Source organism: Mesorhizobium sp. M0938 (assembly GCF_040319125.1).
GTDB lineage: Bacteria > Pseudomonadota > Alphaproteobacteria > Rhizobiales > Rhizobiaceae > Mesorhizobium > Mesorhizobium robiniae.
Genome location: NZ_JAMYNS010000003.1, coordinates 109,967 through 493,305, shown reverse-complemented (window position 1 = coordinate 493,305; position 383,339 = coordinate 109,967). Strand labels below are relative to the sequence as shown.

At 61.9% G+C, this 383,339-nt stretch carries 367 protein-coding genes and 3 tRNA genes (1 of these 370 cut by a window edge); 194 read left to right on the top strand and 176 right to left on the bottom strand.

From position 1 onward, the window contains the following. Positions 1–250 precede the first annotated feature (250 nt). From NKH73_RS07640 to NKH73_RS07620, 5 genes are read left to right on the top strand one after another with little or no spacing between them, the layout of a single operon-like run. Positions 251–1,783, top strand: coding sequence for a sugar ABC transporter ATP-binding protein (locus NKH73_RS07640; protein WP_352929814.1), 1,533 nt, complete (start codon positions 251–253; stop codon positions 1,781–1,783). Next, on the top strand, positions 1,780–2,829 hold the full coding sequence (locus NKH73_RS07635; RefSeq protein WP_352929812.1) for an ABC transporter permease: 1,050 nt from the start codon (positions 1,780–1,782) through the stop codon (positions 2,827–2,829). The genes NKH73_RS07640 and NKH73_RS07635 overlap by 4 nt, the downstream gene beginning before the upstream one ends. Continuing rightward, the gene (locus tag NKH73_RS07630; RefSeq protein ID WP_352929810.1) at positions 2,826–3,815 is read left to right on the top strand and encodes an ABC transporter permease; all 990 of its coding nucleotides are present in this window, start codon (positions 2,826–2,828) and stop codon (positions 3,813–3,815) included. Before NKH73_RS07635 ends, NKH73_RS07630 begins: the two co-directional genes overlap by 4 nt. A 32-nt stretch (positions 3,816–3,847) precedes the next feature. Further along, on the top strand, positions 3,848–4,819 hold the full coding sequence (locus tag NKH73_RS07625; protein ID WP_352929807.1) for a carbohydrate kinase family protein: 972 nt from the start codon (positions 3,848–3,850) through the stop codon (positions 4,817–4,819). A gap of 27 nt (positions 4,820–4,846) precedes the next feature. After that, the gene (locus NKH73_RS07620) at positions 4,847–5,608 is read left to right on the top strand and encodes an SDR family NAD(P)-dependent oxidoreductase (RefSeq protein ID WP_352929805.1); all 762 of its coding nucleotides are present in this window, start codon (positions 4,847–4,849) and stop codon (positions 5,606–5,608) included. A 67-nt stretch (positions 5,609–5,675) separates the two neighbouring features. On the opposite strand, the gene NKH73_RS07615 is transcribed toward NKH73_RS07620, so the two are convergent. The 5 genes from NKH73_RS07615 to NKH73_RS07595 form a co-directional block, all read right to left on the bottom strand. Beyond that, positions 5,676–6,467: an N-acyl homoserine lactonase family protein gene (locus NKH73_RS07615; RefSeq protein WP_352929802.1), complete on the bottom strand. Its 792-nt coding sequence runs from the start codon at positions 6,465–6,467 to the stop codon at positions 5,676–5,678. A 3-nt stretch (positions 6,468–6,470) separates the two neighbouring features. Next, entirely contained in the window at positions 6,471–7,394 is a 924-nt protein-coding gene (locus NKH73_RS07610; protein WP_352929801.1) for an NAD(P)-dependent oxidoreductase, read from the bottom strand. 69 nt (positions 7,395–7,463) lie between these two features. Next, positions 7,464–9,368: a heterodisulfide reductase-related iron-sulfur binding cluster gene (locus NKH73_RS07605; protein WP_352929799.1), complete on the bottom strand. Its 1,905-nt coding sequence runs from the start codon at positions 9,366–9,368 to the stop codon at positions 7,464–7,466. Between the two features lie 49 nt (positions 9,369–9,417). Beyond that, positions 9,418–10,386 (bottom strand): electron transfer flavoprotein subunit alpha/FixB family protein, encoded by a 969-nt coding sequence (locus NKH73_RS07600; RefSeq protein WP_352929797.1) that lies wholly within the window; start codon positions 10,384–10,386, stop codon positions 9,418–9,420. A 3-nt stretch (positions 10,387–10,389) separates the two neighbouring features. Then, on the bottom strand, positions 10,390–11,169 hold the full coding sequence (locus NKH73_RS07595) for an electron transfer flavoprotein subunit beta/FixA family protein (protein ID WP_352929796.1): 780 nt from the start codon (positions 11,167–11,169) through the stop codon (positions 10,390–10,392). Positions 11,170–11,482: 313 nt separating this feature from the next. Here NKH73_RS07595 and NKH73_RS07590 point away from each other — a divergent pair, with 313 nt between their 5' ends. The 15 genes from NKH73_RS07590 (at position 11,483) to NKH73_RS07520 (ending at position 29,177) form a co-directional block, all read left to right on the top strand. Next, positions 11,483–12,694 carry a substrate-binding domain-containing protein gene (locus tag NKH73_RS07590; protein WP_352929793.1) on the top strand — a complete coding sequence of 404 codons (1,212 nt, stop codon included), beginning with the start codon at positions 11,483–11,485 and terminating at the stop codon, positions 12,692–12,694. 74 nt (positions 12,695–12,768) lie between these two features. Then, positions 12,769–14,310 carry a sugar ABC transporter ATP-binding protein gene (locus NKH73_RS07585; RefSeq protein WP_352929791.1) on the top strand — a complete coding sequence of 514 codons (1,542 nt, stop codon included), beginning with the start codon at positions 12,769–12,771 and terminating at the stop codon, positions 14,308–14,310. Continuing rightward, on the top strand, positions 14,307–15,257 hold the full coding sequence (locus NKH73_RS07580) for an ABC transporter permease (protein WP_352929788.1): 951 nt from the start codon (positions 14,307–14,309) through the stop codon (positions 15,255–15,257). The genes NKH73_RS07585 and NKH73_RS07580 overlap by 4 nt, the downstream gene beginning before the upstream one ends. A gap of 17 nt (positions 15,258–15,274) precedes the next feature. Beyond that, positions 15,275–16,222, top strand: a complete 948-nt coding sequence (locus tag NKH73_RS07575) for an ABC transporter permease (RefSeq protein ID WP_352929786.1) — start codon at positions 15,275–15,277, stop codon at positions 16,220–16,222. Positions 16,223–16,260: 38 nt separating this feature from the next. Continuing rightward, the gene (locus NKH73_RS07570) at positions 16,261–17,934 is read left to right on the top strand and encodes a GMC family oxidoreductase (protein ID WP_352929783.1); all 1,674 of its coding nucleotides are present in this window, start codon (positions 16,261–16,263) and stop codon (positions 17,932–17,934) included. A gap of 1 nt (position 17,935) precedes the next feature. Further along, a complete protein-coding gene (locus tag NKH73_RS07565) occupies positions 17,936–18,343 on the top strand; it encodes a hypothetical protein (protein ID WP_352929780.1) in 408 nt (135 codons plus the stop codon). Positions 18,344–18,374: 31 nt separating this feature from the next. Beyond that, the gene (locus NKH73_RS07560) at positions 18,375–18,752 is read left to right on the top strand and encodes a carboxymuconolactone decarboxylase family protein (RefSeq protein WP_352929777.1); all 378 of its coding nucleotides are present in this window, start codon (positions 18,375–18,377) and stop codon (positions 18,750–18,752) included. Beyond that, positions 18,749–20,248, top strand: coding sequence for an aldehyde dehydrogenase (locus NKH73_RS07555; RefSeq protein ID WP_502894137.1), 1,500 nt, complete (start codon positions 18,749–18,751; stop codon positions 20,246–20,248). Before NKH73_RS07560 ends, NKH73_RS07555 begins: the two co-directional genes overlap by 4 nt. A gap of 40 nt (positions 20,249–20,288) precedes the next feature. After that, positions 20,289–21,203 (top strand): SMP-30/gluconolactonase/LRE family protein, encoded by a 915-nt coding sequence (locus NKH73_RS07550; protein WP_352929775.1) that lies wholly within the window; start codon positions 20,289–20,291, stop codon positions 21,201–21,203. A gap of 61 nt (positions 21,204–21,264) precedes the next feature. Next, a complete protein-coding gene (locus NKH73_RS07545) occupies positions 21,265–22,191 on the top strand; it encodes a LysR family transcriptional regulator (RefSeq protein ID WP_352929773.1) in 927 nt (308 codons plus the stop codon). A gap of 222 nt (positions 22,192–22,413) precedes the next feature. Continuing rightward, a complete protein-coding gene (locus NKH73_RS07540) occupies positions 22,414–23,391 on the top strand; it encodes an ABC transporter permease (RefSeq protein WP_352929770.1) in 978 nt (325 codons plus the stop codon). A gap of 34 nt (positions 23,392–23,425) precedes the next feature. Next, a complete protein-coding gene (locus tag NKH73_RS07535) occupies positions 23,426–24,430 on the top strand; it encodes a sugar ABC transporter substrate-binding protein (RefSeq protein WP_352929767.1) in 1,005 nt (334 codons plus the stop codon). Positions 24,431–24,454: 24 nt separating this feature from the next. After that, complete coding sequence (locus NKH73_RS07530; protein ID WP_352929764.1) at positions 24,455–26,575, top strand: ABC transporter permease; 2,121 nt, start codon at positions 24,455–24,457, stop codon at positions 26,573–26,575. After that, positions 26,572–27,687, top strand: coding sequence for an SMP-30/gluconolactonase/LRE family protein (locus NKH73_RS07525; protein WP_352929761.1), 1,116 nt, complete (start codon positions 26,572–26,574; stop codon positions 27,685–27,687). The genes NKH73_RS07530 and NKH73_RS07525 overlap by 4 nt, the downstream gene beginning before the upstream one ends. Beyond that, complete coding sequence (locus tag NKH73_RS07520) at positions 27,684–29,177, top strand: sugar ABC transporter ATP-binding protein (protein ID WP_097571472.1); 1,494 nt, start codon at positions 27,684–27,686, stop codon at positions 29,175–29,177. Before NKH73_RS07525 ends, NKH73_RS07520 begins: the two co-directional genes overlap by 4 nt. A gap of 83 nt (positions 29,178–29,260) precedes the next feature. On the opposite strand, the gene NKH73_RS07515 is transcribed toward NKH73_RS07520, so the two are convergent. Genes NKH73_RS07515 through NKH73_RS07500 form a run of 4 tightly spaced genes read right to left on the bottom strand, consistent with a single transcriptional unit; the run spans position 29,261 to position 32,778 of the window. After that, positions 29,261–29,998 (bottom strand): SDR family oxidoreductase, encoded by a 738-nt coding sequence (locus NKH73_RS07515; protein ID WP_352929758.1) that lies wholly within the window; start codon positions 29,996–29,998, stop codon positions 29,261–29,263. A gap of 26 nt (positions 29,999–30,024) precedes the next feature. After that, complete coding sequence (locus tag NKH73_RS07510; protein WP_097571474.1) at positions 30,025–30,411, bottom strand: carboxymuconolactone decarboxylase family protein; 387 nt, start codon at positions 30,409–30,411, stop codon at positions 30,025–30,027. Between the two features lie 27 nt (positions 30,412–30,438). Then, positions 30,439–31,860, bottom strand: coding sequence for an MmgE/PrpD family protein (locus tag NKH73_RS07505; protein WP_352929754.1), 1,422 nt, complete (start codon positions 31,858–31,860; stop codon positions 30,439–30,441). 24 nt (positions 31,861–31,884) lie between these two features. Further along, positions 31,885–32,778 carry an NAD(P)-dependent oxidoreductase gene (locus tag NKH73_RS07500; protein WP_352929751.1) on the bottom strand — a complete coding sequence of 298 codons (894 nt, stop codon included), beginning with the start codon at positions 32,776–32,778 and terminating at the stop codon, positions 31,885–31,887. A 167-nt stretch (positions 32,779–32,945) separates the two neighbouring features. Here NKH73_RS07500 and NKH73_RS07495 point away from each other — a divergent pair, with 167 nt between their 5' ends. After that, the gene (locus NKH73_RS07495) at positions 32,946–33,914 is read left to right on the top strand and encodes a LysR family transcriptional regulator (RefSeq protein ID WP_352929748.1); all 969 of its coding nucleotides are present in this window, start codon (positions 32,946–32,948) and stop codon (positions 33,912–33,914) included. Between the two features lie 46 nt (positions 33,915–33,960). Here NKH73_RS07495 and NKH73_RS07490 read toward each other — a convergent pair whose 3' ends face one another. The 3 genes from NKH73_RS07490 to NKH73_RS07480 are packed head-to-tail and all read right to left on the bottom strand — an operon-like array spanning position 33,961 to position 37,482. Further along, on the bottom strand, positions 33,961–34,974 hold the full coding sequence (locus NKH73_RS07490; protein ID WP_352929745.1) for an ABC transporter permease: 1,014 nt from the start codon (positions 34,972–34,974) through the stop codon (positions 33,961–33,963). Next, on the bottom strand, positions 34,971–36,518 hold the full coding sequence (locus NKH73_RS07485) for a sugar ABC transporter ATP-binding protein (RefSeq protein WP_352929741.1): 1,548 nt from the start codon (positions 36,516–36,518) through the stop codon (positions 34,971–34,973). The genes NKH73_RS07490 and NKH73_RS07485 overlap by 4 nt, the downstream gene beginning before the upstream one ends. Positions 36,519–36,552: 34 nt before the next feature. Next, complete coding sequence (locus NKH73_RS07480) at positions 36,553–37,482, bottom strand: sugar ABC transporter substrate-binding protein (RefSeq protein ID WP_352929738.1); 930 nt, start codon at positions 37,480–37,482, stop codon at positions 36,553–36,555. 424 nt (positions 37,483–37,906) lie between these two features. Here NKH73_RS07480 and NKH73_RS07475 point away from each other — a divergent pair, with 424 nt between their 5' ends. Then, positions 37,907–38,689: an SDR family NAD(P)-dependent oxidoreductase gene (locus tag NKH73_RS07475; protein ID WP_352929735.1), complete on the top strand. Its 783-nt coding sequence runs from the start codon at positions 37,907–37,909 to the stop codon at positions 38,687–38,689. A 181-nt stretch (positions 38,690–38,870) separates the two neighbouring features. Here NKH73_RS07475 and NKH73_RS07470 read toward each other — a convergent pair whose 3' ends face one another. Both NKH73_RS07470 and NKH73_RS07465 read right to left on the bottom strand, forming a co-directional pair. Further along, positions 38,871–39,749, bottom strand: coding sequence for an N-acyl homoserine lactonase family protein (locus tag NKH73_RS07470; RefSeq protein WP_352929732.1), 879 nt, complete (start codon positions 39,747–39,749; stop codon positions 38,871–38,873). A gap of 24 nt (positions 39,750–39,773) precedes the next feature. Next, a complete protein-coding gene (locus NKH73_RS07465) occupies positions 39,774–40,250 on the bottom strand; it encodes a hypothetical protein (RefSeq protein ID WP_352929729.1) in 477 nt (158 codons plus the stop codon). A gap of 209 nt (positions 40,251–40,459) precedes the next feature. Here NKH73_RS07465 and NKH73_RS07460 point away from each other — a divergent pair, with 209 nt between their 5' ends. The 10 genes from NKH73_RS07460 to NKH73_RS07415 all read left to right on the top strand — a co-directional run bounded on the left by NKH73_RS07460 (position 40,460) and on the right by NKH73_RS07415 (position 52,239). Beyond that, entirely contained in the window at positions 40,460–41,449 is a 990-nt protein-coding gene (locus NKH73_RS07460) for a LacI family DNA-binding transcriptional regulator (RefSeq protein ID WP_352929726.1), read from the top strand. Between the two features lie 149 nt (positions 41,450–41,598). Then, the gene (locus NKH73_RS07455) at positions 41,599–42,435 is read left to right on the top strand and encodes an SDR family NAD(P)-dependent oxidoreductase (RefSeq protein WP_352929723.1); all 837 of its coding nucleotides are present in this window, start codon (positions 41,599–41,601) and stop codon (positions 42,433–42,435) included. A 59-nt stretch (positions 42,436–42,494) separates the two neighbouring features. Next, positions 42,495–43,295 carry an N-acyl homoserine lactonase family protein gene (locus NKH73_RS07450; protein ID WP_352929721.1) on the top strand — a complete coding sequence of 267 codons (801 nt, stop codon included), beginning with the start codon at positions 42,495–42,497 and terminating at the stop codon, positions 43,293–43,295. 50 nt (positions 43,296–43,345) lie between these two features. Further along, complete coding sequence (locus NKH73_RS07445; RefSeq protein ID WP_352929718.1) at positions 43,346–44,254, top strand: NAD(P)-dependent oxidoreductase; 909 nt, start codon at positions 43,346–43,348, stop codon at positions 44,252–44,254. Positions 44,255–44,286: 32 nt separating this feature from the next. Further along, entirely contained in the window at positions 44,287–45,675 is a 1,389-nt protein-coding gene (locus NKH73_RS07440) for an MmgE/PrpD family protein (RefSeq protein ID WP_352929715.1), read from the top strand. Positions 45,676–45,859: 184 nt separating this feature from the next. After that, positions 45,860–46,900 (top strand): substrate-binding domain-containing protein, encoded by a 1,041-nt coding sequence (locus NKH73_RS07435; RefSeq protein ID WP_352929712.1) that lies wholly within the window; start codon positions 45,860–45,862, stop codon positions 46,898–46,900. 66 nt (positions 46,901–46,966) lie between these two features. Further along, on the top strand, positions 46,967–49,510 hold the full coding sequence (locus tag NKH73_RS07430) for an ATP-binding cassette domain-containing protein (protein ID WP_352929709.1): 2,544 nt from the start codon (positions 46,967–46,969) through the stop codon (positions 49,508–49,510). A gap of 39 nt (positions 49,511–49,549) precedes the next feature. Then, on the top strand, positions 49,550–50,503 hold the full coding sequence (locus NKH73_RS07425; RefSeq protein ID WP_352929706.1) for an ABC transporter permease: 954 nt from the start codon (positions 49,550–49,552) through the stop codon (positions 50,501–50,503). Between the two features lie 10 nt (positions 50,504–50,513). Beyond that, positions 50,514–51,230, top strand: a complete 717-nt coding sequence (locus NKH73_RS07420; RefSeq protein WP_352929703.1) for an amidohydrolase family protein — start codon at positions 50,514–50,516, stop codon at positions 51,228–51,230. Positions 51,231–51,261: 31 nt separating this feature from the next. Continuing rightward, positions 51,262–52,239, top strand: a complete 978-nt coding sequence (locus NKH73_RS07415; RefSeq protein WP_352929700.1) for a sugar-binding transcriptional regulator — start codon at positions 51,262–51,264, stop codon at positions 52,237–52,239. Positions 52,240–52,282: 43 nt separating this feature from the next. Here NKH73_RS07415 and NKH73_RS07410 read toward each other — a convergent pair whose 3' ends face one another. Genes NKH73_RS07410 through NKH73_RS07370 form a run of 9 tightly spaced genes read right to left on the bottom strand, consistent with a single transcriptional unit; the run spans position 52,283 to position 62,927 of the window. After that, positions 52,283–52,960 carry a DUF1028 domain-containing protein gene (locus NKH73_RS07410; protein WP_352929697.1) on the bottom strand — a complete coding sequence of 226 codons (678 nt, stop codon included), beginning with the start codon at positions 52,958–52,960 and terminating at the stop codon, positions 52,283–52,285. Between the two features lie 39 nt (positions 52,961–52,999). Further along, positions 53,000–54,289 carry an NAD(P)/FAD-dependent oxidoreductase gene (locus tag NKH73_RS07405; protein ID WP_352929694.1) on the bottom strand — a complete coding sequence of 430 codons (1,290 nt, stop codon included), beginning with the start codon at positions 54,287–54,289 and terminating at the stop codon, positions 53,000–53,002. Further along, positions 54,286–54,942, bottom strand: a complete 657-nt coding sequence (locus tag NKH73_RS07400; protein WP_352929691.1) for a VOC family protein — start codon at positions 54,940–54,942, stop codon at positions 54,286–54,288. The genes NKH73_RS07405 and NKH73_RS07400 overlap by 4 nt, the downstream gene beginning before the upstream one ends. Further along, positions 54,942–55,751, bottom strand: coding sequence for an ABC transporter permease (locus tag NKH73_RS07395; RefSeq protein ID WP_352929688.1), 810 nt, complete (start codon positions 55,749–55,751; stop codon positions 54,942–54,944). Before NKH73_RS07395 ends, NKH73_RS07400 begins: the two co-directional genes overlap by 1 nt. Beyond that, complete coding sequence (locus NKH73_RS07390; protein ID WP_352929685.1) at positions 55,748–56,608, bottom strand: ABC transporter permease; 861 nt, start codon at positions 56,606–56,608, stop codon at positions 55,748–55,750. The genes NKH73_RS07395 and NKH73_RS07390 overlap by 4 nt, the downstream gene beginning before the upstream one ends. Next, positions 56,560–57,723 carry an extracellular solute-binding protein gene (locus NKH73_RS07385; protein WP_352929683.1) on the bottom strand — a complete coding sequence of 388 codons (1,164 nt, stop codon included), beginning with the start codon at positions 57,721–57,723 and terminating at the stop codon, positions 56,560–56,562. Before NKH73_RS07385 ends, NKH73_RS07390 begins: the two co-directional genes overlap by 49 nt. A gap of 56 nt (positions 57,724–57,779) precedes the next feature. Then, a complete protein-coding gene (locus tag NKH73_RS07380) occupies positions 57,780–59,759 on the bottom strand; it encodes a hydantoinase B/oxoprolinase family protein (RefSeq protein ID WP_352929680.1) in 1,980 nt (659 codons plus the stop codon). Then, on the bottom strand, positions 59,756–61,822 hold the full coding sequence (locus tag NKH73_RS07375; RefSeq protein WP_352929678.1) for a hydantoinase/oxoprolinase family protein: 2,067 nt from the start codon (positions 61,820–61,822) through the stop codon (positions 59,756–59,758). The genes NKH73_RS07380 and NKH73_RS07375 overlap by 4 nt, the downstream gene beginning before the upstream one ends. A gap of 7 nt (positions 61,823–61,829) precedes the next feature. After that, positions 61,830–62,927: an ABC transporter ATP-binding protein gene (locus NKH73_RS07370; RefSeq protein ID WP_502893868.1), complete on the bottom strand. Its 1,098-nt coding sequence runs from the start codon at positions 62,925–62,927 to the stop codon at positions 61,830–61,832. Positions 62,928–63,114: 187 nt separating this feature from the next. Here NKH73_RS07370 and NKH73_RS07365 point away from each other — a divergent pair, with 187 nt between their 5' ends. Beyond that, positions 63,115–64,128, top strand: a complete 1,014-nt coding sequence (locus NKH73_RS07365; RefSeq protein ID WP_352929672.1) for a LacI family DNA-binding transcriptional regulator — start codon at positions 63,115–63,117, stop codon at positions 64,126–64,128. Between the two features lie 205 nt (positions 64,129–64,333). Here the strand turns inward: NKH73_RS07365 and NKH73_RS07360 are convergent, their stop codons facing one another. The 6 genes from NKH73_RS07360 to NKH73_RS07335 are packed head-to-tail and all read right to left on the bottom strand — an operon-like array spanning position 64,334 to position 70,499. Next, positions 64,334–65,107 carry an SDR family NAD(P)-dependent oxidoreductase gene (locus NKH73_RS07360; protein WP_352929669.1) on the bottom strand — a complete coding sequence of 258 codons (774 nt, stop codon included), beginning with the start codon at positions 65,105–65,107 and terminating at the stop codon, positions 64,334–64,336. A gap of 9 nt (positions 65,108–65,116) precedes the next feature. Continuing rightward, positions 65,117–66,451, bottom strand: coding sequence for a dihydroorotase (locus NKH73_RS07355; RefSeq protein ID WP_352929667.1), 1,335 nt, complete (start codon positions 66,449–66,451; stop codon positions 65,117–65,119). 22 nt (positions 66,452–66,473) lie between these two features. Continuing rightward, positions 66,474–67,409 (bottom strand): allantoinase PuuE, encoded by a 936-nt coding sequence (locus tag NKH73_RS07350; protein WP_352929664.1) that lies wholly within the window; start codon positions 67,407–67,409, stop codon positions 66,474–66,476. An 11-nt stretch (positions 67,410–67,420) separates the two neighbouring features. Next, positions 67,421–68,440, bottom strand: coding sequence for an NAD-dependent epimerase/dehydratase family protein (locus NKH73_RS07345; RefSeq protein ID WP_352929661.1), 1,020 nt, complete (start codon positions 68,438–68,440; stop codon positions 67,421–67,423). Positions 68,441–68,473: 33 nt separating this feature from the next. Next, positions 68,474–69,241, bottom strand: a complete 768-nt coding sequence (locus NKH73_RS07340) for an SDR family NAD(P)-dependent oxidoreductase (protein ID WP_352929657.1) — start codon at positions 69,239–69,241, stop codon at positions 68,474–68,476. Between the two features lie 4 nt (positions 69,242–69,245). Further along, positions 69,246–70,499 (bottom strand): MFS transporter, encoded by a 1,254-nt coding sequence (locus tag NKH73_RS07335; RefSeq protein ID WP_352929654.1) that lies wholly within the window; start codon positions 70,497–70,499, stop codon positions 69,246–69,248. Between the two features lie 313 nt (positions 70,500–70,812). Between NKH73_RS07335 and NKH73_RS07330 the strand changes: the two genes are divergently transcribed. From NKH73_RS07330 to NKH73_RS07305, 6 genes are all read left to right on the top strand, one after another. Further along, positions 70,813–71,163 carry a RidA family protein gene (locus NKH73_RS07330; RefSeq protein ID WP_352929651.1) on the top strand — a complete coding sequence of 117 codons (351 nt, stop codon included), beginning with the start codon at positions 70,813–70,815 and terminating at the stop codon, positions 71,161–71,163. 134 nt (positions 71,164–71,297) lie between these two features. Next, positions 71,298–72,728: a dihydropyrimidinase gene (hydA, locus tag NKH73_RS07325; protein ID WP_352929648.1), complete on the top strand. Its 1,431-nt coding sequence runs from the start codon at positions 71,298–71,300 to the stop codon at positions 72,726–72,728. Next, on the top strand, positions 72,713–73,636 hold the full coding sequence (locus NKH73_RS07320) for a nitrilase-related carbon-nitrogen hydrolase (RefSeq protein ID WP_352929645.1): 924 nt from the start codon (positions 72,713–72,715) through the stop codon (positions 73,634–73,636). The genes hydA and NKH73_RS07320 overlap by 16 nt, the downstream gene beginning before the upstream one ends. A 31-nt stretch (positions 73,637–73,667) precedes the next feature. Then, a complete protein-coding gene (locus NKH73_RS07315; protein WP_352929642.1) occupies positions 73,668–74,828 on the top strand; it encodes an NAD(P)/FAD-dependent oxidoreductase in 1,161 nt (386 codons plus the stop codon). Beyond that, on the top strand, positions 74,825–76,108 hold the full coding sequence (locus NKH73_RS07310) for a hydantoinase/carbamoylase family amidase (protein WP_352929640.1): 1,284 nt from the start codon (positions 74,825–74,827) through the stop codon (positions 76,106–76,108). Before NKH73_RS07315 ends, NKH73_RS07310 begins: the two co-directional genes overlap by 4 nt. Then, entirely contained in the window at positions 76,105–76,770 is a 666-nt protein-coding gene (locus NKH73_RS07305) for a cysteine hydrolase family protein (RefSeq protein WP_352929637.1), read from the top strand. The genes NKH73_RS07310 and NKH73_RS07305 overlap by 4 nt, the downstream gene beginning before the upstream one ends. Positions 76,771–76,870: 100 nt before the next feature. On the opposite strand, the gene NKH73_RS07300 is transcribed toward NKH73_RS07305, so the two are convergent. Genes NKH73_RS07300 through NKH73_RS07255 form a run of 10 tightly spaced genes read right to left on the bottom strand, consistent with a single transcriptional unit; the run spans position 76,871 to position 88,226 of the window. After that, entirely contained in the window at positions 76,871–77,536 is a 666-nt protein-coding gene (locus NKH73_RS07300; protein ID WP_352929634.1) for an amidohydrolase family protein, read from the bottom strand. Positions 77,537–77,542: 6 nt separating this feature from the next. Then, on the bottom strand, positions 77,543–78,349 hold the full coding sequence (locus NKH73_RS07295; RefSeq protein ID WP_352929631.1) for an amidohydrolase family protein: 807 nt from the start codon (positions 78,347–78,349) through the stop codon (positions 77,543–77,545). 41 nt (positions 78,350–78,390) lie between these two features. Then, entirely contained in the window at positions 78,391–79,932 is a 1,542-nt protein-coding gene (locus NKH73_RS07290) for a trimethylamine methyltransferase family protein (RefSeq protein WP_352929628.1), read from the bottom strand. A gap of 21 nt (positions 79,933–79,953) precedes the next feature. Continuing rightward, entirely contained in the window at positions 79,954–80,922 is a 969-nt protein-coding gene (locus NKH73_RS07285; protein ID WP_352929625.1) for a D-2-hydroxyacid dehydrogenase, read from the bottom strand. A 9-nt stretch (positions 80,923–80,931) separates the two neighbouring features. Continuing rightward, complete coding sequence (locus tag NKH73_RS07280) at positions 80,932–81,861, bottom strand: dihydrodipicolinate synthase family protein (RefSeq protein ID WP_352929623.1); 930 nt, start codon at positions 81,859–81,861, stop codon at positions 80,932–80,934. After that, entirely contained in the window at positions 81,854–82,444 is a 591-nt protein-coding gene (locus tag NKH73_RS07275; protein WP_352929621.1) for a hypothetical protein, read from the bottom strand. Before NKH73_RS07275 ends, NKH73_RS07280 begins: the two co-directional genes overlap by 8 nt. Further along, on the bottom strand, positions 82,445–85,300 hold the full coding sequence (locus NKH73_RS07270) for a 2Fe-2S iron-sulfur cluster-binding protein (RefSeq protein WP_352929619.1): 2,856 nt from the start codon (positions 85,298–85,300) through the stop codon (positions 82,445–82,447). It lies immediately after the preceding gene. Further along, on the bottom strand, positions 85,297–85,557 hold the full coding sequence (locus NKH73_RS07265; RefSeq protein ID WP_352929617.1) for a sarcosine oxidase subunit delta: 261 nt from the start codon (positions 85,555–85,557) through the stop codon (positions 85,297–85,299). The genes NKH73_RS07270 and NKH73_RS07265 overlap by 4 nt, the downstream gene beginning before the upstream one ends. 2 nt (positions 85,558–85,559) lie before the next feature. Further along, on the bottom strand, positions 85,560–86,801 hold the full coding sequence (locus tag NKH73_RS07260; RefSeq protein WP_352929614.1) for an FAD-dependent oxidoreductase: 1,242 nt from the start codon (positions 86,799–86,801) through the stop codon (positions 85,560–85,562). Between the two features lie 6 nt (positions 86,802–86,807). Further along, positions 86,808–88,226, bottom strand: a complete 1,419-nt coding sequence (locus NKH73_RS07255) for an MmgE/PrpD family protein (RefSeq protein ID WP_352929611.1) — start codon at positions 88,224–88,226, stop codon at positions 86,808–86,810. A 168-nt stretch (positions 88,227–88,394) separates the two neighbouring features. Between NKH73_RS07255 and NKH73_RS07250 the strand changes: the two genes are divergently transcribed. The 3 genes from NKH73_RS07250 (at position 88,395) to NKH73_RS07240 (ending at position 93,748) form a co-directional block, all read left to right on the top strand. Further along, positions 88,395–89,282, top strand: a complete 888-nt coding sequence (locus NKH73_RS07250; protein WP_352929852.1) for a LysR substrate-binding domain-containing protein — start codon at positions 88,395–88,397, stop codon at positions 89,280–89,282. A 195-nt stretch (positions 89,283–89,477) separates the two neighbouring features. Continuing rightward, positions 89,478–91,133 (top strand): ABC transporter substrate-binding protein, encoded by a 1,656-nt coding sequence (locus NKH73_RS07245; protein ID WP_352929608.1) that lies wholly within the window; start codon positions 89,478–89,480, stop codon positions 91,131–91,133. 194 nt (positions 91,134–91,327) lie between these two features. Next, positions 91,328–93,748, top strand: a complete 2,421-nt coding sequence (locus tag NKH73_RS07240; RefSeq protein ID WP_352929606.1) for a GcvT family protein — start codon at positions 91,328–91,330, stop codon at positions 93,746–93,748. A 72-nt stretch (positions 93,749–93,820) separates the two neighbouring features. Here the strand turns inward: NKH73_RS07240 and NKH73_RS07235 are convergent, their stop codons facing one another. After that, entirely contained in the window at positions 93,821–94,726 is a 906-nt protein-coding gene (locus tag NKH73_RS07235; protein WP_352929603.1) for an allantoinase PuuE, read from the bottom strand. Positions 94,727–94,740: 14 nt separating this feature from the next. Further along, on the bottom strand, positions 94,741–95,823 hold the full coding sequence (locus NKH73_RS07230) for a pyridoxal phosphate-dependent aminotransferase (protein WP_352929601.1): 1,083 nt from the start codon (positions 95,821–95,823) through the stop codon (positions 94,741–94,743). A 271-nt stretch (positions 95,824–96,094) separates the two neighbouring features. Here NKH73_RS07230 and NKH73_RS07225 point away from each other — a divergent pair, with 271 nt between their 5' ends. Genes NKH73_RS07225 through NKH73_RS07210 form a run of 4 tightly spaced genes read left to right on the top strand, consistent with a single transcriptional unit; the run spans position 96,095 to position 99,512 of the window. Continuing rightward, the gene (locus NKH73_RS07225) at positions 96,095–96,667 is read left to right on the top strand and encodes an aminotriazole resistance protein (RefSeq protein ID WP_352929598.1); all 573 of its coding nucleotides are present in this window, start codon (positions 96,095–96,097) and stop codon (positions 96,665–96,667) included. A gap of 21 nt (positions 96,668–96,688) precedes the next feature. Next, positions 96,689–98,206 carry an ABC transporter ATP-binding protein gene (locus NKH73_RS07220; protein ID WP_352929595.1) on the top strand — a complete coding sequence of 506 codons (1,518 nt, stop codon included), beginning with the start codon at positions 96,689–96,691 and terminating at the stop codon, positions 98,204–98,206. Continuing rightward, on the top strand, positions 98,203–98,877 hold the full coding sequence (locus NKH73_RS07215) for an energy-coupling factor transporter transmembrane component T family protein (protein ID WP_352929592.1): 675 nt from the start codon (positions 98,203–98,205) through the stop codon (positions 98,875–98,877). Before NKH73_RS07220 ends, NKH73_RS07215 begins: the two co-directional genes overlap by 4 nt. Then, positions 98,874–99,512 carry a phosphoribosyltransferase family protein gene (locus NKH73_RS07210; RefSeq protein ID WP_352929590.1) on the top strand — a complete coding sequence of 213 codons (639 nt, stop codon included), beginning with the start codon at positions 98,874–98,876 and terminating at the stop codon, positions 99,510–99,512. The genes NKH73_RS07215 and NKH73_RS07210 overlap by 4 nt, the downstream gene beginning before the upstream one ends. Before the next feature lie 60 nt (positions 99,513–99,572). Here the strand turns inward: NKH73_RS07210 and NKH73_RS07205 are convergent, their stop codons facing one another. Together NKH73_RS07205 and NKH73_RS07200 are read right to left on the bottom strand one after the other, a co-directional pair. Beyond that, positions 99,573–100,901: an aspartate aminotransferase family protein gene (locus NKH73_RS07205; RefSeq protein WP_352929587.1), complete on the bottom strand. Its 1,329-nt coding sequence runs from the start codon at positions 100,899–100,901 to the stop codon at positions 99,573–99,575. A gap of 96 nt (positions 100,902–100,997) precedes the next feature. Beyond that, entirely contained in the window at positions 100,998–101,978 is a 981-nt protein-coding gene (locus NKH73_RS07200; protein WP_352929584.1) for a LysR family transcriptional regulator, read from the bottom strand. Between the two features lie 116 nt (positions 101,979–102,094). Here NKH73_RS07200 and NKH73_RS07195 point away from each other — a divergent pair, with 116 nt between their 5' ends. The 6 genes from NKH73_RS07195 (at position 102,095) to NKH73_RS07170 (ending at position 112,422) form a co-directional block, all read left to right on the top strand. Next, positions 102,095–104,545 carry a GcvT family protein gene (locus tag NKH73_RS07195; RefSeq protein ID WP_352929581.1) on the top strand — a complete coding sequence of 817 codons (2,451 nt, stop codon included), beginning with the start codon at positions 102,095–102,097 and terminating at the stop codon, positions 104,543–104,545. Then, on the top strand, positions 104,542–107,001 hold the full coding sequence (locus NKH73_RS07190; RefSeq protein ID WP_352929578.1) for a GcvT family protein: 2,460 nt from the start codon (positions 104,542–104,544) through the stop codon (positions 106,999–107,001). Before NKH73_RS07195 ends, NKH73_RS07190 begins: the two co-directional genes overlap by 4 nt. 14 nt (positions 107,002–107,015) lie before the next feature. Further along, entirely contained in the window at positions 107,016–108,578 is a 1,563-nt protein-coding gene (locus NKH73_RS07185; RefSeq protein ID WP_352929575.1) for a trimethylamine methyltransferase family protein, read from the top strand. A gap of 157 nt (positions 108,579–108,735) precedes the next feature. Beyond that, entirely contained in the window at positions 108,736–109,698 is a 963-nt protein-coding gene (locus NKH73_RS07180) for an ABC transporter substrate-binding protein (RefSeq protein WP_352929572.1), read from the top strand. Between the two features lie 115 nt (positions 109,699–109,813). Further along, entirely contained in the window at positions 109,814–110,899 is a 1,086-nt protein-coding gene (locus NKH73_RS07175; protein ID WP_502893867.1) for a quaternary amine ABC transporter ATP-binding protein, read from the top strand. Then, complete coding sequence (locus tag NKH73_RS07170; RefSeq protein ID WP_352929569.1) at positions 110,896–112,422, top strand: ABC transporter permease; 1,527 nt, start codon at positions 110,896–110,898, stop codon at positions 112,420–112,422. Before NKH73_RS07175 ends, NKH73_RS07170 begins: the two co-directional genes overlap by 4 nt. A gap of 89 nt (positions 112,423–112,511) precedes the next feature. Here NKH73_RS07170 and NKH73_RS07165 read toward each other — a convergent pair whose 3' ends face one another. Both NKH73_RS07165 and NKH73_RS07160 read right to left on the bottom strand, forming a co-directional pair. Then, entirely contained in the window at positions 112,512–112,865 is a 354-nt protein-coding gene (locus NKH73_RS07165) for a Rieske (2Fe-2S) protein (protein ID WP_352929565.1), read from the bottom strand. A 12-nt stretch (positions 112,866–112,877) separates the two neighbouring features. Continuing rightward, complete coding sequence (locus tag NKH73_RS07160; RefSeq protein WP_352929562.1) at positions 112,878–113,960, bottom strand: amidohydrolase family protein; 1,083 nt, start codon at positions 113,958–113,960, stop codon at positions 112,878–112,880. A 130-nt stretch (positions 113,961–114,090) separates the two neighbouring features. Here NKH73_RS07160 and NKH73_RS07155 point away from each other — a divergent pair, with 130 nt between their 5' ends. Continuing rightward, the gene (locus tag NKH73_RS07155; RefSeq protein WP_352929559.1) at positions 114,091–114,948 is read left to right on the top strand and encodes a LysR family transcriptional regulator; all 858 of its coding nucleotides are present in this window, start codon (positions 114,091–114,093) and stop codon (positions 114,946–114,948) included. Between the two features lie 63 nt (positions 114,949–115,011). Here the strand turns inward: NKH73_RS07155 and hutC are convergent, their stop codons facing one another. The 8 genes from hutC to NKH73_RS07115 all read right to left on the bottom strand — a co-directional run bounded on the left by hutC (position 115,012) and on the right by NKH73_RS07115 (position 123,097). Beyond that, positions 115,012–115,746 (bottom strand): histidine utilization transcriptional repressor HutC, encoded by a 735-nt coding sequence (hutC, locus tag NKH73_RS07150; protein WP_352929556.1) that lies wholly within the window; start codon positions 115,744–115,746, stop codon positions 115,012–115,014. Then, complete coding sequence (locus NKH73_RS07145; protein WP_352929553.1) at positions 115,743–116,747, bottom strand: zinc-dependent alcohol dehydrogenase; 1,005 nt, start codon at positions 116,745–116,747, stop codon at positions 115,743–115,745. The genes hutC and NKH73_RS07145 overlap by 4 nt, the downstream gene beginning before the upstream one ends. A gap of 6 nt (positions 116,748–116,753) precedes the next feature. Then, a complete protein-coding gene (hisD, locus tag NKH73_RS07140) occupies positions 116,754–118,076 on the bottom strand; it encodes a histidinol dehydrogenase (protein WP_352929550.1) in 1,323 nt (440 codons plus the stop codon). Positions 118,077–118,111: 35 nt separating this feature from the next. Next, positions 118,112–118,912 carry an ABC transporter permease gene (locus NKH73_RS07135; RefSeq protein ID WP_352929547.1) on the bottom strand — a complete coding sequence of 267 codons (801 nt, stop codon included), beginning with the start codon at positions 118,910–118,912 and terminating at the stop codon, positions 118,112–118,114. Then, on the bottom strand, positions 118,909–119,853 hold the full coding sequence (locus NKH73_RS07130) for an ABC transporter permease (protein ID WP_352929545.1): 945 nt from the start codon (positions 119,851–119,853) through the stop codon (positions 118,909–118,911). Before NKH73_RS07130 ends, NKH73_RS07135 begins: the two co-directional genes overlap by 4 nt. A gap of 67 nt (positions 119,854–119,920) precedes the next feature. Beyond that, positions 119,921–121,027, bottom strand: coding sequence for an ABC transporter substrate-binding protein (locus NKH73_RS07125; protein WP_352929543.1), 1,107 nt, complete (start codon positions 121,025–121,027; stop codon positions 119,921–119,923). A gap of 35 nt (positions 121,028–121,062) precedes the next feature. Continuing rightward, entirely contained in the window at positions 121,063–122,208 is a 1,146-nt protein-coding gene (locus tag NKH73_RS07120) for an ABC transporter ATP-binding protein (protein WP_352929540.1), read from the bottom strand. A 115-nt stretch (positions 122,209–122,323) separates the two neighbouring features. Further along, positions 122,324–123,097 carry an SDR family NAD(P)-dependent oxidoreductase gene (locus NKH73_RS07115; protein WP_352929537.1) on the bottom strand — a complete coding sequence of 258 codons (774 nt, stop codon included), beginning with the start codon at positions 123,095–123,097 and terminating at the stop codon, positions 122,324–122,326. A 329-nt stretch (positions 123,098–123,426) separates the two neighbouring features. Between NKH73_RS07115 and NKH73_RS07110 the strand changes: the two genes are divergently transcribed. Beyond that, positions 123,427–123,675, top strand: coding sequence for a plasmid stabilization protein (locus tag NKH73_RS07110; RefSeq protein WP_352929534.1), 249 nt, complete (start codon positions 123,427–123,429; stop codon positions 123,673–123,675). Continuing rightward, complete coding sequence (locus NKH73_RS07105) at positions 123,672–124,085, top strand: type II toxin-antitoxin system VapC family toxin (RefSeq protein ID WP_352929531.1); 414 nt, start codon at positions 123,672–123,674, stop codon at positions 124,083–124,085. Before NKH73_RS07110 ends, NKH73_RS07105 begins: the two co-directional genes overlap by 4 nt. A gap of 233 nt (positions 124,086–124,318) precedes the next feature. On the opposite strand, the gene NKH73_RS07100 is transcribed toward NKH73_RS07105, so the two are convergent. Next, complete coding sequence (locus tag NKH73_RS07100) at positions 124,319–124,558, bottom strand: hypothetical protein (RefSeq protein ID WP_352929528.1); 240 nt, start codon at positions 124,556–124,558, stop codon at positions 124,319–124,321. Positions 124,559–124,687: 129 nt separating this feature from the next. Then, positions 124,688–125,176: a hypothetical protein gene (locus NKH73_RS07095; RefSeq protein WP_352929861.1), complete on the bottom strand. Its 489-nt coding sequence runs from the start codon at positions 125,174–125,176 to the stop codon at positions 124,688–124,690. Between NKH73_RS07095 and NKH73_RS07090 the strand changes: the two genes are divergently transcribed. The 5 genes from NKH73_RS07090 to NKH73_RS07070 all read left to right on the top strand — a co-directional run bounded on the left by NKH73_RS07090 (position 125,061) and on the right by NKH73_RS07070 (position 131,501). After that, the gene (locus NKH73_RS07090; protein ID WP_352929525.1) at positions 125,061–125,687 is read left to right on the top strand and encodes a transglutaminase-like cysteine peptidase; all 627 of its coding nucleotides are present in this window, start codon (positions 125,061–125,063) and stop codon (positions 125,685–125,687) included. The two genes, NKH73_RS07095 and NKH73_RS07090, sit on opposite strands and share 116 nt — an antisense overlap. Before the next feature lie 346 nt (positions 125,688–126,033). Then, positions 126,034–126,726, top strand: a complete 693-nt coding sequence (locus tag NKH73_RS07085; RefSeq protein ID WP_352929522.1) for a DNA alkylation repair protein — start codon at positions 126,034–126,036, stop codon at positions 126,724–126,726. 222 nt (positions 126,727–126,948) lie between these two features. Then, on the top strand, positions 126,949–128,340 hold the full coding sequence (gene eglC, locus NKH73_RS07080) for an endo-1,3-1,4-beta-glycanase EglC (protein ID WP_352929520.1): 1,392 nt from the start codon (positions 126,949–126,951) through the stop codon (positions 128,338–128,340). Between the two features lie 105 nt (positions 128,341–128,445). Continuing rightward, complete coding sequence (locus NKH73_RS07075) at positions 128,446–130,191, top strand: type I secretion system permease/ATPase (RefSeq protein WP_352929517.1); 1,746 nt, start codon at positions 128,446–128,448, stop codon at positions 130,189–130,191. Further along, positions 130,191–131,501, top strand: a complete 1,311-nt coding sequence (locus NKH73_RS07070; protein ID WP_352929515.1) for an HlyD family type I secretion periplasmic adaptor subunit — start codon at positions 130,191–130,193, stop codon at positions 131,499–131,501. The genes NKH73_RS07075 and NKH73_RS07070 overlap by 1 nt, the downstream gene beginning before the upstream one ends. A 1-nt stretch (position 131,502) precedes the next feature. On the opposite strand, the gene NKH73_RS07065 is transcribed toward NKH73_RS07070, so the two are convergent. Together NKH73_RS07065 and NKH73_RS07060 are read right to left on the bottom strand one after the other, a co-directional pair. Then, complete coding sequence (locus tag NKH73_RS07065) at positions 131,503–132,561, bottom strand: NAD(P)-dependent alcohol dehydrogenase (protein WP_352929513.1); 1,059 nt, start codon at positions 132,559–132,561, stop codon at positions 131,503–131,505. Positions 132,562–132,579: 18 nt separating this feature from the next. Then, positions 132,580–133,341: an SDR family NAD(P)-dependent oxidoreductase gene (locus NKH73_RS07060; protein WP_352929511.1), complete on the bottom strand. Its 762-nt coding sequence runs from the start codon at positions 133,339–133,341 to the stop codon at positions 132,580–132,582. A gap of 306 nt (positions 133,342–133,647) precedes the next feature. On the opposite strand from NKH73_RS07060, the gene NKH73_RS07055 reads away from it, so the two are divergent. The 10 genes from NKH73_RS07055 (at position 133,648) to NKH73_RS07010 (ending at position 145,233) form a co-directional block, all read left to right on the top strand. Continuing rightward, a complete protein-coding gene (locus NKH73_RS07055) occupies positions 133,648–135,111 on the top strand; it encodes an aldehyde dehydrogenase family protein (protein ID WP_352929508.1) in 1,464 nt (487 codons plus the stop codon). 5 nt (positions 135,112–135,116) lie between these two features. Further along, positions 135,117–136,637: a xylulokinase gene (gene xylB, locus NKH73_RS07050; protein WP_352929505.1), complete on the top strand. Its 1,521-nt coding sequence runs from the start codon at positions 135,117–135,119 to the stop codon at positions 136,635–136,637. 19 nt (positions 136,638–136,656) lie between these two features. Beyond that, positions 136,657–137,337, top strand: coding sequence for an HAD family hydrolase (locus NKH73_RS07045; protein ID WP_352929502.1), 681 nt, complete (start codon positions 136,657–136,659; stop codon positions 137,335–137,337). Positions 137,338–137,350: 13 nt separating this feature from the next. Next, positions 137,351–138,184 carry a MurR/RpiR family transcriptional regulator gene (locus tag NKH73_RS07040; protein ID WP_352929499.1) on the top strand — a complete coding sequence of 278 codons (834 nt, stop codon included), beginning with the start codon at positions 137,351–137,353 and terminating at the stop codon, positions 138,182–138,184. Between the two features lie 38 nt (positions 138,185–138,222). Next, the gene (gene rpiA, locus NKH73_RS07035) at positions 138,223–138,933 is read left to right on the top strand and encodes a ribose-5-phosphate isomerase RpiA (protein WP_352929496.1); all 711 of its coding nucleotides are present in this window, start codon (positions 138,223–138,225) and stop codon (positions 138,931–138,933) included. Between the two features lie 243 nt (positions 138,934–139,176). Continuing rightward, a complete protein-coding gene (locus NKH73_RS07030) occupies positions 139,177–140,271 on the top strand; it encodes a sugar ABC transporter substrate-binding protein (RefSeq protein WP_352929494.1) in 1,095 nt (364 codons plus the stop codon). 109 nt (positions 140,272–140,380) lie between these two features. Then, positions 140,381–141,910 carry a sugar ABC transporter ATP-binding protein gene (locus NKH73_RS07025; RefSeq protein ID WP_352929492.1) on the top strand — a complete coding sequence of 510 codons (1,530 nt, stop codon included), beginning with the start codon at positions 140,381–140,383 and terminating at the stop codon, positions 141,908–141,910. A 25-nt stretch (positions 141,911–141,935) separates the two neighbouring features. After that, the gene (locus NKH73_RS07020) at positions 141,936–142,940 is read left to right on the top strand and encodes an ABC transporter permease (protein ID WP_352929489.1); all 1,005 of its coding nucleotides are present in this window, start codon (positions 141,936–141,938) and stop codon (positions 142,938–142,940) included. Continuing rightward, positions 142,940–144,355 (top strand): FAD-binding oxidoreductase, encoded by a 1,416-nt coding sequence (locus tag NKH73_RS07015; RefSeq protein ID WP_352929486.1) that lies wholly within the window; start codon positions 142,940–142,942, stop codon positions 144,353–144,355. The genes NKH73_RS07020 and NKH73_RS07015 overlap by 1 nt, the downstream gene beginning before the upstream one ends. A gap of 425 nt (positions 144,356–144,780) precedes the next feature. Continuing rightward, positions 144,781–145,233 carry an NUDIX hydrolase gene (locus tag NKH73_RS07010; RefSeq protein WP_352929483.1) on the top strand — a complete coding sequence of 151 codons (453 nt, stop codon included), beginning with the start codon at positions 144,781–144,783 and terminating at the stop codon, positions 145,231–145,233. Positions 145,234–145,348: 115 nt separating this feature from the next. On the opposite strand, the gene NKH73_RS07005 is transcribed toward NKH73_RS07010, so the two are convergent. The 5 genes from NKH73_RS07005 to NKH73_RS06985 all read right to left on the bottom strand — a co-directional run bounded on the left by NKH73_RS07005 (position 145,349) and on the right by NKH73_RS06985 (position 150,528). After that, positions 145,349–146,113: a DeoR/GlpR family DNA-binding transcription regulator gene (locus NKH73_RS07005; RefSeq protein WP_352929481.1), complete on the bottom strand. Its 765-nt coding sequence runs from the start codon at positions 146,111–146,113 to the stop codon at positions 145,349–145,351. 410 nt (positions 146,114–146,523) lie between these two features. After that, positions 146,524–147,330 (bottom strand): ABC transporter permease, encoded by an 807-nt coding sequence (locus NKH73_RS07000; RefSeq protein ID WP_352929477.1) that lies wholly within the window; start codon positions 147,328–147,330, stop codon positions 146,524–146,526. A 3-nt stretch (positions 147,331–147,333) separates the two neighbouring features. Continuing rightward, positions 147,334–148,230 (bottom strand): ABC transporter permease, encoded by an 897-nt coding sequence (locus NKH73_RS06995; protein ID WP_352929474.1) that lies wholly within the window; start codon positions 148,228–148,230, stop codon positions 147,334–147,336. Between the two features lie 2 nt (positions 148,231–148,232). Beyond that, positions 148,233–149,360, bottom strand: a complete 1,128-nt coding sequence (locus tag NKH73_RS06990) for an ABC transporter ATP-binding protein (RefSeq protein ID WP_352929472.1) — start codon at positions 149,358–149,360, stop codon at positions 148,233–148,235. Positions 149,361–149,388: 28 nt separating this feature from the next. After that, positions 149,389–150,528 (bottom strand): ABC transporter substrate-binding protein, encoded by a 1,140-nt coding sequence (locus NKH73_RS06985; RefSeq protein ID WP_352929470.1) that lies wholly within the window; start codon positions 150,526–150,528, stop codon positions 149,389–149,391. 320 nt (positions 150,529–150,848) lie between these two features. Between NKH73_RS06985 and fabG the strand changes: the two genes are divergently transcribed. Next, positions 150,849–151,622 (top strand): 3-oxoacyl-ACP reductase FabG, encoded by a 774-nt coding sequence (gene fabG, locus NKH73_RS06980; protein ID WP_352929468.1) that lies wholly within the window; start codon positions 150,849–150,851, stop codon positions 151,620–151,622. Positions 151,623–151,819: 197 nt separating this feature from the next. Here fabG and NKH73_RS06975 read toward each other — a convergent pair whose 3' ends face one another. From NKH73_RS06975 to NKH73_RS06960, 4 genes are all read right to left on the bottom strand, one after another. Beyond that, positions 151,820–153,148: an aspartate aminotransferase family protein gene (locus tag NKH73_RS06975; RefSeq protein ID WP_352929465.1), complete on the bottom strand. Its 1,329-nt coding sequence runs from the start codon at positions 153,146–153,148 to the stop codon at positions 151,820–151,822. Positions 153,149–153,158: 10 nt separating this feature from the next. After that, the gene (locus NKH73_RS06970; RefSeq protein ID WP_352929462.1) at positions 153,159–154,148 is read right to left on the bottom strand and encodes a phosphotransferase enzyme family protein; all 990 of its coding nucleotides are present in this window, start codon (positions 154,146–154,148) and stop codon (positions 153,159–153,161) included. 364 nt (positions 154,149–154,512) lie between these two features. Next, positions 154,513–155,298, bottom strand: coding sequence for a phosphonate metabolism transcriptional regulator PhnF (gene phnF / locus NKH73_RS06965; RefSeq protein WP_352929459.1), 786 nt, complete (start codon positions 155,296–155,298; stop codon positions 154,513–154,515). Next, a complete protein-coding gene (locus NKH73_RS06960; RefSeq protein ID WP_352929456.1) occupies positions 155,295–156,476 on the bottom strand; it encodes an alpha-D-ribose 1-methylphosphonate 5-triphosphate diphosphatase in 1,182 nt (393 codons plus the stop codon). Before NKH73_RS06960 ends, phnF begins: the two co-directional genes overlap by 4 nt. 119 nt (positions 156,477–156,595) lie before the next feature. On the opposite strand from NKH73_RS06960, the gene NKH73_RS06955 reads away from it, so the two are divergent. The 5 genes from NKH73_RS06955 (at position 156,596) to NKH73_RS06935 (ending at position 160,083) form a co-directional block, all read left to right on the top strand. Continuing rightward, positions 156,596–157,453, top strand: a complete 858-nt coding sequence (locus NKH73_RS06955; protein WP_352929453.1) for a PhnD/SsuA/transferrin family substrate-binding protein — start codon at positions 156,596–156,598, stop codon at positions 157,451–157,453. Between the two features lie 83 nt (positions 157,454–157,536). Then, positions 157,537–158,286 carry a phosphonate ABC transporter ATP-binding protein gene (locus tag NKH73_RS06950; RefSeq protein WP_352929450.1) on the top strand — a complete coding sequence of 250 codons (750 nt, stop codon included), beginning with the start codon at positions 157,537–157,539 and terminating at the stop codon, positions 158,284–158,286. Further along, on the top strand, positions 158,270–159,073 hold the full coding sequence (gene phnE / locus NKH73_RS06945; protein WP_352929447.1) for a phosphonate ABC transporter, permease protein PhnE: 804 nt from the start codon (positions 158,270–158,272) through the stop codon (positions 159,071–159,073). The genes NKH73_RS06950 and phnE overlap by 17 nt, the downstream gene beginning before the upstream one ends. Positions 159,074–159,203: 130 nt before the next feature. After that, positions 159,204–159,500, top strand: a complete 297-nt coding sequence (locus NKH73_RS06940; RefSeq protein WP_352929444.1) for a hypothetical protein — start codon at positions 159,204–159,206, stop codon at positions 159,498–159,500. Continuing rightward, positions 159,490–160,083, top strand: coding sequence for a type II toxin-antitoxin system VapC family toxin (locus NKH73_RS06935; RefSeq protein WP_352929441.1), 594 nt, complete (start codon positions 159,490–159,492; stop codon positions 160,081–160,083). The genes NKH73_RS06940 and NKH73_RS06935 overlap by 11 nt, the downstream gene beginning before the upstream one ends. Before the next feature lie 317 nt (positions 160,084–160,400). On the opposite strand, the gene NKH73_RS06930 is transcribed toward NKH73_RS06935, so the two are convergent. Next, entirely contained in the window at positions 160,401–161,510 is a 1,110-nt protein-coding gene (locus tag NKH73_RS06930) for a calcium:cation antiporter (protein ID WP_352929439.1), read from the bottom strand. A 453-nt stretch (positions 161,511–161,963) separates the two neighbouring features. On the opposite strand from NKH73_RS06930, the gene NKH73_RS06925 reads away from it, so the two are divergent. Beyond that, positions 161,964–162,620, top strand: a complete 657-nt coding sequence (locus NKH73_RS06925) for a TerC family protein (RefSeq protein WP_352929436.1) — start codon at positions 161,964–161,966, stop codon at positions 162,618–162,620. Positions 162,621–162,690: 70 nt separating this feature from the next. On the opposite strand, the gene NKH73_RS06920 is transcribed toward NKH73_RS06925, so the two are convergent. Together NKH73_RS06920 and NKH73_RS06915 are read right to left on the bottom strand one after the other, a co-directional pair. Beyond that, positions 162,691–163,830, bottom strand: a complete 1,140-nt coding sequence (locus tag NKH73_RS06920) for a site-2 protease family protein (RefSeq protein ID WP_352929433.1) — start codon at positions 163,828–163,830, stop codon at positions 162,691–162,693. 103 nt (positions 163,831–163,933) lie between these two features. Further along, the gene (locus NKH73_RS06915) at positions 163,934–164,371 is read right to left on the bottom strand and encodes a CBS domain-containing protein (RefSeq protein WP_352929430.1); all 438 of its coding nucleotides are present in this window, start codon (positions 164,369–164,371) and stop codon (positions 163,934–163,936) included. 274 nt (positions 164,372–164,645) lie between these two features. On the opposite strand from NKH73_RS06915, the gene NKH73_RS06910 reads away from it, so the two are divergent. Beyond that, positions 164,646–165,056 carry a DUF427 domain-containing protein gene (locus NKH73_RS06910; protein ID WP_352929427.1) on the top strand — a complete coding sequence of 137 codons (411 nt, stop codon included), beginning with the start codon at positions 164,646–164,648 and terminating at the stop codon, positions 165,054–165,056. 48 nt (positions 165,057–165,104) lie between these two features. Here NKH73_RS06910 and NKH73_RS06905 read toward each other — a convergent pair whose 3' ends face one another. Both NKH73_RS06905 and NKH73_RS06900 read right to left on the bottom strand, forming a co-directional pair. Further along, complete coding sequence (locus NKH73_RS06905; protein WP_352929424.1) at positions 165,105–165,521, bottom strand: HD domain-containing protein; 417 nt, start codon at positions 165,519–165,521, stop codon at positions 165,105–165,107. 259 nt (positions 165,522–165,780) lie between these two features. Then, a complete protein-coding gene (locus NKH73_RS06900) occupies positions 165,781–166,017 on the bottom strand; it encodes a hypothetical protein (RefSeq protein WP_352929421.1) in 237 nt (78 codons plus the stop codon). A 251-nt stretch (positions 166,018–166,268) separates the two neighbouring features. Between NKH73_RS06900 and NKH73_RS06895 the strand changes: the two genes are divergently transcribed. After that, entirely contained in the window at positions 166,269–166,610 is a 342-nt protein-coding gene (locus NKH73_RS06895) for a hypothetical protein (RefSeq protein WP_352929418.1), read from the top strand. 59 nt (positions 166,611–166,669) lie between these two features. Here NKH73_RS06895 and NKH73_RS06890 read toward each other — a convergent pair whose 3' ends face one another. Continuing rightward, positions 166,670–168,076 carry a PAS domain-containing HWE histidine kinase family protein gene (locus tag NKH73_RS06890; protein ID WP_352929415.1) on the bottom strand — a complete coding sequence of 469 codons (1,407 nt, stop codon included), beginning with the start codon at positions 168,074–168,076 and terminating at the stop codon, positions 166,670–166,672. Between the two features lie 167 nt (positions 168,077–168,243). Beyond that, positions 168,244–168,408 carry a DUF3309 family protein gene (locus NKH73_RS06885; RefSeq protein ID WP_095486346.1) on the bottom strand — a complete coding sequence of 55 codons (165 nt, stop codon included), beginning with the start codon at positions 168,406–168,408 and terminating at the stop codon, positions 168,244–168,246. A 349-nt stretch (positions 168,409–168,757) separates the two neighbouring features. Between NKH73_RS06885 and NKH73_RS06880 the strand changes: the two genes are divergently transcribed. After that, positions 168,758–169,243: a DUF2267 domain-containing protein gene (locus tag NKH73_RS06880; protein WP_352929413.1), complete on the top strand. Its 486-nt coding sequence runs from the start codon at positions 168,758–168,760 to the stop codon at positions 169,241–169,243. 123 nt (positions 169,244–169,366) lie between these two features. Here NKH73_RS06880 and NKH73_RS06875 read toward each other — a convergent pair whose 3' ends face one another. Together NKH73_RS06875 and NKH73_RS06870 are read right to left on the bottom strand one after the other, a co-directional pair. After that, entirely contained in the window at positions 169,367–169,588 is a 222-nt protein-coding gene (locus NKH73_RS06875) for a hypothetical protein (RefSeq protein WP_352929410.1), read from the bottom strand. Positions 169,589–169,595: 7 nt separating this feature from the next. Beyond that, entirely contained in the window at positions 169,596–169,778 is a 183-nt protein-coding gene (locus NKH73_RS06870; protein ID WP_352929408.1) for a hypothetical protein, read from the bottom strand. Positions 169,779–169,949: 171 nt separating this feature from the next. On the opposite strand from NKH73_RS06870, the gene NKH73_RS06865 reads away from it, so the two are divergent. Both NKH73_RS06865 and NKH73_RS06860 read left to right on the top strand, forming a co-directional pair. Continuing rightward, the gene (locus NKH73_RS06865; protein ID WP_352929405.1) at positions 169,950–170,381 is read left to right on the top strand and encodes a hypothetical protein; all 432 of its coding nucleotides are present in this window, start codon (positions 169,950–169,952) and stop codon (positions 170,379–170,381) included. Positions 170,382–170,772: 391 nt separating this feature from the next. Continuing rightward, entirely contained in the window at positions 170,773–171,234 is a 462-nt protein-coding gene (locus NKH73_RS06860) for a YbhB/YbcL family Raf kinase inhibitor-like protein (RefSeq protein WP_352929402.1), read from the top strand. Positions 171,235–171,348: 114 nt separating this feature from the next. On the opposite strand, the gene NKH73_RS06855 is transcribed toward NKH73_RS06860, so the two are convergent. After that, positions 171,349–172,266 (bottom strand): NADP-dependent oxidoreductase, encoded by a 918-nt coding sequence (locus NKH73_RS06855; RefSeq protein ID WP_352929846.1) that lies wholly within the window; start codon positions 172,264–172,266, stop codon positions 171,349–171,351. Between the two features lie 265 nt (positions 172,267–172,531). Between NKH73_RS06855 and NKH73_RS06850 the strand changes: the two genes are divergently transcribed. From NKH73_RS06850 to NKH73_RS06835, 4 genes are all read left to right on the top strand, one after another. After that, on the top strand, positions 172,532–172,738 hold the full coding sequence (locus tag NKH73_RS06850; protein WP_352929400.1) for a sugar phosphorylase: 207 nt from the start codon (positions 172,532–172,534) through the stop codon (positions 172,736–172,738). A gap of 33 nt (positions 172,739–172,771) precedes the next feature. Then, complete coding sequence (locus tag NKH73_RS06845) at positions 172,772–174,199, top strand: Do family serine endopeptidase (protein ID WP_352929398.1); 1,428 nt, start codon at positions 172,772–172,774, stop codon at positions 174,197–174,199. Positions 174,200–174,354: 155 nt separating this feature from the next. Next, a complete protein-coding gene (locus tag NKH73_RS06840; protein ID WP_352929396.1) occupies positions 174,355–174,792 on the top strand; it encodes a DUF2267 domain-containing protein in 438 nt (145 codons plus the stop codon). Positions 174,793–174,852: 60 nt separating this feature from the next. Beyond that, a complete protein-coding gene (locus NKH73_RS06835; RefSeq protein ID WP_352929394.1) occupies positions 174,853–175,317 on the top strand; it encodes a YbhB/YbcL family Raf kinase inhibitor-like protein in 465 nt (154 codons plus the stop codon). Positions 175,318–175,344: 27 nt separating this feature from the next. On the opposite strand, the gene NKH73_RS06830 is transcribed toward NKH73_RS06835, so the two are convergent. Next, positions 175,345–176,820, bottom strand: a complete 1,476-nt coding sequence (locus tag NKH73_RS06830) for an FAD-dependent oxidoreductase (RefSeq protein WP_352929391.1) — start codon at positions 176,818–176,820, stop codon at positions 175,345–175,347. 298 nt (positions 176,821–177,118) lie between these two features. Between NKH73_RS06830 and NKH73_RS06825 the strand changes: the two genes are divergently transcribed. The 3 genes from NKH73_RS06825 (at position 177,119) to NKH73_RS06815 (ending at position 181,205) form a co-directional block, all read left to right on the top strand. Further along, positions 177,119–177,763, top strand: coding sequence for a hypothetical protein (locus NKH73_RS06825; protein ID WP_352929389.1), 645 nt, complete (start codon positions 177,119–177,121; stop codon positions 177,761–177,763). A 310-nt stretch (positions 177,764–178,073) separates the two neighbouring features. After that, positions 178,074–178,370, top strand: coding sequence for a hypothetical protein (locus tag NKH73_RS06820; protein ID WP_352929387.1), 297 nt, complete (start codon positions 178,074–178,076; stop codon positions 178,368–178,370). A gap of 294 nt (positions 178,371–178,664) precedes the next feature. Further along, a complete protein-coding gene (locus NKH73_RS06815) occupies positions 178,665–181,205 on the top strand; it encodes an NAD-dependent epimerase/dehydratase family protein (RefSeq protein WP_352929843.1) in 2,541 nt (846 codons plus the stop codon). A gap of 61 nt (positions 181,206–181,266) precedes the next feature. On the opposite strand, the gene NKH73_RS06810 is transcribed toward NKH73_RS06815, so the two are convergent. Continuing rightward, positions 181,267–181,473 (bottom strand): hypothetical protein, encoded by a 207-nt coding sequence (locus NKH73_RS06810; RefSeq protein ID WP_352929385.1) that lies wholly within the window; start codon positions 181,471–181,473, stop codon positions 181,267–181,269. A 379-nt stretch (positions 181,474–181,852) separates the two neighbouring features. Between NKH73_RS06810 and NKH73_RS06805 the strand changes: the two genes are divergently transcribed. Further along, entirely contained in the window at positions 181,853–182,164 is a 312-nt protein-coding gene (locus tag NKH73_RS06805; RefSeq protein WP_352929382.1) for a hypothetical protein, read from the top strand. Between the two features lie 10 nt (positions 182,165–182,174). On the opposite strand, the gene NKH73_RS06800 is transcribed toward NKH73_RS06805, so the two are convergent. Further along, positions 182,175–182,429 carry a DUF982 domain-containing protein gene (locus NKH73_RS06800; RefSeq protein WP_352929379.1) on the bottom strand — a complete coding sequence of 85 codons (255 nt, stop codon included), beginning with the start codon at positions 182,427–182,429 and terminating at the stop codon, positions 182,175–182,177. 247 nt (positions 182,430–182,676) lie between these two features. Here NKH73_RS06800 and NKH73_RS06795 point away from each other — a divergent pair, with 247 nt between their 5' ends. Beyond that, a complete protein-coding gene (locus tag NKH73_RS06795; RefSeq protein ID WP_352929377.1) occupies positions 182,677–183,120 on the top strand; it encodes a hypothetical protein in 444 nt (147 codons plus the stop codon). A gap of 64 nt (positions 183,121–183,184) precedes the next feature. Continuing rightward, positions 183,185–183,709 (top strand): metallophosphoesterase family protein, encoded by a 525-nt coding sequence (locus NKH73_RS06790; RefSeq protein ID WP_352929375.1) that lies wholly within the window; start codon positions 183,185–183,187, stop codon positions 183,707–183,709. A 24-nt stretch (positions 183,710–183,733) separates the two neighbouring features. Here the strand turns inward: NKH73_RS06790 and NKH73_RS06785 are convergent, their stop codons facing one another. Next, positions 183,734–184,771 carry a ribonuclease Z gene (locus NKH73_RS06785; RefSeq protein WP_352929372.1) on the bottom strand — a complete coding sequence of 346 codons (1,038 nt, stop codon included), beginning with the start codon at positions 184,769–184,771 and terminating at the stop codon, positions 183,734–183,736. Between the two features lie 237 nt (positions 184,772–185,008). Here NKH73_RS06785 and NKH73_RS06780 point away from each other — a divergent pair, with 237 nt between their 5' ends. The 5 genes from NKH73_RS06780 to NKH73_RS06760 all read left to right on the top strand — a co-directional run bounded on the left by NKH73_RS06780 (position 185,009) and on the right by NKH73_RS06760 (position 188,131). After that, the gene (locus tag NKH73_RS06780; RefSeq protein ID WP_352929369.1) at positions 185,009–186,088 is read left to right on the top strand and encodes a DUF3182 family protein; all 1,080 of its coding nucleotides are present in this window, start codon (positions 185,009–185,011) and stop codon (positions 186,086–186,088) included. A gap of 169 nt (positions 186,089–186,257) precedes the next feature. Then, positions 186,258–186,629, top strand: coding sequence for a SpoIIAA family protein (locus tag NKH73_RS06775; RefSeq protein WP_352929367.1), 372 nt, complete (start codon positions 186,258–186,260; stop codon positions 186,627–186,629). Positions 186,630–186,671: 42 nt separating this feature from the next. Beyond that, a complete protein-coding gene (locus tag NKH73_RS06770; protein WP_352929365.1) occupies positions 186,672–186,893 on the top strand; it encodes a hypothetical protein in 222 nt (73 codons plus the stop codon). A 298-nt stretch (positions 186,894–187,191) separates the two neighbouring features. After that, positions 187,192–187,410: a hypothetical protein gene (locus tag NKH73_RS06765; protein ID WP_352929362.1), complete on the top strand. Its 219-nt coding sequence runs from the start codon at positions 187,192–187,194 to the stop codon at positions 187,408–187,410. Positions 187,411–187,603: 193 nt separating this feature from the next. Next, on the top strand, positions 187,604–188,131 hold the full coding sequence (locus NKH73_RS06760; RefSeq protein ID WP_352929359.1) for a YciE/YciF ferroxidase family protein: 528 nt from the start codon (positions 187,604–187,606) through the stop codon (positions 188,129–188,131). Positions 188,132–188,204: 73 nt separating this feature from the next. Here the strand turns inward: NKH73_RS06760 and NKH73_RS06755 are convergent, their stop codons facing one another. Beyond that, positions 188,205–188,522: a hypothetical protein gene (locus NKH73_RS06755; RefSeq protein ID WP_352929356.1), complete on the bottom strand. Its 318-nt coding sequence runs from the start codon at positions 188,520–188,522 to the stop codon at positions 188,205–188,207. 257 nt (positions 188,523–188,779) lie between these two features. Here NKH73_RS06755 and NKH73_RS06750 point away from each other — a divergent pair, with 257 nt between their 5' ends. Further along, entirely contained in the window at positions 188,780–189,316 is a 537-nt protein-coding gene (locus NKH73_RS06750) for a hypothetical protein (RefSeq protein WP_352929353.1), read from the top strand. 93 nt (positions 189,317–189,409) lie between these two features. Here NKH73_RS06750 and katE read toward each other — a convergent pair whose 3' ends face one another. Further along, positions 189,410–191,521, bottom strand: a complete 2,112-nt coding sequence (gene katE / locus NKH73_RS06745) for a catalase (RefSeq protein WP_352929351.1) — start codon at positions 191,519–191,521, stop codon at positions 189,410–189,412. A gap of 410 nt (positions 191,522–191,931) precedes the next feature. Here katE and NKH73_RS06740 point away from each other — a divergent pair, with 410 nt between their 5' ends. Continuing rightward, entirely contained in the window at positions 191,932–192,495 is a 564-nt protein-coding gene (locus NKH73_RS06740) for a sigma-70 family RNA polymerase sigma factor (protein ID WP_352929348.1), read from the top strand. Between the two features lie 685 nt (positions 192,496–193,180). Here NKH73_RS06740 and NKH73_RS06735 read toward each other — a convergent pair. The 19 genes from NKH73_RS06735 to NKH73_RS06645 form a co-directional block, all read right to left on the bottom strand. Next, positions 193,181–194,071, bottom strand: a complete 891-nt coding sequence (locus NKH73_RS06735) for a methyltransferase domain-containing protein (protein WP_352929345.1) — start codon at positions 194,069–194,071, stop codon at positions 193,181–193,183. A gap of 62 nt (positions 194,072–194,133) precedes the next feature. Then, positions 194,134–195,123, bottom strand: a complete 990-nt coding sequence (locus NKH73_RS06730; protein ID WP_352929343.1) for a GNAT family N-acetyltransferase — start codon at positions 195,121–195,123, stop codon at positions 194,134–194,136. Between the two features lie 7 nt (positions 195,124–195,130). Then, positions 195,131–196,111 (bottom strand): glycosyltransferase, encoded by a 981-nt coding sequence (locus tag NKH73_RS06725; RefSeq protein ID WP_352929340.1) that lies wholly within the window; start codon positions 196,109–196,111, stop codon positions 195,131–195,133. 80 nt (positions 196,112–196,191) lie between these two features. Beyond that, positions 196,192–197,043 (bottom strand): PIG-L deacetylase family protein, encoded by an 852-nt coding sequence (locus tag NKH73_RS06720; RefSeq protein ID WP_352929337.1) that lies wholly within the window; start codon positions 197,041–197,043, stop codon positions 196,192–196,194. A 7-nt stretch (positions 197,044–197,050) separates the two neighbouring features. Beyond that, positions 197,051–197,983 (bottom strand): glycoside hydrolase 5 family protein, encoded by a 933-nt coding sequence (locus tag NKH73_RS06715; RefSeq protein ID WP_352929334.1) that lies wholly within the window; start codon positions 197,981–197,983, stop codon positions 197,051–197,053. After that, positions 197,976–198,737 carry a TIGR04290 family methyltransferase gene (locus NKH73_RS06710; RefSeq protein WP_352929331.1) on the bottom strand — a complete coding sequence of 254 codons (762 nt, stop codon included), beginning with the start codon at positions 198,735–198,737 and terminating at the stop codon, positions 197,976–197,978. The genes NKH73_RS06715 and NKH73_RS06710 overlap by 8 nt, the downstream gene beginning before the upstream one ends. Before the next feature lie 2 nt (positions 198,738–198,739). Further along, a complete protein-coding gene (locus NKH73_RS06705; RefSeq protein ID WP_352929328.1) occupies positions 198,740–199,546 on the bottom strand; it encodes a sugar phosphate nucleotidyltransferase in 807 nt (268 codons plus the stop codon). After that, positions 199,546–200,643: a CgeB family protein gene (locus NKH73_RS06700; protein ID WP_352929326.1), complete on the bottom strand. Its 1,098-nt coding sequence runs from the start codon at positions 200,641–200,643 to the stop codon at positions 199,546–199,548. Before NKH73_RS06700 ends, NKH73_RS06705 begins: the two co-directional genes overlap by 1 nt. Before the next feature lie 13 nt (positions 200,644–200,656). Continuing rightward, positions 200,657–201,250 carry a histidine phosphatase family protein gene (locus NKH73_RS06695; protein WP_352929324.1) on the bottom strand — a complete coding sequence of 198 codons (594 nt, stop codon included), beginning with the start codon at positions 201,248–201,250 and terminating at the stop codon, positions 200,657–200,659. Further along, positions 201,247–202,350, bottom strand: a complete 1,104-nt coding sequence (locus NKH73_RS06690) for an inositol-3-phosphate synthase (protein WP_352929321.1) — start codon at positions 202,348–202,350, stop codon at positions 201,247–201,249. The genes NKH73_RS06695 and NKH73_RS06690 overlap by 4 nt, the downstream gene beginning before the upstream one ends. A 164-nt stretch (positions 202,351–202,514) precedes the next feature. Continuing rightward, a complete protein-coding gene (locus NKH73_RS06685) occupies positions 202,515–202,715 on the bottom strand; it encodes a hypothetical protein (protein WP_352929318.1) in 201 nt (66 codons plus the stop codon). A gap of 121 nt (positions 202,716–202,836) precedes the next feature. Continuing rightward, positions 202,837–203,883 (bottom strand): UDP-glucuronic acid decarboxylase family protein, encoded by a 1,047-nt coding sequence (locus tag NKH73_RS06680; protein WP_352929315.1) that lies wholly within the window; start codon positions 203,881–203,883, stop codon positions 202,837–202,839. A 23-nt stretch (positions 203,884–203,906) separates the two neighbouring features. Next, positions 203,907–205,016 (bottom strand): CgeB family protein, encoded by a 1,110-nt coding sequence (locus NKH73_RS06675; protein WP_352929312.1) that lies wholly within the window; start codon positions 205,014–205,016, stop codon positions 203,907–203,909. Next, on the bottom strand, positions 205,013–206,107 hold the full coding sequence (locus NKH73_RS06670) for a CgeB family protein (protein ID WP_352929309.1): 1,095 nt from the start codon (positions 206,105–206,107) through the stop codon (positions 205,013–205,015). Before NKH73_RS06670 ends, NKH73_RS06675 begins: the two co-directional genes overlap by 4 nt. Beyond that, a complete protein-coding gene (locus tag NKH73_RS06665) occupies positions 206,104–207,234 on the bottom strand; it encodes a CgeB family protein (RefSeq protein ID WP_352929308.1) in 1,131 nt (376 codons plus the stop codon). Before NKH73_RS06665 ends, NKH73_RS06670 begins: the two co-directional genes overlap by 4 nt. Before the next feature lie 2 nt (positions 207,235–207,236). Further along, complete coding sequence (locus NKH73_RS06660) at positions 207,237–208,298, bottom strand: glycosyltransferase family 4 protein (protein ID WP_352929305.1); 1,062 nt, start codon at positions 208,296–208,298, stop codon at positions 207,237–207,239. 23 nt (positions 208,299–208,321) lie between these two features. Continuing rightward, positions 208,322–209,614, bottom strand: coding sequence for a TIGR04295 family B12-binding domain-containing radical SAM protein (locus NKH73_RS06655; protein WP_352929302.1), 1,293 nt, complete (start codon positions 209,612–209,614; stop codon positions 208,322–208,324). Beyond that, the gene (locus tag NKH73_RS06650; RefSeq protein WP_352929299.1) at positions 209,611–210,684 is read right to left on the bottom strand and encodes an NAD-dependent epimerase/dehydratase family protein; all 1,074 of its coding nucleotides are present in this window, start codon (positions 210,682–210,684) and stop codon (positions 209,611–209,613) included. Before NKH73_RS06650 ends, NKH73_RS06655 begins: the two co-directional genes overlap by 4 nt. Continuing rightward, positions 210,681–211,787, bottom strand: a complete 1,107-nt coding sequence (locus tag NKH73_RS06645) for an NAD-dependent epimerase/dehydratase family protein (RefSeq protein WP_352929296.1) — start codon at positions 211,785–211,787, stop codon at positions 210,681–210,683. Before NKH73_RS06645 ends, NKH73_RS06650 begins: the two co-directional genes overlap by 4 nt. Positions 211,788–212,061: 274 nt before the next feature. Here NKH73_RS06645 and NKH73_RS06640 point away from each other — a divergent pair, with 274 nt between their 5' ends. Then, positions 212,062–212,334, top strand: coding sequence for a hypothetical protein (locus NKH73_RS06640; RefSeq protein ID WP_352929293.1), 273 nt, complete (start codon positions 212,062–212,064; stop codon positions 212,332–212,334). Positions 212,335–212,529: 195 nt separating this feature from the next. Here NKH73_RS06640 and NKH73_RS06635 read toward each other — a convergent pair whose 3' ends face one another. Continuing rightward, on the bottom strand, positions 212,530–213,126 hold the full coding sequence (locus NKH73_RS06635) for a response regulator (protein ID WP_352929291.1): 597 nt from the start codon (positions 213,124–213,126) through the stop codon (positions 212,530–212,532). Positions 213,127–213,476: 350 nt separating this feature from the next. On the opposite strand from NKH73_RS06635, the gene NKH73_RS06630 reads away from it, so the two are divergent. Both NKH73_RS06630 and NKH73_RS06625 read left to right on the top strand, forming a co-directional pair. After that, entirely contained in the window at positions 213,477–216,587 is a 3,111-nt protein-coding gene (locus NKH73_RS06630) for a CheR family methyltransferase (RefSeq protein ID WP_352929288.1), read from the top strand. Beyond that, the gene (locus tag NKH73_RS06625) at positions 216,584–216,943 is read left to right on the top strand and encodes a response regulator (protein WP_352929286.1); all 360 of its coding nucleotides are present in this window, start codon (positions 216,584–216,586) and stop codon (positions 216,941–216,943) included. Before NKH73_RS06630 ends, NKH73_RS06625 begins: the two co-directional genes overlap by 4 nt. A gap of 17 nt (positions 216,944–216,960) precedes the next feature. On the opposite strand, the gene NKH73_RS06620 is transcribed toward NKH73_RS06625, so the two are convergent. Both NKH73_RS06620 and NKH73_RS06615 read right to left on the bottom strand, forming a co-directional pair. Next, positions 216,961–217,356 carry a GFA family protein gene (locus NKH73_RS06620; protein ID WP_352929283.1) on the bottom strand — a complete coding sequence of 132 codons (396 nt, stop codon included), beginning with the start codon at positions 217,354–217,356 and terminating at the stop codon, positions 216,961–216,963. A 5-nt stretch (positions 217,357–217,361) separates the two neighbouring features. After that, positions 217,362–217,601, bottom strand: coding sequence for a hypothetical protein (locus tag NKH73_RS06615; RefSeq protein ID WP_352929280.1), 240 nt, complete (start codon positions 217,599–217,601; stop codon positions 217,362–217,364). Positions 217,602–217,812: 211 nt separating this feature from the next. Here NKH73_RS06615 and NKH73_RS06610 point away from each other — a divergent pair, with 211 nt between their 5' ends. Both NKH73_RS06610 and NKH73_RS06605 read left to right on the top strand, forming a co-directional pair. After that, positions 217,813–218,031 (top strand): hypothetical protein, encoded by a 219-nt coding sequence (locus tag NKH73_RS06610; protein ID WP_352929277.1) that lies wholly within the window; start codon positions 217,813–217,815, stop codon positions 218,029–218,031. A 127-nt stretch (positions 218,032–218,158) separates the two neighbouring features. Further along, complete coding sequence (locus tag NKH73_RS06605) at positions 218,159–218,377, top strand: hypothetical protein (protein ID WP_352929274.1); 219 nt, start codon at positions 218,159–218,161, stop codon at positions 218,375–218,377. A gap of 60 nt (positions 218,378–218,437) precedes the next feature. Here the strand turns inward: NKH73_RS06605 and NKH73_RS06600 are convergent, their stop codons facing one another. Both NKH73_RS06600 and NKH73_RS06595 read right to left on the bottom strand, forming a co-directional pair. Then, positions 218,438–218,569: a hypothetical protein gene (locus NKH73_RS06600; protein ID WP_352929271.1), complete on the bottom strand. Its 132-nt coding sequence runs from the start codon at positions 218,567–218,569 to the stop codon at positions 218,438–218,440. Positions 218,570–218,600: 31 nt separating this feature from the next. Beyond that, entirely contained in the window at positions 218,601–218,822 is a 222-nt protein-coding gene (locus tag NKH73_RS06595; RefSeq protein WP_352929268.1) for a DUF2934 domain-containing protein, read from the bottom strand. 150 nt (positions 218,823–218,972) lie between these two features. Here NKH73_RS06595 and NKH73_RS06590 point away from each other — a divergent pair, with 150 nt between their 5' ends. The 3 genes from NKH73_RS06590 (at position 218,973) to NKH73_RS06580 (ending at position 221,743) form a co-directional block, all read left to right on the top strand. Next, positions 218,973–220,259: an SDR family oxidoreductase gene (locus NKH73_RS06590; RefSeq protein WP_352929266.1), complete on the top strand. Its 1,287-nt coding sequence runs from the start codon at positions 218,973–218,975 to the stop codon at positions 220,257–220,259. Continuing rightward, positions 220,259–220,732, top strand: a complete 474-nt coding sequence (locus tag NKH73_RS06585) for a DUF2269 family protein (RefSeq protein ID WP_352929263.1) — start codon at positions 220,259–220,261, stop codon at positions 220,730–220,732. The genes NKH73_RS06590 and NKH73_RS06585 overlap by 1 nt, the downstream gene beginning before the upstream one ends. Positions 220,733–220,807: 75 nt before the next feature. Next, on the top strand, positions 220,808–221,743 hold the full coding sequence (locus NKH73_RS06580; RefSeq protein WP_352929260.1) for an NAD(P)/FAD-dependent oxidoreductase: 936 nt from the start codon (positions 220,808–220,810) through the stop codon (positions 221,741–221,743). A gap of 19 nt (positions 221,744–221,762) precedes the next feature. On the opposite strand, the gene NKH73_RS06575 is transcribed toward NKH73_RS06580, so the two are convergent. Continuing rightward, positions 221,763–222,080, bottom strand: a complete 318-nt coding sequence (locus NKH73_RS06575) for a hypothetical protein (RefSeq protein WP_352929257.1) — start codon at positions 222,078–222,080, stop codon at positions 221,763–221,765. Positions 222,081–222,224: 144 nt separating this feature from the next. Between NKH73_RS06575 and NKH73_RS06570 the strand changes: the two genes are divergently transcribed. From NKH73_RS06570 to NKH73_RS06560, 3 genes are all read left to right on the top strand, one after another. Further along, positions 222,225–223,046 (top strand): SIR2 family NAD-dependent protein deacylase, encoded by an 822-nt coding sequence (locus NKH73_RS06570; RefSeq protein WP_352929254.1) that lies wholly within the window; start codon positions 222,225–222,227, stop codon positions 223,044–223,046. Between the two features lie 104 nt (positions 223,047–223,150). Beyond that, complete coding sequence (locus NKH73_RS06565; protein WP_352929252.1) at positions 223,151–223,399, top strand: hypothetical protein; 249 nt, start codon at positions 223,151–223,153, stop codon at positions 223,397–223,399. 167 nt (positions 223,400–223,566) lie between these two features. Further along, entirely contained in the window at positions 223,567–223,881 is a 315-nt protein-coding gene (locus tag NKH73_RS06560; protein ID WP_352929250.1) for a hypothetical protein, read from the top strand. A 54-nt stretch (positions 223,882–223,935) separates the two neighbouring features. Here NKH73_RS06560 and NKH73_RS06555 read toward each other — a convergent pair whose 3' ends face one another. Continuing rightward, positions 223,936–225,681, bottom strand: a complete 1,746-nt coding sequence (locus NKH73_RS06555) for a thiamine pyrophosphate-dependent enzyme (protein WP_352929247.1) — start codon at positions 225,679–225,681, stop codon at positions 223,936–223,938. 433 nt (positions 225,682–226,114) lie between these two features. Between NKH73_RS06555 and NKH73_RS06550 the strand changes: the two genes are divergently transcribed. The 4 genes from NKH73_RS06550 to NKH73_RS06535 all read left to right on the top strand — a co-directional run bounded on the left by NKH73_RS06550 (position 226,115) and on the right by NKH73_RS06535 (position 227,757). Next, positions 226,115–226,276, top strand: a complete 162-nt coding sequence (locus tag NKH73_RS06550) for a hypothetical protein (protein WP_352929245.1) — start codon at positions 226,115–226,117, stop codon at positions 226,274–226,276. A 188-nt stretch (positions 226,277–226,464) separates the two neighbouring features. After that, positions 226,465–226,710, top strand: a complete 246-nt coding sequence (locus NKH73_RS06545; RefSeq protein ID WP_352929243.1) for a hypothetical protein — start codon at positions 226,465–226,467, stop codon at positions 226,708–226,710. A 60-nt stretch (positions 226,711–226,770) separates the two neighbouring features. Beyond that, the gene (locus tag NKH73_RS06540; RefSeq protein ID WP_352929241.1) at positions 226,771–226,986 is read left to right on the top strand and encodes a hypothetical protein; all 216 of its coding nucleotides are present in this window, start codon (positions 226,771–226,773) and stop codon (positions 226,984–226,986) included. Between the two features lie 108 nt (positions 226,987–227,094). Next, a complete protein-coding gene (locus NKH73_RS06535) occupies positions 227,095–227,757 on the top strand; it encodes a hypothetical protein (protein WP_352929239.1) in 663 nt (220 codons plus the stop codon). A 7-nt stretch (positions 227,758–227,764) separates the two neighbouring features. Here NKH73_RS06535 and NKH73_RS06530 read toward each other — a convergent pair whose 3' ends face one another. Continuing rightward, positions 227,765–228,859 carry a branched-chain amino acid ABC transporter substrate-binding protein gene (locus tag NKH73_RS06530; RefSeq protein WP_352929236.1) on the bottom strand — a complete coding sequence of 365 codons (1,095 nt, stop codon included), beginning with the start codon at positions 228,857–228,859 and terminating at the stop codon, positions 227,765–227,767. 225 nt (positions 228,860–229,084) lie between these two features. Between NKH73_RS06530 and ku (NKH73_RS06525) the strand changes: the two genes are divergently transcribed. Together ku (NKH73_RS06525) and NKH73_RS06520 are read left to right on the top strand one after the other, a co-directional pair. Continuing rightward, on the top strand, positions 229,085–229,888 hold the full coding sequence (ku, locus tag NKH73_RS06525; protein ID WP_352929234.1) for a non-homologous end joining protein Ku: 804 nt from the start codon (positions 229,085–229,087) through the stop codon (positions 229,886–229,888). 36 nt (positions 229,889–229,924) lie between these two features. After that, entirely contained in the window at positions 229,925–230,938 is a 1,014-nt protein-coding gene (locus tag NKH73_RS06520; protein ID WP_352929231.1) for an ATP-dependent DNA ligase, read from the top strand. A 33-nt stretch (positions 230,939–230,971) separates the two neighbouring features. Here the strand turns inward: NKH73_RS06520 and ligD are convergent, their stop codons facing one another. Both ligD and ku (NKH73_RS06510) read right to left on the bottom strand, forming a co-directional pair. After that, entirely contained in the window at positions 230,972–233,518 is a 2,547-nt protein-coding gene (gene ligD / locus NKH73_RS06515) for a DNA ligase D (protein WP_352929228.1), read from the bottom strand. A 3-nt stretch (positions 233,519–233,521) separates the two neighbouring features. Next, positions 233,522–234,391 carry a non-homologous end joining protein Ku gene (ku, locus tag NKH73_RS06510; RefSeq protein ID WP_352929225.1) on the bottom strand — a complete coding sequence of 290 codons (870 nt, stop codon included), beginning with the start codon at positions 234,389–234,391 and terminating at the stop codon, positions 233,522–233,524. A gap of 172 nt (positions 234,392–234,563) precedes the next feature. On the opposite strand from ku (NKH73_RS06510), the gene NKH73_RS06505 reads away from it, so the two are divergent. Beyond that, entirely contained in the window at positions 234,564–234,791 is a 228-nt protein-coding gene (locus NKH73_RS06505; RefSeq protein WP_352929222.1) for a hypothetical protein, read from the top strand. A 69-nt stretch (positions 234,792–234,860) separates the two neighbouring features. Here NKH73_RS06505 and NKH73_RS06500 read toward each other — a convergent pair whose 3' ends face one another. Then, positions 234,861–235,076, bottom strand: a complete 216-nt coding sequence (locus NKH73_RS06500; protein WP_352929219.1) for a KTSC domain-containing protein — start codon at positions 235,074–235,076, stop codon at positions 234,861–234,863. A 168-nt stretch (positions 235,077–235,244) separates the two neighbouring features. On the opposite strand from NKH73_RS06500, the gene NKH73_RS06495 reads away from it, so the two are divergent. From NKH73_RS06495 to NKH73_RS06485, 3 genes are all read left to right on the top strand, one after another. Then, positions 235,245–235,898, top strand: a complete 654-nt coding sequence (locus NKH73_RS06495) for an alpha-ketoglutarate-dependent dioxygenase AlkB (RefSeq protein ID WP_352929217.1) — start codon at positions 235,245–235,247, stop codon at positions 235,896–235,898. Between the two features lie 4 nt (positions 235,899–235,902). Then, the gene (locus NKH73_RS06490) at positions 235,903–236,340 is read left to right on the top strand and encodes a GFA family protein (RefSeq protein ID WP_352929214.1); all 438 of its coding nucleotides are present in this window, start codon (positions 235,903–235,905) and stop codon (positions 236,338–236,340) included. 193 nt (positions 236,341–236,533) lie between these two features. Further along, positions 236,534–237,808, top strand: a complete 1,275-nt coding sequence (locus NKH73_RS06485) for a DUF763 domain-containing protein (RefSeq protein ID WP_352929212.1) — start codon at positions 236,534–236,536, stop codon at positions 237,806–237,808. Positions 237,809–237,835: 27 nt separating this feature from the next. Here NKH73_RS06485 and NKH73_RS06480 read toward each other — a convergent pair whose 3' ends face one another. After that, complete coding sequence (locus NKH73_RS06480) at positions 237,836–238,279, bottom strand: PPC domain-containing DNA-binding protein (RefSeq protein WP_352929210.1); 444 nt, start codon at positions 238,277–238,279, stop codon at positions 237,836–237,838. A 217-nt stretch (positions 238,280–238,496) separates the two neighbouring features. On the opposite strand from NKH73_RS06480, the gene NKH73_RS06475 reads away from it, so the two are divergent. The 3 genes from NKH73_RS06475 to NKH73_RS06465 are packed head-to-tail and all read left to right on the top strand — an operon-like array spanning position 238,497 to position 242,435. Continuing rightward, on the top strand, positions 238,497–239,129 hold the full coding sequence (locus NKH73_RS06475; RefSeq protein WP_352929208.1) for a (2Fe-2S)-binding protein: 633 nt from the start codon (positions 238,497–238,499) through the stop codon (positions 239,127–239,129). Between the two features lies 1 nt (position 239,130). Next, complete coding sequence (locus NKH73_RS06470; RefSeq protein ID WP_352929206.1) at positions 239,131–240,159, top strand: FAD binding domain-containing protein; 1,029 nt, start codon at positions 239,131–239,133, stop codon at positions 240,157–240,159. After that, a complete protein-coding gene (locus NKH73_RS06465; protein ID WP_352929204.1) occupies positions 240,156–242,435 on the top strand; it encodes a xanthine dehydrogenase family protein molybdopterin-binding subunit in 2,280 nt (759 codons plus the stop codon). Before NKH73_RS06470 ends, NKH73_RS06465 begins: the two co-directional genes overlap by 4 nt. 54 nt (positions 242,436–242,489) lie before the next feature. Here NKH73_RS06465 and NKH73_RS06460 read toward each other — a convergent pair whose 3' ends face one another. The 6 genes from NKH73_RS06460 to NKH73_RS06435 all read right to left on the bottom strand — a co-directional run bounded on the left by NKH73_RS06460 (position 242,490) and on the right by NKH73_RS06435 (position 249,152). Continuing rightward, positions 242,490–243,350, bottom strand: coding sequence for an NmrA family NAD(P)-binding protein (locus tag NKH73_RS06460; RefSeq protein WP_352929202.1), 861 nt, complete (start codon positions 243,348–243,350; stop codon positions 242,490–242,492). A gap of 17 nt (positions 243,351–243,367) precedes the next feature. Further along, positions 243,368–245,080, bottom strand: a complete 1,713-nt coding sequence (locus NKH73_RS06455) for an HAD family hydrolase (protein WP_352929200.1) — start codon at positions 245,078–245,080, stop codon at positions 243,368–243,370. Positions 245,081–245,201: 121 nt separating this feature from the next. Next, a complete protein-coding gene (locus NKH73_RS06450; protein ID WP_352929198.1) occupies positions 245,202–246,173 on the bottom strand; it encodes an SDR family oxidoreductase in 972 nt (323 codons plus the stop codon). A 78-nt stretch (positions 246,174–246,251) separates the two neighbouring features. Next, positions 246,252–247,199, bottom strand: a complete 948-nt coding sequence (locus tag NKH73_RS06445; protein ID WP_352929196.1) for a dihydrodipicolinate synthase family protein — start codon at positions 247,197–247,199, stop codon at positions 246,252–246,254. Further along, positions 247,189–248,184, bottom strand: a complete 996-nt coding sequence (locus NKH73_RS06440; protein WP_352929194.1) for a Gfo/Idh/MocA family protein — start codon at positions 248,182–248,184, stop codon at positions 247,189–247,191. The genes NKH73_RS06445 and NKH73_RS06440 overlap by 11 nt, the downstream gene beginning before the upstream one ends. Next, positions 248,181–249,152: a Gfo/Idh/MocA family protein gene (locus tag NKH73_RS06435; protein ID WP_352929192.1), complete on the bottom strand. Its 972-nt coding sequence runs from the start codon at positions 249,150–249,152 to the stop codon at positions 248,181–248,183. Before NKH73_RS06435 ends, NKH73_RS06440 begins: the two co-directional genes overlap by 4 nt. 111 nt (positions 249,153–249,263) lie before the next feature. On the opposite strand from NKH73_RS06435, the gene NKH73_RS06430 reads away from it, so the two are divergent. The 7 genes from NKH73_RS06430 (at position 249,264) to NKH73_RS06400 (ending at position 256,462) form a co-directional block, all read left to right on the top strand. After that, positions 249,264–249,977, top strand: a complete 714-nt coding sequence (locus NKH73_RS06430; protein WP_352929190.1) for a FadR/GntR family transcriptional regulator — start codon at positions 249,264–249,266, stop codon at positions 249,975–249,977. A 40-nt stretch (positions 249,978–250,017) separates the two neighbouring features. Beyond that, a complete protein-coding gene (locus tag NKH73_RS06425) occupies positions 250,018–251,604 on the top strand; it encodes an ABC transporter substrate-binding protein (protein WP_352929188.1) in 1,587 nt (528 codons plus the stop codon). 84 nt (positions 251,605–251,688) lie between these two features. Then, the gene (locus NKH73_RS06420; protein WP_352929186.1) at positions 251,689–252,648 is read left to right on the top strand and encodes an ABC transporter permease; all 960 of its coding nucleotides are present in this window, start codon (positions 251,689–251,691) and stop codon (positions 252,646–252,648) included. After that, on the top strand, positions 252,648–253,550 hold the full coding sequence (locus tag NKH73_RS06415; RefSeq protein WP_352929184.1) for an ABC transporter permease: 903 nt from the start codon (positions 252,648–252,650) through the stop codon (positions 253,548–253,550). The genes NKH73_RS06420 and NKH73_RS06415 overlap by 1 nt, the downstream gene beginning before the upstream one ends. A gap of 16 nt (positions 253,551–253,566) precedes the next feature. Then, positions 253,567–254,484, top strand: coding sequence for a dihydrodipicolinate synthase family protein (locus NKH73_RS06410; RefSeq protein WP_352929182.1), 918 nt, complete (start codon positions 253,567–253,569; stop codon positions 254,482–254,484). 2 nt (positions 254,485–254,486) lie between these two features. After that, entirely contained in the window at positions 254,487–255,494 is a 1,008-nt protein-coding gene (locus NKH73_RS06405) for an ABC transporter ATP-binding protein (protein WP_352929180.1), read from the top strand. Positions 255,495–255,496: 2 nt separating this feature from the next. Continuing rightward, positions 255,497–256,462, top strand: coding sequence for an ABC transporter ATP-binding protein (locus NKH73_RS06400; protein WP_352929178.1), 966 nt, complete (start codon positions 255,497–255,499; stop codon positions 256,460–256,462). A gap of 267 nt (positions 256,463–256,729) precedes the next feature. Here the strand turns inward: NKH73_RS06400 and NKH73_RS06395 are convergent. Beyond that, positions 256,730–256,806, bottom strand: a tRNA-Pro gene (locus NKH73_RS06395). Positions 256,807–257,009: 203 nt separating this feature from the next. On the opposite strand from NKH73_RS06395, the gene NKH73_RS06390 reads away from it, so the two are divergent. After that, a complete protein-coding gene (locus NKH73_RS06390; protein ID WP_352929176.1) occupies positions 257,010–258,530 on the top strand; it encodes a phosphomannomutase/phosphoglucomutase in 1,521 nt (506 codons plus the stop codon). Between the two features lie 108 nt (positions 258,531–258,638). Here NKH73_RS06390 and NKH73_RS06385 read toward each other — a convergent pair whose 3' ends face one another. From NKH73_RS06385 to NKH73_RS06375, 3 genes are all read right to left on the bottom strand, one after another. Beyond that, complete coding sequence (locus NKH73_RS06385) at positions 258,639–259,865, bottom strand: serine hydrolase domain-containing protein (RefSeq protein WP_352929174.1); 1,227 nt, start codon at positions 259,863–259,865, stop codon at positions 258,639–258,641. A gap of 116 nt (positions 259,866–259,981) precedes the next feature. Next, the gene (locus NKH73_RS06380; RefSeq protein WP_352929172.1) at positions 259,982–260,452 is read right to left on the bottom strand and encodes a YybH family protein; all 471 of its coding nucleotides are present in this window, start codon (positions 260,450–260,452) and stop codon (positions 259,982–259,984) included. A 424-nt stretch (positions 260,453–260,876) separates the two neighbouring features. Continuing rightward, positions 260,877–261,755: an NmrA/HSCARG family protein gene (locus tag NKH73_RS06375; RefSeq protein ID WP_352929170.1), complete on the bottom strand. Its 879-nt coding sequence runs from the start codon at positions 261,753–261,755 to the stop codon at positions 260,877–260,879. A gap of 99 nt (positions 261,756–261,854) precedes the next feature. Between NKH73_RS06375 and NKH73_RS06370 the strand changes: the two genes are divergently transcribed. Beyond that, complete coding sequence (locus tag NKH73_RS06370) at positions 261,855–262,778, top strand: LysR family transcriptional regulator (RefSeq protein ID WP_352929168.1); 924 nt, start codon at positions 261,855–261,857, stop codon at positions 262,776–262,778. Here the strand turns inward: NKH73_RS06370 and betB are convergent. From betB to betI, 4 genes are all read right to left on the bottom strand, one after another. Further along, complete coding sequence (gene betB / locus NKH73_RS06365; protein ID WP_352929166.1) at positions 262,775–264,238, bottom strand: betaine-aldehyde dehydrogenase; 1,464 nt, start codon at positions 264,236–264,238, stop codon at positions 262,775–262,777. The two genes, NKH73_RS06370 and betB, sit on opposite strands and share 4 nt — an antisense overlap. 164 nt (positions 264,239–264,402) lie before the next feature. Beyond that, positions 264,403–266,055: a choline dehydrogenase gene (gene betA / locus NKH73_RS06360; protein WP_352929164.1), complete on the bottom strand. Its 1,653-nt coding sequence runs from the start codon at positions 266,053–266,055 to the stop codon at positions 264,403–264,405. A gap of 45 nt (positions 266,056–266,100) precedes the next feature. Next, positions 266,101–267,630, bottom strand: coding sequence for a choline-sulfatase (betC, locus tag NKH73_RS06355; protein ID WP_352929162.1), 1,530 nt, complete (start codon positions 267,628–267,630; stop codon positions 266,101–266,103). Beyond that, complete coding sequence (gene betI / locus NKH73_RS06350; protein WP_352929160.1) at positions 267,627–268,214, bottom strand: choline-binding transcriptional repressor BetI; 588 nt, start codon at positions 268,212–268,214, stop codon at positions 267,627–267,629. Before betI ends, betC begins: the two co-directional genes overlap by 4 nt. Positions 268,215–268,435: 221 nt before the next feature. Between betI and NKH73_RS06345 the strand changes: the two genes are divergently transcribed. Together NKH73_RS06345 and NKH73_RS06340 are read left to right on the top strand one after the other, a co-directional pair. Next, positions 268,436–269,602: an acetyl-CoA acetyltransferase gene (locus tag NKH73_RS06345; RefSeq protein WP_352929158.1), complete on the top strand. Its 1,167-nt coding sequence runs from the start codon at positions 268,436–268,438 to the stop codon at positions 269,600–269,602. 131 nt (positions 269,603–269,733) lie between these two features. After that, entirely contained in the window at positions 269,734–270,738 is a 1,005-nt protein-coding gene (locus NKH73_RS06340) for an asparaginase (RefSeq protein WP_352929156.1), read from the top strand. 10 nt (positions 270,739–270,748) lie between these two features. Here NKH73_RS06340 and NKH73_RS06335 read toward each other — a convergent pair whose 3' ends face one another. Then, the gene (locus tag NKH73_RS06335) at positions 270,749–272,125 is read right to left on the bottom strand and encodes a TIGR03808 family TAT-translocated repetitive protein (protein ID WP_352929154.1); all 1,377 of its coding nucleotides are present in this window, start codon (positions 272,123–272,125) and stop codon (positions 270,749–270,751) included. Between the two features lie 117 nt (positions 272,126–272,242). On the opposite strand from NKH73_RS06335, the gene greA reads away from it, so the two are divergent. Beyond that, the gene (gene greA, locus NKH73_RS06330) at positions 272,243–272,716 is read left to right on the top strand and encodes a transcription elongation factor GreA (RefSeq protein WP_352929152.1); all 474 of its coding nucleotides are present in this window, start codon (positions 272,243–272,245) and stop codon (positions 272,714–272,716) included. Here greA and NKH73_RS06325 read toward each other — a convergent pair. The 4 genes from NKH73_RS06325 to NKH73_RS06310 all read right to left on the bottom strand — a co-directional run bounded on the left by NKH73_RS06325 (position 272,713) and on the right by NKH73_RS06310 (position 276,955). Next, complete coding sequence (locus NKH73_RS06325; protein ID WP_352929150.1) at positions 272,713–273,102, bottom strand: type II toxin-antitoxin system death-on-curing family toxin; 390 nt, start codon at positions 273,100–273,102, stop codon at positions 272,713–272,715. The genes greA and NKH73_RS06325 overlap by 4 nt on opposite strands. Continuing rightward, positions 273,099–273,320 (bottom strand): AbrB/MazE/SpoVT family DNA-binding domain-containing protein, encoded by a 222-nt coding sequence (locus tag NKH73_RS06320; RefSeq protein WP_352929148.1) that lies wholly within the window; start codon positions 273,318–273,320, stop codon positions 273,099–273,101. The genes NKH73_RS06325 and NKH73_RS06320 overlap by 4 nt, the downstream gene beginning before the upstream one ends. 81 nt (positions 273,321–273,401) lie before the next feature. Further along, on the bottom strand, positions 273,402–275,516 hold the full coding sequence (gene scpA / locus NKH73_RS06315; RefSeq protein ID WP_352929146.1) for a methylmalonyl-CoA mutase: 2,115 nt from the start codon (positions 275,514–275,516) through the stop codon (positions 273,402–273,404). Continuing rightward, positions 275,513–276,955, bottom strand: a complete 1,443-nt coding sequence (locus NKH73_RS06310) for a methylmalonyl-CoA mutase subunit beta (RefSeq protein ID WP_352929144.1) — start codon at positions 276,953–276,955, stop codon at positions 275,513–275,515. The genes scpA and NKH73_RS06310 overlap by 4 nt, the downstream gene beginning before the upstream one ends. 359 nt (positions 276,956–277,314) lie before the next feature. Between NKH73_RS06310 and NKH73_RS06305 the strand changes: the two genes are divergently transcribed. The 5 genes from NKH73_RS06305 (at position 277,315) to NKH73_RS06285 (ending at position 282,805) form a co-directional block, all read left to right on the top strand. Next, on the top strand, positions 277,315–278,859 hold the full coding sequence (locus NKH73_RS06305) for a helicase HerA-like C-terminal domain-containing protein (protein ID WP_352929142.1): 1,545 nt from the start codon (positions 277,315–277,317) through the stop codon (positions 278,857–278,859). A 98-nt stretch (positions 278,860–278,957) separates the two neighbouring features. Next, positions 278,958–279,818: an FAD binding domain-containing protein gene (locus NKH73_RS06300; RefSeq protein WP_352929140.1), complete on the top strand. Its 861-nt coding sequence runs from the start codon at positions 278,958–278,960 to the stop codon at positions 279,816–279,818. Further along, a complete protein-coding gene (locus tag NKH73_RS06295; RefSeq protein WP_352929138.1) occupies positions 279,818–280,294 on the top strand; it encodes a (2Fe-2S)-binding protein in 477 nt (158 codons plus the stop codon). The genes NKH73_RS06300 and NKH73_RS06295 overlap by 1 nt, the downstream gene beginning before the upstream one ends. A gap of 1 nt (position 280,295) precedes the next feature. Beyond that, complete coding sequence (locus NKH73_RS06290) at positions 280,296–282,560, top strand: xanthine dehydrogenase family protein molybdopterin-binding subunit (protein WP_352929136.1); 2,265 nt, start codon at positions 280,296–280,298, stop codon at positions 282,558–282,560. Continuing rightward, positions 282,560–282,805 (top strand): MoaD/ThiS family protein, encoded by a 246-nt coding sequence (locus NKH73_RS06285; RefSeq protein ID WP_352526126.1) that lies wholly within the window; start codon positions 282,560–282,562, stop codon positions 282,803–282,805. The genes NKH73_RS06290 and NKH73_RS06285 overlap by 1 nt, the downstream gene beginning before the upstream one ends. Positions 282,806–282,966: 161 nt before the next feature. On the opposite strand, the gene NKH73_RS06280 is transcribed toward NKH73_RS06285, so the two are convergent. Next, a complete protein-coding gene (locus NKH73_RS06280; RefSeq protein ID WP_352929133.1) occupies positions 282,967–283,557 on the bottom strand; it encodes a CGNR zinc finger domain-containing protein in 591 nt (196 codons plus the stop codon). Positions 283,558–283,676: 119 nt separating this feature from the next. Between NKH73_RS06280 and NKH73_RS06275 the strand changes: the two genes are divergently transcribed. Next, positions 283,677–284,582 (top strand): alpha/beta fold hydrolase, encoded by a 906-nt coding sequence (locus tag NKH73_RS06275; RefSeq protein ID WP_352929131.1) that lies wholly within the window; start codon positions 283,677–283,679, stop codon positions 284,580–284,582. A gap of 91 nt (positions 284,583–284,673) precedes the next feature. On the opposite strand, the gene NKH73_RS06270 is transcribed toward NKH73_RS06275, so the two are convergent. From NKH73_RS06270 to NKH73_RS06260, 3 genes are all read right to left on the bottom strand, one after another. Beyond that, the gene (locus NKH73_RS06270; protein WP_352929129.1) at positions 284,674–285,498 is read right to left on the bottom strand and encodes a L,D-transpeptidase; all 825 of its coding nucleotides are present in this window, start codon (positions 285,496–285,498) and stop codon (positions 284,674–284,676) included. Between the two features lie 211 nt (positions 285,499–285,709). Next, entirely contained in the window at positions 285,710–286,009 is a 300-nt protein-coding gene (locus NKH73_RS06265) for an HAD-IA family hydrolase (RefSeq protein WP_352929127.1), read from the bottom strand. Then, positions 285,972–286,050 (bottom strand) — tRNA-OTHER (locus NKH73_RS06260). Before NKH73_RS06260 ends, NKH73_RS06265 begins: the two co-directional genes overlap by 38 nt. Before the next feature lie 139 nt (positions 286,051–286,189). Between NKH73_RS06260 and NKH73_RS06255 the strand changes: the two genes are divergently transcribed. From NKH73_RS06255 to NKH73_RS06235, 5 genes are all read left to right on the top strand, one after another. After that, on the top strand, positions 286,190–286,465 hold the full coding sequence (locus NKH73_RS06255) for a hypothetical protein (RefSeq protein WP_352929125.1): 276 nt from the start codon (positions 286,190–286,192) through the stop codon (positions 286,463–286,465). A 61-nt stretch (positions 286,466–286,526) separates the two neighbouring features. Further along, positions 286,527–287,405 carry a branched-chain amino acid aminotransferase gene (locus NKH73_RS06250; protein ID WP_352929124.1) on the top strand — a complete coding sequence of 293 codons (879 nt, stop codon included), beginning with the start codon at positions 286,527–286,529 and terminating at the stop codon, positions 287,403–287,405. A 106-nt stretch (positions 287,406–287,511) separates the two neighbouring features. Then, a complete protein-coding gene (locus tag NKH73_RS06245) occupies positions 287,512–288,108 on the top strand; it encodes a superoxide dismutase (RefSeq protein ID WP_352929123.1) in 597 nt (198 codons plus the stop codon). Between the two features lie 195 nt (positions 288,109–288,303). Then, positions 288,304–288,747, top strand: coding sequence for a c-type cytochrome (locus NKH73_RS06240; protein WP_352929122.1), 444 nt, complete (start codon positions 288,304–288,306; stop codon positions 288,745–288,747). A gap of 9 nt (positions 288,748–288,756) precedes the next feature. Continuing rightward, complete coding sequence (locus NKH73_RS06235) at positions 288,757–289,704, top strand: cytochrome c (protein WP_352929120.1); 948 nt, start codon at positions 288,757–288,759, stop codon at positions 289,702–289,704. A 6-nt stretch (positions 289,705–289,710) separates the two neighbouring features. Here the strand turns inward: NKH73_RS06235 and NKH73_RS06230 are convergent, their stop codons facing one another. The 4 genes from NKH73_RS06230 to NKH73_RS06215 form a co-directional block, all read right to left on the bottom strand. Then, positions 289,711–290,559, bottom strand: a complete 849-nt coding sequence (locus NKH73_RS06230) for an LON peptidase substrate-binding domain-containing protein (protein ID WP_352929119.1) — start codon at positions 290,557–290,559, stop codon at positions 289,711–289,713. 204 nt (positions 290,560–290,763) lie between these two features. After that, positions 290,764–291,153 carry an SET domain-containing protein gene (locus NKH73_RS06225; RefSeq protein ID WP_352929118.1) on the bottom strand — a complete coding sequence of 130 codons (390 nt, stop codon included), beginning with the start codon at positions 291,151–291,153 and terminating at the stop codon, positions 290,764–290,766. Between the two features lie 185 nt (positions 291,154–291,338). Continuing rightward, positions 291,339–291,965 carry a LysE family translocator gene (locus NKH73_RS06220; RefSeq protein ID WP_352929117.1) on the bottom strand — a complete coding sequence of 209 codons (627 nt, stop codon included), beginning with the start codon at positions 291,963–291,965 and terminating at the stop codon, positions 291,339–291,341. A 79-nt stretch (positions 291,966–292,044) separates the two neighbouring features. Continuing rightward, a complete protein-coding gene (locus tag NKH73_RS06215; RefSeq protein ID WP_352929116.1) occupies positions 292,045–294,156 on the bottom strand; it encodes a S9 family peptidase in 2,112 nt (703 codons plus the stop codon). Positions 294,157–294,274: 118 nt separating this feature from the next. Between NKH73_RS06215 and NKH73_RS06210 the strand changes: the two genes are divergently transcribed. Both NKH73_RS06210 and NKH73_RS06205 read left to right on the top strand, forming a co-directional pair. Beyond that, positions 294,275–294,643 (top strand): SH3 domain-containing protein, encoded by a 369-nt coding sequence (locus tag NKH73_RS06210; protein ID WP_352929115.1) that lies wholly within the window; start codon positions 294,275–294,277, stop codon positions 294,641–294,643. A 433-nt stretch (positions 294,644–295,076) separates the two neighbouring features. After that, entirely contained in the window at positions 295,077–295,502 is a 426-nt protein-coding gene (locus NKH73_RS06205; protein ID WP_287244296.1) for a Ros/MucR family transcriptional regulator, read from the top strand. A gap of 139 nt (positions 295,503–295,641) precedes the next feature. Here the strand turns inward: NKH73_RS06205 and NKH73_RS06200 are convergent, their stop codons facing one another. Both NKH73_RS06200 and NKH73_RS06195 read right to left on the bottom strand, forming a co-directional pair. Further along, a complete protein-coding gene (locus NKH73_RS06200) occupies positions 295,642–296,070 on the bottom strand; it encodes a SufE family protein (protein WP_352929840.1) in 429 nt (142 codons plus the stop codon). 115 nt (positions 296,071–296,185) lie between these two features. Further along, positions 296,186–296,554: a DUF5330 domain-containing protein gene (locus tag NKH73_RS06195; protein ID WP_352929113.1), complete on the bottom strand. Its 369-nt coding sequence runs from the start codon at positions 296,552–296,554 to the stop codon at positions 296,186–296,188. Between the two features lie 536 nt (positions 296,555–297,090). On the opposite strand from NKH73_RS06195, the gene NKH73_RS06190 reads away from it, so the two are divergent. The 3 genes from NKH73_RS06190 (at position 297,091) to NKH73_RS06180 (ending at position 300,040) form a co-directional block, all read left to right on the top strand. After that, the gene (locus NKH73_RS06190; protein WP_352929837.1) at positions 297,091–298,836 is read left to right on the top strand and encodes a PAS domain-containing sensor histidine kinase; all 1,746 of its coding nucleotides are present in this window, start codon (positions 297,091–297,093) and stop codon (positions 298,834–298,836) included. Then, positions 298,811–299,584, top strand: a complete 774-nt coding sequence (locus tag NKH73_RS06185) for a peptidoglycan-binding domain-containing protein (protein ID WP_352929112.1) — start codon at positions 298,811–298,813, stop codon at positions 299,582–299,584. Before NKH73_RS06190 ends, NKH73_RS06185 begins: the two co-directional genes overlap by 26 nt. Positions 299,585–299,692: 108 nt before the next feature. Then, positions 299,693–300,040, top strand: coding sequence for a DUF1491 family protein (locus tag NKH73_RS06180; protein WP_352929110.1), 348 nt, complete (start codon positions 299,693–299,695; stop codon positions 300,038–300,040). Between the two features lie 45 nt (positions 300,041–300,085). Here the strand turns inward: NKH73_RS06180 and NKH73_RS06175 are convergent, their stop codons facing one another. The 5 genes from NKH73_RS06175 to NKH73_RS06155 form a co-directional block, all read right to left on the bottom strand. Then, positions 300,086–301,105, bottom strand: coding sequence for a DUF2336 domain-containing protein (locus NKH73_RS06175; protein ID WP_352929108.1), 1,020 nt, complete (start codon positions 301,103–301,105; stop codon positions 300,086–300,088). Positions 301,106–301,554: 449 nt separating this feature from the next. After that, complete coding sequence (locus NKH73_RS06170) at positions 301,555–302,103, bottom strand: DUF1254 domain-containing protein (protein ID WP_352929107.1); 549 nt, start codon at positions 302,101–302,103, stop codon at positions 301,555–301,557. Next, entirely contained in the window at positions 302,096–302,680 is a 585-nt protein-coding gene (locus NKH73_RS06165) for a DUF1214 domain-containing protein (RefSeq protein WP_352929105.1), read from the bottom strand. The genes NKH73_RS06170 and NKH73_RS06165 overlap by 8 nt, the downstream gene beginning before the upstream one ends. A gap of 113 nt (positions 302,681–302,793) precedes the next feature. Then, on the bottom strand, positions 302,794–304,953 hold the full coding sequence (locus NKH73_RS06160; RefSeq protein WP_352929104.1) for a transglycosylase domain-containing protein: 2,160 nt from the start codon (positions 304,951–304,953) through the stop codon (positions 302,794–302,796). Positions 304,954–305,152: 199 nt separating this feature from the next. Beyond that, the gene (locus NKH73_RS06155) at positions 305,153–305,791 is read right to left on the bottom strand and encodes a TetR/AcrR family transcriptional regulator (RefSeq protein WP_352929101.1); all 639 of its coding nucleotides are present in this window, start codon (positions 305,789–305,791) and stop codon (positions 305,153–305,155) included. A 130-nt stretch (positions 305,792–305,921) separates the two neighbouring features. Here NKH73_RS06155 and NKH73_RS06150 point away from each other — a divergent pair, with 130 nt between their 5' ends. From NKH73_RS06150 to NKH73_RS06070, 17 genes are all read left to right on the top strand, one after another. After that, entirely contained in the window at positions 305,922–308,333 is a 2,412-nt protein-coding gene (locus NKH73_RS06150) for a GcvT family protein (RefSeq protein WP_352929099.1), read from the top strand. Positions 308,334–308,354: 21 nt separating this feature from the next. Beyond that, positions 308,355–309,908 carry a trimethylamine methyltransferase family protein gene (locus tag NKH73_RS06145; protein ID WP_352929097.1) on the top strand — a complete coding sequence of 518 codons (1,554 nt, stop codon included), beginning with the start codon at positions 308,355–308,357 and terminating at the stop codon, positions 309,906–309,908. A 248-nt stretch (positions 309,909–310,156) separates the two neighbouring features. Then, entirely contained in the window at positions 310,157–310,423 is a 267-nt protein-coding gene (locus tag NKH73_RS06140; protein ID WP_352929095.1) for a hypothetical protein, read from the top strand. A 13-nt stretch (positions 310,424–310,436) separates the two neighbouring features. Beyond that, positions 310,437–310,703, top strand: coding sequence for a DUF1488 family protein (locus tag NKH73_RS06135; protein WP_352929093.1), 267 nt, complete (start codon positions 310,437–310,439; stop codon positions 310,701–310,703). A gap of 136 nt (positions 310,704–310,839) precedes the next feature. Next, positions 310,840–311,250, top strand: a complete 411-nt coding sequence (locus NKH73_RS06130) for a DUF3168 domain-containing protein (protein WP_352929091.1) — start codon at positions 310,840–310,842, stop codon at positions 311,248–311,250. Positions 311,251–311,423: 173 nt separating this feature from the next. Continuing rightward, positions 311,424–311,723 carry a hypothetical protein gene (locus NKH73_RS06125; RefSeq protein WP_352929089.1) on the top strand — a complete coding sequence of 100 codons (300 nt, stop codon included), beginning with the start codon at positions 311,424–311,426 and terminating at the stop codon, positions 311,721–311,723. A gap of 70 nt (positions 311,724–311,793) precedes the next feature. Further along, positions 311,794–312,459 carry a response regulator transcription factor gene (locus tag NKH73_RS06120; RefSeq protein WP_292217009.1) on the top strand — a complete coding sequence of 222 codons (666 nt, stop codon included), beginning with the start codon at positions 311,794–311,796 and terminating at the stop codon, positions 312,457–312,459. Continuing rightward, on the top strand, positions 312,443–313,894 hold the full coding sequence (locus NKH73_RS06115; protein ID WP_352929086.1) for an ATP-binding protein: 1,452 nt from the start codon (positions 312,443–312,445) through the stop codon (positions 313,892–313,894). Before NKH73_RS06120 ends, NKH73_RS06115 begins: the two co-directional genes overlap by 17 nt. Before the next feature lie 173 nt (positions 313,895–314,067). Then, entirely contained in the window at positions 314,068–314,508 is a 441-nt protein-coding gene (locus tag NKH73_RS06110; RefSeq protein WP_352929084.1) for an RT0821/Lpp0805 family surface protein, read from the top strand. A gap of 115 nt (positions 314,509–314,623) precedes the next feature. Beyond that, a complete protein-coding gene (ccmI, locus tag NKH73_RS06105; RefSeq protein WP_352929083.1) occupies positions 314,624–315,778 on the top strand; it encodes a c-type cytochrome biogenesis protein CcmI in 1,155 nt (384 codons plus the stop codon). Positions 315,779–315,781: 3 nt separating this feature from the next. Continuing rightward, positions 315,782–316,225, top strand: a complete 444-nt coding sequence (gene ccmE / locus NKH73_RS06100) for a cytochrome c maturation protein CcmE (protein ID WP_352929081.1) — start codon at positions 315,782–315,784, stop codon at positions 316,223–316,225. A 5-nt stretch (positions 316,226–316,230) separates the two neighbouring features. Continuing rightward, positions 316,231–318,222 carry a heme lyase CcmF/NrfE family subunit gene (locus NKH73_RS06095; RefSeq protein ID WP_352929079.1) on the top strand — a complete coding sequence of 664 codons (1,992 nt, stop codon included), beginning with the start codon at positions 316,231–316,233 and terminating at the stop codon, positions 318,220–318,222. After that, positions 318,219–318,686 (top strand): cytochrome c-type biogenesis protein, encoded by a 468-nt coding sequence (locus NKH73_RS06090; protein WP_352929077.1) that lies wholly within the window; start codon positions 318,219–318,221, stop codon positions 318,684–318,686. Before NKH73_RS06095 ends, NKH73_RS06090 begins: the two co-directional genes overlap by 4 nt. A 129-nt stretch (positions 318,687–318,815) precedes the next feature. Next, the gene (locus NKH73_RS06085; protein ID WP_352929075.1) at positions 318,816–320,351 is read left to right on the top strand and encodes a DegQ family serine endoprotease; all 1,536 of its coding nucleotides are present in this window, start codon (positions 318,816–318,818) and stop codon (positions 320,349–320,351) included. A 330-nt stretch (positions 320,352–320,681) separates the two neighbouring features. Next, the gene (locus tag NKH73_RS06080; RefSeq protein WP_352929073.1) at positions 320,682–321,356 is read left to right on the top strand and encodes a response regulator transcription factor; all 675 of its coding nucleotides are present in this window, start codon (positions 320,682–320,684) and stop codon (positions 321,354–321,356) included. Between the two features lies 1 nt (position 321,357). Further along, positions 321,358–322,833 (top strand): sensor histidine kinase, encoded by a 1,476-nt coding sequence (locus NKH73_RS06075; RefSeq protein ID WP_352929071.1) that lies wholly within the window; start codon positions 321,358–321,360, stop codon positions 322,831–322,833. Next, positions 322,833–325,787 (top strand): bifunctional [glutamine synthetase] adenylyltransferase/[glutamine synthetase]-adenylyl-L-tyrosine phosphorylase, encoded by a 2,955-nt coding sequence (locus tag NKH73_RS06070; RefSeq protein ID WP_352929069.1) that lies wholly within the window; start codon positions 322,833–322,835, stop codon positions 325,785–325,787. Before NKH73_RS06075 ends, NKH73_RS06070 begins: the two co-directional genes overlap by 1 nt. Positions 325,788–325,886: 99 nt before the next feature. Here NKH73_RS06070 and NKH73_RS06065 read toward each other — a convergent pair whose 3' ends face one another. Both NKH73_RS06065 and pepN read right to left on the bottom strand, forming a co-directional pair. Further along, positions 325,887–328,214 (bottom strand): PAS domain-containing sensor histidine kinase, encoded by a 2,328-nt coding sequence (locus NKH73_RS06065; protein ID WP_352929067.1) that lies wholly within the window; start codon positions 328,212–328,214, stop codon positions 325,887–325,889. Positions 328,215–328,430: 216 nt separating this feature from the next. Beyond that, positions 328,431–331,076 carry an aminopeptidase N gene (gene pepN, locus NKH73_RS06060; RefSeq protein ID WP_352929065.1) on the bottom strand — a complete coding sequence of 882 codons (2,646 nt, stop codon included), beginning with the start codon at positions 331,074–331,076 and terminating at the stop codon, positions 328,431–328,433. A 154-nt stretch (positions 331,077–331,230) separates the two neighbouring features. On the opposite strand from pepN, the gene NKH73_RS06055 reads away from it, so the two are divergent. Further along, positions 331,231–333,537, top strand: a complete 2,307-nt coding sequence (locus NKH73_RS06055) for a xanthine dehydrogenase family protein molybdopterin-binding subunit (RefSeq protein WP_352929063.1) — start codon at positions 331,231–331,233, stop codon at positions 333,535–333,537. Between the two features lie 44 nt (positions 333,538–333,581). Then, on the top strand, positions 333,582–334,484 hold the full coding sequence (locus NKH73_RS06050; protein ID WP_352929835.1) for a DMT family transporter: 903 nt from the start codon (positions 333,582–333,584) through the stop codon (positions 334,482–334,484). On the opposite strand, the gene NKH73_RS06045 is transcribed toward NKH73_RS06050, so the two are convergent. The 3 genes from NKH73_RS06045 to NKH73_RS06035 all read right to left on the bottom strand — a co-directional run bounded on the left by NKH73_RS06045 (position 334,485) and on the right by NKH73_RS06035 (position 337,021). Further along, the gene (locus NKH73_RS06045; RefSeq protein WP_352929061.1) at positions 334,485–335,297 is read right to left on the bottom strand and encodes a helix-turn-helix domain-containing protein; all 813 of its coding nucleotides are present in this window, start codon (positions 335,295–335,297) and stop codon (positions 334,485–334,487) included. Between the two features lie 94 nt (positions 335,298–335,391). Further along, a complete protein-coding gene (locus NKH73_RS06040) occupies positions 335,392–336,279 on the bottom strand; it encodes a uracil-DNA glycosylase (protein WP_352929060.1) in 888 nt (295 codons plus the stop codon). A 97-nt stretch (positions 336,280–336,376) separates the two neighbouring features. After that, positions 336,377–337,021 carry a hypothetical protein gene (locus tag NKH73_RS06035; protein ID WP_352929058.1) on the bottom strand — a complete coding sequence of 215 codons (645 nt, stop codon included), beginning with the start codon at positions 337,019–337,021 and terminating at the stop codon, positions 336,377–336,379. A 347-nt stretch (positions 337,022–337,368) separates the two neighbouring features. On the opposite strand from NKH73_RS06035, the gene NKH73_RS06030 reads away from it, so the two are divergent. Then, entirely contained in the window at positions 337,369–339,048 is a 1,680-nt protein-coding gene (locus tag NKH73_RS06030) for an electron transfer flavoprotein-ubiquinone oxidoreductase (protein ID WP_352929056.1), read from the top strand. A gap of 92 nt (positions 339,049–339,140) precedes the next feature. On the opposite strand, the gene NKH73_RS06025 is transcribed toward NKH73_RS06030, so the two are convergent. Both NKH73_RS06025 and NKH73_RS06020 read right to left on the bottom strand, forming a co-directional pair. Beyond that, entirely contained in the window at positions 339,141–340,136 is a 996-nt protein-coding gene (locus tag NKH73_RS06025; protein ID WP_352929054.1) for a VOC family protein, read from the bottom strand. Between the two features lie 102 nt (positions 340,137–340,238). After that, positions 340,239–340,568, bottom strand: a complete 330-nt coding sequence (locus tag NKH73_RS06020) for a MoaF-related domain-containing protein (protein WP_352929053.1) — start codon at positions 340,566–340,568, stop codon at positions 340,239–340,241. Between the two features lie 183 nt (positions 340,569–340,751). On the opposite strand from NKH73_RS06020, the gene NKH73_RS06015 reads away from it, so the two are divergent. Continuing rightward, complete coding sequence (locus tag NKH73_RS06015; protein WP_352929051.1) at positions 340,752–341,804, top strand: LacI family DNA-binding transcriptional regulator; 1,053 nt, start codon at positions 340,752–340,754, stop codon at positions 341,802–341,804. A 373-nt stretch (positions 341,805–342,177) separates the two neighbouring features. Next, positions 342,178–342,783, top strand: coding sequence for a DUF922 domain-containing protein (locus tag NKH73_RS06010; protein ID WP_352929049.1), 606 nt, complete (start codon positions 342,178–342,180; stop codon positions 342,781–342,783). 4 nt (positions 342,784–342,787) lie between these two features. Here NKH73_RS06010 and NKH73_RS06005 read toward each other — a convergent pair whose 3' ends face one another. The 5 genes from NKH73_RS06005 to NKH73_RS05985 form a co-directional block, all read right to left on the bottom strand. After that, positions 342,788–343,867, bottom strand: coding sequence for an endonuclease/exonuclease/phosphatase family protein (locus NKH73_RS06005; protein WP_352929048.1), 1,080 nt, complete (start codon positions 343,865–343,867; stop codon positions 342,788–342,790). 89 nt (positions 343,868–343,956) lie between these two features. Then, a complete protein-coding gene (locus NKH73_RS06000) occupies positions 343,957–345,417 on the bottom strand; it encodes an AMP nucleosidase (protein ID WP_352929046.1) in 1,461 nt (486 codons plus the stop codon). Between the two features lie 149 nt (positions 345,418–345,566). After that, entirely contained in the window at positions 345,567–345,761 is a 195-nt protein-coding gene (locus tag NKH73_RS05995) for a hypothetical protein (protein ID WP_352929044.1), read from the bottom strand. Positions 345,762–345,795: 34 nt separating this feature from the next. After that, a complete protein-coding gene (locus NKH73_RS05990) occupies positions 345,796–345,948 on the bottom strand; it encodes a hypothetical protein (protein WP_352929042.1) in 153 nt (50 codons plus the stop codon). Between the two features lie 315 nt (positions 345,949–346,263). Next, positions 346,264–346,608 carry a DUF2147 domain-containing protein gene (locus NKH73_RS05985; protein ID WP_352929040.1) on the bottom strand — a complete coding sequence of 115 codons (345 nt, stop codon included), beginning with the start codon at positions 346,606–346,608 and terminating at the stop codon, positions 346,264–346,266. 467 nt (positions 346,609–347,075) lie between these two features. Between NKH73_RS05985 and NKH73_RS05980 the strand changes: the two genes are divergently transcribed. Together NKH73_RS05980 and NKH73_RS05975 are read left to right on the top strand one after the other, a co-directional pair. Further along, complete coding sequence (locus tag NKH73_RS05980; protein WP_352929038.1) at positions 347,076–347,342, top strand: SEL1-like repeat protein; 267 nt, start codon at positions 347,076–347,078, stop codon at positions 347,340–347,342. 458 nt (positions 347,343–347,800) lie between these two features. Beyond that, the gene (locus tag NKH73_RS05975; protein ID WP_352929036.1) at positions 347,801–348,922 is read left to right on the top strand and encodes an ABC transporter substrate-binding protein; all 1,122 of its coding nucleotides are present in this window, start codon (positions 347,801–347,803) and stop codon (positions 348,920–348,922) included. A 119-nt stretch (positions 348,923–349,041) separates the two neighbouring features. Here the strand turns inward: NKH73_RS05975 and NKH73_RS05970 are convergent, their stop codons facing one another. From NKH73_RS05970 to NKH73_RS05935, 8 genes are all read right to left on the bottom strand, one after another. Further along, positions 349,042–351,009 (bottom strand): acetyl/propionyl/methylcrotonyl-CoA carboxylase subunit alpha, encoded by a 1,968-nt coding sequence (locus tag NKH73_RS05970; RefSeq protein WP_352929034.1) that lies wholly within the window; start codon positions 351,007–351,009, stop codon positions 349,042–349,044. A gap of 46 nt (positions 351,010–351,055) precedes the next feature. Then, entirely contained in the window at positions 351,056–351,478 is a 423-nt protein-coding gene (locus NKH73_RS05965; RefSeq protein WP_502894158.1) for a hypothetical protein, read from the bottom strand. Between the two features lie 54 nt (positions 351,479–351,532). After that, positions 351,533–352,072, bottom strand: coding sequence for an O-acetyl-ADP-ribose deacetylase (locus NKH73_RS05960; protein WP_352929032.1), 540 nt, complete (start codon positions 352,070–352,072; stop codon positions 351,533–351,535). A gap of 1 nt (position 352,073) precedes the next feature. Continuing rightward, entirely contained in the window at positions 352,074–353,681 is a 1,608-nt protein-coding gene (locus NKH73_RS05955) for a carboxyl transferase domain-containing protein (RefSeq protein ID WP_352929030.1), read from the bottom strand. 4 nt (positions 353,682–353,685) lie between these two features. Further along, positions 353,686–354,069, bottom strand: coding sequence for a type II toxin-antitoxin system VapC family toxin (locus NKH73_RS05950; protein ID WP_352929028.1), 384 nt, complete (start codon positions 354,067–354,069; stop codon positions 353,686–353,688). Further along, positions 354,066–354,431 (bottom strand): AbrB/MazE/SpoVT family DNA-binding domain-containing protein, encoded by a 366-nt coding sequence (locus tag NKH73_RS05945; protein ID WP_352929026.1) that lies wholly within the window; start codon positions 354,429–354,431, stop codon positions 354,066–354,068. Before NKH73_RS05945 ends, NKH73_RS05950 begins: the two co-directional genes overlap by 4 nt. Before the next feature lie 109 nt (positions 354,432–354,540). Beyond that, entirely contained in the window at positions 354,541–355,704 is a 1,164-nt protein-coding gene (locus NKH73_RS05940) for an isovaleryl-CoA dehydrogenase (protein WP_352929024.1), read from the bottom strand. Positions 355,705–355,767: 63 nt separating this feature from the next. Beyond that, positions 355,768–356,430 carry a TetR/AcrR family transcriptional regulator gene (locus NKH73_RS05935; RefSeq protein ID WP_352929022.1) on the bottom strand — a complete coding sequence of 221 codons (663 nt, stop codon included), beginning with the start codon at positions 356,428–356,430 and terminating at the stop codon, positions 355,768–355,770. A gap of 156 nt (positions 356,431–356,586) precedes the next feature. Between NKH73_RS05935 and NKH73_RS05930 the strand changes: the two genes are divergently transcribed. Continuing rightward, on the top strand, positions 356,587–357,120 hold the full coding sequence (locus tag NKH73_RS05930; protein ID WP_352929020.1) for a MarR family winged helix-turn-helix transcriptional regulator: 534 nt from the start codon (positions 356,587–356,589) through the stop codon (positions 357,118–357,120). A 6-nt stretch (positions 357,121–357,126) separates the two neighbouring features. On the opposite strand, the gene NKH73_RS05925 is transcribed toward NKH73_RS05930, so the two are convergent. Next, complete coding sequence (locus NKH73_RS05925; protein WP_352929018.1) at positions 357,127–358,239, bottom strand: pyridoxal phosphate-dependent aminotransferase; 1,113 nt, start codon at positions 358,237–358,239, stop codon at positions 357,127–357,129. A 135-nt stretch (positions 358,240–358,374) separates the two neighbouring features. Here NKH73_RS05925 and NKH73_RS05920 point away from each other — a divergent pair, with 135 nt between their 5' ends. Further along, on the top strand, positions 358,375–360,048 hold the full coding sequence (locus tag NKH73_RS05920; RefSeq protein WP_352929016.1) for a tetratricopeptide repeat-containing sulfotransferase family protein: 1,674 nt from the start codon (positions 358,375–358,377) through the stop codon (positions 360,046–360,048). Between the two features lie 504 nt (positions 360,049–360,552). On the opposite strand, the gene NKH73_RS05915 is transcribed toward NKH73_RS05920, so the two are convergent. After that, positions 360,553–361,725: a porin gene (locus tag NKH73_RS05915; RefSeq protein WP_352929014.1), complete on the bottom strand. Its 1,173-nt coding sequence runs from the start codon at positions 361,723–361,725 to the stop codon at positions 360,553–360,555. 565 nt (positions 361,726–362,290) lie between these two features. Beyond that, positions 362,291–362,381 (bottom strand) — tRNA-Ser (locus NKH73_RS05910). 465 nt (positions 362,382–362,846) lie between these two features. Between NKH73_RS05910 and NKH73_RS05905 the strand changes: the two genes are divergently transcribed. After that, positions 362,847–363,998: a porin gene (locus tag NKH73_RS05905; protein WP_352929012.1), complete on the top strand. Its 1,152-nt coding sequence runs from the start codon at positions 362,847–362,849 to the stop codon at positions 363,996–363,998. Positions 363,999–364,238: 240 nt separating this feature from the next. Then, positions 364,239–365,306, top strand: a complete 1,068-nt coding sequence (locus NKH73_RS05900) for a tyrosine-type recombinase/integrase (RefSeq protein ID WP_352929010.1) — start codon at positions 364,239–364,241, stop codon at positions 365,304–365,306. 62 nt (positions 365,307–365,368) lie between these two features. On the opposite strand, the gene NKH73_RS05895 is transcribed toward NKH73_RS05900, so the two are convergent. Then, positions 365,369–366,256 (bottom strand): alpha/beta fold hydrolase, encoded by an 888-nt coding sequence (locus tag NKH73_RS05895; RefSeq protein WP_352929008.1) that lies wholly within the window; start codon positions 366,254–366,256, stop codon positions 365,369–365,371. Between the two features lie 141 nt (positions 366,257–366,397). Next, positions 366,398–368,452 carry a lytic transglycosylase domain-containing protein gene (locus NKH73_RS05890; protein WP_352929006.1) on the bottom strand — a complete coding sequence of 685 codons (2,055 nt, stop codon included), beginning with the start codon at positions 368,450–368,452 and terminating at the stop codon, positions 366,398–366,400. Positions 368,453–368,694: 242 nt separating this feature from the next. Here NKH73_RS05890 and dapA point away from each other — a divergent pair, with 242 nt between their 5' ends. From dapA to NKH73_RS05875, 3 genes are read left to right on the top strand one after another with little or no spacing between them, the layout of a single operon-like run. Then, entirely contained in the window at positions 368,695–369,576 is an 882-nt protein-coding gene (gene dapA / locus NKH73_RS05885; protein ID WP_352929004.1) for a 4-hydroxy-tetrahydrodipicolinate synthase, read from the top strand. Between the two features lie 25 nt (positions 369,577–369,601). Then, the gene (smpB, locus tag NKH73_RS05880; RefSeq protein WP_023719895.1) at positions 369,602–370,081 is read left to right on the top strand and encodes an SsrA-binding protein SmpB; all 480 of its coding nucleotides are present in this window, start codon (positions 369,602–369,604) and stop codon (positions 370,079–370,081) included. Positions 370,082–370,097: 16 nt separating this feature from the next. Continuing rightward, positions 370,098–370,841: a glycoside hydrolase family 25 protein gene (locus NKH73_RS05875; RefSeq protein ID WP_352929002.1), complete on the top strand. Its 744-nt coding sequence runs from the start codon at positions 370,098–370,100 to the stop codon at positions 370,839–370,841. A gap of 46 nt (positions 370,842–370,887) precedes the next feature. Here NKH73_RS05875 and NKH73_RS05870 read toward each other — a convergent pair whose 3' ends face one another. Continuing rightward, a complete protein-coding gene (locus NKH73_RS05870; RefSeq protein WP_352929000.1) occupies positions 370,888–371,250 on the bottom strand; it encodes a winged helix-turn-helix transcriptional regulator in 363 nt (120 codons plus the stop codon). A gap of 160 nt (positions 371,251–371,410) precedes the next feature. On the opposite strand from NKH73_RS05870, the gene NKH73_RS05865 reads away from it, so the two are divergent. Beyond that, positions 371,411–372,424 (top strand): zinc-binding alcohol dehydrogenase family protein, encoded by a 1,014-nt coding sequence (locus NKH73_RS05865; protein ID WP_352928998.1) that lies wholly within the window; start codon positions 371,411–371,413, stop codon positions 372,422–372,424. 25 nt (positions 372,425–372,449) lie between these two features. Here NKH73_RS05865 and NKH73_RS05860 read toward each other — a convergent pair whose 3' ends face one another. Continuing rightward, positions 372,450–373,124, bottom strand: a complete 675-nt coding sequence (locus NKH73_RS05860; protein ID WP_502893860.1) for a uracil-DNA glycosylase — start codon at positions 373,122–373,124, stop codon at positions 372,450–372,452. Continuing rightward, positions 373,121–373,702, bottom strand: coding sequence for a LabA-like NYN domain-containing protein (locus tag NKH73_RS05855; protein WP_352928996.1), 582 nt, complete (start codon positions 373,700–373,702; stop codon positions 373,121–373,123). Before NKH73_RS05855 ends, NKH73_RS05860 begins: the two co-directional genes overlap by 4 nt. 332 nt (positions 373,703–374,034) lie before the next feature. Here NKH73_RS05855 and rpoZ point away from each other — a divergent pair, with 332 nt between their 5' ends. The 4 genes from rpoZ (at position 374,035) to NKH73_RS05835 (ending at position 377,866) form a co-directional block, all read left to right on the top strand. Then, entirely contained in the window at positions 374,035–374,436 is a 402-nt protein-coding gene (gene rpoZ / locus NKH73_RS05850; RefSeq protein ID WP_126107177.1) for a DNA-directed RNA polymerase subunit omega, read from the top strand. A 111-nt stretch (positions 374,437–374,547) separates the two neighbouring features. Further along, complete coding sequence (locus tag NKH73_RS05845; RefSeq protein WP_352928994.1) at positions 374,548–376,776, top strand: RelA/SpoT family protein; 2,229 nt, start codon at positions 374,548–374,550, stop codon at positions 376,774–376,776. Between the two features lie 116 nt (positions 376,777–376,892). Next, the gene (pyrE, locus tag NKH73_RS05840; RefSeq protein WP_352928992.1) at positions 376,893–377,471 is read left to right on the top strand and encodes an orotate phosphoribosyltransferase; all 579 of its coding nucleotides are present in this window, start codon (positions 376,893–376,895) and stop codon (positions 377,469–377,471) included. Between the two features lie 14 nt (positions 377,472–377,485). Next, a complete protein-coding gene (locus NKH73_RS05835) occupies positions 377,486–377,866 on the top strand; it encodes a VOC family protein (RefSeq protein WP_352928990.1) in 381 nt (126 codons plus the stop codon). Positions 377,867–378,371: 505 nt separating this feature from the next. Here NKH73_RS05835 and NKH73_RS05830 read toward each other — a convergent pair. Then, positions 378,372–378,875: a MarR family winged helix-turn-helix transcriptional regulator gene (locus NKH73_RS05830; protein ID WP_352928989.1), complete on the bottom strand. Its 504-nt coding sequence runs from the start codon at positions 378,873–378,875 to the stop codon at positions 378,372–378,374. Positions 378,876–378,958: 83 nt separating this feature from the next. Between NKH73_RS05830 and NKH73_RS05825 the strand changes: the two genes are divergently transcribed. From NKH73_RS05825 to era, 7 genes are all read left to right on the top strand, one after another. Continuing rightward, positions 378,959–379,498: a DUF417 family protein gene (locus tag NKH73_RS05825; RefSeq protein ID WP_352928987.1), complete on the top strand. Its 540-nt coding sequence runs from the start codon at positions 378,959–378,961 to the stop codon at positions 379,496–379,498. 4 nt (positions 379,499–379,502) lie between these two features. After that, on the top strand, positions 379,503–380,072 hold the full coding sequence (locus NKH73_RS05820) for a putative glycolipid-binding domain-containing protein (RefSeq protein WP_352928985.1): 570 nt from the start codon (positions 379,503–379,505) through the stop codon (positions 380,070–380,072). A gap of 198 nt (positions 380,073–380,270) precedes the next feature. Further along, the gene (locus NKH73_RS05815; RefSeq protein ID WP_352928983.1) at positions 380,271–380,843 is read left to right on the top strand and encodes a DUF2062 domain-containing protein; all 573 of its coding nucleotides are present in this window, start codon (positions 380,271–380,273) and stop codon (positions 380,841–380,843) included. Beyond that, entirely contained in the window at positions 380,840–381,253 is a 414-nt protein-coding gene (gene acpS, locus NKH73_RS05810; protein WP_352928981.1) for a holo-ACP synthase, read from the top strand. Before NKH73_RS05815 ends, acpS begins: the two co-directional genes overlap by 4 nt. A gap of 77 nt (positions 381,254–381,330) precedes the next feature. Next, entirely contained in the window at positions 381,331–382,080 is a 750-nt protein-coding gene (lepB, locus tag NKH73_RS05805; RefSeq protein ID WP_352928979.1) for a signal peptidase I, read from the top strand. A 4-nt stretch (positions 382,081–382,084) separates the two neighbouring features. Further along, positions 382,085–382,810: a ribonuclease III gene (gene rnc / locus NKH73_RS05800; protein ID WP_352928977.1), complete on the top strand. Its 726-nt coding sequence runs from the start codon at positions 382,085–382,087 to the stop codon at positions 382,808–382,810. Continuing rightward, positions 382,807–383,339, top strand: partial view of a GTPase Era gene (era, locus tag NKH73_RS05795; RefSeq protein WP_352928975.1) — the 5' portion only. It continues 400 nt past the right edge of the window; only the first 533 of its 933 coding nucleotides appear in the window; the start codon lies at positions 382,807–382,809; its stop codon lies beyond the right edge, outside the window. Before rnc ends, era begins: the two co-directional genes overlap by 4 nt.

The following is a 383,339-nucleotide window of genomic DNA, read 5'->3' as shown; positions in this document are numbered from 1 at the left end:
CCACACAACACCCCCTCCCCCCCCCCCCCCCCCCACCCCCAGCCCGGGGCGCCCCCGTCCGCGGTGTAAAAACACCCCCCCCCCCCCCCCCCCCCCCCGCGCCGCGCGCGGGGGGGCCCCCCCCCCGCCTCCAGAGAGCGCCGCGCCGGATTCGACGCGCACGACGCGCTCCCGTAATTTCAAACCTGCGCATGCAACCGATCCCGGTTTCAGGCGTCATGCGCAAAGAGTACCGCGCAAGGAGCAGGGCATGACCGCGCAACCCGCCGCAGCTCAAATCGCCATCTCGATGACCGGCATCTCCAAGCGCTTTGGTCCGGTCCAGGCGCTTCACGATGCCGATCTGGAAGTCGCGCGCGGCACCATCCATGGCCTCGTCGGTCAGAATGGCGCCGGCAAGTCGACGATCATCAAGGTGTTGGCCGGCATCCTGAAACCGGACAGCGGCACGATATCAGTCAACGGCGAGACCGTCGGCAATCTGACCCCATCCTCGGTCGAACGGCTCGGCGTCCATTTCATTCACCAGGACCGCTTGCTGGTGCCGACCGCCACGGTCGGCGAGGCGGTGTTCCTGCGCCATGAACTCGGCTTCGGCCCCTTCGTCAGCCGCCGTTCGATGAACCGGCGCGCCGCCGAACTCCTGAAGCGCTACTTCGACCTCGAACTCCCCATGGGCATCCTGGTGCAGGACCTGACCACGGCGCAGCAGAAGATCGTCCAGATCACCCGCGCGCTGGCGCAGAAGGCCTCGGTGCTGGTGCTCGACGAACCGACGGCGGCACTCGTCAAGCGTGAGGTCGACAGCCTGTTTGCCGTGCTGCGCCGGTTGCGTGATGATGGCATCGCGGTGATCTTCATTTCGCATTACATGCAGGAGATCGAGCAGCTCTGCGATCGCGTCACCGTGATGCGCAACGGCACCGACGTCGGCACCGTCGATCCGGCTCAGACGCCGATCGACGAGATCATCGCCATGATGATCGCGCGCGATGTCGGCGAGATGTTTCCGAAGCGCTCGGTCGAAATCGGCGCGCCGGTGCTCGAAGTCTCGCATCTCGGCATGGCCGGCAGTTTCGAGGACATCTCTTTCTCGGTGCGCCGCGGCGAGATCGTCGGGCTGACCGGCTTGCTGGGCTCGGGCGCCAAGGAGATCGTGCAGTGCCTTTTCGGTTTGGATCGCGCCGAAAACGGCTCGGTCAAGGTCGAGGGCGAGACCTTGTCGCTGTCCTCGCCGGTGCATGCCGTCCAGGGCGGTATCGCCATGCTACCGGAGGATCGCCGCGCCCATGGCGTGGCGATCGACCTGTCGGTGCGCGAGAACATCAGCCTTGCCAGTCTCGGTCGCTACAGCGGCAACGGTTTCGTCAAGCGCGGGCAAGAGAACCAGGCCATCGACAGCCTGATCCGCGAGCTGTCGATCAAGACGCCCGGCCGCGACACGCTGGTGCGCCAGCTCTCCGGCGGCAATCAGCAGAAGGTGGCGATCGCTAAATGGCTGAGCTGCCAGTCGCGCGTTTACATTCTCGATGAGCCGACCGTCGCAGTCGATGTCGGGGCCAAGGTCGAGATCTACAATCTGCTGAACCGGCTGGCCGGCGAGGGGGCGGCCATCCTGCTACTGTCATCCGATCTGCTCGAATTGGTCGGCGTCTGCGACCGTGTCCTGGTCGTCTATCGCGGCCGGCTGTCGGGCGAATTCTCTGGCGCCGATCTCGATGGCGACAGGCTGCTTGCCGCCTCGTCAGGTGCCCGCGGGCCGAAAGCGGAGGTTTCCTCATGACAGCAACCACCATGAACACCACAGGCAATGCCGCCGGGCAGTCCGTCGCCGCGCAGAGCGACGCGCGGCGTGCGCAAAACACCGGCAAGCGCATCGGCGCGGTCGCCGTGCGGCTCGGTGCCATCGCTACCTTTGCGTTGATCCTGCTCTATTTCGCGCTTTTTGCGCCGGGCTTCCTGTCCAGCTTCAACTTCATCAACGTCGTTGAGCAGTCGGCGATCCTCGGCGTGTTGGCCTTCGGCATGGCGGCCGTCATCATCGGCGGCGGCTCGAACGTCACCGAAGGTGGCATCGATCTGTCGATCGCCGCCAATATGGGCCTGTGCGCCGCGGTCTTCGCGACGATGCTGCAGGCCGGTTATCCCGATGCCGTCGCCATCCTCGCGGCGATCGGCTGCGGCGTTGCGATCGGAGCTTTGAATGCCGTCGCCGTCGTTGGCCTCGGCATCCTGCCGCTGCTGGCGACGCTGGCCGTGATGAACATCGCCGCCGGCGCCGAGCTGACGCTGACGCAGAACACCGTGGTCGGCGCCACCTCGCCGTTGCTGGGTTTCCTGGTGTCGGGCAGTTTCCTCGGCATCTCAACGCTTGCCTGGTGTCTGATTCTGTTTTCCGCAATCATGCTCGTCTTCATCCACAAGACGGCCTTCGGCCTAAGGCTCTATGCCGTCGGCGGCCACCCGGAAGCGGCGCGTGCCGCCGGCATCAGCGTGCCGCTGCACGTTTCCTTCACCTACCTGTTCTCAGGCTTTTGCGCGGCCATCGCCAGTATTCTGGCGGTCTCGCGGCTCAGCGCCAGCACCCCCGGCTCGGGCGAGATGCTCTTGTCGGTGCTGGCCGCCGCTCTGCTCGGCACGGTTTTTTCCCGGCGCCTGGTTCCGACCATCGGCGGCACGCTGCTCAGCGTTTTGTTCATCGGCTTCCTGGCCAACGGCTTTCAGCTCCTCAACGTGTCGAGCTACTGGGTCAACGGCGTGCAGGGCGCGCTGATCCTGCTGGTCGTCGCCGTCACCTCATTCGCCCGCGGACCGGAGGCATCTCGATGAGCGTCTCGCAAGACACGAGCGCCTCTGGCGCACAACGGCTCGGCAGCTTCATCGCCAGCTACAGCGTGGTCATCACCTTCCTGGCGATCTGCCTGTTCTTCGCTGTCGCCAGCCCGACCTTCCTGACCGGCGCCAACCTCTACAACGTGCTGGTCAACAATGTGGTGATGCTGGCCATCGTCGCGCTCGGGCTCACCATCGTCATCTCGTCGGGCGGCATCGACCTGTCGGTGGGCGTCTCGGTCGACATGGCGAGCATGGTATTCGTCATGCTGCTCGCTGCCGGCTATGGCGGCGTGTTCGGCGTCACCGTAGGGCTGCTGGCGGCGGTCGCCGTCGGCGTGCTCAACGCCATCCTGATCACCCGACTGAAGATCAGTCCGTTCCTGGCGACGCTCGGCGTGCTGTTCATCGGCCAGAGCACGCAGCAACTGGCGACCAGCGGCGGCCAGCCGATCTACCTGATCACGGGCTACGCCGGCGACCAGTTCAACGCCATCGCCAGGACCTCGGCTCTGGGCGTGCCGGCACCGGTGCTGGTGCTGGTCGCCTGCATCGCCGTCGTCTATCTCCTGCTGCATCGCTCGGTCTTCGGCCGCGCCGTCCAGGCCATGGGCGCGCAGCCTGGCGTCGCCTGGTATTCGGGCCTGCGTGTGCCGCGTCAGCAGTCGCTGGTCTATATCGGCTGCGCGCTGCTCTGCGGCATCACCGGCATCCTGCTGTCGGCGACGGTGAAGTCCTACGTGCCGCTTTCGGGCAACGCCTTCCTGCTCGATGCCATCGGCGCCACCTTTATCGGCACCACGCTCAGCGCCGAACGCCGGCCGACGGTCATCGGCACGCTGCTTGGCGTGTTGCTGCTTGCGGTGGTCAAGAACGGGCTGCTGCTCATCGGCTGGAATTTTTACTGGCAGCAGGTCGGCATCGGCGTTCTCGTCTTTCTCGTGCTCGCGGTGAGCTTCGGCTTGCGCCGCGCCCGCCAGTAATTTTTCGCCTCTTCGTCAAAGGATTTCTCTCCATGCCCAAATTCGATGTCAGTTCGGTCGGCTTCTACGTGCTCGACATTCTCGGCCGCCCGGTCTCGCGCATCCCGGAAGGCGGCAGGGCCGACTATATCGAGGAGATCCGCATGACCGTCGCCGGCACCGCCGGCGCAACGGGAATGGACTGCGCCATCCTCGGCCTGAAGACGCAGGCCGTGACCACGCTCGGCACCGACGACATGGGCGACTGGTTCGTCGCCAAATTGCAGAAATATGGTCTCGACTGCGGTCTGGTCCGCCGCGACGGCAGCGTGCAGACCTCGTCCACCATCCTGCCGGTTCGACCCAATGGCGAGCGGCCGGCGCTGCATGTGCCGGGCACCGCAACCGTCTTCCGTGTTGCCGACGAAGATCTCGACGCCGCGCTCGATGCGAGTGTCGTCCATGTCGGCGGCACCGGCTTGCTCAAAAGCTTCGACGGCGAGCCGACCGTGCAACTGCTGAAGCGCGCCAAGGAACTCGGCCGCACCACCACCTTCGATCTCATCCAGGCGACGCCGGAAACGATTGCCTTCGTCGAGCCGTGCCTGCCCTATATCGACTATTTCGTGCCGAGCATCGATGAAGCCAGCGAGATGGCGCATGAGCGCGATCCCGCAAAGGTTGCCGCCTACTTCAAGTCGAAGGGCGTCAAGAACTGCCTGCTCACGCTTGGCGGCGAGGGCGTTTATGTCGCGCCCGAGAATGGCAGACCGTTCCATCTGCCGGCCTTCGACATCGAGGTCGTCGACACCACCGGCTGCGGCGACAGTTTCACCGCCGGCATCATCGTCGGCATTGTCAGAGGTTGGGATCTCGAACGTTCGGCGCGCTTTGCCTCGGCGGTTGCCGCCAAGGTGGCAATGGGCCTCGGCTCGGACGGCAAGCTGGTCTCCTTCGACGACACCATCGCCGCGATGAATTCCCTTCCGGTCAAGGCGCCTGCGCGCTCCTACGCGCACGCCTGACGCCAGCACTCCTAAAGGACATTTCCCATGAGCAATTCAAGAATCGGCACGGTCGCGCTGGTCACCGGCGCCAGCCGCGGCATCGGCCGGGCGCTTGCCGTCGGGCTGGCGAAGTTCGGCTACGATGTCGCGGTCACCGACCTGCCGGGGCAGGCCAAGGAACTCGACATAACGCGCGCCGAGATCGAGGCTGCTGGCCGCAAAGCCTACGTCTACACGATGAATGTCAGCAGCAAGCAAGAGGTCGAGGCGACCGCTGCGGCGCTGCTCAGGGATGCCGGCCGCATCGACGTGCTGGTCAACAATGCCGGCATCCTCAAGCCCAGCCTGCTGCAGGATCTCGATGAAGCCTCGTGGGACGCGCATTTCGACGTCAACGCCAAGGGTGTGCTGTTGATGTGCCAAGCGGTGCTGCCGCATATGCGGGCGCGCAAATCCGGCCGCGTCGTCAACATCGCCTCGATCGCCGGGCGTCAGGGCGTGCCGACGCAGGGTCACTACGCCGCGACCAAGGCGACTGTCATCACGCTGACCCGCGTGCTGGCGCAGGAAGTCGGCATGGACGGCGTCACCGTCAACGCCATCTGCCCCGGCATCATCCTGACCGAGATGGGCAAGAACAATCTCGGCAGCGACGAGGCCATCCGGCACTGGGAAGAGGTCGCAGCGCTAAAGCGCCTCGGCTATCCCGAGGATATCATCGGGCCGGTGTGCTTCTTCGCTTCGGGGCAGTCAGCCTTCGTTACCGGCCAGGCGCTCAACGTCTGCGGCGGTATTTATTTCCACTAAGGCGCACTCTGAACATCAGATCCAAGGGGCTCAGTCGAGAAGGCCTGGCACCCGCCGCCGCGCAAGCTCAGGGCGTGGGGTGAGCAAGGCTTACGATGTCTTCAACGTCGATACGGGTGCGCGCGAAGCGCTTGAGCACCAGCGGGTCATGTCCTGGGACGATGTGAGCCGGGGAACTGGCAAGTTGTTTCATACGCTCGACCCCAAAGATCACGTCGCTCAGTCGATCGAAGACCGGGAACGGCTTTTCGCGCTCCATATTGGCGTAGAAATGGGCGGCATCGGAAGCGACGACCACGGCGCCATTGTCGGTTTCCACGCGTACCACTTGAAGCCCGCGTGAGTGGCCTCCGATCTTGTGAAGCGTGATGCCAGGTGCGATCCGCGACTCCGGATCGTGAAAGCAGACTTTGCCGTTGTAGACGCGCCGCACCATGGCGGTGACATCTTCAGCCTCGAATGGATGGCGCATTGCATGGTGGCACATGCAGCGGCCGGTCGCGAATTCCATCTCGGCATCCTGCAAGTGGAACGTCGCGTTGGGGAACAGATGATGGTTCCCGCAATGATCATAATGCATGTGTGAGATGATGACGTCGGTCACATCCGCATGGTTGATACCGATGACCGCCAGGCCCTCGTCGACAGGCCTGACGATACTGCGGCCGCGTCTGTCGCCAGTCGGCTTGTCGAAGCCTGTGTCGACGATGAAGGTGCGCTCTTCGCCGACGATCGCCCAGACGAAATAGTCGAGGGGCATGGGCACGTCATGCGTGTCGCCGCCGAGGAAATTCTCGCCTGAGCGGCGCTCGAAATGGCCGTAGCGCACGGCATGGATTTCATAACGTCCGGCACTCATCGTTCAGCTCGCTTCGGCAATATTCGGCTTCTCGGCCGAGCCAACCTCCACATGGGCCCATGTTTCGACGGTCTTTACCATGCAGGTGAAATCCGAGTCGGGTCCGTAGAGCTGGTTCGTTACGCTCAGCAACTGACGAACGGCACTGCCCACCACCATCGGCACGCCGATCGCCTCGGCCTCATCGACGCAAAGCCGCACGTCCTTGAAGGACAGGCCGGTCGCGAAACCGAAATCGAAGGTGCGAGGCAGCACCGATTTCGGGAACTTGTCTTCGGTCGCGCTGTTACGGCCGCTGGAGGCGTTGATAACGTCGATCATGACCTTGGGATCGAGGCCTGCCTTGACACCCATGACGATCGCTTCGGAAGAGACGGCGAGCGCTGCCGCCGCAAGCAGGTTGTTGGCAAGCTTCATGGTCTGAGCGGCACCTTGAACCTCACCCATGTAAAAGATCTTTCCGAAATTCTCGATCACTGGCCTTGCGATTTCAAAAGCCGGCTTCGGTCCTGATACCATCACGGCAAGCGTGCCGTTGCGGGCACCCTTCAAACCACCGCTGACCGGCGCATCGATCATGGCTATCTTCTTCTCGGCAAGGCTCGTGGCAACTCTGGCCGCTGTGCGCGGGCCGGTCGTTGATATGTCGATGAAAATCCGAACCGCCTTACCCTCGGCGATGCCAGCCTCGCCGAGTGCGACATTTTCAAGAATCTGCGGGCTCGGCAGGCTGGCAAAGACTATTTCGGCAATATCGGCGACCCCGCTCGCGCTGTTGGCGACTTTCGCCCCCGCGGCTGCAAGGTCCTGTACCGCCTTGCGGTCGACGTCATAGACCGTCACATCACAGCCGGCATTGATGAGGCGAGTCGCCATCGGCGTGCCCATTTTCCCGACGCCAACAAAGCCGATTTTCATCGTCGACATGATCGCTCACTCCTCGTTCGGGGCATATTGCCCATGGTACTTGCCTCGATCTCCAGGGATCGCATTTGGTCAGGTTTTCACCGCTGGCTCTTCTAGCGCCACGCCTGTGCGCAGCACTAGAAGTTCCGCTATGTCCACGACCTTCAATTTGTCGGCCACGCCGAGGGCATCGACCGCCGCGGTGTACATCACCTTGTCCTTCGGGCAGGCGACGGCGAAATATGCGACGTCACCCAGGCTCAGCGCTTCGCGTATCCGGTTCTCGCTCGGCCGCTCGGTCACCCCGTCGTCGTTCTGCCAGATGCGGCCGCCGCCGGCGCCGCAGCAAAAGGAATTTTCGCGGCAGCGCGGCATGTCGTGAAGCTGATAACCGGCGGCGCGGATCAGTTCGCGTGGTGCGTCGAAGCCGCCATTGTAGCGCCCGAGATAGCAGGGATCGTGATAGGTAACTCTGGCGCCGTCGGCCACGACAAGGTCGAGCTTTCCTGCCGCGATCAGTTCCGCTAGCAGCGCCGTATAATGCAGAACCTCGAACGCCGCGCCGAAGTGCCGGTAGTCGTTCTTCAGCGCGTTCAAACTGTGCGGATCCGTAGTCATGATCCGGTTGAAGCTGCACGCTTTGATCTCATCGATATTGGACTGAGCCAGCGTCTCGAACAGGCCCTCTTCTCCGGCGCGCCGCACATCGTTGCCGCTGTTGCGCTCGGCGTCGAAGAGAATGCCGAAATCAACATTGGCGGCAGTCAGCAGTTCGGCAACCTTGCGGGTGATCTCCTGAACGCGCGGATCGTAGGACGCGTAATCGCCGACGAACCATAGGACGTCGACAGGTTCGCTGCGCGCGTCCTTGACCGGGAAGCCGAGCTCCCTGGTCCAGCGCGCCCGCATCTTCGACGGCTTGCCCATAGAGTTGCCGAGACGGGTCAGGTTCGACAACGTGTCCTGAAGCCCGGGGCTGACATGGCCCTCGTCAATCAGATGGCGGCGCATGTCGATGATCTTCGGCAGGTGCTCGATCTCTACCGGGCACGCCTCCATGCAGGCGCGACAGGTGGTGCACGCCCACAACGTGGCCTCTGAAATCACGCCGCCGACCAGCGGGGCCGCCGACGGCCCGCCGCCAAGGGCGTCGCGCATGTCGGTGATCAGCATCTTGGGACTGAGCGGCAGGCCCGCCGAATAGGCGGGACAGACTGCCTGGCAGCGTCCGCATTCGGTGCAGGAAAGAAGGTCGAGCTGCTGTTTCCAGTCGAACTGGGAGAGCTTGTCGACGCCGGGGCTTTCACGCTCGCGCGGCACCCCCGGCGCGGTGCCGCGCGGTTCGAGATTGCGGAAATAGATGTTCGGCGCGGCCAGGAACATATGCCGATGCTTGGAGCCGGGAATATAGACGAGAAAGGCGAGGATGGCGCCGACATGCAGCCAATAGCATATCTCCTGCGTCGCCTGCGCTGGCACACCGGCGCGGCCGAGCAGGCCGGCAAGCCACGAGGCGACCGGTCGCCACGAACCGTCCGCGCCGCCCAGAATGCGCGCCGCTGCTTCAAACAGCAGCGAGCCCACGATCAGCACGATCAGCACGTAGATGATCGCTGCGTCGCTGCCGCTCGATCCCTTGAACCGAGCCGGTCTCAGGACATAACGCTGATAGAGCGCAAGCCCGACGCCGATCAGCATCAGCACCGCGAAGAAATCCTGCAGGCTGGCGATCCAGGTCTCGCCTCCAATAGACGTCAGTGAAAATCCCGGAAACAGGCGCGAGCCGAAAGCCTCGATCGTCGCGGCGAACAGGACGAAGAAGGAAATGAAGATGATCGCGTGCAGCACGCCGGCGAGCGGCTTGCGCAACATCTTCCTGTGCAGGCCGATGGCAGTTGCCACGCCCTCCAGGCGCCGCATCGGTTGGTCGAAACGGGCAGCCTTCGGCGCGTTGGCAAGCGCGGCCACGTAATGGCGCGCGCGCCAGCCGGTCATTGCGATTGCCGAGGCTAGTATTATCCAGAGGACTAAAGTCGATGCCATCTCAACGGCCCGGCGGCGCCTGCAGCCTGTCGCTCAGGCTCGCGACGAGATCGAACAGGTCACAGGTTGCGCCGTAATGAGCAACGTTGAATATGGGCGCCTTCGGATCGGTGTTGACCGCGATGATCAGGTCGGCATGCGACATGCCTTCGAGATGCTCGGGCGCGCCGGAGACACCGAGTGCCAGATAAAGCTTGGGCTTGACCTTCTGGCCTGATTTGCCGACCTGGCGGAGCTTCGGCAGCCAGCCATTGTCCACCACCGGGCGGCTGCCGGCGATTTCGGCGCCAAGGATCGTCGCCAGATCACGGGCGATGCCGATGCTCGCCTCGTCGCCAATGCCCCGACCCACGCAGACGATCCTTTCGGCGGTCGTGAGGTCGACATCGGCATAGTCAGGCACATCGATGGCCACCATCTTGACCTTGGCGCTTTCGACGGCAGGCGTGGCATCGAATTGCTGCACCCTGGCGGCATTGACAGGGCTCGGCACGGCCTCCTCGAAGGCGCCCGGATTGACCATCAGCACCGCAGGGAGCTTGACCACGCATTCGGCAAGGACCTTGCCGCCATACATCTGCGCGACAACATTGAGATTTTCGCCGTTCCGCTTGATTTCATTGACATAAGACAGGAGCGGCCAGCCGGTTCGCGCGGCGATGTCAGCAGCGACATTCAGCCCGTTCGCCGAGTAGGGCACCAGCACCAGATCGGGCTGTTCGGCCGCGACGGCATCGCGCAACAGGCGCGCATAGGCTTCGGCAGGGACGAGGTCGGATCCGGCGGCTTCGGCGGCGATCAGCCGATCGGCTGCCCCGAAGGAAGAAGCTGCCGCCTTGGCGGCCTGGCCGGCGAAGAAGGCAACCACTTCGTCGCCAGCCGCTGCGATGGAACGCGCGGCGGCGATCATCTCGAAAGAGAAGGCTTCGATCCTGTCGGAACGGCCTTCCGTGCAAGCTATCATCTTCATGGCTTACTTCCTTGCCAGACCGTTGGCGGTCAGACCGTTGACTGCCAGGATGGTGACCAGTCGATCGGCGACATTCTCGGCGTCGTTGCCGAGGTCTTCACCCGAGCCGCCTTGCACTGGCAGGCGAAGCTCACGAATCTCGGCGGAACGCTCGAAGCCGGACGGCTCGATCGTGGCGCGGCCGATCGGGGTTTTCGACGCTTCGCGAAGCTTGCTGCCGGAGACGTAGCGCGGTGCCTTGGAGGCGGTTTGGACGCCCAGAACCGCCGGTATGGCCAGATCGTAAGTCACGGCGACACCGGCGCCGCGCTCCTGCGTGACCCGCAGTGCAGTGCCCGTTGCCGCGATACGGTTGGTGCCTGAAACATGCGGCCAGTCGAGTAAAGCTCCGACATAGGGCGCGAGTTGGCCGAAAAGGTCCTCCGTCGATTGAACGCCGCACAAGACAAGGTCGGCGGATCTTGCCTGCGCCATCGAGGCAATGGACGCTGCGATGTCGCGCGAGGAGATCATGGTATCCTCTTCGAATTGAAGTGCGACGACCTCGTCGGCACCGCGCGCCGCAGCCATTTGCAGCACCCGGTTGGCGCCTTCGCCGACAGCGACCGCAGTCACCTTCGCGCCGACGGCCTCCTTGGTCAGGATTGCTTCCTCGAGAGCGTGATCGTCGAAATCGTTGAGTTGGAAATCCAGCCATTCCCGATCGATGCTGCGCCCGTCTTCGCCGAGCTGAAGCTCGCCCGCGGAATCCGGGATCATGCGCAAGACAACAAGAATATTCACGGCCTCTCCTCCGACGGAACGCACCTCAAGCGCCCGACACCGGCTGCTACATAAGTCGCATTCTCCGCTGCTCCCAATGGGCAAAAAGGTAATAGCAGATATTACAAGACGGCAGATTGACGATCATGGGTAATCGACTGCTAATTTGCGGCAAATCGGTTTCAATCGAGTTTCCTGAATTGGAGGATTTCAGGATGATAGTCATGCGCTTTAACGAGATATAGACATTTATTCCGCGCCTATACTTTCTCGTTGGTGTTTATTTCTGAGGAGAGTTTTATGCGCTCTGTTGAGCGTTCAGGAGGAGGAACCAATGTCAATAAAGAGCATCCTAGATCACAAGATATCCCGCAAAAGCTTCATCAGGGGCATGCCGGCCGCCGCCGCGGCGATCGCTGCCGTGCCAGGCCTCCAGCTTGCGCAGGCTACCTCCGCCGCAGCCACTGAAACGGAAACCAGGCCCGGATACTATGGTGCGCCGCGCACCTGGATGTGGAATCCCAACGCCAACACCATGGTCGACACATCGAAGTGGAAGAAGGACGGTCCCTATACGATCGGTTTCTCCAACGCCTCGATCTCGAATGCCTGGCGCGTCGCCTTCCAGCACGGCGTTCTCTGGTCCGCCGGCCAGCATCGCGATGAGGTCGCCCATCTGCTGGTCACCGACGCCAATGACGATCCCTCCAAGCAGATCGCCGACATCCAGGATCTGATCAGCCAGGGCGTCGACATCCTGCTTATCGCGGCCTCGACCGAGGACGCGCTCGATTCCGTCGTCGGCCGCGCCATGGAGCAGGACATTCCCGTCGTCATGGTCGACCGCAAGGTGAAGACGGCGTCGAATTACATCACCTATGTCACCGCGTCCGACTGGGCGCTCGGCCGCCTCGAGGCTCAGTGGCTGTGCGAGACGCTCGGCGGCAAGGGCAATATCGTGATGCTGCCCGGCATTGCCGGTTCCAGCGTGGCGGAAATACGCATCAAGGCCAACGAGGAAGTGTTCTCGAAATTCCCTGACATCAACGTGCTCGAGAAGCAGTATTGCGACTGGAATCCGGCCACAGGCAAGTCGGTCATGGCGGCGCTGATTCAGAAGCACGGCAAGAACATCAATGGCGTCCTGGCCGACAGTGCGCTCCAGGGTTATGGCGCGATCGAAGCGTTCCTCGACGCCGGCTACAAGGACGGCGAATTCCCGCCGATGACCGGTGGTGACGTCGCCCGGATGTATCAGCTGGCCAACAAGCACAACATCAAGATGGTCGGCATCGACTATCCGACGTCGATGGGCATCACCGGGATCGAGACGGCGCTCGACGTGATGAAGGGCATTTCTGTCCCGGACAAGGTCGAGGTGAGCTTCCAGGTCGTCACGTCGCCGGGTGCCGATACTGTGTCGGTCAAGGGCGACCGGCATTTGCTCGACCATGTCAGCATGGACGATCCGGGCGATCTGTCGCCCAGCAACGGGCTGCCCGCCGGCTACAATCCAAGCACATTCAATCCCGACTATCCGAAGTAAGCCTCCCAAGCGACCCGGTGCGCGCCAGGCTTGGCGCGCACCGGACGTGAATTGAACAGTTTCGAGCGCCGGATATGTCAGCGTCTGTTATTGAGCTCAGCCAGATCGAAAAGGACTATCCTGGAGTCAAACCCCTGGACAAGGTCGATTTTGCTGTGCAACCAGGCGAGATCCACGCCCTTCTGGGCGAAAACGGCGCGGGCAAGTCGACGCTGATCCGTGTCATGGGCGGCGTGACAAAACCGAATTCCGGTACCATCACCTATCTCGGCAAGCCGGTTTCCTGGCAGTCGCCGAAGGCAGCGCGCGCTGCCGGCATCCATGTGATCCATCAGGAGCTGGCGCTTTTTCCCGAGCTTTCGGTTGCTGAGAATATCCTGGTCGACGCCCAGCCCCGGGGCATGTTGGGGCTCATTTCGAACCGCGCCCGCCACGCCCGCGCCGCTGAAATCCTCGCACAGCTCGGCGTCGACATTCCAACCCACGCCAAGATCGACGAATTGCCGCTTGCCGATCAGCAAATGGTCGAGATCGCGAAGGCCCTGGTCGGCGAGGTGCGGCTGCTCATCCTGGACGAGCCGACGGCGGTCATCGCCGGCCGCGAGGTTGATCTTCTGTTCGAGAATATGCGCAGGCTGCGCAATGAAGGCGTCGGCATCGTCTATGTCTCCCATCGGCTCGAGGAGATCTTCGAGATCGCCGGCAGGGTGACGATCCTCAAGGACGGCCAGCTCGTCGGCACGAGCCCGGTGAGCGCGCTCACGCGCGAAGAGATGATCACCAAGATGGTCGGGCGCCGGCTCAGCCAGATCTATCCGCCGCCACGTGCCGCGCCTGCGGATGGCCCGGATGTGCTCACCGTTCGCAATCTCAGGGCCGGCCCGCGCGTCCGCGACGTCAGCCTCAACGTCAGGGTTGGCGAAATCGTCGGCGTGGCCGGCATGGTCGGCTCGGGACGCACGGAGGTTGCCGAGGCCATCTTCGGCACGCGCGCCGTCGAGAGCGGCGTGATCGAATTCGATGGCAAGCCATTTGAGAGAAAGCTTCCGAAGGGTTCGATCGGCCATGGGCTCGGTTTTCTGACCGAGAGCCGCAAGGACGACGGCCTGTTTCTCGGCCTACCGATCTCCGCCAACATCGTGGCGCCCGATCTCGACGCCATAACGAAACGCGGGCTGATCGACCGGACGCAAGAACGTGCGGTGGCGACGCGGCAGATTCAGGATTTTTCGGTGGCGACACCGTCGCCCGATGTGAAGATCGGCAATCTCTCCGGCGGCAACCAGCAGAAGGTGCTGTTCAGCCGCTGGTCGCGGATCGCCAGCAAGCTGCTCATCCTCGATGAACCGACGCGAGGCGTCGATATCGGGGCCAAGGTGGAGATTTACCGTATCGTGCGTCGGCTGGCGGATTCGGGCGTTGGCGTGCTGATGATCAGTTCGGAACTGCCGGAGATCGTCGGTCTCTCCGACAGGGTCTTCGTGATGGCCCAAGGCCACGTCGTCGGTGAAATCAAAGGCGATGCACTCGGCGAGGAGGCGATCATGGATCTCGCGGTGCGCTCGATCGGGGACCGCAAGGCGAACATCGATCAGCATACGGAGCCGGTCGGATGAGCGTGATCGCCATGGATATTCGCCGCAACCGGCTGATGCTTTCCTATCTGATCGTGGCAGTGCTGCTGGTGCTGCTTGCTGTCGCTGGCGGCTTCTTGTCTGACCGGTTCCTGACCTGGCGCAACATCGGCAACCTGCTCCAGCAGCTCATTGTGCTCGGCATGGTCAGCCTTGGCCAGACTTTCGTCGTGCTGATGGGCGGCATCGATCTGGCGATTGGCTCGCTGGTCGGCGCGCTCACCGTCTTCCTGGCGAACTTCCTCGAATGGCGCCCGGATCTGGTCTGGCTTGCCTTGCCGCTGGCGTTGATCGCCGCGACCGGGGTCGGCGCGATCAACGGCCTGTTGACCGTCGTGCTGCGCGTCCACCCCCTGATCGTCACGCTAGGCATGTCCTCGATCATCTTCGGCGGCACGCTGATGTATCGCAAGGAACCAGGCGGCTCGGTACCGCGCGCCTTCGCGGACATTGCCTATACAAAGGTCGGCGGCATTCCGATCAGCGCCATCGTGCTCGTCGTGATTTTCGCACTTGCCGGGCTTTGGCTGCAGCGGACGCGCACCGGCCGCAGCATCTACTTTGCCGGCGGCGACAGGGAAGCCGCGCGGCTGAACGGTCTGCCCGTCGACCGGATCGTGGTGCTCGCCTATGCGCTGTCGGGCCTGTGCGCCGGGATAGCGGCGATTTTCCTGACCGCGCGAACCGGCGTCGGCGATCCGCGCATCGGCGTCGCGCTGACGCTGCAGTCGGTGACGCCGGTGGTGGTCGGAGGCACCATCCTGGCCGGGGGCAGGGGTGGCGTGCTCGGCACGTTCCTCGGCGTGCTGCTCGTCACCATGCTGAACAGCCTGCTGAATTTCGTGAATGTCTCGTCCTACTACCAGTGGGTCATTCAGGGTCTTATCATCCTCATCGCAGTCGGCATTCACAGCGCGAGGCGGAAATGACGCCTCTCGAGACTCCGATGCAGCGACCGCATAGCATTTCCATGGCGTCCGTCTTCGAGCGCTACGGACTGGTGATCTTCCTGGTCGCGCTGATGGTTGTTGCGGCTGTCGCTTCACCGACCTTTCTGCGGCCGGCAAACCTGGTCAATGTGCTGACGATTGCGGCCCCCCTCGGCATGGTGGTCGTCGGCCAGACCTTTGTCATCCTGGTGCGCGGTCTGGATCTCTCCGTGGCGTCATTGATGGCGACGGTGGCCGTGCTGGCGACCGCCTTCAAAGCCACCACCAACGACGCGATCCCGATGATATTCATCGCCGCGATCGCCTTGTCGGCCGTGGTCGGCCTGGTCAATGGCTGGCTCGTGGCCAAGCGCAATGTCAGCCCGTTTCTCGCGACGCTGGCGATGATGATCATCCTGCAGGGCGCACGCTTCGCCTACACCGGTGGCGCGCCGATTAGTACCCTGCCGCCCGGCATGGGCTTTCTGGCCTCCGGACGGATTTTTGGTATTCCGGTCAATCTGATCACCCTGGCCTTTCTGGCCATTGCTTTTGGAATTGTGCTGCATCGGTCGCGCCTCGGCCGGGAAATATTCATGGTAGGCAGCAATCCAAAAGCCGCGTTTCTGAACGGGGTCGCGCCGGACCGCGTCGTGATCCTCTGCTACGTCATCTGCTCGGTCTGTGCCGGGATAGGCGGGCTCTTCCTGCTCGGTTATGTCGGCACGGTGTCGAACTGGGTCGGACAGGGCTACGAGCTGGATTCGATTGTCGCGGCGGTGATGGGCGGGGTCGCGCTTTCCGGCGGCCGCGGCAATGTCTTCGCCGCGCTGCTCGGCGTCGCCGTGCTGGTCGTGATCAACAATTTGGTGCTGCTGCTCGGTTTTCCGATCGAGATGCAGCTCATCATCAAAGGCATCATCATCATCGGCGCCGCGGCTTTTTACCGGGCGCGGCTCGCCTGAGGAATGATGCGGTCGTTGGACCTCGAGGGAGGAAGAGAATGACGGTTGAAATTCTGGCGGATCGTAGTGCACGGGCAAGACGCGACGAGGAGGTGGATGTCGTGATCGTCGGCGCCGGACCTTCCGGCTCGGTCGCGGCGCTTCATCTGGCGCGGGCCGGCATCTCCGTCGTCGTGCTCGAGCAGGGCGAATGGCCGGACTATGCCGACTATACCGGGGCGCGGCCGGAGCACGAGCTGGTCAGCACCAAGCTCTGGCACCCCAATCCCAACGTCCGCGATAATCCCAACGACTATCCCGTCGATACGTCGACGACGGACATCAACCCGTTGATGTTCGCCGGCGTCGGCGGCAGCGCCACGCTGTACGGCGCGCAGTGGATGCATTTCCTGCCGTCCGATTTCCGGGTGCGCTCGATGGATGGCGTGGCCGAGGACTGGCCTTTCAGCTACGAGGACCTCTTGCCCTATCAGCTTGAGATAGAGCGCGAGGTGGGCGTATCGGGTCTTGCGGGCGATCCCGCCTTTCCGCCGCGCGGCGCTTATCCCTTTCCGGCGCTGCCGATGGGGTCCGTGGGTCTGCGCGGCGCGCTCGGCATGGAAAAGATGGGCTGGCACTGGTGGCCGGGAAGCAATGCGATCCCGTCGGAGAAGTTCGGCGAACTCAATCCGTGCGTGCGCCGGGGCACCTGCCTTACCGGCTGTCCCGAGGGGGCGAAGTCGACTACCGACCGGTCGCACTGGCCTTTGGCGCAGAAAGCCGGCGCACGACTGATCACCCGTGCCCGGGTCAAGGAGATCGAAACGAATGACCAGGGGCTGGCGACCGGCGTCGTCTATGTCGACGCCAATGGTCGCGACCGGCGCCAGCGCGCCAAGGTCGTCATCCTGTGCGCCAATGGTGTCGGCACGCCGCGGCTGCTTCTGATGTCGGGTGGCGCCAGAAATCCGGACGGCCTCGCCAACTCTTCCGGCATGGTCGGCAAGCGGCTGATGATGCATCCTTTCGCAAGCGTGCTCGCCTCCTACGAGGACCCGCTCGATTCCTGGCGCGGCCCCTTCGGTCAGCAGGTATATTCGCTGGAGTTCTATGAAACGGACGAAAGCCGCGGCTTCGTGCGCGGCTCGAAATGGAACTGCATGCCGTCGGGCGGACCGGTCGGCGTGTCCGGCGCGATCGGCTCCAAGGTCTATGTCGCCGAGGAAGGCCGGTTCCAGGATTTCTGGGGCGCCAATCTGCATGAGAATGTCGCCCGCCGCTTCGGTCATTCGCTGATCTGGGGCATCGTCGGCGAGGACCTTCCGGAGGAGAGCAACCAGGTGGTGCTCTCAAAGGATCTGGTCGATTCAGATGGCCTGCCGGCGCCGCAGATCATCTACAAGGTCAACGAGAACTCCAACCGGCTCTTGCAGTTCAATATCGATCGTTGCCTGGAATCGGTGCGTGCCGCCGGCGCCATCGAGACGCTGGTTTCGACACCGGTGCGCGAATCCGGCTGGCACCTGATCGGCACCACCGTGATGGGCGACGACCCCAAGCGTTCGGTCGTCGATCAATGGGGCGCCTGCCATGACGTGCCGAACCTCTATGTCATGGACGCCTCGACTTTCCCAACCTCGGGCGCCACCAATCCGACGGCCACCATCATGGCCGTCGCGCTGCGCAACACGCACCGCATGATCGCCGAGCGCCGCAACCAGAAGGTGGCCTGAAATGTCGAAAGAGAACGCCTTCTTCGCGCTCGCCGATTTCCTGATCCCAGCGCATGGCAAGATGCCGAAGTTCAGCGATGTCTGCACCTATGCGGACGTCGAGAAATCCCTCGATTTCCGCATCGATCTCAAGGAAGGCTTTGCCCGCGCCATCGCCACCGATCCGTCCACCGGCGCGGAGGCACATCTGGAAAAAATCAACAGGCAAGACGGCGAAGCCTTCTCCGCGATCACCACCATTGCCATCGCCACCTACTACATGAACCCGCGCGTGCGCGAGCTGATCGGCTATCCGGGACAGGAAAATGTCCAGTACGATTCCAAGGCGACGCAGATCTACCTGACCAATGGTTCGCTCGGTCATGTGATCGCGCGCGGCCGCAAATATCGGCCGACCCCCGGCCTCTGACCTCCCAAGCAAACAGGAAAGGACTACCCAGATGGGCAAGGACGTATTCGACAAGGGTTTTGAGATCCGCAAATCGGTTCTGGGCGCGGAGTTCGTCGAGAAATCCTTTGCTAGCGCCGACGATTTCAATCGCCCGATGCAGGAACTGGTGACGGAATATTGCTGGGGCGCCGTATGGGGCCGCGATACGCTCGACAAGAAGACGCGCAGCATGCTGAACCTTGCCATGCTCGCTACGCTCAACCGTCCGCACGAGCTGAAGATGCATGTGAAGGGCGCGCTTCGCAACGGCGTCACCAAGGACGAAATCCGAGAGGTGCTGCTGCAGGTGGCGATCTATGCCGGCGTGCCGGCAGGGGTCGACGCCTTCCGGCTCGCCCGCGAGGCCATGCAGGAAGCCCAGGCATGACTGCGCGCCCGCCGCTTGCCGCGGAAAAACTTTCGATGCTGGTAGGCGGCCGCTCGGTCGCCTCGGCATCGGGTGATCGTTTCGAATCCTTCGATCCCTTCACCGGCAAGGCCTGGGCGCTGGTCCCGCGCGCCGGGGTTGCCGATGTCGACGCGGCCGTTCAGGCCGCCGTCGACGCCTTCCGCGGCGAATGGCGGACAATGAGCGCGAGCGCGCGCGGGCAGATCATGACGCGTTTTGCCGATCTGGTCGCCGAGGAGGCCGAAAACCTGGCCGTCCTCGAAACCCGCGACAATGGCAAGCTGATCAATGAAATGCGGATGCAGTGCAAATACATCCCGCAATGGTTCCGCTTCTTCGGCGGTCTCGCCGACAAGATCGAAGGAAGGGTCATCCCGATCGACAAGCCTGGCGTGTTCAACTACACGCGCCAGGAGCCGCTCGGGGTGGTGGCCGCGATCACCCCGTGGAATTCGCCGCTGATGCTGGCGACCTGGAAGCTGGCGCCGGCACTTGCCGCCGGCAACACGATCGTCTGGAAGCCATCGGAATTCTCCTCCGTCTCGGCGCTGTTCTTCGGCCAGCTCTTCGAAAAAGCCGGTTTCCCCAAAGGCGTCGTCAACATCGTCACCGGCTTCGGCAGCGAGATCGGCGACCGGCTGGTCACGCATCCCGATGTTGCGAAAGTGGCCTTCACCGGCGGCGACGCGACCGGCCGCCGCGTCTATCAATCGGCCGCGGCCGGGCTGAAGAAGGTGACGCTCGAACTCGGCGGCAAGTCCGCCAACATCGTTTTTGCCGACGCCAAGATGGAGGCGGCCATTCCCGGCCTCGTTTCCGGCATCTTCGCAGCGACCGGCCAGACCTGCATCGCCGGCTCGCGCGCGCTCGTGCAGCGCTCCGTCTATGACCAGGTGACGGAAAAACTGGTCGAGTTCGCAAGGACCGCGAAAATCGGCGATCCGCTCGATCCCGAGACCCAGGTCGGCCCGATCACGACGCTGCCGCAGCGCGAGAAGGTGCTCGACTATATCGGCATCGCCAATGGCGAGGGTGCGACGCAATTGCTGGGCGGCAAAGTTCCGGAAGACAAGTCGATCGCCGACGGCTGGTTCGTCGAGCCGACGATCTTCGGCAACGTCAGGCAGTCCATGCGCATCGCGCAGGAGGAGGTTTTCGGACCGGTGCTCTCAATCATCCCGTTCGAGGATGAGGACGAGGCGGTGGCGATCGCCAATGACAGCATTTATGGCCTTGCGGCCGGTCTGTGGACGCAGGATCTCGGCCGCGCCATCCGCCTGCCCGAACGGCTCGAAGCCGGCAGCATCTGGGTCAACATGTATCGTGCGACCAGCTATCTCTCGCCCTTCGGCGGCTACAAGCAATCGGGCTTCGGGCGGGAGAACGGCCAGACCGCCATCTACGAATATCTTCAGGAAAAAAGCGTCTGGATCGATGGTGGGAATTCCATCCCCGCACCGTTCGTCCAGCGCTGACCGGACAGGACCTTCGAGGAAGACGCCATGAGGGCCGTCGATGTCGTGCTATGAAATCATCGATGCAAGGTTCGGCGAGCTGATCGATCCTGTCGCTTTCCTCGAAACCATCCATACGGGGAATCGCTGGGCGGAGGGGCCGGTCTATTTTGCCGACCACCGGTCGCTGGTGTGGAGCGACATTCCCAATGACCGCATGCTGCGCTGGGATGAAGAGACCGGCGCGGTGTCACTCTTTCGTGGCAACATCGCCAACCCGAACGGCAATACGCGCGACAGGGAAGGGCGGCTCGTCACCTGCATGCAGGGCGAGCGCCGGGTGGTGCGCACCGAATGGGATGGCTCGATCACGGTGCTGGCCGATGCGTTCGACGGCAAGCGGCTGAACTCGCCGAACGACGTGGTGGTGAAGTCGGACGGCAGCATCTGGTTCACCGATCCGAACTACGGAATCATCTCCGACTATGTTGGTCGCAAGAGCCTTCAGGAACAGCCGGGCTGTCGCGTCTATCGGATCGAGCCGCTATCGGGAAAGGTCACCGTCGTTGCCGATGATTTCTCCATGCCGAACGGGCTTGCTTTCTCGGCTGAGGAAAAACAGCTCTATGTCTCAGACTCCGGTTTTCTCACCGACCGCGGCGCGCCCCACCACGTCAGGTTGTTTGACGTCGAGGGCGAGAAACTGATAAATTCCCGTGTGTTCGCAGAGATTTCACCTGGCATTCCGGACGGTTTCCGCATTGATGCCATGGGCAATCTGTGGATCAGTGCCTGGGACGGCGTCCAGTGCCATACACCGGATGGCGAACTGATCGGAAAGATCCTAGTGCCTGAAATGGTGGCGAATCTAACCTTCGGTGGGCCGCGCAACAACAGGTTGTTCATTACAGCGACCACGTCGGTCTATGCAGTATTCCTGAATGTCCGGGGTCTGAAGTATCCTTTCGGGAAGTGAGAGGTACTACGGAAATTCAACCTGGAAGTTCTGCCGCAGCGGATGGTCAGATGGGTGAGAGTTGGACACGAAGCAGCTACAGGTGTTCATCGCCGTCGGCTCAGCGGGAAGCTTCTCGAAGGCCGCGCTTGACCTGAATGTGACGCAGCCGATGGTCACCCGTCATATCCGCGGGTTGGAGGAGGAACTCGGTGTTGAACTCTTCTATCGGAACGGTCGCGGGGTGGTGCTGACCGAGGCCGGTGTGCTTTTGAAGGCGCATGCCGACGAGATCGTTGAGCGGATGCGGCTCGCGCAGAATGCAGTGTCTAATCTCAAGACCTCGCCGAAGGGCCGGTTGGTGCTGGGGGTGCCGCCGTCGGTCGGCACGGTGCTGACGGTGCCTCTGGTCAAGAAGATCAAGAATGAATTCCCGAATGTCGTGCTGCAGGTAATCGAAGGCTTCAGCGGCCACATACTGGAATGGCTGATCGCCGGCCGTATCGATGCCGCCGTGCTCTACAACTCGCCAAACCATCCCTCTGTTCTCACCGAGCCGCTTGCCGACGACGAACTCTTCCTGATCGGACCGGCCTTGCGCGAGCGCGTGCTCCCGCCCGGGCCGGTCGGCCTCAACGTCTTTGCCGAACTGCCGATGATCCTGCCGAGCCGCCCGCACGGGCTGAGGCGCCTGCTAGACAACATCCTGGCCGAGCACGGCATCTATCCGCGCGTCGAGATGGAGCTAGAAGCGATGCCCTCGACACTGCTTTTGGTGGAGGAGGGGGCGGGCTACACTGTCTTGCCCTACGCCTCGGTCCATCTGCTGGTCGAAGCCGGACGCATCGAAGTCTGGCCGTTCGATCCGCCGATCACCCGCAAGTTGATTCTTGCAACCTCCTCGCAGCGACCGATGTCGTCGACCTTTCGCCCTCTGTTTCGAACAGTGCGCACGGAGCTGCGGGACATTATATCCACCCACATCTGGAAACCGCCGACTCCAGCCTAAGCAACCGCGCGCTCGCCCCAATGCCAGACGCGTTCTTGCGACCGCCGCATTTGCCAACGCCCGACCGTTCTTCGCGATAGAACCGGTAGCCAGCATAACTGATATTCCGCGAACGGGTCTGTCTCGGGTTCTCCAAAAAAGGGATGTTCGTTCCAGCTCGATGCCGATCGCGCGCAGGTCCGCATCCGTGGAACGACATCGGCCGGTCTGGGAGGTCGGAGAATGGGGAAGGCGCGATTGTCGCAAGAGGGCGTGGTGTTCGCGCTGGCCGTTGCGATGTTCGCGGTGTTCGCGGTCACGCTCAACAATTTCCTGACCGCCGGCAACCTGATCGCGCTGGTGCGCAGCGTATCGATCCTCGGCATTCTCGGCCTCGGCATGGGGCTGGTCGTGATCGGCCGCGGAATAGACCTCGCAATGGTGGCCACGATGGTCGTCTCGCTGTCGTGGGTTTTGTCCATGGCACAGACCGGCACGCCGTTCGACACCGCGCTCGTGTATGGCGTCCTGCTCGCCCTCGCCATCGGCCTGGTAAGCGGCATTCTGGTCGCCTACGCCGACATCCCGGCGATCTTCACGACGCTCGCCATGGGCCTTGTCGCCTATGGCTCCGGGCGCGCCTTCCTGTTTCAGATAGACGTGCAGAACACCCCGGTCGGCGTCGCCTGGTTCGACTTTCTTGGCCGCGGTTTGTTGTTCGGCCTGCCGATGCCGATCATCGCCTTTGCCGTGCTCGCGGCGCTGATTGCGCTGCTTTTGCTACGCACCCGCTTCGGCCGGTTTGTCTATGCGGCAGGCGACAATCCGCTGGCGGCCGGCATCACCGGTTTGCCGCTGCGGCCGCTGATCGTTTCGCAGTACGTGGTGAGTTCGCTGATCGCCTTCCTCGCCGGTGTCGTCATGGCGGCGGCCGTGTCCGGCATGAGCACACGCCTCTACAACTCGACCATGATCTACGATGTCCTGCTCGTCGTGGTGCTGGGCGGCATAAGCCTGAGCGGCGGTCGCGGCGGTGTGCGCAATGTGCTGGTTGGAACGCTGCTCGTCGGCGTGCTGATCAACGGCATGACCATCCTCGACATCACCTACACCACGCAAAACCTGATCAAGAGCCTGATCCTTCTGCTGGCGATCATGGTGGACAGTTTCATCAACCCCAGGGACGAGCAGACCTCGCAGCAGAGCCAAGGGGATATCTGAACCACATTTTGTTTGTGATCAACGGGAGGAAACCATGAAGATTCGCAACATTCTGGCGGCAGGCCTGATGGCCCTCGGGCTGGCGGGCGCCGCACATGCCGATGACGGCCTCGATAACCCGTCGCGCAATCCATTCTATGGCGGCCTGAAGGGAAAACGCGTCGTTTTCATCCCTCTGGCGATGGGTTTCGACCTGACGGAGGGATGGGCCGCGATTATGCGCAAGCAGGCGGCCGACCTCGGCTATACACTTGAAATCCGCGATCCGAACTGGAGCACGGATGCGGGCACACGCGCCTTGACCGCGCTGATCGCCGAAAAGCCCGACCTCATCATCGCGCACAATCCCGATGTGCAATCCTACGCCCGGCTGCTGAAGCGCGCCATGGATGCCGGCATCAAGGTGGTGCAGCTCAATCTCGAATCCGTCGTCCCGACCGACGCCTATGTCGGCGCCGACTGGTCGCGCGTCGGCTACATCGAGGCCGAGGCGCTGGTGAAGCAATGCGGTGCGGGCTCCGGCAAGTCCGGCAAGATCGCCATCATCCGCGGCCAGCCTACGGCAGCTTCGGACCTCTACGAGCTTTATGCCTACAAGCAGACTTTCGCCAAGGATCCCTCGATCAAGGTCGTCTCGGAGCAGGCCGCTCAATACGACCCCGCTAAGGCTCGCGCGATCATGGAGACGGTGTTGCAGCAGCACCCCGACCTCTGCGGCGTGGTCGGCAACTGGGACAACCAGGACGTTGGCGCAGGCGCGGCGATCCAGGCGGCCGGCAAGGCCGACGACATCTATCTCGTCACCTCCGGCGGCGGCAACAAGATCGGTTGCGACAACATCGAGAAGGGGTTGCTCGACCTGATCATCAGCTACGATGTCCCGCTCCAGGGTAATGCGATCAACCAGCAGATTGTGCAGACGCTGCTGGCGCCGGCCAAGGCCGGCGAGAGCAAGACCTCCTACTACACGCCGCTGACGCTGCTGACGAAGGACAATATCGGTCCGCGCACCTGCTGGCAGCTGGACCAGCTGAAATAGATCGACCGAGTACCTGAGATCATCATGGCCAGCAGCGACACCTTCGCGTATCTGCGTTCGCGTTATCTCCCCGATCATCTGATCGGGGAGCTTTTGTCGAAGCGTTGGATCGACAATGCGATCCCGTTCTCCGCCCTCCTGCTCACGATCGTGGTGCTGGGCTCGATCATTCCGGACTTTCTGTCCCTGTCGAGCCTTTCCGACCTCGCCCGGCAGTTCGCGGAGTTCGGGCTCGTGGTGCTAGCCCTGACGGTGGTGATGATTTCAGGCGGCATCGACCTTTCGGTCGCTTCCGTCTTCTCGCTCGCGGTGCTGTTCTCGCTGATCGGCGTGAACGTCTACGAACTGCCGGTTCCGGCCGTGCTCGCCGGCATACTGGTCATGGGCATGGGGTGCGGCGCCATCAACGGCGTCCTCGTCGGCTACCTGCGCCTGCGCGCCTTCCTGACCACGCTGGTCAGCCTGATCATATTCCGCTCGATCTACGAGATCGTCTTCGTGAAGATGTCCACCTCGATGATGGTGGGCTTCTCGATGTCCGACCTCTGGCTGTTCATCGGCGAGGGTACGGTGTTCGGCGTTCCGACCTCACTGGTGATCACGCTGGTGATCGCTCTTGCCTGGCACTTCGTGCTGTCGCGCATGCGCCCCGGCTGGCGGCTCACCGCCGTGGGCGGGGCACGGCGTTCGGCTTTCAACGCCGGCATCGACGTGCGCTTCATGGTGTTCCTCACCTATGTCGCCTCCAGCACGATGTGTGCGCTGGCCGGCTTCCTGTTCGCGGCCCGGCTGGGCAGCACAGGGTCCGACACCGGCGTCGGGCTCGAAGTGCAGGCGCTCACCGCGGCCGTGCTGGGCGGAACGGCGATCGGCGGCGGCCGGGGGTCGGTGGCGAAGGCAATCATCGGCAGCTTGCTGGTGCTGATGCTCACCAACGGCCTGATCAATCTCGGCATCAGCGGCCCGATCACCTCGACCATCCTCGGCGCGATCCTGCTGTTCGCCGTCTTCGTCGACATGCGCTGGCAAAAGCACCGCCACCGCATTCTCGCCAAGGTCTATGTCTCGCCTGCCTACCTTTCGCTGCCGCCGGCGCCGAAGGTCGACGCACCCGGCTCGCCCTATGTGCTGAACGACCGCTTGCGCTCCGTCGAGATCATCGGTCTCGGCGAGATCGAGGGGCCAGAGGATGTCATCCTCGACCGCGACGACAATCTCTATTGCGGCACAAGGCACGGCGACATCGTCCGTTTCTTCGGTCCCGACCACAAACGCTCCGAAGTGTTCGCGCATATTGGCGGCCATCCGCTCGGCATGGCGTTCGACCGCACCGGCAACCTGCTTGTCTGCATCGGCGGCATGGGTCTGTTCCAGGTTGCGCCTGACAAGACCGTCACCAAGCTCACCGATGAGACGAACAGAAGCTGGACCTCGGTCGTCGACGATTCGCGGCTTCGACTTGCCGATGACGTCGACGTCGCACCTGATGGCCGCGTCTATTTCAGCGAGGCGACGATCCGCTACGAACAGGAGGACTGGGCGACCGACGCGCTGGAAAGCCGGGCGAGCGGACGCATGATCTGCTACGATCCGCGCACCGGCAAGACGCACACCGAGATTCCGAAACTGGTCTTCGCCAACGGCGTCACGATGTGTCCCGACGGGCAGTCCTTCATGTTCGCGGAGAGCTGGACCTGTTCCATCAGCAGATACTGGTTCGACGGACCCAAGAAGGGCACGACCGAACGCGTCATCTCCAGCCTGCCCGGCTATCCCGACAACATCAACCGGGCCTCTGACGGCAACTACTGGCTGGCGCTGCTTGGCATGCGCGGGCCGGCGCTCGATCTTGCGATGCGCATGCCCGGCTTCCGCAAGCGCATGGCCCGCCGTGTCGCTCCGGATCAGTGGCTGTACCCGAACATCAACACCGGCTGCGTGGTGAAATTCAACGAGAAGGGCGAAATCCTCGACAATCTCTGGGATCTCGGCGGCCGCAACCACCCGATGATCACCTCGATGCGCGAGCACAGGGGATGGCTCTATCTCGGCGGCGTTTCGAACAACCGCATAGGCCGCTACAGACTGCCGGACGCGGACCCCGACTGGTGCGGGCAGGATGCCTGTTGGGGGCCGCGCCCATGATCGGCGCCGTCAAGCGCGCCTGGGCGAATTTCCGCGGCTTCGATCTCACAGGCAGCACGGTGCCGCCGATGGACGGCCCGCTGCGGCCGAATGCGAAGCTCGACGCAGCGCCGCTGCTGCTCGATCTCGCCGATGTCGACAATCTGGTGCTGCGTGGGCAACAGATCGTCTGCTCGGTCGGTCATGAGATCCATACGCTGGCGCCGGCGGCCGGCAAGAACGGGCAGGCGCTTTCAATCATCGGAACGCGCAGTATGGGCAAACCGGTGACCAGCATGGCGGCGATTGGTGACCTGCTGGTTGTCGCCGTCGAGGGCGAGGGCATCCGCGTGGAGAGGCCAGGCGGCGCATCCGCGGAATTGATCAGGCCTGAAGGGCTCAATGTGGAGTGCATCACGGCGATGGCTTTCGCCGATCCGTCCACCTTGTTCGTCGCCGTAGGATCTGCCAGCAATCCCGCGCACCGGTGGAAACACGATCTGATGACGAAGACGGCACAGGGGTCGGTCTGGCGCGTCGACCTCGGCGCGCGCAGTGCCGTTTCAATCGCGTCGGGGCTGGCATTTCCGTCGGGGATAATCGTGTCGAAGGACCGCGTCTTCGTCTCTGAGGCCTGGCGCCACCGTGTCGTTGCGATGGGCCTCGACGGCTCACGCCAACAGATCGCCCTCGGCTCGCTCCCCGCCTATCCCGGGCGCATCGCGCCGGCAGTGGAAGGCGGCTTCTGGCTGGCGATGTTTGCGCCGCGCAATCCGCTAGTCGAGTTCGTCCTGAAGGAGGACGAGTACTGCAGCCGCATGATCGAGACGATCGATCCCGAATATTGGATCGCTCCTTCTCTCGTCACCGGCAGGAGCTTCCTCGAGCCTATACAGGGCGGCGCGCGCAAGAAGCTCAACATGCTGAAGCCGTGGTCGCCGACCTGGTCGGCGGGCCTCGTCGTGCGCTGCGGTGAGACCATGTCAATGCTGCGAAACTATCAAAGCCGTGCCGATGGCGATGTGCACGGCGTGACGTCAATGTGCGAAGCCGATGGCCGGCTTCTGATCGGTGCAAAGGGATCGGGAAAGATCGTGGCGATCGACGAACTGGCGGGGCACGCCGCGAAATGACACCGCTCATTCAATTGCGCGGCGTCTCCAAGGATTTCCGCGGCGTTCTGGCGATCTCGAACGTGGATTTCGAGATCCGTCCCGGCGAGATACACGCCATTCTGGGCGAGAACGGCGCGGGAAAGTCGACGCTCATGAAGGTGCTCGCCGGCGTCTACCAGCCGAGCTCCGGCGAGATGCTGCTCGACGGCCAGCCGGTCACCCTGAACTCGCCGTCCGACGCGCTGAACCGCGGCATAGCGATGGTCTTCCAGGAGACCAATCTGGTGCCGTCGATGTCAGTGGCGCAGAACATCTATCTCGGGGACGAGAAACTGTTCAACCGGCTGCGCGGATTGAACATCCAGGCGCAGCGCTACCTGCTGTCGCTGAACTTCTACGTCGACCCCACCGCGCAGGTCTCTTTTTTGGGGGCTGGCAAGAAGCAGATGGTCGAGATCGCGCGCGCCGTTCATCACAATGCACGGCTCATCATCTTCGACGAGCCGACGGCGACGCTGACGCCAGAGGAGAAGTTCCACTTCTTCAATCTGGCCCGCCGCCTAAAAGAGGAAGGCATCGCGATCATCTTCATCAGCCATGCGCTCGAAGAGGCGCTGCAACTGTCGGACCGCATCACGGTGATGCGCGACGCCAAAGTGGTCGTCACCGACGAAACGAGCAAGTTCGATCGCGACCGGATCGTGCAGGCGATGGTCGGCCGCAGCCTGTCCGGCGAGCTCTATTCCGGCCAGACGCGCGTGGCGCGGCCCATGGGCAGAAAGATCCTCAGCGTCGAAAACCTGTCGATGGGAAATACCGTGCGCAACACATCGTTCTCCGTGTTCGCCGGGCAGGTGACGGGAATGTTCGGCCTTGTCGGCGCGGGACGCACCGAAACGATGAAGATCGTCGCCGGTGTATTGAAGCGCGACTACTTCCACGGCGGCACGGTGCGCTTCGAAGACAGGCCGGTTCGCTACCGCACGCCGCGACCGGCGGTGCGCGACGGCATCGTCTATGTCACCGAGGACCGCAAGATCGAAGGCTTCTTCGAAACCATGACGATTGCCGGCAACATCCAGCTTGGGCAACTCGCCAAGGGTAATAATCCGCTGACGCCGGTCGCGCCGCGCCAGGGACGCGAACTCGCCACCGAATGGACCAAGCGGCTGGGGGTCAAGGCGATCGACGCCGATGCCCGCGTCATCGAACTCTCCGGCGGCAACCAGCAGAAGGTGGTTCTGTCCAAGGCGCTGATCCAGAAGCCCAAGCTGGTCATCCTCGACGAACCGACGCGCGGGGTCGACGTCGGAACCATCGTGGAGATCCACAACTTCATCAACGAGCTTGCCGATAGCGGCATGGCCGTGGTGGTGATCTCGTCCTACCTGCCCGAGATCATGTCGCTGTCGGACCGGATTCTCGTTGCGAGGCAGGGACGGATCGTCGAGGAGATGGACATCGCCGAGGCGACCGAAAGCGGGATCATGTACGCGGCGGTGCACTGAGCCTGTCGTGGCAGGAGCGGCCGGTCACAGAACCGAAGTCGCGGCGAAACGCGGCGACGTTAATGCTTAGGCCTAGCCGGTTTCTACCACCGGTTCGTCGGCAGGACGAACATCTGCGCGATCTGGACGTGGGGCGGCTGATCCAGCGCGAATGAGACGCATCGGGCGATGTCTTCGGGGTCGAGCGCCATGCCGAATTTCTCGAAATATTGTCGGGACGCCTCCTCGTCGCCGCGGTGGCGGGATTTGACGATGTTGGTGCGGGTAAGCCCCGGCAAGATCTCGATCACGCGGATGGGTGTCTCCGCCAGTTCGCCGCGGATGATGTCGCTCAGCATGTGCACGCCGGCCTTGCTGGCGGAGTAGGGCGCCTGGTCCGGCACCAGGCGCAGCGCGCTGATGGAGCTCATGTTGACGATGTCGCCACGGCCGCGTTCGACCATCCCAGGCAGGATCGCCCGCGTCACGCGCATGAGGCCGATCAAATTGGTCTCGATGATCGCCGACCAGTCATCGGCCGATCCGACGTCGAAGCGGGTGCGCCCGCCAATGTCGTGACCGGCATTGTTCACCAGTATGTCGATGTCGCGGAATTCAGGCGGCAGCCGGTCGAGGCAGTCGGCGACGGCATCGCCGTCGGTGATATCCAGGGGGAGCGGAAAGACGTCGGCGCCGAGATCGCCAGCCAGGGCGGTGAGGGGGCCTTGCTGGCGATCCGCCAGGACGATGCGGCAGCCCTTGCCATGGAGGGTCATACAAACCGCGCGGCCGATGCCGCTCGCGGCACCGGTGACGAAGGCTATCCTTTGCCGATCCGTCATGTCAGGCGGTCCCCAAAAAATGCCGGTCAGGCCTTGGCGGCATCGAGTTCGGCGAAGGCCTCGCGCGCAATGCGGAACGAATCCACTCCCGCGGGCACGCCGGCATAGATGGCCACCTGCAGGAAAATCTCGCGGATCTCGTCGCGGCTGACACCGTTGCGCAAGGCGCCCTTGACATGCATCTTGAGCTCATGGGGCCTGTTGAGGCAACTGATCATGGCAAGGTTCAGCATCGAGCGCGTCTTGCGCGACAGGTCTTCGCGGCCCCAGACCGCACCCCAGCAATACTCGGTGACCAGTTCCTGCATGGGGCGGTTGAAGTCGTCCGCAGCGGCGAACGATTTTTCGACGAATTCCTTGCCCAGCACATCCTTGCGGATCGCCAGGCCACGCTCGAAGACATCCTTGGACATATGAATTTGCTCCTGCTTCGGGATCGGTTACGAAACTTGCCTGGACGATGGACGCGTGGCTTTGCCGGCCCCGTGTCGGGGCGCTCGCGTCGCTTGCCTTCTGGCTGCTCCCTTTGCCGCGCAAAGCGACAGGAGCCGGCCGGCGTCCTTCTTGGTATCCAGCCTGTCGACGAATTCTTCGACAGCCTCGGCCCCGGCAAGGCCAAGGATGATCGCGGCCGCCGACCGGAAGCGCTCGCGCACCTCCGCCTCGGTGGCGGGCACGACATCTGGCAGGCCCATCGAAAGCTGGCGGCCGTCGCCGAGCACCACATCGATCGCCGCGCCCTGCTGGCCAGGAAACAACGCGGTCAGATCCGGGCTGGCAACCAGTTCGCTGGCGCCGATCAGGCGTATCGTTTCAGCATGAGCGAGATCGCTGTAGATGTCCTCCGACAGCCGGCCGTGCGCAAACACGGCCCCCACACCAAAGGGAATGCTCATCTTCGCCTGGAGGGCCCTGTCGAATGGTCCTGTCCGGTCGCAGCCCGGATATTCAGCCGCCGCGGCGGGCACGCTGATGCGGATGCGCTCGACCGGCGCGGCATCGGCGCCGATCACCTCGACAAGCTTCAATGCTGTCTGGCAGGCGGTCTGGGCGAAATTACAGGCGGGCGCCGCCTTGTGATAGACGTTGAGAATATCGGCCTCCCCATCGGGGAAGAGTTCGATCGGGCCAGGCATCGGCCGCCGCGCCAGCGCGGCAAAGTATCCCGATCGGCCTTCAAGTATGTCAGGACTGCCAAAGGCCCCGACTTCGGCCAGCCGAACCGCCATCCACGCATTTCGCGCGGCAAAGCCGGGATGGAAGAACATGTCGGAGCCGCCGCTGTGCGGCCACTGGTTCAATCCGGACGCGGTATTTGCCGCCAAGGCAATCGCCGCGGCCATTTGCTCCCGGTCGAGCTTCAGCATCCAGGCGCCGCCGCATGCCGATCCGATGGGAGCGACCAGTCCTGTCGGTCGGAAAAGTGACGACATCGCCGGATCGATCAGCATCCTTCCAAGCCGTCCGCCGACCTCATAGGCGACCACCGCCGACCGGATCAGGTCCATGCCGGCAACAGTTTTCGTCTCCGCCAAAGCGAGAAGCAGCGGCCAGACCACCACGCCGTGGTGGCACACCGATGCGGCATGCATGTCTTCCCTGACGAGGCCATGGCCCTTCACGGCGTTGACAAAGGCGGCATCCGCTGGTGTCGCGGTTGCGCTTTCGCCAATCATGTGGCCACCAGGCGCTAACGCCACGGCGGCGACCGCCTGTCGGCTGGGCTCCAATGCCGAAGCCTCAAACGCACAGCCGAGAAAATCGAGCAGGCACAGCTTGGCCTTGATCACGACTGCAGGACTGAAAACCGGCGCAGCCAGGTTTGCCAAGGCATCTGCCAGTTCCATCGAGCGCGTCGTCATATGCTGCTCTCCACAAGGCAAGCCCTAGGCGCGTATCTCCACGCCGGCCCATTCCTCGACGATGCGGACCATCGAGGTGAAATCCGAATCCGGTCCGAAGCGGGCATTGGTGGCGGCGAGCATCTGCCGCACCAGGGAGCCGCCGACCATGGGCACGCCCAGGTTCTCGCTTTCATCGACACACATGCGCACGTCTTTGTACGACAGCGCCGTGGAGAAGCCGAAATCGAAAGTTCCCGGCAAAACGGCGCGGGGGAACTTGTCCTGCGTCGCGCTATTTCGCCCGCTCGAAGCATTGATGATGTCGCACATCACCGTGGGATCCAAGCCAGCCTTGACACCCATTGCGAGCGCCTCTGCCGACAACAGAATGACGCCGGCGGCGATCATATTGTTGCCGAGCTTGGCAACTTGCGCGCTTCCGGGCGTTTCTCCGCAATAGAACCTGCGACCAAAATTGGCCAGGACAGGTTCGATTTCCTCGTAGATCTGCTTGGGGCAGGAGACCATCACGGCCAGCGTGCCGTCGCGCGCGCCTGCGATCCCGCCTGATATCGGTGCATCGACCCACGCAATGCCTCTGCCCGTCAGGGCTTCCGAGATCGTCTTTGCCATGCTCGGTCCGGTGGTGGACACGTCGACAATGATCCTGGCCTTCGCGCCGGCCGCGATTCCATTCGCGCCCAGCACGACTTCCCTAACGACCTGAGGCGTCGGCAAGCTGCAGAATACGATGTCGGCCTCATCGGCGACCGCCTTGGGAGATGCGGCAAATTTCGTGCTTTCGGCAGGCAACTCTTTCGCCGCGTCCGGCCGCGTGTCGTAGACGACCAATTGGTGGCCGGCCTCGATCAGGCGGCGCACCATCGGCGCGCCCATGCGGCCGAGGCCGATGAACCCAAGCGTTTGACGCTGCAACGACTTTTCCTCTCAAATCAATCGAATTTAGGCAATTTTTGGTTGGTTTAGATTAGGCCGATTGCTGCCCGCGCGATAAGGTTCGCGACGCGCATAACAGCTTTGCCGCGGGCCCGACGCGCGCTTGTCAACGGCGTCGATGTACCCCAAACTCCGGCATTCGTTGCATGCCAACGGAATTCTCCGCATTTTGCGACGAGGCAATGTTCATGTTCGACTTACGGCAGCTCCAGCTGTTCACGGCAGTGGCGGAGTTCGGCAGCTTTTCGCGGGCCGCCGTTGCACTGTCGGTCAGCCAGCCGGTGCTCAGTAGGCAAATCAAAGCGCTGGAGGAGAGCGTCGGGATCGCACTTCTTTATCGAAACGGTCGTGGCATTGTGCTCACGGAGGCAGGCAAGCTTCTCCGGGATTACGCGTCGGCAATCCTGGAGCAGGCCTCGCGGGCCTCGACTGAACTCGGAGCCTTGCGATCGAATCCGCGCGGAACGATTGCTCTCGGAATGCCGCCATCGGTCGGAGTCGTCCTGACCTCGCCTCTCGTCCAGCATTTCCACGAGCAGTTCCCGCAGGTGAGCATGCGCGTCGTCGAGGGGTTCAGCGGCCACCTTCTCGAATGGCTCGTGATGGGAAAGATCGACGTCGCGGTGCTCTACAACGCGCCGCGCATGAACAACCTTCTGTCAGAGCCGATCCTGCGCGACGAACTCTTTCTGCTCGGCGCCAAGAACGACCCGAGCCAGCTCGGCGCCGGACCAGTCGATGCCGAGGTTGTTTCGCGTATCCCCATGATCCTTCCGGCTCGACCGCATGGGCTGCGGGTGCTGCTGGATCAAATCTTCGGTTCCGTGGGCATCGAGCCCAAGATCGAGGTCGAGGTCGAGGCGATGCCTTCGACGTTGCGCCTCGTTGAGGCCGGTATGGGCTATACGATCCTGTCCTATTCGAGTTGCCACAATCTGGTCGCGGAAGGCAGGATCAAGTATTGGCGTATCCAGAATCCATCGATTGAAAGAGAGCTGCTGCTCGCCACCTCGACCCAGCGGCCAACCACTACCGTCATCCGGGCGCTGACCACCCTCATAAGGGAGGAGGTGCGCGCCTTGCGCAAAATGGGAATCTGGGACCCGAAACCCTAAATTAAAAGCCGAGCACATCCTCGAAGAGGTGATGCCCGGCCCTCAGTCATACCGAGGCGGCATAGCGCCGGGCGAGGGCGGACATCCCGACCGCGAGCACGAGGATGCCGCCTTTGAAGATCGGCTGGAAATGGGTGGGGGCGCCGAAGATGCTGAGCCCGTTGAAGCCGACCGCCAGGATGAGCACGCCGACCAGCGTCCCACTTATGTGGAATTCACCTTCCTTGAGCGTGGCAGAGCCCAGGAAGACGGCGGCGAAGGCGTCCAGGAGATAACCGTCGGCTGCTGCCAGTGTGCCGCTGCCGAGCAGCGAGGACAGCAGCGTTCCCGTCAATGCGGCGCAGAAGCCGGCAGTGGCAAAGGCAAAGATCTTGATGCGGTCCACCCGGATGCCCGAGAGCCTGGCCGCCTCGAGATTGCCGCCGACAGCCTGCATCTTCTGGCCGATGTCGGTCTTGTTCAGGATGATCCAGAGCGCAATCAGCACGACCACCATGATGATCACCGGGTTGGGCAGGCCGAAGACGAGGCGACCGAGCGAAATGTCCGTGAAGGCACGCGGGATACCGGTGGCGATCGGGAAGGAACTGTAGGTGAAGCCTATTCCCGTCAGCATTGTCCCGATGCCCAGCGTGGAGATGACGGCATTGATCCTGACTTTCGTCACGAGCACGCCGTTCAAGGCGCCGATCGAGGCGCCCAGCAGCAGGGCGCAGACAATGCTGAGCCAGATCGGAAAACCCTGGTAGGCCATCAATCCGGTAACGATCAGACCGACGAAGCTCGCGACATAGCCGATGCTGAGATCGAACTCGCCGACAACGAGCGTGTAGGTCAGCCCGGAGGCGATGATCGCGGTCAGCGACGCCTGGCTGAGGATGTTGAGGAAGTTGGCGCGGGACAGGAAGATTCCTGGCGCGTTCGCCGAGAAGAAGATCACCATCAGCAGGAGCCCGACGATCGTGCCGTAGCGAGAGAGCCAGATCAGCGCAGTCCGCTTCCACGAGGACTTGCGGAGCTGTGGCGCATCCTTCGCCGCGGTTCCGGCCTGGGCCATCATGCGAGGTCTCCTTCTTCGTCATTGGGATCATGGTAGCTGAGTTCGATGATCCGCGCTTCGGTGATATCGCCGCCGGTCAACTCGCCGGTGACGCGGCCTTCGCGCATGACGAGGACACGATCCGCCAGCAGCGTGAGTTCCTCGACATCCGACGAGATCACCAGGATGCCGACGCCGGACCGGGCGAGCGCCCGGATCGCATCATGGATCTCTTCACGTGCGCCGACATCGACACCTCGCGACGGCTCGTCGAGAATGAGCAGCCTGGTTCCGGCGTTGAGCCAGCGGGCGATCAGTGCCTTTTGCTGGTTGCCGCCTGAAAGACCGCCGATCTTGGCGTCGACGCTGGGCGTCTTGATGCCCAACTGGGCTATTAGACTGTCCGCCTGCCGTCGGGCCTTGGTGTCGGAGACGAATGGGAGCCCCGGAATGGCGCGCAGCTTCTTCAAGGTGGATATATTGATGTTGAAACCCACCGACTGCTGCAGCATCACGCCTTGCGAGCGTCGTTCTTCCGGCACCAGAGCTATACCGGCGCGAACCGCCTCGGCCTCGTTGGCGATATCGAGCCGTTTGCCGTCGAGCTCGAAATGGCCGGTATCCGGCCGGGCTGCGCCGGCCACGAGATGGGCAAGCTCGGTCCGTCCCGCGCCGACAAGGCCGCCGAGTGCCAGGACCTCACCCTTGTAGAGATCGAAACTCACGCTCTTCACCGCGCTCTTCCAGGCGATGTCGCGGACGGAGAAGATCGGCTGCCGGCCGCGGTCGACGGCGAAGCGGGTGCGTGCGTCCGGCGGGCGTATGTCATGGCCGATGATGGCTCTGACCAGGCCCTTCTTGTTGAGCGCTCCGCGCTCCGCACCGTCGACGATGCGGCCGTCGCGCAACACCGTGATCCTGTCGCAGAGCTGGAGCACCTCTTCGAGCCGGTGAGAGACATAGAGTATGGCCACACCTTGGGCGGAGAGATCGCGGATGATGGCGAAAAGCTGTTCGCTCTCCGGACCCGAAAGCGAGGCCGTAGGCTCGTCCATCGCGATCATGCTGGCTTCGCCCACGAGCGCCTTGCTGATCATGACGAGCCAGCGCTGGGCCACCGAAAGTTCTGAGACCTTTGTCTCGAGCGGAAAGCGGATGCCGACGCGCTCGGCAGCAGCGCGGGCGGCGATGCCGGAACGCTGCCAGTCGATTATCCCGAAGCGGGTGACCTTGGGTGCGCCGAGCAGCATGTTCTGCAGCGCGTTGAAATGCGGGATCAGGTTCAATTCCTGATGGATGAAGGCAAGCCCGGCCTTTTCCGAGGCCCGCGGCGATCCCTTTTGCAGGTCCTCGCCGGCGATCGTCACGCTGCCCTCGTCAGCCACCGTCACCCCGGCGAGGCAGCGGATCAGCGTCGACTTGCCGGCGCCGTTGGCGCCGACCAGGCCATGCACCTTGCCTTGCTCGATGTCGAGATCGGCGTGGTCGAGAGCAAGTTCTCCCGCAAAGGATTTGGTCAGGCCGCGGATGCGCATCCATGGCCCGGCCGACGCGGCGGGCGGCATCTAAAGGCGCCGCTCCGCGAGGCGCTGCAAGGTCTCACATTCCATTGGGGTGTTCGGCCATGAACTTATCGACATTGTCCTTGGTGACCACGATCCCGGGGATCTGGATGTCCTTCGCCTGCCAGGAGGCGCCGGCCTTGATCGAGTCGAGGATGGCCTGGAAGACCTCCTTGCCCTCCTGGTAGGCCGGCTGCCAGACGGTCGCCGTCAGGTCGCCTTCCTTGACCAGTTGCAGCGCCTGCGGGCTGCCGTTGATCGAGACCGTGGCGACGTCGGTGCGGCCGGCCTGGCGCATTGCAGCGACGGCTCCCTGCATCGGCTCGTCCCAGCAGGCCCAGATGGCGAGCGGCTTGTCGCCGCCGGCGGGATGCGCGGTTAGCCATGCGGCGGCGGTGGCGTTTCCGAACTGGACCTGTCCGGGCGCCACCACTTCGCTATAGTCCACCTTGACGTCGGACTTGCCCTTCACGCCCTCGTCGAAGGCGATGCCGCGATCGATGCAGAGCTTTCCGGGGTGGAAGGTCATCGCCAGCACGTCGGCCTTTCCACTAACCTTGTCGAGCAGGAACTTAACCGAGTCGTCGCCGACCTGGCGACCGCTTGTCGTCACGACGATACCGGGAACGATCTCGCCGCCCCAGGTGGCGACGGGAATGCCCGCATCGCGCGCCGCGGCAAGACCGGAGCCAATGGAGCTGCTGGCAAAGGCAAGCACGAAGATCGCGTCGACTTTTTGCGCGGCGAAAGAATTCATCGCGGCGTTGGCCTGGTCGGCGCTGGCCTGGGTGTCTGTTACCTTGACATCCCAGCCGGCAGCCTTGGCGGCTTCGGTCGCGCCGCCAATGACGGCTATGTTGAGGGCATCATTGGCCAGAAGTGCAACGACGCCAAGCGTTTTCGCCTGGGCGACGGTGGCAACCATCATGGCGCCGGCCGTCAACGCGGCAAGCAGCAGTTTGTACATTTGGAAATCCTCTCTCCCTGTCGACCGTCCCCACGATGGGTCCGGCGCCTTCCTTCACGAGGCATCAGTGCTTTTCGTCTTCCCCTCGCGCCCAAAAAATCACCCTCAGGCCAACAGCCTCGAAAGGGTAGTCCTCCCTGTCCGAGCAGCCCCTGCGGGCCAGGCTCTAGGCCTTGCTCGGACGTTTTGATCCATCATCTCTGATACCGGTACCATAATGCACATTTAAAAGGGCGGCAATAGGCGGCTCGTGCCTCTCCGAAATTTCGCTTCTCTGCCGAAATCCGCACGGTTCTAGGTCGCTGCCCTGCGTCGGGCCCTATTTTCTCTTGTTATCGGTATCACGTCAAGGTTATGGAATAGCCATGCGCGAGCGATCTTTGCCGCAAATGACTTGAGGCCGCGAGCCATAGGAGGACCAACCATGCAAGTGAAGTATGATTTTTCCGGCAAGAACGTCATCTTGATCGGTGGAACAACCGGCATTGGCCGCGCCACGGCGCTGGCCTTTGCCCAGGCGGGCGCAAACCTCTTCGTCGCCGGCATCGGCGCCGAATTCGGCAAGAGCCTCAAGGAAGAGGTGAAGCCGCTGGGCGTCGAGATCGAGTTCATGGAGACCGACGTGCGCGACAGCAAAGCGATGGCCGCGCTTCACCAAAAGGCCTTCGATCGCTTCGGAAGGATCGATGTAGCCTTCAACAATGCGGGCGTGCCCGGCAAGACGGCGCCTGTGCACGAACTCGACGACGCGGACTACGATCTCCTGATGGACGTCAATCTGCGTGGCATGTTCAACGGGCTGAGGCATCAGATCCCGCATATGATCGCGAAGGGCGGCGGCGCGATTGTCAACACGTCTTCGCTCTTCGGCGTCATGGGTTTCGCCACCACCGCCGTTTACTGCGCGAGCAAGTGGGGAGTGATTGGACTGACCAATTCGGTGGCGCTGGAAGTGGCGCGCAAGAACATCCGCGTCAACGCCATCGCACCCGGCTCGGTGATGACGCCGCTGCTACGCGGCATGTTCGGCAGCGAGCAGGGGGCAAAGGATACGGTGTTGCCGATGATCCCCATGGGGCGCATCAGCGATCCGTCGGAGATCGCCCAGCTTGTGCTGTTCCTCTCATCGGATGCAGCCTCATTCATCACCGGCCAGGCGATCGTGATCGATGGCGGCGGCTTCGTCGCCGGCGCGGACCAGCTCTGAATTTTTCAAGGTGCAGCTTGGCAGGGCGTGCGTGCGCCCTGCCGCCTAGAGCATGATGCCGAAAAGTGTGAAGCGGTTTTCGGACGACATTATGCTCTATCTCTTTGATTTAGAGGCGGATTCAGATTTCAGGTCGATTCGACCTGAAATCATCCGCCTCTAAGCTCAGTCGACCAGCTTCTCAGCCGGCCCAGCTTTGCTCGCCCTTGGCGAGCGCGATCTCCACCACCTGCAGGCCCTTGTCGGTGAGCCGCGACGGAAATGTAGTGCGCAGCCGATCCTCGTGGACGGGAATGACCCGCCGCACCTCGCCGCCCACCGATTTCAGCATCTCAGCGCTTGAGAAGATCAAATTGTGCTGGCTGCCGACGGCAAGGCCGATCGGTACGATCTGCGGCGCATCCGCATCGAGGCCGGTCAGATTGTCGTACGTATAAATCAGGTCGCCCGCGAAGATCCACTTGTCCTCGCCATCCTTGGCGCCGTCGTTGCGGATGGTGACGTACATACTTCCATAGGTGTGGGTGTCCGCTGCCAGATGGACGTCGATGCCCGGCAGGACATCTTCCTGGTCGCCATCGATGCAGATCATCCGGCCTTCCTTCGCTGCCTCGACGGCGCGCACGATGTCGGCTGGATCGCCGCCACCAGTCAGGAAACGATATTCAGGACCTAACGTGAGAGCCCAGACCCATTTGTCCAATTCGCTCTTCTGGACGTAGAATTTCGCGTTTGGAAACAGATGCATGGCGCCCATGTGGTCGAAATGGGCATGGGTGATGAAGACGCTGGTCACGTCTTCCGGCTTGACGCCGCATTCGGCCAGAACCTCGCGCGGCCCGTGATAGTTCGAGACCCCGTAGGCGGTCGCCAATTGTTCTCCATAGGCGACGTGGTCGTAGCCGGTGTCGATCAGGATCGTCTCGCCTCTTCCCTTAAGCAGCGCATAGGCATAGGGCAGTTTGCGCGTGCCCTGATGCTGAGGCCCATACATCATGACGCTGAAGGGGAATTTCTCCACCGCCGCATATTCGAGCACCCAAATCGAGTAATCTGCCATTCCATCCTCCCTGATACCGTTGGCTTATGTTGCTTCCTGCAGCAGGCGCTGCGGGGCATGAGCCGCGCAGCACGCCTGAGTGAAATCGACAAGTTCGAAGCCCGGCAACAGACGGGCCGTAGCTCGCAGGTGATCGCTTGACGCCCGCAGCGTCCGGACGAGTGCATCACTTTGCTCGGAGGTGTCGATCCGGCGGGAATCCAACGCCGCGACGCAGGCCTGGAGTAGCGTCTCGGCGGCGCCGCGCAAATGATGATGGTGGTGCGTAGCGACTTCGGGGACTATGAGAGCACGTAGCTCCTCGGCTGCTCGCGTTGCTGCCTCCTGTGCGCTGGCGAGCGCGCCTTCGGCGAGCACGGCCCGGCTCGGCGAGGTCATCAGCAGCAGCGCGAAGCCCGCGACTTGCGTCAGCGTCTCGCTGATCTGCTGCTGCACCGGTCGGGCAGTCGCCACATAGCGCAATACCGCCTGTTCCGCTTCGCTGTCGGCTTTTCCATGCATTGCGATCTCCGCAGAACCCCTGAATGCGCAAACCCCTTTCAGGCAATACCGGATTTTGGTATCGGTAACAATACTATTGCGGAATTCTGCCGTGAAGGCTTGTTTGCGCACTCACGCAATGATTTGATTTCTGCTGCCACATCGGGCTGTGATGGGAAATGCCGAAGAGATCGTCTGGAGACGGAAACCCGCATAGCGGGAGCGCGAGGATGCGGGACGTGGCGGTTCGCGCCGGCGTCTCCACCATGACCGTGTCACGGGCGCTGAACGAGCCTGGCAAAGTCTCCGAGGAGATGCGCGAAAGGGTGCTCCGGGCGGTGCGCGAGATCGGCTATTTGCCGAACCATCTGGCCGGCAGCCTGTCGTCGAACCGCTCCACCACGATCGGGCTGATCGTGCCGAGCATCGACAATTCGATCTACACGCAAACGGTCAAGGGCCTGTCAGAAGTACTCAAAAGCTCGGGCTTCCAATTGATGATCGCCGAGTCGGGCTATGATCCCAACGAGGAGGAAGAACTGATAACGGTCTTCCTCAGTCACCGTGTGAGCGGCTTGGTTCTGCACAGCACTGAACATACACCGCAAGCCACGGAGAAGATCCGGAAATCAGGCATACCGGTAGTCGAAAACGGCAATATACCTAGAGAACCGCTGGATATGGTGGTCAGTTTTTCCAACTATGACGCATCCTACGCGATGACGATGCATCTCGGCCGGCTCGGATACCGCAAAATTGCTTTCGCCAGTCTCTACTCAGTCCATAACGACCGCTCGCAGGACCGGTTGCAAGGCTATCATGCTGCACTCAACCAGCTTGGCCTCGATCCCGACCCCCGCATTGTGCTGGAGACGGAGCGCGGGCTCGCCGCCGGGGCAGAAGTGATGGCGCGCGTTGTGCAGAGCGTACCGGAAGTCGATGCGCTGTTTTGCGCGGGAGACGTGCTGGCCGTGGGCGCGCTCTTCGAGTGCCAGAAGCGCGGCTGGACGGTGCCCGGCCGGATCGCTCTGGCAAGCTTCGACGACGTGGACCTTTTGCGCCACGTCAGTCCATCCGTCACCACGCTGAGGTTGCCACGCTATGACATCGGCGAGCGGACGGCGCGCATCCTGCTCAGCCGAATCATGGACGGGGCCGAGCACCTGCGCGGCAGCGTGGTTGATCTGAAATTCGAGTTGATCCAGCGCGAAAGCACTTGACCGCCAGGACCCGTACCAGCGGTTGCACCGCTGACGGCGCTGCTCTATAGTCCATTTCTGTTACCGGTACCAAAAATGAACATGGCGCGACGCTGCGTCCGGACCAGGACGAGGACTTTGGCGATGCTCACGAAGCGGCAGGGCAGGATATGAGCGTGTCGAAGGAAACAGAACAAGCGATGCTTCCGATCTCGGCAAAAGTCCTGAAGGGGCGCCGTGCGCTGATCACCGGTTCCACCGCGGGGTTGGGACAGGTGATGGCCGCCCGGCTTGCAGAGGCCGGCTGCAATGTGATGCTGCACGGGCTCGAAACGCCCGAGGCGGTCGAGCCAGAGCGCGAAACCCTGGCCCGCAGGACAGGATCACAGATTGCCTACCACAGGGCAGATCTGTCCACGCCAGCAGGGGTGGATGGGCTTGTCGCAGCGGCCGGTGCTGAACTTGGCGGGGTGGATATCATCCTTATCAACAATGCTGTCGTGCGGCATTTCGCGTCAATTATGGATTTTCCGCCTCATCAGTGGGATATGGCGCTGGCCGTGAACCTCTCGGCCATTTTCCATGCCGTCCGGCTGTTGCTGCCGCAGATGCGGGAGCAGAATTTCGGGCGTATCTTCAATATAACCTCCGTCTACGGCCTGCGCGGCACAGCAGGTCGTGTCGGCTATGTGACGACGAAATCCGCCATCCTCGGCCTCACAAGGGCAGTGGCGCTGGAGAACCTGGACGTCGACGTCACCTGCCACAGTCTCTGTCCCGGCTCGGTGCTGACACCGGGTACGGAGAGCCGGGTGGAAGAGCTGATGGCGGATCGAGGCATTGATCGCGGCGCGGCAGAGCGCCTCTTTCTGGAAGGCAAGCAGCCTGGCGGCAGCTTCGTCTCACCACAGAGCGTGTCCGATCTCCTGGTCTTTCTCTGCGGGCCGATTGCGCGCGATATGACGGGAGCCATGCTCCCGGTCGAGGGTGGGTGGCTTGCGAGCTGAGCGGATCCGGATCGATGTGACTCAGCGCCATGGCGGCTTGACAGCGAAAGGAGGCACGCATGGATGACACTTACGAACTCTACGCGGTTCGCTACGGGCACCACGACCGCAATGCGGCGGCGAACTTCATCGGCGGCGATCCGCACGACGGTCCAATGCCCCTCGACTATTTCGTCTGGGCCATTGTCGGCAAGACGCGGACCTTCGTGTTCGACACGGGCTATGACGCAGAGGTGGCTAAGAAGCGGCAAAGGCAGTTGCTGCGGCCGGTCGGCGAAGGGCTGAAGATGATCGGGATCGATCCGGACAAGGTCGAGGACGTGATCCTGTCGCATATGCATTTCGATCATGCCGGCAACCACGAACTGTTCCCGAATGCCCGCTATCATGTCCAGGACGTGGAGATGGCTTATTGCACCGGACGTTGCATGTGCCACGACTATCTGCGCCACCCCTTCGCCTATGAAGACGTGGCCAGCATGATCGCCAAGCTCTTCACCGGGCGGGTGACGTTCCATGACGGGGTCTCGGAGATCGCGCCGAACCTCACCGTGCACCGTGTCGGCGGCCACTCAAAGGGATTGCAGGTGATCCGGGTGAAGACGGCGCGCGGCTGGGTGGTGCTCGGCTCCGATGCGTCGCACTTCTATGCCAATTTCGAGCAGAACCGGCCCTTTCCGGTGTTGGAGAGCGCCACCGACATGCTGGAAGGCTACGCCACGATGCGCAAGCTCGCGAGTTCGCCCAAACATGTCATTCCGGGCCACGACCCGCTTGTGCTGACGCGCTATCCGGCCGCGCTGCCGGGGGTCGAGGATATCGTGCGCCTGGATCTCAATCCGATTGCGGCAGCGCCGTGAGCATTCGCCCGCGGAGCTGAGCTGCACTGGCTTTCAAGCAGGAGATCACAATGACCAACTTCAAGCTGGGTTTTGCCGGCGTAGGACGCATGGGAACGCCGATGGTGAGACGGCTGATCGCGGCCGGCTACACCGTCACCGTCTACGACACCAACACCGTCGCCGTCTCCGCGATGGCGGAAGAGGGAGCGGGCAGGGCCACGACCCCGGCGGAGCTGATGGGCCTGTCCGATGTGGTGCTGTTGTCGCTGCCGACACCTGAAATTGTGAACGCAGTCGCGCTCGGGCCCGATGGGCTTGCATCGGGGAAGGGGGCCAAAATTGTCATCGACCTGTCGACCACTGGCCCGCGCACCGAGCGGCAGGTGGCAGAAGGTTTGAGGGCGGCTGGCATCACGACGGTCGACTGTCCGGTAAGCGGGGGCGTCGGTGGCGCCGAGAAGGGCACGCTGGCGATGATGGTCGCCTGCGACACGTCGATGCTTGAGACGGTGCGGCCAATCCTCGAAGTACTCGGCAAGCCAATCCATGTCGGCGCCGAGCCGGGCATGGGGCAAATGATGAAGGTGATCAACAACCTCATGTCGGTGACGGCCCTGTCCATTGCTTCCGAGGCGCTTGTGCTCGGCACCAAGGCCGGGCTCGATCCCGACGTGCTGATCGAAGTGGTCAATTCGGGCAGCGGCAGCTCCAATGCCACGATGACCAAGATTCCGAAATTTGTCCTGACCCGCAGTTTCGATTTCGGCTTTTCGATCGGTCTGTCGGCGAAGGATATTCGGCTCTGCCTCGAGGAAAGCGACGCGCTTGGCGTACCGATGATCGTCGGCGGCGCGGTACGGCAACTTCTGACTGTGGCGAAGGGCGATCTCGGCGCCGATGCGGATCTCACCGAAATCATCAAGCCGATCGAGGACTGGGCCGGCGTTATCGTCGCCGGCGACAAGGCGAGGGGCTGATGCCTCGCAGTTCCAGGTCGGAGACCTCGCGCATGACCGACGACGTTTTGCAGCCCTCCGCCGCGGGCCTTTCGCGCCGGCTCGCGGCCTTCGTACACCGCTCCCGCTGGGAGGACGTCCCGGAGCCGGTCCGCGCGCATGCGCTGAGATCAGTCTTCAATGGCTTTGGAACGGCGCTTGGCGGCTCGTCCGATCAGGCGGTGCTGCGGCTGACCGAAAGCCTCGCGCCTTTTTCGGCCGGCGAGACCGCGACCGTCATCGGCCATAGCCAGCGAAGAGATGCATTGACGGCCGCTTTCCTCAACGCGGCAGCAATAAACGTCTTCGACTTCGACGATACCCATGCCGGGACAATCATCCATCCCACCGCGCCGATCGCGCCGGTCGTGCTGGCTCTTGCCGAAACGCGCCTGGTGAGCGGTGCGGAACTCCTCCACGCCTTTACTCTCGGGGTAGAGGTCGCTTGCCGCATCGGCAACGCGGTCTCGCCCAGCCACTACGACCGCGGCTGGCACATCACGTCTACGTGCGGGATCTTCGGTGCCGCCGTGGCCGCCGCGAAGCTTCTCGATCTTGGCGAGAACGAGATCCTCTGGGCGCTTGGCAATGCCGCCGCCCAAGCATCCGGGCTCGTCGAGACGCTCGGCTTCATGGCCAAGAGCACCGGCGTCGGCAATGCGGCTCGCGGCGGTCTTGTCTCGGCCCTGATGGCGCAGTGCGGTGTCGAAGGGCCGCCGCAGCCGCTCGAGGGCCCGCGCGGCTTCCTGAAAGTCTGCTCGGACCAGCCAAAGCCCGAACTGATCGAGGCGGGGCTGGGAAAGGATTGGGAGATCTTGTGCAACATGTTCAAGCCTTATCCTTGCGGAGTGGTGCTGAATCCCGTGATCGACGCCTGCCTCGCTGCCCGCGTCGACCGCAATTTCTCTGCCGACCGGATCGCAGTGATCGTCGTGCGCGGTGCCCCCTTGCTCAAGGCTCGCGCCGACCGGCCCGAAGTCACCACCGGGCGCGAGGCGCAGGTGAGCGCCCAGCATGCGGTCGCCATCAGTCTGCTGCGCGGCCGTGCGGGTGCAGAGGAATTCAGCGATGCCGCGGTGAACGATCCCCAAGTGAAGGCCTTGCGCGCCAAGGTCCGCCCGGTCGAGATCGATGCCGGTACGCCGGTCGAAGCCGCTCATGTCTCGATCCGATATGCGGATGGCTCCTCGGTCGAGGTGACCGAAAAAGTCGCAACCGGCAGCCTCGCTCGACCGATGTCGGACACGGCCCTCAGAGAGAAATTTGCCGCGCTGGCGCGTTACGGTTGCCCGACTTTACCGGCGGAGCCCCTTGCCGAAGCGCTTTGGACCCTTGCCGACCTTACAGACGCCGGTGCTCTTCTAGCGCTGGCTCGCCCTCACACCGAGGCTGCTTACGCATAACGGGTCCGAACCCGTGTCCGAGCATGATGGGAGGCAGGGAGACAGTCCCGACCGGCAGCGGCTCAAGGCGGGGATCGAGGTCGCCGGCGTTTCCAAAAATACCGACCGGCATTGACATGGGGAGGTGTGCGAGCAATTATTCAGCTATCGATCAATTGATCGAAGGTGAGTTTGGGAGGAGACAATGAAGTTTCTGCATTTGATAGCGATGGCCACAGCCTTGTTGGTGGCGGCACCCTCGAAAGGGGATGCGCAAGACCTCGCAGGAAAAAAGATCGGCATAGCCGCACGCGAAATAACCAACGACTACAACCGCGACATCATCGCCGGTGCGACGAAGGTGATTGAGGCCGCTGGCGGCCAAGTGGTGGTTACCGATGGTGGAGCCGATCCGCGCAAGCACAATGAAAATATCGAAAACCTCGTCAACTCGGGCGTTTCGGGCATCATCGTGCAACTCGGCGATGCGCAGCAATTGGCGCCAGTCGTCAAGAAGGCCAGTGACGCCGGCATTCCAGTGGTGACAACGTCCGTGGGCGCCAAGACCGAAGGGGCGCTTGCCGATGTCGGCGGCGACGACGCTCTCATGTCGGCCATGATCAGTCGTGCGCTGTTGTCGAGCATTGACTACAAGGGGGACGTCTACGTGGTTTGGGTGCCGGGCGCGCCGCTTCTCGAGACGCGCAAGCGTATCCTGCAGGCGATCGCGGCCGACTATCCGCAGGTCAAGCTGCACGAGGTCCCCAGCGAACATAGCGCTGCCAAGGTGCAGACGCAGATGGAGGACATCCTGACCGCCAATCCGGAACCGGGATCGATCGCCGCCGTCTGGGGTGCCTACGATCTCCTTGTCTCGGGTGCGGTGGAAGCCATTCGCCGCAACGGTCGAAACGAGATCAAGGTCGCGTCGATCGATGGCGACCGGGTCGGCTTCCAAATGCTTCTCGACGAAGGGAGCCCATTCGTTGCGACGGTTGTGCAGGATGTGAACCGCATCGGCTCGCTGGCCGGCGAAATCATCATCCAGAAGCTTGGTGGGAAGTCAGATTTTCCAAGCACGCTCTTCACCGACGCCTGGCTGGCGACTCATGCCAACGGCGTGGCGGCGGCTGAGAAGCGTTGGGGCGCCAATGTCTGGGCCGATCTTGCCATCGACAAGGCCACCGTCGAAGGACGCTGGCCGCAGGACGGCGAGCTGCAGGTCGTTCATCCAGTCCTCCCGTGATGAACGCGCGGGGCGAAGGGCAGCCATGAGCACGCTGCCCATCGCTCCACTCTCAAGAGTCAAATTATGATGTCGAACCAACACGATGCGATGAAACCCTCAGGCGCAACGATCCTCGAATGCCGATCGATCCGCAAGGAGTTTGCCGGGATCGTCGCGCTCTCTGACGTCTCGCTTGCTGTCGAGAAAGGCGAAATCCATGCGCTCGTCGGACAAAACGGAGCCGGTAAGTCGACGTTGGTGAAAATACTGACCGGCGTGTATCAGCCCGACGCCGGCACGATCGATGTCGCCGGCAAACCGATCCGTATGCGCGGCCCCAATGACGCCGAAGCCAACGGCATCGTCATCGTGCACCAGGATCAGGCACTGGTCGCCCAGTTCGATGTCACGCAGAACATCTTCCTCGGCCAGGAACGCACAAGGGGCGCCGGCATCCTCGATTTTGCGACCATGCGCGCCGCCACGCAGGCCGCGCTCGATAGGGTGGGCGCCTCGTTTTCGCCAGACGTGCTGGTGGGGGACCTGACCGTCGCTCAGCGCGAGCAGGTATCGATCGCCGCGGCACTGATGCGCGAGCCGCGTGTCCTCATTCTCGACGAGCCCACAGCATCGCTGAGCGAGGCTGAGTCGGAGCAATTGTTCCAGGTGGTGCGCGCGCTTCGCGATGGCGGCGTCACCATCATCTACATCTCACACTATCTGGACGAGGTTCTGGATCTCGTTGACAGGGTCACCATTCTTCGAGACGGCAAGCTCGTTGCAACCCTCCCGGCAAACGAGACTTCGCGTGGCGACATCATCGGCATGATGGTGGGGCGCGACATCTCCCAGCTGTATCCCAAGGAGGAAGTGAGCATCGGCGAACCGATCCTGATCGTCGAGGGACTTTCACAGGGCACCGCACTTGGCGGTGTCGATCTGACGCTTAGGCGCGGCGAGATTCTCGGCCTCGCCGGACTGGTCGGCGCGGGCAGAACCGAGCTCGCAATGGCACTTATCGGTGCACTGCCGCGAAGCGCCGGCACCGTCACCTTGCATGGCAAGCCTTCGACGCCGTCGTCACCGCGCCAGGCCAAGCAGGAGGGCTTTGCGTTGATCCCGGAGGATCGACGCCATGAGGGGCTGGTGCTCGACATGAGCGTGCGGGACAACCTCACCTTGCCGAACATCTCGCGATGGTCGGCGTTCGGGCTGCTCGATGTACGGCGCGAGAACCGGGATGCGGCGGAACTCGTGCGTCGGCTTGCCATCCAGCCGCCGCGTATCGGACAGATCGCGCGCTATCTCTCGGGTGGCAACCAGCAGAAGATCGTCATCGGCCGCTGGCTGATGGGTGATGCGGAGGTGTTCATTTTCGACGAGCCAACCACTGGCGTCGACGTGGGCTCGAAGGTTGAAATCTATCGGCAGATGGTCGAGCTGGCCAAACGCGGCGCGGCGATCATCTTCATCTCCTCCGATTTCGAGGAGATAGCGGGCATGTGCGACCGCGCCGCGGTGATGCACAAGGGCAGGATCAGCAAGTTTCTGGAGCGCCCCGAAATCGATGCCGCCGCGCTGCTGTTCTGGGCGTCCGGCAACACCACCCCGTCCTCCGCTGCAATGCCCGGCAACGCACATTCGCTGTCGGCGAACGACGGCCGCACCGACTGGACGATGACCAGCCTTCTCACCCGATGGGGCACCATCGCCGGAATGCTGGTAACGCTTGCGCTGATTGGCGTGGTTGCGCCACATTTCTTCAGCCCGGGCAATGTCTTCGACCTTTTGAAGCAGGGAAGCGTGCTTGGCTTTATCGCTCTGGGCCTGACGGTGGTGCTGATTGCCGGCGGTTTCGACATGTCGGCAGGCGCGATTAGCCAACTGGCGACGAATTTGGTGGCCGGTGCTCTGATCGGCGGCATGAGCGCGGCCATCGGTATTCTGTTCGGAGCCCTAGCCGGACTCGCCGCAGGGATGTTCAACGCGCTTCTGGTCCTGGTGTTTCGCATGCCCCCCTTCGTGGCGACGCTGGGAACCATGTTCGTGGCCATGGGCGCGACGCTCTTGTACAATGGCGGCCAGGCACTGACGCTGGCAAGCCAGCCCGGCTTCTTCTTCATCGGACAGGGTTATGTCGGGCCGGTGCCTTTCGTTTTCATCCTGCTGATCGCGTCGACGATCTGTCTGCACGGTGTGCTGCGCAGGACCCGGCTCGGATGGCGTATGTACGCGGTCGGTCAAAACCTGCCGGCGGCGCAACTGCGCGGCGTCGACCAGGCGCCCTATACATTCGCCTCTTTTGCGCTTGGCGGTCTCATTCTTGGCGTTTCGGGCGTCGTGCTGGCGTCCTACAGCTACGGCGCCTCCGCGCTCGCGACCGGCATCGACTTTCTGATCAGCGCGCTGGCGGCAAGTTTCCTCGGTAGCACGCTGTCGCGCCGACGCGATCTCAACGTCATTGGGACCGTGGTGATTGCGCTCTTCCTGGCGTCGCTGTCCAATGGGCTGATCCTGATGGGGATATCCAGCCAGGCGCTGCCGGCAATCCAGGGCATCGTCCTCGTCATGGCGACAGCGGTGGGTGTCGTGCGTCGCCGGGAAATCGGCCAGGTTACCATTTTTTGAGGTGAGATGACCGTGGCCGCCACTCTGACACAGTCCAACATGAATCGGTTCATTGACTTTTTGCGCACCTACGGCCCCATCTTGGGCATGATCCTGGTGCTGGCGATCGTCTATCTGCTCAAACCGTCTTTCCTCAGCCCGAACAACGTCGCCAATGTGCTTCGTCAGAGCACCATTCTCATCATCCTTGCGCTCGGCCTGACAGTCGTGATGTCGATGCGCGGCGTCGATCTCTCAATCGCCCAGGTCGCCGACGCCGCCGGTCTGATCGCCGCCATCGCGATCATAAATCACTACCCGATCTGGGTGGCGTTCGCCGCGCCTGTCGCATTCGGGGTGATCATCGGCGCGGTCAATGCGGTGCAAATGGCATATCTGGGCATACCTGCCATCATCGGCACGCTGGGCATGATGTTCGTCATCCGGTCAGGCGAACTCATGGCGACCAATGGCTCGGAGCCACAGATCCTCTTCACGCTGCCGCGCGGCCTGACGGCGCCCTTCCTGTTTCTCGGTCAAGGATCGGTAGGCGGCATAGGAGCGCTCATCATCCTAGCCACAGTGGTGTTCCTTTTCGTCTTCACACTGATGCGCTACACGCCGTTCGCCCGGCAGGCGCGAGCGGTCGGTAATAATGTCCGCGCCGCCTTCCTGGCCGGCATTGATATCCGGATGGTTTTCGGTGCGGGTTTCGTAGTGGCGTCGACCCTTGCCGCGATCGCCGGCGTCGCGCTGGTTTCGCGCACCGGCATCGCCATGCCGCGCGGCGCCGAACCGTATCTGCTCGATGCGTTTGCCGCCGCCTATCTGGGAACGCTCGCTTCAAGGCGCGGTGAGATGAACGTGTTCGGTACATTGCTCGGCGCGCTCTTCATCGCTTTCATCGGCAACGGGCTTACGATCCTGGGCATGGGCGCGCCGTGGCGCTATGCCTTCAATGGCGGCTTGATCCTTCTCGCCATGGCGGTTGGCGGTCTGAAACGAAAAGAATAGAGGTCCTCGCATGCTTGTCATTGATGCACACAACCATCTCGGAATCCGGCCGGGCGCACGTCAGACCGGCGCTGAACTGGTCGCCAAGATCGACGCGGTTGGTGTCGACAAGGCCGTCATGTTTCCTTTCGTTGAAGGCAATTTCAGCAATGAGCCGATCAAGGAGGCCTTCGACCAGTTCCCAGACCGGCTGATCCCCTTTTGCGCAGTTAATCCCTGGCAGCCGGACGCGGCCGACGAAGTTCGCCGGTGCGTCGTCGACTGGGGCTTCAAAGGGCTGAAGCTGCACCCGACGATCAATGGTTTTCATCTGTCTGACCCGACCCTGGTGGACCCCCTGTTCCGGGTGGCCGAGGAACTCGGCATTCCGATCATCGTCCACGGCGCCAGCGATCTCTACAACAGCCCACCCGAATTCGCGCTTATGGCGGCGCGCTTCCCTGCCGTGCAACTGCTGATGGCCCATATGGGCTTCTTCTGGTCGGTCGATCAGGCGATATCGTTCGCCCGGCAATATCCCAACCTTTATCTCGAAACATCACGGGCGCCGATCTTCGAGATCCAGACCGCCGTGCGCGAACTCGGTCCAGACAAGGTCATCTGGGGCACCGACTCGCCCTTCGTCGACTATGAATGGGAGTTCAAGAAGATGGAGCGTGCGACGGCCGACCGCGACGGCTACGCCAAGATCGTCGGCGGCAACATAGCCAGGCTCTTGAACCTGTGATGCTGCATTATTACCGGTCTGGGCCGCGTTCATGAGCGACACCGGCGATCGTATCGACATGCACGGCGACCGCCGTATCGACCTCGCGGCGCGTGCCGCCTGGCTTTACTACGAAAAAAGCCGCACGCAGGATCAGATAGCGGCGCAGCTCGGGGTATCACGCCAGATCGTGCAGCGGTTGATCGCATTGGCCCAAAGCGAAAAGCTCATGCGGTTCCAGCTTATTCACCCGATGAGCGAGTGCATTGAACTTGCCGAGAAACTGACCGACAGGTTTGGACTGCAGTATTGCGATGTTGCTCTCAATGAATCAGGCAATGTCGAGGATATCCCGTCCGTCGGTCTCCTGGCCGCCTTGTATCTGGAGAATCTGCTGCAGCAGAAGGCTCCGGTGACAATCGGTATCGGCAACGGCAAGGCGATGCGCGAAGTTGCGCGGCGCTTGCAGCAGATGAACCGGCCACAGCACAAATGCGTCTCGCTGATGGGCAATCTCACGCGGGACGGCCGCGCCAGTCACTACGATGTGGTCACCTGGCTTGCCGAACGCATCAACGCGCAGTGCTACCCATTGCCTATGCCGGTTGTGACCAATTCGATTGAAGAGCGCAAAGTGCTCCAGGCTCAGCCTGGCTATAAGATGCTGAGTGCACTTGTCGATGAGGCGAGCATCCTGATGATGGGGATCGGTTACTGGGGGACGGAAGCGTCGCTCCTCATGGACGGCTTCATCACGCCTGCCGAAACACGCCAGGCAATGGAAAGGGGCGGCGTTGGAGAGTTGCTGGGCAGCGCGATCGACAGCCGGGGAAGACTGGTCGACGCGGATTATCATCCGCGTCTGACATCGTTCTCGCCGACGCCGTCTGTTTCGCGTCCGACGATCATCGTGGCTTCAGGCGCCAACCGCGTTCAGGCGGTCCAAGCAGCTTTCGCGGGGAGCTTGGCCAATGGATTGATCACCGACGAGAATACGGCGCGCTTGATCCTGAAAGATCAGCACCGGTGAGCGAAGCAGTCGAGTAGGGCGGCGGCGATGGCACAGCTTCGGGTTAGACCTGAAGAGGGCTGTTGATGAGCGGCTTCAACTCTGCCGGCCGCAGCACCTGGGTCACGAACCTGTCAACGAGCGGCTCATAGGCCCCCCAGAGCGCACGCAGGCCCGTCGCCGGATTTGCCACGAAATCAACTCTGAGATCGACCAGCGGCCAGGCATGTCGGTCGACGATCAACAGCGCTGCCGCCATCGCCGGCTGCGTCTCTCCTCCGGCAGCCACGCCAGCATCCAGCGCATCCAGAAGCCTTGCCGCAAAGCTTGCGCTCCGGGATTTTTCGTAGCCGCTCACCATTTTGGCTGTGACGCGCTCGTTTGCCAGGAAATTGCCAACCGAGACGCAGGCGTCGCCCTGGTGTGCCGTGGCAATGGATTCTATTTTGGGACCGTTGAAAAAGGCGGTTCGCCCGTCGCGGTCAACCACGGAAAACTGTCGCAGATCCGGGTGCTCACTGCCGGCCACGAGGAGATTGACGACCTCGATCGCGGAAAAACCTTGGCTGAGGAGCTCGAGGCCCAATGGTCCACAGCGGATATCCGTTCGGTGCTGGGTTGCAACGACACCCGCACCAGCCCGCGCCCATGGACAGCGATTGCCGACGGCAATGCTGGAACTTGCAACCGCGATGCCAAACATGCCGGTTGCTCGATCGAATGCGGAAAGCGAAAAGGTCATGCTGTCTCCTCGCGCCGGGCCGCGCGTCATCTCGGCAGGTTAAATTTCGCGGCTGTCCTTGAAGCGGTACCAAGGCAGGATGAAGCGCGCGATGCGGGAGGTGATCGCGTGCAGCGGTACTGCGCGTGGCTCGCTTGGCTGCAAGGCGAGCTCATCGTCGGGCACGCCGTCAATGGCGTCGGCCAGCACTGGTGCCATCGCGCAAGCGAGTGCCAGCCCGCGACCATTGCAACCGACCCAGGCGCAGAGGCCGTCGGTGCGTCGGTGAAGATGCGGCAGCCTGTCGATGGTCATGGCGATTCGGCCGCCCCAGAAGAACTCCATTCGCTTCTTTCGAAGAGCTGGAAACATGTTGTGCAGTCGCTTTGCCACGAGCGCGGGCAGACGTCGTGACGCGCCGATTTGCAGCGCCAGCGCACCGCCGGAGACCAGCCGGCCATCGCGATCCTTACGGAAATAGCGAAGGTCCATGCGGGTATCGGATGCGGCCTCATTGCTAGGGAGAATCCGGGTTGCAAGCTCCCCCAAAGGCTCGGTTGCTGCCTGATAAGAGGTCACCGGCACGATAGACCGGCGGAGCGCCGGCCAAAGATTGCCAGTATGCGCTGCTGTGGCGAGCGCAATCTTCGGCGCGCTCACCCTGCCTTCCGGCGTCTCGACCAGCCAGCCGTTTACCACACGTCCAATGCGCAATGCCGGGCTGCCTTCGAAGATGAAAGCTCCTTCCTGTGCCGCCGCCCGGGCAAGACCGAGGGTGAAGGCATAAGGGTTGATATGGCCGCCGCCGCGATGCTCCCAGCCACCATGATAATCGCCGCCACCGAGACGCGCCTGCATGTCGTGCGAAGAAAGAGCCGCGGCCGGTGCGCCCACTGCAGCCCACTGCTTGGCAAGATCCGCAGTGCGGCGCGCGCGTTCCTTGCTATGGGCAGGCTGCAGCCAGCCGTTTCGGCTGGCATCGCAATCGATAGCGTATTTATCCACAAGCGCGAAAAGCATGTCGGCTGCGTCTCGCACCAGCACAACGAGACGATCGCCTCTCTCGCCCGGTGCAAGAGCCCGGATTGCGGCCGGTCCATGGCGCGTTAGGGCCGATATCACTTGGCCGTTGGCGCGCCCGGAGGCCCCATAGCCGATCTTCGCTGCCTCCAGCAAAACGACCTTCCGGCCGCGCCGCGCCAGCTCCAGCGCCGTTGCCAAACCGGATATCCCGCCGCCGACCACCACGACATCAGCCTCGATCTCACTCTGCAAGGCCGGCGCTTCGAAGCTCTCGCGCGAAAGCGCCATCCAGAGCTGCGATGGCTTGTCCAGAGGCCAGGAGGTCATTGGCCGACCACCTCGATTTCGACGCCGCATGCGCTGCGCAGATCGAAGGAGTTCGGTTGGTGCCCCGCCAAGACCAGGCGGCCATTACCTGAGGCGACGGCGACGCCGCCGTCGTTGAACACGGCCGCAAGGCGATACAGCGTCGCAATTTCCGAAACATCCAGGGATTGCAGGCCGACAGCGCCATTCGGATGACGCATGCTTTGCGCCGTCCACAGCCTTTCGGCAGTATGATGCTGGCAGACAAGGCATTGCAGGCCAGGCGTCTCCGCTGGGTCGATCCGCACCACGGAAAACCGAAGCTCGCCTTGCGACGTCTCTCGAGAAAAATGTCTGGTCTGCTCGATGGCTATGTTGGCCTGGGTCAGCTCTTTCCCAGAGGCGCTGATGTCGGTGCTGCGAAAAGCAAGACCGCGAATGCCCTGGCCCATGTCCAGGAGCGTGCGCCACGGAAGGTTGGACGGCGTTTCCGTCACTATTCCCATCAGCTCGATATAGGTCCCGTCGAGCATGATGCAGCGATTGGCGGTTCCCATCGCGGTGCTATGAGCGGCCTTCTCCGTGACGTGGAAGCCCCCTGCCTCGAATGCCTGGCCGGCACGGTCGAGGTCAGGCACCACCAGAACGACATGGTCGATCGGCAGATGCAGCATCAAGCGGAAACCGTCATCTTATCGATGCCGTAGAGACGATCGACCGCCAGCAGCGCGATGACGGCCATGACCAGCTGCAGCGTGCTGAGGGCGGCGATCGACGGATCGAACTGGTTTTCCATGTAGCTCAGCATGACAACCGGCAGCGTGTTGGTGCTGGCGCTTCCAAAGAAGTAGCTGATCGGCAAGTTGTCGAAGGAGGTGAGAAACGAAAACAGCGATCCCGCCATGATGCCCGGCCTTATCAGCGGCAAGGTAACGTGCCAGAACACCTGGAAGGGACCGGCACCAAGGATGGAGGCCGACTCCTCATAGGCCCTCGGAATCCCATGATAGACGCCAGCCACCGTGCGCACGACGTAGGGGAGGCAGACAACCGTGTGCGTTATCAAAAGGGCGGTGAACGAAACGCCGATGCCCAGCCAGGACAGGAAGAACAGAGAGGCGAAACCGATGACGATCATCGGCATTGAAAGCGGCGACAGCAGAAATGTCATCACCGCGTTTGTCCAGCCGGCGTGCGAGCGCGCTAGTGCCAGGCAAGCCGGGACGCCGAGCAGGCAGGACAATAGCGTCGCACCGATCGCCACCTCGATGCTGACGATGAGCGCGTCTATGAAGGGCTGGTATTCGAATATCCTCGCAAACCATTTCAGCGACCAGCCAGGGATCGGAAAGGCGATAAAGCCGGCGGACGTGAAGGATACGACGACGACGACCAGGATAGGCGCGAGCATGAAGATGAAAAACAGAACGACGAAGGCGAAAAGCCAGAGATTGATCCAGTCCCGTTGTGCCTGACCCATCATGCTCCCTTTCGGCGCACGAGGCGCAGTTGAAGCCAGAGGCACAGGATGGCGATGACGAGCAGGATGGTGCTCATCGCGCTCGCCATTCCAAAATCGCGGGTTGTGTTGAACTGCTGATAAATCATAAGCGGCAGTGTCTGAAATCCGCCGCCGAGCAGCACCAGCGTTACGAAGCTGCCGTTGGCGATCATGAAGACGAGGATCGCGCCGGTGCCGACCCCGTCGAGAGACAGCGGAAGGGTGACTTCCCAGAACGTGCGAAATCGTCCCGCACCAAGGATCTTGGCGGACTCCTCGATGTGACGATCAAGCCCCTGCAGTACCGAGCTGATCGAGAGGACCATGAAGGGGACGAGGACGTGGACCAGCGCAGCAATGGCGATCTCGGGAGAATTCGTCAGCCGCAATGGCGCCGAAATGATGCCGAGTTGCTCGACAAGCAGATTGTTGACCAGGCCGCGGCGGGCAAACAGCACCTGCCACCCAAAAGTCCGCATGATGATCGACGTCAATAGCGGTGCGATCAGCAGGAATATGACCAGGCCGGACCATCTCCCCGCCTTGCGGACGAGGAAATAGGCGACCGGATAACCGATCACGATTGAAATGACCGTCACCACCGTCGACAGCAGGACCGTTTCGGCGACGACGCGAAAATAGAATGGATCCGTCAACAGCGACACATAGCGCGACAAGGTGAAGCCGCCGGTTTCCGCGTCCGCAAAGCTGCGCATGCCGTTGTCGATCAGCGGCAGCACGAAGAATGCCAGGAGGAAAAGCACGACCGGAATAGCCAGAAAGAACGGCTTCAGCACCGGCTGTGCTCTGGAAATGGCAGGCGCCTTAGTATCGGCCATTGAGTGTTTCCGATGCGAAAATCGTGGCAGGCGCGCCCCGCGGAGCGCCGCCCCCCCCGCGGGTGTTTGCGCCCGCACTCCCGGGTCCAGCGGAGGGCCCCCTCAATTGGGACCAGGGCAATCTGCTCGTAAGGGGGAAAGGCCGTCTTTTCCCACGGCGTCACGCGCGGCTTCAGCTTTTCGCTGTAGACCACGTCGGTATTGGTCACGCCGTAATTCATGATCTCTGCGAATTTGGTCTGGTTGGCGGCGTCCAGAACCTCGTTGATGTAAACCCAGGCGAGCGGGTTTGCGTTCTTGGGCTTCTGGACCGCGACACCGTTCAGAGAGCCGCCTTCTGTCGGATTGATAAAGTCGATCCAGGTCGCGCCGCTATCATAATGGTTCCAGGTGCGGCCGTCGAAATAGATGCCGAGTTCGGCTTCGCCGGACGACAGATGGTTGAAGAAATCGTTGGGCCCCGCCCAGAAGACGAGATTGTCCTTCATTTTCTCCATGGCTTTGAAGAATGGATCGACATTGTCGACGCCGCCGCCAAGTGCCTTTGCCATGGCCCAGATCAGCATGATGGGCGTGACCGCATAACTGATCGAGGGGAGGGAGGCGACGAACTCGCCCGCGGCAACGCGATCGACAAATTCAGCAAAGGACTTCGGAGGGCTTTTAACGCGTTCCCTGTGGAACGTGATCCCGCCGACGCCGTAGTCGAAGAGCGTACCCTTGCCCATGACGGAATCGGTCAGTTGCTGCGGAATCTTGGCCAAATTGGGCAGATTGGCGACGGTAAAGTCATCGACGAGGTCGGCCTTCGCAGCGGTCAATGCCAGGTCCGGCGTCATGATCAAAACGTCAAGCGGCGGCTTTGCCGGATTGGCCTCAACCTGTGCCAGCCATTGCGGCGGGCCGCCGAGCGAAACATTGGCCTTGGCCTTGCTCTTCGCTTCGAACGGCGCCACGAAGCAGGTTCGTACCGCTTCTTCCCACACGCCGCCAAATGCGGTGACCGTTATTTCGCTGGATTGCGCGTTCGCAAACCGCGGCATGCCGCCGGTCATCAGGCCGGCGCCGATCGCAGCGGCACCGCTAAGAAAATTGCGTCTTTTCAAAAGGATCATAGCAGTTCTCCAAAGGGGTTGGAACGAAGGGGCATGCAGGTTTGGTCTGGTAAAGTTCAGAAGCTCTGCGCGATCGCCTCCAGCTTTTCGCGTGCATTGGAAATGGCTTGTTCATTGGCGGCAGCGCGGGGGAAAGTCTCCGGCAGATCGGTCAGCACGGCGTCGAAGATCTCGCGTCGACGGCGTTGGCGCGCTGCACCCGGCAAGGCGATCAGCCCCTGGTTCAGCCGGTCCATGACGGGTGCTGTGAAGATGCTTTCCCAGCGCTCGCGCTCAGGACCTTGAGCATTCGATGCATTGCTGGGTGCAAGCGCCTGACGCAGCGTTGCGGTTTCGGCTTCATCCACGGCGCCGTCGCGGATCACCACCCCGTAATCCGTAGCTGCGCCCTCGGGACTGATGAAACCGTTCTTGACGTCCTGGAGCACCGCTTCCAGGTCGCGACGGGCCGGGTCGCCCCAGCCACCGGCGCCCGGCGTCAAGAATGTCACAGTATCATCGGCGTTGAGATTCAGCACATCGATCTTGCCAAGGTGCCGCTCGCTGGGCTTGCCACGGTTGACGATCAGCGCGCCGGGAAGTCCTGGCTTGCCACCATTCGATCCCCAGGGGCGGAACACCAGACGCTCCATGCCGCGCCCCAGCACATTGGAATCGTCGGTGAGGATACGGAAGGTCAGTTCCATGCCGCAGCCGCCGCGCCATTGACCGGCGCCGCCGGAATCTGGACGCAGGGCGTATGTCTGGATATCAATGCCGAGTTCCGCCTCGACCGTCTCGACCGGATTGTTCGCCAGATTGGAAATCCCGCTGTCGCGGCAATCGACGCCGTCACGGCCGAAACGACCACCGGTACCGCCGATCATCGGCTCCACGACCTGAACACGTCGGCCGCCGCGGCCATCGGGTTCGGCCAGGACGACCGGTATCACCGTGCCGGACGATGCTGCCGGCATCACGTCCGGCAGGGCTTTGCCGAACGCACCGTTCAGAACGTCGTTCACGCGGATCGCTGCCGCATGACGCACGCCCGTCGCCGCCGGCTCCTGCGGATTGACCAGGCTTCCCTCCGGTGCGGTAATGCGCACCGGATCGAGCAGCCCGACATTGAGCGGCGCCGTTGAATCGAGCGTGTTGACCAGCGCCAGAACGCGCAGGGTCAGCCAGGCATGGGGCCGGCCCCGTGAGGGAATATTCATCGCAGTCGCGACCTGAGGATCGGTGCCGGTGAAATCGAGATGGACCTCGCCGTTTTCGAAGGTGGCAGCCAGCGCTATTCGCACTGGAATGCGCGTCGCGGCATCGTCGTCCAGATAGTCGGAAAAGGCGTATGTGCCGGCCGGTACGCGCTTCAGAACGGTCCGGGCCTTCTCAGCCGCGTAGGCGACCAGATCGACTGCCGCATTGGACACTGCCGCGACGCCATGCTGCGCGATGGTCTGCTCGAGACGACGGCGGCCGGCGGAAAGCGCTGCGAGCATGGCGCGGATGTCGCCCATATTGGCATCGGGCGTCCTGCTGTTGGCATCCAGGAACAGGCGCACTTCCGCTGTCATCTCGCCGCGCTTCATCAGCTTGACGGGCGGGATGCGCAGACCTTCCTGGAATATCTCGGTGTTGATCGGAGAGATGCTGGAAGGCACGCGGCCGCCGACATCCGAGCAATGGACGAAGCACCAGCCATAGGCGACTATCTTGCCGTCGTGAAAGTAAGGCTGGATCATGTGAAGGTCGGGAAGATGCGTCGCAAGCCCTTCCGACCGGTAGGGATCGTTGGTTAAAATGACGTCGCCCGGCTCCAGAGGACCGACAGCTGCGATCGTCGGGCCGCACTCGAGGCCGACGAAACCCGAAACCCCGATGGAGCGCGGATAGGCAAAGAAGCGCCCGTCGAGCCCCGCCAGCGCGCAGGCAAAATCAGCCGTTTCCTTGACATACAATGTGCGGCCGGTGCGCTGAAGCGTCAGGCACATTTCCTCGCTGACGGCAGCAAGCTTGTTGCCAAGGATGGCGAGCGTGATGGGATCGAGCTTCATGACGAATGTCTTTCCAGATGAAGATTACCAGTGGCATCCGCCTTGGCGGCCCAGCCGGGAAGAAGAACCGTCGTGGTGTCGTCCTGCTCGATGATGGCCGGTCCCCGAACAGTGTCTCCGGCGCCGAAATCACTTCGTGCGTAAACACCGGCTTCGATCCAGGCGCCTTTTCTGAACAGACGACGCTGCGCTTTCAGCTTGGGCGTGCCTGTACCGGCCGCGATGACCGGTTCGGAAATCTTCGGGGTGACGCCGACGACGGCAAGGCGCGCCGTTCCGAGTTCGATCTCGCTCTCCGTGTCGCGAAACCCGTAAATACGCTCGTGCTCGCGATGAAATGCCTCCGCCACGCAGAGTGCGTCTTTGCAGTCGTCGGCAAGCTCCACCCGCAATTCATAAGCCTGTCCCGCGTAACGCATGTCGACTGCACGTTCATACCGGCGCTGTGTGCTCTGCTCGCCTTCCCGGGCCAGCCAGGCGCTACCCTCGGCCGAGAGTTCATCGAATACGCCTTGCAGCAACCCAGCGCTCTGCGCGTCGAGAGGCCAACGCAGGCTGCGCACGAAATCGCGCCGCAAATCCGCAGCGGCAGCGCCCAGTGCGCAAAAGGTTCCCGCCGCCGGCGGAATGACGATACGTCCAATCCCCGTCTCCTCGGCCAGCAGATTGGCATGGGTCGGCCCTGCACCGCCAAAGGGGACGAGCGCGAACGTCGCCGGATCGAGACCGCGCGAGGCCAGTGTCTTGTAAAGCTCGGTTGCCATGCCCGCCGTCGTGACCGCCAATGCGCCTTCTGCCGCGCGCTGTGCGGCATCCTCCCCATCGAGGCCGATCCTAGCCCCGACTTTTGCAAGCGCCGCTGCCGCCGCTTTCCCGTCGAGCCGCATGCGGCCTCCGAGAAAGCCGCCCGGATCGATATAGCCCAACGCAAGATAGCAATCGGTCACTGCCGGTTCGATGCCGCCTCTTCCATAGGAGACCGGCCCCGGCATAGCGCCTGCACTGCGTGGACCGACCTTCAGCACTCCGTAGTCGTCGACCCAAACGATCGAGCCGCCACCTGCACCGATCGCCGAAACATCGACGACCGGAAGGACCAGCGGAAGGCCACCGACATCGGTTCGCGTCGCAAGCTGCGCCGAACCGGCGCTTGCTACCGCGATATCCGACGAGGTGCCGCCCATATCGAAAGTGATGATCGATTGAACGCCCGCGGCCTCGGCAAGGCGCGCCGCGGCCATCACACCGGATGCCGGCCCGGACAGGATGGTTTCGACCGGCCGGTCTCCAGCCGAAGATAGGCTCAGCGAACCTCCGTTCGAGGCCGTAACAAGAATGGGAGCGACGACGCCGTCGCGCTCGAGGCCGCTCTTCAATCCGCTGAAATAGCGGTGCATCAGCGGCTGGATATAGGCATTCAGGCAGGCGACCAATGTCCGTTCATATTCACGGATCTCGGGCCAGATAGCCGCAGCGGAGCTGATTGCAAGGCCGCCGGCTTTCGCCGATAGGCGGGAAGCAAGATCAATCTCTACCGCCGGCTTCGTATATCCGTTGATGAGCATCAGGGCGGCGGCATCAACCCCGAGCGCCTTGATCTCCGCCGCGACGCGATCGAGTTCCGCGTCGTCCGGCATCATGGTCATTTCGCCGCTCGCGGAAAGACGCGCATTGATTTCGACAATCCGGAAGCGCGGCACCAGCGGCTCTTCCTTGCTGGCGTGGAAATCGAACGACGACGGCATTCGGCTTCGGGCGATCTCAAGGATGTCACGAAATCCGCGACTGACCACAAGCGCGATCGTGGCGCCACGCCGCTGGATGATCGCGTTCAGCCCAATTGTCGTGCCATGCATGATGGTCGCGATGTCGCTCGACCGCAGACCTGCCTTCTCGAGCAGGGACTGCAGCCCTTCAATCAGAGCCCGCGACGGTTCGTCGGGTGTCGAAGGTTCCTTATAATGCGTGAGACTTCCGTTGCGCGGATCGGAAAGCACGAAATCCGTGAATGTGCCACCGACATCGATGCCGATGCGCGCGCCGGCATTTTCCCTATTTGTCATTCCAACATTACTCCGGCCGTACGATGACGGCATCTTCAGGCGCCCAGCCGAGCGTCGTTGCTTCACCAAGTCGAAACGAGACCGACCCCAAAGGCCCATCCGCCTGCCTGTAGACGAAGAGCTCGCGTTTCAAAGACGGAACGTCGACCTGATAGGCGGCGTAGTTGCCGCGGAAGACGGCGCCCGTGATCCGCGCCTCGAATTGCGGGCCGTTCACCGGTATCGCCCCGAGTGTCATGCGCTCCGGACGTATTGAAACCATGAGAGCCGAACCGGGTTCCTGCGGACGATCGAGAAGAACATCGACCGACGCTGAACGGCCAGGCAGCGTCAATGCCGAGCCGCCCGGCGCCACCGTGCCTTCGAAAATATTCGAGGTGCCGAGAAATTCCGCGACGAACCGCGTCTGCGGCCGATCATAGACCTCGGTCGGGGTCCCGGTCTGCAGGATGCGGCCGTTGCTCATGACCGCTACCCGATCCGACATGGAGAGCGCTTCCTCCTGATCATGGGTGACGAGCAAGGTCGTGATGCCGAGACGCTGCTGCATTGCGCGGATTTCGAACTGCATGCTCTCGCGCAGCGATTTGTCCAGAGCGCCGAGCGGCTCGTCCAGCAACAGCACTTTGGGATTGACCACGAGCGAACGGGCCAGCGCCACGCGCTGCTGCTGGCCGCCGGAAAGCTGCGAAGGATACATGTCGCCGCGCGACTGCAATTGGATCAGGTCCAGCATTTCCGTGACGCGGCGGTCCCTTTCGGCAGCGCCGACTTTTGCCATGCGCAAGCCAAAACCGATATTCTCAGCAACAGTGCGGTGCGGAAACAGACTGTAGTTCTGAAAGACCATCCCGAGATTGCGACGATGGGGCGGCAAATGAGTAATGTCCGTTGCGCCGATCTTGATCGAACCCACATCGGGCCGTTCGAAACCTGCGACCATGCGCAACGTCGTCGTCTTGCCGCAACCGGAAGGACCCAGAAGGGCCACGAGGTGTCCCCCTTCGATCTCCAGGTCTAGATCGCGGACGGCCAGCGCCTTTCCATATGACTTGGAAATGCCGGCAAGTTGCAGGTCCGCTGCCTTTTCCAGCCCAGAACTCATGCTACGCAGTGGCCCCGGCCCAGGATTTTTGCCTGCAAGATTTCCGTCAAAGGCCTGTTCCCATTTATATTTTGTAGCGCTACAATTCATGGAAAGCCAAAACGAGTCAACAGGTATGGCTTTTTTGCTTCCTTTAAAGGGACAGGATGGTTTGTCGTCACCCAGCCCGAACAGCAAGCGGTAATTTATGACCAAGCGACGCGAGCAGGTCGGTCTGGTCACCATGCACTCGATTGCCAGTGCCGCGGGTGTTTCGCCCATGACTGTTTCGAACACCTTCCGCTACCCGGAGCGCGTTCAGGACGAGACACGTCAGCGGGTCATGCGGATCGCTGCTGAACTTGGCTATGTGCCCAATCATGCAGCCGGAAATCTCGCATCGGGACAAAGCCGTGTCATCGGCGCGATCATACCTTCGATCAAGAACTCGAGCTTTTACAAATATGTCCGCGGCATGCAAGATACGGCTGCAGAGCATGGCTACGAACTCGTTTTGAAACTGGCCGATACGATTTGCCACGAGCACGCAGCCATTCAAACCTTCATCGGGCTGCGCGTTGCCGGCATTGCCCTTGTCGGCAATGAGCACGAGCCAGCAGCCATAGATATTCTCCAAAAGACAGCGCTCCCCGTGGTGGAATCCTGGGTTTTGGGAAATCCTATCGACATGGCAGTTGGCTATTCCACCACTGCGGCGACCAAGGCGATCCTCGACGTGCTTCTTTCTCGAGGATACCGCAATATCGGCTTCATCGGGTACGAGCGTGCTGCGTCTCACCGGTTCACAGAGCGACTGCCGATCTTCAGGTCTGTTCTTGCGCAAGCTGGTTTGCCATCTGACCTAGTTCATTTGGCAGATGAGGCGGACGGTTTCGGTGCGGGTCCGAAGGCGCTCGAAGAGCTTTTCCGTATTGGTCCTCGGATCGACGCCGTCATCTGCCCGACGGACATCGTGGCGGCGGGTGTGCTGTTCGAATGCGGACGGCGCGGATGGAAGGTCCCGGACCGGATCGCCGTAGCCGGTTGGGGTGACTACGAAATCGCATCCGAAATCACTCCCGGCCTCACTACGGTCCAGCCCAATGCTTACGAAATGGGGCAGCAATCCGTTACAATGATCGTGGAACGCGCCAGGGGTAATCGAAATCAAGGTCGGGTCGTCGACACTGGCTTCCAGATCATCAAACGCGCGAGCACTTAGAACGGGCGCAGCGGCCTCATTGCGACAGCTGTCGTTTCGATGCGACTTGGCGAGAGACGCCGGAATCACCTTATCCCTGCGCTGCATCGTGACAAGGTGAGTCGGTGGAGGCATGGGGGCCGCTGGCCTCTTTGAGGTTTCTAAACCCTCTTGATTGACGGCGCTGCCGCACCGCGCACTGCCGGAATTCCGACGACCTCGTCCGTCAGCCCGCCATCCAGCCGCCGTCCACCATCAGATTGATGCCGGTGACGTAACTTGCCATGTCGCTAGCAAGGAACAACGCGGCTCCTGCTACGTCATTCGGGGTGCCGAGCCGCGGCCAGGGCGTCCGGTGGCGTGAATAGTCGAGCGCGTCGGGATCGTTGGCCACGCCCGGCTTGCCGGTGATGATCTTGCCAGGTGCAATGGCGTTGCAGACGATCAGATCGGCGGCGTGGTCGACCGCGATCTGCCGCGTCATCTGCACGATGCCGCCCTTGCTCACCGAATACGGAAAATCACCCAGGCAGGCGACCATGCCGTGCTGGGAGGAGATGTTGATGATGCGGCCACGCACCTCGTTGACCGGCGGCTGGGCGATCATCTGCATGACGGCGCGTTTGGAGCAGTAGAAGAACCCTGTCAGGTTGATTCCGATCACCCGGCTCCATTGCTCGGGCGTTGTCTGCAGCAGGCTGGTGCTGGTGTAGACGGCCGCATTGTTGACCATTACGTCGAGCCGCCCGAACCGGGCGACGGTCGCGCCGACCAGTCTATCGACAGCGTTCCAGTCCGAAATGTCGGCTGCGATATACGTGGCCGTCCCACCGGTCGACGCGATCAGAGCGACGGTGCTCTGGCCACCCTCGATCGGCGCTTCGACAGTGTCGGCAATAACCACGGCGGCGCCTTCCGCCGCAAAGCTGAGAGCGATCGCGCGGCCGATGCCGGAGCTTCCTCCGGTGACGATTGCGACCTTGTTCTTGAGCAGAGGCATGCGGTTCCTTCAGCTTTCCCGACGAACAGTCTGCCCTTGCGCGGGGCCGATCAACAGCTGATCGCGCACGATCTCCTTGCCGCGCAGAAAGACGTTGGTCAGCCGCGCTTTCACGGTCCAGCCGTCGAAGGGCGTATAGCCCGCGCGCGATACCTGCCCGGCGTTGGTGATGACGCTGGATTTGCGTGGATCGACGATCAGCATGTCGGCGTCATAGCCGGCAGCGACTTGCCCCTTGCGCCGGCCAAGCCCGAAGCGCTCCGCCGGATTGCGTGCGCACATGCGCACGACGTCGGGAAGTTCGACAACCCCTTCATCGACGAGTTTCAGCATGGCCTGAAGCAGTGTCTGCAATCCCGGCATGCCACCTGGAATGTCAGCGAAACCTGTATAGCTGGCAGCCTTTTCGGCCGGCGCATGCGGCGCGTGGTCAGTGGCGACGATGTCGATCAGCCCGGTCTTTAGCGCAGCGCGCAGTGCATCGACGTCCCGCCGTGATCGCAACGGCGGCGAGCCCTTCAGATTGGCGCCGTGCGTTGCGTAGTCGTCGGCGCTGAAGAACAAATTCTGCGGCGTTGTCTCGACGCTGGCGTCCGCCATGTCGCGCAGTCGCTTCCAGACCTTTACGCCTAATTCGGAGTTGATCTGCCGGACATGGATACGGGCGTTGGTGGAGGCAGCCGCAAGGATGGCCCGCGCGATGCCGCCGGCTTCCGCCAGGGGCGGCCGGCTGTCGAGAAACGCCGCGACGGTTCCCGCCTGGTTGCGTTCGTTGCTTGAGGTCAGGATCGACTGATCGCCCGGCGAAATGCCGATCAGCGTGTCGGCCCCGGCGAAATTCTTCAGAGCCGAGGAAACAGCGTCGAATGTCGGGAACAGAAAGGTCTCGGGCACATCGGCGGTGAACAGCTCGAACGAGGCCGGCGCCAGATCGAGCAGGCCAGCGATGAGCGACAGGTCGCGGCTGACCACCGCCTGGAAGCCGACATCGACATGGATGCGGCCTTCGGCCATTGCCATCTTGTCGGCAAGCTCATCGGCTCTGGTCGTCCACGGCTCGTCGGTTGGCATGTCGAGCACCGTCGTCACGCCGCCAAGTGCTGCGGCATGCGTGCCGGAGGAAAAGTCTTCCTTGTGGGTCAGGCCCGGCTCGCGCAGATGCGCATGCGCGTCGACCAAGCCGGGCAGCAGGAAGCAGCCGGAAGCGTCCAGCACCGTCTCGGCCACCGCCGTTTCGCCGGGCGCGACGAGTGCCGCGATCCGGCCGCCGGCGATGCCGACGTCGCGCCGCTCGAGCCCGTCGGCGTTCACCACAATGGCTCCCCTGATCAGCGTCTCGAACATGCCGACACTCTTCTTGCTTCCGTTACTCGCGCCGCTCGAAGCGGTCGTGGTCCTCCAGCCAGAAACGCGCGATGTCTTCGCGCCGCATGAAAGCAGCGGCCGGTCTCGTTCTCACATGCTCGATCACCTCGCGCAGCCCGGATGCCCGGTTGGGCTGGCCCATCCACCGCGCATGGATGCCGATCGTCAGCATGCGGCCGCCGGTCTCGTCCGCCTCGTCGAGCATGTAGTCGATGGCCGCGCGGCAGTCCTCGGCGAAGTCGCGCGGATTGCTGTAACCCGGCGCCACCAGATAGCGGCTGTCGTTGAGCGTCTTGGAATAGGGCACGACCAGAACCTTCGTACCTTGATGGTCGAGGAAGTAGGGCAGGTCGTCGTTGCAGGAATCGGAATGGTAGAGGAAGCCGCCCTCCCGCACCAGCAGGTCGCGCGTGTTCACGCTGGGAAACGAGCGGCAGTTCCAGCCGGCCGGGCGCTTGCCCGTCAGCTTCTCGTAGAGGGCGACCGCCTCGTGCAATTGGCGCTCTTCCTCGCTGCGTTCCATCGTCGTGTAGTCGACCCAGCGTAGGCCATGACCGAGCAGGTCGTGGCCGCGAGCATTCATCCATTCGACGACGGCCGGATTGCGTTCCAGCGCGACGGCGCAGGCGGAGATGGTGACCGGAATCCGATAGCGGTCGAATAGCCGCGCCAGCCGCCACACGCCGGCGCGGCTGCCATATTCGAAATGGGTCTCGGTGCCGAGGTCTCGCACCGGCGGGCTGTTAGGGATGTTGTATTCGCCCCAATTGTCGTTGCGGCCATCCTCCAGCCACGAATATTCCGACCCCTCCTCATAATTGAGCACGAGGTTGATGGCGAGCTTGACGCCGCCTGGCCACGTCATGAAAGGCGGACGCGGGCCGTAGCCGACGAAGTCGCGCGGCTGCTGTGGTGCGGGCGGCAAATCGGTCGGCATCGGCTTGCTCCTCAAGAATCCGCGTTGGCGGCGATCCAGTCAATGTATTCGTGGAAGGCCTGCTTGCCCGGCGTAGGCCGCCAGTCTGTGTCCCGCTCGATGCGGGCAATGTCATAGACGCCCCACATGCCCGTTTTCAGCGCCGGATTCATAACGACGTTCGCCGTCTCCGCCGCGCTGACTTCGACCTTCAGGCCGGGAGTGCGCTCGGCGGCCCAGGCAATAAAGTCGCCGACCGTGGTCGTCGTGCCGCTGCCGATATTGTAGTGTCGGTAGCGCAGGCTGTCCGCATCGAGCAGGGCCATGATGGCGCGGGCAACGTCGCTCGACAGCACATAGTCGCCGAGCGGCTCCAGACTGTTTGGCCGGATCGTCTCGCCGGCAAGCGCCATATGCGCGATCCGGTTTGGAAGATGACGGACGTTCCGGCTGCCGGTCACCCGGTCCATCGGGCCGTAAACCGACGACAGCCGGACCGAGATGGCGGACAGACCGAACAGGTCGGCGTAACGGTTGGTGACCATTTCAGCCGCAAATTTCGAGATGCCGTAAAGCGTCAGCGGCGCCACGTAACCCTCTTCAGGCAGCGGTTCCCCGCTCCAGTCAGGCCCGTTATGACGGTAGACCGAGCCCGAGCTGACATAGATGAAGCGCCTGATCTCAGGCCGGATGCGTGCCCATTCCAGCATGCGCACGGTGCCCATGAGATTCACGTCGACGATCGTGGCGGGGTTCTCGGCCTCGGGTTGTTGTTTCGGGTCGCTTGGACACGAATTGGGCGTGACGGTCGCGCCGTGGACGATGGCGCCCACGTCGTGTCGTTCAAGCGCGGCCGCCCAGCTGGAAGGATCGGTGATGTCGCCAAGGATGACCGTGAGACGGTCGCGCACGGGCGCGAAGAATGCCTCGGCGGTCGCATCGAGTGCCGATTTGTCCAGAATCACGGCGCGGGCTTGCGGATCGCGGTCCAGCCATTCGCGTGCCACTACGCTCATGACAAAGCCGGTGCCGCCGGTGACGAGCAATGTCATATGATCTCCTGTATCGTTCCGAGGACTTCAAATTCAGCGCGTCGCATAGCCGCCGTCCACGAGCATGTCGGTGCCCGTCACGAATGACGCGTCCGACGACAGCAGGAAAGCCGCAGCCGCCGCGATCTCCTCCGGCCTGGCGATCCTGCCGAGCAGATGCGCAGGCCCAAGGCCGGCATCGGCAGCATCAAGATCAGGCCACCGGCGAAGCAGCCGCGCCGTCGCCACCGCGCCCGGCGATAGGCTGTTGACGCGCACCTTGTCGGCCGCATGGTCGACTGCCATCGCTTTGGCGAGATGGATGAGCCCTGCCTTGGCAGCGCAGTAGGCGACGGCCTTGGCCGTGGCGACGCGTCCGAACTGCGACCCGATCAGCACCACCGAACCGCCGCCGCTTGCTGCGATCAGCGGCACCGCGAACTTGCTCATCAGGAACGCCCCGGTCAGGCTGACATCGATCTCGCGCCGCCACGAGCTCTCGTCGAGATCGACGACAGTGCCGTCCTTCGATGGCGCGGCAGCATTGTGCACTAGGCCATCGAGCCGGCCGAAGCGTTCCCTGGCGATTTCGACGGCACTCCTGGCGGAGCTGCTTTCGGTCACGTCGCAGCCGCATGCGATCGCCGAAAGGCCGAGCCCTTCGGCGAGTTCGTTCGCCGCCCCGGCATCGTGGTCTGCGCAGACGACCCTGGCGCCTTCCGCAACGCAGCGCCGGGCAATGGCCGCGCCGATGCCGCTCGCCGCACCGGCGATCAGAATGACCGTGCCTTGCAGGCGGTTCACCGCGGGATTGCTCGTCATGGCGTCAAACCTGTTCCTCGACCGTTTGCACCGCCGGTCTCGCGACCGGCCGCCGCAGAAGATTGTAGCAGGCGGCAAGCGTGACCAGCACCGCACCGCCCCCGAGCAGCAGGAACATGGCCGGCGGCCCGATATGGTCCATCAATCCGGCAGCGACGCCCGGCGTCGCCACATTGCCGATCGAGTAGAGCAGGAGGAGCGTGCCGGATGCCGCGACCATGTACCGACCGGGAAGTTGCGAGGCGCCGAACGCCATGGCGACCGGATAGATCGTCAGCGCCGTGGCACCGTAGGAGAAGAACAGCACGAATAGCAGCACTTGCGAAGAATTGCCGACCCAGGCGATCATCGCGCAAAAGGTGCCGGAGAGAATGCCTTGCACCAGGAGCATCAGACGCCTGTCAACCCTGTCCGACAGCCAGCCCACCGGCGCTTGCGCGAGCATTCCGGCGATACTGATGGTGGTCACCAGCCAGACGGTTGCCGCAGCCGACAGTCCAATCTGCGTACCGTAGATCGGTGTCAGCACGAATATGTTCATGTTGGTAATGCCGGCCTGGAAAATGGCGACCACCGTCACCGGCGCCAATCGGAAGAGTGTCAGGGGACCGAGAGGCTTCACAGGTTTTGAGCCTGGCGGACGGTCCGGGTCGGCAACGGCCGAGGGCAGTGCCGGCCAGCGCTTGCCGAGGGCTTTGGGAATGAGCGCCAGCAGGGTGATCACGGCCGCGACCGAGAATAGATGCGGCGACTGCGGCCCTACCAGCGCGACCAGTACTTGCCCCAACAACACCGCGATCGCCGTCGTCAGCATGTAGATCGAGAACATCGCGCCGCGATTGTGTTGCTCGGCATAGAGATTGATCCAGCTTTCGCAGACAACGAATATCGATGCCATCGACAGGCCGCCGAGTAGCCGGAAGCAGAACCAGCTGGGCACGAAATCGGTAAGGACGAATCCCGAGGCCGACAGCAGCGCCAGGACCAGGATCAGCACGAATGTTCGCTCGTGGCCGTAGCGCGCAACCAGCGGCCGCGTGACGAGGCATCCGATCAGAAAGCCGACCGGATAGGCGGTCAGCACGATCTGGACGACGTCGGGGGCGATGCCGGGTTTGCCGAGGGTGAGCGATACGGCGGTCATCAGCATGGCGCTGCCCGTGCAGGCCAGACAGATGCTGACCATGATCGGCAGCAGCGCGCGTGAGCGCTCCGCGTTTCGCCAGACGTGGATCGCGTATCGGGCGAGCGAACTCATAGGGCGGCTATCAGCCGAGTCCGACGCAAGTCGGCGATCGGAAACGAGCCTTCCCGACGGCCGGCGCGGTGCTGTTATACATTGCGGCGGTTCCCCTCGCGGCGCCGTTGGCTCACGGCTGCTCGTTCCCAGCAAAAGCTACACGTCGCCTAGGCGACGACAAGCGAAGATTGACATGGCTATGGCCCTAATTTTTTTGGCCATACTTCCTAAGGAAAGCGGCATCTCCACGTCTGTCAGGCTTTACAGTGGTTTTGTGTACTCCCTACCATAGCCAATCCGCCGAACCCGAAATCCAGCCAAGGGCAAATGCATGACGATTGAACGCTTCGAGAACGGCCAGCGCTTCTGCCGGGTGCTAAGCTACAACGGCACGGTCTATCTGGCTGGCATGACCGCGGACGATCTGTCCGGCGACACCGCCGCGCAGACGCGCGAGATTCTTGCCAAGATCGACACCTATCTGGCCAAAGCCGGAAGTGACAAGACCAGGCTGCTCAGTGCCCAGATCTGGCTGCGGGATATTGCCGATTTCGACATGATGAATACAGCATGGGACGCTTGGATCGACCGCGGTGCGATGCCGGTACGAGCGACGGTGGAGGCACGCCTTGCCGGGGACCAGTATCGCGTCGAGATTATGGTCACCGCGGCTGTCGCCTAATGCATGTCGCGCAAAGTGTGCACCGGTTTTGCGATAACGACATGCATAAAACAACCTAAAGCGCGTCACATGAGGCCGGTCAAACGCGGCGCGCGTTAGGCGAAATTTTTTTGGGGATCACGCGGGCGAATGAGATGCATGATCTGGTGATCAAAGGCGGCCGCGTTGCGCTCGACGACGGGTGGGCCGAATGCGACGTCGGCATTGATGGCGGCCGCATCGCCGCCATCGGCAATGGCTTGTCCGGCAAGACGCTTCTGGATGGCGGCGGCCGCTGGGTCATGCCGGGAGGCATCGACGCCCACTGCCATCTCGATCAGCCGGTCTGGGGCGGGGCAGGCAATGCCGACGACTTCGAGTCCGGCACCATATCGGCGGCTTTCGGTGGAACGACATGCATCATCCCGTTCGGCATGCCGGGTCCGGACATGACGACGATCGATGCCGTGGACCGTGCGCTCGATCGCGCTGCGGGACGCGCGGTAATCGACTACGGACTGCACGCCGTGGTGACCATGGGCACGGGCTCCGATGTCGAGGGTCAACTGCTTCGACTGGCGGGGCGAGGCATCGCTTCGGTCAAGCTGTTCATGACCTATCAGGGCTTCGCGGTCGACGATGATCTCTTCTTCAGGATCCTCGACACGGCGCGCGGCCTCGGCTGGATCGTCATGGTCCATGCCGAGAACGACGCCGCCATCCGGCGCACGCGCCAGCGCCTGATCGATCTCGGCCGCACCGACATCCGCTATCACGTCGTTGCCCATAGCGAGACCATGGAGCGTGAGGCAACGCACCGCGCCCTCGCCTTCGCGGAAATGACCGGCGCGCGCATGACCATCGTCCACGTCTCCTCCTGGCAATCGGCCGAAGAGGTGGAGCGGGCGCGGGCGCGGGGGGTGGACGCCATCGCCGAGACCTGCCCGCAATATCTGTTCATCGGCTCCGCCGATCTCGACCGCCCCGCCATGGACGCCGCGCGCTTTGTCTTTTCGCCGCCGCCACGTTCGCCGCGCAGCCAACAGCATCTATGGCAGGCATTGATCGATGGCGGCATCGATCTTTGGTCGTCCGACCATTCTCCCTATTGGTTCGCCGACAAGATCGGCGGCTCCGAGACGCCTGGCTTCAACACGACGCTGAGCGGTATTCCCGGCATCGAGACTCGTCTGCCCCTGCTGTTCTCGGAAGGGCTTTTGACCGGCCGCCTGACGCTTGGCCGCTATCTGGATCTCACCTCACGCAATGCCGCATCGGTCTATGGGCTTGCGGATCGCAAGGGCCGCATCGCCGTTGGGCTGGATGCCGACCTGGCCTTGTGGGATCCCGCGGCGCGATGGACGCTCGGGCACGCTGCCTTGCATTCCCGCGTCGACTTCACGCCCTATGAGGGCCGGACCGTGACTGGCAAGCCGACCACCGTCCTGGTGCGCGGCGAGCCGGTGATCGCCGAAGGCGTGCTTCAGGCAACGCCAGGGTTCGGGCGCTTCGTGCCGCGAACCGCCGCCGACCCCTCCCATTCCAGAAAACCCGTCGAGGACACGACCCCATGGCTAGATGCCTGACCATCGCGGTCTGCCAGACCGGACCTGTCCAACGCCGCGCTTCGCGTGCCGAGACGGTCGACCGCCTCGTCCATTTGCTGGAGCGGGCTGCCGCCGCCGGCGCGGAGATCGCGGTGTTCCCCGAGATGGCGTTGACGACCTTCTTTCCGCGCTGGCGCATCGACGATCCGGCCGAGATCGAGTCCTTCTTTGAGCGCTTGATGCCGGGGCCGGAAACGCAGCGGCTGCATGATTGCGCCGCTCGCCTCAAGATCGGCTTCGCGCTCGGCTATTCCGAACTTCTGCACGAGGACGGCCGGACGCGCCGTTTCAACACCATGGACCTCGTCGGACCGGATGGCGCCTTCGTCGGCCGTTATCGCAAGATGCATGTGCCGGGATCGAGCGAACCGGAAGAGGGCACGACCACCCATCTGGAGCGCCGATACTTCGAGCCGGGTAATCTCGGCTTTCCGGTTTTCGACTATCGCGGCGTCCGCATTGGCATGGCGATCTGCAACGACCGCCGCTGGCCGGAAACCTACCGCATGCTGTGCCTGAACGGCGCCGAGGTGGCCCTGATCGGCTACAACACACCGCTGCTGCTCGACGAGGCGCCGGCGCTGGCGCATTTGCGCATGTTCCACAACCATCTGCCCATGCAGGCCGGAGCCTACCAGAACACGCTATGGGTCGCGGCGGCTGCCAAGGCCGGTCTCGAAGACGGCCAGGCGCTGATCGGCGGTTCCTGCATCATCGCGCCCACCGGTGAGATCGCCGCGCAGGCGCTTTCGCTCGGCGACGAGGTCATTGTCCATCGCGCCGATCTCGATCTCATCGCGACCTGCCGGAAGGTGAATTTCGACTTCGCGCTCTATCGCCGGCCGGATCAATATCGTCTCATCTGCGAGCCCGGTGTGAGATCATGAGCAAAGCTTCAAAGCAACGAGCGCTGCCAAGATGACCGAAACTGGAATCATCGTCATTGGCGGCGGCATAGCCGGCGCCGGTGCCGCCTTCGAGATTTCCCGGTCGGCGCCGGTCGTCCTGCTCGAGCGGGAAAGCCATTGCGGCTACCACACGACAGGCCGGTCGGCGGCGAGCTTTACCGAGAATTACGGCAACGGCGTCATCCGTCGGCTCGTGCTGGCAAGCCGGGCCTTCCTGACCGAACCGCCGACCGGCTTCTGCGATTATCCCTTGCTCGGCAGGCGCGGCATGATCACGGTGGCGCGCAGCGACCAGCTCGAGCTTCTGCGGCAAGCGCTGGAGACGGCGCGGGCCTTCGTGCCTTCGATTGTCCCGATCACGCCGGTTGAGGCGATTTCACGCGTGCCGGTGCTGCGCGCCGACTATCTGGCCGGCGCCTTCATCGAACCGCACTCGATGGATATCGACGTGAACGGTCTGCATCAGGGATATCTGCGTGGCGCCCGCGCTCGCGGCGCCCGTATCATCACCAATGCCGGCGTCAGGACCATCAGCCGGCAAGGTGGCCAATGGCGCGTTGAGACGGAAGCGGGACCATTTCTCGCGCCGCTTATCGTCAATGCCGCTGGCGCCTGGGGCGATGAGATTGCTGGCATGGCCGGTGTGCGCCCGGTCGGGTTACAGCCCAAGCGCCGCACCGCTTTCAACATCCCGGCGCCAGCCGATGCCAACATCGCGGATTGGCCGCTGGTCGACGACGTTGGCGCCGAATTCTATTTCAAGCCGGACGCCGGCCAACTGCTGGTCTCGCCGGCCGACGCCACGCCGTCGGCGCCGATGGATGCCTATCCCGAGGACCTCGATGTCGCCATTGGCGTCGAGCGCCTCGCTCAGGCAACGACCATCGAGGTGCACCGCGTCTCGCGCTCATGGGCTGGTCTCAGGACCTTCGCCGCCGACGGATCGCCCGTCGTCGGTCCCGACGATGATGTCCCCGATTTCATCTGGCTGGTCGGGCAGGGCGGCTATGGCATCAAGACGTCTCCCGCGCTCTCGCGCATTTGCGCCAGCCTGATCCAGGGCAAAGGGCTTCCCGATGATGTCGCGCGGCAAGGTGTGGCATTGGCGGATATCGCGCCTCGGCGCCTGCGCGACGCCGATGTCCATCCTCAGCGGGCTTCCTCGTCATGACCTTTGCCGGCCTGACGGCGGGCGGCGAGCTTGCCGGCCGCGTCCTGGAAATTCTCGCGCAAGAAACGACCGATGCGCCCGGCATTACCCGGGTCGCCTATGGGCCCGGAGAGCGTTTCGCTCATCGGCTTGTCCGCGACGAAGCGGAAAAGCTGGGAGCCGTGGCGCGTGTCGATGCCGCCGGCAATCTCTACCTGACGCTCGCCGGCCGCAACCCCGACCTGTCTCCGATCGTCGTCGCCTCACACCTGGACAGCGTGCCTCATGGCGGTAATTTCGATGGCGCTGCCGGCGTCGTGGCCGGGCTGGGTGTCATGGCCGAACTGGTCGGGCAAGACATGCGGCTCTCGCGCGATCTTATTCTGCTGGCGACGCGTGCCGAGGAAGCGGTCTGGTTTCCCTTGTCTTATCCTGGCAGCCTAGCGGCACTGGGCCTGCTGGAGCTGGAATCGCTCGAAGCCAGGCGGTCCGACAGCGGCCGGACCCTCGCCGAGCATATGCGCGAGGAGGGTTTCGATCCCGATGCGGTGCGGCGTGGTGTGCCAGGAATCGATGCCAGCCGGATCGCCGCTTTCATCGAGGTGCATATTGAGCAGGGACCGCGCCTGGTTGCCGCCGACGTGCCGCTCGGCATCGTCACCGGTATCGCTGGGGGCTTTCGCTATGTCAGTGCGTCTTGCATCGGAAGCTATGCTCATTCGGGCGCCGAGCCGCGCTTCGCCCGGCATGACAGCGTCCTGGGCTTCGCCGATCTGGTCGCCGGCCTCGAAGCCGAATGGGATGCGCTCGAGCGCGAGGGGCATGAGGCCACCATCACGTTTGGGCGGGTGCAGTCGGATCCGAGTCAGCATGGCGGCAGCCGCGTGCTGGGTGAACTCGGCTTTACCCTGGACGTACGCAGCGCGGATGCCGCCGTGCTGGAGCGGATCGAAGCACGGCTGCGCGCACTCTTCGCAGAGGTTGGTGTCAGGCGTTGCGTGATTTTCGAGCCCGGACCTCGCTTCGCCTGGGAGCCGGCCACCATGTCCTCTGCCCTGATCGCCGGGCTGGACCGCGCGGCCAGCGACTTGCAGATGGAGGTGCCACACATGCCGAGCGGCGCTGGGCATGACGCCGCCGCCTTTGCCGGCGCGAAGGTGCCCAGCGTGATGATCTTCGTGCGCAACCGCAACGGCAGCCACAATCCGCACGAAAGCATGGAGATCGCAGATCTCGATCAGGCGATCCGGCTGCTTTTCCATTTCATCGCTGGTTTCGACGATCCCCGGGAGCATTCATGAATCTAGCAGCATCGGCACTGCTCGTCATCGACCTGCAGAACGAATATCGCCCCGGTGCCGCCTGGCCGGTCATCGGCTACGACACGATCCTTGAAAATGCCGCTTCCTTGATCGAAACGGCCCGCGCGGCGGGCATGCCGGTGATCCATGCCCAAGCCTGGGTGAAGCCGGAGGAGCGCAAGACCTATACCCGGCAAGAGGAAATCCTGACCGAGGAATTCCGCTCGGCCGTGGCGGGTAGCCATGAGGCCGAGATCTGCGCCGAGGTGGCTCCGCTGCCCGGCGATATCGTCATCCACAAGCACTGGCCGAGTGTCTTTCGCCGTACCGATCTTGCGCAACGGCTTGCCGCGCTCGGCATCGAGAACCTGATGGTCGCCGGTGTGCTGACCGACAGCTGCGTGACCGAAAGCGTCTTCGATGCGGTTTATCAGGGGTTTCGGGTCTGGCTGGTCAAGGATGCCTGCGGCAGCATGACCGATGCCATGCATCGCACTGGCATGCTCGACATGGCCAATCGGCTTTATGGCGGGGGAATCTTGCGCATGCCCGAGGCATTGAAGGCTCTCGCCGGCCAGTCCTTTGATGGCTGGCGCTGCACACGGCCGGTGGAATTCACCTATACGCTCGAGACCGTCGACCGGCTCTACGAAACGTTGTGACAAACCATGATCCCGAAAAGTGGAAACCGGTTTTCGGATAAGATCATGGTCAACAAAAAAGATTGAGCCCCATTCCGATTCTATCGGGATGGATCAGGCTCTAGGCGCCGCAGCAGCATGCGCCGACCTTGACGGTCGTGACTGAAGGAGAGGGGCTCAGGACCGTGCCCGGCAGGGCTTCTGTCGCCTTACCGTCGCGCCAGACCGATATGCCGTTGACGAGGACATGCTCGATGCCGGCAGCGGGCCGGCGCGGCTCCTCGAAAGTTGCGGTGTCGATAACCGTCTGGGGGTCGAAGACGACGAGATCGGCGAAGTTGCCTTCCACCAATACCCCCCGTTGCTGGATTCCGAACTCACGCGCTGGCAGGCCCGTCATCCGGAAGACGGCCTCCTCGAGACTGAACAGCCCGACATCGCGGGCATAGTGGCCAAGCACGCGCGGAAAGGTGCCCCATAGGCGCGGATGCGGGTGAATGTCATGCGGCAAGCCGTCCGAGCCGATCATGGTACGTGGATGGACTATGATGTTGCGGACGTCCGCCTCGTCGAGCTGGAAATAAACGGCGCCTGCCGGCAGCAGTCTTTCGCCGGCGGCGCGTTCGCTGCAGTCCCATTCGCGCGCGATGTCGCTTAGCTCACGTCTTGCCATTTCGGGATGCGGATCGGACCAGGTGATGAGGATCTTCAACCCGGTATCGCAGCGCTCCAGACGCAACACGGTCGAACTCGCCGCATAGGGATAGACATCCATGCCGATGTCCATCGTTTCTCAGGCGCGGTCGACCCGCGCCAGCGAGGGCCGGCTTTTGCCGAAATTGGCGTGGCCGGTGCATTGGTGATGCGAGATAACAAGTTTGCCGCCGGCATGACAGGCGATGTCGATGGCTTCCTCGATCGCCTCGTCCATCGTCTCGAAATAATTGCGCGTATGGGTGACATAAGGCCCGCCGAGGCTTGCCGCCGTCGCGGCCAGCGCCTTGACCTCCGCGGTTGAGGAATTGACCGCCGGCGGATAATCGAGGCCGGTGCTCAGGCCGAAGGCACCCTCGGCCATGGCCTGCGCCACGGCGTCCTGCATCAGCGCCGTTTCTGTCGCGTTGGCAGCACGGTCGGTCACCGGCATGATGCGCTGTCGCAGGGTCGTGTGGCCGACGAGCAAGGCCGCATTTGTGGCGATGCCGCGTTGTCTGAGTTCGGCGACGTAGTCGGCGAAGCGGTCGAAGCGAAAATTCTCTTGGCCGCCGACCAGCGTGAAGGGTGGTGGCGGCGTCTTGTCGAGCAGCAGGGGCGCGAGGCTCACGCCGCAATTGCCGGCGATCACCGTAGTCACGCCCTGGCTGATCTTCGGGTCCATGCCATGCGGCGCCAGCAGCGCCCCGTCATCATGGGTGTGAACGTCGATGAACCCCGGCGCCACAATCTTGCCTAAGGCATCGATCTCCTCGGCGCCGCGCGCGTCATCCAGCCTGCCGATGGCGGCGATCCTGTTGCCGGCAATAGCGAGATCAGCGTCAAAACGCTTTGAACCATCGCCTGAGATCAACGTCGCGTTGCGCAGCACGAGGTCGTAAAGCATCCCGGGTATTCCCTCTTTGGTGCTCACGTCAGGTTATCACCTTAAGCGTCTGGATTAGCAGCAATTTCTTCGCGGCGACGCGCGACATAGGCGTCGAGCTCTTCCCTGATCGCGGCATCCATCACCGGCTCCTCGTAATCGCGCAACGCCTGTTGCCAGAGTTCAGTCGCGCGTTCGAGCGCGTCCTTGCCGCCGGCTTCCTGCCAGCTGCCATGATTCTGCCAGTTGGAAAGCATCGGCTGGTAGAAGGCGGTGGTGTATCGCGACATGGTGTGTTCGGCGCCGAAGAAGTGGCCGCCGGCCGGCACTGACTTGATAGCCTCGAAACCCAGATCGTCCTCCTGGAACGGCAGGGGGCGCAGAAACTCCATCATGTTCTGCAGGATCTCGACATCGAGGACGAGCTTTTCATAGGAGGCGGTCAGCCCGCCCTCTAGCCAGCCTGCCGCGTGGTAGATCAGATTCGCACCGCCCAGCACGGCGCCCCACGTTGCCATTTCCGTTTCGTAGGCGGCCTGTAGGTCGACCACGTTGGACGCATTGGCATTGGAGGTGCGATAGGGAAGATTATAGCGCCGCGCCAATTGTCCGGCGACGATGTTTGCCTTGGCATTTTCCGGCGTGCCGAATGCCGGCGCGCCCGATTTCATGTCGACGTTGGATGTGAAGGCACCGTACATGACGGGCGTGCCCGGATTGACAAGCTGGGTGAGCACGATGCCGAACAGGGCTTCGGCATTCTGCTGGCAGAGTGCGGCGGCGAGCGTCACCGGCGTCATCGCCCCCATCAGTGTGAAGGGGGTGACCGTTACGGGTTGCCCGTGCTCGGCCATCGCGATCAGGCCTTCGGCCATCGCATCGTCGAACAGGCGCGGCGAATTGATCGATATGATCGTCGTCACCCCCGGCGAGGCGCGCATTTCCTCGACGGTAATGCCGCGCGTGATTGCCAACATGTTGATGCCGTCCATCGCTCTTGCGCGGCCGATCGCGGTGCAGTGGAAGCTGAGATCGCTCAGCGTCAGGTTGGCATAGTAGGTGTCAAGGTGGCGTGAATTGGCCGGCAGCTCCATTGGCGCCACCACCTGGTTGCCGATGATGTGAATGGCGTTGAAGTGATGCGCGAGCCGAATGAAATTCTGGTAGTCCGGCAGGTTTCCCTGACGACGGCCATTGATCCTGTCATGGACGTTGGGAGGACCGGCCACCAGGCCGAAAACCAGCGAATTGCCGCCGAAGCGAACCTGCTTTGCCGGGTTTCGGCTGGTCAGCGTGAAGGATGACGGAACCGCGCGCAGCGCTTCGGTCACCAGGCTTTCGTCGATCCTTATAATGCTGTTCTCGCGATCGACAATGGCGCCCGCCTTCGCAAACAGGTCCATCACCTTTTCGCTCATGACGCGGATGCCGAGCTCCGAGAGGATACGCATCGAGGTGTCGTGAAGTCTCTCCATCCGCTCCTCGTCCAGAAGCTGCATGGGCGGGTAGGGGTTCTCAACATGTTGCCAGGGCAGCTGCGAGATGCCGCCACCGCCGCGTTCCATCCTCGATCTGCGGCCGCCGCCGCGCCTGTCCTGTGTCATGAGATCGCATTCCCTTCCGGCTTAGGAGCCGCGCTCCGGATTGACCACGTTGTTGAGCGGCTCGCCGCTGCGGTAGCGCGCCAGATTGTCCGCAAACATCTGAACTGATTTGACGTCCCAACCCTCGTAGACCGCCGCGCAGTGCGGGGTGACGATGACACTGTCATAGCCCCACAGAGGATGATCTGCCGGCAGCGGCTCGGTCGTGAAGACATCAAGGGCTGCTCCTTTGAGCCGGTTGCCATCGAGCGCTGCCAGGAGTGCGGCTTCCTCGACCACGCCGCCGCGCGAGATATCGACAAGGACGGCGGACGGCTTCATCGCGGAGAAGGCTGCATGATCGAGCAGTCCGCGTGTACTCGACAGCAAGGGAACGCAACAGACGACGAAGTCGGCACGTCCAAGCAGTGCGTGAAGGGCATCCGGGCCGTGCACCTCGTCCAGGTAAGCCATGGCTTTGGGACGCGCGCGTATGCCAAGCGTGTTCATGCCCATTGCATGGGCGCGGCGTGCGACCGCCGTGCCCGTCTTGCCAAGGCCGATGATGAGAACCGTCTTTCCCTCGATCGGTTCGACGCGGCCTCCTGTCCAACTGCGCGCCTGCTGACGACGCGCAAAGCTGCGCAGGTCCAGCGAGAAGGAAAGCATCGCGCCGAGTGCATATTCGGCGAGCATGCCGGCTGCCACGCCCGCTGCATTGGTCACCATAAGTCGCTTCGGATCCCAGTATCCCAGATGGTCCGTGCCGGAGCCGCCGACCGACACCCATTTCACGGTCCGGCTTTCGACCAGTGCCTGGCGGGGGAACCGTGGCGTTCCGTCGAAGCGGACGGAGTAGACGACCTCGGCAGCCGTGCGCTCGATCAGGTCGGGAAGGGCGGCGTAGGTCTCGCAGCTGCTGACGGCAAGGTCCGGATGGGTCTCCTTCAGCACCGCCAGCGCCGATGCCGGTCGGTCGGTGTGCAGGATGACGGAGGGGTGAGTGGACATGATACTGCGTCAGGCCCGGCGACCAATGTGGTCGGCCGACTTGCCGAGAACGGCGAGCAATGCCTCTCCTGCGGTGTGCGTGGCATTTTCGTGCGGCGCACGCAGGTTCAGCCAGCGACTGTCGCCGGACCGCACCGCCAGCACGGCCTTCATCGCCGGGATGAGGCCAGCGTCCTGGACGGCCTTGCGGAACGCCTTCACTGCGGCATCGGCCTCGGCAACGTCCTCCTCCGCCAGCGTCGCATCATAGAGGGCCCGGATGGCCGCCGCGTTCAGATTTACGGTTGCCGAGATGCATCCCGCAGCGCCACTGGCCAGTCCCTTGGTCAGCTGTGCTTCCGAACTGGGGAAGACCGCGACATCAGGCGCCGCGGCGATCACCGCCGCCGTGTTGTTCCAGTCGCCGGCGCTGTCCTTGTAGGCCACCACGGTGTCGGGAAATGCCTCGTTCAGTCGCGCGGTCAGGGCGGGGCTCACCGGCACGCCGGAGTTCTGCGGGATGTGGTAGAGGATCATCTTCATAGCTGGGTTCGCCACCCGCTCGATCAGTTCGCTATAGTAGCGGGCCTGGCCGTCGTCGCCGGCGGCCGTGTAGAAGAACGACGGCAGCACCATCACCCCGGCGCAGCCGAGACCGACCGCATGGGCCGTCAGTTCGACTGTTTCGGGCAGGGCGGTAACGCCCGTGCCGGGCATCAGGCGGCTAGGCGAAATACCGGCGTCGACCAGCCATTCCAGCGCCTCCATGCGTTCGCGTGGGGAAAGCGACAGAGCCTCGCCCGTCGTGCCGAAGGGCGACAGGAAATGCGCCCCCTGATCCAGCACCCACTTCGCATGTGATATCAAGAGATCTCTTGCGATGCCGCCGTCGTTTTCGAACGGCGTCAAGATCGGCGCGATGGTTCCTTGCGGGCGGGTCATGTCAATCCTTCTATTCATGAGGCAAACTCGTGCAGTGCTTCGCCACCGCCGCCACGATGCGGGCGAAGAAGGCCGATGCGGTAATATCAAAAAGCACGTCGAAGCCTGCTTGAGAACGAAAAGTGACGGCTTCGATGTGGCCGACACGCGTCTGCGCAAGCTCTTCGGCGCTGAAACGTCCGGCTCTCAGATCAACCGCGCATAACCGGCTCATCGCTTCGGAAGCCTTGGCGCCAGAGAGGCGCATCCACGCCCATCCCTCCTCGCGCCACGACGAATATCCCTTTGGCGCGGCAGCACCATGCCAGCTGTGGCTGAGTTCGGCGAGTGCATCGTCGGCCCCTTCGGCAAGCAGCAGGATATCCTCGCCGCCGAGGCGCAGCACGCGCATGCCGCCATAGGCGCCGACCCGATTGACGGCGGGCAAAGGCACCCCCTTCGCGGCGAGCCAGTCGGCGCTGCCGCCGCCCTTCAGGCCGAAGCGCGAGCTGGCCGTGAGATCGGTCAGCGCGACCGCGCCGGAGGGTAGCGGCGTATCAGCCGCCGAGCCACCGGGCATGAACGGAAACACAGGCGCCAGGTTGGGACCGGACGTCGCCATCTACATCTCCTGCCGGGCGTTGGCGGGATCGAAGAAGGCGTGAGCGACCACCGGCACGTCGACCAGACGGCCGTTCCGGCACTTCACGGTCACCTGGCTTCCTTCCGCCTGGTCATCGATATGGACGTAGGCGAGTGCGATATGACAGCCGAGCGTCGGCGAGAAGCCGATCGACGTGATCTGGCCAACCGGCGCACCGCCGCGCAACACCAGGCAGCTCTCCCCGGGAATGTCCTTTGCGCCGGCTGGAAATTGCAGACCGACCAGCTTACGGGCCTGTTGCAGCCGCGCGCGCATTTCAATGGAGCGCTTGCCGACGAAGAACGGTTTCTTCTTCGAAACCGCCCAGCCGAAGCCGAGTTCGTCCGGCGTGGTGATCGCATCGGTATCCTGGCCAATCAAGATATGGCCCTTCTCCAGTCGAAGGATGCGCGACGCCTCCAAACCGTAGGGCCGCAAGCTATGCGGCTTACCAGCAGCCATCACCGCATCCCAAAGCGTTGGCGCAAGACTGGAGGGGCAGTGCAGCTCGTAACTGAGTTCACCGGTGAAGCCGATCCGCATGATGCGCACCGGCACGCCACCGACGACACCGTCGCGCCCGCTGAGATACGGAAACGCCTCGCGTGAGAAATCAATATCGCCCTCCAGGGCCTGAAGGACATCCCGGGCTTTGGGTCCAGTGACGTTCAATCCCGAGAACGCACCGGTGAGATTGAGGACATCGACCTGCAAGCGCCATTGCGCGTTCCAGAACAGCATGTCGGCATAGACGCGCGCGACCGCACCGGTCGTGGCCGTCACGTAGAACTGGTCCTGCGCCATGCGATAAGCGACGCCGTCGTCGACCACGGAGCCCATCTCGTTCAGCATCAGGCAATAGCGGACGCGCCCAACCGGCTGATTGGAATGCGCCATCGTGTAGAGCCGGTCGAGGAACATGCCGGCATCGGGTCCACGCACCTCAAGCTTGCCGAGCGTCGAGACGTCGAGCAGGCCAACACCTTGCCGCACGGCCATGATCTCTTCGCGGATCGCCTTTTCCGCATCGCTACGATCGCCATAGAAATACGGCCGCCACCATGCGCCGACCGGTTTCATCACCGCGTTGAGCGCAAGGTGCCGTGCATGCAGCGCGGTGCGCCGCTCGAGAGGCTGGTGTTGGCCGGCAAGGACACCCAGCGTCTCCGGTCCGACCGGTGGACGCGCGGTGGTGACGCCGACCTCAGCCACCGTTCGGCCCGTCGCTTCAGCGACGATCCTCGCTGTCGCCAGAGCGGAATGGCGGCCCTGGCTCGGGCCCATGCCCACGGTGGTGAAGCGTTTGACGAGCTCGATCTCGCGATAGCCTTCTTTGATGGCGTTCTGCAGATCCTTGACCTGCAAGTCCTCATCGAAATCGACGAAGTCGCGGCCTTTGGCATCTGCAACAATTGGCTGCACGTAACCCGAACGGATCTCTGCAGGCTTGGTGACGATTGGCTCGATGACATGGCCCAGCCGTGAGAGCGCCGCCGCCGCGGCGCGACGACCGTCGGCGACCGCGGTCTCGACGTCATTGCAGCCGGCGAGACTACCGGCAAGCTCGACCGGCCCTTTCGGAATGGCCAGCGTCATCGAGGCGATAGTGGCGTCGTATCCGACCTTCGCGCCAGCCTGACATGGAAGTTGCCAGGCGGGCACCTGGCCAACCGAGACCGTCAGCAGATCGCATTCGACCCAGCGTCCGCCTGTGCGAACACGCGCAAGGTGCCGATTGCCGGCGGATCCTGCCGCGGCCTCGACTGTTGCGCCTTTCTGGATGGCAACCCCCTTGTCGCGCAGCATGGCTTCGAACGGTCCGGCTTCGCCAGCGAGGCGCGGATCGACGACCAATGCGATCGAGACTCCGGCCTCGACCAGATCCAGCCCGACCTGGTAGCCGTCGTCGCTGGTGGTCAGCACAACGGCTCTTCGCCCAGGACGCACCCCATAGTGTCGGATCAGGCGCTGCGCTGCGCTGCCGAGCACAACTCCCGGCAGATCGTTGTTGCGGAAAACTGCAGGCTGCTCGATCGAGCCGGTGGCAAGCACCACGTCGCGGGCACGCGCGCGGTAGAGCCGATTGCCCTGGATCAACGGCAGCCAGTTGTCTTCGTACCATCCATTGCAGACCGTTTCGGTCAGCACGCGCAGATTGGGAAAGCCCCGAAGACGCGACGACAGAGCCGAAAGCGTCTCCGGATCATACCGGCCATAGGTCAGCGATCCACCGATCTCCGGATTGTCGTCGCACAACACGACATCTGCGCCGGCTTCCGCAGCGGTGATGGCCGCACTCAGCCCGGCAGGACCGGCGCCAACCACAAGCAGGTCGCAGTGAAGATGCGTCTTGTCGAAGGGCCGATGAGGGGCTTTCGTGTCGACGACGCCCAGTCCGGCCTTGCGACGGATCATCGGTTCCCAGAGTTTGAGCCAGCTGTCGCGGCGTGGGCCCATGAAGGTCCGATAGTAGAAGCCGACCGGCAGAAAGCGTCCCAGCCTGTCGATGATCGCATCGCGGTCCCGCTCGAGCGAGCCGTTGACGTTCTGGGCGCTGACCCGCAAGCCTTCGCTGATCGGTGTGCGGTCCGCGGCGACATTGGGCTCCGACGGCAGCTGCACGAGCGTGTTGGCCTCGGCTCCCGTCATGCTGAGGATGCCGCGCGGACGATGGTATTTGAAGGAGCGAGACAGCACCCATTGCCCTGAGGCGGCAAGCGCGCTCGCGATGCTGTCGCCCTCGTAGCCTTCGAACGCATTGCCCTCGAAGGTGAAGCGCACGGGGCGCGTTCGGTCGATCCGGCTTCCCCAGGGTTCGGGCAGTCGGTTCATCATTGCCCCAGTCCGGATGCCGTGAAAGTACGGATGACTTCGTTGCTGACGAGGTCACGTTCGGCGAGGAAGAAAGTGTTGCTTGGCACGTGGCGCCACCACTCAATGATGATGCCTTTCCGGTTCTCGGCACGAAACAACTGCCACGACCATTCCGCATCGGGGGTCTGGTCCGGATCCGGCGTGGCGCGGACAGGTCCGAAGGACTGGAATTCGTCTATGTTGCGCGGGCCGTTCATCGGGCAGGTCAGCAGTTTCATGGTCAGTGACTCGCCGCCGTCGCGCCCATTTCGTTGAGCAATCGAAACGTCTCGAACCGCTCCAGCGCAAAGGGCTTCAGAATATCCGGTACACGACCGGCCGCGATGGTTTCCGCCATACGTTTGCCGGCGACGGGTGTCGCCTTGAACCCCCAGGTGCCCCATCCGCAATCGAGCCATAGGTTGGCGAGGGGGCTGGCGCCCATGATCGGGCTGTAGTCCGGCGTCATGTCGGTAATCCCGGCCCATTGCCTGAGCAGCCGCACGCCTTGCAGGAACGGGAAGAGGTGCACGGCGCCTTCGGCGAGATGCTCCTTCATGTCGAGCGTCGAGCGCGTGGAGTAGAGCTGATACGGATCGGAACCGCCGCCGATGACGACCTCTCCGCGCGAGGATTGCACGAGATAGGTGTGCAGCGAAACCGAGGACACCAACGTGTGCAGCCAGGGCTTGAGCGGCTGCGTCACCATGGCCTGAAGAGGATAGCAGCGGATGGGAAGCTCGACGCCCGCCATTAGCGCCACGTCGTAATTCATTCCGCCTGTCGCGATCAGTACCTGCCCGCAAGCGACACGGCCCCGGTTCGTCTTTACGGCCTGGATCCGATCGCCGACAATCTCGAAGCCCGTCGCGTCGGTTCGCTGGTGGATCTCGACGCCGCGCCGTGCCGCCTGGGCGGCATAGCCCCAGGCGACGGCATCATGCCGCGCGGTTCCGCCATCGGCATGCCAGAGACCGCCGAGGATTTCGAGTGAACCGCCATAGTCCATGTTGAGGAGCGGCGCGAGTTCCTCGACGCCCTTCTGGTCGACCACCTCGGTCCGTGTCCCCATGTGCTTGCCCATCTCGGCACGGGCGTGGAAGCTGCGAAGCGTCGCTTCCGTGTGGGCGAGCGTGAGTTGGCCGCGCTGGGAAAACATGACGTTGAAGTCGAGTTCTTGCGACAGGCGTTCGAAGAGTTCGACGCTCTCCTTGTAGAAGGCGATGCCTTCCGGCGTGATGTAGTTCGACCGGATCGTCGTCGTGTTGCGCGCCGTGTTGCCGCCGGCGAGATAGCCCCTTTCGAGAACCGCGACACTGCGGATGCCGTGATATTTCGAGAGGTGATGCGCGCACGACAGCCCATGACCGCCGCCGCCGACGATTACGACGTCGTAGGACTGTTGCAGGTCAGGCGTCGAGGGGATATCGCCGCTGACCGGATAGCCTCTGCTGAGGCCGTATTTCAGGAGCCTGAGCGGCATCTTAGACTACCACGCTGGCCGCCGGACGACCTTGCTGATCGCTGGAGGATCGTAGAGCAATGCCGAGAGGTCGGAGAAATGGCTGTCGCGGTCGGTAAGCGACAGAGTGGCATTACGGATTGCTGCCGCGCGGTGCTGCCCGAGCACCGGTGCTGCGAATTCCATGTATTTGGCCTCGATCTCATTCGGCGTCAGAGGTGCTTCCGGTCCACCGCGGGCATGGACGTCGCCTGAGATCAAGACCCGCCCGTCGGTCGTCGAGATCACGACATCGGTCCAGCGGCCCGCGGGAAAACGGGCGCTGTGGCGCTCCGACTCCGACACGGTGATGCGGCTTAACAGGTCCGCGACGGCAGCATCCTCGAGCCCGGCGCCGGAAATGTGCTCCAACCCGATGCGTCCGTGGACAATGAACGCAGCGACGGCAAAACGCAGGCTGTATTGCGCTTTCGAAGTCGTGTCCGGCATGCCGTCGAAGAGCGACGCGGCGTAGTGGAAGCTGTTGACCTGAATGTGCTTGATGTCGGCTGGCGAGAGACGATGCTTGCTGCACAGCCCGCGCGTCGCGTCGATGGCTGCATGGGCCCAGCGGCAGATCGGGTAAGGCTTCAGGTACTGGTGCAGCACCTGCCAGAATCCGCCGAGATCCCGCCAATGCAGATCGACCTCGGGCGCCTCGATCGTGATGGCCGGCGCGCCGGTAAAACCACGCTCGGCCAGCACGGCGGCAGATATCCCGACCATTGCGCCAAGGCCCGAGCCGTCATGAAGCATGGTCGGATTGGCAATCTCGCGCATCATCTGGCTGCGCGGGCCGTGGTACTCGGCAATGCCAAGGGCGTGCCGGAACTGATCGTCCCGAAGTCGCCGCAAGCGTGCGGCCACCGCAACCGTCCCCAGGGCGTTCCAGGCACCTGACGTGTGGTAGTCCGACACTGTTGCATGCAAGGAGATGCCGGCTCGGCCGGCGACTTCGTAGCCGACGACCAGCGATGCGAGTGCCTCAGGGCCGGTCAGCGCAGGCAGTCCCTCCGCAAGCGCTGTCAGCGCCGGCACGACCGCAACGCCGATGTGCCCCTTTGTCGGGCTGTATCCGTCGTGGCCGTCGAGATTGTCGATCTGTGTCGCACCCGCATAAGCTGCGCCGGCGATGCTGACGCGACGGCCGTCGAAAAGCATGCGCGCCGAATGCCATGGGTCGGTCGATCCGTAGAGCAGGGTCGCCACATCGCGGGCGATCACGCCTGCTTCCATTGGGCCTGCGGCGATGGCAATTCCAAGTGTGTCCAGCAGGAGGTAACGCGCCCGTTCCAGCACCGCTGCGGGGAAGACGGATGCCGGCCGCCGCAACACGAAGTCAGTCAGGCGCACGGCAACGTCGTCACTCGCGTCAGGCCCTTCATGCCGATGGGGCGACACAGCCACTTGCTTCACTCCATTTGTAGGCACGACATCATTAATTTGGGTCCATGGCGCTTTCACGCAATTAGTTTGGCGGCTTTGGCCAAAAATATCTATGTCTTGCCACTGTACGCGATTGAACGGCGCCGCCGCTGTGGTCTACCTATCGCTTGCACGCCGCAGGAGCCGGAGATGAAGCCACCACCGCCTTTGAACTACATCAGGTCCTTTGAGAGTTCGGCCCGTCATCTCAGTTTCACCATGGCAGCAAAGGAACTCGGATACACGCAGGCTGCGGTCAGCACGCATGTCCGTGCGCTTGAACATTATATCGGCCGGCAGCTGTTCATACGTTATCCGCGCAGTCTCAAGCTGACCGAGATGGGCGAGGCGTTTCTGCCGACGCTGCGTCAGGCGCTCGATCAGATCGACCAGGCGACGGAGGCGATCGTGACCTCGTCGCGCAACCGGACGGTGGTGGTCTCCTGCCCGATGAGTCTCGCCGAGAACTGGCTGGCCGGCTGCATGGCCGCCTTTCGAAAGAAACACCCTGAAATCGAGATCGTGCTTCACGGCACGATCTGGGAGGACCTCAGCGAGCAGATCGCCGACATAACGATTTCCACGCGGCGTTTCGACGATCGCCCGCCGACGGGCATTCCGCTCTGGAACGACGAATTGGTCCTGCTGTGCGCGCCGGCATTGCTTGACGGCGAGAACGCCGTGAAGGCACCGGAGGATATTCTCAAAGTGGACTGGATATTCGTGCACGGCCGCCAGGAATATTGGCAGTGCGTCACCACGGCACTGGGAATAGACATGGCGGATTACGACAAGGGCTTGACCACCAACGCATCCAACATCGCGCTAGAACTTGCCGCCATGGGGGCAGGCCTTGTCGCAACCCAGCGGTCGCTTGCCCACGCCTATTTGCGTCGTGGGCTGCTCGTTGAGCCTTTCCCGATCCGCCCCGCAAGCCCTTGGAATTACTACCTCACCGAAAATCAGCTTTCGAAGGGAACCATCGCGCGCACGGTGCGGGAATGGATTCTTTTGCGAGCCCAGGAAGATAGTGCCTGAGGACGTTGCTCTTCCGGCGTCGCCTCGGCACGCAAAAATTTGAGACGTCAATGGCATTGTTTTTTTTGGCCTTAACAGACGGGTTTCAGCGGTTTGTTCAAGCTCAAGCCCTTCCGGGATTTTTGCATCGCCCCTAACATGCCGGTCGCAATGGGGAATGTAACGGGCGGAAAGCCCAAACCGGAGAATCCAACAATGACGATTTTCAGCAGCAATGGCGACCGCGTCCCGGCAGCCATTGAGAGCTACGCAAACGAAGTCAGAAACGGCACGATGGACCGCCGTGAATTCCTTGCCCTGGCGAGCGCGATGGGCGCCTCGACGGCGCTCGCATACTCGATGGCCGGCATTGCCCCGGCACAGGCCGCCGCCGAGGAGCCGGGCAAGAAGGGCGGTATCCTGAAGATGCAGATGATCATCAAGGACATGAAGGACCCACGTACATGGGATTGGTCGGAAATGGCCAATGTGATGCGCCAGTGCAACGACTACATGGTGCGCTACACCCGCGACTTCACCTTCGAGGGCCATCTGATCGAGAGCTGGGACGTCAGTGACGACGCCACAGAGTACACGCTGCATGTTCGCAAGGGTGTGAAGTGGTCGAATGGCGACGACCTCACGGCCGAAGACATCGCCTACAATATCGAGCGCTGGTGCGATAAGGCTGCCGAGGGCAACTCGATGGCTGGCCGGATGAGCACGCTGATCGACCCTGCCACCAACAAGGCCGCCGCAGGCGCCGTCACCAAGGTCGACGACTATACCGTGAAGCTGAAATGCGGTCAGTCCGACGTCACCATCATCCCAGGCATGGCGGATTATCCGGCGATCGTCGTCCACCGCAATTTCGATAAGGATGGCGCGGACATGATGAAGACGCCTGGTACCGGCCCGTATGAGCTCATCTCGTACAAGGTCGGCGAGTCGGCCTCGGTCAGGCGGCGCAAGGACTTCACCTGGTTCGGCGGCGAGACCTATCTCGATGGCGTCGACTGGACCGACTATGGGACGGACGCTTCCAACCCGGCCATCGCCAGCGCCTTCGAGGCCGGCGAGATCGACTGCAATTATCAGACGGTCGGCGGCACAGTGGATCTGTATGACAGCATGGATCTGGTCAAGGAATCGGTCGTCACCGCGGGAACGATCGTGCTGCGAACCAATGTGAAGAACAAACCATATGACGACAAAAGGGTACGCAATGCCATCCAGCTCGCGGTGGACAACGAGACCGTGCTGAAGCTCGGTTACAGTGGCCTCGGGCAGATCGCCGAGAACCACCATGTCTGCCCCATCCACCCGGAATATTACGAACTGCCGACAGTGCCGCGCGATCTGGAAAAGGCCAAGGCGCTGATGACAGAAGCCGGTCAGATGGATCATGAGTTCGAGCTCATCTCCTACGATTCCGACTATGTGAAGGATCCTGCCGATGTCGTCGCCGCGCAAATGCGCGAGGCCGGTTTCAAAGTGAAGCGGACCATCATTCCTGGAACCTCATTCTGGAATGACTGGACGAAATATCCATGGTCGACCACCGAGTGGGGCATGCGTCCGCTGGGCGTGCAGGTGCTGGCACTTGCCTATCGCAGCGGCGAAGCCTGGAACGAGTCGGGCTATGCCAATCCGGAATTCGACAAGAAGCTCAATGCCGCGCTGGCCGTCGCGGATCCAGACAAGCGCAAGGAGTTGATGAAGGAAGTCCAGTTCATCCTTCAGGACTCTGGCGTCCTCGTGCAGTCGTTCTGGCGGTCGCTCTACCGTCACCATGCCACTTACGTGAAAAACCTCTTTATGCATCAGACGTTCGAGTTGCAGCTGGAGAAGGTGTGGCTCGACAAGGCCTGACCACCGTCGCAGCACAAATCCAGGGGCGCAGTTTCCAGGCCCCCCTGGGTTTCGCCGAGCGCCACACCGTCCGAGCTGCTATCGTTTTGCTCGGTAAACTCCGACTGTAAAGATCCACCCAGTTGACCAAGACAACAGACCCGGAAAGGCGCTGATCAAAGCGCTGAAGCCGAACAAAGGGAAGAATTCTGGATATGCGTACTCATGCACAAGCCGTGGTCATCGGTGGCGGCCTGATCGGTTGCTCGATCCTCTATCACCTCGCCAAATACGGCTGGTCCGATGTCGTCCTGCTCGAGCGTGATGAGCTGACTTCCGGGTCCACATGGCATGCGGCCGCCAATATCCACGGCCTGCACGATTCAACCAACATCAGCCGCCTGCAACATTACACAATGGCCTTGTACAAGGAACTGGAGACCGAGACCGGCCAGGGCTGCGGCATCTTCCAGCCGGGTTCGCTTTACCTTGCGCAGACCGAAGCGCGCGAACATCAACTCAGGCTGCAGGAAGCCAAGGCACGGCGCTACAAGATGAACTTCTACGAAGTCGGCCGCGACGAGGCGGAGCGGCTGCACCCGCTGGTCGATTTCGATGGCATACGCTGCATCATGTACGAACCCGAAGGCGGCAATGTCGATCCGTCCGGCGTGACGGCGGCCTATGCAGCTGGCGCTCGCCAGCGCGGAGCCGAGATCCATCGCTTCACACCTGTCACAGCAACTGAAGCGCAGCCTGACGGCAGCTGGATCGTTCGTACGCCGAAGGGCGACATCCGCACGCAATGGGTGGTCAATGCCGCCGGCCTTTGGGGCCGTGAGGTCGCCGCGATGGCCGGCCTCCAACTGCCGCTAATACCCACCGAGCACCAGTATTTCGTCACCGAGACGATCCCGGAAATCGCCGCCATGGGTCGCCGTCTGCCGTCGGTCGCCGACCGCGACGGCGAATATTATCTGCGCCAGGAAGGGCTCGGCCTGCTCATCGGGGCGTATGAACGCAACATGAAGTTCTGGGCCGAAGATGCAACGCCGCTGGACTTCGGCCACGAATTGTTTCCCGACGATCTCGATCGCATCGAGGACAACATGATGCGCGCCATTGCCCGTGTTCCCGCGGCCGGCGCGGCGGGCGTCAAGCGCGTGATCAACGGTCCGATGATCTGGTCGCCCGACAGCGCCGTGCTGTTTGGCCCGGTGCCGGAGTTGCACAATTACTTCTGCTGCAACGGCATCATTCCCGGGTTTTCGCAATCCGGCGGCATGGGCAAACTGGCGGCCGAGTGGATGATCGAGGGCGAGCCTTCGCTCGACATGTTCGCCTGGGACATGGCGCGCTTCGGCCACTGGGCCGGCAAGGCTTTCACCAAGGCCCGTGTGCAGGATCAGTACAGCCACCGTTTTAAGATCCATTTTCCCAACGAGGAACGTGCCGCCGGGCGGCCGGTCCGCACCCGTCCCGCCTATGAAATGCAAAAGCGGATGGGCGCCGTGTTCGGCCTCAATTTCGGCTGGGAGCATCCGCTCTGGTTCGCCGCCGAAGGCGAGCCGCGCGAGGAGACTATCGGCTTCACGCGCCAGAATTGGTGGGAACCGGTAGGACGCGAGGCGCGTATGCTGCGTGAGCATGCCGGCATCATCGACGTTTCGAACTTTGCCAAATACGAGGTTGAAGGGCTTGGTGCGGAGGCATGGCTCAACGCGCTGTTCGCCAACCGCATGCCGACCGATGTCGGCCGCTCCTGTCTCACCCCGCTGATCGGCAAACGCGGCGGCATTGCCGGCGACTTCACAGTGACAAAGCTCGCGGACGACCAGTTTATGGTGTTCGGTTCGGGCATGGCCGAGCGCTTCCATCAAAGGTTCTTCAAGGCCGTCCCCCTGCCGGATGGCACCACTTTCCGATCGCGCACCGAGGAGCTGGCCGGCTTCAACGTCGCCGGCCCGAAGTCACGCGAATTGCTGCAGCGCCTGACCAATGCCGATCTCTCGACGGAGGCGTTTCCATTCATGCGGTCGCGGCAGATCACGGTGGCTGGCGTCGACGTGGTGGCGCTGCGGGTCTCGTTCACTGGTGATCTTGGCTGGGAACTCTATTGCGCGGCCGCCAACCAGGTCGAGCTCTACGGCGCTCTGCTCAAGGCCGGCGGCGAAGTCGGTGCCGGGCCGGTGGGATCGCGCGCTTTGATGTCGCTGCGCGTCGAAAAGGGCTATGGCAGCTGGAGCCGCGAATATTCGCCCGAATACTGGCCGCAGGAGGTCAAGTTCGACCGCCTTGTCAAAATGGACAAGGGCGAATTTCTCAATAGAGACTCCTACGCCGCCATCGCCGACAAACCGGCGCGCGATCAGCTCATCATGCTATCGATCGACGCCAAGGATGCCGACGCGACCGGTGGGGAACCGATCTTCCTGCCGGACGGCACGCCGATCGGCCAGGTGTCGTCAGGCGCCTATGGCTACTTTGTCGAGCAGTCCCTGGCGCTCGGCTATGTCAAGGCCGGCTCGGCCAAACCCGGCGATACCGTTACGGTCGCCATATTGGGAAGGCCTCATGACGCGGTGCTCTTGAAGCAACCGCCGTTCGACCCCGAAGGCAAGCGGCTCAGGGCATAGAGCCGGCGATTTTGATGCCGGCGATCCTGACGATTGTCCAGCGGCAGCTTCTGAAGTGCCGCGCACGATACGTCAGCCGCCAAAGCGTTCGAGCCAATGCGCGGCGAGGTCGGAACGGCGGCAGATCCAGATATCCGGATTGGCCTTGATCTTGTCCAGAAAGCGGGCCAATCCAACCATGCGGCCAGGCCGCGCCGCCAACCGGCAGTGCAACGAAACCGTCATCATGCGCGGCGTACTTTCCCCTTCCGCCAGAAGCCAGTCGACGGCATCGCCGACATATTCGAAGAACTGGCTGCCGGTCTCCAGTCCCGAACCGCGCGAGAACCGGCTGTCATTGTTGTCGAAGCTGTGTGGAACGACCAGATGCCGCTTCGAACCGACCTCGACAAAATAGGGCAGGTCGTCATTGTAGTCGTCGCAATCGAACAGGAAGCCGCCATGCTCCACGATCAGCCGCCTTGTGTTGAGGCTGGGCCGGCCGGTGTACCAGCCGAGCGGGCGAATGCCGGTGATCTGCTGCACAGCGTCTACCGTCAGCGCGATATGCTTGCGCTCCTCGGCCTCGCTCAGCGGCGCGTAGTCGATCCAGCGCCAGCCATGGCAGACGATGTCGCTGCCGAGCGCCGCGATCGCCTTGCCGGCGGCCGGATTGAGCTCCAGCGCCCGTCCCACCACGTAGAAGGTTGGAATGACGTCCTTGTCCCTGAACAGCGACAGCAGCCGCCATATGCCGACGCGTGAGCCATACTCGTAGAGCGATTCCATGTTGCGGTTGCGCAGGCCGGGCACCGCAGGGGATACGGCAAGATCCGACAGGATCGCCTCGGAAACATCGTCGCCCTCGCCGATGCTGTATTCGGCACCTTCCTCGTAGTTGACGACGATGTTGAGCGCCAGTTTGGCGCCGCCAGGCCATTCCGCGGAAGGTGGCTTGTCGCCGTAGCCGATGAAATCCCGCGCGGGCAGATATGGCATTTCGAACTCCCAGGCTAAGTCGCCGAGACTATACGTTGCGGATTACCGATCAGGATGCTGAGCGCTCGATCCATGATATCTTCCGGTCCCACCGTCGCGCGCAAGCAGTCAGCGAGGCCGTAACCGCCCAGGCTCCGCACGATGATGTCGGCGCCCCGCAAGCTCCTGTCGGCGGCCTCGGCGGCGGCGGCGTCCGAGAAGCGGATCAGCACGAAATTCGTCCGGCTTTCGGGAACATGGTATCCGGCAGCCCTCAGGCGATGCGCAAACCGGTCGCGGATCGCGGCAGTGCTCGCCACCGTCTCCCGCATATAGGCTTGGTCCTCCAAGGCCGCGACCGCCATTGCCAGGCTTGGCTTCGTGACCTGGTTTGAGTTCTGCATCTTGCGCACTTCAGCGGCGACTGACGGCGGAAACAATCCCCAGCCGACACGAGCGCCGGCCAGGCCGTAGGCTTTGGAGAGGGTGCGCAACACGACGGTATCGCCGCGCCCGACCAGCGCAAAGATCGGCCGTGGGTCCTGGCCGTCGAACTCTCCATACGCCTGATCGATCAGCAGAAGCACATTTGCCGGCAAGGCGGCGCGCAAGCGCAGCAGTTCGGCATTGCGGATGCATGTGCCGGTCGGATTGCCGGGGTTGCAGACGAAGACGATCCGTGTTGCCGGCGTAACAGCGGCGAGGATCCCGTCGACCGAAACCGCGAAATCCCGTTCCGCCGCCTTGAGATAGATTGCATCGACGCGCGCCGCGGCGGACGCCGCGAAATTATAGGCGTAGGAGGTGCCCAGCACCTCGTCGCCGGAACCCGCAAACGCCGCGATGGTGCAGCTGATCAGGTCCATCGAACCGGCGCCGCACAGGATCAGGTTAGGCTCGACCCCATAGGTTTGCCCGATTGCATCGCGGAGCGCCGTCCAGTCCGGATCGGGATAGAGATGGCTGCGGGCAATCGCGTGCTGACCGGCGGCGATCGCCCTGGGGCTGGGCGCAACGGCGCTCTCATTCTGGGCGAGGGTCGGCCGGTCATAGCCGCCGAAATTCGCCAACGCAAAGGCGGACATGGCCTCGATATGAGCGGCAGCTTTCAGGGGCATGGTGTATCCGTGGGGATTTCGATGGCGGCCCTCTCGCGAACTGCCTCTGTCGGATCGGCCCACCGCCAAGCTACAATCCGCCAGCGCATTCACAAGCAAAAACTAACCCCGCAATGCCTCCGGGATTCTGGCCCATTCCAAGCTTGCGGCATGATTGCATTTGCTCAGTGCTCCGACGTCCGACCGGCGAGCATCCAATTCGGTCCGCTGGCAGGAATCCGGCACATAACTTGCTTTTCAGTCAGGGGAGGCACATCAGGGGAATTTCGTCATGCAAGACGCAACTGCTACTCACTCTGAGGGTAATACCCTCTTCCCGATCGTGCTGTCGATCGTCGCTGCCGCGGCGACCGGAGTGCTCTGGGCCTATGCGAATCCGATACAGCTCGTTCCCGGCGTCATCCAGTGGCGCATCTTCGCCTTTCTGCCTCCGCTTGTGGGTATCCTGCTCGGCTGGAAGAGCGGCTTCATCTGCGGTTATCTCGGCACCATAGTCTGGTCGCTGCTGGCGGGCACATTCATCCCCGCCCATTCGCTCATCGTCGACGGCATCATGGTAGGCCTCACCGGCCTCGTGCCTGGCTTGATATTCGACCCGGCCAGAACGAAATTCGATCGCAACACGCTGATCAAAATTGCAGCAGTGTGCCTAATTGTTGGCCTCGTGATGGTCGTCGCCGTCTCGGCCAGTCTCGCTTATCTCGGCATTTTCCCCTTCTGGTGGGCAGTGATGTATCTGGGCCTGTCGGACATCGTGCCGATGATCATAGGCACGCCGCTTCTTGTCGTTCCCGCGCTGAAGATTCTCAAGAGCGCGCATCCTGCCGGTTTCACGCGCTTCTGAGCGCAAGGTAAGATTTGAAAAGTGCTTGAACTGAACAATGTGACGGTGGGCTTCGGCGATGCGCCGCCGGCGATCACCGAAGCGACGATGACCATTGCACGTGGCGAGCGCCTGCTCGTATGCGGGGCGGCAGGCGGGGCCAAGAGCACGTTGCTCAACGTGGCGGGAGGGATCATCCCCCGCCTCGTTGCGCCCCGCCACTTCTCCGGCTCGGTTTCATTCGATGGCCAGCCGCTTTCGAGCCTGTCGAAGGATGCCCTTTTTACCAGCATCGGCATCGTTACGCAGAATGTCGAAGACCAGCTCTGGGACCTGGGTGTCGAGGACCTGATCGCGTTCCCGCTGGAAAACCGGGGCGTGGAAAAGAAACTTATCCGCCGCAGGCTGCAGGTTCTGCTCGATGAGCTTGAGCTCAATCCGCTGCGGGGGAGGCGAGTACTTACTCTCTCCGGCGGCGAACGGCGGATGGTGGCAATCGCGGCTGCCCTTGCGGCTGCGCCCGTGCTGCTTGTACTCGACGAGCCCACGACGGGGCTCGATCCAGCCGCCCGTGCACGGCTGGTTCGAATTCTCGCGAAGCTGGCCGACGAGGTGCCCTCGTTGCTCGTCGCCGAACAGGATCCGGGCACATTCAAGTCTGTCGCTGACAATGTGCGCCTGCTCGTGTCGGGCAGGCTTTCGGAGGCCGTCGCCGCGCGCGGGATAATGACACAACAAGAGCCATGGCTGGAAGCGGGCATCCTGCCGCCCAACCATCGGGCGACCGGCACACCGTCCTTCCCTGTCGGCGATGTGCTGCTTTCGGTTTCCGGCATCCGCACCCGGCTTGCGCGCCCCGATGGCGCCCCGGTCTTGCGTGATGTTTCGCTCCAGATCCGCGCCGGGGAGCAGGTGGCGCTGATAGGGCGCAACGGCGCAGGCAAGACGACGCTGTTCCAGTCGATCCTAGGCTTGGCGAAGCTCGCCGCAGGGTCAGTCCGTATTGGTGGCGAACCGGCCGACGGCTGGACCGTTGCGCGCCGCGCCCGCGCAATAGCGTATCTTCCGCAGAACATGCGCCGCATCCTGTTCAACATGACTGTGCTCGAGGAAGTCGTGTTCTCCATCACCGCAGGCGCGGCAGCCGACGATTCGGTAAGGAGGGAGGCACATGCCGCGCTGGAGAAATACGGAATCAAAGGGTTGGCCGAAGCCAATCCCTTCGCGCTTTCAACGAGGCAGCAGGCACTGCTTGGACTTGCCTGCGCCGATGCGGCTCAGACGTCGGTAGCGATCCTGGACGAACCCCTGCTTGCGCGCGACCTGCAGGGCAGACACATGCTGGACCTGTTCGTAGGGTCCATGCTGTCGTCGGGACGCGCGATCATGCTCATCTCGCATGATCTCGATCTCGTCCAAGATGTTGCCTCGCGCACGCTGATATTGGATGAAGGGCAGATCGTCTTCGACGGCGCGCCGCAGGAAGCCTGGGCGTCGAGTGCGTTCTCCCAGCTCGGTTGGTCCGCACCGACGGTTCTATCGACGGGAGCAGCGGCATGATACGGATCTATGAACTCAACTTTTTCGTGAAATTGACGGCTGCATTCGCGATCATGCTGGTGGCTTGGCTTGCGCCGGACTGGCGCTTCGGCGTGCCGCTGGCCCTACTTTCTCTCGTTTTCCTGAGCGTGATGCAGGTGCCTGGCTTGCGCGGCTATCTCAAAGGTGCGGCGCTTCTCGTGCTTTTGGTCATGGCGAGCTGGATCGGCAACCTCCTGCTGCAGGGGCTTTCGGCTGCCGATGCCCTGCCGATCGCCGCTGGGATGGCGGCACGTCTCGTCACGACGACCGCGGCCTTCTATTTTGTCATGGAGACGAGTACGCCAGGCTCTATCCTGGCAGCGGCCAGTGCGGCCCGTCTCCCGCCCATCGTCACTCTGGTCCTGTCGCTCACCTTCGGTATCATCCCGATGCTGCGCGAGGATTTCGAGCGCATCGCCGATGCGCAGCGGGCACGTGGCATGGAGATCGACGACGTCTCGCTGCCAACTCGGTTGCGCTTTGCGCTGGCACGTGGTGTGCCGCTTCTGGTGCAGGCCATCCGCTTGGCGCACGCCATCTCGCTTTCGCTTTCCATCTACGGGTTCGACATGAACCGCAAGCGCACAACGTGGCGCAATGTCGGCCTGCTGGTCGAACCGCGGCTCGCTCATCAAGGACAAACAAAATGACCCAGGAAACCGCCCTAGCGCCGATGACCGGGCAACACTGGCCGGTCGACGTTGCCGGCTTGCAGGTCGATTTGCCGATCGTTGCGATCAAGCCGGATTTTGCCATCTCGCTGATGATGGTCATCGATCTCGGAGTAAGGTTTGGCGAGCATGTCGGCCGCAAATTGGCCGAGAAATTGCGGCCGCTCAAACCCGACCTGATTGTGGGCGCGGCCACGCTCGGCATTCCCGTCGCCATCGAAGTGAGCCGCGCCTTGGGACTCGACGATTACGTGATCTTGCAGAAATCGCCCAAGATCCATCTGGGCGACGCGCTTGTCCAGCGCATCTCCTCCATCACCTCGAAGGGCGAGCAGCGCCTGCTTCTCGACCGCCGCGCGATACCGCTCCTCGCGGGCAAGCGCGTCGTGGTGGTCGACGATGTCGTGGCGTCCGGCTCAAGCCTGAAGGGCTCGGTCGAGTTGGTGCGCAACGCGGGCGCGGAAATGGTTGGCATCGGCGTGATCCTCACCGAGGCGCGGGATTGGCAAGAAACGCTTGGGCCGGACCGGGCACTGATCCACAGCCTCGCACATATCCCGCAATTCGCACCAGACGGGGATCGCTGGAAGCCGATTCCGGAAACCTTCCTCTAGTCTAAGACGAGCGAACCGGCCCAGCTACCGTGTCTCGGGGCCGACACTTGAGCGCCAGCATCAACTTGCGACTGACTTGAAGCTGCGTATGAAGCGCTCCATCACATCGTCAACGTCCGCCATCGACAGGCAAAGCGGCGGGCACATCCTGATCACGTTCCTGTAGGGACCGGACCGGCTCGCAACCAGGCCGTTGCGGCGCGTTTCCTCGAAAATCGCAAGGGTCGCCTCCGGCGCCGGCTCCTTCGTGGCACGATCCTTCACAAGTTCGATCGCCAGCATCAGGCCACGGCCTCTAATATCGCCGATAAGGGGGAAGTGGTTCTTGAGGTCTTCCAGTCTTGCCTTAAGTGCGGCGCCGACCGTTCGCGCATTCTCTTGGAGTCGCTCTTCACGGATGACCTTGAGCACCGCGCGCCCTGCGGCGCAGGCCACGGGATTGGCGCCGTAAGTGTGAAACAGAAATTTGTCCGCCATGGATTCGGCGACGTTTCGTTTGGCGATGACGGCGCCGAGCGGGATGCCGTTGCCGACCCCCTTGGCGACAACGATTATGTCGGGAACGACCCCGTGGGATTCGAACGCCCAGAAGGCGTCGCCCGTTCGTGCAACACCGGACTGCACTTCATCGACGATGCAAACACCACCGGCTGCGCGGACGCGCTCGAAGGCCCCCGAAATGTAACCGTCAGGCATGGGCACGATACCGCCGTAACCCTGGACCGGTTCCACGATCATTCCGGCGATGCGGCCGCTGGTCGAACTGTCGATCGCACGCTGCACCTCGGCGAGGTAAGGTTCAACACCCTCGCCATGGATGCCGCGATACTGGTTCGGCTCGGCAACGAACGCCACGCCTCCAAGCTGCGGGACGGGGTGGCGAAATCCTGAAATGCCGGTCACCGACTGGGCTCCGAAAGTTGCACCGTGATAGCTCGATGCGAGCGCCAGCATATCGATGTTGCCGGTATGCGAGCGCGCCATCAGCAAGGCGAGATCGATCGCTTCGGCGCCGCTGTTGGTGAAATGCACGACCCAATCATGGCCGGCAGGCATCGTCGCGGCCAGCTCTTCGGCATATTGGGCGGGAACCGGATGGTAGAACATCGTCGTGCAATGCGTCAGTTCGGCCAGCTGTTCGCTGGCGGCCTTGACGACCTGGGGATGGGCATGCCCGACCGAGATGCAAAGGTTCATGCCGAGCAAATCGATGTATTTCTGGTCCTTCTCGTCCCAGACATACTGACCCTTGCCGCGCTTGATGATCAGCGGTTCCTTATAGGGGACGAACTTTCGCTGCGAGGCCGAATAAAAGCGGTTCCGCCGCTCGACGATGGCCTCGGTCGACCAGTCGACCTCCAGATCCGAATGAATGTGAGGAGCATTCATGCCCGCCCTCCTGCGTTGGAACTCGCGGAGATTGAACACCGAATGGGATGAGCACGCACTGGCAAAAGCGCCCATCAGGATAAATGATGGAGCCGATTAGTCGTGCGCCGCCGGACGGTCGACAACATAGCAGTCGGCGGGAAGGCCGGGGAGGCGAGTGCTGATGGCGTGTGTCAGGACCTCCGCCGTGCGCGCCGCGAAGGCTTCTGGAATATTACCCAGCTCACGCTCGCGCGCGACCAGCAGGATGTTGCGCGACAGCCCGGTGAACGGCAGCGCGTGCACGTCGATCTCCATGCCTTCCGCCAATCCATCGATGAGCAGGGTTGGCGTCAGTATCGCAAAGCCCATGCCGGCCGCAACCGGCGCCATGACCACGCTGGAGCGGTCGCCCTCCATTGTGCGCGGGATCTCGATGCGCAGCCGGCTCAAATGCTGGTCGACCCGCAAGCCCACCGGCGTTTCGCGAGAAAATCGCACGAAGGCGAGCTTTTTCGAAAGCTTCACGATGTCGCCGACATCGCCAGCGAAGCCTTTCGGCGTCACCAGCAAAAACTTCTCCGTCATGATCGGATAGCGCGTGAGGCCTTCGATCTCGAACAACTCGCCGGACGTCACGGCAAGATCGGCGCGCCGGGCCCGCAGCAAAGCAACATGATCGGTCGCCAGGCCGGCAAAGAGGCTGAGCTCGGGAATCCCGAAGGTTTTGCGGGCGAGCACGGAAAGGGCTGGCGCCAACGTCGTTGCAATGGAGGCCAGAAGGGCGACGCGCAGCAACGGCAGCGGTGCTGCATTGACCCGGCGTGCGTCGGTGCGAAGACCCTCTACTTCGGCCAATATGACAATGGCGCGGCGATGCAGCGCAATGCCTGCCTTCGTCAGTTCGATCGGCCGCAGATTGCGATCGATCAGGCTGACGCCCAGCGCGGTCTCCAAATTCTTCAGATGCTGGGAAGCGGCCGATTGCGTTATGCCCAGCATCTGCGCCGCCTGGGTGACGTGCCTCGTCTCGACGACGGCGGCAAAAACCTCGATCGATCGAAACAGATTGAAATCGAAACTGCCGCTCTTCACCATCAACTCCGGTCCGCAGGGGCTTCATAAGTTTTCCTAATGTTGCAAAAAATCGGTTGAGTGCAAGGGGCTTGGCGGAAAAGATCGTGCCATTGCATCCAACAAAGGTAGCCCGGTCGGTGAATGACAGCGCACGCATCGTGATCATTGGCGGCGGCGTAATCGGTCTCGGAATAGCGTATCACCTCGCTGAACTCGGAGTGACCGATGTCGTCCTGCTGGAGCGCCACCAGCTGACCAGCGGCACATCCTGGCACGCAGCCGGGATCGTCGGCCCACTGCGCGCCAGCCTCAATCTCACGCGGCTGGCGCAGTATGCGACCGAGCTGTTTCCACGCCTGGAAGAAGCGACCGGTCAGGCGTCAGGCTACAGGCGGACAGGCGGTCTGTGGCTGGCGCGCCGGCCGGAGCGAATGGACGAGTTGAAGCGCATCGCCCATATGGGCGACGTCTGCGGCCTCACGGTTGGGATCGTCGACAAAGCTGCCGTGACGGAGCGCGTGCACGGCATCGTCCCCGACGGCATCGAGGGCGCACTGTGGGTGGCGGAAGACGGCCAGGCCAATCCGGTCGACATCTGCGCGGCCTATGCGAAAGGCGGCCGCGCGGCCGGCATTCGCATCCTGGAGGGGATTGCGTGCTCAGGCTTCGTGACGAAGAACGGTCGCGTCGCCGGCGTCAAGCTGGCTTCTGGTCTCACCATCGACTGCCAGGCGGTCGTAAATTGCGCCGGCGCCTGGGCGCGGAATATCGGCGCGCTTGCCGGCGTGCCTGTGCCATTGCAGGCCGTCGAGCACATGTATGTGGTGACGGAGCCGATTGCGGGCCTGCAGGACCCGTTTCCGATCGTGCGCGACCTCGACGAGGGCATCTACATCAAGGGTGACTCGGGAAAATTGGTTCTCGGAGGCTTCGAGCCGAACGCCAAGATCTTCGACGTGCGCGGGCCGGCGGGCGAGAGGCCTTTCCTCGAATTGCCGGAAGACTGGGACCAGTTCGAGCCCTTCATGTCGGCAGGTCTAAGGCTGCTCCCGGCGTTGTCGGAGACCGGGATCAGACACTTCATGAATGGCCCGGAGAGCTTTACGCCCGACACACGGCCGCTGATGGGCGAGTCGCCCTATCTGCGCGGCTTCTATGTCGCCGCCGGGTTCAATTCTACCGGTATGATGTCGTCGGCCGGCGCCGGCAAGGCTATGGCAGAATGGATCGTCGACGGTGAACCCGGCCTCGATCTGTGGGCGCTCGATATCGCGCGTTTCGACCGGTCTGCCGCGGCGCGGCCCTTTGTCGGCGCCAGGATGGAAGAGGCTGTCGCCGATCTCTTTCGCATGCACTGGCCCTACAAACGGGCGACGGCCGGGCGCGATGTCAGGCGTTCGGCCTTCCACCGGACCTTCGCAGAAGCCGGCGCCGTGTTTGGCGCGCCGACAGGCTGGGAGCGGCCGCTCTGGTTCGGCGGGGCCGAGCGGGCGCTTGGCTATTCCGTTGGTGCGCAAAAATGGTGGGGCGCGGCCAAGGCGGAAGCCGGCCGCATGGCTCAAGGGGTCGGCCTGTTCGAACTGTCACCCTTCACCAAGTTAGACGTTTTCGGGCGCGACGCGGCCAGGTTGATGCAGCGACTGTGCGCCAACGATGTCAACGTCGCCGAAGGTGGCGCCGTCTACACACAGATGCTCAACCGGCGCGGCGGCATTGAAGCCGACGTGACGGTTACGCGAGACGGTGAGGATAGGTTCCGCATCATTTCCGGCGCGGCGACAAGGCAGAAGGACCTTGCCTGGATCCAGCGCCATGCCCGGGATCTGGGCCTCGATGCCTCGGTCTTCGACGCGACGTCCTCGGAGGCGGTCCTCGGCGTCATGGGGCCGCGCTCGCGGGAGTTGCTCCAGAACCTGACCGACGCCGATCTCTCGGACGCGGCTTTCCCGTTCTCGACCTCCCGTCGCATCGACATCGGCATGGTCAATCTCCGGGCCACGCGCGTCTCCTTCGTCGGCGAACTTGGTTTCGAACTCTACGTTCCCGTTGAATGTGCGGAAAGCCTGCTCGCCACGATCATCGAGGCCGGCGGCAGCCATGGCCTCGCGTTTTGCGGCCATTATGCACTCGACGGCTGCCGGCTGGAAAAAGGCTATCGCCATTGGGGGCATGATATCGGGCCGAAGGACACGCCATTGGAAGCGGGTCTGTCTTTCGCCGTTTCATGGAAGAAAGATGATTTCGTCGGCCGTGAAGCGCTGTTGGCGCAGAAGGCCGAGGGCGTGAGGCGGCGGCTGATGCATTTCGCAGTCGATGGAGCCAACCCGCTCCTTCTGCACGACGAGCCGATCTTTCGGGACGGTAAGCTGGCCGGATTGACGACGTCGGGCGGTCTTGGTTTTCGTACCGGCTTTAGCCTCAGCCTCGGCTACGTCGCCTGTGAGCCAGGCGAGACGAAGGCGCAGATGCTGGCGTCCGACTACGAGATCGCCGTCGCCGGCACGCGCCATACGCTCCGGGCGCTCGGCAAGCCGCCCTATGATCCAGCCGGAACACGGATGCGCGGACACGAGGAGAAGAATTCATGAGACAGCATGCCCGCGTTGTCGTTATCGGCGGCGGCGCCATGGGGGTTTCCCTGCTCTATCATCTCGCCAAGCGCGGCTGGAGCGACATCGTCCTCGTCGAGAAGCATGAGCTGACCGCTGGCTCCACCTGGCACGCGGCGGGGCTCTGCACGCATTTTGCCCATAATGCGACGATCATGGAGATGCGCGCCCATTCGGTGCGACTCTATCGTGAAATCCTGACCGCCGAAACAGGACTACCGACCGGTTTCCATGCGAGCGGCGCGCTGCGCATCACTCGCTCGCCGGACCGCATGGACGAATTCCGCCACGTGCGGGGCCTTGGCCGGTTCGTGGGGCATGACTTCCATATTTTGAGCCCCGGCGAACTCAAGGAAATCTACCCGCTCTGCCTGACAGAAGGCATCATCGGCGCGATCTACGAACCCAATGACGGCCATGTCGATCCAACGCTGGCGACCAATGCCATGGCGGCCGGAGCGCGCTCGCGAGGTGCTGAGATCGTCCGCCACAATGCGGTCCTGGCCATCGAACGGAAAGCATCCGGCGAGTGGCTCGTCCGCACGGCACAGGGCGACATCACCGCCGAGCATGTGGTGAATGCGGCCGGAACATGGTGCCGTGAGATCGGCACCATGATGGGTCTCGACCTGCCCGTCGTGCCGATGCTGCACCAATATGTCGTCACCGACACGGTGAGCGAGATTGCGGATCGCATCGCGGCCGGCGCCAAGGAACTGCCGATCATCCGCGATCCGGAAGAAAGCTGGTATCTGCGCCAGGAACGTGACGGCTATATCGTCGGCCCGTATGAGAGAGCAGCTCAGCCTTGGGCGGTCGATGGGGTGCCGCCCGAATTCGGCATGGAATTGCTGCCGCCCGACCTGGATCGCGTGGAGCATATCATCGCGCTGGCGATGGAGCGCGTTCCGGCGCTCGCCAATGCAGGCATCAAGACAGTGGTCAACGGCCCGATCACCTTCACGCCGGACGCCAATCCGCTGGTCGGCCCAGCCTTCGGCCTCGCCAATGCCTGGCTGCTGACCGGCTCCAGCATGGGGGTCATGGAAGGCGGCGGCGCGGGCAGCTTTCTGGCTGACTGGATCATCAACGGGGCCCCGCCGAGCGACGCGCTTGCCATCGATCCACGCCGCTTCGGCAATTATGCCGACCGGGATTACCGCCTCGACAAGGCGGTCGAAGGTTTCGGCCTGCAGTTCGGTATCCACTATCCCAATGAGGAACGCGAGGCCGGACGTCCGCGCCGCATGACGCCAGCGCTCGAAATGCAGAAGAGCCAGGGCGCGGTGCTCGGCGCCGCTTATGGCTGGGAGCGGCCGAACTGGTTCGCCGTTGACGGAGCCGATGCACCACTCACCTTTCGCCGGCCCGGCTGGTTCGATGCAGTGCGTGGCGAATGTCTTGCCGTGCGCGACGGCGTCGGCGCAATCGACCTTTCGGCTTTTTCCAAGTTCGAGGTCGGCGGCGCTGGAGCCGGCGCGTTCATGGCTTCGCTGGGCGCTAACCGGCCACCGGCGCGCCAGGGCCGCATCGGCCTTGTTCACGCGCTGACGTCAGAAGGCGGGGTGGCATCGGAATTCACGGTGACCCGTCTCAACGACGACTGGTTCTACCTGACCAGCGCAGCGTTGGCGGAGAGGCATGATGAGGACCTGCTGCGCTCCCGCGCCGCCGCCTTTGCCGACGTGACGATCGAAAACGTCACCGAAAGGCGCGGCGTGCTTGGCGTCATGGGGCCTCGAGCACGCGACCTGCTCGAAACCGTGAGCGAGGCCGATCTGTCCAATTCGGCGTTTCCCTGGCTTTCCGCCCGGATTATTCGCGTGGCGGGCATCAAGACCGCTGCGCTCAGGGTATCCTATGCCGGCGAGCTGGGATGGGAACTGCACGTCCAGCTTGCGCAGTTCGGCAAGCTCTACGATGCGATCACCAGAGCTGGCCGTCGTTTCGACCTGCGTCCGTTCGGCATCTATGCCTTGAACGCAATGCGGCTGGAGAAAGGCTATCGCGCCTGGGGCGCCGACCTGACGACAGAGCGGACGCCGATCGAGGGTGGACTGGGCGCCTTGGTCAAAGCGGACGGGCGAGCGTTCGTCGGCCGCGAGGCCATGCTGGAGCGCATTGGCAAAGGCTCATGGACGATGGCGCTTCTCGACATCGACGATGACGGTGAAAGGCTGCCCTTCTACGCCCATGCGGTGATGCAGGCGGGCCGGCCGGTTGGCATCGTCACCTCCGGCGCCCACGGCTTCCGCACCGGCAAGACCTTGGCTCTGGCCTATCTGCGGCCCGGTATCTCGCCCGAAGGGCTGACCGTCTCGATCCTCGGTAAAGAACTGGTGGCGCGGGAACTCCGGGAAGCCGCTTACGATCCGGGCAATCTGCGGCTGCGCGGGGTTCACGCCGCCGAGCCGGTTGCCTTCACGCCTGCCTGACGTCGGAGAAGAAGATGGACAAGGACGCGACGACCACTACCGAAGCTCCCGCTCCGCGAACCGGGGGCAGGGCCGGAAGGCAGGGCCAGCGTGTCGCGCAGCAGGCGCCGCGCCGTCCCTTTATCAACCGCAGGATCGGTACCTTCAACATCCTCGACGAGGAAGGATTGAGCCTGATCGAGGCGAACGCGGACCGGCTGCTCAAGGAGATCGGCATGGAGTTCCATGACGATCCCGAGATCCTCGACATCTTTCGCAATGCCGGCGCCGATGTGCAGGGCACGAGGGTGCGCTTCGAACCTGGCATGTGCCGCAAGATCGTCCGCGCCACCGCACCGTCCCAGTTCAAGCAGCATGCCCGCAATCCCACCAACACCGTCATGATCGGCGGCGACAACACCGTGCTGTGCCCATCCTGGGGGCCGCCTTTCGTCCACGATCTCGATCGCGGCCGGCGCTATGCAACGATCGCAGACTTTCGCGACCTGGTGAAGATCCACCATATGATCCCGCACCTGCACCACTCCGGCGGCGTCGTCTGCGAGCCGGTCGACCTGCCGGCCAACAAGCGCCACCTCGACATGCTTTACACGCACATCCGTCATTCGGACCGGCCCTTCATGGGTGCGTTCATCGGGTCCAGACGGGCGCAGGACGCGGTCGACATGGCGAAGATCGTCTTTGGGGATGAATTCGTTGCCAACAATGCCGTGCTCTACAACGTCGCCAACACCAATGCGCCGCTCGTGCTCGACGCCAACATGTCCGGCTCGCTGAAGGTCTACGCCCGCAACAACCAGCCGGTCGCCTGCACGCCGTGGACCCTTGCCGGCGCCATGAGCCCGTGCACTGTCGCCGGCACGCTTGCCCAGGTGCTTGCCGAGGCGCTCGCCTGTCTCTGCCTCGTGCAGCTGATCAACCCGGGGGCGCCGTGCCTGATGGGGAGCTTTGCCAGCACGATCTCGATGCAGAGCGGCGCCCCCACCTTCGGGACCCCGGAGGCCGCAAAAATGGTGCTTGCCTGCGGGCAATTGGCGCGTCGCGTCGGCGTTCCGTTCCACACTGTCGGCTCGCTGTCAGCCTCCAAGCTTCCCGATGCTCAGGCCGAACAGGAGGCGACGTGGGGCATACTGATGTCGATGTTTGCCGGCGCCAACGTCATCAATCATGCCACCGGCTGGCTGGAAGGCGGTCTCGTCACCGGCTTCGAGAAGACGATCATCGACGCCGACCTTTGCGGCAAGGTCGCCAGCCTTTTCGAAGGCATCGATCTTTCGGTCAACGCGCAGGCTATGGAGGCGATCGAAGCGGTCGGACCCGGATCGCATTTCCTCGGCAGTGCGCATACCCAGGCCAATTTCCTCTCGGCCTTTTACCGGTCCTCGACCAGCGACAACAATACCTTCGAACAGTGGAACGAGGAAGGCAGGCTCGACGCCGCCCAACGGGCTAACCGGCAATGGAAACGGCTGCTCGACGAATACCAGGACCCGGGCCTCGATCCGGCGATCGACGAAGCGCTCCAGGCTTTTATTGCCGGCCGCAAGGCAAGCGAGCCTGATCAGGCCTATTTCTGAGTCCGTTTCCGGCCAAGGCATTTCATCACGGCGCTGCGCGCTTATGCGCTTCATCGTTTTTCCTAATGCGGTGAAATTTGGGATGGATTGCCTGCGCGTTCCGCTAACCTGATGGATAGACTGAAAGAAATTCAGCGCAACTCGATTGGGGAACATCATGAAACATCTTCTCGAAACGGCTCTTGGCATCCTGCTTCTTGCGCCCGTCTCATCGGCGCTTGCCGCTGATGTGACGATGCCCGACCCGAACTACGCCACCGCGACGGCGGTCATGAACGTCATCAAGAATGCGGCCGAGCAGGAACTGGGGCTCGAGGTTTCGACCGTGACCACCACGGCGGTTCCGGTGATCTGGGAAGCGATGGACCGCAACAAGGGCGAGGTCGACATCTGGCCGGATGTCTGGCTGCCGAACCAGCAGGGGCTCGTCGACAAATATGTCAAGGGCGCGGGGACCGTTAAGCTCGCGGAGAATGGCTACGAGGCCAAGCAGGGCTACTGCGTCACCCAGGTCACCGTCGACAAGCATGGCATCAAGGACGTCTCGGATCTCGCCAATCCGGACAACGCGAAGCTGTTCGATACCAACGGCGACGGCAAGGGCGAAATCTGGATCGGTGCATCGGGCTGGCAGTCGACCAACATCGAGAAGGTGCGGGCGCGCGACTATAGCTTTGCCGATTTTTTCGATCTTCAGTCGACGGATGAAGCAGTGGCGGCGGCTTCACTCGACCGTGCCGCAAAAGCCGACAAGCCATGGGTCGGCTATTGCTACAGTCCGCATCAGAATTTCGCCCGCTACAAGCTCGCCTTCCTGACCGAGCCGAAACACGATCCAGCCAAGTTCGTGATACTGCAGCCAAGCGAGGACCCGCAATGGCTCGAAAAGTCGAAAGTGTCGTCCGCTTATGCTGACACGACGGTGCATGTCGCCTATTCTGCGTCGCTTGCGCAGCGGCAGCCGGACCTGACGGCCGCGCTGGATCGCGTCAGCTTCAATCCGGACGACGTCAGCAAATGGGCCTATGCGATCATCGTCGACAAGAGGCCGGCCGACGAGGTGGCCAAGGAGTGGATCAAGGCTCACCCCGACGACGTCGCCAAGTGGTTCGGCCACTGATTGTTGCGCACCGCCGGTATAGCAGCCCCGGACCATCTCCGCGGTCGTTCGGCTGGCCGCGTGTGACCTGTCTGGAGCGATAGTCGTGGACGCCGCACCGACCACCGGCATTGGTATGGCTACGCCTTCGGAAAATGGCCTGCAGGCGGCCGCTGCTGCTGCCATTGCCATGAAAAGTGTCTGGAAAGTCTTTGGCCTGCGTGCGCCGGAGGCGATGGCGGCCATCCTCCGCGAGGGGCTCGACAAGGACGAAGTTGTCAAACGCTTCGGCTGCGTGGTGGGTGTGGCCGACGTCACCATCTCTGTCGCGCCAGGCGAAATCTTCTGTGTGATGGGGCTGTCGGGCAGCGGGAAATCGACGCTTATCCGCCACATAAACCGCCTTCTCGAACCGTCGGCTGGTGAGATCTTCGTCGACGGCGAAGATATCTTGGCCAAAACGCCAGCCGAATTGCGGGCGCTGCGGTCCCGCAAGATCGGCATGGTATTCCAAAGCTTCGGCCTGCTGCCGCATCGGACCGTTCGTGACAATGTCGCTCTGCCCCTGGAGATCCAGGCGGCAAACAAGCAACGACGCTTCGATGTTGCCGAGGCCGCGCTCGCCAAGGTCAACCTTGCAGGCTGGGGCGACCGCTATTGCCACGAACTGTCCGGTGGTATGCAGCAGCGCGTCGGGCTGGCCCGTGCCTTGGCGGCAGATTCGGCGATCCTCCTGATGGATGAGCCATTCAGCGCGTTGGACCCGTTGATCAGGCGGCAGCTTCAAGACGAGTTCCTGGCGCTGTCGCGCTCAATGGGCAAGACGGTGGTGTTCATCACCCACGACCTCGACGAGGCGATCCGGATCGGCGATCGTATCGCCATCATGAAGGACGGCGTCATCATCCAGATCGATACGCCCGAGGAGATCGTAACCAACCCCAAGCACGACTACGTCGCGAAATTCGTCGCCGACATTTCGCGCCTCAAGGTGATCACCGCCGGTCGCGTCATGGAACCGGTCGAGGATTTCAGCGCGCGGGATCCTCTGGATATCAGGCAATTGCGGAAAGTGGCTTCGCAGGAACCGCTTGCGGAACTTATCGAACTCGCAGCGCAGGATGCCGCTCCGATCGCGGTGACCGATGGCGATGGGGTCGTCGTCGGCATCGTCGACAGACAGGCTCTTCTCCAAGGTTTGAGAAAGGGCGGCCAATCGTGAACGCTCATAATCGCGTTTCCGAACCGCCGGTCGAGCACCATCGACCCGCAGAAGATGACCTTGTCAGGGAATTTGCCGTTCAAAATCCGGCCTATTACGTCGACGCGTTCGCTCGCATCAGACGTGCCTCCAAATCCGTCTGGCCGTTCAACACCGCAGCGGCGCTGCTCGGGCCGGTCTGGGCCGCTGCCCGCGGCACCATGGTGCTGTTCTGGATCGCCTTTTTCCTTGAAATGCTTGCGGTGGTTCAGGTCGGCGTTGGCGCGGCGGGCAATCTCGGCACGGCAGAGCAGGCGCGTGCCGAACGGCTCACCAAACAGGCCGAGGCGCGCGCCGAACAGGCCAAGGCCGCGGAGGCGGCGGGAGCCGACAATGCGAGGGGTTTGAAATCGTCGGCGGCGGCTTTGCAGAAGGCTGCGAACACCGCCAGGCTGCAGGCCGATACCGCAAAGACCAAGGCGCCGCTGCTGATCGCATCGGGTCTCGTCACCCTGCTTTTCGCCAAGGTCCTCACCGGATTTCTGGCGAATCGAATGCTCGAGCGGCGGTTCGCCCGCTGGCGATCATTCCCAGCGCTGCGGCACGGGCTCAATTTTCCGCTTGCGGCATGCGCTCTCGTCTTCTGTATCCTGGCTTATGGGGTTTCGGCTTATCGTTTCGCTGTGGCGGCTCCGGTCGCATGGCTCACGGTTGCTCCCTCCAACCGCGACTGGCAGGCTGCCTTGTCATCCAGCCTGGACGGCCTGATGGAGGGTGTTTCGCATGTCGGCGAAGGATTCTTCGGCGCCATTACCCGGGCGATATCGCTGGTGCTCGACGGTTTTGCCTATGCGCTGATCGGTACGCCCTGGCCGGTGACAATGGCCGTCATCCTTATCCTGTCCTGGCAACTGGCGGGGCCGCGCGTCGCCATCTTCACCGCCGCCGCGCTCGCCTATCTCGCGGTCCTCGGCTTTTGGGAAAAGAGCCTCGAAACAGTGGCTTTGCTGGGCACCGCGGCAATTCTCTGCCTGGCTATTGGCATCCCGCTCGGCATCTGGTGCGGACGCCGCCCGAGCGTCTACACCGCCTTGCGGCCGGTACTCGACTTCATGCAGACCATGCCCGCCTTCGTCTACCTGATCCCGGTGATTGCTTTGTTCGGCATCGGTAAGCCACCGGGTGTAATCGCCACGCTGATCTTCGGCACGCCGCCGGTGGTCCGCTTGACCGCGCTTGGACTGCAGGGTGTTCCACCAGCGATCCGCGAAGCTGCGCAAGCCTATGGCGCCACAAAATGGTTTCTATTGACGCGGGTGGACCTGCCGCTTGCGATGCCTTCGATCATGGCCGGTATCAACCAGACCATACTGATGTGCCTTTCGATGGTGGTCATCGCCTCGCTGATCGGCGCAAAAGGGCTAGGTGAGGATGTCCTGAATGCCCTTCAATATGCTGCGGTGGGGCAGGGACTGCTGGCGGGCTTCGCCATTCTGCTCTGCGCCATGATCATCGATCGTATCGTGCAGGGAAAATCCAGGTAGCGACGGCCTGACCCCTGCGACCATGCGGCAGAGCGCTCCGGCCTGATCCCGGACCAGTGCCATCGCTGCAGACGCTCATCCTCTTCGCCTCAGGCGGTCACGTAGACGCTGTCGGCCTCAATGGTGACTGGAAATGTGCGTGCGCGTACTGAGGGGTTGACCAATGCCGTGCCGGACTTGATATCGAATTCCCAGCCATGCCAGGCACAGCGTACGATCTCGTTCTCGCGATGGTAGATGAATTCCGCCTGGTCGACGGGCGCAGTGGTCCCGCATTGTGGCCCTTCGCAAAGCGGAGCGCCGCGATGTGGACAAACGTTCAGCAGTGCGTGGAATGAATCTCCGATGCGGAAGACTCCGACCGAAAAGCTGCGGATCTTGGCGATGTAGGGCGATCCGATCTCGATCTCGTCGACGCGGCAAACATATGTCTTCTGGGCCATCGTCTGCTCCCGTCAGGCGGCGTTCGCGGCGTGCGCGCGCGGGATGCGTTTGTAGACCTCCAGCGCGTTCAGCCCCATGACCTTGCTCTTCCAGGCAGGGGGGATTTGCAGCGTGTTGGCGTCGTCGTAATCCCAGTGCGGATAGTCAGATGCAAACATCAGCGTGTTCTCGCCGTCCATCGCTTCGAGAGTGGACCAGAGGTGCTGAATGTTCGCCGGCTGCTCGAGCGGCTGCGTGGAAAAGCGAATGTTGCGCCGGCAGTATTCCGACGGCAGCATCTTCAGCCATGGCGTCTCCTTGCGCAGTGCTTTGTAGTCGGCGTCCAGGCGCCACAAAACAGAGGGCACCCAGGCCACGCCGCATTCGACGATCACGAAGTAGAGATCCGGCCATTTCTCGAAGACGCCATGCGCGATCATGCTGGCGACATGCGACATTGCCGACATATGCAGGATGGCATGGGTCTCCCAGAAGAACGTGGTCGGGGCTGGAGCAATGGCGGTTGAATTCACCCCACCATGGCCGCCAAGGTGAATGGCGAAGGGAAGCCCGACTTCGGCGCAGGCCTCGTAGATTGGATGATAAAACGTGTCGCCATACGGCTTGACCGAACCTTGCGAGGCAAGAACCTGGACCATGCGCGGATGATTGCCCAGGCGGCGTATCTCGGCAGCCGCGAGCTTTGGGTCCTGTGGTGCGATGATGATCGAGCCCATGAAGCGCTTGTCCTTGGGCAGCCACTGGTCGATCTGATAGTCGTTATAGGCGCTGACGAGGGCGCTGGCGTAGTAGGGATTGGCGAGGGTTGACGCCTCTATCGGCTCATCGCCGGTCAGGATCGCCACGTCGACATTGTATTTGTCGAGATGCTTCTCCTTCATGATAAGATAATTGTCGGCCTCGGTCTTCGGACGGACGTCCTTGCGGGAGAAGTCCTGCGGATGGAACCAGGGGCGATGGCCATGCGGAAACGCGCCGACGGGACCGGTCTTCTCGCCCTCGAGGAACATGTCTTTCCACAAGCCGGAAAGGTAGGGCTCCAGTACGGTAGCGCTCGACCAGTAATTGTGACAATCGCAATCGACTAGGAACACGTTGTTCTCTCCGTGAATTCATCCCGGTCGACGGCGCCGACCGATCTTCCGATGCAGCTTCCGCCTTGAGTATCGTTTGATCAAGCTTATGATCCAGCAGATATGATCGCTTTTTTCGATTGGAGGGCGCGTGCAGCTGGATCAGATCGAGACCTTTCTCGACATCGTCGAGTCGCGAAATTTCAACCGCACCGCCGATCGCCTGGGCTTGACCCAATCAACAATCAGCGCCCGCATCAAGAACCTGGAGAGCGCAATCGGTTCCGAGCTCTTCCAGCGCGGCCGCGCTGGCGCCGAGCCGACCGCTGCAGGACGCCGGTTCGAAGCCTACGCTCGGTCAATGCTCTCGACCTGGTCGCAAGCCCGCCACGACGTCCGGGCGTTCAACCGTTTCGAGGGTACCTTGCGCATCGCCGCGCAGGTGGGCATGACGCGCTCGGTTCTGCCGGGATGGGTCGAGGCGCTATGTCAGGCCCTTCCGAAATCTTCGATTCACGTCGAGTCCGACTATTCCAATCAGATGGTCAGCGACTTGAGCATGGGAAACCTGGACATAGCGGTGCTTTACGCGCCCCGCTATCTGCCTGAGATCGCCTATGAGCATCTGATGGTCGAGGACTATGTAATGGTTTCAACGACCGCCAGAACGCTCTCGGAAGTCGACTCCGAAACCTATATTCGCCCCGGCTATACGGTGTTGCTGGAGAAGACCCACGCCGAACTGCTCACGGACCTGGCGATCTGCCGGCTTTCGATGGGATCGGAAACCCTAGCCGAGATGATGCTGCGCCGGACCGGCGGCACCTGCTACATGCGCAGCGACGATGCGCGCAGGTTCACCATCGAACGCCCGTCATTTATCGTCGAAGGAGCTCCGACGTTGCACCAACCGGTACACACGGCCATATTGGCGCGCCGCAAGCACGAACCGATCATTCGCAAGGGAATCCGAGCCCTTCAGGTCGCGGTGATGTCGCTGGACGTTTAATCGAATCAATCGATAATCAATTCCCCGCCGACCTGCCCAAGCTGCTTCGGCGCGTATCCTTGCTCACGCGGCGGACGAGGGCGCGTAGCGGCTGCCCAGCGAATAGCGGCTGCCGACATATGTGAGCTTGTTGACGGTGGCGACCGCCGCGCCCGACCAGGTCCGCCGATGCAGAAGCAGGCAGGGGTCGCCGGGCCGGATCATCAAATGGCGGGCAGCCATCTCTTCTGCGGCGACGGCCGAGATCACGTGCTCTACTTCCGTCAGCGGCGTCGCCCGCTGCAGATAGTCGTAGGTGGTGGTCGCAACAAAATTTTGCCGGTGATAGTCCGGTGCTAAAGCCGGATTGACGAAACGCTCCTCGAGCTGGACGGGCACTTCGTCCTCGAAATGCACGATGATCGAGTGAGCAACCGGCCTGCGGCGCGTGAACTCGAAGGCGACGACGAGGTCCAGTGCCGGGTTGCGGATCTTCTCGAGCACGACGACCTCGGCCCTGTGGCGTGCGCCGCGCGCGGCGATCTCGCCGGCGATGTTCCTGATTTCGATAAGCGCGGATTGCGGTTTCGGCGGCGCCACGAAGGTGCCTACGCCCTGGATGCGCAGGAGGTGGCCTTCCGAGGTCAGTTCCCTCAGCGCCCGGTGCACGGTCATGCGCGAGACGCCGAGCGTGCTGACCAACTCGTTCTCGGAAGGCAGCCTCCGGTCCCTCGGCCATTTGCCGCTGCCGATGTTGCCGAGCACGTAGTCCTTGACCTTTCCGTAGAGCGGCCCGGCGGTTTCGGGAAGCTTGATCATTGCCCGGCCTCCATTCGGACGATGGTCTTCAGGCCGCCGCTCGCGCCTGCGATCAGGCGCTGGTAGGCGTCGGGAATTTCGCCGATCGCGATCTCCTCGGCCACGAAGCGCGACAATTCGGGGGCGAGATCGCCAAGCATCGCAACGGCTGGCGCAAGCTCGTCGGCGAAGGCATGGCAGCCGACGAGCGCGATTTCACGCTCGACCAGCAGGTTGGGGTCGAGGTCGAGGCGGCCATGCGAAATGCCGACCAGCGCCAGTGCGCCACCGCCGGCCAAAAGATCGAGCAGCCGCGCCATGACCGCCACGCTTCCCGTCGCATCGATGGCATGACGCAGGTTTGGATCGTTGGGCAGGGCATCCAGGTCGACGACGGTCGCCCCGCTCACCTCGGCCACAAGATCCGCACGCGCCGCATTGCGGTCGGCGACGAGGACCGGTCCCTCGCTGCGCCGCGACAAGAGCAGCGCAGCCAGCCCGCCGATCGGGCCGCAACCGGCGACAAGCACCGGCGCCCCGGCCGGCGGCGACAGCCGCCGCACGGCGTGCAGGGCGACCGCCAGCGGCTCCGCCATGGCCGCGATTGCCGGGTCGAGCGCGGGATCGTGGCGCAGGAGCAGCCGCGCCGGCAGCTCCGTCTCTTCGGCGAAGCCGCCGTCGCAGACCTCGCCTACAAAGCCCAGTGTGGCACAGACATTATGCAGGCCGGCCCGGCAGGCAGGACATTCGCCGCACCAGTAACGCGAATCGGCGACGACCCGGTCTCCGAGGGCCAACTCGGACACGCCGGAGCCCACGGCGGTCACTTCGCCGGCGAACTCATGCCCGGCGATGCTCGGCGCCCGGCTGATCCACTGACCGGTGCGGAAGTTGTGGAGATCGGAGCCGCAGATACCGGCGGCCGTCACTCTGAGCCGCACCCAGCCAGGCGCTGGTTCGCCGGGAGAAGGCACGTCCTCAACCCGCAAATCGCCCGCCGCATGGAGTCTGGCCGCCTTCATAATCCGCTACCGCACCAGATATCGATCGCGCACGTCGGAGACGGCGTGTTCATGCGAGGAGAAGCCTTCATAGCGGGCAAGCGTGCGGGCATGGCGTGCGAATTCCGGATAGGCGGCGGCCGTGACGTAGCCGATGGAAGAGCGCTTGACGAAATCCGTGACCGAGAGCGGACCGCAGGTACGCGCCCAACGGCTGGTCGGCAGGACGGCGTTGGGGCCCAGCCCGAAATTGCCGATCGAGACCGGCGTGTGCGGCCCCATCAGGATCTCGGCGGCTTCGGTGATGTGGCCAAGGTGCGCGAAGGGGTCGGTGGAAAGGATCTCCAGATGCTCCGGTGCGTAGTCGTTGATGAAGCGGTAGCTTTCTTCGATCGATGCCGTCAGCACGATGCCGCCACAGGCGCCGGTCAGCACCGCGGTGGAGAACGCCACCCGCTGCTCGGTCATGCGCGCCCAGTGCTCGGGCAGCGCGGCCAGTGCCTCCTCGGCCACGCGGGGGCTGTGGGTCACGAGATAGGCCGATGAGTCCGGTCCGTGCTCTGCCTCGATGAGGAGGTCGAGCGCGGCCAGCCCGCCATGCACACTGTCGTCGGCGAGAATGATCGCCTCCGACGGACCGGCGGGAAGGCCTGGATCGATCACTCCGGCAAGCAGCCGCTTGGCCGCAACGACCCAGGGGCTGCCTGGACCGACGATCTTGAGCGCGGGCCTGACCGTCTCCGTGCCGTAAGCGACCGCGGCGACCGCCTGCGCGCCGCCGCATTTGTAGATCGTTTCGACGCCGGCGAGGCGCGCCGCAACCAGTGTCGCTGCGTCCACCGAACCATCGGGCGCCGGCGGCGTGACGATGGCAAGCTCCGGGACGCCCGCCACCACGGCAGGCACTGCAGTCATCATTGTCACCGAAGGGAACGCCCCCTTGCCGCGCGGGACATAGAGCGCCACCGAGCGGATCGGCGTAAAGCGGTCCCCGGCATAGGCGCCGGGCCGCATTTCCTTAAGCCACATGGCTTCCGGCTTCTGCTCCTCGTGGAAATGCCGGATGTTGTCAATGCCGAAGCGAATGGCGGCGACCACGTCCTCGTCCACCATGCCGAAGGCCGCATCGAACTCGGCGGCGCTGACCTTGAGCCGCGTGGCATCGAGATCTGCCTTGTCCAAGTCGCGGGCGAAGCGGACGAGCGCGGCGTCGCCTTCTGTCCGGACCGCCTCGATGATCGGTGCGACCTTCTCCATAAAGCTGGAGAGATCGGTCTCGGAGCGCCGCATCAATGCTGCGCGACCAGTGGCGTCGAATTGGCTCAGATCGTGGAACGATACGTTTGGCATCGGATTTCCCTTTGCGGCCGGTGGGCCGGCATTCCTCATTTCGATTTCAGGAAGATGTCGAGCCCGACCAGCCTGTCGAGCAGGAAAATGGCGACAGCCGAGCAGGCGATGAAGACCACGGAGATCGCGGCAAGGTCGGGCGTGATGATCGAGCGGATGGAATTGTAGATCAGCACCGGCAGCGTCACGATGCGCGCATCGACGAGCAGCAGGCTGACCAGGAACTCGTTGAGCGCAAGGATGAACATCAGCAGCGAGCCGGTGATCACCCCCGGCATCACCGCCGGCAAGGTGACGGAGAAGAACACCTGGAGCGGCGGTGCGCCGCAGTTGGCGGCGGCCAGTTCCAGGTCCGGGTCAAGTCCGGTGGCACTCGCCGTGACCGCCCAGATCATGAAGGGAAGATTGATGACGCAGCAGGCGATGCCGACCGGCCAGAGCTGGCCGAGAAAGCCGGCCTTGCCGAAGACCAGCATGAGGCCGATGCCCGATCCGATCAGCGGGATGGTGAAGGGCAGCAGCAGATAGATCTGGACTGACTTCTCGAAACGCACCGCGTATTTCGCCAGCGCGATGCCGGCCAGCGTTCCCACAGGAATGGCAACGAGCGTGCAGACCGTTGCGACTTGAAGCGTGCGCAGGAAAGCGCTGCGCAGGTCGGAAGCTTGCGAGATGCGCGCGTACCATTGCAGCGACAGCCCGTCCGGCGGAAACGTGATGATGTTGCCGCCGGTAAAGGATGCGCCGAGCACCACGACCGTCGGCGCCGAAAGGGTGATCAGGGCGATCGTCACCAGCGTCCACAGGACAACGGATTTGCTGCGCGAGCCGCTCACGCCCGTGACTTTCCCATGGCGAGCGTTCCGGCCCCGAACAGCGCGAACACGAGGCCGACAAGGATTGACCCGAGCGCGACCAGCATAAGCGCCAGCGTCGCGCCGAGGCCCTGGTCGGAGGTTCGGAAGAACTGGTCGTAGATGGCGTTGGCGATGAAGTCCTGCGAGCCGCCACCAAGGATCGCGGGGACTGCAAAATCGGTGAGCGAAAGCGTCAGCACCACCACGCCGGCGCCGATGAAGCCCGGACGAGCGAGTGGCAAAACGACGTGGACGAATGTGCGAACCCAGTTGGCGCCGAGCGATCCGGCGGCCGCCTCCAGCTCTTCGGGAATGGCTGTGAGTGCCGGCGCGAGCATCAGTACGGCAAACGGCAGCATGTATTGGACGAGGCCGAACAGCACGGCGGGATAGTTGTAGATGAGTCGCATCGGGGCGACCCCGACAAGGCCGAGCGCCTCGTTCACCATGCCCTGGTTGCCGAGGATTATCAGCCAGCCATAGGCACGCACCACCTGGCCGATGAAGAAGGGCAGGAACAGCGCAATCAGCAGGAACTTGCGCAATCCTGGCGAACGCGTGCGCACCATCAGATACGCATAGGGAAAGGCGAAGACGAGCGTCACCGCCGTGACGATCAGGGCGGCGACGAGGCTGCGCTGCGCGACAACGAGGAACAGCGGCTCCGTCAGCGCCCGCCGGAAATTGGCGATGGAAAAGTCCTCCGAGAACTGGAAGGTGGTGGTGTCGAGCGTGCGCAGGCTCGCATCCGCGATCTGGATGAGACCGAGCACGAGCAGGCCGACGAGCAGCACCGCCGGAAGCAGCATCAGATAGGGCGTGGCGCGCCTGAACCGCGCCGGCCAGATGGCGACGGCAACGCCTTCCAGCGCATCCATGATGCGCCACTTCAGAGGATAGGCTGTCCTGGCTGCCCGCATGAAAAATCCGTATCCGACGTCGTGAAGAAGCCGATGCCGCGCCAGCGCGGCACCGGCCGACTCGGCGTCAGCCCTGCGTGATCGCCTTGAACTTGGAAAACCACTCGCTCTCATTCTCGACCTGGACCTTCGACGAGATGCGGATGAGGCGCTGGAAATCCGCTTCGGTGGTCGGATAGGACGGATCGCCCACCAGATCCTTAGGCGGTGTGAGGCCCGGCACCACGCCCGGCAAGCCGAGGCCATCCAGCCAGACCTGCTGGGCTTCCTTGGTCAGCGCATGGTTGATGTACTGCTTGGCCCAGTAGAGTTCGTTTTCCGGCAGGCCCTTGGGGATCCACAAACCGTCCGTGTCGAACTTCGCGCCTTCTTCCGGCACGACCCATTCGATTTTCACACCGTTCTTGCGGGCCTCTCGGGCGTTGGTCGAGATGGTGCAGGCGGCGTCGATCTCGCCGTTCTGGAACCAGGTGGTAAAGTCGGGATCCTCGCCGAGCAGCGGCTGCTGCGCCTTCATCTTGGTGATGAAATCCCAAGCCGGTTGCATATTGCCGGGGATGTCCTCCAGCTTGCCGCCACCGGCGACTTGGGCAGGAAAATGGAAGCCGATGCCGTCATTGTAGAAGGCAAGCCGGCCCTTGAACTTCGGGTCGAGCAGATCCTTCCAGGATTTCGGCGGTCCGTCCGGAAATGCCGCGGGCCGATAGGCAAGCACGTAGACATAGCCATATGTATTGACGATCGGGAAGCCGTCCAGGCCGGCCGGCTTGGCAAGGTCCGTCACATTGGCAAGGTTCGGCAGGTCGGAGAGGTCTTCCGTCACGCCGCGCAGTGCCGACTTCGTGGCATTGGTGGTGGTGTCCCAGTTGATGTGGATCGGCGGGACTCGTTTCTGAGCCACGGCGGCCCAGACTTTGGGCTGGATCTCATTGTCTTCGGTCAGGTCGTGACGAACGGCAATCCCGGTCATTTTGGTGAAGCTGTCGGACACGCCGGCCTTCAGGCTGTCCACCCAGCTGCCGCCCCAGGCGCGCACGATGATCTCCGCCGGCTTTTCCGGCTCCTGCGCATAAGCGCCGCGCAGGCCGAGCGCTGAGGCGCCGCCAAGCGCGGCGGTGGCCTGGAGGAAGGTTCTGCGGGAAAGATGGGATAATGTCGGCTTGAAGCGCTTCATCTGCATTCTCCTCTGGGTTTGACCGGTTACCGGTTCTATCGAAAAACAAGCATGTCCCTGGCATTCCACCCCAGGAACACGCTTTCGCCTATTTCAAACTGCGTGTGCGCGGCGGGATCATGGTCGAAAACGCGCATGACCTCGTCGCCAATCGCGGCGCAGGCTACCTCGTAGACCATGCGCTCGCCTTCGAAGATCGTGTCAGTGACAGTCCCGGCCAGCACGCAATCGAGCTTCGACAGCTGAGCAGCATCGCCGGCGAGACGGATCTGCTCGGCGCGGATCGCTCCCGAGGCCTTGTCGCCCTCCTTAGGCGGATTGGCCGGATCACCGACCTTTCCGGCAAGCATCAAGTCGCCCCGGAGGATGGAGACCTCGCCGCTTATCGAAACGGCCCGTACCGTTCCGGCAATGAAGTTGGTGACGCCGATGAAATTGGCGACGAAGGCGTTGCTGGGCTGGCGGTAGGTGTGGATCGGCTGCGCCTTCTGCTGAATCTCGCCTTGATCCATGACGACAATGTCGTCGGAAACCACCAGCGCCTCGCGCTGGTCGTGGGTGACGTTGATCGTGGTGACGCCGAGCTCGCGCTGGATGCGGCGGAATTCGAGCTGCATTTCCTCACGTAGTTTTCGGTCGAGCGCAGCCAGCGGCTCGTCGAGAAGCAGCAGGTCGGGCTCGAACACCAGCGCGCGCGCAATCGCGACGCGCTGCTGCTGGCCGCCGGAAAGTTCGTGAATGCGCCTGCCGCCATAGCCCCCGAGCCGGACCAGCGCGAGATATCGCTCGACGCGTTCGGGAATAGTGCGTGCGTCGCGCCGACGCATCTTCAGCGGGAAGGCGACGTTCTCGGCCGCCGTCATATGCGGAAACAACGCAAGCCTTTGAAAGACCATGCCGATCGACCGCTTGTGCGGTGGCACGGCGCTCACCGCTTCGCCGTTGATGAAGATCTCGCCGCTACTCGGGGTCTGGAACCCGGCGATCATTCGAAGGAGAGTTGTCTTGCCGGATCCCGAAGGCCCCAGAATGGTGAGGAACCGGCCCTTCGGCAGATCGAACGACGCATTCTTGACGGCATGAACCCCATCGAAGTCCATCCCGACGTTCCGCACCGCGACTGCGATTTCCCTGCCGCCTTCTGCTTCGCGCGAAGCTTCGGCCCGGAAAGGCTCCTGCATTGTCGTTCCCCTTTTTGTCGCCGGCCGCATGCAAGAACGTCCAGCGTGTCAGGTGGTATATACAACCATATACAAGGTGGGTCTACACGGTTCTTGTTGCACCGCACCCTGTCGCTCAGATAGATGCGAGATAGCCTCCGTCGACGGGAATGCAATGCCCGGTGACATAGGCAGATGCCCCGCTCGCCAGGAACACGACGGCCCCGGCCAAATCCTGCATCGTGCCGAAGCGCCGCTGCGGGATCTTGGCCAGCATCGCCGTCTGCCAGTCGGGATCCTCGTAGAAGACATCCGTCATTGCCGTATGGAAATACCCCGGGGCGATGGCGTTGACGCGGATACCGAGCGATGCCCATTCCGCGGCGAGCGCCCGCGTCATGCCTAGAAGTCCAGACTTGGACGAGCCGTAGGGCACCGCGGTCGGAATGCCGACATAGGAGGTCAGCGAGCAGAGATTGATGATCGCGCCGCCGCTCTCGCCGGCAGCCATCCGTCGCGCCGCAGCCTGTGCGCAGAAGAAGGCGCCTTTCAGATTGGTCGCCACGATGCGGTCCCACACCGCCTCGTCAACGTCGAGCGAGGGCTGGACCTGCTCATAGCCGGCGTTGTTGACCAGAATGTCGAGCCCGCCAAAGGCTCCCGCGACCTCGTCGACGACCACGCGGATGCGATTGGTGTCGAGCACGTCGAGAGACCGGCAAAACGATCTTCGCCCGAGTGCGCTAATTCGGTCCGCCGTCTCACGAAGCGATGTCTCGTCGCGGGCGGTCACAGCGACGTCGGCACCAGCCGCGCAGAGCGCCTCCGCGATAGCCTGGCCGATACCACGGCTGGCGCCGGTCACCAGCGCTTTTTTTCCTGTCAGGTCGAACAAGGGAGCGGTGTCCATAGCGTCACGGTTCCTGCATACCCGAAAATTGCATGCGGGAAGCGAACACCAGTTGCGGCCGGTTGTCTAAGCATCTTGCGATCTTCGCGGGCGGCCGATCACTGGCCAGCGCCAGTAGGGCGGGATTTGATGTAGAGGTTTCCGCGACCAGCCCTCATCTCCTAGCAATCCCTGCTCGGTCGGCCTTCAGATAAACCGAGGCCGCTTAGCGACCAGCTCTCGCTTCCGCGATCAGCAAACGATCGGTTAACGGCTGTGATGGCTAGCCATCACCTGCCAGCTTGCCAGCAGAGTGAGGAAGGTTTATATGTACGGCAAAGGAGTTCCATATGGCCGAACCGCAGCTTTCCGTACGCAGCGCCAAGGCGCGTGATCTTGCGCACCGGCTTGCTCGACGCGAGAACCGCTCGATCGCCGACGTGGTTGAGCGTGCTCTGGAATCCTATGAGGTCCGGGAGGCAGGTCGCGAGCCGGCATCGGCGTTCTACGCTCGTATTGCTAATGCGTATGGCACCGAAATCGACCTTGAAGCAGTGATCCGGGCTGATCGGCAGGTTCATGCGGGACCTGAGCTTTGATCTTCCTTGATACCAACGTCATTTCCGAAACGCTGAAGAAGTCGCCCGATCCTGCCGTAATCGCATGGTTGGTCCGCCATGACGCTGAACTTGCGCTTCCGACCGTGACGATCGCCGAGATCGCCTTAGGCATCCAGAAAATCCGACCAGATCAGCGAGCCGAGCGTCTGGAGCAGGGGCTCTCGGAGTGGCGTCGTCGGTTTGCCGATCGGATCTTCGGCCTGACCGAGGAAGCCGCTATGGTCTACGGCGAAATCATGGGTACCGCCGCGCGGCAGGGCCGGGGGATGTCGGCGCCCGACGGCATGATTGCTGCAATCTCAAGGGTGAATGGCGGCCGCTTGGCGACGCGGAATTTGGGTGACTTCGGCACGACTGGTCTTAAGTTGTTCTCTCCATGGGAGTTCTGACTCGTCGGACATGAACTCATTCAGTCCGTACGACCGACCCGGCCTTCGAAGCTTCGCCACGACCGTTCCTGAGTTCGGGGCATGACGCGGTCAAGCTGTCGCCTGAGAGTTCAATTCATCCATGGCGGCACGATCTTTTTAGCGCCGCCTGTCCAACCACCCTCGTTGCATGGAGGGTGATTGGACATTTGTTGGCATCGCCATGCAGAAAATGGCGGGAACAAGTTCAGTTATCAGCGGCCCGCCCATGGTGCACGACGCTTAACAACCTTGCCGGACTGTGGTTGTTCTTCTTTCTGGGTTACCACAGACAGAGGCAAGGAAGCCGTATGACTGGTATCCAAGGTCTTTTCGTTGGTGTTGGCATCAGTGGCGAACCCGCGGGTGGGGTCGCGATCTGGGTTTTGATTGGCAGCGAGGGAGACTCCTGTCGACAAGGCGAGGAGGGCGAAAGCTGTTACAAGCTTTTTCATCGTAATTTCCTTTCTTGGAATGAGCAGACCTGCCAATGGGAGCTCGCGCAGTATTAGTTCCTGCTTGCGAAATCGCTGTCGGCTTTCTGTCGCGTCACCATGACGAGACTTCCTGCTCACCATTGAAACTTACGCCACGCCTGTCGCAGAGGTTTGCCCGAGCTCCATCGAAATGTAACCGAATGTATGCGTGAGCCCCCGTAGTTCTCGGATTTCGGTCGCTTCGACAAATTTGGCTACAATTTTTATTCGGCCGGCTGGCTCCTTTATGCCGTCGATGATCGAAGGTGCGCCGATGCGGTCATGCGACAACAGGCAAAAGTCACGATCTTCCAGTGGCCATGAAGTTCTCCAGCGACGACCGCGGCGCCGAGCTTCAGGCCGTTGGTGATGGCTCGCAACCGCGGCTTTAAATCGCATGTCGGCTGGCGTTGATGTGCCGATGAAAAGATGGTAACGCAACATTAAAGTATGTATCGGGTCGTTACCTTTGGCGGGGCGAATGGGATTGGTGATAGGGCGGGCATGGCTGTGTGCCGGCCTATTGATGGGCTTGTTGATGTCCGCGACGCCGCTGGAGAAAGCTTCGGCCGATGCGGTGCCGGGTGCCATGGCCATCGGACAGCGGACCTCCATCCCGGTCGGCTATATCGAATTCTGCCGAAGGCAGGCCGCAGAATGCAAAATACGATCAGGCAATGTTCCGCCAGTCCTTATGAGCAGAGGAATGGGAGATAAACTCGCCTCCGTCACCAAGCTCGTGAACAGATCGATCAAGCCGGCGAGCGATCTTGCCGTTCACGGAACGATGGAATTCTGGTCCTATCCAGACCGGGCGATCGGCGACTGCGAGGACTACGTCCTGCTTAAGCGCCAGATGCTCAATTCGGCGGGCGTATCGCTCTCGAACCTTCTGATCACCGTCGTCAAAAAGAAGGACGGCGAGGGGCACGCAGTGCTGACGGTCAAAACCGACAGAGGCGATTACGTGCTCGACAACCTCAACGACGAGGTGAAGCTTTGGTCGGAAACTGGATATAGATTTCTAAAAAGGCAATCGTCCTCAGATACCGGGCGCTGGGTCGCTATACTTGAGGACCGTGACGTTCTGGTCGGGTCGGTCGACTGAACCTCTTGAGTTTGCGACGGGACAACACTCGGCGCCCCCGCCATTTCCGAGAAGGATAGGGTTCGTGTGAAAACGCGATTAGCGTGGCTGGCCTAGCCGGTCGCCATTATTGGACCCGAGACCACAATCGTACAGGCGACGACTGTGCGGGTTTGGTCCCGTTTCCGGGCGGCGAAAAGACACCCGCCTCCACGCCTTTCAGGATTGTGTTTGTTCTTGCCGTCGCAGAAGCTAGATTTACACTCCGGAATATCGGCGGCTTCGATTGCCATCTTCAGCCAATCCCGGCCGGGCGGGGCGCCGTTGTCGTCGAGCGTGATCGTCACTCCATTGCGAAGGGAGCGTCATGTCAACGAGCACAACAGTCAAGGAAGTCACGCGCGAGCTCTCCGCACTCGACGACCCGAAGATGCGCGAGGTCAATATACGCCGTGGTGACGACCACGGTGTGAACCTTACTCATCTCCGCTCTCTCGCCAAGCGGCTCAAGACGCAGCATGAACTCGCACTTCAGCTCTGGGCTACGGGCGACACCGCCGCGCGACTTCTCGCGACCCTGGTGTGCAGGCCGAAGGCCTTCTCCGCGGCCGAGCTCGACACGATGATCCACGACATTCGCTCTCCCAAGCTCCTCGATTGGTTCATCGTGAATGTGGTGAAGCCAGGTCGGCATGCCGAGGCACTCCGCCTTGGCTGGAAATACGGCGACGACCTGGTCGGCCGCGCAGGCTGGAGCCTGACAACTGGAAGAGTGGTCAAGAGCGCCGAGGGCCTCGACCTGGATGCATTGCTCGACCAGATCGAGCAGGAGATGAAAGAGGCGCCTGCCCAGAAACAATGGGCCATGAACCATTGCCTAGCCGAAATTGGTATTCATCATCCTGAACTTCGCGCGCGAGCAATCGGGATCGGCGAACGGCTCGCTGTCCTCATCGACTATCCTGCATCGCCTGGCTGCACGCCACCCTATGCACCGATGTGGATCGCCGAGATGGTTCGCCGACGCGAGGGTGTAGCTGGCAGCGTCCGGGCAGAGTAGAACAGCCACGCATCCCGAGGAGTTGAAGGTGCGCGGGCTCATCCGTGGGGCATGTGTGAGTGATAGCAAGGCCCTTCGTCAGTGAGCCCCCGGCAGGTGCTTCGGCTGCGTGTTAAGCTTTTGGTAACTCTCCTAAGTCGAAGACCAAAAGGTACTGGCTCCTTTTGCCCTCGATAGATGTTAGGGCTGCCATCGGGGCAAGACAAAGGAGAAAAGACCGGGATGGCCACGGTACTGAACGCCAAGGGCGTTCCACTCCCCTACAGCGGGTCCTCCTCGAAGTGGTATTCGGCGACGAATTCCGGCCCGACACTTTATGGCAGCACATACAACGACTCGATGTACGGAGACGGCAGCGTCACCGTCACGATGTATGGCGGCAAGGGCGATGACATCTATTATCTGTATTCCTCGAAAAACAAGGCAGTTGAGCTGTCCGGCGGAGGGGTCGACACCATCTCGACCTGGATGAGCTATAAGCTCCCAACGAATTTCGAGAACCTGACTGTCACGGGCGACAAGAACTACGCTTTCGGAAACGCACTAAACAACATCATTACTGGCGGCTCCGGCCAACAGACGCTCGACGGCTTACAGGGCGATGACGTTTTGAAGGGCGGATCGGGGGCGGACATTTTCGTCGTGACCCCCGGCAACGGCAGTGATCTGATCCTGGACTTTGGCGCGACGGATACCGTTCGCGTCGGGAGCTACGGTTTCACCTCCTTCGAGGAGGTTCGCGTCAACATGGTCCAGTCAGGAGCGAACGTCCGACTTAATCTGTCCGACGATGAGTTTCTCGTCTTCGCCAACAAGACCATCGGCGATTTCACCGCAAGCCAGTTCAAGCTGGCCGTGGACCGGTCGGCTCTGGAGCTCACCTTTTCGGACGAGTTCGACACGCTGGACCTGTGGAACGGCTCGAGCGGCACCTGGGATTCGAACTACTGGTGGGGGGCCGAGAACGGCAGCACGCTCACGAGCAACAACGATCTTCAATGGTACATCGATACCGACTACGCCCCGACACGATCCGTCAATCCGTTCAGCGTTGAGGACGGTGTTCTCACGATTACCGCCGCCCGGGCTCCTGAGGCGATTCGGCCCTACATAAATAATTACCAATACACGTCAGGTTTGCTGACCACCTACGAGTCCTTCGCGCAGACCTACGGCTATTTTGAAATTCGGGCCGACATGCCCGAAAAACAAGGTGCATGGCCGGCCTTCTGGCTTCTCCCGGAGGACGGCTCCTGGCCACCGGAATTGGACGTCGTGGAGATGTTCGGCCAGAATCCAAACAAGCTCATTTTGACAGGCCACTCAAACGCGACGGGAACTCATACAAAGGTGGGCTCGACGGCCTATGCCTCGAATACCGAAGGGTTCCACACATACGGCGTGCTTTGGACGGAAGACGAACTCGTCTGGTATTTCGACGACGTCGAAGTCGCTCGTGCCGCAACGCCTGCCGACATGCATGACCCAATGTATATGCTGGTGAATATGGGGATTGGTGGCCAGGCGGGAGCGCCCGCCGACGGGCTTGCGACGCCTGCAGAAATGCAGATCGACTACATCCATGCCTATGCGTTGAATGATTGGCTTATCTAGGCGTAACACCTAACCGAGGGCTCGGCACGCACGCGTTCGTCATCAGGCCTGATTTCGGGCGCGGTCATCGCCGCCCGAGAGTGAACTGGGACTGATGTGAAGGCGATGTCGTATCCCCATTCATCCGAGCCGCCGCGAACGATCCTCGCGGCGGTTCTGGCTTCCTTCCGGCGAGCGTTGGCGGGAATTGCGGTGATGAGCGGCGTCGTCAATGTTCTGGCGCTGACCGGCTCGTTCTTCATGCTGCAGGTCTACGATCGCGTCGTACCCGGCCGTAGCGTGCCAACGCTCGTCGGGCTTGCGGTGTTTGCCGGCACACTCTTTGTGTTTCAGGGCGCTCTTGAGCTCATCCGGTCGCGTGTGCTGGTGCGCATCGGAATGGCGCTGGACGCGCGCTTGAGCGGACAGGTCTATACCGCCCTCATGCGTTTGCCGTTGCGCACCAAGCTGGCAGGAGACGGCCTTCAATCCTTGCGCGATCTGGACCAGGTGCGGTCGTTCATGTCGAGCGCTGGTCCGATCGCGCTTTTCGACCTGCCGTGGGTGCCGCTTTATCTCGCAATCTGCTTCCTGTTCCATTTCTGGATCGGGGTGGCGGCATTGGGTGGCGCCGTCATACTCTTCAGTCTGACGTTGTTTGCCGAGGCTCGCACGAGAGAGCCCGCGAAAAGGGCCAACAGCCAGGCTGCAGCGCGCAACACGCTTGCGGAGGCGACGCGCCGCAATGTCGAGGTGCTGCAGGCGATGGGCTTTGGCACGCGCATCGCCGAGCGCTGGTCCAGCGTCAACGCCGATTATCTAAACACGAACGCGAAAGCCAGCGATCTGGCTGGCACGCTCGGAACGATCTCGAAAGTCCTGCGCATGATGCTGCAATCGGGCATCCTGGCGATCGGCGCCTATCTTGTCATTCACCAGGAGGCAACAGGCGGCATCATGATCGCCAGTTCGATCATGATGAGCCGGGCTCTCGCACCGATCGAACTGGCCATCGCCCACTGGAAGGGCTTCGTCACCGCCCGCCAGGCGTGGGCCAGGCTGACCCAGCTTTTGGCCCTGCTCCCCGACACTGCCACAAGTGTCTCGCTGCCGGCACCGATATCTGCTCTTGCGGTCGAAAACATCAGCGTCACGCCGCCGGGCGAGCGCCGTGTGGTCGTGCAGGATGCCAGCTTCGCACTTGAGAAGGGCGCCGGCCTTGGAATCGTCGGACCGAGTGCGTCCGGCAAGTCATCGCTCGTGCGCGCGATTGCCGGCATATGGCTTCCAATCCGCGGAACCGTCAGGCTGGATGGCGCAACGCTCGACCAGTGGTCGCCGGAAGAGCTGGGCAAGCATGTCGGCTATCTCCCGCAGGATGTCCAACTGTTCGACGGCACCATTGCCGAGAACATTGCGCGCTTCGAACCTCAAGCCCCATCGGACAAGATACTGGCGGCTGCGCGTGCGGCCGGCGTTCACGATCTGGTCGTCCATTTGGAGGAAGGCTACGAAACGCAGGTCGGCGAGGCCGGGTCGGCGCTTTCGGCTGGCCAGAGGCAGCGGGTGGCGCTTGCCCGGGCCCTCTACGGTGACCCGTTTCTGGTTATTCTCGACGAGCCTAACTCCAACCTCGATTCCGAGGGTGAAGTCGCCTTGTCGGCCGCAATCCAAGGTGTGCGGGCGCGAGGCGGCATTGCTGTCGTGGTGGCACATCGCCCAAGTGCGCTGGCAAGCCTGGATCAGGTTCTCGTCATGGCGAACGGCCGTATCCAGGCGTTTGGCCCGAAGAATGAGATCTTGAGCAAGGTAACCCGTCCGGCAGGCGTTCCTCTGAAGGTCGTCTCTAGCCCTGAAGAGGCTGCATCCTGATGGCGGAAGGCACTGCATCCGCGATTGACCGAACCATTCGGCGCTACTTGCTCGGCGGTGTCGCAGCCTGCATTTTTCTGGTCGGTGGCGCGGGAAGCCTCGCCGCCGTGACCGAGATTTCCGGAGCTGTCATTGCATCGGGAAAGCTGGTCGTCGATTCCAGCGTCAAGAAAGTGCAGCATCCAACCGGTGGCGTTGTCGGTCAAATCTTCGTCCGGGAAGGCGATGCCGTGAAGGCGGGCAAGGTCTTGATCCGCCTCGATGAGACCGTCACCCGGGCCAATTTGGCGATCGTCTCGAAGAGCCTGGACGAATTCGAGGCGCGGCTGGCTCGCCTTGAGGCCGAGCGCGACGGCAAGGCAAGCATTGTCTTTCCAGCTTCGCTTGTGTCACGCCAGGATGCCCCCGAGATTGGTCGGGCGATGGCCGGCGAGCAATCTCTGTTCGAATTTCGCCGACAGGCACGCGCCGGTCAAACGGCCCAGTTGCAGGAGCGCATTGCGCAGCTTGCCGAAGAGGTTTCCGGCTTGAGCGAGCAAAGAGATGCCAAGAGCCAGGAAATCAAGTTGATCGGCTTTGAGCTCGAAGGCATGCGCAGACTTTGGCAACGCAAGCTGGTTTCGATCGATCGCATAACGGCGCTTGAACGCGATGCCGTGCGGCTCAAAGGCGAGCACGGGCAACTGACTGCGGCGATAGCGCAATCGAAGGGTCGTACCTCCGAAATCCGTTTGCAGATCATCCAGATCGATCAGGATTTGCGCAGCGAAGTGGCAAGCGAACTGCGTGACGTCCAGGCAAAGATCTCCGAGTTCGTCGAGCGCAAGGTTTCGGCCGAAGATCAGCTCAAACGCATCGACATACGCAGTCCGCAGAACGGTGTCGTTCATCAGCTCGGCGTGCACACGGTCGGTGGCGTTATAGCTCCAGGCGAGCTCATCATGCTGATTGTCCCGGTGACAGACGAGCTGACCGTCGAGGCGCGCGTGGCTCCGCAAGACATCGATCAGTTGACGCCAGGGCAAGTCGCGACCCTGCGGCTGTCGGCATTCAATCAGCAAACGACGCCGGAACTGAATGGTGCGGTCAGCAAGATTTCCGCCGACCTCAATGTCGATGAGAAAACAGGCACCGGCTTTTACACCGTGCATGTTGCTTTACCGCGCACAGAGCTTAGCCGGCTCAAGGGCGTGGCCCTGGCGCCAGGCATGCCTGTCGAAGTGTTCTTTTCAACCGGCAGCCGCACCATGCTGTCCTATCTCGTGAAACCCCTTGCGGATCAGATCCAGCGAGCTTTCAGGGAGGAGTAAGCTACGTCTCGATTTCGTGCTCGGGTTTGACACGGATCTGCAGTTTGACGTCCGTCGGGCGGCCTTCAGCTGCGCGGACGAAGGCGGCCACGCCGTCCTCGAACTTGAACGTCTCGGTAATCAGCGGCTTCACATCGATCTTCCCGCCGGCGATCATGGCAATCGCGCGATCATAGACGTTGGCGTAGCGAAACACCGTCTCGACGCGGATTTCCTTGACCTGCAACGCGACGATGTCCAGCTCAACTGGCTTGGCCGGCATGCCGACCAGCACAAGCGCGCCGCCAGGGCGTAGGGAGTCAGCGATGCCGCGATAGGCCGCGCCCGCTCCGGAGCATTCGAAGACGACATCGACACCCCAACCGCCCGTTGCCCTCTTCACCTCCTCTGCCAGCGTGCCGTTCAAAGCGCGCAGTGCCTTGATGCCACTATACGTCTCGGCGATGTGGAGCTTGGCCTCCTGCGGGTCAACGATCAGGACGCTCGCGCAGCCGCCGGCGAGCGCCGCCAGCGCAACCAGGATGCCGATCGGGCCGGCACCCAGCACCAGCGCCTGGTCGCCCGGTTGAATGCGAGCCTTTACCGCGGCCTGAACGCCGACCGCCAGCGGCTCGACCATGGCACCTTCGGCCAGGCTGACATTGTCGGGCAGCTTGAAGGTGAGCGCCGCAGGATGAACCACCTCCGGCGTCAGGCAGCCGTGGACCGGCGGGGTTGCCCAAAAGGTCAGCGTCGGGTCGAGATTGTACAGGCCGAGCCTGCTGGCCCGCGAGGAGAAGTCGGGGATGCCGGGCTCCACACAGACCCGGTCGCCGACCGCGAGTCCCGTCACCCTGGCCCCTTTGGCGACCACTGTTCCGGCGCCCTCATGGCCGAGCACCATGGGTTCGTTCACCACGAATGGCCCGATTCGCCCATGCATGTAGTAGTGGATGTCAGAGCCGCAGATGCCAACGACTTCCATGCGGATGCGGACGTCGTCCTCTCCCATCTTCTGATTGAGTTCGATGTCGCGAAGGGCGAGTTCCCGCTTCCTTTCAAGAACCAATGCTATCGGCATAATTTTCTCTCCCTATGCTCAGATCGAGGTGTAGCCCGCGTCTGCGCTAACAATGCTGCCGGTCATCAGGCTGGACGCGTCAGACGCCAGGAAGAGAACCACCGACGCGATCTCGTCCGGTCGACCCATCCGCTTCATGGGCGTGAGGTCGATCCAGCGATCGACCATGTCTCTGCTCTGTTCCAGGTTCGCGAGCAACGGCGTCTCGATATAGGTGGGTGCCACGGCGTTCACGCGCACGCCACGCTGCGCCCACTCGACCGCCAGCGATCGCGTCAGGTGATGCACGCCGGCCTTGGAAGCGTTGTAGTGGCATTGCGGCTGTGGCGTGTTGACGATGTCCGCTGACATCGAGCCAATGTTGATGATCGAGCCGCGGCCAGCCTGGAGCATCTTGCGCCCGAAGGTGCGGCAGCATTTGAAGACCCCAGTCAGGTTGACGCCGATGATCCGGTCCCACTCTTCGTCCGTCAAGTCCTCGGCCGCTATGTTGGAGACGATACCCGCGTTGGAAACCAGGACATCCAGGGGCGGCAGGGCGTCGGCGAGCGTGCTGAGGGCTTCGCTGTTTGTGACGTCCAGGACATGTGCGTCGGCCTTCAGGCCGCGGCCCGTGAGCTTGCCGGCGACCGTCTTTGCGCGAGCGCCGTCGAGGTCGGTGACGTGGACATGGGCTCCCGCTTCCGCCAGCGCCGTCGCGCATGCCTCGCCAATCCCTTGGCCCGCTCCCGTTACCAGCGCGATTCGGCCCGTCAGATCGAATTTGGACATGTATGACATGGGTTCCTCCATTCCGTCGTTCTCGTTCCCGGTTATAGTAGTAGAACTACCAATTTCGCTAGTACCGTTGTGCCCTCGGCCGTTCGCCAAAGCAATTGCAGCGCCGACAAGGCGGTGAAATTCCGACAGCCCATTGAAGTGGTAGTCGATTAACGGAGGCAAAGCAAAGGGTTAGTAAGCCTAGGAAATATCTGGTGGCTGGCCGAAGCTCCGCGCGGGAAGAGGTTGCGTTAACTAGTAAATCTAGTTTATGAGGGATCAGCGGATCAGGCCCCGGGCGCGTGGGCAGGTAGAGGAAAGCCGTCCTTGATAACCGAACTTGCCGAGAAGCTTTTTATAGATGGTATCTGGAGAACGGGCGAGGGTGCTCGGATTCCGGTTGAGAATCCTGCGACGGGCGAGGTGCTCGCCCATATCGCCGCCGCGACGCCGGCCGAGGTCGATCTGGCTGTTACGGCCGCCCGCAAGGCCTTCAAGAGCTGGTCGCGCCTCGCTCCGGTCGAGCGCTCAAAGGCGCTCCACCGCCTGGGCGATGCTGTTTCCGCGGAGGCGGACACGATGGCTCGTACCATGACGCTTGAGCAGGGCAAACCGCTCAACGAGGCCAGGGGTGAAATCCTGAAGCTTGCCGAAGCCTGCCATTTCTATGCGGAAGAGGCGGTGCGCATCCATGGCGAGATCGTCCCCAATACCACGACTGACATCGACAGCCTCGTCGTGCGCGAGCCGATCGGCGTGGTCGGCGCCATCACGCCCTGGAATTACCCGGCCGAACTGGTCGGCTGGAAGTTGTGCGCAGCACTCGCCGCAGGCTGCACCATCGTTATCAAGCCGGCCGAACTGACGCCCTTCACGGCGCTCGCCATCGCCAGCATGGTCGAGAAGGCGAAGATGCCAGCCGGCGTCGTCAATGTCGTCACTGGCTCCGGGTCCACGGTCGGACAAGCGCTCGTGGAACACCCTGGTGTGGACAAGATAGCATTCACCGGCTCCAGCGCAGTGGGCCTCCACATCCAGCGATCGTGCCCGACCATCAAGCGGCTGTCGCTGGAACTCGGCTGCAACTGTCCCCTGATCGTCACGGCTTCGGCCGATCTCGATGCAGCGGTGAAGGGAGCGGTCCGTCGCTCGTTCCGCAACATGGGCCAGATCTGCATCGCCATCAATCGCATCTATGTCGCGCGGCCGATCGCGGACGCGTTCGTGCGTCGCCTCGCAGAGGCTGCGGAAAAGCTGGTCATTGCCAACGGCATCGAGCGGCCGGATGCCGATGTCGGAGCGATGGCTTCCGCCGAGCCGCTCACCAAGACGAAGGCACATCTGGCCGACGCGCTGGCAAAGGGAGCCAAGCTCGTCGCCGGCGGCAGTGCGCCCGAAGGTGACGCCTTCGCCCGTGGCCACTTCTTCCGCCCGACAGTGGTTGCCGGCTGCACGCACGACATGAAGGTGATGACGGAGGAAACCTTCGGGCCAATGGTCGGCGTGATGGTCTTCGACGGGCTGGACGAGGCGGTGGAACTCGCCAACGACACGCCCTACGGTCTCGCCTCCTACGTCTATGCCAAGGACATGGACGAGATCCGCTACCTGTCGAGCCGACTCGACTATGGCAATGTTGCCGTCAACAATGTCGATGCCGGCATCATGAACGCGCCCTATGGCGGCCGCAAGCAGAGCGGCGTCGGTTACGAGCACGGCCGCGAGGGCATGCTTGAATACCTCAACTTCAAGCATGTTCGCATCCGCTACGACGAGCCGGAAGGGAGGTAAGTGCCGTGACGCAGGCCCTCCTCGGCATCGACATCGGCACGTCCGGCTGCAAGGCGCTGCTCATCGACACAGACGGCAAGGTTCTGGCAAGCTGCACCGAGACCTATGGGCTTTCGCAGCCGTGTCCGGGCTGGACGGAGCAGGATCCGCAGCTCTGGGTCGAGGGTGCCCGAGCAGCCGTTGCCGGTGTGCTCGCGCAAAAACCTGATATCGGGATCGCAGCCATCGGTCTCTCGGGCCAGATGCACGGCCTGACCGCCCTCGACGAGGCGCACAAGGTGCTGCGTCCGGCGATCCTGTGGAACGACCAGCGCAACGGGGCGGAGTGCGACGAGATCAACGAGCGGGCAGGCGGCCTCCAAGGACTGCTCGCACGCACCAACAACCGCATGCTGGTGGGCTACACCGGTGGCAAGATCCTTTGGATGCGCAATCACGAGCCGGAGCTGTTCGGTCGGTTGCGTCATGTTCTCAACCCCAAGGACTATCTCCGTCTGCTTCTCACGGGAGAGCTCGCGACGGAGGTTTCGGATGCCTCGGGGACCGGCCTGTTCGACACCCGCAAGCGTGTTTGGGCGACCGGCCTGCTCGACCTGATCGGCGTCGACCCGGCGCTCCTGCCGCCATGCCATGAGTCGCATGTCGTCAGCGGGCGCGTCAGCAAATCCGGCGCGGCGCTGTTTGGGCTCCCCGCCGGCACGCTGGTGGCCGGCGGTGGCGGCGACAGCGTCATTCAGACGATCGGTTCAGGGGTCATCGCGCCGGGTGAGCTGCAGACCACAATTGGCACGGCAGGCATCCTCGCGGCAGCGCTTGACGAGCCGGTGGCAAATCCGGACGGCCGGTTGCAGGTCTTCTGCAACGTGGCGCCGGATAAGTGGCATTGTATGGGCGTCTCGCTCAACGCTGGCGGTGCGATGGAGTGGTTTCGGGCGTTGCTCGGCAGCTTCTCGGGCAGCGATGCGCCGTCCGCCGAGCGGATCGCGACGATTGCGGCTGGCGCGCCGGCCGGGTCGCGTGGCCTGCTGTTCCTGCCTTACCTCAACGGTGAGCGCTGTCCGCATCCCGACCCGACAGCGCGCGGTGGTTTCGTCGGGCTGACCGCACGCCACGGTGCAGCCGACATGGCCCGCAGCGTCATGGAGGGCGTGGTCCACTCGCTTTTCGATATCTACACGCTGATGGAGCGGGTCGATATCGGCCGGGCGGTGATCAAGGCCTCCGGCGGCGGTGCGCGTTCGGCGCTGTGGCGACAGATGCAGGCGGATCTCTTCGGCTGCGACGTGGTGACGACCGAAGGAGCTGCAGAAGGCGGCGCCTTCGGAGCGGCTCTGGTTGCCGGCGTCGGGGTGGGGGTTTGGCCGAGTGCAATTGAGGCAGCCCGCGTGTGCCGCCCCATCACCCGCAAGACAGCGGATGCGGCCGCGGGTGAGCTGCTCCGCAAGGCCTTCGATATCTATGGCGGGCTCTATGGCGCGCTGACCCCAAGCTTTGCCGCGATCGGCAAGGCTGGACTCGACCGTTGATGGCAGAGGGATGCGTCGTATGAGCTCGCGCAAGCACGGCTACAAGGCACTCGTCTTCGACCTTGACGGCACGCTGATCGACAGCGCGCCGGATATCGCTGCCGCTGTGAACAAGGTGCTGGAACGTCGCGGCTGGGCCACTCAGAGTGTCGCCTTTGTCGAGAAGTTCATTGGCTTTGGACCGCGCAGACTGCTGCTCGATATGTTCGTGGCCCTCGGCCTGCCGAGCGACGATGCGACGGTGGACGAGGCAGTGAAGGAATACCTCGACAACTACAACCGTGAGCCTGCTGAACGCACGCTGTTCTATCCGCATGTCCGCGAGGACCTGGAAGCACTCCATGGCGCGGGCGTGCGCCTCGGCATCTGCACCAACAAGCCTCACGAACTTTCGCTGAAAGTGCTGGAAATCCTTGGCGTTGCACCGCTGTTCGAGGTGGTCGTAGGCGCGGATGCGGCGCCCGCCTGCAAGCCGCACCCGAGCCATCTGCTCGCCGTCGCCGAGCGCATGGGCATCAATGGCGACGCCTGGGCCTATGTCGGCGACACCGCCGTCGACCAGGCGACCGCCACGGCGGCCCGCGTGCCGTTCTATGCCGTTTCCTGGGGATGCGGCGGCAAGGTAGCCGTAGAATCCGAGTGGCGCCTTGACCGCTTGATCGATCTTGCAGCCAATCCCAGATCTGTTCAGGCCAGGTAAGGGGGCAATGGCGATGAGCCTGCTGCAACGCATCGTGCAGGAGAGCGACGAGATGGGCTCGGCCGAGCGCAGGGTGGCCCGCTTCGTCAGCGCCAATCCGAGCGACGTCATCCATATGAGCATGGCGCGCCTTTCGGAGGAGTGCGCGGTCAGCGACCCGACCATCATGCGCTTCTGCCGTCGCTTCGGCTTCCAGGGCTACCAGGACTTCAAGCTCAATCTCGCCCAGAGCCTGGTGCCCTCCGCGCCTTTCGCCTACGAGCAGATCGTTCCGGGCGATTCGATCCAGAACGTCGTGCGCAAGACCGCGCGCAACTCGCTGAATGCGATCCAGCGGCTGCTGGAGGATCTCAATCCCGGCGAGGTCGAAGCAGGCGCGAAGCTGCTGTCGGCTGTTTCGTGGGTCGGCATCTATGCCAGCGGCATTTCCGAGATCACGGCGCTCGATGCCGAGCATAAGTTCCAGCGCCTCGGCATGCGCTGTGCAGCCCTCATCGGGCGCAAGAAGCAGTGGCTGCATGCAGAAACTTCGCGACCGAACGAGGTGGCGCTGATCTTTTCCCAGTCGGGACACACCAAGCAGATGATCGACATTGCAACGGCATCGCGCGCCAGGGGCGCGCGCGTGCTGTCGATCACCGCGGCGGGGAGCCCGCTCGCGCACGTCTCGGACCTGCTGATCGCGGTGCTGCCTTACGACCGAACCGAGATCATGACGCCGCTGGCGTCGCGTCTCAATCACCACCTCGTCGTCAACATGCTTGTGACGGCGATCGCCATGACGAGCGGCAGCGAGTTCCCCGACCAGCTGCCGGCTCTCGATTCCTGGCAGACAGAGAAGATCTGAACTGCCCGCATGCGAGCCGACGAAAGGAAGACATGACAATGAGCGCACAGGACGAAGCCAAGAAGGCGGCCGGCCGCCGCGTGGTCGAGGAATTCGTCAGTGACGGCATGAAGCTCGGCCTCGGCTCCGGCACGACCTCGCATCTGTTCGTTCGCGAGCTGGGCAAGCATGTCGCGAACGGTCTGAAGCTCACCTGCACGACCACCTCCCGTTCCACCAATGACGTGGCCCGCGAGGTCGGCATCGCGCTTACCGATCCCAACGAGATCGGCGAGATCGACCTCACCATCGACGGCCCCGACGAGATCGATCGCGAATTCAACATGATCAAGGGCGGCGGCGCCTGTCTCTTGTGGGAGAAGATCATCGCCCATGCGTCCAAGCGCATGATCACCATCTGCGACGAGTCCAAAATCGTCGAGCGGCTCGGTGCCTTTCCATTGCCGGTGGAGGTCGTGCAATTCGCCTGGAAGCAGACCGAGCGCATGGTCGCTGAGGTGCTCGCCGACCATCGCATCAAGAATGCGATCATCGAACGCCGGATGCGCGATGGCCAGCCGGTCGTGACCGACAGCGGCAACTTCATCCTCGACTGCCGCTGCGGGCTCATTCCGTCGCCGGCCAAGCTGGAGGCCGAACTGAACCGCATTCCCGGCGTGGTGGAGAACGGCCTGTTCACGCGCGAGTCGCAAGGGATGGTCGTCGGCCGCTTCGACGGCACGACTTACGTGTCAATGCGCCAGACGTAGTGAAGCCTACATTTCGGATAAATGCTATGGATATCCGGCAGGTCGCGGCGCGCAATCGGTCCGCATGAATCGAATTATCCGGACTTTTGCGTAAATCATTAGAAATATTGGGGTTTAGGCAGAAGTTTCGACGCCGCTGCATCAGCTAAGGCGTTCGAAAACTCCAACCGGCAACCGCGCTTGACTCTTGCCTTGACCCTGAATAACTAGTATTGCTAGATAATCGAATCCTGGGAGGAACAGATGGATAGACTGAACGGATTGACGCGTCGCGGTCTGCTGAAGGCGGGCGGCGCACTTGGCGCGGCGATGGGCGCCAGTGCGCTCGTGGGCAGGTCGGCCTGGGCGCAGGAAGCCGGCTTCATCCCATTTAGCAACAAGAGCCTCGACTACTATTTCTTCGTCATCCAGGAGGAGGCGGTGAAGCGTGCCGTCGAGGCGAACAAGTTGCAATTCCAGGCCACCAACGCCAGCTTCGACAACACGCGTCAGCTCGAGCAGTGGCAGAGCCTGATGCTGAAGCAGCCTTTGGCGATCGTCTCGGATCCGATCGACAGTCAGGCGATCGTGTCGGCCATCCGCCGGTACAACCAGAAGCAGATACCGGTCGCCATCATCGACACTCCGTCCGACGGCGGCGAGGTGGCGATCACCGTCAGCTTCGACAACAAGCTCGGCGGCGTCATGGCCGCTCAGGAGATCATCAAGCGCTTGACCGAGAAGCATGGCAGCCCGAAGGGCACCGTGCTCAACTGCTTCGGTGCGCTCCAGAGCGTGGCCTGGCGTCTGCGCAAGGAAGGTATGGACGAGGAATTCGCCAAATACCCCGACATCAAGTATCTGGCGCGGCCGACCGAAGGGCAGCTCGATCAGATGCTGGCCGTGACCCTTTCGACGCTGTCCGAATTCCCCAATCTCGACGCTGTCCATGCACCGTCGGACTCGCCCTCGCGTGGCATCGTCACCGCGCTGCAGCAGAAGGGTCGCTGGAAGAAGGTCGGCGAGGACGGTCATGTCATCTTCGTCAACATCGACGGCGAACCCGTGGCGCTGAAATGGATCCAGGACGGCTTCATGGATGCCTGCGTCTCGCAGGACCCGATCGCCTACGGTGAAATCGCAGTCGAGATGCTTCTCAAGCACTCCGTCAAGGGCGAGGCGGTTCCGATCGGCTCCTACGAGAACAAAAAATATTTTTGGGAGAAGGGCGAGATCGTCGCCGGTGCGACCGGCCCGACGCTCATCATCCCGCCCTTCGTCATCGACGGATCCAATTCCGGCGACAAGCGTCACTGGGGCGCGATCTCGGAGAAGGAATGGGGTATTCCCTACACTTGATCGACCGCGCAACGCGTCGTCCTCCCGTGCCCCCCCGTTTTAGTCCGGCGGGGCACTTGCCGCGTAGGCAATCGCGTCGCGTGACTGCAATCCAACCGATCGGGAGTTCATGTTGACAGCCGCCTCCGCCAGACAGCCCGGCGAAGACCCGTTTATTTTCAGGGTCGAGAACCTCAGCAAGCGCTACGGCCCAACCCTGGCGCTGCGCGACGTGTCGCTCGGTATCCGGCGGGGCACGATCCATGGACTTCTGGGCGAGAACGGCGCCGGCAAATCCACGCTGGTCGGACTGATCTCCGGTCAGCGCGTTCCGTCCGGCGGTACCATTTATCTCGACGGCCGGCCGATCGAGAACGTCGACGTAAAGCAGATGGAGAAGGCCGGCGTGTTCCTGGTTACCCAGGAGCCGATGATCATCGATCACGTCACTGCGGCGGAAAACCTGATGCTCGGCATCTGGCCGAGCAGGAGCGGTTTCGTCAACTGGCGCAAGCTCAGGGCCGATGCCTCACGCATGCTGGAGGGTACAGGCATCGACCCGCAGGCGATGGCCGGCAAGCTGGGCGCCGTTGCCCGCCGCAAGCTCAACATTCTGCGCGCCATGTTCAGTGGCGGCAAGGTGATCATCCTCGACGAGCCCACCGCCGCACTGACCGTCCAGGACCGCGCCCATCTCTTCAGCTTCATGCGCGAACTGAAAGAACAGGGCGTCACCTTCATCTTCATCTCGCATTATAATGACGAGATTCTTGAGATCTGCGACGCCTGTTCGGTGCTGCGCGACGGGATGCTGGCCGGCGGCACGGAAGATGTCGGCAGCTTGACGTCCGAGCAGCTTTCGGAGCTGGTGCTTGGCCGTGGTCTCGTGCTGTTCCAGCGCGAACGCCGCATGTTTGCGGGCGAGGAGCCGGCGGTTCGGCTGCGTGAGGTGACCAGCGACACGGTCGGTGTCAAGGCGTTCGACCTGCGTCCCGGCGAAATCGTCGGCTTCACCGGACTGCCGGGGGCGGGGGCCAAGGAACTGGCGCGCGCGATCTTCGGGCTCGCGCCCACCCGGGCCGGAACCATTGCCTTCGGCACGCAGACCTCACGTCCGCTGCCTGCCACCCCGCGTGACGCCTTCGACATGGGTATCGCCTTTCTCTCCGACGACCGGCATCGCGACGGTCTCGTGGCACAAATGAGCATCGGCGAGAACATTTCGCTGTCGTCGCTCTCGGTCGTCGCGCGTGCCGGTTTCCTGCGGCCCGAGGCTGAGCAGCTGCTCTCGGACCGCTACTTCCGTGCCATGGGCATCAAGGCCGCGGGTCCCGCGACACTGGTCGACACGCTGAGCGGCGGCAATCAGCAGAAGGTCTGCCTTGGCCGCGTACTGGCCACCAAGCCGCGCCTGCTTATCCTCGACGAGCCGACGCGCGGCATCGACATAGGTGTCAAGCAGGACGTGCTGCGCATCATCGACGAGCTGAGTCGCACCGGGGTGTCCGTCATCATCGTCTCGACTGACGCGGACGAGATCGTGCGCATCGTCGACCGGGTCTGCGTGTTCGAGGATGGCGCGATCCGCGAGGAATTTTCAGGCGAGGCGATCTCCAGCGAACGCCTGCGCCAGGAGACCAAAGAGAAGGCGGATGGATGACAACCGCCGGACAAGGAAGGACATTATGAGCCAAGCGACCACAGCCGCCGCCAAGCCGACCACGACCTCCGTCCCGCAGCAAGGCGGGAAATCGGTGATGGGCTGGGTGCTGCACAACGTCGTGTGGATCTGGCTGATTGCGCTGGTGGTGATCTTCGGCCTGTTCAACGAGTACTTCTTCACCACTTTCAATCTGCAGAACATCATGGTGCAGGCCACCGTGCTCGGCATGATCGGGCTTGCGGTCGCACTCCCGCTGCTTGTCGCCGAGATCGACCTTTCGCTGCCGGCGAATCTCGGCTTCTCCTCGGCGATCGGCGCGATGGCCTATTCCGATCTCGGCCTGCCGTGGCTGCTCGCCATGCTGGTGGGAATCGCGGTCGCCACCCTGATCGGTTTCTTCAACGGCCTCTGCATAACCAAACTGAAGATGGTCTCGCTCATCCAGACCCTGTCGATGATGATCATCCTGCAAGGTGGGTTGCTGGCGCTGACCCAGGGCCGCACCATCACCAACCTGCCGGACGGCTATGTGTGGATCGGCCAGGCCGCCATCGGCGGCGGCTGGCCCGTCATGCCAATCGTCTTTGTCATAGCGCTGTTCGCCATGGCCGTGCTGCTGCGAAACACCGTGCTTGGCCGGGCCATCTATGCGGTGGGCGGCAATCCGGTCGCCTCGAATTCGGCCGGCATCCGCGTCGACCGGATCAAGATCATCACCTTCACCATTGCCGGTTTCCTCGCCGGCATCGCGGGCTTCCTGCTGGCCTCGTGGCAGATGGCCATCACCTCCAACCAGGGCTCAAGCTACCTCCTCTACGCCATTGCCGCGCCGATAATCGGCGGCGTGAGCGTGTTCGGCGGGCGCGGCAACATTGTCGGTGTGCTCGGCGGCGTGCTGCTGCTCACCGTCATCCAGGTTGGCTTGGCCATCATCTCCGTGCCGTCCTTTTATGTCGGCATGATCGGTGGTTTCATGATCTTCATCGCCGTCGCCATCGACGCGATCCGCGTGCGCTACTTCGGCTGATGCCGACCGCCGCGCTAGAGGCCCTTCGCGCCGCCCTCGATGCCACAGGCTTCATCGACGGATCGGCGCCCGAAGCGAAGCGTTACCTGCACGACTGGACGGGTGACTATCTGGGCGCAGCGCTTGCCGTGCTGCGGCCGCGGTCCGTCGAGCAGGTGCAGGCGTTGATGCACATCTGCGCCGAGCATCGCATCCCGATCGTCCCGCAAGGCGGCAACACGGGACTTGTCGCCGGTGCCGTCGCGGGTGGCCCGCCGAGCGTCGTCATTGTCTCGCTCGAGCGGCTCAACCGCATCCGCGAGGTCGACGCCGCGAACTTCACGCTCCGGGCCGATGCCGGGGCCGTCCTCCAGACCCTGAAGGATGCGGCCGAATCCGAAGACATGCTGTTTCCGCTGGCGCTGGGTGCGCAGGGTTCCTGCCAGATCGGCGGCAACGTGGCCACGAATGCCGGCGGCATCAATGTGCTGCGCTATGGCATGACGCGCGATCTCGTGCTGGGGCTCGAAGCAGTTCTGCCTGATGGCAACCTGTGGCAAGGCATGACGGGGCTGCGCAAGGACAATCGCGGCTACGACCTGAAGCAGCTTCTGATCGGGTCGGAAGGATCGCTTGGCATCGTCACGGGCGTCGAGGTGAAGCTCTTCCCGCGGCCGGCCAATGTCGAGACGGCCTATCTCGGCGTCGGTTCATTCGCCGACGCCATGGCGCTGTTCGGCATGGCGCGCCGCGTGTGCTCCGACCTGCTGACGGCCTTCGAGGTGATCGGCTCCGAATGCATCGCGCTCGCCACGCTGAGCAATCCCGAAACGCGGGTACCGTTGGGAGGCGAGTGGCCGGTGCATGTCCTCATGGAGCTTGGCTGCAGTTTCGCCATCGACGGCCGCGCGCTGCTCGAGGCGCTGCTTGGCGAGGCGTTCGAGACCGGCCTGCTCGGCGACGGCACAATCGCGCAGAGCCGCGCCCAGGCGCGAGCCTTCTGGGCAATCCGCGAAGACCTCGTGGAAGGGCAGGCAAAGCGCGGCCCGCATGTCCGCACTGACCTGTCCGTGCGCCTGAGCGACGTGGCGCGGATGATCGAGGAGGCCCGCAGCTATGTGCTGTCGAACTGGCTTGGCTGGGAGCCCATCGCCTACGGCCACGCCGGCGACGGCAACATCCATTTCAACGTCATGCCGCCGCTGGCCCTGTCGGCTGAGGAGACCCGCGACCGGGGCGGGGACTTGTTGGACGGCCTCTACGGCATTGTTCGCGGCTTGGGTGGTTCGTTTAGCGCCGAGCATGGCGTCGGCCGGAGCCGCCGTGCGGTCTATTGGGAATGGCTGACGCCGGAGCAGCGGAAGGCCGTTGCCGCGATCAAAGCCGCCTTCGATCCGATGGGCATCATGAACCCTGGCTGCCTGATGTCGGGCTGATACCTGCCCATCCGCTCGACGTTACGATCCCCGGTCAGCGTTGCAGCGGGACCGTTCCCGCGTCTGGTGGGCCGCGCTCACCCGTAGCGGGAGCAAATCGCGTATACAGCTGCCAGATATGTGAGTGCAATCGTGACGTAGGAGGCCGCGAGTTCGACTGCGATGGAGGTGATTTGAAGCAGCGTCACCGGAAAAGCCTTTGTTAACCCTAACTCAATAATACGCGCAAATTCTTACTCTTAACAGCCCTCCAGAACAAGGTTGTGAGCAGGGATCATGGGCTAGGCATTCTGCTGACCGCTGCCGACCTGTGGTCGACGATTGCCTGCGCGCTGCCTGCGACCGTCTCTTGCGCGCCCGGAAACGAAAACATGTCCCGCTCGGCCTACCTACGATGATAGGCTGGATGGCGGAGGCTCGAGGCGATGGCGAGAAGTGCGGGCATCCTGCCTTACCGTAGAACGAGCAACGAACTGCAGGTGTTGCTTGTCCATCCGGGCGGGCCATTCTGGCAAAACCGCGATCTGGGCGCATGGTCGATTGCAAAGGGCGAGTATGGGGATGACGAACAGCCGGAAGCTGCGGCGCGTCGTGAATTTGTGGAGGAAACCGGCTGGGAGCTCAAGGGAGCGCTGCTTCCGCTGGGAGAGCCGCGCCAGCGCGGCGGCAAACTTATTACGGCTTTTGGCGTCGAAGGCGATTTCGACGCTGGCAGCCTGCGCAGCAACATGTTCGAGATGGAATGGCCACCGCGCAGCGGCCGCATGCAATTCTTTCCAGAGATCGATCGGGCAGGGTGGTTCGGCCTCGATATGGCCCGGGAAAAGTTACTTGGTGGCCAGCAACCGTTTCTCGATCGGCTTGTGCTGTCTGTCTAAAAGGCCGGCCCGACGCTCGCGTCAGCTGGTCGTGTTGATTGCCACGCAGCAATCGCTGATCGCCTCGCCATAGTTCGCCCGAAGGCGACGATATCATTCGGCGCAGAAGCGCGCATTATAAGCATATCGTCAAATTCACTCCATTTTTTTCCATGATACCCTTAAGCGATATGCTTGGGGCCTGGTCGGTGACGACATGCCCGATGTTCTGCCACGGGGCGTATCGCGCCGCAAAAAGCCGATCATGCTTGGAATGATCGGCGACCACCATAGTCTTTGCCGCGCGCGAAATCATCGCGGCGTAAACCGCGCCGCATTCGAGAAGCGCATCGGACGGTCCATCCGGACCAAGGCCGCTCGCACCGAGAATGGCGAAATCAGCATAGAAACTGTTGAGAAAGGAAACTGTGTGGGCGCCGATCGTGGCGCCTTCTGTGGCGTGGTAGTCTCCGGGCAAAATCACAATCTTTATGGTCGGGTTGATCGCGAGTACGGTCGCCACACCAAAAGAGTGAGTGAGCACCGTGATGTTCTTCATTTCCACCGCAATCCGACGCGCCGTATGTACAGTTGTGGCACCGGAGCCGATCATTAGCATCTGCGCGCCCTTGAGCAGTTGCACCGCGGCTTTTGCGATCCGCTCGCGCTCGGCCACGAACAGCGTGTGACGCTCCGTCACCGACGGTTCGGGACCAAGGGAACGTACTGCGCCACCATAGGTGCGGTTGAGCAGCCCCTGTTCCATCATCTCGTCGAGATCGCGACGGATGGTTTCTGTGGAAACGCCGAGCCTGCGGGCAAGTTCGGCCACGCGCAGGCTAGGAGCCAGATTGAGCTCCCTTAGCATCTGCTCCTGCCGCGCGGTCTTCGGTTTCGTCATTGGCGCTCTCCTTCTCTTGCCACCCGCCTTTGGCCAGCGTGGTTCCATCGCCGCGACCAAATCAAGACCCCACGTTTCAGCGGAGACGTGGACGTCGGGTATACTGTCGATACAATGTATCCGAGCATTCATCGCTCCTGTTTTGTCGGGAACGACCGAGCCGGCATCCAGCCTTTGTGCGGGAAGGCGCACCAAACCGCTAATCATTGTGAATGACGGTCTTGTGCATCCGCTCGTAAAACAGTGTCTAGGCGTCGTAGCGGACAAGGTCCTCGCTCGAAAGAGTGACCGGTCACCCACGATGGGGCATATCGATGACGGGCTGCTCTTACGAGCACGGGCGCCTCGGTTTCGGGGACACACTGAAATGGAAGGACGACGGTCGGTCTTCCAGTTCATGGACAGACGCCTTATGCTTCCGGCCGGCGCCGACGCATCAGCGTGATCGCCAGTCCACCGGCCAGCAACAGGACTGCCGCCGACAGCGTGCTCATCGTGCCGAGCGCCGGTACCATCGGCGAATAACCCGCCACCATTTTCGAATACAGCCATTTCGGGATCGTGGAATCCACACCCGCCGTATAGAGCGAGAGAGGAAAATTGCCCCAGGACAGCAGGAAGGCAAACAACGCGCCCGACCAGACGCCCGGCCAGAGGATCGGCAGGGTGATTTCGCGCAGGATGAACCAGCGGCCAGCGCCGAGATCGCGTGCCGCCTCTTCCAATGTAGGGTCGAAACCATACACCTGGATGGCGATGACGAGCGTCACTACCGGCACGATCCAGACGAGATGCGCAACGACGGCCGTCTGCCAACTCGGATTGAAGCCGAGCGCATTGAACCACAGCAAAAGCGCAAGCCCTAGCACCGGCTGCGGAAAGAAGATGGGAAGAAGGATCGCCTTCTGGTAGAGCTTGCGCCCCTTCCATTCATAGCGTGCAAAGGCCAGCGCTCCGAAAAAGGCCAGCACCACCGAGATCAGGGTGACGATGAAGGCGATCAGCAGAGAGTTCTGCACGAGAACCTGGATTTCGAAGGAGGCAAAGGTCTTGCCCCACCACTCCGTTGAAAAGGCGCGGATCGGAAAGCCAAAATAGCGGCCCTTAGACAGGCCCGCAAGCGCGCCGCATAGGATGGGCAGATAAATGACGAAAAGCACGCATCCCGTCCACGTCCGGACAAAAGCGCGGGCGCGGATTTGGGAGCGAGTTTCCATGGCTCATTTCCTTCCGAGAATGCGGTCGAGATCGAGCTTCGACAGCACATAAAGCGCAAGCCCGCTGACGACGACGACGAGCAGCAGCGCGAGCGCCGAACCCATCGGCCAGTTCTGCGCATATGTGAAAGACAGCTCGATATCCTGCGCGATGGTGATAACCGATTGCCCGCCGAGGATCTTGGATTCGGCGATGGCTCCTGCTCCGAGTACGAAGGTCAGAAGCATGCCGATCAGAATGCCAGGCATGGCGAGCGGCAACTCGATCTCCCGCCAGATCATCAGACGGCCGGCCCCGAGATCGCGTGCGGCATCCACCAGATCCTTTGGGATCATCGCGATGCCCAGCGTCATCGGAAACAGCATGAAGGGCAGGTAAACGTAAATCATGCCGAACAGAATCGCGCCCGGCGTATAGAGGACCTCCGGCCCACCGGAAAACCCCAGCCATTTCAGCGAGCCGTCGAGCACGCCGTTCTTGATGAAGAACAGCACCCAGCCATAGAGACGGACGTTTTCCGAGACAAACAGCGGAAACACGAAGAGCACACTGATCAGGCCCGACCATTTGCCGAACATGCGGTTCAGCCCATAGGCGATGGGATAGGCGATGACGGCTAGGAGGGCGACCGTCACGATGGCATAGGCAATCGACCACGCAAAGGACATCCAGACCGTATTGGTCGGATCGAAGATGGTTTCGAAGTTAGCAATCGTGAAGGAGCGGAACGCGTCGAAGCTCCTCGGCGTGGCAAAGGCATAGGCTGCCACCGTCACCAGCGGCGCAAGAAAGCCAAGCACCAGCAGAGCAACGACGGGACTTGCCGCCTTTAAACCTGCCGAAACGGCAGCTACGGGTGGAGCTGAATGGGGTATTTCATCGGCGGTGGCAATCGCCATGGTCAATCTCCCACCACGATCGCGTCACCCACATCCCAGCCGATTGCCACCGTATCGCCGGCCGAAAGACCGGTTGCAGCCGCGCGCGGCGCCTCTACGAGGAAAATCCGCTCGCCGGAATGGACCTGATATTGCATGCGCGATCCCAGCGAGTATTCGTTATAGATCTTGCCGATGATGACATTGTCGGCGGTGGCCGGAGCCATTACGAAGCGCATGGTTTCTGGGCGGACGATGACGGTGGCGGTATCACCGATCGTTTCATCGACAGATCCGACGGCGAGGGGGCCGCCATCGCTCTGCCGCCAGATTCCGGTTTCACTGCGGGTGACGGCGAAGCTGTTGACCTCGCCGAAGAACTCGGCGACGAACCGATTGGCGGGCCGGGTGTAGATTTCTTCGGGCGTGCCGATCTGCACCATCTTGCCACGGTTCATGACGCCGACGCGGTCGGACATCACCATCGCCTCTTCGAGCGAATGGGTGATGTAGACGAAGGTCTTGCCGCTTTCGCGATGTAGATCCTTCAGCTCCTTTTCAAGCGCCTTCTTCAGCTTGTAGTCGAGCGCGGACAATGGTTCGTCGAAGAACAGCACGTCGGGATCGTAAGCGAAGGCGCGGGCGAGGGCGACGCGCTGCTTTTCACCACCTGAGCAGCGCATGACATTCTTGCCGTAATAATGCTCCGGCAGGCGCAACATTCGCATGAGCTCCAGCGCGCGGGCCTTACGCTCTGCGGCGGGCATCTTGCGCACCTTGAGCGGAAACTCAATGTTCTCACCGACCGTCTTGTGAGGGAAAAGTGCCAGAGACTGGAAGACCAGACAAGTCGGCCGTTTGTCGGCCGGCATGTCGTTGATCAGCTCTCCGCGTAGCGTGATATAGCCATGCGTCGGCCCTTCCATACCGGCCAGCATGCGCAAAAGCGTCGTCTTGCCGGATCCGGACGGGCCAACAATCGTGACGAACTCGCCCTCTCTAATATCGACATCGATACCGTCGACGGCGGCGAAATCTCCGAAGATCTTCTTGATGCCAACAAGCTGCAGCACCGGTGCTGCAGTCTTCTTAGCCTCCTCCGCTTGCGCGGAAAAGGCAGTCGACACGGGCGCGATCATCGCAAGACTCATATCTTTCACTCCGTCAGTACGGGGCCGATCAGCCGCGAAGACGTTTGGCGGCGGTCATCAATTCGAGCGCCTTGTCGTAATCAGGGACGATGTCGTATTGGGCGGAACGCTCCATTTCTTCTTCAAGGCTGTCCCACTGAATCGCTTCCAGCTCGTCCTTGGTGAAGAGCTCGAAGCACTTCGGATTGCCCATCTGGCTGACGGGGTTGAACGTGCCCTCTGCGAAGGCAACCGTATGAGCGACGTCCGGTGCCTGAACATATTTCAGAAACTCTGTCGCTAAGGGCGAAATGTCCGGATTGTTGACGACAGAAGTGATCTCGATCCAGGAAATGCCGCCCTTGCCATCGATAGGGCCTTTCAGCGGAGTAATGGCACGCATGTTCGCATAGCCATCCGCACGGGCGGGCGAGATGGAGTAGGTACCACCCGTCATGTAGAGGTCGATTTCACCGGAAACCAGCGCCTGATTGAGCGAAGCCATGTCGCCAACCATCTTGGCGCCTTTGAACACCTTTTCAGCAGCAGCGGAAAACGCCTTGAATTCGTCCTCGCTGTGAATTTTGAACGGATTGATGCCGGCGACCATGAAGATGTCAAAGACGTTCCAGTCGTCGGATTCCTGGATACCGTATTTGCCGGCAAGCGATGCATCATTGAACAGATCCCAGCCCTGCTCTTCCGCCGTGCTGCGGCTGATCTTGTCGGTATTGACGACGAAGCTGTAGGGACCGAAACGCTGCGTCATGCCGAGCAGATCCTTGCCGTCCTCACTCATCGCCCACTGGTACGGCGCTTTGAACTGCGGAAGCATGGCGTCAAAAAAGGGCTCGAATTCAGTTCGCGGAAGGGGCTTGATCAGCCCGGCCGGTGCCATGACCTTGCGCGCCCAAGGGTTGTTGACGTTGATCAGATCCCAGATCTTGGTCTCTCCAGCCCGCAGGCGGTTGATCATAGTAGGATCGTTGGTGAGGCTCTCAGCTTTCACCGTCGCGCCTTGGCTGGAGCGGAAGGGATCGAGCACCTGCGAGGAATTGTAACCCTCCCAGCAGAGGATATTCAGCTGCTTTTCGCGCGCGGCGAAAGCGCTTCCGGCACCCGCCAGCGGACCGGCTAAGGTCGCAGCGCTCATCATCTGCATCACGTGCCGTCTGGAAAATTTCATCATGATCGTTCCCCTATTTTCTTGACGAGCCTTGGTTTTGAAACGTGCAAGGCTCATTGCGTAATCATACAATGTTGCAAGTGTGTCTCAAGGATGTGTGCTTTACAACAAAAATTTTGTGCGCCATTCTAGTTTCCAAAATAAGGGTACAATGTCTGCGTTCAGCAATTGGAGCCATGTCTAGGTAGGCTAAATAACTGAAATATTTCGCATTTATTTTGAGCAATCAAAGTTGAAAAATGTCTATGTTTTGAGCTCTGAGCGTATCTTTGAGGCAATTCGTACACGAAGATGATAAGTCCATCCGCAAAAAGTGAGAGAAAATGTTGAAGTCACTACAGGGAAAAACAGTCATCGTCACCGGCGGCAGCCGCGGCATCGGCAAGGGTATCGCGCTGCGCTTCGGAGAAGCTGGGCTCAACGTCCTGGTCGTTTCTCGCAACCAGAGCGACGCCGATCAGGTCGCGGCTCAGATTGGCGCGAACGCGGCAGGCATCGCCGCCGATGTCGGTACCGAGGAGGGATGCGCCGCTGCGGTGGAAGCCGCGATCTCACGGTTCGGGGGCATTCACGTGCTCTGCGCCAATGCCGGCATCTTTCCGGCCGCCAAGCTCGGGGACATGACGGCCAGCGATTTCGACCATGTCATGACGGCTAACCTCAAAAGCACCTTCCTCAGCGTTTCCGCCACTCTGCCCGCCATGACCGAGGCAGGTAGCGGACGCATCATCATCACCTCATCGATCACCGGGCCAATCACCGGTTTTCCCGGTTGGTCGCATTACGGTGCCAGCAAGGCGGGCCAACTCGGATTCATGCGCACGGCAGCAATTGAGCTTGCGCCGAAGAAAATCACCGTGAACGCCGTCATGCCCGGCAACATCTTCACCGAGGGTCTCGATGGCATGGGCAGCGACTACATCGCGAAAATGGAAGCCTCCATCCCGATGCGTCGGCTTGGCACGGTGTCGGATATCGCGAACGCCGCGCTGTTCTTCGCTTCCGAGGAAGCAGCCTATATCACGGGCCAGACCCTGGTGATCGATGGCGGGCAGGTGCTGCCTGAATCACTCGGCGCGCTGGAAGCCATGGCCTGAAGACAACCGGGCCCGAAAGCCGCGTCCGGTTCTCGGTGATGACAAACCCTTGTGCCACCCGCGGGCCATCCTCGACTTGGAGCCAAGGATCCTCCTTTTCAGAGCCTTATGGATGATCGACTCAAGTTGCCGTGACGAAGGGGAGATTGAGGATCTTATCGGCGGTCTGAACCAGACGCGGAAACGGTGCCGGGTTTTTACCCTGCTTTGAGAATCGTGTCGAGCGTCGCGACAAACACAGCCGCATCGTCGCTGGAAAAGCAGAGTGGCGGGCGGATTTTGAGCGTCGCGCCGAATTTGCCGGCGGCACCTATCAGAATACCGTTCTGCTTCATCTCGTTGATGACATGTGTGGTGAGCGCGGCGTCCGGCGCGACCTGTTCTGGGTCAACAAAATCAAGGCCGATAAACAGCCCAGCGCCACGCACATCGCCGATTTGCGGATGAGCCATACGCAACGCCTCCAGCGCTTGCCGGAAACCGGTGCCGACACTGTGCGCCGCCTCTATCAGCCCCTCTTCCTCGATCACCTCCAGAACGGCGCGGCCGGCGGCGGCGGCAACCGGATTGCCGCCGAACGTGTTGAAATACCCAGTCTCCTCGCAGAACATCTTCAAAAGGTCAGGCCGCGTGACTACACCGCCCATCGGGAAACCATTGCCCATCGGCTTGCCCATGGTGACGATGTCGGGCGTGATACCATGGCGCCGGAACCCCCATAGCCCGCCGCCAGTGCGACCAAAACCGGGCTGAACCTCGTCGGCGATGAAAAGCCCGCCTGCGCGATGCACGATATCGACGGCCGTCTTCAGGAAACCCGGCGGATCTGCATAGATACCGTCGCTCGAGAAGATCGTGTCGACAATCATGCCTGCAAGCGCCAGGCCGCGCACGCGCAATTTGGCGATTGCCTGCTCAACGGATGCGGCAAAACTGTCTTCAACGCTCATGTCATCGTGGGCTGTAGGCGCCGGGATCACCTCGACGAACAACGCGGGTTCGCGCCTGCGCAGTGAAGAGGGTGATATCTCCGTCACCAGTGCCGTGTTGCCGTGGTAGGCCGTCTCGGTGACGATGAAGCCTTCGCCACCCGTCCCGATCCTGGCGATCCGCATCGCAAGATCGTTGCTTTCGCTACCAGTGCACGTCATCACTAAATTCCCGAGCGGCGACGGGAAGGTTGCGAGCAGCTTTTCGGCGTAATCCTCGACAACGCGGTTCAGATATCGCGTGTGGATGTTTAATTGCCCGACCTGCCTGGCAATCGCCTCCACCACCCGTGGGTGGCAGTGGCCGACCGATGGCACATTATTGTAGACGTCGAGATACCGGCGTCCATTTACGTCGTACATATAGGCGCCGCTAGCCCGCACCATTTCGATCGGCTGCTCGTAAAAGAGAACCGACGAGGCTCCGAAGCTGGACTGGCGCCTGGCCACCTGTTCGGCAAGTTCCGGTGGAAGCCCGTCGGTTCGCGTCGCAACGAAACGATTGAGGTCGAGAATTTCCTTGGGCGCTACGTTCATCTGCATCTCCTCATGCAATGGCGCCGAGATAGCGCTCTGCCAGCATCACCGTGCCATCGGTATAGGACGGTCCCAAGGATTGGGCGGTGGGCGTTTCCGAATGTGAGGCAATCCAGGCGGTCAACTGCATGCGACGCAGCATAATCAGCATAGGTAAGGCCTTCTCATGCTCCGCTTCGAACCGCGCTACGCGTCTGTAACCGTCAAGCCAAGCAGCCATTAGATCGGGAACATAGGGCTCATGCTCGATGAAGCTGATTGCGGCGGCGAAGTCATAGGCAAACCAGCAGATGCCGCAATCGTCGAAATCGATCACACCCAGACGCTCACCATCGACAAGCAGGTTGGCGGCGCGCATATCACAGTGAACGAGGCCGAAACGGTCGGCACCATAACCATAAGCATCCGTCTGCGCTTCGAGCAGGGCGTAGGTGCGTTCAAGAATGGTCATTCCCTCGGGTGTCAAACCAAGGGCAGCGCGCCAATCGCCCCAATAGGCGTTCTCGCCGACAATCCGGTCGAAATTCCAGGTCTTTCGGATGAAATGCTTAGGTCGGGTCCATTCGCGGCTATGAGCATGCAGGCGAGCGTTGATCTCGCCAAGCGTCCGATACCACTTCACCAGATCCGATCCAGCATCCGGCTCTTTGCCCGACATGAACTCAAAGGCTACGGCATGTCGGATCGTTTCCCCATCGGAAAAGGCGTGCAGGAGACGACCGTCGCGAGCGGCGACGGGTTTCGGTGTCGCAACAATGCCATCCAGGCTTAGCGCATTGATCCAGTCTAGTTCGGAGAGAATCTCGGATTCCGTATGATAATTGGGCCGATGGACCCGGACGATGAGGTCACGCTCAGCACCAGAATCCACGATGCGGAATGTCGCGTTCTCGGAGATCGTCAACAAAACGAGATCGGCGTTTGGCGATACATCCCAGACAGGAAAAAGCTCTTGCAACCCCTGCTGCAACCTCAAAAGAAAATCTGCATCGTACAACATATTTAAGGCCCTTTCGGCGCACATTTGGTCGAAAAACAACAAAAATGTTGGGATTGCAACATAAATATTAGGGCCTGCTCGCCTTTTGCAGCCAACCGCCGTTCGCCTTGGCCAAATCGCCGGATCGCGAGTGGGATCGTGCGCTAGCCTTTAAATCGGCTCGGCTGCACCAGTGCCCTTTAAAAGACGGCATAGCGTGGGAAGTACGCTCAACAACGGGTTCTTTATCAACCATAGACAGCTACGGCCGATTTGACGATCATGTCGCCATTCACGGGCGAAGAGAATCTGCCAGCCGGCCGCCCCTGGCAATGGATCCGGCTGGATATTCCGACACTCGCTTGAAGACGGGCATGCGCCAGAATCAGAACACGAATTCGACTGACGTCAGCGGCCAGGTACCGCGGGTCCATTCGATTGGTACGCCGTTGCGGTCCTCGTTGACGGCATTGATGCGGAATACTGGTGTCCCGGGCGTCAGCCGCAGGATCTCCGCTTCATCGGGGGATGCAAAGCCGCCACTGATACGTGTCTCGGCTCGCCGGTAATTCTCGATGCCATGCGCGCGGAAAACATCGGTCACCGACTGACGCACATCGTATCTCTGCTCGAAGTCGGGAAAGAGATGGGCCGGAAAAACCTTGGTATTGACGTAAACCGGCTGCTTATCGGACGTCCTTATCCGGCACAGCCTTATAACGAGAGTATCAGGTGCGAGACGCAACCGCTCCGCCACGGCCGCTCCGGCCGGTTCGCGGAGAACCAGCAGCGTCTGGGTGCCGATTTCCTGGCCGTGGGCTTCGAAATTGTCGAGAAAGCGCTGTCCGTCGCGAACCGTGAATGTCGAGGGCAGGTTTCGCACAAAGATACCTACGCCCTTGCGGGCGGTGAGGTGGCCCTCATGCTGTAATTGCTGCAGCGCCCGGCGAAGCGTAATGCGGGTGACCGCGAGTTTCTCCGCCAGATGCGTTTCTCCGGGGAGTTGGCTACCCGGCGCAAGACTGCCGCTCTCGATCAGATTGAAGATGTGATCGTAGATCTGCTGCCAGATTGGCGTATCGCTGCGTGGCCGAAAGACCAACCCGTCAAAGGCCAGAAGGCGATTGCCGCTGCGCTCGTGTAGTGTTGGAATTTTCGTATTCTGGTTCATGAAGCCCTGTTCACCGGCGATCGTTGTGCCGACCGTCGGTCTACGCGGGAGAGTCCAGAGGAATAGACAATTTGTCCATGGACCATGGTGGCCACCACATGCGGATGCGCTGGATCGCCGGCATCAACCAAGATCAGATCCGCCCTGCGGCCGGCAACAAGCGAGCCGCGATCGTCTAGGCCGGCTACCCGAGCCGGGTTTGCCGAGATCAGATTCCAGATCAAGGGGAAGTCGCTGGCGTCTGGCGAAGACAACCTGAAGGCCGCATGCAGAGGCGAAGGATAGTGGTAGTCGCTGGTCAGCACGGTGCAGAGCCCGGCTCTGATGGCTTCTGTGGCATTTAGTGCACCATTGTGGCTGCCGCCGCGCACAACGTTGGGCGCACCGAGGATCACATCCTCGCCCATTTGCCGCGCGGCCTTCGCTGTTTCGAGCGTCAGTGGAAATTCCGAGGCCTTTGCGCCGAGCGCGCGGAAATATGCGCGTTCCTCGGGCGATGCTTCGTCATGGGCAAGAAGCACATTGCCATTGGCCCGTGCGGTCGCGGCCAGTTGCTCGATCGCGATCGCCACCTCGGTCCGGCGGGACCAAATCTGGTCGAGCAACGTCATATAGTCCTCTCGGCTCAAGCCGGACCGTTCCGCCATCTGGCCGATCTTGCGGGCGATCGTGCCGTTCATGACCGACCCGCTTGTATGATCGTTGAAAGCGACGATCGGTTGTGGCGAAAGGGACAGCCATTGTACGACCTGCGCCATCTGATCAAGCGCGAAGGTCTCCCAGCGCAGATGCAAACGCGTATCGCAGCTGAGAGTGTCGCGGAGATCGCAGACTGCGCCGATCAGTTGTTTGGCAGCGTCGAGCGAGCGAAGTCCGGGCTCCCATGACACCGTGACGCCGTGGAAGGCCGTGGTTACGCCATTGGCGACAAGCTGGCGGTCCGTATCTTTCAGCGCCAATGCGGTGTCGAAGCGGACGCCCGGCCGCGGCATGATTTGCCGCTCGAAGCCGTCGCCGTGGATATCGACGATTCCCGGAAGCACGAGCAGACCATCGGCATCGATTGTGGACGCATGGGCCGCTTGCACCTCTGACAGTATCCCGCCGGTAACGCTCAGATCCGCCGTTTCAAGCCCCTGGTCGGTAAGGATGCGACCACCCTGGATGTGCCAGTTCACTGTATCCCTCAAAAAGCAAAGGCTGCCGGAGGCGCCGACGAAATGTCACGAGCACGTCATCTGCTGCGTATACGGGTAAGCGGGTAACAGTTTCCTGTCTATACAGCAAAGGAAAAATGATGATCCGCACCATCGCAACCGCACTCGCCATAACACTCGCCACCGCCCTTCCGGCTTTTGCGGAATCGGTGAAATTCGCGGTAACCGACATGGAGGGGCTGGAAGCTCTTCAGCAGGAATTCGGCGCTTTCCAGACCGCTCTCGAAGAGGCGACCGGTCTCGAAATCGACCTGTTTCCGGTCAGCTCGCGGACCACTGCCGTCGAGGCCATAAATTCCGGGCAGGTCGATCTTGTCCTGACAGGTCCTGCTGAATACGTGGTCATGAAGGAATTGAGCCAACCGAAGATTGTTGTTGCCTGGCAGCGCCCCGATTATTTCGCTCAGATCGCCGTGCTGGCGAATGGACCGATCCGCTCGATTGAAGACCTGAAGGGCAAGAAGATCGCATTCGGTTCGGTCGGCTCCACCTCCCAGCACCTCGGCCCCGCGCAGGCGCTGGCCGATTTCAATCTGAAGTACGCCGCAGACTACGAACCAGTGATCATATCGCGCAACATCGCGGCTGAGGCTCTCATCCGCGGCGACATCGCCGCTATCGGTCTGAATTTCGGCTACCTGAACTCGGTTCGGGAAGCGTTCCCCGACACCGCCTTCTCGGTAATCGCACGGGGCCGCGATCTGCCGAACGACATTCTTGTCGCCCGCAAGGACATTTCAGACGACGTATTCGCCAAGGTCCGCGATGCCTTTGCGAAGAATGGCAACGAGCTGATGAAAGCGATCCTGACAGGAGAGGACAACCAGAAATTCAAGGGCGGTTTCTTCCTGACGGATGTCAGGGACTCGGACTACGATTATGTCCGCTCGATGTACCGCACGATCGGAATCGAGACCCTCACCGACTTCGTAAACTGAGGCCCGCTCTTTGCTTCATCGTAAAGGCCGGCGGTTAAACCGCCGGCCTACGTCGTAATCCCGGTCTGGGCCAAGAGGTCAACATGACAGCAATCATTCGCGCGCACGATCTTGCGAAGAGCTATGCGAACGGAAAGATCATTTTCTCCAATATCGGCCTCAACATAGCATCGCGCGAACGGGTTGCCCTGATTGGCTCGAACGGCGCTGGAAAATCCACCCTGCTCAAATGCCTCATCGGTCTTTTACCGTCGAGTGATGGCGAGGTCGTCACCCTCGGCGAAAGCTTCCGCTCGGCGCCGTCCGTCGCCCAACTGCGACGCATACGCAGGCAGATCGGATTTGTCTTCCAGCACCACGGATTGGTCAGCCGCCAATCCGTTCTTACAAACGTCTTGCAGGGCAAGCTCGGGCTGCCCGGCGGCTGGCGCGGCTGGCACCATTCCATCGCGAAGCAACACTGGCGCGAGGAAGCAATGCAGGCACTCGCCGACGTGCGGCTTCTCGGCAAGGCAGGCGCCCGCGCCGACGCGCTTTCCGGAGGGCAGGCGCAGCGGGTGGCGATCGCCCGTGCGTTGATCCGGCGTCCGAAGCTTTTGATAGCAGACGAACCGGCGGCAAGTCTCGATCCGGCAGCTGGGCATGATGTGATGCGAGTCTTCTCCGAACTCACCCAAGAACAAGCGATAACCTTGGTCTACACCACGCACGACATGGAGCATGCTCTCGACTATTCCGATCGTTTGATAGCGCTCAAGGCGGGCAAGGTCTTCTTCGACCGGCCGACGGCGCAGGTGACCCGCGCTGATCTGAAAGATGTCTTCGATGCATGACCGCCTTTCGCCGAGCCGGGTTCCGTCGGTCTCGCCCCTCACTTTCAGCTTTGCCGTCGCTTTGGCCGCTCTCGTGATCGTTTCCGCCGGGCAGGTCGCACCTTCGCCTGAACAACTGGCAGGTGGAGTGCCCCGCATGGCTCATCTCGTCGGCCGCATGATACCCCCAAATATCGAGCCAGGTTTCCTCCTGCGGGTTTTCTGGCGCATGGTCGAAACCTTCCAAATAGCGCTCGTTGGAACAGCAATAGGTGTCGTTCTCAGCTTGCCGTTTGCCTGGCTCTCGGCCAAGGACATAACTCCGCTCGGCCCGTTCCGGCATATCTCCAGGATGCTGGTTTCGTTATTTAGGACCGTGCCAGATTTGGTCTGGGCGCTTCTTTTCGTGTCCGCCGTTGGTCTCGGGGCGGTTGCTGGAACCATGACCATCGTCATCGATACGATCGGTTTTTGCGGGCGGTTTTTCGCCGAGGCGATGGAGGATGCCGACGAAAGACCTCAGGAAGCGCTGTTTGCAATCGGCGCCGGGCGGTTCTCTGTTCTGTGCGGGGCAGTCCTGCCCGACGCCATGCCGTCCCTGATAAACACCACGCTCTTTGCGCTTGAGAAGGCAGTGCGCTCGTCCGTTGTTCTCGGTCTCGTTGGAGCCGGTGGCATCGGCCAGGAGCTCAAGGTTGCTTTCGATCTTTTCCAATACAAGAATGCCTCGACCATCATTCTCGTAATCTTCGTCATCGTGGTGTTGATGGAGTTCGTGACGGATCGCTTGCGCTCGAAGATCCAGTAGCTGCAGGCCAGCCATGTGCGCGCAAATCGACACGATAAGGTCCCGCATCAGTCATCATCATGTGACATCGTCCGTCCTTGTCTTTTCGTTCAACATTCCTTATGTGTCGTTGAACACATGGAGAGCTGTGATGACCGCCCGCACCTCAACGGCAGCCGAAAACGACAAGCGGATCGCCCACACCCGTAACCGCCTGGTGCTCGAACAGGCCAGGGCCGTTGGTCTTCTTGGGACGGCGAAGGACACACGCCTGTCGGGCAGGGTGCCGTCGGAATTGATCGAGGCCGCAAAAAGGCGCGCCCATGTGACTTCCGATACCGAACTCCTGGAGCTCGCTTTGTCGCGTCTGGCCCTGGAGGATGATTTCGGCACCCGGCTTGTGCGTCGCAAGGGCAGCATCCCTGCGGATATCGATCTTGGCATTTGATCTCAGGAGCGCGCTGCGCTCCCTGAAACCGCAAAAGCTGGTGGCGCGGCTGGAACGGCGCCCCGATTCAGACCTGTCGTGGGCTGGGGACGAGCCGCCGGTCGGCGGCATCCTGCTTCTCGACACGAGCGTTTATCTCGATGTGCTGCAGGGGCGCACGCCCGAAGCGGTTGACGATCTCCTGACCTATCGGCTCTGCCACCACTCCGCCGTTTGCCTCGCCGAACTCACGCATGTGTTCGGCCGTCTTAACCCAGCCCATAAGACGACCAAGACGGTTCTGAAAGTGGTCAATGAGACCATCGAAGATATTCCCGCACATCGGCTTCATGCTCCTGACGCGACCGCTTGGGGAAGCGCCGGCGTGGTCGCCGGACTGTTGTTCCGGCTCGGCCATCTGCCAAAAGGGGAGGGGCACGAGCGTCGCTTTCTCAACGATGCGCTGATCCATCATCAGGCCGGCCTGCTTGGCGCGACTGTACTGACAGGCAATATCCGCGATTTCGATTATCTCAACCAGCTTGTCCCGTCAGTCCGCGTGATCTTCTACCGAACAGTCGCAGGACCACTGTCGCAGATCTGACTTCGCGGCGGCCACGTGGCGTGAAGTCTGCAGGCCTGAAAGAGGTTGAACACCGCGTACGCATGCGACGCACACCGGTGGCTTTCCAGGGCGAACTGACGGTGTTTTTCAAACGCCCGATTGCAATGCGGTATCTGCCAGCACGAACGCGCCATTCGTGATCCCCCTGGATCCTGACGGCCCTTCTGCACGCCACTGCCATCGATCTCATGCCTGCCGGCGACAATGCAATAGTCATCGGTCTTGGCGCCGCCGGCCGGCGGCCTTTGAACATGACAAACTCCCAGAAGTCATGAGGACGATTGGCGATCGCTATCCTACGGCACGAAGATAAGAAATAGATAGGCGACGAACACGACGAGATGAACGAGCCCCGTCAGCATCGTTGTTCTGCCCGTCCCAAAGCTTACGACGCTGATGGCAAGCGCGAGGATGAGAAGTACGGTATCCCCCGGACCCAGGCCAAGCATCAGGCTTCGTCCTGTGAGTAGGCTTGCCGCACCGATTGCCGGGATTGTCAGGCCGATCGTAGCGCAAGCTGAGCCGAGGGCGACATTCAGTCCTCGCTGAAGCTCGTTATTGAGTGCGGCCCGAACCGCTGATAGCGCCTCCGGCATAAGCACCAGCGCTGCGACGAAGAAACCCACGATTGCGTCCGCCTGGGTAACGTGAAGAGCCGCGAGCCCGTCTTCGATGCTGCCGGCCACCTGCTCGGTCAGAAGAACGATCCCTGCCAGCCCGACAAATAACAGGAGCACGTTGGCGGTCACTTTTCCACCCTCGGGTACATGCTCCTCATGTTGGGCGCCGGATGTCAGATCCTCGATAAAATCGCCCCGTTGGCGCACCATCTGTGCAAAGACGAACGAACCATAGAGGAGAACTGAAAGGACACTCACGAATGCGAGTTGTGACGCGGAGAACGCACCGGGGCTTGTGGCAAGCGTGTAGTTTGGAAGGATCAGCACAAGAACCGTCAGCGCCATGATGACGGCAAGGGAAGCGTTGGTGCCCTGTCGTTTGATGTCCTGGTATCGATGCTTCAGCCCACCCAGGGTGAGGCAGACCCCGACGACACCAGTGCACACGATCATGACCGTCGAAAATACGGACTCCCGGGCCAGCGTCGGGTTGTTCTCGCCGTGCAGCATCATCGAAACGATGACCGATGCCTCGATCGCCGTGACCGAAAATGTCAGCAGCAGCGTGCCGTAGGGTTCACCGAGCCGCCGTGCGACGGCTTCTGCATGATGCAAAACCACAAACACGGTCGCGAAGATGAAGATTGCGACCACGATCAAAGCCAGGACCTTAATCGAAAGCAGCGAATGCTCGATCGGCGCACCGCCGAAATGAATTAGTGCGGCAAGGCCCAAGGAGCCGATTGGGAACAGATATTGGCCGATCTGCCGTCGATGAACAGCCAAGCCGGATTTCCTTCATCGCATCGGCGGTCGCAGATCACAAACCGATCGAACTCCATATATCAGTCTACTTGCGAGTACCGGTTCGTTCAATGGCCGCGGGACGCCAATCGCATGCTTCCTGGGAGCCCGCGGAGATGCGAAGCTGGGCCTTCGATGCGCGGTGAGCCCAAACCGGTAGCATACCGCCGGCTGAGCTTGAGGGTGGTATCGCATAGACCGGATCACATTTAGGCCTTGAGTTTTCGCGTTTGCGGCAATAGCTAGGTGCTACCAGGCCGGGCCCCTCTGGCAGTCCATCGGGACTGTGATGTCGGACTGGAATTCCAATCCGGGTGGCCTGGCTTTGAGATTTCTCCAGCTGTAGCGGCATTTCTCCTGTCATACGCGGTATCCGCGTTGCTCTACGGTATGCTCGCAAGCCGCGTCACCCCTAGCTGAACGCAAGGGTGCCGTATGACAGAATTTTTTAGTCCTGAAGCAATGACCGCTCTCCTGCAGGTCATCATGATCGACCTGGTGCTGGCCGGCGACAACGCCATCATTATCGGCCTTGCCGCGGCCGGGTTACCCAAAGAGCAGCGCAGAAATGCGATCGTTATTGGCATAGCCGCGGCGGCGGTTCTACGCATCGGCTTTGCGGCCGCGACAACTCAGCTCCTGCAGATCGTCGGCTTGCTGTTGGCCGGAGGCGTGTTGCTGTTGTGGGTATGCTGGAAGATGTGGCGCGAACTCCGACAAGACCATTCGCAGGAAATGCAGGCGATCGAAGCGCTTTCGGAAAGTGACGTCGACTACGATGGCACCGTAGCTGGCAAAGCTTCACGCAAGACCCTGGCGCAGGCTACCTGGCAGATCATCATCGCCGATGTCTCCATGTCGCTCGACAATGTTCTGGCGGTAGCGGGTGCTGCGCGCGAACATCCGAACGTATTGATCTTCGGCCTTGTCCTTTCGGTCGCGCTGATGGGCATTGCCGCAAACTTCATTGCCAATCTGCTTCAGAAGCATCGCTGGATTGCCTATGTCGGTCTGGTGGTGATCCTCTACGTAGCTGGCGACATGATCTATCGCGGTACGCTTGAACTCCTGCCTCACCTCGGCAGCTCTTAGACGCAAACGATAGATCGGCCGGAACGACATCGTTCCGGCTGACGTCTCCCAAGGTCGTTCTCCTACGATTTTAGAGAGCGCTGGCGCGATCCGGCCGCGGCTTGCCCCCACGCAAACGGCCAAATCGGAAAGCATCTGAAACGGCTGAGCGGACCATAAGCATCTCGCCTATGGTCTCGTGCGTCATCAGCCCGACCAGCCGATCGGAATTGTCGACGACGGCAACAGCAGGCACATCTGCCTTCTGCATGAGGCGCAGGCATTCCTCCAGACTTTTGCGATAATGTATTTTCGGGATGTCATTCCGCATTGCGCCCGCGGCCTGTGCAGCGGGTCCCTTCTCTTTCAACGTCCGGATCATGTCGTCGCGTGTCACCAACCCTTCAAGATGACCGGCGGAGTCAACGACAGGAAATTCGTGCTGCGTGGTGGCGAGCAGCATCTCGATTGCGTCGTCGAGCGTCGCCGACCGTTCCAGCTGGGCGAACTTGGTGATCATCACGTCCCCGACAAGGACGCTTGTGGCGAGCTCTCGGATCTGTGCGTTCTGCGCTTCTGCTGCCGCGGCGAGATAGACGAAGATACCGATGAAGATCAGCAGCGGATTGTAGAACAGTCCGATGAATCCAAAGACGAAGGCTAATCCTTGGCCGATCGTGGCGGCAATCTGAGTTGCGCGCGACCAGGAAAGGCGGGCGGCGAGGGCGGCGCGCAGGATGCGGCCGCCGTCCATCGGGAAGGCAGGGATCATGTTGAAAAGGACCAAGAAGATGTTGACCCCTGCAAGTCTGGCCAAAAAATTGGTACGCGGGTCCTCGATCTCGGCCATCTGTTCGACACCCGTCGACCCACCGAGCAAGGCAAAAATCAGCGCCGCGATCGCGACATTGACCAGCGGCCCCGCGATCGCGATCACGAACTCCTGTCCCGGCTCTTCCGGCATGCGTTCCAGTCTGGCCACGCCGCCGATCGGGAAAAGCGTAATGTCCGGCGTGCTAATGCCGTAGCGCCGTGCGGCGGCGATATGGCCGAACTCATGCAGGACCACACAGGCAAAGACAGCAATTATGAAGGCAACGCCTTCCCAAGCCGCTGGCGTGCCGCCGATGCGATAGTGGGTTAGCCAAATCCAGACGAGCAGAAGCAGGAAAGTGAAATGAACGCGCACGGTCGTGCCTGCGATCGTCCCGAGGTTCAGCGACCAACCCACATCTATCCACTCCGAGAGGCACCGCCTTCACCATAGGCTTTGGCAAGGCGCTTGCAATCATTCGAGAACATCAGACGCCGGCACCGACGTGTCGCGGCGTCGGTCAGTGAGTGGTTTGCGAGTGCTCGCCGCCCGGCTTCGAGATGCCGCTTAAAGCTTCTCCCGCTTCTGCCGCTTCGCCATTCGTCGCGAGATCGCCAAGCGAGATGATCCCGACGAGCCTCTTGTCGCGGTTCAGAACCGGAAGCCGACGTACCTGCAGGTCGCCCATGTTCTCAAGCACATGCTCGACGTCTTCGTCATCGAAGCAATATTTGACGTCGGGGCTCATGACATCGCCCACCTTGGCGTCAGGCCCCTTACCCAATGCTACGCCGCGGATCGCGATATCACGATCGGTGATCATTCCGACTAACCGGTCGTGGTCGCCCACGGGCATCACGCCGGCGTCGAGCCTGCCCATGATCTGCGCTACTTCGCGAATGGACTGTTCGGGGGTCGCGACCTGGACATTCCTCGTCATGCAGTTGCCGACTTTCATGGCAATCTCCCTTCTACTTGCGAAGCCCGCCGCAGATTCGGTGTTGATGACTCATGCAACGAACTCTTCGGCGATAACGTTCCCTGGACCCCCGTGGTCGCAGGAGGTTTTTCATCCGTCGCGGCAAAGGCATGGAGGCAGCCATCGCTGCGCCTCCGTTTGATGGTGGCGGGCGCGCGCCAGTGCATTTGTCGAAACGCAAAGCCCGGCCAAACTGGAACCCGACGGGCGATGCGGCGTTTGGTGGGGACGGCGCAGTTAACGGAGAAGTCGAATGCAGCCCTCAGCCGCAAATTCCGCCCGCCATCCCAGCGCGCTTACGATTAGCCCGTTCAATGGAACCGTGACGGTCAGGTTCTCCGACGCGATTATTGCCTCCACCGAACGGGCAAAGGTAGTTTACGAAGAAGGGCACGATCCTGTCTTCTATATCCCTTTCGAGGATATCTATTTCGAGCTTCTGGAGAAGACGAACACCACGACGCGCTGCCCGTTGAAGGGCACGGCGAGCTACTGGCGGGTGCAGGCGGTCGGCGGAGCGGCTGACGATTTCATGTGGGCCTATGAGACGCCCGATACCCCGGCACTGGCCATCGCCCGCCATGGCGCCTTCGATCCTGACAAGGCGCGGATAGATGCCGATCCTGCCGAGGATAAGCTGCATACGCCCCACACTCCCGAGTAGAGGGCGCTTCCACATCGGCCATCACGCCATGGGCGGCGATCTTTACCGTCAGTCGGCGAATTCTTCGTCGAGTATACGCAGGCCATCTTCATATTTCGATGTCGAGGTGCCAACCTGCCGTGCCTGCCGCAGGTTGTCAGCGAGATCTGCGCGCTTGACCGGCAGCGCCAATGGATTGGCTGCTGCTCTGCGCACGAAAGCGAGGTCGTCCTCGTCCGGCCTGCGGGTCATAGCATCCACTGCGGACACGATGGACGTCCCAAAACCAGCCGCCTCAAGCCGATCGCGGTTCCAATCGTCGCTTTTCTCAAGAACGTCGTGAAGGTAGGCAACGACCTTTTGGTCGAGCGTTTCGACGGCGTCGACGACCCGGCGACAATGTTCGATGTAGGGCCGACCGGTTTTGTCTGTCTGCCCGGCATGAGCTTGTTCGGCGATTTTTGCCGCGCGGTACAGGAAGCTCACTACCTCGATCCCTGTTGGCCCGTGTGAAGACGTATCCGACCTTGCTTCGATGCACCATCTGCCTCGAGCGCGTGGCACCGAAGCTCGTGTCACCGAACGCGCGACGATTGCCGGAAGTTCCCGAGCGCGGGCAAGGCCCGACAGACTTTTACCGGAAGCATCTTCAGCTTCGCGCGCCTGGAGACGGCCTTTTGGGGTCGCCTATTCTCGGGAAAACCAGGAGTTGCTGACCGCGCCAGATGCGCGGTGTTCGAGGCGGCTAGTCGCCGGACTGTCCATCGACAATCTCGGAGTTGGGCAGAATTCCAAAATCCTGTGACTTGGCACCTTGTGCTGCCGTCAGAAACCCGTCTGCATGAAGACCGCGCCGTAACAATTCTCTCACCGCCGCCGACCGGCTTGGCATGCGCCTTTCGAAGCGCCAGTTTTCCAATGCGGCCAATTCGTCAGCAGTTAGCATGATCTGCAGTCGTTCGGGTCTTTCCAGGTCGGCCATTTTTTCCTCCAGCCGCTCAAAGTTAGTATTTGTCTAAGAATTAGGAAAAGTCTCTTCGACCGTCAAGATCGGTTCATAGGCTATTGGCGTGAAAGGCTGACAGTTACTGCGAACCGTGGTTTGCGCAGTTCGCGTTGTATACTAACTTATTGATTTTACACAGTAATTTCGTGGATTTCTCTTGCCATTCGGGTCGATATGGCACATGCTTATAGCGAGGGACAAACCGCTCCTGAAAGAGAGGGTTTTCCATGAGATACCGTTATTCGGCCCGTCTGTGTCATGATGTTGAACTGCAAGTTCGGGCGGTCGCCCGATGCGAGAGGATAGTCAATGTCACCGCGGTGGCCGAGGCGGTGCGACGACGAAACCTCGCAGAAAACGTTGCGCTTGAAGACATCGAATGCCTGGTGCTGCAAGCGGCCCAGTTCTGCGGGGCGGCCATGGAATTCGATAGCCTCACAGTTCTTGAATCACGTAGCGTCCATCGGCACTCAGTGAATGACGATGCTCTGCTTGGCAGCGGCGGCTTCGATGTTCTGGAGGACAGGACTGTTTCGCTCTATCATCGGCAGCCGGACCGAACGCAATAGGTCCGCCCGAGCATCAGCACAGTCGGTCGGAGGGGGAAGGGCTCAGCTTCACGGGCGTTTCAAACGGCCGCGTCATCCGCCACTGACGTCTGGACGAAGGGCAGCGGCGCCTCGAGCATCCAGGTAACGCCTTGCTCGTGGAATTCCAGCCGTCCGCTGCCGCTGAGTGCCTGCGGCGCCACCCGCTCGAGGACGACGGATCCGAAACCGCGCCTTCTGACCGCGTCCAAGATCGGCCCGTCCAATTCGCGCCAGGCCAGTCGAAAGATACCGGCACCGTCGCCGGCAGGGATCACATTCCAATCGATTTCGACGCGTCCGTCGCTGCAGGACAGCGCTCCATGTTTTGCCGAATTGGTGGCGAGTTCGTGAAAGGCTATGCCGAGATACTGCACGGCGTTCGGCTGCAGCATCACCTTTGGCCCCGCCATCGACACGCGCGACTGCACTGCGAAGGCCTTGAGCTGTGCCTGGATGAGCTCGTCGACCGTCGCGCCTCGCCACTCGGCATTGACCAGGAGATCATGGGATTCCGAGAGTGCCGTGATACGCTCCCGAACCTGCCCGAGGAAAGCCTCGGGCGTGCTCGTCAGTTTGCTGGTCTCGCGGATCATCGAGATGATTACCGAGAATTGGTTCTTCACCCGATGGTTGACCTCGCGCATGAGCAGACGGATACGCCGTTCGTTCTCCTTGTGGGGACTGATGTCGCGCGCGATCTTGGAGGCGCCGACCACCCGCCCTATGGCGTCGCGGATCGGCGAAACGGTGAGCGAGACCGAGACGAGCGTTCCGTCCTTGCGCAGGCGCATCGTCTCATAGGAGGGGACGCGTTCGCCGGCGCGAATGCGGCTGATGATCGAGACTTCCTCGTCGAGGCGGTCGGGTGGAATGAGCATCGTCACCGGTCGGCCGATCGCCTCGGCAGGCGTGTAGCCGAACAAGCGTTCTGCCGCTTCGTTCCAACTGGTGATGATGCCGCTCATGTCCTTCGAGACGATGGCGTCCATCGACGACTCGACGATGGCCGCAAGACGCATGCGGGCTTCATCACCCAGCGTCTCCGTGCGCAGGTCGAGCAGCGTGTTGATGGCACCAACGACGTTGCCCGCTTCGTCGCGAAGCAGGCGTGGGTGAGCTCTGAACGGAACGAGTTCACCGTCCGGCCGCTCCGCAATCGCCTGGTCCCAGGAGACGTCCCGCCTTTCGCGCAGCGCCACGGCCATCGGACACTCGCCATGCGCCATATCCCGACCGTCCAGATAACGAAGCTTCCACGAGCCGCACCATAGATCCCGTCCGATAACCGGACGATGGCCCCAGAGCTCAGCTGCGGCTTCGTTGTAAAAGGTGATACGTCCCTGTTCGTCGACGGTGTAGACGGCGACGGGCAGCGCCTGCATCAAATCGGCAGAGGGAGGGCCCGGAACTCCGAGGCCGACAGCGGCTTGTTCAACGAAGTTCACGTATGTGCCATTCCAATCCAGTGGATTTCAGCAGCGGCTACAATGCACTCGGGTAATTTCGGTTCCCTTTTGCGACTATCACGTCTCCCGTTTTGGCGCCAGCCGTAGTGAATATTCCTAGGCCAAAAGGAACACGCGCCCAAATTGTCACTCTGATCGTGCGGACTCTATATGCGTCCGAGAAGGACCAGAATAATGACGATGAGCAGCACGAGACCGAGTCCGCCGCCGCCATAATAACCAGTGCCATAGAATGGCCCACCACCCAGACCGCTGAATCCGCCAAGCAAGGCAAGGATCAAGATGATGATGAGTATGGTTCCGAGACTCATGATGGTCCTCCTTGCGCTGCCGCGCCATTTAAAGGGCGTGTCCAATGCGCATGTTGATGATGGTATGAACTCCCAGAAGGGCTTCCTGTTCCACCGGAAGTAGTATCGTTAGGCTTCGTTCAGCCGGAGAACGGTAGGTCACGAGAAAGCTTGCCGGTTGAGGAGCCAGGGGCGGCAGGCTTTTTTAAAGCCGGACCGCTCGAGGGACGCGCGATTACAGCGTGACGCGGTCCGAAGTTGCGACGGTCGGTCAAGAAGCAACAGTTGCGGAATTTGGACCCGCAAGGGAACTCATGCCGACGTAATCCGTTCACGAGTAACTGTGCGCAATAACCGGGAGGACGGTAAAGTGAGCGCAACAGGCCCCGACGTCTTCGACAAGACGCTTCATACAACCAACATCTGGCTCAATGACCTGATGGAGGAGCTAGGCCCGGATAGGCAGCTCTCCTGGAATGTGTTGTCGACAGTCCTTCAGATGTTGCGGGACCGGCTGCCATTGGGGCTAGCGGCGCATCTAGGCGCCGAACTGCCGGTTCTGGTGCGTGGCGCCTATTATGATCGGTTCGAGCCGGCAAGGCAGCCGAGCGATTGGGACTGGGACGAGTTTGTCATCGAAGTCACCGATCGCCTGTCCGATGCACGGCTTCTAGATACCGGCGATGCGGTGCGTTCCGTCCTTGCCACGCTGTCGCGGCATATCTCGCGTGGCCAGGTCGCGAAGGTCCAAGCCACTTTACCGGAAAAACTGCGCACCATGTGGCGCTCGGCCGAAGAACGGGTCATTCCACCGAACCAAAGCGCTGCCCGGCCAACCGCGCCGCCATTGCCTTGATGGGTTGAGACGATGCGACCCGCCGCGCATCGTGTTGCAGCAGACGGCCCCGATGTTCGCGCCTTGCATTTCAGCAAAAATGCCAGCCGCACGCCTCAATGAGGATGTGAAGATAAGAACCATTCACTTCCCTTTGTGGGCCGGTCGGGTTCCGCCACCTTTCTTTTCGGGATCATGAGTATGATGGCTGTCGCGTTCGCCTCCGCCACCCGAGATCTTGCTTTGGCTGCGCTGATCGGAATCGGCTGGCGGCTTTTCTATCACCAACGGCTCCTTGGCGTTTTCGTGCGATGCGCCAGGACCGCCATGGCGGATGCTGGCAGGGGTCTTTTTCGACGTGGACATGTATCACCTAACGGTCCTGCTGGTGGCCCTGGTGGGTCGTGTTGACCTTCACATTGCCTTGCTGGCCCTGTTTGTCGGGATTCGGGGCGGAATGGCCGTGCGGCGTCTGATCGACAGGAACCGACTTCTTATCGCCGGGACCCTTCGGACTCTGGTTTTCTGCCGGAACAGGTGGTGGCTTTGTGCTCATGACACTCCTCCTTCCAGTAGCCAAACAAGCAGGCCCCAAGAAGGTTCCTGATACGAACCCATGCCGGGAGGCAAATTCCTCACATTGCCAAATACGGCCTTGTCGGCGCGCTGCAGCGCAATAATCTTCTGTGAGGGCGTGGGCGCTTCGACCTATCGAAAGGAGCCGACCATGAAACACCAAACACTCGACCAACTGCAGACAATTGCAAAAGTTGAGCCCTCGGCGGCATACCCGACCATGACTCGGACGCAGCGGATCGAGCGTTGGGCAGAACTTCTCGAACAAAATCCACGGCGCTGCCTCGGAGCGCTTTCAGGCACCGAATATCTCAGTCCTGAAGCTCGTGCCGTAGCGCGTGGCGCGGGGTCGCCGATCACCGTTGCCTACGAGGATCCGGTGCTGCGCGCCATAGGTCTGAAAGATGATACCTACGGTGAGGCTAAGCGCTTCTTCGAATTAGGTGACCGGCAGTTGCACAACATCGTCTGTCACTGCCACGTTGGCGCTACGATGCAAGCGCGCTGGGCTGCCGCCAGGGTCCGCCGGACAATTACCGGCAACAGAATTCTGGCTTGGCTGAGGGCAAGGTTTGTGCATTGAGCTTCGCAGAACGGTGACGAGACAAGGTCTTGATCGTTCTCGCGGGTGCTTGCCCATCAAATGCCGGTGACCTCGCCGGCAACGCAGTCGATAGGGGCCGACGCCCTGCTTCCAGAGCGGTCGGGTGAACACCTCCTGCTCGCCCGGTCGCGCTACTTGTCGGCGAGTATATAACGATCATAAAGAGAGGCGGAGCGGACCATGTAGAGGGGCGATCGGAAGAAGCCCGTTTCAGGTAACGGGCCGCGCCCATACCTTGGCGTCACATGTTGTCGTTCTCGGAGAAACAGGAGGAACAATAGCCGGTTGTGGTGGTTGGGACCGCTGGAGTGAAGCCGGGGTACGTGCGCCCGAAGCCTCCATTTCGACCGACCCAGCGTGGAGAAAAGTGATGGCGTTCACTTTGACAAGTCCCGCCTTTCGGAGCGGCCAGCCCATTCCGGACCGTCATGCCCGGCGCGGCGATAATCTCTCCCCGTTTCTGGAATGGAGCGATCCGCCGCCGGGCACGCGCAGCTACGTGCTCGTCATGGAAGATGCGGATGCACCGTCACAGGCGTCCCGGCGTTGGGCGGTCTATGACATCGGCGGTGAGCGGCGTCATTTAGCCGAGGGACGGAGCTCCAAAGCGCGAACCGAGGATTTGCCTCACGGCTTCAACGATTTCGGCAATCTTCACTATGACGGACCCGACCAGCACCCCGGCGACAAACCTCACACCTATCGCTTCAGGCTGGCGGCCCTTGGCATTGCCAACCTTCCTATCGGCCCGGAACCCGATGCCCTGATAGTATGGCAGGCTGCCCGTGAAAACATGCTGGGTGAGGCGGAATTAATAGGCACTTACGAATAAATCAGGTGCCAAGCAGGTTCGTTCTTCCGCGCGTGGTCGCTGAATGCAGTTCGCATTCGTTGAGGACCTCAGCGGCGGTTTCGAAAATTTCGCGAAATTTCGAGCATTACGGACTCACGCGGCCACCTGAAGCACGATCTTTCCGCGCGTATGCTCCCTCTCCAGCCGCTCTTCAGCCTTGGCGACCTCCTCCAGAGGATAACTTGCCTGCACGAACGGCGTTATATTGCCGCCATCGATGAGGCCGCTGATCCTCGCAAGCTGCGCCGCATTCGGCTCAGCCATGTAGGAGATCCCACGCGCCTGATGCAGGCGTGCCTGTTCCGCCGAGGGCTCCGAAAGGGTGGAAACAACCGTTCCGCCGGGCTTCAGGACATTCCAGGAGCGGTCCTGTGTGTCGCCCGCCACCAGATCAAAAACCATGTCGATGTCCCCGACCTCGTCCTCGAAGCGCTGGTTCTTGTAATCGACTGCCTGGTCGGCCCCAAGCTCACGGACGAAATCGAAATCCTCGGCAGCAACAGTCGTCGCGACAAATGCCCCCGCAGCCTTGGCAAACTGGATCGCCAGATGACCGACGCCGCCGGCGCCGCCATGGATAAGAACCCGCTGCCCGGATTTGAGGTCACCATGGTCGAAAAGGCCTTGCCACGCAGTAATGCCGGCAAGCGGCACGGCGGCGGCTTGCACGTGGCTAAGACGTTCCGGTTTTGCTGCCGCCTCCGTCGCCTTGACCACGACGTATTCGGCATTGCCGCCCCGGCCATGGCCAAGCATGGCAAACATCGGATCACCCTTCTTCAACGTATGAGCCCGCGTGCCACACAGTTCCACCACGCCCGACACATCGCGGCCGAGCGTAACGTGCAGATCCCCGCCCACCGAACCCTCACGGGTCTTGTAGTCGACTGGATTGACGCTTGCTGCGCAGATCTTAAGCGTGACCTCGTCGTCGCGGGGTTGAGGCACGGGAACCTCGTCCAGCGAAAGGACCTCTGGCCCGCCAAAAGTATGAATTCGAACTGCTTTCATGGTCGCCACGGGTATCCTCCTCGTTTCGAGGTCCAGTGCAGGACATTCTTCTTTCGATCCAATCCACTTCGCGGGCTGGAAGTTCCAAGGAATCGACGGGCGGGTCGCGCCATTCGACGATTGTTCTCTCGGGATCCATGAGAAATCTTGCGCCGGGATATCCTGTGACGCCCGCAAAATCTCACCAGGGAACCTTTCCCGGGGGACATGGTTGGAGGGTGTGGCCGAAAGAATCCGGCCGCCCGCCGTGCCAGGGAGGTTCGCGATGAGGCTTCGCGAGTTGATGAACCAGGTGAAGGATCTGCCACCGGAAACACTGGTCTGTGCCGCCGAGACCGACGAGGCCTTCGCAGTCAATATTGCGGGCGTCGAAACGGTAGAAAGTGCCCGAGTTGAAAGCCACAAACCAGACGGCACCGAAGCTGTCGAACTCGCCAACGGCAACGAGAAGGTTGTCGTAATCCGCTGGTGAAGGGCTCTCTCGTGCTGGAACGCTGATCACTGTATGCCGAAGGAGTCGCAGACCATGTTTGCGGTGTTGAACAAGAGACTTTGCGCCGGCCTCATTGCCGCAATTCTGATATGCCCGGCCGCCGGCTTTGCTCCGGTCGCAGCCCAGGAAATCCCAAACGACTTCACAGCGATCGTGCGCCAGAAAATACCGGCCGTGGTCGCGATAACGACACGGCAGATTATCCAGGACCAGGCGACGTTGAACGACTTTCTCAGTCCTTTCGATAGCCGCGGCCTAGGGCCGGCTCAACCGCGGGTGCGAGAGGCCCTCGGCTCTGGCTTTGTGATCAGCCCTGAGGGGTACGTCGTCACCAACAACCATGTCGTCGCCGATGCAAACGAAATCCATGTCGTATTCTCCGACAAGCAGACTTCGCCTGCGCGGCTCGTCGGCCGGGATCCGGCAACTGACATTGCGGTGCTGAAGATCGAGCCGCGACCCAATATGGCAACGACTACTTGGGGTGACTCCGATGCTATGCAGCCTGGCGCATGGACGATCGCGATCGGCAGCCCATTCGGCCTCGGTGGAACCGTTACCGTGGGCGTGCTTTCAGCTCGTTCGCGTGACATTCAGGCCGGCCCCTATGACGACTTTCTCCAAACGGACGCCTCCATCAATCAGGGTAATTCCGGCGGTCCCCTGTTCAATGCACGCGGCGAAGTGATCGGGGTCAATACAGCCATCGTCTCGCCTTCGGGCGGCAGCATAGGCATTGGTTTCGCCGTGCCATCGCGGACCGCGCAGAGCGTCGTCGACCAGTTGATCCGCACTGGCAGGATCGAGCGCGGCTTCATCGGAGTACGTCTCCAGGAGGTTACGCCCTCGATCGCCGAGGCGCTTGGAATAGCGGGCAGCAAGGGAGCGCTCGTGGCCTCGGTCGAGCCCGACAGTCCGGCAGCGAAGGCAGGCATAGAGGCAGGCGACGTGATTACGCGCTTTAATGGCAAGGACATTCAGAGCGTCCATGACCTGACGCTCGCGGCTGCGAGCCAAAAGCCGGGGACAAAGACGACGCTGACCAGAAACCGCGGTGGCTCCCAGGAAGAAGTAGCCCTGGTAATTGGCCAGCGCAAAGACGAGGAAGTACAGACCGGCGCCGTTCCGGGGCCGGAAGCGGCGGACCAACGCCTGGGACTGTCGCTCAGTCCGATCCCTGGCGAAGCGCGCCAGCAGCTCGGATTGCAGCCTGGCACCACCGGGGTGTTTGTTCAAGAAGTGGCGCCCAACAGCGTCGCCGACCAAAACGGCCTCCGCGCGGGGGATGTGATCGTTTCAGCCAACAACCGCGATGTGACACAGCCGTCAGATATACAAGAGGAGTGGGCGAAATCCCGTCAGCAGAACAAGCCGATCCTGTTCCGCCTCGAAAGACAGGGTCAATCGCTTTTCGTTGCCGTAGCCAAGGCCAAATCTTGATGAGTCAAATCTGACGGCAGCGCATTGAGCGGTAGGCTTGGCGGATAGATCTTCGGGAAAGACGGCGTTTAGGCCTGGGGACGGGAACAACAGCCGACCAAGGTCGTTTTGCCCCCATGAGTCATTCAAACAGCTGACAGAAAAAGGAGGCTTCGATGAACGCCACCGGACTCGATATATTCGACAAGACGCTGCAGACGACGAACATCTGGCTCGACGAGATCATAACCGAGATGGGACCGGATCGGCAAGTTGCATGGCATGTCCTCGGAGCAGTGCTCCATGCCCTGCGGGACCGTATGCAGCCGGATCTTGCTGCCCACCTGGGCTCGCAGCTGCCGATCCTGGTACGCGGCGTCTACTACGACCAGTATCAGCCTTCCAAGACGCCCGAGAAATTGCGGTCGCTCGACGAGTTTTTGGCCAAGATCAAGGCGGAACTGGAATTCACCCGACCGGTCGATTCTAAGGATGCATTCAGGGTCGTATCCAAGGTGCTTGCCCACCATGTGGAAGAAGGACAGATGCTCAAGGTTTGGGAATCCCTGCCAGGAGAAATCAGGCGCGTCGCGGAAGCTCAGCAAGCGGCGTGAATGGCGGCCGGACTTCGCCAGTCCCGACCGACCGCAACGCTTCTTTGGGAAAATCGAAAAATGCCACTCACCCTTATCAGCCCCGCGTTCCCGCCGGGCGGGGAAATCCCTGAGAGATTTACCCGTGACGGCCAGAACGTCTCGCCGCCGCTGAAGTGGTCAGGTGTCCCGGATGGTACGAAAAGCCTTGTTCTTGTCGTGCAGGATCCTGACGCGCCGAGCGGAACCTTCGGGCACTGGGCGGTTTTCAATATCCCGCCCGATGCCAGCGAACTCGCCGACGCGCAAGATGGCAAGCCGGGCCCGTCAGCACTGAGGCAAGGCACCAACGATTTCGGCAATGCCTATTACGATGGTCCGCAGCCGCCGGTGGGGCACGGCATCCATCACTATCATTTCCGGCTTGCCGCGCTCGACGTGCCCAGTCTCAGTGTGCCGGGGCAGGCAGGCGTGCAGCTTGTCTGGAACGAAGCTCGCAAGCATGCGCTGGAGCAGACTGAGCTGGTCGGAACCTACGCGCGGTAACGCCGGGCCGTTTCGGCGCCGCCTTTTTTACAGCGCGGCCGGGGCAAGCGGTTTTCTAGCCGGGCCGTGGATTACTGAACCGTCGGTGGCGAAAATCGACCCATGGCAAGGACAATCCCATGTGTTGTCCGCGTTGTTCCAGGTCACTGTGCAACCCTTGTGGGTGCATGTCGCCGAAACGGCGTGGAGTACACCTTCAGTGTCTCTCCACGCCGCGATCTTTTCGTTGTCCCTGACGATCACACCACCCATGCCGGGCGCTATGTCGTCGGGGCTTGAGACAATAGATTGGCTGCGGCCATTCTTGTGAAAGTCCTCGGGATAAGACCGTGCCGGATCGTAGAGCTCTTGCCATGGGCTCGGCCGAGCGCAGATCAAATCCGCAATCATCGCGCCAGCGGCGGTTCCATTGGTGATGCCCCAGGCGTTGAATCCCGTGGCAATGTGAAAACCGGGGGCCTTGTCCGGATCGGGCTCGCCAGCATAAGGAACTCTATCGGCCGTATCATAGTCCTCATTACACCAGCGCCACGCAGCCTCCCCAACTGGAAGGTGCATTCTTGCCCATTGTTCCAAGTCGACAAACCGTTTCGCCACGTCGCCATCCTGGCCCGTGTCGAACTTGGGGCCGAGCGTGACCAGCAGCGGGCCTTCGGCATCGCGGCCCGAGCGGATGGAATGGGTCGGATCGTCGATGCCGATGAACATGCCGTCGACAGCAAGAGGGTCATCGATCCGAAACGCCATGGCAGTGTGGCAGCGCGGCTGGGTTCGGTTCGCCATACCGATGGGACTCTTCACTGTCATGTTGGTGGCGACGACCACATACTCGGCGTGAACGGTGCCGCTGTCGGTGACGACGCGCCAGCGGCTTGCCTCGCCAATAGAGATCGCACGACTGTTTTCGAAAATCCGTCCGCCACGAGCCGTCACCGCCTGAGCCAGACCAACCAGATACATCGCCGGATTGAACTGCGCCTGGTCGGCAAAATGCAAAGCGGCGGCCGTTTCGAAAGGCAGCGGCGCACGCTCGAGACTATCGGCGCTCAGCCCGACTTGGCGCGCGGCCTCTGCTTCGGCGACGATTTCCGCGCGTCGGCTTGCATCGCAGGTGTAGGCATAGGCGTCCTTGGTCTCGAGATCGCAGGGGATGGCATAGTTGCGAACCCATTCCCGGATTTGGACGGCGCCGGCGGAATTCGCATCGGCGTAAGCTTGCGCCAGGTCCCGGCCGAACGTATCGATGAGATGACGATAGATCAGCGCGTGCTGCGTCGTGATCTTGGCCGTCGAGCGACCGGTCACCTGGCCGCCTGTTCGCAGGCCTTCGATGACGATCACCGACCGACCTGCCTCGCAAAGGCGAAGCGCCGTCGTCAGCCCGACAATCCCAGCGCCCACGACAACGGTTTCCGCATGGATCGAGCCCTCGATCGGAGGATAATTCGTAGCGGTGGCGGCAGCCACCCAACAGCTTCCCGGTTTTCCCGAAAGATGGGCCATTTCACCCGCGTTCCTTGCGTTTTCGATGCACTTGTCATCGACAACCCCACCGGCACGAGAACGTTCCCGGAAACTACCGTCTTCAATCGTTGTTTGGCCGTCCGGAGGAAACAAACGCACCGGGAAGAAGCGAGGTGCAGGCCATCACCCAGGTGATCGCCTCGCGATCGCATTCGGTTGGGGCTAACGGAATGTACCCGCATCAAGCATTCTGGCGATAGACCAATTCGCACCTTGCTCCTCTGCGAAATTCTCGAAGGATAAATGAGCGACTGGCGGATCGATTCGGAGCTTGTCTATGCGCGGACTGCAAGCAGCCTTGGCTGCGGTGATCTTGAGCACCTCAGTCAGTTCTGGACACGCCGACGACAATTCTCCCTTTATCTATTTTGCGACGCAGGACCCTTTCACGGACGGTGTGCCGACGAAGAATGATATCTACATCTTTGGTGGCGTCTTTGCGCGCGGGTCCTTCGGGGATGCGATCGACGTCTTTGGTGCCGACTACACCGACAACTATATAGTCGGGGCCGTATACGGTCGCGATCTCGCCGATATAGGCGCTGGTTTCGTTCTCGGGGGCGTCACCGGCGCGGCCATAAGATTTGGCGAGGACGATGATACGTCTGGCGAACTTCGGGCCGGAGCGCGACTTCGCCATCAGGGCCTCGTCATTGGTGATTTGGCGATTGCGCCCGCAGTGACAGCTGGATTCAGTGCTGTTACAGGCCCTACCGAGATTGAGCGCGACCGCGAAATCCGCGACGGCGGCGATGCATCGTTCCTCGGCTTCATTGGTGCAGAGCTTTCTTTCAGAGTTAGGCAAGCTCCCAATGTCGAATTTGTCTACCAACTCCACCATCGATCCGGTGCCGATGGTACATTTGGAGATATGAAAGAGGGTTCTAATGCAAACACTCTTGGGATCCGGTATCGTTTCTGACGCCTAGTGCTGCAGACCTGCAGCGCCGGTTCACAATCATGCGAGATCCTTAAGAGTGTCCAGGCGTCCTTCAGCGCGGAACTTGCCGGACACAGCTGGGCGCGATCAATCACCGCGACGGCGGCGTTCATTTCGAGAACCCGAACGGTCATTTTCTCGAGATCATTGCCCCTCAATACGGCAGCAGCGGATGGAACCCGTAACCGGGCGGGGGACGTTCTCAACGCTGATGAGCTGGTGCAGCTGATGCGCTGAATTCCGGAACAAGGGCGCGATTTTGCCGTTACGCCTGAAACCGGAAGCGATCCACATGTCCCAGTTGCCGAATGAAGAGATCGAGGGGCGGCTGAATGCCCAGCGAGAGACTTTGTCGCTTATCGTCGCGCTGCTTGCCGGCCTCGATGCGTCTTCCGAGCGAATATGGGCCGAATTGGAGGCCCGCTTTCAATTCCAGAATAATCAGGAAGACCCCGGCGTACTGCCAAGCAGTGCGTTCGCCATTGAGAGTGCGATGATGCGGGAGTTCAAGCTGATCGTCGACGAAGCGCGGGTACGCAAGGCGGAATGGAACGACACGGGCAGGCCACCCGTAAGAGGCGCCGGCTGAAATCGCGAGCCCGGCGAGTGCGGTGCTGCGCCAGGTCCGCTTCGCCGCGGAGTGACCAATTGTAGCAATTTTACATCCGGCCTCGAAACATTTCCGGCATGCCCGTGTTTAACCACTAAGTGACCGGCCCGAGACGGTCTCTTCTCTGTGAGGCAATGATGAGCGCAGCTGGATTCCGCATTTTCGACAAGACATTGCAGATCGCCAACATTTGGCTGGATGGAACGGCCAACCGTGATCGGGGCCGGCAGGTTACCCGGTTGAAGTCCAGACGGCGTGGCGAGCAGGCCTGAGCTGTGGCGAGTACCCCGTCCGACGGTTCTTATCACCGGCAGCAGCGGCTTCCTGGGGCAGGCGATTGCGCGAGGCTTGCTTACCCGCTACCGCGTCATCGGTCTCGATGTTGTAAAACCGAAGCATCCTCCCGCAGGCATGGAGACGATCGAGATCGATCTCACCTCCGATGAGAGCGTGAATAGAGTGGTGGAGGCGGTGCGGGAGCGCAGCGGCGGCCGCATTGCCTCGGTCATCCATCTTGCTGCCTATTATGATACGACCGGCAAGGACAATCCGAAATATGACGCCGTCACCGTGCAGGGCACGCGCCGGCTCCTGAAGGCGCTGACAGCGATCAAGACCGAGCAGTTCGTGTTTTCCAGCACGCTTCTCGTCCATGCGCCAAGTCCGGGGAGGGGCACGAAAATCAATGAAGACTCGCCGCTCGACCCGGCCTGGGCCTATCCGAAATCGAAAGCCGAAACCGAAGCGTTGATCTCGAGGGAGCACGGGGAAATCAAAACGGTGATCCTGCGGTTCGCCGGCGTCTATGACGAAGACTGCCGGGCGGCGTTTATTGCCCAGCAGATCGCTCGCATCTTCGAGCGTTTGCCGACCGCCTATCTGTTCGCCGGCGATATCACCGCCGGCCAGCCCTATTTGCACAAGGACGATCTCGTCGATGCGGTGGCGCGCACCGTCGACCGGCGCGCCGAGCTTCCACCCGAGACGGTGTTTCTGATCGGCGAGGCGGACACACCGTCATACGAGGAGATGCAGAAGCGCATCGGCCGGCTCATCCACGGCGAGGACTGGCGTACCTTGGCGCTGCCGAAAGATCTGACGAAGCTGGGCGCCTGGCTGCAGACGGAGGTGCTCGACCAGGACACCGACATCAAGCCGTGGATGATCGAGAACTCGGACGATCATTACGAGATCGATATTTCGCGGGCCGACGCTCTGCTGGGCTGGAAGCCAAGACATAGGCTGCTGGACACGTTGCCGGAGATGATCCGCCGGCTGAAACAGGACCCCACGGATTGGTACGCGGCCAACAAGCTCAATCCGCCCGTTGTCGCGGCTTCGGATCCCGAGATCGAGCAGGCCGAAAGGCGCCTCAAGGGGCCGCTCGAACGAAGCAAGGAAGACGTCGAAGCCGCCATAAAACGGCATCGGTTCAGAACGCTTTGGGCGCCGATGACCAATGCTGCGCTCGGACTGTGGCTGGTCACGTCGCCGATGACGGTTGGCCTGTTCGATCCCGTCGCAGCCGCAATACCTCCGGCTCTGGGGCATTCTACTGCGGAGCCCGAATTCCGCAATGCCGGTCTCGGTATCAGCGAAATCGTTTCCGGCTTGCTCGTCGCGGTCTTTGCGTTGCTGGGCATGCTCGAACGCTGGCGCTGGGTGCAGTGGATCACGGCATCGCTCGGTCTGTGGGTGATGCTTGCGCCGTTGCTGTTCTGGACGACCAGCGCCGCCGCCTATGCCATGGACACGCTCGCGGGCATGCTGATCGTCGCCTTTGCAGTGATGATCCCACCGACACCCGGCATCAGCCGCCGCGCGCTGGCGGCCGACGACGACCGCCCGCTGGGCTGGACCTATTCGCCCTCCACCTTCACGCAGCGGATACCCATCGTGGCGCTGGCCTTCGTCGGCCTATTCGTTTCGCGCTATCTCGCCGCATACCAGATGGGCCACATAGATGGGCTGTGGGATCCGTTCTTCGGGCCTGGCGGCGCACCAGTGCGCAACGGCAGCGAGGCGGTGGTGACGTCATGGGTCTCGAAAGGTTTCCCGATCGCCGATGCCGGGCTCGGCGCCTTTGCCTATAGCCTCGATATACTCGCCGGCGCGATCGGCGACCGCCGACGCTGGCGCACCATGCCGTGGATGGTGATCCTCTTCGGCTTGCTGATTGTTCCGCTCGGCGTGGTCAGCGTCTCCTTCATCATCATTCAGCCACCGCTGATTGGCGCGCTGTGCACGCTCTGCATCCTCCAGGCCGTCGTGACGGTGGTGCTAATTCCCTACTCCGTCGATGAAGTGCTGGCGACCGTCCAGTATCTCTGGGGTGCTACGAGAGCGGGCGAGCCGTTCTGGCGTACCTTCTGGATGGGCGGACCGGCGCTGTCGGAGAACCAGACACCTGCTACCGACCTCGATCGTCCAGCTTCCGAGCTGCTGAAGGAATTTGTCACCGGCGGCGTGAACTTCCCGTGGACGTTGATAACGAGTACGCTGCTCGGCGCGTTGCTGATGACGACGCCGTTGATCTTTGGCACCGAGCCACCGCTCTACTTCAGCGATCACGTCGTCGGCTGTCTCATCGTCATGGTCGCAATGACAGCCATGGCCGAAATTGTCCGGCCGGTGCGCTTCCTCAATGTAGTGCTTGGTGCATGGATCGCGGTGTCACCCTTCGTATTTGCCGGTGGTGGAATCGCGGCCGTCGTGGCGGACGTTGCGATCGGTCTGGCACTGATCGCGCTCAGCCTGCCGCGCGGCACGCGCAGCGATCAACATTATGGCGGTTGGGATCGGGCCATTATCTGAGCAACTCGACACCTGGCGATCTTGCCCGATGCGGTCACGGGTTCAGTGACCAGGTCCGTCACTACGATGCTTTGACCCCGAGCTTGCGGGCCTTATCTTCGAAGCCATCTTTGATGTCCTCGATTGTCGGCAGATGCAGGCGCCGCAGCTGAGAGTGCACCTTCTTGGCGGCGTCGGAACTCAGGTCGCGTTTGAAATTAACGACGACCTGCTGAGCGGAGTCATAATTACGATAGCGCTCGATCTCGGTCTTGGTCGCCTGCTGCACGTGCTCCAGGGTCTTGCGGTCGGCCTCGGATTTTCATCCGGTTTCGCTCGCATAACCGGATTGAAGGCCTTGCTGATGACGAATTCGGCCAGTTCCTGCCGGGCGTTAGCCATGACCATTTCTCCCTCGAAATTGGCTGTCCGGCCTTAACCCACGCGGAAATTGAAGGTTCCCTCGGCGGCGGTTTTGTCGCGGCCGGGCGCTACATTAATCGCAGGCTTGGAAGTGCTTGGTTCAGCCGATCTGGTGGCGGTTGGTCCGCAGCAGGTTGGATGGAACCAAGCTGCAAATCTGCCGTTTGGCCTCATCAACGAAACACGTGCCAAAGGCGAGATGTACTTCGCAATGTGTCGCGCAGCCAAAATCGGGGAGCCGGAGTATGACCAATATGGCAGACGAAACAATTGACGGAGATCGGATAGGCTCAAACACAGACAATACCGAGCACGCCGATGAGCGCAGTCCCGATGGTCATCAGGGCAGAAAGGACAAGCGACAAGATCAAGCCGCCGAGCCGGACAACAATCGTCCGCAAGAGGATCCGGCAGAAGGTTCGCGCGACACGGTGGAGCACGAACTGGACAGACAGAAACAACCAGAGGCACCTCGCAGCGAGGCGAAACGCGCGCGTGACGATCTGCAGGAGCAGGTCAAGGAAGAGATCGAGCTGCCTCAACGAGGCTCGGCCTGACAGCGCCGATTTAGATTTGTTCGCCGAGCAGGATCCTCGCATCCTTGGCCGCGACGATGAACGCCTGGCGCGCGACCCTTGGCGGCTTTTCGCCGCGGATAACAGCAAGGCAGGCTTCGATTGCAGCGAGTCGCGTCTTGGAGGCTGGCGCCGGCCAGTCCCTCAGCAGCACTTCAGCCGCGTCGGAGACCGACAAAACAACCCGGTCGCGATCGATCCGGCCAGGTTGAACGACAATCGGCTTTCTGAAACGTCTCGTAGGCACGACACTCTCCAAAGCGGCGGTATGTTAGCTGCGTCCGATTTTCTTCGCTACCTCAAATGTTAATTGCAGTCGGGCTTGCCACTGCCCTGTCGATGCGAAGTTTGCGATCTCACCACACCGCGCTGTTTGGCGTACTACGAGGTGGCGTCACGAAGGTGATCTCTCAGCCACATTGTCGGCTGGATTTGGCGATCAGGTGCCAGCTAGGGAGCAGACCGACGCTGCTTCAAGGAGGTCAGGCACCACCATGAAATCACTGATTGCAGGAGCGGGCTGCTTGGCTCAGCTCGTGACGGCATGTACCTCATCCCCCGAACAACAACACAGTGTCTCGAGCGCGGCGTTGAAATTGGCGGAGCCGCGGGTCGTGATCGAGGCCGACCCTGCGCCGCCGTTCACGTATTGGGCGCCGGAGGGCTCCACGATACGCAACCATCCGCGAAATCCCGCGATTTGGGTCGCGCACATCGCTGGCCAGCCGCAGCGATACTATTACGGAGATCAGTGCCAGGCGTCCCGTTATCAGCATCTTCTCGGCCGGCCGCTCACTGAAATGCCGGATGCACCGAAGGACGCTATCTGGCGCATCCACTGCTCGACATGCGCCCGCACCTCCGATCTCGGTTGGGCCCGGATGAACATCAGCTACGATGAGGACACTCGGACAATTGTCGAGATTGCCTGCGGGTGACCGACGATCTCTAGCTTGCATCGTCGCGCCGCGTTGGGGATAGGCTAAGGCCATGGGCTGCTCGATGATCTATTTCACGGCCGACACGCATTTCAACGATCCCCGCATACTGCGCATCGATCGTCGCCCGTTCGGCTCACTGCCAGAACACGATCGAACGCTGATTTCGCTGTGGAACGAAACCGTCGGGCCGGACGACGAGATCTGGCATCTCGGCGATTTTGCCAAGGGATCGGCCGAATTCGTTTCATCGCTCCTGTCGTCACTTCATGGCCAGAAGCATTTGATTATCGGCAACAACGATGGCGCAGCGACCATCGACGCCGCAGGCTGGGCCAGCACACAACACTATAAGGAGCTGACGATAGACGGCAGGCTGCTGATCCTTTGCCACTATCCGTTTCGCACCTGGAATCAGATCGGCAAGAAATCGATCGATCTGCATGGCCATTCGCACGGCAGACTGAGCCCGGCTACACGCCAGTACGACGCAGGCGTCGACAGCTGGGATTTTCGCCCGGTCACCCTTTCCGCCATCCTTGCAAGTCGACCGCGGCGAACGGCCCGCCGGGATATTCAGCGCGAGTGATCGAAAACGCGCGACGGCTGTCGCTCACAGGTTGGCATTCATTCCCGTCGGTTGAGATGCATTTACGGCGAACAGATTTGCCGCGAACTCTGCATGCAGCTCATTCTCGCGTCCGAGATAGCGGGGCGAAAAATGAATCGGCACGGCATGTTCGACGCCCGCAAGCCTGGCGATCGTGCCGGCTTCGGCTGCCGTGAGATGCCGCTTCGCGGCGGCCAGCCGCCGATCCTCGTGCAGGAAGCCCGCTTCGATAAACAGCTGGTTCGCGCCGTGCGCAAGCGCAACGACACGCGCAAGATTTGCCTCGTTGAATGCGAGGTCGGTAGCGTAGACGATCCTCTGTCCGGGACCGGTCATCAGGGCCCCGGCACCGAGGAGTTCGCCGACCGAGATATGCCGATCGGCGGTTGGGGCGAGCGTCGTTTCCGGATCAGCTCCGCGCCGGACCGCACGCTTGGCTTGGTTCAACCAAGGTCCGACAGGCAAACCCAATGCTTCCAGCTGTGGCTTTTGCACATTGACCCGGATCTTTTCCTGAAATGCGAATGCAAGGGATGGAACGCCGTGGTCGAGCATTGCTGCTTCGATACGGAAATCGGGATCATCGAGCAGGATATTGCCCTCGGCTGGATTTGAAGCAGTGTCCTGCCGACCGAACCCCGCTCGTGCTCGAAAGAGGCGGGAATGATGAAATCCGGCCGGCGTCCAGTCGCAGGCTGCTATCATAAAGTCGTGGGACTGTTCGTCGAGAAGATTCCACGTGTATGCGTTGAGCTTGGCTTGCACCGCTTCGGTCAATCCAGGCGGGCCGAAGAAATGCACTGTTCTATTCCTGTATAGAAATAGCCGCAGGAGCCGATCGAAGCCGGCGAAGTGATCCATGTGCATGTGTGATACGAATACGTGGCTGACGCGCAGGATTTCGCGCGGCGAAAGTGGCGACAGATCGCCAATGTCGAAGAGCACGGCCCGGTTGCCGAAGCGGAAATCCAGAAGAAGCCCAGCGTCCGAAAAGCGGTCGTTGACCAGGCGCGGCTGAACCAGCAACGTCACCGGATTCACTCGATACTGTTTTCGAATTTTGCCATTAGGCGCTCACTTCAGAGACATGACGTCTATCCTCTAATCGGGCGCCCTCGGTGGCGGTTCCCATGGATGTCGCCGAGACGGCGCAGAAGGCGGCAAGCCGGCCAAACCGGGATGAACGTTCTGCCACATTCTGCGTTCTCTCCGTTCGGGCGAGTCGCGGGTCGCAACATCGGCACGGCAGCCATACGAGATATCACCGGGGACGGCGAGATGACCGAGCACAGAGACACTCAGCCGAGTGAGGCAAAGGGGACCGTGATCGCGTTCTCTGCGCCGGGCTGCGAACCCCTCTATGCTCACGAGCGAGAAGTCGTGGCTAACGTTGCCCGCACAATCGCGTCGCTCAAGGGATTTGCCTTCCGGCAAGATATGGGCAACAGCAACGGCGGCGGTGTGTATTTCGTGCCCGACGACAGCTTGCTTGCCGCCGATGCGGCACGGCTGGGTATCAACGGACCGCAAGACCTCTTTGGCGGCGTCGTGCCTTGGCGCTTTGCAATGACCAAGGCCATTACCCATGGATTGGTGGACGGCCTGGCCAAGCGACCGAAAGAATGGTCGAGCAGCTTCGGCAGGAATGTCCGCGCAGCAGTATTGCCTGGCTATACCGTGTTTTCGCGGCACGACGCGCTGCGGGCAGGGGAGCGTCTGCTGAAGCTCGGACCGGCCCGAGTGAAGCCACCGCTCTCCTCGCGAGGCCAGGACCAGCACATCGTTCGAACGGTCGTCGACGTCGAGAGACTGCTTGAGCGATACCACTCCTGCGACTTGGACGAGTGTGGTCTGGTGCTCGAAGCGAACCTCAGTGACATCGCCACGCTGAGCGTTGGCAGAACGGAAATCGACGAAATGGTGGTCGCCTACTACGGCACTCAACGGACGGCGATCGATAATGCGGGACAATCCGTTTATGGCGGATCCGATCTCATTGTCGTGCGCGGCGGGTGGGAAGCTCTCGACGACCTTCAGTTTCCCCGAGCATTAGCTTTGGCAACGGTGCAGGCGAGGGCCTATGACGCGGCGATGGCTGACTATCCCGGATTTTTCGCTTCGCGGCGCAATTACGATATCGGCCAGGGTGTCGATTCGTCGGGCATTTGGCGATCCGGTGTGCTCGAAGCCAGCTGGCGCATCGGCGGCAGCAGTACCGCCGAACTTGCGGCAATAAAGATCATGAAGCATGACCCGGACATCCAACTCGTCCGCGCGTCCACAGTTAAGGAGTTCGGCAATACCAGCCGGCTGCCGGTGAACGCGGACGTTCACCTTTCAGGGAGACGACCCCGATGAGGGCCCGATCACACGCTATACCGTCATCGTCCATGCAATCCGGGAGCCCGCCAATCGCACTCGCTTATGAGTGTCGAATTTAGATCGCAAAACGCTTGCCGCCAGGGAACATCTGTGGGCGGCTCGAGTTGTTCGGGAGACCCCTGAAGCCAGCTCGAAGGAGGAAAAAGTGATCGAGGTTATTTCTGCTCCTGAAAACGTCGCCGCATTTCGCGTTGCCGGTACCGTGACTGCACAGGACTACGATAAAGTCATTCCGGCGATCGAAGAGAAACTGAGCGAACATGAAGAGATCGGCGTCCTCGCCGACCTTACCGATTTGGAGGACATGACGGGCGATGCTTTGCGCCGCGACCTGCAATATGGCCTGAGCAAACTTGGCGAATTCCACCGCTTCCAGCGTGCCGCAGTGGTGTCCGAAAAACAGTGGATCAAGGCAGCCACGGAGATGACTGGCGCGCTTTTCCCGCAGTTCGAGGCACGGGTGTTCTCGGAGAACGAAAAGGCTCAGGCTCTGGAATGGGTTGCAGGTGTCCAATAGCGGCATCCAGCTGGTCATCTTCAGACTGTTTAGGGAGCGGCCATGCCAACCACTTACAACAAACGGCGGGATTCGGATGGCCTGTGGGAGGTCTATGACGGCGAGAGCGAGGAAGCGGTCGTAGTTGACGGTATGCCGCTTTCTGGACTGGACGAAATCGAAGCCGACGAAGCGATCAGAAAGCTCAGGCGGGGTGAGTTGACATCCGACAACATTCCCCCGACGGCTCAGTCCGGGTGGCCTCCGACCAAAGACGGCATATAATGGGTTCAGGCTATCTTGAGCCCTCCGTCGTCCTCGAACCGAGAGCGGGACTGGTTCGGTGTTGCAAAACCGCGTAAGCCGTTGTCCAAACCGCACTGGCGGCTATCGCCATTATCTGCGCGCTAGTTCTTGCTGCGTTTTTCATCTGCCTTGAATATTCGGCCCCTGACGGAAGGGCCCTCGTTATCCCCGGATCGCAACAAATCGCCGTGATGCGTCTCTCGCTGACCCGAACTCGACAGACAAGCGCGAGCGAGGTTGCAGGGGCGGCATTTCCAGTGCATTCTCGACATCGTCCATGACCAAGCAGTATCTCAACCATCAGTTGGAGTGCCCTTATTGCCTGACAATAAGGCTGCGGATTCCGGCCGACGCCGGTCCTGACGACCGGATCTTTTGCGACGACTGTGGCGAGTTCCTGGGAATCTGGGACGATCTGCTTACCGATTTTGAGAGGCAGGGCGGGCAGGATGGAGTATTCCGTCTAGATAAAGGTCGTATCAGGCGGATCGAATGAGCCGCAAGCGAGGCAACCATCGCCTCGGCGGCCTCTGCTCACCAGCGTAACGCTTGCCTGAACATGCGACGCGAGGCGCCAGAAAAAATTTTTGGCGATGCTGAAGTGATGTGGAACTTGTTGCTGGCCGGTGGGGTTATCGGACGCCTTCACGTTTTAGGAAGGCTAGCTCCAACCCCAGCGGGAGACGACCATGGCCACTGCGAAGAAATCAACGAAAGCGGCAACCAAGGGTCTTGAGGACCTGTTCCTCGACGGGCTCAAAGATCTTTACTATGCCGAAAAGAAGATACTGAGGGCCCTGCCGAAAATGGCGAAAGGTGCTGAGTCGGAAAAGGTGACTGCTGCCTTCGAAAAACATCGCATGGAAACGGAAGGTCACGTCGACCGCCTTGAGGAAGTGTTCGAGAAATTCGGCAAGGCAGCACGCGGCAAGACCTGTCCGGCGATCGACGGCATCATTGAAGAGGGCTCGGAGATCCTCGAAGACTACGAGGGTGCTCCGGCGCTCGATGCCGGATTGGTCGCAGCGGCGCAAGCCGTCGAGCATTACGAGATCGCCCGGTACGGTACTCTTATCGCCTGGGCAGAACAGATGGGAAAGGCCGATGTTGCCGCCCTTCTCAAGGCGACGCTCAAGGAAGAGCTCGCGACGGACGAAGCGCTGACGGGCCTAGGCGAGGGCGGTGTCAACCAGCGTGCTCTTGAAGCGGCCGCGTAGTCCCGTATGCCACCGATTTGCGGAGTCCGGGCAACGGATCGCCCAGACTCCGCGCCGAAGATGCGGGCACAGTTCAGTTATTTGTTGTCCCGCCGCCGTTCTTTTTGACACTGCTGCAGAATTCAGGGTGACTGTTGGCGGCATTGGCGTTTGCCGCCTCCTCATCGCAGACTTTTGTCATCGCCGTGCGGTCCTCGTCCGTCAGCGCTTTCCATGCCTTCGTGAACTCGTCGTCGGACCGCAGAGTCGTCATGCTGGAGTCTGTGTAGAACGGCTGCATCTTTGCGGGGTCGTCCAAGGCAGACGTACCCGTGTCGGCGCCTGCCGCGAGAGAAACGCCGCTTACCATAGAAAGCGCCATCGCGCCTAAACAGATCATCTTGTAGTTCATGGCAAGACCCTTTCCATTGATTAGAGGTCGCTAATGCAGAGACCTGCTGGCAAACGGCGAGTTTCAGAAAAGGTTCCTGTTCCACTTGCCGGCAGGCCGCCGATCGGCGCTTCTTACGACCTGGTGGTGGCCTGGTTCATTTAGTCGAAACGCTTGCCTCCGGCCTTCCCGGTTCGGTGGTGCGGATCTCGGAAATTTATCGGATGGGGCGGGTGATAGGCGCTGAACAATACGGGAGACGCATCGGTGCCGGATGAATGGAACATCTGCCGACAATTGCCGTTGATAATGCTCACCAGGCGAAAGGGGCGCACATGTCAAAACTTCAGGCGGCAACTCCAGAGGACTTGCAACGGCTTAAGCTTGAGGCGTCGGCTTACTTTGGCCCGAAACTGCTCAAAGAGGCACTGTTGCGCCTTTGCCGGGCTTGCGGAAGCGATAGCCTCGACCGGTTCGAGAAAACAATGGTCGATCAGATAGAGGCAATGCAAGATGATGATAAAGCCAACTTCGAAACACTGAAGGAATTTGGCATCGAACAGCTTTATGCCTGTGTTCGAGAGGTCAAGTCTTCACCCGACATGAAACAGCCGCTGGAGGACACCGAAACCCGAAGGACGCCTGGTCGATCGCAGAAGCCGGAAACCCTGGAAGACCAGTTGCAGGCCGGCCTTGAGGATTCCTTCCCCGCGAGCGACCCGCCTGCCGTGGTGTCCACAGCGATCCCCGGCGGGTCGAAAAAGCTTGTCGGGACTGATGAAGTTCTGAAAAAGCAGCGAGAGGAGGGCGGCTGAGACGAACAGCCGGTCATAGATATCCGAGTGGATGGGATGCTTCCGCCCAGTTAGTTGCCGCGACTCCAAACAGACGGCCAGAATGCACCGGCCTCAGAGCTTGACGGCCGCCTCCCGTGCCCACAGCCGCAACTTCCGGCAGGCCTTTACAAATTCCTCAGCTGCCTCTTTTGATTCCAGCCTTATCAGCCCTTCGTCTGCATCCGCATCGACACCTGCCTTGGCCAGCAGCGCCTCGGCTCCCGACGTGAAACCGATGAACTTGCAATGCGCGAACGCGTCGGAAACGAAGTCCTTTGCGGCGGCTTCCTTGGCCAGCAGTTCGGCGCCCGGCTCCGAGAGCATAAGCACGACCGCGTCAAACAGGACCGATGGTCCGCCGTCGATCATGTGCTTCGCTTCGATTTGCGTCCCGTCGGCCGCATCTACGCCGCCGACCTTTGCGGCGATAACCTCCATAACTGCGCCTTCGGTTTCGATCGCGGATCGGAGTTGCTCGAACAGCGCAGCATCCACCCCGCCGCTGACCAATACGCCAACCTTGCGGCCTCTGAAGCTCTCCGGTCCGTTTTCGATGATGCTAAGTGCCGGCGAGGGCTCCAGGTCGTCCCGCGGCGGCACGGCAGTGTCCGCCGGATCGGGCATCTTTCGCATGCCGAGCTTGTCGGCGACGTTGGCCGCCAGCGCCTCGTCGATGTTGAGCAGATGGGAGACCATTCGCTCACGGATTGCCGGTGTCTGGACCTTGCTCAGCTCGAACGTCAAAGCCATGCCGATGTGGCGTTGTTCCGGAGGCGTTTGGCTGTTGAAGAACAGCCGCGCCTGGCTGTAGTGGTCGGCGAAGCTCTCTGCCCGCAGCCTCACTTTCTGCCCCTGCTCGACATCGGCAAAAGAACGGAAGCCGCGCCGGGGATCTTCGCGCGGACCCATGCCCCACGAATTCGGCTCATAATTGGCGCGGCCTACCGGGTTGCGCATGGCCATGTGCCCGTCCTGCTGAAAATGAGCAAATGGGCACTTCGGGGCATTGATCGGAAGGTGCGTAAAATTCGGGCTGCCGAGCCGCTTCAGCTGGGTATCGAGATATGAAAAATTGCGTCCCTGCAGCAGCGGGTCATTGGAAAAATCAATGCCGGGCGGCACGTTTTGCGTCATGAACGCCACCTGCTCGGTCTCGGCGAAGAAATTGTCGGGCATACGATCCAGGACCAGTCGTCCCACGGGGATCGGCTCGATGATCTCCTCCGGAATGATCTTGGTGGCGTCGAGGACGTCGAAGTCGAATTTGTCTGCAAAATCTTGATCGAAGAGCTGTACGGTAAGTTCCCACTCCGGGAAGTTGCCGGACTGGATCGCCTCCCACAGGTCGCGGCGATGGAAATCCGGATCGGCGCCATTGATCTTGACCGCTTCATTCCAGACCACCGACTGCATGCCCAGCTTTGGTTTCCAGATGAATTTGACGAAAGTGGATTCGTCGTCGGCGTTGACGAAGCGGAAAGTGTGGACGCCAAAACCCTGCATGAACCGGAAGGAGCGAGGGATCGCACGGTCCGACATGATCCACATGACCATGTGCATCGATTCGGGCATCAGGCTGATGAAGTCCCAAAAATTGTCATGCGCGGTTTGAGCCTGCGGGAAGTCGCGGTCCGGCTCCTGCTTGGCGGCATGGATCAGGTCGGGAAACTTGATCGCGTCCTGGATGAAGAAGACCGGGATGTTGTTGCCGACCAGGTCCCAATTGCCTTCCTTGGTGTAGAGCTTTACGGCGAAGCCGCGCACGTCGCGGGCCAGGTCGAACGAGCCCTTGTTGCCGGCGACTGTCGAGAAGCGCACGAAGACCGGCGTCTTTTCGCCGGCACGCTGGAAGATGTCGGCGCGCGTGTATTTGGCGAGCGATTCATAGGTTTCAAAATAACCGTGTGCGCCGTAGCCGCGAGCATGAACGACCCGCTCGGGAATCCGCTCGTGATCGAAATGGAAGATCTTGTCACGAAAGTGGAAATCCTCGATCAGCGACGGGCCACGCTCGCCGATCTTCAGCGTGTTCTGATCGTCGGAGACAGGGGTGCCGAGCGCAGTGGTCAGGACGGGGATTTCGCCTTCAGCGGTTTGGTGAAGCTCACCGCCGCTTCCTCGCCCGACATTTTGGTCGCGACTGCTCGCGGGCCGACTTTCTGAACGTTGCCGGGATTGGGCCATGATTATCGCTCCTCGATGGATGAAGGCCGGAACCACCGGCTCAAGCCGTCGAACTGTCGGTGCGCAGCTTTGTTCCAGCAAAAGAACTGCCGGCTTTGCTGCCGAATAGTAGCGATTCGAAGTCGCAGCCTGCCCACAGGGGCGGCACGTTCCCGTGACGATGCGGATCGGAGAATAGGACCTGACAGGACGACCGGAAGCTCGCGCGATGTCTCAATCGAACCGGCGGGATTCGTCGCAACAGGAGCTCGGCCGCACAGGTGCGCCCGTGCATAGTTCGCCCATCCGAGATTTTCTAGCGACTTATTTCAATGTCCGGAACGATCCAAACCTTCATGCATTTAGCTAGGTCTACGTTCATCAACTCGTTCTTGCTGGGAGTTGGACCATTGTCCTCCAGGGGGTACGCCTTGGCCAACCAGGAAATGGATGAAGTTTCCATCGTTGACCTGATACCTGCCTTGCGAGCCTTCGCCCGCACCTTTTGCCGCGTTCCTGACGATGCCGACGACCTGGTTCAGGAGACGTTGACCAAAGGGCTCGCCAACATCGATAAGTTCGAGCCCGGGACGCGTATGAAGTCATGGCTCTTCACCATCATGCGCAACACTTATTATACGCGCATCAAAGCGGCCGACAGGGAAAGACCCGGCCTGCTTGACTGTGCCTCTCTGATCCCAGTTTCGGAAGCTACGCAGGAGTGGTCCGTTCAGAGCAAGGAAGTCTATGGCGCGGTCCAGAAGCTGCCGGAACATCAACGCGAGGTCCTGATGTTGATCGGCGTTCTTGGCGTCAGCTATGAAGAAACTGCCGAAATATGCGGTTGCGCGGTGGGGACGGTAAAGAGCCGCCTCAACCGAGCGCGCGCCGGCGTTCTGGAATATCTCGGCGAAAGTTCGCCGCAGACATTGGTGGAAAGACGCAATCATCTGTCTGAAGCGGAGGGAAATTTCGCGGTCGACAGGCGTCGATAACTAGTCCTCGTTCTTTGTCTTGCATCGACGCTTCGCGACAAGCGCGTTCTGCAATTGAACTGCAAGGTCGGTCAATCGGTCGGGAACCTTTTCCTGCTCGATCGCAGTCAGCAGAGATGCGATCTTCCGGTCTATTGCCAGCCGGTTTCGCGGGCTGATGGTATCGTCGCTCGAGCGAGACATCGTGTTCTCTTAACGAATTGGTCCCTTCACCAGTGTGGTGTCAGCAATCAGAGTTTGCAAGGATTCACGCGCCGTTCTCACAGTTAGCGCCGAGCCTTGCACAGCATTGTTTCGAAGCCGCTGGTATCGTCGGGAAAGCCTATGCGTTCCCTCCAATCCTCCCCGGGGCAATATCCCCGGGCGCGTTCGACAAATTCGACTCTCGCGACCTCAGCTGGTCGCTGGTCATGATCGCGTCTGCGATTTCAACGTTCGGTCTTAACCGAGCCGATCTGCGGCATGATACTGATCGGAGTTGATCCGATTGCCATCGAGCCTGCGTTGCTCGGTGTTTGCTTCTAGGCTCTGGCGGACGCAACCGCTTTTCCTCAGCCTAATCCTTGAGAAAACCGGTCATCGCGCCGTCGCCGGAGCCTTTTGCTCTGACGGTCGAGGTGACGTCTCTTGCCGCCGTATGCCACCTAGTCCTCCTTCGGATTGTGGGCACTCACAGGTGCCTTTTCTATTTGACGCCCGAACAGTTATTGGGCCGTAATGTTCCGTCGGATGCAGCAAGAAGAAAGGCATTGCCATCCCAAAGCCGGAACGGCTTCTCGCCGTTCACCACCACCTGCATGCCGTGGACTTTGGCGAGGCGGTGAACATCGGCACGATCCAGCGCCGACGATCCGCGATAGGAGTAATTCAGAAGTGCCGCCATGCCTGACGGCCTCAGAACGCGCGCAATTTCCTTGAAATACCGCTCGGCCAGGCCAGCCAACACCAGGTAAGGGAAACTGTCGACAGCCAGCACGCAATCGAAGCTTGCGTTTCCGAAATCGGCAAGATCGAGACCAGAGGTCGGCCGCAGTTCGACATTGCGCAGACTGGCGCATCGATGACGAGCGGTCGAAATCATCTTTGAAGATATGTCGATGCCGACGATCCGATGCGCTGCATCGCAGAGCGCGCTTTCGAAACGTCCGATGCCGCAACCAATGTCCAGAATATCGCGGTCGGTGCCGGTGAAGCCCTGTGCTTCCAGCCACGCTACCACCTCGTTGGTGGCTGCGGTGAGGTTCTCCTCATCTCCCAACGAAGAAAGCTGAACGCTCGCCGCCAGCGAAATCGCCGCCGCGGCATCAAAGCCGGAGGCCAGCCGCCTGACGACGGCGGCATCCGTTTCCTCCTCATGACGTTCGTGGCGAACGGCCGCGCCTGTTTCACGCAGCATGGCAAAGATGTCAGGCCTGTGACGTAGCAGCTCGGAGATCCGCTCCAGTCTGTCGCGTTTTCGAACGTCGGCGGAATACATGCCCAGCGCCACATCGGCCAATTCTGCCGCATCGATCCCCGTCTCGAAGCGAAGCGCCAGCCTGGCAATGATGGCTTCGACGCAGGCGCCGTCGGCCATGCACTCCTCGATTGCTAACCTTGCTGTCGACGCCTGTGGCGATGGTTTTCGTCCAGTCGCGCTCATTGAGCCATGCTCCGCGTCCAGACCCTTCGCATTGTCCATTGGTCGACGGCACCCCAGCCATACTTGTAGGTTTCCTGGCCGCGCAGAAAATCGAACTCCCGCGCCCCTTCACGAGCCGCCTCGGCAATCGCGTGACCGATCAGGATTGCCCCAGGGCTTTCCTCGGCATAGGCCGGATCAAAACCGCCGAGATAGGCATACGCCCGGTGCCGATGGTGAAATCCGTAATAGGCGCCGACGACCGCGTCGTCGATAGCAACAAGCCAGCATCGGACAAGACCCTGTGCGGCAAGCAGGGCAAGCGCCTGCCGATGGAATTCTTCTGCAGCCGGATCGGCCAGCACGCCGTCGCCGTGCCCGGCCCAACGCGCGCCGTGAAGGCGGATCAGGTGATCGAAGAATGCTTTGGGATCGGTATGCGCCGGCATGATGGAGACGCAGCCGCGCCTACGTGCGGCTTTATGCGCGCGGCGTAACTGGCGTCTTCTCCGCGCCGGAATGCAGACCGCAGGCGCATCGTCACCAGCGATCGAGAGCACGGGACAGGCGGCGTGATCGACGAGTTGACCTGCCTCCAGCGCAGGGTGCGTTATGGCGAAACCCGCAGCACCCGCCGGCAAATCCGGCAAAATCCATTGCGACCACTCGATCGCAAGAACTTGGTCGGCGATGGCGACGGCGACCGCCGCTTCGATGCCGGGGAAACACAGGACATCCAGATAGTCGCTCAACGAAATCCCGACCGGAAGCAGTCGCAGACCGGAAGACTTATCCTCCAGGTAAAACGGCGCCAATCCCACTAGATCGTCGCCACGCCAGACGGCGATCGCCGCCAGCTCTCCCGGCGCGAATGCGCGCCACCACGGTATTAGCCAGGCGGGACATTGGAACGGCGTCGCCGTCCGGCTGTGCGCCCAGAGTTCCCACCAACGCGGCGCCAGGGCCTCAAGGGCGGCAGGATCGTCGATGATCTCCGAGCGGAGCATGGAAGCCTCACTGCACCGCCGTGAGGCGCCTACTGCCGCTACCAAGCCCTGCCAGCGCATGATAGGCATCCAGATAAGACGAAATCATGCGATCGAGCGAAAAGCGCCGGCGCGCCTCGGCCCGGCATGTCTCGGCGTCCAGGCTGGTTGCTGCGACGATGGCTTCTGCCATCTCGTCGACGTCGTTTACCAGAAATCCCGTCTTGCCGTGTTCGACCACATCCGGCAGCGCGCCATTTGGAAAGGCGACGACTGGCGTACCGCAGGCCAGCGCCTCCATCGCGACGAGCGAGCTGGTTTCCGCGGCTAGGCTGGGAACGACCAGGCAGCGGGCGGCATTGAGAAAGCGCCGTTTGGCGGCGAAGCCGAGCGGACCGAGGAGGCGGCGGTTCTTGTCTAGGCGAGGCTGGACTTCGTCACGAAAGTACAGCGTGTGCGTTTCATAAGGGTAGACCTTGCCGCCGATGACCAGCGGCACGTCTGCCTGTTTGGCTGCGTCCAGCGCCAGATGGATGCCCTTTTCCGGGCAGATGCGGCTGAGCACCAGCGCGAAGTTGCGCTTGGACTGCCGACCGCTCAGCGCGTCGATGTCGACCCCGTTTGGAATGGGGGCGACCAGCCTGGCGCCTGGTGGTGCGGTTCTCTGCTGGGCCTCTGAGACGGCATGAAGCCATAGATCATCGCGTAGCGGGCGCAAAGCATCGGCCGGATACCAGTCGAGCGGCAGATGCAGGCTTACCAGTGTCGGACCCTGGTCAGGCAGGTAGGCATCAAAATCGATGCCGTGCAGATGGATCACGTCGATCGGCCAGCGGGCGCGTGCGACTTCTATCGCGGCGCGGTGGGAGCGCTGCGCCCGTATTTTCGCCGCATCGTCGAGCACGCCTGGTTCAGCGGGCGTCTCGATGAGGACCCCCGCCGCCTTGGACCCCTGGCAACCAATCACGATGGAACCGTGTCCCGCCCGCACCAGCGCCTGATCGAGCATCGATAGCACCTGCTCGGCGCCGCCAACCGCGTCCGGGCCGACTGGCGCGAGAGTGTAGGCGACGTTCAGGACGGTGAGGGTCATGGCCGGTCGAGCCGAAGCTCGTCATACGCAGCCGCCGCGGCGTGGAGCCAAACCGCCGGCTCGAAGCCAAGCGGCAGCGCCTCGTAATAAAGCCTGCCGTTGTTCGGCAGCGCCAGGAAATCATAGGCAGGCGCCACCCGGAAGCGTTCGACGCGCGCTGCAAACGGCGCCAGCGTCCGTTGCTGTGTCCGGTGGCAGGCCAGCATGCACTGCTTGCGTTCGAAAGCCGTTTCCGTGAGGTGCAGTTCGATGCACTCACCGCCGGGTTCGCCGTTGAAGTCCTGAAGCACTGCGCCCTCGGGCCCGGCGCAATAGAACGCCATTTCGACAATGGCCGGCGCCTGGCGTCCGTCGCGGCGCAGCAAATGGCAGGCGGCATGTACGGCAAAGGCGGTCGCGTCATGATCAGGGTGACCGCCTTCATAAGGATGCGTGCAGACGAAGCTGATGTCGCAATCGGCCAGCAGGCAGGTCAGTTCCCGTGCGAGCGAGCTAAGGTTTCCGGCGGCTTGCTTGTCCGGATAACCGAGGCTGATCAGTCCCTTCGACGGAAAACCCGCTGCCGACAGCGCCGTCTCCAACTCCCTGTGGCGGGCCGCGGCGTAGTCCTGCCACGTCTCGAAGCCGTGCGCCCGGGCGTCGTCAAGATCTCGCGGCGCGCCGTCGGTGACATGAACGATGCGAGATCCGCGCAATCCGGCAAGATGCCCGCCGATGCCGATGGTCTCGTCGTCAGGATGCGCGACAACGATCATGATTTCAGCACCGTCCGACGAGTGCTGTGCGGTACCTAGCAACAGGGCCGCGAATTCGGCGAGCTTCCCGGACCTGTCAGGTTGGTGTTGCATGACACACTCATGCTGCCGAAGCTCGCACAGATCTGACCGGCGAGACAGCGATGCCGGGAGCATAGCGACGGATCATCGTCGCACAGAATTCCGCGAACTCTTCCGGCACCAGCGGCGGACTGGTGTGATGCGGCATCATTCCGCGATGCTCGGGCGTGAAGCAGAAGGTGACGGTCACGTCGAAATCGGCCAGCGCTTCCATTTGCCGGTCGTACCAGTCCAGCGCATTCGGCCTGAAACTATCGGCCCAGGAAAGCCCGGTACGCAGACTGGTGACGCCCAAACGCTTCAGCCAGGCGACGGCGTCGTCCAGCCGGGGATCTTCAAAATGAAACCACTGCGCCAGTCCCATGGCCGGGGTGTAACGCAGGAATTCCTCGAGCGCGGGCTTGGGTGTGCCGTCTTCGCGCAGCAGGCCCATGTAGAAGTGGCGATAGTAGGAGGAGCCTTCCGCTTCGCGGTGACGCGTCGTTGCCCCCCATTCGCGCGGAAGGTCGTAGAGGCTGTACCATTGTATGCGCGGCGCATTGCCGAGCAGCAGTTCGGCAGTCCGGCGCAAGCCCCAGAGCTGGACCTCCTCGGCACCGAAGCTCGACACGCCAACTTCGCTGACCCATACGGGAAGATCGGTGACGGTCGAAATCTCGCCGATCTTCTGCGGCCATTCCTGAATCTGCCAAAGGTTCCAGTCGAGCGGGAAGCCATGCACGCCGACGGCATCGACGTGATCCAGCACACCATACTGCTTCATGAGCGCCATGAAATCTGCATCGATCGGCGAAATGCCGCCCAGGACCTTGGTCATGGCGGGATTTTCCGCTGCGATCGCATCAGCGGCCAGTATTGCCATATTGGCGAAGCGGCTCCAGTCGGGGTCGAGTTCGGGGTCCCAATGGGACTTGTTGTTTGGCTCGTTCCAGATCATCGCGGCTTCAATCATGAAGTTGTCCTTTCCAAGGGTAGACGGCGCCACCGCCGGCCGGCTCATCGGCGGCGCGGCAGAAATAGACCTCTTGCTCCGGGTGCAGCACGATCTCGAAGCCGGCGCTGCGCAGCATCGCTTCGGTGCAGGCGCGATTGGGAACCCACCAGTTGGTCGGGTCGTCGGCATAGCGATGCTCGATGAAATGCAGCTTCGGAAACTCCGGCCGGTCGAACAGATCGTGTGTCCAGAAAGGATAATTCTCATCGAGTGCAGGCAGGTCGGTGCTACCGCGCTGCATGGACTGGAAGATCATCAGGTCGCCGGCGACGTGCTCGCGGATCAGGTCGAGAGCGAGCAGCGGGTGGCGCAGGTGATACAGCACACCCATGAACAGGACGATGTCGAATTTCTCCCGTAGGGCGCCGACGTCGTAGACCGACAGCTGCTGGAATTCGATGTCGCAGTCCGCGATCTCGGCGGCGAAGCGCGCCTGCGCCAGATAGGCTTCATCGAAATCGATGCCGAGGACACGGCCGGCGCCGCGTCGCTTCATCTCGATCGAGTAGAAGCCGGCGTTGCAGCCTATGTCGAGCACGGCCTTGCCGGACAGATCGGCCGGAATCGCGTCGGCGAACTTGCGCCATTTGATCAGCGGGTAATTGCCGAGGAAATGGTCGGGGGCGGTTTCAACACCCGCCAACTCCATGTTATGGAACCACGGGCCAAGGGCATCGATGCGGCGGCGGATTTCGGCATTGGAATGCAGCATCGCTAGCCTCCTTCGCCTGGATGGCTTGGTATCTGCGACTGCCCTTGCAGCACGAACATGAGATTTTTCGGATCCTCCAACGCAGTGTCGTTGTTTTCAAGCAGCCGAAGTGCGGTGCGGTAACCGTTGAAAGTGCCGACGTCGACATAGGCTGTGCCTGCCTTGACGCCGTAAGCTTCGCCGCCGGCCGCCAGATAGGCGTTGATTAGGGTGCCGACGTATTCGTCATGGCGATCCCGCTCGCGCCACAGCATCTCAAGCTGATGAAAGATGCGGCCAGGCATCTTGAATGCACCCCAAATCCAGTTTGATCCGGCGTCTTGTTGCTTGACGTGGATTTCCTTCACCCGGTCGTTCTTGTCGAGAATGACGGCATCGAAAAATTCCGGACGGTCGACGGGGAACAGCAAGAAAGACAGGCAATCGTTCCGCAGGGCGCAGAAACCGTCTTCGGGAAGCCAGATCGTATCAGGCAGGCCGATCAGGACCGTCTCGTCAGGCGCAACGAGCGGCGCAGCGCGGAAGATCGCATCGCAAAGACCGACAGGGGTGGGCTGCACGACAAATAGCGCCGCGGCATCGCCATAGCCGGCGGCATAGTATTCGAGGATGTCCGACTTTCCCGATCCGATGACGAAGCAGATTTTGTCGACGCCGTTGCGCACCATGCGACGCACCAGATATTCGCTCACCGCGCAGGGACGCTCGGTCTGGCCGTCGATGCGGCTGCCGACCGGCAGCAGTTCCTTCGAGAAGCCGAGTGGCTGAATGCGGCTGCCACGCCCGGCAGCAGGCACGATGCCCAACATCAGATTGCTTCCTTCAACGGCTCGCCCGCCGCCTGCAATGAATCTGACAGGAGGCGGTCCAGTTCCATGGCGCGCTGCGCAGAGGTGTGCTCGTCCAGCACCCGCTCGCGGGCACGGCGCCGGATTGCGTCAACTTCGCTGTCGGACAAGCAGACTGCCGCGACCACGTCGTCGGTGGTGTCCGCCACGATGATCTCGCTGCCAGGTTGGAAAAAACTGCTCAGCCCGGGCCAGGTGTCGCTCACGATCGCCGCGCCGCAGGCTGCTGCCTCGAACAGCCTGCCCGAAGGGCACCAGCCCCTCTTGGCCATCGCCTCGCGGGTCACGTTCAGCGTCAGACGCGATGAGCAGAAGAAGGCCGGATGGTCCGCAGGCGGAAGGTGCCTGACAAAGAAGATGTTGTCGCTCCACGGGAATTCGTGCGGATATTGGGCGCCGCCGATGACGAAGCGGTGGTCCGGCAGGCGCGCTGCCGTGCGCACCAGCAGCTTTTCGACGCCGGCCTGGCGATCTGCGGCATAGGTTCCGAGATAGGACAGATCCCCGGCAAATTCGGCCCGGGGCTGCGCCGGGCGGTGCCGCTCGGGATCGACATGGCCGTAGAGAGGCAGGACATGGCGCGCGCCCAAAAGTGTCTTGAGCGCGTCGATTGCGGTTCCCCCGGTGTAGCTCAGGACAAGATCAAAATCGCGAAGGCCTTCGGGCCCGTAATATGCCGGCCGTTGACCTTGTTCGATCCGGGCGAGTGTCACCGGGGTGTCAAGATCATAGAAGACCTTCAGGCCGTGACAGGTCTGCTGCGCCAGGCGTGATGCTTCGATGGCGTCGGGGCAATAGGACGTGACGATGACGACGTCCGATTGCCCGATCGCCTGTTCTGCGATATGGCGGATGTCTTCCCAATCCGGATAGAGAACGACATCGCCGCCATCGAGATGATCAAGATCGCGCGCGCCGGCATAATAGGGAGTGTTGCGTTCGAAGAAGGTGACGGACCAGCCCAGCCCGCCGAGCGCCCGGATCAGCCCGCGCCACAGCGTTGCGTGTCCGTTTCCCCACGAGGAGGTGACGGTGAGACCGAAAATGACCATTCGCATCCGGCAGTCCTCGTCAGGCGGCTTCGTTTAATCGGATCAGCTTGGAGCCCCAGTCACCGGATACGATCGTGGTGATCGAAGCGGGGTCGATGTCGAAGCGAAAACAGTCTCCCAGCGGCAAGCCGAGCACCTTGCAGACGGCAGCCTTGATCACATCGGCATGGCTGACCAGCGCCACGGATTGGTTCTGATAGCGAGTGCGAAGCTTCTGCATCAGCGACATGATACGTTGCTGAACGTCCAGCATGGTCTCGCCGCCGGGCGTCCTCGCCTGCTGACGTTGACTGTTCCACGTCAGCCAGTCGGCGTCCCGGTTCAACTCTTCGAAGGACTTTCCCGACCACGCGCCGAAGTCGATCTCGTCGAGCTCTTGGCAAATTGTGACCTTGTCGGGGCTGCAGGCGATTGCGATCGGTTTTGCGGTTTCCAATGTTCGTTCGCGCGGGCTGCAGCAGATGGCTGCAAGCGGCTCCGACACCATGTGGCTGGCCAGGCGCAAGGCTTGTGACCTGCCGGTTTCGCCAAGGCAAACGCCGGCCATACGTCCGGCAAGATAGTCGCCGACATTGTCGTGTGCCGCATGGCGGATCAAGAAGAACGTCGTCATTCCGCGGCATCGAGCATAGGCTCGTCCCTCCCGGCGATGAAAGAGAGCGTACGCAGGCGTGCCTCGGCGTCGGTGAACTGCTTAGGCGGCGACTTCATGAAATAGCTGCAGGGGCCGGTCAGCGCCCCTGCGATGCCGCGGTCAAGCGCCAGCTTCGCGCAGCGGACAGCGTCGATCACGACGCCCGCCGAGTTGGGCGAATCCCACACCTCCAGCTTCAGCTCTGCATTCAGCGGCACGCCGCCGAACGTCGTGCCTTCGACACGGATGTAGGCCCATTTTCGATCGGTGAGCCAAGGCACGTGGTCGCTGGGGCCGACATGGATGTTGCCGGCCTCCAGGGGAACGTCGAGTTGGCTGGTCACCGATTGCGTCTTCGAGATTTTCTTCGATTCCAGCCGCTCGCGTTCCAGCATGTTGAGGAAATCGGTGTTGCCGCCGAAATTCAGTTGGTAGGTGCGGTCGATTCGGACGCCGCGCTCGCGGAACAGGTTGGCGAGCAACCGGTGCACGATCGTCGCGCCGACCTGGCTTTTGATATCGTCGCCGATCAGCGGCAGGCCGCGCTGTTCGAAGAGTTGGCGCCATTCCGGACGCGACGCGATGAAAACCGGTATGCAGTTGACGAATGCGCAGCCGGCTTCGAGCGCGCATTCGGCATAAAAACGCGTCGCCTCTTCCGAGCCGACCGGCAGATAGGAGACCAGCACGTCTGCGCCGCTTTCCCGCAGCACCGAGCTGATATTCGCGACCGGCTCGTCTGCCTCCTCGATCTCATCGCGCAGATATTTGCCGATGCCGTCCAGCGTCGGTCCGCGCTCGACGCGAACGCCGGTAGCCGAGACGTCGGCAAAGCGGAACGTGTTGTTGGGTGCCTCGTATATGGCTTCCGCCACATCGCGTCCGACTTTGCCCTTGGCGACGTCGAAGGCGCAGACCACCTCGATGTCGTCGACATGATAGCCGCCGAGATCGGCATGCATCAGGCCCGGTATCGGCTCATTACCTCTGGCGTCCCGATAATATGAGAGGCCCTGGACAAGGGAAGACGCGCAATTGCCGACGCCGGCTATTCCAATCCGTACCTTTTTCGATCCCACGAAACTGCCGCCATCGCTGTTGAAAGGTAAGTTCCTCGCGCCGAACTGCCAGTTGCCAGGAATGTTCCTTGCGACCCGGAAAAATCACGAACTCCGTGGCGGGGATCCAAGCTGCGCGCCGCATTTGAGGCTGTCTGAGCGATCGACGCCCGGGGCGTGCAGCCTCAGTCGAGCTTTCGCAGCATATCCGCTTCTTTTTCCAGGATGGTGGCCACTTCCTCGCGCTCAAGATGCGTCATCATCAGGCTCACACAGCATTCAAGGTAGGTGATCGAGGCACGGCGCAGAAAGGCAGCCGTTTCCCTTGCGGCCATTTGCTCGATGTCCTTGGCGGATCGTTTTCGATGCACCTGTCCGTTCTCCATGCCGGTATCCTCGCCCAACCGCGAGCTCGACTGGATGTTCCCAAAATGAGAAAAAGTGAGAGCGCGCGTCGCACGTCATGGTCTCGCATGACCATGCACGACTACGCAGCTCTCCTTGACTTTAGGCCGGCAGGTTTTGCAGTCGGCCTGGAGCGGACCTCACGCTTGTTGCAATCGGAGGAATTCGATCCTCGTTACGGCTGGCCTCGAGCTCCGTAAAATAGCCGATCGTTTGCAGCAGACCTTGCTTGAGCGGCACCTTTGGCGACCAGTTGAGAAGGGTCTTTGCACGGGAAATGTCCGGCTGCCGCCGGCGAGGGTCGTCTTGCGGCAGTGGCAGGAATTTGAACACCGACTTGCTGCGGGTCATATCTCTCACCAATCCGGCTAGCTGAAGAACGGTGAATTCCCCGGGATTGCCCAGATTGACCGGTTGGCGCGGATTGGGGTCGATATCCATGAGGCGGATCAAACCGTCGACCAGATCCGAGACGTAGCAGAACGATCTGGTCTGCAGCCCGTCGCCGAATATCGTCAGAGGTCTCCTCTCGAGAGCCTGCATCACCAGGTTCGAGACGATCCGGCCGTCGGCAGGATCCATCCTCGGACCGTAGGTGTTGAAGATGCGCGCGACCCGGATGTCGGCCATTTCGGTTCTCAAATAATCGAAGCACAAGGTTTCTGCAGTTCGCTTGCCTTCATCATAACAGGCGCGGGGACCGGTGCAGTTCACGTGGCCGACATAGTCCTCCCTTTGCGGGTGCTGTTCCGGATCGCCGTACACTTCGCTTGTCGATGCCTGCAGGAAGCGCGCATTGTTTCGGGCGGCTAACTCAAGCAGATTGAGGGTTCCGACCACGCAGGTTCGCGTGGTGTGAACCGGATCGGCTTGGTAGCGCGGCGGCGATGCCGCGCATGCCAGGTTGAAAATGCGGTCCACCGGCTCGGTAACGTCCAGCGGTCGGCAGATATCCTGCTCGATCAACCGAAAACGCCGATCGTCCATGATCGATATGATGTTTTCCATCCGGCCGGTAAGGAAGTTATCGACACAGATCACGCGGTAGCCGGCCTGAAGCAGTGTTTCGCAAAGATGCGAACCGAGGAAACCCGCGCCGCCGGCGACAAGCGCCGTTTTGGTCCGTTGCGTCCTTCTTGATTGCCGCATCTCTATTTTCTCCTGTCTGCCAGTCATGCTGCACTTTCGACGTCCAGATCGAGGGCCGAACGTGCCGATCTTGATCGCGCCAGCAGCAAAACGAATTCGCGAGCTCTCGCGGCGCCGGTATGTGCTGCCAGGATCGTTTCGCGTGCCCGCTTGGCCATGGCCAGCCTAGCGCGGTCGGATTGCCTGGACAGGATACCGATCACGTCTTCGGCTTGGCCGGCGGTGTTGATCGTGGCTGCCGGAAAGAAGCTATCCAGACCTGGCCAGCGATCGCTGATGATCGCCGTGCCACAGGCAGCCGCCTCGAAGAGGCGTACGCTGGGAGACCATCCAGCCGCTATCATGGAGCTGCGTGTGACGTTCAACGTATAGCGCTGACGGCTATAGAAGGCGGCGTGGTCCGCGGGCGGCAAATGCTCGATCCGATCGACATTGCTCGGCCAGACGGTCTCGGACGGGAACTGGGAGCCGGCTACGACGAAGCGACGGTCCGGCATGCGTCTTGCCGGTTCAAGCAGGAGAGTATCCAGCGTCGGCTGCCGGTCCGCGCTGTAGGTGCCAAGGTAGCCAAGATCCCAGCAGATCGGATCGGCCGTTCGGCGATGCCGTTCCGGATCGACGGAGCAGTAGAGCGGCTCGGCGCGCCGTGCACCGAAGTCCGCCGCCAAACGGGCGAGCGTCGGCCCGCCGGTGAATGAGAAATAGACGTCGAAATACGGAATCTGCCGCCGGCAGATGTAGTCGCAATCGTCCGCGGCGAGTTTTGCCAGCGTGACCGGCGTGTCGATGTCGTAGAAGCAGAACTGCCCCGTGCACAAGGACGCGGCGATGTCGACGACTGCTCGCCCCTCCGGAACGAAGGAGCCAACCACCACGACATCGGCCTGCTTCAGGCAGCGGGCGTGTTTCCCACGAAGATCGTTCGTCGTCTCGTAGTAGCGCAACGTGCAGAAATCCGGGTCGCGCAGATCACGATGGTTTGCGTACCAAGGCACGTCGCGCTCGAGGAAGGTGACGCGATGGCCGAGCTCGTGCAAGCCCGTCAGCAACCCCCGAAAGGTCGTGGCGTGGCCGTTTCCCCACGAAGAGGACAAGGACAGGCCAAGGAAGACGATATCGAGCCGCTTGGTCATTCCGCTGCCTCCACGGTGGGGCGCTCGAAATGACGCCTGAAGACAGCGTCGGCCACATCTGCCCTTAACGCATAAGTATGCTCGGCAAGAACACGCCGAAGCGCAGCTGCGCCGATCGCCTTTGCCCGCTGGGGTGTGAGGGTCCGCATGATTTCGGCGACATCGTTGCCGTCGCGCGCCACCAGGATCTCTTCGCCAGGGACCAGGAACAATTCGACGCCGAGCCAGGCGTCGGTGATGAGGCATGCGCCGGCACCCGCAGCCTCGAAGACGCGTGTGGCAGGTGAAAAACCATTGGCGGCCATGCTGTCGCGGCTGATGTTCAGCACCGCCTTGGGTGTGACGTTGAACGCATTGTGGTCGCGCGTGCCGACGTGGCCGAGCCAGGCGACATTTGCCGGAAGCTGCTTGTCGCCCCAACCCGATCCGCCGAGCAGGAAACGCTGCTCGCCCGAACGGCTGGCCGGGTCGAGGAAGAACGCCTCGACGCGCGCTTCGCGGTCCGGCAGGCGGTTGCCGAGGAAGGCGAGGTCGCAAGCGAAGCGCTTATCCTTCGCCACCGGATGATGCGTTTCGGGATCGAGCGCATTGTAGATCGGCACGCACTCGGCCGCCCCCAGCGCACGATAGGCCCAGACGACGGGGTCGCCGCCGCCATAGGTGAGGACAAGGTCGATCTCCCGCAACGCGCGGTGCAGGGGGTGGTCCGGTTCGTCGCGCAACTGGCCCAGAGTGGCCGGTGCGTCGACATCCCAGAACACTGTCAGCGCATCGGAGCGGGCATGGTCGAGCACCGCGCGCAGCAACGCCTCGTCCTCGAAGCCTACCCCGCTCGCCTTGACGACGATGTCGGCTTCGCCGGCGCTTGCTGCCACCTGCATCAGCGCATGCGGGGTCGCCTCGTAGATGACGACATTGCACCAGTCCGGCGCCTCGATGTCGCGGTTCTTCTGCCTGTCGTAGACGTCCGGTTCGTAGAATGTGATCTCGTAGCCGAGCTGGGAAAGAGCCTTGAGCAATCCGCGGTAATAGGTCGCCGCGCCGTTCCAATAGGAAGACAGCAGGCTCGATCCGTAAAAGGCAATCTTCATGCAACTGTCTCCTCTATGGCAATGGGATTGGCGGCTTGGCGATTGCCGCATTCGGCGAGCACGTCGAACAACTCGTCCGCCCGATGCCGGCATGTGTGTCGCGCCCGGATGGTTTCGAGCCCGGATTTCACGAGAGAGGCGGCCAGGTCGGCATCGTCCAGCACATTGCGCAGATGACGGTTCATCTCGGCTCCGTCGCGGGCGAAAAGGAAGTCGATGCCTGGCCTGAAGAGTTGTTCGACGTCGGCCCAAGGCGCCGAAACGAGCGGGATGCCGCAGGCGAGCGCCTCGAACATGCGGATCGTTGGGATTCCGGGCAGGCTCTCCCGATACGGACGCCGCGGGATATGGACGGTAACGCGATGCGCCGCGAATGCCTTAGGCACGTCGGCATTGGCAATCCAGCCTTCGTAACCCAGCCCGGCGGCGGCAAGATCGGCGAGCGCTTCGCGTGGATAGCGCACGCCATGAACAGTGCCGCTCAGGCCAAGTTCTTCCACCGGACCGATCAGGAATTCCTTGATTTCGGCACTGCGCTCGTCATCGCCCCAGTTGCCGATCCAGATGACGTCGGATGTGGGGTCGATCTCGGGGTGCGGCTTGAACAGGCGCGCATCCGCCGCCTCGTGCCAGGTGAAGGCACGTTTACCCCAGCCGGCGCGAAGATAGCTTTGCCGCAAAGCTTCGCCGAAGGTGAGCACGCCATCATAATGTTCCAGCCGCAGAGCCGAGATCGCCTGCGTCGCCGAGACGGCGCGATGATGGGTGTCGTGGAACAGAAGCGTGAAACCGCCTCCGTTGGCCTTGGCCCTGCCGATGCGCGCGACAAGGGCCGGGTCCGTCCATTCGTGGACGATCACCACATCGGCGTCGGCAACCCAGCCTTCATGGTCGAAGGAGGCGTCGTATGTCACCGGCATCAGCTCCGGAAAATCCTTCCTGAAGCGCTCGATCGCGTAGGGGCCTTTCTCTGCCAGCAGGTTCGAACGGCTCCAGCCGTCCGCGGGCTCCAGGGCGATCGCCTGGTGGCCGCGCGTAACGAGCTCCCGCATGATGCCGCGCAGGAAATGTGCGTTGCCGTGGTTCCAGTCGGAAACGACGGAATGGGTATAGAATACAAACCGCATCGTCAGCGTTCCGCAACGGCCAGGGCGGCCCGATCATAGATGTCGTGCATGGCGGCCGCTTGTCTTGCCGGTGAAAACTTGCGCGCCCGGCGTGCGGCGGCTTCGCCGAGCCGGCGCCTATGCTGGGCGTCGCAAGAGAGACAATCGATAGATCTGGCGAGATCGCGTGGATCATGGGCGTCGTAGAACATGGCGGCGCCGTCCCACAGTTCGCGATAGGTTGGCATGTCGGCAAGCACCAGAGGTGTTGCCGATGTGGCTGCCTCCAGAACGGCAAGGCCGAAGGGTTCGTAGACTGACGGCGATACGAAGATACCGGCCCGCCCCATCAACAGACGCACCTCATCGTAGTAGACAGAGCCAAGAGGGATGACGTTGCTGAACCTGGAGCGTTGCCCATCGGCGCCCTGCAGCGGCCCGGCAGCAAAGACCGGCCATTTGGTCAGCGATGCCGCCTGATCCAGCGTAGCTGCGTTCTTGCCTTCATCCCACCAGCGCGCGGCGGCGAGAACCACTGCTTCCCGCCTCTGTGCCTTTGGACCCGGCCGCGTACCGTTGCTGACGACGCTCAGGCGGGCGATCGGTCCGTAGCAGGCTTCGAGCATGTCGGCATGGCTGCGGCTGGGGGCGATAACCGCATTTGCCCAATCGAAACCGCGTCTGTTGCGATCCTTCTGCCAGCCCCATTCGCCGTCCGCGGCCAGTCCCTTGACAGCGCGGAGCCACGTCACGACGCAGGAATGCGAGACCGCCACGACAGGGCACGGCACATCAAGTCCCACGGCCTGCGTTGGCGCATTGAGATGGACGAGGTCGATCGCATAATCACGAACAAGTGGCCCTAGTTCCTGCGGCAAGCTGTCCAGATCGGCCTCATTCTTGGTCGTCCAGTCCGGCGGTGTCTTGAGCCACACCAGGGCTGCGAAAGCCTGCGCCTCCTTCGCCTGCTCCTCGGACGGCTCCGGTCCCAATCCGGCAAGCACGATGCTGTCGCCGCCCTGAGCAAGCTCCCGCGCCAGATCAAGCGCGTAGCGCCAGACGCCGCCGACGGCATCGACGGTCATCAGGATTCGCCGCGGACGCCGGATCAGTGACTGCAACATGTGGCCTCCAACTCGGCCAGCGCACGAGGACGCTTCTCCTGGATGTCGCTGAATGTCCGGAACGAGGCCAGATAGTGCTCATGGGCGCGCTCCCAGGCGAGATCGTCCGGCTCGCCCCAGATCTCGCGGTAGCTGGGCGAACTGGGGTAGGGATAGAGCGGCACCGGTTCGTTGGCCCACACACCACGGTCGATGAGGTGCTTGCGCCAATGATCGACCAACGCGGGATCGTCCTCGACCACGCCGATCAGATTGGCCTGGACGAACGGAACGTGACGTCGTGCATTGACCAGCAGCGCAGCCAGTTCCTCGGTGCCTAGCCGGCAACGCTTTGCCAGCATGGCCCGGCCTTCCACGGTCAGGCTTTCGAGACCGGCCTCGATCGAAACGCAGCCGGCGGCGCCCAGCAATTCGAGAAGTTCCGGCTTCCAGAGATCGATGCGGGTCTGCACGCCGAACTTGACGTCGCGATCGACCAATGCTTCCAGCAGCGCTTTCTGCGGCAGGAAGATCTCGTCGATAAAATAGATGTAGCCGACGCCTTGTCCGATCAGGCGGTCGATTTCCGCCATGACCGCATCGTGGTTCCGGCGGCGGTAGGCGTCGCGGAAATCGATCTTGGCGCAGAAGCTGCAATTGTAGGGGCAGCCGCGGGACGCCTCGACCTCCGCTCCGAAACCCACCTGATCGTCATCGAACCTGTGGTGATGGTGCGGATGGGCGGCAATCCAATCGGACGGCCATTCGAGGGGCGGATGACCGACAAAGGAACTGGCGTGGACGCCGCCATTGCCGACCAGTTTTCCCCCATGGAGATGGGCGGTATGGGGCACCGCGCTCCAGTCGTCACGGCTGGCGAGTTCCGCGACGATCTCTTCGCATTCGCCGCGCACGACGACGTCGACGCCAAGCTTGCGCAGCGTCGGCGTCGGCGTCGCCGAGCCGTGCGGTCCGACAGCGACCGTGCGGCCGCCGCGGCCGGCGAGGCGGTTGAGGAAATCGGCGGGCACGCGCAACTCGGGCGGCGCGCAGCGCCAGAACAGATAGGTCGGCGCCGTGCTGACGACGGTCATAGTCGGCGCGAAGGCGGCGACGCGATCGGCAAGCATCGCGTTGTCCAGTTTCTGGATTTGCCCGTCCAGCATCAGCACCTCATGACCGTCAGCCTCCAGCAAAGCCTTCGAGTAGCCCAGCTCCAGCGGCAGATGCGGCTGGCGGCAGCCGAAATAGATGCTGTCTTCGTAGGTCCAGAACGGATTGACCAGGGCGACTTTCATGCCACGTACCTCGCTGCTTCGGCTTGCGGCTCAAGGCGATGACGCTGCAGCCAGTCGGTGAGATCGCGGATGCCGTCGCGCCAGGAGACCTGCGCTTTCCAGCCGAGCCTCGCTTCTATCTTGCGGGTATCGGCAACAAAGAACGGCTGGTCGCCGGTGCGTTCCCGGTCGTAGCGGATCGAAAGGCTCCGCCCGGTCAGCTCGCCGATCTCCTTGAGCAGCATGCGCAGGCTGACGGCGTTGTCCGGTCCGCCGCCGAGATTGAATGCTTGGCCCCCGATGTCCTCAATCCCCGCAAGGACCGCGCGATAGGCGGCAACGGCATCGGAGACATGAAGTATGTCGCGCACCTGCTTGCCGTTGCCGTAGATTGTGATCGGCCGGCCGGAAAGCGCGCTGAGCAGAAAATGGGCGACCCAGCCCTGGTCCTCCGTGCCGAACTGGCGCGGTCCATAGATGCAGCTCATGCGCAGGACCGCGGTTGGCAGGCCGTACGACTTGGCATAGTCGAGCACATATTGATCCGCCGCGCCTTTGGAGCAGCCATAGGGCGTGCAGAAATCCAGGCCGCAGGTCTCGTCTATGCCGTTGGCGCGGATGCCGGCGTCGCAGGGCACGCACCGGTCGTGCTCTTCGCGCACCGTGACATCGGGCAGGCCGCCATAGACCTTGTTGGTGCTGGCGAAGATCACAGGGATGCGCTTGCCGCTCCGGCGGGCGGCTTCCAGGATGTTGAATGTCCCGCGAAGATTGATGTCGAAATCTTCGCTTGGCTGGACGAGGCTCGTGGTGACGGCGGTCTGCGCGGCAAGATGGAATATCGCCCTGGAGTGCGCCACAAGCGGCGCCAGAACGTCCGCATTCCGGACATCGACGGTCTCAACGGCAAGGCGATCGCCGTGCTTCTGCGCCAGCCATGCGAGGTTCTGCTCCACGCCCGGACGGCTGAGATTGTCGATGACCAGCACCGGCACGCCGTCAGACAACAGGCTGTCCGCGAGGTTCGAGCCGATGAAGCCGCTGCCGCCGACGATGGTGACCGGCGCTTCGCGAAAACCATCGGGCCTCATGACACCAGTCCCCGCTCTTCGAGCTCCCGTTTCATGTCGGCGCCGCGGTCGATGGCAACCGTGTTGCGAACCCAAGCGACGAACTCGTCGAGGGAGTGCTCCAGCCGGTGCCGCGGTTCGAAGCCGAGCAATTCACGCGCCTTCGCGATGTCGGCGAAGCAGTTGCGGATATCGCCGGAGCGCGCCTTGCCGAGGATTTCAGGCTGACTCCCCGGCAAGCCCATCGCATCGGCGAGCAGCCGGGCGACCTCGCTGATCGCATAGGCCTTTCCGCTGCCGATGTTGATGACATGGCCGCGCGCCTGGCGCTGTTCCAAGGCCAGGCGAAACGCGCGGGCGACGTCGCGCACGTGGACGAAATCGCGTTTCTGCTCGCCATCTTCGAAGATCATCGGCCGCTGGCCGTTGGCGAGCCGTGAGGCGAAGTTTGCTAAGACGCCGGTATACGGGTTTGAGAGCGCCTGTCCGGCGCCGAAGACGTTGAACAGGCGCAGCGCCACCGCATCGACGCCATAGGCGTCCCCGAAGATCAGCACCGCGCGCTCCTGGGCATATTTCGTCAACGCATAGATCGAGGCGAGATCGACCGGCTTTTCCTCGTCCGTCGGCAGCGGCGACAGGCTTTCATTCGCCGCCGACAGCGGGTTCCATTGGCCGCTCTTGATGTCGCTCGGCTGCCGCCGTGCATTGTCGACGCGCCGACCGTCCGGCGTCGCATAGAGGCCCTCGCCGTAGACGCTCATCGACGAAGCGACGACGATCCGCTCGACCGGATGCTTGATCAGCGCTTCAAGCAGGTTGGCGGTGCCGAGGTCGTTTGCGCCGACATAGCGGGCGATCTCATACATGGATTGGCCGACGCCGACCTCGGCCGCCAGATGGATGACGGCGTCGACGCCCTGAAGCGCCTCGGCGACAGCGTCGCGGTCGCGAACGTCGCCCTTGATCAGTTCGGCTCCCGCCGGCAGGCTGATCGCCTCGCCCCCGTGCACTTGTTCCAGCAGCGCATCGAGAATGCAGGCGGCATAACCATGTTCGACGAGTTCCTGAACGACGTGGCGGCCGATGAAACCGCAGCCCCCGGTAACCAATATGCGTTTCACGACAACTCCTTGCGCAGATGGCCTTGGCGCCCCGAACTGTTTGGCAAAAGGTTTGTTCCCTATCCTTCAACAAAGATGGTTTTGGGGTCTCTCAAACCGAGGTGAACGCATCGCGAACAGGCCTTGGACCTTCGGAACATTGCAGCTTGTTTGGGGTTAGGGCGCTGACCCGGCCGTGGTCGGAAGCAGCGGACAGACAGGTAGCTGTCATCGAGCAGTGGCGCGCCAGACCCGGCCGTGAAGCTCGTAAAGCCCGGATCGAAAGGAGATTTCAATGTCTGACTCGAAGACGACCACCAATCACGACGAGATCCGCCAGTGGGCCGAAGATCGGGGCGGCCGACCTGCCGTGATACGCACTAGGGGCGAGGGCGGCATCCTGCGGATCGATTTTGGCGAACCCGAGGAGGAGTTCGAAGCCGTCGAATGGGACGAGTTCTTCCGGATTTTCGACGAGAACGATCTGGCCTTCCTCTACCAGGACGAAACCGGTGGCGGAAAAACCAGCCGGTTCAACAAGTTCGTCGAGCGAAACCAGGGCGGCTGATAGGCCGCCGCGTCCATGGTCCCCCGGTAGTTCTTAGGCACCTTGCATTCCGATAGAGAGTTTCACCCCAGTCCGCTGCATTAGCGTGCTTTTTCGGAGTCGTGTATCGGATATCGAGTGGTCCGGCCCGATGGAGCAAATAAAAGAATCAATAAAGGAGACCAGGACCCCGGGTCGTCCGCGATCGGTCGCGCTTCAGTGCAACAGGCTCGTTCCGCTCGATCTGGCAACACTTCGCATGATACCGTTTAGCCAATCTTCGGTCGACACGCCGGCCCGCCTCCTGTCGATCTCGCCGATGGCTCGCTCCAGCGTTCGCTCGACCAGCCGGTCCGAAGCGCTCACGTCGCCCAGAAGCAGGCGCGCTGCGAGCCTGAGCTTCGGAAGAAGTGAAAAGACGTTGTCTGACAGATTCACGGGCGGGCTGCCCGTCACGGCCGATATTTCCGGAGGAAACAAGGCATCGAAGATTGCGTAGCTATCCGATGATTTTCGAAGATTGCTGGCGTGGCGCAGGCGTTCCGGGATGACGATATCCTCGTCGCCGCTGAAGAAGACGAAAGGCACGCCGCGGCGCATCAGTTCGTCCGCGATCGGAAACACCCGCCGGCCGTTGAGGTTGACGTCGAGGATCGCCGCCTCGGCCGTCTCGGTATGCGCAGACGCCTGCTCGACCGTCGCCGCAGGGCCAAGGACGACCGCGCCCATATTGCCGAAATACCTGGCTAGATCGCCGGCCAATACCCAGTCGTCTTCCACGATCAGGATGTGCACCCCTCGCAGATCGCGCACCTCATCGTCCCTTCTTGGAGCGAGATTTCCGATCCGCACGGGCTGGTTCAGAATGTTCCTGCAAGGCTGCCTGCAATCGTTTCGCCAAAACGAGCATGCGGGGAGGAATGGGTTCGTTTGCCGGCAAGCCCAGTAAATCCGAAGAGCGCAACAACGCTCGTTTTGTTAGCTTTAGGTCAAGTGTGCGTTTTGACATTGAAGTTCCACAATTGGTCCCGACCTTAACGCCGTCTGCACGGACTTGTTCCGGCCCTCTTGCGCGTTATATGATGGCGTCGGGTTCAGCCCGGTCGTGGGTTTTGGGTCGATTGGCGGCCTTGTGGTCTAGGCTGTTCAACCGAGGGCTTGCGGTGACATCCCGGATAAAGAGATTTCCCATTGTGGGCGTCGGCGCTTCCGCAGGCGGCATTCCCGCTATGGAAGGTCTGTTCAAGGGCATCAGCGGCCGGCCCGGCATGGCCTTCGTCATCGTCACCCATCTCAGTCCCGAGCGCGAAAGCCTGCTTCACGAGGTCGTTAGGCGTTACACGCAGATGTCGGTCGCCGTCGCCGAGGACGGCATGGCAGTCCTATCTGACCAGGTCTATGTGATGCCGCAAAACGTCGTTCTCACGATTGAGAAGGGAGTGCTGCACCTGCGGCAATCCAACGTACTCAGCCGCGAGCGCAAGCCGATCGACATCTTCTTCAGCGCGCTTGCCGAGGATCAGGGCGAATATGCGGTCGGTGTCATTTTGTCGGGCGGCGATTCTGACGGCACGCTTGGCGCGAAGGCGATCAAGGAGCGTGGCGGACTGACTGTCGCCCAGGCACCCGACGGCTACGGCCCGCGCAATCCGGACATGCCGAGAAGTGCGATCTCCAGCGGGCTGATCGATATTGCGGCGCCCGCGGAGGACATCGGTGCGAAGCTCGAAGGGTTCGCCCGCAGCTTCGATATGTTGAACGGTGTTGGCGGAGACGGCGACCACGAGACGGCAGACATGGGTCGGCTCCGCGACGAGATCTACGGCATTCTGCAGGGCCAGTCCGGCCATGATTTCTCCGGCTACAAGGCCAAGACATTCCTGCGTCGCATAAAGCGGCGCATGCAGATCGCACAGCTGGATTCGATTGAAGACTATGTTGAATGGCTGAAAAAGGACCCTCGCGAGGTGACGAACCTTTTTCGTGATCTTTTGATCAACGTCACCGATTTTTTCCGTGATCCCGATGCCTTCAGGCTGCTCGAGGAAAAGGTTATCCCGCAGCTTTTCGAGGGCAAGACTGCCAGCGATGCCGTCAGGATCTGGGTGCCTGGCTGCGCCACCGGCGAGGAGGTGTTTTCCCTCGGCATGCTGGTGCGTGAACATCTGGAAACGCTTCCGGTCACGCCGCGCGTCCAGATATTTGCGACTGATATCGATGAGCCGGCACTCGCGGTGGCGCGCGCGGCACGTTACCCGGCGGCATTGCTGAGGGGGCTTTCGCCCGAACGCAAGCAGCGTTTTTTCAGCAGCGACGGCGACAGCTACGTGCTTGTCAACGGGGTACGGGAGCTGTGCGTGTTTTCCCCTCACAGCGTCGTCCGCGACCCGCCGTTTTCACGCATGGACATGGTTTCATGCCGCAACCTGCTGATCTATTTCGGCTCGGACATCCAGAACCGGGTCATTCCGATCTTTCACTACGCGTTGAAGCCGGGCGGTTATCTTTTTCTCGGCACCTCCGAAAGCGTCGGCCAGCACGACAACCTCTTCGCCACCGTTGACAAGAAGCAGCGCATTTTTCAGGCGCGGGAACATGCCTCGCCCCATATAAGGCTGCCGATGCTGATCGGCGATGGCCGTTCGGGCGCCTTCATGCCCGAAGGCACGGGGTCGAAGAAAGGAACTTCCAGCTATCCGCTTCGGCAGGCTGTCGAGGCGCAGGTGCTGGAGCGTTTCGCGCCTCCGCATGTCGTGGTGAATGGCGATGGTGACGTCGTCTACTATTCGGCCCGGACCGGCAGATATCTCGAAGCGCCGCAAGGCATTCCGAGCCGGCAAGTGCTGACTTTGGCCCGCGCCGGGCTAAGGCTCGACCTTCGCGCGGCGTTACGGGAAGCCGCCACGACGCGCCGCACTGTGGTGCGGGAAAATGTCGTCGTCGACGAGGACGACGAACAGGCCCAGCCGATAAAACTCACTGTCGAGCCCCTGGCCGAACGCGGCAAGGGCGAACGGCTGTATCTTGTCCTGTTCGAACCCTCGGGCCCGGTGCAGGCGCGGTCGGACGTGGGGCGCGAAGAGCACGATAGCGAAGGCACTGCGGATCTCGAGCGGGAGCTGCGCGACGCGCGCGAGCGACTGCAATCGACGATCGAGGAGTACGAGACCGCGCTGGAAGAGGTGAAATCGTCGAACGAGGAACTCGTCTCCGTCAATGAGGAGGCGCAGTCGACCAACGAGGAGCTTGAGGCGTCGAAGGAGGAGATGCAGTCGCTCAACGAGGAACTCAACACCATCAATTCGGAACTGACCAGCAAGATCGAGGAGCTCGATCACGCCAACAGCGACTTGCGGAATCTGTTCGAAAGCACGCAGATCGCAACCATTTTTCTCGACCGCAATCTGGTGGTGCGCACCTTTACTCCGGCGGCCTCGTCTTTCTTCAACCTGCGTCCATCCGACGTCGGCCGGCCGCTGACCGAGCTTTCGAGTCAACTCGACTATCCCGAGCTGAAACAGCACATCAATGCGGTGTTCGAAACCGGAGAGACCCTGAACCATCATCCGGCGCGCGACGCCCAGGGCCGGTTTCACATGGTTCGCATCAATCCCTATCGCGACAAGGACGATAGAATTCAGGGCGTCGTGGTCACTTTGGTCGACGTCACCTCCTTGGCCGAGGCGGAAAAGCAAAACCAGGTGCTCATTTCGGAGCTGAACCATCGCGTCAAGAACATGCTGGCGGTCGTCGCCAGCATCGCCAACCGCACCCGCGAGAATTCGGAAACGAAGGAGGAGTTCGCCGAGGCGTTGATCGGTCGCTTGCATGCCATGTCGCGGGCTTACGGGCTGTTGTCGAAGGAGCGCTGGAAAGAAGCGGCTATCAACGAACTCTTGCGACAGGAACTCGAACCGTTCGGCATCGATCGCTTCGAGCTAGACGGGGCTGAAGTGAAGCTCAGTCCGCAACAGGGCCTTTCCCTCAGCATGGCCATCCATGAACTGGCGACCAACGCCGCCAAATATGGTGCACTGTCGAAGCCCCAGGGCAAGGTCGTTGTGAAATGGTCAGGCGAGGGCGATGTCTTCACGCTCGTTTGGCGCGAGAGAGACGGGCCGCCGGTGAAAAAGCCTGAAGTAAACGGTTTCGGGCTTTCGCTGTTGCAGGGCGAGATCGGCTACAGGCTGGGCGGAGACGTCGAGACCGCCTTCAACCGTGATGGCCTTGAGGTCCAGATCACATTTCCGATGACGCGCAAGGAGACGCCATGAGCGACCGGCTGCGCGTTCTGGTGGTCGAGGATGAATGGCTCATCGCCGAGGACATCGCTGCTTGTTTGCGCGCTTCGGGACATCAGGTCGTCGGCCCCGCCCCCTCGGTGGCGGCGGCGCTTGGCCTTGTCGGCGAAGATCATGTCGACGTGGCGTTGCTGGATATTCAGCTGAACGGCGAGACAAGCCTGGCAATTGCAGAAGAATTGCAAACCCGCGACATTCCGTTCGCGTGTCTGAGCGGATTTGGCCCGCACGATGTTCCATCCGCCTTCGCCACCTTCAAATTTGTTCGCAAGCCGGCAGATCAGGCTGCCATTTTGAGTGCCTTGGCTGAATTGGCCCGCACTTCCTAACTTCTTTCAGCCGCTCGTCATGGATCGGAAGGCGGAAAGCGATCACCGGCAAATTGCTCCGCCCAGGGTAATGCCATGAGCCAGTTTTCACGGCGCGGTACCCACAGTTCATAATCCGGAATGAGGTCGCTGGGAGCCATGTCGAGCGAGCCGAGCATGATCTCGGCCTCGTTGTCCCGCAGCCAGGCGATATGCGAACCGCATTGCGGGCAGAAACTGCGTCTGGCGAATATCTTCATTTCTCCGCTGCCTTCATAGGCCGAAATGGGCCAGACGCCGAACGGCGTGAAGAAGCTGCCGCTGGCGCGTCGGCAATCCTGACAGTGGCAGATTCCGACGCGCAGCGGAGCGCCGCTCACTTTGAAGCGAACGGCGCCACACAGGCAGCCGCCGTCCCGTTCGACCCCGGCCATCGACCTCAGTCCAGCGGCTTTTCGGACGGCCGTGGTGTGGTGCCTGACTGGCGCGGCCGGCCCGCATTGCGGTTCGCCACCGGATTGTCCAGCGGAGCAGTCGAGGGCTTTGAGGTCCCGGCGGTCTTCGGCGTCGGCGGCTTCGCGCCCGCATCCGTATTGTCGGCGTCCCGCCTTGGATGGGGCAAGCCGCCGGCATCCGCCTGCCGGATTACCGGCTTCGATGTCGTATTCTCTTTGCCCATGGTGTCTCCTTCCTGCTGCGAGAGTGTCGGTGAACAGCTCATTTCGCTCGCTGCTCGTCACTCGTGCATGTCAACCGCCGGCAAGGTGCGAAGTTCCACGGCCTGAAACTTCAGGCATCTTCCTGGGTGCGCAACGTATGCTGCACGCGCATTCCTGTAGATGGGAACCATTTTCGCCACCGGCTGTTCGGCTCGCAGGAAGGAGCCGGATATGCAGCGACGCAACGCTATACTTTCGCTGGCCATAGCCGCGATTATTATCGTCGGCTTTCTCATAGGCTTTCTGTACGGCGACATGGGCTGGCAAACCTCGCCGGTTAAAAGAGCGCCTGAGCAGAACCAAGGCGGCAACGCCCCGGCCGACACCTCGCCTGCGGCGGGTGTCAAGAAGAATCCCCGGGAGAATACCGAGATGCCGGACCAGCAATAATCGCGATCCTGCGGGCCAATGCCGGCACGCTTCGGTCGGGCAAGCAGCTCTTTAGTTAGCGACCGCCCCGGCGGAACAATTCGTCAGCCTCCCAATTAAAGCAGAGAAGCTGGCTTGGAGCAGATGGATGGGTATTTTTTCCGACCTCGACAAGAAGCTGACGGACAATCTCTACGCGCACGGTAACGATCTCATCGATCCTGCCGCGGATCTTCCCGAGAAGATCGAGGAGAGGGTCGAACTCCTGATGCCGTTCGTTCAGCCCGAGGCTCGCGAGTTGGTTCGATCGCAAATCCTTGGCCTTATTCAGGAGTACAGGAATGAGGATGCCGCGCCCTCGACCTAGGCCAGGATCGCGTCAACTGCGAGCCTTGCAGGCCCTGTTCGGAATAGAATTTGGCGGGCGTCATCCATCCTGGTCTATTGCATGGGGCGCGGGCTGGGTCTCGACGCTGGTCTGGCCGGTCTGGTCGGCCCACAGCCAAACGATGAAGAGTACCGCCACTACGATCACTCCCAAGGAGATAAGACGAGGCATGGGCATTTTCCTTTCCGTGCCGGACAGCCGGTCAAGATTTCGGCTTGCGGTTAGCTCCGCGCGTCGCCTGTGCGGGATCGGAGCCGGCTCCAACGGTCGGGTCGGGAACAACCGGACCTCGTTCTGCTTCGGAACCCTCTGCCTCGATCTCTTGGACAGCCCGATCCCAATGCTCCCGCTCCCGCCCTTCCGGACGGCCTTCACGCTCCCATATTTCATGGGCTCGCCGCCTGATACGCTCTTCCCTGTCCATGATGGATCTCCTGCTGCTGTCCTAAATCCCGCGGTCGATGGTTTTGTTCCGCGCTGCCCGGACAGTTCTCGCGCGAGAGAGCACGTCGAATATTCGCGGGCCGGAGAGTAAAGTGAACAATATGCCTCCAGCGGCCGAGATCGAAATCCCATGAGAGTCCTCGTTGTCGGCGCCACCGGCCTGATCGGCGCTTCGGTCTGCGCCCGCCTCGTTTCCGAAGGCCATGAGGTGGTCGGCATCGTCCGCAGCCCTCGGGACAATGGAGCTCGCGGCTACCAATCATTGGTGCTGGACATGGCGACCGCGCTACGCCCTGAAGATTGGCTGCCGCATCTCACCGGCATCGATGCCGTCGTGAATTGTGCCGGCGTTCTGCAGGATAGTCCCCGCGAAGACACCGGGCAGGTTCATCGCGATGCGGCGGCGGCTCTTTTTCTCGCCTGCGCGCGGGCCGGCGTTGCCAAGGTGATCCACTTCTCTGCAATGGGTGTGGATCGCGCACAGCCTTCGTCGTTCTCGGCGACGAAACATGCCGGCGATCAGGCTCTGATGGCGCTTGATCTGGACTGGATTATCCTTCGCCCTTCCGTGGTGCTCGGCCGGCCTGTGTTTGGGGCCAGCGCGTTGTTTCGCGGTCTGGCCTCGCTGCCGGTCCTGCCGTCGATGCCCGATACCGGCCGGCTGCAGGTTGTGCAGCTCGAGGATGTGGTCTCGACGGTGCTCTTCTTTCTCGATCCCGGCAGTCGGTCCCGTATTGCGCTGGAACTTGCCGGCCCCGAACAGCTGACCATGGACGAGATCGTCGGCACTTTCCGCGGTTGGCTCGGCTGGGCTCCAGCATCGAGACTTGTCTTGCCGGGATGGGTTGCGCGGCTTCTTTACCGCCTCGGCGATCTTGCCGCGATGCTCGGCTGGCGGCCTCCAATGCGCAGCAACGCCGCCAGGGAGATCACACGAGGGGCGATCGGAGATCCCTCGGACTGGATTTCCTTGACCGGCATACAGCCACAAAGCCTGGCGCAGTTCCTCGCGCTCAATCCCGCAACCGTGCAGGAAAAATGGTTTGCCGGGCTTTATTTCGCCAAACCTGCGATCTTCGTCGTCCTGCCCTTCTTCTGGATCATGACGGGGATTGTGTCGCTGACCACTGGCTTCGGCAACGGCATCGGCCTCATGCAAAGCACCGGGGCCGGAATGTTGTCGGCGCCGACCGTAGTCGCCGGCGCTCTCGCCGACATCGTTGTCGGCGCGCTCATAGCCTGGCGGCCAACGGCGCGAAAAGGCCTCTACGCTGGTATTGCGCTCTCGCTGTTTTATCTGATCCTGGGCACCTTCCTGCGCCCGGACCTTTGGAACGAACCGCTTGGGCCATTCTTGAAGGTCTTGCCGATCATCGTCCTGCACTTTGTTGCCTTGGCAATACTGGAGGAGCGCTGATGCTTTATTTCGTGCTGAAGTACCTGCATGTCATCGGTGCCAGTGTGCTGCTTGGCACCGGCGCCGGCATCGCCTTCTTCATGCTTCTCGCCCACAGGACCGGCAATGCGGCAACGATTGCGGCCGTGGCGCGCATCGTGGTAATCGCCGATTTCCTCTTCACGGCAACCGCGGTTGTGGCGCAGCCGATAACCGGCGTCGCGCTTGCCTGGCAGGTCGGTTACCCGCTCTCCGAAGGCTGGATCGCGCTCTCGATCGCACTCTACATCGTCACCGGCGTTTTCTGGCTGCCGGTGGTATGGATGCAGATGGAGATGCGCAATCTGGCATCCGCAGCCGCTAAAGCGGGCACCCCGCTGCCGGCCCGGTATATCAGGCTTTTCTGGCTGTGGTTCGCCTTTGGCTTTCCCGCCTTTGCTGCCGTCCTCGGGATCTTCTGGCTGATGATCGCGCGGCCGGCGATCGAGTGGTAGCGCTTGCCGCGACAGCCCCGTGCGGCTTCGATTTTCGGCGCCGGAACATCTTTCCCACGAGTGCGTTCGACGCGGATGGATCAAGCCGTACGCAAACGCCGACATTCAGCCTCATCCTGGACTGACGCGGATGTCCTCATCGTTGGTGGCGGGCCTGCCGGATTGGCGGCCGCGATCTATCTCGGCAGGTTCCGCCATCGGGTCGTCGTGGTGGACGCGAATGAGGCGCGCGCCATGCTGATTGCGGAAAGCCGCAACTGTCCGGGATTTCCGGAAGGGATCAGCGGCGCCGATCTTCTGCACCGGCTTCGTGCGCAGGCCGACAAATACGGAGCGACACTGGTGGAGGGTCAGGTGTCATCGATCGAGCCGACCGTAGGCGGGTTTGGCGCCGAGACAAACGCAGGGCGGATCGGCGCCCGCAAGATTTTCCTGGCGACGGGTATTGTCGACCTTGTACCTGCTATTCCGGACCTGCGCGAGGCCATTGCCAGAGGCAGCGTACGCCTATGCCCGGTTTGCGACGGCTACGAAGTCATTGATCATCGGGTCGCCGTCATCGGGGAGGAGGCGAAGGCACTGCGGGAGGCCATGTTCCTCAAGCAGTATACGCAGCACGTCACAATGCTGGCTCGCTATCTTCCGGATTTTTCGGCCAGAACACGGCGCGTGGCGATGGAAGGAAATATTGCCATTTGCGATGCCTTCGAAAGGTTTGTTCCTGCCGGCAGCGGCTACGATGCCCTCCTCGGGGATGGCGCGGTGCGCCATTTTGACGTCATCTATCCGGCGATGGGTTGTCGGGTGCGTTCCGAGCTCGCGCTGGCAATGGGTGTCAAATGCTGCGACGACGGCTACGTCGTCGTCGACAAGCATCAGCGAACCTCGGTCGATGGGGTGTATGCGATCGGCGACCTCGTCAAGGCCTTGAACCAGATCGCTGTCGCTTTCGGCCAGGCTGCGATAGCCGCAACAGATGCTCACAACGACTTGGCCCTCGGGTACGAATAAGCTCCGGAAGCATGTCTTGCTAGCGCAGCATGGCTGCCATCACGAAGATCGTGGCCGCCACGAGAACGACCGCGGCAATCACCAACACCGGCCAGTTCTTGCCAGGCTGAAGATCAGGCTCGCCTTCCAGCGGCCGCATAGCATCGGCGAAACTCGCTTCGTTCGTGAACTCTGGCCGTCCCCGTGGACGAGCCTCAATGACAGGGTTTGGCGCATCTGCCGCTTCTGCATCGGTCTCTTCAGGTGCGGCCGCGGGGTCGAATCCCGGGTTTTTGTCCTGCGTCGCCTGAATATCGCCTCTCGCTTTGGCGGGCGTCTGATCTCGTTGTGCGGCCATCATCGTCTCCCTGGCAACCAAACTTCAATCTGCCTCAGCGGTTCCAGTCTGCGCCCGAATTGCTGAACACCGACATGATCCGGCCACTCCGGAACAGACGCAGCCTTTCGCAGTTGTGTTGGATCACTGCCTGGTGAGTTGGCTATGCCGCCTGCACTCGAGCAACTGGCTCAATCCGTGAAACAGCGACGAGCGATCTTGTTCGTCGGAGCGGGGGTGTCGATGAGCGTCGGCCTGCCATCCTGGGAGAAGCTCATCGAGCATATGGAGGATGAACTCGGCCTCGACCGCGCTGCGGCCGATATGCCTGAACCCAGCTATCAGGCTCTTGCCGAATACTACCGGCTAAAGCATGGCAGTATCGGCTCCTTGCGCAGCTGGATGGATCGCGAATGGAGCGTCTCGCGGAAAAAAGTGAAAGGATCCGCGATCCACGAGCTGATCGTGTCACTCGATTTCCCGATCATCTACACCACCAACTATGATCGAAATCTTGAGGTTGCGTTCGAAGTCCACGACCGGCCGTTCGTAAAAGTGGCCAACGCCAAGGACATCGCCAAAGTGAACGGCGAGGCTACCCAGATCATCAAATACCACGGGGATTTCGATGACGATGCATCGCTGGTTCTGGCCGAGTCCGACTATTTCGAGCGGCTATCGTTCGATTCGCCGCTGGATGTGAAGTTTCGCGCCGACGCGCTGGGGCGCACCATCCTGTTCATCGGCTACAGCATGTCCGATATGAACATCCGGCTGTTGCTGTATCGGCTTTGGGAAACCTGGCGCCGGTCCGGCTACGAAAAGAACCGTCCGAAATCTTTCGTCTTCATGCCGCAACCGAGCGTCGTCCAGGAAGCCGTCCTCGGACGCTGGGGCATCGACATGCTGACCGAGGAGGCCGACCGGCCGGAGGAGGCTCTGGTGACATTCCTGAGCAAGCTCAAGGACAGGATAGACCACGCCTAGAGCATGCACCGAGCTTGAAGCCGAATGGTCGGTGGCAAGTTCGGAACATTGTCGACCGCTGCGGCGTTCATAGCCGGAAGGGACGCTGTTTGCGGAGGCCTATGATGGGCCACTTCGATATGATCGATCTCGTTTCCGTCATCGATGCCTGCACCACCGGCCGCGCCGCAGGGCGATTGGTGTCGATGGCCAAAGCCGTGGAAGAGTTGCGGGTGCTGACCGGTGATTTCATTTCGCCGGACGAAACCGTGGCCAATGCTTTGTCGCCGGTGGCGCTGGAGCGCGGCTGCGCGGTCCTGTTCGACGAGCAGCCGGGCGCCGACATCCTGCACACGCCATGGCAAGAGGCCTGACTGGCGGAAGACGCCTGAGTGTTGCCGTGCCGGCGGGCGCGGCATCCGTTTGACGGCACGGTGCCGCGCGCGTTGCATATGGCGTCCGTCCGGAGCGCCAGCGGCGGTTGGAACCCGGACCGTCACAGGAATGTTTAACCGCCGCAGGAGACAATTGGAGAGACGCTATGACTGAAGACGAGACCCGTTATGAACATGGCGCGACCAAGTACCCGGCCAAGAAAGATGCGGACGCGTCTGATCAATTCTCCCAAGAGGCGGCCGGCAACAAGAAGCCTGCCGGCGGGATGGGCCTGACACGGTCAAGAAACGAGGTGGAGGACAAAACCCATCAGTCCGAAGGGCAGAACCGGCCCGGGCAGTCCACCCCCAGTGCCGCGACAGAAATGACGTCCGGCGCCGGTCCGTCGATCGCCGAGCGTTCCAAGGATGCCAAGGCCCCGAAGAGCGGCCGCCAGCTAGGCGCCTACGTCAAGGAGTGACCGGCCAGGGGACTTGCAGGTCAAACGGCCTGGTCGGCGGGCAGGCCGACCCTATTAGCCCATCATCGTCTTCAGCGGCTCCCGAGCGAGGTTTGCTTCGATCTCCTTGCGGCCCGGCGTTTCCCGCAGCGCTGTGCGCATGTTCTTGCGATATTCATCCGGCATGCGCGGCGGCAGCATGGGTTCATACGCGTCGACGACCGCCTCTATGATCACCGGACCTTCCGCGGCAAAGGCGGCGTCGAGGACCCCATCGACGTCCTCCGGCCTGGTGACGCTGTAGCCGATGCCTCCCATGGCCTCTGCGGCCAGGGCGAAATCGATCGGCTGGAGTTCGCAGGCAAATTGCGGATTGCCGAGGAACATCATTTGCTCCCAGGCGATCTGGTTGAGCATGTTGTTCTTGATCACCAGAAGCTTGAGCGGAATCTTGTAACGCACGGCGGTGGAAAATTCGCCAAGCTGCATAGCCAGCCCGCCGTCGCCGACCACCGCGAAAACCGGCCGGCCCGGGAAGGCGATCCCACCGGCAATCGCATAGGGCAGCCCGCAGGCCATCGATGCCAGCGAGCCGGAGACGGCGAAATCCTGTCCTGCCTTGATATCGATATGACGGGCGGCAAGTTCTGTATTCTGACCAGAATCGGTAGCGAGGATGGCGTTCGCAGGCATTCGATCGCCGAATGCCTTGACGATGCGTTGCGGCTTGAGCGGCACATCGTCCCTGCTTTCCGCCTCCGCCATCATCTTGCGCCAACGTTGCTCGCTCTGCTGCGCGTTCTCGAGAAAGGATCTGTCCTGCTTTGGCTTCAGCCTTTCGTTGAGCAATTGCAAGGTGATGGCCGCATCGCCGACCAGACCGGCCTCGACGGGATGGCGAAGGCCAATGCGCTGCGCATTGCAGTCGATCTGCACTCCGCGCGCCTTGCCCGGCTTGGGATAGTATTCGATGTAGGGAAAGGTCGAGCCTACGATCAGCAGCGCCTCGCATTCCTCCATGATCTCCTGCGAAGCCAGCGTGCCCAATATTCCTATTCCGCCCATGACGTGCGGGTGATCGTCCGGCAGGACGGCTTTGCCGAGCAAGGCCTTGGCAACGGGTGCGGCGAGGAGTTCCGCCGTCCTCTCGAGCTCGGCCTTCGCATTAAGCGCACCGCGCCCGGCGAGGATTGCTACTTTCGAGGCGGTGTTGAGGATGTCCGCTGCAAGAGCGAGCTGGGCGTCGTCGGGTCGCTTGTCCCCTTCGAACCACCGCTCAGGCGTATGTTTTGGAAGATTGCGCAGCGAGCGCTTTGCCGCCGTCTGTTCCTGCACGTCGCTGGCTATCGAAAGATGCGAAACGCCGCGTCCCGCAAGCGCCGAACGACAGGCCAGGCCGGCGACGTTTTCCATATGGGCTGCGTCGCTCACTTGCGTGTTGAAGACGGTGACGTCGTTGAAGACGCGGGTGAGATCGACATCCTGCTGGGTGAACGTCTCGATCAGGTCGTGAAACTGCATGCCGGTTATGGCAAGGACCGGCGCCTGGTCGAGCTTTGCGTCATAGAGGCCGGTGAGCAGGTGCGTGCCTCCTGGCCCTGAGGTGGCGAGACAGACACCGAGCTTGCCGGTCCATTTGGCATAGGCTGTCGCCATGAAAGCCGCGGATTCCTCGTGCCGCACCTGTACGAAGCGGATCTTGTCCTGCCTTGTGCGCAGCGCCTCCATGATGCCGTTTATGCCGTCCCCCGGCAGGCCGAAGATCACGCGTACGTCCCAGGCGATCAGTGTGTCGACAAGGATCTCGGCAGTGTTGGGCATGGTTGCCTCCTGTGCGTCTGGTGGATTTATCCCCTGCAGCTTTGCGCGCTCGCTGCGGCGTCGGGCGTCAGTGGTGGAAATCAGCGATCGGTTGCCGAACGACTGAGATAGCCTGATGTTCCATCGGAACGGCGGCGTTGCGAACCGCGCAGCGGAAGCCGATCGGAAATGGCCCGTCAATGGCTACTCGCAGTCTTGTAGGGTAGCGCCGAAACAAAAAACCCGCCTTGGCGGCGGGTCGGCGCAAATCAGCACCATGAATAAATTCCTAGCATAACTGCCGTCACCTGTCAAGTTGAAACCACGGATCGCGAACTCGCAACGGAATGACAAAGTCGCCAGCGATTTGGCCAATCGCAAACATTGGCGATTGGCGGCAGAACCCAGGAACGGTTTCGGCGCCTTCTCGGTTGTGAGGAAAAGGAGATGGTCCATGTTTGAGAACAGCATGTGGTTGCTCGTCGTTGCAGGCGGTCCGCTGATACTGGCAATCCTGATCGCCTACGCACTCGTTACGCGACGCCGCCGCGGTCCCGCAGAACGCAGGGAGAGTGAACGGGCGACTGAGCGCTTGTATCGCGAAGAGAAAGACTGAGATGAGCGAAGGACGGCTTATTCGACCGCCATTTCGGAACGATCCCGCCGCCCTGCCATTATCGCCATAGGACAGGCCCAGCTCGTGGAGAGCACGATGGCTTCGGCACGGCCTGCAATCACCGGGAATCCGACGATTGCCGCCAGCGATCTGGGCATCAATCGAAGCGAGGCATCTTGGAGGAACCAATGGCTGGACGCAGGACTCATGAACAGCAAATGCGCATCATTGAAAAGCGAGAGAACACGAAGGGCGCCGATAAGGATTTCGACGCAGAGGCGGACCTGAAGCGATCGGCAGCGGAACGTGAAGCGTTGCGCAAGGGATCGGAAATCAGGTCCGACACACCCGACCTTGTCGATCCTGACGACCGCAACATCCTTCGCGGAAAAAATCAGGAGAGCGTTCATCACAAGAACCGCCCCGACGACTGACCCCGAGGACCGTCCGGACGGTTAGTCACTGCGTCGTCCCACACGAATTGGAGAAAGCCCATGGCAAAAGGTAGCAAAAAGCACATCGGAGCGGGTTCACAGGGGAAGGGTTCTGGTACAGGCGCCATGACCACGACCCCAAAGGATAAGATCGGGGAAAACCAAGTCCTGTCCAACCGCGACAAGGCGCAACATACCAAGGAACGCGGTCTGGATTCCAAGCAGGTCGCGACCGACCAACGCCAGGACCACGCCGCCAATCGTTTGCGGGACTGACAGCCACTCGCCGTATGGCGCGGTCGCCTGCCCTCCAGGGGAGGCTCATCCGGCATTGCCGATGCGGCTTTACCCGGCAACACCGCGACCGACGAAAACCTATTCGCGATGACAGAAACAAGTGACAGCGAGAGCGGGCAGCAACTCCTGCAGATGATGACGACAGAGCATTTCGTGCTGCAAACCGCCCGGGCAGCCACGATTCAGGAGGCGAACCAGCGCGCCAATCTGTTCCTGACCTCCGTATCGAGCGCGACGATTGCTCTCGCCTTCGTCGCTCAGGTGACGAAAATGGGCCAGCCATTCGTGCTGTTCAGCCTGATCCTGCTGCCATGCCTCTACTTCGTCGGACTGGTCACCTTTGTCAGGGCCGTGCAGGTGGCAATTGAGGATATGGTCCACGCACGCGGCATGGCGCGGATCAGGCACTACTATACCGAGCTGGCGCCATCCATGGCGCGATATCTTGTCCATTCGACGCATGACAACCAGCTTGCCTTGCTTGCTGATGTCGGTCTCAAGCCTACCTCTTGGCAGTCGTTCACCAGCACCGCCGGCATGGTCAATGTCGTCAACGGTGCGATCGCCGGCGTCTTTGCCGGTGTGATGACCAATGCGGTCCTTGGGTCGACGATCAGCCTCGCCGTGGTCGTCGGAATGCTGGCCTTTGCGGTGAGCAATGGTTGCCTTTGGCAATATCACATGCGCAACTGGGCCGCCGCGGAGCACAAATTGCGCGTGTTATTTCCGAGTGCGCCGCCGCCGTCGTGAGGCGTATCTATCCGATACCTTGCATCTGCGGGATTTCGGCAATCTGTCGAAATCGGCCATTTTCCACCACGTTGAGCGCCGTGACGGCGGCCAGGTTGTCGCCTTTTTCGTCCCACTGCACCGGATCGCTATAAGCAATGCCCTGGAAATGGAGCTTCCGCATCGCAATCAGAACGTCGCGGCGGCTCGGATTTCCCTTGGATTCGGTGATCGCGTCCTTGATTGCGGTGATCAGCACACGGGCTGAATCGTAGGAATTCACGGCATAGTTGCCGATCGGTCCAAACAGCGCCGCGTAGCGGGCGGCGAAATCGCTCGAACCCGCGACCTTGCCCAGTTCGGGCGTAGCGGATAGCACAAGAACGCCTTCACCCAATGTCGCGGTTTCTCCTGCAGGCTCAAGGAAATTCACCGCGTCCCAGCAGCCGTCACCGCTGGCAAAGAGCTGGTCGAGACCTGCACGGCGCATTGCTCGCAGGATGAACGCACCCTCGAAACTGCCGCCGTAGAACAAGAGGTCGAAATCGGCCCGCAGGGACGCGACTACGGGCTCAAAATCGCGGCTCCCTTCGCGAACCGTTCGCCGCTCCGCGATGCGTCCTCCAAGCGACAGGAATGCCCGCGAGAACGCGCTGCCCATGCTGTGGCCATACATGGTTTCGGTTTCGACCAGGACGGCGCGGCGCTTGCCCATGACGTCGTAGAGATGACGGGCAATGGCTGCTCCGGTCTGGTCGTCGCGGTTGGTAAAGCGGAAGACGTTCGGCAGCGCGCGCTCGGTGAGCGCCGTGTCGGAAGCGATCGGCGTGATCATCGCGAGGTCGTGGGCGGCATAGGTCTCCGCCGCAGCGATGGTGACATTGCTGTTGTAGTGGCCAACGACGCCAAGCAGATCCGGCTGGCTGCAAAACTCGTCCGCGACTTGCCGTCCGGTCTCGACCTTGCCCTGATCGTCCGCGGCCTCAAGCAAGATGGGAAGCCCCGCAATGTCCGCGATCTGCTCCTCGACCGCGAGTTCGATCGCCTGCTTCATTTCGGCGCCAAGCGCTGCCGCACTTCCCGACAATGGAGCGCCGATCGCGATCCGGATCGCTTCCGACATCGAAATGGTCCTTGCTGCCGCCGAGCTGTTTGTCTGCACCGAACTGCGCTCGCGCCCATCGGTTCCTTCCCGAACCGGAAAAGTGATGAATTCGACGGCATCAGGCTTTCTTGAGGGTCGAAGACAAGCGATCTTGCTCGCGAGCCTTGGGCGCGCGACGAAACGCAGCTGGAACAATCGATACCCTGATGCGTTCGGCTGTTTTACATCTGCCGGGGTTCCCTGATGGCACCACGTCCCTTCTGGAAGGGCTATCTGAAGCTTTCGCTGGTGACCTGTCCGGTCGCGATGACGCCCGCTACCACCGAGAGCGAAAAGGTCCGGTTTCATACGCTCAATCGCAAGAGCGGGCATCGGGTCGTCAGCCAATACGTCGATGCCGTCAGCAGCAAGCCCGTTGCTGAAGACGACGAGGTGAAGGGGTACCAGCGCGGCGAGGACGAATACGTGCTGCTCGAGGACGACGAGCTCGACGCGGTTGCGCTTGAGAGCACCCGTACGATCGACATCGACATGTTCGTCGATGCGGACAGCATCGGCTGGATCTGGTACGACAAGCCCCATTACCTCACCCCTGACGACCCGGTCGGGGAGGAGGCATTCTCCGTCATTCGCGACGCCATGCAGTCGACAGGGACGGTCGGAATATCGCGACTGGTCATGTATCGCCGCGAGCGCGCCGTCATGCTCGAACCCCGAGGCAAGGGCATTGTGTTGTGGACACTGCGCTATGGTGACGAGGTTCGCGATCCCGAGGATTATTTCGGCAAGATCGACGACGCCAAACCCGACCCGAAAATGATGGACATGGTCTCGACGCTGATTGATGAGCGAACCAGGCAGTGGGATCCCGCCATGACCGGAGATCCCGTCCAGGCGCGGCTGCTGGAGATCATTGCCTCGAAGAAGAAGGGCAAGAAACGGCCGGCCAAGGCGAAGGCCAAGCCCGAGCAACCGCCCAGCAACGTGATCAACATCATGGATGCGCTGCGCAAGAGCATCGGCTCGGAGGCCGGAAAGCGAAAATAGGCGCACGGAGTTGCTCGGGAGGACAAAGGCAGCACAATGAAGGTCATCCCTCGCGACGGCGGCTTCCCTCTGCCGCTCGATACGCCTCCGATGGAAGCCAAGGCGGCCGATACGATTCCCGAAGGAGATGGATGGCAATACGAGCGCAAATGGGATGGCTTTCGCTGCCTGGCATTCCGGCACGGTGACGCGGTGGAGTTGCGCGCAAAGTCAGGCAAGCCGCTCGGACGCTATTTTCCCGAACTCGTCGCGACATTGAAGGAACTGCCGTCGCGCCGTTTTGTCGTCGACGGTGAAATCGTCATCTCGGTCGACGGCAAGTTTTCGTTCGACGCGCTCCAGATGCGGCTTCATCCCGCCGAGAGCAGGATCCGCAAGCTGTCCGCCGAAACCCCGGCTCGCATCGTCCTGTTCGACATGCTCTGCGATGAGCACGGAACCGTTTGGTTGGCGCGGACGCTGAAAAAACGGCGAGCGATCCTTGAGGCTTTCGTCGCTTCGGCTAACCGCAGGAGCATCGTGCTTTCGCACTGTACGCGCGATGTGAAGGAAGCCCGCTCCTGGTTAGGGGATGCCGGACATGGCGCGACAGACGGCGTGGTCGCCAAGCGGCTGGACGGTCCGTACCAACCGGGGGTGCGCGCGATGGTGAAGGTAAAGCGGTTGCGGTCGGCCGATTGCGTGGTCGGCGGCTTTCGCTATCTCAGCAACAGCCCGCAGGTCGGCTCTCTGTTGCTGGGTCTGTACAACCAGGCCGGCAAGCTCGACCACGTCGGCTTCACCTCGACCATTGCCAAGGACGACAGGGCCGAACTTACCCGCAAACTCGAAGCGATGCGCGAGCCACCCGGCTTCACCGGAAAGGCGCCGGGCGGGCCGAGCCGCTGGAGCACCGAGCGCAGCGGCGAATGGGAACCGGTCCGTCCCGAATTGGTGGTCGAAGTGCGCTTCGATCACGTTACCGGCGACCGTTTCCGGCATGGCACCAAACTCCTGCGCTGGCGGCCCGACAAGGCGCCGGAACAATGCACGTTTGAGCAGATCGCCTGATTGCCCTGATGCATGCCCTTCGTAAGGCAGGCCTCAAGCCGCTTTCTTGCGCCGGCTTCCCGGTTCTTCGATCGGCGCTGCGGCCGCGCGGAAATCCTGCCAGGGATCCGACGACGAGGCAAGCCGGGTCGGTGTGTTCTCGACGGTAAAATAGGCCGGTCCGATGCCGGGACCGAGCTCGTCCCAGGAAAGCGGCATCGACACCGCCGCGCCCGGTCGTGCTCTTGTCGAATAGGGTGCGACTGCGGTCGCACCGCGCTGGTTGCGCAGATAGTCGACGAGGATTTTCCCGCGTCGTTTTGACTTGGTGATGGTCGAGACGTAGCGGCTGGGGCTGTCCGAGGCCATGGCGTCGGCAATCGCCTTGGTGAAGGCCTTTACGACAGGCCATTCCGCTTTCGGCTTCAATGGCGCCACGACGTGCAGACCCTTGCCGCCCGAGGTCTTGATGAACGGGACAAGCCCTACATCCTTCAGCCGGTCGCGGGTCTCGACGGCGGCTTCGATCACCGCCTCCCAGGTAACGCCCTCGCCGGGATCGAGGTCCATGATGATCGTGTCCGGACGCTCCCAATCGCTCACCGTCGAACCCCAGGGGTGGATCTCCAGCGCCGCCGACTGGACAAGACCGATCAGCCCATCGAGGTCGTTGATGCTAATCAGCCGCTCGTCGGGCGGGTCCTTGGGATCGTGGACCAGTACGATGTTTGGGTTGAGACCCTTCCAGGCATGCTTCTGGAAAAACTGCTCGCCCGAAATGCCGTTTGGGCATCGCACCAACGCCAGTGCCCGGCCGACGATGTAGGGCGATGCATAGCGCCAGACTTCGGCATAATAGTCGGCGAGACCCTCCTTGGTCACGCCCTGGTCCGGCCAATAGAGCCGGTCGGGGTGGGTGAGCTTGACAGTCCGGCGCTGAGGTTTGGGTGCTGCCTTGATCGCCTTGGGCGTCTCGCGGACGATCTCTTTCGCCGGCTTGTCCTCGCGCAATCCGCGGAACGACGCGTGGCGCAGATTGCCGTCGGCGGTCCAGGCCCGAAACTCGATTTCGGCGACCAGTTCCGGCTTGACATAGCGGGCCTGCCGCGCCTCGTCAGCCGTCAGCCGCTCGTCGAACGGACTTGACGGAATGCGTATCCGCTCGAGCTTCTTGAACAGGTCCTGGGCGACGGCTGCCGTGTAGCCGGTGCCGACGCGTCCGACGTGATGAAGCTTGCCGTCGTCATAGACACCCAGGACGAGCGAACCGATCGCATTGCGCGAGGTTGTCGAGGGGACATAGCCGGCCACGACGAATTCCTGCCGCGCCGAGCATTTCGATTTCACCCAGTTCTTGCTGCGGCCCGCGCGGTAAGGCGCATCGCGAAGCTTGGAGACGATACCTTCCAGGCTTAGCCGGCAGGCGTGTTGCAGGACCAGAGCGCCGTTCTCCTCAAAATGTCCGCTGTAGCTGATAATGCCATTATCGCTGCCGATGATTTTTTCCAGCAACTCCTTGCGCTTGACCAACGCCACGTCGCGCAGGTCGTACCCGTCGAGATGAAGCAGGTCGAAAACGTAAAACCGAAAGCGATCGCTGCGGCCCTCGCTGAGATCGGCTTGCAGGGCGGAAAAATCTGATGCGCCGGAGGAGGTCTCGACCACGAGTTCACCATCGATCAGCGCCGTTCCGACAGGGATATCGGCCAGCGCCGAAATGACCGCTTTGCCGAATTTTTTCGTCCAATCGAGACCGCTCCGCGTCAACAGTTTGACGCGGCCGGCTTCGATCCTGGCCTGCAGCCGGTAGCCGTCGAATTTGATCTCGTGCAGCCAGCGTTCTCCGGACGGCGCTGACGGGACCAGGGTCGCCAGCGTCGGCTCGACGAAATCGGCAAGCGCTGCCTTCTTGGCACCCTTGATCTTTGATGGTTCCGGAACGCCAACGGTGGCGGGCTGCTCTTCCGGGGGAGCGGCCCTCGTGCGGCCGCCGCGGCGTTTGCCGATGCGCCCCGTCTTCGACGACCAGCCGGGCGCTTCGCCGGCGACATCCTCGATCTTGCGGCCGGTGGCGACGGACTCCGGCCGTTCGTCCAGAATGTCAGGATCGCCTTCGGTGCGTGCGGCGTCATCGTCGCCCTTGATCAGCAGCCAGTTCTCGCGCTTCTCCCGCGGCTTTCCGGCCATCCGCACAAGATGCCAGCGGCCGCCAAGCTTCTCGCCGTGAAGTTCGAAATCGAGATGGCCTTTCGCATAGCCGCGATGCGCGTCGCCGATCGGCGCCCAGGTGCCTCTGTCCCACAGGATAACGGTGCCGCCGCCATATTCGCCCTTCGGGATGGTGCCTTCGAAACCGCCATATTCCAAGGGATGATCCTCGACATGAACGGCAAGGCGCTTCTCGCCGGGGATCAGGCTCGGCCCTTTGGTGACGGCCCAGCTCTTCAGGACGCCGTCCATTTCCAAACGAAAATCATAGTGGAGCCGCGTCGCATCATGCTTCTGTATGACGAAGCTGTTCCCCGTCCTCGGCGCCCTGCGGCCCTGCGGCTCCGGGGTGACCGAAAAATCGCGCTTCTTGCGGTAGGTTTCGAGCGCCATCGGTCAGCCGGCCTTCCGACGCGGCGCCGTCTGCTTCGCCTTCGCGTGGCGCGCCGGCTTTGACTTTGCCGCTGGTTTTCTTGTCGAGGGCTGCTTGCCGCCAACGCCGGCGCTTTGGCGCAGCGCATCCATAAGATCGACGACCTTCTCCCGCTTGGGCTGCTTCGGAATCGCGATCTTCTTGCCTTCGAGCTTCGCCTTCACAAGTTCGGCCAGGGCCGCCTCATATCGGTCGTCGAATTTGGTCGGATCGAATTTGCCCTTCTTGGTCTTGATGATGTGTTCGGCCAGTTCGAGCATCTCGCCCTTGATCTTCATGTCGGGCACGTTGTCGAAGGCCTCTTCCGCCGAGCGCACCTCGTAGTCGAAATTCAGCGTCGTTGCGACCAGCCCTTCATCATAGGCCCGGATGAGCAGGGTCCGGACGCGCCGGAATAGGACGGTCTGGGCGATCGCAGCGACTTTCTTCCTGCGCATGCCTTCGCGGATCAGCCCAAATGCTTCTTCCGCGTGTTTGTCCGGCGGGGCCAGGTAATACGGCTTGTCGAAATACACGTCGTCGACATCGGAACAGCCGATGAAGGCCGAGACCGACAGCGTCTTGTCGCTCTCGGGGACCGCGGCTGCGACCTCATCGGGTTCGAGCACGACGTAGTCGCCCGAGCTGATCTCATAGCCTTTGACCTGATCGTCCTTCTCGACGGGTTTGCCGCTATCGCTGTCGACGAACGCGCGATGCACCCTATGGCCGGTGGCGCGGTTTATCGTGTGGAAGGCGATCCGCTCTGAAGTCGAGGCAGCCGTATAGAGTGCCACCGGGCAGCTGAGTTCTCCAATTTTCAGGAAGCCCTTCCAGTTTGCTCTCGGCGCCAAGACAACAGCCTCACTGTCACAAGCGTTTGCACTGGAAATGCAACGTGGCGGCGCGCAGATTTGTTCCTTGGCTCCTTCACGGCGATGAGAAGGTCCTCGGCCAACCCAGATAACCATTCCGCTGCAACCAAATTCACGACCCGCCGTTGTCGAGCAGGAAGGAGCGGTTGGCATGACGAAATTGCGGTTGACGAGATTGTCGTTTTTGTCGGTTCTGCTGGCGGCTTTTGCTTTAGCGGGCTGCAGCAACGAGGCGGAACCGATACAGGGCAGCACCAGCAGCTCTGAACCGACACAGAGCAACACAAATACCGTCGAGCAAAGTCCCGAGGTTGACAAGGATCCTACGCCCAAGTCGTCGACGGGCGGCGATCAACCCGGTACGCCGCCGGAGCAATGAAGGAGCGGTCGACCGACCGGTTCTAACGCAAGCCATCGCTTTTCGGATGCACTGCCTACGACGGGGCACTCACCCCGACTGGCTCTGCTCGACTAGGCGGTATTGATACCGATCTCGGATGAACGCGTTGAAGAACCGGCCTTTTGATGTGGCTTTGCGGAATGCGGCATAGGTCTGCGGCGGCACGTCATAGTACTCGTAGCGATATCCGCTTGGGACAAACCATACGGAGAGGGTTCTCGTCGCCGGATCGTAATTCATGCTTTGGATAGCGGTTGAAGGCATTCGCGACACTCGACCCCAATGCTCGACGCGTTTGTACAAATAACCCGCTCTGGCAAGCCGGGTTCCATCTAGCCGGTTCCATCTAGCGCAAGATAAGAGGCGAGGGTCCGGCCGGCTCCGCGCCTCCAAGGCCTTGCCGTCGCCGGCCAGCTTCACCAATTAGGGTTGATGCCATCGCTCAAAACCAAGCAGCCGGAAGCCGCCGGCCAAGGCGACCTGTTTGGCGCGCCCGATTTTCGTGCGCCAGATTTTCATGCCCTAGATGGTCTGCCGGAGGGATTTCACTATCTGCCAGAGCTGATCACCGTCGAGGAAGAAGCTGAGCTGGTCCGGCAGCTCGACAATCTCGCCTTCCAGCCCTTTGATTTTCACGGCCATCTCGCAAACCGGCGCGTCGCCGGTTTTGGCCTGCGCTACGATTTCGACCAGCGCAAAGTCGTCGAGGCGCCGGCGATCCCAGCTTTTCTGATGCCGCTCAGGAAGAAGGTGGCGGCATTTGCGCGGCTTCCCGTCGACGCTTTCGTGCAGGTTTTGATCAACGAGTACCGACCTGGCGCCGGTATCGGCTGGCATCGCGACAAGCCGCATTTCGATGCCGTAGCCGGCGTTTCCCTGCTTGACCCATGCAGCTTTCGGCTCCGCCGGAAGAACGGCACGAAATGGGACCGCGAGACCATCATCGTCGAGCCAAGGTCGGCTTATCTGATGACGGGTCCGGCGCGTACCGAATGGGAGCACAGCATCCCTCCGGTTGCCGCGCACCGCTATTCGATCACCCTGCGCACCCTGCGGCCGAACGGCCGCCTCGATCAGAAGCGATAGTTCAATGACCAGAATCGAGACCGGCTCCTGTTTTTGCGGTTCCATAACGGCTAAGATGCATGGCGACCCGTTCTGGATTTGCTCCGATCACGACGACGATTGCCGCAAGGCCATAGGAAGCCCGCTGACGGTCTGGGTCGGATATCGACCGGCCCAGTTCAGATTGCTGACCGGCACGCCGAAGACGTTCTCAAGAACCCCAGGCGTGTTGCGCACCTTCTGCGCCGATTGCGGGACATCCATAGCCTATCTCGACCAGGGGCTTCCCGAAGAACTTTATGTGACGATCGGCTTCTTCGACCACCCCGAACGATTTGCGCCGCAGGCTCACGCCTATTGGGACATGAAGCTGCCGTGGGTGGAATTTCGTGACGATCTGCCGCGTGTGGAGAGATATTCGAGGCGGCGCGATCCGGCGGTCGGAAATCCAGCCGAGCGGTAACCGGCAAACGCCGCCGATGGAACCCGAATGGCCCTAATCTCGTCAGCGAATCTACCTGATAACCGCTACACTGATTGCCAAGCGGGCCTGGCACCAGCATCGGCAGCTCGAAACGGACATCATCGCTTCTTCACCCCGCTTTCGATACCTATCTGTTGAGCGCAAGGCATAGATCGGCAACAGGCGGCAAGATTTGGCACAACGATCGGGAAGCGCAGACCTCCCACTTCACGGTGGACGCGTGCCGAAATGGCTCGGCGATCGCATGACGCGCCTTGGCGCGGTCATGTGCGAGGCGATCATCCACCACTACGGTCGCGAGGAGCTGCTGCGCCGGTTGGCGCATCCGTTCTGGTTCCAGTCGTTTGGCGCCGTCATGGGAATGGACTGGCATTCCTCCGGCATCACCACCAGCGTCATCGGCGCCCTGAAACGCGGTTTGGCTCCGCTCTCCGGGGAGCTCGGCATTCACGTGTGCGGCGGCCGCGGGGTGCATTCACGCAAGACCCCGCACGAACTTGCCGTCATCGGCGAGCGCGTCGGCTTCGACGGAACAGGCCTGGCGACGGCCAGCCGGCTCGTCGCCAAGGTTGACAGCGCCGCCGTTCAGGACGGCTTCGATCTCTATCTGCATGGCTTCATCGTGACCGATGACGGCGACTGGGTCGTGGTGCAGCAGGGCATGAACGGCGACAGCAAAGTGGCGCGCCGCTATCACTGGCTGTCGGAAGGCCTGAAGAGCTTTGTCGACCAGCCGCATGCCGCCATCGAGGGCGCCAACCAGGGCGAGATCGTCAACCTGACCGACCGCCGCGCCGACGCGTCGCACAAGGGACAGCTGGAGCTGCTGCAAGACCTCGGACCGGATCGCATCCTGAGGGAATTCGCCGCGCTGGAACCCGGCCCGGCTCCGGAGCAGGCGCCGCAACAGCAGATGCTGCCGCACCTGATCATGCCGGCGCACCACGACGTTCGCGAAAGCGATGTCGTCATGCGCCGTCTTCATGGGAACATGGCGGCGGCTGCCGAACGTGGCCCGGCCGATTTTTCCGAACTTCTTCTGGTCCCCGGCGTCGGTGCGCGCACGGTGCGGGCGCTGGCGCTGGTGGCCGAGGTTTTGCATGGCGCGCCGTGCCGTTTTTCCGATCCCGGTCGTTTCTCGCTGGCGCATGGCGGCAAGGACAGGCATCCATTTCCTGTGCCGCTGAAGGTCTATGACGAGACGATCGGCGTGCTGAAATCCGCCGTCCATAAGGCCAGGCTCGGCCGCGACGAAGAAATCGGTGCCTTGAAGCGGCTGGACGACCAATCACGGCAGGTCGAACGCTACGTCACCGGCCCCAGCCTGAAGGAAATCGTTGCCGGGGAGTTCGATCAGTCGCATCTGCTCGGCGGTCGCAGCGTATTCGGCTGGGAAGCCGCACCCGAGACCGCGCCCGAGAAATCAAACAACAAAGGACGGACCTGAGTTTCAGCGCTGGTCCGCATTTGGATCTCAAGCGTCCAGGTCGATCAAGGCGATGCCGAGTTCCGGACGCTTCCTGCGGCGCATATGCCCAGGCGCTTCCACCAATGTGACTTCGAGTGTCGGCCGAACGATGCCGTCGAGCAGATGTCCGCCCCGCGTGGTGCCATCGCGCAAGCCGAGCACCGCGTGGACGTGAAGGCTGGGCTTGCCGTCGTCGCCGATCGCGACATCGCCGATCGCGCTGAGCACCTCGCACTGTTCCTGGACGGGGATTTTCCGATAGGTTTTTTGGTTGAAGTCGAACCAACCGACGGTCGCCCTTTCGAAGGCGCCGAGCGCGGTCAGCGAGGCGCCGCCAATGTCCTGATCGACCGCGAAAGAGGTAAGCGCCGCGAATGCTTCTTCGCCGGGATCAAGCACCACCACGAACGTCCTTTGTCCGGCGCTTTCGGCGACAAGCTGCGATTTCATGATTTCACTCCAGACGCCATATCGGCTTTTGGTTGTCGTCTTTTCGTCGATCGAGTGTGAACGAAAAGACGGCTGGAGAGTTCCGAATGCCAATTCGAGGCGGGCGATGGGATTGCGCGTCTGGAGGAGAAACGATCACAGGCGCGTGAGAGACAGGGAACCTTGCCTCCAGCGGATGGTTTGGCCCGCTTGAGACGCAGCCAGCCTGGAGCCAGCCATGTCCGATGCCAAATCCCCCAGCAAACCCACACTGCCCGTCCTCAGCCGACGCGGCTTCATGACCGGATCCGTTTCGGCGGCCGCAGCTGCGCCGTTGCTGGCGAAGTCGGTGAAAGCGGCCGAACAATCAACCGCAAGTTCGGCCGGGCCGCGCGATCTATCGATGATTTCGATGCGCATCAACAGGCAAGCCTACAATCTCGCCCTCGACAATCGCACGAGCCTGCTTGACGCGCTGCGCGATCAGGTCGGCCTGACGGGCACAAAGAAGGGTTGTGACCACGGCCAGTGCGGGGCTTGCACGGTGCTTGTCGAGGGCAAGCGTGTGCTTTCCTGCATGAGTTTCGCCGTCATGAACCAGGACCGGGAAGTCACCACCGTGGAAGGGATCGCTTCCATGGATGGGAGTCTGCACCCGATGCAGCAGGCTTTCATCGACAACGATGCTTTCCAGTGCGGCTACTGCACGCCAGGCCAGATCATGTCAGCCATCGGCTGCGTCAACGAGGGCCACGCCGGTTCGGAAGACGACATCCGCGAATATATGAGCGGCAATCTGTGCCGGTGCGCCGCCTATCCGAACATTGTCGCGGCCATCGTCCAGGCGCGAGACGAGACCAGGAGGGCTTGAGATGCGCCCCTTCGCTTACGAAAGACCGACCAATGTTTCCGCGGCCGTCGCCGCCGCCTCGCATTCTACTGATGCGCGCGTTCCCCCGACGCAGGCCAACGCGCAATTCATCGCCGGCGGCACCAATATGGCCGACTACATGAAGCTTGGCGTTGCGCAGCCCGAGCGTCTGCTCGACCTCAACGGTCTGGCCGAACCGGCCTTGCGGCAGATCAGGATCAGCGACGACACCATCCGTTTCGGCGCGCTGGTTCGCATGGGCGAGGCGGCAGACAGGGCCGAGATCAAGCACCGTTGCCCGCTGCTTGCCGAAAGCCTGAAATTGGCGGCCAGCGGCCAGATCCGCAACATGGCCAGCCTGGCGGGCAATGTGCTGCAGCGGACGCGGTGTGAGTATTTTCGCGAGACATCCTGGCCGTGCAACAAGCGCGAGCCGGGATCCGGTTGCGCAGCCCTGGAAGGCTTGAACCGGCAGCATGCGGTCCTCGGCACCAGTGACGCCTGTATCGCTACCTATCACGGCGATTTCGCCCAGGCCTTGATCGCGCTCGATGCCGTTGTCGAAGCCGAGGGGAGGGAGGGCTTGCGCAGGATACCCTTCGCCAAGCTGCACCACCTGCCCGGCGATACGCCCAACATAGAGACGGATCTGGCGGCCGACGAAGTCATCGTAGCCATCAATGTGCCTTTCCGCGATTGGAGCCGCCGCTCCCGCTTCCTGAAGATACGCGATCGCGAATCCTATGCGTTTGCGCTGGCCTCAGCGGCCGTCGCTCTCGATATGGACGGCGACACGGTCAGACAGGCCCGCATAGCGCTTGGTGGCGTGGCGACCATACCCTGGCGTGCAAGAGCGGCTGAAGAGGCATTGCAAGACAAGGCGCTCGATCGCAATGCCGCCGAGGCTGCTGCCGAAGCCGCATTCGCCGAAGCGAAGCCAAGGGAACACAACGCATTCAAGATCCCGCTCGGCAAACGCACCCTGGTGCGAGCCTTGCTCGAAACACGCGACATGAAGGTTTCATCATGAACCAAGCTGCCCCCGCGCCGAAAGAGAATATGGGAAATCCCGTTCCCCGGATCGATGCCCGCCTGAAGGTTACCGGCCAGGCTGGTTACCCAGCCGACCTTGCGACCGCGAATGTCGCCTACGGCGTGCTTGCCACCAGCACCATCGCCAAGGGCAGCATTTCCGGTCTCCGGCTTAAGGAAGCTCGAGCGGTGCCCGGCGTCCTCGATATCGTCAGCGCCGGTGACATGGACGAGGTCGACAAGCCGAAATTCGGCAATACCGGCGCAAGCTCGATCGCTCCGCTGCACGACAAGACCATCTTCCATGACGGCCAGATCATCGCTCTGGTGGTTGCCGAGACATTCGAGGCGGCGGCGGAGGCGGCTATGCTGATCCGCGCCGACTATGCGCAAGAAACACCCAGCGCCAGCTTCGATTCCCGGGGAACCACGCTCGAGCCTGCCGCCGGCAAAAGTCCGATGTACAAGGAGGACCTTAAAGCCGGCGATTTCGACGCCGCTTATGCTGCGGCTGCGGTGAAGATCGATCAGAAATACTCGACGCCGACCCAGCACCACAATCCGATCGAGCTATTTTCCACGACGGCGTGGTGGCAGGGCGATCAGCTCACCGTGCACGAGCCAAGCCAGAACGTCACCGGCTGGAAGACCGAACTGGCACGGCAATTGAAGATCGACCCGGCCAATGTACGGATCGTCAGTCCGTATATCGGCGGTGCTTTCGGCTCCAAGGGGCCGATGACCGCCCGCACGGCGATCGTAGCGGTCGCGGCCCGCCGCGTCGGCCGGCCGGTGCGCTGCGTAGTCAGCCGCATGCAAGCTTACGACACACAAACCTACAGGGCGGAGACCCGGCACCGCATCCGTATCGGCGCGAACAAGGACGGCCGCATCACCGCCTTCGGTCACGAAGGCTGGGAAGTGACCTCGCGACCCGATCCCTATGTCGTCGGCGGCACCTCGGCAACCAGCCGCATGTATAATTACGGCTCGGTGCTGACGCATGTGTCGCTGGTGCATGCCGACCGCAACACACCCGGCTACATGCGTTCGCCGCCCGAGACGCCCTACGTCTATGCGCTCGAGAACGCCATGGACGAAATGGCAGTGGAACTCGGCATGGATCCGGTCGAATTCCGCCGCATCAACGAGCCGGAAAAGGAGCCGATCGGCGGTAAGCCATTTTCCAGCAGGTCGCTGATCAAATGTTATGACCAGGCCGCAGAGGCCTTCGGCTGGTCAAAGCGCGAAGCGGCCGTCGGTTCGATGCGAGACGGCGACTGGCTTGTCGGCATGGGCTGTGCGACCGCCATCTATCCCACCGCCGCAGCGCCCTGCGCGGCCCGTGTCCGCCTGACCGACGACGGCCATGTTCGTGTCCAGTCCGGCTCGCACGAGATCGGCACCGGCGTGCGCACCGTGGCGGGGCAGATGGCGGCCGAACGGCTTGGCGTCGATATCGACAAGGTGAGCGTCGAGATGGGCGACAGCACCTTGCCGCCGGCGCCGGTCTCTGGCGGCTCGATTTCGACCGCAAGTGTCTGCTCGGCGGTTCTGAAGGCCTGCGACGCGATTCGCGAAAAACTCTTCGCCGCGGCTGTCGGGGAGGGCGGACCGCTGGCGGGCTCCGGCAACGCAAAGCTGGAAATGGAAAAGGAGGCCGTCGTCACCGATGGCGGCAAGTCGGCCAGACTGTCCGACGTCTTCAACGCGATGCAGATCGGCGCGCTCGAGGAATATGCCGAGTTTGCACCGAAAGGCTCGTCGCCTGAGGCGCTGAAGAAACTTTACGCGGGGCAGCCGGAATTCCACGGCGGCGATCAGGACGAGGATTCGGTGAAATACGCCTATGGCGCAGAATTCGTTGAAGTGCGCATCAACAGCTACACGAGGGAAATCCGGGTTCCCCGCATCGTTGGCGCCTTTGCCGCCGGCCGCATCATGAACACGCGCACCGCGCGCAGCCAGTTGATGGGCGGCATGATCTGGGGCATTGGCCAGGCCCTGCACGAGGCGACCGAAATCGACCGGCGCCACGCCCGCTACGTCAACCGCGACCTGCAGGACTATCTGGTGCCGGTCAACGCCGACATAAAGCAGCTTGAGGTAATCCTCGTCCCGGAAGTCGATCACGCGGTCAACCCGGCCGGCGTCAAGGGCTTGGGCGAACTCGGCAATGTCGGAACAGCAGCCGCAGTCGCAAGCGCGGTGTATCACGCCACCGGCAGGCGTATCCGCGATCTGCCGATCAGAATAGAGGATTTAATAGTGTAGTTTGTTCCGGTAACGGATTGAGACTACAGAGGTATTCGCCGTTTCTTTGCGGCGCTAATTTCGTCGGGCCACCAGATCGGAAATGTAGCGTTGCAGGGAAACCGTGCCACGCTCGGGATTTGTGGGCAATTCTAGCTCGTCCAGAGTAACGGCGGTCATGCGCGCATACGATTCGGCAGCGGCTTTGGAAAAGCCCATGCCCTCAAAAGTTTCTTGCCATTTTTCGCGCGGAGCCGTCACCACCTGAATGTCTTTTTGCAATTCGTCGCTCAGACAAGCTGCGACATCGGACGCAGTGTAGCGCGCCGGGCCTTCGACATAGTGCATACCTGTCTGTTCGATTGGCTCTTTCAGCAGACGGGCGGCGGTGCGCCCGAGGTCGTCCGGTGCCACCATCGGCAATCTGAAGTCCGCCGGGAAAAATGTGTTCACCACACCATCCTGCTCCGCAGTTCCAAGAGCAAAATCCCAGTTGCTCATATAATATGCCGCCCGGATGATGCTGGCAGGGATCGGCTGGGCATGCAGTTTCTGCTCCAACTCGTGGAGGACGTTCAGGTCGCCGCATCGGTCGCCGGGCCGGGCGCCGTAGGTTGATTGGGCGACGATCTTTCGCAATCCAGATCCTTCAAGCGCCGCAGTGATGGCGGCGACGGTTTTACGCTCTTCAACGTCCGTGTCGGTCGATGGGTCGGCCGGCGGATTGAGCAGAAACAGCCGCTCGCCTTGACGAAAAACCTGGCGAAGGACCTCGCTGTCGTGGGCATCCGCCACCGCGATTTCGGCGCCACGCCGGGTCCAGTCGGCGCCTTTGGCTTGGTCGCGAGTTACGATGGTGACCGCTTCGCCCTGCTGTAGAAGCGACATAGCTGCAGCAGAACCAACATGGCCGGTGCCTCCGAGAATGATATGCATGGATCATCCCTTTCTCTCTATTCCTCCGGGGCGGTGGCAGGAGCCGTATAGCGGCGACGTACTGCATCCAGAACATGCTTGCGGCTTTCCTGCGCCGAGAGCTTTTCGTCCTTTTCTGCTTCGGCGGTTTCGCGCGCCAGCTCCTTGTCCCTGATCTGGTGGCGAAACCATTCGGAATAGTCGCCGGCGCGCAGGTGATGCTCCCAGGTCCCGTCATCGATGCCTTCGGCGATCTGCGCGAAAATCATCAAATTGTGGGCGCGCAGGTTCATCGCGTTGTCGGGACCTCTGAAATAGAAGCTGCCGGCCTCGTCGAGTTGACCTTCTGCATATTTGCGGCTGTGACGCTTGAGCGACTGGCGCGGCTCGATCGCTTTGACCATGGCAATTTTCTTGCGGGTTTGCGGTCGCCAGAACAACACGCGCTCGCCTTTTGGCGATGGGATATCCTTTGGCGGCTTGGTGTCCGTCTCACGACAAAACGCCTTGATGACATTCTTGGCCTTGGGGCCAAGCGCAATGGCGGCAGTGACCAGACGCAGGGCATCGGTCGAGATCGCTTCCGGATGAACGGTGATCAGGACAGTGCCCGGTAATTCCAACGATAGAACGGCGCGCGTGTCGTCGCGCTTCTTGGGCAGAAGATGATGCGCTTCGTCGATGACCAGCCAATGCGGCCTCGCTGTGCGGAAGCGGAAACTGCCGAGGCCGGGCAGCAGATCGGCAAAGAAGTCCGGCCGCTCATTGACCCGCAGTGCCAGCCCATTGACGACCACATTGGTGTCCGGCTTGTCGATCAGGTCGAGCACTTGTGCCTTTGTCGGTGCGCTTGAGCCGTCGCCTATCCGGACGGCGCCTTCGAGGCCGTCGTAATCGCCTTCCGGGTCGAAAATGCAGAACTGAAAGCCGCTCTCGACGAAGCGTTCCGTCAGCGCGGTGGCCAAGGTGGATTTGCCGATGCCGGAGCTTCCGGCGATCAGAACCGTGTCGGTCGGCGTCAGATAGACTTCGTCGCCGCCGACCGAGCCGAGGAGGATGCCGTCGCGGCGTTTTCGGACAAGTTCCCGATCACGCTTCACCAGTTTCTCGATCAGTTCCTCGACGCCTTTTCCACGGGCGCCGCGCGTCACCAGGTCGGCTGTGTCCTTGACCGCCGCAAGTGCATTGTCGACAGCGACGCTGCAGCCGCATGCCTGCAGGAAGGCATGATCATTTTCAGCATCGCCAATGCCAACCACATTGTGTGGCGACAGCTTCAGGTCCTCAAGCGCGGCGGCCAGCCCGGTTGCCTTGTTGATGCCGCTCGGCAGCACCATCACCGCGCCCTTGTTGAAGATGATTTCCAGCTCCAGCCCTAAGTTCTTGATGACCTCAAGAACTGTTGCCTGGTGTGGTTCCCAGGTGGCAACGATCGACCGTCCGACTGAAAGCGGCTTGACGCCGTGTTTCTTCAGCTTGGCGACGAATTTGGGCGCCGGTGCCGGTGAAATCGTGCGTTCTTCCTCGCTGGCAGGCGTGTAGATCAACGCCCCATTTTCGGCGACGACCTTGTCGAACAGGCCGAGCTCGGGAAAAACGCGCTTGAGGTCGGGCAGTTCTCGTCCCGTGACCAGAATGAGTTTGCGGCCGCTTTTCTTGAAGCGTTCGAGGGCGGCAATTGTCTTTTCAGCGACGATCCCCTCGTGAGCCAGCGTGCCGTCATAGTCTGTTGCCAAGGCAATGAAATACATCTATCGACCATTTCATGTCTGAGATCGCCGCCACCGTCACACGCTAGGTCGCACGACGAGGCATACCGTTCCGCAGTGTGATCGAGCCGAGCGGACGATCGTGGCGGCGCAGGGCACCCACTCAGTAGCCGCCGATAATCGGCAGTATCTCGCCGGTGATGTAGCTCGAGCAGTGCGGCGAGGCGAGAAACACATAGGCCGGCGCGATCTCCTCCGGTTGCGCCGGCCGTTTCATTGGCGTGTCTGCGCCAAACTTCGAAACGTCACCGGCTTCCTTGTCCGACGGGTTGAGCGGCGTCCATACCGGACCTGGCGCCACGGCGTTCACCCGAATCCCCTTTTCGATAAGGTTGCCCGAAAGCGCACGCGTAAAGGCATGAATGCCACCCTTGGTCATCGAATAGTCGACCAGTTGCTTCGAGCCCTCGATGCCGGTTATGGAGCCGCTGTTGATGATCGCCGAACCGGGCTTCATGTGCGGCACAGCCTCCTGCGCCATGTGGAAATAGCCGTAGAGGTTGGTCTTCAGCGCCGTGTCGAAATGCTCTTCGGTCAGCTCGGTGAATTCGGTGGAATGGATCTGGAAGGCGGCGTTGTTGACCAGCACGTCTATCCGGCCAAATTCCTTCACCACCTCAGCCACCGCATTGTGGCAGTGGTCGCGTTCGCTGACGTCCGCCTTGACCAGCATGCAGCGCCGGCCTTCGGCTTCCACTGCCGCCTTGGTCTTTTCGGCATCCTTGTCCTCGGACAGATAGACGATCGCCACGTCGGCGCCTTCACGCGCATAGAGCACGGCCACTGCGCGGCCGATGCCGGAATCGCCGCCGGTAATGACAGCCACTTTGCCGTCGAGCTTTTTCGATCCGATATAAAATGGCGCATCGTAAAGCGGCGCCGGCTCGATCGCCCATTCGTGCCCCGGCTTCGGCTGGTGCTGCTCTGGAAAGGGCGGCTCGGGATATTTGCGTGCTCCGGCCTGCATGGCGCCTTGCTGCTTGCCGTTGCCCTTCGATTTGTCCTTGGCATCGATGCCGCGCTGGATGTGGCGCTGCTTGGCGGCCTCGCCGGCGATTTCCGATTTCATCTGCATGGCTGTCTCCTTGGCTTGGAGAAGGAACAACGCATGTCGGGCGAAAAAGTTTACGCGATGGCGTCGATTAAGCGGGGCTCATTGCCACCATTCGGGGAAGGCCGTGCCTGCGGCTTTGGCCAGCGTCGCGATCTCCTCGTCGGGAACCGAGCTGTAAGGCCAGAGCAGTCGCGGGCCAAGCGACGCCCAGCCACCGGCCGCCGCCATCGCCTTGTCGAGCGCCGCATCGCTGACATCGTAGCGAGCGCGAAAAGGCAGAACGTGGGCGGCGAGAAAGGCCTGGATACGCGTCTCGATTTCAGCAGCGGCTGCCGCGTCGGTGCGGATCATATGCCACCACGTCACAGCGCCCTTCGGGCTCAGGCAGGCGACGTTGGAATAGCTGCCATGGGCGCCCTGGGCAAAGCCCGTCGCCAGCGTATGGCCGGGCACGAAAACCGAAAATCCCGGCAGTTCGCGGCGCATGTCGGCGTACCAGCTGGCGTCGCCGCCCGGCAGCTTGGCGCCGACCAGCGACGGCACGGCGCGCAGCCTGGCGATGCCTTCGAGCGTCAGGCGGCGCTTGGCGTGCGATGGATTGTAGAGCACCAGCGGCATGTCAGGTGCGGTCTCGCACAGGCCGCCGACGAAGCGCATGACCTCGTCGTCGCTGGGCGGCCACCAGTCGGGCAAGGTGAATTGCACCGCCGCCGGGCGAAGCGCCGAAACCCGCATCAGCCGCTCGCGCGCAACGCGCGGATTGGACTGGCTGATGCCGATCTGGAAGGGCAGGCGTGCGCGGCCGGCTATCGCGGCCACCAGGTCGCAAAGCCGGTCGAACTCGGGTTCGGTCTGGCAGTGGAATTCGCAGGCCGTGCCGTTGGAATAGATGCCGTCGACACCGGTCGCGCAGAGCCGCGCGATCGTCTCTTCCGTCGCGTCCCAGTCGATTGCTCCGCGATTGTCGATGGCCAGCATCACCGCGCCCCAGACGCCGCGCGGCGCATGTGCAGGTAAGTGGGCCAGATGGCCCGGTTCAGCGCGCACCGGCGATCTCGTGCTCGCGCCGGGTTTCGTTCGACGCAAAAGCGGCCTCGATGATGCCAATGATCTTGCGTCCATAGGCACCGTCGACCGGCACCGGCTTGTCGTCGGCAATGGCATCGCGCATCGCCGTCCATTCGCGCACCAGCGCGTTGTGCATCCAGTTCGGCTCGAACGAGCCTGGCAGGTCGGTCCAGGCCGTATCGCGGCCAAGCATCGTGCCGCGGTCCATGTCGATGCGCAGCGTTCCCTGCTCGCAGACCAGGTCCATGGCGTAGGTGGTCGCGCCATTGCGATAGCCGATGCTCTGCACCTGGCCGAGCCCGCCGCCGGCGAAGCGCAGACCGAGCAGGGCGGTATCGTCGGCTTCCTGGTCATGGAACTTGGCCCCGAGCATGGCGCTCACCGACACGACATCGTCATCCATCAGCCAGACCAGGCGGTCGAGCGCATGAATGCCGGCCGTCAACAGCATGCCGCCGCCGGTTGCCTTGCGCAGATGCCAGTCGCGGCGATTGTGCTCCATCCACAGCTTGATGATCCAGCTCGATCCGATGAGCGGCCGGCCGAGCGCCCCTTCCTGCAGCGCCTGCCTGGCCGCCATGCAGGGCAGGGCGAAATGCATGAGATGGGCAACCATCAGCTTGACGCCACTGGCGGCCACGGCGGCATTGATTGCATCGCAGGCAGCCGCCGTCGGCGCCATCGGCTTTTCGAGCATGATGTGCTTGCCGGCCTTTACCGCCCCGATCGCCATTTCGGCATGGAGATGGTGAGGGCTGGCGATGAGGACGGCGTCGACATCCTTGTCGTCCAGCAGCTTGCGCCAGTCGGTGTAGCCGCGACCACCGTGCTCGCTGGTGAAGCCGGCCAGGGCATCGTTATTGCCGCGGCTCGACGCGACGAGATGCAGGCCGTGCACTTCCTTGATTGCCCTTGCGTGGGCCCCGCCGAAATCGCCCGCTCCGATAATGCCTATTCCAATCATCGTCCTGCCTTTTCATACGCGGCGTCGATCAGCGACATCGCCGCAACATAGTCATCGATCGAAATCGCCGGCGGCGCTTTTCGAGCCAGCCGGTCGAGCGTGTCGCTCATGCATAGCCGGTAGCGCGTCGCCGGCAATTCGATCGGCAAGTCGACGATAGCGCCATCGTCGAGCGTCGCACAGATGGCGCGCTCGCCATAGTCGATGAGGGTCGCATTCTCACTGGCGATGCGCCATTCGAAGTCACCGCCGGGGCGCATCGACGCGAAAGTGTATCCGGCCTCGACGACGAACAACGCTCCGGCATCATCTTCCAGCACAAGCAGCGCATGGTCCTCGACCGCGGCGCGGTGAATGCGGTTCTCGATCGAAACGGCTGTCAGCCCAAGCCTGCCGGTTGCCAGGCTGAGCGCGGCGTCGACGCCGTGGATGCCGAGATTCCTCAGCGCGCCGCCGCCACCGATCGCCGGATCCACGACCCAGGCGACGCCGTCGGCCGCATAGCGCTGCGGCGGACCATTGACCAGACGAAACTGGCAATGCGCAACCGCACCGGCGCGGCCCTGCTGGCGCAGCCGTTCAAAGGCAGTGACGGCCGGTCCAAAGCGGTTGGGCAGGGGAACACTGACAAAGGCCCGATGCTGCCTCGCCAGGTCGCGCAGCGCGGCCAACGCCCCGGTGCTGCTCGCCGCCGGCTTTTCCAGGATCAGCGGTATGCCGGCTGCGATAATGGCGCGCGCCCGCGCAGGCACCGTCGAAGGATGTCCCATCAGCAGGATCACTTCAGGCGGGCTGGAGAGGATTTTCGCGAAATCCGCAATGAACGGCAAATGATGACGCGTCGCGAAGGCGCGCGCGTGGTCCGCGTCCTCATCCCAAATGCCGGCAATCTCGGCACCACAAGCGTGTGCGGCGTCGAGATGCATTTCGGCGTGCCAATGGCTTGAGCCGGCCAGGACAATCTTCATTTCAGTGACCAATCCTCTTACTTGCAGGATATCCTACAAGTCGCTATGCTACAAGCATCGACCGCTTTACAACGCGCCATCGGGCGCAATTGCAGCGGCGCTGGGAGCAAAATGTCGGAACCCAAGTCCATCGAGCCGCTGACCCGACCGCCGCTGCTTCACGTCAGCGTGCAGGAGAGCCTCAGGAAATATATCCAGAGCAACAAGCTCAAGGCGGGGGATCCCTTGCCTCCGGAGACCTTCCTGGCGCAGCGGCTCGGCGTCGGCCGCAACTCGGTGCGCGAAGCGATCAAGGCGCTGGAGTCGATCGGCATCCTGGAGACGCGTCGCGGCATCGGCGTGTTCGTCAAGGAATTCTCGTTCAAGCCCTTGCTGGATAATCTGGCATATGGCCTGCAGGATTCGTTGCGCGACGTGGAAGAGCTGCGCGAGATCCGCCGCGTCCTTGAAACCGGCCTCATCGCCAAGACCATCGAGATGATCAGCGCCGACGACATCGCCGCGCTGCGCCAGCTGACCGAAAGCATGCGGCGGCGCGCCGAGCGCCAGGAGAGCTTTGCCGAAGAGGACCAGCAATTCCATCAGCTGCTGTTCCGCTGTCAGAACAATCACATGCTGAGCGCGCTGATCGACATCTTCTGGGTGGCGTTCAACAAGGCCTCGAACTTCACCAGCCTCGACAATCCGACACCGCTGGCGACGTGGCGCGACCATCACGAGATCGTCGAGGCCGTCGCCGCCAAGGATGTCGACCGGGCGCGTCAGCGCCTCGACGATCACTACAGGGGGATTCAGCAAGTCATCGCCAAAAACCGAGCGACCTGACCCAACACCAAACTACCTGACAATGCCAAGGGAGGAAACCATGCGCATCAAGACTATAGCTCGTCATCTGGCCGTCACCGGGCTGCTGCTCGGCGGCATCAGCCTGGCCACCAGCGTCCAGGCACAGGACGCCAAGACCATAACCGGCGGCTTCGACGTCGGCCCCGGCGGCTTTCCCAAGAACTTCAATCCGCTGGCTGCGACCGGCGGCTTTACCTGGCTCAGCACCTATTTCGAACCGCTGGTCATCTTCAACGCCGAACTGACCGAACTCGAAGGCGATCTGGCCAAGGACTACAAGGTCAGCGACGATCAGCTGACCTACACGTTCAATCTTGTCCAAGAGAGCTGGCACGACGGCAAGCCGTTCACATCCAAGGACGTCAAGTTCACGCTTGAGCTCGCCAGGAACAAAGCGTCCGGCAGTCTGTTTGCCGCGCGTCTCGGCGACATCGCGTCGGTCGACGCGCCGGACGATCGCACCGTCGTCGTCAAATTGTCGAAGCCCAACGGCTCCTTCCTGTCCATTCTCTCGCAGGTGATGATCCTGCCGGAGCATGCGCTGGCCGCGATGCCACCGGAAACGCTGGCCACAAGTACTTGGTGGTCCACCACTCCGATCGGCACCGGCCCCTTCAAATTCAATCGCTATGTCAGCGATCAATATGTCGAGCTGGCCGCGGATGACGACTATCGCGGCGGCAAGCCGAAGGCCGACGTGCTCATCAACCGGTATTTCGAGAGCCCGGCGGCGGCCGTTGCCGCGCTGCGCGCCGGCGAGATCCAGTTCACCTATGTCGAGCCCGACGACGCGGTGTCCTTCAAAAGCGACAGCAATTTCAAGGTGATCGAGGGCGCTTCTTATGTAGTCAACTACATCGGGCTCAACCAGAAGGTCGAGCTCTTCAGAGATGTCCGCGTCCGCCAGGCGATCATGTACGCGATCGATCGCAATGCCATCATCGAGAGCCTCTATGGCGGCGCGGCCAAACCGGCCAATTGCGGCTACGTCGCGCCGCATCTGCTTCCCGAAGGCCTCGAACCCTACGCTTACGATCCGGCAAAGGCCAAGGCTCTGCTTGCTGAGGCGGGTTGGGACAAGATCAACGGCGACAAGCCCATCACCTTGCTGACTTATTATGGCTCGCCGCAAGCGGCCAATGTGATGGCCGCCATCCAGTCGATGCTGGCCGAGGTCGGGATCAATGTTGTGCCGCGTGTCGTCGATACGCCGACCTACAACGGCATCGTCTACAAGGAAGGTACGCCGGACTGGAACGCATTCGCGATGGTCTATGCCGGCCTGCAGAACGGTCCGAATCCGGCCGGCATCAGCCCTGGTCTCAACAAGTCCCAGATTCCGCCGGCAGGCTTCAACACCATGCGCATCGAGTTCGACGATCTGAGCGCTGCATTGGACGCCGCGCTCGGCCAGACCGACCCGGCCAAGATCGATCAATCCTGGCAGGAAGTCTGCAAGGTGATGAACAAGGATGTGCCCTGGGCGACATTATGGGTGGCCAACCGCTATGGCGTCGCCTCCAACAAGCTGCGTGACTTTGTCTGGACGCCGGCGCCGGCCGGCGGTCCTTATGCGGCTCATCCGGAACGCTGGGACATCCAGTAAAAACGCCTGGCGGGCCGCTGCCGGCCCCGCCGTGAAAGGGGCCGGCACCATGCCGGCTCCGCTCTCCATCACTACGGACCGCCAATGCTGAGTTTCATTGCCCGCCGCAGCGCTACAGGACTGTTGATGCTGGTCGCCTTGAGCGTCCTCATCTTCGTCCTTCTGCGACTGGCGCCCGGCGATCCGATCGACGCCTATATCAACCCGTCCAGCCCGATGTCTGCGTCCGACCTCGAAGTCCTGCGTGACCGGCTTGGGCTCGACCAGCCGCTTCCCGTGCAATATCTCGCCTGGCTTCGCGCAGCACTCAGCGGCGACTTCGGCTATTCGATCCAGCGCAGCGGCGTTGCCGTGCTGCCGCTGGTCATGGAGCGCATCGGCCCAACCGCGCTCCTGATGGGCACCGGCCTGGCCATCGCCATCGTGCTTGGCATTTCCGCCGGCATCTTCAGCGCCGTCCGCCGCAACGCGCTGCCCGACATCGCGCTGTCGGTGGTTTCTTTCATAGGCATCTCCAGCCCGGCTTTTCTGACGGCACTTCTCGGATTGTATTTTTTCTCGGTGTTGCTGCGCTGGGCGCCATCTGGCGGCATGCAGACCGCCGGCGCACCTTTTTCCGTATCGGACGTGCTCGCGCACCTCGTGCTGCCCGCCTGCCTATTGTCCATCGGACACGCCGCGCTGATCATGCGCTACATGCGCGCGTCGCTGCTGGAAGTGCTCAACCAGGACTATGTGCGGACCGCGCGTGCCAAGGGGGTGCGCGAATTCTGGGTGATCATCAAGCACGCGACTCGCAATGCGCTTTTGCCTGTCATCACCCTGATCGGATCAACAGTCGGCATCGCGATCGGCGGCGCCATCTTCCTCGAAAGCGTGTTCAACTGGCCGGGCATGGGCCTGCTGCTGGTCAACGCCGTAGGCACACGGGATTACCCGGTGATCATGGGCGCCACTCTGGTAATCGGCATTTGCGTCATTCTGGTCAATCTCCTGACCGACATTGTCTATGCCGTCGTCGACCCGCGCATTCAGGTGTCGTGATGACGATCACCGCGCCAGACCCGACAGTCGAACCGACAGCCGTGCCGCAAACCAAAGGACCGCTCCGCCGCGCGCTCGACCGCTTCTTCGAGAATCGTGCGGCGCGCGCCGGTCTGCTTATCGTCGTCCCCATCCTGCTGGCGGTTTCGACCTATCCTTTATGGTGGCCGTTCAGCCCCAACGCCATCGATCTCAGGGCGATCAACAAGGGACCGTCCGCCATTCATTGGCTGGGCAGCGATGGCGTCGGCCGCGACGTCATGGCCCGGTTGCTGCAAGGCGGGCGGGTCTCGCTACTGGTCGCCGTCTGCTCCGTCGCCATCTCGATCGTCATCGGCTTTCTGGTCGGCGCCGTCGCCAGCTTTGGCGGGCGTGTTGTCGACGGCACGGTGATGCGCTTCGTCGACCTCGCAATGACGCTGCCGCCGGTGATCTTTTTGCTCGTGCTCGCTTCGATTGCCGGCACCGGCATTGCACCGACCATTCTGGTGATCTCGCTGCTCTCCTGGCCGGTGCTGTCGCGCATGGTGCGCGCCCGGCTGCTCGAATTGCGCGAGCGCGACTTCGTCGTCGCCGCCCGCGGCATGGGGGCGGGACTGCCGCATCTCCTGTTCCGTCACGGCCTGCCGAACTGCATCGACATTCTTGTCGTCTACGCCACGCTGCAGATCGCCAACGCCATCCTGCTCGAAGCCGGCCTCTCCTTCCTCGGCCTCGGCATCGCGCCACCCGAAGCCAGCTGGGGCAACATGCTCAATCTCGCCCGCTCCACCGTGGTGCTCGAACAATATCCCTGGCAATGGATGTTTCCCGGCGCCGTACTCGTGCTCACCGTCCTGGCCATCAACTTCATCGGCGATGGCCTGCGCGATGCATTCGACCCCCGTTCCGATCTCAACTGACCTGAAGGTTTTCAAAATGCCCCTGTTTACCGGCGTCGTGCCACCTGTCGTCACCCCGCTTCATGCCGATTTCAGTGTCGACTTCCCGTCGTTCACGCGAACGATCGAGAACCTGCTCGACGGCGGCGTTCATGGGCTCTTCGTGCTCGGCTCGACCAGCGAGGTCGTCTTCCATGACGAGGCTGGCCGCAGAGCGATTATCGAGCACGCGGTCGAGGTCAACAATGGCCGCGTGCCGATCTTTGCCGGGGTCATCGACCCGACAACCGATCGTGTCATCAACCATGCCCGGATAGCCAGATCGGCCGGCGCCGACGCCGTTGTAGTCACAGCGCCCTTCTATACCCGCACCAGCCAGCCCGAGATCGGCGATCACTTCCGCTATATCAAGGATGCGGTCGACATTCCCATCATCGCCTACGACATCCCGGTCTGCGTCCACGTCAAGCTGGAGCGTAAGACCACCGTCGCCCTTGCCCATGAGGGCGTTATCGCCGGCATCAAGGATTCCAGCGGCGATGACGGCAATCTGCGTTATGTGCTCAAGGACATGGCCAACGACTCTGATTTTTTCGGCATGACCGGGTCCGAGATCCTGGTCGACAGCGTGCTTGCCATGGGCGCGCATGGTGTCGTGCCGGGCCTCGCCAATGTCGATCCGCACGGCTACGTCAAGCTGTGGAACCTGATGCAGGCGGGTCAGTACGCCGAAGCCCGCCTGGAGCAGGAGCGGCTGTTGAAGCTGTTCGAGATCGTCTGGATCTCGCTCGGCAGGACAAGCGCCGGCTCGGCCGGCGTCGGCGCCTTCAAGACCGCAATGAAGAGCCTCGGCATCATCGCCTCCAACACCATGGCGCGGCCGCAACGCAGCTTGAACGACGAGGAGACCGCAAAGGTCGAAATCATCCTTCGCGACGTCGGCTTGTTGCGCTGACCGTGGACGCTCCGATCCTCTCGATTTCCGGTCTGCGGGCGGTATTCCGTATCGCCGGACGCGACATCGCCGCCGTGCAGGACGTCGATCTGACGATCGGATCGGGTGAAACGGTCGCGCTCGTCGGCGAGTCCGGATCGGGCAAGTCCGTCACCAGCCTGTCGATCATCGGCCTGCTGCCGAAGAAGATCGGACGCATCGCCGAGGGATCGATCGCGCTGCGCCGCAGGGACGGCACAGTCACCGAGCTGACCGGCCTCGATCCTGAATCGCTGCGCAAGGTGCGCGGCAACGACATCGGCATGGTGTTCCAGGAGCCGATGACCAGCCTCAATCCGGTCTACACGATCGGCGAACAGATCGCCGAGCCGATCCGCATCCATCTCGGCAAGTCGCACCGCGATGCCGCCGCCGACGCGGTGCGGCTGCTGGCTCAGGTTGGTATCCCCGATCCCGATCGGCGGGCGCGGCAATACCCGCATGAGCTGTCGGGAGGGATGCGCCAGCGCGCCACCATCGCCATGGCCTTGTCCTGCAATCCGACCTTGCTGATCGCCGACGAGCCGACCACCGCTCTGGATGTCACCATCCAGGCCCAGATTCTCGACCTGCTGGCCGAGCTGCAAGCGCAGCGCGGCATGGGCATCCTGTTCGTCACACATAATCTCGGCGTGGTTGCCGAGATCGCCGACCGGGTCGCGGTGATGTATGCCGGGCGCATCGTGGAATCTGGTCCGGTGAGCGAGGTGTTCACCCGTCCGCGTCACCCCTACACCGCCGGGCTGATGCGTTCGGTGCCACGGCTTGGCCAGGCCACCACGCTGAAGGCAGCAGGAACGCCGCTTCCGACTATCGCCGGCAATGTTCCGTCGCTGGCCTTGCTGCCCAAGGGCTGCTCTTTCGCGCCGCGTTGTGCCCTGGCTGTCGATGCCTGCCGCGCTGCGGTACCGCCATTGTTCGCGGCGACACCGACCCAGCAAAGTCGTTGTTTGCGCTGGGAGGATCTCTGACAGTGGACGCCCCCTTCCTTTCGGTCAGGAACCTGACCAAGCATTTTGCGCCGACGGCATTCTCGCGCGGTCCCGTCGTCAGGGCGCTGGAAGATATTTCCTTCGATATCGCGCGTGGCCAGGTGGTCGGACTCGTTGGCGAATCCGGGTCGGGAAAGACCACGATCGGCCGCTCGGTGCTGCGTCTCATCGAGCCGACGTCGGGCGAAATCAGCTTTGACGGCGTCGATATCACCAAGCTGAGCGCCGGCCCGCTGGCTCGCCAGCGCCGCAAGATGCAGTATATTTTCCAGGATCCGTTCGCCAGCCTCTCGCCGCGCATGACCATCGGGCAGATCCTGACCGAAGGCCTGGATATTCAGGGCATCGGCAACAGGCCCGAGCGGCGGGCGAGGGCCGAGAAGGCACTTGCCGCGGTCGAGTTGCCTACCGATGCCTATGACCGCTACGCCCACGAATTTTCGGGCGGGCAGCGTCAGCGCATCGGCATCGCCCGGGCGCTTACGCTCGAACCCGAATTCATCGTCGCCGACGAGCCGGTCTCTGCCCTCGACGTCTCCATCCAGGCGCAAATCATAAATCTTTTGCGCGACCTGCAGGTCCGGCTCGGCCTGACCATGCTGTTCATTTCGCATGACCTGGCCGTCGTCGAATATATCTGCGACACGGTGATCGTTCTCTATCTTGGGCGCATCATGGAAGTTGCGCCGGCGGCCGCGCTCTATGCCCGGCCGCAGCATCCCTATACGCGGGCATTGCTTTCGGCCATTCCGTCGCTCGACCCAATGGCCAAGCAGAGCCGGCAGGTGCTGAAGGGCGACATTCCAAGCCCCGCAAATCCGCCGACCGGCTGTGTTTTCCGAACCCGTTGCCCGGTTGCCCTGGACGCTTGTGCCGGCATCGTCCCGCCGCTGCGGGCAACGTCCGATGGCCATCTGAAGGCCTGCATTCGCGACGACATCGACTAAAGCCGATTGTCGGTCACGACAGGCAGCCGAAGCCATCTACTACCATGGGGAAAGCCGGTTGCCGGGGCCAGTTCGAGCCGTGCGATCAGCGAATCCACGGTGTGGCGAGCTTGAACGCCGCGTTGATCGCGACAGTGAAATCGATGTTCTCACCATAGCCGAAACTGGCTCTGAAGCAGAACCTCGATATCAGCGTCCATTGACGCTGCGTTCTGCCGGGCTCAGGTAAATGGCGAATTTCGGGAAACGCTAAATATTTGTTTTTTCTGGTCGGAGTGGCAGGATTTGAACCTGCGACCCCATCGTCCCGAACGATGTGCGCTACCAGGCTGCGCTACACTCCGTGACCAGACCGCGGGCTTATAGCCGCCGCACTTCGTTCCTGCAAGCGCCAATGGCAGCGCTTCTGTCGCATTTCTTCCGCTTTCGCCTTAACGTCATACAGGTTTCAGTTTGCTGGGGGTAAACACCGTTTAAGGGCTCGTGTTATAGGCACCGGCCACCTCAGTTGAAACCACTCTGAATCCAGCCGCTTGGAGTTGCTGTCTTGCCCCTGAAGATCGTTAGTGAAGCCCGTCCCAACACCTTCGAGTTTGAAACCTCGGCGCTGATCAAGGCGTCCGGCTTTCGTGAATATGATGCGCGCTGGTGGTTCGGCCACCCGGCCTCGGCTGAGCCGCCGGAGCTCAACCTGATCGGTGTCCAGGCGCTCGGCATGGGGCTCGGCACGCTGATCCGGCGCTTGGGCGCGGGACCGGATATCGTCACCGGGCATGATTTCCGTTCCTATTCGCTGGCGATCAAGCTGGCGCTGGTTTCCGGACTGATGGCCGCCGGCGCGCGGGTTAGGGATATCGGACTGGCGCTGTCGCCGATGGCCTATTTCGCTCAGTTCGCGCTCGACACGCCGTCCGTCGCCATGGTCACCGCTTCGCACAACGAGAATGGCTGGAGCGGCGTCAAGATGGGGGCCGCGCGTCCCCTGACGTTCGGTCCGGAGGAAATGAGCGCTTTGAAGACGATCGTGCTTGCGGGCGACTTCGACCTGATCGGCGGCGGCTCCTATGACTTCGTTGCGGATTTCCGCAAAACCTATCTGGACGACCTGACACGCGACAAGCGCATATCGAGAAAGCTCAAAGTGGTTGCCGCCTGCGGCAACGGCACTGCCGGCGCCTTCGCGCCCGAGGCGCTGGAGCGGATCGGCTGCGAAGTGATCCCGCTCGATGTCGAGCTCGATCATACGTTTCCGAACTACAACCCCAATCCCGAAGACATGAAGATGCTGCACGCGATCCGCGACAAGGTGCTGGAGACAGGAGCCGATGTCGGACTTGGCTTCGACGGCGATGGCGACCGCTGCGGCGTGGTCGACAATGAAGGCAACGAGATCTTCGCCGACAAGGTCGGCGTCATGCTCGCCCGCGATATCGCGCGACTGCATCCGGGCTCGACCTTCGTCGTCGACGTCAAGTCGACCGGGCTGTTCAACACCGACGCCGTCTTGCGCGCCGATGGCGCCGTCACCGATTATTGGAAGACCGGTCACTCCTACATCAAGCGGCGCGTGGCCGAGCTCGGCGCCATCGCCGGTTTCGAGAAATCCGGTCATTTCTTCTTCAACCCGCCGATCGGGCGCGGTTATGACGACGGTCTGATCACAGCCATCGCCATCTGCCAGATGCTGGATCGCAGCCCGGGCAGCAGCATGGCCGATCTCTATCGCGCCCTGCCGCTGACCTTCGGCACGCCGACCATGTCGCCGCACTGCGCCGACGAACTGAAATACGGCGTGGTCAAGCGCGTCGTTTCCGATTTTCAGGCCATGAAGCAGGATGGCGCTATCTTCGCTGGCCAGAAGATCGCCGACCTGATCACCGTCAACGGCGTTCGCGTCGTTGCAGAGGACGGCACCTGGGGCCTGGTGCGGGCGTCGTCGAACAAGCCGGAGCTCGTCGTCGTGGTCGAGAGCCCGGTGTCGTCGGAGCGGCGCCGGCAGATGTTCGAGGCCGTCGACGCCGTATTGCGCCGCAGCCCGGAGGTCGGCGCCTACAACCAGACTTTCTAGATTAGCCTAGAGCGCCGGACGTTCACAGCGGCGGCGGTGGCGCCTTTGAAACGCCAGGGCGCAAACAGGACTGTGAAATCCGACCTTCCGGCGGCGTTAGTTCTGAGACTATTTGGCGGCCTGGTCGGGCTTGACGGCTTCGTAAAGAGCGATGACCGCGTCGCTGATCTTGTCCGTACCGTCCGCGGGTTGCGAATTGGTCTGGACCGTTATCATGATGTCGTCTTCGGCAAACCAGACATAGAGCGTTCGATACCCCAGCGTTTCGCCTTCATAGAACCAGTGCGCGCCATAAGGTCCAAGAATCGCTCGGATCAGGCCCAATGAAAAGCCGCGCGGGTCATCGGCGGAAACTTCCGCAATTGGCTCGCCGGTTTTCGTAGAGACCATCTTCAGCCATTCGGCCTGCTGCTCTGGCGGTACGAAGCGGCCCGAGAAGATGGTTCGGATCCACCTATCCACATCGCGCGAACTTGAGATCGCCCCGCCAGCCGCTTGCGCCCAGGATTGGCTCGTTGCGCGAATGTCGCGCCCGACCATCGGCAGGTTCCAGGATTCCTTGCAGTCTTTTGGCTGATAGTCTGCGCACGCAGGATTCTCGAAATAGCCATGAGCCAAGCGCTCCATGACGGGCTCCGGATAGGTGCCGCTCTCGTAGAAGGTGGAATGGAGTCCGACTGGGTTGATCACGAACTCATGCACCAAATCCCGGTAGGGCTTGCCAGTTGCCTTCGCGGCTATCATGCCGGCGAGAATGTAATTCGTGTTGGAGTAGTGGTAGCCGTCGGTCACCGGGAGATCATCGGTTCCTGTCGGATAGACAGCCTTGACCAGCTCCTCGGCGCTCAAATCACGGTTGGGTTCGTTCACCCACACACGCGAAAGCATTTCAGTTTCTGAATAGTTGGGAATGCCGCTCGTCATGTTGAGAAGCCGCCGGATGTTGACGTCCTTCCAGGCCGGGTACTCCGGGAGCCATTTGCCGACGGTGTCGTCGAGTGAGAGTTTCCCTTGTGCTTCGAGCTTGAGGATTACGGCCGCGGCAAACGACTTCGACGTGCTCCCCATGTGAAACAGCGTATCCTGATTGATGGGTGGATCAGACGGAGCGCGCCCGGTCTTGCCGGCGAAGGCTTCGATGGCCGGCCCCGGATCGCCAAAGCTGATATAAGCCGCGACGCCCGTTGTCTTTTCTATAGGGGTCCGCTCCGCAAGCCAGGTTTCCAGCGCCGCCTGGACCTTTTCGGAGCGGCTCGGCTCAGCGTTCACCCCGAATGTGGTCAACAGCACAACACTCGCGCCGATCCACAACCCGGCAGTTCCCACTTTGAACATTTGCTAACTCCCCTCGGCTGACTTCGTGCTGCAGGTCATTCCGCCCGATCGGCGATTTCCTACATCGGCAAGGCGGTCTGTCTAGTCACAGGCGTTGGCGCGGCGTGGGCGTGCGTTTACGGAGGAGACGTTGGTTCGACCGTGAAGGCGACGAAACGAATGATGGACCAAGTCCCGCTCGGCTGCCTTTCGAAGATGTCCATCCCAGCTTCTTTGCTGACTTCGCGGTGATCCCCTCGCTTAGTGGTGAGGGTCCAGAACAACCGGACCACTGCAATGTCACCGGACACGATGATTTCACGGATGTCGGGCTGGTAATGAAATTGAAGATCGGGTTTGGCCAGCAGGGCGGCCAAACGACCGCAAACCGCGTCGCGACCGCTGTCCAGGGCGCCCGGAACTGTCGAGATCAGTTTGTCTGCGAACAGGTCACAGATGCCGCCGGCATCCCGAGCATTGAAAGCCGCTGCCCACCGCTGCAGCCGCTCCGTTATTGTCGCCTTGTCCGCCTCCGCTTCGGCGGATGCAGGCAAAGCCGCGCCCACTATCAAGAGGCAGGCGAGCAATAGAGGGCGGCAGTAAGACATTGATCTCTCATCGAAGCTGTAGCACCTCGCGCTCGACGCCTGTCGACCACGAGTTGCGAAATAGTATGCCGGGAACGCAGATGCGCTTGGTGAGATAGCCGTGGACCCTCTCCCGCACCGATCAGGATAGGCGATAGAACGTTTCAAGTTGATGCCGCGTGCGCCGGGCGACGTGTCGCAGCGGTTACATGATGGGCAGAGAAGGATCGGGATGGCGCGGATCGTAGACCGGCAAGACGGATCGCCATCTCGCCGCGGCTACGGAGCCGCCGTATTGCGCCGCAGCCCGGAAGTCGGCGCCTATAACCAGACTTTTTAGGTTCAGGGCTTATAACATCGTGGCGAGAAGGCCCGGCAAGGAAGCGGAGCCCAGCTTGCCGCTGATCCGCTCTCGCCGGACTTCACAACGGCAACTCAGGCGGGCTTACGAAGCCTGCCCAAGAACGCTCCAGTCGAATCTCCGCGCCCAGTCGGCAAAACTGTGCCAGCGGACCTCCGGGAAATCTCGGTGCAAGGCCGCGATATCGACATCGTAGCCGATGCGGTCGAACCACTCGAACATCAGCGCCGCGTCCTCGCTTTGCTGGCGGGCCACCGCGATCGGAATTTCCTGATAGTTGATCGGGCGGCCGATGGCCTGCGACAGGATCTTCGCCTGGTCTTCGCCGGACAGTTCGTCTCCTGCAATATCGAAACGCTTGCCGAACACGCGCTCGCGTCGCTCGGCCAGTGCGGCGACAAAGGCCCCGATGTCCGCCAGGGCGACCAGTTGGAGGAGGCGTTTGGCAGGCATCGCGAAAGCGTACGTGCCCTGGCTGAGCGCGCCGATCGACCACGGCGCGACGATGTTCTCCATGAATGCGACCGGCGCACTGATGGTGTAGGGGATGCCGAGCCCGGCGACATGTTGCTCGACAAGATATTTGCTTTCGAAATGCGGGATGCCAGTTTTCTTGTTGGCATCGGCAACGGACGAATAGATCAGATGTCCGATGCCGGCAGCCTTGGCTGCATCGGCGGCTAAAATCCCTTGGCGGGTTTCCTCTGCCAGGCCAGCCTCGTAGCTGTTGCCCATCAGGAACATGGTGTCGACGTCGCGTGCTGCCTCCACGACGGAAGCCGAGTCACCGAGATCGCCAGTCACGATTTCAACACCCGCCGACGCCAGCAGCCGTGCGCCATCGCTGTCCGGCTTGCGGGTCAGTGCCTTGACGCGATGTCCCTTCGACAGCAAGGCACGCGCAACCGCGCCGCCTTGCTGTCCTGTGGCTCCGGTAACCAGAATGCTTCGTTTGGCAGTCATGTGTTTGCTCCTTCTTTTTCCGATGGAGCAAAATTAGGGTTTGTCGCATTGATGCATAATTGCCTATAATTGGAAAACTTTGTCCCAGATACGGATACAATGCTTGACCTCAACGATATCGTCGTGTTCGCTCGCGTTGTCGAGGCCGGCAGCTTCACCGCTGCCGCGCGGCTGCTTGCCATGCCCAAGACAACGGTCAGTCGGCGCGTTGCCGCGCTTGAGCGCGAAGTTGGAGTTCGCCTGCTGCAACGCACGACGCGCAGCCTCAACGTGACGGATGCCGGGCGTCTCTATTACGAGCAGAGCAGCCAGGCGCTCCGGACGCTCGAGGAAGCAAATTTGCGCCTCGCCGAAGCAAGAGTGGAGCCATCAGGCACGATCCGCATTTCAGCTCCGGTCGGCTTCGGCGGCTATTTCCTCACCCAGGCCGTGGTCGACTTTCTTGCGATGTATCCAAAAACCAAGGTCGAGCTCCGGCTGACCGACGACAAGCTCAATCTGGTCGAGGACGGCATAGATCTCGCTTTCCGAACCGGCATCCTTCAGGATTCGACGCTGATTGCCCGCAAACTCGGCTTGACGCACAGGCTGCTCTGCGCCAGCCCGGACTATCTCGCAAGGCATGGGATGCCGGAGCGCCTGGCGGATCTCGCGCACCACCAATGCGTCATCGCAGGCCCTTCGACCTCGGGCGCCCATTGGGTGCTGGACGGGCCACACGGCCAGGAAACGGTCACGGTGGCCGGGCGCTTCGCCGCCAATGAAATGCAGGCGGTCGTTGCGGCCACGCTCGCAGGCTTCGGCATCGCGCAATTGCCGCACAGCATTGCCGAGCCCTTCATAAATGGGGGGCGGCTGAGCCGCGTTCTCCGGGACCACACGACGCCGGTCGGCGGGCTGCATGTCCTATATCCGAGCAGCCGGCATCTTTCGCCCCTCGTCAAGGCATTCATCGAGCTTGCATCCGACCGGATTTCCAGTCGGGCAAATACCGCGGCTGACAAGCAGGGCCGCGAGCCTTAGTAGGGGCTCGCCACGTCGCCGGTCTCGACGTAGACCGACTTCAACTGCGAATAGAGCGCCAGCGCGGCAAGCGAATTTTCCCGCCCGATTCCCGACTGCTTGAAGCCGCCGAACGGAATTTCGACCGGCGTCAGATTGTAGGCGTTGATCCAGCAGGTGCCGGCCTGCAGCTCGGCGATAACGCGGTGGGCGCGCGGCAGGTCGCGCGTGAACACACCCGCGGCAAGGCCGAACTCGGTGTCGTTGGCGCGCTCGATCACCTCGTCCTCGCCGTCGAATTTCAGCACGCTCATGACAGGCCCGAAAATTTCCTCGCGCGCGATGCGCATTGCGTCGGTGACGCCGGTGAAGACCGTCGGCTCGACGAAGAAGCCGCCCTGGAAGCCCTGCAGCGAAGGCACATTGCCGCCGCAGGCGAGCACAGCGCCGTCCTGCTTGCCGGCCTCGATATAGCCGATCACCTTCTCGTGCTGGGCCTTGGAGACAAGCGGCCCCATCTGTGTTTCCTGGTCGAGTGGATCGCCGATACGGATCGTCTTGGTCCGCTCGACCAGACGTTCGACGAAACGGTCGTGGATGCCCTTCTGCACGAAGACGCGCGTGCCGTTGGAGCAAATCTGGCCGGTCGAATAGAAATTGCCGAGCATGGCGCCGCCAATGGCGTTTTCGAGATCGGCATCGTCGAAGACGATCAGCGGCGACTTGCCACCAAGCTCCATCGTGGCGTGCTTCATCTTCGAACCGGCGAGCGACAGCACCTTGCGGCCGGTCGGCACCGAACCTGTCACCGAGACCTTGGCGACGATATCGTGCTCGACGAGGCCGGCGCCGACATCGCCATAGCCTTGCACCACGTTGAACAGCCCATCGGGCAGGCCGGCCTCGGTATAGATTTCGGCCAGAGCCAGCGCCGACAGCGGCGTGTTCTCCGACGGCTTGAACACCATGGCGTTGCCCATGGCGAGTGCGGGTGCCGATTTCCAGCCGGCGATCTGGATCGGATAGTTCCAGGCACCGATGCCGACGCAGACGCCCAGCGCCTCGCGCCTCGTATAGGCAAAGGGTCCGCCGAGATCGAAGGCCTCGCCATTATAGGCAGCGACGGCGCCGCCGAAATATTCGAGGCAGTCGGCTGCCGATGGCGCATCGGCCACCAGCGTCTCCTGGATCGCCTTGCCGGTATCAAGCGTCTCGATGCGGGCGAGATCGGCATTGCGCGCGCGCAAGATGTCGGCGGCACGGCGCAGGATGCGCCCGCGCTCGACCGGCTTCAGCCGCGCCCAGGCCGGTTGTGCTGCGCGCGCTGCTTCGATGGCGAGTTCCAGCACGTTTGGCGTCGCGGAACGCAGCATCGCGATGGTCTCGCCGGTTGCCGGGTATATGACCGGCAGCGGCGCACCCTGCTCGTCGTCGATGTAGCGTCCGTTGACATAGTGCGATGCCGTTGGCTGTGCGCGCATGCGAGCTTCTCCAAATCGTCTTTCGCCAGGGACGAGCAGGCGAACAGTCCGCCGGATCATGATCTATCGCATCGGCCCGAAAATCGGAATCGATTTTCGGAAAGCACGATGCGAGGACTAAAAAGCGATAGAGCGCTTGTGCGTCCGAATGGACGCACGTCGTTCTATCGATCTGAGACCTGCCAGCGCGGATTGATCCATGGTTCCTGGTTGGACGGCGCCAGCGGCGCGCGGCCGAGAATGTGGTCGGCAGCCTTTTCGCCTGTCATGATCGACGGCGCGTTGAGATTGCCGTTGGTGACGCGCGGGAAGATCGAGGAATCGGCGACCCGCAGCCCTTCGACGCCGATGACACGGCATTCCGGATCGACGACGCTCATCGGATCATCGGCGCGACCCATCTTGCAGGTGCCGCAAGGATGATAGGCGCTCTCGGCGTGATCGCGGATGAAGGCGTCGAGATCGTCATCCGACTGCACATGCGAGCCCGGCGAGAGCTCCTCGCCGCGATAGAGGTCGAATGCCGACTGGCCGAAGATCTCGCGCGTCAGCCGGATGCAGTGGCGGAACTCGGTCCAGTCGTCGGGATGCGACATGTAGTTGAAGCGGATCACCGGCTTCGATTTGGGGTCGGGTGAGCGCAGCGTGACAGAACCGCGCGACTTCGATCGCATCGGCCCGACATGCGCCTGGAAGCCGTGCGCCTTCGCCGCCGCCTTGCCGTCATAGCGAACCGCCGCCGGGATGAAATGATACTGGATGTCGGGATAGTCGACGCCGGCGCGCGAGCGCACGAAGGCAGCCGCCTCGAAATGATTGGTTGCGCCCAGACCCGACTTGAAGAACAGCCATTGCGCGCCGATCAGCGCCTTGGAGAACGGGTTCAGCACCGAATTCAGCGTGATAGGCTGTGTCGATTCCTGCTGGATATAGAGCTCCAAATGGTCCTGCAGGTTGCGGCCGACGCCGGGCCGGTCGGCGACCACCGGAATGCCGAATTCCCTGAGATGTTCGGCGGGGCCGATGCCGGACAGCATCAGGATCTTGGGCGAATTGATCGAGGAGGCGGCAACGATCACTTCACGTCGCGCCTTGACCACCTGAATCCGTTTGCGCGTTTCGATCTCGACGCCGGTGGCGCGTTGATTCTCGATGATCACCCGCCGGGCGAAGCCCTTGACCAGGCTCACGTTTTTCCGCCTCAACGCCGGCTTGAGATAGGCGCTCGCGGCCGACCAGCGGCGACCGCCGCGAATGGTCTGCTCCATCGGCCCAAAGCCTTCCTGCTTCGCGCCGTTATAGTCATCGGTCAGCTCGAAGCCGGCCTGACGGCCTGCCTCGACAAAGGCGCCGTAGAGCGGATTGGTCCGCGAGCCACGCTGCACGGACAGCGGACCGCCGTGGCCGCGCCAGCCATTCTCACCGCCGTTGGCGTCTTCCATGCGCTTGAAGTAGGGGAGCACGTCGGCAAACCCCCAACCGGCCGCGCCCTGTTCGGCCCAGTGATCGAAGTCGCGGGCGTGGCCGCGCACATAGACCATGCCGTTGATCGAGGACGAGCCGCCGATGACCTTGCCGCGTGGCGTCGCCAGCACCCGGCCGCCGAGATGCGGCTCCGGCTCGCTGGCAAAGCCCCAGTCGTAGAGGCTCATATTGAGCGGGATCGACAGCGCCGACGGCATCTGGATCAGCGGCCCGACGTCGCTGCCGCCAAATTCGATGACGATCACCGAATGCTTGCCGTCCTCCGACAGCCGGTAGGCCATGGCCGAGCCGGCCGAGCCGGAGCCGATGATGACGAAATCCGCCTCAAGCATGGTTCATACGCGCCATGAAATCAGCGAGCGAGGGAACAAGTGTCATCATTCGCCTCGTGGAAAGCGCTTCTGCTCTTCGAGCGTGTCGAGATTCATGTGGTTGCGCATGTAGCGTTCCGACGCCTTCTGCAACGGCTGGAATTCCCAAGGGTAGTGAGTGCCGTTACGCAACGCCGGATAGATCACCCAGCGGCGCGCCTGGCTGGCGCGGACGGCGGCGTCGAAAGCGGCCATGTCCCAGCGTGCCCGGACCTTGTCGGTGAACGCAGCAACCAAAGCCGCATGAGCCGGGTCGGCGGCGAGACTGGTCAATTCCCGCGGATCCGATTCAAGATCAAACAGTTGCGGCGGATCGATCTCGCAATGGATGAATTTGAAGCGGCCCTCGCGGATCGCCACCATCGGCGCATTGGAGCCTTCGGCCGTATATTCCATCAGCACCGGTGCGGTGCGGGTCTTGCCGTCGAGCAGCGGTAGCAGCGACTGGCCGTCGGTCCATGGCGCAATCGCGCTCATGTCGATGCCGGCGAGGTCGCAAAGCGTCGGCGCCACATCGAGATTGGAGACCGGCGCGGCGATCAGGGCGGCTGGGATGTCTTTCCCTGCGATCATCAGCGGCACCAGCACCGAGCCCTCGAAAAAGCACATCTTGAACCACAGGCCGCGCTCGCCGAGCATGTCGCCGTGATCCGAGCAGAACAGAATGGTCGTGTCCTCAAGCATGCGCGTCCGCTCGAGCACCGACAGCAACTCGCCGACCTTGTCGTCGAGATAGGAAATGTTGGCGAAATAGCCGCGCCGCGCGCGGCGGATCTGGTCGCCCGTGATGTCGAAACTGTCGTAATCGCTGGCGCGATAAAGCCGCTGCGAATGCGGATCCTGTTCGCCGTAGGCAATGAAGCCCACTTCCGGCTCGAGCGCCGGGCAGTTCTCGTAGAGATCCCAATAGCGCCGCCGGGCGACATAGGGGTCATGTGGGTGGGTGAAGGAAACCGTCAGGCACCACGGCCGGCGCGAAGCATCGTCGGAGACGCGGGCGAAATCATAGAGCTTCTGCACCGCGTGGAAGGCGACCTCGTCGTCATACTCCATCTGGTTGGTGATTTCGGCGACACCGGCGCCGGCGACAGAACCGAGATTGTGATACCACCAGTCGATCCGCTCGCCGGGCTTGCGATAGTCCGGCGTCCAACCGAAATCGGCAGGATAGATGTCGGTGGTCAGCCGCTCCTCGAAGCCGTGCAATTGGTCCGGCCCGACGAAATGCATCTTGCCGGAGAGGCAGGTGTAGTAGCCGGCGGCGCGCAGATGATGCGCGTAGGTCGGGATCGACGAGGCGAATTCGGCGGCATTGTCATAGACCTCGGTGCGCGACGGCAACTGGCCGCTCATGAACGCGGCGCGGCCCGGCGCGCACAGCGGCGAGGCGGTGTAGTTGTTTTTGAAGCGCGCCGAACGCGCCGCCAGCGCCTTCAGATGCGGCGCATGCAGGAAGTCCGCCGGCCCATCCGGAAACAACGTTCCGTTGAGCTGATCGACCATGACGATCAGGAAATTGGGTCGCTTGGACGTCACTGCGCGCTCCGGCTGAGTTTGGTTTCGAGATAGTCCTCGATCACTGCGATCGCGGTCGCGGCATTGGGCACGCCGTCCTTCAACGCGCGCCTGATGTAGAGGCCGTCGATCAGCGCCGCTGTCGCCTCGGCGACGCGGTCGGCTTCGCTTCTCGGCAGGATGCCGGCCAGCCCGCTCAACAGATTGGAATGCAGGCGCCGCGCATAGACCCTGAGCAGGCGGCGAAGTGCTGCCGATTTCTGCGCCTCGACATAGAAGGCTAGCCAGGCGGCGATCGTTTCCGGCTGGAATTGGGCGTCGGAGAAATTGACGGCGACCACGGCCGAAACGCGCTCGCGTGCCGTGGTGGCCGAGCGCAGCGCGCGCCGCATATCGGCGGTCAGCTCGGCCAGGATGTGCCGCATCGTTGCCAGCAAAAGCTCGTCCTTGGCGCCGAAATAGTGATGGGCAAGTGCCGAAGACACGCCGGCGCGCCCGGCGATTTCCGACATCGTCACATCAAGCGAGCCACGCTCGCCGATCGCTGAGATCGTCGCGTCGATGAGCGCCTTGCGGCGCAACGGCTCCATTCCGACTTTCGGCATCTTTGCTCCGGTTGTTGCGAGGAGATTATTTTTTATTGACGCATCAATCAACAAAAATCCAGCGTGATTGGTGGCAAAGGTCGACGCTTATGACCAGATATCAAGATCAAGCGATTGTGTGGGTCTGGCCCCTTCACGACGTCGTCGGAACGGTTCATACTTGAACAATGCTGAGGCGCGCCGCGACATCGCGTAGCCCGGCCCGCAGGATGGAGGTTGCCATGACAGCATGCATCGTCGGCTGGGCGCATTCGCGCTTCGGCAAGCTCGAAGGCGAGACGCTGGAGAGCCTCATCACCAAGGTGGCTGGCGAGGCGCTCGATCATGCCGGCATCGGTCCTGACGAGGTCGACGAGATCGTGCTTGGCCACTTCAATGCCGGCTTTTCCGCGCAGGATTTCACCGCAAGCCTGGTCCTGCAAGCCGACGACCGGCTGCGCTTCAAGCCGGCGACGCGCGTCGAGAACGCTTGCGCCACGGGTTCGGCGGCAGTCAGGCAAGGCATTCGCGCCATCGACGCCAATGCCGCCCGCATCGTTTTGGTGGTCGGCGCCGAGCAGATGACGACGACGCCAGGTCCCGAAATCGGCAAGAACCTGCTCAAGGCCTCCTATCTGCCTGAGGATGGTGAGACGCCAGCGGGCTTCGCCGGCGTGTTCGGTAAGATTGCGCAGGCCTATTTCCAGCGCTATGGCGACCAGTCGGACGCACTCGCCATGATCGCCGCCAAGAACCACAAGAACGGCGTCGACAATCCCTATGCGCAGATGCGCAAGGATTTCGGCTATGAGTTCTGCCGCCACGAGAGCGAGAAGAACCCATTCGTTGCCGGCCCCCTGAAGCGTACCGACTGTTCGCTGGTTTCGGACGGCGCCGCCGCCCTGGTCCTTGCCGACACCGCGACGGCGTTGAAGATGCGCCGCGCGGTCGCCTTCCGCGCCAATGAGCATGTGCAGGATTTCCTGCCGATGTCGAAGCGCGACATCCTGGCCTTCGAAGGCTGCGAGCATGCGTGGAATCAGGCGCTGAAGAAGGCCGGCGTGATGCTGGACGATCTGTCTTTCGTCGAGACGCATGATTGCTTCACCATCGCCGAGCTGATCGAATATGAGGCGATGGGCCTGGCGAAACCGGGCGAGGGCGCAAAACTGGCGCTGAATGGCGAGACGGCGAAGGACGGCCGGCTGCCGGTCAATCCGTCCGGCGGGCTGAAGGCCAAAGGCCACCCGATCGGCGCTACCGGTGTCTCGATGCATGTGCTGAGCGCCATGCAACTCGTCGGCGAAGCCGGCGGCATCCAGGTGCCGGGCGCCAAGCTCGGTGGCATCTTCAACATGGGCGGTGCCGCTGTCGCCAACTACGTTTCCATTCTCGACCGGATCAGATAAAAGCGGCCCGCTTTACAGCGCCGCGCACCCTTTAGGGCGCGCAAAGGACGCTGTAACACTTTGATTTTGCGCATGATCCTTTTCGAAAATGGGTTTCCGATTTTTCCAGGTCATGCGTTAGCGGGGAAATCATGACGAATCCGGTTCTGGTCGAAGTTTTGCGCGGCGCGGTGGTCGAGAGCGCACATCGTGGCGCCATTGCGGTCTTCGATGCCGACGGCAAACCAGTCTGGGAAATCGGCGATACGGCACGCCCGGTGTTCCCGCGCTCGGCGGTGAAGGCGATCCAGGCGCTGCCGCTGGTCGAAAGCGGTGCCGCCGATGCGTATGGTTTCGGCGACCGCGAACTGGCGCTTGCCTGCGCTTCGCATTCCGGCGAGCCCGCGCATGTCGAACTGGCGCGGGCGATGCTGGCCAAGGCCGGGCTGGACGGGACCGCACTTGAGTGCGGCGCGCATTGGCCGTCGAGCCATGACGCGACGGTTGCGCTGGCCAGCGCCGGCACCTTGCCGAACGCGCTGCACAATAATTGTTCCGGTAAACATGCGGGCTTTCTCTGCACCTGCGTCCACGCCGGCATCCCTCATCGCGGCTATGTCAAATCAGGCCATGCCTCGCAGGAGATGGTGCGCGACGCGATGCAATCGGTGACCGGGGCTGCCCATGATGTCGACCATTGCGGCACGGACGGCTGCTCGATCCCAACCTATGCCGTGCCGCTGCGCAGCTTGGCGCTCGGCTTTGCCCGCATGGCGACCGGTGTCGGCTTTGAACCCGTACGCGCCAAGGCAGCAAAGCGGCTGCTTTCCGCCTGCATGGCCGAGCCCTTTCTGGTCGCCGGCACAGGCAGGGCTGATGTCGCGCTAATGAAGGCAGCGCCCGGCCGGACTTTTGTCAAGGGCGGCGCTGAAGGCGTCTATTGCGCGGGACTTCCCGAGCTTGGCCTTGGCGTCGCGATGAAATGCGATGATGGCGCTGGTCGTGCGGCGGAAGTCATGGTCGCCGCCGTGCTTGCCAAACTCCAGCGCGCCGATAGCGTGCTGGCGGCGAAACTGATCGAACAGGCACATCCGCCCATCGAAAGCCGGGCCGGCGCCAAGGTCGGCGCTGTCAGGCCTGCCGCCGCGCTGAGTTGAGAACGGGCATTCAGCTCACATGATTGCGCTCGACGGTCAGATGCGCATAGCCGGCATTGCCTGATGAGGCGAGATCGCCGGTCACCGGCTCGGCCCAGCGGTGGCCGGCGATCGCGCCGTTTTGGGCGCCGTCGATGACATTGTCGGAAATGACCGCCGTCCCTGCGCCCTCGACCACGGTCACGGCGATGCCGGTTCCAGCCTTGCGAATGATGTTTCCCGTCGCGACTACATTGCGCATGAATGGCCCCCAGCCGATGTTCATGCCGTAGAGCGGGGCATTCTCAACGACATTGCCGGAAACCGTGGTATCCGCCTCGATGGCGATGCCAACGCCGAAACCGGGTGGATCGGCAGGGTAGGGGCCGCTGGTCGAGAGGTTGCGGACGATGTTTCCTGAACACACGCCCATGCGGCCGCCCTCGTTGAAGTTGACGATCGAGATGCCGTTGGCGGCGCCATCGACGATGTTGTTGCTGACGATCGCCCCTTCGAACGAGAATTCGGAATACACGGCGGTCTCGCCTGAGCGCGAGCAGGTGTTGCCGGTGATGTGCAGATTGCTGGCGCTGTTGGCGCGGATCGCCGAAAACGCGCAATCCGAGACGATGTTGCCCGAGATGACGACGTTGCCGGCGCGGAAAGCATTGATGCCGTTGCCGTTCTGGCCAGTTCCGCCGCTGCGCGCCTGAATGCGCTCGACACGGTTGCCGCTGACGATGGTGCCGTCCTCGGCTGCTTGCCAGCGGTGCACGAGGATGCCGCCATTGGCGCAGTCGGACACGGTGTTGCCTGATATCGCCAGGCCGGCGGCTTCGACCGAATAGATGCCGGCGTCGGCGGCGCCCGATATTTCCGAGCGCTCGATACGGCCCGAAGCGTGCTCGAGCGCCAGGCCGCTCTTGCCGCTGCCTGATATCTGGCAATTGTCGATGACGAGGTGCGTGATGCGGCGCAGGTCGAGCAGGCCTTGCGCGTAGTCGCCCATCCAGCGGTTGGTGCCGTCAAACACCAATCCGGTGAATTCGATGTGCTCGGCCTGTTCGGCCATGAGCAGATGGCCGTTGCCGCCATAGACGATCCGCGATGCGCCCGGCACCCCGGAAAGCCTGACACGGCTGGGCAGCGACAGGTTGGATACGACATAGGTTCCCGGAGGCAGGAACACCGGCATGTCGCGGTCGTTTGCGTCGCGTAGCAGCCTGGCGAAGGCGTTGCTCTGATCGTCTAGCGCGCCGGGCCGCACGCCGAGATCGGCAGCGTTGATCGAACCGCGCGTCGAGGCATTGTCGATGCCGGGCAGGCCGGCCGCCGCTGCCTTGCCGAGCGAGAGGCCCATGACCGCAAAGCCGGCGGTCTGCGTAAGCAATCTTCGTCTGTTCAACATCGGCACAGATTCCCAGCGTTCGGTCGTCGGGCCGCAGGAATAGTGCCAGGCCGATCGGTCCGGTCCGTTTGCCGGCAATGACTTGTGCAGTCGCCGCGCGAGGCATAAGTTTGATTGATGAGCAGAGCCTTCACCCGCGAAGAGGACAGCGAAAACGCCATCGCCGGCATCGGCGAGCGGCCGATCAGCCATCACCGCAATCTGGTGACGGAACGCGGCCTGGCGATGATCGACGCCGAACTGGCTGCCCTGCGCGATGATTTGGGCAGGGCGGAGAAGAGGGCGGATCGCGAGCGCATCGCGTTGATCTCGCGCGACCTGCGCTACTGGACGGCGCGTCGTGAAAGCGCCGAGCTTTCCCTACCGGAACCGGGCAGCGACCTGGTTCGCTTTGGCATGGGTGTCACGCTGGAAGGCGATGACGGCCGGAAGGTACATTGGAAGATAGTCGGCGAGGATGAGGCCGATCCGGCCAAGGGCACAATTTCCCATGTATCACCCATGGCGATGGCCTTGTTCGGCAAGAAGGTCGGTGAAATCGCCGTAGTGAACGGCAAGGAATGGGAAATCGTCAAGCTGACTGCCAGTTAGTCCTCGACCTTGACGACATGATCGCGGAAAAAAGCCGCCGCACCGGCCTCGTCGATCTCGCCGGCGGCGACCATCATGACGAATTCATAAATCGTGCCGTTGTCGGCCGTCAGCGTATAGCCGTTGACAATCAGGAATGCGCCGGCGGCGACGATGGCCGTGCGCTTGTTGCCGTCGACAAAGGCATGATTTCTGGCGATGCCGAAGACATAGGCCGCAGCCAAATCCTCGATCGATGGATCACCGTAGTTGGCTTTGTTCTCGGCGCGGGCGAGCGCCGATTCGAGAGCATTCTCGTCTCTCAGACCCTGCGCGCCGCCATGCCGACGCAGCTGCTCCGCGTGCATCGCTTCCACGGCGCGCCGGCTCAGGAATTGCCAGCTCATTCGGCGAGCTTCTGAAGCGCTATCTTGTACTTGTCCATCACCTCGCGGGCAGCTTTCATTTGCCGCTCGAAGCTATCGTCCACCGGCTTCAGCGCAAGGCCGTCACCTGTTTCAACGATTTGAAGCTGGTCGCCAGCCTTCAGGTTTAAACGATCGAGAAGCTCCCTCGGCAGGATCACGCCTTCGGAATTGCCGATCTTGCGGATAGTCGTGTTCACGGCGCTGCACCCTTGTTGCAACGCAAATTATAACGCGATCCGCTCTCCGTTACAACGGATATTATAACAGGGTCAGCCCACTTAGAGCAGCCGATCCATCAGCCGCTCCGCCGCTTCCGGGATGACGGTGCCCGGCGGGAAGATTTCCGCGGCACCCGCCTGCCGCACCGCATCGTAATCCTGCGGCGGGATGACGCCGCCGGCGACGATCAGCATGTCATCGCGGCCAAGCTTCTTCAACGCATCCTTGAGTTCGGGAATAAGCGTCAGGTGCCCCGCTGCGAGTGAGGAAGCGCCGACGATATGCACGTCGTGCTCGACCGCGAGCCTGGCGATCTCTTCCGGCGTCTGGAACATCGCCCCGACAGTGACGTCGAAGCCGAGATCGGCAAAGGCGGTGGCGATGACCTTTTGGCCGCGGTCGTGGCCGTCCTGTCCCATTTTGGCGACGAGAATGCGCGGCTTGCCGCCGGACTTCTCCTCGAACGCCACGATCTTGTCCTGCAGCCGGTCGACCACCGGACTGTCGCCGAGTGCCTTGCGATAGATGCCGGAGATCGTCTGGACCGAGGCGACATGGCGGCCGAAGACCTTTTCCAGCGCCAGCGAAATCTCGCCGACCGTGGCGTTGGCGCGTGCGGCGCGGATGGCGAATTCCAGCAGGTTTTCGCCGCTCTCCGCAGCACGGCTCAGCGCATCCAGTGCGCTCTCGACCGCGCCGACGTCGCGTGTGCCTTTCAATCTTTGCAGCTTCGACAATTGCCGGGCCCTGACTTCGGCATTGTCGATCTTCAGCACGTCGACTTCGATGTCCGTCCCGGGGCGATGGGCATTGACGCCGACCAGTATCTGTTCGCCGGAATCGATCCGTGCCTGCGTGCGCGCGGCGGCCTCTTCAATGCGCAGCTTGGGTATGCCTTTTTCGGTTGCGGAGGCCATGCCGCCCAGGCTCTCGATCTCTTCGATATGGGTAAGCGCGCGCGCCGCCAGGTCATGCGTCAGCCGTTCGACATAGGCAGAGCCTCCCCACGGGTCGATAATGCGGGTGGTGCCCGATTCCTTTTGCAGGATGAGCTGCGTGTTGCGGGCAATGCGCGCCGAATGGTCCGTCGGCAGCGCCATCGCCTCATCGAAGGCGTTGGTGTGCAGCGATTGCGTATGACCCTGCGTCGCCGCCATCGCCTCGATCATGGTGCGGATGATGTTGTTGTAGGGATCCTGTGCCGTTAGCGACCAGCCCGAAGTCTGGCAATGGGTGCGCAGCGACAGCGAGCGCTCGTCCTTCGGCGCAAAATTCTTAAGCATCAGGCTCGACCACAAAAGGCGGGCTGCCCTCAGCTTGGCGACCTCCATGAAGAAATTCATGCCGATTGCCCAGAAGAACGAAAGGCGTGGCGCGAAACGGTCGATATCGAGACCTGCTGCGACGCCGGCGCGGGCATATTCGATGCCGTCGGCGATCGTATAGGCAAGCTCGAGGTCGGCGGTCGCCCCTGCCTCCTGCATGTGATAGCCGGAGATCGAAATCGAATTGAACTTCGGCATGTGCTGCGAGGTGTAGGAGAAGATGTCTGATACGATCCGCATCGAAGGTTGTGGCGGGTAGATGTAGGTGTTGCGCACCATGAACTCCTTCAGAATGTCGTTCTGAATGGTTCCGGCAAGATCCTTCTGCGCAACGCCCTGTTCTTCCGCCGCCACGATGTAGAGCGCCATGATTGGCAGCACCGCGCCGTTCATGGTCATCGACACCGTCATCTCGTCGAGCGGGATGCCGTCGAAGAGCTGGCGCATGTCGAGGATGGAATCGATGGCAACGCCGGCCATGCCGACATCGCCGGCAACGCGCGGATGATCGCTGTCGTAGCCGCGATGCGTGGCGAGGTCGAAAGCGACCGACAGCCCCTTCTGGCCGGCTGCAAGGTTGCGCCGGTAAAAGGCGTTCGACTCCTCCGCCGTCGAAAAGCCGGCATATTGCCGGATCGTCCAGGGCTGCTGGACATACATGGTCGGGTAGGGGCCGCGCACGAATGGCGGCAGGCCCGGATAAGTGTCGAGATGCGGCAGCCCCTTGAGGTCGCCCTGGTTGTACAAATGCTTGACGGCCAGTCCTTCCGGCGTCATCCGCTGGCCCCTGATCTCGATCGGCGCCCGGCGCGGCGCCGACCAGCCGATCTGGCTGAAATCCGGGATCATGATGCTGCTCCGATCGATTGATCGATGCGGATCGGAAACAGCGGCTCGCACACCGCCACGCCTTCGGTGAAGGCGGGCCGCCGTTCCGCTGCCAGCGTTTCGACCGGACGTTCGGTCTTCAACGGATGAAGCGTCGTGCCGATGATGGCCCGCTCGCCCGCCTGATAGGCGGCATTGCGGCGCGCGGAGGCCGCCTGAACCCGTTTCTGGATGTGTCCATGCTGCAGACTGGACAGCACGCCACCTTCCGCCTCGATCCGCTGGAATTCTTCCCAAGCCGCTTCGCAGAGGCTCAATGTCAGCGCTTCGACGGCGCCCGAACCGCAAGCAGGCTCAGCGACGTGATCGATATGACTTTCGTTGGCCATGATCAGTTGCGCGTTGCGGGCGACACGGCGGGCAAAGCCCGCCGGCAAGCCATGCGTGATCGTATGCGGCAGGATGGAGATCGAATCGGCCCCGCCGGCCGCCGCGGCAAAGCCGGCGATTGCCGTGCGCAGGATATTTGTCTCCGGGTCCGCCGAAGTCATCATGCGGAAGGACGTCTCGGCATGGATGCTGGCGGTCGAGGCGGAGATCGAGCATGCCTCCTGAACACGCGCCCACAGCCTGCGCAGGGCCCTTACCTTGGCCATCGACACGAACTGGTCCTGGTCGACGCTCAGTGCAAAGCCGATATGGGGCGCCGCATAGACAAGCGGCTGGCGCGCCTCTTCGAACATCCGGAGATAGGAGACCGCCGAAGCCATCATGGTGCCCAGCTCCTGCGCTTCGGTGGCGCCGGCATTGTGGAAGACGCGCCCGTCCGCCTCCAGCAGAACCCCGGGCACGCCCATCGAAAAAAAATGCGCCAGGGATTGCGGCATCGACGCCTGCAGCGCCTCGATCGACATGCGCAACCGGCCGGTTCCGGCAAATATGGCCGCCGGATCGATGCCGAAGGAAAGGTTTAGCTTTGCCGGGTCTGACCGGCGCTTGCTCAAAAATGCAACCAGCCAGTCGGCCACGGCGCGGCTCCAGGGATGGGCGTCGATGCGGATCTGGATGCGGTTGAGCGGCACCCCGTCCAGCACTGTCTCGAGCGCCTCGGCAGTCCTCGGCAGGCCATAGCCGAACGCGTTCGGCGCGCCTTCGAAGACGAGCGACAATCCGGTGGCGCCCTGTGCGACGTCTTCCAGGGCCTGCGCCTTGGCACGGCCGATATCCGGGTCGTCGATACGCTGGCTGACGAACCACGGCAACCTGGGATTTGCCCGCGCGAGAGGCTCTGCGGCGGCCGAACGCTCGTAGAGCGGTTCGATGCGAATCGCATCGTCCGTGTGGGACACGAGCTTTTCCTCGAAGGATCCGCCGGCTAAGGCTTTCTCCGCAAGGGCCAGCCACCGCAGCCGGTCAGGGTTCGGAAGCTCGGCATCGTGGTTCAAGGCACCGGCGCCCATCCGCTCTCCTCGTCTACAGCGCCGCGCGCCCTTTGGACGAGCAAAGAACGCTGGAGCACTTCTGATCCTGCGCACGATCCCCGGCGAAAATCGATTCCGATTTTCGGGGTCATGCGCTTGTCGGCCCACAGGCCTGGAACGTCAGTCTATGGTTCCCCGTCCCATATCACAATGCAACACGCCTGCGACGATGAACCGTCAACCGATTGCCAAACATGCGGAAAATCCGCAAGCTCCAAAAACCCAATTTCGACTATGGCCATTGTCGCTGCGCAATGGCGTCATTATACCTGCGGCGAGCCCCACCAGTTTCAATACGTCAGGGCGTTCAACACTTCAGGTTTGCGGAGACCGGACAGATGGCCGACGACACCAGCATTTTCATAGGAGCCAGCCGCAAGCCGGACGACAGCTACCAGCGCCCCGAACGCCTTTTGCTGCAATATGGCAATCGTCACGGCATGATCACCGGCGCGACCGGCACAGGCAAGACCGTGACCTTGCAGATATTGGCGGAAAGTTTCTCCAATGCTGGCGTGCCGGTCTTCTGTGCCGACATCAAGGGCGACCTGTCAGGCATCGCCATGATGGGGACGGCGCAGGATTTTCTGGTCAAGCGAGCCAAGCAGATCAAGCTCGATCCGTATGAATTCCAGGAGTTCCCGGTCATCTTCTGGGATTTGTTCGGCGAGCAGGGCCATCCGATCCGCGCCACCGTCTCGGAAATGGGGCCGCTGCTTCTGTCGCGCCTGATGAACCTTTCCGAGGCGCAGGAGGGCATCATGAACATCGCCTTTCGTATTGCCGACGAAGAAGGCCTGCTGCTGCTGGATTTGAAGGATCTGCAGGCGCTTCTTGCCAACATTGCCGATCGCGCCCAGGAGATCGGGGCTCGCTACGGCAACGTCACCAAACCTTCGGTCGGCGCGATCCAGCGCACTTTGCTGGTCCTGGAGCAGCAGGGGGCGACGAACTTCTTCGGCGAGCCGGCATTGCGGATCGCCGATATCATGCGCACCACCCGCGACGGCCGTGGCGCCATCAGCGTGCTTGCCGCCGACAAGCTGATGATGAATCCCCGCCTCTACGCGACATTCCTCTTGTGGCTGATGTCGGAACTGTTCGAGGAGCTTCCCGAAGTCGGCGACCCCGACAAGCCAAAGCTGGTCTTCTTCTTCGATGAGGCGCACCTTTTGTTCGAGGACGCGCCGAAGGTGCTGATCGACCGGGTCGAACAGGTGGTCCGCCTGATTCGCTCGAAGGGCGTCGGCGTTTATTTCGTCACCCAAAATCCGCTGGATATCCCTGAAACGGTGCTGGCCCAGCTCGGCAACCGGGTGCAGCACGCGCTTCGCGCCTACACGCCGCGAGAGCAGAAGGCGGTGAAGACGGCCGCCGACACGTTCAGGCCCAATCCCGACTTTAGCTCCGCGACCGTGATCACGCAGCTCGGCACTGGCGAGGCGCTGGTCTCGACGCTGGAAGCCAAAGGTGCTCCGTCCATGGTCCAGCGGACATTGATTCGCCCGCCGTCGTCCCGCCTTGGTCCGATCACGCCTGACGAACGCCGCAAGCTGATCACCGAGAGCCCGGTTGCGGGGCAATACGACGAGACCATCGATCGCGAATCGGCTTTCGAGATGCTGCAGAAAAAAGCCAAGGATGCTCTCGATGCAGAGGCGCAGCAGCAGGAGAGCGGCCGCTCGCGCTGGACTATTCCGGGCTTCGGCAATGATGATCCACCCCCGCAGACCACCGGCGGCGGGCGGCCACCGGCGCGGCGCGCGTCCAATCGCCAGACGGTGGCGGAGGCGGCGATCAAATCGGTGGTTCGTTCGGTCGGCTCGTCCGTGGGACGAGCAATCGTTCGCGGCATTCTCGGCAGCCTCTCCAGAGGCCGCTGAGAAACCCTAGCTGAATTGCCATAAATGCAGAACCGGGTAGCCATTATGGGGAGACTCCTTATAACGGTTGACGAGATTGCGATAACCAAGGGGAGACGATGCGTTACATACGTCCGCTTTCAATCGAAGACGCCGTTGGCCAGTTGACCGGCTCGTCCGGCACAGCCGCCATTCTCGCCGGAGGCAGCGACCTGCTGGTGAGGATGAAAGGCGGTTTTATCGAACCCGAGCTGATCGTCGACATCAAGGCGATCGAAGGCTTGAGCGAAATCCGGGAAACGGCTGATGGCTTCAGCATAGGCGCGGCAGTCCCCTGCGCCGTGCTGGGCGAGAGCAAGGCTTTGAAGATGGCGTGGCCCGGTGTCGTCGAAGCCGCGAACCTGATCGGCTCGAAGCAGGTACAGGGGCGATGCACCATCGTCGGCAATCTCTGCAACGCCTCGCCGGCCGCCGACAGCGTGCCGGCGCTGGTGGCCGCCGGCGCAAAGGCGTTGGTTGTCGGGCCGGGCGGCAAGCGCACAATCCCAGTGGAAGCCGTGCCGACCGCGCCGGGCAAGACGTCGTTGGCCAAGGGAGAGATCATCGAGGCGATCCTTCTGGATGGGCGCGCGCCGCGCTCCGGCGACGCCTATCTGCGTTTCATTCCACGTACGGAGATGGACATCGCGGTGGTCAGCGCCGGCGTGAACCTGACGCTCGACGAGCACGGCGTCGTCAAAGCGGCCCGCTTGGCGCTGGGCGCTGTGGCGGCGACGGTGCTTCTGGTCGAAGAGGCGGCTGAGGTTCTCATCGGCTCCAAGCTGGACGAAACGACGCTAGAGCGGCTCGCCAAAGTCTGCTCGGGGGCGTGTCGTCCCATTGACGACAAGCGTGGCACCGTCGAATTCAGAAGAAAAGTTGCGGGCGTGTTGGCCAAGCGGGCGGCCACGACCGCCTATGCACGTGCAGGGGGCAAATGATGGCTGGGGTTGCAGTTTCAACGACGATTAACGGCGACAATGTCGAGTACCTTTGCCAGCCGGACGAGACTTTGCTCGATGTGTTGCGCGATCGTCTGGGATTGACGGGCGCCAAGGAAGGCTGCGGTACCGGCGATTGCGGCGCCTGCAGCATCATCCTCGACGATCGGCTGGTGTGCTCGTGCCTGGTGCTCGGCGCGGAGGCTGAAGGCCGGCGCGTCGATACCGTCGAGGGCATGGCGCATGGCGATAGGCTGCATACGCTGCAGCAAAAGTTCCTGGAGCACGCAGCACTGCAATGCGGCATCTGCACGCCGGGTTTCCTGATCGCCGCCAAGGACCTTTTGGCCAAGAACCCCGATCCGACCGAGGAGGAAATCCGCTTCGGCCTCGCCGGGAATCTCTGCCGCTGCACCGGCTATGACAAGATCGTGCGCGCCGTCCAGGACGCCGCCAGTGTGATGAAGGAAGCCTGAGATGAATTTCGATCCGCGTTATTCGGGACGCAATTTCTCTTCCGTCGGCACGCGCCCCGTCCGTCCCGACGGCGTCGACAAGGTGACGGGCCGCGCCCGCTACGGCGCCGACTTCAATATGGCCGGGCAACTGGTCGGGCGTGTTCTCAGAAGCCCCCACGCGCATGCCACGATCAGGAGGATCGACACGTCGAAGGCGGAAAGGCTAGCCGGCGTCAAGGCGGTGATCACGGCGGCCGACTTGCCCGACCTCACCGATGGCGATGCCGCCATGTACGACATCCTCGACAACTGCATGGCGCGCAAGAAGGCGCTTTATGACGGCCATGCGGTGGCCGCGGTCGCGGCGGTCGACGCCCGCACAGCCAGGCAAGCGCTGAAGCTGATCGAGGTCGACTATGAGGTGTTGCCGCATGTGATTGATGTCGACGAGGCGATGAGGCACTCCGCGCCCTTGCTCAACGAAGCCATCTTCACCGAAGGCCTTGAGGAAAAGCCCGTCAAGCCCTCCAACGTCACCAAACGCACTCAGTTTGGCCATGGCGACATCCATGAAGGGTTCGGTCAGGCCGATTTCATCGTCGAGCGCTCCTTCAAGACCGAGCAAACGCACCAGGGCTATATCGAACCGCATGCCTGCGTCGCGAGCGTCAGCTCCGACGGCACCGCCGATCTCTGGGTCTGCACGCAGGGCCATTTCGTCTACCGCCAGCACTGCGCGCAGCTGCTCGGCATGGAAGCTTCCAAGCTGCGCGTCACCTCGTCGGAGATCGGTGGCGGTTTCGGCGGCAAGACTCATGTCTGGGCCGAGCCGGTCGCGCTGGCGCTGTCGCGCAAGGCCGGCCGGCCGGTCAAGCTGGTCATGACGCGCGACGAGGTGTTCCGCGCCTCTGGGCCGACAAGCGCCACCTCGATCGACATCAAGATTGGCGCCCGCAAGGATGGCACAATCACCGCTGCCGAGGCGACCTTGCGCTATTCCTGCGGCCCCTATGCCGGCATGTGGGCCGAGATCGGCGCCATGACCGCCTTTGCCTGCTACAGGCTCGAGAACGTCAAGACGGTCGGCTACGAAGTTCTGGTCAACCGACCGAAGACCGCCGCCTATCGCGCGCCGTCAGCGCCGATGGCCGCTTTCGCGGTAGAGAGCGCAATCGACGAACTGGCCAAGCAGATCGGCATGGACCCGGTCGAATTCCGGATCAGGAATGCCGCGCAGGAAGGCACCAGATCGTCCTACGGCCCGGTATATGGCCCGATCGGCATCGGCCCCACGCTCGAAGCGGCGAAGAACCATCCGCACATGAAGGCTCCGCTTGGCAAGAACCAAGGCCGTGGCATGGCTTGCGGCTTCTGGTTCAACTTCGGCGGCCAGACCTGTACGGACCTCAACATCGGCATGGACGGCTCCGTCTCGCTTGCCGTCGGAACCGTCGACGTCGGCGGCTCACGCGCCTCACTGTCGCTGGTGGCCGCGGAAGAACTCGGCATCGCCTATGAGCAGGTCAAGGCGGTGGTCGCCGACACTTCCAGCCTCGGTTACAACGATATGACGGACGGAAGCCGAGGTACCTTCTCGTCCTCCATGGCGACGATCTCGGCCGCCCGCAACGCGATCAAGGTCCTGCGGGAACGCGCCGCGCAGATGTGGGACATTTCCGTCGATGACGTGGCCTGGGAACAGGGTCATGCGGTCGCCAAGGGCGAGAAACACGGCAATCTCGGAAAACTGTCGCTGAGGGAGATCGCGGCCGAGTCGGGCAAAACTGGAGGGCCGATTGCCGGCCACAGCGAACTCGTCGCCGATGGCGCGGGCGTCTCCTTCGCCACCCACATCTGCGATATCGAGGTCGATCCCGAGACCGGCGCCACGAAGGTGCTGCGCTACACCGTCGTCCAGGATGCTGGCAAGGCGGTGCACCCGACCTATGTGGAGGGACAGTACCAGGGGGGTGCTGCGCAAGGCATCGGCTGGGCGCTCAACGAGGAGTATATCTACGGCAAGGACGGGCGGCTTCAGAATGCCGGCTTCCTCGACTATCGCATCCCGGTCTGCTCGGACCTGCCGATGATCGACACGCAGATCCTCGAGATCCCCAATCCCAACCATCCTTACGGGGTGCGCGGTGTTGGCGAGACATCGATCGTGCCGCCGCTGGCGGCGATCGCCAATGCGGTGTCGAACGCCGCGGGCGTGCGGATGACGCATATCCCGATGTCACCGCCGCGCATCCTGGCGGCGATCGAGGCCGAACGGGCAGGCTGATGGTTGAAGTGACGCTCTGGGGATCGCTTGGCGCGGCCGCCGGAGGCAAGAACAAGGTCGAGATCGAAGCAAAGGACATAAGGGAGCTGTTCAGGAAGCTGGCTGAACAGTATCCCGGCCTCGAGCCCTTGATCGACCGCGGCATCGCCGTCGCCATCGACGGTACGATCTATCGCGACACCTGGTCGAAGGAATTGCCAAAAGGCGCTGAAATTTTCTTACTGCCGCGTCTTGCCGGAGGATGACTGGACAACCGTCTTCCCTGCCATCGACGACCAAGATTTTGGCCTGTCATGCTGAGCAGCCACAGCGCGTCCACGCAAACAGACGTAGTTGCGCCAAGATGGATGTAGCGGCCGGCGGTGGTGACCTTGTCCCATCGCGACATCGCTATGAAGCCGTTGGTCTAGGCATGCTCCCTGTGGCGCGACACCTTTTCACGGTTTCCGCAGGTCCGCATGCTGCACCAGCGGCGTTTCCCGCCTCGCGACGTGTCCAGGAAAAACCAGCCGCAGCGCGGACAGGAGCGCAGCCTTTCGCGCGACAGGGTGAAGAAGGCTTCCACCGACAGCACGGCCAGGAAGGCCGTGACGGCAGCCGGGTGCCGCCACTCGACCAAAGTAAGTTCCGGTCGCGTACCGTTCGATAAGATCGACCCGGCGGCAAGCCCGCTCGCCGCACCGGAGAACAGGAAGCTCAGCGCCTCCATCGCGGGGGGCCGGCTTGCGGCGATCGCCCCGAAGATCCGGGCCGACGCCTCCCGAACCGCGTGGACCCCTTCCACGAATGGTTCGCCCGTTATGCTGGCGACCGCTTCTGCCTGGCGGGCATCGGCAAGCCCCGATGCCTTGAACCAGTTTCCAATGTCGTGCGCGGATTTGAGCAGTTCGTTATCCTGCTCGGGCATCCGCCGGTTGAACACAGCGTTCGCGAGATCAAGGGCGGGATGCCCGCCAATGAAGTGCTCCTGCGCCCATCGCGTATGTGCGTTCGCCACGGAACCTTACCTCGTCTGACCTGTTATCCGGTTACAACAGCTGTAACCGCTATAATACGGAAATCCGGTTTCGAGGCCAGGGCGATGTTTCGTCCGGCACGAGAAGGAGGAAATGAGAGATGCAAAACTATCACCACAAGACCCGCCACGAGACCATCAATGTCAAAGGTCTTGATATCTTCTACCGGCATGCCGGCGATCCGGAGAGGCCGGCGATCCTATTGCTGCACGGCTACCCGACCTCGTCTTACATGTATCGCAACATCATCGAGCCATTGGCGGAAACCGCCTATGTCGTTGCGCCGGATCTGCCTGGTTTCGGCTACTCCTCCGCGCCATCCGCCGATGCTTACGACTACACGTTTGAGAACATTGCCGACACGATCGACGCGTTCCTCGCTGTGCTGGACCTCGAGAGGTTCTTCCTGTTTATCCACGATTTCGGCACGCCCGTGGGCTACCATCTCGCGACGCGCCGACCGGACCGCATCCTTGGCCTTGTCGTCCAGAACGGTAATGCACATGAGGAGGGGCTGGGGCAGGGATGGGAAGCCCCGAAGGCGTTCTTTGCCGACCCGACCGAGGAGAACAGGACCAAGCTCCCCGACTGGATGAATTTCGAGACGACCCGATACCAGTATATCGGAGAGCAGCCGCAGCGCCTGGCGTCTCTCTATTCTCCCGAGGGCTGGCACCTCGACTGGGAGCGTCTGTCGCGGCCCGGAATCACCGATATCCAGTTCAAGATCTTCTCAGACTACGGGTCGCACATTGCGCGTTTCCCGACAATCCGGGCCTACCACCGCGAGCATCAGCCGCCATGCCTTCTGCTTTGGGGCAGGCACGACCCCTTCTTTGATATCAACGAGATCATGGCCTACAACCGCATCCTTGATGCGCTGGAGATCCACGTCTTCGAAAGCGGACACCAGCTTTTGGAAACCCATCACAGAGAATGCGCGGCTCTTGTGAGCCGCTTCATGCGCGACGTGGACGCCGGCGTGTTTCGAGATTCCGCCAAGTGACGGCGAACTCGGCGAGGTGCATGAGTGCTTTGGCGTGCCCGGATCGACAGTGAGAGCAGCGATATCCGCTCCTCCAGCGCTTTCGACCAGCTCAGAAAACCGAGTCGGTGATCGCCCTTACCGGGCCAAGGAGGATCGATCCTTCCGGGACGCCCGCATCGATCGGAATGGCCTTGCGGTCTGCCGTGGCAACAAGCTCCTGACCGACACCGGAAGTAACGATCACCGGCGCCTTGCCGGGCACACGGTCATACAGGTCGATAATGTCCTGATTTATCAAGCGAACGCAGCCAGATGATACCGATTTGCCTATGGAGTACCACTCCGGCGAGCCGTGCAGGCGGTAAAGTGTGTCCTGGTTGCCCTGGAAGAGATACAGCGCCCGAGCGCCGAGCGGATTCGTCAGCCCGCCGGGCATGCCGCCATTGTCGACACTGTATTTCGCGAGCTCAGGCTGGCGGGCGATCATTTCGGCCGGCGGGGTCCATTTTGGCCATTTCTGCTTCCACTGGACGACGGCGTCACCAGACCATTCAAAACCGGCGCGTCCCAGCCCGACACCATAACGGATGGCTTGTCCGCCCGGACGCACGAGGTAGAGGTGGTGGCCGGCCGTATCGACGACGATGGTGCCTGGCTGTTGGCCGGTTGGATCGGGAACGATCTGACGCAGAAATTGCTCGTCGATTTTCTCGAACGGTACGCCTGGGACCTCGAACCCACTGTCGCTGATCGGAGCGTACATTGTTGCATAGTCCATGAGCGGCGGCTCGACACTGGCTGGCGGTGGAGGTTCGACCGGCCGCCCTCCTGTCGTGGTGCAGGCGGAAACCGCAATCGAGGCGGCACCGAGCGCAGCGGCGTTTAGAAAGCCACGACGGCTCAGGCGATAGGATTCGATTTCGGTTGTGAACATGGCTGCCTTTTTTAGGTCTCAAATCGAAACAAAACATGAATACGCCAATTGGTACGGCGCCAGCCCTACCAATGCCCGGCGCGATAGGCGGTTCCGATTCTGGCCTGAGGGTGGACAAAGAAAGGCAAAGCTGTGACGGCTCCGTCGCTGTTGCGCCGGGGCAACAGGCCTATAGCGCCAAGCGTTCCATTCCGATTTTTGGGGTCATGCGCTAGGCTCCGGCCAACAGGCCTTCGAGCGAGGGCAGGATCAGGGCCGGCGGAAAGTCCCGGTATTCCTCGGGCTGGTTGGAGCGGTTGATCCAGACTGTCCTGAAGCCGAACTTGGTGGCGCCGGCGACGTCCCAGCGGTTGGATGATTGAAACGACACCGCATCCGGATAAAGGCGCCAGCCTGTCGCGACCATGTCGTAGACCGACGGGTCGGTCTTGAAGCGCCTGACCATATCGACGGAATAGATGTCGTCCAAGAATTGGTCGAGCGCGGCGGATTTGACCGCCGCTTCCAGCATCTCAGGCGAGCCGTTGGAGAGGATCGCCAGTTTCGCGCCCGATGCCTTGAGCGCTTTGAGCACGGTCGGCACCTCCGGATAGCAGTCCAGCCGCCGATAGGAGTCGAGCAGCTTGGCCCTGAGTCCCTTGTCTGCGGAAGGAACCTTGCGCAAGGCAAAATCGAGCGCCTGTTCCGTGAGTTGCCAGAAATCGACATAGGCGCCCATCAGCGTCCTTACCCAGGAATATTCCAGCTGTTTGGCGCGCCAAATCTCCGACAGGAGTTGGCCGTCCGGTCCGATCTGGTCGGCATGGCGGCGTACGGCGGCATGCACGTCGAACAGCGTGCCGTAGGCGTCGAAAACGTAAGCCGCAAAATGCATGACGACAGTTTTGCGGCGAGGCAAGGCCAGGCGCAAGCACAGATTGCAATCCGCATGCCGCTGGCCTCAATAAAACTCGGCCATGCCGGTTGACGGCAGATGCCAAAGCATCTTCCAATGGCGACACAGGACAGTTCTGAAGCGGAACCAAGCGATGACACTGGCGACTGCGGCGCAATCCGCGACATGGACCTTCGTGGACGGCGACTGGTACGAAGGCAATGTCGCCATTCTGGGGCCGCGCAGTCACGCCATGTGGCTCGGCACCAGCGTCTTCGACGGCGCCCGCTGGTTCGAGGGTGTCGCCCCCGACCTCGATCGCCATGCCGCGAGGGTGAACGCCTCGGCGATCGCACTTGGTCTCAAGCCATCCATGAGCGCCGAAAAGATCGTCGGGCTGACCTGGGACGGGCTGAAGAAGTTTGACGGCAAGACGGCAGTCTACATAAGGCCGATGTATTGGGCCGAGCATGGTGGCTATATGGGTGTGCCGGCCGATCCGGCCTCGACCCGTTTCTGCCTTTGCCTCTACGAATCGCCGATGATCTCGCCGGCGGGCTTTTCGGTTACCGTCTCGCCGTTTCGGCGCCCGACCGTCGAGACCATGCCGACCAACGCCAAGGCCGGCTGCCTCTATCCCAACAACGGCCGTGCCATCCTAGAAGCCAAGATGCGCGGCTTCGACAACGCGCTGGTGCTGGACATGCTGGGCAATGTCGCCGAGACCGGAACCTCGAACATTTTCCTGGTCAAGGACGGCCATGTCCTGACCCCGGCGCCGAACGGCACGTTTCTGTCCGGCATCACCCGCTCGCGAACGATGACGCTGCTTGACGAGTATGGGTTCAAGACCACCGAAAAAGCGCTGTCGGTGCGCGAATTCCTCGAGGCGGACGAGATATTCTCGACCGGAAATCATTCGAAAGTCGTGCCGGTCACCCGCATCGAGGATCGTAATCTCCAGCCCGGGCCCGTAGCCAAGAAGGCGCGCGAACTCTATTGGGATTGGGCACATTCGACTTCAGCCGGTTGACCCGATAAAAAGGGAATCGGCGCTTCATTCCGGAGTTGTTCCACATCAATCCAGACCTATGTTAGTCCGGTATCGACACCGGATTTTTCCACGAGGAGTACGACCGATGGCTTTTGAATTGCCCGCCTTGCCCTATGACTACGAGGCCTTGCAGCCTTACATGTCGAAGGAGACGCTGGAGTATCATCACGACAAGCACCACAAGGCCTATGTCGACAACGGCAACAAGCTGGCTGCCGAAGCCGGGCTGGGCGATTTGTCGGTCGAAGACGCTGTAAAACAGTCCTTCGGCAAGAATGCCGGGCTCTTCAACAATGCCGCCCAGCACTACAACCACATCCATTTCTGGAAGTGGATGAAGAAGGGCGGCGGCGGCAACAAATTGCCGGGCGCGCTGCAAAAGGCGTTCGACAGCGACCTTGGCGGCTACGACAAATTCAAGGCGGACTTCATCGCCGCCGGCACCACCCAGTTCGGTTCGGGTTGGGCCTGGGTTTCGGTCAAGGACGGCAAGCTGGCTATTTCGAAGACGCCGAACGGTGAGAACCCGCTGGTCCATGGCGCGACGCCGATCCTGGGCGTCGACGTCTGGGAGCACTCTTATTACATCGACTATCGCAACGCCCGGCCGAAATACCTTGAAGCTTTCGTCGACAGTCTCATCAACTGGGACTACGTTCTCGAAATGTATGAAAAGGCGTAAGCCCGTTGAGTTGCAAAAAGCCCCGGAAACGGGGCTTTTCTTTTGGCTTGAGATCGGCTGCTCATTTCCACGCAAGAACGACTATCGCAAAAATTCACATAACCGTGAGGCGAATTTCCGGAATTTTTAAGCCACCTTTGCCGTTATCGCTAGGGCCGGATCCGGTCCTAAACATCTTCACCATGGAGCCAATGAATGAGAAAGCTTATCCTCGCCATCTCGATGCTCGCCTTCGCCGGTTCGGCGGCGTCTGCCGATCCGATCCAGGAGCGGCAGGCCCTGATGAAGGAACGTGGAAAGATCGCCGGCCAATTGTCGAAAGTGGTTAAGGGCGAGGACCCTTACGACGCCGCTGCCGTGCTGACGGCGTTGCAGGCGCTGCAGGCCAATGCCGAAAAATTCCATGCCAACGTCGACACTCTTTTCCCGGCGGGTAGCGACACCGGCGACACCACAGCTGCTCCCAAGATCTGGGAAGACATGGCCGGCTTCAAGGCGGCTGAACAGAAGTATCTCGCCGACGTCAAGGCTGCTGCCGCTGCTGCCCCCGCGGACGTCGATGCCTTGAAGACACAATTCAACACTATCGGCGGCGATTGCGGCACCTGCCACCAGACATACAGGATAAAGAAGGGCTGATAGCGGGCGATGCGCCTGCTGAAAAAACTCGTCGGCGCCGCCCTTCTTCTGGGCGCCGCCGGCGCGATTGTGGGCTGGTTCCTGTCGGCGCCGGTCAGGCTCGACGCTGAGACCCTGGCGCAGCTCGGCTCCGGCGATGCCGCCAGGGGCAAGCGCATTTTTTATGCCGGCGGCTGCACGTCCTGTCATGCGAAGCCAGGCTCGCAAGGCGATGCCCGCCTTCAACTGGCCGGCGGTCTCGAACTCAAGACACCGTTCGGCACTTTCGTGCCGCCGAACATTTCGCAGGATGCCAGGGACGGTATCGGCGCCTGGTCGGTTGAAGACCTCGCCAACGCCATGCTGAAGGGCGTGTCGCCAACCGGCGAGCATTTTTATCCTGCGTTTCCCTATGCTTCCTACGCGCGCATGAAGCCGGCCGATATTGCCGATCTTCATGCTTTCATGAAGACGCTTCCGGCTGTCGCCGACAAGGCGCCCGCCAATTCGCTGGGATTCCCGTTCAACATCCGTCGCGGCATCGGGCTGTGGAAACGTCTCTACTTGGGCGATCAGCCGGTAGTTTCCTTTCCGGACGGGACGCCGCAGCCGGTGCTGGCAGGTCGTTATCTGGTCGAAGGGGCTGGCCATTGCGGCGAATGTCATACGCCGCGGGATTTTATCGGTGGCAGCAAGAAAAGCCAGTGGCTTGCGGGTGCTGCGGCCGCCGAAGGCAGCGGCATCGTGCCGAACATCACTTCGGGCGAAGGCGGGCTCGGTGACTGGTCAGAGACCGATATCGCCTACTATCTCGAAACCGGCTTCACGCCGGATTTCGATTCCGTGGGCGGCGCCATGGTCGATGTGCAGAGAAACATGGCCGAACTGACGCCCGAGGACCGCGCGGCGATCGCAGCCTACCTGAAAGCCGTCCCGCCGCATCCCGACGGCTATCCCGCGCGCAAGCCGACGAATTAGCACCCGTTAGGCGGTTGGCTCTGGCCTATTCTCAGGCCGGCCGGCCTTCATCAGGTCGAGGATCTTTTCCAGTCGGGCGACGACATCGCTGGTTTCCAGAAGTTGCTGCTTCTGTTCGATGCTGATCGACAGCAGCGGCGCGAGCGTATCGGCTAGGACACCGGGATCGCCGATGGAGGGCAGACCGAGCCGCGCCTTGGGCCTTCGCTGGATCGAGGAAAAATCGATGTTGGCGTAGCTCTGATATGTATCGAGAACCGCGCTCGAACGTGCTGCCGCCTCCGCCGATTGGCCACGCTGCTCTTCAACCGGCGCGACCTCTGCCGCCAGAAAGTCGGCGTTGGCCAGGTGGAGGATCGCGGCTCGCTGGAGGCCGGAAACGGAGACCTTGAGAACACCATCCACCTGCGTTTGGCAATTTATCACGCTTGCAGTGACACCCACTGGATAGAGAGAATCAAGGCTGCCGGGATCATCGTCGGTCGCCCGCCTCTGGGCGACCACAAGAACGCGGCGGTCGCCTGCCATCGCGTGCTCCACCGCGCGCCGCGTTTTGTCCCGGCCCACGAAGACCGGAACAGTCATTTGCGGAAAGAGCACGAAATCCCGCATTGGAAAAATCGGCAGATCCGCGCCGGAGGAAGGGGGTGGGCTGGCCTCGGGCGTCGGGTTTCTGGGCCCAGCACCGACGGGTTGGCTCGCCTGAATCCTTGCAGCCAATACATTCCAGTCGCGGAAGCCGAGGACCCTGGCAATGAGCTCGAGGCTTTCGCTGTGGGACAGGGAAACAGATTTGGCGTTCAGCGCTTCGGACAGTGTTTGCGCCATGGCTTTTGCATCGCGGAAATCGCGCATGGAATGATCCTTTGCTTCGAAGAACGGAAGACGTCAGGGCTTGCATTACTGACCCGTTCGTTCGGGCAAAGGGAGCCTGAAGTGGCTCGATACATTCACCTTACCCCGGAGGGTGCAAGCAGCAGGTTGTATCCACCTGTCTGGAGGGTGCGCTGAAGGTCCGGTGTTGTCAATCCTGCCCGCGCTGCATTCCACGTTCCCGATTTACGGGTGGCGATCGCCCAGGAAATCGAAGCCGGTGTCGAAGAAATGATTGTAGTCGCACGTCATTTCCTCGCCGGGCGCGATGTCGCGCAATGCATATGTCTCCTCGGGTGAGGCGACGTCGCAATTCGGGTCATCGGCATGGTTCATGTAGCGCGCGTCGTCGGCTTCGAAGACGATGTAGTTCGGGTCGCGGCGGTCGGGATAGGAATAACGGTCGAGATAGGCTTTGACCGGTCCGGTCTCGCGTTCATAGACATCGACCGGGATGCGCCGGTCGTAATTGGGGTTGAGCTTCCAAACCAGTGTGCCACGGGGAATGTGGCTCTTGGCAAAAACTCCGATTCCTTGAATGGGCGATTTGTCGAGATAGACGTCGACGAGCATCATGGCAGAAACCTTGGCGTGACTGGGTGATTTTGGGTGGCGCGGCCGTGAAAGCCGCGCATTGGGTAGCGCGCGGCCATCGGAATTGCGAGCAGAAAAATCCGCTGCGCATGACTTCGAGAGGGATCACGCAAATTAAAAACTCGTGACTGTGAGCAAGCGGCAAGGCCGTGCAAGGCTGGCGCGCATTAGCGCTCCTGCAGCGCCAGCCGGACGCCCAAAGCGCAGTAGATTCCGCCAACAACCTTGCCCTGCCATCTCAGCACCGTCGGATTTCGGCGCAGGAAAGTGCCGAGCCGCCCAGCGCTCACTGCAAAGACAACAGTGCTGAAAAGGCCCAGCACGACAAAGACGACTCCCAATGCAGTCAACTGAAGCATGACCGATCCATTTTCAGGCCGCACGAACTGAGGAAGAAATGCGAGGAAGAAAAGCGCGGTCTTGGGGTTGAGCACTTCGGTCAGGATAGCTTGCCGAAATGCTTTTGCGGCGGAGATCGCAAGCGCGCCAGCAGCCGGGTTGGCCGGCGTTTTCTCGATGATCGCGCGAATGCCGAGATAAACGAGGTAGGCCGCACCGGCGTACTTTACGATGCTGAACAGCGCCGCCGACGTGGCAATGATCGCCGAAATCCCGACTATCGCCATGAAGGTGTGAACAACGTCGCCAGCCGCGATCCCGGCGCCGGTTGCGATGCCTACCCTGGTTCCAGAACTGGTTGCCCTCGCCACTGTCAGAAGAGTGGCGGGGCCTGGGATAAAGACAAAGCCAAGCACAACCGCGACATATGCAATCAATGTGGCGAGATCGATCATTGGTTGGCTTCTCCGCAACTTCCCCGCCAATGAAGCCACGTTGCGGAACGCAAGGCAATGACTGCTCATCCGCCGGTGCTCACGCGGCAAGGTCGGCCTTGCCTGCAACCTTCAGCGCAAAGGCATATGTATAGGCGATCTCCTCAAGCCTGGAAAACCGGCCGGATGCGCCGGCATGGCCGGAATCCATGTTGATCTTGAACAGCACCGGATTGTCGCCAGTCTTGCGGTCGCGTAGCCGCGCCACCCATTTTGCCGGCTCCCAGTAGGTGACGCGCGGGTCGGTGAGGCCGGCGAGCGCCAGGATCGGCGGATAATCGAGCGTGGCGACATTGTCATAAGGCGAGTAGGCGGCGATGGTCTGATAATCGTCCCTCGAAGTGATCGGATTGCCCCATTCCGGCCATTCCGGCGGCGTCAGCGGCAAGGTCGCGTCGAGCATGGTGGTGAGCACGTCGACAAACGGAACTTCGGCGATAATACCGCCGAAGCACTCCGGCGCCATATTGGCGACGGCGCCCATCAGCAGGCCGCCGGCCGAGCCACCCTGTGCGACAATGCGGTCATGGGCCGTGTAGCGCTCGGCGACGAGGTGGTGTGCGACTGCGATGAAATCCGTGAACGTGTTCATCTTGTGCGCCCGCTTGCCGTCGTCGTACCAGCCGTAACCCTTGTCCTTACCGCCGCGGACATGCGCGATGGCATAGACGAAGCCGCGATCGATCAATGAAAGGCAGTTGGTGTTGAAGGCGGCCGGCACTGTGATGCCATAGGATCCATAGCCGTAGAGCAGGCAAGGCGCGGATCCGTCGAGCGGCGTTTCGCGGTGATGGATGAGCGAGACCGGCACCAGTTCGCCGTCGGCGGCGGGCGCCATCAGCCGCCGTGTCACATAGTGGTCCGGGTCGTGACCGGACGGCACTTCCTGGGTCTTCAGCAGCACGCGCTCGCGGGTGCGCATGTTGTAGTCGAAGACCTGTGCCGGCGTCGTCATCGACGAGTAGGAAAAGCGCATGATCTCGGTGTCGTATTCGTAGGATCCCGACAGGCCGAGTGAGAAGGCCTCCTCGTCGAAAGAGATGAGGTGCTCCTCGCCGCTCTTGCGATCGCTCACGACGATGCGCGGCAGTCCTTCCTTGCGTTCAAGCCTGACCATATGATCCCTAAAGCCGATCACCGAGAGGATCAGCCGCCCCGCTTCGTGCGGCACCAGTTCCTGCCAGTTGACGCGCACCGGGTCGCTCGCCGGCGCCGTCATCACCTTGAAATCCTTGGCGCCGTCGGCGTTGGTGAGAATGAAGAAGATATCGCCGCCTTCTTCGAGGTCGTATTGCAGGCCAGTCTCGCGCGGGCAAACCAGCTTCGGTTCGGCGAACGGCTCGCTGGCGCTCATCAGCCGGTACTCCGAGGTCTCGTGATCGTTGATGCCGATCATGATCCATTCGTTGGAGCGCGTGCCGCCGACATTCATGAAGAAGCCGGGATCGGTTTCCTCATAGATCAGCCGGTCATTCTGCGGGTCGTCGCCAAGGACATGGAACAGCACCTTGGAGGGGCGATGGTTGGAATCGAGGCGGGTGTAGAAAAATCCGTCATTGCCGGCATCCCACACGCCGCCGCCACCTGTGTCCGGGATCCGGTCCGTCAGTTCGTTGCCGCTGGCAAGATCGCGCACACGAAGCGTAAAGAATTCGGAGCCCTTGTCGTCGAACGCCCACAGGAGCTTGCCGTGATCGGCCGAATGGTCGACGCCGCCGAGGCGAAAATAGGCCTTGCCCTCGGCCTCGAGATCGCCGTCGAGCAGGATCTGCTGATCGCCGCCATCGCGCGGTGTCCGGAAATAACGCGGCTGCTCGCCGCCAAGCTTGAAAGATGACCCATAGGCGTAGGGTCCGTCCTTCATTGGCACGGAAGAATCGTCTTCCTTGATGCGGCCCTTCATCTCCTTGAAGAGCTGCTTCCGCAACGGTGCGGTGTCGGCCATCAAGGCCGCCTGGTAGACGTTCTCGGCTTCGAGATGGGCGCGGATCTGGCCGTCGAGCAGGGACGGGTCCCTGAACATCTCTTGCCAATTATCGGCTCTCAGCCAGGCATAGTCGTCCGTCCGGGTTACCCCATGATGTATATCGAAGACTGGCCGCTTCTCCGGTTGCGGCGGGGTGACAGTCGGAAATGCTGGGGTTCGGGTCATTGCGTCTCGCTGTGGAAGTTACTTGAATTGAGAATGAACACGCCGATCAGCGCGGGTTCAAGAGCCGGAATATATGTTTGCACCGGGCTCCAGAAGATGAGCCGGAGGAGAGAGACAAATGAAATACCGTTTTCACGCCGCCGCGGCTTTCGTCGCCGCTTCGACAGTTTTGGCCTTTGCCGGCCAATCTCATGCAACCGTGTTCGCCGCTTGGCAAGTGACCAACGTTGCGTTTGGCGACACGCTCAACGTGCGCAAATATCCGGCGGCATCGTCTCAGAAGCAGGCCGCCTATCCCAACGGCGCCGTTTTGCAGATGACCGGCAAATGCACCGGCGGCATAAACCTTCTCGACATCGCCAAGCAGCCGGCTTGGAAGCAGGAACAGAAGATCCGTTATCGCTGGTGCGAAGTCTGGCATGATCCGGCACAGAACGGCAATTTCGTCACCGGCTGGGTCTATGGAAAATACATCACCCCGCATTGACGGATCGGTGGCGGTCCGCGGCTGATCTCTGGCTATTCGCAGCAGCGGCCGAGACAAATCGCAACCTATGGTTTCGCGGACACTAAACAACCAGCTAGCGCGCGCGCTACAACCAAGCATAGCGAAGCATTGAGATATTTTTACTAGCCGTAATGGATGTAACGGCAGCTTGACGTTGCGTCAGACGCTGCTGGTCTGACCAGAAAATATCGTAAAGTTACAGAGTGCACGAAAGATTGAAGCTAATCGTGGAATATTTTCTTAACACCGATGAATATAGCACAAGAAGCGAATTGACTTACTTCGTTCACTGGCTCATTAGGATGCTGCGACGCGAATCGCAGAGGCTCTTTCCTGCAAAAATTTCGCGCGGTGCCCGACCTGTCAAAAATAGGGCGCAGATAGAAACACCTTTCGTTGGGGCCATGAAGCCATGGATATTGTCGAAACACCTTCCAGAAATAGTGATGCGCTGATCGAATTGACGGCCGATGTCGTAGCCGCCTATGTCAGCAACAATCCGGTGCCGGTCGGCGAACTGCCGAGCCTTATCGCCGATGTCCATGCCGCCCTCGGGCGCGTGGGCGGGGCCAGTGAACAGCCGCCTGCCGACAAGCAGAAGCCGGCAGTAAACCCGAAACGCTCAGTCCATGACGATTACATCGTCTGTCTTGAAGACGGCAAGAAATTCAAGTCGCTGAAGCGCCATTTGATGACCCACTACGGTCTGACGCCTGACGAATATCGTGAAAAATGGGGCCTGGACGCAAGCTATCCGATGGTTGCTCCCAACTATGCTGCTGCCCGTTCCCAACTTGCCAAGAAGATGGGTCTCGGCCGCAAGCGCAAGGGGCGCTGATAACCGGCACTCTCTCTACTTTGGTTAGATGATCAACGGCGCCTCCGGGCGCCGTTTTGCTTTTGGAGCATTGCTGGCGCGACATGCGTTGCCATGTATCGGCGCCGTCATGCCGGTTGATCGCGCGCTGTTGACCTAATCAGGCGGTCTGCCTCAAGGCCGCCTCGGCGTCGCGCTTGATCCGCTTGACCATAGAACGAAGACCATTGGCGCGTTGCGGCGACAGGTGCTCGTCGAGGCCGAGTGCCTTCAGCGTGGCTTCCGCGTCGGTCTTCTGGATCTCGCTGGCGGGTCGTTTCGAAAACAGCGCCAGCATGATGGCGACGAGGCCGCGCACGATATGGGCGTCCGAATCACCGGCGAAGGTGACGACTGGATCGGGGCCAGGCCCATATTCCGTGGTCAGCCAGACTTGGCTAACGCAGCCGGGCACCTTGTTGACGGAATTGCGTTCCTCATCGGGAAATGGCGGCAGGGCCTCGCCTAGTTCGATCACATAGCGATAGCGGTCTTCCCACTCGTCAAGCAGGGAGAAATCGTCGCGGATCGTTTGGATCGTCGTCGTCATCGCACCGGATATAGTCACCCGGCGACGCCGCGTCACGGAAAAAGAGGAAAAACACCGTAGGCATCGAGAGGGCGATCGGCCTGCGGTGCAGTGATAGACGCGGCTGAAAAGTATCTCAGTTTTTTGCCGGCAAGTCGCCCTTTGCCGGCAAGTCGACGTTGGCGGGCAAGACGATGTCTTCGGGCACGCTGCCGGTCGTTGTCGCCGTGTCGGGTTCGGCGGTCTCGTCGTCCAACATGGCGGCCGCTATCTTGGCGGTCTCCTTGGCCCGGGCGGTGATCGTGTGCATCGCAGACTTGCCGGTCTCGCAGATGTCGGGCTTGCGTTCGCATATGCCGGCAATGTCGCCGACCGCCTCGCGCGCCGCAAACAAGGCCTGGATCGGTCCGACGCTCTGGTGGCCTGCTTCGTCGGAGCCGACACTCAGCGGCAGCGCCAGAAGCACCAGCGAAAACCAGAAAGCCATTCTTATCAGAAAGCCCATCTGTATGCCCTCTCATCCGTGACCGGACCATGCATTCGTGCGGCATGACCTCTTTTATGGGTACGATAATGGCACAGACGCGCAAAGGACGGCTTGCCTGGTCAGCGAAAATTTTCCTCAAATTTTAGGCAAATTCGAAACGAAGCATTTTGCAACGGGTTTGCCTCAAATCCAGGCTATTTTCTTCACTTAAGGTTAACCATCTATCTTGCTGTTTTCTATTGTTATTTCTCAAAAGAGAGGCGTGCGGGTGGCAGCTGTGAGCGGCGGGAGGGCGGTCGTCCCGGATAACGCTCCATTTACTATGGCTGCAATTGCCCAGGTTTTGCCGCGCCGGCCTCCCGATATTTGCCTCGGGCCCGGCATTGGTCGGTCCCGCCTTATCCATTCCTTAAACGCTGGATGCGAGTTTCAGATCAACAAAAGCGACGTGCGAAGCAGGGCTGTTCACGACTGGATGCGAGTGGGTTGAGTTGAGTTCGATAAGAACCAGATACGTTGAGTTGCCCGGCGCCATGGCAGCCGGTTGCGAACGTATGGTTCATCCGTCGATCCTCGGACAGAACGACCGCCGGTGCCAGAGCCGATTTATCGGTATCATGCTGGCAGCTCCATTTTTTGCCGCAGGTGCAGCCGTCACGCTGGTGACCTCGGGCATCGGCGCGGCCGTGACCATGGCTGCGATCCTTGCGACGTTCGGCTTCTGCTGGTTTGCCGCCTTGCTGGTGGCGGCATCGGGCAAGATGGCGTTCGCTGGCCAGGTCGCCCTGGCGATGGGCAGTTTCGCTCTTGCCGGTGTCATTGCCGCGGCGGGAGGCCTGGCCTCGCCGGTCGCCATACTTGTCGTGGCACTGCCGTTCGAAGCCTGGTGGATCGGCGCGTCTCGTCGCGCCGCATTGTGGGGCACAGTATCCGCATTTGTCGCTATCCTGCTGCAGCCCTTTGCCGGTTTTGTCTTTCCGTTCGGCGCGGCAGAAATCGTTGCGTGGCATTGGCTGCTGCCGCTGGCCTGGGCGCTCACCCTCATTCCGCGTATAGCAGCCCTTGGCAACCCGGCCGGCGCGCAGCGTGATCCAGCGACGGACGATCGGCTCGAGAACGTCATCGACGCCGTTGTCCTGCGGGCCGGCAGGCATGGCGAGGTTCTGGATGCGTCGGCAAAGGCGCGCACGATCCTGCATCTGCAGCCGGAGCTGCTGTTCGGTACCGGCCTGTTCGATCGTATCCATCTGTCCGATCGCGTCGCATACCTCAGCGCGCTGGCCGACATGCGCGATGGCGCGTCGGCGCGCCGGCTCGATCTTCGCGTCCGGCTGCCGCAAAACGGCAACGGCCCGACGGCGGACAATTACCGGCCGTTTTCCCTCGAGCTGATGCGGGCTAAAGAGCAGGAGGACGTCTTCACATTCGTCTTGCGGGAAAACGACGAAGTCACCGGGTTGCGCGAAGAGCTTGCCGCTGCGAAAGAGGCGGCCGCGTCTGCCGAAGTGGCAAAGGGACGCTTCCTGGCGGTTGTCAGCCATGAGCTTCGCACGCCGTTGAACGCCATCATCGGTTTTTCCGACATGCTGTTGCATGAGATGTTCGGTACCTTCAAGGATCCGCGCCAGAAGGAATATGTCGGCCTGGTCAAGGAGTCCGGCCAGCATTTGCTTGCCGTCGTCACCTCGATACTCGATGTGTCAAGGATCGAAGCCGGCGCTTACGCAACCGAGCCGGAACCATTCCGCTTTGTGGAAGCGGTCGAAATGTGCCAGTCGATGATGCGCTTGCAGGCCCAAGCCAAGGACATCGAACTGCAAGCCCAGGTCGCACCGGATGCAGGCGAGATAAATGCCGATCGTCGCGCCGTGCAGCAGATCCTCATCAATCTCGTTTCCAACGCGATCAAGTTCACGCCCGATGGCGGCGATGTCGTCGTCGGCGCCAAGCGGATCGGCTCGCGGCTGCATTTCTGGGTCAGGGACACCGGCATCGGCATCGCTGAGGAAGATTTTGCCAATCTCGGCAAGCCGTTCATGCAGATCCACAACGACTATACGCGCCGCTTCGAGGGATCCGGGCTCGGCCTGTCGCTGGTAAAGGGGCTGGTGGCACTGCACGAAGGCACGATGTCGATCGAAAGCATGCCAGGCGAGGGCACTACGGTGACGATCAGCTTGCCGGTGAACGGACCGAGGGGGCGTTCGACCGACAAGCCCGGCGTGCTGCCGATGCCCGCGGCCAAGACGGAAGGCGAGACGAAAGGGGACAGGCATGGCTCGCTCCGCAAAACAGCCTAAGGCGGTCAAGCGCCGCGGCAATGCCTTGCAAGGTGGCGCGGTCGCCATCGGCAGCCTGATCTCGCGCAACCCGGTTCTGGTCGGCGGTTCGACCGCCTTCCTGGTGACGCTGTTCTACGTCTCGGCGAACGCCCTGTGGTATCAGCCTTTTCCCCATGCCGGCGCGTTCTTCGCGACCAGGAGCATAGAGAACTTTCCTCGCGCAGACGCCGACGAGCCAGAGACTACCATCAACATCGTGCGGCCGGGGCCGGCCTCGGCACAGATCAAGAGCGATCCAGTCGTCGAACAGGTCCAGGGCATATTGAAGGATCTCGACTTCTACTCCGGTACGGTCGACGGGATTACCGGCCCCAACACGCGCAAGGCTATCCAAGCCTATCAGCAGAAGGTCGGGCTCAACGCCTCCGGCGAGATCGACAGCGTCCTCCTCGATCAATTGGGCGCCACGCCAACCGCCTCCACGGCGGTGCCGCATCCTGCACCTCGCCCGGGCGACACGGCCGCCGTTCCCGTTTCCGTTTCGACGCAGGCAAATGCGGCAGCGCCAGCACCCGACGCCCGTATCATCAAGATCCAGGCCGGGCTGAAGGCATTCGGCAATGACGATATGCAGCTCGATGGCGTGGTTGGGGCACGCACCAAGGCAGCGATCAAGGAGTTCCAGTCGCTGTTCGGATTGCCGGAGACCGGCGAGCCCGACGAGGTCGTCTACGTTAAGATGCGCGAGATCGGCCTGACCAACTGACAATCGACGCCTGACGGTCGAGGCGTTCGCCAACCGGATGGGCAAAAACCGATTTCGGTTTTCGGCCCTTTGCTCTAAGTACCGTCCGATGTCGTCCAGAATCCTGCCATGCGCGTAACCACCGATCTGTGGGTGTCGGCCCTGCTGCGCCGGGTTTTCGGCGCCGGCGGCTTCGCCGCCGTGGTCAAGCGCGGCGCGACCGAGGCCGGCGCCGTTTTTGTGCTGGCGCGTGGCAGACTGGGCGAGATCGCCCTGTTCGGGCCGGCGCCGCAGACGAGCTATGGTTCAGCCAAGCCCCATGAGCGCTTCTTCAGCCTGCTCGGCACAGGCGACGATGTCGCCGTCTTCGACGCCCGGCTGGAAAGGGAGAAGAAATTCGACCCCGACATCTGGGTGGTCGAGATCGAGGCCGGCTCTGTTCCCGTCGAGGAACTGATCTCCGTCAAGTCGCCCTAACGATCTTCATGAAAACAGAAGCTTAAAGCGTTCGCTTGAATCTCTTCAGACACGACGCACTTTGACGTTGGCGGCAGCATTGTCGCTGTTCGCCTCGCGGGTGTCGGCGTATGCCGCAACAGGTCCGGTATAGCGAATGGCCTTCGACAATGCCTCGGCTTTCCAGCCGCGTAGCCTGTCCAACGCTGCCTCGCGGTGCAGCAGGCGGTAACGGTCGAGGAAGATGCGGATCGCCTGCGGATGCTGAAACGTGGTGGGATAAACGGCGACGGTGATCAGGAACGCCCTGTCTTCGCCAAGATCGAGCGCGCGCAGGGCGGCCAGCAGCGACGTGTAATTCTGGTTTGCGGTAAGCGATCGCGCCGTTGAGAAATCGATTTCGAGCGCGTCGGCCAGTGCTGTCTGGAAGAACGCGGCGTTGCCGGTCAGCGCCGTCTCGCGCAGTTTGACATAGGTTTCGGCGCCGTTGGACGGATCGGTGGCCGCGCTGGCGCTCTTCGTGTCGGCATGCATCATCGACCGCAGCCGGCGCCGTGCATTTTCGGCAGCGGCGCCGGGCTCCGGTTGCGCGGCCGGATTGGACGCGGCGGGTTCGGCGGTTTCGGGCGTCGGCTCGGCGATCGCCTCCGGCTGCCGCATCCGCACCAATGTCGGCTTTTCAAGCACCCTGATCAGATCCGCGATGGTCGGGTTCAGGTTCTTGCGACGCGCGATGGCACGCGCATGCGGCAGGCCGTGCCGCCCGATCAGCGCGATGAGATCGACATCGCTGAGCGCGCGCGAGCGGATGAGCAGCGGGGCAGCGACGTCGACCGGCTCCTCGCAAAGCCGCCGGACCAACGCGGTGGGCGCATATTCGCACTCGGAAAGGGCGGCAGCGACGTAGCGGCGTGATTCGATCGACACGTTGGCGAAAAGCGGAAGCGTCAGGTCTTCAAGCTGCGCTATCTCCCGGCGCGAAGGGCGGGTGAGCGAACAGAACGCCGACACCGCCGCGCGGAACAGCCTTTCGGCCTTTCCCGATTCAGCCCGTATAGCGATTTGCCTGAAATCCGAAGCTGACACAAAGATACGCCTGATACTCGACACGATCTAGACCATGCTCGACCGGGACTGTGTCGGTTTCGCATTCGCCGCGGGCCAAGGCTTCCTGACCTCTAGACAAAGATCAAATTAGCGGCGATCCGTTAGCGTTCCGTTAACCTACTGGCGTCCTTAATCAGATTGGAGGCGTTGCGTTGTGCTCCGGGGCAACCGAGAGGAATACGCGAACCATGGGCATGGTACTGTCTTTCGTGCCGCGAACGGCGGCAACCAATCGAGCAGAACAAAACACCGGAGCGCCGGCGGCGGTGATCATTTTCCCCGGCGTCCGTTATGAGCAACGGCCACTGACGGGCGAGACCCGGACAGGCGTCGGTCTGGACAAGCCGGGCTCGATGCCAGGCTCGTCGGGGACGCCAGGCTCGCCGGGGACGCTGCCTGTTCCACACCACTGATTTTCAGTATCCGCTTTAGAAATCCTGCAGCTCACAGGAGCTCTGATCGAGAAACCGCGACACGGTTGGCTTCCAGCTGTCGTCGGGAACGAAGGCGCGGATGACGAACATGCCTTCATCGATGGGTACCTCGACGAAGATTGCCCCTTGCAGTTCCTCGGGAAGATCCTTGCGCATCTCGATCATCTGCGCCGGCGTCAGGACGATACTGTCCAGCACCCTTCCGGTCGCACTGTGGTCGTTGAAGGAGTAGATGTTGTGGCCGCTGCGGTCATAGACCGATACGGACCAGAACGGGACGTTTCCCGGTGCCTTCACCCGCACCATTCCTTCGGACAGATCGAACCGGCAAGCCGCTGCATAAAACAGCGGGTCGACGGATTTCACCACCGGCGTCCCGCCGGCCTCTGCGTCCATCCTGGTCATCCTATAGAGGTCCGAGGCCATGGCCAGCCGCGACCAGGCGTCACGTTCGGAAAATTCCGGGACGAGCAGCAGCACAACAATGTGTACGATGCCGGCGCCAAGCAGGCCGAGCAAGATCGCGTGCAGCAGCTTACGCATTGCAGCCGACCTTCACGATCTGCGGCAACTTGACATCCGAAAGACCCGTGCTGCTGGCAATTGGCGTGTCGTAGAATGTCAGCACGAAATACATCCGGCCGAAGCCGTCGGAAAGCAGCCAGTTGCCCGGCGCGGGGTGGTTGTCGACGGAAACCACCACCGAATTGTCGGGCTGGCGCACCACCTGGTAAGATTGAAGTGCCGCAAGCCTCGACTTGCCGGTCTCGACCACGCCGAGAGATTGATCGGCGGCATAGAGCGTCCAGAACCGCGCCGTGGGAAATCCGCCTTCGATTTCATAGGCGCATTGGCGTTTCAATTGTTCGCCGCCGGAATCGCGTTCGGCGATAAAGGACAGGCCTTCTGCCCGCCCGAGCGCCAGCACGCCCTCGCGCACCACGCGGGCTCTTGAATAAGGGTCCGCCGCCTGCGTGCCGATATCGGGAAACGCCGTCCATGGGCCGATCCTGATCGCGCCGATACCATCCTGCGTCTTGAGAGCGTACCAGACGCTGCCGCCGCCGCCGCCGATGGCTATGGCAAGCGCGAGGAGCGTCAGGAAGGCATTCTTGAGCATGAAGAGCCGCGGGAAAGAGGAGTGCCGCTCGGGGATATCGCGGGGCAGGGGGCCATGGCAAGCGGACCCTCGGAATTTGCCGGCGCGGGTATGGCCTGGCCCGCGTGCCGGCGTCAAAGCGCCGACAGGGTCTCCGGCGTCGTGGGTGCATGGAGGACCGGCGCCGACTGGAACAGCCTTGTGATGTCCCTTAGGGTCCGCGTGGTTTGGCTGGACAGCACCGGCGGGCGCTCGGCGGCGGCGTTGGCCGCTGCTTGTTCGGCATTCTTCTTTTCCGCTTCCTCGGCCTTGGCGGCGATCTTTTCGTCGACGAAAGGATGATCGAGACCGGGGATCGGCTTGAGGTCGATATTCTGGTGCGCATAGACCATCAGCCGCTGCCACACCATCGCCGGCAGCGAGCCGCCGGTCATGTTGTTGGTCGGTGTGAAGTCGTCATTGCCGAGCCACACGGCAGCCGTGTAGTTGCCGGTGAAGCCGACATACCAGGCGTCTCGGTAAGACTGCGTGGTGCCGGTCTTGCCGGCCGATACGATGTTGGGAAGGGCTGCGCGCCGCGCCGTGCCCATCACCGGCACCGCCGCCAGCATGGTGTTCATTGATTTCAACGCCTGCTGCGAGAGCACTCGGTGCGGCGGCGGCGCATCCTTGGTGAAATCGTAAACCACGTCGCCGGTACGGGTGACGAGTTGGGTGATGCCGTGCCGTGAGCCGACAAAGCCGTTCTGGGCGAACACGCTGTAGCCAGTCGCCTGGTCCATCACGGTCATGCCCGATGTGCCGAGCACCATCGTCTTGTGCGATTCGAGCGGCGATTCGACGCCCATGGCTTCCGCCATCGCCTTGATCGGCTTGATGCCGAGATAATCTTTGGCGAGCCGCACCGGGACGGTGTTGATCGATTTGGCCATCGCCGTGATCAGCGTGACCTTGCCGGCCGATCCGCCATTGTAATTGTGAGGCGACCAACTGCCCCAGGAGATCGGCCCGCCGGAAACGACGGAGTCCGGCGTGAAGCCGTGCTCCATCGCTGTTGCGTAGATATAGGGTTTGAACGATGAGCCGCTCTGGCGCAGCGCCTTGGTGGCGCGGTTGAATTGGCTGGCACCGTAGTCGCGGCCGCCGACGATCGCCCTGACTGCACCATTGGTTTCGATGACAACCATGGCACCTTCAGTGACGTTGTATTCCTTGCCGAACTGACGGAGATGGAACTCCATCGATTCTTCCGCCGCCTTCTGAATGTTGGCGTCGAACGTGGTGTGGGCGACCACCGAATGCTGGCCGGACTTCGCGGCGATCTTCTTGACCTCTTCGAATGCCCAGTCGAGGTAGTAATCCGGGCTCTTCTGCTCGCCGCGGTCGACGATTTCGGCCGGATGCAGCCGCGCCTGCAGCACCTGACCCTCGCTCATGAAACCGGCGTCGACGAGATTGGACAGCACCACATTGGCCCGCGCCCTGGCCGCAGGCAGGTTGATATGCGGCGCGTATTTGGTGGGGGCCTTAAACAGGCCGGCCAGCATCGCCGCTTCGGCGAGGTTCAGATCCTTGACGCTCTTGCCGAAATAGAAATCGGCGGCCGCTTCGATGCCGAAGGTGCCGCCGCCCATGTAGACGCGGTCGAGATAGAGCTGCAGGATCTCCTTTTTCGACAGATTGGCCTCGAGCCACAGCGACAGGAAGGCTTCCTTGATCTTGCGCTCCAACGTCCGTTCATTGGTCAGGAACAGGTTCTTGGCCAACTGCTGCGTGATGCTCGAGCCGCCCTGGACCACCGAATTCGCCCGTACATTCTCGAAGATCGCCCTGGAAAGGCCGAGCGCGTCGATGCCGTGGTGATCGAAGAAACGCCGATCCTCGGTGGCCAGCACCGCTTTGATGACCTGGTCGGGCATCTCGTCGACCGGCACCGAATCGCGCTGGATGATGCCGCGCTGGCCAATCTCGTTGCCGTAGCGGTCGAGGAAAGTGACGGCGAAATCGCCCTGGGCGCGCCAGTCGCCGGCGGTCTCCTGGAACGCCGGCAAGGCGAGCGCCAGCATGACGACGATGCCGCCGGCGCCGAGCGTGAAGGCCTCGCTCGACAATTCGACGATGCCGCGGCGCCAGCCGGAGACGCGGAAGCGCCGGAAAAAAATAGTGGCCGCTTCCCAGAACCGGCGCGCTTTGAAGCCGATCTCGTAGAGCGAGGAATCAAACCACGCATCCGCCGCCAGCAGCCTTGCTGCAATCGGACCTCTTCTCTTGCGTGGTTTCAAAGGACTGGCCATTCCAGGATCCGGCTGCGGCTACGCCTCCCACTGAGAAACTGCATGGGGGCAATTTCAGGGCGGCGCGCCCACCAAGACTATTCGTCCATTTTGGCGCCGCTCACAAGGGCGAGGAGGACTTGCGCTGTACAGTTTATATACGGGAGTCGGGCTTGTGGGCCACCTCCACCGCCTTGCCGGCGCGCATCCGCTTTCAATACTACCGCGCCGCGATAAAGCGCATGAAATGCGCCACGTCGGTGTCGCTTGGCTCCTGGCCGGTAAAACTGCGCAGATAGGCGGCGAGATGACTGACTCTCGCCTCGACCGGTTCCTTGAGGTCGAGCACATAATAGCCGATCTGCATGTAATAGAGCACGCGGGCGCGGATGAAGGCATCCTCTTCATCGTAGCCGTGGCGGCGATACATGTCGCGGATCGCGCCAAGGCGGTCATTGTCGGCCTGGTCGATGGCCCGGCGCACGTCGTCGGAGCGACGCGCCCATTCCCGGATGGCAAAGTCGAGCCTGGGATCGAACAGGCGCTCATCGGCCCAGCATTCGAACACGTTCATCACACCCATGATGATGCTTTCGGCCGGCCGCTGCGCGCGTTCGACAATCGCCTTGGTGTTGGTGTCCCGCCAATGGGCAAGCAACTGGTCGAGCAGATCCTGACGGCTCTCGAAATACCAGTAGAAGCTTGAGCGCGACACGCCGAGCTTCTGGCCGAGCGGCAGCACGCGCACGCTTTCGATGCCATCTGAAATCAATGTCTGGAGCGCAAGATTGATCCAGTCCCAGCGCGTTACCTTGATGTTGCCGGGCGCCGGCTCGTCCTGTGGAGCAATCATGATCATGCACCCACAATTGGCATGACGGATAACGACGCGCAAGCGGACTGGACAGCTATGCCTACACTCTAGACACATATGTACAGTACATATATGGTGCCAGGATTGAGCAAGCGTCGAACAGCCGGAGGAAGCCGTGAAGTCGCACTATCGTGCAGTCGTCATCGGGGGTGGCGTGGTCGGAGCATCGGTGCTCTACCATTTGGCGCGTTTCGGCTGGACCGATGTGGCACTGATCGAGCGCGCCGAGCTGACGGCCGGTTCGACCTGGCATGCGGCGGCCGGTTTCCATGCGCTCAACGCCGATCCCAATGTCGCCGCGCTACAGGACTACACCATCAAGCTCTATCGTGAGATCGAGGCCGAATCCGGCCTGGATGCCGGCCTGCACATGACCGGCGGCGTCAACATGGCCAGCGACCCCGCCCGCTGGGAGTGGCTGAAATCGGCTTGGGCCGTGTTCCAGTCGGTCGGCATCGAAACCGCCCGGCTGGTGAGCCCGGAAGAGATCAAGGAAATCTGCCCAATCGTCGATGTCAGCGACGTGCTCGGCGGCCTCTACGATTCCAACGAAGGCCATCTTGACCCTTACGGCACGACGCACGCCTATGCCGGGGCGGCAAGAAAGCGCGGTGCCGACGTCATTCTGCGCAACCGCGTTCTCGACCTGAAGCCGCGCGCCGATGGCGGTTGGGATGTGCTGACCGAGCAAGGCATGGTCGTTGCCGAGCATGTCGTCAATGCCGGTGGTCTCTGGGCAAAGCAACTCGGCCGCATGGCCGGCGTCGACCTGCCGGTGACGCCGATGGAGCACCACTATTTCGTCACCGAGGACATTCCGGAAGTCGCCGCCCTCGACAGGGAGCTCGGCCTTGCCGTCGATCTCGACGGCTTTGCCTATCTCCGCCAGGAGCGCAAAGGCGTTTTGCTCGGCATATATGAGCATAACCCAAAGCACTGGAACATGGACGGCGCGCCATGGGATTACGGCATCGAACTGATCCCCGAGGACATCGACCGCATCAGCCCGGAACTCTCCAGGGCTTATGAGCGCTTCCCCTGCCTGGCGACGGCCGGCATCAAAAAATGGGTGAACGGCGCCTTCACCTTCACACCTGACGGCAACCCGATTGTCGGCCCGGTGCGCGGCCTGAGGAACTATTGGGTCGCCTGCGGCGTCATGGCCGGTTTCAGCCAGGGCGGCGGCGTCGGCAAATCGCTGGCCGAGTGGATGATCCATGGCGAACCACGGGCCGATATCTTCGGCATGGACATCGCCCGCTATGGGGCGTTTGCCGCTAACCGCTGTTATCTCAAGCAGACGACGCGACAGTTCTATTCGCGCCGCTTCGTCATGACCTTTCCCAATGAGCGCCTCCCGGCCGGCCGGCCGCTGAAACGCCCCGGCGCCTATGACGGCATGACGGCGGCAGGATGCGAATGGACGGCCTCATGGGGGCTGGAAATCCCGGCCTATTTTGCGCCAATGGACTTTCGCGAGAACACCACGCTGAAACGCTCCAATGCCTTCGACATCGTTGGCGACGAGGCGCTGCAGGTCCGGCGCGCCGCCGGTCTCGTCGACACCTCGGCCTTTTCGCGCTATGCGGTGTCCGGCGCGGGCGCGGAAGCCTGGCTCGACCGGCTGTTTGCCTCAAGGCTGCCGAAACCGGGGCAAGCGAAGCTCGCGCCGATGCTGGGCCACGATGGCCGGCTGAAAGGTGATCTTACCGTCTTCAACTGGGGTTGCGGCAACTACTGGATCATGGGTTCCTACTATCTCAGGGAATTCCATATGCGCTGGTTCGTGGCCCATGCGGCAGAAGGCGTGACCATTACCGACATTTCCGATGCAATGTCCGGCTTCCTCGTCACCGGGCCGCAGGCACGGGCGGTTCTTGCGCGCACCACGCATCAGGATGTCTCCGCCGAGGCCTTGCCGTTCATGGCATGCGGCGAATTCGACATCGGCATGGTGCGTGCGCGTGTCGCGCGTCTGTCGATTGCCGGCGAACTCGGCTTCGAAGTCAACTGCCCGGCCAGTATGCATGCCACCTTGCGCGAAACGCTGCTGACCGCCGGCGAGGATCTCGGCCTTGCCGAGATCGGCTTCTACGCCCTCAACGCGCTCAGGCTGGAAAAGAGCTTCGGCATCTGGTCGCGCGAATTCACCCAAGGTTATACGCCAGGCCAGACCGGCCTCGATCGCTTCATTTCCTTCGGCAAGGACGGCTTCATCGGCCGCGAGGCTGCATTGAAAGAGCGCAAGGGCGCCACCACGCAGTGCCTGGTGACGCTTGAGGTGGACGCGCTCGATGCCGACGCCAGCGGCTTCGAACCGGTCTGGCACAACGGCCGGCGCATTGGTTTCGTCACCTCCGGCGGCTATGGCTACACGGTCGGTAAGAGCCTGGCGCTGGCCCTTGTCGATCGCGATTTCGCGAGGGAGGGTACGGCATTGTCTGTGCACATTGTCGGCGTCGAGCGGCCAGCGCGCATCATCCCCGCCTCGCCTTACGACCCGCAGGGGAAGGCGATGCGGCAATGAGACAATCAAGGAGTATCCATCATGGTCGACGACGCCGCACGTGATTTAAGGCGCGAACGCAGGCGCGGACGAACCGGCGAGGCCGGCAGCGAGTCGAGCCGCCGGCCGGACTATCGTTCCCTGAAGAACCCGTTCCTGCCGCAGCCGATCTTTTCAGCCGACCAAGTTGCCGCGATCCACGACACGGCGCTGCGCGTGCTTGAGGAACTTGGCGTCAAGGTGTTGTTGCCCGAAGCGCGTGTCATTCTTGCCCGTGCCGGCGCATTGGTCGATGAGGACAGCCAGATGGTGCGCATCGGTCGCGACATCGTGGCGGCCGCACTTACCTCGGCGCCGAAATCGATCCGGGCGCACGCCGGCGACCGTGCGCGAGACCTGATGCTCGAGCTCGGCTCGATGACATTCCTGGCGGGATCCGGGGCGCCCAACGTCACCGATCTGGAGCGCGGCCGGCGGCCGGGGACGCTTGCCGCTTTCGAGGATCTCATTCGGCTGGTGCAGCATTTCGACGTGCTGCATATGCTTGGGCCCTGCATCGAGCCGCAGGACATCGACAATCGTTTGCGCCATTATGCCGTCAACCGGGCTCAGCTGACGCTCTCTGATAAGTTCCCGTTCGTCTTTGCGCGCGGTACGCCGCAGGTCGAGGACGGTTTTGCGATGATCAGGCTGGCGCGCGGGCTGTCGGAGGACGAATTCGCCGGCGGCGCCCATTGCTACACTGTCATCAACACCAACTCGCCGCGCCAGCTCGACATCCCGATGGCGCAAGGCATCATCGATTTCGCCAGGGCAGGGCAGGTGTTGATCATCACGCCCTTCTGCCTGGCCGGCGCCATGGCGCCGATCACCGTGGCCGGCGCATTGACGCTGCAGCATGCCGAAGCGCTGGCCGGGCTATCGCTGGCCCAGATCGAGCGGCCGGGCGCGCCGGTCGTCTATGGCTCCTTCTCTTCCAACGTCGACATGAAATCCGGGGCGCCGGCCTTCGGCACGCCGGAGCACGTCAAGGCGACGCTCGGCGCCGGCCAGCTTGCCCGTTTCACGGGCCTTCCCTGGCGCTCCGGCGGCGGCAGTGCCGCCAACATTTCCGATGCGCAGGCGGCCCACGAAACGCAATTCGCCCTATGGGGCTCGGTGCTGGCTGGCGCCACGGTCTGCATCCATGCGGCGGGCTGGCTCGAAGGCGGCTTGAGCGTCTCCTTCGAGAAGCTGATCACCGACATCGAGGCATTGCAAACGGTGGCCGAACTCTGCGAGGCGACGCCCGGCGACGAGGCCGCGATCGGCTTCGAGGCGATCGCCGAAGTGCAGCCGGGCGGGCATTTCTTCTCGGCCGGACACACTATGGCGCGCTACCGCACCGCCTTCTACGAGCCGCTGGTCGCCGACTGGTCCAATTTCGGCAATTGGACGCAGGCCGGATCAAGAACCGCCACGGAGCGCGCCACCGGCATCTGGAAACGGCTGCTGGCCGATTTTCGGCCGCCGGCTTCGGCCGCCGCCACGTCAGGCGTTCTCGACGAATTCATAGCGCGGCGTACCGAAGCCGGCGGGGCGGCACCGGTCTCGTGATCTGGCCAGTATCGGCCTCGCAAGAAATGCGGCTACCGCAAGCGCGTCGGTGACACCGGTCACCCGCGGGAACGGTTGTCAAAAATATTTGTCGCCGACTGAAAACTAATTGTAGTATTGTTTCCGGAAATTGTTTCAGGAATCCGGTCGATCAAAACAGCTCTGAAATTGAATTTTCTGTTCCGGATCCCTATTTTAAAGAGAAGGCTTTACTTTCGTTATTTCAGCCAAAAAGGAGAATTTTATCGATGGCGGAATTCAATCACAATATCATGGAGAAAGCTGAAGCGCGGTTCATGGAAAAGCAGAAGAAAACCGCGGAGCGAAACCAGGCAACGGCCGAATATGTTTCCGAGGCCAAGGCCAGGGACATCAAGACGGCAAGATTGCGGGCGCTACGGCTGGCCAAGGAAGAGGCCGACCGTGCAGCGGAAGCCCTCAATCCCGTCGCTCCCAAGAAAAAGCGGGCGGCAGCCAAGAAGCCAGCAGCAGTCAAAAAAGCGGGGGCCGCCTAATCGCGGTCAAGTCATGAGCCTGACATTTCCAAACCTCAGCCGAAGCTACGACCAGGCGAGCCGACGGATCCGCTTCGTCGGCTATGACGGCATGTCCCGGATTTCTTTCCTTGTCGATGCAGACGCGATCTCGACGGCCCCGCCGGACGCGGTGTCAGCCGAAGCCACATATCTCGCCGCCTTCGATTCGGCCGTCGGTCCCATACATGACATCGCAAGGAATGCCTATGTCCGTACCGGCAAGAGCATGTATGTGCTGACCGCAGCCGATTTTCGATAATCCCGACCGTTGGCTTGATCGGCGCATCGAAGGATCCCGTGATCTGGCGCCAGAACTTCATCCCGGCTACGCTGTAAGCAGGAATCGCTGACGGCGCGAAGGCCTGTTCAGCTGTGACGGGCGAGGGGAGAAGACGATGACCGCGCCGGCCGCCGCGTTGCAGAAGGCCTTGTTCGAAGCGCTGAATGGTGACGGTTTCCTGTCAGCGGCCTTGGGTGGCGCTAAACTGTTCGATCATGCCCCGGAAAATGTCCCGTTTCCCTATGTCGCTTACGGCCGGACCAGCGTCTACGACTGGACAACAGGCGTCGAGAACGATGCCGAGCAGCTTTTCACGCTGCACTTCTGGTCGAAGTCCGAGGCGAGGAAAGAGATGCTCGATGCGATGGGCCTGGTCAGTGCCCGCCTCGACGATGCGGCGCTCGCGGTCGATGAGCGTCACCGCGTCAATCTCAAACTCGAATTCACCGAGGCCCGTTACGACGAGGACGTTTCAGCCTGTCACGGGCTGCTGCGTTTTCGTGCCGTGACGGAAGAAAACGCCTGACGCGCTTTCAATATGGCTGCAACACAGTTTAGACTGCTCGTCGATGAATTCGCCGGGTTGGAGCGGCGAAATCATGAGGTCGGTTGTCTCGCATTTCAGGGGTAAGAGAGGCATGTGCTGCAGGCGTTCACTGTTCATTTCACGTTCAGCACCGATGCGTTAGAACGCTGATCATGAGAACGCTTCGCTCCCACTTCCGAACCGCGATACTGGCGCTATCTGCGGCCGGTCTGTTCGTGTCGCAGGCGACGGCGCTGCCGGTCGTCATGCCGGAGCAGAAGGGGCTGGTCGTCCTTGCTGCCTCCGACTGCTACGCGATCGGTCAGCAGGTTGCCGAGCAGAATGGCGGCACGCTGGCCAAGGCATCGCAGTCGACCCGCGGTGGTCAGCCGGTCTGCGTCATCGTCGTGCTGGTTCCGGGCAAGGACGGACAGCGTCCGCGCCGCACCGAGATCGTCGTTCCGCAGAATTGATCGCACCGTTTCCCAGTGTGCCGGAATCGGCCTATATCTGACCAATTCTTCAACAGGTGTTGATCCCCGCATGCGCGTACTGGTCGTCGAAGATGACAAGGATCTCAATCGGCAGATATCGGACGCGCTGCTCGACGCAGGCTATGTCGTCGACCGCGCTTTTGACGGCGAGGAGGGGCATTTCCTCGGCGACACCGAACCCTACGACGCCGTCGTGCTCGATATCGGCTTGCCGCAGATGGACGGCATCAGCGTGGTCGAGCGCTGGCGGCGCGGCGGTCGCAAGATGCCGGTCTTGATCCTGACGGCGCGCGATCGCTGGAGCGACAAGGTGTCTGGCATCGACGCCGGCGCCGACGATTACGTTACCAAGCCGTTCCACATCGAAGAGGTGCTGGCCAGGGTCCGAGCGCTCATCCGGCGCGCGGCCGGCCACGCGTCGTCGGAGTTGACCTGCGGTCCGTTGCGGCTCGACACCAAGGCCTCCAAGGCCGATGTCGACGGCGTGCCGCTGAAGCTGACGTCGCACGAATTCCGCCTGCTTGCCTATTTGATGCACCATATGGGCGAGGTGGTGTCCCGGACGGAACTGGTCGAGCATCTTTACGATCAGGATTTCGACCGCGATTCCAACACAATCGAGGTCTTTGTCGGACGGCTTCGCAAGAAGATGGGCATCGACATGATAGAAACCGTTCGCGGCATGGGCTATCGAATGCGTGAGCCGGAGGCGTAAGGCGGAACCGCTCAAACAGACTGCTAGGACGCCGCTTTCACTGCGGTTCTGGCCGCGTTCGCTGGCGTTTCGGGTGATCGCGTTTTCCACGGTCTGGGCCATACTCACCCTGATCGTCATCTTCACGTTGATCACGACGCTTTATCGCCAGGCGAACGAGCGCGGTTTCGACAGCTTGTTGTCGGCGCATCTGTTCAATCTGATCGGCTCGGTCGGCGTGTCCGAAGGCGGTTCGCTGACCGGTGCTCCCGACCTTGGCGATCTCCGGTTTTCGGAGCCGAATTCCGGCTGGTACTGGTCGGTGGAACCTGCGTCGGAAGGCGTGCACGGTGATCTGCACTCCTCCTCGATGACGAAGACGATCCCGTCGCCAAGTGTTGCCGAGGTCCCTTTCAATACCAGCTTCCAGCGCAGCTATGCCACCGAAGGCATCAATGGCGAAGAGTTGGAGGTGTTCGAGAGCGAATTCGTTCTCGACGCGAAAAATCGCGCAGCGCGCTTCCGTGTCATGGGTAACCAGACCGAGCTGGAGCAGGAGATCGGCGCCTTCCAGCGTCGCCTGCTGACCTATCTCTCGCTTTTCGGCGTCGGCATGATCGCCATCAACGCCATTGCCATCCTGCTCGGCCTGCAGCCATTGCGCCGGGTCAGGAACGCGCTCGCCATGGTGCGCGAAGGAACCGCGCAAAGGCTGGACGGCAGCTTCCCGGCTGAGATCGAACCGCTCGCCAACGAGACCAACGCACTGATCGAAAACAACAAGCGTATCGTCGAGCGCTCGCGCACGCAGGTCGGCAACCTCGCCCACTCGCTGAAGACGCCGCTGGCGGTATTGATCAACGAGGGGCGGGCGCTCGGCGGCGCCAAGGGCAAGCTGATAGCCGAGCAAGCCGCCTCCATGCAAAAGCAGGTTGACCACTATCTGCAGCGCGCCCGCGTCGCGGCGCAGCGCGACAGCGTCGTCTATCGCACGCCGGTGACACCGCTGGTCGAGCGCATGGTGCGCGTGCTGCAAAAACTCAACCCGCAGACCGCTCTCTCGCTTTCGTTGCCGGCAGTCGACATCGTCTTTGCCGGCGAACGTGAGGATCTGGAAGAATTGCTTGGCAATTTACTCGACAACGCCATGAAATGGGCAAAGAGCGCGGTCGCCGTGTCGGTGACACCAATCTCAGGCAAGAAGAGTGGCGCTGGCAAGGACGCTGCTGCCAATCTGTTCGAGATCAGCATCGAGGATGACGGCCCAGGCATTCCCGAAGACAAGGCCCGCGAGGCGTTGAAGCGCGGACGCCGCCTCGACGAGACCAAGCCAGGGACTGGACTTGGTCTTGCCATTGTCGCCGACCTCGTCAACGAGTATGGAGGCGTTCTGGCTCTGGAACGGTCGGGCATGGGCGGATTGAAGGCGGTGGTTCAATTGCGGAGCCTTCAGTGATGCCTGCAGGGGCAAATCGACAATCGATCGGCGATGCGTGATATGGCGGCTTGTCGATTGGTCCCGGAGCCGTCGGTCGCGGCCAAATTTCCGACAAACATCAACACTATGTCCACGCCGACCTCCCCGATTGCGCGGCTCTCAGCTCTAACTCAAGAAAACCGGTTGTTGGCATGAAGATTCGCGTCGCGCTCGTTTCCGTACTGCTGGCCGTTTCCGGCTGCACGACGCTGGGCAAAGGCCCGGGCGCCACGGTCGCGCCACAGCCTGCCGCGACGCCGCCAAGTAGCGGCAAGATCGCGACGACGATCATTTCCGCGATGGGGGGAGGCCTCGTCAGCGGATCGGTTGGTACCGGCTTGACCGACCCCGAAAAACGCAAGGCGCTGGAGGCTGAATACAAGGCGCTCGAGTACACCACGAGCGGTCAGAAAGTGACGTGGAAGAGCGATCGTTCGACGCATTATGGTGAAGTCGTGCCCGCCCAGCCCTATCGTGTCGGCTCGCAGGACTGTCGGCAGTACACCCACACGGTCTTTACCGGTGCCGCCGGCGCCACCGCGCGCGGGACCGCATGCCGCAACGCCGATGGCAGTTGGACGCCGCTGACATAGCCACCGGCCGGACAGTTCGGTTGATATCAACCATGGACTTGCGGCGCGCCTGCCGTCAAAGCGTCGCAGGATGCCTGTGTTGGCAGGGCAGGGCTCTGCCGCTATTGGAAGAAGCATGCTGTTCTGGGTCATAGCTGCCGTTCTCACCCTGGGTGCAAGCCTGGCGGTTCTGCTGCCGCTGGCCGGCGGCTCAAAGGGTGGTTCGGCGAGCAGCGAGCACGACCTTGAAGTCTATCGCGACCAGCTGTCGGAGCTTGACCGAGATGTGGCGCGTGGCTTGATCCAGCCGGCCGAGGCCGAAGAGGCGCGTGCCGAAATCGCCCGCCGCATCCTGCGCCTGGACAATTCCGATCCGGCCGACAAGGCCGCGGCGCGGCAGCCGTCGATGGCGACCAGGTTGGTTGCGACCGCAGCCGTGCTGGTGGTTCCGCTGGTCAGTTGGGGCTTGTACAGCCAGCTTGGCTCGCCCGATCTGCCTTCGCAGCCGCTCAGCGAGCGGCTGGCCAAGAATCCCGCCGACAGTTCCGTCGAGGAGCTGGTGGCACGTGCCGAGGCCCATCTCGCCGCCAATCCGTCCGATGGCAGGGGTTGGGACGTTCTGGCGCCGATCTATCTGCGCATGCAGCGGTTCTCCGACGCGGTGACGGCATATCGCAACGCCATTCGCCTCGACGGCGGCAGCGCCGCTCGGCAGGCCGGCCTCGGCGAGGCGATCGCCAATGCGGCAGGCGGCATTGTCTCGGCCGACGCTCAGGCCGCTTTCGAGGCGGCGTTGAGGCTCGATCCGGCAAATCCGAAGGCCAGCTTTTATTTCGCGATGGGCATGGCGCAGGAAGGCCGCATTGTGGAGGCGACGGCGGCCTGGCAGAAAATGCTTGCCGCCTTGCCGCAGGACTCAGCCTGGCGCAGCGCCGTTGAGCAGGCGCTTGCCGAATCCGCCAAGCGGAGCGTCGCTTCGGGAGAGCCTGCAAAAGGCCCAAGCACCGGGGATGTCGGCGCCGGGGATGTCGATGCCGCCTCGTCGATGTCGCCGCAGGACAGGGAAGCGATGATCAACACGATGGTTGCTGGACTTGATGAAAAACTGCGGCAAAACCCGCGCGATGCGGAAGGATGGATGCAGCTTATTCGTTCCTATGTCGTGCTGGGCAAGGCCGATCAGGCACGTGACGCGCTCAACCGCGGTATCGCCGTTTTTGGCTCCGATAGTGACGAAGCGAAGAAATTCACCGCCTTTGCCGTCTCGCTTGGCCTGACGGCGATGGAGTAGACCATGACGCGCAAGCAGAAAAGACTGTCGGTGATCGCTGGAGGGTTGGCCTTTCTCGGTGCCGCGACCGGACTGACCTTCTATGCGCTCGGCCAGAAGGCCTCGTATTTCTACATGCCCGCCGATCTGGCCACCGCCAGCCTGCAGCCCGGCCAGCGCATCAGGCTCGGCGGCCTCGTCGAAAAAGGCACGATCGAACGCGGCCAGGGAGCCACCGTCGCCTTTTCGGTGACCGACAACCAGAAGCAGGTCAAGGTCACCTACACCGGCATTCTTCCCGACCTTTTCCGCGAGGAGCAGGGCGTCATCACCGAAGGCACGTTTCGTCCGGACGGCGTCTTCGTCGCCGATAGCGTGCTGGCCAAGCATGACGAGAACTACATGCCCAAGGAGGTGGCCGACGGCCTCAAGGCCAAGGGCGTGTGGCAGGAGAGCAAAAGTGAGTAACGGCCTTGGTTGAAACCGGACATTTCGCGCTGGTCCTGGCGTTCGCGCTGGCCTTGGTACAGACGCTGGTGCCGTTGTTCGGCGCGCGCATGGACAATCAGAAGATGATGGCCGTCGGCGGACCGGTCGCGGTGACGGGCTTTGCCTTGACCGCGCTGTCCTTCGCGGCGCTGGCGATAGCCTATGCAACGTCCGATTTTTCGGTGGCCAACGTCTGGGACAACTCGCATTCGCTGCAGCCGCTGATCTACAAGATCACCGGCACCTGGGGCAATCACGAGGGCTCCATGCTGCTCTGGGTGCTGATCCTGACCTTCTTCGGCGCGCTCGTCGCGGTTTTCGGCAGCAATCTTCCCGCGACGCTTCGGGCCAACGTGCTGGCCGTGCAAGGGGCGATCGGCGTCACCTTCTTCCTGTTCATCCTGGCGACGTCCAATCCGTTCGCCAGGATGAATCCGGCGCCGATCGAGGGCCGCGATCTCAATCCGATCCTGCAGGATCTCGGCCTCGCCATCCATCCGCCGCTGCTCTATCTCGGCTATGTCGGCTTCTCGATCTGCTTTTCCTTCTCGGTAGCAGCTCTCATCGAAGGCCGCATCGACGCATCCTGGGCACGCTGGGTGCGGCCATGGACGCTGGTCGCCTGGATGTTCCTGACCGGTGGCATCGCCATGGGCTCCTACTGGGCCTACTATGAACTTGGCTGGGGTGGTTTCTGGTTCTGGGATCCGGTCGAGAACGCCTCCTTCATGCCATGGCTGGCGGGCACCGCGCTGCTCCATTCGGCGATCGTCATGGAAAAGCGCTCAGCCCTGAAGATCTGGACGCTGCTGCTGGCGATCCTGACCTTCTCGCTGTCGCTGCTTGGCACTTTCCTGGTGCGCTCCGGCGTGCTCACGTCCGTCCACGCCTTCGCCACCGATCCGACGCGCGGCGTGTTCATTCTCTGCATCCTGATACTGTTCATCGGCGGATCTTTGGCGTTGTTTGCCTTTCGTGCCTCCCGGTTGACGGCCGGCGGCCTGTTTCATCCGATCTCCCGCGAAGGGGCATTGGTCCTCAACAATCTGTTCCTGACCACCGCCACCGCCACCGTGTTGATCGGAACATTGTATCCACTGGCGGTCGAGGCCGTTTCAGCCGACAAGATTTCGGTCGGCGCGCCGTTCTTCAACCTGACATTCGGCCCGCTGATGGTGCCGCTTCTGGTGGTGGTCCCGTTCGGGCCGCTGCTGGCCTGGAAGCGCGGCGACATCTTCGCCGTCGCTCAGCGCCTGATGGTGGCCTTCGCCGCAGCGCTTCTGGCCGTGCTGGTGACGGCCTTGTTCATCGACGGCGCGTCGGTGTTCGCAGCACTCGGCGTCGGCCTGGCGTTCTGGCTGATTTGCGGCGCGCTCACCGATATTGCCGTCAAGTCCGGCTTTGGCAGTGTCGCGCCCGGCATTATGCTCAGGCGCTTCGCCGGCCTGCCGCGCTCGGTCTTCGGCACGGGGCTCGCCCATCTCGGCCTCGGGCTGACGACGCTGGGCATCGTCGGTACACTTTGCTTCGGCACCGAGAAGATATTGTCGATGCATGCGGGCGAGACCGTGCAATTGTCCGGCCATACGCTGCGTTTCGAAGGGCTTTATCCGGCCCAGGGGCCTAATTACAGCGAGGATCGCGGGCGCTTCGCCCTGCTCGGCGCTGATGGAAACACTACCGCCGTAATCACCTCATCCAAGCGCTCCTATCCGGTCCGACAGATGACGACGACAGAGTCCGGTATCAAGACGATGGGGTTCAGCCAACTCTACCTCTCGCTTGGCGACGAGGGGGCCGACGGCTCCGTCGTGGTGCGGCTATGGTGGAAGCCGCTGGTGACGCTGATCTGGGGCGGCGGCCTGGTCATGATGGCAGGTGCTGCGATGTCGCTCATGGACCGGCGCCTGCGCGTCGGGGCACCGTCCCGCCGCCGCAAGTCGACGGGCGCTGTGCCTTCCGCGAGCCTGCCATGACCGCAAGATTTTCGTTGGCCTCGCTGATCCTGCTGCTGACGCTGTTGTTTGCCGGCGCCGCACTTGCGGTGAAGCCCGACGAGGTTCTGGCCGACCCGGCGCTCGAGGCGCGGGCGCGGACGCTTTCGGAAGAGCTGCGCTGCATGGTTTGCCAGAACCAGTCGATCGACGAATCCGATGCCGACCTTGCCCGCGACCTGCGCGTGCTGGTGCGCCAGCGCCTCGTCGCCGGCGACACCGACCAGCAGGTGATGGACTACATCGTTTCGCGCTATGGCGAGTTCGTGCTGTTGAAGCCGCGCTTCAGCCTGCGCAATGCGCTGTTGTGGGGCACGCCTGTGTTTCTGCTGCTTGTCGGCGGCGCCTTCATCGTAATCAGCGCTCGCTCGCGCCGTTCGACGGCAACCAATACGTTGACCGCTGAGGAGCAGACTGAGCTGGATATCATTTTGCATCGGGACTGAAGGCGGGTGACCGCCGGCAACATTACAAAAGTTTCATGCACCGGAAATGGCGCCGTAATGTGCGCCCCTCTATTTCTCTTGCCCGAGGATGCCGACCGAAGCGCATCCCTTGAAGAGGATACGTGACCCATGAATATTGCCCCCAGTTCATATCCCCGCACTCGCAAACGCCTGATGGCTGCCGCAGCTTCGGTGGCCATTGCCGGCGCGATCGGCTTCGGCGCCGTTGCCACCGGGACAGCTCCGGTCCTGGCCGAGGCCGTGCATGTCGAGGCGCCGCAGGTCCCGAGCTTCGCCGATGTCGTCGAGCGCGTTTCGCCGGCGGTCGTCAGTGTACGTGTCAAAGCCAAGATAGAATCGACCGCCGACGACGGCTCCGACCTGCCCGACGGCTTCGGCAATCTTCCCGACGATCCGCAATTGCGCCGCTTCTTCAGGGAGTTCCGTGGCTTTGGCGATCAGGGGGGCCAGGATGGAATGCGGCGCTTCGGACGCCGTGATCAGAACCGCCAGCCGCGGCCGGTCGCCCAGGGGTCCGGTTTCTTCATCTCCGAGGATGGTTACCTCGTCACCAACAACCATGTCGTCGGAGACGGCTCGTCCTTCACGGTGGTGATGCATGACGGCAAGGAACTCGACGCCAAGCTGGTCGGCACAGACCCGCGCACCGATCTCGCGGTGCTCAAGGTCGAAGGCGACGGCAAGTTCACCTATGTCGACTTCGCCGATGATTCCAAGGTTCGCGTCGGCGACTGGGTCGTGGCCGTCGGCAATCCGTTCGGCCTCGGCGGCACCGTCACCGCCGGCATAGTCTCGGCCCGTGGTCGCGACATCGGCGCCGGCCCTTATGACGACTTCATCCAGATCGACGCCTCGGTGAACCGCGGCAATTCGGGCGGCCCGACCTTCAATCTTAACGGCCAGGTCATCGGCATCAACACCGCGATCTTCTCGCCGTCCGGCGGCAGCGTCGGCATCGCCTTCGACATTCCCGCCTCGACCGCCAAACAGGTCGTGCAGGATCTGATGAAGGGCGGCACCGTCCAGCGCGGCTGGCTCGGCGTCGAGATCCAGCCGGTCACCTCCGAAATCGCCGAATCGCTGGGGCTGAAGTCCGACAAGGGCGCGCTCGTTTCCAGCGCCCAAAACGATGGTCCCGGCAAGAAGGCCGGTATATCAGCCGGTGACGTCATCACTCAGGTGGACGGCAAGGACGTCGCTTCGCCGAAGGAACTCGCCCGTCTGATCGGCGCCTACCAGCCCGGCAAGCCGGTCGACGTCACGGTTTGGCGTGACGGCAAGAGTGAGACCGTCACGGTCGATCTCGGCACGCTGCCTTCGAGCGACAAGCAGGCTTCGGCCGACCAGCAGCCTTCCGCTCCGCCAAAGGCCGACACGCTGGCCGATCTCGGCCTCACCGTCACCAGATCCGACGATGGCAAGGGGCTTGTGGTGACCGACGTCGACCCCGACAGCGATGCCGCCGATCGCGGCATCCAGCCCGGCGACGTCATTACCTCGGTCAATTCGACGGAGGTCAATGGCACCGACGATGTTACTAAGGCCATGGCCGACGCGGTGAAGTCGGGCCGCAAGGCGGTGCTGATGCAGATCAGCCGCGACGACAGCAACCGCTTCGTCGCGCTGCCTGTCGCCAAGGGCTGACGTCTTAGACGTTTCCGGTGCGGCGGTTTCAAACACCCTCGAGCCGCCATACGGGAAAGTTCGGGGCCGAATACGTTAGTCAGTCAGTCATCGTGTTCCGCCCCAGCGGCAGCGGGCTCCCATCGCCCGCTGCCGCTCAAACCACAGAACATGCCGCCCGAAAGCCTGCTTCAATCTTGCGCCGAGGGAGCCGGTGTCATTGCGGCGACAGCGTTCCAAAACAAAGACTTGCCGCGTATCCTTGAATCACTTTGTTCGCGATACGCCTGTGAGGCCACGATGCATATGCCGGCCACTCAATCTTCCAGCGAAATCGCGTATAACGGTCCCATGAAGATTCTCGTCATAGAAGACGATCGCGAAGCGGCCGATTACCTCCAGAAAGCCTTCACCGAGGCCGGGCACACCGCCCATGTCGCCGGCGACGGCGAAACCGGCTTCGCGCTCGCTGATTCCGGCGACTATGACGTGATGGTCGTCGACCGCATGTTGCCGCGTCGCGACGGCCTGTCGGTCATCGCCGGTCTGCGCTCCAGGGGTAACACGACGCCGGTGCTGATCCTGTCGGCGCTAGGCGAAGTCGACGACCGGGTCACCGGCTTGCGTGCCGGCGGCGACGACTATCTGACCAAGCCCTATGCCTTTTCCGAGCTTCTGGCCCGGGTCGAGGTGCTGAATCGCCGCGCCAGCGCCAGGGAAGCCGAAACTGTCTATCGGGTCGGCGATCTAGAGCTCGACAGGCTCTCGCATTCGGTGCGACGCGCAACGCGCGAGATCACGCTGCAGCCGCGCGAGTTCCGGCTGCTCGAATATCTGATGCGCCATGCCGGCCAGGTGGTGACGCGCACCATGCTGCTGGAAAATGTCTGGGACTACCATTTCGACCCGCAGACCAACGTCATCGACGTTCACGTCTCGCGGCTGCGCGGCAAGATCGAGAAGGGCTTCGACAAGCCGATCCTGCACACGGTTCGTGGCGCCGGCTATATGCTCAAGAGCGGCTAGCATGGCTCTTTCTATGCCGGCTATCATGAAGACGACGGCAGCGCGGCTTTCGGCGCTTTATCTCCTCTTGTTCGCCATCTGCGCGGTGCTGCTCGTCTTCTACATGACCTCTCTGTCGGCGCGCATGCTGACCGCGCAGACGCAGGAGACCATCAACGACGAAGTGCTCGGCCTCGCCCGGGCTTATCAGCGCGGCGGCCTGCCGGTTCTGGTGCGCGTGGTCGAGCAGCGTTCCCGCCAGCCCGGCGCCAATCTCTACCTGATTGCCGATGTCAACGGCCAGATCCTGACCGGAAACGTGCAGAGCCTGGAGCCGGGCGTTCTCGAGGCAGAGGGCTGGACCACTCGTCCGTTCTCCTACCGGCGCTTCGGCGAGGGCGCGCTGGAGCGGCAACGCAACCCGGTGGCCGACGAGAACGAGACGCAATCCGGCGAGAGTGAAATCCAGGCGGAAGGCGAGAAGGGACATAACGCTATCGCGCTGGTGCTGCGCCTGCCCAATCAGATGATCATGCTGGTCGGTCGCGACCTCGGCGAGCCGGAGCGATTCCGCGCCGTCATCCGCCGCGCACTGATGCTGGCGCTGGGCATGATGGGGCTCGGCGGGTTTTTGATCTGGTTCTTTGTCGGGCGCGCGGCGCTGAAGCGTATCGACTCAGTGTCGGAAGCGAGCCGCCGCATCATGGGCGGCGATCTTTCCGGCCGGCTGCCGGTCACCGGCGCGGGCGACGAGTTCGACCGTCTCTCCGAAAACCTCAATTCCATGCTGGCCAGGATCGCCACGCTCAACGAAGGGCTGAAGCAGGTCTCCGACAACATCGCCCACGATTTGAAGACACCGCTGACCAGGCTGCGCAACCGCGCCGAGGCGACGCTTTCCGGCAAGCACAAGACCACCGACTACCGGCAGGCGTTGGAAGGGACCATTGCCGAGTCCGACCAGCTGATAAAGACCTTCAACGCCATCCTGATGATCTCCAGGCTGGAAGCGGGCTATTCCTCCGAAAGCACCAGCCGGGTCGATCTGGCCGCCTCCGTGCACGATGTCGTCGAGCTTTACGAGCCGGTGGCGGAAGAGGCGGGGGCAACACTCGAGACTTCGGTGCAAGACGCCTTCGCTGTCGAAGGCAATCGTGAGCTGATCGGCCAGGCACTGTCGAATATTGTCGACAACGCGATCAAATATTCGACCGACTCGGTCGCCAGGCCCACCGTTCGCGTTGCGCTTGAACGCGCCGGCAGCGAGATCAAGCTCTCCGTCTCCGACAATGGCCAGGGCATTCCCGACGATGCCGATCGCGCCAGGGTGACCGAGCGTTTTGTGCGGCTGGAAAAAAGTCGCTCGCAGCCGGGCTCCGGCCTGGGCCTCAGTCTCGCCAAGGCTATTATGACATTCCACAACGGGCGGCTCGATCTTCTGCCGGGCAATCCTGGATTGTCGGTAGTCATGAGCTTTCCCGGACGGGAGGATCGCTGATGCCAGTGAAGGTGGCTGCGGAACAGACCAACTGGCTCTTGAAGCCGGTCGCAAAGCTTGTGCCCCTGGATCAGAGCCAAGCCCGGCGGGAATTGTCTGAGATCGCTTCCACCGCGCAGGAGGAGGGGCTTACCCGGTTGGCAAAATTCCTGGCCGGCAGGGGCGCCGCCCAGGATTTCCTCGCCGCGGTGTTCGACCTGTCGCCGTTTCTGCGCGACACAGTGCGCCGCCGCCCTGAGATTCTCGATGCGCTTTTCGATGGAACGGTCGAGGCCCGGCTGATTGCGATCGGCGCGGCGATCGACGAGGCCGCGCGAGGCGACGCCATCTCCGAAAGCCGCCTGATGATGGAATTGCGCCAATGGAAAGCGGAAGCGCATGTCTTGATCGCGCTGGCCGATCTTGCAGGCGAGGCCGAAACCGCCGTCACGGTGCGGCGGCTGAGTGATCTTGCCGACGCCTGCACCCGCGCTGCTGTCGACTTCCTGCTTCGCGACGCGCACGGACAGGGCAAGCTCAAACTGCCGTATCCCGAGGATCCGGCGCGCCAATCGGGCTGGATCCTGCTCGGCATGGGCAAGCTTGGCGCGCATGAGCTGAACTTCTCCTCCGACATCGATCTGGTCGTTTTCTTCGACCCGCAGGCGCCTGCCGTCGTCGATCCGCTCGATGCGACGGAGCTGTTTTCGCGCCTGACGCGCCGGCTGGTCCGCATACTCCAGGACCGCACCGAACACGGCTACGTTTTCCGCACCGACCTCCGGCTTCGTCCCGATCCCGGTTCGACGCCGCTGGCGATCCCGGTCGAGGCCGCACTGCGTTACTACGAAGCGCGCGGCCAGAACTGGGAGCGCGCTGCCATGATCAAGGCGCGTCCGGTGGCCGGCGATCTCGCCGCCGGTGCTGCGTTCCTGAAGGAGCTCCAGCCCTATATCTGGCGCAAATACATGGACTACGCGGCGATTGCCGACGTTCATTCGATCAAGCGCCAGATCCACGCTCACAAGGGGCATGGCGAGATCGCGGTGAAGGGCCACAACGTCAAGCTCGGCCGCGGCGGCATTCGCGAGATCGAATTCTTCGTCCAGACCCAGCAGCTTATCGCCGGCGGCCGCTTCCCCGAGCTGCGCGGCCGCGAAACCGTGCCGATGCTTGGCCAGCTTGCGGCACGCGGCTGGATCACGGCCGAGGCGTGCGACGCGCTCGCAGGGCAATACTGGTTCCTGCGCCGCGTCGAGCATGCCATCCAGATGATCGCCGACGAGCAGACGCATATACTGCCGGAAGATGACGAAGGGCTCGAACGTATAGCGCGTATGCTCGGCTTTGCCGATGCCACGGCCTTTGCCAAGGCGTTCCGTGCCGCACTTCATCAGGTTGAACGCCACTACGCCGCACTTTTTGAAACCGCGCCCGAGCTTTCGGCGGGCATCGGCAACCTGGTCTTTACTGGCGATGTCGACGATCCCGACACCTTGCGGACGCTGGAAAGCCTGGGATTCCAGCGGGCGAGCGACATCTGCCGTGTCATCCGCGGCTGGCATTTCGGCCGCTATCGCGTCACCCAGTCGGCCGAAGCGCGCGAGCGGTTGACCGAACTGACGCCGGCGCTGCTGCAGTCCTTCGGCCAGACGCGCCGGGCGGACGAGGCGTTGATACGCTTCGACGAATTCCTCGCCGGCCTGCCCGCCGGCATCCAGCTGTTCTCGCTGCTGCAGTCCAATCCAGCCCTGCTGAAGCTGCTGGCGACGATCATGGGCGCAGCTCCCCGGCTGGCCGCTATCATCACGCGCCGGCCGCATGTGTTCGATGGTCTTCTAGATCCGGCCCTTTTGACCGAACTGCCGGACCGCGCCTATCTCTCGGCGCGTCTCGCTGCTTTCCTCGAAGGCGACAGGGCCTATGAGGACGTGCTCGACCGCCTGCGCATCTTTGCGTCTGAGCAAAAATTCCTGATCGGCGTCAGGCTGCTTGCCGGCTCGATCGATTCGGCCCGCGCCGGCCACGCCTTTTCCGATCTGGCCGATCTCACCATCGATGCGGCGCTGCGGGCAGTGATCGCCGAGTTCGCGCTCCGCCACGGTCGCATCGCCGGCGGCACTGTTGCGCTGCTCGGCATGGGCAAGCTCGGCAGCCGCGAATTGACGGCCGGCTCCGACGTCGACCTCATCCTGCTCTATGATCACGACACCGATGCCGAAGAATCCGACGGCGACAAGCCGCTCGCCCCGTCCCACTATTACTCCAGGATGACGCAGCGGCTGATATCGGCCGTGTCCGCACCGACCGCCGAGGGCGTTCTCTACGAGCTCGACCTTCGTCTTCGGCCGTCCGGCAACAAGGGGCCGGTGGCCACTCATGTCGATGCCTTCAAGAAGTACCAGCGCAAGGACGCCTGGACATGGGAGCATATGGCGCTCTCCAGGGCTCGCGCGATCGGTGGCGATAAAGCGCTGTGCGCCGAGGTCAAGGCCGAGGTGGCAGCGGTGCTTGCCCTGCCGCGCGACAGCGCCAAGGTGATGGCCGAGGCGTCCGAGATGCGTGCGATGATCGAGAAGGAGAAGCCGCCGCGCGATCTCTGGGACATCAAACTGATCCCCGGCGGTCTCATCGATCTCGAATTCATCGCGCAGGTGGCGGCGATCACGGGAAAGGTCGAAGCCGGCCGCCGTGTCACCGGGACAGCGGAAGTCCTGTCGAGGCTGGCGCCGGATTTCGCCGAGGCCCAGGTCAGGCAGGAGCTTTGCGATGCCTATGCGCTCTATCTGGCGCTGACCCAGAGGATACGGCTCTGCCTCACCGGCGTATTCGAACGGGACGACGTGCCGCCGGGGCTCTCGGATCTGCTTCTGGCGGTCACCGACCTGCCGGATTTCGGTGTGCTGGAAGCGCACCTCAAAGAGACGTCGCAAAAGGTCAGGAAGGATTTCGACCTTTTGCTTCGTGCAAAGTGACCGTGACGGCACAACGCCAAACGGCTGTTTCGAATAGCATCGGGGGCGCTGTCTCTCCGGTGCTCCCGAAAATTCCATCCCCTTCACGACAACAGAGGGTCAGGCGGCGGCCCTGACCGGCTGCGTCGACTTCTTGATCGGAATGCGCACCGACACGATCGTGCCAACGCCTTCGGTGGACCGGATTTTCAAGGCGCCTCCCTGAAGCTCGGCCAACGAGCGTGAGATGGCGAGGCCAAGGCCGGAACCGGCATGGCTCTTGGAGAACTGGTTCTGCACCTGTTCGAACGGCCGCCCGAGCTTGCTCAGCGCCTCCTTCGGGATGCCGCAGCCATTGTCTTCGATCGTCAGCACCAGAGCGCTGGATGTGTTGCGGGCCCTTACCGCAATGCGACCGCCCTGGCCGGTGAATTTCACCGCGTTCGACAGGAGGTTGATGATGATCTGCTTGATCGCCCGGCGATCGGCGAACAGCGTCAGTGAATCGGGGATGCGTGTTTCGACAGCGATCGATTTTTCCGCCGCCTGCAGCGAGATGACGCGCACCGTTTCCCTCATCAGCGGGCAGAGGTCGATTTCCTCCTGATCCATCGAGAACTGGCCGGCCTCGATCTTCGACATGTCGAGAATGTCGTTGATCACGCCTAGAAGATATTTGCCGCTGCCGTTGATGTCGGTGGCATATTCCTCGTAGCGCGACGAACCCAAGGGCCCGAACAGCGCCTGTTCCATCAGCTCCGAGAAGCCGATGATCGCGTTGAGCGGCGTGCGCAATTCATGCGACATGTTGGCCAGGAACTCGGATTTGGCCCGGTTCGCGGCCTCGGCGCGCTCGGTTTCCTTCATGTATTTGCGATTGAGCTCGACCAGTTCGCGCGACCGTTCTTCCTCCGCCCGGCGGGCAAGGCTGAGATCGTGGATCGTCGCCATCAGCCGGCGCTCGCTGTCGACCAGCTTCTCCTGGTGCAGCTTGATCTGGGTGATGTCCGAGCCGACCGAGACGGTGCCGCCGTCCCTGGTCCGAAGCTCGTTCACCTGCAGCCAGCGCCCATCGGCAAGCTGCCGCTCGAAGGTCACGCCGCCTTGCTGCCCGTTGAGGTTGGCAAGCCGGCGCTCCGACGCGAAGGCGAGCATGCGTTCTTCCAGAACGGTGCGCGAGGCGCCCGGCATCACATCGCGATCCGACAGGCCATTGTCCTGTTGGTACTTGGAATTGCACATGATCAGACGTTGGGTCGAATCCCAGAGCACGAAGGATTCGTTGATGTTTTCGATAGCCGTTCGCAGGCGAAGATCCGCTGCCTCGGAGCGCAGCGCCAGGTGCCGCTGCTCTGTGACGTCGACGGCAATGCCGATCAACTGGATCTCCGGCGCTTCCGGGTCGATGACCTGCGCCCTTGCGCGCATCCACACCCATTGTCCGTCGGCATGGCGCATCCGGAACACCTGGTCGATGTGATCGATCTCGCGTGCGACGATTCTGTTGGCGAGCTGGAACAGGTCGCCATCCTCGGGATGGATGATCTCGTCGACCTCGCCGAACGACAGCATCGTATCGCAAGGCTCATAGCCTAGCATGTCATACATCGAGCGCGACCAGTACATCTTGCCGCGCACCATGTCCCAGTCCCACAGGCCGCAGCGACCGCGCACCAGCGCCATATCGATGCGCTGGTGCGCTTCGAGATAAATGCGGTCGGCGGCCTGGGCGCGCGCCGCCTGGCCGAAATAGGCGTAGAGGACGATGATCAGCACGCCGGCTGTCAGCACGAACAAGGTGACGTTGAGCGAAACGGTCTTCCGCCACGCCTCGAAGACCGCTTCCTGCGGAACGAGCGCTGCGGCAGCACCGTTCCTGGCATTTGCCAGGCTCACCGCCGCATACCAGTCCTGGCCACCGATGCTGACCTCCATCACCCCGGCGCGGTCGCCGAACATGAATAATGGTTGACCGCCCTGGGCTATGGCGTCGAGCGACCGCCCCTTCCAGCCCGTCGATTGCGGTGTCACGGCAACGATCTTGAACGCGCCGTCGGTGACCGCGAGCACGTGGCTCCGGCCCATGGCGCCCAGACGGCTAATGCCCTCCAACAGGTCTTGCGTCGCCCCAGGCGTTGAGGCCAGGTTAGCATTGACGGTAATCGAACTGGCAAGTTGGCCCGCCGCGAGCGACAGGATCGCCTTGGCGTCGCGCTCCACGTCATCGCGCTCGTTCATCAGCGACAAGAACCGCAGTGCAGCGATGACCAGCAGGAAAATGATGATCAGCGCCGGTATCGATCGGCGCAACAACGGCTCGGCTGCCAGGAGCCGTCGGTAGGCGGGTTCGGCGATGAGCCGAGCGTTACCGGCGAGACCGTCGCGTCTCGCCTCACGCCGTTCAAAAGCCGTCCCTCCGGGCGCGCCCCACGCGTCCGCCTTCGCCATAAATGGCTCTCCCCGATTTCAAATCTGCTTGACGATCCGGCGACGCCGCACTTCCGAATCTTCAGCTAAAGAATCAAAGGTGATTCGCCTTGTCCAGAGGCGCAGCGAAAAAAGATTAAAAATCGACTAAAATAATGGACTTTCCCGCCCGATGATACCGGGCGGCAGCGCTAGGCCTTGCCCTTCTCCCACAGGAAGGGGAGAAGGCAAGGATGCTTACGCCAAGGTCCGCTCGACGATATCCCGCAAATCGGCCGACAGGTTTTCAGCATTGCCAATTGATAGCAGCGCCTCCCTTGCCTTGGCCTGACGACTGGGTTCGAGCGAACGCCATGATCTGAGGGCTGTCGCCAGCCGGGCGGCCAACTGCGGATTTCGCTTTTCCACCTGCAGGACCGTTTCGACGAAAAATCGGTAGCCTTCGCCGTCGGCGCGATGGAAGCCGGTCTGGTTGGCGCTGGAAAACGTGCCGACGAGCGAGCGCACCCGGTTCGGATTGGTCATCGAAAACGCCGGATGGCCGGTCAGGGTACGTACCGCATCGATGGTTTTCGGGCCGGGCACGCTGGCCTGGATCTGGAACCATTTGTCCATCACCAGCGGATCGGTCGCATATTTCACTTCGAAGTCGGCCAGTGCCTTGACAGCCTCGGGTGAACCGCTGTGACGGAGCGCAAGCACGGTCAATGCAGCGGCGCGGTCCGTCATGTTGGTGGCGGACTGGAAATGCCGAGCCGCAAGCGCAGCACCTTCCGGCAGCAGCGAAAGATAGTCGAGCAGGATGTTGCGCAGGGCCCGGCGCCCGGCGCTTGCCGCATCCGGACTGAAAGTGTCCTTGTCGGCAAGTCGATCGTAGAGATCGGAGAATATCTCTCGGTTGGCCCCGGCGATCGCGGCCGTCAGCGCCTCGCGAGCCGAGAAGATGGCATCGGGGTCGATGTTCTTGCCGATGTCACGGGCGATGTCGGCTTCGCTCGGAAGCGCCAGAGCCAACGCCCGATAGGCCGGTTCGAGTGTCCCGTTGCCGGCTATTTTGCCGGCGAGCCTGGTCAGCCGTGATGCGAAACCGGGCCGCTTGCCGCCGAGAACCTGGCGGAAGGCTGATATCAGCGCGTCGGTCAAAAGCGTGTTGAACGCCTGCCAGCGTGAGAAGGTATCGTCGTCGTGGCCGGCAAGAAAGAACTGATCGTCGGGCTTCTGTTCGACGGAAAGCGTCACCGGCGCCGAGAAGCCTCGGTTGAGCGACAACGCCGGGCGCTCGGCAACGCCCGAAAAGCGCACCATGTGTCGGCGCTTGCGGATATGGATGACACCGTCCTGGACGCTGGCGCCCTCGACATTGCTGAAGGCCATCGCCTTGCCATCGGCGCCGACGAGGCTAAAGGCCAACGGAATGTGCATCAGCCGCTTGCGGCTTTCGGACGGCGTTGGCGGCACCGACTGCTCGATCTCGAGCGTGAATTCCTGGGCTGCCGGATTGTGCGTCGAACTGATCGTCAGATTGGGCGTACCTGCCTGATGGTACCAGAGCGAAAATTGCGACAGGTCGCGGCCGGACGCATCCTCGAACACTTTGATGAAGTCCTCGATCGTCGCAGCCTCGCCATCATGGCGCTCGAAATAGAGGTCCAGGCCGGCCCTGAACGTCTCGGCGCCGAGAATGGTGCGGATCATGCGCACGACTTCAGAGCCCTTTTCGTAGACCGTCGCGGTGTAGAAATTGTTGATCTCGCGGTAGCGTCGCGGCCGCACCGGATGCGCCAGAGGTCCCTGATCTTCGGGAAACTGATGCGCCCTGAGCGTGCGCACTTCGGCAATGCGTTTAACCGCTCGCGAGCGCTGGTCGGCGGAAAACTCGTGATCGCGAAAAACCGTCAGTCCTTCCTTCAGGCAAAGCTGGAACCAGTCGCGGCAAGTGATTCTGTTGCCAGTCCAATTGTGAAAGTACTCATGCGCGATGATCGCCTCGATATTGGCGAAATCGGCGTCCGTCGCGGTCTCCTGGTCGGCCAGCACATATTTGTCGTTGAAGATATTGAGGCCCTTGTTCTCCATCGCGCCCATGTTGAAGTCGGATACGGCAACGATGTTGAAGACGTCGAGGTCGTATTCGCGGCCGAACGCCTCCTCGTCCCATTTCATCGACCGTTTCAGGGCGTCCATGGCATAGCCGGCGAGCCCTTCCTTGCCCGGCTCGACATAAATGCCGAGCTCGACCTCGCGGCCGGACAGCGTGACGAAGCTGTCAGCGACCTTGCCGAGTGCGCCTGCCACCAGCGCGAACAGATAGGACGGCTTGGGGAAGGGGTCGTGCCATCTAGCATAATGCCAGCCGTCGGCAAGTTCACCACTGCCCGCCGGGTTGCCATTGGAAAGAAGCAGTGGCGCCTCATGCCGCAGCGCCTCGATGCGCACCGTATAGACGGACAGGATGTCAGGGCGGTCGAGAAAATAGGTGATGCGCCGAAAGCCCTCGGCCTCGCATTGCGTGCAATAGACATTGCTGGAGCGATAGAGGCCCATCAGGGCTTCGTTGTGTACCGGCGCCAGCTCGGTTTCGATCAGGAGCTGGAAGCGGGCTGCTGCGGGCGGCGCGGTGATCGTCAGCTGATCGGGCGTGGCAAAAAAATCCGTCGGCGCAAGTGTGCGGCCGTCGATTGCTATGCGGCTGAGCGTCAGGCCATCGCCATCCAGCACCAGCGGCACTGACGCCGCTATGCCGCCGCGACGTTCGACCGTCAGCACGGCAACGACGCGGGTGGCCTCCGGCGACAGGCGGAAAGTCAGGCTGGTTTCCGGAATGAGATAGTCGGTGGGGCGATAGTCTTCGAGCTTGAAGTCCTGGCCGGTGTCCGTGCGCATTCCGTGGGTTTCCTGTCGATTCCCCAAGCGGCAAGTGGGTCCGCTGGTCCAAGTAATTTGAAGCCCGCGCTCTTTACACGAAACCGTCACTCGACAAAACTGGCGCAACGCCTATTTCAGGCGCTCGATCTCCAATCATCATCGTGAGGTACCGATGACCGTCGTCACACCGAAATTCGGCATGGGCGCCTCTGTGCTGCGTCGCGAGGACCAGGCCTTCATCAAGGGTCTCGGCCGCTATACGGACGACATCCAGCCCGTCGGCCTCCTGCACGGCTATGTCCTGCGCTCGCCGGTGGCCAAGGCGAGCTTCACCGTCGGTTCGACCGAGGCGGCCAGGGCCGCACCTGGCGTCCATCTGGTGCTGACCGGTGCGGATATTGCTCATCTCGGCAATCTGAAATCCGGCGCCATGCAAAGGCAGCCGGACGGCACCAAGGCGCCGACCCGCGACATTCCGATCCTTTGCCGCGACCGCGTCAATTACGTCGGCGATGCCGTCGCATTCGTCGTCGCCGACAGCCGCGCGCTGGCGCAGGACGCGGCCGAACTGATCGAGGTCGACTACGACGGCGAAGATGCCGCGTCCGGTACCGCCACGGCGCTTGATGAAGGCACGCCGCTGGTCTGGCCGGAACTCGGCTCCAATCGCGCCTTCAGCTATCATATCGGCGACAAGGCAAAGACCGCGGCAGCATTCGCCAAGGCTGCCAAGGTCACCCGGATCGAATTCATCAACAACCGGTTGGTCTGCAATTACATGGAGCCGCGTTCGGCGATCGGCGAGTGGAACACGCAAGAGAACCGCTTCGTCCTGACGACGGGTTCGCAGGGCGTGCATTCCATGCAGTCCATTCTGGCCGGCGTGTTCAAGATCAAGAAGGACCAGCTGCGCGTCATCACGCCGGATGTCGGCGGCGGCTTTGGGCCGAAGACCTTCGTCTATCGCGAGTATCCGCTGGTGCTGGAGGCGGCCAAACGGCTTGGCCGTCCGGTCAAATGGGCTGGCGACCGCACCGAACACTTCCTCACCGATGCACAAGGCCGCGACAATGTCGTGAGGGCTGAAATGGCGATGGACAAGGACGGCCGCTTCCTCGGCATGAGGGTCGACCTTCTCGCCAATATCGGCGCTTATGTCTCTCAATACGGCCCGTTCATCCCCTATATCGGCGTCACAATGTCGACCGGCGTCTACGACATCCATGCGCTCGACGTTTCGGTGACCGGCCTCTACACCAACACCTGCCCGGTCGACGCCTATCGCGGCGCCGGCCGGCCGGAAGCGGCATTCCTGCTGGAAAAGCTCGTCGATGCCTGTGCCCGCGATCTCAATCTTCCCGTCGAAGAGATCCGCCGGCGCAATTTTATCAGGCCTGAGCAATTCCCTTATCGCACTCAGACAGACCGCCTCTACGACACTGGTGAATTCGCAGGTCATATGGACCGTGCCATCGAACAGGCGGAGTGGCAGGCGTTCCCGGAGCGGCTGGCGCAGTCGAAAGCGGCTGGCAAGATCCGCGGCATCGGCATGGCGACCTATATCGAGGCCTGTGCCTTTGCGGGCTCCGAACCGGCCTTTGTCGAACTGAACGGCGACGGTACGGTCACGCTGAAGATTGGCACCCAGGCCAACGGGCAGGGACACGCGACCGCCTATGCGCAATTCCTCTCTGAAAAGCTCCATCTCGACATCGACAAGATACATGTCCGCCAAGGCGACACTGACGAGCTGAAGGCCGGCGGCGGCACAGGCGGCTCGCGCTCCATTCCCCTGGGCGGCGTATCGGCGTCTCGCGCAGGCGAGGATCTGGCCAACAAGATCAAGCGCATCGCCGCGGATGAGCTGGAGGCCTCGGCCGGCGACATCGAATTGTCCAAGGGCGTTGCCCGCATCGTCGGAACCGACCGCACCATTGATTTTTCGAGCATCGCCAAGGCCGCCAAGGACCCGGACGATCTCAAGGGTTTTGGCGAGTTCGTCCAGGACGAATGCACCTACCCGAACGGCACCCACATCTGCGAGGTCGAGATCGATCCCGACACCGGTATGACGGAGATTGTCCGCTATACGATCGTCGACGATTTCGGCGTCACCGTGAACCCGATCCTGCTGGCCGGACAGGTGCATGGCGGCGTCGTCCAGGGCATCGGCCAGGCGCTGACCGAGAACACGATCTATGGTGAGGACGGGCAGCTGTTGACAGCGAGCTTCATGGACTATGCCATGCCGCGCGCCGACGATTTTCCGTTCTTCCATTTCGAAACCCGCAACGTGCCCTCGACCACGAATGCACTCGGCATCAAGGGGGCAGGTGAGGCGGGCACGATCGGCGCAACGCCTGCCGCGCTCAACGCGGTGACGGATGCGCTCTATCGCGTCTACGGCATCAAACACATCGACATGCCGGCGACGCCGGCGCGCATCTGGGCAGCAATCGAAGAAGCAGCTGGTAAGTGAGTCCATCGGATCACTCCGGTGGGCACAACACGCTTACCGGGATCATGCTCAAGATCGTGTCGGTGGCGGTCTTTGTCGGCATGTCGTCCTGCATCAAGGCGGCGGGCACCGTGCCGGCGGGCCAGATCGTCTTCTTCCGCTCCTTTTTCGCCATCTTTCCGATCATCGTCTTCCTGGCATTCCAGGGAAAGCTCCGCACCGGCTTTTCGACCAAACGCCCGCTCAACCACATTGCGCGCGGCGTTGTCGGCGTCTGCGCCATGGGCCTCGGCTTCTTCGCGCTGACGCGGCTGCCGCTGCCGGAAGCGATCACGCTGAACTACGCACAGCCGCTGCTGGTGGTGGTGTTCAGTTCGATCTTTCTGGGCGAAACGATCCGGGTTTATCGCTGGAGCGCGGTTGCCGTCGGACTGGTCGGCGTGCTGGTCATCTCATGGCCGGAACTGACCCTGCTGAGTTCGGGTGCAGCACTCGGCGATCAGGAGGTGCTCGGCGTCATCGCCGCCCTAGTCGCGGCAGCGATCTCGGCCGTAGCCATGCTGCTGGTGCGCAATCTCGTCCAGAGCGAGCCGACGGCAACCATCGTGCTGTGGTTTTCGGTGACGGCGAGCGTCCTGGCGCTGCTTTCCCTGCCGTTCGGCTGGCAGGCGCTGACGCCGGTGCAGGCGGGGCTTCTGGTTCTTTCAGGTTTTTGCGGCGGCGTCGCTCAGATTCTGATGACGGCAGCCTATCGCCATGCCGAGGCTTCGGTCGTAGCGCCGTTCGAGTATACCTCGATGCTGCTTGGCATTGTCGTCGGCTATCTCGCTTTCGGCGACGTCCCGACGGTTCATATGCTCATTGGCGGCCTGATCGTCGTCGCCGCCGGCATCTTCATCATCTGGCGTGAGCGCCAGCTTGGCCTCGAACGCGCCCGCACCCGCCAGGCGACCCCGCCGCAAGGATAATCAGGACGGCTCCGCCCGCTCCTTCGCCAATCGCACCAGCACCGTCCTTGTCTGTTCATCGGCGGGGAAAAAGGACTCGATAGCCAGCTCTGACAGCGTCACATCGAGCGGTGTGCCGAACACGGTGATCGTGCTGATGAACGACAGCACGGCATCGCCATGGGCAAGCCGCAGCGGGTGCACGATCGCATTAGGCTCGACCGGCACCGGCCGCGCGCCGCTCAGGCCGGACGGATAGGTCCGAAGCTCGCGTTCCAATTCGACCAGGACCGGGTCGCCTGAGGCGTCGTTCTGGTGTTTCAGCCGGTCGAGGAGATGCGCGCGCCATTCGGCGAGGTTGACGATGCGCGGCGCTACGCCACCCGGGTGCAGGCTGAGGCGCAGCACGTTGACCGGGGACTTCAGCAACGAGGGCTCGGCGACATTGGCCAGGAATGGGCCGATAGCAGCGTTCGCCGATACCAGGTTCCAGTGCCGGTCGACGGCCAGCGCCGGGAAGGGCTCGTGCCCCTTGAGCACGATCTCGACGGCCGCCATCGCCGGCGCCAGCGAGGCATCGGTGAGCGAACGCTCGCTGAAGCTAGGCGCAAAGCCCGCCGCCAGCAGAAGCTGGTTGCGCTGCCTGAGCGGGATCGACAGCTGCTCGGCCAAATGCAGCACCATGTCGCGAGAGGGTGCCGAACGGCCGCTTTCCACGAAGCTCAGGTGCCGCTGCGAGATTTCGGCTTCCATGGCTAGATCGAGTTGGCTCATGCGCCTGCGCGTGCGCCATTCGCGAATGAGGCTGCCGGCGGAAGTCTGGGATGCTGTCATGGCGATATGACTAGGTCGGCGGCGGCGGCTTTTCAATTACCGGGCAGGTTATAGCGCTTCTCCCGGCTTTTGCGGGGCGAGAAAACGCTGGTCGTCAACCCAGCGCCCGCAACTTCGCCTTCACTTCCAGGAAATCCCGCCACGCCAGTTTCTTGTGCGCGGGAGTTCTCAACAGATAGGCGGGGTGAAGGGTCGGCATGGCGGGAATGGCAATGCCGGAGGCGGTCGTGTGGACGCGCCAATTGCCGCGCAGCCGCAGGATGCCCTCGCTGGTGTTGAGAAGCGTCTTTGCCGAGGGGCCGCCCAGATTGACCAGCACCTTCGGATTGACCAGCTCGATCTGCCGTTCGATGAACGGCCGACAGATCTCCGTCTCGTGCGGTGTCGGGGTGCGGTTGCCCGGCGGCCGCCAGGGGATGACATTGGCGATGTAGGCCGACGTCCGGTCGAGGCCGATCGCGGCCAGCATTCGGTCGAGCAGCCGGCCCGAGCGGCCGACGAACGGCAATCCCTCGATGTCCTCGTCGCGGCCGGGCGCCTCACCGACCAGCATGACAGCGGCATTCGGATTGCCGTCGGCGAACACCAGGTTCTTGGCGGTGAATTTGAGATTGCAGCCGTCGAATGCCGCCATGTGCTGGCGAAGCTCATCCAGCGTTGCCGCGGTCGTCGCCAATTGACGCGCCAGGGCCGCTTGCTGCTCGTCGGGCACCGTCGCCGCCCCGGACGGCGCGCGGGCTACCGGTGCCGCAGCTTGCCTTTCGCCCATTTCGGCGCGTGCCACGCTCGTCGAGCGCGGCAGTGCGGCGTTTTCACCAGTTGGCTGCGTAACTGCCGCTGGCGCCCGCTCAGGCGGCTTCGACGCAGCCTCGGCAAACCGGTTCAGAGGCTCCTCTTCGAGCGCTTCATCGACGCCCGCGCTGGCGTAGAAGGCCAGCAGGTCCGCGATATCAGGTCGGTTGTCTCGGGAAACGGCAGTCATGCTTCACATTCGGCCGCGCGGCAGGAATTTGCAAGCAATGCATGTCGCCCAAAAGTGCATAGCGGTTTTGGGATAACGACATGCATAAACAGGACTCTTAACTCGACGGTATACGCGGATCCTGCACGAGATAGAACGTCCAGCGCGGCGTGTAGTCGGTGATCAGGTAATCGAAGCTTGCCGTCTTCAGTGGATCGATCTTGCCGCTTTTGAACAGTAGCCGGTCATAGGGTTCGAAGTCGCGATCGAAATCGGCGAAGCTGCTCGACCATATGTTGTCAGGCGTCTTGTTGCGCTGGTCGAAAGACAGGCCGTCGCCGAACACACTCGGCCGGTGGAGCATCTCCTGGAGTTCGAACTGGAACTCGACCCAGGCCTGGCCGCTGTTGTTGAGTACGTCGATGCGCATATACATGAGGCCGTTGGCAAATTGGCCCGCGGTGCCGAACGGCTGGATCGGTTTTGTCGTGCGGATGGTCAGTGTCACCGGTGTTGCCGAATTGAGCTCTTCGGTGATGACAAGCGGGTCGTCCTTTGTCCCGATGCCCGAGGCGCTGGTGATGCGGAAGCCGCCGAGCTCGTCGGAAAAGGAGTAGGCTCCGGCCGCCCAGACCCTTTGTGGCTCGGCGTGGGCCTCAATGGGCGCGACCGGCAAAAGGGCCAAAGCGAGCGCCCGGCAAATCCGTCCGGGCGAGAAAAAAAAGCGCGTCGATGAAAAGCCGGTCGGCCCGTATATGCGCATGGTGCGAAGTATGGACGATAAGCAAGCCGTCGAACAATTAAAAACGTGAGGGCGGCGGCTCTCGTTGGAACTTGCCTGGCCCGGATCGATGTTCCGTGGACCGCAAACCATGATCTTGTAGTACGATGCGCGACTTTTTGACGAAAACGCCATTGTCACGTCAGCGCCGGTTTCGCGTCGCGAATTGATGCGCTATGCAGCGGATAAGCCAGCAAGATGCGCAAATGCGCTCGCATGACCCCAAAAAGTGAAATCACTTTTTGGAAAGGATCATGCGAAAATAAAAGTTGCCAGAGTGTCCTTTGCGCGTCCAATGGGCGCGCGGCACTCTGGGCAGTGAGGGGTTGATGAGCGATATCGAACGCGAAAGCATGGAATTCGACGTGGTCATCGTCGGCGCCGGTCCGGCGGGCCTCGCCGCCGCGATTCGTCTCAAGCAGGTCAATCCCGAGCTTTCCGTCGTCGTCCTGGAAAAGGGTGGCGAAGTCGGCGCCCACATCCTGTCCGGCGCCGTTGTCGATCCGATCGGCATCGACCGGCTGTTGCCGGGCTGGCGTGACGAAGAGGGACATCCGTTCAAGACGCCGGTCACGGCAGACCATTTCCTGGTCCTCGGCCCCGCCGGTTCGTTCCGGCTGCCCAACATCCTGATGCCGCCGCTGATGAACAATCACGGCAACTACATCGTTTCGCTCGGCAATGTCTGCCGCTGGCTGGCGACCAAGGCCGAGGCGCTGGGCGTCGAGATCTATCCGGGCTTTGCCGCCGTGGATCTCATTTACGGTGACGATGGCGCGGTCACCGGCGTCGTCACCGGCGATATGGGCGTCGAGAAGGACGGCACGCACGGCCCGGGCTTCGCGCCGGGCATGGCGCTGATGGGCAAATACGTCCTAATCGGAGAGGGCGCGCGCGGCTCTTTGGCCAAGCAGCTGATCGCCAAATACCATCTTTCCGACGACCGCGAGCCCGGCAAATACGGTATCGGCCTCAAGGAGCTCTGGCAGGTCAAGCCGGAGAACCACAGGCCGGGCCTGGTGCAGCATTCTTTCGGCTGGCCGCTCGACATGAAGACCGGCGGCGGCTCCTTCCTCTACCATCTGGAGGACAACCAGGTTGCGGTCGGATTCGTCGTCCACCTCAACTACAAGAATCCCTATCTGTCGCCGTTCGATGAATTCCAGCGCTTCAAGACCCATCCGGCGATCAAAGGCACGTTCGAGGGCGCCAAGCGGCTGGGTTATGGCGCCCGCGCCATCACCGAAGGCGGCTGGCAGTCGGTGCCGAAACTGTCCTTTCCCGGTGGCGCGCTGATCGGGTGTGCTGCCGGCTTCGTCAACGTGCCGCGCATCAAGGGCTCGCACAATGCCGTGCTTTCCGGAATGCTGGCGGCCGAGCATGTCAGCGACGCGATTGCCGCCGGCCGCGCCAATGACCAACTGGCCTCTTACGAGGCGGCATGGCGGGCGACCGACATCGGCAAGGATTTGAAGAAGGTGCGCAACGTCAAGCCGCTGTGGTCGCGCTTCGGCACCGTCGTCGGCGTCGGCATTGGCGGCCTCGACATGTGGCTGAACACGCTGTTCGGCTTCTCGCCCTTCGGTACGCTAAAGCACGGCAAGGCCGATTATGCGACGCTGGAGCCGGCCGCCAAACATAAGAAGATCGCCTATCCGAAACCGGACGGCGTACTCACCTTCGACCGCCTGTCCTCGGTGTTTCTCTCCAACACCAACCACGAGGAAAACGAGCCGGTCCACCTGCTGGTCGCGGATATGGATCTGCAGCAGCGTTCCGAACACGATGTCTATGCCGGGCCCTCGACACGCTACTGCCCGGCCGGCGTCTACGAATGGGTCGATAAGGATGGCAACGCCGCCGCCGATCCCACCGCGAAGGACGTGCGCTTCGTCATCAACGCGCAGAACTGCGTCCACTGCAAGACGTGCGATATCAAGGACCCCAACCAGAACATCAACTGGGTGCCGCCACAAGGCGGTGAGGGACCAGTTTACCAGAACATGTAGCGCAAGATATTAGCTATTACTAACTGAACAGATCTGGCGAACGTATTGAATGCTAGAAAATTGCCGTTCTGGTCTTCGCGCAGATACCGAATCTACGCCACGGCGGCGATAGTCTTATCCTCCACCGGCTGCGGCACCGGCGTTCCATAGACCCAGAAGGAATCCGGAACCGGAGAGCCGCTCCAGACCACGGCCTCGGCGATCTGGGACGCCTCCCATACCACGGTTTTCCAGGCCGGATCGAAGATCATGTAGCCGGGATCGCCCATCACCTCGATGCGATTACCCCCCGGTTCCAGCATGTACAGGAACGTTGCCCCGCCGATGCCATGCCGGCCCGGGCCGTGCTCGATCGAAATCCCGGCTTCCCTTGCCAGCTCCGCCAGATCGAAGAGATGCTGCACCGAAGTGTAGTGGAAACAGACGTGGTGGAAGCGTCCACGCATCTCCGTCGGCTCCGGGACGATTGCAATATCGTGCGAAAGGTTGGTCACGCTAAGCCAGCTCGCGATCGCCGACCCGTTGTCACCAACGACCCGCTCGCGCTCGCGAAAGCCCAGCACGTCAACCATGAAATCGCGGCAGGCGCCGGTGTTAGCGGCCATCAGGTTCAGGTGGTCGATGCGGCGAACCGGAATGCCGTTGAGCGGGCGCCTCTGCGGGCGATTAAGCAATTTCGTAGCCTGCCCCGGCGGTACGCTGACATAGTCGATGTCCCACAGCAGCTCCATCTGGTGCCCCTCGGGCGTTTCGAATCTGAAGGCTCGGCCATGGCCGGCGTCACCGTCGATCCAGCCTCGCCCGAGGCCGGTCGCCTCTATCGCTGCGACCCGCCGCTCCAGCGCCTGCGGGCTGCGCGTCCGCCAAGCGACGTGCCCCAGTCCGGCGTGCTGTGCCTCGCTCACCTTCAGCGAGTGGTGATACTGTTCCTCATAGCCGCGTAGATAGGCCGACTTGCCCCGTCGCTCAGTCTCTTGCATGCCCATGAAATCCATGAAGAAGCGTAACGTCCCATCGAGATCGGGCGTCAGCAATTCGAAATGCGCCAGCTGGGCGACATCGAAGATTGGTTCGGAAAGGGTGTTCATGACGACACTCCTGAAGGGTGAAACGGGTCTATTTTGACGGAAATATACTCCTGTATCCGTCAAGTGGCCGCACAACAGTTCGCGGCACGGTGTGATACCCTGTCAGGCCGCCGGTACCGGCTGAATGATCCCCTGCGCACAGAAGAGTTGCCCGTCGGCCAGCCGCGCATAATTATGAACGACTTTGTTCTCGTGATCCTGAACCTGAACGACGAAGTTGCCGCTCTGCTCCGTCCAGCTCATGATAAAGAGACCAGGGCGGACGTCTGTCAGGTCGCTCTTCACGACCTCGTCGATCTGAGTAGCGCCGATCGTCGCCCGTACATGCAATTCTGTCGGCGACAGAACCGTCAGCCGAGGCACGAACGGGCCGAATGCACAGTCGAAAGTCTTGCCGACGAGCGATGTCGGGCCACCATGGGTCGCAGCCATTTTATTCTCCTGGATGATTTGGCGCTCACACGCCCAGAGTTGGGCACACGAGCCTTCGTTGAGACAGAATGCTTGAAAACTGCTATTTCTGCTAATTGGAGCGCTCCAATGCAAGGTCTGCCTTTTATAATGACGAGTCAAGAATAAACTTGGAGCGCTCCAAAAAAGTGTTTAACTGAAGGAATGAACCATTCCAAAACGCCGACCCTCGCGGATGTCGGGAGAGTCGCCGGGGTCTCCCGCGGCACAGTCTCCAACGTCTTCAACCACCCAGACCTCGTGCGGCCCGATGTGCGCGAGCGTGTCGAGGCTGCGGCGCAGCAGCTTGGTTACGATGGTCCCGACCCCAGAGGACGAGTGCTGCGGGACGGCAAGTTCAACGCCATCGGATTTATGCCGCCGGGCGCCTATGCCATTGCCGACGTGATCAGAAGCCCATATGGACGAGAACTGGTGCTTGGCGTTTCGCTTGCGTGCGACGAGGCCGGGGCAACGCTGAGCCTAGTCAACGGTACGGACGAAACGCGCACCTCCACCATCCGGGAGGCGTTGGTTGACGGCTTCATTTTGGGCCATAGCGTAGACATCGATCTGATCACCTCGGCGCAGCGCCGGCGCCTGCCTTTTGTCATCCTCGAAAGCGATGCCGGCCCGGATATCAATTCGATCCGGATCGACGGCAGGAGCGGAGCACTTATGGCTGTCGCGCATCTGGCTGCTCTCGGGCATCGGCATTTTCTGATCCTCTCCATCCGGCGCACCTCCGGACCGCCGATTGTCCATATGCCGGGCAAGGGCAAGCGTGCGATTACCGCGGGCTTTCAGCTCGACTATGAAAGGCTCGAGGGTTTCGCCCAAGGCTTGGCGGAGGTCAATCTGTCGATCGATGATGTCCCGATCATCGAAACCACCCCTGGGGAGCTTTCGGCCGGGGCTGTCGTGTTCGATCGATTTCCAGAAGCAACGGCAATCCTGACCATGTCGGACTGGCAGGCAATCACTGTCCTCGACGAAGCGGTTCGTCGCGGCATAAACATTCCCGATCACGTGTCGGTTGTGGGCTTCGATGGCACCGCGGAATCGGCACGCACCACGCCCCCACTGACCACTGTCACACATGACATCGCCGGGAAGGGTCGCCTTGCTGCCCAGATGGTGTTTGAAAACGGCCAGCCGAGGCAGATCATCATGTCGGTTGAACTGGTAGTCCGCGGATCGACGGCCCCGCCGCGTTAAGGAATTCCACAAGGATCGCGATCAGCGCGCAACGTGGCGCCCTGCCGAACGCATGGCGCGTCGCCGCAGGCGCTCAAGGCGCCTACAGGATTCATCCGATTTTCAGGGAAGCCGCGTTTGCTCCAGCAAGCGGACGATCGGGAACTCGGGCGTATTGAGATTCAAATCAGGTCGCGCCGAAGAATCTCGCCCGTTCAACACGCGATCGAATAGGCCGCTGCGATGCGCGGATCAATGGAGCACAACGTCAGCGTGTGAAGTCCATCGGGACCGTCGACCAAAATGACGGCTCGCTATATTTGCGGCCTCTAAAAAACATTGAAGCGGCGCGGCGCTTGTGGTTCCTTTCCTTCCTGACCCGGAGAGATGAGACATGCGCCTGGCGGTTCTGACGTGCCTTGCAGCGATTGGCGCTTTGTGCGGCTTCGCACCGTCGGCATCGGCTGACACGAAGGTGCTGGTCAAGACCCGAACCTACGACATATCAGGAACCACGGGCGCCGCACTGATCGAAGCCATGGACCGTAGGGGTCCGAAGAGGCATGGCTTCATGACGCACGCCATCGCGCTGACCGCCTATACTGTAAATTGGGACCTTGAGATCAGCAGGGAGGGCGGTGTCTGCCGTCTGCGGCAGGCCAATGGGACACTCGATCTCACCTACACCTTACCCCGAATGACCTCAGCCGCGACGCCGGCGCTTCAGAAGCGCTGGAAGCGGTTTTTCGAGGGCGTTCGTGCCCATGAGCATAACCATGGCCGCATCGCCAAGGTGATGATGCGGGCCACCGAGAAATCGATCACGGGACTGGAATTCGCCGACAACTGGGTTTGCAGCAAGACACACCGCGAGGCGAGGCGTCGGATCAAAGCCGTCTATGCCGAATATGAGGCGAAACAGAACGCCTTCGATGCGCGCGAGCATCGCGACGGCGGCCATGTCGAGCACCTCGTTCGTGCTCTGGTGCGCAAGCAGTAGGCGCTCAGCTTCGAGTCTTGCGGTTCTGTGTGACGAATGCGGTCGCGGTTTCATCTTCGTCGACCGGCTTTTTCTCTTCCGGCCTAAGCGAGAATTCCACCATCACCGGAAGATGGTCGGAGCCTGTGCCTTCCAGCCTCGACACCGAATGGATGAGAACCGCGCCCTTGCTGAAAACCTGGTCGATCGGCAGTCCGGCGAAGCGCAGGAAGTCCGGCAGCTTGATATAGAGCCAGGTCGGCCCCGGCGAAGGCACCACTGTCAGCTTGCCAAGATCTGCCACGCGCCGGACGGCGGCACTCCACGGCACTGCATTGCAGTCGCATGCCAGGACCGACGTCTCGCCAAGCGAGGCGAGTTCCTCCTGCAATCCGCCGATCTGCCGTGATTGGTTGCGCGGCCATGGCCAGGTGAGGTGCATGGCGGCGACGTCGACGTCGTTTCCGCCGAAATCGACCGTCGCGATGGCCATCGCACCGCGCCTGTCGCAGCGCGGTTGCGTTCCGGCGGCAAACGGCCGCCTGGACAGCAGCGCAACGCCGAACACGCCATTGGGGTAGGGGCAGAGGATCCGGTAGGGATAGGCGCTGGCAATATAGCCAAGCTCGGTCGTCCACATCTCCGACACTTCATCGAGAGTGATCACGTCCGGATTGGTCCGGCCGATCAGCGACAGTACTTTCTTCGGTGTCGGATTGTTGAACCGCAGGTTCATCTGCAGCAGGCGGTAGACCATCGGGTCACCGGGGTAGACCGTCTGGTCACCGGGGTAGACTGGCTGGTCATCGGGGTTAACTTCGTAGGCTGCCTGGACCGGCCACAGGCGAGGCACGGGCAGCGCGTTCGACGTGGTGGCAAACGCAGCCACGGCAAAGAGCAGCGCTGTGGCCGCCTGCAGGCGAAACGAGGTCGCGAGCAGTGGCAGCGCGCAAAGCGCCATCAGCACGGCAAGATGAACGCGGAAATGGGCGAAGGAATCGAACGCCGGATGCAGCGTTCCGAAAAACCCGGCCACCAGCGCGACCGAGCAGCCGAGCATTGCGACGAATGCCACCGACGCCATCATGTTTCGAACGCGTGCCATCCACTTTGCTTATCGGCAGAAATGCGGCCAATCAAGATGACGAAATGCCTGCCGCGCTGTTACCATGCTCCGGTCGATGAAGATCGGTCCTACTGGAACGCCGTCTCCGAAAAGCTTCTGAGCTTGCGCGAATGCAACCGTTCCATCGGCATCTCGGCCAGCTTTTCCATCGCCCTGATGCCGATGGTCAAATGCTGTGCCACCTGCCGCTTGTAGAACTCGGTCGCCATGCCGGGCAGCTTCAATTCGCCATGCAGGGGCTTGTCGGAGACGCAAAGCAGGGTGCCGTAGGGCACGCGGAAACGGAAGCCATTGGCGGCGATCGTCGCCGATTCCATGTCGAGCGCGATCGCTCGCGACTGCGACAGCCGCTGCACCGGCCCACGCTGGTCGCGCAGCTCCCAATTGCGGTTGTCGATGGTGGCGACGGTGCCGGTGCGCATGATACGCTTGAGGTCATAGCCGGAAAGGCCGGTGACTTCGGCGACCGCCTCCTGCAGCGCCACCTGGATTTCGGCCAGCGGCGGGATCGGCACCCAGACCGGAAGGTCGTCGTCCAGAACATGGTCTTCCCTGACATAGGCATGCGCCAGCACATAGTCGCCCAGCGCCTGGGTGTTGCGCAGGCCGGCGCAATGGCCGAGCATCACCCAGGCATGCGGCCTGAGCACCGCAATATGGTCGGTGATCGTCTTGGCGTTGGACGGGCCGACGCCGATATTGACCATGGTAATGCCGCCATGGTTCGGCTTCTTCAGATGATAGGCCGGCATCTGCGGCAGGCGCGGCGGCGCGACGCCCGCGCCAGGCGCGCTTTGCCCAGCCTTGGTGACGACGTTTCCCGGCTCGACAAGTTCGACGTATCCGCCGCCGCCATTCGCCATCAGCTCGTGCGCACGGGCGACGAATTCGTCGATGTAGAACTGGTAGTTGGTGAACAGCACGAAATTCTGGAAATGCTGGGGACTGGTCGCCGTGTAGTGCGACATCCGGTGCAGCGAGTAGTCGATGCGTTGCGCGGTGAACGCCGCCAGTGGCCTGGCTTCGCCTAACGCCACTTCGAACGTGCCGTTGGCAATCTGGTCGTCGGTGCCGTCGAGATCCGGCACGTCGAACAGGTCACGGATCGGCCGCCTGATGCGCTCGGCTGCCGCGCCGTCGACATGGGAGCCTTCCAAAAACGCGAAATGAAGCGGAATGGGCGTCGTCGATTCCGAAACCGTGACTGGAACGCCGTGATTGCGCATGATCAGGCGAAGCTGTTCGATGAGATAGCGTTCGAACAGGGCAGGCTGGGTGATGGTGGTCGAGAAATGCCCAGGCGTCGGCATGTGGCCGTAGGCCTGCCGCGAGTCGATCTGGGTGAACGAAGTCGTGGTGACGCCGACCTCGGGATAGAAGGCCCGGTAGCGCTTGTTGTTGTCGCCGCCTGCGGCGAGCGCCGTAAACGAATCGCGCAGGAATTTGGTGTTGCGGTCGTAAAGGACCTGCAAGGCCGCGACGGCCTTTCCGGCATCATTGAAGCTCTGCCGGCCGAACGGCTCCGGCATCACGACTGAGTCTATGGCCTGGGGATAGATTCGCTTTTCCATGACCCAATATAGAGGCTTGGTCAGGCGGTTGGGAGGGGGTATGCCGGCCTGAGCACGGCCAAAGCGTCGTTTTTTGCTCGAATGGTTTCGATGAAGGTCGATCGGGCCTAGCCGCGCCGCAGGCTGACCAACAGCACAAAGCCGACGCCGTTCTTCTTCAACGCCGGCGCTTCGATCGTCGAGCCGGCATCGGCGCGCAGCGTCGGCACGGCCAGAACCGGCGCTGCAAGGACCATCAGGATGAGCGTCGCCCGCGGCACAAGCCGAAGGATCCTGAAGGCGTTGGCGACGATGCGGTTCATGGCGTGTTGTTCTCTCTAAAGGTCTTTGTGGGCGTCAGCGGCGAAGGTGGCTCGGGCAACCGAACCGGCAGGAACTAGCCTGGTCCCAGGAGCGCGCCGGACGGCTAGCCTCGGCAACGAGGATGGCGAACAACATGCCGAACAGGCTCACCAGCAGGCAGACGATGGTAAAGCGGCGGGCGAACATTGCGTGGCGTCTCCTTCAACACGCATGAGAATGCCCTGACGCAACTGAACCGGTTCTGATGCCGGCGTTCATCTGCGGTTCAAATTAATCAACGGAGTGTTGAATGCCCGCCGTGCAGTGCGCCCACGCCGGTCACGAGCGTCGCCGCAGTCTTTCTGCCGACTCCCGACGTCGCTCACACGAACGAAGGATGCGCAAAATTGCTGGTAGGTACGGAAGGCGCGGCCTGACGATCGGTCCGTTGTCGCGAAGAGATGCCGTAACAGAAAACGGGGCTTCGCGGCCCCGTTTTTCAATTTGTGACAAGTGGAACGATCAGAGCTTGTGCCAGGTCTGGCTCTTGCAGATCAGTCCGCCGAGCACGCAGCCACTCATCTTGAGCGAGGCGCCCGAGACCGAGGCCTTGCCCGAATAGGTCTTGTCGGTTTCCGGATCGGTTATGGTGCCCGTATATTTGTTGGCGCCGGACACCTTGAACGAACCGATGCGCTTGCCGGCAAACTTGCCCGATTTGAGCGTGATGGAATATCCACCGCCGCCGCCCGCGATGGCGGCGGTCGCACCGGCCTGCGTTTTCCAGTTGCCTTCGATCGGATCGGCCCAAGCCGTGCCGGCCATGATCAGTGTGGCCGCAAGGGCCATGCCGATTTTACGAAACATGTTTCTCCTCCCTGCAGGCATCCGGCCGGGTATTTCGCCTCGGTCTGCCCTTTACGCAAACGTAAGCTAATCCACCTCCCAGCAAAACAAAAGCGGTGCCGCTGCGGAAGACTTCAGGATTTTCGGCGGTCCGAAGCGGTCTCGCCGGCGAGAAATGAAACGATGGGCATGCCGGCTTTGTCTCCCGTGGTTAGCGGAGTCTTGATTTGCGCCTCACAAATTTTCGTCAAATTTAGCCCAAACCGCCGAAATTGCTGGTTTTGCATCCTTAACGAATTCCCGCGTTTACCTCTTGTTTTAGCTTTGTTTTCCTCAAATTAAGCACACCGTTTAACGACGGATTCAAGCCTTCGCTTCATTCTCGAAAGCATCGAAAGAGCGGCCACCCCAAGGGTTATCGACAGATACCAAGGGACAGAAGAAGGCAGCTCTCGGGAGCCTGACAGGGGCTAGAACAGGGGATTGAAATGGCACGTTTTGAAATGCCTGAAGCCGGCTTCGGCGCCATAGGGGCAACTGCCCAAGCCGACATTCTTTTCGAACTGGGCATGATGTATGCGACCGGCCGCGATTGCGAGACCGATGTCGTCGCCGCCCACAAATGGTTCAACATCGCTGCGATCAAAGGCTCGATCCGCGCCGCGGAACTGCGCTCGGAATTGTCGGCCGCCATGTCGAAGGTCGAGATCGCCAGGGCGCTTCGTGAAGCTCGCGAATGGATGACGATGCACTAAGTCAGCCCTCGATTTCATCAGGCACTAAGTTCATCACGCACTGAGATCACCGACAGGGACGCTCTAGGTCAAGGCCGCACAGATGGCCGGACCGGCGAGAGCAAGGCCGCGCAAGACGGTCGCATCAACAACAACAAGAATGCGGCAGGCCGGACACGGCCGAACCGCGCCACGACAGGGAAGGCGAGCGGTTTCGGGCACGGGAGTGTCCGGAGATGCTCCGATCGACAAAGCCGCGACCGGCCGAAACAAGGCCGGCGCGGCTTTGCGTTTTCGCGCCATGATCCCAAAAAGTGGAAACCGTTTTTGGAAAGATCATAGTCAAACAGAAACGTTGCAGGCCTAATCGAGTGCCGCCAATGCGCCTAGACAGGCTTGCCGAAGAATGAAATTCTCCCGGCCACTCTGGAAGAGGCGCGGCCGGGGCGGCTGCGCGAGAGTGGAGGAGTTGTATCACCATGAAAAAGTTAGGTATTTTGAGCGCGGCCGTGTTGGGCCTGATGATGAGTGCGCCGATTGCCTTCGCCGAGGACATCACCTTCGCGGTGGTCGGACCGATGACCGGACAGCTTGCCACCATTGGCGATCAGTTCAAGCATGGCGCGCAAGCCGCAGCCGACGCAATCAACGCGGCCGGTGGCGTCGATGGCCGCCAGATCAAGCTCGACATCGAGGATGACCAGTGCGATCCGAAGCAGGCGGTTTCGGTCGCCAACCGCATCGTCGCCAACGGAGTCAAGTTCATCGATGGCCATGCCTGCTCGGGCTCGAGCATCCCGGCATCCGCCGTCTACGCCGAAGCCGGCGCGCTGATGATGAGCCCGGCTTCGTCGAACCCGGTGCTGACCGACGCAGCGGCGAAGGCTGGCTGGCCGACGATCATGCGCCTCTATACGCGCGACGATGCGCAGGGCGCTTTCATTGGTCCATGGATCGCCAAGAAATATGCTGGCAAGAACGTCGTCATCATGCATGACAAGAGCGCCTACGGTCAGGGCGTGGCTGATGCCGTCAAGGCAACGATGAACCAGAACGGCCTCAACGAGATCCTCTACGAAGGCATCAATGCCGGCGAAAAGGATTACTCCGCGCTTGTCACCAAGCTCAAGGAGCTGAAAGCCGATGTGGTCTATTTCGGCGGCTACCACCCCGAAGCCGGCCTCATCCTGCGCCAATCGGCGGAGCAGAGCGTCAAGTTCCAGCTGATCATGCCGGACTCGATCGCCTCGCCGGAATTCTGGCAGGTTGCCGGTCCCGCCGGAGAGGGCACCATGTTTGTCTTCCCGTCGGATCCGCAGGCGAAGCCCGAAGCCAAGGAAGCCATCGAAAAGATCAAGGCGGGCGGCTTCGTGCCCGAGGGGTTCACGCTGTTCTCCTATGCCGTGATCCAGGCCTTCGCCGAAGGCGTCAAGCGCGCCGGCAGCGACGATCCGGCCAAGGTTGCCGAGGCGTTGAAGAACGGCGAGCCGATCAGCACCGTCGTCGGCTCGGTCACTTTCGACGAGAAGGGCGACCTCAAGAACGCCAGCTACGACATCAACCAGTGGCACGACGGCAAATACGCGCCGATCCAGCCGTGATGGCTAGCGTCGCCTAGCGACAATCGGAGATGGCCGGGTCTGACCCGGCCATTTTCATTTGGGGCATGCGTTTGTGGCGCGTGTCGTCCACAACGCCTTATGGATAAAGGAACCAGCGGTCAGCCGTGGGCTTCCTCAGCAAAGCGAACCAGCACCGTCCCGTCTGTGACCTGCGCGCCTTCGGCCGCGATTTCGGCGATTACCCCGTCATGGGTAGCAGCGATGGTGTGCTCCATCTTCATCGCTTCCAGGATCAACAGCGGCTGGCCCTTGATGACGGTATCGCCTATCGCCGCGCGCACCAGCTTGACCAGACCAGGCATCGGCGCGCGCAGGCTGTCTGAACCGGCCGCGATTTCGTCGGCTCTCGCCAGCGGGTCCGGCACTGCGAAGCTGTAACCGACGGCGCCTTCGAACACGGTGACGTGGCCGGGCCAACGGGCGAGCCGAGGGGCGGAGCGAAGATCAAGCGGGTTGGCGCTGTCATAAGGGGTGCCCAGTGCCACTTGGAAGCGCCCGTCCGGTCGCAGCACCGACACAAGTGCGACGATCTCATCCTCGCCGTAGCGCAGCCGCGTGCGCCGCGGAACAGTGTGGAAATGCGCATAGCCGGCAAGCGACGACCACGGGTCGTCGGACGGCGCCTGGGTCCCGGCGCCGGATGCCGCGAATGCGGCTGCGGCGACGGTCTGGCTGCTCGGCGGCGGCACTGCGGTCAGTGCTTGCTGGTGCCTGCCGATCAGACCGGTATCGACATCGCCTGCCGAAAAATCCGCGTCAGCGGCAAGAGCGGCGAGGAAGGCTGTGTTGACGGTCGAGCCGGCGATCTCGGTCTGCGAAAGGGCTGTGCCCAGCGCTTCGAGCGCCGCCTGCCTGCCCTTGCCGTGCACGACCAGCTTGGCGATCATCGGGTCGTAGAACGGGGAGATAACATCGCCGGCCCGCACGCCGGTTTCGATCCGCATGCCGGCGCCCTCGGGCGCGGCATCCGGAAATTTCAGGTGATGCAGCGTGCCTGTCGCCGGCAAAAAACCCTTTGCCGCGTCCTCGGCATAGATGCGCGCCTCGAAGGCGTGTCCGGAGAGCGTGATCTCGCTCTGCGTCTTCGGCAGCTTTTCGCCGGAGGCCACCCGCAACTGCCACTCGACCAGATCGGTGCCGGTGACCATTTCGGTGACGGGGTGCTCGACCTGCAAGCGGGTGTTCATTTCCATGAACCAGAAGCGGTCGGCCTTCAGGCCCTGCGAGGCATCGACGATGAACTCGATCGTGCCGGCGCCGGAATAGTTGATCGCCTTGGCGGCCTTCACCGCCGCCTCCGTCATTGCCTTGCGCAAGGCCGGCGTCATGCCGGGGGCGGGGGCTTCCTCGATCACCTTCTGGTGGCGGCGCTGCGCCGAGCAGTCGCGCTCGTAGAGATGCACGACATTGCCGAAGACATCCCCGAACACCTGAACCTCGATGTGGCGCGGCTTCTCGACATACTTCTCGACCAGCACGCGGTCGTCGCCGAAAGCGGCCTTGGCCTCGCGCCGCGCACCCGACAGCGCCTCGGAAAAGTCGTCGGGATGTTCCACGCGCCGCATGCCCTTGCCACCGCCACCGGCGCGCGCCTTGATCAGCACGGGATAACCGATCTCGCGCGCCTTGGAGGCGAGCAGCACGATCTCCTGAGCCTCGCCGTGATAGCCCGGCACAACCGGCACGCCGGCCTTCTCCATCAGCCGCTTGGCCGCGTCTTTCAGCCCCATGGCGCGGATCGAAGCGGCCGACGGGCCGATGAAGACGAGCCCGGCCGCCGTCACCTGATCGACGAAATCAGGGTTTTCCGACAGAAAACCGTAGCCGGGATGGATGGCTTCCGCGCCGGTGGCCAAAGCCGCCGCGACGATCTTGTCGCCGCGCAGATAACTTTCGCCGACGGGCGAGGCACCGATATGCACCGCCTCGTCGGCCATCTCGACATGCAAAGCCCTGGCGTCGGCGTCGGAATAGACGGCGACCGTGCGCACACCCAGTTTGCGTGCCGTGCGGATCACACGGCAGGCGATCTCACCACGATTGGCGATCAGGATCTTGGCGAACATGGAGCCTCCGCAGCCAGGGTTTGCGACAGGCCTGGCAGGCGGCCGTCTACTTGGAGGCGGCGATTCCGCAGCCTCCGCTTGCGGTCTTGACCTTGTATTTTTTGACGCCGTCCTGACAGGACCGCAGTGCCAGATCTTCCGCAGCCTTCTTGGACGGCGCGTTCAGCCGCGCGCTGCAAAAGACGTACAGATCGGTCACGCGCGAATAGAAGGTCGTGGCATAGGCGGAATGCCCGCTGGCCGCCACATAGGCTTTGTAGGCCTTCGGGCAGTCTCCCGTCGAACCCGGCGGAAAATTGACGGCGAAACGGCTGTCGCCCTTGCTCCCCGCCAGCGATTCCGCCGCGCCAACCCCAGGCGCCGCGAATATAAGCAGTCCTGCAAGTACAGATACAGTTGTTTTCTGAAAAGGCCCTAGTCTCATCTTCGCCCAATCCCCATTGGTATTTGCAACGAGCAATAGCCGCAATTTTTCCGGGCGGCCAGTTCAATGGTTGAAAATAAGTCTGAGGGACGGGATTTCTCATCGGTGCAGGTCACGCTCCGCCAGACGCAGCAACGCCTGCTGGTACAGTTCCGCCGTCTGTTGGTCGAAGCAGCAGAAAATGACAGTTTCCGGAACCGCTTTCTGGCCGATGAAGGCACTCACGGTGTCAACGGCGATCTGCGTCGCCTGCTCCTTTGGATATCGGTATACACCGGTCGAGATCGCCGGAAATGCCACTGTCCGGCAACCGTTGGCTGCGGCAAGCTCGAGCGACCGGCGATAGCAGGAGGCCAACAACTCGGCCTCGCCTTTGCCGCCGCCTTGCCAGACCGGCCCGACCGTGTGGATGAAGCGTGCCGGCAGCCTGTAACCCCTGGTAAGTTTTGCGTCGCCGACCTTGCAGCCATTCAGCATCCGGCATTCGAATTCGAGCTCGGGGCCGGCCGCCCGGTGAATGGCGCCGTCGACGCCACCGCCGCCCAAGAGCGAGGTGTTGGCGGCGTTGACGATGGCATCGACCGCCAGCTTGGTGATGTCGCCGGTATGAACGCGAATTCTGTGGTTGATCTCGCTCATTTCACATCCTGAACACGCCGAACTTTGTTTCCTCGATCCCGGCGTTCAGCGCGGCTGAAAGGCTGAGCGCCAGCACCTCGCGCGTCTTGGCCGGGTCGATGATGCCGTCGTCCCACAGCCGGGCGGAGGAATAGAGCGGATGGCCCTCATGCTCGTATTTCATCAAGATCGGCTTCTTGAATTTTGCTTCCTCCTCCGCGCTCCATTCTCCGCCCTTGCGTTCGATCCCCTCGCGCTTGACGACGGCGAGCACGGTCGCCGCCTGTTCGCCGCCCATCACCGAAATGCGGGCGTTCGGCCACATCCACAGGAAGCGTGGCGAATAGGCGCGTCCGCACATGCCGTAGTTGCCTGCGCCGAACGAGCCGCCGATGATCATGGTCACCTTCGGCACACGGGCCGTGGCGACAGCCATCACCAGCTTGGCGCCATCCTTGGCAATGCCGCCGGCCTCGTATTTTCGTCCCACCATGAAGCCGGTGATGTTCTGCAGGAAGATCAGCGGGATCTTGCGCTGGCAGCACAGTTCGATGAAATGCGCGCCCTTCAGCGCGCTTTCCGAAAACAACACGCCGTTGTTGGCGATGATGCCGACCGGCATGCCCTGAAGATGGGCAAAGCCGGTGACCAGCGTGGTGCCGTAATTCTGCTTGAACTCGTCGAACTCGGAGCCGTCGACGAGGCGCGCGATCACTTCGCGCACGTCATAGGGCTGGCGCAGGTCGGTCGGCACGATGCCGTAGAGCTCACCGGCTGCATGAAGCGGCGGAATCGGATCGCGAAGTGCCAGCCCGATGTCCTTCTTTCGATTCAAGTTCTTGACGATGCGGCGTGCGATCGCCAGCGCATGCTCGTCGTCCAGCGCATAGTGGTCGGCGACCCCGGAAAGCCGCGTGTGCACATCGGCCCCACCCAGTTCCTCCGCGCTGACATCCTCGCCGGTAGCGGCCTTCACCAGCGGCGGGCCGCCGAGGAAGATGGTCGCCTGATTGCGCACCATGATCGTCTCGTCCGACATCGCCGGCACATAGGCGCCACCCGCCGTGCACGAACCCATGACGCAGGCGATCTGCGGAATGCCTGCAGCCGACATATTGGCCTGGTTGTAGAAGATGCGGCCGAAATGGTCGCGGTCGGGAAACACCTCGTCCTGGTTGGGCAGGTTGGCGCCGCCGCTGTCGACCAGATAGACGCAAGGCAGTTTGTTCTGCATCGCGATCTCCTGCGCGCGCAGATGCTTCTTCACCGTCAGCGGATAATAGGTGCCGCCCTTCACCGTGGCGTCGTTGACGACGACCATGACTTCGGTGCCTTCGACGCGGCCGATGCCGGCGATGAGGCCGGCCGATGAGATGTCTTCGCCATACATCGACCACGCGGCGAACTGGCCGATTTCAAGGAACGGCGAGCCGGTGTCGAGCAATTGAGCGAGGCGCTCGCGCGGCAAGAGCTTGCCGCGGCTCTGGTGGCGCTCACGCGCTTCCTCCGAGCCGCCACGCTCGACGGTTGCCGCCTTTTCCGCAATGTCGGCGACCAGCGCCCGCATACGCTCGGCATTGGCGCGGAAGGTGTCCGAGGCGGGCGAGATCTGTGAGGTGAGGGTGGTCATGATGTTACCGGATCAATTCGATCTTGCAGCCGACATCCAGATCACCCCAATCGCGATCAGCGGTGACGGCGATGGCGTTCTCGCGAATTGCCAGTGCGAGGCAGGCCCGGTCGCCCAGCGATAAGCCGCGATGCCGCGTCAGTTCGCGAAGCTGACCGGCGGCGATGCCCATCGCTTCGTCGAAAACGGCGACCGGCATGCCGAGGCTCGCAAGGTCGTCGGCAGCCTCCTCCATGCTGCGTCCCCTGTCGATCAGCTTGGCGATAATTTCAGCCGCATTGACGGAGCTGCATTGCGCATCCGGCGCAAAACCCAAGGCGATATCGGTGCCTTTCTCGTTGAGCAGGATCGCAAGCGCCGCCGAACTGTCCATGACGTAGGGTTTCATTTCGCACGCTTTCTCGTCGTCCCTTCGGCATGAAGCCGGTCCAAACGCTTGTCGCTTCGGCGCTGTTCTTCCCGCCGCTCCTTCAGAAATTCGTCGACGACACTTTCCTCGGGCTTTTTCAACGCCGACAATTCCGCCTGGACGCGCCGCAGATTTTGGAGCCACGACCTTACCCGCAACTCGCCGTTCTCGACGTGAAGGATCAAGTCTTCACCAGGCCTCACGCCCATTTCCTCGCGCATCGCAGCCGGGATAACGAAGCGCCCGCCCTCGCCAAGCTTGATGCGCTCTCGTTTCGCTGGAGCCCGGAGCGGAGTTTTCCGAGCTCCGGCCTCGAACTGGTTTTGCGGATTTTCGCCCAACCCTGCCTTTTCCGTTTCGTTTGCCATGGTCTGCCTCGTTCCAGCAATGCGGCACATTTCAGAATTATGGCACTATCTCCTATGTATGCCAGATTTCAAGACAGCGCCACTAAACTCCCTCCGCCATGATTTCGCGCCCGATCAGCCAGCGGCGGATTTCGCTGGTGCCGGCGCCGATCTCGTAGAGCTTGGCGTCGCGCAAAAGCCGACCGGTCGGATAATCGTTGATGTAGCCATTGCCGCCCAGCAACTGGATGGCGTCGAGGGCCATCTGTGTCGCCTTCTCGGCGGCGAACAGCACGCAAGCGGCGGCGTCCTTGCGGCTCGTCTGGCCGCGGTCGCAGGCGGCGGCGACAGCATAGACGTAGGCGCGCGCGGCGTTCATCGTCGTGTACATATCGGCGAGCTTGCCTTGCACCAGCTGGAACTCGCCGATCGGCTGGCCGAACTGCTTGCGTTCATGCACATAAGGGACCGCCACATCGAGGCACGCCGCCATCAGCCCGATCGGGCCGCCGGCGAGCACGGTGCGCTCGTAGTCGAGGCCCGACATCAGCACTTCGACGCCGCGCCCTTCCTCGTGCAGCACATTGTCGAACGGCACCTCGACATTCGAAAAGACCAGCTCGCCGGTATTCGAGCCGCGCATGCCGAGCTTGTCGAGCTTTTGCGCGACGGAAAAGCCGGCCATCGATTTCTCGACGATGAAGGCGGTGATCCCACGCGAATGGAGCTCCGGATCGGTCTTGGCATAGACGACCAGCGTCTCGGCGTCCGGGCCATTGGTGATCCACATCTTGGTGCCGTTGAGCACATAGCGGTCGTTGCGCTTTTCGGCACGCAGCTTGAGCGACACGACATCGGAGCCGGCGCCGGTTTCCGACATTGCCAGCGCGCCGACCTTTTCGCCGCTGCACAGCGCTGGCAGATATTTTTCCTTCTGTGCCGGCGTCGCCCAGCGATTGATTTGGTTGACGCAGAGATTGGAATGGGCGCCGTAGGAGAGGCCGACCGAGGCCGAGGCACGCGAAATCTCCTCCATCGCGACCACATGGGCGAGATAGCCCATGCCGGTGCCACCGAAATCCGGGTCGGCGGTGATGCCGAGCAGGCCGAGGGCTCCGAATTCGCGCCACAGATGCGCCGGAAATTCATTCGAGCGGTCGATCTCGGCGGCGATCGGTGCGATCTTTTCCTGGGCGAAGCGCCGCACCAGGTCGCGCAGCGCCTCGATGTCTTCGTCAAGCCCGAAGTTGAGTGTGTGCGTGTACATGCCGTTCCTCCCGGCGCATGGTCCCGAAATCGAATTCGATTCCGGGAGGGATCATGCGCAAAATCAAGGTGCTACAGCGTCCTTTGCGCGGCCGAAGCCGTGCGGGGCGCTGTAGGTCGTAGTCGCGCCGTGGGCCTCTGCTCCCACCAGCCGCATGGTCATTGAAAGATATGTGGCGGTCACCTCCGAGATCGATAGCCGCTCGCCCGGTCGGAACCAGACGATGACGCCGGTCATCATCTGGATCACCGCCATCGCCGTCAGCCCTGTGTCTTCGACGCTGAAGACGCTGGCTTCGGCGCCGTCGCGCAGGATGGCGCGCAGCTCCTTTTCATAGGCCGTGCGCATACGCAGGATCTGCGTCAGGCGATCATGCGACAGGCTGCGCAGCTCCATGTTGGAGACATGGGTGGCGTGGCGACGCTCGATGTGGAAGGCGATGTGGTTTTCGACATAGGCGGCAAGCCGCCTCGCCGGATCGGCCGCGGCGGGGCGCGCCGCATTCCACGCCCGGATAAGCCCCTCCATGTGCTCGCGCATCAGCGTGAACAAGAGGTCTTCCTTGGTCGGGAAATAGCGGTAGAGCGCGGCGGCCTGGACCCCGACCTCCGCTGCGAGCTGGCGCATCGACATCGCCTCGTAGCCTAGACGCGCGATCAGGTTAACCGCCGCTTCGCGGATCGCTGCCTCGGTCTTTTCGCCGTCGGAACCGGTCGTGCGGGCCATCATCGCCTCATCGTGAAGCGACAATAATAAAACGAACGTTTAATTAATTCAAGAGCTGCATTTCTGATGAACGACTGCGACCTTTAAATAGTTGACTAAGTCAAATAATACAGTGATGATCCTGCGGTGTAGAATCTCCAGAAACGGAGCCCCGACATGCCGGATGAGCGGAATGCTATGGTCGCTGAGATCCGTCATTTCAACAGGTTTTACACCAGCTTGATTGGGCTGCTCGACGAGACCTTGATGCAGAGCACCTATACGCTGACCGAGGCGCGGGTGCTATTCGAGCTGGGTCGCCGCGCGGGAGCCGTCGCTACCAACCCGAGCGGCGAGGCAGGGTTTCTTGCGCGAGCGTTCCATCTCGGTCTCGAGCCGGCTGCGTCCGGGATTGCCGGCGAGCTCCGGCTGGACCCCGCCTTTGTAACGCGGATCCTTAGAAAATTCACCGCCATGGGCCTGACCGAATTGCGTACCGATCTGAACGATCGGCGTCAGCGCACCCTGTCCCTGACCGCGCGGGGAAACTCGGAACTGGCAGCACTTCAGGCGGCGGCGGATCGCGATCTCACCCGGCTGACGGCCGGTCTGGCCGACGACGAAGCCGCCGAGCTTTCGAACACCTTGAAGCGGGTCATGTGCCTGCTCGGTGACGGGGAGATAGCGGCAAGGCCGAAAACGACGGCGTAGCGATCTTCAGTTCCCCCGTGCCGCCGCCAACGCGCCGGGCAATTCCTCGGCAAGAATATCGAGCTCATGGTCGAGGCCGACGCTGACCCGGATGCAGCGGTCGAGCACCGGCACTATTGGCTTGCGGATGAACACATCGCGCGACAAAAGCGCCTGCAGCACGTTCAGTGCGAAGGCGCCGTCGCGGCCGCAGTCTATGGTGACGAAATTGGTCGCCGAGGGCAGCGGCTTCAGTCCATTCGCCTCGGCTATCTCAGCTATACGCCGGCGGCCGGCAGCGACCCGCGCCACCACACTCTGGAGATAGTCCTGATCGGCCAACGCCTCGACGCCGGCAATCTGCGCCATGCGGCTGACGCCGTAATGGTTGCGGATTTTTTCGAAGTCGCGGATCACCTGGGCGTCGGCCACCGCATAGCCGCAGCGTATGCCGGCCAGCCCGTAGGCTTTCGAGAAGGTGCGCATGCGAATGACGTTCGGCCGCGCCACATCGATCGGCGGCAGCGCCGAGGCGGGCCCCAACTCGCCATAGGCCTCGTCGAGCACCAACATGGTGGCCTCCGGCAGGGCTTCGATGAAGCGGATGAGCTCGGCCGCCTCCCACCAGCTTCCCATTGGATTGTCCGGGTTGGAGAGGTAGACCAGCGGCGCATTTTCCTTGCGCGCTGCAGCCAATAGGCCGTCCAGGCTTTCCCGGTCGTCCTCGTAGGGGACCGCGACCAGCCGGCCGCCGACGCCGGCTATGTGGAAATTGAAGGTCGGATAGGCACCGAGCGAGGTGGCCACGGCATCGGCCGGTGCCACATACATGCGAGCCACCAGGCTGAGCAACCCGTCTATGCCTTCGCCGACAACCACGTTTTCGGCGCTGACGCCGAGATGCGCGGCGACAGCCACCTTCAAATCGTGATTGTCGGGGTCGCAGTACATCCACATGTCCCCGGCGATCTCCGCCATGCGGGCGATGACGCGCGGCGAGGGACCGAAACTGCTCTCATTGGCGCCGATGCGGGCGCGAAACGCGCGGCCGCGGTCCCGCTCCTGCGCTTCCGGGCCGACAAACGGCACCGTTGAGGGAAGCGCGCTGATGATTGGCGTGAGGGGAGGGCGCTGGCGCATGGCAATGCTCGTTCGAAAAGGGGCTCGTTCGAAAAGGGACTTCTTGCTAGCGCGGCACAGTTGGCCGCGCAAGCTCCCGCCTTGACTGCAACCGGCATGCTGGATTCCTTCGGCTCTTTTTGCTAGCGAGATATCATGAACAATCGACTCCCACCTGCTTGGTCAAAGCACATCAACCCCGGTCCCGCGCCGAAAGCGAAGGTGCCGATACTGAAACCGACGGTGAATCAAGGAACCGCTCAATCGCGCGCGCAAGCCGACGACGCGCTGCTGAAACAGGCATATATCCATCAGCAGGCAAAGCGGCTCGACGAGGCACAGGATCTATGCCTTCGGGTTCTGGCGCGCACGCCAAACCATCCGCTCGCCTTGTATATCTTGGGGACTCTATACCTGCGTTACGATGATGAGATGGCCTTGCGATATTTCGCACGGGCGGTCGGCGAGGAGCCTAAAAACCCCTACTACCACCTGAGTCTTGGCGAGGCCTATGTGAAGGTCAGCGAATATTCGCCGGCAATCAAGCATATGCAGTACGCCTTGGAACTGCAGCCCGGCCTTATCGAAGCACTTTGTGCATTGGGGCGCACTTACATAGCGTTTGACAAGCCCGACATGGCTTTGCCGCTTTACGAGAAGGCGCTGAAAATCAACCGCGATCATCCCAAGGTACGGGCCGGGCTGGCCCGTGCGCTCAGCAGCCTGGGGCGCATGGATGAGGCAGCCGTCTATCTGAAAGAAGCAATCGGACGTCGCATTGGGGTGCCGGACGCCTACAACGACCTTGTACAGACGCGAAAGTTCACCGAGGAACCCGAGGAGCTCCAATCCATTCTTCGTGAACTCGGCGATCCGAAGCTTGGTTCGGAAGGCGCACAGCAACTCCATTACGCCGCCGGCAAGGTGCTGAACGACATCAAGCGCTATGATGAGGCATTCGACCATTTCAACAAGGCGAAACAGGCCTCCGGCTACAAGTTCGATATCGACGTGTATCGTCGCTGGATAGACGCGATGATCGAAACCTTCACGCCGGATTTTTTAGCTGCCAGGGCCGGCTATGGAAACACTTCCGAAGTGCCTGTGTTCGTGGTTGGCATGCCTCGCTCGGGGACGACGCTTACGGAACAGATCTGCGCCAGCCATCCCGATGTTCATGGGGCAGGGGAGCTTAACAAATTAAGGCGGGTTGCGAATGCGATCGGCCTCAAAACCTCATCGGCCGGAGATTTGACCCAGCCGATCATGTCGATCACAGAAGATCTGTCCAGAACCTTGGCCCAAGAGCATCTGTCCTATTTGCGGGAGCGGGCGCCTGCCGCGCTTCGCGTAGTCGACAAGATGCCGCACAATTTCGAGCTGATCGGCCTCATCGGCCTTCTCTTTCCCAACGCACGCATCATTCATTGCCGTCGTGATGCCGTTGACAATTGCGTCTCCTGCTTTGTCCAGAACTTCAACGAGGGGCACAGCTACAACACCGACCTGAATACACTAGGCCTGTACTATCGCGAATATGATCGCCTGATGCGGCATTGGAACGAGGTTTTTCCAGGTCTTATCTTCGAAAATCGCTACGAAACGCTGGTTGAGGACCAGGAAGCGCAGTCGCGCCGCCTCATAGATTATCTCGGGCTTCCCTGGGATGACGCCTGCCTGCGCTTTTTCGACAGGGATGGTTCGGTCAACACGCCCAGTCGCTGGCAGGTTCGTCAACCGATCTACAAATCGTCCGTCAAGCGCTGGAAGAATTACGAAAACGAAATTCAGCCGCTGATCCAGTCGCTGGGCGATCTTGCAGAGATTTGACATGAGGTTCGGCGGGCCGCGAGGATCTCAATCAATCGCATAGGCTTGCTGCCGACCGACCTTCGGCCGCTAAACGCTGCTGCGGTGCAGAATCTTTGGAGACGCTGGAGGGACAGCGCCCCCCTCTGTCCTGCCGGCCATTTCCCCCACAAGGAGGGAGATCGGCAGCTGCGCTGACGGCGCCTGTTCATCAACGTTCGAGATTGGCGAAAGCAACGGCGACGGCCAATCTCCCCCCAAGTGGGGGAGATGTCCGGCAGGACAGAGGGGGGCGCGAAGGATCGCTGCTGCTTTCATTCTGCGCTCCTGCTCCACCCTGGGGATGATGGGTGGGCTGTGGCCAATCGCCAGCGCTGGAGATTGGCGGCTGCATTCCGCTCCAAATCAGCAGAGAACGACCGTGGCCAGTATCGGGGCGCCGTGCATCACGCATTTGGCAGCCACGCCGATACGAAAAAACCCGGCGGTTGCCCGCCGGGTTCATTTTCAGTCAGACGCTGCTGATTAGAACGAGCGCTGGAAGCGGAGAATACCGCCGATGCTGTCTTCGTCGTCCGCACCGGTCCAGTTGGAGAAGTCGGCTTCGCCAAACTTGCCTGCGTGCAGGTAGTCGACTTCGGCCGTGATCGTCAGGCCCGGGACGACGTCGTAGGCGATGTTGGCAGCGATGCCGAGGTTCTCGCCTTCGTCATACGAAGCCTGGAGGTTGAACGAGGTCTTCTCGTTGATGGTGTAGGTACCACCGCCCCAGACTGCCCAGTTGCCGCTCCACAGCTTGTACATGCCGCGGCCGTTGGCATCCCATACATATGAAGGGTCCGTATAGTTGTCGTCAGTGCCGTAGCCGGCCATGATGAACAGCGACAGGTTCTCCATCGGCGTGATGTCGAGGCGAACCTTGCCGGCCACTTCTTCATAGTTGCTGTCATAAGCAACGACGCCGGTGATCGCGCCCCAGCCCTGCGTCCACTTCACGCCGCCGACGACATGCGGAACGTAGCTGTCGATTGTGAAGGGGCCGTAGCCTTCTTCGAGCGAGACGACGGCCGAGAAGCCGTTGCCGGCGTCGAAGTAGTACTGGACGACGTTGGTGTCGAAGCCACCAAAGGGAACCAGCGTATCGTTGATGACGTTGCCGGCGTAGCCGATGAACGTATCGAAGGCCGACTCGTCCTTACCGACGCGCAGCCCACCGAGCTGGATCCAGGCGAAGTTCAGCGAGACGCCTCTGTTGCCGGCCTCGTTAGGGACGAAGGCCAGCTCCCCGTCTGGGGCGTAACCAACGTCGGCGCGGCCCTGGCGGTTGCCGAAGTTGAAGCGGGTCTCGGTGTAGGTCTTCAAGGTGCCGAGCTCGGTTTCCTGGCCGGTCCAGGTCTTCAGCGTGAAGCGAGCGCGCTTCCAATAGGTGTCGTTCTCGCTGCCGTCCTCGTAGTCGCCAGACGTTGCACCAGCGAAGGCGCCGACGTCGCCGACGCCGATGTCGTAGCGGAGATAGCCGCCGATGCGCAGGCAGGTTTCGGTGCCGGGGATGTAGAAATAGCCAGCGCCGTAGACGTCGCAGATCCGGACGTATTCAGCGGGTTCCGGCTCGGCGACGACGACGGCGTCGGCGGCGCGCGCACCGGAAACTGCGACCAGCGCCGCAGCGGAGCCGAGAAGAAGGCTCTTGATGTTCATTTTCTGACCTCCAGTCAGAATCGAACGAAACAGCGGACCGGTGACGGCTGTTTCTACGGTAGTTACTTGTTATTGCTTGGTTTTTTGGAGAATCGCAGGATTTGCCGTTGGTCGTGAAAACTCGCCACAGACGTTCGTGAGCGAAAACCGCGCCAAAAAAGGCGCTGCCAACCAACTCTTGGACACAGGAAGTTTTGACAGATTGGCTGCCCCTTTGTCGGTGGCGATCGCATACATTCTCCCTTCGTCATCCTGGGGCGGAGCAAGGAGCGAAGTGACGCAGCGCAGACCCCGGGATCCATGCCGTGACGTTTGCGTGTCGCAACGGTGCAAGCTCTGCTTCAGCGCACCCGTTGGCGACCGCACTCGTCGAACGGCCATCCTGAGCCGCTGCATTCTTTGGCTGATGTCATGGCATGGATCCCAGGGTCTTCGCGACGTCGCTTCGCTCCTGCTTCGCCCTGGGATGATGAAGCTGGGAAAGGCTTCGGAACCAGGTTTTGCAAGGGATTCTCGAGAAGAATTCGCCGGGCTTGTCCTGCGAAGCGCGCAGCGCGAAGCAGGATGGCGGAGAGGATGGGATTCGAACCCACGAGAAGCTTTTGACCTCTACTCCCTTAGCAGGGGAGCGCCTTCGACCACTCGGCCACCTCTCCGTTGCGCCGGTGGATAAAGAAAAGCGCCGGCACAATCAACAAGCCTGCGCGATTATCATTGAAAAAACCGGCTCCTGCTGAAGCGCCGCCTTGGCGTGCGGCGATTCCGTGGCGATTCGCTGGCTGGCGGCTCCGGGGGCAATGGTCGCATTTCCGGCTGGCAATTGCCGGAATCGGCAGGGTCACAAGGGCTCGCCCAAGGGTTTCCGGCAGCTCGATGGTTAATGAGAGCTTTCCGAGTGAGGCCAAATCGTGTCATTTGTGCAACAACGTTTGGGGATAGCACCCGCACAGACCTTTCGCCGGTACGATGGTGGTTGAACGCCGCCGCCTCATGGGTAATGTCGAGTTCGAAGGAGCGGCGCGGTGCGCATCTTTTTCGGTAGTGGGGATGGGGCAGGGAACGCTGTCCTTCAGCAAAGAATACCCAGACCCGTTTTTTAACTTTTGACTGGAGGTCAGAAAATGAACATCAAGAGCCTTCTTCTCGGCTCCGCTGCGGCGCTGGTCGCAGTTTCCGGTGCGCGCGCCGCCGACGCCGTCGTCGTCGCCGAGCCGGAACCCGCTGAATACGTCCGGATCTGCGACGTCTACGGCGCTGGCTATTTCTACATCCCCGGCACCGAAACCTGCCTGCGCATCGGCGGCTACGTCCGCTACGACATCGGCGTCGGTGACGTCGGCACTTTCACCGGTGCGACGAACTGGGACCGCGAGGACGGCGGCGAGAACGACACCTATTGGAAGCGCGCTCGCTTCACGCTGAAGACCTGGACCGGCCAGGAAACCGAGCTCGGCACCTTGAAGACCTACACCGAGACCCGCTACAACTTCGGTAACAGGCAGGGCTTCGCCGCCATCGACGAGGATGGGTACCTCGTCGGCAACGATGCCGGCAACAGGGGCGTTTCGCTGAACTTCGCTTGGATCCAGCTCGGTGGGCTGCGCGTCGGTAAGGACGAATCGGCCTTCGATACGTTCATCGGCTACGCCGGCAACGTCATGAACGATACGCTGGTCCCCTACGGCGGCTTCGACACCAACGTCATCCAGTACTACTTCGATGCCGGCAACGGCTTCTCGGCCGTCGTCTCGCTCGAAGAAGGCTACGGCCCCTTCACGATCGACGACTATGTTCCGCATGTCGTCGGCGGCTTGAAGTGGACGCAGGGCTGGGGCGCGATCACCGGCGTCATCGCTTATGACAGCGCCTACGAAGAAGTGGCCGGCAAGGTTCGCCTCGACATCACGCCGATGGAGAACCTGTCGCTGTTCATCATGGCTGGCTACGGCACCGACGACAACTACACGGACCCCACCTGGGCATTCCCCGCTGGCGGTCGCGGCATGTACAAGCTGTGGAGCGGCAACTGGGCACTCTGGGGCGGTGGTACCTACACCATCAACGAGAAGACCTCGTTCAACGCCCAGATCTCGTATGACGAAGGCGAAAACCTCGGCGTCGTGGCGAACATCGCCTATGACATCGTCCCCGGCCTGACGATCACGGCGGAAGCCTCCTACCTCGGCGTTGGTGATGATACCGTCTCCAACTGGACCGGTGCCGACGATGATGACAACTTTGGCGGCCAGCTCCGCTTCCAGCGCTCGTTCTAAGGGCTGGTTCTAACAGGTGAAATCCAGCCCGGGCGCTTCAACGCCCGGGCTGTTCTGTTTCGTGACTGGATCAAGGCAAACAGAAGGAACAGGGGGAAATCGGTAGCTGAATAGAGTCCGTGGGATGATTTCGTGGGATCCGTTGATGGCGGATGAAATCACAATCGCGTGATTCAAAACTCTTGAAAGGGCGCTTCCAAGCGGATAGGTCTGATCCTATCCACCCCGGGGGTGTGGCGAATGATGACGAACGAAACGATTCAAGAGGATGACCTCTCTGATCATTTTTCGGTTTTTTCTTCTCAGATTTCCAAGATAAAATACAGTTACAACAAGATAAGAGAAGTAAAGTCGTTCAGGATCGGGGAACTATTTTCAGCATACCGGGATATACTTTGGGATGATGGGCGGCATAAATACAATGTCAGCTCTTTCATCGGCGAAATAGACGAGATTCTCCTCGGAGAGCGTTTCAGCGCCTTTGACCAGAGTACCCTGGATAACCTTATCGGCACCTTGCGCCAGCGCGGCAACAGCAACGCAACCATCAACCGGAAGATGGCTGCTCTCAGCAAACTGCTGCGCAAGGCTCATAAGATGGGGGATATCCACAGCCTGCCCGAGTTCCGCCGCCAGAAGGAGCGGGCGGGACGGATTCGTTTCCTGGAGAGGGACGAGGAGGCACGGCTGTTCGCCGCCATCAAGAGCCGCAGCGAGGATGCCTACCGGCTCTCCGTTTTTCTAGTCGACACCGGATGCCGCCTCGGCGAGGCGCTCGGCCTGATCTGGAATGATATCCAGGAGCATCGCGTCAGCTTCTGGATCACCAAATCCGGCCGCAGCCGCACCATTCCGATGACCGAACGGGTAAAAGAGGTGATCAAGCTGCCGGCCACCGAGGGCCGCCGGCCCAAGGGCCCGTTCACCAAGCTCAGCCAGGCGCAGTTTCGCGCCATCTGGAACGATGCGAAAGCCGAAATCGGTCTTGCCGCCGACGATCAGGTTGTGCCGCACATTCTGCGCCACACCTGCGCCTCGCGGCTTGTCCAGGGCGGCATAGATATCAGGCGCGTGCAGATGTGGCTCGGTCACCAGACGCTGTCGATGACCATGCGTTACGCGCATCTCGCCACCAATGACCTCGACGGCTGCGTCACCGTGCTGGAAACGCCTCGCGGCGGGACGGCTGGAAGCGCCGAAAGCTCTGTATTTTCGTCCCCATTGACGGCGCCTTCCGCATCGCCGAGCGAGCATAAGGCGGAGCCTGCAGCCGCAAAGGCACCGCGGAAAAGCTCGAAAGCCAAATAAGCCAAGGCCATTTTCTATACTGTTGTAACTACCCCGGGACCGATCAGGTCTTGGGGTTTACTTTATCTGGACTTGAGCTCTGCCTGATTCAAAAAAGCGGCAATAGCACCAGGCAGGGCGCCGGTCTCGAGGAAAGGCGCGTGGCCTTGGCCCTCGACGGTGATCGTCTCGATGTCGGGATGGCGCTTTCGCATCTGTTGAAGCGTTTCGGCGGACAGCAGTTTCGAATTGGTTCCGCGTATGGCAAGCAGCGGGATCGCCGCCAGCGCTTCGAACTGCGGCCACAGTACCGGCAACGGCTGGGTCAAATCGAGTCCGGCCAGCGTGTCGATCAGCCTCGGGTCGAAATCCGGCATCAGCCCTTCCTCCGTCTCCCGGCAGAGGGCCGATACCATCCGCTCCCAATCGGCCCCGGTCAGGGCTGGAAAGTCGCTGCCATGCGCGCCGCGCAGGGCACTGATCGCCTCGGCATGCGTTTTCGGCTCCGGCGCGGGCTCGAGATAGGAGCGGATATGGGCGAGACCGGCGGCCTCGACCACCGGGCCGATGTCGTTGAGAACGATGGCTTTCAGCACCGATGGCCGCATCGCGCCGAGCACATGGATGATCAGCCCGCCGCGCGACGTGCCGATGAACGCGGCCTCTTCGATAGCAAGCGCCGCCAGCCCGGCGAGGATATCACCGGCTTCGACGCCGACAGTGTAGTGGCTGATATCGGGGCCGTAGGCGGACTGGCCGCGCCCGCGATAGTCGAAGGCGATGATTTTTCGCGGTCTTTCCTCCCGTCGCGACAGGTGCAGTGCCAGCTCATGAAAGTCGCGGCTATTGCGGGTGAGGCCGGGCAGGCAGACGACCGGCCAGTGGCCGGAGTTCGCTTCGCCGTAGATACGTGCGTGGAGTTTCAGCCCGTCCGGCGAGGCGTAGAAGAAGTCGGAAAAACCGCTCGACATTTGGACTCGATTCCTCGCCGTTGCCGGATCCTCACGACTGCTACAGGCGAGGGGCGGGGTGGTCAAATCGACTTCGTCGTCGGCTGGGCAGAGGGGACGCGAAGGATCGCCAGCCTCTGGCCTAATCTGCCTTCCTTTGGTTCAACTCCGCCCGTTCACCAGATCTCCGGCAATGTCGTATTTCCCGGAAATGCGCATCTTGTAGACCTCGTAATTCTCCATCACGCGTTGGACGTAACCTCTTGTTTCCGTGTAGGGAATCCGCTCGATCCAGTCGACGACGGCATCGATGTCCTTGCCGCGCGGGTCGCCGTATTTCGCCACCCACTGGGCGGCGCGGTTGGGGCCGGCATTGTAGCCGGCGAAGGTCAGCACGTAGGAGCCGTCGAAGCGGCCGAGCTGCTCGCCAAGGAAGGCGGCGCCCAGCGTCGCATTGTAGCCGGCGTCAGTGGTCAGCCGCGCCTGCGAGAAGATCATTCCGGCTTTCTTCGCCAATTGCCTGGCGGTATCAGGCATGAGTTGCAGCAGGCCGCGCGCGCCGGCACTGGAGACCGCACCGATGTTGAACTCGCTTTCCTGGCGCGCGATCGCGTAGGCCAGCGCCTTGCCCGAACCGGAAATGTTGGCGGTGTCGGGAATGACGCCGAGCGGATGCGACAGCGCGCCGACATCGATGCCGCGCGCGCCGGCGATCTTGCCGACTTTCAGCGCCAGGAAATGATTGCCCTGCTTTTCCGCCATCCCGGCCAGCAGCGCCAGCTCTCCGGGGCTGGTCAACTGTCCGGCGAGGTCGCGGTAAAGCGTGTCGGCGTAACGCTCATAGCCAGCCTCCTGCAGTCGCTTGATGGCGCTGACCGCCTCGCGGTTGGCGAAATTCCGGCGGTCGGCGGTATCAGGCGAGGGATAGGCGATGTTGAGCACCTGCCGGCCGACGCGCTCACCGGCAAGCTGGCCGTAGAAGGTCGTGCCGTAGGCGGCGGCACGGGTGAAATGATCCTTCGCACTGCCGGGACCACCGGCTTCGGCCGCACGGCCGAGCCAGTAATAGGCGCGCGACAGCGATATCGGCCCCTGGGTGAGATCGGCGATCCGCGCGAAATGCTTGGCAGCGATGTTGGGGTCGTTGAGACCGCGCAGCGCATACCAGCCGGCATGGAACTCTGCATCCGCCGCGCTGGCAGCACTTTCGGCGGCATGTGCTGCGACGATTCTGTAGGCGGTCTTCATGTCGCCCTGGTCGACCAGTTCGCGCGATAACACTCGACGCTCGGCCCACCAGGCATCCGGATCGACCAGCGCATTGCGATCACTTGGCGCCTTCATCATCATTGCGGCGGCGGCGGAAAACTTCTCCTGTTTGCGCAGATATTCGGCCTGCGCGAAGACAAAGCCGGCCGAACGCTGTGCGGCGGGCACCGCCTTCAGCAGTTTCGCCGCGCTCTTGTCGCCCCTGTCCGCCGCTGCCCAAGCGTCCGCCAGTTGCTGGGCGCCGGCAAGGTCGGCGACACGCAGCGCGGAATTGACCCGGTTGGCATAGAACATGCGCTCCATGCGGAAACGGTGGTCGGCTACGGGGATCAGCTTGCCGAATTCCTGGATGATGTGAGCTTCGTCCTTGGCTTCCAGTTTTTCGGTGCGCCAGAAAGGCGACAGCACCGAGCGCGCCGCCTTGACGTTGCCCCGCGACACATAGGAGCGGGCGAGGATCATCACGCCCTCGACTGTTTGTGGCTGGCTGCCGCCGAATGCCTGCACCACGATCTCAGGCGCGGGGTTCTCGCGGTAGAGTGCGCGCTCGCTGTTCTTGCGCAAGGCGATCGTGCCCGGCCAGTTCGGCAGCATTTTCGCAGCATCGGCGATCTCGCCGCTTGGCACCTTGTCGCCGCCATAGCGGGCAATCGCCCAGGCAAGGATATGCTGGTCGAGCGAATTGACCGGCAGGGTCTCGCGCACTTTTCGCGCACCGGCAATGTCGTTTGCCGCCAGCGCGTCGAGGCCGCTCTTCAGCCTGGCGACGCTGGCGGACGGAGATCCGGTATTCGGCAGGCCTTTATCCTGCAAGCCCGTATCCGGCAGGCTTGGCATCGGAATGGCCGACGTGACCTGCGCATCGACTTTGCCGGTGGCCGCCACGCTCGGCGTCATCAGGAGGATTGCGCCGAACAGCGCGACAAAATGAGGCTGCCTGGTCGGCATGGTCGTCGTTATTTCCTGTCTTGCACATAACCAACAGGCACAGATCAACTGAAGCCTAATCGGCTGCTATGAAGAGCCGGTAAACAAAGGGTAATCAAGGTCGTTCAAATTGCGCTTGCTGGCACTACTGCCATGCTTGCCGCGCAACAGTGTCGAGACTATGGTGCGCCGCTTCGCTTTCGGCTAGAAGGCGCGCGACAAGAAATACCAAGAACCAGAGAAGTCCCAAGGAGTTGGACGACATGCTGAGAGGCTCGCTTACCGCGCTCGTGACACCGTTCGAAAAGAGCGGCCGTTTCGACGAGAAAGCCTTTCGCGCCCTTGTTGCCTGGCAACTCGCCGAAGGCACGACGGGCCTGGTTCCGGTCGGCACGACAGGCGAGTCGCCAACGTTGTCGCATGACGAGCACCGCCACGTCGTCAAGATCTGCATCGAAGTGGCCAAGGGTCGTGCTCCGGTCGTCGCCGGCGCCGGCTCCAACAACACCGAAGAGGCGGTTGGCCTGGTGCAATATGCCGAGAAGGCGGGCGCCGACGCGGCACTCGTCGTCACGCCCTACTATAACAGGCCGACGCAGCGCGGGCTCTATGCGCATTTCGCCGCGGTTGCCAAGGCGACTAGCCTGCCGATCATCATCTACAACATTCCGCCGCGCTCGGTGATCGACATGATGCCCGAGACGATGGGCCAGCTGGCGCACGACTTCAAGAACATCGTCGGCGTCAAGGATGCCACCGGGAAGGTTGAGCGCGTGTCCGAGCAACGCGCCACCTGCGGCAAGGATTTCATCCAGCTTTCCGGCGAAGACGCCTCGGCGCTCGGCTTCAACGCCCATGGCGGCGTCGGCTGCATCTCGGTGACGTCGAATGTCGCGCCGCGGCTGTGCGCCGAATTCCAGGAGGCGACGCTTTCCGGCGACAACGCCAAGGCGTTGGAGTTGCAGGACCGCCTGCTGCCGCTGCACAAGGCGATTTTCATCGAACCCGGCGTGTCCGGCGCCAAATATGCGCTGTCGAAGCTCGGCAAGGTCGAGAACGTGCTACGTTCGCCGCTGATGACGGTCGAGCAGTCGACCGCCGAAAAGATCGATGCGGCGATGAAGCACGCCGGCTTGATTAATTAGGGATGAGGCGCCACCTCTCCGCATCATGAATCAAGTCAGAAAAGCCGATCCCAACAACAAGACCGTAGCGGAAAACCGCAAGGCGCGGTTTTCCTATGAGGTGCTCGACACGATCGAGGCCGGCCTGGTGCTGACCGGAACCGAGGTGAAGTCGCTGCGTCAGGGCCAGGCCAACATCCAGGACAGTTACGCCTCGGTCGAGGGCGGCGAGATCTGGCTGATCAACTCCTATCTGCCGGAATATCTGCAGGCCAACCGCTTCAACCATGAGCCGCGCCGCCGCCGCAAACTCCTGCTCAACAAGCGCGAGATGGCCAAGCTGTCGCAGAGCGTCGACCGCGAAGGCATGACGCTGGTGCCGCTAAAAATCTATTTCAACGACCAGGGCCGGGCGAAGGTGCTGCTCGCCGTTGGCCGCGGCAAGAAATTGCACGACAAGCGCGAGACCGAAAAGCAGCGCGACTGGTCGCGCGAGAAGGGCCGGCTGCTGAAGGAGCGTGGGTAGGCTGGGAACCTCCCTTTTGAAGAAGCCGATCGTGCTGTGGGGGGCGGCCAGCCTGATCCTGGCATGCCTGCTCGTCGCGGCGGCCTATTTCTACTTCCAGTCGTTTTCTCCGGACCGCAGCAAATATCCGGTCAGAGGTATCGACGTTTCCCATCATCAACGGCAGATCGACTGGCGCCGTGTCGCCGCCGACGATGTTGCCTTCGCCGTCATCAAGGCGACCGAGGGCGGCGATCATGTCGATGATGCTTTTGCCACCAATCTGCGGGAAGCCCGCGCGGCCGGCCTGGCGGTCGGTGCCTATCATTTCTTCACCTTCTGCAGGCCTGGCGCCGATCAGGCGCGCAATTTCATCTCCGTCGTGCCGCGCGATCAATCGCTGCTGCCGCCGGTGGTGGATATCGAATTCGTCGGCAATTGCCCGCGGCGGCCATCGCCCGAAGAATTGCATGCCGAACTCTCCGCTTTCCTGCGCCCCGTCGAGGCAGCCTTCGGCAGGACGGCGATCCTCTACGTGACCGACGAGGCTGCGCGGGTCTATGCCGGCCAGATCGCCGGCCGCCCGCACTGGGTTCGTTCGCTGGCGCTGTGGCCAGGTCATGACGACTGGATCTATTGGCAATACCACGACAAGGGTCGCGTCGACGGCATCACCGGCGATGTCGATCTGAATGTCCTTCAGGGCGGGCAGGAAACGCTGACGACACTGTCCGCAGCGCCACCTGAATCCATGCCTTCAGAAAACCCGCGAACACCCTGAACGGATTCAGGAATATCGCCACTGGTGAGGCGCTTCTCGGTCTCTCTTACGCCGCCGCCTGCGATGTCTGCGGGCTGAGGGCAACATTCGCATCGCCCCAGGTCTTCAGGGCGGTGATCACCGGTTCCAGGCTCCTTCCGCGCGGCGTCAGGCTGTATTCCACCTTCGGCGGCACCTGCGGGTAGACCTTGCGCGCAATCAGCTCATCCGCCTCCAGCTCGCGGAGCTGGTTGGTCAACATACGCTGCGTGCAGTTCGGTATCCGCCGGCGAATCTCGTTGAAGCGCAGCGTGCCCTCGAACAGATGGTAGAGCACGACGCCTTTCCACTTTCCGTCAATGTAGCGGAGCGTCCCCTCCACGGTGCAGCCGGGGCTGCAATCAAATCGCTCGTGGCGAATACGCGGCATAACGGTATCCTTTTCGACACTATGTGCTTTATATGTGCATTCTTGCGCACAGTGATCGTAGACAGCATGTCTAGACCATGATCTCGAAAAGTGGAACCCGGTTTTCGGAAAAGGTCATGGTCAAACAAAAAGATGCACAACAGCGATCATGGAGATGAAGATGCGCGCAGTCGGTTATCAAATACCAGCTCCCATCACCGACGAGGCCTCCCTCGTCGATATCGAACTGCCGAAGCCCGAGCCCAAAGGCCGCGATTTGCTGGTCGAGGTGAAGGCGATCTCGGTCAACCCGGTCGATACCAAGGTGCGGCGCAGTTCCGCTCCCGAAGCTGGCCAATGGCGGGTACTCGGCTGGGATGCCGCCGGCCGGGTCGCCGCGACCGGCGCGAATACGAGCCTGTTCAGGCCCGGCGACGATGTCTTTTATGCAGGCGCTTTTGCGCCGCAAGGCACCAACGCCGAATTCCATCTCGTCGACGAGCGGCTCGTCGGCCGCAAGCCAACCTCCCTCGGCTATGCTGAAGCGGCGGCGCTGCCGCTGACGGCGATTACCGCTTGGGAGACCCTGTTCGATCGTCTCGACGTCAGAAAGCCTGTCGCGGGAGCGGCACCCGCCATCCTAATCACTGGCGGCGCTGGCGGCGTCGGGTCCATCGCAGTGCAGCTTGCCAGACAGCTGACCGGGCTGACGGTGATTGCCACCGCGTCGAGGCCTGAAACACGGGACTGGGCGCGCGGGCTCGGCGCCCACCACGTCGTCGATCATTCCAGGCCGCTGGCCGCCGAAGTCGCGGCACTTGGCATCGGTGCCCCCAGCTTCGTGTTCTCGACGACGAACACTGATCAGCATCTGGCCGAGATCGCCGAGTTGATCGCACCGCAAGGACGTTTCGCGGTTATCGACGATCCGAAGTCGCTCGACATCAACCCATTCAAGCGCAAGAGCGTCTCGGTACACTGGGAGCTCATGTTTACCCGCTCGATGTTCGAGACGGCGGACATGTCGGCGCAAGGCGAACATCTGAACGAATTGGCTGGGCTCGTCGACACTGGTACGATCCGCACGACGCTTGGCGAGACTGGCGGCCGCATCAATGCCGCCAACTTGAAGCGCGCCCATGCATTGATCGAAAGCGGCAAGGCCAAGGGCAAGATTGTCCTAGAGGGCTTTTAGCCAGGCTGACGACGGCCGTCCGACTCTATTTCTGCAAAAACGCCGCTATCTCACTGAACACGTTGAGGAACATCGCTTCCGTCAGCACGCCGGTGTTGGTGTTGTAGCGCGAGCAATGATAGCTGGAAAACAGCGTGATGCCGCCGGCCTGCTGCTGTCCGCCATGCCGGAAGGGATGGGCGGCAACACGCCCGCCCAGCGCCCGCACGGTCGACTGGTGCGCGATCGAGCCTAGCGCCAGCACGGCGCGCAGGTTTTTAAAACGCGCGATCGTCGGCACCAGGAACGTCCGGCAGGTGGCAATCTCGGCGCCGACCGGCTTGTTCCCCGGCGGCACGCAGCGAACCGCATTGGTTATCGCCGTGCCGACAAGCTCCAGCCCGTCATCGGGCCGCGCCTTGAATTGGCCGCGGGCAAAGCCATGTGCGATCAGCGTGTTGTAGAGCAGGTCGCCGGCATAGTCGCCGGTGAAGGGGCGTCCGGTGCGGTTTGCGCCGCGCAGGCCCGGCGCCAGTCCGACGATCAAAAGCCGCACCGCATCCTCGCCCTCGGGCGGCAGGAAGGTCGGCACCGGCGCATTGAACCAGGACGGCTCGCGCTGCCGCCATTGCGCGATAAAATCGTGCAGCCGCGGGCAGAGCGGGCAGTCGCGATCGGGCTCGGGGGAGGCGACCGACGGCGCGGTCAAGACCGCCGTCAATAGTCGTCCTCATCGGCTTCGGCAGGCTCGGGCCGACGCACCGGCCGCTCCGACGGATCGCGGCCGACCTCGCTCTTCAGCGTCATCAAGTCGATGAAATGGTCGGCCTGGCGGCGCAGATCGTCGGAGATCATCGGCGGCTGCGAAGCCATGGTGGAGACGATCGAGACCTTGCGACCGCGCCGCTGCAGTGCCTCGACCAGCGTGCGGAAATCACCGTCGCCGGAAAAGATGACGTAGTGGTCGACGACGTCGGCGAGTTCCAACGCATCGACGGTCAACTCGATGTCCATATTGCCCTTGATCTTGCGGCGGCCGGTCGAGTCGGTAAACTCCTTGGCCGGCTTGGTCACCACCTTGAAGCCGTTATAGTCGAGCCAGTCGATCAGCGGCCGGATCGAGGAGTATTCCTGATCCTCGACCAGCGCGGTGTAATAGTAAGCGCGCAGCAGGTAGCCGCGCTTCTGGAAGCTCGACAAAAGCCTGCGGTAGTCGATATCGAAACCGAGCGCTCGCGACGTGGCGTAAAGATTGGCACCATCGATGAAAAGAGCGATTTTTTCACGAGGGTCGAACATGGAAAATATTCCTTTTCGAAAATAAGCGGCCGTCTAAATGCGCGTGACTATCGGTCGGCTTGAAATAACCCACTGACCTCAGTCATTCGAGATAACGCCGGTTTTACGGCAATCCAAGGGTATGATGCTGCATAGCAAGCAATTGTGATCGGTGCCGTATCGTCGCAGGCGGCGCGCGCCCAGACCCCGCCTCGGGCGGCCCGGGGCTTGCCCCCGAACTGGCAGCGCCCCTGGCCGCGGACCGGTATCGCCAAAAAGCTTGTATTTTGGCGGCGTTCGGGTTATGGACCGCGCCTGTTTTCCATTAAATCCAGGCATGAAAGGGGCAGCTCATGGCCCGCGTAACCGTTGAAGATTGCATCGACAAGGTCGATAACCGCTTCGAGCTCGTGCTTCTGGCCGGCCATCGTGCTCGTCAGATCAGTCAGGGCGCGCAAATCACCGTCCCTCGCGACAACGACAAGAATCCGGTCATCGCACTGCGCGAGATCGCCGAGGAGACGCTGTCGCCCGACGATCTCAAGGAAGACCTGATCCACTCGCTGCAGAAGCATGTCGAGGTCGATGAGCCGGAAGCCGATGGCGAGGCGATCGCCGATCAGACCGGTACCGCTGTCGCGGCAACCGATGCCGACGACACCGAAGACAACATCACCTTCGACCGCATGACCGAGGAAGACCTCCTGGCCGGCATCGAAGGACTGGTACCGCCGGAAAAAAGCGACGATTATTAATCTTCGCAACGACTGCCGACACTTTCGCGTCGGCGGTTTCGTGGTTATCTATGACATGCGCCGTACGCCAGTGCGGCGCATGATTCATTTCAGCCTTGCGAGATCCCGCCCATGATGCGTCAGTATGAGCTTGTCGAGCGCGTCCAGCGCTACAAGCCTGACGTCAACGAGGCGCTGCTCAACAAGGCCTATGTCTACGCCATGCAGAAGCATGGCCATCAGAAGCGCGCCTCCGGCGATCCCTATTTCTCGCATCCGCTCGAAGTCGCCGCCATCCTCACCGAAATGCACATGGACGAGGCGACGATCGCCGTTGCCTTGCTGCACGATACGATCGAGGACACCACGGCGACCAGAGCCGAGATCGACGAGTTGTTCGGTCCGGAAATGGGCAAGCTGGTCGAAGGTCTGACCAAGCTGAAGAAACTCGACCTCGTCTCCAAGAAAGCCGAGCAGGCGGAAAACCTGCGCAAGCTCTTGCTGGCGATCTCGGAAGACGTTCGCGTGCTGCTGGTCAAGCTTGCCGACCGCTTGCACAACATGCGCACGCTCGACCATGTGCCGGAAGCCAAGCGCCTGCGCATCGCCGAGGAAACGATGGACATCTATGCGCCGCTGGCCGGGCGCATGGGCATGCAAGGCATGCGCGAGGAGCTCGAGGAGATCGCCTTCCGCTTCATCAATCCGGAAGCCTACCGCGCCGTCACCGCCAGGCTCGCCGAAATCTTCGAGCGCAACAAGGGCGTGCTGTCCGAGATCGAGAAGGCGCTGTCCACGCTGTTCGAGAAATATGCGATCAAGGCCGAGGTCAAGAGCCGCCAGAAGAAGCCGTGGTCGGTGTTCCGCAAGATGGAGGCCAAGGCGCTGTCCTTCGAGCAGCTGTCCGACATTTTCGGCTTTCGCGTCGTCGTCGATACCGTCGAGGACTGCTACCGGGCGCTCGGCGCCATCCACACGACATGGTCGATGGTGCCCGGCCGCTTCAAGGATTACATCTCGACGCCGAAGCAGAACGACTACCGTTCGATCCACACCACAATCGTCGGACCGTCGCGCCAGCGTGTCGAGCTGCAGATCCGCACCTACCAGATGAACAAGATTGCCGAATATGGCGTTGCCGCACATTCGATCTACAAGGACAGCGGCGGCAAGGTGAACGGCACCGCCCATGCGATCTCGAAGGAGACCAACGCCTATGCCTGGCTGCGGCGCACTATCGAGCAGCTTGCCGAGGGCGACAATCCCGAAGACTTCCTCGAAAACACCAAGCTGGAACTGTTCCAGGACCAGGTTTTCTGCTTCACGCCCAAGGGTATGCTGATCGCGCTGCCGCGCGGCGCCACGCCGATCGACTTCGCCTACGCCGTGCACACCGAAGTCGGCGACACCTGCGTTGGCGCCAAGGTCAACGGCCGCATCATGCCGCTGATGACCGAGCTGAAGAATGGCGATGAAGTCGAGATCATCCGCTCCAAGGCGCAGGTGCCGCCGGCGGCGTGGGAATCGGTCGTCGTCACCGGCAAGGCGCGCTCGGCGATCCGCCGCGCCACCAAGAATGCCATCCGCAAGCAGTATTCGGGTCTCGGCATCCGCATACTGGAGCGCGCCTTCGAGCGGTCAGGCAAGACCTTCACCAAGGAAAGCCTGAAGTCGGTGCTGCACCGGCTGGCGCGCAAGGACATTGAGGATGTGCTGGCCTCGGTCGGCCGCGGCGAACTTGCCTCCACCGATGTCATGAAGGCGGTCTTTCCCGACTACAAGGACGAACGCGTCACGCTGGCCGCGCCCAAGCAGCGCGAGGAGGGCTGGTCGAAAATCCGCAATGCCGCCGGCATGCTGTTCCAGATTCCGGGCCGTGCAGCGCGCAAGGATAAGGACCAGCCAAAGGACGGCGCCGTGCCGATCCGCGGCGTGCGCGGCGACTTGCCGGTCCGCTTCGCGCCGGAAGGTGCCGTGCCCGGCGACCGCATCGTCGGCATCGTGCAGCCGGGAACCGGCATCACCATCTATCCGATCCAGTCGCCGGCGCTGCAGGCTTTCGACGACCAGCCTGAACGTTGGATCGACGTGCGCTGGGACATAGACGAGCGCACCAAGGAGCGCTTTCCGGCGCGCGTCTCGGTCACCGCCATCAACGCGCCGGGCTCGCTGGCCGACATCGCGCAGGTCGTTGCGTCCAACGATGCCAACATCCATACATTGTCGATGGTGCGCACCGCGCCCGATTTCACCGAAATGCTGATCGATCTGGAAGTCTGGGATCTGAAGCACCTGAACCGGCTGCTATCGCAGCTCAAGGACAATTCGAGCGTCAGCGATGCGCGGCGCGTGAATGGGTGAATAGTGAATAGTGAATAGTGAAAGAAAGGTGCTCTCACTACTCACTACTCACTACTCACTACTCACTACCATTCACCATTCACCATTCACCATTCACCATGGACATGGAGCGAAGAATGAACACCGACGAAGTGCTGGGCATTTTCCGTGAAGCCGGTGCCGTTCTCGAAGGGCATTTCATCCTGACGTCGGGCTTGCGAAGCCCGGTCTTCCTGCAGAAGGCACGGGTGTTCATGCATGCCGACAAGACCGAGCGCCTGTGCAAGGCGCTGGCCGAAAGGATCCGCGCCGCTGTGTCCGGGAAGATCGACTATGTCGTCGGCCCGGCGATCGGCGGCCTGATTCCGGCCTACGAGACCTCGCGCCATCTTGGCGCACCGGCGATCTGGGTCGAGCGGGAAGGGGGCGAGTTCAGGCTCCGCCGCTTCGAGATCGCCAAGGGCTCGCGCGTCGTCATCGTCGAGGACATCGTCACCACCGGCCTGTCGATCCGCGAGACCGTCGACTGCTTGCGCGCGCTTGGCGCCGACGTGGTGGCCGCTGCCTGCATCATCGATCGCTCGGCCGGCAAGACCGATGTCGGCGTGCCGCTGATCGCGCTCGCCGAATACGAGGTTCCGGCCTATCCTGCCGACAAGCTGCCGCCCGAACTCGCCGCCATACCGGCAATCAAGCCGGGCAGCCGCAACATATAACTGAGGGCGCTGCCGTGATTGCCGGCATCGATCATTTCGTGCTGACGGTTCGCTCCGTCGATGACACCTGCGCCTTTTATCAGCGCGTGCTCGGCTTCAAGCGCGTCGACACGCCGAACCTGCCGACGGCGCTGCTCTTCGGAACGCAAAAAATCAATGTGCACGAGGCAGGCCACACTTTCGAGCCGAAGGCCAAGACGCCGACTCCGGGTTCGGCGGATTTCTGCTTGGTCGCCGCCCGCCCGCTCGGCGAGATATGCGCCAGTCTCGAGGCCAATGGCGTTGCCGTCGAAGTCGGGCCGGTCAAGCGGATCGGCGCCCGTGGCCCAATGATGTCGGTCTATTTCCGCGACCCGGACGGCAACCTCGTCGAGGTCAGCGAGTACCGGAAATAACAACCCTCAAATTCGTAGTGTCTCAACGTCGGCAATGGCGGCTGGCGTTCCGCAGGCGCTCTGGTCGATGGACGATCTTTGCGAAAAGATGGACGCCGTTGCGCCGAAGCCGGGCAAGCGTGGCCCTACAAGAAGCGGCCCTAAGAACTTTGGCGCTGTTTTAAAAGCTGCTCAACCTCAGCGACACGAGCCGCTAGCTTCGCGAGGAACGGGACGCCGTGTTTCTCCATGCGATCAGCAGGATAATTCCTGATAGAGAAACGATATCGCTCTGTTTCGTCGACGAGGGCCGCATGAAGGCGCTCTAGTTCTACGTCGGAAAGGCTCTCTCGTCGCGCGTAGGCGGTTTCGATATACATCTAACAAACTTGCCACGGGTCGGCGACTGCCGCAATTCAAACTGAGACACTACCTCAAATTCGCTCGATTCGACACGCTCGGAAAAGAATGGCCAACTTCCGGCGGACGGTGACGTGGCGAAACCCAATTTGGCCAGAGCCACAGCTCAGGCCAGTTCCGCTTCCACAGGGCAGTCGAGGCAAGCGGTATAGTTGCAGAGCCGGCAAATACGGTATGCATCGTCCTCGGTGCTGACGAGCCCACGCAACAGCTTGCCGGCAAGTTTTCCGAATTCCTGCAACTCCTCCGAACTTAAAACGGCGAGCGCTGACGCGAGCCCCGTCTGACGAGCAGAAAGGATAGCACTGCAGGTCGTCTCGCCCAACGGAGTGAGCCTTAGCGCTACCGCGCGATGGTCGTCAGGCGCCGAGAACCGAGCCGCCAATCCGTCCGCCACCAGTCGATCGACCAGTCTAACGGTGCCCGAATGAGACAGCGACAATGCGCGGCGCAGCCTCTCGATCGACAGACCCGGTACGTGGCCAATGAGGGTGATCGCGGAAGCCGCAGGGCCGGGCTCCGGGGCTTTGGCCTGGGCGTCCCGCTGCAACGTGTCCGCGAAGGCGAGAGCCAGGGCGCCAATCACATTTTCAATCTTGGAATCAGCCATCGACAAAAAATATATGCTCGAAGCATATACATCAAGGTCGAATTATTATATGCTTGGAGCATACAAATCGAAGGAAGAAGGCCATGATTACCTCTACAACCGCCAACGCTCCGTTCGCGGCGTGCATCAATCAAGCTGGCTGCCACCTTACCGCCGTCGGTCGCGCGGTAACCCTTTTGGGGGTGGTGCTCCCTCTGCTGTTGATCGGCATCTTGAAATTCACCGCAATCGAGATCGAGGCGCTTAGGCCATTCATCGAGAATACGCCTTGGCTGGCATGGCTCTATCCCGCGTTCGGACCTGCGGGAGCCTCCTACTTCTTGGGCGTGGTCGAACTGGTCACAGCGCTTCTGCTGATAGCATCTGTCCGCAGCGTTTGGGCTGGCCTCGTGGGAGGTGCCATCGGTTCAGTCACCTTTGCGCTGACATCCTCGACAATGCTCACCCTGCCAATCTGGGAAACGGGATCTGGAGGGCTTCCCTTCCTCAACGGGTTAGGCGCCTTTCTGATCAAGGATGTCGCCTTGCTCGGAGTGAGCTTGGTCATATTGGGGAGAAGCCTTCAGCAACTCGTCTCCCACCGGGAGTTGATCGTAGCGACGAACAACGAAATCGAGGGCTGAGAGCATGACCCTACTCGCTATCTGGCGCAGGACGGACGAACCAGGGCACGATGTCGCGCAGCTAACGCAGACAGACCCCGGCTGGCTCTTGAATGGAGCCGCTGTCTACCTCTCAGATGCCGGCCCGGCGCGTTTTGACTACACTGTGCAACTGGCCGAAGATTGGACGACCAAATCCGGCAGCGTCCGCGGGTTCATCGGTTCCCAGTCAGTTGATCTCACAATCATCCGCAACGAGGTCGGCTGGACCGTTAATGGGCAGCGGCAGCCAGCGGTTCAGTCGATGGTGGATCTGGATTACGGCTTTACGCCGGCGACGAACCTGCAACAAATCCGCAGAATGAACCTGAAGGTCGGCGACAAGGCGGATTTTCCGGTGGCTTGGCTGGTTGCCGGCGCCTCGAGTTTGGTTGTTCTGCCGCAGACCTACCATCGTGTGAGCGAGACCGAGTACATCTACGAGGCTCCCACAGTGCCCTACCGTGCCACGCTGCTCATTCCCGACGCTGGCTTTGCTCAAGATTACCCCGACGGCTGGGTTTTCGAGGCCGGCAACGCCAGCCCTGCGCTATAGTAGCGGAACGCACCGACGCCCGCGACGTCGGCAATCTCCGCCTGCAGCAGACCCGCGGCGGCGTTTTCGTTGTTCCGTGGCCAGTGTATCGCTATATCAAAGTCGTTGTTGCCTTTCGGTGACCGCAAAGCGCAAGATGTGGCCGCAGAGCCCCTGGCCAGAGATGGCTGGACGAAGTGAACCGGGAACTGGAACAGAGTGCTTTTTCGACGCCGCAAGCCTGATGGTTTTCTCGAGCGGGTGCGTACCTATCTGTGGCCACGCCGCTCTTTCTCGCGCTCGCTGCGTTATTTTTCCAAGCGCATCCTGCGGCTGAAGGCTACTCCACATGCTGTGGCCGCCGGTGTCGCGGCTGGCGTGTTCGCATCGTTCTTTCCGCTCGGCTTTCACTTCATCATCGCCTTCGCCGTCTCTTGGCTGATCGCGGGGAATCTGGTCGCGGCCGCACTCGGCACGGCATTCGGCAACCCGCTGACCTTCCCGTTGCTGTGGGGCGCGTCGTGGGAGACCGGCAAGCTGGTTCTGCACGAGCACCTGCCGGCGCATGGGCCGCCCGCGCATCTCGGCGAGATGCTGCACAACCTTTCCTTTTCGCAATTGTGGGGACCGGTTTTAAAGCCGATGACCATCGGCGCCGTACCGCTCGGCCTGATCTTCGGCTTTTTGTTCTACGGCATCACGCGCTGGGGCATGGCCACCTTCCGCGAACAAAGACGCTTGCGCCTGGCAGGCAGAGCTGGAACGGCCGCACGGGAAGTTCCCGCCGAATGATCATCGGTATCGGCAGCGACCTGATCGATATCAGACGCATCGAAAAATCGCTGGAGCGCCACGGCCAGCGCTTCATCCAGCGTATCTACACCGAAGTCGAACAGGCCCGCTCCGAAAATCGCGGCGCCCGCGCCGCCTCCTATGCCAAGCGCTTCGCCGCCAAGGAGGCCTGCGCCAAGGCGCTGGGCACCGGCATGGCGCAAGGTGTTTTCTGGCGCGACATGGGCGTCGTCAACCTGGCCAGCGGCAAGCCGACCATGGCACTGACCGGCGGGGCGGCGGCGCAGCTGGACGCAATCCTGCCTGAAGGGTACAGGGCGGCAATCCACCTCACCATCACCGACGACTTTCCGCTTGCTCAAGCCTTTGTGATCATCGAGGCGTTGCCCGTCGAAGAAGCGCCATATTGATTGCATCTGACCACCGGCATGACGTTGCCCAGCGCGCGCCGAGACTCTATACCAACCAACGCATAATCGAGGACGACATGAGCGTGGCTGAAAAATCCCAGAAGAAATCCGGCGGGCTTGGCGAAACCGTCAGCGTCATCGTCCAGGCGCTTTTGCTCGCTCTGGTCATCCGCACGCTGCTTTTTCAGCCATTCTCTATCCCGTCCGGGTCGATGCGGCCGACCTTGCTCGAAGGCGATTACCTCTTCGTCACCAAATGGTCCTATGGCTTCTCCCGCTATTCGCTGCCGTTCGGGCCGGACCTCTTTTCGGGTCGTATCTGGGGCGCCGAGCCGAAGCGCGGCGACGTGGCGGTGTTCAAGTTCCCGCCGGACCCCTCCGTCGACTATATCAAGCGCGTCATCGGTCTGCCGGGGGACAAGATCCAGGTCAGGGACGGCCAGCTCTTCATCAATGGCGTTGGCGTGCCACGCCAGAAGGTCGGGCAGATCGACAATCGCGACATCACCGAGGAGAACGGGCCGGTCGACGTCTATCGCGAGACTTTGCCGAACGGCGTCAGCTATGACACGCTCGACCTGACGCCGAACTCGATCGGCGACAACACCCGCGAATTCGACGTGCCGCCCGGCCACTATTTCATGATGGGGGATAACAGAGACAATTCCTCGGACAGCCGCTTCACCGTCGGTTTCGTGCCCGACGAGAACCTGGTCGGTCGCGCCAACCTCATCTTCTTCTCGATCGGCGGCAGCGCCAGCCCGCTCGAAATCTGGAAATGGCCGTCGCTGATGCGCCCGTCGCGCCTGCTCCATTTCGTCAATTAGGGTCATGGCGGCGACAAAACGGCTGACCGTCGACGCGCTCGCCGAAGCGCTCATGGAGCGCACGGGCCACGCCTTTGCCGACCGCCAGCGCCTGCAGCGCGCGCTGACCCATGCCAGCGCCCGCAGCAGCCATGCTGGCATCGACTATGAGCGTTTCGAATTCCTGGGCGACCGCGTTCTCGGCCTGGTCGTTGCCGACATGCTGCTGGCGGCATTTCCAGATGCTGCCGAAGGTGAGCTTTCGCTCAGGCTCAACGCGCTGGTCAATGCCGAGGCGCTGTCGCAAATCGCCGAGGAGATCGGCCTGCCGGAGCTGATCCGTGCCGGCTCGGACGTGCGTGGCCTCGATGGGCGCAAGCGCGTCAATTTGCGCGCCGACGCGCTGGAATCGCTGATCGCCGTGCTCTATCTCGACGGCGGGCTGGAGGCGGCCAGCGCGTTTATCCACAAATACTGGCAGCCGCGCTCGCAGGCCACCGGTGCCGCCCGCCGCGATGCCAAGACCGAACTGCAGGAATGGGCGCATCAGGCGGCAGCCGCCGTGCCGGTCTACATGATCGACAGCCGCGAAGGACCGGACCACGATCCACTGTTCACCGTCAGCGTCAGGGTTGGCGCCTATTCGCCCGCAACCGGCAGCGGGCGCTCCAAGCGCGAGGCCGAGCAAGCTGCCGCTACTGCACTGCTGCTGCGCGAAGGCATCTGGCTAAATAAGGGGAGCGCGGCATGACCGCCACCGAAGACGTCACGCCAGCAACAGAAGCTGCCGCCACACACTCCGGCTTCGTCGCGCTGATCGGCGCGCCCAATGCGGGAAAATCGACACTGGTCAACCAGCTGGTCGGCGCCAAAGTGTCGATCGTCACCCACAAGGTGCAGACGACGCGTGCCATCGTGCGCGGCATCGCCACCCATAAGAATGCGCAGATCGTCTTCGTCGACACGCCGGGTATTTTCAAGCCGAAGCGACGGCTGGACACGGCGATGGTGACGACCGCTTGGGGTGGCGCCAAGGACGCAGATATCGTGCTTTTGCTGATCGACGCCGAGCGCGGCATCAGGGGCGACGCCGATGCTATCCTGGAACGGCTGAAGGATGTCCGGCAGCCGATGGTGCTGATCCTCAACAAGGTCGATCGGGTCAAGCCCGAGGCGCTTCTGGCCATGTCCGCGGCAGCGAATGAAAGAGTGCCCTTCAAGCGCACCTTCATGGTCTCGGCGCTAACCGGGTCGGGCTGCAAGGACCTGCTCGACTATCT

What these genes read in the sequence shown, in the direction of transcription:
- NKH73_RS07175 (WP_502893867.1), top strand. Translation starts at nt 109,814, where the DNA reads ATGGCTACGCCTTCGGAAAATGGCCTGCAGGCGGCCGCTGCTGCTGCC.
- NKH73_RS06850 (WP_352929400.1), top strand. Translation starts at nt 172,532, where the DNA reads ATGAGGCTTCGCGAGTTGATGAACCAGGTGAAGGATCTGCCACCGGAA.
- pyrE (WP_352928992.1), top strand. Translation starts at nt 376,893, where the DNA reads ATGAACACCGACGAAGTGCTGGGCATTTTCCGTGAAGCCGGTGCCGTT.
- NKH73_RS06205 (WP_287244296.1), top strand. Translation starts at nt 295,077, where the DNA reads ATGGATATTGTCGAAACACCTTCCAGAAATAGTGATGCGCTGATCGAA.
- NKH73_RS06790 (WP_352929375.1), top strand. Translation starts at nt 183,185, where the DNA reads ATGATCTATTTCACGGCCGACACGCATTTCAACGATCCCCGCATACTG.
- NKH73_RS06465 (WP_352929204.1), top strand. Translation starts at nt 240,156, where the DNA reads ATGAACCAAGCTGCCCCCGCGCCGAAAGAGAATATGGGAAATCCCGTT.
- dapA (WP_352929004.1), top strand. Translation starts at nt 368,695, where the DNA reads ATGCTGAGAGGCTCGCTTACCGCGCTCGTGACACCGTTCGAAAAGAGC.
- NKH73_RS06840 (WP_352929396.1), top strand. Translation starts at nt 174,355, where the DNA reads ATGAACGCCACCGGACTCGATATATTCGACAAGACGCTGCAGACGACG.
- NKH73_RS07410 (WP_352929697.1), bottom strand. Translation starts at nt 52,960, where the DNA reads ATGACCTTTTCGCTTTCCGCATTCGATCGAGCAACCGGCATGTTTGGC.
- NKH73_RS06910 (WP_352929427.1), top strand. Translation starts at nt 164,646, where the DNA reads ATGCAGCCCTCAGCCGCAAATTCCGCCCGCCATCCCAGCGCGCTTACG.
- NKH73_RS07630 (WP_352929810.1), top strand. Translation starts at nt 2,826, where the DNA reads ATGAGCGTCTCGCAAGACACGAGCGCCTCTGGCGCACAACGGCTCGGC.
- NKH73_RS06565 (WP_352929252.1), top strand. Translation starts at nt 223,151, where the DNA reads ATGGGCCACTTCGATATGATCGATCTCGTTTCCGTCATCGATGCCTGC.
- NKH73_RS07620 (WP_352929805.1), top strand. Translation starts at nt 4,847, where the DNA reads ATGAGCAATTCAAGAATCGGCACGGTCGCGCTGGTCACCGGCGCCAGC.
- NKH73_RS07185 (WP_352929575.1), top strand. Translation starts at nt 107,016, where the DNA reads ATGGACAAGGACGCGACGACCACTACCGAAGCTCCCGCTCCGCGAACC.
- NKH73_RS06010 (WP_352929049.1), top strand. Translation starts at nt 342,178, where the DNA reads ATGCGCCTGGCGGTTCTGACGTGCCTTGCAGCGATTGGCGCTTTGTGC.
- NKH73_RS06500 (WP_352929219.1), bottom strand. Translation starts at nt 235,076, where the DNA reads ATGCCTTCAACCGCTATCCAAAGCATGAATTACGATCCGGCGACGAGA.
- NKH73_RS06695 (WP_352929324.1), bottom strand. Translation starts at nt 201,250, where the DNA reads ATGACGACGTTCTTCTTGATCCGCCATGCGGCACACGACAATGTCGGC.
- NKH73_RS06490 (WP_352929214.1), top strand. Translation starts at nt 235,903, where the DNA reads ATGACCAGAATCGAGACCGGCTCCTGTTTTTGCGGTTCCATAACGGCT.
- NKH73_RS06190 (WP_352929837.1), top strand. Translation starts at nt 297,091, where the DNA reads ATGGTTCATCCGTCGATCCTCGGACAGAACGACCGCCGGTGCCAGAGC.
- NKH73_RS07215 (WP_352929592.1), top strand. Translation starts at nt 98,203, where the DNA reads ATGATACGGATCTATGAACTCAACTTTTTCGTGAAATTGACGGCTGCA.
- NKH73_RS05925 (WP_352929018.1), bottom strand. Translation starts at nt 358,239, where the DNA reads ATGCGCCAGCGCCCTCCCCTCACGCCAATCATCAGCGCGCTTCCCTCA.
- NKH73_RS06455 (WP_352929200.1), bottom strand. Translation starts at nt 245,080, where the DNA reads ATGTATTTCATTGCCTTGGCAACAGACTATGACGGCACGCTGGCTCAC.
- NKH73_RS06975 (WP_352929465.1), bottom strand. Translation starts at nt 153,148, where the DNA reads ATGAACGTAGCGCCCAAGGAAATTCTCGACCTCAATCGTTTCGTTGCG.
- fabG (WP_352929468.1), top strand. Translation starts at nt 150,849, where the DNA reads ATGTTGAAGTCACTACAGGGAAAAACAGTCATCGTCACCGGCGGCAGC.
- NKH73_RS07415 (WP_352929700.1), top strand. Translation starts at nt 51,262, where the DNA reads ATGAGCGACACCGGCGATCGTATCGACATGCACGGCGACCGCCGTATC.
- NKH73_RS05890 (WP_352929006.1), bottom strand. Translation starts at nt 368,452, where the DNA reads ATGCCGACCAGGCAGCCTCATTTTGTCGCGCTGTTCGGCGCAATCCTC.
- rpoZ (WP_126107177.1), top strand. Translation starts at nt 374,035, where the DNA reads ATGGCCCGCGTAACCGTTGAAGATTGCATCGACAAGGTCGATAACCGC.
- NKH73_RS06450 (WP_352929198.1), bottom strand. Translation starts at nt 246,173, where the DNA reads ATGCAGATGAAATCGGAAATCGCCGGCGAGGCCGCCAAGCAGCGCCAC.
- NKH73_RS06425 (WP_352929188.1), top strand. Translation starts at nt 250,018, where the DNA reads ATGCGCATCAAGACTATAGCTCGTCATCTGGCCGTCACCGGGCTGCTG.
- NKH73_RS05845 (WP_352928994.1), top strand. Translation starts at nt 374,548, where the DNA reads ATGATGCGTCAGTATGAGCTTGTCGAGCGCGTCCAGCGCTACAAGCCT.
- NKH73_RS07205 (WP_352929587.1), bottom strand. Translation starts at nt 100,901, where the DNA reads ATGAATGCTCCTCACATTCATTCGGATCTGGAGGTCGACTGGTCGACC.
- NKH73_RS06020 (WP_352929053.1), bottom strand. Translation starts at nt 340,568, where the DNA reads ATGGCTGCGACCCATGGTGGCCCGACATCGCTCGTCGGCAAGACTTTC.
- NKH73_RS06435 (WP_352929192.1), bottom strand. Translation starts at nt 249,152, where the DNA reads ATGAAGATTGTCCTGGCCGGCTCAAGCCATTGGCACGCCGAAATGCAT.
- NKH73_RS07335 (WP_352929654.1), bottom strand. Translation starts at nt 70,499, where the DNA reads ATGAGTTCGCTCGCCCGATACGCGATCCACGTCTGGCGAAACGCGGAG.
- NKH73_RS06505 (WP_352929222.1), top strand. Translation starts at nt 234,564, where the DNA reads ATGACGAAATTGCGGTTGACGAGATTGTCGTTTTTGTCGGTTCTGCTG.
- NKH73_RS06530 (WP_352929236.1), bottom strand. Translation starts at nt 228,859, where the DNA reads ATGTCGGAAGCGATCCGGATCGCGATCGGCGCTCCATTGTCGGGAAGT.
- NKH73_RS06605 (WP_352929274.1), top strand. Translation starts at nt 218,159, where the DNA reads ATGGGTATTTTTTCCGACCTCGACAAGAAGCTGACGGACAATCTCTAC.
- NKH73_RS07020 (WP_352929489.1), top strand. Translation starts at nt 141,936, where the DNA reads ATGAGCCAAGCGACCACAGCCGCCGCCAAGCCGACCACGACCTCCGTC.
- NKH73_RS06560 (WP_352929250.1), top strand. Translation starts at nt 223,567, where the DNA reads ATGACTGAAGACGAGACCCGTTATGAACATGGCGCGACCAAGTACCCG.
- NKH73_RS06835 (WP_352929394.1), top strand. Translation starts at nt 174,853, where the DNA reads ATGCCACTCACCCTTATCAGCCCCGCGTTCCCGCCGGGCGGGGAAATC.
- NKH73_RS07600 (WP_352929797.1), bottom strand. Translation starts at nt 10,386, where the DNA reads ATGAAGATGATAGCTTGCACGGAAGGCCGTTCCGACAGGATCGAAGCC.
- NKH73_RS07295 (WP_352929631.1), bottom strand. Translation starts at nt 78,349, where the DNA reads ATGCTTTACGACCTCGTGCTGCGCAACGCGACGTTGATCTCAGGCGAT.
- NKH73_RS06845 (WP_352929398.1), top strand. Translation starts at nt 172,772, where the DNA reads ATGCCGAAGGAGTCGCAGACCATGTTTGCGGTGTTGAACAAGAGACTT.
- NKH73_RS07270 (WP_352929619.1), bottom strand. Translation starts at nt 85,300, where the DNA reads ATGATGAACCGACTGCCCGAACCCTGGGGAAGCCGGATCGACCGAACG.
- rpiA (WP_352929496.1), top strand. Translation starts at nt 138,223, where the DNA reads ATGAGCGCACAGGACGAAGCCAAGAAGGCGGCCGGCCGCCGCGTGGTC.
- NKH73_RS06545 (WP_352929243.1), top strand. Translation starts at nt 226,465, where the DNA reads ATGGCTGGACGCAGGACTCATGAACAGCAAATGCGCATCATTGAAAAG.
- NKH73_RS06225 (WP_352929118.1), bottom strand. Translation starts at nt 291,153, where the DNA reads ATGATGCTCGTCGACGTCTATCTCGACAAATCGCCCATTCAAGGAATC.
- NKH73_RS06135 (WP_352929093.1), top strand. Translation starts at nt 310,437, where the DNA reads ATGAGCCTGACATTTCCAAACCTCAGCCGAAGCTACGACCAGGCGAGC.
- NKH73_RS06620 (WP_352929283.1), bottom strand. Translation starts at nt 217,356, where the DNA reads ATGGCCGGGGTCGAACGGGACGGCGGCTGCCTGTGTGGCGCCGTTCGC.
- NKH73_RS07355 (WP_352929667.1), bottom strand. Translation starts at nt 66,451, where the DNA reads ATGTTCGAGACGCTGATCAGGGGAGCCATTGTGGTGAACGCCGACGGG.
- NKH73_RS07405 (WP_352929694.1), bottom strand. Translation starts at nt 54,289, where the DNA reads ATGACCTCCTGGCCTCTGGACAAGCCATCGCAGCTCTGGATGGCGCTT.
- NKH73_RS06185 (WP_352929112.1), top strand. Translation starts at nt 298,811, where the DNA reads ATGGCTCGCTCCGCAAAACAGCCTAAGGCGGTCAAGCGCCGCGGCAAT.
- NKH73_RS06720 (WP_352929337.1), bottom strand. Translation starts at nt 197,043, where the DNA reads ATGCAACACCAACCTGACAGGTCCGGGAAGCTCGCCGAATTCGCGGCC.
- NKH73_RS06865 (WP_352929405.1), top strand. Translation starts at nt 169,950, where the DNA reads ATGAAACACCAAACACTCGACCAACTGCAGACAATTGCAAAAGTTGAG.
- NKH73_RS06380 (WP_352929172.1), bottom strand. Translation starts at nt 260,452, where the DNA reads ATGTCTTACTGCCGCCCTCTATTGCTCGCCTGCCTCTTGATAGTGGGC.
- NKH73_RS07340 (WP_352929657.1), bottom strand. Translation starts at nt 69,241, where the DNA reads ATGACGAGCAATCCCGCGGTGAACCGCCTGCAAGGCACGGTCATTCTG.
- NKH73_RS07505 (WP_352929754.1), bottom strand. Translation starts at nt 31,860, where the DNA reads ATGACGACGCGCTCGATGGAACTGGCAGATGCCTTGGCAAACCTGGCT.
- NKH73_RS06640 (WP_352929293.1), top strand. Translation starts at nt 212,062, where the DNA reads ATGTCTGACTCGAAGACGACCACCAATCACGACGAGATCCGCCAGTGG.
- NKH73_RS06595 (WP_352929268.1), bottom strand. Translation starts at nt 218,822, where the DNA reads ATGGACAGGGAAGAGCGTATCAGGCGGCGAGCCCATGAAATATGGGAG.
- NKH73_RS07590 (WP_352929793.1), top strand. Translation starts at nt 11,483, where the DNA reads ATGTCAATAAAGAGCATCCTAGATCACAAGATATCCCGCAAAAGCTTC.
- NKH73_RS05865 (WP_352928998.1), top strand. Translation starts at nt 371,411, where the DNA reads ATGCGCGCAGTCGGTTATCAAATACCAGCTCCCATCACCGACGAGGCC.
- NKH73_RS07440 (WP_352929715.1), top strand. Translation starts at nt 44,287, where the DNA reads ATGACCGACGACGTTTTGCAGCCCTCCGCCGCGGGCCTTTCGCGCCGG.
- NKH73_RS05825 (WP_352928987.1), top strand. Translation starts at nt 378,959, where the DNA reads ATGATTACCTCTACAACCGCCAACGCTCCGTTCGCGGCGTGCATCAAT.
- NKH73_RS05905 (WP_352929012.1), top strand. Translation starts at nt 362,847, where the DNA reads ATGAACATCAAGAGCCTTCTTCTCGGCTCCGCTGCGGCGCTGGTCGCA.
- NKH73_RS07350 (WP_352929664.1), bottom strand. Translation starts at nt 67,409, where the DNA reads ATGCCGACCGATTTGCCGCCCGCACCACAGCAGCCGCGCGACTTCGTC.
- NKH73_RS07455 (WP_352929723.1), top strand. Translation starts at nt 41,599, where the DNA reads ATGAGCGTGTCGAAGGAAACAGAACAAGCGATGCTTCCGATCTCGGCA.
- NKH73_RS06895 (WP_352929418.1), top strand. Translation starts at nt 166,269, where the DNA reads ATGAGATACCGTTATTCGGCCCGTCTGTGTCATGATGTTGAACTGCAA.
- NKH73_RS06305 (WP_352929142.1), top strand. Translation starts at nt 277,315, where the DNA reads ATGGCCGACGACACCAGCATTTTCATAGGAGCCAGCCGCAAGCCGGAC.
- NKH73_RS06235 (WP_352929120.1), top strand. Translation starts at nt 288,757, where the DNA reads ATGCGCCTGCTGAAAAAACTCGTCGGCGCCGCCCTTCTTCTGGGCGCC.
- NKH73_RS06555 (WP_352929247.1), bottom strand. Translation starts at nt 225,681, where the DNA reads ATGCCCAACACTGCCGAGATCCTTGTCGACACACTGATCGCCTGGGAC.
- NKH73_RS05975 (WP_352929036.1), top strand. Translation starts at nt 347,801, where the DNA reads ATGAAAAAGTTAGGTATTTTGAGCGCGGCCGTGTTGGGCCTGATGATG.
- NKH73_RS07260 (WP_352929614.1), bottom strand. Translation starts at nt 86,801, where the DNA reads ATGCCGCTCAGGCTCCTGAAATACGGCCTCAGCAGAGGCTATCCGGTC.
- hutC (WP_352929556.1), bottom strand. Translation starts at nt 115,746, where the DNA reads ATGATCAAGCTTCCCGAAACCGCCGGGCCGCTCTACGGAAAGGTCAAG.
- NKH73_RS07535 (WP_352929767.1), top strand. Translation starts at nt 23,426, where the DNA reads ATGAAGATTCGCAACATTCTGGCGGCAGGCCTGATGGCCCTCGGGCTG.
- NKH73_RS06065 (WP_352929067.1), bottom strand. Translation starts at nt 328,214, where the DNA reads ATGGCGAAGGCGGACGCGTGGGGCGCGCCCGGAGGGACGGCTTTTGAA.
- NKH73_RS05990 (WP_352929042.1), bottom strand. Translation starts at nt 345,948, where the DNA reads ATGTTCGCCCGCCGCTTTACCATCGTCTGCCTGCTGGTGAGCCTGTTC.
- NKH73_RS06660 (WP_352929305.1), bottom strand. Translation starts at nt 208,298, where the DNA reads ATGACCGTCGATGCCGTCGGCGGCGTCTGGCGCTACGCGCTTGATCTG.
- NKH73_RS07380 (WP_352929680.1), bottom strand. Translation starts at nt 59,759, where the DNA reads ATGAAGCTCGATCCCATCACGCTCGCCATCCTTGGCAACAAGCTTGCT.
- NKH73_RS07510 (WP_097571474.1), bottom strand. Translation starts at nt 30,411, where the DNA reads ATGTCCAAGGATGTCTTCGAGCGTGGCCTGGCGATCCGCAAGGATGTG.
- NKH73_RS06440 (WP_352929194.1), bottom strand. Translation starts at nt 248,184, where the DNA reads ATGATTGGAATAGGCATTATCGGAGCGGGCGATTTCGGCGGGGCCCAC.
- NKH73_RS06885 (WP_095486346.1), bottom strand. Translation starts at nt 168,408, where the DNA reads ATGAGTCTCGGAACCATACTCATCATCATCTTGATCCTTGCCTTGCTT.
- NKH73_RS07075 (WP_352929517.1), top strand. Translation starts at nt 128,446, where the DNA reads ATGTCGTATCCCCATTCATCCGAGCCGCCGCGAACGATCCTCGCGGCG.
- NKH73_RS06460 (WP_352929202.1), bottom strand. Translation starts at nt 243,350, where the DNA reads ATGCATATCATTCTCGGAGGCACCGGCCATGTTGGTTCTGCTGCAGCT.
- NKH73_RS07100 (WP_352929528.1), bottom strand. Translation starts at nt 124,558, where the DNA reads ATGAAAAAGCTTGTAACAGCTTTCGCCCTCCTCGCCTTGTCGACAGGA.
- NKH73_RS05980 (WP_352929038.1), top strand. Translation starts at nt 347,076, where the DNA reads ATGGCACGTTTTGAAATGCCTGAAGCCGGCTTCGGCGCCATAGGGGCA.
- NKH73_RS07210 (WP_352929590.1), top strand. Translation starts at nt 98,874, where the DNA reads ATGACCCAGGAAACCGCCCTAGCGCCGATGACCGGGCAACACTGGCCG.
- NKH73_RS06125 (WP_352929089.1), top strand. Translation starts at nt 311,424, where the DNA reads ATGAGAACGCTTCGCTCCCACTTCCGAACCGCGATACTGGCGCTATCT.
- NKH73_RS07495 (WP_352929748.1), top strand. Translation starts at nt 32,946, where the DNA reads ATGCCAACGGAATTCTCCGCATTTTGCGACGAGGCAATGTTCATGTTC.
- NKH73_RS07305 (WP_352929637.1), top strand. Translation starts at nt 76,105, where the DNA reads ATGAATCTAGCAGCATCGGCACTGCTCGTCATCGACCTGCAGAACGAA.
- NKH73_RS07315 (WP_352929642.1), top strand. Translation starts at nt 73,668, where the DNA reads ATGACCGAAACTGGAATCATCGTCATTGGCGGCGGCATAGCCGGCGCC.
- NKH73_RS06085 (WP_352929075.1), top strand. Translation starts at nt 318,816, where the DNA reads ATGAATATTGCCCCCAGTTCATATCCCCGCACTCGCAAACGCCTGATG.
- NKH73_RS06070 (WP_352929069.1), top strand. Translation starts at nt 322,833, where the DNA reads ATGCCAGTGAAGGTGGCTGCGGAACAGACCAACTGGCTCTTGAAGCCG.
- NKH73_RS06120 (WP_292217009.1), top strand. Translation starts at nt 311,794, where the DNA reads ATGCGCGTACTGGTCGTCGAAGATGACAAGGATCTCAATCGGCAGATA.
- NKH73_RS06665 (WP_352929308.1), bottom strand. Translation starts at nt 207,234, where the DNA reads ATGCGGTTTGTATTCTATACCCATTCCGTCGTTTCCGACTGGAACCAC.
- NKH73_RS06420 (WP_352929186.1), top strand. Translation starts at nt 251,689, where the DNA reads ATGCTGAGTTTCATTGCCCGCCGCAGCGCTACAGGACTGTTGATGCTG.
- NKH73_RS07490 (WP_352929745.1), bottom strand. Translation starts at nt 34,974, where the DNA reads ATGATGGCCCAGGCCGGAACCGCGGCGAAGGATGCGCCACAGCTCCGC.
- NKH73_RS06655 (WP_352929302.1), bottom strand. Translation starts at nt 209,614, where the DNA reads ATGAAAGTCGCCCTGGTCAATCCGTTCTGGACCTACGAAGACAGCATC.
- NKH73_RS06540 (WP_352929241.1), top strand. Translation starts at nt 226,771, where the DNA reads ATGGCAAAAGGTAGCAAAAAGCACATCGGAGCGGGTTCACAGGGGAAG.
- NKH73_RS07525 (WP_352929761.1), top strand. Translation starts at nt 26,572, where the DNA reads ATGATCGGCGCCGTCAAGCGCGCCTGGGCGAATTTCCGCGGCTTCGAT.
- NKH73_RS06370 (WP_352929168.1), top strand. Translation starts at nt 261,855, where the DNA reads ATGCTTGACCTCAACGATATCGTCGTGTTCGCTCGCGTTGTCGAGGCC.
- NKH73_RS05920 (WP_352929016.1), top strand. Translation starts at nt 358,375, where the DNA reads ATGAACAATCGACTCCCACCTGCTTGGTCAAAGCACATCAACCCCGGT.
- NKH73_RS06245 (WP_352929123.1), top strand. Translation starts at nt 287,512, where the DNA reads ATGGCTTTTGAATTGCCCGCCTTGCCCTATGACTACGAGGCCTTGCAG.
- NKH73_RS06270 (WP_352929129.1), bottom strand. Translation starts at nt 285,498, where the DNA reads ATGTTCACAACCGAAATCGAATCCTATCGCCTGAGCCGTCGTGGCTTT.
- NKH73_RS07530 (WP_352929764.1), top strand. Translation starts at nt 24,455, where the DNA reads ATGGCCAGCAGCGACACCTTCGCGTATCTGCGTTCGCGTTATCTCCCC.
- NKH73_RS06590 (WP_352929266.1), top strand. Translation starts at nt 218,973, where the DNA reads ATGAGAGTCCTCGTTGTCGGCGCCACCGGCCTGATCGGCGCTTCGGTC.
- NKH73_RS05820 (WP_352928985.1), top strand. Translation starts at nt 379,503, where the DNA reads ATGACCCTACTCGCTATCTGGCGCAGGACGGACGAACCAGGGCACGAT.
- NKH73_RS06045 (WP_352929061.1), bottom strand. Translation starts at nt 335,297, where the DNA reads ATGACAGCATCCCAGACTTCCGCCGGCAGCCTCATTCGCGAATGGCGC.
- NKH73_RS07450 (WP_352929721.1), top strand. Translation starts at nt 42,495, where the DNA reads ATGGATGACACTTACGAACTCTACGCGGTTCGCTACGGGCACCACGAC.
- NKH73_RS07460 (WP_352929726.1), top strand. Translation starts at nt 40,460, where the DNA reads ATGCGGGACGTGGCGGTTCGCGCCGGCGTCTCCACCATGACCGTGTCA.
- NKH73_RS07250 (WP_352929852.1), top strand. Translation starts at nt 88,395, where the DNA reads ATGAAGCCACCACCGCCTTTGAACTACATCAGGTCCTTTGAGAGTTCG.
- NKH73_RS06575 (WP_352929257.1), bottom strand. Translation starts at nt 222,080, where the DNA reads ATGGCCGCACAACGAGATCAGACGCCCGCCAAAGCGAGAGGCGATATT.
- NKH73_RS06680 (WP_352929315.1), bottom strand. Translation starts at nt 203,883, where the DNA reads ATGCGGCAATCAAGAAGGACGCAACGGACCAAAACGGCGCTTGTCGCC.
- NKH73_RS07265 (WP_352929617.1), bottom strand. Translation starts at nt 85,557, where the DNA reads ATGAAACTGCTGACCTGCCCGATGAACGGCCCGCGCAACATAGACGAA.
- NKH73_RS06145 (WP_352929097.1), top strand. Translation starts at nt 308,355, where the DNA reads ATGGTCGACGACGCCGCACGTGATTTAAGGCGCGAACGCAGGCGCGGA.
- NKH73_RS06900 (WP_352929421.1), bottom strand. Translation starts at nt 166,017, where the DNA reads ATGGCCGACCTGGAAAGACCCGAACGACTGCAGATCATGCTAACTGCT.
- NKH73_RS07235 (WP_352929603.1), bottom strand. Translation starts at nt 94,726, where the DNA reads ATGCCATATCTGCCCGCGCGGGATTTCATCGGCTACGGCGACAAGCCA.
- NKH73_RS06325 (WP_352929150.1), bottom strand. Translation starts at nt 273,102, where the DNA reads ATGAGCTGGCAATTCCTGAGCCGGCGCGCCGTGGAAGCGATGCACGCG.
- NKH73_RS06725 (WP_352929340.1), bottom strand. Translation starts at nt 196,111, where the DNA reads ATGCTCGATCAGGCGCTGGTGCGGGCGGGACACGGTTCCATCGTGATT.
- rnc (WP_352928977.1), top strand. Translation starts at nt 382,085, where the DNA reads ATGGCGGCGACAAAACGGCTGACCGTCGACGCGCTCGCCGAAGCGCTC.
- NKH73_RS07345 (WP_352929661.1), bottom strand. Translation starts at nt 68,440, where the DNA reads ATGACATTGCTCGTCACCGGCGGCACCGGCTTTGTCATGAGCGTAGTG.
- NKH73_RS06215 (WP_352929116.1), bottom strand. Translation starts at nt 294,156, where the DNA reads ATGACCCGAACCCCAGCATTTCCGACTGTCACCCCGCCGCAACCGGAG.
- eglC (WP_352929520.1), top strand. Translation starts at nt 126,949, where the DNA reads ATGGCCACGGTACTGAACGCCAAGGGCGTTCCACTCCCCTACAGCGGG.
- pepN (WP_352929065.1), bottom strand. Translation starts at nt 331,076, where the DNA reads ATGCGCACGGACACCGGCCAGGACTTCAAGCTCGAAGACTATCGCCCC.
- NKH73_RS06335 (WP_352929154.1), bottom strand. Translation starts at nt 272,125, where the DNA reads ATGTTGAACAGACGAAGATTGCTTACGCAGACCGCCGGCTTTGCGGTC.
- NKH73_RS06550 (WP_352929245.1), top strand. Translation starts at nt 226,115, where the DNA reads ATGTTTGAGAACAGCATGTGGTTGCTCGTCGTTGCAGGCGGTCCGCTG.
- NKH73_RS07060 (WP_352929511.1), bottom strand. Translation starts at nt 133,341, where the DNA reads ATGTCATACATGTCCAAATTCGATCTGACGGGCCGAATCGCGCTGGTA.
- NKH73_RS07470 (WP_352929732.1), bottom strand. Translation starts at nt 39,749, where the DNA reads ATGGCAGATTACTCGATTTGGGTGCTCGAATATGCGGCGGTGGAGAAA.
- NKH73_RS05855 (WP_352928996.1), bottom strand. Translation starts at nt 373,702, where the DNA reads ATGTTCGACCCTCGTGAAAAAATCGCTCTTTTCATCGATGGTGCCAAT.
- NKH73_RS07045 (WP_352929502.1), top strand. Translation starts at nt 136,657, where the DNA reads ATGAGCTCGCGCAAGCACGGCTACAAGGCACTCGTCTTCGACCTTGAC.
- NKH73_RS06925 (WP_352929436.1), top strand. Translation starts at nt 161,964, where the DNA reads ATGACAGAATTTTTTAGTCCTGAAGCAATGACCGCTCTCCTGCAGGTC.
- NKH73_RS06855 (WP_352929846.1), bottom strand. Translation starts at nt 172,266, where the DNA reads ATGAAAGCAGTTCGAATTCATACTTTTGGCGGGCCAGAGGTCCTTTCG.
- NKH73_RS07000 (WP_352929477.1), bottom strand. Translation starts at nt 147,330, where the DNA reads ATGGAAACTCGCTCCCAAATCCGCGCCCGCGCTTTTGTCCGGACGTGG.
- NKH73_RS06580 (WP_352929260.1), top strand. Translation starts at nt 220,808, where the DNA reads ATGGATCAAGCCGTACGCAAACGCCGACATTCAGCCTCATCCTGGACT.
- NKH73_RS06735 (WP_352929345.1), bottom strand. Translation starts at nt 194,071, where the DNA reads ATGGCCGACGGCGCCTGCGTCGAAGCCATCATTGCCAGGCTGGCGCTT.
- NKH73_RS06000 (WP_352929046.1), bottom strand. Translation starts at nt 345,417, where the DNA reads ATGCCGGAGCCGTTCGGCCGGCAGAGCTTCAATGATGCCGGAAAGGCC.
- NKH73_RS05930 (WP_352929020.1), top strand. Translation starts at nt 356,587, where the DNA reads ATGCCGGATGAGCGGAATGCTATGGTCGCTGAGATCCGTCATTTCAAC.
- NKH73_RS07240 (WP_352929606.1), top strand. Translation starts at nt 91,328, where the DNA reads ATGCGTACTCATGCACAAGCCGTGGTCATCGGTGGCGGCCTGATCGGT.
- NKH73_RS07005 (WP_352929481.1), bottom strand. Translation starts at nt 146,113, where the DNA reads ATGACGAAACCGAAGACCGCGCGGCAGGAGCAGATGCTAAGGGAGCTC.
- NKH73_RS07230 (WP_352929601.1), bottom strand. Translation starts at nt 95,823, where the DNA reads ATGCCCCTGAAAGCTGCCGCTCATATCGAGGCCATGTCCGCCTTTGCG.
- ku (WP_352929234.1), top strand. Translation starts at nt 229,085, where the DNA reads ATGGCACCACGTCCCTTCTGGAAGGGCTATCTGAAGCTTTCGCTGGTG.
- NKH73_RS06290 (WP_352929136.1), top strand. Translation starts at nt 280,296, where the DNA reads ATGAATTTCGATCCGCGTTATTCGGGACGCAATTTCTCTTCCGTCGGC.
- betI (WP_352929160.1), bottom strand. Translation starts at nt 268,214, where the DNA reads ATGCCGAAAGTCGGAATGGAGCCGTTGCGCCGCAAGGCGCTCATCGAC.
- NKH73_RS07225 (WP_352929598.1), top strand. Translation starts at nt 96,095, where the DNA reads ATGCAAGACGCAACTGCTACTCACTCTGAGGGTAATACCCTCTTCCCG.
- NKH73_RS07320 (WP_352929645.1), top strand. Translation starts at nt 72,713, where the DNA reads ATGGCTAGATGCCTGACCATCGCGGTCTGCCAGACCGGACCTGTCCAA.
- NKH73_RS06220 (WP_352929117.1), bottom strand. Translation starts at nt 291,965, where the DNA reads ATGATCGATCTCGCCACATTGATTGCATATGTCGCGGTTGTGCTTGGC.
- NKH73_RS07070 (WP_352929515.1), top strand. Translation starts at nt 130,191, where the DNA reads ATGGCGGAAGGCACTGCATCCGCGATTGACCGAACCATTCGGCGCTAC.
- NKH73_RS05935 (WP_352929022.1), bottom strand. Translation starts at nt 356,430, where the DNA reads ATGGCCCGCACGACCGGTTCCGACGGCGAAAAGACCGAGGCAGCGATC.
- NKH73_RS07615 (WP_352929802.1), bottom strand. Translation starts at nt 6,467, where the DNA reads ATGAGTGCCGGACGTTATGAAATCCATGCCGTGCGCTACGGCCATTTC.
- NKH73_RS06990 (WP_352929472.1), bottom strand. Translation starts at nt 149,360, where the DNA reads ATGAGTCTTGCGATGATCGCGCCCGTGTCGACTGCCTTTTCCGCGCAA.
- NKH73_RS06025 (WP_352929054.1), bottom strand. Translation starts at nt 340,136, where the DNA reads ATGAACACCCTTTCCGAACCAATCTTCGATGTCGCCCAGCTGGCGCAT.
- NKH73_RS05830 (WP_352928989.1), bottom strand. Translation starts at nt 378,875, where the DNA reads ATGGCTGATTCCAAGATTGAAAATGTGATTGGCGCCCTGGCTCTCGCC.
- NKH73_RS05950 (WP_352929028.1), bottom strand. Translation starts at nt 354,069, where the DNA reads ATGAAACCCTACGTCATGGACAGTTCGGCGGCGCTTGCGATCCTGCTC.
- NKH73_RS06265 (WP_352929127.1), bottom strand. Translation starts at nt 286,009, where the DNA reads ATGCTGGAAGCGGCGGTCAAATCCGCCGCGCTCGACCAATTCTTGGAC.
- NKH73_RS07010 (WP_352929483.1), top strand. Translation starts at nt 144,781, where the DNA reads ATGGCGAGAAGTGCGGGCATCCTGCCTTACCGTAGAACGAGCAACGAA.
- NKH73_RS05900 (WP_352929010.1), top strand. Translation starts at nt 364,239, where the DNA reads ATGATGACGAACGAAACGATTCAAGAGGATGACCTCTCTGATCATTTT.
- NKH73_RS06670 (WP_352929309.1), bottom strand. Translation starts at nt 206,107, where the DNA reads ATGAAGATTGCCTTTTACGGATCGAGCCTGCTGTCTTCCTATTGGAAC.
- NKH73_RS06285 (WP_352526126.1), top strand. Translation starts at nt 282,560, where the DNA reads ATGGTTGAAGTGACGCTCTGGGGATCGCTTGGCGCGGCCGCCGGAGGC.
- NKH73_RS07190 (WP_352929578.1), top strand. Translation starts at nt 104,542, where the DNA reads ATGAGACAGCATGCCCGCGTTGTCGTTATCGGCGGCGGCGCCATGGGG.
- NKH73_RS07310 (WP_352929640.1), top strand. Translation starts at nt 74,825, where the DNA reads ATGACCTTTGCCGGCCTGACGGCGGGCGGCGAGCTTGCCGGCCGCGTC.
- NKH73_RS06140 (WP_352929095.1), top strand. Translation starts at nt 310,157, where the DNA reads ATGGCGGAATTCAATCACAATATCATGGAGAAAGCTGAAGCGCGGTTC.
- NKH73_RS06825 (WP_352929389.1), top strand. Translation starts at nt 177,119, where the DNA reads ATGCGCGGACTGCAAGCAGCCTTGGCTGCGGTGATCTTGAGCACCTCA.
- NKH73_RS07085 (WP_352929522.1), top strand. Translation starts at nt 126,034, where the DNA reads ATGTCAACGAGCACAACAGTCAAGGAAGTCACGCGCGAGCTCTCCGCA.
- NKH73_RS06180 (WP_352929110.1), top strand. Translation starts at nt 299,693, where the DNA reads ATGCGCGTAACCACCGATCTGTGGGTGTCGGCCCTGCTGCGCCGGGTT.
- NKH73_RS07570 (WP_352929783.1), top strand. Translation starts at nt 16,261, where the DNA reads ATGACGGTTGAAATTCTGGCGGATCGTAGTGCACGGGCAAGACGCGAC.
- NKH73_RS06030 (WP_352929056.1), top strand. Translation starts at nt 337,369, where the DNA reads ATGAGCGATATCGAACGCGAAAGCATGGAATTCGACGTGGTCATCGTC.
- NKH73_RS06675 (WP_352929312.1), bottom strand. Translation starts at nt 205,016, where the DNA reads ATGACCAAGCGGCTCGATATCGTCTTCCTTGGCCTGTCCTTGTCCTCT.
- acpS (WP_352928981.1), top strand. Translation starts at nt 380,840, where the DNA reads ATGATCATCGGTATCGGCAGCGACCTGATCGATATCAGACGCATCGAA.
- NKH73_RS07480 (WP_352929738.1), bottom strand. Translation starts at nt 37,482, where the DNA reads ATGTACAAACTGCTGCTTGCCGCGTTGACGGCCGGCGCCATGATGGTT.
- NKH73_RS07565 (WP_352929780.1), top strand. Translation starts at nt 17,936, where the DNA reads ATGTCGAAAGAGAACGCCTTCTTCGCGCTCGCCGATTTCCTGATCCCA.
- NKH73_RS07125 (WP_352929543.1), bottom strand. Translation starts at nt 121,027, where the DNA reads ATGAAGCGCTTCAAGCCGACATTATCCCATCTTTCCCGCAGAACCTTC.
- NKH73_RS06040 (WP_352929060.1), bottom strand. Translation starts at nt 336,279, where the DNA reads ATGACTGCCGTTTCCCGAGACAACCGACCTGATATCGCGGACCTGCTG.
- NKH73_RS07200 (WP_352929584.1), bottom strand. Translation starts at nt 101,978, where the DNA reads ATGGTGAAGAGCGGCAGTTTCGATTTCAATCTGTTTCGATCGATCGAG.
- NKH73_RS06035 (WP_352929058.1), bottom strand. Translation starts at nt 337,021, where the DNA reads ATGCGCATATACGGGCCGACCGGCTTTTCATCGACGCGCTTTTTTTTC.
- NKH73_RS07180 (WP_352929572.1), top strand. Translation starts at nt 108,736, where the DNA reads ATGAAACATCTTCTCGAAACGGCTCTTGGCATCCTGCTTCTTGCGCCC.
- NKH73_RS06080 (WP_352929073.1), top strand. Translation starts at nt 320,682, where the DNA reads ATGAAGATTCTCGTCATAGAAGACGATCGCGAAGCGGCCGATTACCTC.
- NKH73_RS07430 (WP_352929709.1), top strand. Translation starts at nt 46,967, where the DNA reads ATGATGTCGAACCAACACGATGCGATGAAACCCTCAGGCGCAACGATC.
- NKH73_RS06955 (WP_352929453.1), top strand. Translation starts at nt 156,596, where the DNA reads ATGATCCGCACCATCGCAACCGCACTCGCCATAACACTCGCCACCGCC.
- NKH73_RS06610 (WP_352929277.1), top strand. Translation starts at nt 217,813, where the DNA reads ATGCAGCGACGCAACGCTATACTTTCGCTGGCCATAGCCGCGATTATT.
- NKH73_RS07465 (WP_352929729.1), bottom strand. Translation starts at nt 40,250, where the DNA reads ATGCATGGAAAAGCCGACAGCGAAGCGGAACAGGCGGTATTGCGCTAT.
- NKH73_RS06970 (WP_352929462.1), bottom strand. Translation starts at nt 154,148, where the DNA reads ATGTTGTACGATGCAGATTTTCTTTTGAGGTTGCAGCAGGGGTTGCAA.
- NKH73_RS06210 (WP_352929115.1), top strand. Translation starts at nt 294,275, where the DNA reads ATGAAATACCGTTTTCACGCCGCCGCGGCTTTCGTCGCCGCTTCGACA.
- NKH73_RS07365 (WP_352929672.1), top strand. Translation starts at nt 63,115, where the DNA reads ATGACCAAGCGACGCGAGCAGGTCGGTCTGGTCACCATGCACTCGATT.
- NKH73_RS06385 (WP_352929174.1), bottom strand. Translation starts at nt 259,865, where the DNA reads ATGTTCAAAGTGGGAACTGCCGGGTTGTGGATCGGCGCGAGTGTTGTG.
- NKH73_RS06765 (WP_352929362.1), top strand. Translation starts at nt 187,192, where the DNA reads ATGACCAAGCAGTATCTCAACCATCAGTTGGAGTGCCCTTATTGCCTG.
- NKH73_RS07360 (WP_352929669.1), bottom strand. Translation starts at nt 65,107, where the DNA reads ATGCCTCTGCTCAAGAACAAGGTCGCAATCGTCACCGGAGGAAGCTCC.
- NKH73_RS06155 (WP_352929101.1), bottom strand. Translation starts at nt 305,791, where the DNA reads ATGATCATGATTGCTCCACAGGACGAGCCGGCGCCCGGCAACATCAAG.
- NKH73_RS06160 (WP_352929104.1), bottom strand. Translation starts at nt 304,953, where the DNA reads ATGGCCAGTCCTTTGAAACCACGCAAGAGAAGAGGTCCGATTGCAGCA.
- NKH73_RS07245 (WP_352929608.1), top strand. Translation starts at nt 89,478, where the DNA reads ATGACGATTTTCAGCAGCAATGGCGACCGCGTCCCGGCAGCCATTGAG.
- NKH73_RS06430 (WP_352929190.1), top strand. Translation starts at nt 249,264, where the DNA reads ATGTCGGAACCCAAGTCCATCGAGCCGCTGACCCGACCGCCGCTGCTT.
- NKH73_RS06075 (WP_352929071.1), top strand. Translation starts at nt 321,358, where the DNA reads ATGGCTCTTTCTATGCCGGCTATCATGAAGACGACGGCAGCGCGGCTT.
- NKH73_RS06570 (WP_352929254.1), top strand. Translation starts at nt 222,225, where the DNA reads ATGCCGCCTGCACTCGAGCAACTGGCTCAATCCGTGAAACAGCGACGA.
- NKH73_RS07475 (WP_352929735.1), top strand. Translation starts at nt 37,907, where the DNA reads ATGCAAGTGAAGTATGATTTTTCCGGCAAGAACGTCATCTTGATCGGT.
- NKH73_RS07395 (WP_352929688.1), bottom strand. Translation starts at nt 55,751, where the DNA reads ATGATGGGTCAGGCACAACGGGACTGGATCAATCTCTGGCTTTTCGCC.
- NKH73_RS06780 (WP_352929369.1), top strand. Translation starts at nt 185,009, where the DNA reads ATGACCGAGCACAGAGACACTCAGCCGAGTGAGGCAAAGGGGACCGTG.
- NKH73_RS06710 (WP_352929331.1), bottom strand. Translation starts at nt 198,737, where the DNA reads ATGCTGCATTCCAATGCCGAAATCCGCCGCCGCATCGATGCCCTTGGC.
- NKH73_RS06015 (WP_352929051.1), top strand. Translation starts at nt 340,752, where the DNA reads ATGAACCATTCCAAAACGCCGACCCTCGCGGATGTCGGGAGAGTCGCC.
- greA (WP_352929152.1), top strand. Translation starts at nt 272,243, where the DNA reads ATGAGCAGAGCCTTCACCCGCGAAGAGGACAGCGAAAACGCCATCGCC.
- NKH73_RS07550 (WP_352929775.1), top strand. Translation starts at nt 20,289, where the DNA reads ATGTCGTGCTATGAAATCATCGATGCAAGGTTCGGCGAGCTGATCGAT.
- hydA (WP_352929648.1), top strand. Translation starts at nt 71,298, where the DNA reads ATGCATGATCTGGTGATCAAAGGCGGCCGCGTTGCGCTCGACGACGGG.
- NKH73_RS06250 (WP_352929124.1), top strand. Translation starts at nt 286,527, where the DNA reads ATGACACTGGCGACTGCGGCGCAATCCGCGACATGGACCTTCGTGGAC.
- NKH73_RS06700 (WP_352929326.1), bottom strand. Translation starts at nt 200,643, where the DNA reads ATGCGAATGGTCATTTTCGGTCTCACCGTCACCTCCTCGTGGGGAAAC.
- NKH73_RS06090 (WP_352929077.1), top strand. Translation starts at nt 318,219, where the DNA reads ATGACCGCAAGATTTTCGTTGGCCTCGCTGATCCTGCTGCTGACGCTG.
- NKH73_RS06870 (WP_352929408.1), bottom strand. Translation starts at nt 169,778, where the DNA reads ATGAGCACAAAGCCACCACCTGTTCCGGCAGAAAACCAGAGTCCGAAG.
- NKH73_RS06600 (WP_352929271.1), bottom strand. Translation starts at nt 218,569, where the DNA reads ATGCCTCGTCTTATCTCCTTGGGAGTGATCGTAGTGGCGGTACTCTTC.
- NKH73_RS07400 (WP_352929691.1), bottom strand. Translation starts at nt 54,942, where the DNA reads ATGCTGCATCTGCCGATCGACCATGTCGTTCTGGTGGTGCCTGACCTC.
- NKH73_RS06005 (WP_352929048.1), bottom strand. Translation starts at nt 343,867, where the DNA reads ATGGCACGCGTTCGAAACATGATGGCGTCGGTGGCATTCGTCGCAATG.
- NKH73_RS06415 (WP_352929184.1), top strand. Translation starts at nt 252,648, where the DNA reads ATGACGATCACCGCGCCAGACCCGACAGTCGAACCGACAGCCGTGCCG.
- NKH73_RS06995 (WP_352929474.1), bottom strand. Translation starts at nt 148,230, where the DNA reads ATGGCGATTGCCACCGCCGATGAAATACCCCATTCAGCTCCACCCGTA.
- NKH73_RS06050 (WP_352929835.1), top strand. Translation starts at nt 333,582, where the DNA reads ATGCTCAAGATCGTGTCGGTGGCGGTCTTTGTCGGCATGTCGTCCTGC.
- NKH73_RS06480 (WP_352929210.1), bottom strand. Translation starts at nt 238,279, where the DNA reads ATGAAATCGCAGCTTGTCGCCGAAAGCGCCGGACAAAGGACGTTCGTG.
- NKH73_RS07290 (WP_352929628.1), bottom strand. Translation starts at nt 79,932, where the DNA reads ATGACACAGGACAGGCGCGGCGGCGGCCGCAGATCGAGGATGGAACGC.
- NKH73_RS07585 (WP_352929791.1), top strand. Translation starts at nt 12,769, where the DNA reads ATGTCAGCGTCTGTTATTGAGCTCAGCCAGATCGAAAAGGACTATCCT.
- NKH73_RS06535 (WP_352929239.1), top strand. Translation starts at nt 227,095, where the DNA reads ATGACAGAAACAAGTGACAGCGAGAGCGGGCAGCAACTCCTGCAGATG.
- katE (WP_352929351.1), bottom strand. Translation starts at nt 191,521, where the DNA reads ATGGCCCAATCCCGGCAACGTTCAGAAAGTCGGCCCGCGAGCAGTCGC.
- ligD (WP_352929228.1), bottom strand. Translation starts at nt 233,518, where the DNA reads ATGGCGCTCGAAACCTACCGCAAGAAGCGCGATTTTTCGGTCACCCCG.
- NKH73_RS06110 (WP_352929084.1), top strand. Translation starts at nt 314,068, where the DNA reads ATGAAGATTCGCGTCGCGCTCGTTTCCGTACTGCTGGCCGTTTCCGGC.
- NKH73_RS07040 (WP_352929499.1), top strand. Translation starts at nt 137,351, where the DNA reads ATGAGCCTGCTGCAACGCATCGTGCAGGAGAGCGACGAGATGGGCTCG.
- NKH73_RS07580 (WP_352929788.1), top strand. Translation starts at nt 14,307, where the DNA reads ATGAGCGTGATCGCCATGGATATTCGCCGCAACCGGCTGATGCTTTCC.
- NKH73_RS07605 (WP_352929799.1), bottom strand. Translation starts at nt 9,368, where the DNA reads ATGACCGGCTGGCGCGCGCGCCATTACGTGGCCGCGCTTGCCAACGCG.
- NKH73_RS05985 (WP_352929040.1), bottom strand. Translation starts at nt 346,608, where the DNA reads ATGTTTCGTAAAATCGGCATGGCCCTTGCGGCCACACTGATCATGGCC.
- NKH73_RS06755 (WP_352929356.1), bottom strand. Translation starts at nt 188,522, where the DNA reads ATGAACTACAAGATGATCTGTTTAGGCGCGATGGCGCTTTCTATGGTA.
- NKH73_RS07165 (WP_352929565.1), bottom strand. Translation starts at nt 112,865, where the DNA reads ATGGCCCAGAAGACATATGTTTGCCGCGTCGACGAGATCGAGATCGGA.
- phnF (WP_352929459.1), bottom strand. Translation starts at nt 155,298, where the DNA reads ATGAACCAGAATACGAAAATTCCAACACTACACGAGCGCAGCGGCAAT.
- NKH73_RS07090 (WP_352929525.1), top strand. Translation starts at nt 125,061, where the DNA reads ATGGGATTGGTGATAGGGCGGGCATGGCTGTGTGCCGGCCTATTGATG.
- NKH73_RS07030 (WP_352929494.1), top strand. Translation starts at nt 139,177, where the DNA reads ATGGATAGACTGAACGGATTGACGCGTCGCGGTCTGCTGAAGGCGGGC.
- NKH73_RS06345 (WP_352929158.1), top strand. Translation starts at nt 268,436, where the DNA reads ATGACAGCATGCATCGTCGGCTGGGCGCATTCGCGCTTCGGCAAGCTC.
- NKH73_RS06410 (WP_352929182.1), top strand. Translation starts at nt 253,567, where the DNA reads ATGCCCCTGTTTACCGGCGTCGTGCCACCTGTCGTCACCCCGCTTCAT.
- NKH73_RS06830 (WP_352929391.1), bottom strand. Translation starts at nt 176,820, where the DNA reads ATGGCCCATCTTTCGGGAAAACCGGGAAGCTGTTGGGTGGCTGCCGCC.
- NKH73_RS06795 (WP_352929377.1), top strand. Translation starts at nt 182,677, where the DNA reads ATGAAATCACTGATTGCAGGAGCGGGCTGCTTGGCTCAGCTCGTGACG.
- NKH73_RS07110 (WP_352929534.1), top strand. Translation starts at nt 123,427, where the DNA reads ATGGCCGAACCGCAGCTTTCCGTACGCAGCGCCAAGGCGCGTGATCTT.
- NKH73_RS06875 (WP_352929410.1), bottom strand. Translation starts at nt 169,588, where the DNA reads ATGTCCACGTCGAAAAAGACCCCTGCCAGCATCCGCCATGGCGGTCCT.
- betB (WP_352929166.1), bottom strand. Translation starts at nt 264,238, where the DNA reads ATGCGCGCACAGCCAACGGCATCGCACTATGTCAACGGACGCTACATC.
- lepB (WP_352928979.1), top strand. Translation starts at nt 381,331, where the DNA reads ATGAGCGTGGCTGAAAAATCCCAGAAGAAATCCGGCGGGCTTGGCGAA.
- NKH73_RS06130 (WP_352929091.1), top strand. Translation starts at nt 310,840, where the DNA reads ATGACCGCGCCGGCCGCCGCGTTGCAGAAGGCCTTGTTCGAAGCGCTG.
- NKH73_RS06940 (WP_352929444.1), top strand. Translation starts at nt 159,204, where the DNA reads ATGACCGCCCGCACCTCAACGGCAGCCGAAAACGACAAGCGGATCGCC.
- NKH73_RS06625 (WP_352929286.1), top strand. Translation starts at nt 216,584, where the DNA reads ATGAGCGACCGGCTGCGCGTTCTGGTGGTCGAGGATGAATGGCTCATC.
- NKH73_RS07130 (WP_352929545.1), bottom strand. Translation starts at nt 119,853, where the DNA reads ATGCGGGCAGCCAGGACAGCCTATCCTCTGAAGTGGCGCATCATGGAT.
- NKH73_RS05960 (WP_352929032.1), bottom strand. Translation starts at nt 352,072, where the DNA reads ATGAGCGAGATCAACCACAGAATTCGCGTTCATACCGGCGACATCACC.
- NKH73_RS05870 (WP_352929000.1), bottom strand. Translation starts at nt 371,250, where the DNA reads ATGCCGCGTATTCGCCACGAGCGATTTGATTGCAGCCCCGGCTGCACC.
- NKH73_RS06950 (WP_352929450.1), top strand. Translation starts at nt 157,537, where the DNA reads ATGACAGCAATCATTCGCGCGCACGATCTTGCGAAGAGCTATGCGAAC.
- NKH73_RS06820 (WP_352929387.1), top strand. Translation starts at nt 178,074, where the DNA reads ATGTCCCAGTTGCCGAATGAAGAGATCGAGGGGCGGCTGAATGCCCAG.
- NKH73_RS06340 (WP_352929156.1), top strand. Translation starts at nt 269,734, where the DNA reads ATGACGAATCCGGTTCTGGTCGAAGTTTTGCGCGGCGCGGTGGTCGAG.
- ccmE (WP_352929081.1), top strand. Translation starts at nt 315,782, where the DNA reads ATGACGCGCAAGCAGAAAAGACTGTCGGTGATCGCTGGAGGGTTGGCC.
- NKH73_RS05955 (WP_352929030.1), bottom strand. Translation starts at nt 353,681, where the DNA reads ATGACCACCCTCACCTCACAGATCTCGCCCGCCTCGGACACCTTCCGC.
- NKH73_RS06055 (WP_352929063.1), top strand. Translation starts at nt 331,231, where the DNA reads ATGACCGTCGTCACACCGAAATTCGGCATGGGCGCCTCTGTGCTGCGT.
- NKH73_RS07115 (WP_352929537.1), bottom strand. Translation starts at nt 123,097, where the DNA reads ATGGACACCGCTCCCTTGTTCGACCTGACAGGAAAAAAAGCGCTGGTG.
- NKH73_RS05895 (WP_352929008.1), bottom strand. Translation starts at nt 366,256, where the DNA reads ATGTCGAGCGGTTTTTCCGACTTCTTCTACGCCTCGCCGGACGGGCTG.
- NKH73_RS06860 (WP_352929402.1), top strand. Translation starts at nt 170,773, where the DNA reads ATGGCGTTCACTTTGACAAGTCCCGCCTTTCGGAGCGGCCAGCCCATT.
- NKH73_RS06495 (WP_352929217.1), top strand. Translation starts at nt 235,245, where the DNA reads ATGCCATCGCTCAAAACCAAGCAGCCGGAAGCCGCCGGCCAAGGCGAC.
- NKH73_RS07145 (WP_352929553.1), bottom strand. Translation starts at nt 116,747, where the DNA reads ATGAAGGCGGCCAGACTCCATGCGGCGGGCGATTTGCGGGTTGAGGAC.
- NKH73_RS06240 (WP_352929122.1), top strand. Translation starts at nt 288,304, where the DNA reads ATGAGAAAGCTTATCCTCGCCATCTCGATGCTCGCCTTCGCCGGTTCG.
- NKH73_RS07635 (WP_352929812.1), top strand. Translation starts at nt 1,780, where the DNA reads ATGACAGCAACCACCATGAACACCACAGGCAATGCCGCCGGGCAGTCC.
- hisD (WP_352929550.1), bottom strand. Translation starts at nt 118,076, where the DNA reads ATGCCAAACGTATCGTTCCACGATCTGAGCCAATTCGACGCCACTGGT.
- NKH73_RS07015 (WP_352929486.1), top strand. Translation starts at nt 142,940, where the DNA reads ATGCCGACCGCCGCGCTAGAGGCCCTTCGCGCCGCCCTCGATGCCACA.
- NKH73_RS07120 (WP_352929540.1), bottom strand. Translation starts at nt 122,208, where the DNA reads ATGCAGGAGCCTTTCCGGGCCGAAGCTTCGCGCGAAGCAGAAGGCGGC.
- NKH73_RS07280 (WP_352929623.1), bottom strand. Translation starts at nt 81,861, where the DNA reads ATGAATAGAAGGATTGACATGACCCGCCCGCAAGGAACCATCGCGCCG.
- NKH73_RS06470 (WP_352929206.1), top strand. Translation starts at nt 239,131, where the DNA reads ATGCGCCCCTTCGCTTACGAAAGACCGACCAATGTTTCCGCGGCCGTC.
- NKH73_RS06230 (WP_352929119.1), bottom strand. Translation starts at nt 290,559, where the DNA reads ATGCGCGATTTCCGCGATGCAAAAGCCATGGCGCAAACACTGTCCGAA.
- NKH73_RS06985 (WP_352929470.1), bottom strand. Translation starts at nt 150,528, where the DNA reads ATGATGAAATTTTCCAGACGGCACGTGATGCAGATGATGAGCGCTGCG.
- NKH73_RS07555 (WP_502894137.1), top strand. Translation starts at nt 18,749, where the DNA reads ATGACTGCGCGCCCGCCGCTTGCCGCGGAAAAACTTTCGATGCTGGTA.
- NKH73_RS05940 (WP_352929024.1), bottom strand. Translation starts at nt 355,704, where the DNA reads ATGTACACGCACACACTCAACTTCGGGCTTGACGAAGACATCGAGGCG.
- NKH73_RS07285 (WP_352929625.1), bottom strand. Translation starts at nt 80,922, where the DNA reads ATGTCCACTCACCCCTCCGTCATCCTGCACACCGACCGACCGGCATCG.
- NKH73_RS07575 (WP_352929786.1), top strand. Translation starts at nt 15,275, where the DNA reads ATGCAGCGACCGCATAGCATTTCCATGGCGTCCGTCTTCGAGCGCTAC.
- betA (WP_352929164.1), bottom strand. Translation starts at nt 266,055, where the DNA reads ATGCTTGAGGCGGATTTCGTCATCATCGGCTCCGGCTCGGCCGGCTCG.
- NKH73_RS07520 (WP_097571472.1), top strand. Translation starts at nt 27,684, where the DNA reads ATGACACCGCTCATTCAATTGCGCGGCGTCTCCAAGGATTTCCGCGGC.
- NKH73_RS07610 (WP_352929801.1), bottom strand. Translation starts at nt 7,394, where the DNA reads ATGTCGACGATGAAAATCGGCTTTGTTGGCGTCGGGAAAATGGGCACG.
- NKH73_RS07485 (WP_352929741.1), bottom strand. Translation starts at nt 36,518, where the DNA reads ATGCCGCCCGCCGCGTCGGCCGGGCCATGGATGCGCATCCGCGGCCTG.
- NKH73_RS05915 (WP_352929014.1), bottom strand. Translation starts at nt 361,725, where the DNA reads ATGAACATCAAGAGCCTTCTTCTCGGCTCCGCTGCGGCGCTGGTCGCA.
- NKH73_RS06760 (WP_352929359.1), top strand. Translation starts at nt 187,604, where the DNA reads ATGGCCACTGCGAAGAAATCAACGAAAGCGGCAACCAAGGGTCTTGAG.
- NKH73_RS07095 (WP_352929861.1), bottom strand. Translation starts at nt 125,176, where the DNA reads ATGGCCATGGCACCCGGCACCGCATCGGCCGAAGCTTTCTCCAGCGGC.
- NKH73_RS07540 (WP_352929770.1), top strand. Translation starts at nt 22,414, where the DNA reads ATGGGGAAGGCGCGATTGTCGCAAGAGGGCGTGGTGTTCGCGCTGGCC.
- NKH73_RS07390 (WP_352929685.1), bottom strand. Translation starts at nt 56,608, where the DNA reads ATGGCCGATACTAAGGCGCCTGCCATTTCCAGAGCACAGCCGGTGCTG.
- NKH73_RS06520 (WP_352929231.1), top strand. Translation starts at nt 229,925, where the DNA reads ATGAAGGTCATCCCTCGCGACGGCGGCTTCCCTCTGCCGCTCGATACG.
- NKH73_RS07370 (WP_502893868.1), bottom strand. Translation starts at nt 62,927, where the DNA reads ATGAGTTCTGGGCTGGAAAAGGCAGCGGACCTGCAACTTGCCGGCATT.
- NKH73_RS06585 (WP_352929263.1), top strand. Translation starts at nt 220,259, where the DNA reads ATGCTTTATTTCGTGCTGAAGTACCTGCATGTCATCGGTGCCAGTGTG.
- NKH73_RS06650 (WP_352929299.1), bottom strand. Translation starts at nt 210,684, where the DNA reads ATGAGGCCCGATGGTTTTCGCGAAGCGCCGGTCACCATCGTCGGCGGC.
- NKH73_RS07275 (WP_352929621.1), bottom strand. Translation starts at nt 82,444, where the DNA reads ATGGCGACGTCCGGTCCCAACCTGGCGCCTGTGTTTCCGTTCATGCCC.
- NKH73_RS06300 (WP_352929140.1), top strand. Translation starts at nt 278,958, where the DNA reads ATGCGTTACATACGTCCGCTTTCAATCGAAGACGCCGTTGGCCAGTTG.
- NKH73_RS07640 (WP_352929814.1), top strand. Translation starts at nt 251, where the DNA reads ATGACCGCGCAACCCGCCGCAGCTCAAATCGCCATCTCGATGACCGGC.
- NKH73_RS06375 (WP_352929170.1), bottom strand. Translation starts at nt 261,755, where the DNA reads ATGACTGCCAAACGAAGCATTCTGGTTACCGGAGCCACAGGACAGCAA.
- NKH73_RS07025 (WP_352929492.1), top strand. Translation starts at nt 140,381, where the DNA reads ATGTTGACAGCCGCCTCCGCCAGACAGCCCGGCGAAGACCCGTTTATT.
- smpB (WP_023719895.1), top strand. Translation starts at nt 369,602, where the DNA reads ATGAATCAAGTCAGAAAAGCCGATCCCAACAACAAGACCGTAGCGGAA.
- ccmI (WP_352929083.1), top strand. Translation starts at nt 314,624, where the DNA reads ATGCTGTTCTGGGTCATAGCTGCCGTTCTCACCCTGGGTGCAAGCCTG.
- NKH73_RS05995 (WP_352929044.1), bottom strand. Translation starts at nt 345,761, where the DNA reads ATGAACCGCATCGTCGCCAACGCCTTCAGGATCCTTCGGCTTGTGCCG.
- NKH73_RS07300 (WP_352929634.1), bottom strand. Translation starts at nt 77,536, where the DNA reads ATGGACATCGGCATGGATGTCTATCCCTATGCGGCGAGTTCGACCGTG.
- NKH73_RS07420 (WP_352929703.1), top strand. Translation starts at nt 50,514, where the DNA reads ATGCTTGTCATTGATGCACACAACCATCTCGGAATCCGGCCGGGCGCA.
- phnE (WP_352929447.1), top strand. Translation starts at nt 158,270, where the DNA reads ATGTCTTCGATGCATGACCGCCTTTCGCCGAGCCGGGTTCCGTCGGTC.
- NKH73_RS06805 (WP_352929382.1), top strand. Translation starts at nt 181,853, where the DNA reads ATGACCAATATGGCAGACGAAACAATTGACGGAGATCGGATAGGCTCA.
- NKH73_RS06195 (WP_352929113.1), bottom strand. Translation starts at nt 296,554, where the DNA reads ATGGGCTTTCTGATAAGAATGGCTTTCTGGTTTTCGCTGGTGCTTCTG.
- NKH73_RS07560 (WP_352929777.1), top strand. Translation starts at nt 18,375, where the DNA reads ATGGGCAAGGACGTATTCGACAAGGGTTTTGAGATCCGCAAATCGGTT.
- NKH73_RS05970 (WP_352929034.1), bottom strand. Translation starts at nt 351,009, where the DNA reads ATGTTCGCCAAGATCCTGATCGCCAATCGTGGTGAGATCGCCTGCCGT.
- NKH73_RS06615 (WP_352929280.1), bottom strand. Translation starts at nt 217,601, where the DNA reads ATGGGCAAAGAGAATACGACATCGAAGCCGGTAATCCGGCAGGCGGAT.
- NKH73_RS07330 (WP_352929651.1), top strand. Translation starts at nt 70,813, where the DNA reads ATGACGATTGAACGCTTCGAGAACGGCCAGCGCTTCTGCCGGGTGCTA.
- NKH73_RS07445 (WP_352929718.1), top strand. Translation starts at nt 43,346, where the DNA reads ATGACCAACTTCAAGCTGGGTTTTGCCGGCGTAGGACGCATGGGAACG.
- NKH73_RS06165 (WP_352929105.1), bottom strand. Translation starts at nt 302,680, where the DNA reads ATGCTCAAGAATGCCTTCCTGACGCTCCTCGCGCTTGCCATAGCCATC.
- NKH73_RS07065 (WP_352929513.1), bottom strand. Translation starts at nt 132,561, where the DNA reads ATGCCGATAGCATTGGTTCTTGAAAGGAAGCGGGAACTCGCCCTTCGC.
- NKH73_RS07385 (WP_352929683.1), bottom strand. Translation starts at nt 57,723, where the DNA reads ATGATCCTTTTGAAAAGACGCAATTTTCTTAGCGGTGCCGCTGCGATC.
- NKH73_RS06310 (WP_352929144.1), bottom strand. Translation starts at nt 276,955, where the DNA reads ATGGGCGCCGGTGCCTTGAACCACGATGCCGAGCTTCCGAACCCTGAC.
- NKH73_RS06685 (WP_352929318.1), bottom strand. Translation starts at nt 202,715, where the DNA reads ATGGAGAACGGACAGGTGCATCGAAAACGATCCGCCAAGGACATCGAG.
- NKH73_RS06275 (WP_352929131.1), top strand. Translation starts at nt 283,677, where the DNA reads ATGCAAAACTATCACCACAAGACCCGCCACGAGACCATCAATGTCAAA.
- NKH73_RS06715 (WP_352929334.1), bottom strand. Translation starts at nt 197,983, where the DNA reads ATGATTGAAGCCGCGATGATCTGGAACGAGCCAAACAACAAGTCCCAT.
- NKH73_RS06730 (WP_352929343.1), bottom strand. Translation starts at nt 195,123, where the DNA reads ATGCTCCGCTCGGAGATCATCGACGATCCTGCCGCCCTTGAGGCCCTG.
- NKH73_RS07375 (WP_352929678.1), bottom strand. Translation starts at nt 61,822, where the DNA reads ATGACAAATAGGGAAAATGCCGGCGCGCGCATCGGCATCGATGTCGGT.
- scpA (WP_352929146.1), bottom strand. Translation starts at nt 275,516, where the DNA reads ATGATCCCGGATTTCAGCCAGATCGGCTGGTCGGCGCCGCGCCGGGCG.
- NKH73_RS06915 (WP_352929430.1), bottom strand. Translation starts at nt 164,371, where the DNA reads ATGAAAGTCGGCAACTGCATGACGAGGAATGTCCAGGTCGCGACCCCC.
- NKH73_RS06750 (WP_352929353.1), top strand. Translation starts at nt 188,780, where the DNA reads ATGGAACATCTGCCGACAATTGCCGTTGATAATGCTCACCAGGCGAAA.
- NKH73_RS06170 (WP_352929107.1), bottom strand. Translation starts at nt 302,103, where the DNA reads ATGCGTAAGCTGCTGCACGCGATCTTGCTCGGCCTGCTTGGCGCCGGC.
- NKH73_RS06705 (WP_352929328.1), bottom strand. Translation starts at nt 199,546, where the DNA reads ATGTTGGGCATCGTGCCTGCTGCCGGGCGTGGCAGCCGCATTCAGCCA.
- NKH73_RS06770 (WP_352929365.1), top strand. Translation starts at nt 186,672, where the DNA reads ATGCCAACCACTTACAACAAACGGCGGGATTCGGATGGCCTGTGGGAG.
- NKH73_RS07515 (WP_352929758.1), bottom strand. Translation starts at nt 29,998, where the DNA reads ATGACGGATCGGCAAAGGATAGCCTTCGTCACCGGTGCCGCGAGCGGC.
- NKH73_RS06200 (WP_352929840.1), bottom strand. Translation starts at nt 296,070, where the DNA reads ATGACGACGACGATCCAAACGATCCGCGACGATTTCTCCCTGCTTGAC.
- NKH73_RS06295 (WP_352929138.1), top strand. Translation starts at nt 279,818, where the DNA reads ATGGCTGGGGTTGCAGTTTCAACGACGATTAACGGCGACAATGTCGAG.
- NKH73_RS07625 (WP_352929807.1), top strand. Translation starts at nt 3,848, where the DNA reads ATGCCCAAATTCGATGTCAGTTCGGTCGGCTTCTACGTGCTCGACATT.
- NKH73_RS07425 (WP_352929706.1), top strand. Translation starts at nt 49,550, where the DNA reads ATGAATCGGTTCATTGACTTTTTGCGCACCTACGGCCCCATCTTGGGC.
- NKH73_RS07435 (WP_352929712.1), top strand. Translation starts at nt 45,860, where the DNA reads ATGAAGTTTCTGCATTTGATAGCGATGGCCACAGCCTTGTTGGTGGCG.
- NKH73_RS06475 (WP_352929208.1), top strand. Translation starts at nt 238,497, where the DNA reads ATGTCCGATGCCAAATCCCCCAGCAAACCCACACTGCCCGTCCTCAGC.